Origin of the sequence: Pseudomonas sp. TH07 (assembly GCF_016651285.1) — a bacterium.
Taxonomy (GTDB): Bacteria; Pseudomonadota; Gammaproteobacteria; order Pseudomonadales; family Pseudomonadaceae; genus Aquipseudomonas.
Map to the genome: position 1 here is coordinate 1,307,073 of NZ_JAEKED010000001.1, position 458,124 is coordinate 1,765,196.

The following is a 458,124-nucleotide window of genomic DNA, read 5'->3' on the forward strand; positions in this document are numbered from 1 at the left end:
GAACTGCAGTTGCGACAATTCGCGGTGGATGTACAGGCTGCTGTCATCCAGGCTGGGAATCGCGATCGCCGGGGCCGCCTGCGGCGACTCGACCGCGGCCGCGACCACCGCAGGCGGGGTCTCCAGCTCGGGCGGGGTTTCGGCAACTTGCTCAATCACAGGCTGAGCGTCTTTTACGGCAACTTCAGTAAGTCCTTCGGTATTCATCGCGTGTTCCTGGGAGGGCTATTTTTGCTCTCGTAACAATTGAGCAGCACGAACGGCAAAGTAAGTCAGGATGCCATCGGCACCTGCACGTTTAAAAGCGGTCAGGGATTCAAGAATAACCCCTTCACCCAACCATCCATTCTGAATCGCCGCCATATGCATGGCGTACTCGCCGCTGACTTGGTAGACAAAGGTCGGCACCTTGAATTCATCCTTGACCCTATAAAGGATGTCCAGATAAGGCATGCCGGGCTTGACCATCACCATGTCCGCGCCTTCCGCCAGGTCGGCGGCCACCTCATGCAGCGCTTCATTGCTGTTGGCCGGGTCCATCTGGTACGAGGCCTTGTTGGCCTTGCCCAGGTTCAGCGCCGAGCCCACCGCATCGCGGAACGGGCCGTAATAGGCGCTGGCGTATTTGGCCGAGTAGGCCATGATCCGCACATTGACGTGACCGGCCAGCTCCAGGGCCTCGCGGATCGCCTGGATCCGCCCGTCCATCATGTCCGATGGCGCCACCACCTGGGCACCGGCCGCGGCATGGGACAACGCCTGGCGGACCAGGGCGTCAACGGTGATGTCGTTCTGCACATAACCGTCTGCGTCGAGAATCCCGTCCTGGCCATGGGTGGTGAACGGGTCCAGCGCCACATCGGTGATGACCCCAAGCTCCGGAAAGCGCTCGCGCAAGGCGCGGGTTGCGCGCTGGGCAATACCTTCCGGGTTCCAGGCTTCGGCCGCGTCCAGGGACTTGAGCGCCGCCGGAGTCACCGGAAACAGGGCCAGCGCCGGAATCCCGAGCTCGACCCAGGTCGCTGCCTCTTCGAGCAGCAGGTCAATGGTCAGGCGCTCCACCCCCGGCATCGAAGCCACCGCTTCCCGACGGTTCTCGCCCTCGAGCACGAACACCGGCAGGATCAGATCGTCGACGCTCAGGACGTTTTCACGAACCAGGCGGCGAGAGAAATCATCACGACGGTTGCGGCGCAGGCGGGTGGCGGGGAACAGGCGGTTGGCAGGGGTAAAGCTCACGGCAGACTCCTGAGCCCGCGCTGGCGGGCGAGCGTGACAGTTATAAGCGGCCATTATGACGAACGAATGACAGTTGTGCTTAACCCTGTGACCTGTAGTCGCAGTGATTGTCATTGCTGGATTTGTTCACGTCGAGACACATTTCGATACTTTCCTCTATGTCCTCGAAGGGGTAGGCTGCGCGTTCATTTCGCCAGCACCCAGACAATGCTCCAACAATTTCTGCATGACTTCGGCTACTTCGCCCTTTTTCTCGGCACGTTCTTCGAAGGCGAAACCATTCTGGTGCTCGCGGGCTTCCTCGCGTTTCGCGGATACATGGATATCAACCTGGTGGTGGTGGTGGCCTTCTTCGGCAGCTACGCCGGCGACCAGCTTTGGTATTTCCTGGGGCGCAAGCACGGGCGCAAATTGCTTGCGCGCAAACCCCGCTGGCAATTGATGGGTGACCGGGCGCTGGAGCATATCCGCAAGCATCCGGATATCTGGGTACTGACTTTCCGCTTCGTCTACGGCCTGCGCACGGTCATGCCCGTGGCCATTGGCCTGTCCGGCTATCCGCCGGGACGCTACCTGCTGCTCAACGGTATCGGCGCGGCCATCTGGGCCACCGCCCTGGCCGCTGCCGCCTACCACTTCGGTGCAGTGCTCGAGGGCATGCTCGGCAGCATCAAGAAGTACGAGCTGTGGGTGCTGGGCGCCCTGCTGATCCTGGGCCTGGGCCTGTGGTTGCGCCGGCGCCTGAAGAACGCGCGGCTGGCCAAGGAGATCTACCAGGCCGAGCAGGACAAGAAGGCCGAAATCAAGACGCCAGTCGAGTAACCCGGCCTCTGACGTAATACAGACCGATCACACTGAGCAGGCTGTAGCTCAGCAGGCCGATCCAGCCCAACGGGCTGGCCGGCCACAGCCCGACCAGCGGCGCCAGCCACACCAGCGGCAGGTTCGACAGCAGCCGCACAGCCTCCAGCTTCAACGCCCACGGCCGATTCTCCAGCGCCGCGCCCAGCACGAACAACCCGAACGCTATGGCGCCCCAGCCCAGTACCAGGGCACCGGTCGGCAAGCTGTTCTCCAGGTTCATCAGGTAGCTGCCCAGCGCCACATACACCGAGAACTGCAGCACCACGTACACCTGCTGGCGCACATCCAGCTCCACCTCGAACTTGCGGAACTGGCTCAGGTCCGGCTTGGCCAGCGGGTACTTGGCCCGCACATCCGCCGGGCGCCAGCCGGTGCGCATGAACCAGATCCGCAGCTTGTCCCAGTAGCTTTCGGTACGCCGCGCGTCCTCCCACAGCTGTGCATAAAACTGCAGGTTGGCCCAGATCGGGTTCCAGCTGGCCAAGGGCGTGGTCACCCCAAATATCACGGGCTCGTTATCGTCTTCTTCCTGGAACGAGCCAAATAGACGGTCCCAAATAATGAACACGCCGCCGTAGTTGCGATCCATGTAGAGAGCGTTCTGTGCATGGTGGGCCCGATGATTGGACGGCGACACGAAGAACCATTCGAACCAGCCGAGCTTGGGGATATGCCGGGTATGCACCCAAAACTGGTAGAGCAGGTTCAGCGCCGCAACGCTGACAAACACCAGGAGTGGCACGCCGGCCACGGCCAGCGGCAGGTAGAAGATCCAGCTCAGCAGGAAGCCGGTGCTGGTCTGGCGCAGGGCCGTGGAGAGGTTGTAGTCCTCGCTCTGGTGGTGCACCGAATGGGCGGCCCAGAGGATGTTGCGTTCATGGCCGAAGCGATGCAGCCAGTAGTAGCAGAAGTCATAGAGCACAAAGGCGAATACCCAGACCCAGACGCTGTCGGCCGGCAACTCGAACAGCGCCAGGTGCTTCAGGGCAAAGGCATAGGTCACCAGGCCCACACCCTTGGTCAGAAGCCCCGTGGTGGTCGACAGCATACCGGTGCTGATGCTGTTGACGGCATCGGCGACGCGGTAGTTGTTCACCCCGCGCCAGCGATCGGCCAACAGTTCGACAACAATCAATACGAAGAAAAACGGCACCGCATAGAGGATGAAGTTCATGACGCGACCTGACCGGAATCGATACGCGAGATTAGGGCCCGCGGTGAAATAACCCTATGGCAACCCATGACAATTTAGTGGACATTTAGCGCCATGAATCTGGAGAAAAACCCATGAGCAAAAAAGTTGCAGTGATCCTTTCCGGTTGTGGCGTATACGACGGCGCCGAGATCCATGAAAGCGTGATCACCTTGCTGCGCCTCGACCAACGCGGCGCCAAGGTCCAGTGCTTCGCCCCTGACATCGCGCAGATGCACGTGATCAACCACCTGACCGGTGAAACCATGGACGAGTCGCGCAACGTGCTGGTGGAATCGGCGCGCATTGCCCGTGGCGAGGTCAAGAACTTGCGCGAAGCCAACGCCGAAGACTTCGATGCGCTGATCGTGCCCGGAGGTTTTGGCGCGGCCAAGAACCTCTCCAACTTTGCCGTCGAAGGCGCGGGCTGCAAGGTCCAGGAAGATGTACTGGCGCTGGCCGAAGCCTTTGCCGAGGCTGGCAAGCCGGTGGGCCTGATCTGCATTTCGCCGGCACTGGCGGCGAAGATCTACGGCCCGGGGGTGATCTGCACCATCGGCAACGATGCCGACACCGCCGCCGCCATGGGCAAGATGGGCGCCACCCACACCGACTGCGAAGTCAGTGAAATCATCGAGGACAAAGCCCGCAAACTGGTGAGCACCCCAGCCTACATGCTCGCCCAGTCCATCAGCGAAGCCGCATCCGGCATCAACAAGCTGGTGGACCGAGTGCTGGAACTGACCCACGAAAACGACTGATCGCCCTCGCTGCCTCAGAACCTGTTCGCGATCTGGCGAGCGACGCTCAGGCCTGACGCGCCAGCCGCGTCAGGATACGGTCCAGTGAGTTGGCGAACGCCTGCTTCTCGCGATCACCGTAAGGCCCCTGCCCGCCGCCGACCTGCCCCTGTTCACGCAGGTCGGTGAACAGGTTGCGTACTGCCAGGCGCTCTCCCATGTTCTGCGCGTCGAACTCCTTGCCGCGAGGATCAAGGGCCGCCACGCCTTTCTTCACCAACCGGTCCGCCAGTGGCACATCACTGCAGATCACCAGCTCGCCCGGTACGGCGTGTTCCACCAGATAATCGTCGGCGGCATCCGGCCCGCTGGGCACCACGATCAGCTTGACGCAGGTAAACGCCGGCTTGATCTGGCTTTGCCCGGCCACCAGCACCACCTCGAATTGACGCTTCAAGGCGAAGCGCACCAACTGATCCTTGGCCGCCTTGGGGCAAGCGTCGGCATCGACCCAGACACGCATAATCCTTCCTCCTGAATGCACGGCGGGCAAACCCGCCCCCTGCACTTTAGCCGCAGGGGCGAGCTTGCCCGCTATAAACCCGCTATCGAGGCCTAGGAAGCCTGTACCCGACGCTTCTCGGCGTTGCGGCTGCGGCTGTAAAGCACCACGATCGCCACGATCGCCACGGCCTGGGCCGCCAGCGAGTAGGCATCGGCGTGGATCCCCAGCCAGTCGAAGTCGAAGAACGGCACCGGACGGGTGCCAAAGATCCCGGCCTCCTGCAATGCCTTGACCCCGTGCCCGGCGAACACCACCGACAACGCGCACAGCAGCGCGGCGTTGATACCGAAGAACAGCGCCAGGGGCAGTTTCGCCGAGCCCCGCAGAATCACCCAGGCCAGGCCCACCAGCAGTACCAGCGCGGTAGCGCCACCGGCCAGCACCGCGTTATGCCCGGCCGGGCCGGCCTGCAGCCAGAGGGTTTCATAAAACAGGATGACTTCGAACAGCTCGCGGTAGACCGAAAAAAACGCCAGCATCGCAAAGCCAAACCGCCCACCACCGCCCACCAGACTGCTCTTGATGTAGTCCTGCCAGGCCGCCGCGTGCCGCCGGTCGTGCATCCACACCCCCAGCCACAACACCATCACACTGGCAAACAGCGCCGTGGCGCCTTCCAGCAGTTCACGCTGCGAGCCGCTGACATCGATCACATAGGCCGCCAGGGCCCAGGTCGCCAAGCCCGCCAGCAAGGCCAGGCCCCAGCCGACGTTGACGCTGCGCACCGCTGACTGCTGGCCGGTGTTGCGCAGGAAGGCGAGGATCGCCGCCAGCACCAGGATCGCTTCCAGGCCCTCGCGCAGCAGGATCAGCAACCCGGAGATGTAGCTCAGAGACCAGCTCAAGCCATCGGAACCCAACAGGTCCGCGGACTCCTTGAGCTTGGCCTTGGCCGCCGCCAGGCGCTGCTCGGCCTGCTCCGCCGGCAAGCCGTCCTGCAGCGACTGACGGTAAGCCATCAGGGATTTCTCGGTGTCTTTGCGCACAGTGGCATCGACGTTGTCGAGGGAGCTTTCCACCAGCTCGAAGCCCTCGAGGTAAGCCGCCACCGACAGGTCATACGCCTGCTCGCGATCCCCGGCGCGGTAAGCGGCCAGGCTCTTGTCGAGGGTCGAGGCGGTGTAGTCCAGCAATTGCGCCGGACCGCGCTTGACCTGCGGCGGTTGCGCGCGCTGGGCACGGAAGGTCGCGGCGGCCGCCGGGCCCTGGGCGGAAAGGACTTCGCCGGGGGTTTGCCGGGCCAGGTCAGCAAGGTTGAACACCTCGGCCCCCTTGGCCGCTGCCGGGTCCGCACTGAAGCTGGCGATGTAGGTCGCCAGGTCCCAGCGCTGCCGGTCGTCCAACTGGTCGGCGAACGACGGCATGTCGGTGCCTTCGACTCCCAGCCCCAGGGTGTTGTAGATCGCGTACAGGCTCAGGCGATCCAGGCGCGCGGCATCGCGCAGGTTGGCCGGTGGCGGCGTCAGGCCGACACCCGCCGGGCCATCGCCCGCCCCCGTGTCGCCATGGCACACCGAGCAATGCTGGGCATACAGGGGCGCGCCGCGAGTCGGGTCCGGGGTAATGATCGGCGCCTGGCTGACCTCATAGGCCACCACCAGCTTCGCCCCCAATTGCCGGGCCTGGCGGGCGACCGCCGCCCCGTCTTCACGGGCGCCGATGGCACTGCGCAGGCTGCTGACACCGGTTTCCAGCTCGGCCTTCTCCGGTTTGGACGGCAGATCGGCGATCAACCCCTGCAGCACCCCCAGAAATTCCAGCTGTTCGCTGTACTCGGCGTCGTCGATGACCTTGCCCGCCTCGACCGTGGACGGGTAATCCGCGCCGATGTAATCGAGCAAATGCAGGGCCTTGGGCGCGCCTTCAACGGTATCGGCCAGCAGATTGGAGCTGCACAGGGCCAATAGCGGCAGCACAAGCCACGCCAGGAAACGGGAAGGGGCAATCATCAATCAATCTCAATTGGTAATACGAAGTTACATATTGTTCACTTCCAATGAGCTTCACTCAAGCGCCATGACGCCGCGCGTGCGCCATCAGCCCCGCAAAACCGGGCGCAAGCCTTGCCGGCAGGGTGTTGCGGGCCATCGGCCGGACTTGCGCAAATTTGCCCTCGACGCCAAAAAGCCACGCTCGCTGACCGCAGCCGCTGTCGAACACCAGCGTAAATGCCCGAGGCAGACATCCGCCCCCAGCTCCCCCCTGATTCCGCGTACTGGCACCCACTGAATAAATGAAATTAAAAAGCCAGTACAAGGCCATCATCCGCCGCTATAATGCCGCGCCCTCGTTATCGCGATAGGGTATTTAAGCTCCTCTTTTTATGAGGAATTGGCAGGATAGCCAGTTGTCCTGCCAGTGGGTCCGTCCAGCCCTACCCGCGCGCCAGGCTGCCCAATTCAGGGAAGAAGTACCCATGGCCTCCCGCGCCCTCACCTTGTTCGCCCTCAGTGCGGCCACCCTGCTGGCTGGCTGTTCGGCCTTCCGCAGCTACGATAACGAGCTTCAGGAAACCAACCAGCAACTGGGCGCCGGCCACGTCGATGCTGCCCTGGCCCTGCTGGAAAAGAACAACCAGAGCGAAGACAAAGACCTGCTCTATTACTTCGAAAAAGGCGAGTTGCTGCGGGCCAAGGGCGACCTCAACGGCAGCCAGACGGCCTGGCGCCATGCCGACCAGGTGGTGGGCAACTGGGAAGACTCGGTCAAGCTCGACACCGACAAGTACCTGGCCCAGTTCGGCAGTTTCCTGATCAACGACAAGGTGCGGCGCTACGAAGGCTACGACTACGAAAAAGTCATGCTGACCACTCAGATGGCCCTGAACCTGCTGGCTCAGAACGATTTCGACGGCGCCCGTACCGAAATCAAGAAAACCCACGAACGTGAAGCGGTGATCGCCGAGCTGCGCGACAAGGAATACCTCAAGCGCGAGGACGAAGCCGAAAAACAGGGCGTCAAGACTGAGTACAAGGACCTCAAGGGTTACCCGATCGAGTCCCTTGATGCGCCCGATGTGGTCAGCCTGAAAAACAGCTACCAGAGCGCGTTCAGCCATTACCTGGCCGGCTTCGTCTACGAAGCGCTGGGTGAAAAAGACATGGCGGCACCGGGCTACCGCAAGGCCGCCGAACTGCGCCCCAACACCCCGCTGCTGGAACAGGCGCTGCTGAACCTGGACGAGCCAGCCGCCGTACCGACCGTCAAGGTATCGGGCAAATCCAAGAAGTCGTCGGCCAAGGCTGCGGCCAAGCCCGTTGCCAAGCCCGAGCTCGCCGCTGACGAAAGCGACATCCTGATCGTGGTGCAAAGCGGCCTGGCGCCGGCCCGCGACTCGATCCGCATTCCACTGCCGCTGCCCATCAGCGGCAACCTGGTGATCACCCCGCTGTCGTTCCCGGTGATCAAGCCGGACACCACGACCCCAGCCTTCACCCAGATCGCCGTGGATGGCCAGCAACAGTCCCTGACCCAGCTCAACAGCACCACCGCCATGTCCCGCCGCGCCCTGCGTGACGACATGCCGGGGATCATCCTGCGCACCACCGTGCGTGCCGTGACCCGTGGCGTGGCGCAAAAACAACTGAACGACGTCAACCCGCTGGCCGGCCTGGCCGTGGGCATTGCTTCGGCCGTGACCGAAGGTGCGGACACCCGCACCTGGCGCACCCTGCCGGACAACACCCTGGTGACGCGCCTGCGGGTCAAGCAGGGCGAGCACCAGATAACCCTGCCTAGCGCCCATGGCGGCTCCCAGGTGCAGGTCAAGATCGACCGGCGCTATCAGGTCGTAACCCTGCGCGTGGTCGGCAACCAGGTATTCAGCAGCGGCCTGGCCGCTCAGGTAATGCCCAGCGCCAATAGCCAGGCTGTGATCAGCCTCAAACAACCTTAAGCGGAGACTCTCATGCGCTTCAAAATCATCGCTGTCGCCGCGCTGGCCCTTCTGGGCGGCTGCGCAACCCCTCCACCACCGGCTCCCGGCAGCGCCGCGAGCAAGGTGGTGGTGATGAACAAGTTCAACAACATTGCCATCGGCGCAATGCGGGTCGCCCGTGAAAACGGCTTCCTGACGGTCAAGGTGGCGCTGAACAACACCAGCCACACCAACATGACCATGTACTACCGCTTCGTCTGGCTGGGCAACGACGGTTTCCCGGTGGCTGATGAAGAAAGCTGGAAGGTGTTCAACCTGTACGCAGCGCAAGCCACCTTCCTGCCGGCCATTGCTCCGGTCCCCCAGGCCACTGACTTTCGCATGGAAGTCAAAACCCAATAAATCGCCACCCCATCAGATTTAGAGAGCACACCCATGTTTGCACGCTTTTCTTTCCTCGCCATTGCCGCCCTGCTGGCCAGTGGCTGCGCCAATAACTCCCCCGTCCTGGGCGGCAAGAACATCGGCTACGGCGACAGCAAGGCCGTGGAACTGGTGACCAACGAGTTCGGTTCCACCGACCTGCAGATGATCGCCGAGTCCATGACCCGCTCCCTGGCCCAGTCCGGGATCCTGCAGGGTCGCCCGGTGGTCCAGGTCTACGACGTGAAGAACAAGACCAGCGAGTACATCGATACCCGCGAGATCACCACCTCGATCAAGACCCAGCTGATGAAGTCCGGCACCGCCCGCTTCGCCAGCGACAACACCGCGATGCAGAGCCAGGTCGACCAGCTCAAGCTGCAGAACCAGAGCGGCCTGTACAAGAAAGGCACCGTGGCCAAGACCGGCAACATGATCGCCGCCAAATACCGTCTTGAAGGTTCGATCAGCTCGATCGTCAAGCGCAGCAGCGACTACAAGGACGTCTTCTACAAATTCAGCCTGCAATTGATCGACGTCGAGAGCGGTCTGGCCGAGTGGATGGACGAGAAAGAGATCCGCAAAACCACGGAGCGCTAAGCAATGCGTGCATGGATTGGCATCATGGCCCTGGCTTGCGCGTTTGGCGCGCAGGCGGCCCCTAAAGTTGCAGTCATGGACCTGGCGTACCAGGAACGTGTGCAGGAATACATCCACATCGTGTCGTCGCAGAACAGCTACCGCGAGGGCTATGCCAGCGCCAGCGGTTCGTCGAGCTACAACGAGATGGAGTCGAGCACCAGCTACATCGAGGAAGGTGAGCTGCGCAAGTTCACCGGTGACATCAAGGGCGAGATCCTCAAGTCCGGGATGTTCCAGCTGATGCAGGGCACGCCCCACACCAGCGCGTCCACCGCCAACGTGTACGACGTGATCAAGCGCATCAAGGCCGGCAACTTCAAGGGCGCCGACTACGTGCTGTTCGGCACCCTGTCGGATATCGACTTCAACCGCGATATCAACGAGCTGGCCAACACCGACAGCTACTCGGCGGTGCTGGCACTGACCCTGGTGGCCGACTTCAGCCTGATCAACACCAAGACCTTCGAAATCACCTCGGCCTTTACCGCCATGGGTGAAGGTCAGGACACCAAGCTGGTGAACAACCGTGATGTGCGGATCTCGCTGAACCGCCCACGGGTGGTGCGCGAAGTGTCCAAGTCCCTGGGCGAAGACGTTGCCCGGCAGATGGCCGAGCAACTGGGCCGCGGCGGTTATCAGCAGCCAGGACAAGCGCCGACGCGCAACAACCTGCCGCCTGATACCCAGCCGGTAATCCTGCGCTAAACCCTCGGGCAATGAAAAAGGCGACCTTCGAGGTCGCCTTTTTTTATGCCCGCCAGGTTTAGATCGCGGCTTTGCGAATGGTTGCCAATAGCCCTGCGGCCCCGATGAACAGCCCGGCAAAGGTGCGGTTCATCCGCCGCTGCTGGGTCGGCGTGCGCAACAGGCGCAGCACTTTGGAGGCCAGGCCGGTGTAGCCGGCCATGACGATCAGGTCGACCACAATCATGGTGCCGCCCAGGATCAGGTATTGCTTGATCAGCGGCGCATGGGGATCGATGAACTGCGGCAGCACCGCCAGCATGAACACCAGGGCCTTGGGGTTGCTGACATTGACCAGGAAGCCGCGAAAAACCAGGGCCAGGGGCTTGCCGATGGGGCGGATCGCCGCGTCATCGCTCATGTCGCTGGGCAGTGCGCGCCATTGCTTGACCGCGAGGTACACCAGGTACGCCACGCCAAACCACTTGATGGCGTAGAAGGCGGTGGCGGACGCCGCGAGGATCGCCCCCACGCCCGCGGCGACGATCGCAATCTGCAACGCCAGGCCCAGTTGCAGGCCCAGGGCATTCCAGTAGCCACGCCAGAAACCGTATTGCAGACCGCAGGACATTGACGCAATGGCGCCGGCACCCGGGGAAAGACTGATCACCCAGCAGGCGGCAAAAAACGCCAGCCATGTCTCAAGAACCATCGCGCACCTCGGATCGAATCAATCGTGGCTGCCTAAGCTAATCCTCCGACTCGCGGCTGACCATGTTTTTTTCTAGGGCGCGCAAGGTGTCAGGAGAAGATGAGGTGTGCGTCCGGTAGCCGCTGCCGCAGGCTGGGGCCGCGTTTGGACGCTGCCCCAGCCGCCACCGAAGAACCCTCGGCAGATGGTAGAACCCCTACTTCCCACCCGTCCCGATAGGCAGCACATCATTCCCGCGCCAACGGCGCACCGAGCGCTGGAAGAACAGGCTGTTGGGCACCTGCACCATGGCGCTGCCGGTACCGGCTTCTTCCGCCTCGACCAGGGTGGTGTACAGCAGGTTGATCGCCACTACCCGGCCCTTGACCCCGGGCTTGTCGACGGTATCGACCAACTCGACGATATCCCCCAGGCGAAACGGCCCGACGGTGAAAATCAGAATCGCGCAGAGCAGGTTGGAGAGCACGCTCCACATGGCAAAGAACGCCACCGCCGCCACCGCGACAAACCCCGACAGGGCTGTCCACAGCACCGTCGCCGAAACCCCCAGGCGCTCCAGGACAAAGATCAGCGCGCTGCCCATGATCAGCCAGCGCAGGCCTCCGCGCAGCGGCATCAGCAACTGCGGCGGAAACGGATAGCGCTCTCCCAGACGGGTCAGGCAACGCGCCACGAAGCGCTGCGCCAGGTACCCGGCCAGCAGGATCAGGACAATTTGCAGGGCAATCCACAAGGGGCCGACCCACTGCGCCGGCAGCGGCAATTGAAGGGCCTCCATCAGGACAGCGCCTCCAGCTCCGCCTGCATGCTTTCCAGCAGCTCCAGGGCTTCCATCCAAGCTTCTTCAAGCTCGGCTTCACGCACCTTGAGCTTGGCCTGTTCGGCCAGCAAGTCCCGCAGGTCGTTCTTGCGCGCAGGTTCGTAGATATCGCTGTCGCCGAGACTGGCATCGATCTTCGCCAGTTTCTCGTGCAGCTTGCCCAACTCGGCTTCGAGCTTGTCGGCCTCGCGCTTGTGCGGCGCCAGTTGCTGGCGCAACGCAGCCGCGGCCTGGCGCTGGGCCTTCTTGTCGGTCTTGTCCGGGTTGACCGGCGTCGTGCTGACCGGGGCGTTGCGCTGTCGGTAATCCACCAGCCAGCGGGTGTAGTCGTCGAGGTCGCCATCGAACTCTTCGACCTTGCCGTCGGCCACCAGGTAGAAGTTGTCGGTGGTGCTCTTGAGCAGGTGGCGATCGTGGGAGACCACCAGTACCGCACCGCTGAACTCCTGCAACGCCATGGTTAGTGCCAGGCGCATTTCCAGGTCCAGGTGGTTGGTCGGTTCGTCGAGCAGCAGCAGGTTCGGCCGCTCCCAGGCGATCAGGGCCAGGGCCAGGCGGGCTTTTTCGCCGCCGGAGAAATTCAGCACAGGCTCGTCGATCCGCGCGCCACGGAAATCGAAACCGCCAAGGAAGTCGCGCAGGGTCTGCTCGCGCTCGGTGGGCGCCAGGCGCTGCAGGTGCAGCAGCGGGCTGGCCTTGGCGTCGAGGGAGTCCAGTTGGTGCTGGGCGAAATAGCCAACCACGGTGTTTTCACCCCGGGTCAGGCGCCCGGCCAGCGGCTCGAGTTCACCGGCGAGGTTTTTGATCAGGGTCGACTTGCCGGCACCGTTGGGGCCCAGCAGGCCGATACGCGCACCCGGGGTCAGTTGCAGCTTGACCTTCTCCAGCACGGTCTTGTCGCCATAACCCAGGCGAGCATCAGACAGGTCGATCAAGGGGCTGGAGATCTTCGTCGACTCGCGGAACACGAAGTCGAACGGCGAATCGACGTGGGCGGCAGACAACTCTTCCATCCGCTCCAGGGCCTTGATCCGGCTCTGGGCCTGGCGCGCCTTGGTGGCCTGGGCCTTGAACCGGGCGATGTAGCTTTCCATGTGCGCGCGCTGCGCCTGCTGCTTCTCGTAGGCCTGCTGTTGCTGGGCCAGACGCTCGGCACGGGCGCGTTCGAACGCGGTGTAACCACCACGGTACAGGGTGATCTTGCGCTGATCGACGTGGGCCACGTGATCGACCACGGCATCCAGGAAGTCGCGGTCGTGGGAAATCAGCAGCAAGGTTCCCGGGTAGCTCTTGAGCCACTCTTCGAGCCAGATAATGGCGTCGAGGTCCAAGTGGTTGGTCGGCTCATCGAGCAACAACAGGTCCGACGGGCACATCAGCGCCTGCGCCAGGTTCAGGCGCATCCGCCAGCCCCCGGAGAAGTCGCCGACCGGGCGGTCCATCTGCTCGTTGGTGAACCCCAGGCCGGCCAGCAGCTTGCGCGCCCGGGCATCGGCGGTGTAGCCGTCGGCGCTGTCCAGTTCGGAGTGCAGGCGGGCCTGGGCGGCACCGTCATGGGCCGCCTCGGCGTCGGCCAGCTCACGCTGTACCTGGCGCAGGCGCAGGTCGCCATCGAGCACGTAGTCGACCGCCAGGCGCTCCAGCGTGTCGACCTCCTGCCGCATATGGGCGATGCGCCAGTCGGCAGGCAGGAAGCAGTCACCGGAATCCGGGTGCAGCTCCCCGCGCAGCAGGGCGAACAGGCTGGATTTGCCGGCGCCGTTGGCACCGATCAGGCCGGCTTTGTGGCCGGCGTGCAGGGTCAGCTCGGCGTCTTCTAGCAGACGTTGCGGACCACGCTGTAAAGTCAGGTTCTGAAGTCGAATCATAATGGCGGCGGAGTCTACCAGCTTCGCTCGCAACTGGCGCGAGTAGCAATATGTCCCCTGACCTGTGGAGCTACACCCTCAAGACCTACGCCCGCCCGGGCGTGGAACCGGCCTGCCTGCAATTGCAGGCGGCAGGGGCCAACGTGTGCCTGCTGCTGTGTGCTGCCTGGCTGGGTGGGCGTGGGGTTGCCTGCAACAGCTCGCGCCTGTCACAGCTGCACGCGCTGGCTGCGCCCTGGCATGAAGAGGTGGTGCAGCCGCTGCGCCAGTTGCGCACAGGGTGGCGCCAGGCGGCCAATGACGACCACGAGTTGAAAGCGTTGCGTGAGCAAGTGAAGGCCCTGGAGCTGCAAGCAGAACGGCAGTTGCTACTGCGCCTGGAAGCACTGGCGAGGGATTGGCCGCAGGCTGAGGCCGAAGATTTATGGCCCTGGGTGCAAGGTCTGGCGGCCGAAGCCGCCAACCTTGACCGCGATGCGCTGCAGGCGCTGCGCGTCGCGGTGACCGGCGCTTAAGAGGCGCTGGTTGGCGTGGTGCTGCCGGTAGGGGCGCTGGCAGGAGTTGCCGATGTTGGCGCAGCTACTGGAGCAGGTGCCGCCGGTTTGGCTGCTGGAGTTGCCGGAGTCGCAGGCTTGGCGGCCGCTGGAGCGGTGGCCGGCTTTGCAGCGGCTGGCTTGGCTGCGGGCTTGGCAGCAACCGGTTTTTTCGCGGCAGGTTTTGCAGCAGGCTTGGCCGCTGGTTTGGCCGCTGGTTTGGCTGCGGCCGGTTTGGCAGCAACAGGTTTTGCAGCGGGTTTTGCAGCAGCGGAAGCAGCAGGTTTGGCTGCCGGTTTAGCCGGTGCCTTTGCTGCAGCGGGTTTGGCCGCTGGTTTAGCCGGTGCCTTTGCCGCAGCAGGTTTAGCCGCTGGCTTGGCCGCGGTCTTGGCTGCTACTGGTTTGGCTGCAGGCTTGGTCGCTGCGGGTTTGGCTGCGGCAGTCTTGGCGGCTGGTTTAGCTGCAGGCTTGGCAGCGGGTTTAGCGGCAGGTTTTGCAGCAGCGGTTTTGGCAGCCGGCTTGGCGGCAGGTTTTGCGGCAACCGGTTTAGCGGCAGCAGGCTTGGCAGCCGGTTTGGCAGCTGCGGTTTTAACAGCCGGTTTCGCGGCGCTGGCGGCGACTGGTTTTTTTGCGGCGGGCTTGGCTGCTGGCTTGCTCGCAGCTTTGGCCGCGGGTTTTGCTGCAGGCTTGGCGGCTGCCTTGGCTGCAGCTTTGGCAGCAGGTTTCTGCGCAGGAGCAGCAGGTTTGGCTGCACGCGAGGTCAGCGCCTTGGCCACGGCCTCTTTCACACGACCAACACCCTGAGCCAGTTTCAGGCTTTCCTGGGCATCGCGTTTAAGTTGCAGAATGTAGGTGCGGGTTTCGGATTGACGCGCCTTCAGCGCATCCAGCAGGTCTTCAAGTTCTTTCACTGCATCCTTGGCTTTGGCTTGTGCCTTGGCCTTGCCGGCCGCCGCGGCGTCCTGCAATTTGGTGCGCGATTTGTGCAGTTTTTCTTGCGCCTTGCCCCGTTGCTTTTCCAGCTTGGCGAGCAGTTTTTCAGCATCAGCCAAGGCTTGCGAACAAGCGTTTTCCAAATGTTCGAGCAAGCTGCCCGAAAGCTGTTGGAGCAAATGCAACGGAGTGTTTACAGGCTTCTTATTCGCCGACATGGGTTACCTCCTGGCTGACGTGAGTTGCGGCTCATACTAGACCTCTGCTGCTACCGCCGCTAGGTCATGTTGACAGTATCGAAAGCCCGGCGTTGCAGCCGATTGAAAATGTTGTTCCGCCTCTGCAAAGTTGCCCTGCAGCCGCCTCCCTCACACTGGCATAATCCACACCCTCTCAGGCCGGAGAACGCCCATGTCGCGTTACCTTTTTTTATCGTTGAGTCTGCTCTTGCCCCTGGCCCAGGCTGGCGAAAAAGCACCGCAAAACGACACCCGCGATCTCGCCTACAGCCTCGGCGCCAGCCTGGGCGAACGGCTGCGTCAGGAGGTGCCCGACCTTGAACTGCAAGCCCTGGTGGACGGCTTGAAACAAGCCTACCAAGGCAAGCCGCTGGCCCTTACCGATGAGCGTATCGAGCAGGTGCTCGCGCAGCACGATGCCCAGGTCAGCGCGCAATCGGCCAAGCCCCAGAGCGAAATCGCCCTGGAGAAAGAACAGCGTTTTCTCAGCGAAGAAAAAGCCAAGCCAGGCGTTCGCCCATTGGCAGATGGCATCCTGCTCACCGAACTCGTCCCCGGCAGCGGCGCCAAGGCCGGGCCCAATGGGTCAGTGCAGGTCAAGTATGTCGGGCGCTTGCCCGATGGGACGGTGTTCGACCAGAGCAACCAGCCTCAATGGTTTCGTCTCGACAGCGTGATTGCCGGCTGGCGCAGCGCCTTGCAGCAGATGCCGACGGGCGCCAAATGGCGCTTGGTCATCCCCTCGGCCCAGGCCTACGGCGCCGAAGGTGCCGGGGATCTGATCGAGCCTTACACACCGCTGGTGTTCGAGATCGAATTGCTCGGCGTCAGCGGCTGAGGCACAGAAACGAAAAACGGCGCGCCATGCGCACCGTTTCTTTAAAACCCTTGCCGGGAATCAAGCCTGGGCGACAACCTCTTCCTTGTGCGCGTTGTGCAGCACTTCAATCAGGCAGTCTTCCAATTCGAAGCGCTCATGCAACAGGCCGCCGAGCTCCTTGAATTTCTCGGCAACACACTTGCCCTGGTCACACAGATCATTGAACGTCAGGAGCTTTTCAGTGATCACGTCAATCCGTGGGTAAATGGTCTCGGCCAACTCCAGCCCGCGCTTGTCACCAAAGGCCTTGGCTTCGCTGGTCAGTTGCTCGTAGATTTCGAAGTGTCCGGCCGAGACGTAATCAACCAGGATTCCGCAAAACTCCTGCAGCAGCGTGCGATTCTCAGCCAGCGCTTCGGGCTCTGCGCCGAGAGCATCATAGGCCCGAACCAGTTCGTGACGTGCCTGCAACCAGCGATCGATCAGCAGATGCACTCCACCCCAGCGTTCCTGAGCATTCTGACAACTTTCGAGCATGGTGATCTCTCTTCCCTTATGGGTCATGCCGCCCCTGCTCCTGACCCATGACTTGAAAGCTCAAGCCCCAGCAGGCGGAACGGCATCGAACAACAGATAGCTTTGACACGTGCGGGCCAGATTATGCCCGCGCGACAACTGCTTCAAGGTACGCAGGAGATAAAGTTCATACAAGTGTTTAATCCGCCGCAGTTACCCAAAACCTGACTTAGGGCAAGACCGGCCGCCGTCGAGCCAGGCGCAGCAAGCGGTAGACGCTCAAAACCAGCATTGCCGCGAACACCAGCAGGCTCCACTCCGGCGCGCTCATGTCGACCAGGGTCCAGGTCACATCAGCGCAGTCCGAGGTGCCCTGGAAGACCAATTGCAGCGTGCGCACCGCGCTCATGTTCCTGAGCATGAAAGGAATGTCCGGCAAGCACGCCAGCAACTGATCCGAGGCGACATTCTGCAGCAAGACATGCCGCCCGGCGGTCAGCACCCCGCCCAGGCTGCTCAGCAGATTCAACAACCAGTAACCACGACTGCCCTGGCGCCCGGGACCGTGCACGGCGGCAACCAGACTGACGACGGTGAACAGCAGGATGAAAAAGCGTTGCACGCTCCACAGCGAACACGGCTCGAGGCCCACCCCGTATTGCAGGTGCCACCCGGCCCAGGAGGCCAAGGCGCCTACCGCAAATACCAGGAAAAAAAGCGAGCGTGAGCCGGCCAGCGACATGACGTATCCGTTACGCAAGAAACAGGCAGTCACGGTAGAGAAAGCGCACGCACCTTTCAAGAAGCGCCATGCGTCAGCTCCAAGCGAATCGGCCCAAAGTGATTGAACCGTTGATTGAAAGCATCCGGCCGGCTCCTCGCAGAGTCGGCCGGCAGGCCATCAAACCCGAGCAGGAACGGGCAAGGGTGCGGCCAGCAAGCGCTCGTCGAGCATGCCCAGACCTTCCTGGAACAGCTGATTACTGCGCTCGGTATCACCCAGTTGGGCCAGCAACCGCGCCAACTCGGCACAGGCTTCAGGATTGCGCTGCACTCGCAGGCTGCTTTCCAGATAATCCCGCGCCTTGCCCCACAGGCTGTTCTGCAGGCACAAACGCCCCAGGGTCAGCAGCAGGCTCGGGTCATCCGGATGATCCTTGAGCCAGTGCTCGGCCGCTTGCAGCTGACGCGCAGGGTCAGCCCCGCGCAACAGACCATAGAGGCGTGCCAGATGGCTGTCGTACTTGCGTTTGAGCGCGCCGCGCAAGACTTCCTCGGCCTGAACCTCGGCGCCCAGCTGGCGCAGTTGGTCGGCATAGGCCAGCACCAGTTGCGGCTCCTGGCGCTGAGCGGAGGTGAGTTGCTGCCAGGCTCGGTCCAGGGACTGCAGGCCCACCGCGCCGTCTTCTTCACGGCGCCCGGCCAGGGTCAGGTTCTCACCCCAGGCCCGACGCTCCAGTTCGACCAGTTCGGCGGGCGGCAGGACCTTGTCCTTGCGCAACTCGGGCAGCAGGCGGATAAGCGCCGACCAGTCCCCGCGCTGCTGATGCAAACGCTGCAATTGACGCAGCACTTGCACGCTGTGGGGATGCCGCTCGTGCATGGCCTGCAGGGTGGTCAGCGCACCGTCGGTGTCGCCACGGTCGGTCTGCAACTGCGCGTGACTCAGGGCCACTGCCAGCTCGGCCTGGGGCTGACGCTCCAGGGCACGCTCCAGCAGGCTGTCGCACTCCTCATAGTGACCCAGTTCATTGGCCGCCCGCGCCGCGCCAAGGTAGTACAGCAGCGGTTGGCGCTCGGCTTCGGCCGCCCGGTGCAGGTGCCGCTGGGCACTGGCCCAGCGTCCTTCGGCCAGATCCATCTGGCCCTGCTCGATGGCGATCTGCACTCGACGGCTGCGATTGCGGCGCGACCAGGGGTTGACCACACCACTGGAGGCGGTCACCAGCTCGATCAGCACTTTGATGCCCCACACGGCCAGCCAGATCAGCGCCACCACTGCCAGGGCAGCCCAAAAGCTCGATTGATAACGGAAGCTGCTGTAGGCGATCAGTACGTAACCCGGATGCTCGGCAATCGCCAACCCCAGCAAGCCGATGGCCGCGACCACCAGCAGTACAATCACATACACGCGCTTCATGGGCTGGTCTCCTGCGCCGGGTTGGCGGCAGGTTTGGCCGCTGGCTTCAGCGACTCATCGACCCGCAGGTTACGTCGTTCCAGATACGCCTGGACGGTGTTCAGGGTCTCGGTCAGGTCGGGCGTCACCACCTTCACCGGTTGTTTGCCGACCTCGATTATCTGCTCCAGCATCAGTTTGCTTTGCGGATTGTCCAGGCTGAAATTGCTGGTGAGCACGTCGCGGGCCTCGGCCAGGGCCTGGGCATAAACCTCTGCCTCGCCATTGAGCGCCGCCCACTGCGCCTGCTCCAATGCCAGGCTGAGTGCCAGGCGCACCTGGGTCAGGCTTTGCCCGGCCAGCAGCGGCTGGATGTTCTTGTCGGCGTCGAAGTCGATGCGAATGTAGCGCGAGATCTGATCCCACCAGCGTGCCCAGCGGCTGGCGCCATCGCCATCAGCCGGCAGGTTCGACGATTCGGTACTTGGGTGAAACTCCGGCGCCAGAGCAGTGAGCTGCAGGACCTGGCCGCGCAAGGCGCCCAATTGCAGGAACAACCCGGTACGGTCCGGTTGCTTGACGCTGCGCAAGTCGACCAGGCTCTTGGCCAATGCGTCGCGGGCGGCGAAGGCGCCCGAGTCGTCCTGCTCGCCGAGGATCTGATCGGCGCCCTGGACCAGGGCCCGCGCGCTGTTGACGTCCTGCAATGCCGAAAGGCGCAAGCTGGCCAGGCGCAGCAGATGCTCGGCCTCGGCCAGGCGCCAGTCTTTACGGCTGGCACTGAGCACGGTCTCCAGGCGTTGGCTGAGGTGCTGTTGATCGCGCTGCAATTGCGCCACCAGGTTGCGGCTGGCTTCCAGCTCATTGGCCGGCGGCATTTGATCCAGGCGCGTGCCCATGCGCTGCTCGCTGAGCTTCAGGCCCTGCGCCTGGTCACCCAGGGTTTGCAGTTGTGCCAATTGCTGCTGGTTGAGGGCTTGCAGGTTGCGCACCTGCCACACGCCCCAACCACCGGCGGCGACACCCGCCGCGCCCAGCAACAGGGCCAGAATCGCCAACCCGTTACCGCGACGCTGGGCGACTGGGGTTGCGGGTTCAGTCGGGGCGTTGAGCGCCGGCTGGACTTGATCTTCAGGCAAGGTCGTTTCGCTCACGTATCCATCCTTTGCATTAGAGAACGGGCACGGGTTGCTCCCGTAACGCCGTTAGCAAGGCCGCGGCACTGGCGCCACGACAATCCACAACTGTTTGGGCCCCGGCAGCACGCGCCATCTCGGCGACCCGTGGGCTTGGAACAAACAACGGCAACTGCGCCAATTCGTCCCAGGCCGCGCCCGCCATTTGATGCAGGTGCGTAAAACCCTGTCCACTGCTGACCACCAGCCCGTTCAAGCGTTCCGCTCGAATACGTCGTACCAGGCTGCCATCGGCATAAGCGGGCAGGCAACGGCGATACAGTTCCAAGTATTCGACACTAGCACCTTGATTGCCCAAGCGCTCAGCCAGCAGCTCGCGTCCGCCTTCGCCACGCACGATCAGGACGCGCGGCTCGGGGCGGGCAATAGCCTCGCGCAACTGGGGAAGCTCAAGCAAGGCTTCGCTGTCATCGCCCTGCTCCGGGTAGAACACATCAAGGCCGTGGTCAGCGAGAATCTGTGCGGTGGCCGCACCTACGCTGAACCAGCGCTGGCGAGGCGGATGTGGCCAGAACTGCTGGAGCAATTCAATTGCCAGGCGTGCGGCCGGCTTGCTGACCACGATCACGGCGCAGTAGCGCTCCAGTTGCAGCAACGTCGCCCGCTGCGCCTCGCCCAGCACCAGGGGCTCGATCTCCAACAGCGGCAGGCTGCTGCTGAAACAGCCCGCATCTGCCAAAGTGGCGGCCAACGCCGCCGACTCCTCTGTCGGCCGGGTCAGCAGCAGACGCCAGCCGGTCACTCTTCGCCAGCCTCGCCATAGACTGCACGCAGAATATCGTCGGCGCCCTGGGCCAGCAGGTCTTCCGCCACCTGTACTCCCAACTCGGATGCCGCAGCACGCGGGCCACGGGCTTGCGCGCTGAGCAGCAGGCCGCCACTCGGCTCGCCGACCAGGCCACGCAGCCAGATCTGTTCGCCTTCAAGCACGGCGTAGCATGCGATCGGCACCTGGCAGCCGCCATTCAAGTGTTTGTTGAGGGCACGCTCGGCGGTCACGCGGGTGGCGGTGTCGGCGTGGTGCAGCGGTGCGAGCAGCTTGTGGATCTCGCTGTCGGCGGTGCGGCATTCGATGCCGACCGCGCCCTGGCCGCCGGCCGGCAGGCTGTCATCGACACTGATCGAGGAGCTGATGCGATCTTCAAAACCCAGGCGGATCAGGCCGGCGGCAGCCAGGATGATCGCGTCGTACTCGCCGGCATCCAGCTTGGCCAGCCGGGTGTTGACGTTGCCACGCAGAAAGCGGATCTGCAGGTCAGGGCGGCGGGTCAGCAACTGCGCCTGACGACGCAGGCTGGAGGTGCCGACGATACTGCCCTCGGGCAATTGCTCAAGGCTGGCGTAGGTATTGGAAACAAAGGCGTCGCGCGGGTCTTCGCGTTCGCAGATGCAGAACAGGCCCAGGCCTTCGGGGAAGTCCATGGGCACGTCTTTCATCGAGTGCACGGCGATGTCGGCCTGGTTCTCCAGCAGCGCGGTTTCCAGTTCCTTGACGAACAGGCCCTTGCCACCGATTTTCGACAGTGGCGAATCAAGCAGCTTGTCGCCGCGACTGACCATGGGCACCAGCGTCACCACGAGACCCGGATGGGCCTCTTCGAGACGGGCTTTGACGTATTCGGCCTGCCACAAGGCCAGGGCACTTTTGCGGGTAGCGATGCGGATCTCGCGAGAGGACATGGATCAATCCGTACTGAATAGATACGGCAGATAATAACAGCTCAGCCAAATCCGCTTTGACTTGTATCAGAAACAGCGCCGCCTGCCCGGCCTCAGGGCCCAGCTCGGCGACGTCGCATGGCCGTCCTAAAGCTGCTGCATCATTTTGCGCACGCCCGCGACATGCCGTCGGCTGACGATCAGGGCGTCGCCATTGAGGCCTTTGAGAAACAACTGGAAGTGCCCCAGGGGTGTTCGCTGCAAACGCTCGATGCGCTCGCGGGCCACCAGGGCATTGCGGTGGATGCGCACAAAACGATCGCCGAATTCGTCTTCAAGCGCTTTGAGCGGCTCGTCCAGCAGCACTTCTCCGCCCTCGTGGCGCAAGGTCACATATTTGTGATCGGCGATAAAATAGATCACCTGGGCCAGGGGGATCAGCTCAATCCCCTTGCGGGTACGGGCGCTGATATGACTGCGCGGCCCATTGCCGCTTTCGGCGGCAGGACGAGTCAAGGCTGCCAGCTGCACGCGATTGGGTCGTTCGGCATGCTTGAGGGCTTCGAGCAAGGATTCGGGGCGCACCGGCTTGACCAGATGGCCCACGGCGCTGGCGTCGAATGCTTCGAGCGCGAACTCATCCTGGGCCGCGCAAAACACCACGGCGGGTGGAGTTTCCCGCTCGCATAACCTGGCGGCGACCTGCAAACCGTCCAGGCCGGGCATGCGGATATCAAGCAAGACGATATCCGGCTTCAGGCTGTCGATCAGGGTCAACGCCTCATCGCCATTGGTGGCGCTGGGCTCCAGGACACTGTATCCCTCGAGTTCACTGACCATACGGCTCAGACGCTCGCGGGCTTGGGGTTCGTCATCAACGATCAGGACATTCATATAGCGCTGGATTCCTGCGTGAGTCTCGCACAAGGATAGCGTAGACAGGTGAAGTGACGTCCGTCACGGCGATCCACGCTAAGACTAGTGCGAAGGCCAAAAAGTGCCGCAAGCCGGTTACCAATATTCGCCCGGGCCTGCCCGATACCGCTCCACAACCTTGGAAGCACGACGCCGTCGCAGGGTCTGCTGATACCCGACATACCTGCCCCCTCTTCTACCGTCGCCCCAGGTTATGCCCGTGCACCCTCGCTGTACTGGGGGCTCCATGGCCGGGAGCGATCGCCACATTCGATTGCCAGGCCCGGCGCGAGACCACAAGGGTCTGCGCCAGTGCGCTGGTACTACAGTCCAACTGTAGACGGTTGCCAAGACGATATTGCTCAATCGAAAAATATCGTTTCAACATAATCGCTACCACGCCCAGCCATTGCCGCTTGCTGCACCCTGCGCGATGCAGGGCACGACCCTAGTCTCTGCGCGCCCGAGGCCGGCGACAAGCCGTCAACCTGGCCCCAGGACAAATAAAAATCCTGCCGACCGGCGCCAACGACAGTCCGGGCAACCCTGTTATTATCCGCGACAACTTTTCACGCCATTTCCATTCAGCAGATCACGAGCGATTTCATGAGCACTGACAAGACCAATCAGTCCTGGGGCGGCCGCTTCAGTGAACCCGTCGACGCCTTCGTCGCCCGCTTCACCGCCTCTGTCACTTTCGACCAGCGCCTGTATCGCCACGACATCATGGGCTCGATCGCCCACGCCACGATGCTGGCCAAGGTCGGCGTGCTGACCGATGCCGAGCGCGACACCATCATCGAAGGCTTGAACACCATCCAGGGCGAAATCGAGGCGGGCAGTTTCGACTGGCGCATCGACCTGGAAGACGTGCACATGAACATCGAGGCGCGCCTGACCGACCGCATCGGCATCACCGGCAAGAAGCTGCACACCGGGCGTAGCCGTAACGACCAGGTCGCCACCGATATCCGCCTGTGGCTGCGCGACGAAATCGACCTGATCCTGGCTGAGATCACCCGTCTGCAAAAAGGTCTGCTGGAACAGGCCGAGCGCGAAGCCGGCAGCATCATGCCCGGCTTCACTCACCTGCAAACCGCGCAGCCGGTGACCTTCGGGCACCACATGCTGGCCTGGTTCGAAATGCTCAGCCGCGACTACGAGCGCCTGGTCGACTGCCGCAAGCGCACCAACCGCATGCCCCTGGGCAGCGCCGCACTGGCCGGCACCACCTACCCCATCGACCGTGAATACACCGCACAACTGCTGGGTTTCGACGCCGTCGGCGGCAACTCCCTGGACAACGTTTCCGATCGCGACTTCGCCATCGAATTCTGCGCCGCCGCGAGCATCGCGATGATGCACTTGTCGCGGTTCTCCGAAGAGTTGGTGCTGTGGACCAGCGCGCAGTTCCAGTTCATCGACCTTCCGGACCGCTTCTGCACCGGCAGCTCGATCATGCCGCAAAAGAAAAACCCCGACGTGCCGGAGCTGGTTCGCGGCAAGAGCGGCCGGGTATTCGGCGCCCTGATGGGCCTGCTGACCCTGATGAAAGGCCAGCCCCTGGCCTACAACAAGGACAACCAGGAAGACAAGGAGCCGCTGTTCGACGCCGCCGATACCCTGCGCGATTCGCTGCGGGCCTTCGCCGACATGATCCCGGCCATCAAGCCCAAGCACGCCATCATGCGCGAAGCAGCGCTGCGCGGCTTCTCCACCGCCACCGACCTCGCCGACTACCTGGTGCGTCGCGGCCTGCCATTCCGTGATTGCCACGAAATCGTCGGCCACGCCGTGAAGTACGGTGTGGAAAGCGGCAAGGACCTGGCGGAAATGAGCCTGGAAGAGCTGCGCAAATTCAGCGATCAGATCGAGCAGGACGTGTTCGCCGTGCTGACCCTGGAAGGCTCGGTGAATGCCCGTGACCACATCGGCGGCACCGCGCCGGCCCAGGTCAAGGCTGCCGTGGTTCGCGGCCAGGCGCTCCTGGCCAGCCGCTAAATCGCTCGCCGACCAGCCCGTTCCAGCCATTGGCGCTGGAGCGGGCCGGCTGGCGCGCCCCTGAGGTTCTATTTCTTGCTGGCGACCATCGCCAGGAACTGCGGCATCGCCGCATCCTTGTCAGCCGCCACGCGCCGGGCATGGGGCCGTTGCTCCAGTTGTTCGAGCAGCGCCTTGGCTACCGGCATCTGCGCCAGATAATCCACGCCGAACAGCTTCTGGCCCACCGCGCAGGCCAGGCTCACGCTGTACATGAAATACAGATCCGCCACGCTCAGACTGTCGCCCGCCACATAGGGCGCGAACTTGGCGTGTCGGCCCAGGGCGGCGAACCCCTGTAGCAGGTCGGCATGGGATTTTTCCTTGATCACAGCTGGCAACGGCATGCCGAAGAACGCCTCGGGGTAGCAGGCGCGGGCCGGCAACTCGATGTACAGCTCGATCTCCTTGGCCAGGGCCAGCACCTGCGCTCGCAGGTAAGGATCCGTGGGCAGCAGTTTCGGGCCAGCCTGGGTCTGCTCGATGTATTCGAGGATCACGCTGGTTTCGTTGATAAAGCCCTGCTCCACGTGCAGCACCGGCACCTTGCCCCGTGGGCTGATGGCCAGCGCCTCCGGGCTTTGGCCGGCGTAGAACGGGACTTCCTCGAAGGGCAGCCCCTTCTCCAGCAACGCCAGTTTCACCATGTTGTAGTAGTTGCTGACACTGAATCCATAGAGCTTGAGCATCACATAGCCTCCGGGCCGTGCAGGGGGTTGGCAGCGCCTCTTTATAGATCCTGGGGTCCACTCTCGCCAGCAGCATCAGCGCTCTGAATGCAGGTAAACTGGCGACCTTTCCTTGAGGAGCCTGCCATGAGCGAGCCGACCGACATCGACCACGACGAAGAAGAATTCACCGAAAACACCTTGATCGAAGCGATCGAAAACCAGATCGAAAGCGACAACCCGCCAGCGGCCAAGGCCACGTTCAACAAGCTGACCCTGGTCGGCTACGAACGCGAGGAAATCCTCAGCCTGATGGCCCACGTGCTGGCCGTGGAGATCGACGCCATCCTCGAAGAAGACCGAGCGTTCGACACCCAATGGTATGAAACAGCCCTGCGCGCCCTGCCCGAGCTGCCGCCAGAGAAGAAGTAAACCCGGACTGCACCCAGAAAGCCGGACCTGCCTGCATCCAAGCAACCGGCGCTCCCCCTGCTCGCCCCCCCTGTCGCCGGTGGCGTGCCGGCATTTGCCCGGCGCGACCGACGCCACCACTGCACCGACAAGCCGCCTGCGGCCATACACCGCTGCCCCGCACTGAAAAAGCCCACCGCGAATACTGGACAGGCCGCACAACTGCGTTCACCTTAGGAACGCTGTCGTCTAATTCCTAGAAAGTCTGGAGTCCTTATGTCGTATACCCCTGAGCTGGTTGCCGAACTGGAAATCCTTGCACTCTTCAACCTGGACAGTTCCCAGGAAGGCCTGAAAATTCATCAGACCGCTGCCCCGAAAGCTATCGCTGCCGCACAACGCCTATTCGACAAAGACCTGATTACCCAGCCCGATGGCGGCTACCTGACCAGCCTGGGTCGGGATGCTGCCGAGCACGCCCAAGGCCTGCTGACCATTCTGGCGGTCAACGAAACCGCTTAAACGCTCGCGTCCGGCCCCCGGGATCCCCGTCTGTCGGATTCCGCGGGCGCACCCCTTCCGGGCGGTGGAAATCTGACGTCAAAAATCAAAATTCGACTTAAGGCCTGCCCCGTCTGGCTGTAAACTGCCGAGCGACCGATACCTCCCACGTTCGAGCTGCGCGAGCCGTTAGCAATGACCCGCACCCATGAAATCCGCCCCGATCTGGACGAGGGAATCGACCGCAAGGTTCTCAGCCAACTGCGTGCGCGTTTTCTCAAGCTCAATGAAGGCCGCATGGCCCGGGCCATGGAAGGGTTGTCGCCACGCCAGCAGGGCGTGCTCAACCTGCTGCCGCTGTTCTTCCACGTCAATCATCCGCTGCTGCCAGGTTATGTTTCCGGCAGCACCCCGGCCGGGCTGTCCAATTACGAACCCGACGCCCAGGCCCTGGCCGAAGCCCAGCGCCTGACCCGCTCGTTTTCCTACAAGGCACGCCACGGCAATCCACCGCGACCGATCCATGGTCTGTTCCTGATGGGCAGCCTGGGCACCCTGGCCCAGGCCGACCAGAGCGACATGGATGTCTGGGTCTGCCACGCACCGGATCTGAGCGACAGCGAGCTCGCCGAGCTACGCAAGAAATGCCAGCTGCTGGAAGCCTGGGCCGACAGCCAGGGCGCCGAGGCGCACTTCTTCCTGATCGATCCGAGCCGCTTCGTGCGCGGCGAGCGCGATACCCAGCTGAGTTCCGACGACTGCGGCACCACCCAGCACTACTTGCTGCTCGACGAGTTCTATCGCACCGCGATCTGGCTGGCCGGGCGCACCCCGTTGTGGTGGCTGGTGCCGGTGTATGAGGAAACCCGCTACGCCCAGTACACCCAAACCTTGCTGTCCAAGCGCTTTGTGCCGGCTGAGGAGAACCTCGACCTCGGCCACCTGGCGCGCATCCCCCCTGGGGAATTCATTGGCGCCGGGCTGTGGCAGTTGTTCAAGGGCATCGAGTCACCGTACAAGTCGGTCCTCAAGCTGCTGCTGACCGAGGTCTATGCCAGCGAGCACCCCAAGGTCGAGTGCCTGAGCCTGCGTTTCAAGCAGGCGGTGTTCGCCAACCGCCTGGACCTGGACGAGCTGGACCCCTACATCGTGGTCTACCGGCGTATCGAGGAATACCTCAAGGCCCGCGCCGAACCCGAACGCCTGGAGCTGGTGCGACGCAGCCTGTACCTCAAGGTCAATCGCAAGCTCAGCAGCGGCAGCGGCGCACGCAACCCAAGCTGGCAACGCTTGCTGCTCGAACGCCTGGCCAATGAATGGGGCTGGGACCAGCGCCAGTTGGCCATGCTCGACAGCCGCAGCCAGTGGAAGGTGCGCCAGGTCAGCGCCGAGCGCCGGGCGCTGGTCAACGAACTGAACTACAGCTACCGCTTCCTGACCCAGTTCGCCCGCACCGAGCAGACCGTCAGCCTGATCAACAAGCGCGACCTCAATGTGCTCGGGCGCAGGCTGTACGCGGCCTTCGAGCGCAAGGCCGGGAAGATCGAATTCATCAACCCGGGGATCGCCCCGGACCTGGCCGAAGACACCCTGACCCTGGTCCAGTCGCCGAACCGCAAGGAACCCGGGCAATCCCATTGGGGTTTGTACAACGGCAGCCTGAGCGCCCTGGAATGGGAAAATTTCGCGCCGATCAAGCGCAGCCGCGAGCTGCTGGAGCTGCTGACCTGGTGCCATCGCAACGGCGTGATCGACAGCACTACACGCCTGGCCCTGCACCCCGGCACCAGCGACCTCAGCGAATTCGAGCTGTTCAACCTGCTGGGCAGCCTGCAACAGACCATCGCCCTGCCCCTGACCACGGTCAGCGAAGAACAGTTGCTGCATGCCAGCGTGCCCAGCGAGGTGCTGGTGCTGGTGAATATCGGCGTCGACCCGCTCAAGCATCACCGCGACTTGAATATCCTGATGACCACCGAGCGTACCGACTCCCTGAGTTATGCCGGGGTCCGGGAAAACCTGGTGCTGACCCTCGACCAGGTCACGCTCAATAGCTGGAACGAGGTGATGGTCAGCCGCTACGACGGCGCCCACGCCCTGCTCGACTGCCTGCGCGACTACCTCAACAACCTGCCGCGCGGCACCCAGCCACGGCTGCGGGTGCGTTGCTTCTGCCACAACCGCGCCCAGTTCATTGCCCAGCGCGTCGAAGAAATCTTCGACATGGCGCAGAACCTGTTGCTCAGCCAGCTCAACCATCGCTACCTGATCCAGGTGCAGCAGCATTACCACGTGCTGGAGCTGGTGCCGGGGCAGGTCAACCATGTGGCCCTGGCAAGCCTGCCGGCGCTGTTGGCCTACCTCGGCGAAGAACAGCTGAGTTACAGCCCGCTGCACCTGGACCCTATGGCCCTGGAGGATCAGGACCTGGCGCTGGTCCTGCCCATGGGCCAGCCCGAGTGCATCCAGGTGTTCTACCGGATCATCGACAGCGAAGCCGAACTCTACGTGCTCGATGAATTCAATGCCCTCTGGCAGCAGCGCCTGCCTTACCACGACGAGCAAAGCCTGCTGGTGCCGTTGCAACGCTTTCTGCAGTCAATTCTGTATCGCCGGGACGCGCTGTTGCCGATGGATGCCAGCCAGCCGGTAGCGCCACTGGAAGCCTTGTACTACCAGATCCTGCCGTCGGGCAGCGGCCGGGCGCGCCGCGTGGAACCGCGCCCGGCGCCGCTGACCCCGGTGGACAAGCCGTTTTATGACGTGCAGGCAATCATCGGCAAGGCTGCACCGGGCCAGGTGCAGGTCACCCTGTATTGCAATCAGCGGGAGTTCTCCGAACTGGAGCATGGCGACCAGCTGTTCAGCGTGGTCGCCCGGGAAATCGTCGAGCAGCGGCACGAGACGCAGCGTTATCGCTGCTACATCACCGATCTGGATCTGTCGGGCCTGCTGGGCGATGCACAAAGCCCGAGCAATCTGTACCTGCGCTACAAGTCTGACCTGGAGCGCGCACTGAACGACGCGCTCGAGCAGGTCTAGGGGGCTTCAGAGATGGAAGTCGCCGGCCGCTTCAGGCTGGTATTCCACTTCCAGCAGTGCCAGCTTCAGAGTCTTGCCGCCCGGCGCCGGCCAGTCGATGTGCTGACCCACCTGCAAACCCAGCAGCGCACTGCCGACCGGGGCCAGGATTGAAATCTTGCCTTCGTCGGCATTGGCGTCCTGCGGGTACACCAGGGTCAGGTGGTAATCCTTGCCACTGCCTTCTTCACGGCAATGCACACGCGAGTTCATAGTCACGACACCCGCTGGGACTTCATCGTGACCAACCAGTGTTTCGGCGCGATCCAGCTCGGTTTGCAGCGCGATAACGCCAGGCAGCGAGTCGTCCAGGCTGTCGATCAGGCGCTCCAGACGTTGCACGTCAAGGCGGGTGAGGATGATGGTAGGTGCGGTGCTCATGATCCAGGCAGACTCCTTTTTTCTGCACAAAAAAGCAAAACCCCGCCAAATAAGACGGGGTTCTCACAGACCTCGATGTGGCGAGGCGTAACCGGACACTACCACAGCACAATAAATAAACAAGCCGCCGGCCACAGACCCTAGCCGAGGTCGGCTGCCGCATTTCGGCGTGTCAGCGCCTGGGCGCAGATATCGCGCCGCCGCTGGTCATCGGCCGAGCGCCATTCGCGGATGTCTTCGACATGGCGAAAGCAGCCGCGGCATACTTTCTCTTCGTCCAGGCGGCACAGGCTGATGCACGGCGAGGCCACCGCCGGGCTGATATTGCTGTACAGCGGCTTGGGGGCACGCACCGGCGCGGTCTGGGTCACGGTCTCAGAGCCCTTCGAACTCAAGCTTGATATCTGCCTGCTCTTCGACGATCCGCTCGAGCATTTCGCCCAGTTGCTCTTCGCTCTTGTCGCACATCCAGCGCTCGCTTTCTTCGTCGTAGTCGAAGTGGAAACCACCGGAGCGCGCCGCCAGCCACAGCTGACGCAAAGGCTCCTGGCGACTGAAGATCACCTGGCTGCCGTTTTCGAACTTGACGGTGAGGACACCGGCCGAGCTCTCCAGATCGATGTCCAGGTCACTCTCGTCGAAAATATCCTCCAGCATCTGCTGGGTCGTATCGACCAGATCGTGGAAACGGGCTTCAGTCAAACTCATTGTGGCAACCTCAAAAAGTGTCTACTCACGCTCAAGCGCCGCAAGATACGGAGGCATCCAGGCGAATGCAAAGGATACCGATCAAGGGCACAAAGGCCATGCAAATTATTTCCGTGCCCGCCCGCCGACACCCGGGCGCCGCGGGCAAAGGCCCGCCGGACGGGAGCCGCGCCGCATAGGCAAGCTGCAAGGTGGCCGGTATACTCGGGCGCAATTAACGCATTCTCAAGGATTTCGCCATGAAGCGCCTGATCTCTTCCCTTGCTGCGCTCGTCGCGGTTGCCTGCCTCGTTACTGCCTGTGGTCAAAAAGGTCCGCTGTATCTCCCCGATGACAGCAAGTCCCCTGAAGAACAAGCGAAGTCGCAATCGCAGTCGCACAAGCACGACTCCTACTAAGGGCAAAACATGGACGCTTTTAACTACCGCGACGGTGAGCTGTTCGCGGAAGGTGTAGCGTTGTCCGCCATTGCCCAACGCTTTGGCACGCCAACCTATGTCTATTCCCGAGCGCATATCGAAGCCCAATACCTCGCGTACGCCGATGCCCTCGCGGGCACGCCGCACCTGGTGTGCTTTGCGGTAAAAGCCAACTCCAACCTTGGTGTTCTGAACGTCCTGGCTCGCCTGGGCGCCGGTTTCGACATTGTTTCCCGTGGCGAGCTGGAGCGGGTTCTGGCCGCCGGCGGCAGCGCCGACAAAATCGTCTTCTCCGGTGTCGGCAAAAGCCGCGAAGACATGCGCCGCGCCCTGGAAGTCGGGGTGCACTGCTTCAACGTCGAATCCACCGACGAGCTGGAGCGCCTGCAGGTCGTGGCCGCCGAGCTGGGTGTGCGGGCCCCGGTATCGTTGCGGGTCAACCCGGATGTGGATGCCGGCACCCACCCGTACATCTCCACCGGTCTCAAGGAAAACAAGTTCGGCATCGCCATCGCCGACGCCGAAGACGTGTATGTCCGCGCCGCACAACTGCCGAACCTGGAAGTGGTGGGTGTCGACTGCCATATCGGTTCGCAACTGACGACCCTGGCGCCCTTCATCGACGCCCTCGACCGCCTGTTGGACCTGGTGGATCGCCTCGGCGATTGCGGGATCTACCTGCGCCACATCGATCTCGGTGGCGGCCTGGGCGTGCGTTATCGCGATGAAGAACCTCCGCTGGCGGCCGACTACGTCAAGGCCGTGCGCGAGCGCCTCGACGGCCGCGACCTGGCCCTGGTGTTCGAACCCGGACGCTTCATTGTCGCCAACGCCGGGGTCCTGCTAACCCAGGTCGAGTACCTCAAGCACACCGAACACAAAGACTTCGCCATCGTCGATGCCGCCATGAACGACCTGATCCGCCCGGCGCTGTACCAGGCCTGGATGGACGTCACGGCCGTGCGCCCTCGGGATGCCGAGCCACGGACCTACGACATCGTCGGCCCGATCTGCGAGACCGGGGACTTCCTGGCCAAGGAACGTCAGTTGGCGCTGGAGGAAGGCGACCTGCTGGCCGTGCATTCCGCCGGTGCCTACGGTTTCGTCATGAGCTCCAACTACAACACCCGCGGCCGCGCCGCCGAAGTGTTGGTCGATGGTGACCAGGCTGTTGAAGTGCGTCGCCGCGAGACGGTAGCCGAGTTGTTTGCTGGCGAAAGCCTGCTGCCGGAGTAAGCCATGCTGCTGCGTTTTACCAAGATGCACGGCCTGGGCAATGACTTCATGGTTCTCGACCTGGTCAGCCAGCACGCGCACATTCTGCCCAAACACGCCAAGCAATGGGGCGACCGCCACACCGGTGTCGGTTTTGACCAGTTGCTGATTGTCGAAGCACCGAGCAACCCGGATGTGGACTTCCGCTACCGGATCTTCAACTCCGACGGCTCCGAAGTGGAGCAGTGCGGCAACGGTGCCCGCTGCTTCGCGCGTTTTGTCCTGGACAAGCGCCTGACCACCAAGCGCCAGATCCGGGTCGAGACCAAGAGCGGCATCATCGAGCTGGATATACGCAACGACGGGCAGATCAGCGTCAACATGGGCGCCCCGCGCCTGGTTCCGGCCGAGATCCCGTTTGACGCGCCGGCCCAGGCCTTGAGCTACCCGCTTGATGTCGACGGCCAACAGATCGAGCTGGCCGCCGTGTCCATGGGCAACCCCCACGCGGTGCTGCGAGTCGACGATATCAACAACGCGCCGGTGCACGAGCTGGGCCCGAAAATCGAACATCACCCGCGCTTTCCGGCGCGGGTCAATGTCGGTTTTCTCCAGGTCATCGACCGCCAGCGCGCGCAGCTGCGGGTCTGGGAACGTGGGGCCGGGGAAACCCAGGCTTGCGGTACCGGAGCTTGCGCAGCCGCAGTGGCCGCGATCAGCCAGGGGTGGATGGATTCGCCGCTATTGATCGACCTGCCAGGCGGGCGCCTGTCCATCGAATGGGCAGGCCCAGGCCAACCGGTGATGATGACCGGCCCGGCAGTACGCGTATACGAAGGACAAGTGCGTCTATGAGTGAGCGAACCCCATGACCGACCAGCCTCAGGTTCCAGCCGAAAAGCCCGACGAATCCCCTTCCGAAAGCCTGGAGGCAGCGGCCATTGCCGCCTACCTTGAGGCTCATCCGGATTTCTTCGTCGAACACGAAGAACTGCTCCCGGCCCTGCGTATTCCCCACCAGCGTGGCGACACCATCTCGCTGGTGGAGCGGCAGATGAAGATCCTGCGCGAACGCAACATCGAGATGCGTCACCGCCTCTCGCAATTGATGGATGTGGCGCGCGACAACGACCGGCTGTTCGAAAAGACCCGCCGCCTGATTCTGGCGCTGATGGATGCCACCAGCCTCGAAGACCTGGTGATGAGTGTCGAAGACAGCCTGCGCCAGGATTTTCAGGTGCCCTTTGTCAGCCTGATCCTGTTTGGTGACAACGCCATGCCGGTGGGTCGCTGGGTCAGTGCCGGCGAGGCCCAGACCGCCATTGGCGGCCTGCTCACCGAGGGCAAGAGCGTCAGCGGCAGCCTGCGCGAGCATGAGCTGGACTTCCTGTTCGGCGAAGAACAGCGCAAGCAGATCGGCTCCACCGCCGTGGTCGCCATTGCCCATCAGGGCGTGCACGGCGTACTGGCCATCGCCAGCCGTGACCCGCAGCACTACAAGAGCTCGGTGGGCACGCTGTTTCTGAGTTATATCGCCGAAGTCCTGGGTCGACTCCTGCCGCGCTTCACCCACTCGCTGCGCTCGGTACGCTGAGCATGGAACGGCAGTTGGACGCCTACTGCGAGCACCTGCGCAGTGAGCGCCAGGTGTCGCCCCATACCCTGGAAGCCTACCGCCGCGACCTGAACAAAGTGCTGGCCCTGTGTGCCAAGCAGCAGGTCGCCAGTTGGGCGACTCTCGACATCCAGGCCCTGCGCAGCATGGTCGCCCGCCTGCATCAGCAGGGACAATCATCCCGCAGCCTGGCGCGCCTGCTGTCGGCGGTGCGCGGCCTCTACCACTATCTGAACCGTGAAGGCCTGTGCAACCACGACCCGGCCAATGGCCTGGCGCCGCCCAAGGGTGAACGCCGCCTGCCCAAGACCCTGGACACCGACCGCGCCCTGCAACTGCTGGACGGCGCCGTGGAGGACGATTTCCTGGCCCATCGCGACCAGGCGATCCTGGAGCTGTTCTACTCCTCGGGCCTGCGCCTGTCGGAGCTGACCGGGCTCAACCTGGACCAACTGGACCTGGCGGACGGCCTGGTCCAGGTGCATGGCAAGGGCAGCAAGACCCGGGTCCTGCCGGTGGGCAAGAAGGCCCGCGAGGCGCTGCAGTTGTGGTTGCCCCTGCGGGCCCTGAGCAATCCGGCGGACGATGCCGTATTCGTCAGCCAGAAGGGCCGGCGTCTTGGCCCGCGGGCGATCCAGCTACGGGTGAAGGCTGCGGGCGAGCGCGAACTGGGGCAGAACCTGCACCCGCACATGCTGCGACACTCGTTCGCCAGCCATATGCTGGAGTCTTCCCAGGACCTGCGCGCGGTGCAGGAGCTGCTGGGCCACTCGGACATCAAGACCACGCAGATCTACACCCACCTGGATTTCCAGCACCTGGCGTCGGTCTACGACAGCGCCCATCCTCGGGCCAAACGCACCAAAGGCGGTGAGCAATGACCATCAAGCTGATCACCTTCGACCTCGACGACACCCTGTGGGATACCGCGCCGGTGATCGTCAGCGCCGAAGCCACCCTGCGCCAGTGGCTGACCGAACACGCGCCCAACCTGGGCGGTGTGCCGGTGGAGCATCTGTGGGCCATTCGCGAACGGGTGCTGGGCCAGGATCCGAGCCTCAAGCACCGCATCAGCGCCCTGCGCCGCCGCGTGCTGTTTCATGCCCTGGAAGAAGCCGGGTACGACCAGGTCCAGGCCAATCAACTGGCCGATCAGAGCTTTGAGGTATTCCTGCACGCCCGGCACCAGTTGCAGATCTTTCCCGAAGTCGTGCCGACCCTGGAAGCCCTGGCCAACCATTTCGCCCTGGGCGTGGTCACCAACGGCAATGCCGACGTGCGCCGCCTGGGCCTGGCGGACTACTTCACGTTCGCCTTGTGCGCTGAAGACATCGGCATCGCCAAGCCCGATGCGCGCCTGTTCCACGAGGCCCTGCAGCGGGGCGGGGCGACAGCAGACAGCGCCGTACATATCGGCGACCACCCCGGCGACGACATCGCCGGCGCCCAACAGGCAGGCTTGCGGGCCATCTGGTTCAATCCCGGCGGCAAAACCTGGGAGGCCGAGCGCGCACCCGACGCCGAGATCCGCAGCCTGACCGAGCTCCCCGCCCTCCTCGGCCGCTGGAGATAGGGCTAAGCCGCAAGCTCCAAGCTCCAAGCTGACGGCTTACAGCTTGCGGCGGCCTCTCGCTGCGTCTCTCCACTTTTTTGCGCGCCAAAAAAAACCCGCAGCGACGGCGGGCTTTTTCGGGGCAGGCGCCTTAGATAGGGCGGCTACCGTACTTGTTGTCAGGCTTCTTGGGCGGGTCAGCGACCACATTGGCCTCGACTTCCTGCACTTTACCGCCACGGGCCAGGAACTCTTCCATGGCACGCGCCAGTGCATCACGCTCTTTGTTCTTGGCCTCGACGCTCGGCAGCTCGTCTACCGATACGGCAGCCTTGGCCTTGCCTTTGGCGGTCGGCGCGGGAGCATCGCCACCATCGTCTTCGACCACGTCATCGGCGGCCGCTTCAAGACCTTCTTCGGTTTCGTCTTCGTCGCCTACTTCGAGGTCGTCGTTTTCCAGATCATCGTCGCTCATGTTCTACCTCATGACTTGCGAAAAGCAGATTAGTTATAGCCCAGCTGAGCCGACTGTCGAAGGTCGCTGGAAAAAAATCAACATCCGCTGGTAACCAGCGGCTTATGCCTTATCACCGTGCAAGGTGGCAAGGACTTTACGGGCACCGCCATGATCTCGATGCTCGCCCAGATAAACACCTTGCCAGCTGCCTAGCGCCAAGCGCCCTGCCGATACCGGCAAGCTCAGTTGGCAGCCCAGCAGGCTGGCCTTGAAGTGCGCCGGGAGGTCGTCCGCGCCTTCGTCGTTATGTTCATACCCGGCCATACCTTGCGGCACCAGCCCGTTGAAAAAACGCTCGAAGTCACGTCGAACCGCCGGATCGGCGTTCTCGTTGATGGTCAACGAGGCCGAGGTATGCTGCAGCCACAGATGCAACAGACCGACCCGACAGGCCTTCAACTCAGGCAAGCCGGCGAGCAATTCGTCCGTTACCAGGTGAAAGCCTCGGGGCCTTGCCCGCAGGGTAATCAGAGTCTGTTGCCACATACAGTTCTCCGCACATTCGGCGCGCATTCTAGCGCGCTCTGGGAAAAAACAAAGCGCCTAATACTCGCCCTGCGCTGTAAGCAATTGGCCAGGGAAAAATAGCGACGGCAAACCCCTGGACTCGCCGGGGAAAAAACCTTTCAGCCTTGCGTTAGTGACAAACGCCGGGCAAAAAAATGCCCGGCAAGCCGGGCATTTTTTTTCGCGAACCTACAAGTTGTAGCCGCGCTCGTTGTGTTGCGCCAGGTCGAGGCCGACCGCTTCTTCTTCCTCGGTCACGCGCAGGCCCATGACGGCATCCAGCACCTTGAGAATGATGAAGGTGACGATCGCGGTGTAGATCACCGTGAAGCCCACGCCTTTGCACTGGATCCAGACCTGTGCGGCGATGTCGGTCACGGTGCCGAAGCCACCCAGCGACGGAGCAGCGAACACACCCGTAAGGATCGCGCCGAGGATACCGCCGATACCGTGCACGCCGAAGGCGTCCAGGGAGTCGTCGTAGCCCAGTTTTCGTTTCAGGCTGGTGGCGCAGAAGAAGCACACGACGCCAGCGGCCAGGCCGATCACCAGGGCGCCCATCGGGCCCACGGTGCCAGCGGCTGGAGTGATGGCCACCAGGCCGGCAACCACACCCGAAGCGATACCCAGGGCGCTTGGCTTACCGTGGGTCAGCCACTCGGCGAACATCCAGCCCAGGGCCGCGGCAGCGGTTGCGATCTGAGTCACGAGCATCGCCATGCCGGCGGTGCCGTTGGCGGCGGCAGCGGAGCCGGCGTTGAAGCCGAACCAGCCGACCCACAGCATGGCCGCGCCCATCAGGGTGTAACCCAGGTTGTGCGGAGCCATCGGCGTGGTCGGGAAGCCTTTGCGCTTGCCCAGTACCAGGCAGGCGATCAGGCCGGCCACACCGGCGTTGATGTGCACCACGGTGCCGCCAGCGAAGTCGAGTACGCCCCAGTCCCACATCAGGCCGCCGTTACCGGACCAGACCATGTGCGCGATCGGTGCATAAACCAGGGTGAACCAGACGCCCATGAAGATCAGCATCGCGGAGAACTTCATGCGCTCGGCGAAAGCACCGACGATCAGCGCCGGAGTGATGATCGCGAAGGTCATCTGGAAGGTGATGAACACCGCCTCGGGAAACAGCGCCGCAGGCCCGGTGATGCTGGACGGAGTGACACCGGCGAGGAACGCCTTGCCCATGCCGCCGAAGAACGAGTTGAAGTTGACGACGCCTTGTTCCATGCCCGTGGTATCGAAGGCAATGCTGTAGCCGTAGATGACCCACAGGATGCTGATCAGGCCGGTAATGGCAAAGCACTGCATCAGCACCGACAGAATGTTTTTCGAACGCACCATGCCGCCGTAGAACAGCGCGAGGCCGGGAATGGTCATGAACAGCACCAGGGCCGTCGAGGTGAGCATCCAGGCGGTGTCGCCGGAGTTGAGGACTGGAGCCGCCACTTCGTCTGCCGCCATGGCCAGGCTGGGCATTACGAGGGACAACAGGGCTCCTAGCCCTGCGAATTTACGCAGAGTCATATTGTTTTCTCCTGGGGCGTTGGGGTTTGGCGGCTTAGATTGCGTCGGTATCGGTTTCGCCGGTACGGATGCGAATAGCCTGTTCCAGATTGACCACGAAGATCTTGCCGTCACCGATCTTGCCGGTGTTGGCCGCCTTGGTTATCGCCTCGATAACCCGGTCAAGATCCTTGTCGTCAATGGCGACATCAATCTTCACCTTGGGCAGGAAATCGACCACGTATTCCGCGCCGCGATACAGCTCGGTGTGGCCCTTCTGCCGACCGAAGCCTTTGACCTCAGTAACGGTAATGCCCTGCACGCCGATCTCGGACAGCGACTCGCGCACGTCGTCCAACTTGAACGGCTTGATGATGGCAGTGACTAGCTTCATGAAAACTCTCTCCCGAATTGGTGGACTTGCCCCAGGAAAACAAACCCGACTCAAGTCTAAGCGCAGTGCCTGGCTTTGTAACGCATCGTCGGCCTTCCGCTGCCAGACCGACACCAGCTAACCGCTCCTGACGAAACACTTCCCGCTACGTCTGCCGCACTGCATTCGTCACAGCGACTGCATCAGTGCATGGGTCATCAGCTCCTAAGCAGAAACCTTGCCAGCTCCTGAAAATCCCCTGATTTCAACCTCTTGCCGACGATCGCCAGTATCAGCTCGCCATCACCGCCGCAGATACGCACAAAAACGGTGCGTCGCCGCGCAGCGCCATGCGCGAAAAACGTGCGTCCCTGCCCTCGTCCGTGCCTGCGAATGCTGCGTGATACACTGCGCGCCATCAGTTTTCAGGACCTTCCCATGCTCGCGCCCAAAGACCTTCTCGACGCCCTGAGCGGCCACGCCTCCCGCCTGTTCAGCGGCGACACCCCGCTGCCTCGCAATGAAATCGAAAGCCAGTTCAAGGCCCTGCTGCAAAGCGGCTTCAGCAAACTGGACCTGGTCAGCCGCGAAGAATTCGACAGCCAGATGGTGGTGCTGGCCCGCACCCGCGCCCGCCTGGAAAGCCTTGAAGCCAAGGTCAGCGAACTCGAAGCCCGGCTCAACCCGCCAACCGAATGACCGGCTGCGCGGGAATCTAGGGCCCGGCCAGGCCCAGGTCAGGGGCGACCACTCACCGGGATGACACATCCTGTGAGCATTGCCCGGCTGCCGCCGGCGCCACGCCAACTATCCTTGTAACGCCCGCCGCAGGACGCGGCATGGGCCTCACCAAGGAAGGGCTCATGTCTCTGGCGATCATCCACAGCCGCGCTCAAGTCGGCGTACAGGCACCGGCGGTCAGCGTCGAAGTGCACCTGGCCAACGGCCTGCCCGCGCTGACCCTGGTGGGGCTACCGGAAGCCGCGGTCAAGGAAAGCAAAGACCGGGTGCGCAGCGCGATCATCAACTCGGGTTTCAACTTTCCGGCACGGCGCATCACCCTCAACCTGGCACCGGCCGACCTGCCCAAGGACGGCGGACGCTTCGATCTGGCGATTGCCCTGGGCATTCTCGCTGCCAGCGTGCAGGTGCCCAGCCTGGCGCTGGATGAAGTCGAATGCCTGGGTGAGCTGGCGTTATCCGGCGCCGTGCGCGCGGTGCGCGGCGTGCTTCCGGCGGCCCTGGCCGCGCGCAGCGCCGGACGCACGCTGGTGGTACCGCGGGCGAATGCCGAAGAAGCCTGCCTGGCATCGGGCCTGAAAGTGATCGCGGTCGACCATCTGCTGGAGGCGGTGGCACATTTCAATGGCCATGCGCCGATCGAGCCGTTTGTTTCCAATGGTTTGCTGCAAGCGGACCGCCCTTACCCCGACCTGAATGAAGTCCAGGGCCAGCTGGCGGCCAAAAGGGCGCTGCTGGTGGCGGCGGCAGGTGCCCATAACCTGCTGTTCAGCGGCCCGCCAGGCACCGGCAAGACCCTGCTTGCCAGCCGCTTGCCCGGCCTGCTGCCGCCATTGCAGGAACAGGAGGCACTGGAAGTGGCGGCGATTCAGTCGGTCGCCAGCCATATCCCCTTGTGCCACTGGCCACAACGACCGTTTCGCCAGCCCCACCACTCCGCATCCGGGCCGGCACTGGTGGGTGGCGGCTCGAAACCGCAACCCGGAGAAATCACCCTGGCCCATCACGGGGTGCTGTTTCTCGATGAGCTGCCGGAATTCGACCGCAAGGTGTTGGAGGTGCTGCGAGAACCGCTGGAATCGGGCGAAATCGTGATCGCCCGCGCCCGGGATCGGGTGCATTTTCCGGCGCGCTTCCAGCTGGTGGCGGCGATGAACCCCTGCCCCTGCGGCTACCTGGGCGAACCCAGCGGCCGCTGTCGCTGTACCCCGGAGCAGATCCAGCGCTATCGCAACAAGCTCTCGGGCCCGCTGCTCGACCGAATCGACCTGCACCTGACCGTCGCCCGGGAAACCACCGCCTTGAACCCCACCCCGCAGCCCGGGGCAGACACGGCCCACGCCGCCGCCCTGGTGGCACAGGCCCGGGAATGCCAGCAGCAACGCCAGGGTTGCGCCAACGCCTTTCTCGATTTGCCAGGGCTACGCGCGCATTGCAGGTTATCCACAGCCGACGAGCATTGGCTGGAGAACGCCTGCGAACGTTTGACCCTGTCGCTGCGCGCCGCGCATCGCCTGCTCAAGGTCGCCCGGACCCTGGCCGACCTCGAGCAACGCGAACAGATCAGTCGCGAGCACCTGGCGGAAGCACTGCAATACCGCCCCAGCGCCAGCAGTGTCTGATCACTCCTTGGACAGGTCGACCAGAGGCGTTGGCCGCACTTCAGTCTGGCGTCCGTCCTGGATCTGGGTGATCCGGGCCAGGGACTTATCCACAGCCGGCTTGTCCGCCAGCAGGCTGTAGCGAATCTGGAACTGCCGCTGCTCCTTGGCGCCGATGGTCGGCACCAGGTTCAGCGGGCGCTGGTAGCGACGGTTGTAGGAGAAGCTGGTGCCCGGCTCCAGGCCGGTGACATAACCCTGGCCCTGGGTGTCGGTATTTTTCCACAACGAGAACACTGGCAACTGTTGCGTGTTGAAGCCCAGGGAGACGCCAAGGTTGCCGGCCTTGTTGTGCAGCACGGCCAGGGTCTCGCCCTTGGCATCGGCATAAGGCACCACGTTGTAGACGGTTTCGTCGTAGTCGCGGGTTGGGCCGCGATAAGTCTGCCACTGCCCCAGGTCCGCCTTGGCCTTGTCGTTGAACGGCGAGACCTGCTTCACCGGAGCGGCAAAACGTGCGCCCTCTTCAAGGAACGGTGTGCTGAAGTTGCTGTGGTACAGCGCCTGGTATTCCTTCGGGTAATCGCCGTTGTTGGTCAGGGTGTCGTTGAGGGCAAAGCTCACGCTGCCGGGTTCGGTCAGCAGTTCGGTGACCACCGTGAAGTCGACCTTCTTGAACGCCTGCTCCTTGAGCTCGCCGCGCAGACTGATGGCATAGGGCAGCTTTTCGTCGATGTGCAGGGTGACTCTGTTCGCCGGAATATTCGCCGCCCGGCCATGCAGGGTCAGCAGCTCGCCGTTATCCATCCCCGGATGGCCGACCCATTCGTAGCCGCAGCGGGTGACCAGCTCGTTGAAGCCTTCGAGCCAACCCAGGCCACCGCGGCCGTTGAGCTCGATAAAGGCCGGATTGACCACTTCCTTGACCGGTGAATCCCACCCCAGGCGCACCGAGCCTACGGAAGCCTGAAGGACGTTCATGCCACGGGTGGGGACGACCGAGAGTTTCATCGCGCCGTTATCGATGTCGACAATGCTCACCCCTTCCTGGCGCCCGCCGTGCAGGGTGCGCAGGGTGACAGAGAAGGGTTTGTCGATTTTGAGCCCCAGCTGTTGGCTGGTGATGTGCAGGTTTTGCGCGGCCTTGTCGGTGTCGAGCAGTACATAGTCCCAGGCCATGGCGTGGGAGGCGGCCGTCAACGCGCCGAGGGTGACAAACAGTTTAAGCGGAGTCATGGAAGTTGCCTTTCTTGGAGTTGTGCAATTTTTATAGCGCTGAAGAAACGTTTCAGCAAGCATAAAAAACGGCATCAGGCAGACAAGATCAGGCGAACCCCAGCATCAGTCGACTAGTCGGATCTTCAGCAGCAGCCGCGCCACCTCCATGACTTCGTCCAAAGCCGCTGCCGCCGCCGCATGCGAGGGCTGCAACAACAGGTCATCGGCATAGCCCATGGTCTGGGCGAACAATTGGCGCGCTGCGCGTTCGGCGTTCTGGCAGCAAAACACTTGATCGGCGACTCCCTGCTCGATGATGTGCGCCAGCATCGCCTGCCATTCGCCGTTGATCTTCAGGTACGCCTCAGCCATGGGCGCGTCGTGCATGGCCTCGTCCCAGGCGTCCAGCCAGAGCGCCCAGCCGGCGTCCGCCGAGTCGGGCAGGCAGTCGCGCAGGAAGCCTTGCAGCGCTTCCAGCGGCGCGGCACCAGCCAGGGATTGCCGCGCAGTTTCAAGCTGCTCGTCGGCAAAGCGCACGAAGGCCTCACGGCGCAGTTCATTCCAGTCGCTGAAGTAGTGGTAGACGTGGCTGCGGGACAAACCGGCGTGTTCCGCCAGGTCTCGGGTGGACACATCGGCGAAACCCTTGCTGCGAAACAGCTCCAGGGCGGCGGCGATGATCTGGTCTTTACGGTCGATACGCGACATGGGGCTTGCCTCCGGACGCCGCTGGATGGACGGCGCTTGCTTTTTGAGCGATCGCTCAAAGATAATTGAGCAGTCGCTCAATATTAGCGTTTATCTTCCCTTCGGTGCACCCATGTCAGCCGTTACGTCGCAAATTCTTGTGGATGAAAGCAAAAAGATCGGTCAGCAATCCGCTGGCCAAACCCTCAAGGCCATCGCCCGGGCGTACCCCGGCAAACTGTTTTTCACCCTGAGCCTGGTGGCCCTGGAAAACGCCCTGCTCCTGGCCTACCCGTTGTTCGCCGGCTTTGCGGTGGACTCGATCATTCGCGGCGACACCGGCAGCGCCCTGGTGTACGCGGTGGTGGTGCTGGCGTTCTGGATGGTCGGGGCCGCGCGACGCGCCGTGGACACCCGGACCTTCACCCGCATCTACACCGACCTCGCGGTGCCGGTGATCCTCAACCAGCGCCTGCTGAATCAGGACACGTCCACCGCCGCGGCACGGGTGGTACTGGCGCGGGAGTTCGTCGACTTCTTCGAGAAACACATTCCGACCATCGCCACCGCCCTGGTCTCGATTGTCGGCGCAGCGGCGATGCTGGCGCTGATCGAGCCGTGGATCGGCCTGGCGTGCCTGCTGGCGCTGATCCTGTGCTGCGCCTTGTTGCCGCGTTTTGCCCGGCGCAACCAGGCACTGCATGAGCGGCTCAATGACCGGCTGGAAAAAGAGATCGGCATGGTCGCCCGGGTCGGCGCGGCGTCGTTGCAGCGCCATTACCGGGTGTTGTCGCGCCTGCGTATCCGGCTCTCGGATCGCGAAGCGGTGGCCTACCTGTTTATCGGCACGGTGGCGGCGGCGCTGTTTGTGGTCGCCATCAGCCAGTTGGCCCTGTCGCCAGCGGTCAAGGCCGGCCATGTGTATGCGGTGATGACCTACCTGTGGACCTTTGTCAGCAGCCTTGACGAGGCGCCGACCATGGTCGACCAACTGGCCCGCCTGCGCGATATCGGCAAGCGGGTAGACCCCGGCCTGTAGCCGCCGAGCGCCGTTCAGCGCGCGGCCACTGCTCGGTGTTCCATCAGGCCAGCGCAGTCAGGCCCGACAGCGGCTACAGGTGTGCGACGCGCTTTAGCGGAAGCGGTCGACTTCGTGGCGCAGTTCGGCGGCGAGAGCTTCCAGTTCCTTGGCGGTGATCGCCAGGTTGGACACCACTTCACGCTGCTCGCTGTTGGCCTGGGCGATGCTTTGCAGGTTGCTGCTGAGCAGGGTCGCGGTGCTGCTCTGCTCCTGGGTCGCGGTGGTGATGGCGGCGAACTGCTGGCCGGCACTGCGGCTCTGTTCATCGATCCGCGCCAGGGCCGAAGCCACATTAGCGTTGCGCGACAGGCCCTCCTGCATCAACCGGTTGCCCTGCTCCATGGTGCTGATGGCGTTGCCGGTTTCCTGCTGGATGCTGCCGATCATCACCGAGATTTCATCGGTTGCCTCACGGGTGCGCGAGGCCAGGTTGCGCACCTCATCGGCCACCACTGCAAATCCGCGCCCCTGCTCACCAGCCCGGGCGGCTTCAATGGCCGCATTGAGCGCCAGCAGGTTGGTCTGGTCGGCAATGGCGGTGATCACCCCGACAATGCCGCCGATTTCCTGGGAGCGCTGGCCTAGGGTGTTGATCACCGTGGCGGTGCTGTTCAGGGCGCTGGCGATCTGCTCCAGGGAGGATGAAGCCTCTTCCATCGAGGTGCGGCCGATGCGCGTCTGCTGGGCGTTTTCCTGAGCCAGGCGCTCGGTGTTGCCCATGTTGTCAGCGATGTTCAGCGAGGTGGCGCTGAACTCTTCCACGGCGCCCGCCATGCTGGTGATTTCGCCGGACTGCTGCTCCATGCCCTCGTAGGCGCCACCGGACAATCCGGACAACGCCTGGGCCCTGCCGTTGACCTCCTGGGCCGCCCGGCGGATGTGCTCGACCATGGTCGACAGGGCTTCGCCCATCTGGTTGAAACTGCGCGCCAGCTGGCCGATCTCATCCTGGCTGGACACATTCAGCCGTACGCTCAAGTCGCCGGCGCCCAGGGCCTCGGCCTGACGCACCAGGTCTGCCAGGGGCGCCAGTTTGCTGCGCAACAGCCAGACCGCCGCGCCTACCGCCAGCAGCATCGCCAGCAGACTGCCGATGACCAGGCGCAGGCCGACACTCCAGGTCACCGCGCGGATTTCCGCTTTCGGCATGCTCGCCACCACCGCCCAGGGGCCACCCTCGAACGGCACCGCCAGGCTGTAGAAGTCTTCGGCCTTGTCACTCCAGAAGCGGCCCTTGCCCGGTTGGCGAATCAGCTCGGCCATGGTCGGCAGCGCCTGATCCAGCGCCTGCACGCCGGCAGGCGGAACCAGCCATTTGTTTTGCTCATCCAGCAAGGCCAGAGAACCGGTCTGGCCGATGCGGAAGCGCCTGAGATTGTCGAACTGGGCGTTCTGCGCATCGGTGTAGTCGAAACCGACGAACAACACCGCAATCACCTTCCCGCTGCTGTCGCGCACCGGCGTGTATTGGGTCATGTAGGAGCGGTCGAACAGCAGCGCGCGGCCGACGTAACCCTGCCCCGCCATGAGCTTCTGGTAGGCCGGGTGGGCATGGTCGAGCAAGGTGCCGATGGCGCGGCTGCCGTCCTGTTTGCTCAGCGAGGTGCTGACGCGGACAAAATCATCGCCGCTGCGGACAAACAAGGTCGCCACGCCAGCCGTCATCTGCTTGAACTCGTCGACCTCCTCGAAGTTGTTGTTCAACACCTGGCCGCCCAGGTGCAGGCCCGGCGTGGAGGTGCCGGCCACTGTCACCGGCTGCTCGGGGTGCAGGCTCAGGCCGCCGCTGAAGCGTTTTTCGAACAGCCCGCTCAGGCGCTGGGTGCTTTCGCGCAGGGTGCTGTGGAACGTGTTGAGCTGATCGGCCAGCAGCCGCGCTTCGCTGGCCAGGTGCTCTTCCCGCGTGTCGAGGTTGGCGGAATCCAGCGAACGCAGGGCAAAAACGGCACTGCCGCTGATCACGATCGCCAAGATCACAGCCAGGGCAAGGCCCAGCTGTGAGGCAATCCGGGCACGGGGTTGAGGCATGACGGCTCCTGACCGAGAGCCCGGATCATCCTGATCAGGTCGCGTGCTCGGCAAAATTTTCCAGTAATGGGGGACGGGGGGGAACGCTGCAGGACGCAAGTTCCACTTTCTAGGATTCGGCGGCAACGATGAATACTTGAGCAATTCGCACGGTTATCGCTCAAGGCCGCTCCCACGGGCGCTACATCGTTTCAGCCGAGGCGCTCTACCTCAGGCAATTGCATGGCCTGGACCTCGCCCTGGAGAAAATCGCTGAGGCGGCGCAAACGTTCACCTCCGGGCCGGGTTTTCGGCCAGACCAGGTAATAGTTCTCGCCACTGGCCACCGCAGTCGGCCACGGCAGGCTCAGCCGACCCTGGGCCACATCTTCGGCGACCATCAGCAAATCGCCCATGGACACGCCGTAGCCCCGGGCCGCGGCAATCATCCCCAGCTCCAGGGTGTCGAAGACCTGCCCGCCCTTGAGCGAGACCTGATCGGACAAACCCATGCGCTCCAGCCAGCTGCGCCAGTCGCGGCGGTCCGGGGTCGGGTGCAGCAATTCGGTGACGGCCAGGCGCGCCACATCCCATGGCTGGTCATTGAGCAGGTTCGGCGCACCGACCGGGATCAACAGCTCGGGAAACAGGTAGCTGGCCTCCCAGTCCGCCGGAAAGTGGCCGTTGCTCAGCAGCACCGCGCAATCGAAGGGTTCCTGGTTGAAGTCCACCGAATCGATGTCCATCCAGGCGCTGGTCAGTTGCACCTCGTTGCCCGGCTGCAGGTGGCGAAAACGGCTGAGCCGCGCCAGCAGCCAACGCATGGTCAGGGTCGACGGCGCCTTCATCCGCAGAATGTCATCCTCGGCGCGCAAGGTATTGCAGGCCCGCTCCAGGGCGCTGAAGCCTTCGCGAACGCCCGGCAACAGCAGGCGCGCGGCTTCCGTGAGTTGCAGGTTACGCCCGCTGCGCTTGAACAGCCGGCAGGCGAAGTGCTCCTCCAGGGTGCGGATATGCCGGCTGACCGCGCTCTGGGTAATCGACAACTCTTCGGCCGCGCAGGTGAACGAACTGTGCCGGGCCGCAGCCTCAAAGGCGCGCAAGGCATACAGGGCAGGAAGACGACGAGACATGTAACGCTCTCCGTGGGCGGTGCGGCCACGCTACCAGAAACGAGTTCGCATGAGTTTTAATCATGCCAGCAATCGTTTTTATCCTTTTGTGCAATGCGCCACAAGCGCCGAGAATCAGCGCTCTTGACCCATTGCCCATTGCCGAGCCTGATGACCATGCAGCATCCAGCACGTACCGAACTCCGGGCCATCCTGCGGCTGGCGGGGCCGCTGATCGCCTCGCAGTTGGCGCACATGTTGATGGTCCTCACCGACACCCTGATGATGGCCCGGCTCAGCCCAGAGGCCCTGGCCGGGGGCGGGCTGGGCGCGGCCAGCTATTCGTTCGTGTCGATTTTCTGCATCGGGGTAATTGCCGCGGTCGGCACCCTGGTGGCGATTCGTCAGGGTGCCGGCGACATCGAAGGCGCCACGCGCCTGACCCAGGCCGGGCTCTGGCTGGCCTGGCTGATGGCGCTGGTGGCAGGGCTGCTGCTGTGGAACCTGAAGCCGGTGCTGCCGCTGTTCGGCCAGACCGCAACCAACGTCGACTCCGCCGCGCAGTTCCTGCTGATTCTGCCCTTCGCCCTGCCCGGCTACCTGAGCTTCATGGCCTTGCGCGGCTTTACCAGCGCTATCGGCCGCGCCACGCCGGTGATGGTCATCAGCCTGGGCGGCACCGTGGCCAACTTCCTGCTCAACTACGCACTGATTACCGGCATGTTCGGCTTGCCGAAACTGGGCCTGATGGGCATCGGCCTGGTGACCGCCATCGTCGCCAACTGCATGGCCCTGGCTCTGGCCTGGCACATCCGGCAGCACCCGGCGTACGCCGCTTATCCGTTGCGCCAGGGCCTGTCGCGGCTCAACCGGCACTACCTGCGGGAGCTGTGGCGCCTGGGCCTGCCCATCGGCGGCACCTATGCGGTCGAGGTCGGATTGTTTGCCTTCGCCGCGCTGTGCATGGGCACCATGGGCAGCACCCAATTGGCAGCGCACCAGATCGCGTTGCAGATCGTTTCGGTGGCGTTCATGGTGCCGGCGGGGATTTCCTATGCGATCACCATGCGCATCGGCCAGCACTACGGCGCTGGGCAATTGCTCGACGCGCGCCTGGCGGGACGGGTGGGGATCGCCTTCGGTGCGGTAGCGATGCTGTGTTTTGCCATGGTGTTCTGGCTGCTGCCGAACCAGTTGATCGGGCTGTTCCTGGACCACAATGACCCGGCCTTCCGCGAAGTGATCAACCTGGCCGTGAGCCTGTTGGCGGTAGCGGCCTGGTTCGAACTGTTCGACGGTACGCAAACCATCGCCATGGGCGCGATTCGCGGGCTCAAGGACGCCAAGACCACCTTCCTCGTCGGCCTCGGCTGCTACTGGTTGATCGGGGCCCCGGCGGCCTGGTTGATGGCCTTCACCCTGGGCTGGGGGCCGACCGGCGTGTGGTGGGGCCTGGCCCTGGGCCTGGCGTGCGCCGCCATCAGCCTGACCCTGGCCTTCGAATGGCGGATGAAACGCATGCTGCGCCTGGAGCCCCAGGTGCAGCCATCGGCCTATGCCTCGGCCCAGGTGGATTCGTAAAGATCGGTTGAACCGGCGAGCGGGATTGCCCCCTCGCCAGGCGGGTTAGCTCACCACGTCCGCCATAGATCGCTGGCTGCTGCCAAAGGTCAGGTACTCCACCAACTCCGCCAGGGGCAGCGGTTTGCTGATCAGATACCCCTGCGCCTGGTCGCAGCCGAAGCCGCGCAGCAGGGCCAGTTGCTCCGGGGTTTCGACCCCCTCGGCCACCACTTCCAGGTTGAGGTTGTGCGCCAGGTTGATCATGGCGTGCACCAGCTTGCGGTTCTCCTCGCGCAGCTCCATGCCGCCGACAAAACTCTTGTCGATCTTGAGCAGGGCGATCGGCAGGCTGTTGAGGTGCACGAAGGACGAGAAGCCAGTGCCGAAGTCGTCCAGGGAAAAGCGCACGCCCAGGCGCCCCAGGGCGTCCATGGTCTGCTTGACCAGGTCACTGCGGCGCATCACTGCGGTTTCAGTCAGTTCGAACTCCAGCCACTGCGCTTCGACGCCGCGCTCGGCAATCAGCCGGCTCAGGGTCGACAGCAACTGGCTGTCCTGGAACTGCCGGAACGACAGGTTGACCGCCATGTGCAGCGGCGGCAGGCCGCGCTCACGCAGGGCCTGCATGTCCCGCAGGGCACGGGAAATCACCCAGTAACCCAAGGGCACGATCAGCCCGCTCTGCTCGGCCAGGGGCACGAACTCGCTGGGCGGCAGCAGGCCGCGTTCGCCGTGGCGCCAGCGCACCAGGGCCTCGAGGCCGACGATTTGTCCGTCATGCAGGTTCAGGCGCGGCTGGTAATGCAGCTCCAGCTCGTCGCGGCGCAAGGCTCGGCGCAGTTCGCTTTCCAGGTCGGCGAGGCTGCGGGCATTGCGATTGATGCGTTCGTTGAAGATATGAAAGGTGCAGCCCTGGGTGCTCTTGGCCTGCTGCATGGCGATGTGCGCGTGCCACATCAGCGGGTCCGCCCCGGCATTGGCCCGGGCATGGGCCACGCCCAGGCTGCAGCCGATCAGCAGGCTTTCGCCGTCGATCCAGTAGGGTTCGGCCATGGCCTCGGTAATGCGCTCGGCCATCCATTCGGCCCGCTGCGGCGCCCGGCGTGTATCGATCAGCAAGGCAAACTCGTCGCTGCCCAGGCGCGCCAGCTGATCGCCGGCCTCAAGCTGGCTCTTGAGCCGCGAGACCACCTGCAGGATCAAGCGGTCGCCGGCCTGGTGGCCGAGGGCGTCGTTGGCATGCCGGAAGTTGTCGAGGTCCAGGTGCCCCAGTGCCAGCCCGCGTCCTTCGTTTTCAACCAGGCGCGCGGCAAGCAGAGTCTGGAATCCCTGGCGGTTGGCGATACCGGTCAGCGGGTCCTGTTCGGCCAGGCGCTGCAGGGTGGTTTCCAGCACGCCGCGCTCACGCACATGGCGCAGGCAACGCCGCAGGATATCGGGGTTCAGGGCGCTGCGAATCAGCCAGTCACTGACACCCACCGGGGTCACCGAGGGTTCGTGGTCCAGCAGCAGGACGGTGGGCAAACTGCAGCGACCGGGGGCCGGTTGCAAGGAGGCAATGGTCAACAAGACCGCGCTGCGATCGTCATTGAACAGACGGCTGACAGAGTCCCAGGTCGGGGCACTGATCAGCACAACCGAGTCTCCCAACGGAGCGAGACACTCGCGCAACAACGCTGCCCATGCCGGCTCTTCGGCCAGTAGCAGCAAACGCAAGGGTTCGACAGGCTTAGACAAGCTAGCTCCCTAGACTCTGCAAAAGAAGTTGGCGGTGGGCATTATGACGCGCGAATAAACAATGACAAATGATATTGATTATCAAACGCAATTTCTTGTACCGCTCTAACTCGAACATTAGACGCATATTCAGCGCGCATCCTGCGGGAAAGTATCAAAACCGGCAAATTTAGATCGCGTGTTGCGTCACAAGTCGGAGAGAGGCAGCAGAATCTGTCCAGCCTGTTAAAATGCCCGCCCATTTCGCAACAGACTCCCTTTTCCGTCATGTCCCGACTCAATCCCCGGCAGCAAGAAGCCGTGAACTACGTCGGCGGCCCTCTTTTGGTGCTCGCCGGTGCTGGCTCCGGCAAGACCAGCGTGATCACCCGCAAAATCGCGCACCTGATCCAGAACTGCGGCATCCGCGCCCAGTACATCGTGGCCATGACCTTTACCAACAAGGCGGCGCGGGAGATGAAGGAGCGTGTCGGCACCCTGCTCAAGGGCGGCGAGGGCCGTGGGCTGACCGTGTGCACCTTCCACAACCTGGGCCTGAACATCATCCGCAAGGAACATGTGCGGCTGGGCTACAAACCGGGCTTCTCGATCTTCGACGAGACCGACGTTAAGGCCCTGATGACCGACATCATGCAGAAGGAATACTCGGGCGACGACGGCGTCGACGAGATCAAGAACATGATCGGCGCCTGGAAAAACGACCTGATCCTGCCGCCCGAAGCCCTGGAAAACGCACGCAACCCCAAGGAACAGACCGCCGCCATCGTCTACACCCACTACCAGCGCACGCTCAAGGCGTTCAACGCGGTGGACTTCGACGACCTGATCCTGCTCCCGGTGAAGCTGTTCCAGGAGCACACCGACATCCTGGAAAAGTGGCAGAACAAGGTCCGCTACCTGCTGGTGGACGAATACCAGGACACCAACGCCAGCCAGTACCTGCTGGTGAAGCTGCTGATCGGCACGCGCAACCAGTTCACCGTGGTCGGCGACGACGACCAGTCGATCTACGCCTGGCGCGGCGCCCGCCCGGAAAACCTGATGCTGCTCAAGGACGACTACCCGTCCCTGAAAGTGGTGATGCTGGAGCAGAACTACCGCTCCACCAGCCGTATCCTGCGTTGCGCCAACGTGCTGATCTCCAACAACCCCCACGAGTTTGAAAAACAACTGTGGAGCGAGATGGGCCACGGCGACGAGATCCGCGTGATCCGCTGCCGCAACGAAGACGCCGAGGCTGAGCGGGTAGCGGTGGAGATTCTCACCCTGCACCTGCGCACCGATCGCCCGTACAGCGATTTCGCGATCCTGTATCGCGGTAACTACCAGGCCAAGCTGATCGAGCTGAAGCTGCAGCACCATCAGATTCCTTACCGGCTTTCCGGCGGCAACAGCTTTTTCGGACGCCAGGAAGTGAAAGACCTGATGGCCTACTTCCGCCTGATCGTGAACCCGGATGACGACAACGCCTTCCTGCGGGTGATCAACGTGCCGCGCCGGGAAATCGGCTCGACGACCCTGGAAAAACTCGGCAACTACGCCACCGAACGCAAGATTTCGATGTACGCCGCCACCGATGAAATCGGTCTCGGCGAGCACCTCGACAGCCGCTTCACCGACCGCCTGGCGCGCTTCAAGCGCTTTATGGACCGGGTGCGCGAGCAGTGCGCCGGCGAAGACCCGATCTCTGCCCTGCGCAGCATGGTCATGGACATCGACTACGAGAACTGGCTGCGCACCAACAGCTCCAGCGACAAGGCCGCCGACTACCGCATGGGCAACGTGTGGTTCCTGATCGAAGCCCTGAAAAACACCCTGGAAAAAGACGAAGACGGCGACATGACCGTCGAAGACGCCATCGGCAAGCTGGTCCTGCGCGACATGCTGGAACGTCAGCAGGAAGAGGAAGACGGCGCCGAAGGCGTGCAGATGATGACCTTGCATGCCTCCAAGGGCCTGGAATTCCCCTACGTGTTCATCATGGGCATGGAAGAGGAAATCCTCCCGCACCGCTCCAGTATCGAAGCCGACACCATCGAGGAAGAGCGGCGCCTGGCCTACGTGGGCATTACCCGCGCACGCCAGACCCTGGCCTTTACCTTTGCCGCCAAGCGCAAGCAGTACGGCGAGATCATCGATTGCGCGCCCAGCCGCTTCCTCGATGAGCTGCCACCGGACGACCTGGCCTGGGAAGGCAATGACGACACGCCGACCGAAGTCAAAGCCGTTCGCGGAAACACCGCACTGGCGGATATACGCGCGATGTTAAAGCGCTAGAATTGCCGACTTTTTACCGCACACTATTTATCAGCGCTTAGGCGCACAAGGCGCCCAAAGAGGAAAGCTTCATGGAAGCACTGCACAAGAAAATTCGCGAAGAAGGCATCGTGCTTTCCGATCAGGTCCTGAAAGTCGACGCCTTTCTCAACCATCAGATCGACCCGCAACTGATGAAGCTGATCGGCGACGAATTCGCCACGCTGTTCAAGGACTCGGGCATTACCAAGATCGTCACCATCGAAGCCTCGGGCATTGCCCCGGCGATCATGACCGGCCTGAACCTCGGTGTGCCGGTGATCTTCGCCCGCAAGCACCAGTCCCTGACCCTGACCGAGAACCTGTTGTCGGCCACCGTCTACTCCTTCACCAAGCAGACGGAAAGCACCGTGGCCATCTCGCCACGGCACCTGACCAGCAGCGACCGGGTGCTGATCATCGATGACTTCCTGGCCAACGGTAAGGCCTCCCAGGCGCTGATTTCGATCATCAAGCAGGCCGGCGCCACCGTTGCCGGCCTGGGTATCGTCATCGAAAAGTCGTTCCAGGGCGGGCGTGCCGAACTGGATGCCCAAGGCTACCGCGTGGAGTCTCTGGCCCGCGTGCAATCCCTGGCCGGCGGCGTGGTCAGCTTCATAGAGTAAAGTGCGCGACGGCGCCGGCGGTGTGCCGGCGCCACGGGTAATCCGCCGTTACAAGCGGGTTTCCTGCAAGGCTGCCAGCAGCAGCCGCTGATACAGATCCTCACGCAAGCCTTCGGGTTTCTCCAGCTGCATGCGCGCCAGGTGCAAGGGAAAAGCCTCGGCCTCCGGCGCGTCCAGCGCGGCCTTGCCCAGCTCCAGAATCTCGGTGAGCTTGAACTTGCTCTTGAGCCAGTTGAGGGCCCGCAGCAGATCCCGCTCTTGCGCACTGAAATCAGTGCCCAACGGATACTCCGGGAACAAGTGCGGGTGCCGTGCACGAATCGCCTGCAAACGCTGTGGGCTGTTGTCGGTAAATCGCGGTTCCAGCTGAAAGTCCTTGGGCAGCTTGCCGACTTTCTGCGCTTGCTCGATCAACCCGGGCTGGAAGCGTGAGTCGCTGATATTGAGCAGGGCCTCGATCACCTTGGCGTCGGTCTTGCCCCGCAGGTCGGCAATGCCGTACTCGGTGACCACGATATCGCGCAGATGGCGCGGGATGGTGCAGTGCCCGTATTCCCAGACCACGTTCGAACTGACCTCGCCGCCCGACTCACGCCAGCTGCGCAGGATCAGCACCGAACGCGCGCCTTCCAGCGCATGGCCCTGGGCGACGAAGTTGTACTGCCCGCCGACCCCACTCAGCACCCGGCCGTCTTCCAACTGATCGGCGACACCGGCACCGAGCAAGGTGACCATGATCGAGCTGTTGATAAACCGCGCATCCCGACGTTGCAGGCGCTTGAGCTCTTCCTGGCCATACAGCTCGTTAATGTAGCTGATGCGCGTCATGTTGAATTCGAGGCGCTTGCTTTGCGGCAGCTCCCGCAGGCGCTGATAAAAACTGCGCGGCCCCAGGAAGAACCCGCCATGCACCGAGATGCCGTCGGTTTGCGCCGCTTCATCCAGGGTGCCGTCATTGGCCTGCTGCTGGGTCTTGATATCCGGGTAGACCTTGCGCCGCACGATCCCGGCGTCCGCCAGCACCAGCAGGCCGTTGACGAACATTTCGCTGCAACCGTAGAGGCCCTTGGCAAAGGGCTCGACTCCGCCTTCGCGGCCAATCAGCGGCGCCCAGTAATAGGCATCGATGTCGGTCAGCAGTGAGCGATAGGCGTCGTTGTCCGCCTGCCGGGCCAGCAGTGCGGCGGTCAGGGCGTCGCCCATGGAGCCGATGCCGATCTGCAAGGTGCCGCCGTCGCGCACCAACGTGCTGGCGTGCAAACCGATGAAATGGTCCTGGAACCCCACCGGCATGTTCGGCGTGGAAAACAGCGTGGTGCGGTCCTTTTCATCGATCAGCAGATCGAAGCCGTCCATGTCGAGTTCGGCGTCACCCGGCATGTACGGCAGCTCGTCGTGAACCTGGCCGACCATGAGGATGGTCTCGCCGGCAGCACGACGCTTGGCAATCATCGGCAGCAGGTCAAGGGTAATGTCCGGGTTGCAGCTCAGGCTCAGCCGATCCGGATGATCAGGGTGGCTGGCCACCAACTGCGCCACCAGGTTCAGGCCACTGGCGTTGATGTCGCGGGCGGCGTGGCTGTAGTTGCTGCTGACATAGTCCTGCTGCGCGGGGGCACTGTTGAGCAGGCTCCCGGGCTGCATGAAGAACTGCTCGACATGGATGTTGCGGGGCAGGCTGTCGTGTTGCAGGTCCGCGAGGAAATCCAGCTCGGGGTAGTCGCCGAATATGCGTTCGACAAAAGGTTCGAGAAAGCGCTTCTGCAAGCCATCGCCCAGGGTCGGACGGCCCAGGCTCAAGGCGGTGTAGATGGTCAGCTGCCGTTCGGGCAGTTGCTTGATGCGGCGGTACAGCGCATTGGCAAACTGGTTAGGCTTGCCCAGGCCCAGGGGCATGCCCATGTGAATATGCGCCGGCAGGCGCGCCAGCACGTCATCGACCGCCTGCTCGATTGAACACAACTGCACCATACGACTCTCCCGAACGTTCCATGAATTGGGGTTGGACCGAGCTTGCCGGGTCTTTACTGCATTGACCAGTGTGGCGGCCGAATCGCGGGCACAAAAAAGCCGCTCGTAAGCGGCTTTTTCGCTGAAGATTGACCTTATTTCAGGCCAGACATCTTCTCGATGGCGCCTTTGAGCTCGTCATCGGAGCAATCGGCACAAGTGCCTTTTGGCGGCATGGCGTTGATCCCGGTAATGGCCTTGGCCAGGATGCCGTCGAGGCCGCCCTGGTGATCGGCACGCTCTTTCCAGGCTGCGGTGTCACCGATTTTCGGTGCGCCGAGCAGACCGGTGCCATGGCAAGCGTTGCAATGCTTGGCAATCACTTCATCAGGGGTTTTCGCCCCTCCACCACCGACAGAGGCGGCGACTTCCATGCCCTTGCATTCCTGCCCCTGAACACAGACCTGACCGACCGGTGCAAGGCGTTGGGCAATATCATCATTAGTCGCAGCTTGAGCGCTGACTGCCCATAGGGCCAATACGGTTGCTGGTGCGGCCAGCATTTTCATAATTAGGTTCACGCGTACACCCTCAATGGTGGCTAGTCACGCCCACGGCCACGGTTTCGCAGGCGGGCGCAAGTATAACGGTTAGCCCGCCACACTGAAACAACCCTAAAGTCGATGGGGTCTTAAAGGTGGCGAAAAGGCACTTCGGGCGTCGCCGCAAGCCTTGCAGGACGCCTCTTCTATTAGAAATTCGCTGGCGTGGCTGCGCTGATTAGTCGCGCCGGTACATCGAAAGGATTTCGGAAACGGTGCGGCTTGGTACTTTCAAAGTAGTAGCTGTCGCCCGCTTCGAGCACAAATGTTTCAAGCCCGACCACCAGCTCAAGGCGGCCTTCCACGAGAATTCCGGTTTCTTCGCCTTCGTGGGTGAGCATTTCCTCACCGGTGTCGGCGCCCGGCGGGTAGATCTCGTTGAGAAAGGCGATGGCACGGCTGGGATGGGCGCGCCCCACGAGTTTCATGGTCACGGCGCCATCGGAAATATCGATCAGTTCATGGGCTTTGTAGACGATCTGGCTCGGGGTTTCCTGGAGGATTTCCTCGGAAAAGAACTCGACCATGGACATGGGGATGCCGCCAAGAACCTTCCTCAGCGAGCTGATCGAGGGGCTGACACTGTTCTTCTCGATCATCGAAATGGTGCTGTTGGTGACGCCCGCGCGCTTGGCAAGTTCACGCTGGGAAAGACCTTTCAGTTTACGGATGGATTGCAGTCGTTCACCGACGTCCAATGCGGCAGTCTCCTAGGGAATCAGGCGTTGTTGTAATTGAGCATTATCATGGCGATAGCGTTCAGTATTTACAACACTTGCCCTCCAATCCACCCAGGAGCGGCCTGTCAGGTTCCGACCACTGGCCGTCAGCCCTCGGAATAGAGCCTTGGCACTCGGCGCAGGTTGCAGAAAATCTGGTACGGAATAGTGTCCGCAGCCATCGCCACGTCGCTGGCGAGGATGTTTTTACCCCATAGCTCCACGGTCGAGCCCAGGCCGGCCTGCGGCACATCGGTGAGGTCGATGCACAGCATGTCCATGGACACCCGACCCAGCAATTGGCTGCGCTGGCCAGCCACCAGAACCGGCGTGCCGGTCGGCGCCTGGCGTGGGTAACCGTCGGCATACCCCATGGCAACCACACCAATGCGCATCGGCCGCGTGGTGACAAACTTGGCGCCGTAGCCCACCGGCTCGCCGGCTGGCAACTCACGCACGCAAATCACTTTCGATTCCAGGGTCATGACCGGTTGCAGGCGCGCGGCCACCGGGTTGTTTTCTTCAAACGGGGTTGCGCCATACAGCATGATGCCGGGGCGCACCCAGTCACTGGGAATACTCGGCCACCCCAGGACCGCCGGCGAGTTGCGCAGGCTGACCTCGGCCGCCAGCCCCTCGCGGGCAGCCTGAAACACGGCCACCTGCTCGTCGCTGCGCACGCAATCGAGCTCATCGGCCCGGGCGAAGTGGCTCATCAACACCACTTTCGCCACTTTGCCACTGGCCAGCAGCCGCTGATGGGCAGCCTGATAATCCTTGGGATGCAGGCCAACCCGGTGCATGCCCGAGTCGAGCTTGAGCCAGACCGTCAGCGGCTTGGCCAGGGTTGCCTTCTCGATGGCCTCGAGTTGCCACAGCGAATGCACCACACACCAGAAGTCATGCTCGATGATCAGCGCCAACTCATCGGCCTCGAAAAAGCCTTCGAGCAGCAGCACCGGCGCACGAATCCCCGCCGCACGCAGCTCCAGGGCCTCTTCGATGCAGGCCACGGCAAAACCGTCGGCCTCGCCTTCCAGTGCCTGGGCACAGCGCAGCGCGCCATGGCCATAGGCATCGGCCTTGATCACGGCAAGGGCACGGACGCCCGACAACTCGCGGGCCAGTTGGTAGTTGTGACGCAGGGCTTGAAGGTCGATCAGGGCACGGGCAGGACGCATGGCGGCAGACTTCTAGGCGGTCATGGGGGAAGAAAAAACCGGTGCTGGCCGACGGCGCGAACCGCCGACAGCACCGGCAGAGGGATCGGTGTTTAAGGCAAAGCGGCGACTACGGACAGCTCGATCAGGATCTCGGGCTCGCACAGCTTGGCTTCGACTGTGGCACGGGCAGGAGCGACGCCTTTTGGCAGCCATTTGTCCCAGACAGCGTTCATGCCCTCGAAGTGGGCGTCGATGTCTTTCAGGTAAATGGTCACTGACAGCAACTTGCTCTTGTCGGTACCAGCCAGGTCCAGCAAACGCTCGATGTTGGCGAGGGTTTCGCTGGTCTGTTGTTCAATTCCGGCGGTCATGTCGTCGCCGACCTGCCCCGCCAGATAGACGGTGCCGCTGTGAACGACAATCTGGCTCATGCGTTCATTGGTGAGCTGGCGCTGGATTGACATGCTTGGCTGTCTCCTGAGAATTACCGTAACGAGAAATATCGAGGCCTTCGGCGCTGATCTGCGGCGTTTTCTTCGCCATCAGGTCAGCCAGCAAGCGACCGGAACCGCACGCCATGGTCCAACCCAGGGTGCCGTGACCGGTGTTCAAGAACAGGTTGCGGAACGGTGTGGCACCCACAATCGGCGTGCCGTCCGGGGTGGTCGGCCGCAGGCCGGTCCAGAAGCTGGCTTGCGCCAGATCGCCGCCCTGAGGATAGAGGTCGTTGACGATCATCTCCAGGGTTTCGCGCCGGCGCGGATTCAGCGACAGGTCGAAGCCCGCGATCTCGGCCATGCCGCCGACCCGGATACGGTTGTCGAAGCGAGTGATCGCGACCTTGTAGGTCTCGTCGAGAATGGTCGAGGTCGGGGCCATCGCCGGGTTGGTGATCGGCACGGTCAGGGAGTAACCCTTGAGCGGATACACCGGGGCCTTGATCCCCAACGGCTTGAGCAGTTGCGGCGAGTAGCTGCCCAGGGCCAGCACGTAGCGATCGGCGGTTTCCAGCTTGCCGTCGATCCATACGCCATTGATCCGGTCACCGGCGAAGTCGAGGCGCTGGATGTCCTGGCCAAAACGGAACTCCACACCCAGCTGGGTGGCCATTTCCACCAGGCGCGTGGTGAACATCTGGCAATCGCCGGTCTGGTCGTTAGGCAGGCGCAGGGCGCCGGCGAGGATATCGGTGACGTTGGCCAGGGCGGGCTCGACGCGGGCGATGCCCTCGCGGTCGAGCAGTTCGAAAGGCACGCCGGACTCCTTGAGCACGGCGATGTCTTTCGCCGCGCCATCGAGCTGGGCCTGGGTCCGGAACAGCTGGGTGGTGCCCAGGCTGCGGCCTTCATAGGCAATGCCGGTCTCGGCGCGCAGTTCGTCGAGGCAGTCGCGGCTGTACTCGGACAGGCGGACCATGCGCTCCTTGTTCACGGCGTAGCGGCTGGCGGTGCAGTTGCGCAGCATCTGCGCCATCCACAGGTACTGGTCGATATCGGCGGTGGCCTTGATCGCCAACGGCGCGTGGCGCTGCAGCAGCCACTTGATGGCCTTGAGCGGCACGCCAGGTGCGGCCCATGGCGAGGCATAACCCGGCGACACCTGACCGGCGTTGGCGAAACTGGTTTCCATGGCAGCGGCCGGCTGACGGTCGACCACCACCACTTCAAAACCTGCTCGGGCCAGATAGTAGGCACTGGTGGTACCGATTACGCCGCTACCCAAGACCATAACGCGCATTTTCATATCCCTCATCGCGGCTAAACCGCTGACGTTTGTTATTCAGAGCGAAGATGTGCGCAGTATAAAAAGCAATGGGCAGTGCATTTCACTATATAACTGCCTATATTTGGCGACAATTCTCGGCAAAAACCCTTTTGACGGAGGTGCATCCCCTATGCGCACCAATCACCAGACAAAACGCGAGCTGGACAAGATAGATCGCAACATCCTGCGCATCCTCCAGGCCGACGGGCGTATCTCGTTTACCGAGCTGGGAGAGAAGGTCGGCCTGTCGACCACTCCCTGCACCGAACGGGTCCGGCGCCTGGAGCGCGAAGGGATCATCATGGGCTACAACGCGCGCCTCAATCCGCAGCACCTCAAGGGCAGCCTGCTGGTGTTCGTCGAAATCAGCCTGGACTACAAGTCCGGCGACACCTTCGAAGAGTTCCGCCGCGCCGTGCTCAAGCTGCCCCACGTACTGGAGTGCCACCTGGTCTCGGGCGACTTCGACTACCTGGTGAAAGCCCGAATTTCCGAAATGGCGTCCTACCGCAAACTGCTGGGCGACATCCTGCTCAAGCTGCCCCACGTGCGCGAATCCAAGAGCTATATCGTGATGGAAGAGGTGAAGGAGAGCCTGAGCCTGCCGATTCCGGACTGAAATCCGGCGCAGGCCGACTCGAGAGTGCCGGGGTGACCCAAGTAAAGCGCTAGACCAGCACCTGGCGGGTGCTCGCCATGTACTCGTGGATCTGCTTTTCGACCCGAGGGTGGATCATCTCCACCGGGCGCCGGCCATTGGGGCACGGCAGGCTCGGGGTGGTGCCGAACAGGCGACAGATCAGCGGCCGCTCGTCGTACACGGTGCAGCCGTTGGGCCCCAGATGCACGCAGTTCAGCTCGTCCATGGCCGCGTCCTGCTCGGCCGCGGTCTTGCGTGGCAGGCGCGACATTTCCTCGGTTGAAGTGGTCACCGGGCCGCAGCAGTCATGGCAGCCGGGGACACACTCGAACGAGGGAATCTGCTGACGCAGTAGGCGGACTTTCTGGCTGTTGCAGCTCATTGGCAAGGTTACCGGGCAAATACAGCCGGGGATTTTGCCCTAAAAGCCCACCAACAGACAGCGCACCCCGACCGCTGTTGCCGCCGACGAAAGGTCAGGCTTATGCTCCGTCAAATTTTCCAAACACCCCAATCAGGATTCACGCACATGAACCCCGGTGTTCAGCAACCTGCCCCGAGCGACCGTCACGCCGCCTCCTATTACGCCGCCAGCAGCCTGCCCCAGCCCGATCATCCGGCGCTGGCCGGTGAGCTGCAGGCCGATGTCTGCGTGGTCGGCGGCGGCTTCTCCGGGCTGAACACCGCATTGGAACTGGCCCAGCGCGGCTTCAGTGTGGTGCTGCTGGAAGCGCGCAAGATCGGCTGGGGCGCCAGCGGGCGCAATGGCGGCCAACTGATTCGCGGCGTCGGCCATGGCCTGGAGCAGTTCAGCAAGGTGCTGGGCGACGACGGCGTTCGGCAGATGAAGCTGATGGGCCTGGAAGCGGTGGACATCGTGCGCCAGCGGGTCGAACAGTTCCAGATCGCCTGCGACCTGACCTGGGGCTACTGCGACCTGGCCAACAAGCCCAGGGACCTGGAGGGTTTCGCCGAAGACGCCGAAGAACTGCGCGAGCTGGGCTATCGCCACGAAACCCGCCTGCTGCAAGCCCATGAAATGCACAGCGTGGTCGGCTCCGAGCGCTATGTCGGCGGTTTGATCGACATGGGCTCCGGGCACCTGCACCCCTTGAACCTGGCACTGGGCGAGGCCGCCGCGGCGCAGCGGCTGGGGGTGCAAGTGTTCGAACATTCAGCCGTGACCCGCATCGATTACGGCAGCCAGGTCAGGGTGCACACCGCTCGCGGCCTGGTCCGCGCCAAGACCCTGGTGCTCGGTTGCAACGCCTACCTCAATGGCCTCAACCCGGAGCTGGGTGGCAAGGTGTTGCCCGCCGGCAGCTATATCATCGCCACCGAGCCGTTGAGCGAGCAGCAGGCACAGCAGTTGCTGCCGCAGAACATGGCGGTCTGCGACCAGCGGGTGGCCCTGGATTACTACCGGCTTTCGGCGGATCGGCGCCTGCTGTTCGGCGGCGCCTGCCATTACTCGGGGCGTGACCCGCAGGACATCGCCGCGTACATGCGGCCGAAGATGCTGCAGGTGTTCCCGCAACTGGCCGGGGTCAAGATCGACTATCAATGGGGCGGGATGATCGGTATCGGCGCCAACCGCCTACCGCAGATCGGCCGGCTCAAGGACCAGCCGAATGTGTATTACGCCCAGGCCTATTCAGGTCATGGGCTGAATGCCACGCACCTGGCCGGCAAGCTGCTGGCCGAAGCCATCAGCGGCCAGCAGGGTGGCGGCTTCGAGCTGTTCGCCAAGGTGCCGCACATCACCTTCCCGGGCGGCCGCTACCTGCGTTCGCCGCTATTGGCACTGGGCATGCTCTGGCACCGCCTCAAGGAGCTCGGCTGACACCGCAACCGCCCTCCCCCTGGCATTGCTGCCGCCCAATGGCCTGACGGCGTGCAGCAGCGCCAGAGCCCTTCTTCAGAGACGCCAGAACGGCTTGAGCCCTTCGCGGCGCGCCTGCTCCCGGCTAAGCCCGATGTCCCGCAGTTCGTCAGCCGTCAGGGCGAGCAAGACCTTGCGGGTACGCAGCCGATGCCAGTACAGGCCCCAGCGGCCAAGGGCGCGCGGCGCGTTGCGGGACATCACCGCCTGCATCGCCCGCTCGTGCCCAACCGCCAGTTCCTGACTGTGTAACGACAGACGCACATCGCTCAAGCCGTTCATTGTTGTTTGCTCCTGTTTACTTGGGTGGCCATGAGCAAACATGATGCGCGGGTGCCTGAAACCATGACAGATTCAAAGCACTGGCATTATTTCCATACAGAATTTCCCCATCGATGGCTGAATCCTGTATTTTCCGTCCATCTGTACTGGTTCTTTAATCAATCCCTTGCGCGAGTGCCTGCCATGACCCTCTACGTCAACCTTGCCGAACTGCTGGGCACCCGCATTGAGCAGGGTTTTTATCGCCCCGGCGACCGCCTGCCTTCGGTGCGCGCCCTGAGTGTCGAGCACGGTGTCAGTCTGAGCACTGTGCAGCAGGCATACAGAGTGCTGGAAGATAACGGCCTGGCGATGCCCAAGCCCAAGTCCGGCTACTTTGTACCCGCCAGCCGCGAACTGCCGGCGTTGCCCGCCATCGGCCGTCCGGCGCAGCGGCCAGTGGAGATATCGCAATGGGAACAGGTGCTGGAACTGGTGCGCAGCGTGCCGCGCAAAGACGTCATACAGATGGGCAGGGGTATGCCGGATATCAATACACCGACCCTGAAACCCCTGCTCCGCGGGCTGGCCCGCATCAGCCGGCGCCAGGACATGCCCGGCCTGTATTACGACAACATCTACGGCGTGCTCGAACTGCGCGAACAGATCGCCCGCCTGCTGCTCGACTCCGGCTGCCAGCTGCAAGCCAATGACCTGGTAATAACCACCGGCTGCCATGAGGCGCTTTCAACCAGCATTCGCGCCATCTGCGAGCCTGGCGACATCGTTGCGGTGGACTCGCCGAGCTTTCACGGCGCCATGCAGACCCTCAAGGGCCTGGGCATGAAAGCCCTGGAAATCCCCACCGACCCGCTGACCGGCATCAGCCTCGAAGCCCTGGAACTGGCCCTGGAGCAATGGCCGATCAAGGCCATACAGTTGACCCCCAACTGCAACAACCCGCTGGGCTACATCATGCCCGAGTCGCGCAAGCGCGCGCTGCTGACCCTGGCCCAGCGCTTTGACGTGGCGGTCATCGAAGACGATGTGTATGGCGAACTGGCCTACACCTACCCGCGCCCGCGCACCATCAAGTCGTTCGACGAAGACGGTCGGGTACTGCTGTGCAGTTCGTTCTCGAAAACCCTGGCCCCGGGCCTGCGCATTGGCTGGGTCGCGCCGGGGCGCTATCTGGAGCGGGTGCTGCACATGAAATACATCAGCACCGGCTCCACCGCGCCGCAACCGCAGATCGCCATTGCCGAGTTCCTCAAGGCCGGCCATTTCGAACCCCACTTGCGCAAGATGCGCGCTCAATACCAGCGCAATCGCGACATGATGCTCGACTGGGTCAGCCGCTACTTCCCCCTGGGCACTCGCGCCAGTCGGCCCCAGGGCAGCTTTATGCTGTGGATCGAACTGCCGGAAGGCTTCGACACCCTCAAGCTCAACCGCGCGCTGCTCGACCAGGGCGTACAGATTGCCGTGGGCAGTATCTTTTCCGCCTCGGGCAAGTACCGCAATTGCCTGCGGATGAACTACGCTGCCAAGCCAACGCCGCAGATCGAAGATGCGGTGCGCAAGGTGGGCGCAGCCGCGATCAAGCTGCTGGCTGAAACTGATTGCACGACCGACTGACCTTTTTCCCCCAAGACTGCGTCCATATGTCGACCATCGCCGCCTTCGAGACGAGCTGACTTGAGACTCAAACAGGCTTTCGCCTTACTTCTGCTGATCACGGCGGGCCTCAGCGGCTGTGCCACCCTGAACGTGCCCCGGGAACCGAGCCAGGCCCTGCCGGCCACAGAGTCGGCGTTCGGACGCTCGATCCAGGCCCAGGCTGCGCCCTATCAGGGCCGCTCCGGGTTTCGCCTGCTGTCCAACAGCACCGAAGCCTTCATGGCTCGCGCCGAGCTGATCCGCAATGCGCAAAGCAGCCTGGATTTGCAGTACTACATCGTGCACGACGGCATCAGCACCCGGATGCTGGTGGATGAGCTGCTCAAGGCCGCCGATCGCGGGGTGCGGATACGCATCCTGCTGGACGACACCACCAGCGATGGCCTGGACCAGGTGATTGCCACCCTCGCCGCCCACCCGCAGATCCAGATCCGCCTGTTCAACCCCCTGCACCTGGGGCGCAGCACCGGCATCACCCGCGCGGCAGGGCGCCTGTTCAACCTGTCCCAGCAACACCGGCGCATGCACAACAAGCTGTGGCTGGCGGACAACAGCGTGGCCATCGTCGGCGGGCGCAACCTGGGCGACGAGTATTTCGATGCCGAGCCCAGCCTCAACTTCACGGACATCGACATGCTCAGCGTCGGGCCGGTGGCCGAGCAGTTGGGGCACAGTTTTGACCAGTACTGGAACAGCGCCCTGAGCAAGCCCATCGACGAGTTCCTCTCCAGCACCCCCACCGCCCGGGACCTGGCCAACACCCGGCAACAACTGGAGCAGTCCCTGGCAGACACCCGCCGGCAGAACCACGCCCTGTACCAGCAACTGAAGACCTACCAGAGCCACCCGCGCATGGATATCTGGCGCAAGGAGCTGATCTGGGCCTGGAACCAGGCCCTGTGGGATGCGCCGAGCAAGGTCCTGGCCAGGAACGAGCCCGACCCGCAATTGCTACTGACCACCCAGCTGGCGCCGGAGCTGCAAGGGGTAAGCAAGGAACTGATCATGATTTCGGCCTACTTCGTGCCCGGCCAGCCGGGCTTGGTGTACCTCACCGGGCGTGCCGACGCCGGGGTGCAAGTGAGCCTTCTGACCAACTCTCTGGAAGCCACCGATGTGCCGGCAGTGCACGGTGGCTACGCACCTTACCGCAAGGCCCTGCTGGAACATGGGGTAAGGCTGTTCGAATTGCGCCGCCAGCCCGGCGATCACGGCGGCAGCGGGCCACACCTGTTCCGCAGCACCTGGCGCGGCTCGGACTCCAGCCTGCACAGCAAGGCGATGATCTTCGACCGGCAGAAATCCTTTATTGGCTCGTTCAACTTCGACCCGCGCTCGGTGCTGTGGAACACCGAAGTCGGGGTGCTGGTCGACAGCCCGGAACTGGCCGAACATGTGCGCGCCCTGGCCCTGCAAGGCATGGCCCCGGCCTTGAGCTACGAGGCCAAGCTGCAGGACGGCAAGATCGTCTGGGTCACCGAAGACAACCAGCAACTGCACACCCTGACCCGGGAGCCGGGCAGTTGGTGGCGGCGCATCAACGCCTGGCTGAGCACCAGCGTCGGCCTGGAGCGCATGCTCTAGGCCCGCGCCGATCTGTCAGCGTTTGAGCAGCTGGTTTTTGATAAAGACGTCCAGCCCGGGCGAGTGATAGAAACCCATGCAGCGTTCAAAAATCGCGTTGATCGGGTAACCGGCCTCATTCTTCATCGGCGGCCCGCCGATATGGAAGCTGCCCGTCTGCTGCTCGACGTAGTTGCTCAGGGCCCGGGTACGGCGGTCGGTGCCGTCGCGGTCCAGCTGCACCCGATCGACGAAGTAGGACGCGTCGTGCAGGTCGTACGCCTTGTAGAACTTCAAGCGCCCGTAGTTATCGTCCAGGCACTGCTTCAGCGCCAGTTGCTTGACCCGCTCCACGGGCGGGTCCTTGGGTGCGGCATGGGCGGACCCGGCGAGCAAAATCGTCAGCGCACAGAGCGCCCCGCTGAATCGAATCCCTGGCTTAAGCTTCATCTGACCTCCCTGATTGAACCAACAGCGGTGAAGCCTATACCGATTGCGGCGCCGCGGCACCCAATGCTCCCTGGCGCAGCAACAACACAATCAGCCCAAAAGCCCCGGCCGCCATCAGCCACAGCAAGGCATGGCCGCTGACCCACTGGCTGCCCGCCCCGGCCACCAGCGGCCCGATCAGGCAGCCAATGCCCCAGAGTTGCGCCACGTGGGCATTGGCTCGCACCAGGGCGTCGTCGCGGTAACGCTCGCCGATCAGGATCAACGACAGGGTAAACAGGCCCCCGGCGCTGGCGCCGAACAGCACCCACAACGGCCAGATCAGCAAGCTGTGGAGCAACAGCGGAATCGCCAGGCTCGACAACAACAGCGCCACCGCACAGCCGGTGAACAGGGAGCGCCGCGACAGGCGATCGGCCAGGGCGCCAATCGGCAATTGCAGCACCGCATCGCCGACCACCACGGTGCTGACCATCGCCAGGGCGATGTCTTCGGTAAAGCCCTGGCGTAGGCAATACACCGGTAACAGCGTAAGAATCATTGCCTCAAAGGCGGCGAACAGTGCCACGGCCCAGGCAATCGCCGGCAGCCCACGACAAAAGCGCCACAGGTCGACCAGGGTCACGCTGCAGGCTTCAGTGGTCGGGGCGCCGCTGCGGCCGATCAACAGCAGGGGCGATACCACCAGCAGCCCGACACCGACCCAGAAGCCGTAGTCGGTCTCGGTGCCCAGCGCGCCCAGCAGCAATGGCCCGGCCAGCTGGCTCAGGGCGTAACAGCTGCCATACAGCGCCACCAGCCGCCCGCGCCACTGCTCGACCACCAACTGGTTGATCCAGCTCTCGCCCAGGATAAACACGATGGTCAGCACCATGCCCAGGCCCAATCGCAGCACCAGCCACAGCGGGTAACTCGGCAACAGCGCCAGCAAAGCAATGGACAGCGCCCCGCCCCACAGGCACAGGCGCATCAGGCCCGCAGTTCCAAAACGCGCCGCCAGGCGGCTGGCAAGCTTGGCCCCAAGCAACACGCCAAAGGCTGGCATCGACGCCATGACGCCAATGGCAAAGGGGCCATAACCCCAGCCTTCCAGGCGAAACGACACCAGCGGCATGCTGACACCCAGGGCCAGCCCGACACTCAGGACAGCCGCCAAAACGGCGAAATAGGTCGCCCAACGCATTTCCACGCTCCTGTGGATCATTTTTTATACCGACACAGACAACGCAGCCGGACTTCCCTTGCGGAAAGTCCGGCTGCGATTTTGGATCGAGGCCCGGTCCGGCGGGCAAGCGCCCGCCCCGAGCCCTTCAGGTCAGAGCTTGATCCAGGTCGCCTTCAACTCGGTGTACTTGTCGAATGCGTGCAGCGACTTGTCACGGCCGTTGCCCGATTGCTTGAAGCCACCGAACGGCGCGGTCATGTCGCCGCCATCGTACTGATTGACCCACACGCTACCGGCACGCAGGGCCTTGGCGGTCAGGTGAGCCTTGGAGATGTTGGCTGTCCAGACCGCTGCGGCCAGGCCGTACAGGGTGTCGTTGGCAATCTCGATGGCTTCTTCGACGGTATCGAAGGCGATCACCGACAGCACCGGGCCGAAGATTTCTTCCTGGGCGATTTTCATCGCGTTGCTCACACCGTCGAAAATCGTCGGCTCAACATAGGTGCCGCCGGTTTCCTGCAGGGTGCGCTTGCCGCCCGCGACCAGCTTGGCGCCGTCGGCATGCCCGGCTTCGATGTAGGACAGCACGGTGTTCATCTGCTGGGTGTCGACCAATGCACCGACGTTGGTTGCCGGGTCCAGTGGGTTGCCCGGCTTCCAGCCCTTGAGGGCCTCGATCACCAGGGGCAGGAATTTATCCTTGATGGAGCGCTCCACCAGCAGGCGCGAACCCGCGGTGCAGACTTCGCCCTGGTTGAAGGCAATGGCGCCCGCGGCCGATTCGGCAGCGGCCTGTAGATCCGGTGCATCGGCGAACACGATATTCGGGCTCTTGCCGCCGGCTTCGAGCCAGACGCGCTTCATGTTCGATTCGCCGGAGTAGATCAGCAATTGCTTGGCGATTTTGGTCGAGCCGGTGAACACCAGGGTGTCGACGTCCATGTGCAGGGCCAGGGCCTTGCCCACGGTGTGGCCATAACCTGGCAGCACGTTGAGCACGCCCGCCGGAATACCGGCTTCCACGGCCAGGGCGGCGATGCGGATTGCGGTCAGCGGGGATTTTTCCGAAGGCTTGAGGATGACCGAGTTACCGGTGGACAACGCCGGCCCAAGCTTCCAGCAAGCCATCATCAGCGGGAAGTTCCACGGCACGATGGCCGCGACTACGCCCACCGGCTCGCGAGTCACCAGGCCCAGTTGATCATGGGGCGTGGCGGCGACTTCGTCGTAGATCTTGTCGATGGCCTCGCCACTCCAGCTCAGCGCTTGCGCCGCGCCCGGAATGTCGATGCCCAGGGAGTCGCTGATCGGCTTGCCCATGTCCAGGGTTTCAAGCAGGGCGAGCTCTTCGGCGTGCTTTTTCAGCAGGCCGGCAAAACGAATCATGGTGGCCTTGCGCTTGGCCGGGGCCAGGCGCGACCAGGCGCCGGAATTGAATGTGGCGCGGGCATTTTCTACAGCACGCTGGGCGTCGGCGGCGTCACAACTGGCGATGGTTGCCAGCACGCGACCGTCAACCGGGCTGATGCATTCGAAGGTTTCACTGGAAACCGCAGCGGTGTATTCGCCATTGATATAGGCGCGGCCTTCGATCATCAGGTCGCGGGCACGTTGTTCCCAGTCGGCACGAGTCAGGGTGGTCATACGAGTGTCCTCCTCTTATTGAATACAAGCGCCACGCGATCAACGCAGGCACCTTCAGGAATTCTGCCCGGCCAGCCTTCTTTCGGCCCAAGGCACCGGCCACCCTAAACCAGTGGCACCCGAAGTTTCAATATATTTGACATAACCCCAGTAAACGCCATTGCTATGTTCATTTTAATAAACATAGACTTTGGCCCCACTACCACTCGCGCCGCCAATCACGGGGGAATACAAGAATGAGCATTCAGCACGTCGTCGACTTCAGCCAGGCCACCACCGAGGGTGAACGCTATCGCCCTGCACCGGAAAAAGTCCTCAAGGGCGACCCGGAACAGGCGGTGTTCAACCATTACGCCAGCCCGTGCGGGCAGATGAACGCCGGGGTCTGGGAAGGTGCGGTCGGGCAGTGGACGGTGAATTTCACCGAGCATGAATACTGCGAAATCGTGCAGGGCGTCTCGGTGCTGCGCGACAGCGACGGCAATGCCAAGACCCTGCGCGCCGGCGACCGCTTCGTCATCCCGGCCGGCTTCAAGGGCACCTGGGAAGTGCTGGAGCCCTGCCGCAAGATCTACGTGGCCTTCGAACAGAAAGCCTGAATCACAGGCACAAAAAAACCCGCTTGAAGGCGGGTTTTTTTGTCAGAAGAAAAATCAATTACTTGATTTTGCCTTCTTTGTAGATCACGTGCTTACGAACAACCGGATCATATTTCTTGATCTCGATTTTGTCCGGAGTAGTGCGCTTGTTCTTGTCGGTAGTGTAGAAGTGACCAGTACCGGCGCTCGAAATCAAACGAATCAATTCACGCATGATTAGCTCCCTTAGATCTTGCCAGCTTTGCGGATTTCGGCCAGCACGACAGTAATGCCACGCTTGTCGATGATACGCATGCCTTTGGCAGATACGCGCAGACGCACGAAACGTTTCTCTTCTTCAACCCAGAAGCGGTGATGCTGCAGGTTCGGCAGGAAACGACGACGGGTTTTGTTGTTTGCGTGGGAAATGTTATTCCCAGTCACCGGACCCTTACCGGTAACTTGACAGACTCTCGACATGCCTCAGCCCTCTAAAACCACATGCCCAACCCGGCATGGGTTGGCCGCTTAATCTCTCAGTCATTTGGCGCCAGGCGCCGCGTTTCTTTAGGGGTCTTACCGGCTACACCTACAAACGAAGGAACCGGGCCCCTAGAAAAGAGCGCTGCTTTATACCAGAAAGACCCAATAGCAACAACAGTCACTGTGGTCGGGAATTCAAAAAGTCCCGTTTTTCTTGCGCCAAGCGCCTGCGGCAAAGGCTACCGCAGTTATCGACCGCTCGTCGCAGAATAAAATTCCTGCCCCGCAAAGCCCCCGCCAACGCAGCGTCATTCACCGTCGCCAGCACCCGCGAGGCCCCTTCGAACGGGTCAATTTGTCAATTCATGGCAAATTATTGGCCGTCGGCCAGGGTAAAAACCGACCTTTTTGCCTTTGAAGGCCCACCCCACCCACGTCAATAAACGGAAAAAGGGGATAGTCATTTTCCGACGAGATCACTAGGGTAAGCCTTTTCCAGACTGCACTCGCAGATGGGCCTTCGATCTGCAAAGGAAGCCGAATATGCGTCTCGCCGCCCTACCGCTGTTGTTCGTACCGTTTCTGAGCCCGCTGGCCCAGGCTGCCGCCCTGAGCGTCTGCACCGAAGCCAGCCCGGAAGGTTTCGACGTGGTGCAATACAACTCGCTGACCACCACCAACGCCTCGGCGGACGTGCTGATGAACCGCCTGGTCGACTTCGACGAAGCCAGCGGCAAGGTGGTGCCGAGCCTGGCAGACAGTTGGGAGGTGTCCGACGACGGCCTGACCTATGTGTTCAAGCTGCACCCCAAGGTCAAATTCCACCACACCGACTACTTCAACCCCAGCCGTGAACTGACCGCCGAAGACGTGAAGTTCAGTTTCGAGCGCATGCTCGACCCGGCCAATCCCTGGCACAAGATTGCGCAAAGCGGCTTCCCCCACGCCCAATCCCTGCAGTTGCCGGCACTGATCAAGAAAATTGACGCCCTTGACCCACTGACCGTGCGCTTCACCCTGGACCACGCCGACTCGACATTTATCGCCACGCTGAGCATGGGCTTCGCCTCGATCTACTCTGCCGAGTACGCCGAGCAACTGCTCAAGGCCGGCACACCGGAGAAGCTCAACAACCAGCCGATCGGCACTGGGCCGTTTATCTTCGGCCGCTTCCAGAAAGACGCGTCGATCCGCTACAAGGCCAACCGCGACTACTTCGCCGGCAAGCCGGACGTGGACCCGCTGATCTTCGCCATCACCCCGGATGCCAACGTGCGCCTGCAAAAACTGCGGCGCAATGAATGCCAGATCGCCCTCTCGCCCAAGCCCCTGGACATCAATGCCGCGAGCCAGGACCCGGCGCTGAAAGTCGAACGCACCGCCGCCTTCATGACCGCCTTTGTCGCCATCAACAGTCAGCACCCGCCGCTGGACAAACCGGAAGTGCGCCAGGCAATCAACCTGGCCTTCGATAAGGCCAGCTACCTCAAAGCGGTCTTCGAAGACACCGCCGAAGCTGCCAACGGCCCGTTCCCGCCGAACACCTGGAGCTATGCCAAGGACTTGTCGGGCTATGCCCACGACCCTGAAAAAGCCCGCCAACTGCTGGCCAAGGCCGGCCTGAAAGACGGCTTCCAGACCACCATCTGGACTCGCCCATCCGGCAGCCTGCTCAACCCCAACCCCAGCCTCGGCGCACAACTGCTCCAGGCTGACCTGGAGAAAATCGGGATCAAGGCCGAGATCCGCGTGATCGAATGGGGCGAACTGATCCGCCGCGCCAAGGCCGGCGAGCATGACCTGCTGTTCATGGGCTGGGCCGGCGACAACGGCGACCCGGATAACTTCCTTACCCCGCAGTTCACCTGCGCTGCGGTCAAGTCCGGCACCAACTTCGCCCGCTACTGCGACCAGGGCCTGGATAAGCTGATCACCGCCGGCAAGACCACCAGCGAGCAAGGCGTGCGCAGCAAGCTCTATCAGCAGGCCCAGGCGCAGATCCAGCAACAGGCCCTGTGGCTGCCCCTGGCGCACCCCACCGCCTTCGCCCTGACCCGCAAGGAAGTCCAGGGCTATCAGGTCAGCCCCTTCGGCCGCCAGGACTTCTCCAAAGTCAGCGTCGGCAAATAACCCCGCCACAGGTTCTGGGCGCCCCGGTGCCCAGAACCTGCCGTTCAACACTTGCCGCTGCTCTCACCTAGACCCAACCGTATTCCGCCATCGACAGTGGATCGCCTTCACCGATGATGAAGTGATCGAGCACCCGCACATCCACCAGATCCAGGGCCTCTTTCAGCCGACGTGTCACCACGCGATCGGCATGACTGGGCTCGGAGATGCCCGAAGGGTGGTTGTGACACAGGATCACGGCGGCGGCGTTGTGTGCCAGGGCACGCTTGACCACCTGCCGCGGGTAGACGCTGGTGCTGTCAATCGAACCCTGGAACAGCGCCTCGAACGCCAGCACCCGGTGCTTGGTGTCCAGAAACAGGCAGCCGAACACCTCATGGGGCTCATGGCGCAGCATTGACTTGAGGTAGTCGCGGACCACCAGCGGGTTTTCCAGCACCGAGTCGCGACGCAGTTTTTCGGCCAGATGCCGACGAGCCATTTCCACCACGGCCTGCAACTGGGCGAATTTTGCCGGGCCCAGGCCGAGCTGGCGGCTGAAGGTCAACTGGTCCGCCTCCAGCAGGCGACGCAGGCTGCCGAACTGATGCAAAAGGTGACGCGCCAGGTCCACCGCGCTCTTTCCGGCAACCCCGGTACGCAAGAAAATCGCCAGCAATTCGGCGTCGGAAAGGCTCGCCGCACCCTGCTCCAGAAGCTTCTCCCGCGGGCGCTCCGCCGCGGGCCAGTCGCGAATGCTCATAGCACCTCCATGTGTGTGGGCGCCGCTGTTCCATAGCGGTCGCTGTGGTATCTTAGCCCATCTTTTTGCCTGTGATTTCCCCTGGGGAGGGGGCGTTACAAGCAGCAATCATTGAACTCAAAGGCAGGCCTATGCAGCGGCTGTATCGGAAACGCATCGTCCTCGGCGTCGGCGGCGGCATTGCCGCCTATAAGAGCGCCGAGCTGGTTCGCCGACTCCTCGACCAGGGCGCCGAAGTGCGTGTGGTCATGACCCGTGGCGGCAGTGAATTCATCACACCGCTGACCATGCAGGCACTCTCCGGGCACCCGGTTCACCTGGACCTGCTCGATCCCGCAGCCGAGGCTGCCATGGGCCATATCGAGCTGGCCAAATGGGCCGACCTGGTGCTGATCGCCCCCGCCACCGCCGACCTGATCGCGCGCCTGGCCCAAGGCATCGCCGATGACCTGCTGACCACCCTGGTCCTGGCCACGGACGCCACCGTCGCCATCGCCCCGGCCATGAACCAGGCCATGTGGCGCGATCCGGCCACCCAGGCCAACACCCAATTGCTGCAAAGCCGCGGCCTCCAGGTGTTCGGGCCGGCCTCGGGCAGCCAGGCCTGCGGCGACGTCGGCATGGGCCGCATGCTCGAAGCCAACGACCTGGTGCTGTGCGCCGCCGATTGCTTCCAGCATCAGGCTCTGACCGGCAAACACGTACTGATTACCGCCGGCCCGACCCAGGAAAACATCGACCCGGTGCGCTACATCACCAACCACAGCTCCGGCAAAATGGGCTTTGCCCTGGCCGAAGCCGCAGTTGAAGCCGGCGCCCGAGTGACCCTGATCACCGGCCCGGTGCACCTGCCGACCCCGGATCGGGTGACCCGGATCGATGTGGTCAGCGCCCGCGACATGCTCGCCGCCTGCGAGGCCGCCATCCCCTGCGACCTGTTTATCGCCTCGGCGGCGGTGGCGGACTACCGCCCGGAAGTCGTTGCCCCACAAAAATTAAAGAAAGACCCTACGAAAGGTGACGGTCTGCTGCTGCAGATGGTGCGTAACCCGGACATCCTGGCCACCATCGCCACCCGTCCCGATCGCCCTTTCAGTGTCGGCTTCGCCGCCGAGACCGAACACTTGCTCGACTACGCTGCACGCAAATTGAAAGACAAGAACCTCGACCTGATCGTCGCCAACGACGTGGCCAACCCGAGCATTGGCTTCAACAGCGAGGAAAACGCCTGCAGCGTGATTGACCGGGAGTTGCACGCAACTCTCTTCGCCCAGACCAGCAAGGGCAAGATCGCCCGCCAACTGATCTCTTTCATCGCCGAACGGCTGAACCAGGTTTAACTCGCATGCACGCTCTACAAGCCAAGATCCTCGACCCACGCATCGGCAACGAATTCCCGATGCCACAGTACGCCACCCCGGGCTCCGCCGGCCTCGACCTGCGCGCCATGCTCAAGCAAGACACCGTGCTGGAGCCGGGCCAGACCCTGCTGATCCCCACCGGCCTGTCGGTCTACATCGGCGACCCGGGCCTGGCGGCGCTGATCCTGCCGCGCTCCGGCCTGGGCCATAAACACGGCATCGTCCTGGGCAATCTGGTGGGCCTGATCGACTCGGACTACCAGGGCGAACTGATGGTGTCCTGCTGGAACCGTGGCCAGACCGCCTTCAACATCGCGGTCGGCGAGCGCATCGCCCAACTGGTACTGGTGCCGGTGGTCCAGGCGCACTTCGAAGTGGTCGAGGCCTTCGACGAAAGCCAGCGCGGCGCAGGCGGTTTCGGGCATTCCGGCAGCCACTGATCGACGCGGAACCTGGCCGGGCGCCAAACCCGGCCAGAGTTCCGGGTTTTGTATTTCAGGACGAAAATCGGGCAAAGCGCCTTCGCGGGTTTCCCTCCCCAAATCAAGGCATTAGACCCTCAAAAGCAGGCTGAATCGCCGACGATGGCATTTTTGCACCATGAACCCAATGGCAAAAACATCGTCATACCCTTCAGTTTGAGCCTGCCGGCCCACCCTGGCCCGGCCTGTCCCGCCCCCTTTTGAAATGGAGCAACCCCGATGAGCAACCCGGCCCCAGTCGCACCGAGCTTTCCCGATAGCATCTTTCGCGCCTACGACATTCGCGGCACCGTCCCGGAGTTTTTGAACGCTGAAACCGCTTACTGGCTCGGCCGCGCCATTGGCGCCCAGAGCCTGGCTCAGGGTGAACCTGACGTTTCCGTTGGCCGCGACGGCCGTCTCTCCGGTCCGGAGCTGGTGGAGCAACTGATCAAAGGCCTGGCCGACAGCGGCTGCCACGTCAGCGACGTCGGCCTGGTGCCCACTCCGGCGCTGTACTACGCGGCCAACGTACTGGCCGGCAAGTCCGGGGTCATGCTCACCGGCAGCCACAACCCGTCGAACTACAACGGCTTCAAAATCGTCATTGCCGGCGACACCTTGGCCAATGAACAAATCCAGGCCCTGCACCAACGCCTGAAGGACAACAACCTGAGCAGCGGCAAGGGCAGCATCACCCGGGTGCAGATCCTTGAGCGCTACAGCGACGAGATTACCCGCGATGTGAAACTGGCCCGCCGCCTGAAAGTGGTGGTCGATTGCGGCAACGGCGCGGCCGGGGTCATTGCCCCGCAGTTGATCGAAGCCCTGAACTGCGAAGTCATCCCGCTGTTCTGCGAGGTCGACGGCAACTTTCCCAATCACCACCCGGACCCGGGCAAGCCTGAAAACCTGGTGGACCTGATCGCCAAGGTCAAGGAAACCAAAGCCGACCTGGGTCTGGCCTTCGACGGCGACGGCGACCGCGTCGGCGTGGTGACCAACACCGGTAGCATCGTCTTCCCGGACCGCCTGCTGATGCTGTTCGCCAAGGATGTAGTGGCGCGCAACCCGGGCGCGGAAATCATCTTCGACGTCAAATGCACCCGCCGCCTGACCCCGCTGATCAAGGAATACGGCGGCAAGCCGCTAATGTGGAAGACCGGCCACTCGTTGATCAAAAAGAAGATGAAACAAACCGGCGCCCTGTTGGCCGGCGAAATGAGCGGGCATATCTTCTTCAAGGAGCGCTGGTTCGGTTTTGACGACGGGATTTACAGCGCCGCGCGCCTGCTGGAGATCCTCAGCAAGGAGCCATCCAGCGCCGAAGAGCTGTTCGCGACCTTCCCGAACGATATTTCGACGCCGGAAATCAATATCCATGTGACCGAAGAGAGCAAATTCAGCATCATTGATGCTCTGCACGACGCGCAGTGGGGCGAAGGCGCCAACCTGACCACCATTGACGGGGTGCGAGTCGATTACGCCAAAGGCTGGGGCCTGGTCCGCGCCTCCAACACCACGCCGGTGCTGGTGCTGCGTTTCGAGGCCGACAACGAAGCCGAGCTGCAGCGCATCAAGGATGTGTTCCACGTCCAATTGAAACGTGTTGCACCCGATCTCCAACTACCGTTCTGATTTTCTGAAACACCGGAGCCCTGAATGACCCTCGAACGCGATGCCGCCGCCAACACCGCCAAGGTTCTATCCGAAGCGCTGCCTTACATTCGCCGCTATGTCGGCAAGACGCTGGTGATCAAATACGGCGGCAACGCTATGGAGAGCGAAGAGCTCAAGACCGGTTTCGCTCGTGACATCGTGTTGATGAAAGCCGTCGGGATCAACCCGGTGGTGGTACACGGTGGCGGCCCGCAAATCGGTGACCTGCTCAAGCGCCTATCCATCGAGAGCCACTTTATCGACGGCATGCGCGTCACCGACGCCCAGACCATGGACGTGGTGGAGATGGTCCTCGGCGGCCAGGTGAACAAAGACATCGTCAACCTGATCAACCGTCACGGCGGCAGCGCCATTGGTCTGACCGGCAAGGACGCCGAGCTGATTCGCGCGAAAAAACTCACCGTGACCCGCAAGACGCCGGAGATGACCCAGCCGGAAATCATCGACATCGGCCAGGTGGGCGAAGTGATCGGCATCAACACCGACCTGCTGAACCTGCTGGTGAAAGGCGACTTCATTCCGGTGATTGCGCCCATCGGCGTCGGTGCCAACGGCGAGTCCTACAACATCAACGCCGACCTGGTGGCCGGCAAGGTGGCCGAGGCGCTGAAGGCCGAGAAGCTGATGCTGCTCACCAACATCGCCGGCTTGATGGACAAGGAAGGCAAGGTCTTGACCGGCCTGACAACCCAGCAAGTGGACGACCTGATCGCCGACGGCACCATCTACGGCGGCATGCTGCCGAAGATCCGTTGCGCGCTGGAAGCCGTGCAAGGCGGGGTTGGCAGCTCCTTGATCCTGGATGGCCGGGTGCCGAATGCGATCCTGCTGGAAATCTTCACCGATACCGGTGTGGGTACCCTGATCAGCAATCGCAAGCGTCCTTAAGCGCTGAAAAAAAGCCCCGCTCAACCTGGTTGAGCGGGGCTTTTTTATTGTAGCGAGAGCGTTGGATCCCGCCGTACGGCCTAGCAGTCGCGAATCAAACGCCGAACTGCTCGCGATACGCCTTGACCGCCGGTAAATGCTGTTTGAGCTGCGGATCGTCTTCCAGGAACTGCAACACCTGGTTCAGCGACACGATGCTGACCACCGGAATCCCGAAGTCACGCTCCACTTCCTGGATGGCCGACAATTCACCGTTGCCGCGCTCCTGGCGATTGAGCGCGATCAGCACGCCAGCGGCCTTGGCACCTTCCTGGGACGCAATGATCTGCATCACTTCGCGAATCGCCGTACCGGCGGTAATCACGTCGTCGATGATCAGCACATCGCCCTTGAGCGGCGCGCCCACCAGGCTGCCGCCTTCACCGTGGGCCTTGGCCTCCTTGCGGTTGAAGCACCAGGGCAGATCCTGCCCATGATGTTCAGCCAGGGCCACGGCTGTGGCGGCGGCCAGGGGAATGCCCTTGTACGCCGGACCGAATAGCACGTCGAAGGAAATACCGCTTTCAACGATGGCGGCCGCATAAAAACGACCCAGCTGCGCCAGGGCGGAACCCGAGTTGAACAGCCCTGCATTGAAGAAGTAAGGACTGGTGCGCCCGGACTTCAGGGTGAACTCACCGAAGCGCAAAACCCCGCGATCGATGGCAAAACGAATGAAATCGCGCTGATACGCTTGCATGAAAAAAGCCCCAGATACCACGGATTTAGCTAATTAGGTAGACCTCGGGTATCATACACGCACGTGATTTTTGGGGCCATTTATGCGGATCATCAGTGTGAACGTCAATGGTATTCAGGCTGCAGTCGAGCGTGGTTTGCTCAGTTGGCTGCAGGCCCAGAATGCCGACGTCATCTGCCTGCAGGACACCCGCGCCTCCGCCTTTGAACTGGACGACCCAGCCTTCCAACTGGATGGCTACTTCCTTTATGCCTGCGATGCTGAAGTCCCCGCCCAAGGTGGCGTGGCTTTGTATTCGCGGTTGCAACCTAAGGCGGTCATCAGCGGCCTCGGCTTCGAGACAGCCGATCGCTACGGGCGCTACCTGCAAGCCGATTTCGATAAGGTCAGCATCGCGACCTTGCTGCTTCCTTCGGGGCAGAACGGCGATGAAGACTTGAACCAGAAGTTCAAGCTAATGGACGACTTCGCCCGTTATCTGGATAAACAGCGGCGCAAACGTCGCGAGTACATCTATTGTGGCTCGCTCTACGTTGCGCAACAGAAGCTGGATATCAAGAACTGGCGTGACAGCCAGCAATCCCCGGGCTTCCTGGCGCCTGAGCGTGCCTGGATGGACGAGATTGTCGGCACCATGGGTTATGTCGACGCCTTGCGCGAAGTCAGCCGTGAAGGCGATCAGTACAGCTGGTGGCCGGACAACGAACAGGCCGAGATGCTCAACCTGGGTTGGCGTTTCGACTATCAGTTGCTGACCCCGGGCCTGCGTCGCTTCGTGCGCAGCGCACGCCTGCCGCGTCAGCCACGCTTCTCGCAGCACGCACCGCTGATCGTGGACTACGACTGGACGCTGACTATCTAAGCGTCGTTTCGCAGCCACAAAAAAGCCGACATCAGTGTCGGCTTTTTTGTGCGCGGCGGTTTTACTTGATCAAGCGCCAGGTGAACGGATAGCGATACGGTACCCCTTCCCCCGCCTTGACCCCGCCAATGATCGTCAGCACCAAGGCGCCGATCGCCAGCAACCCGAACAAGAAGAAGCCGATGATTACCAGCATCAACAGGAAGCAGATAGCCGAGGCAATGGCGACGGTGATCTGGAAATTCAGCGCCTCCTTGCCCTGAGCGTCGATGAACGGGTCGGATTCGCGCTTGATCTGCCACAGAATCAACGGACCGATCAGGGTACCGAACGGCACCCAGATCCCCAGCAAGGCAGACAGATGACAAAACATTGCCCACTGCCGAACCTCATGGCTCGGCGTAGGCAGCGGAAGCTGGTCGTCACTCATGGCGTTCTCCTTGGCGGGTCGTCCGTAGCGCAATCAGTCGGCCAGGGCCGCCTGCTGCAGTTCAAAAATCTCGCTCATGCCTTTCTTCGCCAGCTCCAGCATTGCATTCAGGTCTTCAGGCTGGAACGGTGCGCCTTCGGCAGTGCCCTGGACTTCAATGAAACCACCGGTGCTGGTCATCACCACGTTGAGGTCAGTCTCGGCAGCCGAGTCTTCCAGGTAGTCCAGGTCCAGCACAGGCTCGCCCTGATACATGCCCACCGACACCGCAGCGATCATTTGCTTGAGCGGGTCGCCGCCTTTGAGGCCGCCACGCTTCTTGATCACTTTCAGCGCATCGACCAAGGCCACCATGGCGCCGGTGATCGACGCGGTACGGGTGCCGCCGTCAGCCTGGATCACGTCGCAGTCGACGTACAGGGTCACGTCACCCAGCTTGGACATGTCCAGCGCGGCGCGCAGGGAGCGGCCGATCAGGCGCTGGATTTCCAGGGTGCGGCCGCCCTGCTTGCCACGGCTGGCTTCACGCTGGTTACGCTCGCCGGTAGCACGCGGCAACATGCCGTACTCGGCGGTCAACCAACCCTGGCCCTGGCCCTTGAGGAAGCGCGGCACGCCGTTCTCGACGCTGACCGTGCAGATAACCTTGGTATCACCGAACTCGACCAGTACAGATCCCTCGGCGTGTTTGGTGTAGTTGCGGGTGATGCGGATCGAGCGGAGCTGATCGGCAGCGCGACCACTTGGACGTTTCATAGGGGAACACCTGTACAGGGACGGAAAACTGCCGAACATTATAGAGCCCGCGGCCGCGCCTGGGCAGTTCTAAAAAATCCAGGGGCGGACCAAAGGCTCTGCACGAAGGCTCCAGCGCCCCGCCGCAACCCTTTGTCACCGCCACGGTTGGGGGCTTTCGCCGCACTGCGCTACAATCCTGCGCCTTCGCAGCCTGTCGGCTTTAATTCATATCTATCGGGCCCGCCCAACCCTATTGCGGTTGGTGCCAGACCTGAATCGGAGGTACCTCCATGGTGCACAGCATGACCGCCTTCGCCCGGGTCGAACGGGCCGGCACTCAGGGCACCCTGAGCTGGGAACTGCGCTCGGTCAACAGCCGCTACCTGGAACCGCACCTGCGCCTGCCGGAGTCCTTTCGCGACCTCGAAGGCGCGGTTCGTGAAGCGCTGCGCCAGGGTTTGTCCCGCGGCAAGCTTGAATGCACCCTGCGCTTTACCGAAGAAACCACCGGCAAACCCCTGCAAGTGGATCGCGAACGGGCCGCGCAACTGGTGGCCGCAGCCGAGTCGGTGGCCAGTCTGATCAAGCAACCTGCACCGCTCAACCCCCTGGAAGTCCTGGCCTGGCCCGGCGTGCTGGTGGCTGACGCAACCGATCCACAGGCACTGAATTCCGAGGCCCTGGAATTGTTCAAGCAGGGCCTCAAGGAGCTCAAGAGCGGCCGCGAACGCGAAGGCTCGGAGCTTGCCCGCCTGATCAACGAGCGCCTGACCTCGATCGAGGAAGACGTGGTGACCCTGCGCGAACTGGTGCCGCAAATGCTCGCGACCCAGCGCCAGAAGGTCCTCGACCGCTTCGCCGACATGCAGGCCGAGCTCGACCCGACGCGCCTGGAGCAGGAAATGGTGATGCTTGCGCAAAAGAGCGACGTCGCCGAAGAACTGGACCGCCTGAGCACCCACATCATTGAAGTACGCCGCGTGCTGAAGTCGGGTGGCGCCGCCGGTCGGCGCCTGGACTTCCTGATGCAGGAGCTCAACCGCGAAGCCAACACACTGGGCTCCAAGGCCTTCGACCCGCGCAGCACCCAGGCTGCGGTCAACCTCAAAGTGTTGATCGAGCAGATGCGCGAACAAGTACAGAATATTGAGTAAGGCTACCCCCACATGACCCACAGCACCGGCACCCTGTACATCATTTCCGCCCCTTCGGGCGCGGGCAAGAGCAGCCTGGTCAAGGCCCTGACCGACGCCAACCAGGAGATCCGTGTCTCGGTCTCCCACACCACCCGGGCCATGCGCCCCGGTGAAGTGAACGGCGTGAACTATCACTTCGTCTCCCGCGAAGCGTTCGTGAAAATGGGCGAGCATGGGGACTTCCTCGAGCGTGCCGAAGTATTCGGCAACCTCTACGGCACCTCGCAAAGCCACCTGCAGCAAACCCTGGATGCGGGCCATGACCTGATTCTGGAGATCGACTGGCAGGGCGCCGAGCAAGTGCGCAAATTGATGCCGCAAGCCCGCTCGATCTTCATCCTGCCGCCGTCCCTTGAGGCCTTGCACCAGCGCCTGACCAACCGCGGCCAGGACAGTGACGAGATCATTGACGGGCGGATGCGCGAAGCGGTCAGCGAAATGAGCCACTACGTCGACTATGACTATTTGATCATCAACGATGATTTTGCCCATGCGCTGGCGGACCTGAAGGCGATTTTCCGGGCCAATCAGCTGCATCAAAAGCGTCAGCAGCAGCGTTTTGGCAAATTGCTCGCTGAATTGCTGGGCTAAAACAGCACTTCCCAAAACCGCTGCAAGCGCTTTACATTGGCACTTGCAGCGCGTTGCAGGGCCTGGTCAAAAAATCAGCGCTTCCCTAATCGCTGGTGATTTTTTAAACTGTTGAGTCCGCTCGCCCAACCGGGCAGCGCGCATATTGCATTCGCTCCGAGGAATACCATGGCCCGCGTAACCGTTGAAGACTGCCTAGAACACGTGGAAAACCGCTTTGAGCTGGTCATGCTCTCTACCAAGCGTGCCCGTCAACTGGCCACCGGCGGCAAAGAGCCCCTGGTTCAGTGGGAAAACGACAAGCCTACCGTTGTAGCCCTGCGTGAAATTGCCGAAGGCCTGATGAGCTACGAGTTCATTGCCAACGCTGAGATCGTTGAAGACGAACCGCTGTTCGCAGCGTTCGAGGACGAGTCCAACGAGGCCGTCTAAGCCTATGCCTGGTCGACGTAGCACGGCGCGGGAATACAGCTTACGGCAGGAGTCAGCATGCCGAGCATAGACGCCCTCGCCGATCGCTTATCGACCTATCTCGGCACGGACCAGGTCAACCTGGTCCGCCGAGCGTATTTCTACGCCGAACAAGCCCACGACGGCCAACGCCGCCGCAGCGGCGAGGCGTACGTCACGCACCCATTGGCGGTGGCGAATATTCTTGCCGACATGCATATGGACCATCAGAGCCTGATGGCGGCCATGCTGCATGACGTGATTGAAGACACCGGTATTGCCAAGGAAGCGCTTTCAGCGCAGTTCGGCGAAACCGTGGCCGAACTGGTCGACGGGGTCAGCAAACTGACCCAGATGAACTTCGAGACCAAGGCCGAAGCCCAGGCTGAAAACTTCCAGAAAATGGCCATGGCCATGGCCCGCGATATTCGCGTGATCCTGGTCAAGCTGGCCGACCGCCTGCACAACATGCGGACCCTGGAAGTGCTGTCCGGCGAAAAGCGCCGGCGCATCGCCAAGGAAACCCTGGAAATCTATGCCCCCATCGCCAACCGGCTGGGCATGCATGCCATCCGCATCGAATTCGAAGACCTTGGCTTCAAGGCCATGCACCCGATGCGTTCCGCGCGGATCTACCAGGCCGTCAAGCGCGCCCGGGGCAACCGCAAGGAAATCGTCAACAAGATCGAAGAATCCCTCAGCCACTGCCTGGCCATCGACGGTATCCAGGGCGAGGTCAGCGGCCGGCAGAAACACCTCTACGGCATCTACAAGAAAATGCGCGGCAAGCGTCGGGCCTTCAACGAGATCATGGACGTCTACGCGTTCCGCATCATCGTCGACAAGGTAGACACCTGCTATCGCGTGCTGGGCGCTGTACATAATTTGTACAAACCGCTGCCGGGACGCTTCAAGGACTACATCGCGATTCCCAAGGCCAACGGCTACCAATCGCTGCATACCACCCTGTTCGGTATGCACGGCGTGCCGATCGAGATCCAGATCCGCACCCGGGAAATGGAAGAGATGGCCAACAACGGCATCGCCGCGCACTGGCTGTACAAATCCAGTGGCGACGAGCAGCCAAAAGGCACCCACGCCCGCGCCCGCCAATGGGTCAAGGGTGTACTGGAGATGCAGCAACGCGCCGGCAACTCCCTGGAATTCATCGAAAGCGTGAAGATCGACCTGTTTCCGGACGAGGTCTACGTGTTCACGCCCAAAGGCCGGATCATGGAGCTGCCCAAAGGCTCCACGGCCGTCGACTTCGCCTACGCGGTGCACACCGACGTCGGCAACAGCTGCATTGCCTGCCGCATCAACCGCCGTCTCGCACCGCTGTCCGAACCGCTGCAAAGCGGCTCCACGGTGGAGATCGTCAGTGCCCCTGGCGCCCGGCCGAATCCGGCCTGGCTCAACTTCGTGGTCACCGGCAAGGCCCGCACCCATATTCGCCACGCCCTGAAGCTGCAGCGCCGCTCCGAATCCATCAGCCTCGGTGAGCGCCTGCTGAACAAGGTGCTCAACGGTTTCGACAGTTCGCTGGAAAAGATCCCGGCCGAACGCATCCAGGCGATGCTCCACGAATACCGCCTGGAACTGATCGAAGATCTGCTCGAAGACATCGGCCTGGGCAATCGCATGGCCTATGTGGTGGCCCGCCGCCTGCTCGGCGAGGGCGAACAGTTGCCAAGCCCGGAAGGCCCGCTGGCGATTCGCGGCACAGAGGGCCTGGTGCTGAGCTACGCCAAGTGCTGCACGCCGATCCCGGGCGACCCGATCGTCGGCCACCTGTCCGCCGGCAAGGGGATGGTGGTGCACCTGGACAACTGCCGCAATATCAGCGAAATCCGCCACAACCCGGAAAAATGCATCCAGCTCTCGTGGGCCAAGGATGTCACCGGCGAATTCAACGTCGAACTGCGGGTCGAGCTGGAACACCAGCGTGGCCTGATTGCCTTGTTGGCCAGTAGCGTCAACGCCGCCGACGGCAATATCGAGAAAATCAGCATGGATGAACGCGATGGTCGCATCAGCGTGGTCCAACTGGTGGTCAGCGTGCACGACCGCGTGCACCTGGCCCGCGTGATCAAGAAACTCCGCGCCCTGACCGGGGTGATTCGCATCACCCGCATGCGCGCGTAGCGCCTCACATAAGCCATCGTCACTTACAAGGACTCATAAATGACCAAGACTGTTATCACCAGCGACAAAGCGCCTGCTGCCATCGGCACCTATTCCCAGGCGATCAAGGCTGGCAACACCGTGTACATGTCCGGCCAGATCCCCCTCGACCCAAAAACCATGGAACTGGTCGAAGGCTTCGAAGCCCAGACCGTCCAGGTGTTCGAGAACCTGAAGTCGGTTGCCGAAGCCGCCGGCGGTTCGTTCAAGGACATCGTCAAGCTGAACATCTTCCTCACCGACCTGAGCCACTTCGCCAAGGTCAACGAGATCATGGGCAAGTACTTCGAACAGCCTTACCCTGCCCGCGCCGCCATCGGCGTCGCCGCCCTGCCAAAGGGTGCGCAGGTTGAGATGGATGCCATTCTGGTCATCGAGTAACACCCGCGGCGCAGCGTCCCAGGCTGCGCCGACTTTGCTTTGAAAGGATTTCATCATGCGCAAAGCGCTAGCTTTCTCGCTGCTCGCCGTCATGCTCGGCGGTTGCGCCAGCGACCCCGCCAAAACTGATGTCGGCGGCACCTGGATCAACCAGGTTGCGATCGACGCGGCCTCCAAGGGCGGCCCTTTGCGTGAAGCGCTGCAAGCCTACGGCCCGAACCTGGAGTGGGAGGTCAACACCCGCGCCGGCCAGGCCCGCTACACCAACGGTTTCGAAATTGCCGAAGGCAAGGTCATTGCCGACCCCGCCGGCAGCTGGAAAGTCGACTTCTACGGCAGCTCCGCTACTGAACTGAAGCGCGACGGCAAACAACTGCTGCAAGCAGCGAACGACAACGAACCCGAACAGGTCTTCGACCGCCCCAAGGATCCTGCGCCGGAAGGGGCACCCCTGGGCGCCAACTTCGAGCGCGCGCTCTATACGGCGTATATGGGCGGCTCCTGGAAAATCCTCAGCGGCCCGGGGGAAGGCTCCACCGTGCAGTTCCAGGGCGACGGCGCGGTCCAGGGCCTGCCGGGGGCTGATCGTTACGCCCTGTGCCTGGCCGGAGACTGCGCCTCCATGAGTGGCGGCAACGATAACCTCTGGCTCCAGCAAAATGGCCAGGGCAACGCCTGGATCTTTGTACGCAAGGACAAGCAGCTGGAAATCTTCCAGGCGGTCAATACCGCCCAGGCGGATGAAGTGCCATCCCTGGCACCCGGCACTCGTCAGTGGCTGCTGGAAAAGCAATAACGGCTGTAGCCGCACGCTGAGCCTTTGCCGAAATAGCGGCGTTGCGCTGGGCCAGCGCAACCTCGCGGGCTCGGCGGCAGCTACAGAATCACCCTTTCAGTATTGCCGCGTAGCCTTCGCGGTAACTCAAGTAACGCGGCACCCAGCCCAGCGCCCGAGCCCGGGCGTTGCTGCAGCGCTTGCTGCCGGCACGCCGCACACTGGCGTCGTCGGCCCATTCGGTGACCCCCAGGTATTCGCGCAGCCAACCCACGACCTCCGCCAACGGCGCCGGCGCATCGTCGACGCCGATATAGCAGTCTTCCAGCGCCACTCCGCGCTGATCGGCCTGCATCAGGAACGCCAGCAAGCCTGCAGCGTCATCAGCATGAATCCGATTGCCATACAAAGGCGGGTCGATCGCCACCCGATAGCCTTGGCGGACCTGGGTCAGCAACCATTCGCGGCCGGGACCGTAAATGCCGGTCAGGCGCACCAGGCTGGCGGGGATGCCGCTGTGCAGCGCCACTTGCTCCGCCTCCAGCATCAGCCGCCCGGAATAACCGCTGGCTTCGGTGGCTGAGGTTTCATCAACCCATTCGCCGTCTTTCTGCCCGTAGACACTGCTGCTGGACACAAACAGCAGGCGCCTGGGCTGCTGGCCGTGCTGCTTGAGCCAGCTCAGCACGTGTTGCAGCCCCTCGACATAGGCGGCGCGATAGCCCGCTTCGTCATGCTCGGTGGCAGCGGCGCAGTACACCAGGTAATCCAGGGAAGCGCTGGGCCAGGTCGGAGGGCATTGGGCGTTGAACAGATCACCGGCGACGCCAATGACCCCGTCCGGCAAGCGTGAAACGTTGCGGCGCAAGCCATGAACCTGCCAACCCTCGACAAGCAATTGACTGGCCAGGCGGCTGCCGACATCACCACAACCGGCGATCAAAACAGAAAGGGCGGGCATCACTAAACTCCGTTCGCAAAGCTCAAGACTAGCCGCGGCGATGGACGAGCGGCTAGCAATCAAGGAAAAAAAGATACTCTATTACTTTTGTTAACAAGAATTACTTGCAATAATAAGCGCCCAAATTGTTCTCGGCCCCGCGAGGCCTAGAAGGACATTTACCTCTTTCCTCTCTCAGGTCCGGCCAGCATGACACCCAATCAACTCTCCGCTTCGCCAACCAAACGCCCAAGCCCGCTGCGCGCCATGAGCGCGGTTGCAGCGTTGTTGTTCAGCCTGGTACTGGCACCGAGCGCAGCCTTCGCCGACGCACAGGCACCGGCCACCGCGCCAGCCGCGAACGCCCCCCATGCACCGGCCGAACCTGCCGCACCGGTCGTGACTCCGGTCGCCACCGACCCGGCCCAGACCCCGGCCCAAGGCGAAGCTGCAGAGGACGTTCCTGAAGTACTCGAAGCCGACAACACCCTGGGCATGGCCCATGACCTGTCGCCGTGGGGCATGTACCAGAACGCCGACATCATTGTGAAGATCGTGATGATCGGCCTGGCCATCGCCTCGATCATCACCTGGACCATCTGGATCGCCAAAGGCTTCGAGCTGATGGGCGCCAAGCGTCGTCTGCGCGGTGAAATCCTCAGCCTGAAAAAGGCCACCACCCTCAAGGAAGCCAGCGCCACCGCGACCAAGGAAGGCACCCTGGCCAACCTGCTGGTCCACGACGCCCTTGAAGAAATGCGCCTGTCGGCCAACAGCCGGGAGAAGGAAGGCATCAAGGAACGTGTGAGCTTCCGCCTTGAGCGCCTGGTAGCTGCCTGCGGCCGCAACATGAGCAGCGGCACCGGCGTGCTGGCAACCATTGGTTCCACCGCACCCTTCGTCGGTCTGTTCGGCACCGTGTGGGGCATCATGAACAGCTTTATCGGCATCGCCAAAACCCAGACCACCAACCTCGCGGTGGTTGCACCAGGTATCGCCGAAGCCCTGCTGGCCACGGCCCTGGGCCTGGTTGCAGCGATCCCGGCCGTAGTGATCTACAACGTCTTCGCCCGCTCCATCGCCGGTTACAAGGCGCAGGTGTCGGACGCCTCTGCTGAAGTCCTGTTGCTGGTCAGCCGTGATCTCGATCACCTGCCGACCACTGAGCGCTCCACACAACCCCACGTGGTCAAAGTAGGGTAATCAGCCATGGGCTTGCATTTGAAAGAAGGCGCTGACGACGATCTCGCCGAGAACCATGAAATCAACGTCACGCCGTTTATCGACGTGATGCTGGTGCTGCTGATCATCTTCATGGTGGCGGCACCCCTGGCCACCGTGGACATCAAGGTCGACCTCCCGGCCTCCACTGCCAAGCCTGAACCGCGCCCTGAAAAGCCGGTGTTCCTCAGCGTCAAGGCCGACCAGCGCCTGTTCCTGGGCGAAGACGAAGTGAAGGCCGAGACCCTCGGCGGCGCCCTCGATGCCAAGACTCAAGGCAAAAAGGACACCACGATCTTCTTCCAGGCCGATAAAGGCGTGGACTACGGCGACCTGATGAGCGTGATGGATACCCTGCGGTCCGCCGGATACTTGAAGGTAGGCCTGGTCGGACTTGAGACGGCAGCCAAGAAATGATCACGACGCGCCAAAAGCTGACGCGTTATAGCGGTAGCCTGGCGGTGGTGCTGGGCGTCCATGCGGTGGCGATTCTGCTCGCCCTCAATTGGTCGTCGCCACAACCGGTCGAACTGCCACCCCAGGCGATGATGATCGAGCTGGCGCCGGTTCCGGCACCGCCTCCTCCCGCACCGCCCAAGGTCATAACGCCACCGCAGCCACCGGCTCCGGTAGAAGAACTGCCGCTGCCGAAGCTGGCTGAAGCGCCGAAGCCGACGATCTCGGTGCCCAAGCCGGTCAAGCCCAAGCCCAAGCCGCAACCACCCAAGCCGGTGGAAAAGCCGCCTGAGCCGACCAAGGAAAAGCCCAGCGAGGAAAAACCCAGCGACGCACCGCCGACCAACGCCAAGACTGACAAGTCCGCGCAACCGGCACCGGGTCCTTCGCCTGCGCAATTGGCCGCCAAGGAAAGCTGGCAAGGCACCCTGCTGGCGCACCTGGCCAAGTACAAGAAGTACCCGCCAGGCGCACAGTCCCGGGGCAAGGAAGGCCTGAACCGCCTGCGGTTCGTGGTCGACGCCGAAGGCAATGTGCTGTCCTACGAGCTGGTGGGACGTTCGGGCAACGCCGATCTGGACCGGGCCACCCTGGAAATGATCCGCAAGGCCCAGCCGCTGCCCAAGCCGCCGTCGGACATGCTCAACAACGGCTCGATCGAGATCGTGGCACCCTTCGTTTACTCCCTGGAGAAACGGCGCCGCTGATCCCTTCAGCCAGCTCCCCCTGCAAAGGCACCGAAAGGTGCCTTTTGCATATCCACCGGCGACGAACATGCATTAGCCGGTGTCGCACTGCGCCCTCTGTCTGATAACGTGCGTCTATCGATTGCAGCCGGTATGCTTGGCCCGCACCTCATGGACGCCCGCTATGACCCTCACTGAATTACGCTACATCGTCACCCTCGCCCAAGAGCAGCACTTCGGCCACGCGGCCGAGCGTTGCCACGTCAGCCAGCCGACCCTGTCGGTGGGCGTGAAAAAACTTGAAGACGAGCTCGGTGTACTGATTTTCGAGCGCAGCAAAAGCGCGGTGCGCCTGACTCCGGTCGGCGAAGGCATCGTGGCCCAGGCGCAAAAGGTCCTCGAACAGGCCCAGGGCATTCGCGAACTGGCCCAGGCCGGCAAGAACCAGCTGACCGCCCCGCTGAAGGTCGGCGCCATCTACACCGTCGGCCCCTACCTGTTCCCGCACCTGATTCCGCAACTGCACCGGGTCGCGCCGCAGATGCCGTTGTACATCGAGGAAAACTTCACCCACGTCCTGCGTGACAAGCTGCGCAACGGCGAATTGGACGCGATCATCATCGCCCTGCCGTTCAATGAGGCCGACGTCCTCACGCTGCCGCTGTACGACGAACCCTTCTATGTGCTGATGCCCACCGGCCATCCATGGACCCAGAAGGACACCATCGACGCCAGCCTGCTCAACGACAAGAGCCTGCTGCTGCTCGGCGAAGGCCACTGTTTCCGCGACCAGGTGCTCGAAGCCTGCCCCACCCTGACCAAGGGCAACGACGGCGCCAAGCACACCACGGTGGAATCCAGCTCCCTGGAAACCATTCGCCATATGGTTGCCTCCGGCCTGGGGATCTCGATCCTGCCGCTGTCGGCGGTGGACAGCCATCATTACGCCCCCGGCGTGATCGAAGTGCGTCCGCTGACCCCGCCCGTGCCGTTTCGCACCGTGGCCATCGCTTGGCGCGCCAGCTTTCCACGGCCCAAGGCGATCGAGATCCTCGCCGACTCGATCCGCCTGTGCTCGGTGGCCAAGCCGCCTGCCGCGAGCTAAGCCGTCGCGATGACTGAGCTGTCGAAAGTGCCGGTCACGGCACTCAAGGGCGTCGGCGAAGCCATGGCCGAAAAGCTGGCCAAGGTCGGCCTGGAAAACCTCCAGGACGTGCTGTTCCACCTGCCCCTGCGTTACCAGGATCGCACCCGCGTGGTGCCCATCGGCGCCCTGCGCCCGGGCCAGGACGCGGTGATCGAAGGCACCGTCAGCGGCGCCGACGTGGTCATGGGCAAACGCCGCAGCCTGCTGGTACGCCTGCAGGACGGCACCGGCGGGCTGAGCCTGCGCTTCTACCACTTCAGCAATGCGCAGAAAGACGGCCTGAAACGCGGCACCCGCGTGCGCTGCTATGGCGAAGCCCGGCCCGGCGCTTCCGGGCTGGAGATTTACCACCCGGAATACCGTGCCATCAGCGGCGATGAGCCACCTCCGGTGGACCAGACCCTGACCCCGATCTACCCGCTCACCGAAGGCCTGACCCAGCAACGCCTGCGCCAGCTGTGCCAGCAGAGCCTGGCCCTGCTAGGCCCGAGCAGCCTGCCCGACTGGCTGCCGCAGGAGCTGGCGCGCGATTACCAGCTGGCACCACTGGACGATGCGATTCGCTACCTGCATCACCCACCGGCCGACGCCGATGTCGACGAACTCGCCCTCGGCCATCACTGGGCCCAGCATCGCCTGGCGTTCGAAGAACTGCTGACCCACCAGCTGTCCCAGCAACGCCTGCGCGAAAGCATGCGCTCGCTGCGCGCACCGGCCATGCCCCCGGCGAAAAAACTACCTGCCAAATACCTACGCAACCTGGGCTTTGCGCCCACCGGCGCGCAACAGCGAGTGGGCCGGGAAATCGCCTACGACCTGAGCCAGCCCGAGCCGATGCTGCGCCTGATCCAGGGCGATGTCGGCGCCGGCAAGACCGTGGTCGCCGCCCTCGCCGCCCTGCAGGCCCTGGAAGCCGGTTATCAGGTGGCGTTGATGGCGCCGACCGAGATCCTCGCCGAACAGCACTTCATTACCTTCAAGCGCTGGCTCGAACCCCTGGGCCTGGAAGTCGCCTGGCTGGCCGGCAAGCTCAAGGGCAAGAACCGCAGCGCCGCCCTGGAACAGATCGCCGCCGGCGCGCCGATGGTGGTCGGCACCCACGCGCTGTTCCAGGACGAAGTGCAGTTCAAGAACCTAGCCCTGGTGATCATCGACGAACAGCATCGCTTCGGCGTGCAGCAGCGCCTGGCCCTGCGCCAGAAAGGCGTTGGCGGGCGCATGTGCCCGCACCAGTTGATCATGACGGCCACGCCGATTCCCCGGACCCTGGCCATGAGCGCCTACGCCGACCTCGACACCTCGATCCTCGACGAACTGCCCCCCGGGCGCACCCCGGTCAATACCGTGCTGGTGACCGACAGCCGCCGCGTCGAAGTCATCGAGCGGGTGCGTGCCGCCTGCGCCGAAGGGCGCCAGGCGTATTGGGTCTGCACCCTGATCGAAGAGTCCGAAGAGCTTACCTGCCAGGCCGCCGAAACCACTTACGAAGACCTGACCGCGGCCCTCGGCGAACTGCGCGTGGGCCTGATCCACGGGCGCATGAAGCCTGCAGAAAAAGCCGAAGTCATGGCTCAGTTCAAGGCCGGCGCGTTGCAGTTGCTGGTGGCGACCACGGTGATCGAGGTCGGGGTCGATGTGCCCAATGCCAGCCTGATGATCATCGAAAACCCCGAACGCCTGGGCCTGGCCCAACTGCACCAGTTGCGCGGCCGGGTCGGACGCGGCAGCGCCGCCAGCCACTGCGTGCTGCTCTATCATCCGCCGCTGTCACAGATTGGGCGCCAGCGCCTGGGCATCATGCGGGAAACCAACGACGGCTTCGTCATCGCCGAAAAGGACCTGGAGCTGCGCGGTCCCGGCGAGATGCTCGGCACGCGCCAGACCGGTTTGCTGCAATTCAAGGTCGCCGACCTGATGCGCGATGCCGACCTGTTGCCGGCCGTGCGCGACGCGGCCCAGGCCCTGCTGGAGCGCTGGCCGCACCACGTGAGCCCGTTGCTGGACCGCTGGCTGCGTCACGGCCAGCAATACGGCCAAGTGTGAAACACCTCTCAGTTAATGGAACGCTGGTGTAACCAAGCTGGTTATACTGGTCCAATTGTTGGGAAAACGGATACAGACCATGACCGAAGTTGCCCTCGCCGACCAAGCCCCGCACGCTCCGTCTGTAATCCGGTTGCTGCTGGGCAAGCTGGCCATCAGCTACAACGAAGTGCTCGACCGCCCCGGTCTTCCGACCGAGCGCAAGGTGCAGGCGGTTCTGCTGGACGACGCCGTCGGCGCGCTCATGGTGCTGTTCCCGCAGAGCCAGTTACTGGACCTCAATCGCCTGGCCGAGCTCACGGGCCGGCGCCTGACCGCCGTGTCCACCGAACGCCTGGAGCGCATGCTCGGCAAACACAGCCTGAGCCTGTTGCCCGGTCTGCCGGCCCTCACCAGTTCACCGTGCCTGTACGAAGAGAGCCTGCTGCGCGAGCCCAGTGTGTTGATCAATTCCGGCGAGCCCGGAGTGCTCCTGGAAATCACCCGCGAAGACTTCAAGACCATGCTCAGCAAGGCCAGCGCCGGCAATTTCGGCGAAGCCCTGAGCCTCATCCGGCCGAACCTCGACCGCCCCGATGATGACCGCGAGGAAATCACCCAGGCGATGCAGGCCTTCACCGCCCGCCGGATCCAGCAGCGCCTGGAAGCCACCATCGAGATTCCGCCCCTGGCGGAAACTGCACAAAAAATCATCAAGCTGCGGGTCGACCCCAACGCCACCATCGACGACATCACCGGCGTGGTCGAGACCGACCCGGCCCTGGCTGCCCAGGTGGTGAGCTGGGCTGCCTCGCCGTACTACGCTTCGCCCGGCAAGATCCGTTCGGTGGAAGACGCCATCGTCCGTGTGCTGGGCTTTGACCTGGTGATCAACTTGGCGCTGGGCCTGGCCCTGGGCAAGACGCTGAGCCTGCCCAAGGATCAGCCGCAGCATTCGACGCCGTACTGGCAGCAGTCGATCTACACCGCCGCCGTGATCGAAGGCCTGACCCGCGCCATGCCTCGCGCCCAGCGCCCGGAAGCCGGCCTGACCTACCTGGCCGGCCTGCTGCACAACTTCGGCTACCTGCTGCTGGCCCATGTATTCCCGCCGCACTTCTCGCTGATCTGCCGGCACCTGGAGGTCAACCCGCACCTGTGCCACAGCTATGTCGAGCAGCACCTGCTGGGCATCAGCCGCGAGCAGATCGGCGCCTGGCTGATGCGCTACTGGGACATGCCGGACGAGTTGTCCACAGCCCTGCGCTTCCAGCACGACCCGAGCTACGACGGCGCCTACGCCGAATATCCGAACCTGGTGTGCCTGGCGGTGCGCCTGCTGCGTAGCCGCGGCATCGGTTCCGGCCCTGATGAAGACATCCCCGACGCCCTGCTCGAACGCGTCGGCCTGAGCCGCGACAAGGCCGAGGATGTGGTCAGCAAAGTCCTGGAAGCCGAAGTGCTGCTGCGGGAACTGGCGTCGCAATTCAGCCAGGCCTGAGCCGCCGCCACAAAAACGCCCCGCACGGCAGCCCGTGCGGGGCGTTTTTTTTGCCTCTGTAGCCGCTGCCGCCAGGCTCGGCTACAGGTCAGGCTTTGGGCTTGGGCTTTTTCGGTTTCAGGTATTTGGTCAGGCCCTGGAACCAGATCACCAGCGCGGGGTTGCCCTTGATCTGGATCGATTTGTCCTGGATCCCGGTCATGAAAGCCAGTTGCTTGTTCTTGGCCTGCATCGTCGCGAAGCCGTAGGCGGCGTCTTTAAAGGCAATGGCGAAGGCAGGATCGGGATAGGTGCCGGAACGGCTGGTAATGCGCTGGTTCTTGACGAAGAAGTGACGGGAGACTTTGCCGTCGAGGGTCTGCAACTGGAACACCAGCTCCTTGTCGCCCAGCTGTTGCTGGAAGGCGGCATTGTTACGGCTGGCTTTGCCCATCAACAGGCCAAGCATCCACAGAAGAAAACGAAATTTCATGCACGGCGCCTCGGGTAGTTATTAGATGGCCCGGGCAGTTTAACCGTTCAGTAAAAGAGCGCCAGCGATCTCCGTGATTACCCGGAGATCGACTGGCGTTTAGCACTTATCGCGTCATCTTGTCAGACAATCGCGGACTCAGACGTTAGGGCAAGGCACCGGTGCCCAGTCACCCAGGTCCGGGCTTTTGCACATGCTGTTGACTTGGCTCTGGCCGGTGCTGGCGACCTTGGCGCTTTCGTCCTGCTTGATCTTGGCGTCCCGCAGGGTCTTCTCGGTCGCGACCGCTTCCTGAGGCACCTTCGGCAGGGGTGGCTTCTTGGTCACTTTCGGCGGCTGCTTGATCTTGGTCTTGCCGCTGGTAACCAGCGTCGTGGTATCGGCGGCGACCACAGTGGCCACGTCGGTACGCTGCACGCCCACTTGCTGCAGGTCTGTCTCGTAGGCCTGGGTGTAGTTGTTCAGGTCTTCGCCAGCCTTGCCGTTAACCGCCGTGATCAGGTCGTTGGACTCTTTCAGGCCGGCAACGATTTCTGCCAGGCGCTTGCGGCCTTCGGTGTCGTTGATGGTCTTGGCCTTGCGACCCGAGATCAGGTTGTCGAACTCGCGCTGATAGCAGCTCTGCGAAGCCTTGGCGTACGCGGTGCTGCGGTCGATGTCGGCCGCGCGCTTGTTGACGTCGGTGGCGTAGGAGCCGATGCGCTGGTTGTCATCGCTGATCTGCTTCTGGCGCTCGGTGTAGTAACCCGCAGCACCACCGGCCAGGGCGCCGCCAGCGGCACCGATGGCGGCATTGCGACCGCGCTTGTCCGAATCGCCGGTCAGGGCGCCCAGCAGTGCACCGCCGGCTGCGCCCAGGGCAGCGCCGGTGACGACCGACTTGGTCATGTCCGAGTCAGTGGCACGCAGGTGCTGTACCGGCTCGTAGCAGCTCGGGTAGTACTCGACCTTGGTCGTCGAAGCGACCTTGGACACCGGTGAAGTGGCACAGCCGGTCAACACGGTGCTGAATCCGGCGGCAACCAACAGCAGGTGACGCTTGGATGTTGAAGCAAATGGTTTGCGGGAAAAAAGCATGTTTGTTTTCTCGTTTAAGTTTGACCAGCTCGGTACGGCGCCATGCCGTCCGAGACCCTCCAAGCTCGCCAGACAGCGTCCGCTCACGGTTTCTGAGCGGTCGATGCGAGCAGTTCTTTCAAAATCGTCGCCGGATCGGCTCGCCGTTGCTGGCGATAATTCCCGACATGACGAACGAATAGGGTTGCGCGCGTCACCAGGCTCTTGCCGAGCACCGGCTTGCGATTCAGTTCTTCCTTGATGCGTTGAAACTGCGCCTGGATCACCGCGTCGGTGTAGCGGGTGCCGGTGGCCAGGTTGTCGATGTAGATCGCCACCGCGCCGTCGAGTGCGCTGCGGCCGTTGTCGATGGCTTCGGCGAACAGCTTGGCGCTGGGCTCGTCCTTGGCGTCGACAGCCTGCTGCTGGCTCTTCTTCAGGTTGGTCAGGCGGATGTTGTAGTTATTGATGGTCTCGGCCACCAGCGCCGAGGACTGGATCAGGTTGCCGGCGGCCTCTTCGCGCTGCTGGGCAATCAGCGAGACATTGCGCTTGAGCTCTTCGTTGACCAGCCCCAATTCGGCCTGCAGGCGCGGGTCGACGCTGGTGGCGATGATGCTGTCCAGGCGCTTGGTGGGGTCCTGGGCGTCATCGATGGCATCGGTCAGGGACGCCAGGCGGCCCTCTTTCTGCCACTGGGCGAACAGCTCCTTGTAGCGCGAGCGCGGCGCCGCCAGGGCCCCCAGGGCCACACGGAAACCGGTGGTCTCGTTGCTCTGCTCGGTGCCATCGGCGGCGAACAGCGGGTATTCGCGGCGCATGCCGGTGAACAGCGTGCCCTCGCCTTCAAGGTAGTTGCCGCCCTTGACCACGAAGCCGCCATAGGTGCCCTGGCGACGCCCGGAGTGCACCAGCTGGAAGGATTCCTGGACCATCTCGGCGGCGTTGCCGATCACGTCGAACATGCCGATAGGGTTGGGCAGCTTGGTGCCGATCGGCATCAGCCGCGCGGCTTGCCCGGTGCCGCCCGCCACCTGGTTGAACACTGCCCAGTCCGCCAGCGGACCGTCGCTGTCGCTGCCTTCCAGGCGCCGGGGGAACAGGCGTCCCTCCAGGTCCTGGCGGCTCACGGCCTGGCCACCACGGGCGGCGTATTCCCACTCGACCTCGGTCGGCAGCCGCACAAAGCCCAGGCCGCCGTCTTCGCTGGCGGTGCCCCGGCCGCTGACCGGCAGCAGGTCACGGTGGTACTTCATCAGCCAGGCGCTGTACACCGCGGCAAAGCGCTCGGCCTCAAAGCGCGAGAGCTTGACCTTGGGCAAGCGCCCCTGCATGCCTTCGGGCGCTTCGCAGGCCGGGGCCGGTTCGCCGCTGGCCAGGGACTGAGCCTGGGCCATGACCTGGGCGTACTGGCGCGCCGTCACTTCGTATTTGCCGATGAAATACAGCATCGGCTTGAGCGGGATCCCGGCCCCGGATTTGGGCAACCCCGAGGCGATGCTCTTGCTCCAGCTCGAAGGCAAGTCCTTGACGGTGAACTGGCCGTTGATGAAGTCGCGGCGGTAGCCGGAAATAAACGACTGCTGATACCCCGCCTCGCCTTCGCTGAAGGGGTAGCCGAGGCTGATCTCGCGGTCGTCGAGGGTGCCCTGGGCCAGCACGTACACGTAACGGAACACCATCTCGCCGTCGCACGGCAGCGGCAGGCTGACGTCGTCCGGCAACGGCTTGGGGTTGTCCAGCTTGTTGACCTCGTCGGCCCACACGGCGCCGGTCAGGGTCAGGGCCAGCGCGGCACTCAGCAACTTATACATCTCGAATTCCTTCACACGCTTCAATGCGCGATACGCGCCAGCCACCCAGGGCTGCCGCCACGGTGCTGACGCCCAGCGTCGCGAACAGGGCCAGCGCATAGTGCGCCGGTAACAGGTGGCTGGCGTATTCGCCCGGCACCTGCATAAACAAACGGTTCAGGCCGGTTTCGGCCAGGGCGTACAGCAGCCCGCTCAACAGCGCGGCAAACCCGGCGCTGTACAACGCCTGGGCCACCACGAACAGCAACAGCGCGGCGGTGGAGAACCCCAGCAGGCGCAGCACCGACAACTCTCGGCGCTTGCGCGCGACCGCCGCCAGGGCCCCGGCGAAGATCGCCGCAAAGGCCCCCGCCAGGGCCAGCCCGGCTATGACCCAGAAAACGATCGATAGGTTGCGGCTCAGTGACTGCACCTGAGCGATTGTCTGCGCCTGGGTCGACACCAGCAGCCCGCGCTCGGCGAAGTACAGGCGCAGTGGCTCGACGTCATCCAGGCTACGGGCATACAGGCGAAACCCCGGGTACACCCGCTGCGCCGCGGCGCCCGGGGCTTCGCCGGCCCAGCCCAATGCGGCCACGGCGCGGCCATCGCGGTAATCCTCGGCCGCTTCCAGCAGCACCAGCGGCGCAAACAGGGCATCGCGCTGGAATGCTTCCAGGGGCAATATGCCCTGCACCTGCACCCGGGTCCGCTGCGACTCGCTGCGCCCGGCCACCTGCCGGCCAAAGCTGGCCTGAAGCCAATCGCCGGCCCGTACCCCGAGCTTCTCTGCGGCGGTCTGGCTGAGCAGCACGCCGCTCAGGCCCTCGGGCGCCTTGAGGTCGCCGAGCAAGGGATCGGTGGGCGCGCTGGGGATCATTTCCACGGTCAGCCCGGGGCCGCTGGCGGACACCGCCAGATCGGCCGTGGCCGCGATCTGCCGGGTGCGCGGCAAGGCAAAGGCCACGTCCACCCGCTGCCCCAGGCGCTCGATGAATTCGGCACTGAAACGCCCGCCGCCCAGGGGGATGATCTCGCGCACCGCCGGGTCGTTCTGCAGGCGCTCGGTGAGGCTGCTGACCAGGCCGAACTTGAGCCCGAACAGCACCATCAACGGCGCGATCACCGCCACCAGGGCCAGCACCGAACAGGCCGAGAGCCAGGTGTCGGCGCGGTAATCCTGCCAGGCCAGGGACGCCGCCAGGGAGCTGCGCATCAGCAGGCCTCCCCGAGGGTCGCGGTGACCCCGCCATCGGCGTCGCGCTGGCAGGCGATGCGGCGGATTTGCAAGCCGCTGTTGCGCGCCAGGACTTCGTCATGGGTGGTGATCACGCAGCAGGTGCCCTGGTCCCGGGCCCGGCTCAGCAACAGCTGCATCACCCGCGCCGCATTCAGCGGGTCGAGGGCGGCGGTCGGTTCATCGGCCAGCAGCAACTGCGGGCCGTGGGCCAGGGCCCGGGCGCAACTGACCCGCTGGCGTTGCCCGACGGACAAGGCCGCCGGTCTCTTGTGCAACTGATCGGCAATTTCCAGCTGCTCGGCCAGGCGCCGCACCACACCGTCGTCGGCCAGCCCCAGCAGGCTGCGGGACAACCCGATATTTGCCCGCACATCGAGAAACCCCAGCAGGCCACCGGTTTGCAGCACATAACCCAGGTGCCGGCTGCGCAGCGCAGCCAGCGGATTCTGCCCCGAGGCGCGCCAGATCGCGGCGATGTCCAGGGCCTCGCGGCCCGGCGCGAACTCGAAACGTGCCGCCCGGTCCGGCGCCAGCACCAGGGCCAGCAGGTCGAGCAAGGTGCTTTTGCCGCAGCCGCTGGGCCCGACCACCGCCAGTTGCTCGCCGGCGTGCAATTGCAGGCGCGGGATCACCAGGCTGTAGCGCTGGCTACCCGTGCCACGGCTTTTACGCACATCGCCGAGGTTGAGCATCATGGCAGCGTCGACAACGGAACGCGGTACAAGGCATCGCCCGGCTCGGCATCACCGAAGCGCACCCAGTTGGCCAGGTCGTTGTGGAAGGTTTCGTAGAGGCGGATTTTCGAGTCCAGCTCATCGATGAAATCTTCCTGCTCGGCCACGCTCAGGGACAGCCAAAGGTCCTGGGTCATGCTCAGCGATTTGCTGCGATACGGCAGGCCTTCCAGGTACTCACCCAGCACGCCGCCGTCGGCCAGGTTGCCGCCTTTTTTCAGGGCCGCCGGATCGCGACTCATGTAGGCACTGGCGCTGGCGATTTCCTGGAAGAAGTTCTTGGGCGAGGTCTGGGTCTTGCGCGCCGCATCGACGATCAGTTTCAGCGACTGTTGCAGGTCATTGAGCTGCAACTTGGTCAGCATCACGCACACCTGGAACGCCGGCAGCGCCGGGTTGGTCAGATCACGGTCGGCGGTCCAGGCACTGACCAGCTGGGGTGCCTGACTCGCGGTCTTGCGGCCGAGGAAGTCCATGTGCATGGCGTAGCCGATGGCCGCCGACTTCTCACTGAGGCTCGGCGCCGCGGCCAGTACCGGCACGGCTTGCGGCTGGTTGCTGCGCACCTGGTGCACCAGGTTGGCGAACACCGAGCCGATCTCGTCGACCCGTTCGCCGAACTTGCGCACATCGCCGCCGGGCACCGGGATGTACAGATCGCCGATCTGCGGGTTGGCGTCGGCGGTCAGGGTCCGGTACTGGGTCTCGGCGCCGCTGTGGGTTTTCTTGCCGGCATCGGAGCGCAGGTGCAGGGCGTAGATCTTGATCTGCTTGCCCAGCGCCGCCTGACGCACTTCGGCCTCGTTCATCTGGGTCGCGGCAAACGGGTCGTTCTTGCGCAGGGCCCCGGCATCGGTCACCAGCAGGATCAGACGCCCGCCGTAGCCGGACCAGTCCATGCCCTCGACCGCCTGCATCACCCCGGCAAACGCATCTTCGTTGAACGAATGGCTCGACACCTGGGACGCCTTGACCTGCCCCGCCAGCTCCATGAAACGCTTGGGGTCGCGCCCCTGATCGAGGGTGATCAGGGTCTTGGAGACGTACTCCAGGCCCGGGGTCTTTTTGGTGCTGTTACGAAAGCCCACCAGGCCGAAGCTGACGCTGTCCAGCTCGCCGCGTTCGGCAATCCGGGTTTGCAGCTCGTGCACCACATCGCGCACCTGGTCGATATAGGGCTGCATCGACACCGTAGTGTCCACCACCAGCACCACCGCCGTGCGGAAGGCATCGGCCGGCGCTTTTCGGGCGGCGGCCGGCTGCTGGCTGCTGAGCGCAGGCGAGGTACTGCCGGGGTCGATCGAGGCGATGTTGAGCAACTGCACCGGCTGGCCGTTTTCGTCGAAGCTCTCGCGGGATTCGAAAATCGGCAGCAGGTAGAACTGCTCCTGGGGCACCGCGCTCGCGCCCGGCTCCAGGGCCAGTACCTGCTGCTCGTCAGCCGGGTTTTTCTGCGCCCGCAGCAGCAGGTTTTTCGCCGCAGAAGGGTCGGCCAGCAAGCGTTCCAGCTCGCTGGCCTGGCGCACGAACATCACCGGCGCGCGACCGGAGCGTTCGGTGAACTTGAGCACCAGGCTCTGCTTCCAGTCGCTGACCTGGTTCTCTGGCAACCAGCCGGCACTGCGCCCGTCGCTGGCGGCGCCGACCCGCAGCCAGGGGCTGCCGTCCACGGTTTTGCGCTGGTAGACATACAGCACGGAAAACGCCGGCAACGCCTTGCCCGGCGCCGCACCCGGGGCCTCGGAAAAACGTGCCTCAGGCTTGCTCAGCACGCGCTGGAACAGGGTCTTCTTGCCCGGCATCAACAGCGGCCGCTGGCCGCCATCGACGTCCGCAACAGGCGTGCCTGGCTGCACCTGGGCCTGCACCTGGGTCTGATTCCGGTTCGCCGGCGGCACGCTGCCTGGGCTCGGACTGCCCGAACTCGGGCTACCTGAGCCCTGGCCGACGGCTGTCGAAGCCTGGGTCTTGCTCACCGGGTCCTTGCTGTCACCGCTCAGCCACCAGTAACCGGCGCCGGCCACGGCCAGGGCGACGGCGACCGCCACCCCCGCCAGGGCCAAACGTGGACCACGGGACTGCGCCGCAGCGGCGCTCCTGGGCGGTGGCGGCGCGGCACGAGGCGCCTCGGACGGTTGCTGCGCAGGCGTCCTCAGCGGCTCAGACGCAGGCTTGGCCGGCGGTGCCTGCTGCGGGATTTCGATCGACACCGGGGTCAGCCCGGCCAGGTCGTTACTGGACAATGACTCCAGCGGCGGCAGTTGCAGGGGCTGGATCAGCGTCGCCTCGACCTCCTCGACCACCGGCGGCAGGTTGTCCAGGGCGATGAGCAAGGCGGCGGCGTCCGGGTAGCGCTCGTTCGGGTCCTTGGCCAGCAGCTTGCTCAGGATGTGTTGATAGCGGCCGTGGTGCAGGGGCAGCTCCGGCAGCGGCTCGGTCAGGTGGGCCAGGGCCGTGGACAGCGCATCGTTGCCGTTATAGGGCAACTTGCCGACCAGGATTTCATACAGCACCACCCCCAGCGCATAGAGGTCGGCGCGGCCGTCGATCTCCTGGCCCCGGGCCTGTTCCGGGCTCATGTAGCTCGGGGTACCCACGGCAAAACCGGCCTGGGTGAACTGGGTGCGATCGTCCAGGGACTTGGCGATGCCGAAGTCCGAAAGCACGGCCGTACCATCGGCGCGAAACAGGATGTTCGCCGGCTTCACATCGCGGTGCACCAGCCCCTGTGCGTGGGCATAGCCCAGGGCCGAGGCGATCTGGCGGATGTAGACCAGGCCCTGTTCCGGGGTCAGGCCGGCGGCGATGCGTTCCTTGAGCGTGCCGTTGGGCAGGTACTCCATGGCCATGTAGTACAGGGCGTCGACATTGCCGATGTCATGGATGGTCACGGTATTGGGGTGCGACAGGCGCGCCAGGGTCCTGCCTTCACGCAGGAAGCGCTCGCAGAAACTCGGGTCGGCCGCCAGCGCCGCAGCCATGACCTTGAGCGCCACCTTGCGCTCCAGGGACCGCTGGGTCGCCAGGTACACCGTGGCCATCGCGCCTTCGCCGATTTCGCCCTGGATGTCGTAGCCGGGAATCAGTAGTTCCATGGTTAGTGTCCTGCGGCCTTGACCACAATGGCGGTGATGTTGTCCGGGGCGCCCCGGGTCAGGCCCAGGTGGATCAGGCTGCGTACCACGTCATGGGGGTCGGTGTGGCACAGCACATCGCGCAATTCGTGGTCTTCGGCGGTCTTGTTCAGGCCGTCGCTGCACAGCAGGAAACTGTCGCCGGCCTGCACCTGCAGGTCGACCTGGGACAATTCCAGGTGCGCCTCGACGCCCACCGCGCGGGTCACGATATTGGCCCGTGGGTGAACCCGGGCCTCGGCCTCGCTGAGCAGGCCACTGTCCTGCAGGTCCTGGACGTAGCTGTGATCGCGGGAGATGGCGTCGAGCTGGCCGTCGCGCAGGCGATACAGGCGGCTGTCACCGGCCCACAGGCACACGCCGCGGGCACCGCGCACGGCCAGCAGGACCACGGTGCTGCCCATCATGTTCACCCCACGGTTGGCGGTTTCTTCACGCACGGCGGCATTGACCGCCGCCAGGCCGTTGCGCAGGGCCGCGACGTAAGCCTCGAGGCTGTCGCCGGCCGGAATCCGGCGCAGGCTGTCGACGATCAGGCTGCTGACGTAATCGCCGGCGGCGTGTCCACCCATGCCGTCGGCCACCAGCCAGAGGCCGGTTTCCGGGGCTTCGAGAAAAGCGTCTTCATTGATTTTGCGCACCATGCCCACGTGGCTGTAGCTCGCGGACTGGTAGGACAGTTGAGGCGCTGAGCGCATGTTAGACGGCACCTTCTTGTCCGAGCAGAAACTGCGCGAAATCATTGGCTGGCGGCAAACCCGGGCAACGCAACAGCATCGGGCTGATGCTCTGCGACCCACGGCCCCACCAGAAACTCATGCCCTCGCAAGCTTGGGCCGCGAGCACGGCGCCGCGCTCCCGAGGCTCGCTGACGGCAAATTGCTGCAAACCGGCAAAGCAGCTGCCCGGCACTTTCGGCGTCGCAGCGGGGGCTGGCAGGTCCTGCATCGCCTGCTCCAGGGCTTCGAAACTGGCGTCTTCATCCAGGGTGCCCAACAGCAACTCCTCGACGTGCTCGAACCACAGGTCCGGGCCCACCACCAGGGACGCCAGGTCGCTGTCGTGATCGAGCAGGGCCGCGATGGTCAGGGGGAAATAGCGCCCGACCCGGTCGATGCTCGGCATCACCACGCCAACCGCCGCCTGGGCGCCACACACCCCCGGCGCCAGGGCGAAGCGCCACAGCGGGCTGACCAGATAGGCATTGAGCCACTCGCTGCCCAGGGTCTGCTGGCTGGCCAGCAACCCGGCCGCCAGCCAGCTGTCCCAGGGGCCGATAAAGCCCTGGGGCAAGCCGCGACTGACAAAGTCGCCCCGGCTGGCCAATTTGCCGTAGAAGCCCTGGGTCGTCATAGCCGCTCCGGCAGGCTGAAGCCGCTGAGCACACGGCTCTTGAACGGGTTGAAGGCGCTGTTGGCGCGCAACTCGTAGGAGATGCTCGCGCCATCGATGCGCAGCCGCAGGTTGAAACGGTCCGGCGAATTGCCAGCGGTCAGGTCCGACTGCTCCAGCAGGCGGAACCAGGCCCAGGGGCCGTCCAGGGTGACGCCGGAGCGACCGTTGGCCGACGGCGGCATGATCGACAGCCGCACCACGCCGATGCTGCCCGGGTTCGGCCACTGCATGGCCACCGGCCGGCTCGGGCCGTGGTCATAGCTCAATTGCTGGCCGTCGAGGTCGAGCAGGAACTGGCTGATGCTGGCGTCCATTGCCACCGGCTTGAGTTCGAAACGCACCGCTGGCGAGGTGCCGCCGGAACGGAAGAACGCATCACGAATGCTCGCCGCGCGCTGGAAGGTCTGCAGCACGCCCGGGGCAATCCCGAGCTTCTGCGCCGCGCCCGGCTGCCAGCGCCAGGTGGCCGCGGAGGTGTCGACGTAGGGTTGCAGGTACTTGCGGAAGTAGTTGTCCATCACCCCGCCCACCCCGAAGAACTGGCCGAAGTCATCCAGAGTGGCGTCCCGCGCACTGCCGGGCGACATCGGATAGCGCCCGCTCAGGGACTGGCGATAAACGTTCACCACCTCGCTGACCCAGGCCGCGTTCAACTGGTTGCGCACGCCGCCCATCACCGTATTGGTGGTGGAGGTGACCACCGACTTGACCAGCCCCTGGACCAGCGGCGGCTGGCGCTCGGCGGTCAGGCTGACCCGGTTGGCCGCAGCGCTGGCCTGGTTTTTGGCCTCGCCCAGCAACGCGTCGCCGCTGGCACCGACCATGGCGCTGACCTGCACATACAGCGCGTTCATGTCCGCCAGCAGGCCGTCGATGGCCGCCGGTTCACCTTCACCCTTGGTCACCAGGCTGTTGAGGTCGGCAAAGTGCGTGCTCACCGGGTCCTCGCTGGCCGCCGCAGGCTGGGTGCCGGCCGCCTGCTCCTGGCCCAGCAGCGAACCCAGGCGTTGCTTGAGCTGGTCGACGCCCCCGTCGACCTTCTGGCCCTGGGCGGCGATCAGGCGTTCTTCCTGCTGCAGATCGGTTTCCTTGGCCACCGCCACCAGCAGCTTTTTCAGCGGCGAGGTCGGCCCGGAGATGATCCGCAGCACGTCGGCGGCCTGGGCCACGCTGGTGATCGGGACAAAATCGATGTCCGCCAGCAAGGCATCCCACTGGCGCAGGTAGTCCTGGAAATACAGGCGACGCACATCCGCCGCCAGGCTGGCGACGTTCTGCTGGTCGGCCTGGTCGCGGCCCAGTACCCACTGCTCTTCCGCCAGGGTGCCGGCCTGATTGAGGCTGGCCAGGAGGAAGCCTTCGCGGTAACCCTTGGCCGTGAACAGGCCGCTCAGGGGTTCGCCCAGGGGCTTGCCGCTCTTGCGGGTGAACACCAGCGCGGCATCGCGCCCGGCGGCGTCGCTGAGGCGGAAGTCCGGCACGCTGGCCGGCAGTTTCTGGCGCTTGACCCGGTCATACACGCGCTGGGCCACCGGCAACTGCTGCAACTGGCGACGCAGGTCGTCGATCAGGCGCTGGTCCAGGCGCGCATTGGGCGGGTGTTTGTCGAACAGGGCCTTGAGGTGCTCGGTCAGGGCCAGGCGCTGCTCGGCCGGCAAGTCCCGCGGCAGGCTGCGGTCCCAGTCCAGGGCGATCCAGGCCTTGATGAAGTCCGGGTCGTAATGCTCGCCGTCGGCCAGCATCAGGTAGGCCTTGAGGCCTTCGTAGAGGAAGTCCGAATTGCCGCCGCTGTGCAGTTGCTCTTCGATCCGGGTCAGCAGGCGCGGGGCGAATACGGCGATCAGCAGCTTGCGGTAGACGCTGCCGGACTCGGCTTCCAGCATGTCGCCCTGATACAGGCCCAGGCCTTCGGCCCAGCCTGGCGCATCGTCGGACAGGTGCTTGACCGCATTGAGCAGCGGCAGCACCGCCAGCACATCGCGCTGGGCCGGGCTGAGGTTCTGCACCACCGGGCCCAGCGGCGCCAGGCGCTGGTCGACCTGGGCAATGTAGGCCTGGTTGGCACGGTAGCTGATCCACCACAGGGTGCTGACCACCAGCACCAGGGCCACGGTCGCGGCCAGCACGCCACGGGCGATCCACTTGCGCCGGCGCTCGACCTTGGGGTTGACCCCGACCAGGCCACGCTCGGCAAAGGCTACGGCGGTGAACAGTTTTTCGATGAAGTAGCTGCGGCCGGTGCCGGTCTGGCGGGCCAACTGCTGGCGGTCCAGGTTCATGCTCTGGGCCATGCTGCCGATCAGGCGATCGATGGGGCTGCCTTCCTGGGTGCCGCTGGTGAAATACACCCCGCGCAGCAGGACCCGCTCTTCGAAGGCATTGGGTTTGAACACCCCTTCGAGGAAGCTTTGCAGGCAATCCTTGAGCGCCCCGAACTGCTGCGGGAAGCCGTAGATCAGGTCACGCCGCGCCGGGTCGCGTTCCTGTTGCAGGCGCTCGACCAAACGCTCGTTGAGGCGCTGTTCAAGGCCGGCGAACTCGCTTTGCAGGTGCGCCAGCGGGCTGTCGCCACTCTTACCGTCGTCCAGCTCGAAGGTCATGCCCCAGACCTGGGCCCGCTCTTCCTTGCTCAGGGAGTCAAAGAACTCCATGAACCCGGGCACCAGGTCGAGCTTGGTCAGCATCAGGTAGATCGGGAAACGCACGCCCAGCTCGGTGTACAGCTCCTGGATCCGCGAACGGATCGCCGCCGCGTGGGCCGCCCGTTCGGCGTCGCTGCCCAGCAGCAGGTCGGACAGGCTGATGGCGACGAAGGCGCCATCGATCGGGCGCCGCGAACGCTGGGTTTTCAGCAGGTTGAGAAAGCCCAGCCAGGCCGCCTTGTCCACCGTGGCGTGGCTGTCCTGGGTGGTGTAGCGCCCGGCGGTATCGAGCAGCACGGCCTGGTCGGTAAACCACCAGTCGCAGTTGCGGGTGCCGCCAACGCCGCGCACGGCACCGGCCCCCAACTGCGCAGCCAGGGGAAAGTGCAGCCCGGAGTTGACCAGCGCGGTGGTCTTGCCCGAGCCCGGCGGGCCGATGATCACGTACCACGGCAGCTCATACAGGTTGCGCCGCTCATCGCCGCCAAGCTTGGCCTTTTTCAACAGGGCCAGGGCTTCGTCCATGCGCTGGCGCAGGCTCGCCAGCTCTTCGGCGGTGGCCACGCTGTCCGGGTCCGGCGGGGTGTCGGCGGCCAGGCTTTGCAAGACCTTGGCCGCATGACGCCGGGCCTGGATGATGCGAAACACCCGGTAGGCGATCCACACCGCGAAGATGAAAATGATCAACCCCCAGCGCCGACCTTCCGGCACCAGGGCTTCGAGCAGCGGCCCGATAAACCAGATGATCAGGCTCAAGGCGATCAGGCCCAGCAGCGGGATCACCCAGCGAATCACAAAACTGAAAAACGCCTTCACTCGACCCCCTCCGCCAACACAGTGATTTCTACCCGACGATTACGCGCACGCCCTTCCGGGGTGGCGTTGGACGCCAATGGCTCGGTGTCGCTGCGGCCCTCGGCGCTGAAGCGCTCCGGTTGCCCGGTCTTGGCCGCCAGGATCTGCAGCACCGACTCGGCACGGGCCTGGGACAGCTTCCAGTTGGACGGGAAGCGCAAAGTGGCGATCGGCCGGTTGTCACTGTGGCCGGTAACCCGCACTTGGCCCTTGACCTTGCGGATGGCGTCGGCGATGCGCAGCATCAGGGGCTGGTAGTCATCGACGATGCCGGCGCTGGCCGAAGCGAACAGTTCGTCGCCACGGATGGTCACAATCGAGCGGTCGACGGCGTCTTCCACCGCCACCCGCCCGGCCTTGATCTCATCGGCAAGAAAGCCCGCCAGGCGCGGACGTTCCACCAGCTTGGGCTGAATCACCGGCCGGTCGATGGCCTGCACCGGGATCTCGCCCAGGGCATGAATATTCTTGAACACCGGCTCGGCATCCGAAGCCAGCTTCATGCGCAGGCCGAACAGCAGCGCCAGCAGCAGCGCCAGGCCGATGGCCACGCCCACCCAGGGCGGCATGAATTGCGCCAGGCGATCACGGGCCACGCTGACCCCACGCCAATGGGGCGACAGCTCGCGCTCGTGTTCGCCACGGGCGCTGCGAATGGTCGCGGCCGTGCGCTCGCGCAGGGCCTCGAGCTGGCTGCGGCCGTCGTTCATTACCCGGTAGCGCCCTTCAAAACCCAGGCACATGCACAGGTACAACAGCTCCAGCAGGTACAGGCGTTCGCGCGGGCTTTGCAGGCAGTGCTCCAGCAACTGGAAGACTTTCTCGCCGCCCCAGGCTTCGTTGTGCACGGTGATCAGCAGGCTCTGCTTGCCCCAGTCGCTGGTGCTGCCCCATGGCGTGCTCAACACCGCTTCATCGAGGGCGGTGCACAGCGCATAACGCGCCAGCAGCACATCGTTGCGCGCCACACCGGCGGCCTCGGCACGCTCCTCGAACTGGCGCAGGTAGGCCAGCAGTTGTGCGCGCAGGCTGGCTGGCGCCGGGTGGGCAATGGTGCTGCGCAACCGGGTCAACAGCGCCAGCAACGGGCCGGCGGCGCTTTCCAGCGGGTTGAGGCCCCGGGCCTGGCCGGTCAGCGGCGGCGCGGCCGGCATGGCCAGGGGCTGGGCCGCAGCAGCGGCCGGCCGGGAGCTGTCCGGGCCACGGCCACCGGGACGCGGCATGAACTGGGTACGGTCGTTGGCGGCAGACGGCTGCCCTGGCGAATCATCGTTGGGATGCATCGCGGTTTATCCTCGGATGGCCCAGAAGGCCAGGTTCAAGCCCGGAAATTCGCCGGCCACGTGGAACGCAAAACCACCGGAATGGATCAGCTGTTTCCAGTGTTCGCTGCCACGGTCGAGTTCGTAATAGGTCGAGCCCGCGTGGTACGGCAGCTGCCGCGGCGCCACCGGCAGCGGCAGCAGGCCGATCCCCGGCAGTTGCAGGTTGACCAGATCGCGGATGTGCTCCACCGAGCCGACCTTGCTCTGCTGGGCGAAGCGCCCGCGCAGGGTTTCCCCCGGCACATCGGCCCGCACCACCAGGATGAAGCTGGCGTTGTCGATCAGGGTCTTGTCCGCCAGCATCGCCACATGCACGCCGTAGGCTTTCTCGACAATCGGAATCGGCGTCGCCTTGCTGTCGATCAGCATCGACAAGGCTTCGCGCAGCGCCTGCATCACCGGGGCGAAGCTCGCCGCCAGTTCGTCGTGCTGGTACTGCGGGTACTCGGCCGGGCGCCGGCCGGCGCTGGAGAAGGTGGCAAATTCGCCGGCCAGGCCTACCAGCTCGCTGTACAAGCGCTCGGGGTGCAGCGGGCTGAGCTGGGCCAGGTGCGCCACCAGCGGCTGGGCGCGGTTGACCAGTTGCAGCAGCATGAAGTCGGCAATTTCCGAGGCACCGCCCGCCCCCGAGGCCACTACTCGCCCGGCCAGGGCTTCGCCACGTTGATGGAGCAGGCCCAGCAGTTCGCTGCGAAACGCGGTCAGCGGTTTCGACGCCGCCACATCCAGCACCGGCGGGATGTAGCTGTCATCGAGGATCAGTGCACGGTCGGCACGCTTTTCCTTGACCCGCACCAGGCCGATGGCGGCGTAGTCGCTCAGGCCGTCCTGCACCGTCAGCAGGCGCAAGGCGCGGGAACCGACGGCCACCGGCGCACGGTTTTCGAACGGCGCGTTGTCATCACGCACCTCGCGCACCTGGCTCAGGTAGCGCGCAGCGCCCAGCTCTTCACCTTCGTCGACGGTGTCGCGAGCGCCGGCGCGCTTGAGCGGCAGGGCCAGGTACACCAGGCCATCGCGCAGGCTGTCGTCAATGCTCAGCGGGCTCGGTGCCAGGTCGTCATGGGGGATATTGAACGGCGTGCCGTCGGGCAACAGGCCGCGCGCCGAGACAATCGCCAGCTTGCCCTGGGCCAGCAGGCCCTGGTCGATCAGCAGCTCGGAGAAGCCCCAGGCACCTGCGGACAACGGCCGGCTACGGGCATCGATTAGGTTTTCCAGGTAACGGTCATGCTGCTGGAAGTGCTGGGTTCCAATGAACATGCCTTCCGACCAGACCACGCGATTGTTCCAGGACATGGTTGCTCCGATTGCCTATTGGGCAGGGCTGGATGGGGACGCCGCGACCACACCGCGAATCGCGCGGGCATCGAGGCTGATCTGATATTCGGTGCGCTGCCTTGGCGGCACATTCATCACCGCGCGCCATTGCGCCCGGTCCACGTCGCGATAGCCCACCAGCAGGCCGATCTGGCGTGTGGCCGGGTCGAGGGTGCGCTCCAGGTTCAACTGGTCACCGGGCTGGATCAGCACTTCGTCCTGATCGATCAGGTCGGCGCCCAGGGTCGCCTGGGCCCGCTCGGCCAGGGCGAAGTAGTCGGAACGGGCGAAGGTCGCCGGATTCTTCAGCTCGAACAGCCGCACCCGCACCGGGGCGGGCACCCCGTCAGGCCCAGGGTTGAGCCCGGGGGAGGCGGAAAAATGCAGTTCGATGGTGGCCGTGGTGAGCGCATCCGGTGCCGCTTCGGCGGGGGCGGGTGCCTCATCCTTGGCACATGCCGCAAGCAGCAGCATGGCGACCAATGTCAGAAATCGTTGAATCATCCTGCGTCCTCAATGACGTATCAGCTGTCCGTGAATCCGTGTTTGCTGGGTTGGGTCGCGCTCAGGAGCGGCGTACCCGGCTGGTGTGTTCTTCGTAGGCGCGGCTGAACTCCCGACCGAACAGGTCCTGGAAGTCGTCCTGGGCCTCGCGGGAAATCTGGCTGTAGAGCGCGGTGAACTGCTGCCAGTACTGGGCCTGGCGCGAGCCGCTGAACAGGTTGCTCAAGCCCCCGGGCTTGCCCATGCGCGCCTCCAGCTCGGTGGGTTCGAAACGCTGCAACAGGTGCTTGATCGCCGCTTCTACCCCGGCCATCACCGCCAGTTGGTGGGCGCGCAGATCGTCGAAGCTGTCCTGCACCGCCTGGTCCGGAGCCATGAACGCCTGCTTGCTGTGGCGCAGCATCAGCAACATGGCTTCATCGACATTCGGCGCGAATTTGAGCGGGTTGTTTTCCACCGGGCGGATCATGGTCTGCTGCATGCGGAACTCGCCCTTGAGGCTGCTGCGGGCCCGCAACACATCGATCAGGCCCTCGACCATCAGCCGGTAGCTGCGGCCGATGCTTTCCATCTGCGCCTCGGCCTGCTCCTTGTCGATACGCAACTGGTCCAGGCCGGCACCGCGCAGAAAAGCCTGCAGCAGATCGGCCTGGGGGCTGGCGGCAACGGCGGCGGGCACCGGCTCGGGCACGGGTGCCGGCGCAGGGGCCGGCACGCTGACGGGCGGCTCGGGTTGCACCACCGGCGCCACGGCGACTGCCACGGCCACCGGAACCACCTGCAACTGGGGCTGAGGCGGCGCCGCCGGCGGTTGGGCGGGCGCCTGGATCTGCGGTTGCGGTTGCGGTTGCGGCGCCAGACCGGTCGGCAGTGGCGCGATCGGTTCCAGGGGCGGCCATTGCACGGGGGGTTCGCTGCGCGGCAGCGGGGTGTCGGCAAACAGGTCCCAGTCTTCCGGGATCACCGAAGCCGCCACCGGTGGTGCGGGCGGGGCTTCGACCACAGGGGCCGGAATGCTGGTGGGGCTTGGCGGGCGGAAATCATGCTGCTCGGCCGGCACATGGTCGGGCTGGGTGGCAGGCGGCGTGGCCGTGGGGCTCAGGAAATCGAACAGGTCGGGCATGGTGTCCAGCGCCGACCCACCCTGGAAGTGCGCCACCGGCGCGCTCGGAATAATCGGCGCGGCACTGGGCAGCGGCTGTTGCCGCCCCATCAGGGCTTCAAAACTGTTGGATGAATCCACCGCGAACGGCTGGGCCTGGGCGCTGTTCAGGTTGAAGTCGATACGGGCACTGATTTCGTAATCGCCGATGCGAATGACCTCGCCATCCTGCAAGGGCTCGCTATTGCCACGGCGCAGACGAATACCGGCGTTGAGCAACTCCACGCCGTTAGTGCTGTTATCGGTTAAATAATAACGACCGTCCTTGTATTGAATAGAGCAATGTCGCGCCGAAACTAAACGCTCAGGATCGGGAAGTACCCAGTCATTATCAGAGGCACGGCCAATTGATATCACGCCACGATCCATTACTTTCTCGGGGCATTGACCTGGGGTGATCTTGTGATAACTAGTGATAGTCAAACACAGCGACATCTCGCCTCCTTGCTGGGTGTTTCGCCTGCGAACCGGGTACGGGGAAAAAGTTCCGTAAAAAACCGGCAAACTTTGAAAAAATCCTTTCAATGCCGGTTTTACCAGCACGTTCACTTAATTTGCCCGCCCCAGGTGACAGAACGCCGCTCACCGTCCCTCACACTGACCCAATAGTCAGGTCAGGATATTGGAGACTTATCACTGTCATGCGGGGCGAATAGCTTACCTTGACAAGCCACAAGTACTACACCAAAAATGCACAACTTCTTGAATACGGATGATGGCTTACTAATATCAGTGAGTCTATATAAGCAAGAATGTGCTGCAGTTCACAAAGAACTTCCGCGCTAATTGCCTGACTGTCCCGCAGGCTGATATGGAGATCGAAACAGGTGGATGTGCCAATGCTGCTCGCCGCAATTTCCGAGACTTCGCCTTGTGGTGAAGACCTGGAATATGACGCGGACTTTTTGCACCTGGAGCGGGCCGCACAAGGCCAGCCCGAGCGCAGCATGGGTGATTCGATCCTGCCTGCCGAAGCGCCCGATTGGCGCAGCGTCCAGCAGCAGAGCCTGGACCTGCTCGCGCGCAGCAAAGACCTGCGCATCGCCCAACTGCTCCTGCAAAGCAGCCTGGCCCTTGAAGGCCTGCCGGGCCTGGCCACGTCCCTGACCCTGATCAGCGAACTGCTCCTGCAGTACTGGCCGCACCTGCACCCGCGCCTGGATGCAGACGACAACAACGACCCCACGGTACGCATCAACGCCCTGGCTGGCCTGACCTCGGACGCCACCGTGCGCCTGCTGCGCGAAAGCATCCTGACCCGCTCCCGCGCCTTTGGCCCGGTCAGCCTGCGGGCGGCGTTCAACGCCAGCGGCTTGCAGAGCTTCTCCGGCGAGACCCTGGGCGCCGATCACCTGGCCGGGGCCATGCGCGACAGCGACCCCGAGCAGCTGGAGCAGGTGCGCGCGGCCTTGAACCAGGCCCGCAGCGCCGCCGAAGCCATCGAACAACAGGTCAACGAGCAGGTCGGTTCGGCCAGTGGCGTCGATCTTTCGGCCCTCAAGCAGCCGCTGAAAATGGCCCTGCAAGTGCTCGGCCAGCACGCCCCGCAAGGCGTCGAGAGTGCGCCTGTGGCCAGCGCCGATGAGCCGGTGGCCGACGCCCCCGGGCAACCGCTGGCCGTGGCCGCCGTGCCCCGGGTGTCGGGCGAGATCGGCAACCGCGACGACGTGCTGCGCAGCCTCGACCGGCTCCTGGCCTACTACAGCCGCCATGAGCCTTCGAGCCCGCTGCCCGTGCTGTTGAACCGGGCCAAGAACCTGGTGCACGCCGACTTCGAGTCGATCGTGCGCAACCTGATTCCCGATGGCATGTCCCAATTTGAAAACCTGCGCGGCCCCGAAAGCGACTAACCACGCCCGGAGCAAGCAGTCCCGTTAACGGCAACCACCGATGACGCCAACACCGTCGCAGTAGCGACCAGGAGCAGCAACGTGGCGAAGCAAAGTTCTCAGAAGTTCATCGCGCGCAACCGTGCGCCCCGCGTGCAGATCGAGTACGACGTCGAACTCTACGGCGCCGAGAAAAAGGTCCAGCTGCCCTTTGTCATGGGTGTGATGGCCGATCTCGCGGGCAAGCCGGCCGAGCCCCTGGCGGCGGTTGAGGATCGCAAGTTCCTGGAGGTCGACGTCGACAACTTCGACTCGCGCCTCAAGGCCATGCAGCCGCGCGTCGCGTTCCATGTACCCAACGAACTGACCGGCGAAGGCAACCTGAGCCTGGATATCACCTTCGAAAGCATGGACGACTTCAGCCCGGCCGCCGTGGCGCGCAAGGTCGACTCGCTGAACCAACTGCTCGAAGCCCGTACCCAGCTGGCCAACCTGCTGACCTACATGGACGGCAAGACCGGTGCCGAAGAAATCATCATGAAAGCCATCAAGGATCCGGCGTTGCTCCAGGCCCTGGCCAGCGCGCCAAAGCCTGCGGACTCCGAGCCGAACGCTTAATCAGGACTTACGATCATGACCGAATCGATGCGTGACAATCAGTCCCAGCCCGCCGGGACCGAGCAGGCCAGCGAATTTGCCTCGCTGCTGCTGCAAGAATTCAAACCCAAGACCGAGCGTGCCCGCGAAGCCGTCGAAACCGCCGTCCGCACCCTGGCCGAACAGGCCCTGGCGCAGACTGACCTGGTGTCCAACGATGCGATCAAGTCGATCGAATCGATCATTGCCGCCATCGACGCCAAGCTCACCGCCCAGGTCAACCAGGTGATCCACCACCCGGACTTCCAGAAACTGGAAAGCGCCTGGCGTGGCCTGCACTACCTGGTGAACAACACCGAAAGCGACGAGCAGCTGAAAATTCGCGTGCTCAACATCTCCAAGCCGGAGCTGCACAAGACCCTGAAGAAATTCAAGGGCACGGCCTGGGACCAGAGCCCGATCTTCAAGAAGATGTACGAAGAGGAATACGGCCAGTTCGGCGGCGAGCCGTACGGCTGCCTGGTGGGCGACTACTACTTCGACCAGTCGCCACCGGATGTCGAGCTGCTGGGCGAGCTGTCGAAAGTCTGCGCCGCCATGCACTCCCCGTTCATCGCCGCGGCCTCGCCGACCGTGATGGGCATGGGCTCGTGGCAGGAACTGTCGAACCCGCGCGACCTGACCAAGATCTTCACCACCCCGGAATACGCCGGCTGGCGTTCGCTGCGTGAATCGGAAGATTCGCGCTACATCGGCCTGACCATGCCGCGCTTCCTGGCGCGCCTGCCGTACGGCGCCAAGACCGACCCGGTGGAAGCCTTCGCCTTCGAAGAAAACACCGACGGCGCCGACAGCTCCAAGTACACCTGGGCCAACGCCGCCTACGCCATGGCGGTGAACATCAACCGTTCGTTCAAACACTTCGGCTGGTGCTCGCGGATTCGCGGCGTGGAGTCGGGTGGCGAGGTTGAAAACCTGCCGGCTCACACCTTCCCGACTGACGACGGTGGCGTGGACATGAAATGTCCGACCGAGATCGCGATCTCCGACCGCCGCGAAGCGGAACTGGCGAAGAACGGTTTCATGCCGCTGCTGCACAAGAAAAACACCGACTTCGCGGCCTTTATCGGCGCCCAGTCGTTGCAGAAACCGGCCGAATACGACGACCCGGATGCCACGGCCAACGCCAACCTGGCGGCGCGCCTGCCGTACCTGTTCGCCACCTGCCGTTTCGCTCATTACCTGAAGTGCATCGTGCGCGACAAGATCGGCTCCTTCAAAGAGAAGGACGAGATGCAGCGCTGGTTGCAGGACTGGATCCTGAACTACGTCGACGGTGATCCGGCGCACTCCACCGAAACCACCAAGGCCCAGCACCCGCTGGCGGCTGCCGAGGTGATTGTCGAGGAAGTGGAAGGCAACCCGGGCTACTACAACTCCAAGTTCTACCTGCGCCCGCATTACCAGCTCGAAGGGCTGACCGTGTCGTTGCGCCTGGTCTCGAAGTTGCCGTCCGCCAAGGGCGCGTAAACCGCAATAACCTGTCGCCGCTGCCCAGGTACGAGGCAGCGGCGGCAGCTCGGATCGAACGACGCAGTCTTCTGGCTACAGAAGCAGAACCAACATCGTGGCAAGTGCCACATAGGGAGAAAACATGGCTGTTGATATTTTCATCAAGATCGGTGACATCAAGGGCGAGTCCATGGACAAGGCCCACAAGGACGAGATCGACGTCCTGAACTGGAGCTGGGGCATGTCGCAGTCCGGCAATATGCACGTCGGTGGTGGCGGTGGCGCAGGCAAGGTCAACATCCAGGACCTGTCGCTGACCAAGTACGTCGACAAGGCGTCGCCGAACCTGATGATGCTCTGCTCCAGCGGCAAGCACATCGACAAAGTGCGCCTGACCGTGCGCAAGGCCGGCGGCGAAAGCCAGGTCGAGTACATGATCATCGACCTCGAAGAAGTCCTGGTCACCTCGCTGAGCACCGGCGGTTCGGGCAGCGATGATCGCCTGACCGAAAACATCACCCTGAACTTCGCCCAGGTGATGGTCGAGTATCAGCCGCAGAAAGCCGACGGCAGCAAAGATGGCGGCGCCATCAAGTACGGCTGGAACATCCGCTCGAACACCAAGCGCTGATTCCGTCTGCAGCGCTGCCACCGGTTGCCTTCGCAGCCTGTGGCAGCGGCTGCAGGGTTCGCTTCGAACCTGATTCCATGCCCCTCTCCCGCTCCGGTGCCTGAACCCATGGCTATGCCTGTCTCCATCACGTCATGCCCTCGCAACCCGACCGTGGAGCTGCCTCTGTGGTAAGCGAAATCGCCGCGCGCGACCGCCTGCAACCGTCCTTGCTCGATCGCCTGAGCGACGATGAACCGGGCAACCTCAAGGAAAGCGCCGACAAGCGTGTGCTGTCCCTGACCCAATTGAAGAATTCCGTGCTGCGCGACCTGACCTGGTTGCTCAACACCACCTCCCTGCTCGACGCCGACGCCACGCTGCACACCCCGGCCGGCACCTCGGCGATCAACTACGGCCTGCCGGCGCTGGCCGGGCACAGTGCGTCGAGCATTGACATCGCGGCCCTGGAAAGCCTGATCCACCAGGCCATCGCCACCTTCGAGCCACGCATCCTGCGCAACACCTTGCGCGTGCGGGCGCGAACCGCCCCTGGCGAGATGAACCACAACGCCCTGAGCTTCGAAATCGAAGGCGACCTGTGGGCCCAGCCGGTGCCCCTGCGTCTGCTGCTGCAGACCGACCTGGACCTGGAGTCCGGGAATGTGCGAGTGGTCCAGGCCGACCAGCGGAGGCGCCCATGAACCCGCGCCTGCTGGAGCTGTACAACCAGGAGCTGCACCACGTGCGCGAGAGCGCCGCGGAGTTCGCCAAGGAATACCCGAAGATCGCCAGCCGCCTGACCCTGTCGGGCATGGACTGCGCCGATCCCTATGTGGAGCGCCTGCTCGAAGGCTTTGCCTACCTGACTGCGCGGGTGCAGTTGAAGCTCGACGCCGAGTACCCGACCTTCACCCACAACCTGCTGGAAATCGCCTACCCGCACTACCTGGCACCGACCCCGTCGATGACCGTGGTGCAGATGCAGGCCGACCCGGACGAAGGCTCCCTGAGCGGCGGCTTCACCCTGGAGCGCGACACCACTCTGCGCGCCGCCCTGGGCCGCGACACTCAGACCTGCTGCGAGTACCGCACCGCCCACGCGGTGACGTTGTGGCCGTTGCAGGTCGCCAGTGCCGAGTACTTCGGCAACCCCTCGGCGGTGCTCGGGCGCCTGGCCGCCAGCGAGCCCAAGGCCAAGGCCGGGTTGCGCCTGACCTTGCGCACCGGTGCCGAGCTGCCGTTCAACAGCCTGGCCCTGGACAGCCTGCCGCTGTACCTCAACGGCAATGACGAACAACCGTTCCGCCTCTACGAGCAACTGCTGGGCAATGCCTGCGCGGTGTTTGCCCGCCAGCCGGGGGGCAACTGGGTCGAGCGCCTGCCGGCCGGGGCCTTGCGCTCCCGTGGTTTCGATGACTGCGACGCGGCCCTGCCCGTGGTGCCCCGCGCCTTCCAGGGTTATCGCCTGTTGCAGGAGTACTTCGCCCTACCCAACCGCTTTCTGTTCGTCGAATTCGCCGAACTGGGTCGCGCCGTGCAGCGTTGCAGCGGCCAGGAGCTGGAGCTGATCGTGCTCTTCGAGCGCCATGACCCCAGCCTGGAAAGCAGCGTCGGCGCGGCGCAGTTCGTGCCCTTCTGCACCCCGGCGATCAACCTGTTCCCCAAGCGCGTGGACCGCATCCACCTTTCGGACCGGGTCAACGAACACCACGTGATCGCCGACCGCACCCGGCCGATGGATTTCGAGATCCATTCCCTGAGCGCCATCAGCGGCCACGGCACCGGCCCGGAACAACCCTTCCTGCCGTTCTATGCGGTGCGCGACCCGTCGCGCTACGGCCGCGACCAGGCCTACTACACCTTGCGCCGCGAACCGCGGGTGCTGTCCAGCGACCAGCGGCGCAACGGCCCGCGCTCGACCTACATCGGCAGCGAAAGCTTCGTCAGCCTGGTGGACAGCCAGCAGGCGCCCTACCGCCACGACCTGCGCCAACTGGGCGTCAGCGCCCTGTGCACCAACCGCGACCTGCCGCTGTTCATGAACGTGGGCAACAGCAAGACCGACTTCACCCTGGCCGACAGTGCCCCGGTGCAAGCCGTGCGCTGCCTGGCGGGGCCCAGCCGGCCGCGCCCCAGCCACGCCCATGACGGCAAGGCCTGGCGCCTGATCAGCCAGCTGTCGCTGAACTACCTGTCGTTGAGCGAACAGGGCCAGGGCGCCGCCGCACTGCGCGAACTGCTGCGCCTGTACGGCGACAGCAATGACGCCGCCCTGCAATTGCAGATCGAAGGCCTGCGTGAAGTCAGCAGCAAGGCCGTGACCCGGCGCCTGCCGATGCCCGGGCCGATCGTGTTTGGCCGGGGCCTGGAGATCACCCTCGAATTCGATGAAAACGCGTTCCGTGGCACCGGGGTGTTTCTCCTCGGCGCGGTATTCGAGCGCTTCCTGGCACGCTACGTGTCGATCAACAGTTTTACCGAGACGGTGCTACGTACCACCGAACGCGGCGAGATCATGCGATGGAAAGCCAAGCCCGGACGCCGTCCGACTCTTTGAATACGCTGACGGCGATGCACGCCGAGCCCTGGGAATATGATTTCTTCCAGGCGCTGCGGCGTATCGAGTGTCTGTCGCCGCAGTTGCCGCGCTTCGGCCATTCCCTGCGCCTGGCGGACGACCCGCTGCGCCTTGGCCAGCAGGCCGACTGCAGCTTCGCCCCGTCCACCCTGGCGTCGGTAGAGCCTGGCGGCGACGGCGCCCCGGCGCGCCTGGAGCAGTTCTTCTTCGGCCTCGGTGGCCCCAACGGCCCGTTGCCGCTGCACATCACCGAATACGTGCGCGAGCGCCAGCGCAACAACGCCGACAGCACCAGCAAGCGCTTTCTGGATGTGTTCCACCACCGCCTGCTGAGCCTGTTCTACCGGGCCTGGGCCGAGGCCCGGCCAACCGTCAGCCACGACCGTCCGGACGACGATTACTGGTCGGCGCGCCTGGCCGCCCTCAGCGGGCGCGGCATGCCGAGCCTGCTCAAGCAGGGGCTGATCCCGGACACCGCCAAGCTGCACTACAGCGGCCACCTCGCGGCCCAGACCCGTTACCCCGACGGCCTGCGGGCGATCATCGGCGAGTATTTCGGGCTGCCGGTGCAGATCGAGGAATACGTCGGCCAGTGGCTGGAGCTGCCCGAGCGCAGCCGGGTCGGGGTCAGCGCGAATCAGCTGGGGGTGGATTTCTGCCTGGGCAGCCACGTCTGGGATCGCCAGCACAAATTCCGCATCCGCCTCGGGCCGCTGTCCCTGGACGCCTACATGGGCATGCTCCCCGACGGCCAGCAATTCAAGGAACTGGTGGCCTGGGTCGCCGAGTACCTGGGGCACGAACTGGACTGGGACCTGAACCTGGTCCTGGAGCAGGCGCAGGTGCCCGCGCTGCAACTCAACGGTCGCTTCCGCCTGGGTTTCAACACCTGGCTCGGCCAACCCGGCAAAGACGCCGATGACTTAATTCTGGCCCGGCACTACGCCGAACTGGCCACTACCTCACGCACATCAAGGAGCACAGAGCATGGGTGAAATCAGTCGCGCAGCGCTGTTCGGCAAACTCAACAGCGTCGCCTACAAAGCCATCGAAGCCGCCACCGTCTTCTGCAAACTGCGGGGCAACCCCTATGTGGAGCTGGCCCACTGGTTTCACCAATTGCTGCAATTGCAGGACTCGGACCTGCACCGCATCGTCCGTCAGTTCAACCTGGAGCCGGCGCGCCTGGCCCGCGACCTGACCGAAGCCCTGGACCGCCTGCCGCGCGGCTCGACCTCGATCACCGACCTCTCGTCCCACGTCGAAGAAGCGGTCGAGCGCGGCTGGGTCTACGGCAGCCTGATGTTCGGCGAAAGCCAGGTGCGCACCGGCTATCTGGTGATCGGCATCCTCAAGACCCCAAGCCTGCGCAACGCGCTGCTGGGGCTTTCCAAAGAGTTCGACAAGATCAAGGTCGAAGCCCTGAGCGAGCGCTTTGACGAATACATCGGCGATTCGCCGGAAAACGCCCTCAGCGCCAGCGACGGCTTCAATGCCGGCGCCGTGCCCGGCGAAGCCAGCGGCGCCATGGCCCCGAGTGCCCTGGGCAAGCAGGAAGCGCTCAAGCGCTTTACCGTCGACCTCACCGAGCAGGCCCGCAGCGGCAAACTGGACCCGATCGTCGGCCGTGATGAAGAGATCCGCCAATTGGTGGACATCCTCATGCGCCGGCGGCAGAACAACCCGATCCTCACCGGTGAAGCCGGTGTCGGCAAAACCGCCGTGGTCGAAGGCTTTGCCCTGCGCATCGTCGCCGGCGATGTGCCGCCGGCACTCAAGGACGTCGAACTGCGCAGCCTGGACGTCGGCCTGCTGCAAGCCGGCGCCAGCATGAAGGGCGAATTCGAACAGCGCCTGCGCCAGGTCATCGAAGACGTCCAGGCCTCGCCCAAGCCGATCATTCTGTTTATCGACGAAGCCCACACCCTGGTCGGTGCCGGTGGCGCCGCCGGCACCGGTGACGCGGCCAACCTGCTCAAGCCGGCCCTGGCCCGTGGCACCCTGCGCACCGTGGCCGCCACGACCTGGGCCGAGTACAAGAAACACATCGAGAAAGACCCGGCCCTGACCCGCCGCTTCCAAGTGGTGCAAGTGGCCGAGCCGTCGGAAGACAAGGCGCTGCTGATGATGCGTGGCGTGGCCTCGACCATGGAGCAGCACCACCAGGTACAGATCCTCGACGAAGCCCTGGAGGCCTCGGTCAAACTCTCGCACCGCTACATTCCGGCGCGCCAGTTGCCCGACAAATCCGTGAGCCTGCTGGACACCGCCTGCGCCCGCGTCGCCATCAGCCTGCACGCGGTGCCGGCCGAGGTGGACGACAGCCGCCGCCGGATCGAAGCCCTGGAAACCGAGTTGCAGATCATCGCCCGCGAACACGCGATCGGGGTCAACATCGGCACCCGGCAAAGCAACAGCGAGGGCCTGCTGAGCGCCGAACGCGAGCGCCTGGCCGAGCTGGAAAGCCGCTGGGCCGAAGAGAAAACCCTGGTCGACGAATTGCTGGCGACCCGCGCCACCCTGCGTGAACGCGCCGGCGTGGTGGACAGCGATGACGGCAGCGAAGACAGCCACGCCCTGCGTGAAAAACTGGTCGACCTGCAACAGCGCCTCAGCGCCCTGCAAGGTGAAACCCCGCTGATCCTGCCGACCGTCGACTACCAGGCCGTGGCCTCGGTGGTGGCCGACTGGACCGGGATCCCGGTCGGACGCATGGCGCGCAACGAACTGGAGACGGTACTCAACCTCGACCAGCACCTGAAGAAACGCATCATCGGCCAGGACCATGCCCTGCAGATGATCGCCAAGCGCATCCAGACCTCCCGTGCCGGCCTCGACAACCCGAGCAAGCCGATCGGCGTGTTCATGCTGGCCGGCACCTCCGGCGTGGGCAAGACCGAAACCGCCCTGGCCCTGGCCGAAGCCATGTACGGCGGCGAGCAGAACGTCATCACCATCAACATGAGCGAGTTCCAGGAAGCCCATACCGTGTCCACCCTCAAGGGTGCCCCGCCGGGCTATGTGGGCTATGGCGAAGGCGGCGTGCTGACCGAAGCGGTACGGCGCAAACCCTACAGCGTGGTGCTGCTGGACGAGGTGGAAAAAGCCCACCCGGACGTGCACGAGATCTTCTTCCAGGTGTTCGACAAGGGCGTGATGGAGGACGGTGAAGGCCGGGTGATCGACTTCAAGAACACCCTGATCCTGCTCACCACCAACGCCGGTACCGAGCTGATCGCCCAGGTCTGCAAGGACCCGCAGAACATCCCCGAGCCCGAGGAAATCGCCAAGGCCCTGCGCCAGCCGCTGCTGGAAATCTTCCCCCCGGCCCTGCTCGGGCGGCTGGTGACCATTCCGTACTACCCGCTCAGCGACGACATGCTCAAGGCCATCACCCGCCTGCAACTGGGGCGGATCAAGAAGCGCGTGGAGAACACCCACAAAGTCGCCTTCGACTTCGACGACGAAGTGGTCGACCTGATCGTCTCGCGCTGCAGCGAGACCGAAAGCGGCGGACGGATGATCGACACCATCCTCACCAACAGCCTGCTGCCGGACATGAGCCGCGAGTTCCTGACGCGCATGCTCGAAGGCAAGCCAATGGCCGGGGTGCGCATCAGCCAGCGCAACAACGAATTGCACTACGCGTTCAGTGACGTGGGGGTTTGAGCGCAAGGGGATGTTGCTACGGACTGTAGCCGCCACCGAACGGGGCCCGAGCCTCGCGGTAGCGGCTACAGATCAATTGCCTCTAACGAGATAAACCATGTTATTCACGCAATCCACACGGCTGGCACAGATCAGCAGCCCCTTGGGGCCGGATGTTCTGCTGCTGAAAAACATGGGCGGCGGCGAGGAGCTGGGGCGCCTGTTCGACTACGAGCTGCAACTGACCTCGAACGACGCCGCCATCGACCTCAACCAGCTCCTGGGCAAGCCCATGAGCCTGAGCCTGCAACTGAGCGACGGTGGCGAGCGGCACTTCCACGGCATCGTTTCCCGGTGCAGCCAGAATGTCGACCTGGGCCAGTTCGCCAGCTACCAGGTGACCCTGCGCCCCTGGCTGTGGCTGTTGAGCCGCACCTCCGACTGCCGGATTTTCCAGAACCTGAGCATCCCGCAGATCATCAAGCAGGTGTTTCGCGACCTGGGTTTCTCCGACTTCGAAGACGCCCTGAGCCAGCCTTATCGCGAGTGGGAATACTGCGTCCAGTACCGGGAAAACAGCTTCGACTTCGTCAGCCGGCTGATGGAACAGGAAGGCATCTACTACTTCTTCCGCCATGAAAAAGACCGCCACGTGCTGGTCCTGGCCGATGCCTACGGCGCCCACAGCACCGTGCCCGGCTACGACTCGGTGCCCTACTACCCGCGCGACGAGCAGCAGCGCGAGCGCGACCACATCTTCGACTGGCACCTGGCGCAGGAAGTCCAGCCCGGCTCCCTGGAACTCAACGACTACGACTTTCAGCGCCCCAGCGCGCGGATCGACGTGCGCTCAGCCATGCCGCGCCCGCACACCGCCGGCGACTACCCGCTGTACGACTACCCCGGGACCTACGTCCAGAGCCAGGACGGCGAACACTACGCGCGCACCCGCATCGAGGCCCTGCAAAGCCTGCACGAACGGGTCGAACTCAGCGGCAACGCCCGCGGCCTCGGCGCCGGCCACCTGTTCAGCCTCAGCGGCTTCAGTCGCCAGGACCAGAACCGCGAATACCTGATCGTCGGCGCGCGCTACTACATCGTCCAGGAAAGCTTGGAGTCGGGCGGCGGTGGCGGCGGCGCGCAGTTCGAAAGCGGCCTGACCTGCATCGACGCCCAGCAAAGCTTCCGACCCCTGGCCGACACCCACCGGCCCGTCGTCAAAGGCCCGCAGACCGCCATCGTGGTCGGCCCCAGCGGCGAGGAAATCTGGACCGACCAGTTCGGCCGGGTCAAGGTGCACTTCTACTGGGACCGCCACGACCAGTCCAACGAAAACAGCTCCTGCTGGATCCGCGTCTCCCAGGCCTGGGCCGGCAAGAACTGGGGCTCGATGCAGATCCCGCGGATCGGCCAGGAAGTCATCGTCAGCTTCCTCGAAGGCGACCCCGACCGCCCGATCATCACCGGCCGCGTGTACAACGCCGAGCAGAGCGTGCCCTACGACCTGCCCGCCAACGCCACCCAGAGCGGCATGAAAAGCCGCTCGAGCAAAGGCGGCTCCCCGGCCAACTTCAACGAAATCCGCATGGAAGACAAAAAGGGCCTGGAGCAGCTGTACATCCACGCCGAGCGCAACCAGGACATCGTGGTCGAGGTCGATGAAAGCCATTCGGTGGGGCATGACCGGAACAAGAGCGTGGGCCGTGACGAAACGGTCACCATCGGCTCGACCCGCCTGCGTGCGGTGGGGGAACTGGACATCCTGGTGGTCGGCGGCAAAAAGACCGACAGCATCAGCCAGAGCTATGTCATCGAGGTCGGCGAGAACCTGCGCCTGGTCTGCGGCGAGAGCGTGCTGGAATTGAACGCCAGCGGCCAGATCAACCTCACCGGCAAACAGATCAGCTTCTATGCCTCGGGCGATGCCGAATTCAACACCGGCGGCGTGCTGCACCTGAACAACGGCGGCAGCGCCGGCGCGAGCCCGGAAGGCCAGGGCATCAAGGGCAGCATCGATGCCAGCGTCAACGCCATGTTTCCCAAGCCCAAGGGCAACCCCTAACCAGAGCCCAGCGCCATGTCCTATCGCCTCAACGAATTCCAATTCGCCCTGCCGCCCAGCGAGCTGCTGGACGCGTCGATCAATATCCTCAAGTTCCCGGAGCTGGGCACCTCGCTGATCGTCAGTCGCAGCCTGCTGGCCGAGGGTGAAACCCTGCAAGGCAGCTTCGACAGCCAGTTGAAGAAACTCGAACAACAGGTCCAGGAACTGCGTTACCAGCCCGGGGTGGCGGTGCGTGTCGGCACGGCGCAAGAGGTCGATGCCCTTGAGCTGCGCAGCCAGTTCAACAAGGGCAATGAGCGGGTGTTCCAGTACCAGTTGGCCCTGGTGCTGCCGGGCACGCGCAAGATGCTCGCCCTCAGCTACGTCAAGGCCCAGCCCCTGGGCGATGCCGATGCCGCGCACTGGGCCAGCATCAAGGGCTCCCTGAATTTCGACGGACCTCAGTGACGAGCGCCCTGCATGTCTGACGCACTTTTGTGGGCCGCCCGCCTGGGTGACGGGCTCGAACACAGCTCGATGATGGCGGACATCCTCAGCGGCGTGCTGGAGGTGGCGGCCAACGTCGCGATTACTGCCCTGGCTACCGCCGCCGTGGTGGCCGCGACCGGCATCACCGTGGCCACCGGCGGGCTCGGCGCCTGCCTGCTGGGCGCAGTGGTGGGGGTGATCGTCGGGCTGGCCATGAGCAAGACCGGGGCCGACAAAGGCCTGACGAAAATGTGCGACTGGATGGGCAACGCGCTGTTCCCCCCCTCAGTGCAGGCCACCATCCTCAGCGGCTCCACCGACACCCTGACCAACAACATTCCGGCCGCCCGTGCCGCGGGCACCGTGCCCTCCCATGTCGCCCCGTCGGGCACGCCGGAAAGCGCAGAACCGCCCGCGCCGGAGTCGCCAGAGTCGGCACAGGCCCCGGCCGAAGAGCCCGGCTTCCTGGACATGGCCAAAGGCTTCTTCTCGCAGATGTGGCGCCCCACCGTCGCCACCCCCGCCCCCGGTGCAGAACCCAAGCCGCTGGACCTGGTGACCTGCATGAAGCATCCACCGATGCCGCCGCAGTTTCTCGCCGAAGGCTCGGAAAAAGTCACCATCAACGGCCAGCCCGCCGTGCGCAGCGGCGACCGCAGCACCTGCGACGCCAAAGTCGTTGCCGCCGGCATGGTCTCGTCCAACGTCACCATCGGCGGCGGCTCGGTGGTGGTGCGCGAGATCCGCAGCGGCAAGACCCCAGGCGTGGGCCTGGCCATCACTGCGCTGATGATGCTCAAGGGCGCAAAGGGCAACTTCAAGGCCAACCTGCCGTGCATGTTGCTGGCGGGGGTCAATTCGTTTGTGGTCAGCCAGGCCATGGGGGCGCTGACCAATGCAGTAGTGGGTTCGCCGAACCCGGTGCATGCGCCAACTGGGGCCAAGGTGCTGGGCGGCGGCGAGGACATGGACTTTGTCTTGCCCGGACCTTTTCCGATCGACTGGCAGCGCGTCTACAACAGCCACGACGAACGTCACGACGGACTATTCGGTGCGGGTTGGAGCGTTACGTACGAAATCAGCGTCCAGATCGAAGCCCACCCCGATGGCGGCGAGCGCCTGATCTATACCGACGAGCAAGCCCGACGCATCGACATGGGGAGTATTGCGCTAGGCAGCGCGGTGTACAGCCCGGGTGAAAAACTCAGTGTGCGGCGCAACACCAACGGCCAGTTGCTGATTGAAAGCGAAAACGGCCTCTATCGGCTATTCGAACCCAACCCGGCCGACCCCACGCACCTGCGCCTTAGTCAACTGGGCGACCGCAACGACAATCGTATCTACCTTGACTACGCCGAAAGCGGGCATCTCACGCGACTACGCGATACCGATGACTTGATCCAGATTGAGCTGGGGTACAGCACGCAATGGCCTAAGCGCGTGTCGCAGATCGAATGTCTGTATCCCGATGGGGAGCGGGAGCTACTGGTCAGTTACGCCTACGATAGCGCCGGCGACTTGGCCGAGGTCAGAGACATCAGCACTCACGTCCAGCGCCGCTTTGCCTACGACAGCGGGCGGCGCATGGTCGAACACCAGTTGCCCACTGGGCTGCGTTGTTTCTATCAGTGGGGGTGGATAGAAGAGCGCGAATGGCGGGTGGTCCGGCACTGGACCGACGACGGCGAACAGTACCAGTTCGACTACGACTTGAGCGCCGGCATCACTCGTATTACCGACGGCCTGCAACGAACGAGTAGCCGTACCTGGAACAGCCAGCAGCAAGTCATCGAGTACACCGATAACCTTCAACAGACCTGGCGCTTCCAGTGGAATGAGGAGCGGCAACTGCTGGGGGCCATCGATCCCAAGGGTGGGCAGTACCAGTTCAGCTATGACGAGGCCGGCAACCTTAGCGCAAGCCTCGACCCTCTGGGACGCACCGAGTCGACCCTGTGGCTGGAACACTGGGCATTGCCGTTGGTGGAAACCGATGCAGGCGGTAACAGTTGGAGCTACCGCTACGACCCACGCGGCAACTGCATCCAGGAAACCGACCCCATGGGTGCGGTTACCCAGTACCGCTACAACGCTTACGGCCAGGTGGTGACGATCATCGACGCCAGCGGCAGGAGCAAGACTCTGGACTGGAACGGCCTGGGACAACTGGTCAAACATGTCGACTGCTCAGGCTATCCGACTCGCTTCGATTATGATCGGCGCGGCCACTTGCAGGTGATCACCGATGCCCTCGGCGAACGCCAGACTTACCAGTACGACGCTCACGGGCGGTTACTACAAAGCCAACTGGCCGATGGCAGAATCGAGCACTTTCAGCGCGATACCAATGGCTTGCTGACGCGCTACATCGACCCCGCAGGCCACGGAACCGGTTATCAGTACGACAGTCGTGGCCAGGTACGCCAGCGTATCGACGCTCAAGGCCGACAGGTACGTTTCAGTTATGACCCTTACGGTCGGCTGCAAGCCCTTACCAATGAAAATGGCGAACACTACCGCTTTACTTGGGACAAGGGCGACCGTCTGGTCGAGCAGCAGGACCTGGACGGCAGCGCCCGCCGCTATACCTACGACTTGCTGGGGCACCCGATCCGTGTCGATTACCTTCCAGCGCCTCATGGCAACGGCCTCGCACTGGTGCCAGATGTTGCGGTAGCGCCAATCGTCCATCACCTGCAACGCGATGCTGTGGGGCGGCTGACGACCAAGACAACCGACGACGGCACCACGGTCTACAGCTACTCGTTGCTGGACCAGTTACTTGGAGTTCGATTCACCGATCATCAGGGCCAGCAACAGGCACTGGCGTTCAGCTACGACGCCAACGGCCAACTGCTGACAGAGCAGAGCGCAACGGGCAGCTTGCAGCATCACTACGACGAACTCGGCAACATGGTGCAGACTCAACTCCCGGACGGCCGCTGGCTAAACCGGCTGACCTACGGCAGTGGCCATCTGCACCAAATCAACCTCGACGGGCAAGTCATCAGCGACTTCGAGCGCGACCGCCTGCATCGTGAAGTCATGCGTACCCAGGGTCAGCTCAGCACCCGCAGCGAGTACGATCGAAGCGGTCGCCTGCGCTCACGTCTACGCCGAACGAATCCGGCACTCTCCAACCTTCCCGCAACGGAACAGAAGCACTTCGAGTTCGACCTCAATAACCACCTGATCGGGCGTACCGAGCGCCATGTTTCAGGCCACGAACAACAATTGCTGCACTACGACGCGACCGGCCGCATCATCGCCAGCCAGGGCAGCCAGCAAGGCCAGAACGAAACCTTTGCCTACGATGCTGCCGCCAACTTGCTCGATGGCCCTAATGCGGGCGCCGGGCTGGTGGTGCATAACAAGTTGCTGACTTACCAGGACAAGCGTTATCGCTACGACGCCTTTGGCCGCATGGTCGAAAAACGCAGCGGCAGCCGTGGCGTCCAGCGTTTCACCTATGACTCAGAACACCGCCTGATCGAAGTCCGGAGTCAAAGTGCCCAGGGCGAGACGCGGCTACGAATGAGCTACGACCCACTGGGCCGGCGTATCGCCAAAAGCGAGCACGACAGCCACGACTATCCCTTGGGTGAAACACGTTTCGTCTGGGAAGGCACGCGCTTGTTGCAAGAACAACGCAACCAGCAGACCAGCCTGTACATATACGAAAACGATGGATACGAGCCATTGGCCCGGGTCGACGGCCTCGGCGCGCATCAGCGGATTCGCTACTATCACAACGACTTCAACGGGCTTCCGGAACTGCTGACGGAAGCCGATGGGCATCACATCTGGCAAGCCACTTACCGAGTCTGGGGCAATACCCTTAAGGAAGTACGCGAATCCTATTACATCGAAGAACAGAATCTCAGGTTTCAGGGACAGTACCTGGACCGTGAAACAGGGTTGCACTACAACACCTTCAGATTTTACGACCCGGACATCGGCCGCTTTATCTCCCCCGACCCGATAGGTTTGGCGGGTGGTATCAACCTTTACCAGTACGCGCCGAACCCGGTGACCTGGATCGACCCGCTGGGCTGGGCACCGTGGAAGTCAGGCCAATTCGACGAATGGTTCAATGCCGCGTCGGTGCAAGATATCAAAGACAACAAAACCTCTGTTTCGGCGGCATTGAGGGGCTCCGGCGGCAAGCATGAGCTGTTCCCGGTTTCTATCGCAGCCAAGGCCAAAGAACTGGGCTTCACGGCCCAGGAGCTTAAAAAGTACGTTGTCGACACTGACCGGGTTACTTTTACCAAGGTGACCGATGCCAAAGGCGTACCAGTCCCGGATGGCGGCCACCACGGAAGCCGTGCCGGTCGGCACTTCCACAACAAATTGATTGCCGAACTCAAAGCGGCCACCAGCAAGAGCGATGCGAAACGAATAATCGCCAGAAATCATAAATCCCACATGAAACTGAGCAGGTGCTTATAAATGTCCAACGATGAAAACCAGGTACACGTCTGGATCGGCAGCAACTTCGCCCCTGAAGACCAGTATATGGAGTACTTCCAGCTGGACTATTCGGTCGAAGGAGACTTTGACGATCCCAGCTACAAGCTCTGCGGCTTCTGCGAGGACATTGGCACGCAGTGGTATGACGAAGACTTTATCGGGATCATCCCGCGTAGTGACGCCGAGGTTTCTCTGGATGAAATTCTGCAGGAAGCGGCGGTTGATCAGGACCAATTGGACGCGGTAAAACAGCGCTGCGCGGCGCTGGGGATCACCCAGGCCAACGCGATTTTCTGGTATCAGGATGCGGACTTGGTGCTCAAGCAGCCGATCAAGGATCAGTACAACGGCTTGAAATACATCGGTCTGTTCAAAGGCGACTAGGGCCGGTGTATGGGCCTAGCTCTGAATGCACGCCGCGTAGCGGATGGCCCATTGCTTGTCGAACGTGAGGGCCTCGGGCTCTTCGGGGTCGATGGTGATGTTCCACAGCTTCTGCTGTTCCACCTGGTATTTGACCCAGCCGATGATGCCGCTGCCGGACGTGTCGTAAAACAACTGGAGCGACAGTTCGTCGCCCTTGTCGGTGTCGATCAGCAGCTTGAGTTTGTCCGGGGTGGTGAAGTCGCGGTAGGGGTAGTTGCTGCTCCTGACCATCTCGGTGAGGTAGCCGTAGCAGCTGGCGACGCCTGTTGCCTCATCGGCCAGGGCCGGCATCGCCCCCAGGCTGCCCAGCAGGGCGAGGATGGCCAGATTCAGGTTCCGCATGATTGCCCCTTGAGCTTGAGAGTTTCGACTTGTCCGGCGATTTCGATGCGGGCCTCGACCTGACGGTCGTGGGACTCCTGGTACTCGCTGAAGTTGTTGCGCTTGAGGATGTTCAGGGTCACACGCATGTCTGCCGAGGCGTTCTGGTACTCGACCCGGTTGTTGCTCTGGGCGCCACTGGTCAATTCCACCAGTTGGCCGCCGGTCTTGAGGTAGAGGAAGTGTTCGTCGATCTCTACCAGCAGCCGTGGGGCCTTGGGGGCAACGCTGTAGTCGGGGCGTGCCAGCGAATAACCGCACAGCCAGATGCCCGGGCTGTCGTACTTCTGGCTGTTGAACCACTTCAGGGCTTCGCGATAGCCCACTTGCGTCAGCGCCGACCCTGGCTCGGCCACGGCGAAGGCCGAGTTCATGCTCAACCCGAGGACGCACCCGCACACCATCCGCCAGGCACGGCCCATGGCCGCTGAGGGTACTTGTGGGGGGATCGGGAGCGGGAAAGGTGTCGAGCGGGTCATCCTTGGCCTTTGTTCGCAAGTAAAGCAGTGCGCATGCTAGCCATGCCCAAAGCCATGCGCAAGACGCTTTCAGTGACGCCATCGGCAAATACGCAGGCATAAAAAAATGAGCACCCGAACGGTTCGGCGTGCTCATTTTTTGTGCTGCTCTCCCCGCTTCGGGGCGTGCAGTGCTTAAGGGTTGACGCTGTCCTTGAGGGACTTGCCTGGCTTGAAGGCAACGGTGTTGCTGGCCTTGATTTTTACCGGCTCGCCGGTTTGCGGGTTCTTGCCGGTACGGGCGCCACGGTGGCGCTGCAGGAAGGTGCCAAAACCAACCAGGGTCACGCTGTCTTTGCGATGCAGGGCACCGGTGATTTCTTCGAGAACGGCGTTGAGTACGCGGTTGGCCTGCTCTTTGGTCAGATCCGCTTTTTCAGCGATGGCGGCGGCGAGTTCTGGTTTACGCATAGTGAAGCCTCTTTGACGGTTTTTTGTTGTTATGTCCGTGCTGTTCTTCCGGAACAGCGCCCAAGGCGCCGCAGGCTCTACTCTGCGGCAGACGGGTGTGAGGATGGCACGCACTTGAGAGTGGCGCCAGTCTCCCCACGACCTTTGTAGGGGCAAAATCGGGGTTATTCCGACAGAACGACCGCTATTTATGCCAGCAACGGCGGAAGCTCTTTGTTCAGGGCCAGTTTCTCCATCACCGCGGTGCCGGTCAGGGCGTAGCCCAGCAACTGGCCGCTGGCATCGCGGCACAGCACCTTGATGTCGGCGCCCTGCCCTTCAGCGCTCCACACCCCTTCGCGGCCGCGAGGTGGCGGCGAGACCACCAGCGGGCAGACCGGGGTTTTCACGGTGATCGGCATCGGCCCGTAGCCGACGGTCGTCGGGTTGCCGGCCAGGGTCTGGGCCAGGGCGCGGGCGCAGCTCATCAGCGGCATCACGTACAGCAGGTTGAGGCCATCGACCTCAGCGCAGTCGCCCAGGGCGTAGATATTGGCGTGGGAGGTTTTCAGCTGCCGATCGACGGCAATGCCGCGGCCGACCACCAGCCCGGCAGCCGCAGCCAGATCGGTGCGCGGACGCAGGCCGATGGCCGAGACCACCAGGTCGCAGGCGATCACCTGGCCGTCGGAGAGGTGCGCTTGCAGGCCGTCCTCGCTGCGCTGCAGGCGGTTGAGCACCGGCCCCAGGTGGAAGCGAGCGCCCAGGCTTTCAAGCCCGGCCTGCACCGCTGCAGCGGCGGCCGGGTGCAACAGGGTCGGCATCACTTGCTCGCACGGCGCCACCAACTCGACTTCATAGCCGCCGAGGATGAGGTCATTGGCGAATTCACAGCCGATCAGCCCGGCCCCCAGCAGCAGCACCCGGCGCTTGCCGGCGGCGGCAGCCCGGAAGCGTGCGTAGTCTTCCAGGTCGTTGATCGGGAAGATCAGCTCGGACGCGTCGCCTTCCACCGGCACGCGCACGGTTTGTGCGCCGCAGGCCAGGATCAGGTCGCGATACGCCACCGCTTCCTCACCGATCCACAGGCGCTTGTGGCCCGGGTCGATGCCGCTGATGCGCGTATGGGTGCGCACCTCGGCCTTGAGCTGCTCGGCCATGGCGCCCGGCTCGGCCATGCTCAGGCCGTCGGCGTCCTTGTTTTTGCCGAAGCCGGTGGACAGCATCGGCTTGGAGTAGGAGCGACCGTCATCCGCCGTAATCAGCAACAGCGGTGTTTCGCCGTCGAGTTTGCGAAACTCCCGGGCCAGGTTGTAACCCGCAAGCCCGGTGCCAACGATCACGACAGGTGCGCTCATCCCTTTCTCCTTGTTATGCAATTGATCAAAAAATCGCCATTAACCGATTTCGATCATCTCGAAATCCATTTTGCCCACGCCACAGTCCGGGCACAGCCAGTCCTGCGGCACATCTTCCCAGCGGGTACCGGGCAAGATACCGTCGTCCGGCCAGCCATCGGCTTCGTTATAGATCAGGCCGCAGACCACACATTGCCACTTTTTCATGTACGCATTTCCTCAGGTTCTCAGGCGTTGCCGGCGCGGCGGTCGATGGATCGACTCTGATTGCCGTCCGGCTCAGGGCGTTTTGTACTGATCGCTCAGCGCAGATGCAAGCATGTTCGCAGCGCCAAGCCACCCCGATCAATCAAAGTTCGCGGACGACATGTTAAGCTCGGCGCCTCATTTGCTGCCAATAATGACTCACTGTGCCGCACTCTAATCCCCCCGTTCCGACCCCGGCCTGGCTGCCACACAGCCAGTTGTCGCCCCTCCCCGATGCGCAGATTGTCGATTGGCTGTTCGATCAAGGGTCGCTGACCCGGCGCCTGACCCGGCTGTCGGACCACGGCTTCAGCGTGACCCCGCTGGTGGAAGGCTGGCAGCCCCTGCGCGCCGACGAGTGTGCAGCCCTGGACCTGCCCGCAGACAGCCAGGGCTGGGTGCGCGAGGTGTACCTGCGCGGCCATGGCGAGGCCTGGGTATTCGCCCGCAGCGTTGCCGCACGCACGGCCCTGGAGAATGGCGGGCTGAATATCGACGAACTGGGCAGCCGTTCCCTGGGTGAATTGCTGTTCTGCGACCAGGCATTCCAGCGCCGCGCCATTGAGGTCTGCCATTACCCGCGCCAATGGCTGCCCGCCGAGGTCCAGGCCGACGCGCTCTGGGGCCGCCGCTCGCGCTTCGACCGCGGCACGCTGAGTGTGCTGGTAGCGGAAATCTTTTTGCCGACCCTGTGGGACGCGGTACGCGCCCACCCGGAGAACTGCTGATGTACCAGAGCCTGCTCAAATCCCTGAATCGCCTCAACCCGCGGGCCTGGGACTTTATTCAACTGACCCGCATGGACAAGCCGATCGGCATCTACCTGCTGCTCTGGCCCACCCTCTGGGCCCTGTGGATTGCCGGCAAGGGCGCGCCATCCCTGGCCAATATCGTGATTTTCGTACTCGGTGTGACCCTGACCCGGGCGGGTGGCTGCGTGATCAATGACTGGGCCGACCGCAAGGTCGACGGCCACGTCAAACGCACCGAGCAACGGCCGCTGGTCAGCGGCAAGATCAGCTCAAAAGAGGCTCTGGTGTTCTTCGCGGTGCTGATGTTTATCAGCTTCCTGCTGGTGCTGTGCACCAACGCCACCACCATCTGGCTGTCCCTGGGCGGATTGGCGCTGGCAGCCAGCTACCCGTTCATGAAGCGTTACACCTACTACCCGCAGGTGGTGCTGGGCGCGGCGTTTTCCTGGGGCATTCCCATGGCCTTCACCGCCGAGACTGGCGAGCTGCCGGCCAGCGCCTGGCTGCTGTATATCGCCAACCTGCTGTGGACCGTGGGCTACGACACTTATTACGCCATGACCGACCGCGACGACGACCTGCGGATCGGGGTGAAATCCACCGCCATCCTGTTTGGCGAAGCGGACCGGGTGATCATCCTCAGCCTGCAGGGCCTGGCCCTGGGCTGCCTGCTGCTGGCGGGCGCGCGGTTCGATCTGGGGGGCTGGTTCCACCTCGGGCTGCTGGTGGCGGCCGGGTGCTTTGTCTGGGAGTTCTGGTACACCCGCGACAAGGACCGGATGAAATGCTTCCGGGCCTTCCTGCATAACCATTGGGCGGGGTTGGCGATTTTCCTGGGGATCGTTGCCGATTACGGTTTGCGCTGACACGAGCGGGAGTACACCTGGAAGAATACGGTGCCGCTGGGCCCGCGCAGCGTGCCGCAGCGGCTACACCTGTAGCCGCTGCCGAGCCTGCGAGGATGCGCGGGCCGGCATGGGCACAGAGGGGGTTAAGGTTTGGCCACCTTCCAGGCGCCGTCCATTTTGCCTTCGCCGGTCATGTCGCCGGCCTTTTTGTCCATGACGAAGGTGTACAGCGGCTTGCCATCGTAGGCCCACTGCATGGTGCCGTCATCGCGCTTGACCGTGGTCCACTTGCCCATGGCCTTGTCGCTGCCTTCGGCCATCAACGGCGGCCAGTTGCCGGCGCATTTGTCGTTGCACATGGACTTGCCACCCGCGTCCTTGGCAAAGGTGTAGAGGGTCATGCCTTTGTGGTCGACCATCATCCCGTCTTTGCTCATGGCGGGGTCGGCGGCGAAAGCCAGTGTCGGCAGCGCCAGGGCAGCAGCGACCAGCAGGGCCTTCCAGGATTGCGTCAGTTGAGTCATGGAAACCTTCTCTTGTGGTTGTCAGGATTCGGACTCAAAGCTTAGTTCATGAATGCGCGGGCCGCCGTCGGCCTGAAATACTGTCACACGACTGCAATAATTCCGTTATCTAATGCGGCGCAAGACAGTTAAATGACAAGAGGTTCAAGCATGGTTGGCAGAAGCATTCTGATCGTTGACGACGAAGCGCCTATTCGCGAAATGATCGCCGTTGCGTTGGAAATGGCCGGCTATGACTGCCTGGAGGCTGAAAACTCCCAGCAGGCCCACGCCATTATCGTCGACCGCAAGCCCGACCTGATCCTGCTCGACTGGATGCTGCCCGGCACTTCGGGCATCGAACTGGCGCGGCGCCTCAAGCGCGACGAGCTGACCGGGGATATCCCGATCATCATGCTCACCGCCAAGGGCGAAGAGGACAACAAGATCCAGGGCCTGGAAGTCGGCGCCGACGACTACATCACCAAGCCATTTTCACCTCGCGAGCTGGTGGCGCGCCTCAAGGCCGTGCTGCGCCGCGCGGGCCCGACCGATGGTGAAGCGCCGATTGAAGTCGGCGGCCTGCGGCTCGACCCGATCAGCCACCGCGTGACCATCGACGGCACCCCCGCCGAAATGGGCCCGACCGAATACCGCCTGCTGCAATTTTTCATGACCCACCAGGAACGCGCCTACACCCGTGGCCAGCTGCTGGACCAGGTCTGGGGTGGCAATGTCTATGTTGAAGAACGCACCGTCGACGTGCACATTCGACGCCTGCGCAAAGCGCTGGGTGAAGCCTACGAGAACCTGGTACAAACCGTGCGCGGCACCGGCTATCGCTTTTCAACCAAGGCATGACATCAGCGCCAAGCTATGAGCTGCAAGCGGCAAGTTGACCGCTTCTGAACTTGTAGCTTGCAACTTGGAGCTGTCCCCTACGTGAACCAAAACTGGCATGGCACCCTGATTCGCCACATGCTGCTTCTGATCACCGGCTGCCTGCTGGTCGGCCTGATCAGCGGTTATTACGGCTGGAGCATGGCCATCGGCCTGGCGATCTACCTGGCCTGGACCCTCAAGCAACTGCTGCGCCTGCACGAATGGCTGCGCCTGCACCAGCCTGACCAGGCACCGCCCGATGGCTACGGCCTGTGGGGTGAAGTGTTCGACAGCATCTATCACCTGCAACGCCGCGACCAACGGGTGCGCGGGCGCCTGCAAGCGGTGATCGACCGGGTCCAGGAGTCCACCGCCGCCCTGAAGGACGCGGTGATCATGCTCGACAGCGACGGCAACCTGGAATGGTGGAACCGCGCCGCAGAAACCCTGCTGGGCCTCAAGACCCCGCAAGACAGCGGCCAGCCGGTGACCAACCTGGTGCGCCACCCGCGCTTCAAGGAGTACTTCGAGCAGGACAACTACGCCGAGCCGCTGGAAATCCCCTCGCCGATCAACGACCGCCTGCGTATCCAGCTCTACATCACCCGCTACGGCAACAACGAGCACCTGATGCTGGTGCGCGATGTCACCCGCATTCATCAGCTGGAGCAGATGCGCAAAGACTTCATCGCCAACGTCTCCCATGAGCTGCGCACGCCGTTGACGGTGATCTGCGGCTACCTGGAAACCCTGCTCGACAACGTCGAAGAAGTGAACCCGCGCTGGAGCCGTGCCCTGCAGCAGATGCAGCAGCAAGGCGGGCGCATGCAGACCCTGCTCAACGACCTGCTGTTGCTGGCCAAGCTGGAAGCCACCGACTACCCCTCGGACAACCAGCCGGTGGCGATCGATACCTTGCTGCAATCGATCAAGAGCGACGCCCAGGCCCTGTCCGGCGAGCGCAACCAGCGCATCAGCCTGGAAGCGGATGCCAGGATCCAGCTCAAGGGCAGCGAGGCGGAACTGCGCAGCGCGTTCTCCAACCTGGTGTTCAACGCGGTGAAATACACCCCGGCCGAAGGCAATATCCGCATTCGCTGGTGGGGTGATGAGCAAGGCGCGCACCTGAGCGTGCAGGATTCGGGCATCGGCATCGACAGCAAACACCTGCCGCGCCTGACCGAGCGCTTCTACCGCGTGGACTCCAGCCGCAACTCCAATACCGGCGGCACCGGCCTGGGCCTGGCCATCGTCAAGCACGTGCTGCTGCGCCACCGCGCGCGCCTGGAGATCAGCAGCGTGCTGGGTCACGGCAGCACGTTCACCTGCCATTTCGCCCCCACCCAGGTCAAGAAAACCGCCCCCACGCCCTGACCGGCCAGCGCTGACAGCGACTCGCCACTAGGCAATCGTCCTGTCAGCCGCTACATTGGCGCACTTGTGCCTGCCTTTCAGGCACCGCATTTCCTTCTTTTTTCGCCTACACGGAACCCGCAAAACTCCATCATGGACCCATCCCCTGGTTTTACCCTCGCGACACTCTTCGCCGACTTCGGCATGATTCTTTTTGCTCTGATCCTGGTTCTGCTCAACGGCTTCTTCGTTGCCGCCGAGTTCGCCATGGTCAAATTGCGCTCCACCCGGGTCGAGGCCATCGCCCACAAGAACGGTTGGCGCGGACAGATCCTGCGCACCGTACACAGCCAGCTCGACGCCTATCTGTCGGCCTGCCAACTGGGTATCACCCTGGCCTCCCTGGGCCTGGGCTGGGTCGGTGAACCGGCCTTCGCACACATTCTGGAACCACTGCTGGGCGCCATCGGCGTCGAGTCGCCGGAGATCATCAAGGGCGTGTCGTTCTTTGCCGCCTTCTTCGTGATTTCCTACCTGCACATCGTGGTCGGCGAGCTGGCGCCCAAATCCTGGGCCATTCGCAAACCCGAGCTGCTGTCGCTGTGGACGGCGGTGCCGCTGTACCTGTTCTACTGGGCCATGTACCCGGCCATCTACCTGCTCAACGCCAGCGCCAACACCATCTTGCGCATCGCCGGCCAGGGCGAGCCCGGCCCGCACCATGAACACCACTACAGCCGCGAAGAACTGAAACTGATCCTGCACTCCAGCCGTGGCCAGGACCCCAGCGACCAAGGCATGCGCGTACTGGCCTCGGCCGTGGAGATGGGCGAGCTGGAAGTGGTGGACTGGGCCAACTCCCGGGAAGACCTGATCAGCGTCGAATTCAACGCGCCGCTCAAGGAAATCCTCGCCCTGTTCCGCCGCCACAAGTTCAGCCGCTACCCGGTGTACGATAGCGACCGCAACGAGTTCGTCGGCCTGCTGCACATCAAGGATCTGCTGTTGGAATTGGCGGCCCTGGACCACATTCCCGAGTCGTTCAACCTCGCCGAACTGACCCGCCCGCTGGAGCGCGTATCGCGGCACATGCCGCTGTCGCATCTGCTGGAACAGTTCCGCAAAGGCGGCTCGCACTTCGCCCTGGTGGAAGAGGCCGACGGCAAGATCATCGGCTACCTGACCATGGAAGACGTGCTCGAAGTGCTGGTCGGCGACATCCAGGACGAACACCGCAAGGCCGAACGCGGCATCCTCGCCTACCAGCCGGGCAAGTTGCTGGTGCGCGGCGATACGCCGTTGTTCAAAGTCGAACGCCTGCTGGGCATCGACCTTGACCACATCGAGGCTGAAACCTTGGCCGGCCTGGTCTACGAAACCCTGAAACGGGTTCCGGAAGAAGAGGAAGTCATGGAAGTCGAAGGGCTGCGCATCATCATCAAAAAGATGAAAGGCCCGAAAATCATTCTGGCCAAGGTCTTGATGCTCGACTGATAGCCCCCTTGGCCCCCGCCCCTCTCCAATGGCTGCAAAACCTTCCCTGCCGATAGATTGCGGGCATAGGGTTTGCGGCCGCTGCGCGGCCGAGCGGGAGCAAGCTCCCTCGCCACGGGGGGCTTATGCCGGGCGATGAACCTCGATGCGCTGCGTGCGCTTTTGTGGCGAGCGAGCTTGCTCGCGCTGGGGCGGCCGGGGCTCCGGGGTGCAGCTGCCCCGATGGCAGCAACCTAATTCCTCCTGATAAATCGCGGGCTCAGGGTTTGCGGCCGCTGCGCGGCCGAGCGGGAGCAAGCTCCCTCGCCACAGGGGGCTTATGCCGGGCGATGAACCTCAATGAGCTGCGTGCGCTTTTGTGGCGAGCGAGCTTGCTCGCGCTGGGGCGGCCGGGGCGGACGCTCTGATGGCCGCAACCTAATTCCTCCTGATAAATTGCGGGCTCAGGGCTTGCCGAGGGCGAAGTTGGGCAGGCTGCTGACAGGCTGGTTGAACTGGTAGGGAATCGACACCAGCCCCAAGCCGGTGTTGCGCTGCACCACGAAGTGCAGGTGCGGGCCCGTGCTATTGCCGGTATTGCCCGATAGCCCGAGGGGGCTGCCCACGGCCACCCGCTGCCCTTCACGCACCCTCAGTGAACCACGCTGCAAGTGCAGGTACACGCCCATGGTGCCGTCATCGTGCAGCACCCGGACAAAATTGCCGGCCGGGTTGTTGCCGCGCCCGGTCTGGCTGTTCTCGGTCTTCACCACTACCCCGCCACGGGCGGCAATGATCGGCGTGCCCTCGGGCATGGCGATGTCCATGGCGTAGCGGCTTTTCGGACCGAAGTGGCTGTATTGTCCATCCGCACCCTGAGTCAGGCGAAACGGCCCTCCACGCCATGGCAGCGGATAGCGATAGGTCTGAGCCGCGCCTGAAGGGTCGCCCAGGGAATAACGGAACCTTGGGGTATACACCAGCGGCTGATCGAGCCGGCTCGCCGTGAGCAGCGCCAGGCGCGTCCTGCTGCGCGCCGGCAGTACCCGCCGAATCGGTGCTTTCGGTGCCGCGCTGACATTGCTCAAGCCGCCAAAGCTCAGCTCGACCTCGACCGGCGCATACAGCTCGTTGCGCACAAACACACTGTCGACGCCCTTTTGCCGCTGAATATCCAGGTGCACCTGCCGCTCCAGGTGTTCGACCATGCGATCCCGGAACACGAATACCTGGGCACCCGGCGTCGCTCGATCGCTGTACGAAACCACTCCGTTGGCGTCGGTGGACTTGTAGATGGTCATGGCGACTGCCGAGGAGGCAGACAGCCACAGGCCACAAAAAAACAGCAGGCGCACGAGCATGGGCAACTATCTTGAAAAATCCAGCCGCGAGACTAACAGCAGCACATGGAGCTTGTGTGAATCAGACCGGAATCAGCGGCCCGGTGGGAGCGACGCCGACACTGATATCGACCTCCAGTTGCGCGGCGTCGGACAGGTTCACCAGCGCGTCGAGGGAGAATTTGTTGATCTTGCCGCTGAGCACGTCGTTGAGCCGTGGCTGAGTGATGTTGAGCCGTTGGGCCGCTGCCTTTTGCGAAAGCCCCCAGGTCTTGATGGTCTTGCTCAGTTCCATCATCACCTTGGAGCGCAGGCGCATATTGGCCGTCTCCTGGGGCGAATCCTCCAGGGCATCCCAGACACTGTCGAAGCGTTGAATGTGTTGATGTTCGTTCATGGTGTGAACCTATCTCCTGCAATCTGGCACGAGCCAGCTCGATATCCCGCGTTTCGGTACGGCGCGTGGTCTTGCGCATGGCATGCAGCACATAAATCGCCGACAGCCGGACCACCACATAAAACACCCGAAACGCGCCTGATTCCTCGTTGATCCTGATCTCGAATACCCCAGGCCCCACGCTCTTCATCGATCGGCAGTCATAGGGCTGCTCGCCCTGCTGCAACAGATCCAGCTGATAACCCGCGGCCCGCCGCGCCTCCAATGGAAACGCCTTGAGATCCCTGAGCGCGCTCCCGACAAACACCACATCCTTGTGCCTTGGCATCGAACCTCTCCCGTGACTGAATGCCGAGAGATTAAACAACCCGCCCGCTACAGAACGCGCCTGGGTTGTTTCAAGGCATGGCCAAGAGCGAGAAAGACAAAAACACACCCCACAAACTATATCTAAACAGATATAAATCAACCTGAAAAAACAGAAACCAGACGCACGGTATCGAACCACCGTCGCCGAGTTCCAAGCCTTGCACTGCAAGGCCTGCAACCCAGCGCAGCACTCTTCAGGCACTACCCACGACCTTTGAGAAAGACGCCTCAGGTCAGGGTCATTCGGATGAAACGCCGGGGACAGGAAAGTGTTTGCAGCAGGTTTCCGGCCGCATTCAGGCGCGGCGGTCGAGATCGATCAACGACCAGGCGGGGGAATTCAGGAGAGGGGAAATCAAATCTTTATGCGCAGCAGCGGCTGACTGCAACCGCTGCTTCCAGACTGCGCCGGGCCAATGGAACGACGGCGTGCATCGCAAGTAGCAAGGCGCCTGGCAGGGCCAGCGTCTGAACGCGGCCCCGAGCCCACGGCAGTGACTACCGGATGCCAGCCAGATCCTCGCTCAGGCCGACAGCCTCAAGCCCCCGGCACGAAGTGCTTCTGCGCCGTCCCGCGGGCAATCAGCCGCGAAATGTAATCCAGCTTCTGCGCATCCTGATCCACAAAGCGGAAGGTCAGTTGCAGCCATTCGCTGTCCGGCTTCGGCTCGTAGGCCACCACCGCATGCAGGTACCCGTTGAGCCGCGCCACTTCCGCGTTGTCGCCCTGCTCCAGGTCCAGCACCGCGCTGTCCAGCACCTGAGGCAGTGTCTCGGTACGCTTCACCACCAACAGCGCTTCCTTGATGCTCAAGGCCTTGATCACGCATTGCTGGGTGCCGCTGGGCAGGCGCAACTGACCCTGGCCACGGCCGCCGGAGGCCGCTGCCGCCGGGGTGGGTGCCTTGACCGGCGGGCTGTTGAGCAGGCCACGGGACGGCGCCGCTGCGGCTGCGGCAGGTGCAACCACGGCCGGTTTGGCGAAGGGATTGACTGGGGCCGATGCCGCACCGCCACCCAGGACTTCAGCCTTGCCGCCGGTCAGGGCGCTCAGGGAGTCGTTGCCGAATGCCGAGTTCATCTTGGTCGGCGCGCTGTTCATCAAGGTGTCGAGCTTGCCGACCTTGTTCAGCGCCTGCTTGACCTTGGTCAGCAGCTGTTCGTTGGTAAAGGGTTTGCTGACGTAGCCGGAAACCCCGGCCTGGATCGCCTGGACCACGTTTTCCTTGTCGCCACGGCTGGTCACCATGACGAACGGCATGCTTTTCAGGGCCTCTTGCCCACGGCACCAGGTCAGCAGTTCGAGGCCGGACATTTCCGGCATCTCCCAGTCGCACAGGACCAGGTCGAACGCTTCGCGGGCCAGGATGGCCTGGGCCTTCTTGCCGTTGACCGCGTCTTCGATCTTGATGCCCGGGAAGTAGTTGCGCAGGCACTTCTTCACCAGGTCACGAATGAACGAAGCGTCGTCCACCACCAACACACTTACCTTACTCATCGACCGCCCCTTTAAAAATCCCGGCAAGCATAACGCTTGGCTGATGGCACTTTGCCAAAAACTTTCAGTCACGCCGGGACTTTTCGTTCGCGGGTGCTGCTGTCAGATTCAAAAAACCCAAACAAAAACGCCCGGCCAAAAGACCGGGCGCTTTTCTCGGGCAATCTTACTTATCGTCAGCTTCGTCCGGAACATTAGCGGTTTCGGCACTGGTGCCTTCAACTTCCTGCTTCATGCGCTTGAGGCCCAAATGGCGCACGTCGGTCCCGCGCACCAGGTAAATCACCAGCTCGGAAATATTGCGCGCGTGGTCGCCGATACGCTCCAGGGAACGCAGGACCCAGATGATGCTCAAGACTCGCGAGATAGAGCGCGGGTCTTCCATCATGTAGGTGGCCAGCTCACGCAGCGCGGTCTTGTATTCGCGGTCGATGATCTTGTCGTACTGGGCCACCGACAACGCCAGGTCGGCGTCGAAACGGGCAAAGGCGTCCAGCGCATCGCGAACCATGTTGCGCACCTGGTCGCCAATGTGGCGGACCTCGACGTAGCCACGCGGCGCCTCGCCTTCTTCGCACAACTGGATGGCACGTCGCGCGATTTTGGTCGCTTCGTCGCCGATCCGCTCGAGATCGATCACCGACTTGGAGATGCTGATGATCAGCCGCAGGTCCGACGCGGCCGGCTGTCGACGGGCCAGGATGCGCAGGCATTCTTCGTCGATGTTGCGTTCCATCTGGTTGATCTGGTCATCGATCTCGCGCACCTGCTGAGCCAGGCCCGAATCGGCCTCGATCAGCGCAGTCACCGCGTCGTTGACTTGCTTCTCCACCAGCCCGCCCATCGCCAGGAGGTGGCTGCGCACCTCCTCAAGCTCGGCGTTGAACTGCGCGGAGATGTGGTGGGTAAGGCCTTCCTTCGAAATCATGGTTTTGCTCCGCAAAAGCTGTAAGCCACAAGCTACAAGCTGCAAGTTGATAGGTGTCGTTGCCTTGAACTGCTTTTACTTGCCGCTTGATGCTTGCGGCTTGCAGCTCATCACTAGCCGTAGCGCCCTGTAATGTAGTCTTCGGTCTGCTTTTTCGCCGGGTTGGTGAACAGGGTGTCGGTGTCGCCGAACTCCACCAGTTTGCCCATGTACATGAAGGCGGTGTAGTCGGAAACCCGCGCGGCCTGTTGCATGTTGTGGGTCACGATCACAATGGTGAACTTGGATTTCAGTTCGTAGATCAGCTCTTCGACTTTCAGGGTCGAGATTGGATCGAGGGCCGAGCACGGTTCGTCGAGCAGCAGCACTTCCGGCTCCACGGCGATGGTCCGGGCAATCACCAGACGCTGTTGCTGGCCGCCGGACAGGCCCAGGGCGGACTCGTGCAGGCGGTCCTTGACCTCATCCCACAGGGCCGCGCCCTTGAGCGCCCACTCCACGGCTTCGTCGAGGACGCGCTTTTTGTTGATGCCCTGGATGCGCAAGCCGTAGACCACGTTTTCGTAGATGGTCTTGGGAAACGGATTGGGCTTCTGGAACACCATGCCGACCCGGCGGCGCAGCTCGGCCACGTCCTCGCCCTTGCGGTAGATGTTGTTGCCATAGAGGTTGATGGCGCCTTCCACACGGCACCCGTCCACCAGGTCGTTCATGCGGTTGAAGGTGCGCAGCAGGGTCGACTTGCCGCAGCCGGACGGGCCGATAAAGGCGGTCACGCGCTGCTTGGGGATGTTCATGCTGACGTCGAACAACGCTTGTTTGTCGCCGTAGAACAGGCTCAGGCCGGGGACTTCGATGGCCACGGTTTCCTGGGCCAGGCTCAGGCTCTGCTTGTCGCGACCCAGGGCCGACATATTGATGCCGTGGGAATGGGTTTCGTGTTGCATGGTCGCACTCCGTTCGTAGCTGCAAGCTTTTAGCTGCAAGCCGCAATTTAGGGCAAAGCGGCAATCTGCATGGAGCTTGCCGCTTGTGGCTTAAAGCTTTGGTTAACTGTCCAGCGCCTTGTACTTCTCGCGCAGGTGGTTACGGATCCACACCGCCGACAGGTTGAGCGTGGCGATCACCAGCACCAGCAGCAGCGCCGTGGCGTACACCAGCGGCCGCGCGGCTTCGACGTTGGGGCTCTGGAAGCCGACGTCATAAATATGGAAGCCCAGGTGCATGATCTTCTGGTCCAGGTGCAGGTACGGGTAGTTGCCATCCAGCGGCAACGACGGTGCCAGCTTGACCACACCCACCAGCATCAGCGGCGCCACTTCACCCGCAGCGCGGGCCACGGCGAGGATCATGCCGGTCATCATCGCCGGGCTGGCCATGGGCAGCACGATCTTCCACAAGGTTTCAGCCTTGGTTGCACCCAGGGCCAACGAGCCCTCGCGTACGGTGCGGGGGATCCGCGCCAGGCCTTCTTCAGTGGCCACGATCACCACTGGCACCGCCAGCAGGGCCAGGGTCAGGGAGGCCCAGAGCAGGCCCGGGGTGCCGAAGGTCGGCGCCGGCAGGGCTTCGGGGAAGAACAGGCGGTCAACCGAACCACCAAGCACATAGACAAAGAAGCCGAGGCCGAACACGCCGTAGACGATGGCCGGGACACCGGCGAGGTTGTTCACGGCAATGCGGATGACCCGGGTCAGGGTGTTCTGCTTGGCGTATTCACGCAGGTAGACCGCGGCCAGCACACCAAACGGGGTAACGATCATGGCCATGATCAGGGTCATCATCACGGTGCCGAAAATCGCCGGGAAGATCCCGCCTTCGGTGTTGGCTTCCCGCGGGTCGTCGCTGAGGAATTCCCAGACCTTGCTGAAGTAGAAGCCGATCTTGGTCAGGGTGCCCATGGCGTTCGGCTGATAGGCGTGCACCACCTTGCCCAGGCTGATTTCCAGCTCTTTGCCGTTGGCATCGCGGGCGGTCAGGCTGTCGCGGTTGAACTGTGCGTGCAGGTCACCCAGGCGCGCCTCGATGTCCTGATAACGGGCGTTGAGTTCGGCGCGCTCGGCGTCCATGTCGGCCTGGGCGGCGGCGTCCATCTTGCCGTCCAGCTCCAGTTTGCGACCGTGCAGGCGGATGCGTTCGAGGCCGGCGTTGATCGCGCCGATGTCGGTTTTTTCCAGGCTCTTGAGTTGGGCTGCCAGCTTGTTCACCCGCTCGATCCGCGCTTGCAACTCGGGCCAGGCCGCTTCGCCCTCGGCGATCACCTTGCCGTCCTGTTTGACGTTGACCAGGTAGCCGTAGAAATTGCCCCATTCGCGGCGCTCGATGGCCATCAGCTCTGGCGGCGTGGTCTGGTTGGTCAGCCAATCGCCGACGATCCACGTGAAGTCGTTACCGTTCAAGTCACGGTTGCCGACCTTGATCAGCTCGCGGGTCATGAACTCCGGGCCCTGATCGGGCACCGGCAGGCCGGCGCTTTTCAGGCGCGCACGGGGCACTTCTTCTTTCTGCACCACTTCACCGATGACCAGGTGGTTAGCCTGGCCCGGCACATCGTAATTGGCATGGATCAGGTCCGCCGGCCAGAAATGGCCCAGCCCGCGCACCGCGATCACCGCCAGCAAACCGATGGTCATGATGACCGCGATGGACACCGCACCACCGCTGATCCAGACGCCTGGGGCGCCGCTCTTGAACCAGCCTTTTAGGGAGTTCTGTTTCACAGACTTCTACCTTTCTTAAAGCGACGAGTATTTCTTGCGCAGACGCTGACGGATCAGCTCGGCGAGGGTGTTCATGACGAAGGTGAACAACAGCAGCACCAGCGCCGAGAGGAAGAGCACGCGGTAGTGGCTGCCGCCGACTTCCGACTCGGGCATTTCCACCGCGACGTTGGCTGCGAGCGTTCGCAGGCCTTCGAACAGGTTCATTTCCATGACCGGGGTGTTGCCGGTGGCCATCAGCACGATCATGGTTTCACCGACCGCACGGCCCATGCCGATCATCAACGCCGAGAAAATGCCCGGGCTGGCGGTCAGGATCACCACGCGGGTCATGGTCTGCCACGGCGTGGCGCCCAGGGCCAGGGAGCCCAGGGTCAGGCCGCGCGGCACGCTGAACACGGCGTCTTCGGCGATGGAGTAGATGTTCGGGATCACCGCGAACCCCATGGCCAGACCGACCACCAGGGCGTTGCGCTGGTCGTAGGTGATGCCCAGGTCGTGGGAGATCCACATGCGCATGTCACCGCCGAAGAACCAGTTCTCCATGAACGGGCTCATGTACAGCGAGAGCCAGCCCACAAACAGGATCACCGGAATCAGAATCGCGCTTTCCCAGCCATCCGGCACTTTCAGGCGGATCGATTCAGGCAGGCGGTTGAAGACAAAACCGGCCACCAGGATGCCAATCGGCAGCAGCATCAGCAGGCTGAAGATGCCCGGCAGGTGGCCTTCGACGTAGGGCGCGAGGAACAGGCCAGCGAAGAATCCGAGAATCACCGTCGGCATCGCCTCCATCAGCTCGATCACCGGCTTGACCTTGCGGCGCAGGCTCGGGGCCATGAAGTAAGCGGTGTAGATGGCGGCGGCAACCGCCAGCGGCGCGGCCAGGAGCATGGCGTAGAACGCGGCCTTCAAGGTACCGAAGGTCAGGGGCGCAAGGCTCATCTTGGGTTCGAAATCGGTGTTGGCCGCAGTCGATTGCCAGACGTATTTAGGCTCGTCGTAGTTTTCGTACCAGACCTTGCTCCACAGCGCGCTCCAGGACACTTCCGGATGCGGGTTATCAAGCAGCAGCGGTTGCAGCTTGCCGCCGGCTTCGACGATGACCCGGTTGGCCCGTGGCGACAGGCCGAAAATGCCCTGGCCATCGACCACCTGGTCCACCAGCAGGGTGCGGTGCGCGGTGCTGTGGAACACGCCGAGCTTGCCCGAGGCATCCAGGGCCACGAAGCCTTTGCGGCGTTCTTCAGCGGTGATTTCAACGATCGGCGCAGTGCCCATCTCGAAGGTGCGGATCTGCTTCAGGCGCAGCTCGCCGTCGGGGTCGCGGGCCATGAACCACTGGGCCAGGCCGCCTTTGGAGGTCCCGATAATCAGCGAGATGCCGCCCACCAGCTGGGTGCTGGCAGTCACTTCGGCGGTGCCGTCTTCCAGCAGTTTGTAGCGGCCGTTGAGGCTCTTGTCGCGCAGGCTGAAGACATCGGCCTGGGCGCGACCATTGATCACATACAGCCACTGCTGACGCGGGTCGATGTACATCGCCTTGACCGCCTCGGTCATCTGCGGCAGCTCGATGCGCTTCTGCTCGCTGGTGACTTCCCCGGTCATCATGTTTTCTTCGCGGGTCAGTTGCAGCACATGCAGCTGCGAACCGCTGGAGCCGGCAACGACCAACGCCGAATCAGTGGCATTGAGGTTGACGTGATCCAGCGCCCCGCCCCGCTCGTTGAGCACGATCGGGGTTTCACCGTAGGGGAACTCGACAGCCGGCGAGATGGTTTTCTTGCCGTCCGGGTAGGTGACCTTATAGGTATGGCGGAACACCAGCGCCTGGCCATTGGACAGGCCGACCACCACCAGCGGGCTGCCGGGCTGGTCCTTGCCGATGGAGCTCACGTTGACGCCGGCCGGGATCGGCAGATCGACTCGGCGCAGTTCGGCACCGCTGTCGATGTCGAAGAACAGCGCCTGGCCCTTGTCGGAAACCCGCATGCCGACCTGGTTCTGCTCTTCCAGGGCGAACAGCAGCGGCTTGCCGGCATCCTGCATCCAGGCTGGAGCCAGGGGCTCCTTGGCGGTCAGGTCGGCGCCCTGGAACAGCGGCATCACCACGTAAGCCAGGAAGAAGAAGATCAGGGTAATCGCCCCCAGCACAGCCAGGCCGCCAATAAGGACGTACCAGCGGGTCAGGCGGTCTTTGAGCGCGCGGATGCGGCGCTTGCGTTGCAACTCAGGCGTATTGAAGTCAATGCGCTTGGGGGGAGAAGTCGTAGTCATGGGGGAATTGGCCAGATCATTCATGCGCACACCCTAGCGATCCTGTATGACAGAAAGATGACAATGCAGTGACGCAACAAATCCGCCGCCGAGCAGGGCTGGCAGCAGACAAAAAATTGGGGGGTGCAGGAGCCGCTTTCCGGGAGGGCCAGACGCCCTCCTTCGGCTCCTGCACAAGGCCTGGGCCTTGGGTGTTACTTCTTGGCGACCGAGCCGCCTTCCTGCAGACCCAGGTCAGCCAGGGCCTTGGCGGCTACTTTGGCTGGCAGTGGGATGTAACCGTCTTTCACGACCACTTCCTGACCCTGTTTGGACAGGACCAGTTTCACGAACTCGGCTTCCAGCGGGGCCAGAGGCTTGTTCGGGGCCTTGTTGACGTAGACGTAGAGGAAGCGCGACAGCGGGTACTTGCCGTTCAGGGCGTTTTCTTCGGTGTCTTCGATGAAGTCGGTGCTGCCTTTCTTGGCCAGGGCCACGGTCTTCACGCTGGCGGTCTTGTAGCCGATGCCCGAGTAGCCGATGCCGTTCAGCGAAGAGCTGATGGACTGCACGACCGAAGCCGAGCCTGGTTGTTCGTTGACGTTAGGCTTGTAGTCGCCTTTGCACAGGGCTTCTTCCTTGAAGTAGCCGTAGGTGCCGGAAACCGAGTTGCGGCCGAACAGTTGCACTGGCTTGTTGGCCAGGTCGCCTTTCACGCCCAGGTCACCCCAGGTCTTGACGTCTTCCTTGGCACCGCACAGGCGAGTCGAGGAGAAAATCGCGTCAACCTGTTCCATGGTCAGGTGCTGGATCGGGTTGTCCTTGTGCACGAACACGGCCAGGGCATCCACGGCAACCGGGATGGCGGTTGGCTTGTAGCCGTACTTCTGCTCGAAGGCAGCCAGTTCGGTGTCCTTCATCTTGCGGCTCATCGGGCCCAGGTTGGAGGTGCCTTCAGTCAGCGCAGGAGGCGCAGTGGCGGAGCCGGCGGCTTGAATCTGGATGTTGACGTTCGGGTATTCTTTTTTGTAGTTCTCGGCCCACAGGGTCATCAGGTTCGCCAAAGTATCGGAACCGACGCTGGACAGGTTGCCCGACACACCAGTGGTCTTGGTGTAGCTCGGGATAGCAGGGTCAACAGCGGCAACCGCGTGGGCAGTGGCAACGCCAGCAGCGACAAAAGTCATTGCCGCCATCAAACGCTTCAGTTTCATGCCTTACTCCTAGCAGATAGGGGGTGTTAAGTCGGGGCCAAGTATCTGTAGGCCGTGTGAACACTCTATGACTGGAATATGACAATTAGATGAAAGGCCAGCATTCCGGAGAGGAAGGCTGGCCTTTGTTTGTGCGGGGTGAAAACGTGAAATGGCTAACGGCATGCCGGCCGTGAGCGACACGGCCGGCGCCAGGTGGGGCGCAACGAACCCCGCCGGGAAGACGCCATCAGCGGCCTTTTTTCCACAGGTACAGGCCCACCACCATCCCCAGGCTGCAAAGAATTGCAACATAGTAGGCCGGGCCCATCGGGCTGTTCTTGAGCAACCAGGTCACCGCCATCGGCGTCAGGCCACCGAAGATCGCGTAGGCCAGGTTGTAGGAAAACGACAAGCCGCTGAAACGCACCACGGCCGGGAACGCCTTGACCATCACATACGGCACCGCGCCGATGGTGCCGACAAACAGGCCGGTCAACGCGTACAGCGGAAACAGCCATTGCGGGTGGTCCATCAGGCTGTGATAGAAGGTCCAGGAACTGACCAACAACAAGCCGCTGCCCACCACGAATACCCGCCCGGCACCGAAACGATCGGCCAGGGCACCCGAGGCGATGCAGCCCAGGCTCAGGAACACGATGGCCAGACTGTTGGCCTGAAGCGCAGTGGTCGGCGAGAAGTGATAGATGGTCTGCAGGAAGGTCGGGGTCATCAGGATCACCACGATGATCCCGGCCGAGAGCAGCCAGGTCAGCAGCATGGAGACCAGGATCGCCCCACGGTGATCACGCAATACCGCGCGCAGCGGCACTTCCGCCGCCAGCGCCTTGCGCTCCTGCAGCTCGGCGAACACCGGCGTCTCGTGCAACCAACGGCGCAGGTACACCGAGAACAAACCGAAAACCCCACCCAGCAGGAACGGAATCCGCCAGGCGTAATCGGCCACTTCGACCGGGGTGTAGATACTGTTGATTGCGGTGGCGACCAGCGAGCCCAGCAGGATACCGGCCGTCAGGCCCGAGGTCAGGGTGCCGCAGGCATAACCCATGTGCCGCTGGGGCACATGCTCGGAAACGAACACCCAGGCGCCCGGCACTTCACCGCCGATGGCCGCGCCCTGGATCACGCGCATCACCAGCAACAGGATCGGTGCCCACATGCCGATCTGCGCGTAGGTCGGCAGCAGGCCCATGATCAGGGTCGGCACGGCCATCATGAAAATGCTCAGGGTGAACATCTTCTTGCGCCCCAGCAGGTCGCCGAAGTGCGCCATCACGATTCCGCCCAGGGGCCGCGCCAGGTAACCGGCGGCAAAAATGCCGAAGGTCTGCATCAGGCGCAGCCATTCAGGCATGTCGGGCGGGAAGAACAACTTGCCCACCACCGTGGCGAAGAACACGAAAATGATGAAATCGTAGAACTCCAGCGCGCCGCCCAAAGCGGACAGCGACAGGGTCTTGTAGTCGTTGCGGGTCAACGGGCGGGCGGGTTGCGCTGGCTGCGCAATGCTCGAGGGCACAGTGGTCATGGCAAGGGCTTCTCTTATAGGCGGTTCTGAAGCCTCAACAGCGCTGGTTGGGGCCTGGCAGGTGGGGCACGATAGCAAATTGTTCGAAAATGCACATTCTGAACGCCACATCCGGCGCTTGAGGGTGCCCTGCGGACAACGCGTCGCGCCTGGCCAGAATTCCTCATGATGTTATTAGGGTCGTTTTACGCTGGTGACAGGCCGCGACGGTGGCCCTTCGGGTTGCGTGCCAAACGGCGCGGCTCGTCACCAAACGTCAATCGACCCCAGTATCGGGAACCACAGGAAAGCCACGAAATACTGGGGTTGCCGGGTGAACAGGCACAATGGCCAAAACCCTCAATCTGGATGACTGGTTTGACCAAGATTCAGGCTCTTGAGCCTGCCTGCCAGGGCGTGATCAAAAAACTTTCAGGAAGATGCCGCCATTGGGCGGCAAAATGAGAACCTGACGGTCGTCGCGGAGTCTATCGACCGATATACTCGCGGACCTCGGAGCCAAAACCCGCTCCTGGCAAGGGTTGCTGTGCGAAAACGTCGTTGGCCCTTCAAGCGGCAGCAGAATCAGCCGATTTCGCAGAGTATCCCTTTAGCACGCCTTACGAAGAACGTGACGAACGTAGTATGTTCGGGCTGAATCGTTTTTCCTCAAGACGGCTATTCACCTGCAGCAAACACGAAGAGTCATGGGTCAGAGGCACCCCCGAGATGATAGAACTCGAACAAGAAGATCCGATCCCGCAAGGCGACCTGGCCCTGCAAATCACCGCACTCCCCCGCGAAACCAACGGCTTTGGCGATATTTTCGGCGGCTGGCTGGTGGCGCAGATGGACCTCGCCGGCACGGCCATGGCCAGCCGCGTAGCCGGTGGACGGGTGGCGACGGTGGCCATTGATCGCATGGCGTTCCTGGTGCCGGTCGCGGTCGGCGCGCAGTTGTCCTTCTATACCCAGACCCTGGAAATCGGCCGCAGCTCGATCCAGATGATGGTCGAAGTGTGGAGCGACGACCCGCTGTCCAGCGAATGGCGCAAGGTCACCGAGGCGGTGTTCGTATTCGTCGCCATCGACGGCAGCGGCCGCACCCGCTCGGTTCCACCCAGAGCCCGCTGATAGCCCGCCTTAAACCCGAGGGGCGTCGCGCGGTCCAAAGCAGCCCCACTCCTGAACGAGAACCGTCGCATGCCAAGCCCTCACGTCGAGACCGTCAAACTGGATGAGCTGAACTGCTGGCGCATCCGCCACGGTCAGGCCGAATTGCTGGTGGCCCAGCAAGGCGCGCACATCCTCAGCTATCAACTGGCCGGGCAACCGCCGCTGATCTGGCTCAACGACGAGGCCGTGTTCAAGGCCGGCAAAAGCATTCGTGCCGGGGTTCCGGTGTGCTGGCCGTGGTTCGGCAACCTGGCGCGCAACCCGCAAAGCGTTCAAGACATGCGCCAGAGCAACGACCCCGCACCGGCCCACGGCCTGGTACGGGCCACCGACTGGGAACTGCTGGGGATCGAAACCCAGGGCCAGAGCCTGGTGCTGGAGTTGGTGCTGCCAGTCCCCCAGGGCGGGCTGTCGGGCTGGCCGCACCAGGTCGACCTGAAGCTGTCGATTCGCCTGGACGAGCAACTGCACATCAGCTTGACCAGCCATAACCGCGGCACCGAGAGCGTCAGCATCAGCCAGGCGCTGCACAGCTACTTTGCGGTCAGCGATGTGCGCCAGGTGCATGTCGAGGGGCTGGACGGGCTGGACTACATCGAGACCCTGGATGACTGGAAGACCGTGCCCCAGGCCGGCGACCTGCACTTTACCGGCGAGACCGATCGCATCTACCTCGACACCCCGCCGCAGCTGAGCATCGTCGATCCGGCCTGGCAGCGACGCATCCAACTGACCAGCAGCGGCTCACGCTCGGCAGTGATCTGGAACCCCTGGATCGACCGCGCCGCCCAGTTCAGCGACATGGCCGCCGATGGCTGGCAGCGCATGCTGTGCATCGAAACCGCCAACGTGATGAATGACGTGGTGACCCTGGCACCCGGTGCCAGCCACACCCTGGGTGTGAGCATCAGCAGCGCTGCGCTCTGATCGAGCGGCCGTCAGCTCCCTCTTCACGTGAGGGAGCTGGCAGATAAGGTGAGCGCCCCGCAGCCTACAAATCCGATTCCTTGACCACCCGCACCTTCGCCGCATCCAGGGCATAGGCGGCGTCGGCCAGGTCGTTGTTGACCTTCTCCACCTTCAGCGTGCCGGTGACCCACAGCGGGGTGTAGATATCGTCCAGCTTCAGGCCTTTGGGAAAGCGCACCAGCACCAGTTGGTTCGGCGGCGGTGGCGGTACGTGGATACATGCACCCGGGTACGGCACCAGGAAAAACAGCGTGCTGCGCCCCTTGGCATCGGCCTCCAGCGGCACCGGGTAACCACCGATGCGGATGTCCTTGCCGTTCATCGCGGCCACGGTCTTGGTCGAATACATCACCGCCGGCAAGCCCTTGCTCTGCTTCAGGCCACCCTTGTCGGTAAAGGTGCCATTGGCTTCGGGGGAGTTGTGGTCGATTTCCGGCATCTGTTCGAGGGCTTTCTGGTCCGACTTGGGCATCAGTTCGAGCCAGTCGGTTTCCGGCAGTTCAGCAGCATTAGCCAGGCCGCTGCCCAGCAAAACAAGAGTCAATAAAAGACGGCGCATGGAGGGGCTCGATCAGGGATGGACGTTGCGTCGCCGAGCATTCTAGCCCTCCCGGCCTGCGCAGCAGAGAGGGTTTCGTCGCAGAATCAGTTCTTTTTGATCAGGCCGTAGATCACCAGCAACACGATCGCACCGACCAGTGCACCGATGAAGCCCGCACCTTGACCGGCCTGGTAGATACCCAGTGCCTGACCACCGTAGGTGGCTGCCAGCGAGCCGCCGATGCCCAGCAGGATGGTCATGATCCAGCCCATGCTGTCATCGCCAGGCTTGAGGAAGCGTGCCAGCAGGCCGACGATCAAGCCGATAAAAATGGTTCCGATAATTCCCATGGCATTTCCTCTGTGTGGGTAGGTACGCCAAAGCCTAGTCAGCGCTTTGGCATCCTGCCATCAGAGAACGGCGGCGAACGAAGGTTCCCGCCGGCACTCGGGTTTTGTTACTCGGCGATCAGCGCCTGGACCTTGAGGATCTGCGCTTGAAGGGTCGCCAGGTCCTTGCAACGCAAGTTGGCATGACCCACTTTGCGCCCGATCTTGAAGGCCTTGCCGTAGTGATGCAGGTGGCAGTCGTCGATGGCGATGACCTTGTCCACTGGCGGCACTTCACCGATGAAGTTGAGCATGGCGCTCTCGCCAACCTTGGCGGTCGAACCCAGTGGCAAGCCGGCCACAGCCCGCAGGTGGTTTTCGAACTGGCTGCACTCGGCGCCTTCGGTGGTCCAGTGCCCGGAGTTGTGCACCCGTGGGGCGATTTCGTTGGCCTTGAGGCCACCGTCGACTTCAAAGAACTCGAACGCCATCACGCCGACGTAATCCAGTTGCTTGAGCACGCGGCTCGAGTAGTCCTCGGCCAGGGCCTGCAATGGATGGTCGGTACTGGCCACGGACAGCTTGAGAATGCCGCTGTCGTGGGTGTTGTGCACCAGCGGATAGAACCTGGTTTCACCATCGCGGGCACGCACGGCGATCAGCGAGACTTCGCCGGTGAACGGCACGAAGCCTTCCAGCAGGCAGGCAACGCTGCCCAGTTCGGCAAAGGTGCCGACCACGTCTTCAGGTTTGCGCAGGACTTTCTGGCCCTTGCCGTCGTAACCCAGGGTGCGGGTTTTCAATACGGCCGGCAGGCCGATGGCGGCTACCGCGGCGTCCAGGTCGGCTTGCGACTGGATGTCGGCGAACGCCGGGGTGGGAATCCCCAGGTCCTTGAACATGCTCTTTTCGAACCAGCGATCGCGGGCGATGCGCAGGGCTTCGGCGCTCGGGTAGACCGGAACGAATTGCGAAAGGAAGGCCACGGTCTCGGCCGGCACGCTTTCGAACTCAAAGGTCACCAGGTCCACTTCATCGGCCAATTGGCGCAGGTGGTCCTGATCGCCGTAATCGGCCCGCAGGTGTTCGCCCAATGCCGCGGCACAGGCGTCTGGCGCCGGGTCCAGGAAAGCGAAGTTCATCCCCAGCGGCGTACCCGCCAGGGCCAACATGCGGCCCAATTGGCCGCCACCGATTACACCGATCTTCATCGTCAAAAACCTCAGGCGACGCGTGGGTCTGGATTGTCCAGGACGCTGTCTGTCTGTTCAGCGCGGAATTTTTTCAGCACGGTATGAAACTGCGGGTGCTTGGCGCCCAGGATGCTCGCCGACAGCAGCGCGGCGTTGATCGCGCCAGCCTTGCCGATGGCCAGGGTGGCAACCGGAATGCCGGCCGGCATCTGCACGATCGACAGCAGGGAGTCGACGCCCGAGAGCATCGACGACTGCACCGGCACGCCCAGGACCGGCAGGTGGGTCTTGGCCGCACACATGCCTGGCAAGTGGGCCGCGCCGCCGGCACCGGCGATGATCACCTCGATGCCACGCGCCTCAGCCTCTTCGGCGTACTGGAACAGCAGGTCCGGGGTGCGGTGGGCAGAGACCACTTTCACCTCGTAAGGGATGCCGAGCTTTTCCAGCATATCGGCGGTGTGGCTAAGGGTGGACCAATCGGACTTGGAGCCCATGATCACGCCAACCAGTGCACTCATCGTCGTGCCTCTTCTCTCTGGGCGCCCGCAGGCGCGTCAAAAAACAACAAGCCACGCAAAATGCGTGGCTTGAATGTACGAATTATGGCCAGGCGAACCGGCCGAAGGCCGCGCAGTATACCGAAAAAGCCGCACTAAACGCACTTTCGCCGACCACCTGTCATACAAAGTATTTCCACAGCAAAACCCCGATTTTATTGACCCGGAAGTCAGTTCATCCACCCCCGAAAACACCGTGGCCGCTGCCAAGGAACGAGGCTGCGCTGGCCGGATCGGACGCCGTGGAGTGTCAGGTAAATGAGGCAGCATTTAGTAGGGGCAGCGTCCGAGCGCGGCCCGAGCCTGCGGCAGCGGCTACAGAATTACGCCGTGGGGCATCAAGGTACAGGCAAAAAAAAGGGCCTGGAGAGTGATCTCCAAGCCCTCAAAAGGTGAGAGGTGTCTAGTCCCTCGACCTGGTGAGCGGTGTTGCGTGTTCAGTGTCGCGTCGGTTACGCCTTCAACGGCACCAGACGCGGAGCAATCATGTTTTCCGGGCGCAGGATGTCGGCGAGCATGGCTTCGTCGAGCAGGCCTTCTTCGCGCACCAGTTCCAGCACGCCGCGGCCGCTTTCAAGGGCGATACGGGCGATGCGGGTGGCGTTTTCGTAGCCGATGTACGGGTTCAGCGCGGTGACCAGGCCGATCGAGTGCTCGACCAGTTCGCGGCAGCGCTCTTCGTTGGCGGTGATGCCGACGATGCAGTGCTCGCGCAGCATGTCCATGGCGCGTTGCAGCAGGCGGATCGAGTCGAAGATCTTGAAGGCGATCAGCGGCTCCATCACGTTCAGTTGCAGCTGGCCGCCTTCGGCCGCGATGGTCAGGGCCAGGTCGTTGCCGATGATCTGGAACGCCACCTGGTTGACCGCTTCCGGGATAACCGGGTTGACCTTGCCGGGCATGATCGAGCTGCCGGGCTGACGCGCTGGCAGGTTGATCTCGTTGATCCCGGTACGTGGGCCGCTGGACAGCAGGCGCAGGTCGTTGCAGATCTTCGACAGCTTGACCGCGGTGCGCTTGAGCATGCCGGAGAACAGCACGAAGGCGCCCATGTCGGAGGTGGCTTCGATCAGATCGGCTGCCGGTACCAGCGGGTGACCGCTGATGGTCGCCAGGCGCTGCACGGCCAGGTGCTGGTAACGCGGGTCGGCGTTGATGCCGGTACCGATGGCGGTGCCGCCCAGGTTGACTTCGGTCAGCAGCTCCGGAGCCAGGGTCTTCAGGCGTGCCAGGTCTTCGCCCAGAGTGGTGGCGAAAGCACGGAATTCCTGGCCGAGGGTCATCGGCACGGCGTCTTGCAGTTGAGTGCGGCCCATCTTCAGGACGTGGTTGAATTCTTGACCCTTGGCTGCGAACGCCTGGATCAGGCTGTCGAGGCTGGCGAGCATGGCGTCGTGGCCCAGCAGCAGACCCAGGCGGATCGCGGTCGGGTAGGCGTCGTTGGTCGACTGCGCCATGTTCACGTCGTTGTTCGGGTGCAGGTACTGGTACTCGCCCTTGCTGTGGCCCATGGCCTCCAGCGCGATGTTGGCGATGACTTCGTTGGCATTCATGTTGGTCGAAGTGCCAGCGCCGCCTTGAATCATGTCCACCACGAACTCTTCGTGGAAATCGCCGCGGATCAGACGGGCACAGGCTTCGCTGATGGCAGCGTGCTTGGCTTCACTCAGATGACCCAGCTCGCGGTTAGCGTCAGCGGCGGCCTGCTTGACCATCGCCAGGCCGACAACCAGCTTGGGGTAGTGCGAAATCGGAACGCCGGAGAGACGGAAGTTATTCACCGCTCGCAGGGTCTGGATGCCGTAATACGCTTGAGCCGGTACTTCGAGTACGCCAAGCAGGTCTTTTTCTGTGCGGAATGATGCAGCGGAGGACATGATAGAAATCATCTCAATATGGACCCGGTCTGTGCCGGAACGCTTCGAATGCTAGGCCTACAGGCAATTTAGGGCCAATGCTGTTAAACACTGCCCTATGCATAAACGGCATAATGCCCATGTGACGCCGCGTGTACGGCGAGCGTGTGACCTAAAATGGTGCGTGTCCGGGAGGACGTGATGAATCTGGAAAGCAAATGGCTCGAGGACTTCAGTGCCCTGGCCGCCACCCGCAGCTTCTCGCAGGCCGCCGAACGGCGCTTCGTGACCCAGCCCGCCTTCAGCCGGCGGATCCGCAGCCTGGAGTCGGCGCTGGGCCTGACCCTGGTCAACCGTTCCCGCACGCCCATCGAGCTGACGGCAGCCGGGCAGCTGTTCCTGGTGACCGCGCGCACCGTGGTCGAACAACTGGGTGAAGTTCTGCGGCATTTGCATCACCTGGAAGGTGGCCAGGGCGAGGTGATGCAGGTCGCGGCCGCGCACTCCCTGGCGCTGGGGTTCTTCCCGCGCTGGATCGCGCAACTGCGCAACGAAGGCCTGAACATCGCCACGCGGCTGGTGGCGACCAATGTCGGCGACGCGGTGCATGCCCTGCGTGAAGGCGGTTGCGACCTGATGCTGGCCTTCTATGACCCGGACGCCGCCATGCAGATGGACTCGGAAATCTTCCCGTCGCTGCACCTGGGCCACACCGAAATGCTCCCGGTGTGCGCCGCCGGGCCGGATGGCCAGCCGCTGTTCGACCTTGAGGGCGAAGCCAGCGTGCCGCTGCTGGCCTACAGCGCCGGGGCCTTTCTCGGGCGCTCGGTGAACATGCTGTTGCGCCAGCGCGCACTGCGTTTTACCACGGTGTACGAAACCGCCATGGCCGACAGCCTGAAAAGCATGGCCCTCGAAGGCCTGGGCATCGCCTGGGTGCCCCAATTGAGCGTGCGGGCCGAACTGGCGCGCGGCGAGCTGGTGGTCTGCGGCGGCCCGCAATGGCATGTGCCGCTGGAGATTCGCCTGTACCGCTGCGCCCTGGTGCGCAAGGCCAACGTGCGCCTGCTGTGGCGCAAACTCGAAGGCGGCGCGGCGCAAAACACCACCAGTGCCTGAGTACGACGCCTGGCGCCCCGTGACCCCAGGGGCGCTGAAAGACATCAGCACCAACCATCGCGCAAACCCGTAAACTGCCGCCCTGATCAGGTAACGGACACCGGTTTGAACACCATGGAATTGCAGTTCACCATCACCCCCGCCCACACCGCCGCCAGAATCGCACCGCAGCTGGCGCGCGAAATGCAGCAGCACGACCAGCACATGGACAAAGTGACCCAGCTGCAGAATCGGCTGGCTGCCCGCCTTGTCCCGCCCCTGGTCACGGCCCTGGCGTTTGCACTGCCGCTGGCCGGCGGCCTGGCCGCGATTTACTTCCCGCAGCGTGTGTTCAGCGCTGAAAAAATCATCGCCATGGTCCTGTTCGGCCTTATCTATGGGCTGGGCTGGCGGCTGTTTTCCGGGCGCTGGCTCAAGCGCCTGCAAGGCAACATCAAACTCAAACCGATCCCCTCAGGCACGCCTTTGCGCGGGCTCAATCAACGCCTGGTGGAGGCCAAGCTGCGGATTCCACTCAAGTCCACCGAAGGTGCCTATCGTCTGCTGCTCGACGACCAGGGCTTCACCCTGACCCACGCCAATGGCGCCACGGGCGGGCTGGCCTGGGAGCAGGTCGCGCACCTTGAGCAAAGCCCCGATTTCTATTGCCTGGCGAGCACCGACCTGTACCGCCAGGGCAAGGCCTACAACATCCCCAAGCACAGCGACCTGATGGACCCCGACGAGTACCAGCAGGGCATCGCGCTGCTGCTGGAAAAATGCCCGGTGGCCCTTGCGCCGGCTTGATCACCCCCTGCCTTGCCGCCATTGGCGCGCAGCCTGACCGCCCACACACGGAACCTGAATGCACACATCACAGCCTTCGCCCCTGCCCTCCAGAGCCGTGGCCATCCTCGGCACCGGGCATGCCCTGCCCGAGCGGATCGTCACCAGTGCCGAACTGGACAAGCAAATGGGCCTGGCAACCGGCAGCGTGGCGCGCATCAGCGGCGTGGTGCAGCGGCATGTCGCCAGTTGCGCAGACAACGCGGCCAGCCTGGGGGCCAGCGCGGCGCGCAAGGCACTGCTGGCGGCGGGAGTCGAACGCGAGCAACTGGACCTGGTGGTCTGCGCCAGCGGCACCCAGGATCAGGGCATGCCGTGCAATGCCGCGCTGCTGCACCGCGAGCTGGGCCTGGGCCAGTCGGGCATTCCGGCCCTGGACATCAACGCCAGTTGCCTGGGGTTCATTGCCGCCCTCGACACCCTGTCCTGGCCGCTGATTGCCGGGCAGTACCGACGCATCCTGCTGGTCTGCGCCGACATCGCCTCCTGCGGGCTGGACTGGCAGCAGGTCGAAGTCAGCGGCATCTTTGGCGACGGGGCCGCCGCCGTGGTGCTGGGCACCAGTGACGCCGGGCCGAAGATCCTCGCCTCGCGCCTCAAGACCTTTTCCGAAGGCGCCGAGCTGTGCCAGATCCGCGCCGGCGGTTCGCGTTATCACCCGCGACGCATCGATGAACCGTTCGAGCCCCTGACCAGTTTTTCGATGCAGGGCAAAGGCGTGTTCCGCCTCGCCGCCAAACACCTGCCGAACCTGTTGGCAGAACTGCTGAGCCAGGCCGGCCTGCAGCAAGGGCAGATCGACTGGGTGATTCCGCACCAGGCCAGCCAGCAGGCGATGCAGCACGCGGCCAGGCGCCTGGGGTTCGGCTCGCAGCAGGTGGTCGACATCTTTGCCCGGCACGGCAATCAGGTCGCGGCCTCCCTGCCCACGGCCCTCGACATTGCGGTACGCGACGGGCGCATCCAGCGCGGGCAACGGCTGCTGCTGATCGGCACCGGCGCGGGCCTGTCCCTCGGCGGCATGATCCTGGAGTACTGATGAAAGTCCTGGTCACTGGCGGCAGCGGGTTTATCGGCAGGCATCTGGTGTGGCGGCTGGCGGCCGAAGGTTGCGAAGTGTTGTTCAGCGGACGCAATGCCCAGGCCGCCGCCGAAGTCATCGCCCTGAGCCCGGCGCCTGTGCGCTGGCTGGCCCTGGACCATGGCAGCCCCCAGGCCGAGGCGCTGCTGGCCGACGCCAGCCAGGGTTGCGATGCCATGGTGCATTGCGCGGCGCTGTCTTCGCCCTGGGGTTCGCCCCAGGCCTTTGCCCAGGCCAACCTCGACTCCACCGCCGAGGTGATCAACGCCTGCCGCGTCAATCAGGTGCGGCGCCTGGTGCACCTGTCGACACCAAGCCTGTATTTCGATTTCCGCGACCGCCTGGGCATCCGCGAGGACCAGCCGCTGCCGCCCCCGGTGAATGACTACGCCCGCAGCAAGGCCCAGGCCGAAGTGCTGCTGGCTCAGGCCGGGCTTGGCGAATGCGTGATCCTGCGACCACGGGCGGTGTTCGGCCCCTGGGACGCGACCCTGATGCCGCGTCTGCTGCGGGTGATGCAGCGCGGGGCGATTCCGCTGATGCGCGGCGGCCGGGCGCAACTGGACCTGACCTGCATCGACAACCTGGTGCAGGCGGTGTGGCTGGCCCTGACCCGGCCGCTGCCGCGTGCGCTGTGCGTGTACAACCTGAGCAACGGCACGCCGCTGAGTTTCAAGGAACTGCTGGAGAAAATGGCCCGCCAATTCGACCTTCCCTTGCGCACCCGACGCCTGCCCTGGCGCCTGGTGGACCGGGTGGCATACCTGCTGGAGTTGCGCGCGCGCCTGGGCAACGGCGCCGAACCCTTGATCACCCGTTACGGCGCCGGGGTCCTGGCGTTCAGCCAGACCCTGGACATCAGTGCGATCGAGCGCGAGCTGGGCTACCGCCCGGTCATCAGCCAGGAACAGGGCATCGCCCAGCACGCCCAATGGTGGCTGGCACAACAGAGGCAACAACCATGAACCGCCGCGTGAGCTTGAAGATCCTGCGGGCCGGCTGGTGCCAGCACCTGGAATGCATGGCCGACCGTGGCGGGCGCCTGGCGCCGGTGCAGTTTCCGGCCTTGTGCGGGCTGATCCAGCACCCGGACCACGGCTGGATTCTGTACGACACCGGCTACGCCGAGCACTTCTTCCAGGCCACCCGGGCCCTGCCCGAGCGCCTGTACCGCAGCGCGGTGCCGGTGCAGTTGCCGGTGGCGGAACAGCTGGGGGCCCAGTTGCATGAGCTGGGCATCGGCCCGGCTGATATCCGCTACGTGATCATTTCCCACTTCCACGCCGACCATATCGCCGGCCTGCGGGACTTCAGCAATGCGCGTTTCATTGCCCTGGAAGCCGATTACCGGCATATCGACAGCCTGCGCGGCCAGCGTTGGCGCGCCACCCTCGGCGGCCATCTGCCGGGGTTGCTGCCGGACGACTTCAACGCCCGCCTGAACCTGGCCGAAGCCAGCCCCAGCTGCGCGCTGCCGGGCTGGATGGCGCCCTTCGAGCAGGGCCTGGACCTGTTCGGCGATGGCAGCCTGATCGGCGTACCGCTGCCGGGGCACAGTGCCGGCCAGCTGGGGCTGTTTATTCCCGATGCCCAGGGGCGGCCGGTGTTCCTGGTGGCCGACGCCTGCTGGTCGGTGCCGGCCTGCCGAGCCAATCGCCTGCCGGCGGCACCGGCGCTGTGGTTTTCCAGCACCGATCAACGGCAATACCGGCGCACCTACAGCGGCCTTGGCCAGTTGCTCCGGCGCGAACCGGCGGTGGCGGTGCTGCCGTCCCATTGCACCCGGGCCTGGGAGGCCTTCGTCGATGAACAGTGAGCGCCTGTTGAGTACGTTGCGCAGCGCGGGTTCCTTCATTCTCAGCCGCTATGGCCTGCAATTTCGCCGGCGCGACCGGCTGGAAGCCTGGCAGGCCAGGCGCCTGGCGCATTTCATGACCCGGGTCATGCCTCAGGCCCGACGCTTCAGCCCCCTGCCGGGGCAAACCCTCGACAGCCTGCCACTGATGGACAAGGCCACGCTGATGGGCGACTTCGCGGCCTACAACACCCGCGACCTGAGCCTGGAGCAGGTGCTGCCGCTGGCGGTCCAGGCCGAGCAGTCCCGGGATTTCAGCCCAACGCTGGGGGATATCACGGTCGGTCTGTCCAGCGGTACGTCGGGGGCCCAGGGGGTGTTTCTGGTGAGCAGCGTCGAGCGCCAGCGCTGGGCCGGCATTCTGCTGGCGCGGACCCTGCCCCGGGCGCTGTTGCCACGGCTGCTGTGCCCGTGGCTGGCACCGCTGCGAATTGCCTTCTTCCTGCGGGCCAACAGCCGCCTGTACACCACCCTGGCCAGCCGCCGTATCGACTTTGCCTTTCACGACCTGACCCTGGGCCTGGCACCGTCCTTCGAACGGTTGAACCAGCAGGATCCGGATGTGCTGGTGGCCCCGGCCACCGTGCTGCGCGGCTTGGCCCAGGCGGCCCTGGCCGGGCAGCTGCGGATTCGCCCGCGGCACATTTTGTCGGTGGCCGAGGTGCTGGAAAGCGCCGACGCCGAGGCGGTATTCGCCGCGTTCGGGCGCCAGCCGCAGCAGATCTATCAGGCCAGCGAAGGCTTCCTCGGCTACACCTGCGAGGCCGGGACCCTGCACCTCAACGAGAGCCACCTGCATATCGAGCCGCAATGGCTGGATGCCGCGCAGACGCGTTTTCAGCCGATCATCACGGACTTTTCCCGGCGCACGCAGATGATCGTGCGCTACCGCCTCAACGATATTCTGCGGGTCGCCGCGGCGCCCTGCCCCTGTGGCCGCGCCGAGCGCGCCATCGCGGCGGTGGAAGGTCGGGCCGATGAAATCATCTGGCTGCCGAGCCTCGATGGCCGGCAGCTGCGAGCCCTGTATCCCGACGTGCTGCGCCGTGGCCTGCTGATGCTCGGCCCGGCCCTGGAGGAATATGAAATTCGCCAGCAGGGGCTGACCTGGCACATCAACCTGCGCACCCGGGAGCCTTACCCTGACGTCTGCCAACGCCTGGCCGAGGCTCTGCATCTGCTTTGCGCCGAGCACGACCTGAGCCCGCCGGGCCTGAGCTTCGGCCACTGGCTGGCGCCGCCGCCCCAGGCCAAACGGCGACGGATCCAGATGCTGCAACAACCCGAGGGTTTGCCATGCATGTACTGATTCTCGGCGCCCGCGCCCCGGCGTGCCTGGAGTGGGCCCGGGCGTTCCAGCACGCCGGCTGGAAGGTCACGGTGGCCGACTCCCTGGCCCAGCCCTTGAGCCGCTTCAGCCGTGCGGCTGAACACTTCGTGCGCCTGCCGGAACCCAAAACCAACCCCCAGGCCTGGATCGACGCCCTGGCCACGGTCATCCGTCAGCAATCGGTGGACCTGCTGCTGCCGACCTGCGAAGAGGTGTTCTACCTGGCTCACGGCCTGGAGCGCCTGCGGCCGCTGTGCCGGGTGTTCACCAGCGACTTCGACCTGCTGCACCGTCTGCATCACAAGGGCGATTTCGCCGCCATGACCCAGGGCTGGGCCGTGGCAGCGCCGCCGACCCAGGTGCTGCACGACCTGGCGGCGTTGCAGGCCTTGGCCGCCGAGGGCGAAAACCTGGTGCTCAAGCCGGCGTATTCGCGCTTCGCCTCCCAAACCTTGATCCGCCCGAGCGCGGCGCAACTGGCGAAGATCCAGCCCAGCGTCGATGCGCCCTGGGTCGCCCAGGATTTTGTCGCCGGCCAGGAATATTGCAGCTTCAGCGTGCTGGTGGACGGCCAGTTGCGTGCCCACAGCTGCTATCAGCCGAAGTACCGGGTCGGGCGCGGGTCCGGGATCTATTTCCAGGCCTGCGCGCCGCTGCCGATTCGCGCCTTCCTTGAGCAATTCGGTCGCGAAACCGGCTACACCGGCCAGGTGGGCTTCGACTTTATCGAGGATGCCCAGGGCCGTTTCCATGTCCTGGAGTGCAACCCCAGGGCCACCAGCGGTGTGCACCTGTTCGACGACCAGCGCTCGCAACTGGTGGCGGCGTTGAGCGAGAACGCCGGCGCAAACCCGCCACTCGAAGCCACCCTGGAGCCGCGCATGATCGCCCTGGCCATGCTGCTGTTGGCCGCCCCGCAACGGGCCTTCAGCCGCCCCTTCTGGAAGGACTACCAGCACGCGCGGGACGTGATCGTGCAGGATGGCGATCGCGGTCCACTGCTGGCCCAACTGCTGAGCCTCGGCGAAATCATCGGCCGCGCCCTGACCCGACGCTGCGGTTTGCTGGCCGCCTCCACCGCCGATATCGAGTGGAACGGCCAAACCCTGGACGCCCCCCGGCCATGAAGCTGCTGCTGCCCGAACAACTGGCCACTCTGGCGCCCGGGGCTGACGACAGCCAGGCCCTGCGCTACGTGCGCACCTGCGCCGGCGGTGCGCTGATCGGCAATGTCAGCTGCACCCTGGCCCTGCTCGACACCGGCCAGCAGCAGTTTCCGGTGAGCATCACCCACGGCACCGAACCGCCGGACAACTGCTACGTGGTCTCGCCGCAAACCGCCTACAGCGGCTACGCCCGGGAAGAACTCAAGCGCCTGAACCGCCCCTGGCTGGCCTGGCCCTTGAAGCTGCTGACCCAGGGTGTCGACCGCCTGCTGCGCGCGGCCCAGGTCGACCGGCTGGTGCAGGTCAACAACTGGCTGCTGTCGACCAACCTCTACCCCGCCGACTGGGATGGCGCCGACCTGCCGGCGATCACCGACCTGCTGCGGCGGCAGTTTCCCGAACATGGCTTCGGTTTCCGCTCGCTCAACGACTTCAGCAACCTGGAGCTGCGCCAGCGCCTGCAAGCCCTGGGCTACCTGGCGATCCCCAGCCGCCAGGTGTACCTGTTCGACGGTCGCGAGGGCGAACGCTCAGCCTTCCTGCGTCATCACAACACCCGCCTCGATGCCACGCTGCTGCGCCGCAGCCCTTACACCGTGGTGCATGGCGCGCAGTTGCAGGCCGCAGACTTCGAGCGCATCGAGCTGTTGTACAACCTGCTGTACCTGGACAAGTACTGCACCCTGAACCCGCACTACAACGCCCAATGGCTGCAACGCGGCCACGCTGAGGGCTGGCTTGAGCTACGGGCCCTGCGCAATCCCGAGGGGCGGATCGATGGCGCCCTTGGCTGGTTCGCCAACAGCAGCCTGATCAGTGCCCCCATCGTCGGCTACGACACCGCATTGCCCCAGCGCACCGGGCTCTATCGACAACTGACCCGGCTGTGCCTGCAGGAAGCCGTGGAGCGGCGCCTGGTACTCAACTTCAGCTCCGGCGCCGCGGCGTTCAAACGCCTGCGCGGCGGCCAGCCACAGATCGAGTACAGCCTGATCCAGGTCGGGCATCTGCCCCTGGGCCGGCGCCTGGTGTGGCAACTGTTGAGCCTGCTGCTGACGCGCATCGGCGTGCCCCTGATGAGGAAACTCAAACTGTGAAGCCTGATAACGCCTGGTGGCCCGTGGCCCTGAGCCACACGCTGCGAAAACAGCCGTTGGGCTGCACCCTGCACGGCGTGCCGCTGGTGGTGTTTCGCGATGCCCAGGGACTGCCGGCGGTGCTGCCCGACCGCTGCCCCCATCGCTTCGCGCCGCTGAGCGCCGGCCGGGTGCACAACGGGCAGATCCAATGCCCGTATCACGGCTGGCGCCTCGACGCCCAAGGCCGCTGTACTCATCTGCCCGGCCAGCAACAACAGCGATGCAGCCAGCCGCTGCTGCAACCGCTGCCCAGCTGCGAAGCCCATGGGCTGGTGTGGGCCAGCCTGGTGCCAGAACGTCCGGCCAGCCCTCCGGTCGCCCCTGCCGAACAGCAACAGGCGCTGGACACCTTCTGGATCACCGACCAAGTGCGCTGTTCGTTGCAGGATGCGGCAGAGAATTTTCTCGACGGGTTCCATACCCATTTCGTGCATGCCGGCTGGATTCGCCATGACAAGCAACGCCAGCACATCACGGCCTGGGTCCAGGCGCTGAGCGACGGGGTGCAGGCGCAGTACAGCGAGGAAGGCACCCAGTCGGGGCTGATTTCACGGCTGTTCGAGGGTGAACGCGGGGTCAGCATGGGACGCTTTCGCCTGCCCGGGCTGGCGGAAATCGAATACCGCGATCGGCAAGGACGCCTCAACCTGTTGGTCAGTGCCTGGCTGGTGCCGGCCGCCGACGGCCAGCTGCGCCTGTTCGCCCGCATCGCCACCGCCCGCGGCCGGGCCCCGGCCTGGCTCAAGCGCAGCGTGCTGCACCCTTTGTTCAAGGTGATCCTGCGCCAGGACCGGCAGATCCTGGAAAAACTCAGCGCCAACCAGCAGCGCTTTGCCGCCGTCCCCCTGCGCTGGCGCCGGGAAAGCCCGCTGGACAGCTCCCAGGACCTGTTGGGGCCGTGGATCAGGCAGCTGTTGCAACAGGGGGAGATGCAGGGGTTTCAAGAGCGGCGGGAGGAATTTTGGATCTAAGCGGCAAGCTGCAAGTTAAAAGGCTCCGGGGCTCCAGTGAGCCTTGTGGCGAGCGAGCTTGCTCGCGCTGGCCTGCGCAGCTGGCCTAAACCCTGTACGCACCGTTTGTCAGGTATACCGCGCAAACTTTCTTTGCGGCCGCTGCGCGGCCGAACGGGAGCAAGCTCCCTCGCCACAGAAGCACAAAGCACAAAGCACAAAGCACAAAGCACAAAGCACAAAGCACAAAGCACAAAGCACAAAGCACAAAGCACAAAGCACAAAGCACAAAGCACAAAGCACAAAGCACAAAGCTCCAGGCTCCAGGCTTGCGGCTTGACGCTTGCATCTGCCTCTCGATGCTGGAGCGTTTCAGCTCCAGCGGGGCTGCCGTTCCTCGGTCAAATGCGCAACATGCAGACGGCAGGCGTGCGCACCGGTATAGTGCGGCCCCTCTTCGCATGAGCGGCCGTCGGTAACGAGGCCTGACCCCATGCGAAACCCGAACTAATAACAACCCGCGATATGGACCCGGGACGAAGCCCGCCCCACCCGTTGTGCTGTCTGCGCGACGAGGTGTAACGAAATGTTTCGTTCCATCCAGCATTTGCCTCTACAAAAAAACAGCGAGGAATACTCCATGCTCGAAGTCATCAACGACTTCCTCTCAGGGAAAGTACTGATCGTGCTCATTGTCGGGCTCGGTAGCTACTTCACGATCCGCTCGCGTTTCGTTCAATTGCGCCACTTTTTCCATATGTTCGCGGTATTTCGCGACAGCCTGAAGAGCAGCGCCGGCCAACTCAGCTCGTTCCAGGCGCTGATGCTCAGCCTCGCCGGCCGTGTCGGCGCAGGCAATATCGCCGGGGTCGGCATCGCCGTGACCCTGGGTGGCCCCGGTGCCGTGTTCTGGATGTGGGTGACCGCGCTGGTCGGCATGTCCAGCAGCTTCTTCGAGTGCTCCCTCGGCCAGCTCTACAAGCGTTGCGACGCCGAAGGCCAGTACCGTGGCGGCCCGGCCTATTACATCCAGCACGGCCTGCAGAAACGCTGGCTGGGCATGGTCATGGCCTTTTTGCTGCTGGTGACCTTCGGTTTCGCCTTCAACGGCTTGCAAGCCCACGCCGTGACCCACTCGCTTCAGGACGCCTTCAACTTCGACACCACCTACTCCGGCCTCGCCCTGGCCGTGCTGCTGGGCCTGGTGTTCGTCGGGGGCATCAAGCGCATCGCCAAGGTCGCCGACCTGCTGGTGCCGGTGAAAACCCTGGCCTACATCGGCGTGACCCTGTACGTGATCGTGCTGCAGATCGACCACGTGCCCGGGATGCTGATGACCATCGTCAAAAGCGCCTTCGGCCTGGACCAGGCGTTCGGCGGCCTGATCGGCAGCGCCATCATCATGGGCGTGAAACGCGGCGTATTCGCCAACGAAGCCGGCCTGGGCAGTGCGCCTAACGTGGCTGCCGTAGCCTCGGTCGAACACCCGGTGGCGCAAGGCGTGGTCCAGGCGTTCAGCGTATTCCTCGACACCTTCATCATCTGTACCTGCACCGCGCTGCTGATCCTGCTGTCGGGCTTCTACACCCCGGGCTTCGAAGGTGACGGCATTGCCCTGACCCAGAACTCCCTGGCCGCGGTCGTCGGCGAATGGGGCCGGGTCTTCATCTCGGTGGCCCTGTCGTTGTTCGTGTTCACCTCGATCCTCTACAACTACTACCTGGGCGAGAGCAACCTGCGCTTCCTGCTCGGCGAGAACCGCGACGCGCTGATCGCCTACCGGGTGCTGGTGCTGGTGCTGATTTTCTGGGGCGCGATCGAGAACCTGGGCACGGTGTTCGCCTTTGCCGACATCACCATGACCATGCTCGCGTTCGTCAACCTGATCGCGCTGTTCCTGCTGTTCAAGATCGCCCTGCGCGTGCTGCGCGACTACGACGACCAGCGCGCCGCCGGGATCAAGACCCCGGTGTTCGACTCCAGCAAGTTCCCCGACCTGGACCTGGACCTGAAAGCCTGGCCGGCCAACCCGCCAGCCGCGCCTGCCGCGCCACAGACCCAAGCTGAAGGCGTGCCCGCAGCGCAACGCTGATCGGCCAGTAACCGGGCGCCCCCCCTGCGCCCGGCGTGACACAGCGCGTGGCCGGCGTCATGCTCGGCCACCGCTGTCATCGTCCTCGGAGACCCTCCATGAATGCCCCGACCTATCCTGCCGCCCAGCACGTCATGGTGCTTTACACCGGTGGCACCATCGGTATGCAGGCCAGCGCCAACGGCCTGGCGCCGGCTGCCGGATTCGAAGCGCGGATGCGCGACTACCTCAACAGCCAGCCGACGCTGACCGTGCCAGCCTGGCGCTTTCGCGAAATGGCGCCGCTGATCGACAGCGCCAACATGACCCCCGCCTACTGGCAGAACCTGCGTGAAGCGGTGGTCGATGCCATCGACCAGGGCTGCGACAGCGTGCTGATCCTGCATGGCACCGACACCCTGGCCTACAGCGCCGCCGCCATGAGCTTCCAGTTGCTGGGCCTGCGCGCACCGGTGGTGTTTACCGGTTCGATGCTGCCGGCCGGCGTGCCCGATAGCGATGCCTGGGAAAACCTCGGCGACTCGCTGGTCGCCCTGGGTCAGGGCCTGGCCCCGGGGGTGCACCTGTACTTCCACGGCGAGCTGCTGGCGCCGACCCGCTGCGCGAAAATCCGCAGCTTCGGCCGCCACCCGTTCGCCGCACTCAAGCGCCAGGGCGGCGCGGCCAGGGCCGAAACGCTGCCGGCGCAACTGGACTATCGCCAAGCCAGGCAACTGGCCAAGGTCGGCGTGCTGCCGTTGTTCCCCGGCATCGGTGCCGAGCTGCTGGACGGCGTGCTCGCCAGTGGCATCCGGGCCCTGGTGCTGGAGTGCTTTGGCAGCGGCACCGGGCCGAGCGATAACCCGCAGTTCCTGGCCAGCCTGCAACGGGCGCATGCGCAAGGGATTGTGCTGGTGGCGATCACCCAGTGCCATGAAGGCGGGGTCGAGCTGGACGTCTACGAAGCCGGCAGCCGCCTGCGGGGCGTGGGCGTGCTGTCCGGTGGTGGCATGACCCGCGAAGCGGCGTTCGGCAAGCTCAATGCGCTGCTCGGCGCCGGCCTGGACGGAGCCGAAGTGCGGCGCCTGGTTGAGCTTGATCTGTGTGGCGAATTGAGCTGAAGCCCGTGCCAAAGAGCCGGTGGCTACTGCAGTAGCCGCCGGCTCGAGCACGAGCACAGGGCGGGTGACAGGTTACTTTTTGACCGAGTAATCCTGGCCCCAGACCCGTACCGAACTCGACTGCTCGATCGGTCCTTCAAACACGAACTTCTGCCGTACCGCCGCCTTGGGCGGGATGGTGACTTCGTCCGGGTTGTCGAGGCTGGCGGTCAGGCCGTTGGCATAACCATCCTGGTCGATGGCCAGCAATGCCCCGGTCTGCTTGAGGTTGATCAGCCGCAACTGGCTGTCGCTGCTGTTCTTGAACCCCAGGGTGACGTTGAAGCTGTCGCCGCTGGCTTCGGTCTTCAAGACCTGGACATCGACGCGGTCTTTCATTTGTTCACGGGAGGAAATGATCGAGGCACCGTCGACGCCTTGCGCCGATTGGCGACCGTCGAGCACGCCTTCGCTGACGCCACCCAGCAGGTTCTTGCCCGCCGAAATGGCCGACGAGACCGCAGACTTGGCGGAATCCTTGAGGGTGCTCTCGCTGGCCGGCTCGCCTTCGGCCAGGCACAGCGAACTGAGCAGCAGGCTGGAAACCAGGAGCAGGGAACGCGCGGGAATGGGGGTCATACATAGTCCTTTATCGGGTTGCAACACCGCCACCGGGGGGTGATTGGCAGGCAGGTTGCACCAATCAATGCGCCAAGTCACTAGCCACATGTCCCCCAAAACGCCCCACGCGGCTGGCCGGCGAACCGCAGGTTTTGCCGCGAGCGGCATGTAACTTGCTCGGTTTAGCGGTTCATCATGGCTGGAGACGAGCATGTTGCACTCCCACCTCACGACCCTGAACGCGGTGTCGCTGATCCTCAATGCCTTCAAGGACCAGGGTTTGTCCAGCGACGCCCTGCTTGCCGGCAGCGGCATCAGCCCCGCCGACCTGAGCCGGGCCGACACCCGCATCACCACCAATCAGGAGATGCTGGTCTGCGCCAACGCCGTTGCGCTGCGCCGCGATATCGGCCTGGAACTGGGGCGGCGCATGCATGTTTCGTCCTACGGCATGCTCGGCTACGCCCTGCTCACCAGTGCCACCTTCGGTGACGCTTTGCGTCTGGCGCTGCGTTATCCGGCGCTGCTGGGAACACTTTTCGAACTGAGCCTGGAGCAGGACGGCGAGCGCGTCTGGTTCGCCGCCAGCGATTACCGGGAAAACCCGGCGATGGCCGTGTTCAATATCGAGTTCTGCCTGGTGTCACTCAAGGTCATCTGCGACGACCTGCTGGGCCGCCCGCTGCCGCTGCTGGGGGCCCGCTTCGAATACCCGGCCCCCGACTATCAGGCGCGCTACAGCGAACGCTTCGAATGCCCGCTGCAATTTGCCGCCACGACCAACGCCTTTGCCTTCGACCGGCGCTGGCTCGACCAACCGCTGCCACTGGCGGACGCCATCACCCACCAGGCCATGGCCGAGCGCTGCCGCAAACAGAACCTGGAGTTCACCGGGCGCCAGGCCTGGCTCGGGCGTATCCGCCAGTTGCTCACTGCGCAGCTCGACGCCGCCCCGGGGCTTGAGGGCCTGGCGGAACAGATGAACTGCTCGGCGCGGACCTTGCGCCGTCACCTCAAGGACCTCGGTTGCAGCTATCAGGAATTGCTCGACGAGCTGCGTTTCGAACGCGCCAAGCAGATGCTCTGCGAAGACCAGGTGCCGATCTACCGGATTGCCGAGGCCCTGGGCTTCAGCGAAACCGCGAGCTTTCGCCATGCCTTTATCCGCTGGAGCGGCGTGGCGCCCAGCCAGTTCCGGCCCTGAGCACCTGCTTACGACCTGGCGAGCAACCCTCAGCCCCGTTTAACGCCCCAGGACCAGGCACAGCGGATCGGCAACAGGTTCTGCGAGAAAGCCCGGCATAAATGCGTTGCTTGCATTACATTGCCGCCTTTCGAGACCGCCAAGGACTGCACCTTTGAAACACTCCACCGGCTCGCGTCGCCTGCGCGCGGCATTGATCGCGCTGCTGTGCCTGGGCGCCGTGCCCACCGTTCAGGCCTTCGACCTCGACCTGGGCAAGATCAAGTGGTCGCAACTGCAGCGCGACATGCGGCTCGACGCTCCCGAAAGCGCCACCCTGCAAATCAAGGCGTTCCCCGTACCCGGCCAGCCGCAGGCGCCAGCGCGGGTGGTGCTCAGCCAGTACCGCGGGCTGTTCTACCTCAACGCCTATGCCGATCCCAAGTACCAGCAGCGGGTCTACAAATCCCCTGCCTTGCAGCTGTTCACCGCCCAGGAACTGCGTGACTGCGTGCCGCAACATGAGCCGATCCCGGTCGCCGACAACTGGCCGGTCAGCAATGACCTGGAGCCCGGGCTGAGCCTGACCCAACTCAGTTTCAACTGCCGCAACAGCGACTGGCAGCTCAGCAGCCGCTACCTGTTGATCGACATCCGCGATCCCCAGCAGCCGCTGCTGGCCTTCAGCCGCCGCAAAGACCTGTCGCAGATGGACTTCACCCCGCTGCAACCGATCGACGCCGAGGTGCAGGAGCAGTGGCTGCAAGCCTTGCAGCGCTTCCCGAGGTGGTTTCAGCCCTTCAGCAGCGGCGCCGGCACGCTGACGATCAACCCTTACCCGCCGGCTCCGGCGGCAGACCGCGTGTGGGACGAATTCCGCCAGTTGCACGGCCAGCTGCGCAGCGCCAAGGACAAAGGGCCAGGCATCGCTCGGGTCAAAGACTTTTTCGCCAGCCATGACTTTCGCACCCTCGCCCCCGGGGAAAGTACCTACCCCGGCCTGCTCAACGACATCGCCTACTGGACCAGCGAAGCCGGCCAGCTGCAAACCGCACGTCCGTGGCTGGCCGAGGTACTGCGCCGCGACCCGGCGCGGGTGCCGAGCTACCTCAACCTGGCGGACCTGGATTGGGCGCTGTTTGAACAGCAGCCCTTGAACAACGAGCATCAGGGGCGAGCCGTGGAACGCTATCGGGTGTACTGCGGCCTGCGCCTGCAACGCCAACAGACCGTGCCGGCCCGCGTGCTGCAACGCCTCGATGTGAAGGCCGCCACCCCGCAGGCGTGCCAGGGGTTCTGGCCTCTGGTCAGCGCCGTGGATGCCGGCGATGCCGCCGAGGTCCAGCGCCTGCTGGAGCAAGGGATCAGCGGCGAAGTCATGGCTGACGACGGGCGCAGCGCCTTGCTGCACGCCCTGGATGCGCCGAACCTGGACATCGCCCGCCAGCTGCTGGCCCATGGCGCCCACACTCGCGGCCTCTACAACGGGAGCACCCTGGCCCTGTTGGCCATGCGCAACGATCTCAGGGACAGCCCGGACCTGAACCAGGCCCGGCGCCTGAAGTTCCTCCTAGACGCCGGGGTCGCCATCGACGAGCAAAGCAGCAGAGGCGCCACCCCGTTGCTGGAGATGGCCCGCAGCCGTCGGGATATCGAGGGTTTCACCTGGCTGATGCAGTACCCGCAAAACCTCGACCTGCGCACCCCGGACGAAGGCGAAACCGCGCTCTGGCGCGCGCTCGACGGCAACAACTACGCCGCGGCCCGGCAACTGATCGCTGCCGGCGCCAACCTCGACCTGAGCTACGGACGCGGCACCTGCCATAACCAGCCGATCGGCAAGAGCCTGCTGATGCGGGTGGCCGAGCAGACCGCCGCCGACAGCAAGGAGCCTGCGGTCAGCGTGCAGGACAGCCTGGACATGTTCACCCTACTGTTGGAACACGGCGCCAACCCCAACGTCGGCCAATACTGCGAAAAGAAAGGTTATGCGCTATTGCTGGAAACCCTGGCCCGGCAAAAACGCCAGGATATGCTCCAGATCCTGCAACGCCTGAGCCCGCCCCCCGCCGGCAAAAGCTGAAGCCGCGCGCCCCGCAATGGGGCGCAACGCCTCGTTAAGGGGCGAAATTCGGACAAAGACTTTGGCCATATCGATCCCTTTTTGGCCGCTACCGACGTTCTCCGAAAGCCTCGGCGCCGCAAGACTGTGGAACACCGAATCAGCCTGCGGAGAACAAGAAAATGCTGACGATCTACTCGGATGACCACCACCTGCACCACGGCCGCTGCGAACTCATCGACGGCCGCCTGATGCCCTGTTTTGAAATGCCGTCCCGCGCCGACCATGTCCTGGCGCGCGTGCAGTACCGCAACCTGGGCCCGGTCGAGGCCCCCAAGGACTTTGGCCTGGCACCCATCGAACGCATCCACAGCCGCGCCTATCTGGACTTTTTCAAGGGGGCCTGGGATCGCTGGGCCGCCACCGGCACCGACGGCGACCTGCTGCCCTACACCTGGCCCGCGCGCACCCTGCGCAGCGTGATACCCACCAGCCTGCACGGCCAGTTGGGCTACTACAGCTTTGACGGCGGCGCGCCGATCACCGCCGGTACCTGGCAAGCCGCCTACAGCGCAGCCCAGGTGGCACTGACGGCCCAGGCGGTGATCCAGCGTGGCGCACGCAGCGCCTTCGCCCTGTGCCGGCCGCCGGGGCACCACGCCGCCAGCGACCTGATGGGCGGCTACTGCTACCTGAACAACGCCGCCATCGCCGCCCAGGCCTTCCTCGACCAGGGCCACAAAAAAGTCGCGATCCTCGACGTCGACTACCACCACGGCAACGGCACGCAATCGATCTTCTACGCGCGCAACGATGTGCTATTCACCTCGATCCACGGCCACCCGGAAGCCGAGTTCCCGTTTTTCCTGGGCTACGACGACGAACTGGGCGAAGGCCCGGGCGCTGGCTGCAACTTCAACTACCCTCTGCCGGCGGGCAGCGGCTGGGACAGCTGGAGCGCGGCGCTGGAACAGGCCTGTGGGGAAATCACCCGCTACGGCGCCGACATCGTGGTCGTGTCGTTGGGCGTGGACACCTTCAAGGATGATCCGATCTCGCAATTCAAGCTCGACAGCCCGGACTACCTGAGCATGGGCCAGCGCATCGCCGCCCTGGGCAAGCCGACGCTGTTCGTGATGGAAGGCGGTTATGCGGTGGAAGAAATCGGCATCAACGCCGTGAACGTTCTCGAAGGTTTTCAAAGCGCCCAGTGAGGGATCCGCACCATGAACAGTCTCAAACGCTTTATCGCCCCAGCCCTCTGCGCGGCCTTGCTCAGCGGCGCGGTGCAGGCTGAAGAACGCACCCTGCGGGTCTACAACTGGTTCGACTACATCACCCCCAAGGCCCTGGAGGATTTCAAGGCGCAGAACACCCAGATCAAGCTGGTGTACGACATCTTCGACACCAACGAAGCCCTGGAAGCCAAGCTGCTGACCGGCAACTCCGGGTATGACGTGGTGGTGCCGTCCAACGTGTTCCTGGCCAAGCAGATCGAGGCCGGGGTGTTCCAACCCCTGGATCGCAGCAAGCTGCCCAACTGGAACCACCTCGATCCCAAGCTGATGAAGCTGATCGAGGCCAACGACCCGGGCAACAAATTCGCCGTGCCCTACATGTACGGCACCATCCTGATCGGCTTCAACCCGGCCAAAGTCAAAGCCGCCCTGGGAGACAACGCACCGGTGGACAGCTGGGACCTGATCTTCAAGGAAGAGAACATCAGCAAGCTCAAGCAGTGCGGCGTGGCGCTGCTGGATTCACCGTCGGAGATCCTGCCCCTGGCCCTGCAACACCTGGGCCTGGACCCCAACAGCAAGAAGCCGGCGGATTACGCCAAGGCTGAAGCGCTGCTGATGAAGATCCGCCCCTACATCACCTATTTCCATTCATCCAAGTACATGGCCGACATCGCCAATGGCGATATCTGCGTCGCGGTCGGTTACTCGGGCAGCTTCTCCCAGGCCGCCAACCGCGCCAAGGAGGCCAAGAACGGGGTGACCGTGGACATGCGCCTGCCCAAGGAAGGCGCGCCGATCTGGTTCGACATGCTGGCGGTGCCCAAAGGCGCGAAAAACCCGGAAGACGCCTACACCTTTATCAACTACCTGCTGCAACCCCAGGTGATTGCGCCGGTCAGCGACTTCGTCGGCTACCCCAACCCGAACAAGGACGCCACCGAACGGGTCGACCCGGCGATCCGCAACAACCCCAACCTGTACCCGACCGAAGCGGCGATGGGCACCCTCTACACCCTGCAACCGCTACCGCGTGACGCGGAACGCGCCCGGACCCGGGCCTGGACCAAGATCAAGTCGGGGACCTAGCAGCAGCGGCAAGCTTCAAGCTTCCAGCGGCAAGCCATAGGGGATCACCCTCCCCCTGTGGCGAGCGAGCTTGCTCGCGCTGGCTTGCGAAGCAAGCCCAAATCCAGCCAGCGCAGTACATCTGAAACACCGCGATTACCGCCTTTGCGACCGCTTCGCGCTCGAGCGGGAGCAAGCTCCCTCGCCACAAAAGAACCAAGCGGCAAGCTATAAGGGGGGTTACCTGACCCCTGTGGCGAGCGAGCTTGCTCGCGCTGGCTTGCGAAGCAAGCCCAAATCCTGCCGCCGCAGCACACCTGATGCACCGCGATTACCGCCTTTGCGACCGCTTCGCGCTCGAGCGGGAGCAAGCTCCCTCGCCACAAAAGAGCCAAGCGGCAAGCTTCAAGGGGGCTTACCTGACCCCTGTGGCGAGCGAGCTTGCTCGCGCTGGCTTGCGAAGCAAGCCCAAATCCTGCCGCCGCAGCACACCTGATGCACCGCGATTAACGCCTTTGCGACCGCTTCGCGCTCGAGCGGGAGCAAGCTCCCTCGCCACAAAAGAGCCAAGCGGCAAGCTTCAAGGGGGGTTACCTGACCCCTGTGGCGAGCGAGCTTGCTCGCGCTGGCTTGCGAAGCAAGCCCAAATCCTGCCGCCGCAGTACACCTGATGCACCGCGATTACGGCCTTTGCGACCGCTTCGCGCTCGAGCGGGAGCAAGCTCCCTCGCCACAAAAGAGCCAAGCTTGCGGCTTAGGGCTTGAAGCTCGCTGCGCTCAGCAGCCCGTCAGGCCTTGAGGCGTCCGGTCTTCGGCGAAGAACCAGGGGCGCAAGCGTACGCCCACGCCGTTGCCGATAAAGGCGGCTACCAGCCACAGCCAGCCATGCAGGCTGCCGGAGGCGATGCCGCTGAAATAGGCGCCGATGTTGCAGCCATACGCCAGCCGCGAGCCGTAGCCCAGCAGTAATCCACCGAGCACCGCCGCCACCAGGGAACGCCGGGGGATTTTCAGGCTGGGGGCAAAACGCCCGGCCAGCCCGGCCGCCAGCAAGGCCCCAAAGACGATGCCGATGTCCATCACGCTGGTGATGTCCTCCCACACCGGTGCCGCCAGGGCCTTGGCGTTCCCCGGGCTCTGCCAGAACACCCAGCTGCCGACATCCACCCCCAGCCCGCTGGCCACCTTGGCGCCCCACAAGGCAAACGCCGAGGTGATGCCCCAAGGCCGACCCGCCAGGGCCAGGGTGGCGTAATTGAGCAACGCCAGGGCAACCGCGCCCCACACCAGCGGCCAGGGCCCGCGCAGCAGGCGGCGCCAGCCATAGTGATCACTGCTGACAGGGGCTTCCAGGGTGCCGTGGCGGCGTTTTTCCAGGCTCACCGTCAGCCATGCAATCGAGGCGAACACCACCAGGCTCAGCACCAGCGCCGGCAACACGCCCAGGCTCTTGACGATGGAAATCGGCGGCAGCGATGGCAAGGCGAACCACCAATCCACATGCTGGGTGGCGATCAGTGAGCCACAGATGAAAAACAGCAAGGTCACCAACATCCGCGCATTGCCACCGCCCACGGTAAACAGGGTGCCGGAGGCGCAACCGCCGCCCAACTGCATGCCGATGCCGAAGATAAACGCCCCGAAAATCACCGAGACCCCGGCCGGCGCCACCAGCCCGGTCACCGGCTGGCCGAACAGGGTGCCGGCGCCCAATGCCGGGAAGAACAGCAGCACCGCCAGCGCCAGCATCACCATCTGTGCCCGCAGGCCCGCGCCCCGGCGGTCACGGATAAATACGCGCCAGGCCGAGGTGAAACCAAAGGCGGCGTGATACAGAGTCAGCCCCAGCGCGGCGCCCAGCACCAGCAACAGCACCTGCTGCGCACCGACCCGCGCTTGCAGGAACAAGGCAGCAGCGCTCAGTACCAGCAATGCGCACAAAGGCGCGCCGAACTTGCGTTCGGGCGCCGCGGAAAGAGTCTGACTCATGGGCGTTCTCGGCGAAGGAAATGGCCGCGAGTATAAACCCTCAGGCCCGCCAGGCTTTTCGCAAACGCTGCAGGGCGGCTTCGATCTCCGCTTCCGGCACCGCGGCAAACCCCAGCACCAGCCCGGCGCGCTGGTCCGGCGGTTGTGCGGACTCGGGCAACCAGTAGTTGCTCAGCCCGCTGATCTCGACGTCGGCACCGGCCGCCTGAGCGAGCAACTCACGCTCGCGTGCCAGGCTGTCCACCACCAGCGTCAGGTGCAGCCCCGCCGCCACATTCGGCAACGGCCCGACACCCTGGATATCCACAGGCCAGTGAGCGAGCAAAGTATTGCGCCGGCTCAACGCCGCGCGCCGCATGCGCCGGATATGCCGCTGAAAGTGCCCGGCCGCCATGAACTCGGCCATCACCGCCTGGGTGCTGACCTCCGAATGCCGCACATCCACGGCCCGGCGCCGGGCAAAGGCCTGCACCAGCGTCGGCGGCAGCACCAGGTAGCCCAGGCGCAAGGCTGGAAACGCGACCTTGCCGAAGGTGCCGACGTACAGCACTCGACCCTGGCGATCCAGGGCGGCCAGAGGCGCCAGGGGCGCGCCGCTGTAGCGGTACTCGCCGTCGTAGTCGTCTTCGATGATCCAGCCCTGGGTCCGCTCGGCCCAGGCCAGCAATTCCAGGCGCCGGGCCAGGCTCATGATGACCCCGGTCGGGTACTGGTGGGACGGCGTCACATAGGCCAGCCGGCAATCCTCCAGAGCCGCCAGTTGCTGGCAGTCGATCCCCTCCTGGTCCACCGCCACGCCGTGCAGGCGCCCGCCCGCCACCGCGAAGGCGTGACCGGCGGCGCGGTAGCCGGGGTTTTCCACAGCCACGCCGGCTCCCGGCTCCACCAGCAGCTGTGCACAAAGGCTTATTCCCTGCTGCGCGCCACTGGTGATCACTATTTGCTCAGCAGTGCACTGCAAGCCACGGGAACTGCGCAAATAGGCAGCGATCAGCCCACGCAGGCGCGCGTCGCCCGCCGAGTCGCCATAACACAGATGGCGCAGGTCCGGCTTGCGCCAGAAAGCCGCATTCAGCTTGGCCCAGACCTCGAATGGAAACAGATCGAAGGCCGGCACGCCCACCCGAAATGCCCGTGGCGGACCACTGGGCGGGGTCGACAAATGATGCTTTTGCAGCAGCTCCAGCGCCTCGTTGTGGATAACTTTAGCTGGATGTAAATCCAGTGAAATGGCCGATTTTGTGGATAACCCTGTGGGTAAGCCTGTTGATATCCCTGTGGACAGTTTTGTGGATAGTTTTTTGATCGGCAACTGCGCTTCAGGCAGCAACGCCACGTAAGTGCCATCGCCGACCCGCCCTTCGATAAACCCTTCGGCATACAACTGGTCGTAGGCGCGCACCACGCTGTTCCGGGAAATCCCCAGGGCCTGCGCCAAGTCGCGACTGGCGGGCAACCGGGTGCCACCGGCCAGGCGACCGTCCAGCACGCGCAGGCGCAGGGCCTGGTACAGCTGGCGGCTGAGGCCCTGGCGGCGGTCGAGCTCGATACCCGCCGGGTTGAAGGAAAGCGGTAGCGCTGGGCTGTTCATCGGTATGCACCCGAGTAATTGGACCTATGAAATAGACCCAAGATGGCTCTTACAACAGACCATTAGCCTGCCTAGGATGCAGGCATTCGCCAAGGAATTTTTCCATGTACCTACCTCGTGCCTTCGTCGACGACAACCTGGCCAGCCTGCAGCAGCAGATTGCCCAGAGCCGCCTCGCCACCCTGGTCACCCACGGCAAGCTGGGCCTGCAAGCCAGCCATTTGCCGCTGTTGCTGGACCCCGCACAAGGCGCCAATGGCACCCTGTTCGGGCACTTGGCCAAGGCCAATCCGCAATGGCAGGAGCTGGCCGACGGAGCCGAGGCGCTGATGATTTTCAGTGGCGAAGACGCTTACGTCAGCCCGGGCTTTTATCCGAGCAAGGCCGAGCATGGAAAAGTGGTTCCCACCTGGAACTACCTGGCCGTGCATGCCTACGGCAGGGCCGAAGTGTTCAGCGACGGACCACGCCTGCTGGAGCTGGTCAGCGCCCTCACCGAGCGCCACGAGAGCACGCGCAGCGAGCCGTGGAAGGTCACGGACGCCCCCGCCGACTACATCGAGGGCATGCTCAAGGCGATTGTTGGTTTTGCCCTGCCGATCCAGCGCCTGGAGGGCAAGCGCAAGCTCAGCCAGAACCGCAGCCCGGCCGACATTGCCGGCGTGCGCGACGGCTTGGCGGCCAGTGCCGACGTCCGCGATCAACAGCTTTCCCACCTGATGCGCCAAGGAGACTTATGAGCCAGATTCAGATTCGCCCCGTGACCGCCGCCGACCACGCCGCCTGGCTGCCGCTATGGCAAGCCTACCTGCGGTTCTACAACACCGAGCTGGCTGATGAAGTGAGCCACAGCACCTGGCAACGCTTTCTCGACCCGAACGAGCCGACCAACGCGGCCCTGGCCTGGGATGGCGAGCGTGCGGTGGGCATGGTGCATTTCATTTACCACCGCTCCAACTGGAGTATCGAGAACTCCTGCTACCTGCAAGACTTGCTGGTCAGCCCGGAGCAGCGTGGCACCGGCGTCGGTCGCCTGCTGATCGAGTTTGTCTACGCGCAGGCCAAGCACGATGGTGCCTGCAAGGTTCACTGGCTGACCCACGAAACCAACGCCACAGCGATCCAGCTCTACGAGCGCATCGCCGAACGGCCGGGTTTCATTCAGTTTCGCAAAGCCCTTTGAGGTTCAAGGAGAACAGCATGCCGATTTCACCCGCTGACTGGACAGGCGCCCCGGCCCCCTCGGCGACCCTGATCGAAGGGCGCTTCATCCGCCTGGAACGCCTCGACCCGGCGCGCCATGCCGAGCAACTGTGGCAGGCCTTCCAGGGCCCCGGCGCAGACCCCAAGTTGTGGGACTACCTGCCGTACGGGCCTTTTGCGCACGACGCGTTCAATGAATGGCTGAGCAATCATGCGGCCAGCAGCGACCCCTATTTCTTCACCGTGATCGACCGTGCCAGCGGCCAGGCCCAGGGCATGCTGAGCCTGATGTCGATCGTCCCGGCCCAGGGCCGCATCGAGATCGGCCACGTGAGTTTCGGCGCGCCGATGCAACGCTCGCCCAAAAGCACCGAGGCGGTCTACCTGCTGGCCAAGGAAGCCTTCGACCTGGGCTACCGGCGTCTGGAATGGAAGTGCAACAACGACAACGCCCGCTCGCGCCAGGCTGCCGAACGCCTGGGCTTCAGCTTCGAAGGGGTGTTCCGTCAGCACATGGTCGCCAAGGGCAAGAACCGCGACACCGCGTGGTTTTCGATCCTCGACTCGGAGTGGCCAACGATCGGCGCAGGGTTCGAGCGCTGGCTGAGCGAAGACAATCAGAGCGGCGCAGGCCAGCGCAAAACCCTGGCCGAATGCCGAGCCTGATACACGGCGCCCGATAGCCAAATCGACGCTGTCCTGCAGGGCCAGCGCGGCCTCGTACCTCGGCAGCGGCTACACCCTGTAGCCGCTGCCGAAGGCTGCGCTGGCCTTGATGGACGCCGTGATTCGTCAGCCCAATTGGGCTTTGTTTTTCGCGGTCAGCGCAGCTTTTGCGCCAGGACGGCGATGTGTTCCGGGCCGATGCCGCAGCAACCACCCAGGTGGCTGGCGCCGCGTTGTTGCCAATCGGCCGCCCAGCGCAGGTAGCCCGGCGGGTCCAGGTCTTCACGCAGCGGGTCGAGGCCGTCGTTGGCCGTGGCTTCCTCGGGTTGCGGCGGGAAGGCATTGGCGTAGGCACCGATATGGATCTTCAACCCCAGACGCTCGAAGGTCGCACGCGCAGCATCAATCGCATCACCAATCACTTCCGGCTGGCTGCAGTTGAACAGCAGGGTCTCCACACCCAGCTCGGCGGCTACTGCTGCCGCTTCGGCCACCGGCTCGCCGGAACGCAGGCGCGGCACGGCGTCGGTGTCTTCATCCTTCAAGGTAAAGGACAACCAGAACGGCTTGCCGTCTTCAGGCAGGCCGGCATGAATCGCCCGCGCCTCGACGATGGAGCTCTGGGTTTCCGCCAGCCACAGGTCGACGTGGGGTGCCAGGCCGTTGACCAGCGGCGCCAGCAAGTCTGCAGCCCGCGAGGCATCGAACAAGTCCGGACGATAAGAACCAAACAGCGGCGGCAGCGAACCTGCGACCCGCACGCTCTTGCCCGAGGCATCCGCCGCACGCCGCGCCAGCTCGCCGGCCAGGGCCGCCAGGGCCTGCCCTTCAGCGGCAAAACGCTCTTCGCCAATATGGAACGGCACCACCGCATAACTGTTGCTGGTGATGACGTTGGCGCCGCTGTCGATATACGCCGCATGCACGGCTTCCACCGCTTGCGGCGCCTCGCTCAAGGCCAGGGCCGACCACTCGGGCTGCCGAAACGGCGCCCCGCGGCGTTGCAGTTCGCGGCCCATGCCGCCATCCAGAATTACCGTGCTGCCTGCGCCCATATGCCTTTTACTCATATGCTTATGAAAATAACTCACTACCGGAGTGGTTCTTATAACTATTAAATACGCACCATTCGGTTAATCACAACCTTTTTCAGTCAGGATTTCCATGAACTTCAAACCGTTATTGGCCCTGGGCCTGACCTTGCTCGCCGCCTCTTCCCAGGCGTTCGCCGGTGCCACCCTGGACCGCATCGAGCAGAAAAAGGAGTTGGTCGGCGTGTTGATGGAAAGCTATCCGCCCTTTTCCTTCCTCAATGATCAGAACCAGCTGGACGGCTTCGACGTCGACGTGGCCAAGGCCGTCGCCGCCAAACTGGGGGTCAAGCTGCGCCTGGAAACTCCTTCCTGGGACGTGATCGCCGCCGGTCGCTGGAGCGGTCGCTACGATATCTGCATCTGCTCCATGACCCCGAGCAAGGCCCGCGCCGAAGTCTTCGACTTCCCGGTGGAGTACTACGCCTCGCCGGCGGTGATCGTGGTCAACGCCAAGGACGATCGCATCCACGGGGCCAAAGACCTGAGCGACAAGAAAGTCGGCCTCACCAGCGCCTCCAGCTATGAAAGCTACCTGAACAAGAACCTGGTGATCGAAGGCGCCGAAGACACCCAATTGCAGTACCCGTTCGAGAACGTGCAGATCGCCCCGTACGACACCGACAACGTCGCCTTCCAGGACCTGGGCCTGGGTGCCGGCGTGCGCCTGGACGCGATCCTCACCAACCTGGTGACCGCACAACCGCGCCTGACCCAGGACAAACGCTTCAAGCTGGCCGGCGAGCCGCTCTACTCCGAACCCAACTCGGTGGCCATCGAGAAAGGCGACGCCCAGTGGAACAGCAAGGTGCGTGAAGTCTTCGCTCAGTTGAAACAGGACGGCACTCTGAGCAAACTGTCGGACAAATGGATCGGCGCCGATATCAGTAAATGACCTCTCTCTCGCAACCACCTCAGCCACCGCAACCGGTGGCTGAGTCGTTTCTCAAACGCCTGCTGGGTTTTCGCACACGCCTGTACCTGACCTGGGCGTTGCTGTTCTTGCTGTTTGTCGGGTTCTTCCTGAGCTTTGACCTGAAATTCGCGATCATCCTGGAAAAATTCCCCAACCTGGCGGGCTTTCGCCTGGGGCCCAATGGCTTCCTGCAAGGCGCGGCGCTGACCTTGTTCCTGTGCCTGTGCTCGATGCTGGCGTCGGTGCTGCTGGGCTTCGCCGCCGCCCTGGCGCGTCTGTCCAGCAGCGCCGTGCTGTTCGGCATCGCCAGCTTCTACACCTCATTCTTTCGCGGCACCCCGCTGCTGATCCAGATCATGCTGATCTACCTGGGCATGCCCCAGTTGGGCGTGGTGCCGGGCGCGATCGCGGCCGGGATCATCGCCCTGTCCCTGAACTACGGGGCCTATCTCAGCGAAATCTTCCGTGCGGGCATCATCGGCGTCGCTCAGGGCCAACGCCAGGCGGCACTGGCCCTGGGCATGCGCCCGACGACCATTTTCTGGCACGTGACCCTGCCTCAGGCGATGCGCACCATCATCCCGCCCACGGCCAACCAGTTCATTTCGATGCTCAAGGACTCGTCGCTGATTTCGGTGATGGGGGTTTGGGAAGTGATGTTCCTGGCCCAGTCCTACGGCCGCTCCAGCTACCGCTACCTGGAAATGCTGACCACCGCGGCGGTGATCTACTGGCTGATGTCCTTCGCCCTGGAACTGGTCCAGGCCCGCCTGGAGCGCTATTACGGCAAGGGCCATCAGCGCTAGGCACTCAACTGAACGGGCATGCGCAGGTTTTTTCCTCGCAAAAAAAAAGGGGAGCAAATGCCCCCCCCGAGGTAAAACGTTGCAGATGAAGGCTTAGATCAGCCCTCGATCTCGATCAGGATCTCGCCCGGGTTGACCCGGTCGCCCTTGGCCACGTGGATGGCGGTCACCTTGCCGGCGATGGCCGACTGGACTTCGGTTTCCATCTTCATCGCTTCGGTGATCAATACCGCCTGGCCGGCCTTGACCACGTCGCCTTCCTTGACCAGCACGTCGACGATGTTGCCCGGCATGGTGGTGCTGACGTGGCCCGGCGCCGTGGCCTGTTTGCGTTTGCTGCTGCCGCCGCCGACAAATTCGTTGAGCGGCTCGAACACCACTTCTTCCGGCATGCCGTCGATCGACAGGTAGAAGTGGCGCTTGCCTTCGGCCTTGACCCCGACCCCGGTGATATCGACGCGGTAGGTTTCGCCGTGGACGTCGATGACGAACTCGGTGGGCACGCCCTCGCCGCCCGCCTTGCTGACGCCACCGGCTTCGGGGATCGGCAGCAGCACTTCCGGAACCAGGGTGCCGGCCTCGCGCTCTTCGAGGAACTTGCGCCCGATATCCGGGAACATGGCGTAGGTCAGCACGTCTTCTTCGGACTTGGCCAGGGCGCCGATTTCACCGCGCAGCTTGGTCATCTCAGGTTTCAGCAGGTCGGCCGGGCGCACGTCGATCACGTCTTCGCTGCCGATGGCCTGGCGCCGCAGTTTTTCGTCGACTTCACCTGGAGCCTTGCCGTAGCCGCCTTGCAGGTAGAGCTTCACTTCGTTGGTGATGGTCTTGTAGCGCTCGCCGGCCAGGACGTTGAAGAACGCCTGGGTGCCGACGATCTGCGAGGTCGGGGTCACCAGCGGCGGGTAGCCGAGGTCGTGACGGACCCGCGGGATCTCGGCCAGCACTTCGCTCATGCGGTTCAGCGCGCCCTGCTCTTTGAGCTGGTTGGCCAGGTTGGAGATCATCCCGCCCGGTACCTGGTTGACCTGTACCCGGGTGTCGACCGCGGTGAATTCGCTTTCGAACTGGTGGTACTTCTTGCGCACGGCGTAGAAGTACAGACCGATTTCCTGCAGCAGCTCCAGGTTCAGGCCGGTGTCGAATTCGCTGCCTTTAAGGGCCGCGACCATGGACTCGGTGCCCGGGTGGCTGGTGCCCCAGGCGAAGCTGGAGATGGCGGTGTCGATATGGTCGGCGCCGTTCTCGATGGCCTTGAGCTGGCACATCGCGGCCAGGCCTGCGGTGTCGTGGGAATGGATGAACACCGGCAGCGACTGCTCGGCTTTCAGCGCCTTTACCAGCTCGCCAGTGGCATAGGGCGTCAGCAGGCCGGCCATGTCCTTGATGGCCACCGAGTCGCAACCCATGGCTTCCATTTGCTTGGCCTGGGCGACGAAGGCCTCGATGGTGTGCACCGGGCTGGTGGTGTAGGCGATGGTGCCCTGGGCGTGCTTGCCGGCGGCTTTTACCGCTTCGATGGCGACCCGCAGGTTACGCACGTCGTTCATGGCGTCGAAGATGCGGAACACGTCGATGCCATTGACCGCAGCCTTGGCCACGAATGCGCGGACCACATCGTCGCTGTAATGGCGGTAGCCCAGCAGGTTCTGCCCGCGCAGGAGCATTTGCAGACGGGTATTGGGCAATGCCGCGCGCAGTTGGCGCAGGCGCTCCCACGGATCTTCTTTGAGAAACCGCACGCAGGCGTCGAAAGTCGCGCCGCCCCAGACTTCCAGGGACCAGTAGCCGACCTTGTCGAGCTTGTCGCAGATCGGCAGCATGTCGTCGGTGCGCATGCGGGTGGCCAGCAGAGACTGGTGGGCGTCGCGCAGGATGGTGTCGGTAACGAAGATTTTCTTAGTCATGTTCGGATCTCCTCATAGCTACAAGTTTCAAGCTACAAGCTGCAGGTAAAAGCCAATCTGCTCTTACCGCCGCTTGCAGCTGAAAGCTTGCAACTGCTTCATTCATAGGCCTGCGTGGGCGGCGATGGCGGCGGCGATGGCCAGGGCCAGCTCTTCGGGTTTGCGCTTGATCGAGTAGTTGGTCAGTTCAGGGTGGCTCTCAACGAAGCTGGTGTTGAACTGGCCGCTACGGAATTCCGGGTTACGCAGGATTTCCTGGTAATAGGCCGCCGTGGTCTTCACGCCTTGCAGGCGCATGTCGTCCAGGGCACGCAGGCCGCGGTCCATCGCTTCTTCCCAGGTCAGGGCCCAGACCACCAGTTTCAGGCACATGGAGTCGTAGAACGGCGGAATGGTGTAGCCGGTGTAGATCGCCGTATCGGTACGTACGCCGGGGCCGCCGGGTGCGTAATAACGGGTGATCTTGCCGAAGCTGGGCAGGAAGTTGTTTTTCGGGTCTTCGGCATTGATCCGGAACTGCAGCGCGAAGCCGCGATGCTGGATGTCTTCCTGCTTTACCGAAAGCGGCAGGCCGGAAGCGATGCGGATCTGTTCGCGGACGATATCGATGCCGGTGATTTCTTCGGTGATGGTGTGTTCCACCTGCACCCGGGTGTTCATCTCCATGAAGTACACCTCGCCCTCGGCGAGCAGGAACTCCACGGTGCCGGCGTTCTCGTAGCCCACGGCCTTGGCGGCGCGCACCGACAGGTCGCCGATATAGGCGCGCTGTTCAGGGGTCAGTTGCGGGCTGGGGGCGATCTCGATCAGCTTCTGGTTGCGGCGCTGGATCGAGCAGTCACGCTCGAACAGGTGCACCACGTTGCCAAAGCTGTCGCCGAGGATCTGCGCTTCGATGTGCTTGGGATTGACGATGCACTTTTCGAGGAACACTTCCGCCGAACCGAAGGCCTTGGTGGCCTCGGAAATCACCCGGGGGAAGGCTTGTTCAAGTTCTTCACGGCTGTTGCAACGACGAATGCCGCGGCCGCCACCGCCGGAGGTGGCCTTGAGCATCACCGGGTAGCCAATGCGGTCGCCCTCGGTCAAGGCTTCGGCGATGTCCGCGACGTTGCCTTCGGTGCCCGGGGTCACCGGCACGCCGGCCTTGATCATGCTGCGGCGGGCTTCGGTCTTGTCGCCCATGCGCCGGATCACTTCCGCCGAAGGGCCGATGAATTTGATGCCACGCTCGGCGCAGATGTCCGCCAGCTCGGCGTTTTCCGAGAGGAAACCGTAGCCGGGGTGCAGTGCGTCGCAGCCGGTTTCCACCGCCAGGTTCACCAGCTTGCGCGGGTTGAGGTAACCGGCCAGCGGTTCGGCGCCGATGCTATGCGCCTCGTCCGCGCGCTTCACATGCAAGGCATGGCGATCGGCGTCGGAATAGATCGCGACCGAACGGATGCCCATCTCGGCGCAGGCACGCACGATTCGTACGGCAATCTCACCACGGTTGGCGATCAGGATCTTTTTTATCACTTGGAGGTTCCCTTGAGCCGTTGAAACACACGACCTGCTAGACCAGGTCGGCGCGTGACCAAATGTTTCAAGTCAGTCGCTGCGCCACACTATGCCTATGGAGGGATTAACAAAAATCAATAATTATTGGGTCGACCATAAGTAAAGACTTATAGTTGGCCAATCAGCCTGCGGCGCGAGACCTAAAATAATGCGTAAGTCCTTGATGCGTATGACATTACGCCAGCTTCAGATCTTCAATGAGGTCTGTGATTTACGCTCTTACAGTCGCGCCGCCGAAGAGATGTCCCTGACTCAGCCCGCCGTGAGCCTGCAGATCCGCCAGCTGGAAGAGCTGATCGGCCAGCCGCTGTTCGATTACGTCGGCAAGAAGCTGTACATGACCGAGGCCGCCGAAGCCCTGCAACGGGCCAGTCGCGACATTTTCGGACGCCTGGAAAACCTCGACATGCAGCTCTCGGACATGCAGGGATCATTACAGGGCCAGCTGAAACTGGCGGTGGAATCGAGCGCCAAATACTTCGTGCCGCACTTGTTCGCCGCCTTCAAGCGCCAGCACCCGGAGGTCAACCTGCAACTGACCGTGGTCAATCGCGGACAGGTGATCCGCCGTCTTTCGGACAACCGTGACGACCTGGTGATCATGTCCATGGTGCCGCAGGACATGGGCCTGGAGTTTCTGCCTTTCCTCAACAACCCGATCGTGGCCGTGGCGCCCCCCGAGCACCCGCTGTGCCATATGGGGCCGCTGCGCCTGCAGGACCTGGAGCCCTACAACCTGCTGGTGCGTGAACAGGGGTCGGGAACGCGGATGGCCTGCGAGGAATACTTCAAGGAGAAGCGCGTGCACTTCACCCAGACCCTGGAAGTGTCATCGGCCGAGGCCCAGCGCGAATGCGTGCGAGCGGGTCTGGGCGTGGCCTTGTTGACGCGCCACGCCCTGAACCTTGAGTTGGCGACGGGGGGGCTCATCGAGCTGCCCGTCGAAGAGCTGCCGTTGTACCGCAGCTGGTGCCTGGTGCAGGCCAAGGCCAAGCGCCTGTCACCGGTAGCGCATGCGTTCCTGGGGTTTATCCGCAGCGAACGGGTGCAGATCAGCGTGCTGGTTGAGCGTTTCGACGGGAAGTTGTCGGTGCCGCCTGCCAGTAATTGATGGCTTCAAGCTCCGGGTAATCGTTGATCTCCTGCTGCAGTTGACGCAACTCACAGCGGTGTTCGATCGCGCGGCGAAACTCCATGCGGCGCTGGTCTTCCTGCTGACGACGGGTCTTGACTACGCTGTTGCTCTCTTCGTAAGGCCGGGCCATTTCTAGTCTCCCAATGCGAGTACGGGAGTTTCACGATGGACGTCGGGCGTTACGGTTTGGCGGCGGGTCAGTGACAGAGAGATGAATGTTGCCCAGTGGTGGGCCGCTCGAATGGCGCCCACCTCAGGCGGTGCAGCCAGACTCAGTCGTCCAGTGCTTTGACCGATTTTGGCGACAGGCGCAGGCTGCGCAAGCTGCGTTTGACGCTTTTCAGGTGGTTGACCAGGCTCGGCCCGCGGGCCATGGCCACGCCCATGGCCAGCACGTCGATCACCACCAGGTGAGCGATACGCGAGGTCAGCGGGGTGTAGATTTCGGTGTCTTCATGCACGTCGATCGCCAGGTTGACGGTCGACAGCTCGGCCAGAGGCGTCTGGCTCGGGCACAGGGTGATCAGCGAGGCGCCGCTTTCGCGCACCAGGTTGGCGGTGATCAGCAGGTCCTTGGAACGCCCGGACTGGGAAATGCAGATCGCCACATCGGTGGGCTTCAGGGTCACCGCCGACATCGCCTGCATATGCGGGTCGGAATACGCCGCCGCCGTCAGCAGCAGGCGAAAGAACTTGTGCTGGGCATCTGCCGCCACTGCGCCCGACGCGCCGAAGCCGTAGAACTCCACGCGCTGGGCCTGGGACATGGCGGTCACGGCCTTCTGCAACTCCACCGGGTCGAGCTTCTCGCGCACTTCCATCAGGGTGTGCAGGGTGGTGTCGAAGATTTTCAGGCTGTAGTCGGCGACGGAATCGTCTTCATGGATCGCGAACTGGCCGAAGCTGGCACCGGCGGCCAGGCTTTGCGCCAGCTTGAGTTTCAGGTCCTGGAAGCCCGAACAACCGATGGCGCGGCAGAAACGCACGATGGTCGGTTCGCTGATGCCGACGCTATGGGCCAGGTCGGCCATGGAGCTGTGCATCACAGCCGCAGGATCGAGCAACACATGATCGGCGACCTTGAGCTCCGACTTGCGCAAGAGATGGCGTGACTGGGCGATGTGCTGCAACAGATTCAAAGGGCTGGACTCATTGTTATTGGCAGGCGCCAGGGATGTAGCAGTTTTGTAGTTATACTACATGAATCCGTTTTTTGCCCGCGCAATGCGTAACTGAATCAGCTTTACGTCCCCTATTTTGGCTGGGTCCGCTGTATGTAGCTGCCAGGGCGGCCCGCGCCTGCGGCAGTGCCTACAAGGCGGCGTCGGCTCGGAGTAATGCCGCCAGGCCTTCTGCTTCGACGGGGCGGCTGATCAGGTAACCCTGCACTTCGTCACACTGCTCGGCCTTGAGAAATGCCAGTTGCCCCGGATGCTCGACGCCCTCGGCCACCACCTTCAGCGACAGGCCGTGGGCCATGGCAATGATCGCCCGGGTAATCGCCGCATCCGCGCTGCCCTCCGTCAGGCCACGGATAAACGCCTGATCGATCTTCACGTAGTCCACCGGGATCCGCTTGAGGTAACTCAGGGACGAATACCCGGTGCCAAAATCGTCGATCGCCAGCTTCACCCCCAGGCCTCGCAGCTGCTGAAAGGTCGAGATGATGTGTTCGACGCTGTCGAGCAACTGGCTTTCGGTCAGCTCAAGCTCCAGGTATTGCGGCTCCAGGCCGGTTTCTTCCAGCACCTGGCGCACCAGACTCACCAACTTGCCCTGGCGCAGCTGATACACCGACAGATTGACCGAGACCCGAATCGGCGCCAGCCCCTGGCGCTGCCATTCACACGCCTGCCAGCAGGCCTGGCGCAACACGAACTCGCCGATCGGCCCGATCAGCCCGGTTTCTTCGGCCAGGCCGATAAAGTCCCCCGGCGGTACCCGGCCCATGGTCGGGTGATCCCAGCGTACCAACGCCTCGGCGGCATTCAGATGGCCGCTGGCCAGGCACAGCTTGGGTTGATAGAAGACTTTCAGTTGCTGTTCGTCGATGGCCTTGCGCAGCTGGTTTTCCAATTGCAGGCGCTCCAGGGTGCTGGCCTGCAGACTCTCGGTGTAAAACTGGAAATTATTCCCCCCCAGGTGCTTGGCGTACTGCATGGCCATGTTCGACTGGCTGATCAGCGCGGAAATCTCCCGCGCACTATCGGGCAGCAGGCTGATGCCCATGGACGCGCTGACCACCAGCTCGTGGCCGTCCACGGTCAGCGGCAGGCGCAGCTTGCTCAGTAAACGGGTGGCGACCCGGGTCAGGCTCGACAGGCTGCCGTAGGCATCGAACAGCACCGCAAACTCATCGCCGGACAAGCGGGCGATGGTGTCGGCTTCCGGCAGCGCATTGATCAGGCGCCGGGCCATTTTCTGCAACAGCTGGTCGGCCACGTCATGCCCGAGGCTGTCATTGAGCAACTTGAAGCGGTCCAGGTTGATGTGAACCAGGGCCAGGCTGCGCCCGCCCTGGCGCACCCGCAGATGGGCGTCGCGCAGGCGCTCGCGAAACAGCGAGCGGTTGGCCAGGCCGGTGAGTTCGTCGTAGTGGGTCAGGTAGCGCATGCGCTCTTCGGACTCGCGCCGCGCCGACAGATCGGCGAAGAAGCCGACGATATGGCTGACCTGCCCGCGCTTGTCGCGGACCATGCTCAGTTGCAGCCACTGCGGGTACAGCTCGCCATTCTTGCGCGCCTCCACCAACTCGCCCTGCCAACTGCCGTGCTGCTCCAGGGCCTGGCGGATCGCCGGGTAGTGGCGACGCGCATCGCGGCTGCACGGCAGCTCCACGACATTGCGCCCGAGCATGTCTTCGATCTGATAGCCGGTGACGCGGCTGAATGCCTGGTTGATCGCGATCAATGCGTAATCCGGGTCGAGAATCACGATGCCTTCGCTGGCGGCCTCGAACACAGTGGCGGCCAGGTTGCGCTGCTCTTCCAGCTCCTTGCTGGTGCTGATGTCGCGCCGGGTGCCGACCATGCGCGTCACCCGTCCGCTGGCGCTACGCTCCACCGCTCGGCCACGGTCCTCGATCCAGACCCAATGGCCGGCACCGTGGCGCACCCGGTATTCAACTTGATAATCCTCGCTGCGGCCCTTGAGGTGCTCCACCAGGGCGCGCCTGAGCAGCGGCAGGTCCTCGGGGTGCAGGCGGGGCTTGAGGTGGCTGAGCATCGCCGTGACGTAGTCGGGCTCCAGCCCGAACAGCTCCTTGACCTGGGTGTGGTGCACTTCGTCGGTCTGCAGGTTCCAGTCCCACAGCCCCAACTCACTGGCCTTGAGCGCCAGGGCCAGGCGCGCCTCGCTCTTGCTCAGGGCCTTGTTGGCCGCGTCCAGCTCCAGGCTGCGCTCGGCGACCCGGCCTTCAAGGCTGACCTGGGCTTCGCGCAGTTCATCTTCGGCGCGCCGGCGCTGTTCAATCTCGCGGGCCAGCTCGCTGTTGAGCTGCTCGCTGCGGCTTTGCGCCTGCTGCAGGTGCTCGATCAGCGCCTGGTTCTGGAAACGCCGCAGCATGCCACGGTGGATCAGGCGATGAACCTGCCAGGCCACCACACTCAATGACACCAGCAGAATCAGCCCCAGCCAGCCCCAGCCGCGCTGTTGCTGGTCGCCGCCCCAGAACAGATAGGCGATGGCCGGCAACAGACAGGGCAAGGTAAAGGACAGGAAGGCCGGCAGGCTGACGGCATAGGAAACGCTGGCGGAGAGAATCGCTGCGCCGATCAGGCCGAAGACCCAGGCCTGCTGCAGGAAACTGTCGGCAGGCACCAGGGCGATAGCGGCGCAGGCCAGGGTCAGGCCACTGACCGCAGACCCCATCAGAAACATCCGCCGCCACACCGCGTGTGCCTGGCGGCTGGGCATGGCGGAATCGAACGCCGCCACCTGGATCACCCGCAGCGCCACCAGGGCCAGCAGCCAGACCATCCACACACTGACCAGCAAGTACCGCTCGGGGCTCCACAGCAACCAGGCGCAGACCAGACCGTTGAGCAACATGAAGAGTGTGGGCAGCAATGAGCCCTGATAAAGCAGACGCGTGCGCTCGACCGCCATCTCCATGGCGTAGTGCTGGCGGATAACCCGCGGCTCCACAAAAGGACCGCTCAGGTCGGTGCTGAGTGTCATAGGCAGTGTTCTTATAATGGTTGAGCCTGAAACGTCGCCGGAGCATACACAAGCAATAGCCCGTACCAAACTGCTCCAGATCATAAATCGCTAAAACAAATCCCCCGCCGGTACTGCATAAAACCGTACAGGCGAGCACTGCCAACGGCTGCAGCCTGTGACCGACCGGTCGTCATCCACGGTAGTTTTATCGGCTAAACCAACGCCGGGTTTGCCCGGTGTCGCCCGGCCCCCTAGAATGCCCCGATGCGCGATGACCTCTCCCTTCTGCTGAACTCCCTCAACGATGCCCAACGCCAGGCCGTAGCTGCCTCCGTGGGTCGTCAGTTGGTCCTGGCCGGTGCTGGATCCGGTAAAACCCGTGTGCTGGTGCACCGTATCGCCTGGTTGATCCAGGTCGAGAACGCCTCGCCACACTCCATCCTGTCGGTGACCTTCACCAACAAGGCGGCTGCCGAGATGCGCCATCGCATCGAGCAGTTGATGGGGATCAACCCGGCCGGCATGTGGGTCGGCACCTTCCACGGCCTGGCGCACCGCCTGTTGCGTGCCCATTGGCAGGAAGCGGGCTTGAGCCAGACCTTCCAGATCCTCGACAGCGACGACCAGCAACGCCTGGTCAAGCGTGTGATCCGCGACCTGGGGCTGGATGAACAGCGCTGGCCGGCACGCCAGGCGCAATGGTTTATCAACGGCCAGAAAGACGAAGGCCTGCGTCCGCAACATATTCAAGCCAGCGGCGATCTGTTCCTGGCCACCATGCGCAGCATCTATGAGGCCTACGAGGCGGCCTGCCTGCGCGCCGGGGTCATCGACTTCTCCGAACTGCTGCTGCGCGCCCTGGACCTGTGGCGCGACCACCCGGGCTTGCTCGCGCACTACCAGAAGCGCTTCCGCCATGTGCTGGTGGATGAGTTCCAGGACACCAACGCCGTGCAGTACGCCTGGTTGCGCCTGCTGGCCAAGGGCGGTGACAGCCTGATGGTGGTGGGCGACGACGACCAGTCGATCTACGGCTGGCGCGGCGCGAAAATCGAGAACATTCACCAGTATTCCGAAGATTTCCCGGACGCCGAAACCATTCGCCTGGAGCAGAACTACCGCTCCACGGCCGGCATCCTCAAAGCCGCCAACGCCCTGATCGCCAACAACACCGGGCGCCTGGGCAAGGAGTTGTGGACCGACGGCGGCGAAGGCGAAGCCATCAACCTGTACGCCGCCTTCAACGAGCACGACGAAGCGCGCTACGTGGTGGAAACCATCGAAAGCGCGCTGAAAACCGGCCTGGCCCGCAGCGACATTGCCATTTTGTATCGCTCCAACGCCCAGTCCCGGGTGCTGGAAGAGGCCTTGCTGCGCGAACGCATCCCGTACCGCATCTACGGCGGCCAGCGCTTCTTCGAACGTGCTGAAATCAAGAACGCCATGGCCTACCTGCGCCTGCTCGAAGGCCGGGGCAACGATGCCGCGCTTGAGCGGGTGATCAACGTCCCGGCGCGTGGCATCGGCGAAAAGACCGTCGAAGCGATCCGCGAACACGCGCGCCACAGCGACGTGTCGATGTGGGAAGCCATGCGCCAGCTGGTGGCCAACAAGGGCCTGACCGGTCGCGCTGCCGGCGCCTTGGGCGGCTTTATCGAACTGATCGAGAACCTCGCGGCAAAAACCGCCGAGATGCCGCTGCACCTGATGACCCAGACGGTGATCGAGCAATCCGGGCTTATTGCCTACCACGAGGCGGAAAAAGGCGAAAAAGGCCAGGCCCGGGTAGAAAACCTTGAGGAACTGGTCAGCGCCGCACGCAACTTCGAAAACACCGAAGAAGACGAGGAGCTGACACCACTGGCTGCGTTCCTCGGCCATGCGTCCCTGGAAGCCGGCGACACCCAGGCCGACGAGCACGAAGACGGCATCCAGCTGATGACCTTGCACAGCGCCAAGGGCCTGGAATTCCCCTACGTGTTCCTGGTGGGCATGGAAGAAGGCCTGTTCCCGCACAAGATGAGCCTGGAAGAGCCCGGGCGCCTTGAAGAAGAACGGCGCCTGGCCTACGTCGGCATCACCCGGGCGATGCAGAACCTGGTCATGACCTATGCCGAGACCCGCCGCCTGTATGGCAGCGAGACCTACAACAAGGTCTCGCGCTTCGTCCGCGAAGTGCCCAAGGGGCTGATCCAGGAAGTGCGCCTGTCCAACAGCGTCAGCCGTCCCTTCGGTGGTGGCCAGCAGCAGAGCTCCAGCAGCCTGTTTGGTGGCAGTGAGATCCCGGACACCGGCTTCAGACTGGGCCAGGCCGTGCGCCACGCCGTGTTTGGCGACGGGGTGATCCTCAACTTCGAGGGCGCCGGGGCCCAGGCACGGGTCCAGGTCAACTTCAGCGAAGGCAGCAAGTGGCTGATGCTGGGTTACGCCAAGCTGGAAGCCATCTGAGCCCAGCGGAAGGCGGTGCGCCGGTGCGAGCCGGCACCCGCTGACCACGGCTGGCGCGCTCGCCCTCAAGCGTCCTTATATAAGGAAGAGGAACATCCCCATGGGCACAGGCTTTTTTTCCTCCTGGACATTCTGGGCCCTGCTATCGGCGACATTCGCCGCGCTGACGGCGATCTTCGCCAAAATCGGTATCGAGAACGTCAATTCCGACTTCGCCACCCTGCTGCGAACCGTAGTGGTTCTGGTGAGCCTGGCCTTGATTTTGTACGCCACGGGCCAATATCAGTCACTGGGATCGATCTCGGGCAAAAGCTACCTGTTCCTGGTGCTGTCCGGCCTGGCCACCGGTGCTTCCTGGCTGTGCTACTTCCGCGCGCTGAAGCTGGGCCCGGCCTCGCTGGTCGCGCCGGTCGACAAACTCAGCGTGGTGTTGGTCGCCCTGTTGGGCGCCGCGCTGCTGGGGGAGAAGCTCGACCTGCGGCAATGGGGTGGAATCGGACTGATCACCGCAGGCGTGGTGATGCTGGCGCTACGCCGCTAGGCACGGTTGCACTGAACCCACCCGTCGCCCGCCGGGTCCCAGATATACGTCCTCTTGCCCCGGCTGAAACTGAACCCAGCCTGTCAGGCAAAAGCCCGAAACATTATGCCGCTAGCCAGTGACACTTCACCTGTGCAACATGGCGCGCGTGCCATCCACAAATGGGAATTCCCTTTATGAAACGTTTTCTTAGCATCGCCATGGCGCTGTGCATCGGCCTGACGATGAGCCTCGACGCCAACGCCAAGCGCTTCGGTGGCGGCAAAAGCGCGGGCGCCGCGCCGTCGCACCAAACCAGCCAGATGGCGCCTTCCGCAGGTGCGGGTACTGCCGCAACCGCGGGCGCTGCCGGTGCCGCTGGCGCTGCTGCCAAAGCGGGCGGCGCTTCGCGCTGGCTCGGCCCTCTGGCCGGTATCGCCGCGGGCGGCCTGCTGGCCTCCATGTTCATGGGCGGTGGCTTCCAGGGCATGCAGATCTTCGACATCCTGATCCTCGCCGTCATCGCATTCGTGATCTTCCGCTTCATCGCCGCTCGTCGCCGCAAGCAGCAGGAGCAGTTCGCTCCGGCTGGCCACGCGCCCATGCAGCGTGAAGCCTTCCAGCCACAGCAGCCTGCTCCAGGCTCAATCTTCGGTGGTGCTTCGGCTGCCGCCGCCCGTCCGGTGATCAATGCTCCGGCCTGGTTCAACGAAGAGCGCTTCATCGAAGCTGCGCGTAACCACTTCCAGTCCCTGCAGCAACACTGGGACGCGAATGAAATGGACAAGATCGCCGAGTTCGTGACCCCGCAAATGCTGCAGTTCCTGAAAAAAGAACGCGCAGACCTGGGTGATGGCTTCCAGTCGACCTACATCGACAACCTCAATGTCCAACTGGACGGCGTGGATGATCGTGCCGACAAGACCATTGCTACCCTGACCTTCACCGGCGTGTCGAAAACCTCGCGTTTCGACCAGGGCGAAATGTTCAGCGAAAGCTGGAACATGGAACGCGCTCCAGGCGACAACCAGCCTTGGCTGGTTGCAGGTATCCGCCAGAACGGCTGATCCCTTTCGCGGTCACACCAGTAATGCAGAACCCCGACTCAGGTCGGGGTTTTGCATTTCACGATTGCACTTATAGCGAGCTACTGTATAAAACCGCGTCATATAAACCGCGCCATAGAGCTAAGAGGACCCAGGCCGTGGAAGAAGTCATCGAGCAACTGCGTGAAGCAAACGAACCGGTACCCGTTCCCCTGGAGTTACCGGACGAAGACCAACTGGTGGAAGTCGAGGAACAGCTGTTCATCAACATCCCCTTCGTCTTCAAAGAGTTCCTGTTGACCGTGAGTGACGTGGTCTACGGCAGCCTGGAACCGGTGACTGTCACCGACCCGCAGTCCCACACCTATCTGCCGGAAGTAGCCGCTACTGCCTGGGACCTGGGTGTACCGCGCGAGTTGATCCCGATCTGCCAGGACGGCGAAGACTATTACTGTGTCGAGGAAGACGGCACCGTGGTGCTGTGGTCCGGCGAAGAAGAGCTGATCACCGAAGAATCCTGGGAATCGGTGTGGCACTGGGCACGGGACGTCTGGCTGGAAAGCTGAGTCGATCACCCGCACGCCCCATGGCCGGCAAGCGCGCACTTACAGAGGCATGCCCCCTGTAATGGCGCGCGTGACCGCGCCGTTGCCGTCCCTGGCAGCGGCGGGAATGGGCGATCAATGCCCTGAACTTTCCTTGTGGTTATCCAGGGTTTCCAGCAGCGCAACCTGCATCCGCGTGTGCACCCGGATAAACCAGCGCCACAGCACCGCAGCCACCGCGGCCGCGACCACCGCGATCAGGACCAGCAGCTCGGCAGTCGGCAGAATGCTCGACGACAACGCCGCCAGCAGCAGAAAGATCACCAGCAACGACAAAATCGGAATCACCTCGGCGATCACTCGCCGCACCCTCTGCGTATGGCGCCCGGCCACTTCCGCCTTGACCCCCATCTCCGCCAGCAGCATCGACAGCGCCTTGAGCTTGCGATAGGCGGCGATCAGGAACGGCAGCGACAACAACAGCGCACCGCCCCAGATCAGCGCCTTCTGCCAGCTCGGGTCGCTGATCCAGTCCTGCAGATAGCCGGCGATACGGGCCGCGAAGTAGCCGCCAGAGAAGAAGATCGCCACCACCAGCGCCAGGTTGACCCCCACCTGCATCAGGATCCGCCGGATCATCGACGCCAGCAATGCGCCCTCGCCTTGGGGCTGGATGCTGCGTAGCCATTCGCCATACATGCCCAGCACCCGACCCAGGCGCTGCGGCATCACCTCGGCCAACTTCAGCGACAACGGGTCGGCGGCGCGAATCAGGTACGGAGTGAGCAAGGTGGTGATGGCCGATACCGCCACCGCCACCGGATAGAGGAAGTCGCTGGTGACCTGCAAGGTCATGCCCAGGGCGGCGATGATGAATGAGAACTCACCGATCTGGGACAGGCCCATGCCGACCCGCAGCGACGTGCGCCCATCGTTGCCGGCGATAAAGGCACCCAGCCCACAGGACAGCATCTTGCCCAGGACCACCGCGACCGTGATCACCACGATCGGCCAGGCGTATTGCAGGAGAATCTGCGGGTCGATCATCAAGCCAATGGCGACAAAGAAGATGGCACTGAACATGTCGCGAACGGGTTCAATCAGCCGTTCAATTTTCAGCAACTCGCGGGACTCGGCGATGATCGCGCCAATCAGGAAAGCCCCCAGGACCATGCTGTATTCCAGCTTGACCACCAGCAGGCAAAAGCCGAAACACAGGCCGAGCACGGTGATCAACAGCATTTCGTTGCTTTCAAAACGGGCCACGTAGGCCAGCAGGCGCGGCACCAGCAGAATGCCGATCACCAGCGCCACGATCATGAACAGCGAGAGCTTGCCAACGGTGGAAAACACTTCGCCGGAGTCGACTGTGCCGCTGACCGCGATGCTTGAAAGCAAGGCGATGATGCCGATGCCGAGGATGTCTTCGACAATCAACACACCGAAGATCAACTGCGCAAAGCGCTGGTTCTTCATCTTCAGGTCATTGAGGGCCTTGACGATGATGGTGGTCGAGGAAATGGCCAGGATCGCACCGAGGAACAGTGAGTCCATGGTGCTCCAGTCGAACCAGCGACCGATTTCGTAGCCGATCCAGATCATCAGCACGATTTCCAGAAAGGCCGCGATAAAGGCCGTGGCACCGACCTTGAACAGCTTGCGCAGGCTGAACTCCAGGCCCAGGCAGAACATCAGGAAAATCACCCCCAGTTCGGCCAGGGTCTTGATGGTCTGCTCGTCATGGATCAGGCCAAAAGGTGGGGTGTGCGGCCCGATAATGAAGCCGGCGACGATATAGCCCAGCACCACCGGTTGTTTGAGCCGGTGAAAAACAATGGTCACCACGCCCGCGACCAACATGATCACTGCCAGGTCCTGAATAAAGCTGATGGCATGCATGGCGTGGGGCTCCTTGTGGGGTTGGCAAATACGCTCACTCGGCCGCCGAGCATCCGAATGCTCTGATAAGGCCAAGTAAAAATCTGAAAATTTGAGAGAAAAAGCCCTGGGAAAGGGCCTTTCGCAGGTTACCACCGCGACTTCGAGCAAAAAGGCGGTGCAATATAAGGAAACAGATCGATCGGCGCGTGACGGCGAGCGGCGGCCCGGCGTCCCGTTATCGATGGTTTTGAAAGCTGACCAAGCGCCCGCAGAGGTGCTCCCGTAACCCCTGCCTACAACCGTGAGTGTGCTATGGAACCCGGAAACGCCCAGCTGTCGATGACGGTACTGATGACCCCTGACATGGCCAATTTCTCTGGCAATGTCCACGGCGGCACCCTGCTCAAGTACCTCGACGAGGTCGCCTACGCCTGCGCCAGCCGTTATGCCGGCCGCTATGTGGTGACCTTGTCGGTGGACCAGGTGATTTTCCGCGAGCCGATTCATGTCGGCGAACTGGTGACCTTCCTGGCGTCGGTGAACTACACCGGCAACACCTCGATGGAGGTGGGGATCAAGGTGGTCACCGAGAATATCCGCGAGCGCTCGGTGCGCCATACCAACAGCTGCTTCTTCACCATGGTCGCCGTGGACGACCAGCGTAAGCCGGCAGTGGTCCCGCAGTTGCAACCGCAGACCAGCGAAGACAAACGGCGCTTTATCCAGGCCAAGCAGCGCCGGCAGATTCGCCAGGAGCTGGAAATTCGCTATCAGGAGATCAAGGCCGACGCGCCCTGAGCTTCACGCACCACGGAACCATGGACGGTTCCAGCCTCCCGCTTCGCACCTCCCTCCCTGCAATGCCCCTCGGGTATTTCCGTGCCCTCCCCGCGCCAGCCCTTAAAGGCCAGGCAGATTGGCCGCTTTGATCCCTTTTTGACCACATACGCAGTTATGTAGCCGCAGCCCCGCTGCCAGAATCCTCGTGCAAGGCAAAAACGCACTCCCGCTCGCGGGAGCATTCGAACAAGAACGAACGCGTGAGAACCGAACATGCCCAGCACCCGCCCCGCCTCCAGCAGCAACGCCCTCGCCATCAGCGACAGCGGCGTCCCCAGTGAATTTACCCACAGCGCCCAGGGCACTTCCCTGCGACGCATCCTGCGCCTGCCGGCCCTGGTGTTCTTCGGCCTGGTGTACATGGTGCCGCTGACCATTTTCACCACCTACGGCGTGGTCACCCAGCTCACCGGCGGACGCACAGCCGCCGCGTACGTCATCACCCTGCTGGCGATGTTTTTCACCGCGCTGTCCTACAGCGCCATGGTGAAGAAATATCCGATTGCCGGTTCTGCCTATTCCTACACCAGCCTGAGCTTTGGCCCGAGCATCGGCTTTCTGGCCGGCTGGTCGCTGCTGCTCGATTACCTGTTCCTGCCGATGATCAATTACCTGGTGATCGGCCTGTTCCTCAATATCGCCTTTCCCCAGGTCCCTGCCTGGGTCTTCGTGGTGGCGACCATCGGTGTGGTGACGGTGCTGAACATTCGCGGCATCAGTTCGGTGTCGAGCATGAGCAACCTGATCGTCGGCGCCCAGGTGGTGTTTGTCCTGGTGTTCATCGCTCTGGCCGGCAAGCACTTGCTCGGCGTCGAAGCCCTGGACTTGAGCGCGCCGTGGCTGGGTGACGGCAGTCAGGTCGGATTTCTGCCATTGATGGCCGGCGCGGCGGTGCTGTGCCTGTCGTTTCTGGGGTTCGATGCGGTGTCGACCCTGGCCGAAGAGGCCCGCGACCCGCGCAGGGACATCCCTCGGGCGATTGTGATTACTACCCTGGGCGCCGGCGCGCTGTTTATCCTGCTGGCCCTGGTCAGCCAGCTGGTGTTCCCCGGCAGTGCCTTCAAGGACCCGGAGGCGGCCGCCGGCGAGGTCATGCTGCAGGCGGGGGGGCGTTTTCTGGAGATGTTTTTCACCGCGGCCTATGTGGCGGGCGCGGCGGGATCGGCGCTGGCCTCCCAGGCCTCGGTGTCGCGCATTCTCTTCAGCATGGGCCGCGACGGGATCTTGCCGCGCCGGGTGTTCGGCGTGCTCTCGGCGCGTTACAAGACGCCCACCACGGCGATTGTCCTGGTGTCGCTGATCTCGCTGCTGGCGGTGGTGATCGACCTGACGACACTGGCGTCGATGATCAGCTTCGGCGCGCTGGTGGCGTTCTCGGCGGTCAACCTGGCAGTGATCAAGAGCCACCTGTTCGATGGCCAGCCACGCAGCGGCGCCGACCTGTTGCGCTATGGCTTGCTGCCGCTGGTGGGGTTTGCCCTGATTGTCTGGCTCTGGACCAGCCTGTCGCTGCTGACCCTGGGCATCGGCCTGGCCTGGTTCGCTGTGGGCCTGGCCTACCTGGCGTTCCACACCCGGGGCTTCAGCCACAAGGCGCCCGAGGTGCAGTTCTCAGAACCGCTCTAGGGTCGGTTGAGGTGTGGCCCAGCACCGCGGCTTGTGACCAAACCGCTAGAGCTCGATCGGCGTGGCTTCGAAGCGTACCCGCGGATGGGCGATCCGGTCCTGGGCCCGCACCAGTTCCAGTTCATAACTGGCGCAAGCCTGGGTTTCCAGCAGCACTTCATGCACCGCGGCGGCGGTGAATTCGAACGCCGCCAGCAGGCTGTCGCCCAGCAGCACCCGGGCCAGGAACAGGCCTGAGGTCAGGTCGCCCACACCCACGGGCTGACGCGGAAACGCCAGCAGCGGGCGGCGCAAATGCCAGCTGCCATCGGCGGTGACCAGCAGCATCTCAAAGCCATCGGCGACCTTGCCCGGGTAATCCAGGTGCTTGACCAGCACCGCCTTCGGCCCACGGGCCAGCAGCGCCCGAGCCATGGCCAGGCAATCGAACAGCGACTGCGGCTTGCGCCCGGAGAAGCTGTCCAGCTCCAGCTGGTTGGGGCACAAGATATCTGCCATCGCCACGGCTTCTTCGAGCAGGAAGTCGCTGACTTCTGCGGGCACGCTGCAACCCTTTTCCGGATGCCCCATCACCGGGTCGCACAGGTACAGCGCCTTGGGGTTGGTCGCCTTGATCCGCGCGACACCACTGAGAATCGCCCGCCCCTGGGCGGCGCTGCCCAGGTAACCGGACAGCACCGCGTCGCAGTTGCCCAGCTCGCCGATGGCGGCGATGCCTTCTACCAGCTCGGGAATCCGATGGGGCGCCAGGACTTCTCCGGCCCACTGTCCATACTGAGTGTGGTTGGAGAACTGCACCGTGTTCAGCGGCCAGACGTTCACCCCGACCCGCTGCATCGGAAAAACCGCAGCGCTGTTACCGGCATGGCCAAAGACCACATGGGACTGGATCGCAAGCAGATGAGGTGTACGTTTCATGCGCGGATTTTCCGTAAAACCATTGAAATTCAAGCCGCGCAGTATGCGACTAAACACAGCCTGTACGACAGACCGGAGAGGCAGTTAAGCTGATGGCACTTTGTCGGAGCAAATCTTCATGCTGACCCTCGGAAATATCTTTGTGCTGATGCTGCTGGCGACGGGCGCCGCCTGGATCTGGCACAACCACGGTTTGCGCGAGCGGGCACTGGAGAGGGTCAAGCAGCACTGCGCCAAGCTCGATATCGAGCTACTGGACGGCAACGTCGCGCTCAAGCGCATCGGCTTCGTCAAGGATGCCAACGGCCGCCGACGCCTGGCGCGAATCTACAATTTCGAGTTCACCGTGACCGGTGAAACCCGGCACGCCGGCACCATCACCCAGTTCGGCGCCCACAGCGCACAGATCGAACTCGCGCCCTACCCCTTTGAAGTCAAAACCCCATTGCCCAGTGCGGAAGTGATCGAGCTGAGCCAATGGCGGGAAGAGCATCAGAAATGGCGGCAGTGAGACGGTGGATCAGGGTCGAGGGCCAGCGCAGCCTTCGGCAGCGGCTACAGGCGGCAGGCTTGTAGGCTGTTCTGCAACGCCGCGACCTCCTGTACCTCGCTGAAAATCAACTCCAACCGCGAATCCTGGCGCCATTCACTGGGCAGCCAGTTGAGGGGCGAGTTGTCGACGCCATTCCCGGAACGCCAGCCTTCGCCGCTATGGATCACCAGCTTGGCCCGGCGCCAGTCGAGGTTCTGCAACCAATGGTCGATCCGCGTCAGGTCGAATAGCTGGCTTGGATGCCAGCGCCAGCCAATGCTCCAGCCGCCCTCCTGGGCCTGGCTCAGGCAGATCGGCCGAGTCGGATCGGTCCAGATCGCCGGCAGCTGCGCCAGGCCCTGGGGCAGCTCCAACTCGACCTGAGCCGCGTCGGCGCGAGCCAGTAAACCGGGCAGCTGTGCCAGCGGCAGATGGGCCTGGTGGGTCCAGTACCGCGGACAATCCGGCAGTTGCTCGATAACCCGCTGCCGCTCGGCCTCGCCCAGGTGCTCATCCTTGTTCAGCAACAACAATCCGGCACTGGCCAACGCCTCCTGCTGGGCCCGGGGCAAGGGCTTGCCGGCCGCCAGGGCCTGGGCATCCAGCACCAATACACAGGGCTGCACAGCCAACACCCCTTGCCACGGCGCCTCGCGCAATTGCCGCAGCAATTGCGCCGGATGGCCGAGTCCCGAGGGCTCGATAAACAGCCGGTCCGGTCGCGCCTTGCGCAGCAAGCGCCCAAGGCCCACCTGAAACGGCGCGCCATTCACGCAACACAGACAGCCACCGGCCACCTCCCCCAGGCTAATACCGTCTTCATCCCGGGCCAGCAGCGCCACATCCAGGCCGATCTGGCCGAACTCGTTGATCAGCACCGCCCAGCGCTCGTTGGCCGGGCGCTGGCGCAAAAGGTCGCGGATCAGGCTGGTCTTTCCGGCACCCAAGGGCCCGGCGATGACGTGAGTGGGGATGTTTTGCAGCATGGGAAGGGAGTCCATAAAACCTGTGAGGCGATGCTACGCCCTTCTCGCCCCAGGCGAATAGCCGCTCGACCTGCAGTCGCTGCCGAGGCACTAGGCGGCGCTGGCCATCAGCAACGCCCCATGCCTGCCTGGCAGACCACGGCCGGTCAGCCCAGCCAGTCCAGGGTCAGGATCAACCGGCGCTCGCCCGGCGCCGGTTGCGGTGAGCGATGGATCAGGCCGAAGCCTTCATTGCCGTGCCATTTCTCACCCTTGAGCAACGCCACCTCGCCGCAGGCCATTTGCTCGATTGACTCTCCGGCATCAGGCTCGGCCTGGGCCTGGCCCAACTGCCGGCGGTCCATGACGCCTTCCTTCAGCCACTGGCTGCCGACGCCGGCGTAGGTGGTGATCAAACGCACCGGCACATGGTCGACGTGAAAGCGCGGGCACATGGCCTTGTCCAGAACCCGCAGACGCAACCCCACGCGTCGTGCCCCCAACAGGCAGGCAAAGGCGCTGACCAGCCAGGAAACGTCGGCGATAAAGCCGTCATAACCCTCCAGATCGCTGAAGCCCGACGCCAGGCCACGCAGGTTGGGCTCGGCTTCATCATCGGCCAGCTCCAGGGACAGGGAGTCGGCCAGGGGCTGGTTGAGGGACAGCAACAAGGCGCCGAAATCGGCGATATGCGCCGGCAGCCGGCGCTGCCACAAGGCCAGGTTGACCGGGTCCTGCAGCACGTCGGCCAATACCGAGGGCGCAGCGCCCAGCGCCTGGCGGCGGGTCAGCGACGGCAACGCAATGCCGGGGGCTCTCAGGGCCGGCATCAGGCCGCGACCTCCCCTTGCCAGGGCCCGAAGGGGTCGGGCAATTGCCGCCAGCCTTCGACACCCAGGGCCATCTCCGCGTCGCTCAGCAGGCAAGCGTCGAGTTCGGCGGCAAGTTGTGCGAAGTCGATGTTCTGCCCGATAAATACCAGTTCCTGACGGCAGTCGCCGCTGGCTGGAGTCCAGTTGTTCAAGATCGCCGCGGTGCTTTCCTGATCCTGGGGCCACTGCTGCCTGGGCACGAAACGCCACCAACGCCCGGCAAACCCGTGGCGCATCAAGCCCCCGGCCTGGGACCAGCTGCCGGCGTCCCGGTACTTGCTGGCGAGCCAGAAAAAGCCCTTGGAGCGCAGCAGTTTGCCGTTGACCCAAGGCCGGTCGATAAACTGGAAAAACCGCTGTGGGTGAAACGGCCGGCGCGCCCGGTACGCCGTGGAGGCGATCCCGTACTCCTGGGTCTCCGGCACGTGCTCGCCGCGCAGCTCCTGCAACCAGCCGGGGGCCTGGGCCGCGCGTTCGAAGTCAAACCGTCCGGTGTTGAGGATCGCGTTCAGCGGCACCTGGCCCATGACCATGGGCAGGATCTGCGCCTGGGAATTGAGGCGCTGGAGAATGGCCATCAGTTCCTGGCGCTGGTCGCTGCTGATCAGGTCGATCTTGCTGATCAAGAGCACGTCGGCGAACTCGATCTGCTCGATCAGCAGGTCGGTGATCGAACGTTCATCTTCCTCGCCCAGGGTCTCGCCACGGGAAGCCAGGCTTTCGGCGGCCTGGAAATCGAGCAGGAAATTCATCCCGTCGACCACCGTGACCATGGTGTCCAGGCGCGCTACGTCCGCCAGGCTCTGGCCCTGTTCATCGCGAAAGGTGAAGGTTTCGGCCACCGGCAGCGGTTCGGAGATGCCGGTGGACTCGATCAGCAGGTAATCGAAGCGCCCTTCTCGGGCCAGTTTGCCGACTTCTTCCAGCAGGTCTTCGCGCAGGGTGCAGCAGATGCAGCCGTTGCTCATTTCCACCAGCTTTTCTTCGGCGCGATTGAGGCTGACGTCACGCTGGACCTCGCCGCCATCAATGTTGATTTCGCTCATATCGTTGACGATTACCGCCACTCGCAGGTTTTCACGGTTACGCAGCACGTAGTTGAGCAAGGTGCTTTTGCCGGCGCCGAGAAAGCCGGAAAGCACGGTAACGGGGAGACGGTCGGTCATGGGGGTGGTCCTCATCAGGGCGTACGGTGGCTGGGTCAAGACGCCCGGGTATGGCGTTCGCGCAGCTCTTGGCGTTCTTTGGCTTCGATACACAGGGTGGCGGTTGGGCGCAGCAACAGGCGCTTGAGGCCGATCGGCTCACCGGTTTCCCGGCACCAGCCATATTCGCCACGGGCCAGGTGTTCGAGGGCCTGGTCGATCTTGTCCAGCAGCTTCTTTTCCCGCTCCAGCAGGCGCAGTTGCCACTGGCGCCGCTCTTCGGCGCTGCCGATGTCTGCGGGGTCGCTGCTGGGTTCCTGTTCGCGCAGTTCGCTGAACTCGCCGGCGATGCGCTGTTGCAGGTCGGTGCGCTGCGCCAACAGCAGTTCGCGGAAGAACCCCTGCTGGGCGTCGTTCATGTAGTCGGCCTGGGGTTGGGCAAGCAGTTCTTGTTCAGTCATGGGCATCACGGATCAGGCTTTATTTGATGTTATATTATAACAATACAAATAAGCCAATCCTCTCTTGCCGAGGCTGACGAAGGGCGCGATGCTGGCGCCCTCTTGCGACGAGAACCTTGATGCCCACTTCGTTGAAATACCTGTTGCCGAGCCTGGCGCTGCTGGTTGCCGGCCACGCCTGGGGGCAATTGCCGAGCACGCTGGCCAACTGCACCCGCAGTGCCAACCTGCTGGCCTGCGTGGATCCCCAGGGCAATGCCTACAGCGTCGCCACCGCGGGCAGCGACACTTACCTGCGCGGCTTCGAAGTCAGCGGCAAACGCTATTGGGCGCAGACCAACAGCCGCTATGGACAGCTGACCTTCTTCACCGGCCTCGCTTCCAACGGCGAAGCCTGGGTCGGCTACAGCCGCCGCGTGGGCTGGACCACCCTCAATCGATTCTCCAGTTCGGGCGGCAGCAAAGGCGTGTTCACCTGCAGCCGCCTCAGCGGTTGTTAAGCCTGCCAGCGCGTCAGACTCGGGCTTTTTGCTGCTCCTGCTGCCAGGCCATGTAGCTGTTGATGGGTGGGTTTTTCTGAAAGTAGCGCTGCAAGCCCTCGAACAAACCGTCGGCCACTGCCTGCTGATGCCGAGCGGTGACCAGGCGCTGGCTGTCGCGGCTGTTGGAGATGAAGCCGGTTTCCACCAGGATCGACGGAACATCCGGTGACTTGAGCACCGCGAACCCGGCCTGCTCCACGCGCTTCTGATGCAGGGTGGTGATCCCGGACAGGCTGTCGAGCACGGTGCTGCCCAATTGCAGGCTGGCGGCAATGGTGGCGTTCATCGACATGTCCAGGATCACCCCGGCCAGCATCGGGTCCTTGTCCTTGAGGTTGAGCAGGCTGGTGGCCCCCAGCAGGTCGGCGCCGTTTTCCCGCTGCGCCATGAAGCGCGCGGTCGCCGAGGTCGCGCCGCCTTCGGACAAGGCATACACCGAGGCGCCGGAAGCTGTCAGCCGTGGCGCGGCATCGGCGTGCACCGAGATAAACATGTCGGCCTGATGCTGACGGGCGATCTCCACGCGCTTGCGCAGCGGCACAAAGAAATCGTCGTTACGCACCAGCTTCACCGTAAAGCCCTTCTCGCGCTTGAGCCGTTTGGCCAGCAACTGGGCAATCGCCAGCACCACATCCTTCTCGCGCTCGCCCTTGGCCCCGACCGCACCCGGATCCTTGCCGCCGTGGCCGGGGTCGACCACCACCATGATGTCGCGCTTGGGGTGGGCCTTGTCCGCTGCCGGCGGCCGTTGCACCAGTGGCGCACTGGCGGCGGCCACCTGCAACGGTGCCTGGCCGACGCGGCTCAAATCCAGCACCAGGCGATGCCCCTGGCCATCCTGGGGCGGCAGCAAAAAGCTGTTGAGCTGCACCGGCTCGGTCAGGTCGAGGACGATGCGCGTGTCGCCGTCACCAAAGCGCCCGGAGCGAATCGCCCGAATCACCGTATTGGCCAGGGCCAACTGACTGAAATCGCCGCTGAGCCTGGCCCCACGCAAGTCGACGATCAAACGTTGCGGCGCACTCAGGGAGAAGGTCTGGTACTGCACCGGCCCGCTGAGGTCGAGCACCAGCCGCAGTTTGTCGTCGGAGCGCCAGAGCCGCGCGTTGCGGATCTGCGTCGCAGACACCCCCAGTGGCAGGATCAGGGCCGCGCTGGCCAGCAGCAGGTTAAGCAATTGACGTCTGTGCATGACATATACCGCTGATTAAGGAGCGTCCGTACTCACGAGGCCGGGTGGTAAGCCGGCTGTGGAAAAAGTTTTCATTCGCCGCATTGTTATAATATAACATGTCGAACTCTTTCCCACGATGGACCTGCTCATGAATGCGCTGACTCTGCCGGATATCGCCGCGCAGGCCGCACGCCAAGCCTTGCCCCTGGAATGGGTGGGCATGTGCGGCATTGCCTTACCTGTGTTGTTCGACGGCCAACGGATCGGCGCCACAGCAGATGCCGGAGTCAGCCTGGATGACGGCGAGGCGCGGGGCATTCATATGTCGCGGCTGTACCTGGCGTTGGAAATGCTCGAAAACGAACCCCTCACGCCGCAGCTGATTCGCAACGTGTTGCAGCGTTTTCTCGACAGCCACCAAGGTTTGTCCCAACAAGCCTATCTGCGGATTCACGCCGATCTGTTGCTGAAACGCCCGGCCCTGGTCAGCCCATTGGCCGGTTGGAAGAGCTACCCGGTGAGCATCGAAGCGCGCCTGAAAAACGCAATGTTCCACGTGGAACTAAAAATCGACGTGGCTTATTCCTCAACCTGCCCATGTTCGGCGGCGCTTTCACGGCAGTTGATTCAGCAGCAGTTTGTCGACGACTTCGCCAATCAGCCGTTGCAGCACGCCGATGTACTGGCTTGGCTTGGCTCGGCCAAAGGCATAGTCGCCACCCCTCACAGCCAACGCAGCAGCGCGCAATTGCAACTGCGCCTGGTCGACTATCTGGACCAACTGCCGCTGATAGCCCTGATCAATGACGCCGAAACCGCCCTCGGCACCGCCGTGCAAACTGCGGTCAAACGCGCCGACGAACAAGCTTTTGCCCTGGCCAATGGACAGAACCTGATGTTCTGCGAGGACGCCGCGCGCCGTTTGCACCTGGCCCTGAAACGCTCCCCCGGGATCAATGCCTTCGCCCTGCGAGTGGTGCACGCCGAGAGCCTGCACGCCCACGATGCCGTCGCCGAAAGCCGCTACAACTGGGAGGCGGCATGATCCGCTGCCAGGCATTGCGCTGGGGTGCCCCGGGGCAGGCGCTGACTCCGGCTCTGGATCTGCACCTGCCCAAAGGCAGCCTGACCGCCATCATCGGCGCCAATGGCTCGGGCAAGAGCAGCCTGCTCAAAGTCATCGCCGGCCTGCAAAAGCCTCTGGCCGGCAAGGTCCTGCTGGAGGTTCCACAGCGTGGCGGCCTGGCGTTTCTGGCACAACAGCAGCATCTGGATCGACAGTTCCCCATCAGCTTGCAGGAGTTGGTGGCTGCCGGTTTCTGGGGCAGCAAGCACGACGCCCAGACCCGCGCGCAGCAGCTGCACAAGGCGCTCGAAGACTGGTGCCTCGGCGGCCTGGAACAGCGGCCGTTGATGGCGCTGTCTGGCGGCGAATTGCAACGCGCCCTGCTCGCCCGGCTGAGCCTGGGCCAGGCCCCGGTGCTGTTGCTGGATGAACCCCACGCCGCGCTGGATGAGTTGGGCCAGGCGCTGCTGTGGAAACACATCCACGCCTGGCACGCCGAAGGCCGGACCCAGGTCCTGGTGTGCCATGACCTCGCCGCCGTACGCCAGCACATTCCCCAGACCCTGTTGATCAACAGCAGCGGCTGCCTGTTCGGCCCCAGCCAGCAACTGATCAAACCGCAAGCACAAGCGCAGGTGGCTTGATGGTCGTCGCCCAGCTCTGGCAACCCTTCAACGAGTTTGTGTTTATGCGCCGGGCCTTGCTCGGCGGGCTGGTGCTGGCGTGCAGCACCGCACCGTTGGGCGTGTTTCTGATTCTGCGCCGCATGAGCCTGATCGGTGACGCCGTGGCCCACGGCATCTTGCCCGGCGCCGCCCTGGGCTTCTGGTTCGCCGGCTTGAGCCTGCCGGCCCTGACCCTCGGTGGACTGGGCGCTGGCTTGAGCATGGCCGGCCTCGCTGCCTGGATCACTCGCCGTACCGGCCTGCGCGAAGATGCCAGCCTCGCCGCCATCTATCCGATCTCCCTGGCCAGCGGCGTGCTGATTCTTGGCCTGGCCGGCAAACGCCTGGACCTGTTGCACCTGCTGTTCGGTTCGGCACTGGCCGTGGACGGGCCGACCCTGAACGGCATGCTCTGGGTCAGCGGCTTCAGCCTGCTGGCCATGGCCCTTATCTATAAACCGCTGCTGCTGGACACCCTCGACCCGCTGTTCCTGCAAACCGTCAGCCGCCTCGGCCCCCTGGCCCACGGGCTGTTCCTGACGTTGGTGGTGCTCAATCTGGTGATCGGCTTCCAGGCCATCGGCGCCTTGATGGTGGTCGGCTTGATGATGCTGCCGGCCGCCGCCTCGCGTTTCTGGAGCCGGCGCCTGCCCCTGTTGATCACCCTTGCCGCCGTGCTCGGGTGCCTCTCGGTGTGGCTCGGCCTGCTGCTGTCGTTTTACTACTCGCTGCCCAGCGGCCCGGCCATCGTGCTGGTGGCTGGCGGCCTGTACCTGCTGTCCGTGGTGTTCGGTCCGGTGCACGGTTTGCTGCGCCGCCCGCCTTTGCTCACATCCCAATGAGGTGTTTCCCGATGCGCGTTCTATTCGTGCTGTTCAGCCTGCTGCTGTCACTGTCGACCGCCCAGGCCGCCGACAAGCTCCAGGTGGTCACCAGTTTCAGCATCCTCTCTGACATCACCCACCAGGTGGGCGGCGACCATATCCAGATCACCAACATGGTCGGCGCCGATGCCGATGCCCACACCTACGAGCCGACCCCGGACGATGCCAAGGCCCTGCTCAAGGCCCGGTTGATCATCAAGAACGGCCTGGGTTTCGAACCCTGGCTCGATCGTCTGGTGGCCAGCACCGCGACCAAAACCCCGGTCATTACCGCCAGCCGTGGGGTGATTCCACGCGCCCTGGAAGAAGACGGCGAAACCGTGCCCGACCCCCACGCCTGGCACAACCTGGCCAACACCGAGCTGTATGTGAACAACATCACCAAGGCCCTGGTGGCAGCCGATCCGGCCAACAAGGCCGACTATGAGCGCAACAGCCAGGCCTACCTGAAACAGATCTACCGCCTGCTGGCCGAAGCCAAGGCCAAGCTCGGCTCGCTGCCGCCGGGTAATCGCAAGATCGTCACTTCCCACGATGCCTTCGGCTACCTGGGCCAGGCCTATGGCATCGACTTTATGGCGCCCCAGGGTTTGTCCACCGAGCGCGAACCTTCGGCCGCCGAAGTCGCAGCGCTGATCACCCAGATCCGCAATGCCAAGGTCAAGGCGGTGTTCATGGAAAACATCAAGGACGCACGCCTGCTGCAACAGATTGCCGAAGAAAGCGGCGCCCATATCGGCGGCACCCTGTATTCCGATGCCCTGGCCGCCACAGGTCCGGCCAGTACCTTCGCCGGGTTGTTCGAATACAACCTCAACACCCTCTACGACGCCCTGAGCCAACCATGAACCCGTGCGCCCCGCTGTCGCTGCTCAACCTGGAGCACGCCGCCCTGGGCAGCCGCTGGCCACTGAACGCAGTGCTCGATGGGCTGCCGTGGAACGACGCCGGGCTGATCACCGCCATCGCCCAACAACACGACAGCTGCGAGGTGCTGATGCTGGCCTGGATGAACCGCCAGGCCCTGGCCCTGACCCTGGAGAGCCGTGACGTCTGCTACTGGTCGCGCTCGCGCCGGCAACTGTGGCGCAAAGGTGAAAGCTCCGGTCATCGCCAACGCCTGGTGGAGGCGCGCCTGGATTGCGACGGCGACGCCATTCTGCTGCTAGTGGAGCAACAGGGCCCGGCCTGCCACACCGGGCGCCGCAGCTGTTTTTACAACGCCATTCGCCAAGGTGCGGTGCAGGTCATCAGTGCACCGCTTGAGGAGCCCGTTCCATGATTCGCAAAAACCCTTCCGGCGACCTGCCGTTGATTGCCGAGTCGGCCTACGTCGATAAAACCGCGATCATCTGCGGCAAGGTGGTGATCGGTGAAAACGTGTTCGTCGGCCCCTATGCGGTGATCCGCGCCGACGAAGTCAACGCCCTGGGGGAAATGGACCCGATCACCATCGGCGCCAACTCCAACATCCAGGATGGGGTGGTGATCCACTCCAAGTCCGGGGCGGCGGTGACCATCGGCGAATTCACCTCCATCGCCCACCGCTCCATCGTTCACGGCCCCTGCCAGGTGGGTAACCGGGTATTCATCGGTTTCAACAGCGTGCTGTTCAACTGCGTGGTCGGCGACGGCAGTGTGGTGCGCCACAACTCGGTGGTCGACGGTCGCGACCTGCCCAATGACTTCTACGTGCCCTCCACCACCCGCATCGGCCCCAACACCGACCTCTCGCAATTCCCCCCGGTGAGCATCAGCGCCTCGGAGTTTTCCGAGGATGTGGCGCGCACCAACGTCGATCTGGTGCGCGGCTACAAAGCCTTGCAGAACGAGTTCTGAACATGAGCCAGATCCTTATTCGCAACGCCCGCCTGGTCAACGAAGGCCGGCAGGTGGATGCCGACCTGCTGGTGCGCCGCGGCCGGATCGAGACCATCGCCAGCAGAATCAGCAATCAAAATGCCGCGCTGGAAATCGACGCCCAGGGCCAATGGCTGGTACCGGGAATGATCGACGACCAGGTGCACTTTCGCGACCCCGGCGCGCCGGACAAAGGCAGCTTCTACACCGAGTCACGGGCGGCGGTGGCCGGTGGCATCACCAGCTTCATGGACATGCCCAACACCCAGCCGCCGACCCTGAGCCTGTCCGCGCTGGAAGACAAACAGCGGCGTGCGGCGATCAATTCGGTGGCCAACTACGGCTTTCACTTTGGGGTCAGCCAGCACAACCTCGACACCGTGGCCGCTCTCGACCCGAGCCTGGTGGCCGGGGTCAAAGTCTTCATGGGCGCCTCCACCGGCAACATGCTGGTGGACGATCCGCAGGTGCTGGAGCGCTTGTTCGCCGAAGTCCCGACCCTGCTCCTGGCCCATTGCGAACATACCCCCAGCATCCAGGCCAACGAACGCCTGTGGCGCGAGCGCTATGGCGAGCAGATTGGCCCTGGCGCTCACCCGCTGATCCGCGACGCCGAGGCCTGTTATCGCTCCTCGTCCCTGGCGGTGGAACTGGCCCGGCGTCACGGCACCCGTCTGCACGTGCTGCACCTGACCAGCGCCCGGGAACTGGCATTGTTCGAGGACAAGCCCCTGGCCGAGAAACGCATCAGCGCCGAGGTCTGCCTGCACCACCTGCTGTTCGATGATCGCGACTACGCGCAGCTGGGCAACCTGATCAAGTGCAACCCGGCGATCAAGACCCAGGCCGACCGCGACGCCCTGCGCCAAGCCCTGCTCACTCAGCGGCTGGACGTGATCGGCAGCGACCACGCGCCCCACACCTGGGCGCAAAAACAGCTGCCGTACCACGCCGCACCCAGCGGCCTGCCGTTGGTGCAGCACGCCCTGCCCGCGCTGCTGGAACTGGTAACCGATGGCGTCTTGCCGCTGACCACCCTGGTGGAAAAAACCAGCCACCGGGTCGCCGACCTGTTCGCCATCCCCGATCGAGGCTACCTGCGCGAAGGCTACTGGGCCGACCTGGTACTGATCCAGCCCGAGCCCGACGGCAAGGCCGTGGACCGCCAGCAGATCCTCGCCCAATGCGGCTGGACCCCGTTCGCCGGGCGCAGTTTTCGCCACAGCATCGCGACCACGCTGGTCTCCGGACAACTGGCCTGGCACGGCGAACGCCTGTACGACGGCTGCCAGGGATTGCCGTTGCGCTTCAATCGCTGAGCCGCGCCCCCCTGTCTTTTTGCAGTCGTTTTTTACACCTCCAAGGACCGCCACAGATGATCCGCATCACCCTGCCCGATGGCTCGCACCGTGAGTACAACCAGCCGTTGTCCGTGTTCGAGGTGGCTGCCAGCATCGGCGTCGGCCTGGCCAAGGCGGCCGTCGCCGGTCGCGTCGACGGCCGCCTGGTGGACTGCACCCACCTGCTGGAGCAGGACGCCAGCGTGAGCATCGTCACCGGCCGTGATCCCGAGGGCCTTGAGATTCTGCGGCACTCTTGCGCCCATCTGCTGGCGATGGCGGTCAAGCAGTTGTACCCCTCGGCGCAGGTCGGCATCGGCCCGGTGATCGACGACGGCTTCTTCTACGACTTCGCCCATGACCGGCCGTTTACCCCCGACGACCTGGCGCTGATCGAGGCCCGCATGCGCAGCCTTGCCGCCACCAACCACAGCCTGCGTCGCCGCGAGTTATCCCGTGCCAATGCCCTGGCATACTTCAGCGCCCTGGGTGAGTCCTACAAAGTCGAGCTGATCCGCGCCCTCCCCGAGGCCGAAGTGCTCTCGCTGTACCGCCAGGGCGATTTTGAAGACCTGTGCCGCGGGCCCCATGTGCGCTCCACCGGCATCCTCCAGGCCTTCAAGCTGACCAAGGTCGCCGGGGCCTACTGGCGCGGCGACGCAGGCAATGCACCGATGCAGCGGATCTACGGCACCTGCTGGGCGCAGCACAAAGACCTCGACGCCTACCTGTTGCGCGTCGAAGAAGCCGGCAAGCGCGACCACCGCAAGCTCGGGCAGCAGTTGGACCTGTTCCATTTCGACGACTGCGCGCCGGGCTCGGTGTTCTGGCATGCCAAGGGCTGGGCGCTGTTCCAGCAGTTGCTGGGGTACATGCGCGCACGTCAGGAGCGGGCCGGTTACCAGGAGGTCAACACCCCGGACGTGATGGACCGCAGCCTCTGGGAAGTTTCCGGGCACTGGCAGAACTACCGCGACCATATGTTCACCTCGCGCACCGAGGACGATCGGGTGCTGGCCCTCAAACCGATGAATTGCCCGGGGGCGCTGTCGATTTTCGGCCATGGCCTCAAGAGCTACCGCGACCTGCCACTGCGCATCGCCGAGTTCGGCAAGGTGCATCGCTACGAACCCTCCGGCTCGTTGCACGGCCTGCTGCGGGTGCGGCACTTCACCCAGGACGACGCGCATATCTTCTGCACCGTGGCGCAGATGCAGGCCGAATGCGAGGCCACCATCGCCCTGGTGTTCGACATCTATCGCGACTTCGGTTTCGACGATATCCAGGTCAAACTCTCGACCCGGCCGGCCGAGCGCATTGGCAGCGATGAGGTCTGGGACCAGTTGGAAGGCGCACTGTCCGGGGCGCTGGCGAACATGGCGATCGACTATCAGCTCAACCCGGGCGAAGGCGCGTTCTACGGGCCCAAGCTGGAGTTCGTGCTGCGCGACGCCATTGGCCGCGACTGGCAATGCGGCACGCTGCAGGTCGACCTCAACCTGCCGCGGCGTTTCGATATCGGCTACATCGACGAGGGCGGCGAACGTCGGCAGCCGGTGATGTTGCACCGTGCGCTGTTTGGTTCACTGGAGCGTTTTATCGGGATCCTGCTGGAGCACTACGGCGGCGCCCTGCCGTGCTGGCTGGCGCCGCAACAAGCGGTGGTGCTGAACATCAGCGAAGGCCAGGCGCAGTACGCGCAAGCCGTCAGCGACGCCCTGCGCCAGCGCGGACTGCGCGCCAGTGCCGACCTGCGCAACCAGAAGATCAGCTACAAAATCCGCGAACACAGCCAACAGAAAGTGCCCTACCTGCTGGTGGTGGGCGACAAGGAAAAGGACGGCGGCTTCGTCAGCCTGCGCAGCCGCAACGGCGAAGACCTCGGGCGTCTGACCCTGCCCGAGGCCATTGAAAAAATAGCGGCCTTGTAAGCGGGCCGCCGAGGTCGGTCAGGTAGACGTTAATGTTGCGCAGGGCCAGCGCAGCCTCGTGCCTCGGCAGCGGCTAGAGGGCTCAGGCCCGTGGTTTGACTGTGCCGCAGTCCTGCCCCAGCCAGACGGCACGGGTGTCCATGCTGCCCTTTTGCTGGACCCCGGTGGCATTGAAGGTGCCGAGGACATTGGTGGTGAATTCACGATCGCTGAGGAACTTGGCAACGCCGGTGCCCTGGGCTTTCGGGCAGTTGAAGCGGAACTTCCACTGATTGCCGGTCCGGTCGGTGACCTCCTGCTTGCAACCCGATTGCGGGTCTGTCAGCGGGATGCTGTCCGATTGCACCTGGGCCTGGGTCAGGCACACACGGATCCCCTTGCCGCCCATGGTCACGCCCTGTTTCTCCAGCATGGCCCGTTGTTCCGGGGTCATCTGCTGCTGCAACTGGCCAAGGATCAACGACAGGTCCGGCAGGTTCTGATCATCGACCTTCATGTTGCTGCTGGTCAGTTCCCATAGCCCGGGCTGCAGCATCTGCGCCTGAGCGGCCAGCGGAAGTGCAACACCCATCACCATGGCCAAACCCAGTAAACGACGTTTCATCGAGAAGCTCCTAGACAGTAGTGGCCGTTAGACGTCAAAAATCGACTTGCGTTGCATGGCCAATTAAATAGCGACATTCGCCGTGGAACATGGTCTGTTACGCATTGAGTCTTCAGGAGCAAGGCTGCCCCATGGATTATTTCGGTCCGCATATTTTCGGTTATTTGATCGCACTGTTGCATTTCCTCGGATTGATCGCCGCCATCCACGCGGTGCTGACCGTGCGTACGGCCCAAGGCGCGATTGCCTGGGCACTGTCGCTGATGTTCATCCCCTACCTGACCCTGATCCCCTACCTGGTTTTTGGCCGCAGCACCTTCGACGCGTACATCAAGGCGCGACGCCAGGCCAACCTGGAAATGCGCAAAGCCATCAACGAACTGAACTGGCGCCCCTGGATCGAAGAGGCCCTCAGCGCCCGCGCCTCCGCCGCCTATGCGTCGCTGCGGGCGATGCCCAAGCTGGGGCGCATGCCCTGTCTGGCGAGCAATCAGTTGCAGTTGTTGATTAATGGCGACGCCACCTTCGCGGCGATTTTCGATGCCATCAGCCGGGCACGGACGGCGGTGCTAATCCAGTTCTTCATCATCCATGACGACGATTTGGGGCGCCGCCTGCAAAGCCTGCTGCTAAAGAAAGCCGCCGAAGGCGTGGCCATTCACCTGCTGTACGACCGCATCGGCAGCCATTCCCTGCCCCATGCCTATGTGCAGACCCTGCGCGATGCCGGGGTCGAAGTGCACGCCTTCGCCACCCGTAGCGGCTGGCTCAATCGCTTTCAGGTCAACTTCCGTAATCACCGCAAGATTGTCGTGGTCGACGGGCTGCTGGGGTTTGTCGGTGGGCATAACGTGGGGGACGAGTACCTGGGCAAAAAATCGCCCCTGGCACCTTGGCGCGATACCCACGTGCAAGTCAGCGGTCCGGTGGTGGCCTGCCTGCAGGAGTCGTTCGCCGAAGACTGGTACTGGGCCTCGCGGCAATTGCCGCCGCTGATCCTGCCGGACACCTACCCCGATGAAGGGGTGCTGTGCCAGGTCCTGGCCAGCGGCCCGGCCGACCCTTATGAGACCTGCTCGCTGTTCTTTGTCGAGGCGATCCACGCCGCCACCGAGCGGGTGTGGATCACCAGCCCGTACTTCATCCCCGACGAAGCCGTATTCGCCGCGTTGCGCCTGGCGGCCCTGCGCGGAGTCGATGTGCGCATCCTGCTGCCCTCACGGCCCGACCACCGCATCGTCTACGCTGCCTCCAGCCTGTACGCCTTCGAAGCGGTGCGGGCCGGGGTGCGGGTGTTCCGTTATCAGCCGGGGTTCCTGCATCAGAAAGTGGTGCTGGTGGACAACGAGATCAGCGCCATCGGCAGCGCCAACCTGGACAACCGCTCGTTCCGACTCAATTTTGAGGTGATGCTGCTGACCGTCGACCAAGCGTTCGCCGCTGAGGTTGAAAGCATGCTGATCGCCGATTTCGCCCAGGCCCACGAGATCGCCCAGGAAGAAAGCCGGGAAACCCACCGCCTGCAACAACTGGGCATGCGGGTCGCCCGGCTTATCTCACCGATCCTCTAACGCTCAGGGGTAGTAGAGGTCGTCACGGGTCCAGGGCAGTTCATGGCTGCCATCGGCCCGGGCCTTGACCGCAAGGATCTGGTGCAGATTGATCCAGCCCCGGGCGAACGCATAGGCGCAGCCGGCCAGGTACAGGCGCCAGATCCGCAGGGCCTGTTCGGGCACCAGCTTGCCGGCGGCCTCCAGGTTGTCTTCCAGGCGCTCGCTCCAGTGGTCCAGGGTCCGCGCGTAATGCAGGCGCAGGCTTTCGACGTCGACCACTTCCAGGCCGGCCTCGCTGATCTCGGCCGAGATCATCGCCAGGTGCGGCAACTCGCCATTGGGGAATACATAACGTTCGATAAAGTCCCCGGCCCCACGTCCGACCGGACGGCCGTCGGTGTGCTTGGCGGTGATGCCGTGGTTCATCACCAGACCGCCTTCACGCACCGCGCCGAACAGGGTCTTGCAGTACTGGGCCAGGTTGGCGTGGCCGACGTGCTCGAACATGCCGACGCTGACCACCTTGTCGAAGCGCCCGTCCTGGGGCAGATCGCGGTAGTCGAGCAGTTGCAGCTCGACCTGGTCTTCCAGGCCTTCGGCGATCACTCGCTCGCGGGCCAGGGCCAACTGTTCCTTGCTCAGGGTGATGCCGAAAACCTTGACCCCGAATTCCCGCGCCGCATAGCGCGCCAGGCCCCCCCAGCCGCAGCCGACATCCAGCAGATACTCGCCGGGCTGCAGGCGCAGCTTGCGGCACAGATGGCGGAATTTGGCTTGCTGAGCTTGTTCGAGGGTTTCGCTGCCAGTCTCGAAATAGGCGCAGGAATAGGCCATGTCACTGTCGAGCCAGAGCTGGTAGAACGCGTTGGACAGGTCGTAGTGGTAGGAAATGGCGGCGGCATCGGTGGCCTTGTCATGCTCGGCGCGGGCCGGCTGCACAGCGTCGTCCTCGTCCAGCAGGGCCTGGCTCCACTCGTCACACACTCGGATCACGTCGCTGATCGAGCCCTCGAGCTCCAGCTTGCCTTCAACGAAGGCACCCCCCAGCAGGTCCAGGCTGGGGTGGGTGAATTGGGCAACCAATTGCGGGTCCTTGACCACAATAGTGACGCTGGGGGCTGGCCCCAGATTGAACTCGTGGCCATCCCAGAGCCGCAAACGAAGCGGTAGATGCAGATTCTGTAAGGCCGGTGGAAGTTGCGCGAGCATGGAATAACCCCCTGGTTTCAGACGTCTGAAATGAGGGTAGACCATCAGCGAAAATTAGCAGGCTATCGATCTGATAGCCGGTTTCTATAAGACTCGACGCGGCAAACCGCCATCAAGTACCCGAAATTCCCGCCAATGATCACCTGAAAAGCCACGCCCTCTGGACAGAGGACGTCGTGCAGTTCGGCAAAGTTCCAAGCGCCGCAGCCGCCTGCCCCTTAGAGTTTGAGCAGCGGCTCCTGGAAGCGCAGCAAGCGCCCGGCGTTACCCAGCACCAGCAACGTGCTGAGGTTGTGCAGCACTGCCGCAATCATCGCCCCTGCCGCACCGAGCCAGCCGAACGCGGCAAAGGCGACAATGGCCAGGGTCCAGCCCAGGCCGATGATCACATTGACCTGCAAGGTCTGCCGGCATTGCCGGCTCAAGCGCACACAGGTGCCGAGGCGCCGCAGGTCGCTGCCGATCAGCACCACATCCGCCGAAGCCAGGGCGATATCGGCACCGCCCGCGCCCATGGCCACGCCGACCACGCCGGCCTTGAGTGCCAGGGAATCGTTGATCCCGTCCCCCACCACCATCGGCCGGAAGCCGCTGTCGATCTCTTGCAGCACCCGGTTGAGTTTGTCTTCGGGCAAGGCCTGGGCTTGCACATCGCGGATCCCCACCTCCAGCGCCAGGCTGTCGGCCACGCTCTGTCGATCGCCGGTCAGCAGCAACTGGCGGCCCAGGCCCAACTCACGCAGTTCATCGAGGGCCGCGCGCGCTTCGGGTTTGACGCTGTCTGCCAGCAACAGCCAGGCCAGAAACTCCCCATTCAAGGCCAGTCCGGCAATCGGCCCGTCATGGCCCGGCACCGGGGTGGTGCTGATGCCCAACTGCTCGAACAGCTCGGGGCGACCCAGGGCTGCTTCGCCTTCAAGGGTTTGCGCCACCACGCCCAGCCCCTGGCGCTCACGAATATCGCTCAGGGCCTGGAGCTGTTCCTGGCCCACCAACCCGGCCAAGGCGCGGCTTACCGGGTGGCTGCTGGCGGAACCGAGGCTCGCCGCCAGGCTGAGCAATGCGCCGTGGTCTGCCTGCGGGCTGTCGATGGACTGCAAGCGCAGGGTGCCGTAAGTCAGGGTCCCGGTCTTGTCCACCACCAGCGACGTCAAGTCGGCCAACTCCTCGAGGAAAGCCGAGCTGCGGATCAATATGCCGTGGCGCGCCGCCACCGCGATTCCGGCAATGGCCGTGGCCGGGGCCGACAGCACCAGCGCACAAGGGCAGGCCGCGACCAGCACCGCGAGCATGGCCTGCGCGTCGTTGGTGACAAACCAGGTCACCGCCGCCAGCAGCAACACCAGCACCATATAGCTGCCGGCATAACGCTCCAGCAGACGGGTGATGGGCGGCTTGGAACGTTCGGCGCTTTGCATCAGGGCGATGACCTTGCCCAGGGTCGACTCATTGCCGGTGCGGGTGACTTCCAGGCGCAACAAGCCATCGAGATTGATCGCCCCGCCAAATACCAAGGTGCCGACGCTGGCCTCCAGCGGCACCGACTCACCGGTAATCGGCGCGGTGTCCAGGCTCGCCTGCCCGGACAACACCAGGCCATCGGCCGGCACCCGGTCGCCGGCGCGCACCTCCACGATATCGCCGGCCTTGAGGATCGAGTTATCCACTTCGCGCACACTGCCATCGGCCTGCACCAGGCGTGCATGACTGCGGGTCAGGCGCCCCAGGGCATGGATCGCTTCCTGGGAGCCGATGACACTGCGCTCTTCCAGCACATGGCCGAAGATCATGATGATCGGCAGCAGCGCCGCCGTCAGCAGGTCGCCGGTCGCCCAGGCACCGAGCATGGCCAAGGCGATCAGTTGATCGGTGATGCCGTGCAGGCTCGGGTAGCGCAGGCTGTACCAGGCCGAACGCATCACCGGCACCGCTACCAGCAACGAGGCCACACCCAGCAGCAATTGGCTGACACCCTCCTGCTCCGGCGCCAGCCAGCGCCAGGCCAGACCCAGGCCGAGCAAACCCAGGGCCAGCATGGCCAGGGTCAGTTGCCGGGCGGCACTGCGTTGTTCGACGGAAGTCAGCATGCTCGCGGGCGAAGCGGCATGAGTGTGTGCGGTCATTGTTCGGCTCCCTGAATGATCAGGCGGGAATCATCTTTAGGGTTGACCGTGGTCACCGAGGCGGCCTGGCCGAGAATCTTCGGCAGGCGCTCGCGGTAGATCCGCAGCAGCATCTCCGGGTCGGTGCCCTGCTGCTGGGCCACCGCCAGGCTCTGGATGGTCGCGGTGTCGGCCTGGGCCTTGGCCAGCCGTTCGCCGGCTTGGGCGTGGGCCACTTGCAACGCCCGGTCGGCCTGTTCGTTGGCACCCTGGGTGAGTTTTTCGGCGTCGGTGCGGGCATTGGCCACGGCTTTGTCAGCCTGCTGGCTGGCCGTCAGCACCGCGTTGAAGGCGCTGACGGCGGGCCCGGGCAGGCTCGATTGCACATCGACCCGGGTCACTTCGATACCGATGCCCTGACCGGTGGCGGTCAGCTCTGTCAGGCGCTGGTTGATGCCCTGCACCAGATCACCGCGCAATCGCTCGCGGCGTTCGGCGGCCAGGTTGTCGGCACCGATCAGTTCCGGCCGCGCGACCAGGATAGTGTCCAGGTCGCGGGCGGCGGTCAGGGCCACGGCGCTGCGGGTCACCAGCCGGTCGAGGGCCGGCAGCACGTGTTCGCCCTGCAAGACAAAGGCGTAAGGCTCGTTGACCTTGTAGAACACCCGCACATCCAGTTGCACCACCCCGGCATCGCCGGTCAGCAGGTAACCGGACCCGGCCAGGGTATCGCTCAGGGGCGTGGCAAAACTGGCGACCCGGTCGCCTTGCAACGCCGCATCGGAGCGCAGCAGGCTGGTCACCCGACGCTCGATCACCCGATCGGCCGCTGGTAGCAATACCACCTGCTCAAAGGGACGCGGCCAGGCCAGGAGCAGCCCGGCATTTTGAATCCGTTCCAGAGCACCAAAGTGCACAACCACCGCGCGGTTTTGCGGATCGATTTGCCGCACGTTGGAAAACGCCCAGGCCACTGCCGCGAGGATGGTGACGCCGTACAGCGCCAGAAACGCCAGGCGGCCGGCCTGAATCCAGGGGCTGGCCAGTTCATTTGTTCCACGTGGAACCTTATCGCTCATGGCTGCGACCCGGACGCTTTGTTGCCCAAGCTCGGCGGCCCATCCACCAACACCCGGAACGGCGCCGCATCGGTGCGCAAAATCAGCTTGGTTCCGGGGGTGACCACCGTGCCCAAGGTGTCCAGGGAGCGCAGCAGGTTGTACAGCTGGGGCGAACCGGCGTAGGCGCGGCCATAAATCTGCGCCGCTTCAACCCGCGACTGAGCTTCGATATCGGCCGCTTTCACTGTGGCGTCGGCCTGCACCATGCGCGCTTCGCGCTCGGCAGCGGAGCGAATCTGCGCCGCTTCGCGCTTGCCGATGGCGGTGCGTTCGGTGGCGATGGTTTCACGCTCGGCGCGCATGCGATCCACGGTGGCGGTCAGGGTCACCGAGGGCAAGGTCAGGCGTTCGACCCCGACCTGCAACACCCGCACGCCGTAGGTACTGAGCAATTGCTGCTCGATCTGCTTGCGCAACTGCGCCTCGAAGTCGGCGATCTGCACGTTGCTCGCGTCAGTGTTGATCAGGTTGGCCAGATCAAAACTGCTGGCGGTGGTTTCCAGTGCCGAGCCGACAAAGGTGCGAATCTGCCGCGCCGCCTCATCCGGCTGGTTTTGCACCGCGCGCATAAAGCGCTTCACGTTTTCCGGGTCACCTTGCACCTGCCACGCCACATAGGCCTGGACGATGATGCGCAAGCCATCGCGGGTGCCCACATCCTGCAAACCGCTGGAGGTGGTACGCAGCCGCAGGTCGACCGGAATCGCCGCCTCGAACGGTGCCGGCCAGCGCCACCCGAGGCCCGGGTCGAGCAACACCCGGGCCGGGTTGCCGAAGCGGGTGATCACCGTGGCCTCGCCGGAGCGCACTTGCACCAGGCTCGCGGCAGCCAATGCAAACAGCACCAGCAACAGCGCCCAGCCCATGCGCCGCCAAGGGAAGGGCCCCGCCTCTGCCGGCTCGCCATAATGATGGTGGTGGTGCCCGTGATGGTGACCGCCATGACTGTGAGCGTGACCGGGGTGATCGTCGTGATGCTCGTGGGTAGGGGAAGACTGGCTCACTGGGCGGCTCCTGGCTGAGCGGTTTTACGCGGCACCGAAAGCTCGGTCGGTAGAGTGAAAGGACGCAGGTCAATGGTCGGCGCGCTGTCGCCGCCCAGACGGTGATCGAGAATCAGCAACTTGGCGTGCGCCAGGCCCTGGGTCAGTTGGCTCAGGTACTGCTCCAGCACAAACGCCTGGCCGGCGCTGGCATAGGCCTTCTGCTCGGCAGTGAAACGCAGGTCGGCAGCCTGGGCCGCAGCCTGCACTTCATGGGCCGTGGCCTGGGCCTGATCGCGCACCACACTGGCTTGCAAATGAGCCTGGTTGGTCTGCTCACTGGCCGCACCCCGCTCCCGGGAAATCAGCGCCTGGGCGCCGATCTGCGCAGCCTGAACGCCGTGATAGGCATTGGCAGCGCCAGCCGGTGGATGAATGGCTTCGACCACGGTGGCGAGGATTTCCACCCCGCTGTCGAGCTGCGCCAGGTCGGCCTGCACCGCGCGCCCGATATCATCGGCCAGGTTGCCGCGGTCTGCGCCCAGCAGGCCATCGAGGGTCCGCGAAGCAAAGTCATGGACCAGCACCCGGCTGGCCGTGCTGCGGATCAGGCTCGGCACATCGGCGCTGTTATAGGTGGCCGCGAGCGCTGACTTGTCATCGAGGCCGATACGGTAGACAAACCGCACGTCCATGTTGACGATCTGGAAGCTCTGCTTGTCGCCACTGCCACTGGCAATCACCTGGGATTTGTCGTTGATGTGGCTCGCGTCCCACAGCCGATTGGCGACCACGGGCGCCGGGCCTTCCGCCGGCTCGGCCTGGGCCGGTGGCGCGGCCTCGCCGACGCTGGTGGCCAACTCGTGCACCACGCCGTTTTCCACACTCAGCACCCGCCCCAGCGGCCAGGGCAGCCCGGCATGCAGGCCCGGCCCGAACACCGCCACCGGTTTGCCGAAACGCTCATAAATACCGCGATTGTGGAGGGATATTTCATGAATACCGGTCAACAGCCAACCCACGGCGGCCACCACCAACGCCACCGGCAGCAACGCCCGACGCATATAGGTAAAGGCCCAAATCTGCCGCAGGTCGATGCCAAAGCGGTTGTGCAGTTCGTGTTGCAGGGCTCGCAGCGGTTGCGGTGGCCAGCGCAGCATATCGGCGACCACGCTGTGGGCCAGCAGCCGGGGCTCCAAGCGCGCGCGATGGGGGCTGAACAGGGACAACAGCGCCCGCAGCAGCAGTTCAACCGCCACCAACCCGGGCAAGGCGCCCAGCAGCACCGCCAGACGCACCGGCCAGACGGCGGATTCGCCGGCAAACAACAGGCACAGCGCGCCCAGCATCAGGCAGATGATTGCCACCCGCGCCAGCTGTGCCAAGGCCCCGGCCTCCGGCCATTCGGCGGGGTGTTCCTGGGCCAGTTGCCGCTCGAATACCAGCAGGGCGAACGCCAGCAACAAGGCCAGCACCGCACCCACACTGGCGGACACACCGAGGGCCGCGCCTGGCAACTCCAGGTTCCAGAACTGCTTGATGGCCCACAGCGCCAACAAGGCGCCGGCCGCGAGCCACAAGGCCGGCGCGCCGATCTGCGATAACAGCCCGCGACCACGCCGGCCCACGCCTTCGAGCAAACGCTCGTAGGCGGCAGGGGCTGCCGCGTCAGGAGGAGTGGTCTGTTGAACAATCAGGGGCGGTGCGTTTTCCATCCCCTCGGCACGCCAATGCGCCACCCACCAGGCCGATTGCAGGCCGCAGACCAGCACCGTCAGTGCCGCCGCCAGGTTCATCAGCAGCACCGGCCAGATCGACTGCGTTGCAAACAGCACCACAAACAACGCCAGCACCATCGCACTCGCTGCGACTGCGGCCAGGCCACCCCCCCAGCGTTTCAAGCGGCGAGCGTGAAACCCCGCGCGCTGAAACCGTGGCAAGGCCTGGACGCCCTCCCCTTCAGCATCAAGATCGACTTGCATACCACCCCAACAGGTACAGTTGTTCAAACCGGGCCTGTGGATAATTTCCAGGCCACTGAAATCGAAACAATTGGTTACGATATAACAATAGTAGTGAAATTTTTGTCACGCCCTATGCCTTTTCGTCTGTGCGGTGCGTCAAAAAATCACTAGGCAACCCGGGGCCTCAAGGGAAGTACTGATGTCGGCGCCCCGGGATTTATGGCAATAATCCAACCCGGCTTCCCCAGCGTGACAAGGAACTGTCCCACCATGCTCTCGATTTATCAGCTCAAACCGCGCTTTCAGAACCTGCTGCGGCCTCTGGTACAGCGTCTTTACGACAACGGCACCACCGCCAACCAGATCACCGTGCTGGCCGGGCTGGTCTCGGTGCTGGTGGGCGTGGTGATCGCCTGTTTCGCCAGCCACCTGTGGCTGTTCGCCCTGATCCCCCTGTGGATGATCCTGCGCATGGCGTTGAACGCCATCGACGGCATGCTGGCCCGGGAGTTCGGCCAGCAATCGCGCCTCGGCGCCTACCTCAATGAACTGTGCGACATCGTTGCCGATTGCGCGCTGATCCTGCCGTTTGCCGTGATCCCCGGCGTCAGCCTGCTGCTGGTGCTGGCGGTCACGCTGTTGGCGCTGTTCAGCGAATACGCCGGCGTGCTCGGGCCGATGGTCGGCGCCACCCGGCGTTACGACGGGCCAATGGGCAAAAGCGATCGGGCGTTCATCCTCGGCGTCATGGCCACCGGCATTGCCCTGGGCTGGCTCGCCGCCGCCTGGATCAACGGCGTCCTGGCGATCGTCGCCGCACTGCTGCTTTACACCCTTGTGAACCGGGTCCGCCAGGGCCTTAAAGAAGTGCAGAACAACGCTCCCTCAGCATAAGGAAATTGCAATGCGCGATGCTCAACACCAGACGTTCACTACCCACGATGGCGTAGAACTGTTTTACCGGCACTGGCCAGCCACTGCCGCCACACCCGGCGAGCCGCGCCAGGCCGTGCTGTTGTTCCACCGCGGTCACGAACACTCCGGACGCATCGCCCACCTGGTGGACGAACTGGACCTGCCCGGCTTCGACTTCTTCGCCTGGGACGCCCGTGGCCATGGCCAGTCCCCGGGTGCACGGGGCGACAGCCCGAGTTTCGCCACCAGCGCGCGAGACGTGCAGACCTTTTGCGACCACTTGAACGCCACCTACCAGATCGACGAAGAGAACATCGCGGTCGTCGCCCAGAGTGTCGGCGCGGTCATCGTCTCGACCTGGGTCCACGACTACGCGCCACGCATCCGCTCCCTGGTGCTCGCGTCGCCGGCGTTCAAGGTCAAGCTCTACGTACCCTTTGCCCGCAGCGGCCTGGCCCTGATGCGCAAGTTTCGCGGCAACTTCTTCGTCAACAGCTACGTCAAGGCGCGCTTTCTCAGCCATGACCCGGAACGCGTCGCGTCCTATGACAGCGACCCGCTGATCACCAAGGCGATTTCGGTCAACGTCTTGCTCGGCCTGTATGAGGCTGCCGATCGCGTGGTGGCCGACGCCCAGGCAATCCAGGTGCCGACCCAACTGCTGATTTCCGGCGCCGACTTCGTGGTGCACCGCAAACCCCAGGAGCAGTTCTTCGAGCGCCTGGGCAGTCTGCACAAGGAAAAACACATCCTGCCGGGCTTCTTCCACGACACCCTGGGCGAGAAGAACCGCGCCCCTGCGGTCGCCAGCGCACGACGCTTTATCCTGCAGACGTTCGCCCAGCCCCTGGACCGCCCTTCCCTGCTCGATGCCGATCGCCTGGGCGCTACCTGTGCCGAATCCGAATCCCTGGCCGCGCCGCTGCCGCACAACTCGCCCCGTGACATGTACTGGCGCATGACCCGCGCCAGCATGCGCCTGGGCAGCCAGCTGTCGGCCGGGGTCAAGCTGGGCTTCGACACCGGTTTCGATTCCGGCAGCACCCTGGACTACGTGTACCGCAACAAACCCACCGGCACGTCGGCCCTGGGCCGCATGATCGACCAGAACTACCTCAACTCCATCGGCTGGCGCGGCATCCGCCAACGCAAGCTGAACGTCGAGGAGCTGCTGCGCCTGGCCATGGGCAAGCTGCGCGAACAGAACAGCGAAGTGCGCATCGTCGACATCGCCGCCGGTCACGGGCGTTACATTCTCGAAGCCCTGCAAGGGGTCAGCCCGCTGCCGGAATCGATCCTGCTGCGCGACTACAGCGACATCAACGTGCGCGACGGCAGTGCGCTGATCGGCGAGAAAGGCCTGGGCCAGATCGCCCGCTTCGTCAAAGGCGATGCCTTCGACCGTGCCGACCTCGCGGCACTCGACCCGAAACCGACCCTGGCGGTGGTCTCGGGCCTGTACGAGCTGTTCGCCGACAACCAGATGGTCGGCGGTTCGCTGTCCGGCCTGGCCGAGGCCGTGGAACCCGGCGGTTACCTGGTGTACACCGGGCAGCCGTGGCACCCGCAGCTGGAACTGATCGCCCGCGCCCTGACCAGCCACCGCCAGGGCCAGGCCTGGGTCATGCGCCGCCGGACCCAGGCGGAGATGGACCAACTGGTGGAAGCCGCCGGTTTCCGCAAAGTGACCATGCGCGTCGATGAGTGGGGCATTTTCAGCGTGTCCCTGGCCCAACGGGTGCAATGATGACCCACGCCGCAACGCCGGGCCGCGAGCCCGGCTTGCTGAAACCCGCGGTGCTCTGGTTGTTGCTGCTGGCACCGCTGTTTTTCAGCACCTACGGTTTCGCCACCTGGTACACCTCCCAGCGTGACGATGTCGGCAGCCTGGTGTTCGGCTGGGAAAGCCATATGCCGTTCTGGGCCTGGACCATCGTGCCCTACTGGTCCATCGACTTGCTGTACGGCCTGTCCCTGTTGCTGCCCAACAGCCGCGAAGAACTCAAGCGCCACGCCCTGCGCCTGCTGACGGCGCAGTTGATCGCGGTCAGTTGCTTCCTGATCTGGCCGTTGAGCTTCACCTTTGCCCGGCCGGAGCTGGACGGGGTGTTTGGCTGGATGTTCGAGGTCCTGGCCGGGTTCGACAAACCGTTCAACCAGGCACCGTCGCTGCATATCGCCCTGCTGGTGATCCTCTGGGTCTGCTATCAACGGCATAGCCAAGGGATGTGGCGCTGGCTAGTACACGGCTGGTTCGCGCTGATCGGGGTCTCGGTACTCACCACTTATCAACACCACTTTGTCGACTTGCCCACAGGCGCCCTGGCCGGCTGGCTGTGCGTCTGGCTCTGGCCCCTGGACCGACCCAGCCCGCTGCTGCGCCTCAAGCCCGCCCAGGACCCCAAGCGCTGGCAACTGGCCGTGCGCTACGGGATTGGCGCGGCGCTGCTGGGCTACCCCGCCCTGACCCTGGGCGGCACCTGGCTGTGGCTGGTGTGGCCGGCTGTGGCCTTGCTGCTGGTGGCCCTGAACTACGCCCTGATTGGCGCCGAAGGCTTCCAAAAACGCGCGGACGGGCGCTTGACCCCCGCCGCGCGCTGGCTGCTGGCGCCTTACCTGGCGGCGGCCTGGATCAATTCTCGGCTGTGGACGCGCAAGCATCCACAGCCGGACCAGGTTGTGGATAACGTCTGGCTGGGTCGGATTCCGACCCCGGCCGAGCTGCGGGACAGTCCATTCAGCGCGGTGGTCGACCTGTGCGCCGAGCTGTCCCTGGACGCCCGGCACCTGGCCTACCGCTCGATCCCTGTACTCGACCTGACCGCGCCCAGCCCCGAACAGTGCCTGTCCGCCGCACAGGCCATCGAGAGCCTGCGCCAGCACGGACCGCTGCTGGTGTGCTGCGCCCTGGGTTACTCCCGCAGCGCCACCGCCATCGCCGCCTGGCTGCTGCACACCGGGCGCGCGGCCAACGTCGATGCCGCTATCGTGCAGATTCAGCGCGCGCGGCCGCAGATCGTCCTGCACCCGGCGCACCGTCAGGCCCTGGAGCAGTTATCCACAGTCGCGGGTGCGATTTATGGCCACTGACATGCAATTGCACGCGGTGGCCAGCCTGTTGCGCCGCGGGCGCAGCCTGGATCAGTTATCCACAGGGCTGAGCCTGTTCGGTGTCGCCCTGGGGCTCAGCCCCTGGTGGCTGGCAACTTTCAATCCATGGCTGCTGTGTTTCGCGGCGACCCTGTTGGTGGTGGGCCTGCTGGAAAAATACTGGGCGCTGCGCGTGGCCTTCGATGCCGACCTGTTTCAACGGGTCGCCGACGACCCACAGCCACTGGCCGAGCGTACCCAGGCGCTGGACCTGGCCCTCAGCGCGCTGGGCCTGCAACCCGCCGCACGCGCTGGCCGGCCCTGGCCCGAACGTACCCGTGGTGCCCTGGGGCTGTTGCGCCGCCAGGCTCTGCTGCTCGCTGTACAAGTTTTGCTGACATTGGGCTTCATCCTGGCCAGCCCCTGGCTGGCCTTTGCCGGATAAGGAATTCTCATGTTCGAACCCGTGGTCTCCACCCTCATCACCTCTGCCGCGCGCAGCATCACCGGGGCCCGCAGCCTGTGGCTCGGCTGCGCGCCGGAAGCGACCCAGCGCATCTACTTCGCCAACCACAGCAGCCACGGCGATTTCGTGCTGCTCTGGGCCTCGTTGCCGCCGGCCCTGCGCAAATTGACGCGCCCGGTGGCCGGCTCCGACTACTGGCACAAGAGCACCCTGCGCCGCTACATCATCAACCGCGTGTTCAACGGCGTGCTGATCGACCGCGAGCGCAAGGAGCCTGTGGATAACCCCTTGCAGCCCATGCTCGATGCCCTGGAGAACGGTGATTCGCTGATCATCTTCCCCGAAGGCACGCGTAACCTCGAAGACGGCCTGCTGCCGTTCAAGAGCGGGATCTACCACCTGGCAAAAAGTTACCCACAGGCGCAATTGATCCCGGTGTGGATCGCCAACCTGAACCGGGTCATGCCCAAGGGCCGGTTCCTGCCGCTGCCGCTGTTATGCACCACCAGTTTCGGCGCCCCGCTGAACCTTGAAGAAGGTGAAAGCAAAGAGCACTTCCTTGAACGCAGCCGCGAAGCGCTGCTGGCCCTGGCCCCGGAGCATTCCTGACATGGATAAGCAAACCCTGATGTTGTTCGGCGGCATCGGTGCCATTTTGGTGCTGGCCTCGCTGATCGGTTTCATCCTCAAACTGCGCACCCGCGGCACGCCCAACTCGGTGATCGACAACCTCAACGCGCGGATCAACGCCTGGTGGGTGATGGTGGTGGTGATCGGCCTGGCCTTCTGGCTCGGCACCAGCGCGGTGATCCTGCTGTTCTACGCGGTGTCGTTCTACGCCCTGCGTGAATTCCTGACCCTGACCCCGACCCGGCGCAGCGACTACCCGGCGCTGGTGGCGGCGTTCTACCTGGCGCTGCCCCTGCAATACCTGCTGATCTACTCGGACTGGTACGGGCTGTTTTCGATCTTTATCCCAGTCTACGTGTTCCTCCTGCTGCCGATCCTGGCGTCCTTGGGCGGCGACACCACGCACTTCCTGGAGCGCGCCTCCAAGGTCCAGTGGGGCTTGATGATCGCAGTGTTCTGCGTGTCGTTCGTACCGGCCCTGCTGACCCTCGATATTGCCGGCTATGAGGGCCGCAACCTGCTGCTGATCGCCTACCTGGTGATCGTCGTGCAGTTGTCGGACGTGCTGCAGTACGTCTGTGGAAAACTCTTCGGCAAACGCAAGATCGCGCCCAACCTGTCACCGTCCAAGACGGTGGAAGGCTTTGTCGGCGGCATCCTGCTGGCCTCGCTGATCGGCGGCGCGCTGTTCTGGATCACCCCGTTCAATATCTGGCAGTCGTTCCTGATCGCCCTGCTGATCAACCTGCTGGGCTTCGCCGGCGGCATCGTCATGTCGGCCATCAAGCGCGACCGTGGGGTCAAGGACTGGGGGCACATGATCGAAGGCCACGGCGGCATGCTCGATCGCCTGGATTCGGTGTGTTTCGCCGCGCCGATCTTCTTCCACCTGGTGCGCTACTGGTGGACCTGAGGTAACGACGCGCTATCGCTCGGGCGGGGGCATTGACCTCCCCCGAGCAACCTCCCTCCTGCTCTCCCCGCCTTCCTTCCTCGAAACCCGGCCCTTGACCGGTAGGCTTTCGAGGTTTCATATTACGACCGTAATTTTTTATCCGGCCATCCTTCAACGGTCTTCCTTTCCCATCCCTTGTGCAGGAGTAACGCCATGAGTACCTACGACGTCGTGATTCTGGGCGGCGGCCCCGGTGGCTACAACGCGGCCATCCGTGCCGGCCAGCTGGGGCTGAAAGCCGCCTGTGTCGAAGGCCGCGCCACCCTCGGCGGCACCTGCCTGAACGTAGGCTGCATGCCGTCCAAGGCGTTGCTGCATGCCTCGGAACTGTACGACGCGGCCATGGGCCAGGAATTCGTCAACCTGGGCATCGAGGTCAAGCCGACCCTCAACCTGGCGCAGATGATGAAACAGAAGGACGAAAGCGTGGCCGGCCTGACCAAGGGCATCGAGTTTCTGTTTCGCAAGAACAAGGTCGACTGGATCAAGGGCTGGGGCCATATCGACGGGCCGGGCAAGGTCACAGTGACCGACAACCAGGGCGCCAAGACCTCGTTGCAGGCCAAGGACATTGTGATCGCCACCGGCTCCGAGCCGACGCCCTTGCCCGGGGTGGAGATCGACAATAAACGCATCCTCGATTCCACCGGCGCCCTGTCCCTGGGCGAAGTGCCCAAGCACCTGGTGGTGATCGGAGCCGGGGTCATCGGCCTGGAGCTGGGCTCGGTCTGGCGCCGCCTGGGGGCCGAGGTCACCGTGATCGAGTACCTGGACCGGATCTGCCCCGGGGTCGACGGCGAAGCCGGCAAGACCCTGCAGCGCGCCCTGGGCAAACAGGGCATCACCTTCAAGCTCGGGGCCAAGGTCACCAGCGCCACCACCTCGGCCAACGGCGTGCAGTTGAGCGTCGAACCGGCGGCCGGCGGCAGCGCTGAGCTGATCGAGGCCGACTACGTGCTGGTGGCCATCGGGCGCCGGCCTTACACCCAGGGCCTGGGCCTGGAAAACCTCGGCTTGAGCACCGACTCGCGGGGCATGCTGGCCAACGAACGCCACCGTACGGCGGCTGCCGGGGTCTGGGTGATCGGTGACGTGACCTCCGGACCGATGCTCGCCCACAAGGCCGAGGACGAAGCCATGGCCTGCATCGAGCAGATCGTCGGCAAGGCCGCCGAGGTCAATTACGCGCTGATCCCCAACGTCATCTACACCCGGCCGGAACTGGCCAGCGTCGGCAAGACCGAGGAGCAGCTCAAGGCCGAAGGCCGGGCCTACAAGGTCGGCAAGTTCCCGTTCAGCGCCAACAGCCGGGCCAAGATCAACCATGAGACCGAGGGCTTCGCCAAGGTACTGGCCGACGAGCACACCGATCAGATCCTCGGGGTGCACCTGGTGGGCCCCAGCGTCAGTGAAATGATCGGCGAGTACTGCGTGGCCATGGAGTTCTCGGCCTCGGCCGAAGACATCGCCCTCACCTGCCACCCCCACCCCACCCGCTCCGAAGCCCTGCGCCAGGCGGCAATGGATGTGGAAGGTGCGGCAACGCAGTTCTAAGCTGCAAGCCTCAAACGTGTAGCTTGCCGCTGAGGGGGGCTTAGGCTCTCCTGCGCCAGAGCAGGTAGCCGGCGCCCAGCACCAGCAAACCGGCGCCCAGCAGCACACCGGTCTTGTGGGCCCGCAGTGTGGAATACAGCCCGTCCAGCCACTGGGTCAGGTAGCGTTTATTGGCGGTGTCGAAATTCGGCTCTTCGCAGTTCATGCCGAAGTTGCCGGCCCATTCCACATAGGGGCCGTGTTCCACATAGCGCTGGTAGTAGTCGATCTCGACATCGCTGCCCCGGGTCCAGCGCGCCGCCTTGCACAGCACCGCGGCGAAGGCCTGGCTGCTGTGGGGCAGGAAATCGGCGGCAGTGTTGGCCAAGGCTCCCGCCACATAGCGGTAGTGATAACGCACGTCGGGCTCGGCCTGGCTGGCCTGCTGGCGTTCGACTTCCGCCGCACTGACAAAGGGCCCGACCGTGGTCGCGGGGATCTCCAGGCTGTAGTCCCCCCACAGGGTGCGGTAGTCCGGCCCCATCTCATACCCGAGGATCTCCATCCCCGACTTGCGCGCCAATTGCCCGGCCCGGTAGTAGGCTTCGGCACGGCCGGTGGGCAGCCAGGCCGATTCCGCCTGGCGCCGGTAATCGCCATAGGCCTTGGCAGTGGCCTGTAACTCGGGGCTGTCGAAGTAGCCCGGCGCTTCGGCGTAGCGGCCTTCGCGCAACAACCTGCGGCCGAGCAGCTCACGCAGCTGCGCGGCAATCGGCAGGGTCTGGTAGTAGCCCTGTTCCTGCTTCGGCGTCGGCGGTGGCGCCGGGACCTGGGTGTCGACGAACTGCTTGAGTTCATCCACGGTCAGTACGCGCTCGGCCACGGTGGCCGCGTCCTGCCAGTAGATGTCGTCGCTGTGATACAGCTGCTCGAACGCCTGCAGGTAATCGCCACGCTCCAGCGCCAGCACCGCACTTTCACCCTCGACCCGGCAGCCGGGCCTGAGGGTTTCGTAGTTGCCGTCCTCGCCGGTGCGCTCACCCCAGCTTTCGCCCTGGGGGAAGGCCTTGGCCGCCTTGGCATAGGCGCTGGCCGCCGCGGCCTTGTCACCGTCGCGCAGCGCCAGCTTGGCCCGCAGCCACCAGGCCAGGCCGCCATCGCCGGCCCGTTCGAGCAGCAGCTTGGTGGTGGCGTAGTCGCCGATCTGATAATTCAGCGCCGCCAGGCGGTCGGCGTTGTCCAGGCTGCCGCTGGCCGAATGGCTGAGCAGCTTGATCATTTTCTGATCAGACTCCGAGCGCTGAGTGGGTTCGCCAGTCATGCGACTGATCAGGCTCGCCGCCAGCAAACGCGGGACGGCGGGGTGACTGAACAAGGCCTGCAACTGCTCTTCAGGCAGTGCCGCGAGCTCGCCCGCCAGCTCACGCAGGGAGCTGGTGCCGATCGACGAACCCAGGCGACTCTGGCTGGCATACAGCTCGATGGCCTGCTGCCAGTCGCCGGCCATTTTCGCCACGCGGGCTTCTTCGCCCAAACTGGCGATGCCCAGTTCCAACGGGTCGCCAAAGCCGTCGATGCTCAACTGCCGCGCTTGTTGGAACGCCTGCCGGGCCTGCTGCATCAGTGCCTGACGGCCCTGTTCGTCGAGATCGCCAGCCTCCTGGCCCATGGCGTACAACGCCCGCCCCAGGGAATAGGCCGCCCAGGTACTGCGCAGTGCGCGCTGCGGCGCCGGCAAGGCCAGCACCTGGCGGAAATACTCCGCCGCCTGGGCGTTGTCGCCGGCCTTGAAGGCCACGGCCCCGGCCAGGTACAGGTTGATTTCCAGCGGCAGGCTGGCGCCCTGTTGCTGCGCCTGATGCGGGTCCTGCAGTTGGCGCAACTGGGCCACCAGCGTGCGCTGGGCGTCAGTCAGGCCGTCCTGCTCGGCTTTGTCCCGCTGCTCCTGGTACGGCTGCTCGCCACCGTCGTAATAGGGCGACAACGAAGCCTCGGTCGCCGGCTTGAGCCCGGCAATCACCTGCCCCAGGCGGCTGACCTCGAACTGAAAGCTGCCCTCGGGCAACACGGCCAGGGTCTGCGCCCGGTCACCCAGCAGGCGCGCCGGAAAGAACGGCCCGCAGGCCAACGTCGAGGTCAGCGGCAGGCACAGGCTCAGGCACAACAGGTGACGGGGTTTAGGGACGAACATGGGACGCTCCTTGATCAATTCTTGAACAACGCGCCCAGCCCAGGGCTCGCGCGCTTCCTGCCTGCAAACGGCCTTCACTGCGCCGGGTGAACAGCAACTGCCCGGGGCGCTGTTGCACCGCGTAACCGGCCAGGGCGTCGCTGGCCTGGCAGCCTTCCACCGCCAGGCTGACCTGCTCGGGCAAGGGGCTGTCGAGATTGCCCATGTTGCCCAGGCGAATATCAAACAGACCGTCTTTTTCGCTGAATGTCAGCTGCCACCGGCTGATCAGTTCATCACCACGGGCCACAGCGCCCAGGGTTTCGATACTCCAGGCCCGCCGATCGCCCTGGAGCGGCAGGCGAAACCAGATCAGCCCCGTCAGATGGGGCGGCCGATCCCCGCGCAATTCACGAGCCAGCTGGGCCAGTTGCATCGGGTCGGCCATCAGCTCGCGGCGCTGGCCAACGCCTGGCACCGGCACTTCGCTTTCAATCACCGGCGCCCCGCCATCACTGGGCAGCAGGGCCACGCCGTAGGCCGGCAAGGCCAGGTAGAACGGTTTGTCGCTGACCTTGGCCCAGCGCTCGGCCCATTGCCGGGCCTGCTGTGGATCGAACAGGCCGTGCCGCGGATCGCTGACGGCATGCACCTGCAACACGCTGGCGTCGACCGTGGCCAGCAGCGCCGGCAACTCGCGACTGCCCAGCCACGACGGCAAGGCGGTGATGCTGAGCTTGAGGGAGGCCGGCAATACGCCGCGCAATTGAGTGAGGAACCCGGCATAGGCCGGCAGCCGCGCACTGCCGGCGTCGTGGTCGATCTCCACCCCGACCGGGGTCAAGCCCTGGGCCTGCCAGTCGGCGAGCAATTGCAGGATCTGCGCGCTGACCTCGGCCTGATCCAGGCTCTTGAGCTGGCCATCGAGGCGAATCACCGCAATCAGCGGGCGCCCGTCTGCCTTGAGCAGCGGTGCATCGATGCGTGCGCGGCTCCAGCCGGCACCGGGGAAGGCCTGCAGCGCCAGCACGCGCAAGGTGGAGAAGTCGGCGCGGGTCCGGGCCAGTGCATCGCCATGGGCCGGGGTCCATTGCCGTTGCCAGATATAGAGCTGCTGGTCGAGCGCGGTCGTGTCCCTGGGCTCGCAGCCGCCGAGCAACAGGGCGAACAGCAACACACAAAGGCGGACGCAGACGGAAGCGGACATGAATCGCGGGTATCCCTTGACGCAAAAAGGGCCGGTTCAAGGCCCTGTTTTCAGATCCGCCAGCCTACGCAGGCCCAGGCTTGGGAGCAATGCGCGCCGGGTATTTTTAGACGCTCCGGTCAAACCGAGGGCGCCGGGAAATGCCCGCGCAAACCCAGGGCCGCCGGGCGTCGTACCAGGTGCTCGACCTGCAGTTGCCAGACTCGCTCGGCCCCCGGCAAGGCTTCGACCTGCGGGCCCTCAAGGATGATCTGCGTACGGCCGCTGAGTTGCAGCAGATCGCCCCGGGCAAAGTCGATAAACAGCAAGCCGGCGCGGGGATTGAGCAGCAGGTTACCCAGGGTGTTGAAGAAACGGTTGCCCGAGTAATCCGGAATCGTCAGGCAATTACCCTCGACCCTGACGAACCCGGGCGGCCCGCCACGATGGGAAACATCCACCGAACGGCCCTCGGGCTGGTCCAGGTAACTGGCGACAAACAGCGTATCGGCGGCGCTGATCAGGGCCGTCGCGGCCGCGTCCAACTGTTCCAGCCGTTGCACCGCAGGCATGGCCGAGGTGATGGCTGGCGCCTGCTCGAACTCGCGGCGCTGGATGTATTGCGGGCAATTGCCGAACGCCTGCTGCACTGCAACGCTGAAACCGTCTGCGGCGTAAGCCTGGAGCCGGCCATTGAGCCGGTTCCGGCGCCGCGTGTGCAGCTCGATCCCGAGCAGGCCGATGGCGGCGCCCGCAGCCAGCTGCGCCGGGTCTTCGGGCGCTGGCAACCGCTCAATGCGCAACAGGTCCGGCGCCGGGCTATGGGCGAAGCCGGGCGGCCCTTCAAGGAGGCTGGCCCAAGGGTTGCCCGCAGCATCCACCGCGCCAAACAGCAGGAAAGGCAACTGCTGATAGAACTGGCGGTGCTGATCGGGCATTGCCTGGCGGATCACCTTGCTGCCAAGCGCTTGCATGCGCTCGACCACCCCCATGTGCGCCTGCAACTGTTGTTCACCGGCGTGCCAGGGCGATTGTGGGTTCATGACGATGGCTCCCTTGTGCCCGAGGCACAGTCAACAGGGGCGCCAGCCGGGCTGGGCCCTCAATGGTTTACGCGGTGTACAGGCCGGCCACGGTACGCGGCATCGGGACAAAACCGGGCCAGGCTTCGATGCGCGCCAGCCAGGCGCGGACCTGGGGGTAATCGGCCAGGGACACGTTGCCTTCCGGGGCGTGGGCGATATAGCTGTAGCACGCCACATCGGCGATGGTCGGCTCGGCACCTGCCAGGTAAGGCTGCGGCGCCAGTTCCTGATCGAGCACCTTGAGCAGCGCGTGAGAACGGGCAATCACTTGCGGGGCATCGCCCGGCGCGCCAAACACCGTAATCAGGCGTGCCGTGGCCGGGCCCGAGGCCAACGGCCCCGCCGCCACCGACAGCCAACGCTGAACCCGTGCCGCGCCTACCGGGTCACTTGGCAGCCAGCGGCCCTGGCCATAGCGCTGCGCCAGGTACACCAGAATCGCGTTGGAGTCGGCCAGGATCACCCCCTGGTCATCAATCACCGGCACCTGGCCGAATGCATTCAATGCCAGGAACGCCGGCTGTTTGTGTACCCCTTGGGTCAGGTCGACCAACAGGGTCTCGACCGGCAGGTGCAGCAGCGACAGCATCAACTCGACGCGGTGCGCGTGGCCAGAACGGGGGAAGTTGTAAAACTTGATCGGGGACTGGGACACAGGAACTCCGCAAAGTAACGACGGCTCACGGGAGCCGCACTGACGGGAGCCATCTTCCACCCTGGGTGAAAACTGCAGAATCACCAGAAAACACAATCCATTATTTCATTGGCTGCAATAAAGCCTGATGGCTAGCGGCTCAACGCCGGGTGCTCGCGCAGCCCCTGTACCGCCAGATCGACAAAACTGCGCACCCGCGCCGGCGCCTTGCGCCCGCCCTGATACACCACATGAATCGGCAAGGGCGCCAGCTCGAAGGCCTGCAATACGATTTCCAGCTCGCCAGCCGCCACTCTGCTCGCCACCTGGTACGACAGCACCCGGGTCAGGCCCAGCCCCAGGCACGCCGCGCTGATCGCCGCCTGGTTGGCGGAAACCAGCAGCCGTGGCTCCAGGCGAATATTCAGTGCGGTGCCGCCCTGCTCAAACTGCCAATGACGCGACTGGCCGACCGCAGACGGGGCAATGATCGTTGCCTGACGCAAATCCTCCGGGTGCTGGGGCCGACCATGGGCCGACAGAAAGTCCGGCGAGGCACACACCACCCGGCGCACTTCGCCAACCCGGATCGCATGCTGGCCGCTGTCCGGCAGCTCGCCGATGCGCACCGCGACGTCGATGCCCTCGTCGACCATGCTCGCCACCCGATCCACCAGCAACGCGTTGATGCTGACCTCGGGAAACTGGCGCAGATAATCGACCACCAGCGGCGTGACAAACAAATCGCCAAACAACACCGGCGCGGTGATCGTCAGTTGCCCACGGGGCTGGGCGTGCACCCCGGCGGCCGAGGCTTCGGCGTCCTGCAATTCGCCAAGGATTCGCCGGCAGTCTTCCAGGAAACGCTGGCCGGCATCGGTCACGTGCACGCTGCGGGTGGTGCGGGTCAGCAGCAGGCTGCCAATGCGCTGTTCGAGTGCCGCCACCGCGCGGGTCACACTGGCCGCCGACAGGTTCAAGCGCCGGGCCGCCGCCGCAAATCCCTGCTCTTGGGCAACGCAGACGAACACCTGCATTTCCTGGAATCTATCCATGGATCAACCTCGGCGGCGGTGGTTGTTCTAGCGAATGCACCAGGTGGTGACGTCATGCTTGTCGAACGCCACGCAGCCGTTGTTCTTGGCGATCAACCGATAAGGCGCATCCGGCGTGTAGGAGAAATAGAAATAGTGCTGTCGGTCTTCGCCGTACAGCCAATAGGACGACGACCCCTGGTTGGTCACCGTGGGTTCGAAGGTCCAGATCGACGACTCGGCCGGGATGAAGTTGGAGCGCTCCAGCAGCATCAGCAGACCGTTGGACAGTACCGGCGTCAGGGCCCCCAGCAACAGGAGCGTGGCCGCGCCGGCCAAGATCAATGGGTACAGCAGGCGCGACCTGGGCATTTAACGAGCTGACGCCGCGACATTGGCCCGCGCCGTGTGCAGCTTCTTGTAGCTGTCGATCAGCCGCAGGTGCCGGTCGAGCCCTTCCAGCTTCATGCTGGTCGGTGTCAGGCCGTAGAAACGCACGCTGGAATTGACCGAACCGATCGCGGCGTCCATCCGCTCGTTGCCGAACATGCGGCGGAAATTGACCTCGTAGTCTTCCAGCTCCAGGTCTTCGTCCAGTTCCATTTCCAGCACCGCGTTCACGGCCTGGTAGAACAGCCCGCGCTCGACCGTGTTGTCGTTGTACTGGAGGAAGGTTTCGACCGCCTCCTTGGCTTCTTCAAATTGCTGCAGGGCCAGGTAAATCAGCAGCTTCAGCTCAAGGATGGTCAACTGGCCCCAGGCCGTGTTGTCGTCGAACTCGATGCCGATCAAGGTGGTGATATCGGTGTAGTCGTCCAGCTCACTTTCCACCAGACGCTCGACCAGGTCTTTCAGGGCCTCCTCGTCCAGGCGATGCAGGTTGAGGATATCGGCGCGGAAGAACAGCGCTTTGTTGGTGTTATCCCAAATCAGATCGTCCACCGGATAAATTTCCGAGTAGTCCGGCACCAGGATGCGACAGGCCGGGGCGCCGAGATGCTCGTAGACCGCCATGTAGGCTTCTTTACCCATGCCTTCGAGAATGCCGAACAGCGTCGCGGCCTCTTCGGCGTTGGCGTTCTCACCCTGGCTGGTGAAGTCCCACTCCACAAACTCGTAGTCCGACTTGGAGCTGAAGAAACGCCACGACACCACGCCGCTGGAGTCGATAAAGTGCTCGACGAAGTTGTTCGGCTCAGTGACCGCATGGCCTTCGAAAGTCGGCTGGGGCAAATCGTTGAGGCCTTCAAAACTACGGCCTTGCAGCAATTCGGTGAGGCTGCGCTCCAGCGCCACTTCCAGGCTTGGGTGGGCGCCGAACGAAGCGAATACACCGCCGGTGCGCGGGTTCATCAAGGTTACGCACATCACCGGAAACTCACCGCCCAGGGACGCGTCCTTCACCAGCACCGGGAAACCCTGGGCTTCCAGCCCCTGAATCCCCGCCAGGATCCCAGGGTATTTGGCCAGCACTTCCTGGGGCACATCCGGCAGCGCGAATTCACCTTCGATGATTTCGCGTTTCACCGCACGCTCGAAGATCTCCGACAGGCACTGCACCTGGGCTTCGGCCAGCGTGTTGCCGGCACTCATGCCGTTGCTGAGGAACAGGTTTTCGATCAGGTTCGATGGGAAATACACCACCTCGCCATCGGACTGACGCACAAAGGGCAGCGAAACGATGCCGCGCTCTTCGTTGCCGGAGTTGGTGTCGTACAAATGCGAACCGCGCAACTCGCCATCGCGGTTGTAGATCTTCAGGCAATACGCATCGAGAATGCCGGCCGGCAGTTCATCTTTACGGCCAGGCTTGAACCAGCGCTCATCCGGGTAATGCACAAACGCCGCGTTGGCGATGTCCTCGCCCCAGAACTGATCGTTGTAGAAGAAGTTGCAGTTGAGGCGCTCGATAAACTCGCCCAGGGCCGACGCCAGCGCGCCTTCCTTGGTCGCACCCTTGCCGTTGGTGAAACACATCGGCGAATGCGCATCGCGGATATGCAGCGACCACACATTGGGCACGATATTGCGCCACGAGGCGATCTCGATCTTCATCCCCAGGCCCGCCAGAATGGCCGACATATTGGCGATGGTCTGCTCCAGCGGCAGGTCCTTGCCCACAATGTAGGTGCCTGCATCGCTGGCCGCATTGGGCATCAACAACGCCTGGGCATCGGCATCCAGGTTTTCCACTTCCTCAATCACAAACTCCGGCCCGGCCTGCACCACCTTCTTCACCGTGCAACGGTCGATGGAGCGCAGGATGCCCTGGCGGTCTTTGTCGGAAATATCAGCCGGCAACTCAACCTGGATCTTGAAAATCTGGTTGTAGCGATTTTCCGGGTCAACAATGTTGTTCTGCGACAGGCGGATATTCTCGGTAGGAATACTGCGAGTGTCGCAATACAACTTCACGAAATAGGCCGCACACAGCGCCGACGAAGCCAGAAAGTAATCGAATGGACCCGGTGCCGAGCCATCGCCCTTATAGCGAATAGGCTGATCGGCCACTACCGTGAAGTCATCGAACTTGGCTTCAAGTCGAAGGTTGTCGAGAAAGTTGACCTTGATTTCCATGGGGGATTACCAGAATAACGAGCCACAAATTTGGCCGGTATTATCCGGTTTTTCGGTCGGAAGTCTTGTGCTTTTCCGTGAGGGCCGCTGGCCGGCCATAGGCCGCTCCCCGTGCAGCAGGGCTACGGGCGATCAATAGACCGCGTTATTTTCAACCCGGTCTTATATCGGCTGAAAAGCCGCAGCCATGTTGCTTATACCCAGTAGTTACGGGCGAATAATGGCCAGCCGAGATTAATACACTTGCCAATTAAGCAAGATATCGCCGCCAAGTTAGCGGTGCATAACTCTTGTCGATGTTTTATGCGATCAATTAGCGGGGCGTAGAATTTTTCAGCCAATGCATATCAAGAGAAAGGGCTGTCCTGTACCCAGCCAAAAAAATCGCCACGCTGTTTCCCGTGGGAAGAGAAACCGACGTGGCGGTGTTTATGTACGGTCAGTGACCAGACGCTGAATCGTCAAACGCCCCAGGCAATTCGGCATTCCTCGCGTTATGTCTTAACATAGCCGGTTGCCGAAAGAACCGTCATGGCCATAGCCATGAAGGGCTTTCATCCTTTGCGATAAGTGTGGTGAAGATGAACAAGCCTTTCATTTCTTTGTGCCCTGAAATTACTCGGGCGCACGCGCTGACGCTGATGGATTGGTTGGAAGACGAACGCGTTACCTGCTATCTGAGCGATTCGCGTGATGTCTCGCGCTCCATCGAGCAAGCCATCGATCGGACTCAATCGCCGATCCTGACCCATCTATTCAACCAGGGCGGCCGATTCTTCATGGCCTATGACCGGCACGACGCCCCGGTGGGCTTTGTCCGTCTGATCAAGACCGACTCAAATTGCGAGATAGTCCTGGTCATCGGAAACAGCGACAAATGGGGCCGCAACCTTGGCGCCCGCACGATCCGCGAAGGCATGAAACTGGCCTTCCTCGACATGCGGGCCAAGAAGCTCATCGCCAAGATCCACCCGGACAACGCGCGCTCGCTGAAAGCCTTTTTGCGCAGCGGCTTTGTGCTTGAGAGCGAAACGCCGACATTGAAGTCATTTTCCATGACGGCGGGGCGCTATCGCCAGTTCTTGCGCGAAGGTGCTGCTGGCGACTCCACCAGGATCTACATCACTGAAATCGACAAGGCCAGGCTCGAAAGTCTAATCGTGCTCGAGCAAGGCCCGGCCGTTGTTGAACTCGAACATGAGCTTGAGCGAGCCATTGTGGTCAAGCCACAGCAGGTGGCGCGCAATGTCGTCACGATGAACTCTAGGACCTTGCTGCAGCTGGACGACGAAGAGATGGAAGTGGCCTTGGTCTACCCTGAAGACGCGGACAGCAACGCAGGGAAGCATTCCGTGTATTCCGATATCGGCGCCGCCATCCTGGGCTATCAGGAGGGGGACGCCATCGACTGGCGAATTTCAGATCGGACCCGTCGGATTGAGATCAGGAAAGTGCTTTACCAGCCGGAGGCTGCGGGCGATTTCCACCTTTAACTGCGCCCTTTGCTCAGTGTTGGACCATCAGGCGCGAGGTGGTTGCGAAAGGCAGGAGGCGGTAGGACAGACCTAGCCGGCTCCTGCGACAGTTTTAAGCCTGTCAATCCACGCGATTTACGCCTGTGGATAACTCACTCCACTGTCACCGACTTGGCCAGGTTGCGCGGTTGGTCGACGTCGGTGCCCTTGAGCACGGCGACGTAGTAGGACAGCAGTTGCAGCGGGATGGTGTAGAGGATCGGCGACAGGATGTCGTGGATATGCGGCATGTGGACCACGTGGGTGCCTTCGCCATTGGTCATGCCTGCCTGCTCATCGGCGAACACGATCAGCTCGCCGCCACGGGCGCGCACTTCCTGCAGGTTGGACTTGAGCTTCTCCAGCAACTCGTTGTTCGGCGCCACAGTCACCACCGGCATGTCGTTATCCACAAGCGCCAGCGGGCCGTGTTTCAACTCGCCGGCCGGGTAGGCTTCAGCGTGAATGTAGGAGATTTCCTTGAGCTTGAGCGCCCCTTCCATGGCCACCGGGAATTGCGCACCGCGACCCAGGAACAGGGTGTGGTTCTTCTCGGCGAACAGCTCAGCGATTTTTTCCACCGTGCTGTCCATGGCCAGGGCTTCGCCCAGGCGGGTCGGCAGGCGGCGCAGCTCTTCTACCAGGGTCGCTTCGACGCCCTTGGCCAAGGTGCCACGGACCTGGCCCAGGGACAGGGTCAGCAGCAGCAGACCGACCAGTTGCGTGGTGAAGGCCTTGGTCGAGGCTACGCCGATTTCACGGCCGGCCTGGGTCAGCAGGGTCAGGTCGGATTCACGCACCAGCGAGCTGATGCCGACGTTGCAGATGGCCAGGCTGGCGAGGAAACCCAGCTCCTTGGCATTGCGCAGGGCGGCCAGGGTGTCGGCGGTTTCCCCGGACTGGGAAATGGTGACGAACAGGGTGTCAGGCTGCACCACCACCTTGCGGTAGCGGAACTCGCTGGCAACTTCGACCTGGCACGGGATGCCGGCCAGCTCTTCGAGCCAGTAACGGGCAACCATGCCGGCGTGGTAACTGGTGCCGCAGGCGACGATCTGGACATTGCGCACTTTGGCGAACAGCTCGGCGGCCTGTGGACCGAAGGCCTGGACCAACACCTGGTTCTGACTCAGACGGCCTTCCAGGGTGCGTTGCACCACGGCTGGCTGCTCGTGGATTTCCTTGAGCATGAAGTGGCGGAACTCGCCCTTGTCGGCAGCTTCGGCACCGTCGCGGTACTGCACGGCTTCGCGCTCGACCGGGTTCCCCGTCACGTCCCAGATCTGCACGCTGTCGCGGCGGATCTCGGCGATATCGCCCTCCTCCAGGTACATGAAGCGGTCGGTCACCTGGCGCAGGGCCAGTTGGTCGGAAGCCAGGAAGTTCTCGCCAAGGCCCAGGCCGATCACCAGCGGGCTGCCGCTGCGGGCGGCAATCACGCGGTCAGGCTGGGAGGCGCTGATCACCGCCAGGCCGTAGGCGCCATGCAACTCTTTGACGGTGGCCTTGAGGGCCACGGTCAGGTCACCCAGCTCCTTGAGCTTGAGGTTCAGCAGGTGGGCGATGACTTCGGTGTCGGTGTCGGAGGTGAACACATAACCCTGGGCCTTGAGCTGTGCGCGCAGGGCTTCGTGGTTCTCGATGATGCCGTTGTGCACCACGGCCAGGTCGCCGGAGAAATGCGGGTGGGCGTTGCGCTCGCAAGGGGCACCGTGGGTGGCCCAACGGGTGTGGGCGATACCCAGGCGACCAACCAGAGGTTCCGCCTCCAGGGCCTGTTCCAACTCGCTGACCTTGCCCGGGCGACGCACGCGCTCAAGGGTGCCGGCGTTGGTGAAAACAGCTACACCGGCGCTGTCATAGCCACGGTATTCAAGGCGCTTGAGGCCTTCGAGCAGGATCGGCGTGATATTACGTTCAGCAACGGCGCCAACAATTCCACACATGGTTTTTCTCCTAAATGACAGCCGCGCATATCAGCGTAATGCCACGGGCCTGGATCTGGTCGCGGGCCTCGAGCGGCAGGCGATCGTCGGTAATAAGGGTATGGACACTGCTCCATGGCAGCTCCAGGTTGGGAATCTTGCGGCCGATCTTGTCAGCCTCCACCATCACCACCACTTCCCGGGCCACATCGGCCATCACTCGGCTCAGGCCCAGCAACTCGTTGAAGGTGGTGGTTCCTCGCACCAGATCGATACCGTCGGCGCCGATAAACAACTGGTCGAAGTCGTAGGAGCGTAGTACCTGTTCGGCGACCTGGCCTTGAAAGGACTCGGAGTGCGGGTCCCAGGTGCCACCGGTCATCAACAGCACCGGCTCGTGCTCCAGTTCGCTCAGGGCGTTGGCCACGTGCAGGGAGTTGGTCATGACCACCAGGCCTGGCTGCTGGCCAAGTTCGGGAATCATGGCGGCGGTGGTACTGCCGCTGTCGATGATGATCCGCGCGTGCTCGCGAATGCGTTTGACCGCAGCGCGGGCGATAGCCTGCTTGTACTTGGAGACCGGCTGGCCAATCTCGCTGACCAATTCCTGGGGCATGCTGATAGCACCGCCGTAGCGTCGCAGCAGCAAACCGTGGCTCTCAAGTGCAGCCAGATCCTTGCGGATCGTAACTTCCGAAGTTTCGAAGCGCTTGGCCAGCTCGTCCACGCTCACTTCGCCCTGTTCATTGAGCAAGGCAAGAATATTGTGGCGTCGTTGGGGTGTATTGCGTTTCGACATGGGGGCTTAAGTTTCGATTCGAAAGATAACGGAAGCAATCAAAACCTATCGGCTGAAATTCGTCAAGCGGGCGATGGAAAAAACCATGGGTGTTGGCGAGTGGAGAGTTATCCACAGAACGGGGCTAGCTACGATCGGCGCTACCCGGTGCATGCCTCTCGGGTGGAAGTCGGGAGCACACTTGCGCCCGACATCGACGCAACAACAGCCCGGGCATTGCACCCGGGCTGTGGATAACTCAGTTCTTTTTGATCTTCTCCGGACGTTTCCAGCCGTCGATATTCTTTTGCCGGGAGCGCGCCACGGCCAACTGGGATTTCTCCACCTTCTGGTTGATCGTCGAACCGGCCGCAGTAGTCGCGCCGTCCAAGATATCCACAGGCGCCACCAGGGAGTTGTTGGAACCGATGAATACATCCTGGCCAAGCACCGTCTTGTGCTTGTTGGCGCCGTCATAGTTGCAGGTGATGGTGCCCGCACCGATGTTGGTCCGTGCGCCGATTTCGGCATCGCCCAGGTAGGTCAGATGACCGGCCTTGGCGTCTTCGCCGAGGTGGGCATTCTTCAGTTCGACAAAGTTACCCACATGGGCCCGGGCATCCAGCACCGTGCCCGGACGCAGACGGGCGAAAGGACCGGCATCGCTGCCCTCGCCCAACACCGCGCCATCGATGTGGCTGTTCGCCTTGATCACCACCCCCTTGCACAGGGTGCTGTCCTTGATCACGCAGTTAGGGCCGATAACCACGTCGTCCTCGATCACCACCCGGCCTTCAAGAATCACGTTGATATCGATCAGCACGTCGCGGCCGACCGTGACGTCACCGCGGACGTCAAAACGTGCCGGGTCGCGCAGGGTCACGCCCTGGGCCATCAGACGACGCGCCGCGCGCAACTGGTAGTGCCGCTCCAGTTCCGACAGTTGCTTGCGATCGTTGGCGCCCTGCACTTCCATGGCGTCATGGGGTTGCTCGGTGGCCACGGTCAACCCGTCGCTGACCGCCATGGCGATCACGTCGGTCAGGTAATACTCGCCCTGGGCGTTGTTATTCGACAGGCGACTCATCCAGTCGCCCAGGCGCTTGGCCGGGACCGCGAGAATACCGGTGTTGCCTTCGGTGATAGCACGCTCGGCTTCGTTGGCGTCCTTCTGCTCGACGATGGCGGTAACCTTGCCTTCGCCGTTGCGCACGATGCGCCCGTAGCCGGTCGGGTCCGCCAATTCAACCGTCAACAGGCCCAACTGCTCGGGGGCGGCCTGCAATAGCAGGCGTTGCAGGGTCTCGACCTCGATCAACGGCACGTCGCCATAGAGGATCAGCACCGTATCGGCACTGATGAACGGCACCGCCTGGGCAACCGCATGGCCGGTACCGAGCTGCTTGTCCTGCAGCACGAAATTCAGATCATCCGCTGCCAGGCGCTCGCGCACGGCATCGGCACCGTGGCCGATGACCACGTGAATCCGCTCCGGGCTGAGCTGGCGGGCACTGTGGATAACATGGCCGAGCATGGAATTGCCCGCCACCGGGTGCAGAACCTTCGGCAAGGCCGAGCGCATGCGCGTGCCTTGACCGGCAGCGAGAATAACGATTTCGAGAGACATGACTGGCTACCAATCCTGGGAGGTCAGGCTACGACCAAGAAGTGAGAGTTGCAGAAAAAGAAAAAGGGTAGCCGAGGCTACCCTTTTTAATCAATCACACATAAAGCTCAGGGCTTAGCCGCCAAACTTTTTGCGGATCTGCTGGACGGTGCGCAGCTGAGCTGCAGCCTCGGCCAGACGTGCAGCAGCAGAACCGTAGTCGAAATCTGCGCCCTTTTCATTCAGGGCCTTCTCAGCGGCCTTGACGGCTTGCTGAGCGGAGGCTTCGTCCAGGTCGGCAGCACGTTGCACGGTGTCGGCAAGAACCTTGACCATGTTCGGCTGAACCTCGAGGAAACCACCGGAGATGTAAAACACCTCGGTTTCCCCGCCCTGCTTGATCAAGCGGATCGGACCTGGCTTCAAATTGGTGATCAGCGGTGCGTGACCCAGAGCGATACCAAGATCACCCAGCTCACCGTGCGCAATTACCATTTCAACCAGACCGGAGAAGATTTCCCCTTCCGCGCTGACGATATCGCAATGGACTGTCATAGCCATCTGCTTGCCTCAACCTAAATTAGCGCCCGTTGCCGGGCGCCGGGATTACAGTTTCTTGGCTTTCTCGATCGCTTCTTCGATGCCGCCGACCATGTAGAACGCTTGTTCTGGCAGGTGGTCGTAGTCACCGTTGAGGATGCCTTTGAAGCCAGCAATGGTGTCTTTCAGGGAAACGTATTTACCCGAAGCACCGGTGAAGACTTCAGCCACGAAGAACGGCTGCGACAAGAAGCGCTGGATCTTACGAGCGCGGGATACCAACTGCTTGTCGGTTTCCGACAGCTCGTCCATACCCAGGATCGCGATGATGTCCTTCAGCTCTTTGTAGCGCTGCAGCACGTACTGAACGCCGCGAGCGGTGTCGTAGTGCTCCTGGCCGATCACGTTCGGGTCCAGCTGGCGCGAAGTCGAGTCGAGTGGATCGACCGCTGGGTAGATACCCAGGGAAGCGATGTCACGGGACAGAACGACGGTGGCGTCCAAGTGGGCGAAGGTGGTCGCTGGCGACGGGTCGGTCAAGTCATCCGCAGGTACGTATACCGCTTGGATCGAGGTGATCGAACCTTCTTTGGTCGAAGTGATACGTTCTTGCAGAACGCCCATCTCTTCAGCCAGGGTCGGCTGGTAACCTACTGCGGAAGGCATACGGCCCAGCAGTGCGGATACTTCAGTACCGGCCAGGGTGTAACGATAGATGTTGTCGACGAACAACAGAACGTCGTTACCTTCGTCACGGAACTTCTCGGCCATGGTCAGGCCGGTCAGTGCTACGCGCAGACGGTTACCCGGCGGCTCGTTCATCTGACCGTAAACCAGTGCCACTTTGTCCAGAACGTTGGAATCCTTCATCTCGTGGTAGAAGTCGTTACCCTCACGAGTACGCTCACCCACACCGGCGAACACGGAATAACCGCTGTGCTCGATGGCGATGTTACGGATCAGTTCCATCATGTTTACGGTTTTGCCTACACCGGCACCACCGAACAGACCGACTTTACCGCCTTTGGCAAACGGGCAAACCAGGTCGATAACCTTGATGCCGGTTTCCAGCAGGTCGTTGCCGCCCGCTTGTTCTGCGAACGACGGCGCAGGACGGTGGATGCCCCAACGCTCTTCGGTGTCGATCGGGCCAGCTTCGTCAATCGGATTGCCCAGTACGTCCATGATCCGGCCCAGGGTCGCTTTACCGACCGGTACGGAGATGGCTGCGCCAGAGTCGATAACGTCCAGACCGCGCTTCAAGCCTTCGGTGGAACCCATCGCAATGGTACGAACTACGCCGTCGCCCAGCTGCTGCTGAACTTCCAGAGTAGTTTCCGCGCCTTGTACTTTCAGCGCGTTGTAGATGCTCGGTACGCTGTCGCGTGGAAATTCCACGTCGATAACGGCGCCGATGATTTGAACGATACGTCCGCTACTCATAGCTGGATCCTCTGAATATTTGAACCGTTAAACCGCGGCAGCGCCGCCGACGATTTCCGAGATCTCTTGGGTGATCGCAGCCTGACGCGCCTTGTTGTAGATCAGCTGCAAATCGCTGATCAAATCACCGGCGTTGTCGGTAGCGTTCTTCATTGCGATCATCCGCGCGGCTTGTTCAGCTGCGTTGTTCTCGACCACCGCCTGGTACACCTGCGACTCCACGTAGCGCACCATCAAGCCGTCTAGCAGCTCTTTGGCGTCTGGTTCGTAGAGGTAGTCCCAGTGGTGCTTGAGTTCTTGATCCGGGGTTGCCTCCAGCGGAATCAACTGCTCCACCTTAGGCTGCTGCGTCATGGTGTTGATGAACTTGTTGGACACCACGGACAGGCGATCAATACGGCCTTCCAGATAAGCATCCAGCATCACCTTGACGCTGCCGATCAGATCATTGATCGACGGCTCTTCACCCAAGTGGCTGATGGCTGCAACGACGTTACCGCCGAAGTTGCGGAAGAATGCCGCACCTTTGCTGCCTACCACGCACAGATCGATCTCGACGCCGTTTTCGCGGTTTACCGCCATGTCCTTGACCAGGGCCTTGAACAGGTTGGTGTTCAAGCCACCGCACAAACCACGGTCACTGCTCACGACGACATAACCAACGCGCTTGATTTCGCGGTCGATCATGAACGGGTGGCGATATTCCGGGTTGGCGTTGGCCAGATGCCCAATTACCTGGCGGATACGCTCCGCATAAGGACGGCTAGCAGCCATGCGCATTTGTGCCTTGCGCATTTTGCTGACCGCCACTTTTTCCATGGCGCTGGTAATTTTTTGCGTGCTTTTGATGCTCGCAATCTTACTGCGAATCTCTTTTGCGCCTGCCATGTAACACCTATCAGGTTAGCAAGCGGGAGCCTTGCGGCTCCCGCTGCGGCTTACCAGGTTTGGGTGGCCTTGAACTTCTCGATACCGGCTTTCAGGCCAGCGTCGATTTCGTCATTGAAGTCACCCTTCACGTTGATCTTGGCCAACAAGTCGGCATGATCGCGGTTGAAGTAAGCAATCAGCGCTTGTTCAAAGCTGCCGACCTTGGTGATTTCGACGTCAGTCAGGAACCCGCGCTCAGCGGCATACAGCGACAGCGACATGTCGGCGATCGACATTGGCGCGTATTGCTTCTGCTTCATCAGCTCGGTAACGCGCTGACCATGCTCAAGTTGCTTACGGGTCGCTTCGTCCAGGTCAGAAGCGAACTGGGCGAATGCCGCCAGTTCACGGTACTGAGCCAGAGCGGTACGGATACCACCGGAGAGCTTCTTGATGATCTTGGTCTGAGCAGCACCACCTACACGGGATACCGAAACACCGGCGTTCACAGCAGGACGGATCCCGGAGTTGAACATGGCCGATTCCAGGAAGATCTGACCGTCAGTGATGGAAATCACGTTGGTCGGAACGAACGCGGAAACGTCGCCAGCTTGAGTTTCGATGATCGGCAGAGCAGTCAGGGAACCGGTTTTGCCGGTTACCGCGCCGTTGGTGAACTTCTCTACGTACTCTTCCGAAACGCGGGATGCGCGCTCCAGCAGACGGGAGTGGAGATAGAACACGTCGCCTGGGTAGGCTTCACGGCCTGGTGGACGACGCAGCAGCAGGGAAATCTGGCGGTAAGCCACTGCTTGCTTGGACAGATCGTCATAAACGATCAGCGCGTCTTCACCGCGGTCGCGGAAGAACTCGCCCATGGTGCAACCGGAGTACGGTGCCAGGAATTGCAGCGCAGGAGATTCCGAAGCACTGGCAGCCACGATGATCGTGTTGGCCAGGGCGCCGTTTTCTTCCAGCTTGCGAACCACGTTGGCGATGGTCGATTGTTTCTGACCGATAGCAACGTAGACGCAGAAGATACCGCTGTTCTTCTGGTTGATGATCGCGTCGATCGCCAGAGCGGTTTTACCGATCTGACGGTCACCGATGATCAGCTCACGCTGGCCACGGCCGACTGGGATCATGGCATCGACAGCCTTGTAGCCAGTCTGTACAGGCTGGTCTACCGACTTACGCCAGATCACGCCTGGAGCAACTTTCTCGACCGCGTCGGTCAAGGTGTTGTTCAGCGGACCTTTGCCGTCAACTGGGTTACCCAGTGCGTCGACTACGCGACCCAGGAGTTCCTTACCCACTGGAACCTCGAGGATGCGGCCGGTGCACTTGGCGCTCATGCCTTCAGCCAGACTGGTGTATGCGCCCAATACAACGGCACCTACGGAGTCTTGCTCCAGGTTGAGGGCCATACCGTAGACGCCGCCCGGAAACTCGATCATCTCGCCGTACATAACGTCGGCCAGACCGTGAATCCGCACGATGCCGTCAGATACGCTGACGACAGTGCCTTCGTTACGGGCTTGGGAGGTCACATCGAGCTTGTCGATGCGGCCCTTGATAATTTCACTTATTTCGGAAGGATTGAGTTGCTGCATTGCTCTGCTGCCCCTTCAAACTCAAGATTTCAATGCTTCGGCTAGATTCGCGAGTTTGCCGCGAATCGAGCCATCGATAACCAGGTCGCCGGCGCGGATTACGACGCCACCAATCAGGCTGGCATCCTCCGCAGCGTGCAGGCGCACTTCCCGGCCGAGCCGTGCACTGAGAACCTTGGCGAGTTTGTCTTGCTGTTCTTGGTTCAATGCGAAAGCACTGGTGACATCCACATCTACCGATTTCTCTTGTTCGGCCTTGTACAGGTCGAACAGAGCGGAAATCTCCGGCAACAGCAGGAGACGATCGTTTTCGGCGGCAACGTGAATGAAATTCTGTGCCTTGGCATCAAACTTGTCGCCACACACGTCGATAAACGTGGTGGCCTTTTCTGCGCTCGTCAGTCGCGGGGCCTTGAGCACGCGCTGCATGGTGTCATCTTGTGACACCGCTGCAGCCAGGCCGAGCATGGCTGACCAAGAGGCCAGTTGCTGGTGGGCCTGAGCGTGCTCGAAGGCCGCCTTAGCGTAAGGTCGGGCCAACGTGGTCAGTTCTGCCATGATCGCCCTCGCTTAAATTTCAGCAGCCAGTTTGTTAACCAGCTCTGCGTGCGCGTTTTGATCGATTGTGGCACCCAGGATCTTCTCTGCGCCGTTGACTGCCAGGCTACCCAGTTGGGCACGCAGCGCGTCTTTGACACCGTTCAGTTCCTGTTCGATCTCGGCCTGAGCCTGAGCCTTCACACGGTCAGCTTCGACACGAGCCTGTTCACGGGCCTCGTCGACGATCTGAGAGCCGCGTTTCTTGGCTTGCTCAATGATTTCGGCTGCCTGAGCTTTTGCATCGCGCAGTTGCTGACCCGCTTTATCTTGGGCCAGTTCCAGGTCACGAGCTGCTCGGCTGGCAGCGTCCAGTCCATCCGCGATCTTCTTTTGGCGTTCGTGCAAAGCTGCAATGACCGGAGGCCAAATGAACTTCATGCAGAACACTACAAAAATTAAGAACGCAACGGACTGACCAATCAGGGTTGCATTAATGTTCACGCCAACACCTCGCTCGTTCGTTGTCCATCACACCAATCAACTCGAAGAATCGAGTGATTAGCCAGCGAGTTGGCCAACGAAGGGGTTTGCGAAGGTGAAGAACAGAGCGATACCAACGCCGATCATGGTTACGGCGTCGAGCAGACCGGCAACGATGAACATTTTAACTTGCAGCATTGGAACCATTTCTGGCTGACGCGCTGCGCCTTCCAGGAACTTGCCGCCCAACAGGCCGAAACCAATTGCGGTACCCAGTGCGCCCAGGCCGATCAACAGTGCAACAGCGATAGCGGTTAGACCAACTACAGTTTCCATCTTTCCTCCCGACTTTTACGTCGTATGGTTTAGGTTTTTTAGATTAAAGCGGTAAAACAAATCGTTTCATGCCCTGTAAGGGCCCCCTCTCACCGAGGCGAGAGGGACATCAGACTAGTCGAAACCGGTCTTAATGGTTCTCTTCGTGCGCCATCGACAGGTAGACGATGGTCAGCATCATGAAGATAAACGCTTGCAGGGTGATGATCAGGATGTGGAACACAGCCCACGCCCATTGCAGCACCACGCCCAGGCCGCTGAGCCAGAGCAGGCCGCTGCCGAACATCACGGCGATCAGGATAAACACCAGCTCGCCAGCGTACATGTTGCCGAACAGACGCAGAGCCAGAGAGATCGGCTTTGCAATCAGGGTCACGAATTCCAGCAGGAAGTTCACCGGGATCAGCAGGGCTTGAACGAAGATGTTCTTGCTGCCGAACGGGTGCAGGGTCAGTTCGCCGATGAAGCCGCCGAAGCCCTTGATCTTGATGCTGTAGAAAATGATCAGCGCGAACACCGACAGGGCCATGCCCAGGGTGGCGTTCGGGTCAGTGGTCGACACTGCGCGGAATGGGATGTGCTGATCGCCAGAGATCAACATGGCCAACTGTGGAATCCAGTCCACGGGTACCAGGTCGATGGCGTTCATCAGGAACACCCAGACGAAGATGGTCAGTGCCAGAGGTGCAATCACCGGGCTACGACCGTGGAAGCTATCCTTCACGCTGCCATCGACAAAGCCGACCATCACTTCAACGAAGTTCTGCAGCGCGCCAGGCACGCCGGAGGTGGCCTTCTTGGCCGCCATGCGGAACAGAAGAACGAAGATCACACCCAGTGCGACAGACCAGCCGAGGGTATCGACGTGGAATGCCCAGAAGCCCATTTCCTTGGCTTCTGCGGCGGTGTGGGCAAAGCCCCAGCCGCCATTGGGTAGCTGCCCGAAGGTCAGGTTCTGTAAGTGGTGCTGGATATAGCCCGAAGCGGTTGTTTCTGCTGACATGGTTGCCTCAAACGCCCTAAGGTCTCGAAAGTCTTGTTGTCATAAGCAGGGGAGCGAACCAGCTGACCAGTTGGGTCAGCACGAAGGCACCGAATACAGCCAGCGGCGCCAATGGCTTCACACCTGCAAACGTCAATGCAAACAGCACTGCCGTCAAAATCAGTTTGCCCGCCTCGCCGGCATAAAAAGACCGGACGATAGCCTGAGCTGCTCGGGCGCCGGAAAACCGAAATGCCCTATGAGCGAAGTACACATTGGGCAGCAAGGCTATCAGTCCTCCGCAGAGGCCTGAATATCCGGCTACGACTCCATGCCATTGCCAGAGCGCCAAGGCGGCCAGCAATACGACGACAAATTGAGCCAGTAATACCGGAAAAACTGCCAGGCGATGGAACGGCAAGCGGTTTGGCGTGCGGGTTTCCATCACGGTTGCTCCTCAATGGTCGGCTGCCAGAATTCAATAACTTGGCATAATTTGTGCCGACAAAATGCGCGCAGAGTATAGGGGCGGTTCAGCCCCTATTCAACTGCCAGGTAGTGATTTCCGACTGCGCGCTACATGAGGAAATGTTTCAGCGGATGTGTGCGAGGACGCCCTGGAGCTCATCAAGGGAGTTGTACCCAATCACCAACTGCCCTTTGCCCTTCTTCCCGTGGCGGATCTGCACCGCAGAGCCTAGGCGCTCAGCCAGACGCTGTTCGAGTCGGGCGATATCCGGGTCCGGCTTGACCGGTTCAGCGGGCTCCTGTTTGCCACTCAACCACTGGCGAACCAGGGCCTCGGTCTGGCGTACGGTCAGCCCCCGTGCGACAACGTGTCGCGCCCCTTCAACCTGTTGATTTTCCGGAAGACCGAGCAAGGCTCGGGCATGACCCATCTCCAGGTCGCCATGGGACAGCATGGTCTTGATCACTTCCGGCAGCGCGATCAGGCGCAGCAGGTTGGCCACGGTCACGCGGGACTTGCCCACGGCTTCGGCGACCTGTTGCTGAGTCAGCTGGAACTCCTGCTGCAAGCGCTGCAGGGCCACGGCTTCTTCGATCGGGTTGAGATCTTCGCGCTGGATGTTTTCGATCAGTGCCATGGCAATGGCGGTTTCATCCGGTACGTCGCGGACCATCGCCGGGATGGTTTCCTGACCGGCCTGCTGGCTGGCGCGCCAACGGCGTTCACCGGCGATGATTTCAAAACGCCCGGAGCCGATGGGGCGAACCACGATCGGCTGCATCACGCCCTGGGCCTTGATCGACTGCGCCAATTCCTCCAGCGCCTGGGGGTCCATGTCACGGCGCGGTTGATACTTGCCGCGCTGGATCAGGTCCAGCGGCAGGTGTTGCAACTCGCGCTGGTCGGCTTGGGTCGCCTGTTCTTCCAGAGAACTGACGGTCGGACCACTCAGCAGTGCATCCAGTCCACGTCCGAGACCTCGTTTCTTGACGGCCATGGGGATTCCTTAAGTTGCCTGAGCGGCGGCTGCGCGTGAATTTTTACGCTGGCGACGAACCATCTCGCCAGCCAGGGCCAGGTAAGCCAGGGCACCGCGCGATTGTTTATCGTAGGCCAACGCCGGCATGCCGTAGCTTGGCGCTTCGGCCAGACGGATGTTGCGTGGAATGACCGTGTCGTACAGCTGCTCGCCAAAGTGTTCCTTGAGCTGGGCCGAAACGTCGTTCATCAGGCTCAGCCGCGGGTCATACATGGTCCGCAGCAGGCCTTCGATCTTCAGGTTGGGGTTCAGCAACTCGGCGATGCGCTTGATGTTATCCACAAGGTCGCTCAAGCCTTCCAGGGCGAAGTACTCGCACTGCATGGGGATAATCACCCCATCGGCGGCCACCAGCGCATTGAGGGTGAGCATCGACAGCGACGGTGGGCAGTCGATCAGGATGTAGTCGTAATTTTCGCGGATGGGTGCCAAGGCGCTGCGCAGACGGCTTTCTTTCATCTGCATTTCCAGCAGGACGACTTCTGCCGCGGTCAGGTCGCGGTTGGCCGGCAGCAGTTGATAACCGCCGTGTTCGGAGAAGTGCATCGCCTGGGCCAGATCGCATTCGCCGATCAGCAGGTCATAGACCGAGTTCTCCAGGCCGTGTTTATCCACACCGCTACCCATGGTGGCGTTGCCCTGTGGATCAAGATCGATCAACAGCACCCGGCGCTTGGTCGCGACCAGGGATGCTGCGAGGTTGATGCAGGTGGTGGTCTTGCCCACGCCACCCTTTTGGTTCGCTATCGCGAATACCTTAGCCATTCTTGCTTGTGTTCCCAATCATGCCGTGCGGCGCAGTATCAGCAGATGGCGTTGGCCTTGGCAACCGGGTACGGCCAGGGCCTGTTCGCTATCGAGGTGGAAGTCCGTCGGCAATGCTACCAGCTCATCCGCGGGATGAACGCCCTTCATTGCCAGCCAACGTGTATCGCGGTCGCCAAGATGGCGAGTCCAGTTGGTGAAGTTCTCCATGCTGCTGAACGCCCGGGAAATGATCCCGTTGAACGGCTGCTCAGGCTGGAACGCTTCAACGCGACTGTGGATAACTTGAAGGTTATCCAGTTTGAGTTCGAGTTTGACCTGGGTCAGAAAGCGGGTTTTCTTGCCGTTGCTGTCCAGGCAGGTCACTTGCGACTCGGGAAACAGGATCGCCAGGGGGATGCCAGGCATCCCTCCACCGCTACCGACGTCGAGCCAGCGACCGTTTTCGATGAACGACATCACGCTCAAGCTATCGAGCAGATGACGCGAGACCATTTCGTCCGGATCGCGCACGGCGGTCAGGTTGTAGGCCTTGTTCCATTTGATCAACAGGGCCAGGTACGCCAGCAATTGCGCATGCTGGGTTTCTGTCAGAGTGACACCGAGCTCGCGAGCACCTGTGGATAACTCTTCTGCATGTTGCGAGGTGACCATTGAGCTCAAGCGCTTTGCTCCAACTGACGGCCGGCGCCGCGTTTTTTCAAGTGAATCATCAACAGGGAAATCGCCGCCGGCGTCACGCCCGGAATGCGCGAAGCCTGGCCCAGGGTCTCCGGACGGGTGACGCCAAGCTTGCTCTGGATCTCTTTCGAGAGCCCGGAAATCTTGGTGTAGTCGATATCCACAGGCAACTTGGTGTCTTCGCTGGCCCGCAGGCGAGCGATTTCGTCCTGTTGGCGATCGATGTAGCCGGCGTATTTGGTCTTGATTTCAACCTGCTCGGCGACTTGTGGATCTTCTGCGCCCTGCCCGGTCACTTCCACCAGTCCGACGTAGTCGATTTCCGGACGGCTCAACAGGTTCAGCAGGTTGTATTCGTGCGTCAGCGGGGTGCCGAATTTTTCGGCAATCGCATCGCCCTGTGGGGTGCCGGGGCGAACCCAGGTGCTCTTCAGGCGTTGTTCTTCCAGCTCGATGCTCTCGCGTTTTTTGCAGAAAGCAGCCCAACGGGTGTCATCCACCAGGCCCAATTCGCGACCTTTCTCGGTCAGGCGCAGGTCGGCGTTGTCTTCGCGCAGGATCAGGCGGTACTCGGCACGGGAAGTGAACATCCGATACGGTTCTTGAGTACCCAAGGTAATCAGGTCGTCGACCAACACCCCGATATAGGCCTCATCGCGACGCGGGCACCAGCTGTCTTTACCCTGGGCGCGCAGCGCAGCGTTGGTACCGGCCAGCAAACCTTGGGCGCCGGCCTCTTCGTAACCGGTAGTGCCATTGATCTGGCCAGCGAAAAACAGGCCGCCGATGACTTTGGTTTCCAGGCTGTACTTCAGGTCCCGCGGGTCGAAGTAGTCGTACTCGATGGCATAACCAGGACGAACGATGTGCGCGTTTTCCATGCCGCGGATCGATTGCACGATCTGCAACTGCACATCGAACGGCAGGGATGTGGAGATCCCGTTCGGGTACAGCTCATGAGTGGTCAGGCCTTCGGGTTCGATAAAGACCTGATGGCTTTCCTTGTCGGCAAAGCGATGGATCTTGTCTTCAATCGATGGGCAGTAACGCGGGCCAATACCTTCGATCACACCGGAATACATCGGCGAGCGGTCGAGGTTGGAGGCGATGATTTCGTGAGTCCGGGCGTTGGTATGGGTAATCCAGCAGCTGACTTGCCGTGGATGCTGCTCTTTTGAGCCCATGAACGACATGACCGGGATCGGGGTATCGCCCGGCTGCTCGGACATCACCGAGAAATCCACCGAACGCCCGTCAATGCGTGGCGGCGTACCGGTTTTCAGGCGTCCGACACGCAGAGGCAGTTCGCGCAGGCGCTGTGCCAGAGCAATCGACGGCGGATCGCCGGCGCGACCACCGGAGTAATTCTGCATACCGATGTGGATAAGTCCGCCAAGGAAGGTCCCGGTGGTCAGCACCACGGAATCGGCGAAGAAACGCAGGCCCATCTGAGTCACAACACCGCGAACCTGGTCCTGTTCCACGATCAGGTCGTCAGCGGCTTGTTGAAATATCCACAGGTTCGGCTGGTTTTCCAATATTTCGCGGACAGCCGCCTTGTACAGAATGCGGTCGGCCTGGGCACGTGTCGCTCGTACCGCCGGGCCTTTGCGGCTGTTCAATACGCGAAATTGAATACCACCTTTATCGGTGGCAATGGCCATCGCGCCGCCAAGGGCGTCGATTTCCTTGACCAGGTGGCTTTTGCCAATGCCACCAATGGCTGGGTTGCAGCTCATGGCACCGAGGGTTTCCACGTTATGCGTCAGCAACAGGGTTTTTGCCCCCATGCGTGCTGATGCAAGTGCTGCCTCGGTACCGGCATGACCGCCGCCGATGACGATCACTTCAAAACGGGAAGGGAAATCCACCACGCACCTCGTGCCTGCTTCAGTTAGGTAATTAGGAATAGGTCTGGGCTCAGGTTTTTGAACCAGGTCGACAAGTATAGGGACTTCCCCACCTCTAAAGAACCCTTTGCACAAAATTTAACCAGCTGTGGATGAATCACAGTCAATAGAAATTAAAAGAGAGAAAGTTATTAAATCTTTGTTTTTATGTTTATTCTTACTGAGCACCTTTTCTGTGGATAGATTGATACAGGCCTTTATTCACATGATGTACAGAGGTTTAAAAGTCTGTGGTCATGTGCTCATGAGGCCATTGGATAACCGGTTTAAGCCTGTGGATTAAAGCAGTGGTTATCCACAGATGGGTTTTTCCTCAGTTTTGAGGCCCTGTTATCAACCGAGCACAGGGGCAGTTATTCACAGGGCTTAATCCACAGAAAACGGTCTTTCAAGCAAATGCCGGGCACGAGAAAGCCGCCAGGACGAAAGATTTCATCTGGCAAGAACGTGGTTTTTTTAAAAGAAGGGAAGCAGACAGGCGCGAACGGCCTGTCTGGGTGCAACGCAGGAGCTATTTACCGATGCAGAAACTGGAGAAAATTCGCCCTAACAGGTCATCCGAGCTGAACGCCCCGGTAATTTCTCCCAACAGTTGCTGAGCCTGGCGTAAATCTTCGGCCAGGAGCTCGCCAGCACCGGCCAGGGTCAGTTGAGCTCGTCCGTGCTCAAGGGCGGCACTGGCATGGCGCAGGGCTTCCAGGTGACGCCTGCGTGCGCTGAAGCTGCTTTCCGAGGTCTGCTCAAAGCCCATGCAGGCCTTCAGGTGCTCGCGCAGCAGTTCCAGGCCCATGCCGGCAGACTTGGCGCTGAGGCTGATGGTGACGTGGCCATCGTCGCTGACCTCGAGGGCAATCGCTTCCCCGGTAAGATCCGCCTTGTTGCGGATCAGCGTGACCTTAGACGGATCCGGGCGCTGCTCGAGGAACTCCGGCCATAGGGCGAAGGGATCCGCAGCCTCGGGCGCCGTGGCGTCCACCACCAGCAGGACCCGATCCGCCTCGCCAATGGCCTTGAGCGCACGCTGCACACCGATTTTCTCCACCTGGTCATCGGTATCGCGCAAGCCTGCGGTGTCCACCACATGCAGTGGCATGCCATCGATGTGGATATGTTCGCGCAGGATGTCCCGGGTGGTGCCGGCGATCTCGGTAACGATGGCGGCTTCCCGTCCGGCCAATGCATTGAGCAGGCTGGATTTACCGGCATTCGGCCGGCCGGCGATAACCACGGTCATGCCGTCACGCAGCAACGCGCCTTGCCCGGCTTCGCGCAACACGCTGGCCAACTCGTCGCGCACCTTATCCAGCATGCTCAGCACGTGGCCATCGGCGAGGAAGTCGATTTCCTCTTCAGGAAAATCAATCGCGGCTTCGACGTAGATACGCAAGCCGATCAACTGCTCAGTCAAGTTATGCACACGTTGGGAAAATGCCCCCTGCAACGAGCGCAAGGCATTGCGCGCGGCCTGGGTTGAGCTGGCTTCGATCAGGTCGGCGATCGCTTCGGCCTGGGCCAGGTCGAGCTTGTCATTGAGGAAGGCCCGTTCGCTGAACTCCCCCGGCCGGGCCAGGCGACAGCCCAGCTGCAGGCAACGCTGCAACAGCATGTCGAGCACGATCGGGCCGCCGTGCCCCTGAAGTTCCAGGACATCTTCGCCAGTGAACGAGTTCGGGCCAGGGAAATACAGGGCGATCCCTTCATCCAGTACTTCGTCGAGGTCACCGAAAAAGGGTCCGTAATGGGCAAAGCGTGGTTTCAGTTCGCGACCGCTGATGGCGTTGGCGGCGACGCTGGCCAGCGGTCCGGAAATTCGCACGATGCCCACGCCACCGCGACCTTGAGCTGTGGCGACGGCAGCGATGGTTTCACGAGGGATATTCATAACCCGAGATCCAGACAAAAGTGGCAGATAGCAAAACGCCCCACTAGGGGGCGTTTTGAGTGGTTATCCACAGAGTAAGTTACGCCTCGGCTTTTTTGGTAGCCGCTTCGATCTTACGAGTGATGTACCACTGTTGAGAGATCGACAACACGTTGTTGACCACCCAGTACAGAACCAGACCAGCCGGGAACCACAGGAAGAAGAAGGTGAAGATGATTGGCATCATTTTCATGACCTTCGCCTGCATCGGATCCGGAGGTGTCGGGTTCAGACGCTGCTGGATGAACATGGTCGCGCCCATGATGATCGGCAGGATAAAGAACGGGTCTTTGATCGACAGGTCGGTTATCCACAGCATGAACGGAGCCTGGCGCATTTCCACGCTTTCCAGGAGTACCCAGTACAGCGAAAGGAATACCGGCATCTGCACCAGAATCGGCAAGCATCCACCCAGCGGGTTGATCTTCTCTTTCTTGTACAGCTCCATCATGGCTTGCGACATTTTCTGCCGGTCATCGCCATGTTGTTCTTTCAGCGCAGCCAGTTTCGGGGCTACAGCACGCATGCGCGCCATGGATTTGTAGCTGGCAGCCGACAGTGGGAAGAAGATCCCCTTGATCAGCATGGTCAGGAAAATGATCGACCAACCCCAGTTACCCACCAGGCTGTGGATATGTTGCAGCAACCAGAAGATCGGTTGAGCAATGAACCACAGGAAGCCGTAATCCACAGTCAGTTCCAGACCTGGGGACAACTCTTTGAGTACGGCCTGGCTTTTCGGACCGGCGTAAAGGGTGGCGCTGGTTTCAGCCTTGGCACCTGGAGCGACGGTCAACGCCGGGCCAGTGAAGCCAATGATGTAGTTGCCTTTGCTGTCTTTACGGGCCAGAACGACGTTATTTTCGTCTTTTGGCGGAATCCACGCCGTTACAAAGTAGTGCTGAAGCCATGCAACCCAACCACCTTTCACGGTTTCCGTGATCGGCGCCTTGGTTTTGTCTTCGTTCACTTTGTCCATGTCCTTCATGGACACTTTTTTGTACGGCTCGGAACTTGTCCACAGGGCAGCGCCAAGGTAAGTCGCGGTGCCGGTGGCGGTGCTCGACGATGGATCGGCGCTGGAGTCACGCTTCAACTGCGCGAACATTGCACCTGTCCACGGTTGGGCGCTCTGGTTGTCGATGATGTAGGTGACAACCACGTCATACAGGCCGCGTTTCAAGGTGAAACGCTTGATGTAGTTGACGCCGTCCTTGCTGAACTTCAGGTCAACGACCAGTTGATCCTGACCGTCAGCCAGTTGATAACTTTTCTTCTCCGAGGAGAACACCGGGCGGCCTGTCGAGCTGGCGTCAGGGCCGTTGGTGCCAATCAGACCACTTTGAGCCTGGTAAACACGTTCGCCACCGTTATCGAACAGTTGGAACGGAATTTCCGGGTGATCTTGACGGCGTGGATACAGCGGCAGCTTCAGCTGGGCAACATCACCGCCTTGTGGATCGATAGCCAGATCCAATACATCCGTCTTGATTTGGATGAGGTCTTTGCTGACCGCCACTGGAACTTCAGCGGGGGCACTGGTATCGCTCGCAGCGCGTGGAATGTCGTCACTGGCGGAAGTGTTGTTGCCATTTACCGTGTCGGGAAGACCCGCAGGGGTAGTGTTGGCAGCAACATTCTGAGTCGGCAGGGCAGCCTGGCCATAATCCTGGTTCCATTTAAGGACCATGACATAAGCCACGATTGCCAGGGCGACGATCAGGATCGTGCGTTTAATATCCATGATTACTCGGCCATCGAAGAAGAACGGGAGGTAGGGATAGGTGGAACCGGGTCATAACCACCGGGATTCCACGGATGACAGCGACCTAAACGACGAAAGGTCAGCCAGCCACCGCGTAGAAGGCCATGATTTTCGATGGCTTCATACGCGTAGCAGGAACAACTGGGGTAGAAACGACAGTGACTGGCCATCAGAGGACTAATGGCATAGCGATAAAACTGGATCGGAACGAGCGCCAGTTTACGCATCAGGACTGTCTACCCCTGCAGTTTCGGTTTTGACTGCTGGTACCGGCTTGTTACGAGCCAGACGTTTCCAGAGCTTATCGAAATGCTGAATCAATTCGGGGCTTTCTACATCGCCCAAACCTTTGCGCGCGACGATAACGATGTCCCAGCCGACCAGAGAATCCTGGTGCAGGCGAAACGATTCGCGCATCAAACGTTTCAGACGGTTGCGCTCAACGGAGAGCTTTACGCTCTTCTTTCCGATAACCAGCCCCAGACGGGGGTGATCAAGGTCGTTGTTGCGCGCAAGGAGCAGGAGATTTTTCCCCGGAACCTTGCCGGTAGGGGAGTCAAAGACTGCCTTGAAATGCCGGGGAGTAAGCAGACGCTTTTCCCGACTGAAGTCCTGACTCACCTCCAGTGCCGGATTATCAAACTGCCAGACGCGCACGACCTTTGGCGCGACGACGCGACAGGACGGCACGGCCGTTCTTGGTAGCCATGCGAGCACGGAAACCGTGAGTACGAGCGCGTTTGATAGTGCTTGGTTGGAAAGTACGTTTCATGTCGTGTTACCTGGTTCGTCCACAACGGGCCGGAATGGCCCCCGTTTTAAGAGACCGGCGATTCTAGAGAATGCAAGCCTCTAGGTCAATTTCCAACCAGCTTTTCCTTGTAAACAGATATGGGCGGCTGTTGGTTCGAGACACCGGTTACCTAGATATAGAAATAAAGAAGGGAATTATTTAAAGCTTTTCTGTAAAGCTTATAAAAGCTAGGCAGCCACTGTTCTGTGGATAAGTACCTTAAGCCCTTGAACGACGTACTGTACAGGGAATGACAACACTGTCGAGAAGCAGTGCTCTGCCTGTGCTGCGCTATCGGATAAGCTGTGTGTGGAATGGGTAGTTATCCACAGCCAGGTTATCCACCGAGTTTAGCCCCCACTTGTACAAAGACCTTAAGTGGGGTTATCCACAGAGCTTATGCACATACCATTGGTCGTGTTTTTTCCGGTTAAGACATTGATTCTTAGTGGTCTGTGAGCAACCTACGTGTGGATAAGTCTGCGTGCGGCCGCTACAATGGCGGCTGTTTTTGCCTCACCGGCTTTCAACTTAGGGGATATCCGTGTCAGTGGAACTTTGGCAGCAGTGCGTGGAGCTTCTGCGTGATGAGCTGCCTGCCCAGCAATTCAACACTTGGATCCGTCCGCTACAGGTCGAAGCCGAAGGCGACGAGTTGCGTGTCTACGCACCGAATCGTTTTGTTCTCGATTGGGTCAATGAAAAGTACCTGGGTCGTGTGCTCGAGCTGCTCGATGAGCACGGCAATGGTTCAACACCTGCGCTCTCCTTATTAATAGGCAGCAAACGCAGTTCAGCACCCCGGGCTGCGCCTAACGCGCCTTTGGCGGCTGCCGCTTCCAAAGCCCAGGCGGCTGAACCTTCCAGTGCGCCAGTAAGTGCCCCGCCACCGACCAAGGCTTCGGCGAAGAAAGTCGCCCATGTCAGTGAAGAGCCTTCCCGTGACAGCTTCGACCCGATGGCCGGCGCCAGCTCGCAGCAGGCACCGGTGCGCGCCGAACAACGGACTGTCCAGGTCGAAGGTGCGCTCAAGCACACCAGCTACCTGAACCGCACCTTCACCTTTGAAAACTTCGTCGAAGGTAAATCCAACCAGCTGGCGCGTGCCGCCGCCTGGCAGGTCGCGGACAACCCCAAGCATGGCTACAACCCGCTGTTCCTGTATGGCGGTGTAGGTCTGGGTAAGACTCACTTGATGCACGCTGTGGGTAACCACCTATTAAAGAAGAATCCGAATGCCAAGGTCGTGTACCTGCATTCCGAGCGCTTCGTGGCCGACATGGTCAAGGCCCTGCAACTGAACGCCATCAACGAGTTCAAGCGCTTCTACCGCTCGGTGGATGCCTTGCTGATCGATGACATTCAATTCTTCGCCCGCAAGGAGCGTTCCCAGGAAGAGTTTTTCCACACCTTCAACGCCCTGCTCGAAGGTGGGCAACAGGTGATCCTCACCAGTGACCGCTACCCGAAAGAGATCGAGGGCCTCGAAGAGCGTCTGAAATCGCGTTTTGGCTGGGGCCTCACGGTGGCCGTGGAGCCGCCGGAGCTGGAAACCCGGGTCGCGATCCTGATGAAGAAGGCCGACCAGGCCAAAGTCGATTTGCCGCACGATGCCGCGTTTTTCATTGCCCAGCGCATTCGGTCCAACGTGCGTGAGCTGGAGGGTGCGCTCAAGCGTGTCATCGCTCACTCGCACTTCATGGGGCGCGACATCACCATCGAGTTGATTCGCGAATCCCTGAAGGACCTGCTGGCCTTGCAGGACAAGTTGGTCTCTGTGGATAACATTCAGCGCACCGTCGCCGAGTACTACAAGATCAAGATTTCCGACCTGCTGTCCAAGCGTCGCTCGCGCTCCGTTGCGCGTCCACGCCAGGTGGCCATGGCCTTGTCCAAAGAGCTGACCAACCACAGCCTGCCGGAAATCGGCGATGTGTTCGGCGGCCGCGATCACACCACGGTCTTGCACGCATGCCGCAAGATCAATGAACTTAAGGAATCCGACGCGGACATCCGCGAGGACTACAAGAACCTGCTGCGTACACTGACCACTTGATGACACCAGCGCAGCTTATTAAGGCAAGGGACTAGACCATGCATTTCACCATTCAACGCGAAGCCCTGTTGAAACCCCTGCAACTGGTCGCAGGCGTCGTCGAACGCCGCCAGACCTTGCCGGTGCTCTCCAACGTGCTGTTGGTCGTCGAAGGCCAGCAGCTGTCGCTGACCGGTACCGACCTGGAAGTCGAGCTGGTCGGTCGCGTGCAACTTGAAGAGCCAGCCGAGCCTGGCGAAATCACCGTGCCGGCGCGCAAGCTGATGGACATCTGCAAAAGCCTGCCCAACGACGCCTTGATCGATATCAAGCTCGATGAGCAGAAGCTGGTGGTCAAGGCCGGCCGTAGCCGTTTCACCCTGTCGACTCTGCCAGCCAATGACTTCCCTACTGTCGAGGAAGGCCCGGGCTCGCTGACCTGCAGCCTGGAGCAGAGCAAGTTGCGTCGTCTGATCGAACGCACCAGCTTCGCCATGGCCCAGCAGGACGTGCGCTACTACCTCAACGGTATGCTGCTGGAAGTATCGGCCGGGATCATTCGTGCCGTGGCCACCGATGGTCACCGTCTGGCCATGTGCTCGATGCAAGCCGATATCGGCCAGCCGGATCGCCACCAGGTGATCGTGCCGCGCAAAGGTATCCTGGAGCTGGCACGCCTGCTCACCGAGCCGGATGGCAACGTCAGCATCGTCCTGGGTCAGCACCACATCCGCGCCACCACCGGCGAGTTCACCTTTACCTCGAAGCTGGTCGACGGCAAGTTCCCGGATTACGAGCGTGTGCTGCCTAAAGGTGGCGACAAGCTGGTACTGGGCGACCGTCAGGCGCTGCGTGAAGCCTTCAGCCGTACTGCGATTCTCTCCAACGAGAAGTACCGTGGTATCCGTCTGCAATTGGCCAATGGTCAATTGAAGATCCAGGCCAACAACCCGGAACAGGAAGAGGCGGAAGAAGAAGTCGGCGTGGAATACAACGGCGGCTCCCTGGAAATCGGTTTTAACGTGAGCTATCTGCTCGACGTGCTGGGGGTGATGACCACCGAACAGGTGCGCCTGATCCTCTCCGATTCCAACAGCAGCGCCCTGGTCCAGGAATCCGACAACGACGACTCGGCTTACGTTGTCATGCCGATGCGCCTGTAACCATGCTCAGCAGAAGCTAGATGTCCCTCAGTCGCGTCTCGGTCACCGCGGTGCGCAATCTGCACCCGGTGACCTTCTCCCCCTCCCCCCGCATCAACCTTCTCTACGGCGCCAATGGCAGTGGCAAAACCAGCGTGCTCGAAGCCATCCACTTGCTGGGGCTTGCTCGCTCGTTTCGCAGTGCTCGTCTGTTGCCGGTAATCCAGTACGAGCAGTTGGCGTGCACCGTGTTTGGCCAGGTCGAACTGGCGGAAGGCGGGCATAGCAGCTTGGGGATTTCCCGGGATCGTCAGGGAGAGTTTCAGATTCGCATCGACGGGCAGAACGCTCGCAGCGCAGCTCAGTTGGCGGAAATCCTGCCGCTGCAACTGATCAACCCCGACAGCTTTCGCCTGCTGGAAGGGGCTCCGAAAATTCGCCGACAGTTTCTCGACTGGGGTGTGTTCCACGTGGAACCCCGCTTCATGTCGACCTGGCAGCGCTTGCAGAAGGCCCTGAGGCAGCGGAACTCATGGCTGCGGCATGGTACACTTGACGCCGCTTCGCAAGCAGCCTGGGACCGGGAACTGTGTCAGGCCAGCGCTGAAATTGATGAATACCGCCGCGCTTATATCAAAGCCTTGAAACCAGTCTTTGAGCGGACCTTGGGCGAACTGTTGGAGCTCGAGGGCCTGACGCTTAGCTATTACCGTGGTTGGGATAAAGACCGGGAGCTCAGTGATGTGCTCGCGACGTCCCTGCACCGTGATCAGCAGATGGGTCATACCCAGGCCGGTCCCCAGCGTGCTGATTTGCGCCTCAAGTTGGGTGCGCATAACGCCGCGGATATCTTGTCCCGCGGCCAGCAGAAACTGGTGGTCTGTGCCTTGCGCATTGCCCAAGGGCACTTGGTCAGCCAGGCCCGGCGCGGGCAGTGTATTTATCTGGTGGATGACTTGCCGTCCGAGTTGGACGAGCAGCATCGCCGCGCACTTTGTCGCTTGTTGGAAGACTTACGCTGCCAGGTGTTTATCACCTGTGTAGACCACGAATTATTGAGGGAAGGCTGGCAGACGGAAACGCCAGTCGCTCTGTTCCACGTGGAACAGGGCCGTATCACCCAGACCCACGACCATCGGGAGTGAAGGCATGAGCGAAGAAAATACGTACGACTCGACCAGCATTAAAGTGCTGAAAGGTTTGGATGCCGTACGCAAACGTCCCGGTATGTACATTGGTGACACCGACGATGGCAGCGGTCTGCACCACATGGTGTTCGAGGTGGTCGACAACTCGATCGACGAAGCACTGGCTGGCCACTGCGACGACATCAGCATCATCATCCACCCGGACGAATCCATCACTGTGCGCGACAACGGTCGCGGCATTCCGGTTGATGTGCATAAAGAAGAAGGCGTTTCCGCAGCCGAAGTCATCATGACTGTGCTGCACGCCGGCGGTAAGTTCGACGACAACTCCTACAAAGTATCCGGCGGCTTGCACGGTGTGGGTGTGTCGGTAGTGAACGCCTTGTCTGCTGAGCTGATCCTGACTGTGCGCCGTAGCGGCAAGATCTGGGAACAGACTTACGTGCACGGCGTACCGCAAGAGCCGATGAAGATCGTTGGCGAAAGCGAAACCACCGGTACCCAGATTCACTTCAAGCCTTCGGCTGAAACCTTCAAGAACATCCACTTCAGCTGGGACATCCTGGCCAAGCGGATTCGTGAATTGTCCTTCCTCAACTCCGGTGTCGGCATCGTCCTCAAGGATGAGCGCAGCGGCAAGGAAGAGCTGTTCAAGTACGAAGGCGGCCTGCGTGCATTCGTTGAATACCTGAACACCAACAAGACTGCGGTCAACCAGGTGTTCCACTTCAGCATGCAGCGTGAAGACGGCATCGGCGTGGAAATCGCCCTGCAGTGGAACGACAGCTTCAACGAGAACCTGTTGTGCTTCACCAACAACATTCCACAGCGTGACGGCGGTACCCACCTGGTGGGCTTCCGTTCGGCCCTGACCCGTAACCTGAATAACTACATCGAACAGGAAGGCCTGGCGAAGAAGCACAAAGTCGCCACCACCGGTGACGATGCCCGTGAAGGCCTGACCGCGATTATCTCGGTCAAGGTGCCGGATCCGAAGTTCAGCTCCCAGACCAAAGACAAGCTGGTGTCTTCCGAAGTGAAGACCGCGGTCGAACAGGAAATGGGCAAGTACTTCTCCGACTTCCTGCTGGAAAACCCGAACGAAGCCAAGCTGGTGGTCGGCAAGATGATCGACGCTGCCCGTGCCCGTGAAGCGGCGCGCAAGGCCCGTGAAATGACCCGCCGTAAAGGCGCGCTGGATATCGCCGGCCTGCCGGGCAAACTGGCGGACTGCCAGGAAAAAGACCCTGCCCTCTCCGAGCTTTACCTCGTGGAAGGTGACTCTGCTGGCGGTTCCGCCAAGCAGGGTCGCAACCGTCGTACCCAGGCCATCCTGCCGTTGAAGGGCAAGATCCTCAACGTCGAGAAAGCTCGCTTCGACAAGATGATTTCCTCGCAAGAGGTCGGCACCCTGATCACCGCCCTGGGCTGTGGTATCGGTCGCGACGAGTACAACATCGAGAAGCTGCGTTACCACAACATCATCATCATGACCGATGCTGACGTCGACGGTTCGCACATCCGTACCCTGCTGCTGACCTTCTTCTTCCGTCAGTTGCCGGAGCTGATCGAGCGCGGCTACATCTACATCGCTCAGCCGCCGCTGTACAAGGTGAAGAAAGGCAAGCAAGAGCAATACATCAAAGACGACGACGCCATGGAAGAGTACATGACGCAGTCGGCCCTTGAAGACGCCAGCCTGCACCTGAACGAAGAAGCCCCGGGCATCTCCGGCGAGGCGCTGGAGCGCCTGGTAAACGACTTCCGCATGGTGATGAAGACCCTCAAGCGTCTGTCGCGCCTGTACCCTCAGGAACTGACCGAGCACTTCATCTACCTGCCTGCCGTCAGCCTGGAACAGCTGGGCGATCATGCCGCGATGCAGGATTGGCTGGCCCAGTACGAAGTGCGCCTGCGCACCGTCGAGAAGTCCGGTCTGGTCTACAAGGCCAGCCTGCGTGAAGACCGTGAACGTAACGTCTGGCTGCCAGAGGTCGAACTGATCTCCCACGGCCTGTCGAACTACATCACGTTCAACCGCGACTTCTTCGGCAGTAACGATTACAAGACCGTCGTCACCCTGGGCGCGCAGTTGAGCACCCTGTTGGACGAAGGCGCGTACATCCAGCGCGGCGAGCGCAAGAAAGCCATCACCGAGTTCAAGGAAGCCCTTGAGTGGCTGATGGCTGAAAGCACGAAGCGTCACACCATCCAGCGCTACAAAGGTCTGGGTGAAATGAACCCGGATCAGCTGTGGGAAACCACCATGGACCCAAGCCAGCGTCGGATGCTCAAAGTGACCATCGAAGACGCCATTGGCGCAGACCAGATCTTCAACACCCTGATGGGTGATGCGGTCGAACCTCGCCGTGACTTCATCGAAAGCAATGCCCTGGCCGTGTCCAACCTGGATTTCTGATCCCGGGACACAGCTGAAAATAAAAAGGCCGACGCTTAGCGTTGGCCTTTTTTATTGGCAGATTGTTCAATCCGTCATCTATAACGATTTATGTTTTTATCCGGCCAAGGCAGCCATGGCGAATGCTCAAGAAAATCATTGAAGATGAATATGCCGGTAATCGTTGCCACCCCCATGAGTGGTTAAACCCCGACTCGGCGCAGGTGCTGTCCGCGTTCAACCGCCTGGACGGAAAGGCTTTCAGCTCGACGGTTTTTTTCTTCAGCGACGAGACCCTGATGCATATCGGGGGCGGTGCGGCCGAGCAGTATGTGGGTTTTATCGCCCAGGACATCGACCAATCGTTGCAGACCCTGCTCAGCGCAGACAGTCCTGACGATCAGCAGATTGAACTGGTCGCGGGCGGCCAGTCCGGCAGTTACCCTCGGCATCAGTGTGTGGCTAAAGAGCGGGCGAGGCAGGCCCTGGCTTATTTCTCGGACTATGGCTCGGCCGATCCCGATCTGGCTTGGGAAGTGGAAGGCTAACTGGACAATAAGGATGTTGACCTTGGCAGGTATAAGCAGCCACCTATTCGATGAAGCACGCTACCCCATCGCCTGGCGTTTCAATGCCGCGGATTGTGCTCTGAGTGCGGACGACAAACAGCGAGTCGTGCTGTTTGATCAGTCAGCGTCACAGGCTCTATGGGACCGATTCATTCCAGTGCCCAGCCTTATCACTGAGCTGCCCAGCCTGTTTCAATGCCATGAAAAAACCACACTGGATTTTGCCCGGCGCGCAGAGTCGTCATTGTTCTTCGATCAGTGGCTAAGCCCGGAGGCAGACCTGCTCTGGCTGTTCTGGGGTAGACGCTGCGCGGCGCAGGTGCCCAGGGATATTTTTATAAAATGTTGGGACGACTTTTTCTATCCGTCCGATGAGAATACGGCCCTGGTGATGCCGGGCAGTGCAGAGGTCATATTTTCCTTCGAGGAAAACTTCTTTTACGGACAGTTCGTGAGGCCCATGGCGGCGCCTCTGTGAGATGGAATGGATAACTCGACAGCACAGTTTCACAAGATCATTTTCAAACTCACCCTCGACGCCGACGGTTACCCACCGGTGGAGTACGAGTCGCTGTGGGGCATCCAACGGGGCGCAGGTGTCTACGAGTTGGACAACACGCCCTATTACCTCTACGGCGTGAGCAAGGGGGACTGGGTACTGACTCGCGCCGATGCCCATGAGCTGATCGCTACCCGCGTGGTGCGGCAATCCGGGCACTCGACGCTGCGGGTTTTTGCCGAGCGCGAGTCAGAGCGCTCGAGCATTGTGCAGCACCTGCGCAGCCTCGGCGCCAGGTGTACGGTTACCCGGGGCCTGTCGCTGTTCACTGTGGATATCGCGCCCGAGGTCGGTTTTTCCGTAATCGACCACTACCTGTCCTCCATCACCGACGACCAACATATCGCCTATGAAGATGCCTGTTTACAGCACGGGGCCATTGAGCCTGCGCGCATGAGCGAGTGCTCTTCACTGGCTTCACTTGAGGTTCAAGCATGACTGTTGAATGGCCTGCCAGTTTTTTCAGCGCAACCCTGGAAGACGATGTATGGCTTGTGGCTTTTGCCGATGCCGCCGATGAGCCCGAGCACTACCTGTTGTTGCAACGCAGCACCGAGTGCGACGAACAGGACGCCGCTCTGGGCCAGGACACCTACCACCTCGAAATCTCCAGCCCTGCCCTCTCCGGCTATGGCGGGGTTGCACAGGTGCGTATCGAACAGAACCGCATCATTTTCAGCATGGACAGCTCCGTCACCTGGTGTATGGGCCTGGATCAGCTGGTTCTGTTGCTGGCACCTGAGCTGCAAGACGATCCGGCCATCGAACAGGCGCTTCGAGAGGTGTTTGTCGAGCAGTTGACCCCGATCCGGGGCTGAGCCCGGCTCGGCTCTTTTCACCCTTTGTAAAAACAGTAATCGCTCGGAAGTTTGTTATGGATGATGAAAACCAGGAAATATCAATCCGGGTCGTCGCGGGGCAGAATGACCATGGCCCGGTCTATGAGCCGCTGCATGTACGGCGGATCGATGCGGACAGTTACGAGATTCTCTACTCACCGGGGCTGACGCTGAACCTGGCCAAGGGCGATATTATTTCGATCAAGGACCCGCAGGTCCCCGCCGTGGTGCTCAAGCGAGGCGGCAACTTCTGCATCCATATTTATTCGAATCACATCCCGGAAGAACACATCATCGCCCTGGCGGCGGATGTGGCGACCGAGTTGGGCGGCATGCTCGACGGGCGCTATAAGGGCAATCTGACATTGTCGGTGCCGGCGCGAAACGGCATGGACAACATCGCCCTGTTCTTCAACCGTTTCCGCGAGACCACGGGCATCGAGTGGTACTACGCCAACATCTATAAAAACCTCGATGACACCAATGACGAGACCTTGCTCAATTGGTGGCTGGATAGCTGATCGCGAACGGAGTGAAGACGAGCATGAGCTATGAATATCGTCTGGTGTTTGATGAGCCGTTGGACGTGCAGCAGGTCATGGATCAGCTGCGCGGCAGTGCGAATTGTGTGCGGGCTGCCGAGCAGGTGGTCGAGTTCAAGGACCCTGGCCTGGGCAGCCGCGCCGACTATGATCTGCGCCTGACCTTCGAGAGCGAGCAGACGCTGTGGATGGAGTTGCTGTTTCGGACCGCGGCGTTGCACGAGTGCCTGGAGCTGGCACTGCTGGGGCGTCGTTTCAGGTGTTTCGAAGACGGTGACAGCGATGACGAGGTGGCACTCGAACAGGTCTTTGCCCTGGGCAGGACTCTCCCTATTTTCCCTTGATGGCTGGGCCAATGAACGAACGACAGCAGCTTATCTGTGAACGCTACGACCTCGCTCCCCAGGCGCCGGAGCCGATGATTGCACTGGCCACCGGCTCCCTTGCGCAGTCGCCCATCTATGGCACCCGGGTCGAGTTGCCCGAGAACGGCACGGTCAGTTGGTTTATCCACTGCGGCGAACATTCCACCGCCGTGGATTTCTACCAGCCCCTATGCGCCGAGCACCTGGTCGAGCTGCTGCCGGAGGTGATCGATTACCTGTACCTGCCGAGCGGGACGCGTTTCATCATCGACCGCGCCGGCTATGAAGATGTCTGGCAGGACCCGCACTGATATCAAGCCGCTATTAACGGCAAGCGGTCAGTTGCCCTGCTCGCCAGGCGACGCGACACTTTCCAGCCGGTAGCCGTAACCGTAGATGGTCAGCAACTGCCAGCCACGGTCTGTGGTCAGCCCCAACTTGTTGCGCAGGCGGTAGATGTGGGTATCCAGCGGCCGTGAGGACACGATCTCTTCGTGGGTCCAGAACCGCTGGTACAGGTATTCCCGTGACAGCGGTCGCCCCAGGTTGTCGAACAGGCAGCGCGCCAGGCGGTATTCGCGGTCGGTCAGGCTGATGGGTTGACCTGCCCGGGTCACGGTCAGCTCCGCATCATCGAAGGTCAGGTCATTGAAGCTCAGCACTTCGGTGGCGGTGCTGCGCTGCAAACCGTGGCGGCGCAGTACCGCCATGACCCGAGCCTTGAGCTCGTTGGGGCGGAAGGGTTTGCTGACGTAATCGTCGGCCCCGGCATTCAGCGCCTGGACGATATCGCTTTCGGCATCCCGGCTGGTAAGCATGATCGCGGCCGGCGGCGCTTCCATGTGTTCGCGGGTCCAGCGCAGCAATGACAGGCCGCTGAGGTCGGGCAGTTGCCAGTCGAGCACCAGCAGGTCAAAGGTCTCTCGACGCAGCTGGCGCAGCAGGTCCTCACCACGTTCGAAGCTGTGCAGGGTCCAGGGCTGGTCCCCCGGCCCGGGGATCTGTCGCAGTGTCTGTTCCACCCGGGCCAGTTCGGCGGGCTCGTCATCCAGTATTGCGACACGCATGCGGGGCAGTTCCTTGATTGCAGGGGGGAGCACTGTGGCCGTTTTTACGGCGTCTGAGTGGAGGTGAGTTTAGGCCGCCAAGGTGAATCTGAACAATTGTGGCGATTTGCTCTGACGCGATTGCGGGCTCGGTACGCTGATGTCAAATAGCCGGTAGGCGACAGGAGCACTGTCACGGCCTGCCGTGCGGCAGAACCATACCGACTGCAACCCGCAAGGAAAAGGATCATGGGGAAGATGTTTCGTACAGGCCGTGGGCTGCTGGTGAGGGCGGTGCAGGGTAAGGATCTTGGGTGTTTCGGTGCCTTGGCACTGGCTGTCTATCTCAGCCTGGGGTCGACGGTGTTGTCGCCTGCCAGCGCCCACCCTGGGCAACTGCCGGTTCAGCGCAGCCCGCAAGCGAGTGTCAGTGTCACAGCCTTTGCTGATTCGAACCAGGTGGCTCCCAGTACCCTGCATTACGTCGAGCAAAGTGCCCTGCACCAGGAGCAGCAACGCTGGGTGTTCTAGAACCCAAGGATTCTGAACAAATCTTGCAAATCAGCCAGCCGAGCCTTTGGGGCGGTAGATTCCTACTCGCTGAGTGGCACACGGGGCATCAGGAAGTGCTCCGACACAGGGAGTGTCAACCGCCAGGCTGGCGGGACACGGGTTGCTCGCAAGCCGTGTTGAAGGGGAATAAAAGGAGTGCCTCCTCAGGATGATCACCGGGCGATCTGTCGCCACGGTGCCGACACACGGAAGTGTCACCCTCCCCTTGTGTCGGCATGCCTGGATCGCCACGCACTTTTACCTGCGCTTTGTACCGCATACCCTGACCAGCACCGCACGCGTTGGCTGGCGATTGAAAGGGCAGCTATCGGCTCAGGATCGGCCTCAGGTATGGTGCACAGGTTCGATAACAGGGTTTACCCGTCGGTTTGCCACAGGTCCAAGCACACTCCATGACTCAAACGACCCCTTTGCAGCCCACGTTATCCTGGCCTTTCCCGGGCCGTCGCCTGCTGGTTCTGAGTGGTGTGCTCGGGTGTCTGCTCCTGCCGCTGATGGACGTCGGCGCCGCGCCTCGGCGTTTGCCCTATATCGATGACAATCTGCAATGCCGCGGCCAGCCCTTGCCGGCAACGGTGGAGCATCTGACGGGTGAAGCCTGGAAGGTGGATGCCCAGGGCCGGGAAACCCTCCTCGAAGAGGGCATGAATATTGATGAGCAGGAGGGGGTGAAGACCTCGCCTTCAGCCTTCGTCAGCCTCTCGTTGGGAGACGGTTCGCGGGTGGTGCTGCCCTCCAGTTCGAAGATCACCCTGCGCCTGAACCAGGAGTACGGGGTGCCCCAGGTCAGCCTGGAACAGGGCCAGATCGAATCCTATGTGATCAAGCGCAGCAGTGACCACGATCGCTTCCAGATCCTCACGCCAGTAGGTGTCCTGGGGGTACGTGGTACTCATTTCCGAGTGCGCAATGACGATCAGCACGCGTTGGTCGAAGTGCTTAACGGGCAGGTGGCGGTGAGTCGGGAGGATGATCCGCCCCAGGCTAAAAAAACGGTCAGGAACAAGCCTGTGGATAAACCGGTGGGCCCGCTCCCCGGCGAGGTACAGGTCATGGCACGCCAGGGCCTGCGCATTCAGAAACAAGGCACCCTGACCCCGATCGACCTGCTGCCGGCGCCGCGACTGCTGGGCCAGGCCGGACAGACAGGCAGCGCGCCGGTCTGGCAGTTGATCTTCAAACCCTTGCCGGGCGCCAGGCGCTACCGTGCCCAGGTGGCGACCGACAAGGAATTCCTGAACATCAAGCAGGAGCAGTTTTCCAGCACCCCCGAGGTCAACTTCAGCGGCCTGAAGGCCTTTTTCTACCATGTGCGTCTCTCTGCTTTCGATGAGCACGGGCTGGAGGGCGAGACGGGTGTGTATGACATTTTCTATTACCCGCGCACCAGCAATGTTCAATAAGCCTGCGGCCTGCTGCCGATGAAGCGCTGGCGCCGTGTGGAAGGTCGGGAGCCGACCCAGGCTCAGCGCCTGTTTCGCGGCCTGGTACGGGAATGGCTCTGGGTCAGCCTGATCCTGCTGCCCCTGACCGCCCTGTTGTCCCTGACCCCGGGGCTGGCGCTGAACAACCTGCTGTACGACAGCCTGAACCGGCTCAGCCCCCTGCCCGTCGACCCGCGAATCCTGATCGTCACCATCGACGACTACAGCCTGCAACAACTCGGCCGATGGCCCTGGCCGCGGTCGCTGCATGCGGATCTGCTGGACCGCTTGCGCGAGGCCGAGGTTCGGGGCGTGCTGTTCGATGTGATTTTCAGCGAGCCCGACAGCCAGCCGGATAACGATGTGCGCCTGGCCCAGGCCCTGTGTCGCTCGGGCAATGTGCTGTTGCCGTTGCTGCGCGAAAGCGTCGCCCGCTATGGGCAACCTCTGGGTGAGATCGAACCGGTGGCCGCGTTGCGCGACTGTGCCAAGGCCGTGGGGCATATCAATGCCCAGGCTGATGCCGACGGCATTGTGCGCAGTGTGTATTTGCGTGAAGGCTTGGCGCAGAGTCCCAAGGCGCAACTGGCCTGGCTGCTGTATGAAATGGCGCGGCCGGCCGGCTCGTCTGCGACCCCTCCTGGCTCTGCCGAGCCTCAGCTGGCCCAGGGCTGGCTACGAGCCCATGAGGTGCGGATTCCCTTTATCAGCGCGGCGGGCGGTTTTCCCAGCGTGCCCTATGTCAGCGTGTTGCGTGGCGACGTGCCGCCGGAGTTGCTGCGTGACCGCTTGATCCTGATCGGTTCCACGGCTCCGGGCCTGGGTGATCGCTACGTCACGCCGCAGTCGGCCAGCCTGGGGACCACACCCGGCATCGAGATCCAGGCCAACCTGCTTAACGGTTTATTGCAGCAGCGCAGTATCGTGGCGCTGGGCAACTGGCCGGCGACCCTGCTGTCGGTGGCCCTGGTGGCCGCCCTGCTCGGCCTGCTGCTGTGGCGCCCACGCCATGCGCTGTGGTTGACCCTGGGGTGCATGGGCCTGGCATTGCTGGGCTCGGCACTGTTGCTGCGGGCAGGCGGCTGGTGGTCGCCCGCAGCCAGCCTGCTGGGGATGCTGCTGGCGTACCTGATCTGGAATTGGCGGCGCCTGAGCGTGATCCTGGCTTATTTCGGCTGGGAGCTGGCGCGCCTGGACAGCGAACCCAAGGTTCTGCCCGAGCGCCGCCATACCCCGGTCGCGTCCGGCGATGTATTGCAGGGGCAGATTGTCGCCCTGGAACAGGCCATGAGCCGCACCCGCGACACTCGCCGGTTTATCGCCGATGGCCTGGAGTACCTGCCGGTGGCGACGCTGATCAGCAACCCCGATGGCAGGATCCTGCTGGCCAATCGCAAGGCCCGTGAACTGTTCGCCAACCCGCTGCTGGGCAGTGAACTGCTCGCCCAGTTGGCGGAGCTGGGTTATCCACAGGGTTCGTCGCCTGACCTGTCGCAACTGCAGTGCCTGGAGTTTCGCGATACCCAGGAGCGCAGCCTGCGCCTGGATCGGGCCCCGTTGCTGCCAGCTGACAGCGATACACCGATCGGCTGGCTGCTGAGCTTCACCGACCTCAGCGTCGAGCGCGATGCCGAGCAGCAGCGCGCGGTGCTGCTGCGGTTTCTGTCCCATGACTTGCGCGCGCCCCACTCGGCGATCCTCGCCTTGCTCGATGTGCAGCGCCATCAGGCGCCCGGTGAGAACCAGGTGTACCTGCAGATCGAACAGCAGGTACGCCGCGCACTGAGCCTGACCGAAGCCTTTGTGCAGTTGGCCAAGGCCGAGTCCGAGGCTTATCAGTTCCAGCCGAGCATCTTCGCCATGCTGGTGCTGGATGGGTTCGACCTGGCGGCGACCATTGCCCAGTTGAAGCGCATCACCTTGGTCCACGACCTCGACGAAGATGCCGAAGGCATGGTTCTGGCCGATCAGTCCCTGCTCACGCGGGCGTTGTTCAATCTGCTGGAGAACGCGATCAAGTACAGCCCCGAGGGCTCTGTGGTGAGCGTGCATGTCAGTTGCCGCGAGGGCTGGCTGAGCTGTGAGATCAGCGACCAGGGCAAAGGCATCGCCGCCCAGGATCTGCCGCAGCTGTTTGGTCAGTACCAGAGATTTTCCTCGGCCCAGGGCATTGATGGGCTGGGGCTGGGGTTGTCGATGGTCAAGGCCGTGGTGGAGCGCCATCAGGGGCGGATCATCTGCCGCAGCCAACTGGGGCAAGGCTCGACCTTCACCCTGCAACTGCCACTGCTGGAAGAGTAACCCGTGGCCGCTGCCAGGCTGCTGGCCGCCGTGGGGGTGTCAGGTGCATGGACGGCGTGTTACAGGTCCAGCGCAGCCTCGCGAGTTCGGCCCCCGCGAGGGGCTGCGAAAAACTTATGCACGTTTTTCGGCGTTTTATGAGCTTCGGAAATATGTATATAAATCATAAATTTACGAAGCTATTTCGCCGATTAGACAGAAAACCGTACACAGGTTATCCACAGATACTCAGGACGCCAGCGACTCCGCTTCGGCGCTCACTGGCGGCAGTGAACCCATGTCCCGTTGTGCCTGTTCGTTCCAGGCCTGTACACGGTCGTTCAGGGTGGCAATGGCCCGTGGTCCCGAGCCTTCGGCATACATCGGCTCGCCAATCACCACGGTGATGGTGCCGGAGCGCTTGGCCCAACCGGTCTTCGGCCAGAACTTGCCCGCGTTGTGGGCAATCGGCAGGACCGGCAAGTTGGCATTCACCGCCAAGGCGCTGCCACTGCGGGAAAATTTGCCGATCTGACCGTAGGGGACCCGGGTGCCCTCGGGGAAAATCAGTACCCAGACGTTGTCCTTGAGCAGTTCATCGCCCTTCTTGGCGACCACTTTCAAGGCGGCCTTGGGGTTGTCGCGGTCGATGGCGATCGGCCGCAGCATGGCCATGGCCCAGCCGAAGAACGGCACAAACAGTAACTCGCGCTTGAGCACCTGGCTCAGAGGTTCGAAGTACGCCGAGAGAAAGAACGTCTCCCAGGTGCTCTGGTGGTTCGACTGAATCACGCAGGGGCGGTCCGGGATGTTTTCGGCGCCTTTGACTTCAAAACGGATGTCGAGAAAAACCTTGGTCAGCCACAACGCGCAGCGGCACCAGTAAACGTTGATAAAGCGGTAGCGCGCCTTGAACGGCAAAAAAGGCGCGATAAAAAAGCTCAGGGAACACCACAGCAACGAGCTGGTGCCCAGCAGCAGGTAAAAGAAAAAAGTTCTGATGGCCTGCACGATCGACATAGCGGCATTTACCGTTGCGGGCACTGCCCGCCTATTAAAAGCGCACCCCCGAACAGTCCTTGATCAGGATTTCAGAAGAGCTTTAGTGGTGGATAAGTTCAGCGGCAACAGCCGCCAGGTCGTCAAAAATCAAGGTGCCAACCGGCAGGTTCAAGCCCTGGGTCTTTGTGCCTTTCCCGGTTTTTACCAAAACTGGCTGAGAGTCGACGGCCTTGGCCGCTTCCAGGTCACCGAGACTGTCGCCTACAAACCATAGACCGGTCAGGGGCACCTGATAGTGCTCGGCAATGGCGTGCAACATTCCCGGCTTGGGTTTGCGACAGGCGCAACCCTCATCGGGACCGTGTGGGCAGTAGACGATCAGCCCGACCTCGCCACCCTGCTCGGCCACCAGCGCCCGCAGGCGCTCATGCATGGCGTCGAGGGTGGCGATATCGTAGTAGCCGCGAGCGATGCCCGACTGGTTGGTAGCGACCGCTACCGTCCAGCCGGCCTTGCTCAACTGCGCGATGGCCGCGATCGATCCGGGGAGTGGGTGCCACTCCTCCACCGACTTGATGTAAGCGTCGGAGTCGTAGTTGATCACCCCGTCCCGATCGAGAATCAGCAGTTTCACCAGCAGCCCCTCAGCCCAGCAGCGAGATGTCGGCAACGCCCAGGAACAAGCCCCGCAGACGCGCCAGCAGCGCATAGCGGTTGGCCCGTACGTTGGCGTCTTCAGCGTTGACCATCACCGCTTCGAAGAACGCATCCACCGGCTCGCGCAGGGCGGCCAGGCGGGCCAGGGTCTCGCTGTACTGACGCGCTGCGGCCATTGGCTGCACCGCCTGATCCGCTTGCTGGATCGCCGAATACAGGGAGAACTCGTTGGCGTTGTCGAAGTACTTGGCTTCCACGGTGCTCGGCACGCTGCCTTCGACCTTGCTCAGCAGGTTCGATACACGCTTGTTCACGGCGGCCAGTGCGGCGGCCTCCGGCAGTTTGCGGAAGGCCTGCACGGCTTGTACGCGCTGGTCGAAGTCCAGCGCCGAGCCCGGCTTCAGTGCACGCACCGAGAGGTAGGTGGCCACGTCCACGCCTTCATCTTCATAACGCGCACGCAGGCGGTCGAAGACGAATTCCAGCACCTGGTCGGCCAGGCCGGCGGTCTTGATCTTGCTGCCGAAAGCGTTGACGGCGAAGGCCACGGCCTCGGTCAGGTCCAGGTCGAGCTTCTTGTCGATCAGGATACGCAGTACGCCCAGGGCCGCACGGCGCAAGGCATAGGGGTCCTTGCTGCCGGTCGGGAGCATGCCGATGCCGAAGATCCCCACCAGGGTGTCGAGCTTGTCGGCAATGGCCACCGCCGCACCGGTCAGGGTGCTCGGCAGTTCGGCCGCGCCGGCGCCACGGGGCATGTACTGCTCGTTCAGCGCCAGGGCAACGTCTTGCGGCTCGCCGTCATTGAGGGCGTAGTAGTAGCCGGCAACGCCTTGCATCTCCGGGAACTCGCCGACCATTTCGGTGGCCAGGTCGCACTTGGACAGCAGGCCGGCACGGGCCGCGCGCTGGGCGTCGCCACCGATGCGTGGGGCGATGAAGGCGGCCAGCTTGGAAACCCGCTCGGCCTTGTCGTAGACGCTGCCGAGTTTTTCCTGGAAGACCACGTTCTGCAGGCGCAGGTTGAAGTCTTCGAGCTTCTGCTTCTTGTCTTGCTTGAAGAAGAACTCGGCATCGGTCAGGCGCGGACGAACGACTTTCTCGTTACCGGCGATGATCTGCCGCGGGTCCTTGCTTTCAATGTTGGCCACGGTGATGAAGCGCGGCAGCAATTTGCCGTCGACGTCCAGCAGGCAGAAGTACTTCTGGTTGTCCTGCATGGTGATGATCAGGGCTTCTTGCGGCACGTCGAGGAAGCGTTCCTCGAACGAGCACACCAGCGGCACTGGCCATTCGACCAGGGCGGTCACTTCATCGAGCAGGGCTGGCGGCACGATGGCGGTGCCTTCCTGCAGGCGCGCCAGTTCTTCGGTGCGCTTGCTGATCAGCGTGCGACGCTCATTGGCGTCTGCCAGCACGTAGGCGCCGCGCAGGTCGTCGAGGTAGCTGGCCGGCGAGCTGATGCGCACGGTTTCCGGGTGATGGAAACGGTGGCCACGGGATTCACGACCGGCTTTCTGGGCCAGGATGGTGCAATCGATGACCTGGTCACCGAGCAGCATCACCAGCCATTGGGTCGGACGCACGAACTCTTCCTTGCGGGCACCCCAGCGCATGCGCTTGGGGATTGGCAGGTCGTTCAGCGAGTCTTCGACAATGGTCGGCAGCAAGCTGGCGGTCGGCTTGCCCTTGATGCTCTGGCTGTAGCGCAGTTTCGGGCCGCTCTGGTCGATTTCGCTGAGCTCGACGCCGCATTTCTTGGCGAAGCCCAGGGCCGCCTGGGTCGGGTTGCCTTCCGCGTCGAACGCCGCCTGGCGTGGCGGGCCGTCGAGGTTGATGCTGCGATCAGGCTGCTGGGTGGCCAGCGCGGTGATCAGGACCGCCAGGCGCCGTGGCGCGGCATAGACCTGTTTGGCTTCAAAGCCCAGGCCAGCGGCCTGCAGGCCTTTCTCGATGCCGGCCAGGAAGGCTTCGGCCAGGGTATTCAGGGCCTTGGGTGGCAGTTCTTCAGTGCCCAGTTCAACCAGGAAATCTTGCGCACTCATTGTGCCGCCTCCAGCTTAGCCAACACTTCGTCACGCAGGTCCGGGGTCGCCATCGGGAAGCCCAGCTTGGCACGGGCCAGCAGGTAGGCTTGCGCAACGGAACGCGCCAGGGTGCGGACTCGCAGAATGTATTGCTGGCGCGCGGTTACCGAGATGGCACGGCGGGCGTCCAGCAGGTTGAAGGTATGGGAAGCCTTCAACACCATTTCGTAGCTCGGCAACGGCAGCGGCTGATCCAGCTCGATCAGGCGCTTGGCTTCGCTTTCATAGAAGTCGAACAGTTCGAACAGCTTCTCGACGTTGGCGTGTTCGAAGTTGTAGGTCGATTGTTCCACTTCGTTCTGGTGGAACACATCGCCATAGGTGACCTTGCCGAACGGGCCGTCGGCCCACACCAGGTCGTACACCGAGTCCACGCCCTGCAGGTACATGGCCAGGCGTTCCAGGCCGTAGGTGATTTCGCCGGTGACCGGGTAGCACTCGATGCCGCCGGCTTGCTGGAAGTAGGTGAACTGGGTGACTTCCATGCCGTTGAGCCAGACTTCCCAGCCCAGACCCCAGGCGCCGAGGGTCGGCGATTCCCAGTTGTCTTCGACGAAACGGATGTCATGCACCAGCGGGTCGAGGCCCACGTGCTTCAACGAACCCAGGTACAGCTCCTGGAAGTTGTCCGGGTTGGGCTTCAATACCACCTGGAACTGGTAGTAGTGCTGCAAGCGGTTGGGGTTTTCGCCGTAGCGGCCGTCAGTCGGGCGACGACTGGGCTGCACATAAGCGGCGTTCCAGGTTTCCGGGCCGATAGCCCGCAGGAAGGTAGCGGTGTGGAAAGTGCCGGCGCCTACTTCCATATCGTAGGGCTGAAGTACCACACAACCTTGCTCGGCCCAGTATTGCTGGAGGGCGAGGATCAAGTCTTGGAAGGTACGCACGGCTGGCGTAGGCTGGCTCACGAAATTCACCTGTTACTTGGGCTGCGATTTAAGGAGCGGGAGTATACCCGATTCGGTCGTGCGCACGCCCCCTGGAGCCTTATGCCACGCTGCTTTTGGTGTTCCGATGATCCGCTGTACATGGCTTATCACGATCAGGAGTGGGGCGTGCCGCTACGCGATGCGCAGCGCTTGTTCGAGTTGTTATTGCTCGAAGGGTTCCAGGCCGGGCTGTCATGGATCACCGTTTTGAAGAAGCGCGAGCGCTATCGCCAGGTGCTGTTCGGCTTCGATGTGCAGCGGGTGGCGCAGATGAGCGATGCCGAAATCGACGAGCTGATGCTCGACCCCGGAATCATCCGCAACCGCCTCAAACTCAACGCCGCCCGGCGCAATGCCCAGGCCTGGCTGGAGCTGGAAGACCCGGTGGGGCTGCTCTGGTCGTTTGTCGGCGGGGTGCCCAAAGTCAATCATTTCAAGGACCGCAGTGAAGTGCCGGCGGTCACGCCTGAGGCCCAGGCGATGAGCAAGGGCCTGCAGAAAGCCGGCTTCACGTTCGTCGGACCGACCATCTGTTATGCCTTGATGCAGGCCTCGGGCATGGTCATGGATCACACCCGTGACTGTGATCGCTACGCCATCCTCGCCAACGCGCGGTTAGAATAGCCGGCTGCGACTAGGTCATGACCAACAGCTCAGGAGTCACTTGTGGATAAGTTCAAAGGCGCCCTGCTGGTGGGCGCTCTGCGGTTGTTTGCCCTGCTGCCGTGGCGCGCAGTGCAGGCCGTCGGTTCGGCCATCGGCTGGATCATGTGGAAAACCCCCAACCGTTCCCGCGATGTGGTGCGGATCAACCTGGCCAAGTGCTTCCCCGAAATGGACGCCGCCGAACGCGAGCGTTTGGTGGGACAGAGCCTGAAAGACATCGGCAAGTCCCTGACCGAAAGCGCCTGCGCCTGGATCTGGCCGGCCCAGCGCTCCATCGGCCTGGTGCGTGAAGTCCAGGGCCTGGAGGTGCTGAAAGAGGCTCTGGCCTCGGGCAAGGGCGTGGTCGGCATCACCAGCCACCTGGGCAACTGGGAGGTGCTCAACCACTTCTATTGCAACCAGTGCAAACCGATCATTTTCTACCGTCCGCCCAAGCTCAAGGCGGTGGATGATCTGCTGCGCAAACAGCGGGTGCAGTTGGGCAATCGCGTTGCCGCGTCCACCAAGGAAGGCATCCTCAGTGTCATCAAGGAAGTGCGCAAAGGGGGGGCAGTGGGGATTCCCGCCGACCCGGAACCGGCCGAATCCGCCGGGATCTTCGTGCCCTTCTTCGCCACCCAGGCGCTCACCAGCAAGTTCGTGCCGAACATGCTGGCCGGGGGCAAGGCGGTGGGTGTATTCCTGCACGCCCTGCGCCTGCCTGACGGTTCAGGCTACAAGGTGATCCTCGAAGCGGCACCTGAAGCGATGTACAGCACCGATACCCAGGTGTCCTGCGCGGCCATGAGCAAGGTGGTCGAGCGCTATGTGGCGGCGTATCCGAGCCAGTACATGTGGAGCATGAAACGCTTCAAGAAACGTCCGCCCGGCGAAGAGCGCTGGTACTGACAAGAGCTGGCATGATCTGTGGATAACTTCATGCCTGAAGTTATCCACACCTGACGAGCAAGGGCGCAACAGATGTCCGATCAGCGTAAATCCTTCCGCATCACCATCCAGCACGAGAGCTTCGGCGAGTGCCTGGGGCAGACGCGCAACCTGTCGTCCAGCGGCGTGTATGTACAAAACCCGATCCTGGCCGCCCTGCCCAAGGGCGCGGTGGTCTATGGACAGGTCCAGGGCTTGCCGGTCATTGCGCCGCGAGTGCGCATGGAAGTGGTGCAGGTCGACGCGCAAGGCATTGCGCTGCGCTATCTCTGAACCCTCCAACCGACCCTCAACCCTGTACCCGCCGAGGCACGGGTTGGGAGGTCGGGGGGATTTACGGTTGGGACTGGCGCTCGAGCTTTTTGAGGAAGACGGTCATTTCCTTTTCTGCCTGCTTGTCGCCATGAGCGCGGGCGGCTTCCAGGCCCTGTTCCCAGGCCTGGCGTGCGGCCGGATAGTCGGCCTGGGCCAGGAAGGACTTGCCCAGGAGCTTCCACGCGGCCGAATACTTGGGGTCGAAGGCCACGCAGCGTTGCAGGTGCTCGGCGGCTTTGGCGGGCTCACCGAGGTCCAGGTAGCCCTTGCCCAGGCCGAAGCGCAACAGGGCGTTATCCACACCCTTGGCGAGCATTTTTTCCAGGGAATCCAGCATGGTCTTGTGTCCTGTGGATAGTTTTGGTTGTGCAAGAAGCACAGCGGCTGTGGCAACGCGCTCGAGCCTGGGGCAGCCGCCACAGGCGAGCGCGAGGGGTTAGAAGAAGCTCAGGCCGACGTGGAACAGTTTTTCCACGTCGCGGATGTGCTTTTTATCCACAAGGAACAGGATCACGTGATCGCCGGCCTCGATCACGGTGTCATCGTGGGCGATCAGCACTTCTTCATCGCGAATGATCGCGCCGATGGTGGTGCCCGGCGGCAGGCCGATGTTCTCGATGGCGCGCCCGATCACCTTGCTCGACTTGGCGTCACCATGGGCGATGGCCTCGATCGCCTCCGCCGCGCCCCGGCGCAGGGAGTGCACGCTGACGATATCGCCACGGCGCACGTGGGCCAGCAGGGTGCCGATGGTGGCCAACTGCGGGCTGATGGCGATGTCGATATCGCCGCCCTGGATCAGGTCGACGTAGGCCGGGTTGTTGATGATGGTCATGACCTTCTTCGCCCCCAGGCGCTTGGCCAGCAGCGACGACATGATGTTGGCCTCGTCGTCGTTGGTCAGGGCCAGGAAGATGTCGGCGTCGGCGATGTTCTCTTCCAGCAGCAGGTCGCGGTCCGAGGCGCTGCCCTGGAGCACCACGGTGCTGTCCAGGGTGTCCGAGAGGTAGCGGCAGCGCGCCGGGTTCATCTCGATGATCTTCACTTGGTAGCGGCTTTCGATGGCCTCGGCCAGACGCTCGCCGATCTGCCCGCCACCGGCGATGACGATGCGCTTGTAGGTTTCATCAAGGCGGCGCATCTCGCTCATCACCGCTCGGATGTGGGCCTTGGCGGCAATGAAGAACACCTCGTCGTCGGCTTCGATCACCGTATCGCCCTTGGGCATGATCGGCCGGTCACGACGGAAGATCGCCGCCACCCGGGTATCGACGTTGGGCATGTGCTCACGCAACTGGCGCAGTTGCTGGCCCACCAGCGGGCCGCCGTAGTAGGCCTTGACCGCCACCAGCTGCGCCTTGCCTTCGGCGAAGTCGATCACTTGCAGGGCGCCGGGGTGTTCGATCAGGCGCTTGATGTAGTTGGTCACCACCTGCTCGGGGCTGATCAGCACGTCCACCGGGATCGCGTCGTTGTCGAACAGGCCGGCGCGGGTCAGGTACGCGGCTTCGCGCACCCGGGCGATCTTGGTCGGGGTGTGGAACAGGGTGTGGGCGACCTGGCAGGCGACCATGTTGGTCTCGTCGCTGTTGGTCACCGCCACCAGCATGTCGGCGTCGTCGGCACCGGCCTGGCGCAGCACCGTCGGGAACGAGGCGCGGCCCTGCACGGTGCGGATGTCCAGGCGGTCGCCGAGGTCCCGCAGGCGTTCGCCGTCGGTATCGACCACGGTGATGTCGTTGGCTTCGCTGGCCAAGTGTTCCGCCAGGGTGCCACCCACCTGCCCTGCGCCGAGGATGATGATCTTCATCCAGTCACTCCCTTAAACCCGGTTAACCGCGCGCGGCGGCGATCTTGATCAGCTTGGCGTAGTAGAACCCGTCATGGCCGCCTTGCTGAGCCAGCAACTGGCGACCGTGGGGTTGCTTCAAGCCGGCCGCAGGCTGCCCGTTTTGCCCGGCGATGTCCAATTCGCGAGCTCCCGGGGTGCGCCCCAGGAACGCTTCGATCACTGCGGTGTTCTCGGTGGGCAGGGTAGAGCAGGTGGCGTAGAGCAGGATCCCGCCGACGTCGAGGGTTGGCCACAGCGCGTCCAGCAGCTCGCCTTGCAGCTGTGCGAGGGCGGCGATGTCGTCGGCTTGGCGGGTGAGTTTGATGTCCGGATGGCGGCGGATGACCCCGGTGGCCGAGCATGGCGCGTCCAGCAGGATCCGCTGGAACGGCTTGCCGTCCCACCAGGCCTGGGTGTCGCGGCCATCGGCGGCGATCAGTTCGGCGGCCAGCCCCAGGCGTTCGAGGTTTTCCCGCACGCGCACCAGGCGCTTGGCTTCCAGGTCGACGGCGACCACGCCGGCCAGCTTGGGCTCGACTTCAAGGATGTGGCAGGTCTTGCCGCCCGGTGCGCAACAGGCGTCCAGCACCCGTTGGCCGGGGGCCAGGTCCAGCAGGTCGGCGGCCAGTTGCGCGGCTTCGTCCTGCACGCTGATCCAGCCTTCGGCAAAGCCCGGCAGGCCGCGCACATCGGCGGCGGCGTCGAGGACGATGCCATCCTGGCTGTACACGCAAGGCGTGGCCGCCACACCGGCGGCGCTCAGCAGCCCGAGGTAGGCATCACGGGAATGGTGACGGCGGTTGACCCGCAGGATCATCGGCGGGTGCGCGTTATTCGCCGCGCAGATGGCTTCCCACTGCTCGGGCCAGAACGCCTTGAGCGACTTTTGCAGCCAGCGCGGGTGGGCTGTGCGCACCACCGGGTCATGTTCCAGCTCGGCCAGCAGCGTTTCGCTTTCACGCTGGGCGCGGCGCAGCACGGCATTGAGCAGGGCCTTGGCCCAGGGTTTTTTCAGCTTGTCGGCGCAACCCACGGTTTCGCCGATGGCGGCGTGGGGTGGAACCCGGGTGTAGAGCAGTTGGTAGAGACCGACCAGCAGCAGGGCCTCGACATCGGCATCGGCTGCCTTGAACGGCTTCTGCAGCAGTTTGGCCGCCAGTGCCGACAGCCGTGGCTGCCAGCGCGCAGTGCCGAAGGCCAGGTCCTGGGTAAAGCCGCGATCGCGGTCTTCGACCTTGTCCAGCTGGGTCGGCAGCGAGCTGTTGAGCGATGCCTTGCCGTTGAGTACGGCTGCCAGGGCCTTGGCGGCGGCCAGACGCGGGTTCATTGGGCGTCTACCGTTTGACCGAGGACCGTGCCGATGGCGAATTTCTCGCGGCGGCTGTTGAACAGGTCACTGAAGCTGAGGGCCTTGCCGCCGGGCAATTGCAGGCGGGTCAGGCACAGCGCCTGTTCACCGCAGGCGACGATCAGGCCGTCCTTGCTGGCGCCGAGGATTTCACCCGGTGCGCCCTGGCCTTCAGCCAGTTGCGCGGCCAGGACTTTCAAGGCTTCGCCATTCAAGCTGCTGTGGCAGATCGGCCACGGGTTGAAGGCGCGTACCAGGCGCTCCAGCTCAACGGCCGGGCGGCTCCAGTCGATACGCGCCTCGTCCTTGTTCAGCTTGTGGGCGTAGGTGGCGAGCGTGTCGTCCTGCACTTCGCCGTGCAAGGTGCCGGCAGCCAGGCCGGCGATGGCCTGCACCACGGCCGGTGGGCCCATGTGCGCCAGGCGGTCGTGCAGGCTGCCACCGGTGTCTTGGGCGGTGATCGGGGTGCTGACCTTGAGCAGCATCGGCCCGGTGTCCAGGCCGGCTTCCATGCGCATCACGGTCACGCCGCTCATCGCGTCGCCGGCTTGCACCGCGCGCTGGATCGGCGCCGCACCACGCCAGCGTGGCAGCAGCGAAGCGTGGCTGTTGATGCAGCCCAGGCGCGGAATATCCAGCACCACCTGCGGCAGGATCAGGCCGTAAGCCACCACCACCATCAGGTCGGGCTTGAGCGCCGCCAATTCGGCCTGGGCTTCGGGAGCACGCAGGGTCGGCGGTTGCAGCACCACGATGTCGTGTTCCAGGGCCAGCTGCTTGACCGGGCTCGGCATCAGTTTTTGCCCGCGTCCCGCCGGGCGGTCCGGCTGGGTGTAGACCGCAACGATCTCGTACGGGCTTTCAAGCAGGGCCTTGAGGTGTTCGGCGGCAAATTCCGGGGTGCCGGCAAAGACGATGCGCAGTGGCTCAGTCATGGGAATTCTCGGTGGTAAACATGCGGAAAAGAAAAAGGCTTGCTGCTGCAAGCCTTTGGAAGAAGGGCATCAAGCGTTCTGGCGATGCTGTTTTTCCAGCTTCTTCTTGATCCGGTCACGTTTGAGCGTGGACAGGTAGTCAACGAACAACTTGCCGTTGAGGTGGTCGCATTCATGCTGGATGCACACCGCGAGCAGGCCTTCGGCGATCAGCTCATACGGCTTGCCGTCGCGGTCCAGGGCCTTGATCTTGACGCGTTGCGGGCGATCGACGTTTTCGTAGAAACCCGGCACCGACAGGCAGCCTTCCTGGTACTGCTCCATCTCGTCGGTGAGGACTTCGAACTCGGGGTTGATGAACACCCGGGGTTCGCTGCGGTCTTCGGAGAGGTCCATGACCACGATGCGCTTGTGTACGTTGACTTGAGTCGCGGCCAGGCCGATGCCGGGCGCTTCATACATTGTTTCAAACATGTCGTCGACCAACTGACGCACTTCGTCGTCCACTACGTCCACCGGTTTGGCGATAGTGCGCAGGCGCGAATCGGGGAATTCGAGGATGTTTAAAATGGCCATAGGCGTAATTGCTACACGTGTGAAGTAAGGGCGGAGTCGGTGGCCTTGCAGGTGCTGGACCCGGGCTACCGTTGCAAAACGTGCTCCAGCAGGAGGAGCGAGCCGCGCAGGCTCTGGCGTTTCACGCGAACGCACATAATAAAGGGATTCACCGCATGAGGAAATCACTACTCGCCTTGCTGCTGTTGGGCTGGGCCGCGATCGCCCAGGCGCAGGTGCCACTTCGGGAGGGTTATCCACAGCGCTATACGGTGGCTGCGGGCGATACGCTGTGGAGCATCGCCGGCCAATTCCTGCGTGATCCCTGGCAATGGCCGGCACTGTGGCAGGCCAATGCCCAGGTGGGTGATCCCGACCTGCTGTATCCGGGCGATGTCCTGACCCTGGTCCAGGCTTCCGGACAGCCGCAGCTCAACCTCGAGCGCGGCACCTCACGCGGCACCCTCAAGTTATCCCCGCAAGTACGGCGCACGCCCCTGGTGGACGCGATACCGGCTCTGCCACTGCACGCCATCGACAGCTTCCTGCTGGGCAATCGCATGATCGAGCGCGAAGAGGATTTCCGGCAGGCGCCCTATATCGTTGCCGGCGATGCCGAGCGGGTCCTGGCCGGCAGCGGCGACCGGGTGTTCGCGCGTGGGCATTTCGACGTGGCGCTGCCCGCGGCCTACGGCATCTTCCGTCAGGGCAAGGTCTACCGCGATCCGCAAAGCCAGGAGGTATTGGGGATCAATGCCGACGATATCGGCGGCGGCGAGGTGCTGGCGCTCGACGGTGACCTGGCGACCTTGGCCCTGCAACGCACCACTCAGGAGGTGCGCCCGGGGGATCGCCTGTTCCCCAGCCAGGCCCCGCCCGCGGCAGAGAACTTCGTGCCCAGCGCGCCGGATCGCCCCGTCGACGGCCTGATCATCGATGTGCCGCGTGGGGTGACCCAGGTCGGGGCCATGGATGTGGTGACCCTGGACAAGGGCCGGCTGGACGGCCTGACACCCGGCAACGTGCTGGCGGTGATGAAGACCGGCGAAACCGTGCGTGACCGGGTCGCCGGCGAACAGGTGAAGATTCCCGACGAACGTGCCGGATTGCTGATGGTGTTTCGAACCTATGACCGGCTCAGCTATGGATTGGTGCTCAGCGCCTCGCGTTCGCTGGCAGTGCAGGACAAGCTGCGCAACCCTTGAAGCAGCCCATTCCTCAACAAGTTACCAACAGAGTTATCCACAGCTTATTCCCGCCACAGCGGGGCTTATAACGATCAAGGATGATCCTATGACCCAGCCTGTCACTGCCCAGGTTTCCCCCGCGGAACTGGAAGCGCGTTTACGTTTGCATCGCCTGCCGGAGCTAGGTCCGAGGCGTTTTCAGCGCTTGCTCGACGCCTTTGGTTCGGCCTCCAAGGCCATCAGCGCGCCGGCCAGTGCGTGGCGTGCCCTGGGGTTGTCCCAGGCCTGTAGCGAGGCCCGGCGCAGCGCCGAAGTACGGGATGGCGCCAGCCGTGCATTGGCCTGGCTTGAGCGTCCGGGCCAGCATTTGCTGCTGTTGGGCGAGCCGGGCTACCCGGCGTTGCTCGCGCAATTGCCTGACGCCCCACCCCTGTTGTTTGTCGCGGGTGACCCACGGATTCTGGAAAAACCGCAGTTGGCGATGGTCGGCAGCCGCCGTGCGTCCAAGCCCGGGATGGACACGGCGAGGGCTTTTTCCCGCAGCCTCGCCGGGGCCGGTTTTGTCATCACCAGCGGCTTGGCTTTGGGCATCGATGGTGCGGCGCATCAGGCTGCACTGGATGTTGGCGGGCAAACCGTGGGCGTGCTCGGCACCGGCCTGGAAAATTTTTATCCACAGCGCCACCGGGCCCTGGCCGAGGCGATGATTGAGCGCGGCAGCGCGGTGGTTTCCGAGTTCCCGCTGGAGACCGGGCCCCAGGCCAGCCACTTCCCGCGGCGCAACCGGATCATCAGTGGTTTGTCCCTGGGGGTGCTGGTGGTCGAGGCCAGTGTCGCCAGCGGGTCGTTGATCACCGCGCGCCTGGCGGGGGAACAGGGGCGTGAGGTCTACGCCATTCCGGGGTCGATTCATCACCCCGGGGCCCGTGGCTGTCATCAATTGATTCGTGATGGCGCGGTGCTGGTGGAGACCATCGAACACATTCTCGAAGCCCTGCGCGGTTGGCAGCACCTGGGGTTATCCACAGAGTCACCGCCGGCTGTCGCCGAGCATCCGTTGCTGCAGCTGCTGCACGCGGCGCCGCAGACCAGCGAGGCTCTGGCCACGGCCAGCGGCTGGGCGTTGCCCAAGGTGTTGGGTGAACTCACGGAGCTGGAATTGGCAGGGCGCGCCGTCTGTGAGTCCGGTCGCTGGTTTGCGCGGGTGAGCTAGGTTTTACAGACAAGATCGGTAAACTGCGCACAGCCTTAATCCCGGAGAATCAGTAATGGTCAGCAGTTGGCGCGTGCAACAAGCCGCACGAGAAATTCGCGCAGGAGCGGTAATTGCCTACCCAACCGAAGCGGTCTGGGGCCTGGGGTGCGATCCATGGAACGAGGAGGCAGTGGATCGTCTGCTGGCGATCAAGTCGCGTTCGGTGGACAAGGGCCTGATCCTGATCGCCGATAACATCCGCCAGTTCGACTTTCTCTTCGAAGACTTCCCGGACACCTGGATCGAGCGCATGTCCAGCACCTGGCCCGGGCCCAACACCTGGTTGGTGCCCCATCAGGACCTGTTGCCGGAATGGATTACCGGGGTCCACGATACCGTGGCATTGCGGGTCAGCGACCATCCGCAGGTGCGTGAGCTGTGTGCCTTGGTCGGTCCGTTGATTTCCACTTCGGCCAATCCCCAGGGGCGTCCCGCGGCACGCACGCGAATCCGTGTGGAGCAGTACTTTCGCGGGCAGCTGGATCTGGTGCTGGGTGGCAGCTTGGGTGGGCGCAAGAATCCGAGTGTTATCCGTGACCTGGCCAGCGGGAAGGTCATTCGCTCAGCGTGATGAGCCGGGCCAGTTTCCTGTGAGAACAGTCACTGGCACCAGCTCATGCAGGCAGGCACATCAGGCAATGCTGGGTGCTGCTTGCCCTGTGATGCAGGCGAGCGCGGTCTAGAGAGAATCGATGATTAGGGTGAGTATGGCGTCCGTGCGCCCGGGCGTAATGACTGACGACGCAGTCGCAGGTTTAAGTTTGGCGACGAACTGATGGGTGATCGTGTCATTGCCAATACTGTAGTTTCCATTCTTCAGTCTGAACTTTTCATTTAGGTTGATAGCTACGCCCCCTTCAGGCTTCACTTCAATGACCGTGCCCTTCGCACACCCTTTCTCGCAGGGGATGGTATCGAGGTTGCCATCAGCACGTATGTTTGCTGAAAGAAAACGAAGTGATGCAACGTTGTTGAAGTATTCCGCGTTACTCTGGATGCCACAACCACTGAACTCAAGCCTGAACGGCCTTTCTACAGCCCCTCTTGCCACATCATCTACCTGCACAGTTCCAAATCTGACGTTAGTTTGCGCACTGCTGAAGTGACACGGGTTGACCAGCAACTTGGTATTCGCCACAAACACAATTTTGCCCCAGGCACTACTGTTAGTTGTCCCTGGCCAGAAGGAAGTGAGTGAGTTTTTTGGATCAATCAATACATCATGAGTACCAGGGGGTAGGGTTGTATTTTCCTTGGTCTTTATAAGCTCGGCTACGAGTGGAGTATTCATGGTGTATATTTGGCCATTGACCACGTTTGTTATTTTGAAAAATTCCCCCCAACGGCTACAGGGTGTATATCCACCGCCGTCAGCATTTCTATAACGAATACCAACACCGTCTAGTTGTGTCTTGCAGACGTATCCACTTTCTCCGCTATTGGGGAAACCTTGTATGACAAAGGTTTTGCCCCACATGCTGCTACCGTTGCTACCGCCGCATATAAGAGAACCGGTCATGTTGGCAGTACCTAATACGCCATTGACAGGTACTGCATTGAACGGTTTCAGGCTCGTCAAACGTATTTCAGCTTGATTGTTACCTGCAGAGGCGTTCGGGCTGCTGCGGCACAGAGCGTTGAGCGGATTGGAATAAGCGAGGCTGGGTAGAAAAAGTGTGGGCAGGAAAGCAGCGATCAGTATTCTTTTATACTGCATGGGAATATCTTTTTTTATGAAAAATCATCATCTGTCTTCTGCATTTCTAATTACAGTTATTAGGAGGTAAAATCCTAACAGGTTTTGATTTTTGAATGGTGTGCGACTTATGTTTCTGGATTTTTTTCAGACAAGTCCTGTTGGTAGAACTAGGGTGCAGGCATGTAAAACCGTGCCTGGCGCGCCTTGCGTCCATTCACAGAATGTTGATGCAGACAGTGAGCGTGGCGTTGGTTTTCCCGTCCGTGGTGTTTGAGGTCTTGATAATATTTGGAGATACACTTTAAATCTTGACGTCGCCCCGGACGGTAATGAAGTAACGAGGAATGAGCGGCAATCGGGAGTTCGTAATAAATTTACTTTACCCCCAAGGGCCCCGGTCGTTCGCCCTGACCACTAGGGTAAAAGTCTATTGTGCAGGGCGAGGCTAAAGTAATACGGCCGAGGAGCAAGACTTGTCTTCTAATCGGCTTTCATATGGGCTCCATCAATGGATATTCCACGGTGTGGTGAGTCTCTGTATTGAGTGCGCAGCGCTCCGCACTTAGCCAGGTCATGTATGGATTCATACGCCTGCCGTGGTTGTTTCGCGCCACGCACCTGCCGGGTTTAGGGCAGCAAAATGGTCGAGCCGGTGGTACGACGCGCCGACAATTCGGTGTGGGCCTTGGCGGCGTCGGCCAGTGGATAACGCTGGCCGATCTCAATCTTCAGCTTGCCGCTGGCAATCATCGCGAACAGGTCATCAGCCATCAGTTGCAGGTTTTGCGCGTTGTTGGCGTAGCTCGCCAGGGTCGGCCGGGTGACGTACAGCGAGCCCTTGGCCGATAGGATTCCCAGGTTGACCCCCTCCACTGCGCCCGAGGCATTGCCGAAGCTGACCATCAGCCCGCGTGGCGCCAGGCAGTCCAGGGAGGTCAGCCAGGTGTCCTTGCCCACGCCGTCGTAGACCACCGGGCACTTTTTGCCGTCGGTCAGTTCCAGCACGCGCTTGGCCACGTCTTCATGGCTGTAGTCGATGGTCTCCCAGGCGCCCAATGCCTTGGCGATGGCGGCTTTTTCCGGCGAACTGACGGTGCCGATCAGTTTTACCCCCAGGGCCTTGGCCCATTGGCAGGCCAGGGAGCCGACGCCACCGGCCGCCGCGTGGAACAACACGGTTTCGCCGCCCTTGAGCTCGTAGGTCTGGCGCAACAGGTATTGCACGGTCAGGCCCTTGAGCATGACGCCCGCCGCCTGTTCGAAGCTGATGGAGTCCGGCAGGTGCACCAGGTTCGCCGCCGGCAGCACATGCACATCGCTGTAGGCGCCCAGGGGGCCGCTGCCATAGGCCACACGGTCGCCGACCTTGAACTGGGTGACCTCGCTGCCCACTGCGTCGACCACGCCCGCGCCTTCGGCGCCCAGGCCTGATGGCAGGCTCGGCGGCGCATACAGGCCACTGCGGAAATAGGTGTCGATAAAATTCAGGCCGATGGCCTTGTTGCTGACACGGACTTGTTGCGGGCCCGGCTCGGCGGGCTGGTAGTCCGCATATTCAAGTACTTCGGGGCCGCCATGGGCACGGAACTGGATACGTTTGGCCATCTGCATTCTCTCCTCGGTCGTGTCGCGAAAGTGTTCTATCGGACTCCTCTGCTTGACCTTCGTCAACTGCGGCAGGCCGGGGTGCAGTGTTATGCTACGCGCCCATTTGCGCCGGCCCCTGCTTCATCCCTAGCGCCGCGTAGCTTTGCCCCGATTCAAGGTGATGCCATGACTACCCGCACCGAGGCCGTAAAAGCCTACCTGCTCGACCTGCAAGACCGCATTTGCGCTGCGCTGGAAACCGAAGACGGCGGCGCACGCTTCATCGAGGACGCCTGGACCCGCCCGGCCGGCGGTGGCGGACGCACCCGAGTGATTGGCGACGGAGCGGTGATCGAAAAAGGCGGCGTCAACTTTTCCCACGTGTTCGGCAGCGGTTTGCCCCCTTCGGCCAGTGCCCACCGGCCGGAGCTGGCTGGTCGCGGTTTCGAGGCACTGGGCGTGTCGCTGGTGATCCACCCGCACAACCCTCACGTGCCGACATCCCACGCTAACGTGCGCTTCTTCATCGCCGAGAAAGAAGGCGAAGAGCCGGTCTGGTGGTTCGGTGGCGGTTTTGACCTGACCCCCTATTACGGCAATGAAGCGGACTGCGTGCACTGGCACCGGGTCGCCGAAAAGGCCTGCGCACCGTTCGGCGCCGATGTTTATCCACGCTACAAGGCCTGGTGCGACAGCTACTTCCACATCAAGCATCGCAGCGAGCCACGGGGCATTGGTGGCCTGTTCTTCGACGATCTGAACGAGTGGGACTTCGACACCAGCTTCGCCTTTATGCGCGCCATCGGTGACGCCTACATCGAGGCTTACCTGCCGATCGTCCAGCGCCGCAAGGCTGCGGCCTACACCGCGCAGCAACGCGAGTTCCAGGAATTCCGCCGGGGCCGCTACGTCGAGTTCAACCTGGTCTACGACCGTGGCACCCTGTTCGGCCTGCAATCGGGCGGGCGCACCGAATCGATCCTGATGTCGCTGCCGCCGCAGGTGCGTTGGGGCTATGACTGGAAAGCCGAGCCCGGCAGCGAAGAAGCACGCCTGACCGAATACTTCCTGCAAGACCGTGACTGGCTGGCCGGTTCCGCTTGAACAAAAGGGCTTTAGCAGATGGATCAGTACGTCGTTTTTGGTAACCCGATCGGCCACAGCAAATCGCCGCTGATCCATCGCCTGTTCGCCGAGCAGACGGCTCAGCAACTGGACTACAACACCCTGCTGGCACCCCTGGACGACTTCACCGGCAGCGCCCGGGCGTTCTTCGCCGAGGGCCGTGGCGCCAACGTCACAGTGCCGTTCAAGGAAGAAGCCTATCGCCTGGCCGACAGCCTGACCGAGCGCGCGCAACGGGCCGGTGCGGTGAACACCTTGAGCAAGCTCGTCGACGGCCGCCTGCTGGGGGACAACACCGACGGTGCCGGCCTGGTCCGGGACCTGACGGTCAATGCCGGGTTCAGCCTCAAGGGCAAGCGCATCCTGCTGCTGGGGGCCGGTGGCGCGGTGCGCGGTGCCCTGGAACCGTTGCTGGCGGAACAGCCGGCCTCGGTCATCATCGCCAACCGCACTGTGGAAAAGGCCGAGCTGCTGGCGGAGTTGTTCGCCGACCTGGGGCCGGTGTCGGCCAGCGGTTTCGACTGGTTGCAAGAGTCGGTGGACCTGATCATCAACGCGACCTCGGCCAGCCTCTCCGGCGATGTGCCGCCGATTGCCGGGAGCCTGATCGAGCCCGGCCACACCCTGTGCTACGACATGATGTACGGCAAGGAACCCACGCCGTTCTGCCGTTGGGCCAGGGAGCACGGGGCGACGCAGGTGATGGATGGCCTGGGCATGCTCGCCGAGCAGGCGGCGGAAGCCTTCTACCTCTGGCGTGGCGTGCGCCCGGACAGCGCGCCGGTGCTGGCTGAGTTGCGGCGGCAATTGGCGCAGTAACGAGCTGCAACAGTGTGGCGAGGGAGCTTGCTCCCCCCCTCGGCCGCGCAGCGGTGGTAGAACCGGCTTTCGAAGTCTGTCAGACGGACGACGGTGCCCGGCTTTGGGCCTGCTGCGCAGTCCAGCGCGAGCAAGCTCGCTCGCCACAGGGAGCGCCCCCGTCAAACCTTGGGGTCAGTCTTCGAAGTGGATCGGGCAATGCTGCGGTCCTTCGAGCTTGATCAACTCCTCCTTCACCGCCTGGCGCGCCCGGCGCAGGATCAGGCTGCGATCCTGGCGCCGCAGACGCCTGGCCTCCTGGTGCAGCATTTCCACCCCCGAGTAATCGATGAAATTGATGTGCTGGGCCTCGATCACCAGGCGTGGCGCGTGGCAGCGTTGCATGCGCACTTGCAGGTAGTGGCTGGCGCCGAAGAAGATCGAGCCCCCAACCCGCAGAATGTCCTCGTCACCCTCGCGCCATTGCTGCACCCGCGGTTGCGAGGTGCGCTTGAGGTAGAAAAACAGCGACGCCAGGACCCCGGCATAAATCGCCGTTTGCAGCTCCAGGAGCAAGGTGGCGATGCAGGTCAGGCTCATCACCACGAACTCGGCGCGACTGACCCGGAACAACGCGCGGATGCCGCGATGATCCACCAGCCCCCAGCAGATCAGCAGGATGCTGCCCGCCATGGCCGGGATCGGAATATGGGCGATCAGCGACGCGCCACTCACGGCAAACAGCGCCACCCACAGTGCGGAAAACACCCCGGCCAGCGGTGAATGGGCGCCGGCTTCGTAGCTCAGGCCGGAGCGGGTAAAAGAGCCGGACGACAGATAGCCGGAAAAAAACGCGCCGACGATATTCGACAGGCCCTGGGCGCGCACTTCCTGGTTGGCATCGAGCAATTGTTCGGAGCGGGCCGACAGTGAGCGGGCAATCGACAAACTGGTCACCAGCCCCAGCATCCCCACCGCCACGGCGCTGGGCAGCAGGCGCAGGATCATTTCCAGGTCCAGCGGCAGGGGGCTGAAGGGCGGCAGTTGGCCGACAAAGGCGCTGACCAGCTGCACATGGCCGAACAGCGCGGGCCACAGCCACACCACCAGGGCGCTGAGTACCAGGGTTATCAACAGGCTCGGCCAGCGGGGCAGCAGCAGTTTCAGCGCCACCCCCAGCAACAAGGTGCCCAGGCCGAGCAGCAAGGAGGGTTTATCCACAGCATCGAGGTGGCCCAGCAGTGAGAGCAGGCTGTTGAGGGCGGTGGCCTGGTTCGGCAGGTCCAGCCCCAGCAGGTTGGGCAATTGGCCGAGGGCGATTACCACGGCGGCGCCGAGGGTGAACCCCAGCACCACCGAGTGCGAGACGAAGTTCACCAGGGCGCCAAAGCGCAGCAAACCCAGCAACCACTGGAACACCCCGGCCAGCAGGGTCAGCAACAGGATCAGGGTGATGTAGTCCTGGGACGCGGGCACGGCCAGGGGGCTGACACTGGCATAGAGCACGATGGAAATGGCCGCCGTCGGGCCGCAGATCAGGTGCCAGGAAGAGCCCCAGAGGCAGGCAATCAGCACCGGCACTATCGCGGCATACAGGCCGTACTCCGGCGGCAGGCCGGCGATCAGGGCGTAGGCAATGGATTGCGGCAGGGCCAGGATGGCGCCGCTCAGCCCCACCAACAGATCACGTCCGACGCTGGCGCGGGTTTGCCGAGGCAGCCAGCTCAGGAAGGGAAAGAGTGAATGGCGGTTGGGCCAGGCCATGGTTCCTCGCGGGTGGATTGATTCAAGGGCGTCAGGGTAAAGCATTGCCCAGGCGCTTGCCCAAGGATGGCGCGCGCGCCGGGCTTCAGCCCAGCCTTCAATAGCTGGGATGGAGACGCTGGCGCTTCAGGGTGCAGCGTCCCCATCCAGCCCACTACAGCTTGGCCTTCACCGCCGCCAGCGCATCCTTGCCATCGAGGGTCTTCACCCCTTCCAGCCAGGTGTCCAGCACCCCCGGATTGGCCTTGATCCAGGCCTTGGCCGCATCCGCATTGCTGACCTTCTTGTTGGCCACCTCGGACATGATGCTGTTCTCCATTTCCTGGGTGAAGCTCAGGTTGGTCAACAACTTGCCGACGTTCGGGCAGGCCTGTGCATAACCCTTGCGGGTCAGGGTGTAGACGCTGCCGGTGTCGCCGAAATACTTCTCGCCACCTTTGAGGTAGTGCATTTTCAGCTGCACGTTCATCGGGTGCGGGGTCCAGCCGAGGAAGGTCACGAACTTCTGTTTCTTCACGGCCCGCGACACTTCCGCCAGCATCGCCTGCTCGCTGGACTCCACCAGCTTCCACTGGCCGAGGTTGAAGTCATTCTTCTTGATGATCTCCTGCAACGAGATATTGGCCGGCGCACCGGAGCCGATGCCGTAGATCTTCTTCTCGACGTCCTTGGGGTGCGCCTCAGCGTAGGTGTTCAGGTCGGCAAAATCGTGCACTCCTGCATCCCACACGTAATCCGGCACGGCCAGGGTGAACTCGGTGCCGTCGAGGTTCTTCGCCAGCTGGGTGACATCGCCGGTGGCCACGAACTTGTCGTAGAAACCCTGCTGCGCCGGCATCCAGTTGCCGAGGAACACGTCCACCTGGCCGTCCTTGAGACCGCCAAAGGTGATCGGCACCGCCAGGGTATCGACCTTGGCCTTGTAGCCCATGCCGTTCAACAGGAAACCGGTGATGGCGTTGGTCGCGGCGATGTCGCTCCAGCCCGGATCGGCCATTTTCACCGTTTCGCACTGATCGGCCCGGGCCGACGCACTGCCCAGGGCCAGGAGGCCGATGGCGACTGCTGTGGATAACCTTTGCATGCTCTTCCCCTTACGTTATTGGTTTTGGCAGGGTTGTGGATAACGAGCCTTGCGCTCCAGATCGTCGAGGTCGATGTGGTTACGCATGTATTGCTGGCTGGCATCGACCAGTGGCTGGTGGTCCCAGCTCTTCAGCTTGCCCACGGTCAGCGCGCTGGCGACGAAACGCCGACGCCGCTGGCTGGCGAGTACCTGTTGCCGGATCAGCGGGATATCCCACTTGGCCCGGGCTTCGGCGAGGAAGGCCTCGAACAGCGGCCGATGCTGCGGCGACTGGCTGAGTTCTTCGAGCTCGCGGGGATCGTTGGCTACATCGAAGAGTAGGCACGGGTCGTCTTCGCTGTAGATGAATTTATAGGCGCCGCGGCGGATCATCATCAGCGGGCTGATGGTGCCTTCGGCCATGTATTCGCCAAAAACCTCGTCGTGCCCGCCCTGCCCTTGCAGGTGGGGCACCAGCGAGCGCCCGTCAAGAGGCAGGCCCGGTTCCAGCTCGCCGCCGGCGAGTTCCACCAGGGTCGGCAGCAGGTCGGCGGTCGAGACCGCCGCGCTGACCCGCCCGGCGGCGAACTGACCGGGGGCGCTGACCAGCAGCGGCACCCGCGCGGCCATCTCGAACCAGTGCATTTTGTACCAGAGCCCGCGCTCGCCGAGCATGTCGCCATGGTCGCCGGAGAACACAATGATGGTGTCGTCGATCAGCCCCGTGTCCTCCAGGGTCTGCAAGAGTTTGCCGACGTTGCTGTCGATATAACTGCACGCGCCGAAGTAGGCGCGGCGGGCGTCGCGGATCTTATCCACAGGCAGCGGCTTGTCCCACAGGTCGTAGACCTTGAGCAGGCGCCGGGAATGGGGATCCTGGCTGCTCTGTGGTGGCGTTTCCGGCAGCGGAATGTCGTCGTCGCGGTACAGGTCCCAGAAGGCCTTGGGAATGGTGTACGGGTCGTGGGGGTGGGTCATGGACACGGTGAGGCAGAACGGCTGGTCGCCGTCTTCGCGGATATGGTCGAACAGGTACTGCTGGGCCTTGAACACCACCTCTTCATCGAAATCCAGCTGGTTGGTGCGCACGCAGGGCCCGGCCTGAAGCACCGAGGACATGTTGTGGTACCAGCTGGGCCGCACATCCGGCTCATCCCAGTTCACCGCCCAGCCATAGTCGGCGGGGTAGATATCGCTGGTCAGGCGCTCTTCATAACCGTGCAACTGGTCCGGGCCGCAGAAGTGCATCTTGCCCGACAGCGCGGTGCGGTAGCCGAGGCGGCGCAGATAGTGGGCGTAAGTCGGGACATCCGCGGGAAAGTCCGCAGCGTTGTCGTAGGCTCCGATCTTGCTCGGCAACTGGCCGCTGACCAGGGTGAAACGCGAGGGCGCGCACAGCGGGCTGTTGCAGTACGCGGCGTCGAACACCACGCCCTGGGCGGCGAGGCGACTGAGATTGGGCAGCTTGATGGGCGAGGAACCGTAGAACGGCAACATTGGCGCGGCCATTTGATCGGCCATGATGAAAAGAATGTTCTTGCGCTTCATGTATTCGCGGCATTCCATAGTAAGCAGTTATGCGAAAGTGCTGCGATCGAGCATGTAGCCCATGCATTTTGCGGTAAAGCCCATGCCGGGCAATGACTAGGATAAGTACAGCTTATGTATGAAGCGCTCGGGGACCTGTCCCTTGATCTGTTTCGCGCCTTTGAAACCGCAGCCCGCCTGCGCAGCTTTACCGCGGCGGCGGTGGAGCTGGGCACCACCCAGCCGGCCATCAGCCAACAGATCAAGCGCCTGGAAGAGCAACTGGGCACCCGGCTGTTCGACCGCATCTACCGTGGCATCGAGCTGACCGAGGCCGGGGCGACGCTGTTCGAGCAGGTGCAGGAAGGCTTGCAAAGCATCGACGCCGGCTTGAGCGCGATCAGCACCCAGCATCAGCATGAGGTGCTGCAGGTGGCCACCGACTTTGCCTTCGCCGCCTACTGGCTGATGCCGCGCCTGCATCGGTTCCACCAGGCCAACCCCCAGGTCGATGTCAGCCTGGTGACCAGCGAGCGCAGCCACACCATGCTGCGCAGCGATATCGATGTGGCGGTGCTGTTTGGCGACGGGCGTTTCAAACAAGGCACCAGCCATTGGCTGTTCAGCGAGGAAGTATTCCCGGTGTGCAGCCCGCTGCTGCTCAAGGAGCAGGCCGCACCTTTGCCCCTGGCGGCGTTGCTGGAGATGCCCCTGCTGCATCTGCGCGGGGAAAACAGCAGCCACTGGTTCGACTGGAGCGGGGTGTTTCGCGAACTGGGGATTGCCACGCCTCCGGCTCCCGGGCAGTTGCGTTTCGATAACTACACCCTGCTGATCCAGGCGGCGATCGGCGGTCAGGGCGTGGCCATCGGTTGGCGGCACCTTGTGGATAACTTGCTGGCCCAGGGCTTGCTCTGTCGGCCCATCAGCGAAACGGTGATGTCCCGCTACGGCTATTACGTGGTGTTGCCGCAACGCAAACGGCGCGCGGCCCTGATCCAGCGCTTCGTCGACTGGCTGATGCTCGAGCAGGCCAGCAGCGCCCAGTCACTGACCGGTATGGCGCTGCCGTCAATCGCGGTGTGAGGCCCGGCGTGCGCCCTGCCCTAGCTGACAAATTGCACATGCTCACGCAGGTGCAGATTCAGCCGCAGTTCATCGGCGATCCCGATTGCCACGCTGTTGAGTCGCTGCAGGGGTTCTGCGAGCCCCGGCTCCAGGCTGCTGCTGACCTGGCTGAAATGCTCGATGCCAAGGCCCGGCACGCCGCGTGGAGCGTTGACCAGGGTCCAGCGCAAGGTACTGGTCTGCAATGCATCGAGGATTTCCTGGGCGGCGTGATGCTGCAATGGGTCGCGGGGTTGAGTGCTGTCGAGCACCTCGAAGTCGCCGACCACGAACAGGCGCTGCACTTGGGTCGCCTGCATCCCGGCGATCAAGGCATCGATGGCCCGGACCTGCTCCAGGGAATCGCAGATTCGCAGCTTTTCCACCTGCTCACTGCCCATTGGCAGGCCGGGCGCGTCCAGCAGACACACCACCAGATCGCCGCCGGCAACACTTTGCTTGACCCGTTCGGCGTCGAACAGGTCGCCGCTCTTGGTCCGCAGCCCGGGGCGCGGCGCGAGGGCGGTGAGGTCGTCGAGGATGGCAATGACTTCATGCTGGCGGCGCAGGAATTCGGCCATCAGCGCACTGCCCAGGCTACTCATGGCACCATAGAGCACCAGTTTGATCACCGGGGTTTCGGCATTTTTCATGGCGCAGCTTCCTTCTTTCCACAGGTATGAGGTGTGACCTGTGGCGGGTCGCAAGGGTTCGACTTTGTCGCGAGGGGTTTTGATGCAACGAATCAAGGGCTATCACGCCCACGTCTATTTTGACGCCAGCACCATCGATCAGGCGCGCAGCTTGTGCGAACAGGCGGCGCAGTTGTTTTCATTGAAGATGGGCCGGGTTCATGAACGTCCGGTGGGTCCGCACCCGGACTGGAGCTGCCAGTTGGCCTTCGAACCGCAGTACCTGGGCGTGGTGCTGCCGTGGCTGGCGTTGAACCGCAAGGGGCTGGTGGTGTTTTTGCACCCGGACACCGGCGATGACCTGGTCGACCACACCGACCATGCCATCTGGATGGGCGCGGTGCGGCCGCTGGATCTGTCGGGGTTTTAGGCGCAGCAGGCCTGCAAGCCGCTCATCGGCTTGCAGGTGCTCGTCAGGGGATGGACGTCAGCGATTGGACAAAGAACGATCAGTTGAGTACGCCATCGAGAATCTCGTAGACGATGCCTGAGCCAATGGCGATCAACACCACGTCACCGCCCATGCGCCGCCATTCGTAGCCCTGGTAGTACGGCAGGTGGGCCAGGGCGCGGTTGTCCAGGCGCTCGCCGTAGTAGCCCCGTGGCAACGGCTGGCCACGCACCAGGTGCACGCCCGGTGGCGGTGGCGCACCCCGCACGAAGTAACCGTGGTTATCGCGAATGGTCTGGCGTACCGGGCCGAAATCCCTGGGTGGCGTGCCGCGATGATCATTCTGCGGACCGCGATGCTCTTCGCCACGATTGTCCCGCTGGCCCTGTTGCGGGCCGCCGCGATCACCGCCGCGATCATTGTCACCCCGTTGATCGGCCATGACATTCAGCATCGGGCCGGCACTGAGCATCAGCACACCGAGACCGGTAATCAGGCGTTTGGGCATTTTCATCAGGTCTTCCTCACAGCGAGCAACAAAAAGGGGTAGGCAACCTGAGCTGCCTACCCCTGGGTCTTGCTATTTAGTCTGTGACTTCGGGTGCTAATTCCTCTGTATCAGGAACTTTACCTTCAGCTGACCCGCGCTTTACCTATGCCTTCGGCCAGGGAGGCGCACAGGCTGAGCACGCCATCGACGGCCTGCTCGGGGGTGGTGGCGTTGGCGATCTGGTCGATCAGTGCCGACCCCACCACCACGCCGTCGGCGAGGCGCGCGATGGCCGCGGCCTGCTCCGGGGTGCGGATGCCGAAACCGATGCTGATCGGCAAATCGGTGTGCCGACGCAGACGGGTCACGGCTTCTTCGACGTGCTCCAGGGTCGCAGCTCCGGCCCCGGTCACGCCGGCCACCGAGACGTAGTAGACAAAGCCGGAACTGCCGTTGAGCACCTTCGGCAGGCGCGCATCGTCGGTGGTCGGCGTGGTCAGGCGGATGAAATCGATGCCCGCAGCCTGGGCCGGGTCGCACAGCTCGCTGTTATGTTCCGGCGGCATGTCGACCACGATCAGGCCATCGACCCCGGCGGCCTTGGCGTCGCTGATGAAACGCGGCACGCCGTAGTGGTGGATCGGGTTGAAATAACCCATCAGCACCAGCGGGGTTTCACTGTTGCCTTCGCGGAACTCGCGAACCATTTGCAGGGTTTTCGCCAGGTTTTGCTTGGCGTCCAGGGCGCGGATATTGGCCAGCTGGATCGCCGGGCCGTCGGCCATCGGGTCGGTGAAGGGCATGCCCAGCTCGATCACGTCGGCACCGGCGGCGGGCAAGCCCTTGAGGATCGCCAGCGAGGTGTCGTAGCCCGGGTCGCCGGCGGTGATGAAGGTCACCAGGGCGGCGCGGTTTTGTTGCTTAAGCTCGGCAAAGCGCGTTTGCAGGCGGCTCATCAGTGTTTCTCCTGCTGGGATTTTTCTTGTTGAGAGCTTTCCATATGGTGCATCACGGTCTGCATGTCTTTGTCGCCACGGCCCGACAGGTTGACCACCATCAGGTGATCCTTGGGCAGGGTCGGTGCGCGTTTGAATACTTCAGCCAGGGCGTGGGCGCTTTCCAGGGCCGGGATGATGCCTTCCAGGCGGCAGCACTGGTGGAAGGCGGCCAGGGCTTCGTCATCGGTCACCGAGGTGTACTGGACGCGGCCGATGTCGTGCAACCAGGCGTGCTCGGGGCCGATGCCCGGGTAGTCGAGGCCGGCGGAAATCGAGTGGGCGTCGATGATCTGGCCATCGTCGTCCTGCAGCAGGAAGGTGCGGTTGCCGTGCAGCACGCCCGGCACCCCGCCGTTCAGGCTGGCGGCGTGCTTGCCGGTTTCAATGCCGTAGCCGGCGGCTTCGACGCCGATGATCTCGACGCTCTTGTCGTCGAGGAACGGGTGAAACAGGCCCATGGCGTTGGAACCGCCACCGATGCACGCCACCAGGCTGTCCGGCAGGCGGCCTTCCTGGGTTTGCAGCTGTTCACGGGTTTCCTTGCCGATCACGGCCTGGAAGTCGCGGACCATCGCCGGGTACGGGTGCGGGCCGGCCACGGTGCCGATCAGGTAGAAGGTGCTGTCGACATTGGTGACCCAGTCACGCAGGGCTTCGTTCATCGCGTCCTTCAGGGTGCCGGTACCGGCGACGACCGGGATCACCTCAGCCCCCAGCAGCTTCATGCGGAACACGTTGGCCTGCTGGCGCTCGATGTCGGTGGTGCCCATGTAGATCACGCAGTCCAGGCCGAAGCGCGCGGCCACGGTGGCAGTGGCCACGCCGTGCATGCCGGCGCCGGTCTCGGCGATGATGCGTTTCTTGCCCATGCGCCGGGCCAGGAGGATCTGGCCGATGCAGTTGTTGATCTTGTGCGCGCCGGTGTGGTTCAGCTCTTCGCGCTTGAGGTAGATCTTGGCGCCGCCGCAGTGCTCGGTCAGGCGTTCGGCGAAGTACAGCGGGCTCGGACGGCCGACGTAATCGCGCTGGAAGTAGGCCAGTTCCTTGAGGAAGGCCGGATCTTCCTTGGCGATTTCATACTCGCGGGCCAGGTCGAGGATCAGCGGCATCAGGGTTTCTGCCACGTAGCGGCCGCCGAACGAGCCAAACATGCCGTTGGTGTCAGGACCGTTGCGCAAAGGGGTCTGGGTCATCGGAAGCTCCCGGTGAAGGTCAAAAGAGTGAATTGATGCGAAGACAATGGCGTTCACTCTACCCCTGACAGGGCAGGCTGAAAACCGATAAGATCGCCGCAACCTGTCAGGAAAACTCACAGATACCATGAGCCACGACCTTCCTCCGCTGAATGCCCTCAGGGCCTTTGAAGCCACCGCCCGCCTCGGCAGCGTCAGCCAGGCGGCCGAGCAGCTGCACGTCACCCATGGCGCGGTCAGCCGGCAGTTGAAAGTGCTGGAAGAGCACCTCGGGGTGAGCCTTTTCGTCAAGGACGGGCGTGGCCTTAAACTCACAGATTCCGGGGTGCGCCTACGTGATGCCAGCAGCGATGCCTTTGAGCGGCTGCGCACGGTCTGCGCCGAACTGACCCAGGGTGGCGCCGACGCGCCGTTTGTCCTTGGGTGCTCCGGCAGCCTGTTGGCGCGCTGGCTGATCCCGCGCCTGGGGCGCCTGAACGCCGACCTGCCGGACCTGCGTCTGCACCTGTCAGCCGGCGAAGGCGATCTCGACCCGCGGCGCCCGGGGCTGGATGCGCTGCTGGTGTTCGCCGAGCCACCGTGGCCGGCGGACATGCAGGTCTACGAACTGGCCAGCGAGCGCATCGGTCCAGTCATGAGCCCACGTTTTGCCGGCTACGAGCAGCTGCGTCGACAGCCGCCCGCCGCATTGCTTGACCAGGCCTTGCTGCAAACCACGTCGCGGCCCCAGGCGTGGCCCAGTTGGGCACGGCAAAACGGCCTCGATGCCCAGGCATTGAAGTTCGGACAGGGGTTCGAGCATTTGTATTATTTGCTGGAGGCGGCGGTGGCCGGGCTGGGGGTGGCGATTGCGCCAGAGCCGCTGGTGGCCGAAGACTTGCGGGCGGGTCGCCTGGTTGCCCCGTGGGGTTTTGGTGAAACCTCGGGGCAACTGGCGTTGTGGCTACCCAAGCGCGCCGCGGATGGGCGCGCCCGGCAACTGGCGCAGTGGCTCAGGAATGAGCTGCGCCAGGCAACTTAATCGCCGCGTTTGCACAACAGATAAGCCGCCAGCAGGCCCAGGGCGCCTACCGCGACACCGGCCGTGGTCCAAGGGTGTTCCTGGGCGTAATCGCGGGTGGCGATCCCGGTTTCGCGGGTCTTCACTTTGACTTCTTCATAGGCATCGCTGAGCAGGCTGCGGGAATGTTTCAGCGCGCTCTCGGCGTTGGTTTTCAGGGCCTTGAGGGTTTTACGCGACTCGTCAGACGCGTCGTCCTTGAGGCTTTCCAGAGACTTGAGCAGGCTCGAGATCTCCGCTTCCATACTTTCCAGTGAGGCTTTACGTAACGAGTTGTTAGCCATGTCGGCTCTCCTGCATGGTTGATGAGTGGCATGTGTAGGTTCCGACTCCAGCGCTTGGCGAAAGTGCAGTTAATCTGAACTTTGCTGTATGCGACGCACCGAAAAGGGGTATGAAAAAATCACTGCTAGGCTGTATTCAAACCTTAAGGAGCACGCCATGACTGACCACCACACGTACAAAAAAGTCGAACTCGTCGGTTCGTCCCCCTCCAGCATCGAAGACGCCATCAACAACGCTTTGGCCGAGGCCAGCAAAAGCATCAAGCACCTGGAGTGGTTCGAAGTCATCGAAACCCGGGGCCATATCAAGGACGGCAAGGCGGCGCATTTCCAGGTCACGCTCAAGGTTGGCTTTCGTATTGCCAACAGTTGAGGGCTTGGACTAGGCTCTTGAACTTGTGCGCTGGCCGATTGCCATAGGAAATGGCAAAGCGCTACAGCTGTCTTGAGCCTGAGAAAGGCTGGCGCAGATGCTTACCTTTTGATCCGACCAGGGAATGTGACCGATGAAGAAACTAATATTGGCAGCAGCATTGTTCAGCCTCGCGGGAACAGCCCTTGCCGCAGGCAAGCCGTGCGAAGAGCTGAAAAGCGAAATCGCCGCGAAGATCGACGCCAACGGCGCCACGCATTACTCGCTGGAAGTGGTGGACAAGGGCGCAGCCGCTGACGGCAAAGTCGTGGGCTCGTGCGAAGCCGGGACCAAGGAAATCGTCTACAAACGTGGTTGAGACGTTGTAGATGCAGATTGAGAAAACCGACGCCATGGCGTCGGTTTTTTTATGCCTGGGAGATAGGGCGAGGCGAGGTCGCGTCAGCGCAGCCGCCTGCTGGAGCCGCTGCCGAAGGCAGCGCTGGCCTTGCGCACCACCGCCGCATTACCTGAAAAGACCCTTCAGCCCTTCATCACCTGCGCCAGCAGTTCATAGGAGTGCAGGCGATCGGCGTGTTCATACAGGTCGCAGGTGAAGATCAGCTCGTCGGCCCCAGTCTGTTCGATCAGCACTTCGAGCTTGGCGCGGATTTTCGCCGGGCTGCCGACCATGGCCAGGCCGAGGAAGCTCGCCACCGCTTCTTTCTCGTGGGGCAGCCACAGGCCGTCCATGGTTTTCACCGGGGCGCGCTGCACCAGGCTCTGCCCGCGCATCAGCGCGAGGATGCGCTGGTACACCGAGGTCGCCAGGTAATCGGCCTGCTCGTCGGTATCGGCCGCCACCAGGGGCACGCCGAGCATCACGTAGGGCTTGTCGAGTACGGCTGAAGGTTTGAAGTGGTTGCGGTACACGCGAATCGCTTCATGCATGTAGCGCGGTGCGAAATGCGAAGCGAAGGCATAAGGCAGGCCGCGTTCGCCGGCCAGTTGCGCACTGAACAGGCTGGAGCCCAGCAGCCAGACCGGGACCTGGGTGCCAGTGCCCGGCACCGCGATCACCCGTTGCTCCGGGGTGCGTGGGCCGAGGTAGGCCATCAGCTCGGCCACATCCTCGGGGAAGTCGTCGGCGCTGCCTGAGCGCTCGCGGCGCAGGGCGCGGGCAGTCATCTGGTCGGAACCGGGGGCGCGGCCCAGGCCCAGGTCAATACGGCCGGGGTACAGGCTTTCCAGGGTGCCGAACTGCTCGGCAATCACCAGCGGCGCATGGTTGGGCAGCATCACCCCGCCGGAACCGACGCGGATGGTCGAAGTACCGCCGGCCAGGTAACCGAGCAGCACCGAGGTCGCGGAACTGGCGATGCCGTCCATGTTGTGGTGTTCCGCCACCCAGAAGCGGTTGTAGCCGAACTTCTCGACATGTTGCGCCAGATCCAGGGAGTTTCGCAGGGACTGCGCGGGGCTGCCGTCGGCGCGTACCGGTACCAGGTCTAGGGTGGAAAACTTGACGTCGGACAGTGGTTTCATAAGCCTGCTTCTCCAAAGGGCGTGCAGGCTTTTGTCATGAACCAAAACCTGCCGAATTTAATAAGCCAGGTCTATGCAATGTGGGCATATACCCGAGTTTCAATAGCCAGCTTGAATTTGCCGCTCTGATCGGTGGTGAATTCAGACAGGATGAACTTTGTCCGGCCTTCTATCCTCAGAACCCTGTGTAGCGCAAACCCGTTGGGCGTGAATTCTCGCGCTCGATCTTGAGGAGACAGAGATGAGTATCAAAAAGAAAGCCTCGGCTCATTGGGAAGGTGATCTGAAAACCGGCATCGGTTCTATTTCGACCGAAACCGGCGTCTTGCGTGAAGCGCCCTACGGCTTCAAGGCGCGTTTTGAGGGGGGCAAAGGCACCAACCCGGAAGAACTGATCGGCGCGGCCCATGCTGGCTGCTTCTCCATGGCCTTTTCCATGATCCTCGGCGATGCCGGGCTCAAGGCGGATGCCATCGACACCACCGCCGAGGTGACCCTGGACCAGGTTGAAGGTGGTTTTGCCATCACTGCAGTGCACCTGATTCTCAAGGCCAAGATCCCGGGCGCGAGCCAGCAGCAGTTCGATGAACTGAGCCGCAAGGCCAAGGAAGGGTGCCCGGTGTCCAAGGTGCTCAATGCCAAGATCAGCCTGGACGCCACGCTGATCAGCTGACCTGTGCCGCGCCCGGGGTCGCGCGCCGGCATGCTCGGCGCCGCTCCCCGGGGCGGGCCTGGCCAGCCAGCGCAGTGATCCGCAGGTGCGCCGCGTCAGAACTCGGTTCTGCGAAATGTGGTCGAATGAGTGACTGCGGCTTCAGTCCATGACCATGGGCGCTGCAGCAAGGGAGCTCCACATCATGAAACGTTTTGCCTTGGCGGTTGTTTGTTGCGCGCTGGCCACATCGGCCCTGGCGGCACCCAAGCCCTGCGATGAGCTCAAGGCCGAGATCGAGGCCAAGATCCAGGCCCAGGGGGTGGCGTCCTACACCCTGGAAATCGTCACCAATGACGAAGTCCACGACAACAACATGGTGGTCGGCAGCTGTGAAAACGGCACCCGCAAGATCATCTATCAAAAGAACGATCGCTAAAGCATTCAGGCTCAGGGCACGCAGTTGACCATGCGGTCTTCGGCGACGAGCTGACGCTGGGCGTCGTATAGCCGCGCGCTGGCGTTGAAGCCCAGGGAGCGCGCCTCCAGCCGGTAGCGCTGGCCGGCCTGGAAATGGTCGTAGCGCACCGTCAGGTAGCACAGGCGCTCCGAGGTGCCGGTCATCATGCCCATGCCACCGGAATAGATCTCGAAATCGAAACGTACCGTCAGCTCGTGACTGCCCGGGGTGACCTGGAAGTAGCGCCCGTCGGGCAAACGCTTCTGGTCCAGGCGCTCGGCCATCACCAGCTTGCCGCCCGGCGCGGGGGCGGCCAGGTCGACCCAGGCCTGTTGCGGGTCGACGTTGGGCAAGGGGCTGGAACAGGCACAAAGGCTGGCCAGGGAGAGAGCGAGCAAAGGTTGGCGCATGAGGGTGGCCACATCAACGAAAGACCTGAAGCATAGCGCCGATCAGGTTCGCTGGCAGCCTGCCGGTTGGCCCATGCCGACGACTTTGCGTTGTTCGTCATACAGCTTGGCCCAGGGCCGGAAGCCGATATTCCCGGCTTGCACCTGATAACGCTGGCCGGCGTTGAAGTCCTTGAATTTCAGACTCAGTTGGCAGTCGCGCCACAGCGGTTCTGCGTCCGGCCCGATATTGGTCGGCTGCACCGCGAACTGATAACGCAGGGTCAGCTCATGGCTGCCGGGCGCCACCTCGAAGTAGCGTTTGTCACCGGCGGCCTTTTCGTCGACCTCCAGGGCCTGCAGGGTGGTGTCGCGGTGGGGGTTGAGGTCGATCCAGGCTTGTGCCGGATCGGGGTCGGGCAGGCTGGCGCAGCCACCCAGGGCGAGCAGGCCAGTGGTCAACAGCAATACGCGCATAGCGAAACTCCAGGCAGGCGAGATAGTCTTGCGAACCGATTCTCGACGGATGATTCGATTTGATTAGGCCGCGTTCAAGCCATGGGTTACTTGATCCTCTTTTGCGCCTTTTGTTTCCGGCCCTGATGCTTTTGTTGCTCAACGGTTGCGCCAGCGTCGGTTATTACAGCCAGCTCGCCAGCGGCCAATGGCAGTTGTTGCGGGCCCGCACCCCGGTGGCCGAGGTGGTCGCCGACCCGGCCCGCGACCCGCAACTGCGGGCGCACCTGGAGCAATCGCAGCAGGCCCGGGCCTTCGCCAGCGAGCACCTGCACCTGCCGGACAACCAGAGTTACCGCCTGTATGCCGATATCGGCCGGCCCTATGTGGTGTGGAACGTGTTCGCCACCCCGGAGTTTTCGCTGCAGGCGCAAACCCATTGCTTCCCGATTGCCGGGTGCGTGGCCTATCGCGGCTACTACAACCAGGGTGCTGCTCGCGGTGCGGCGGCCCTGTTGCAACAGCAAGGCATGGATGTGGCGGTGAGTGGGGTCGAGGCGTATTCGACCCTGGGCTGGTTCAACGACCCGATCATCAGTTCGATGATGCATTGGGGCGACGAGCGCCTGGCGACCCTGATCTTCCACGAGCTGGCGCACCAGCGGTTTTACGTGCAGGACGACACCGAGTTCAATGAGTCCTTCGCCACCTTCGTCGAGCAGCAGGGCACCCGGCAGTGGCGCGCCTATCGCGGCTTGCCCCCGGCCAGCGAAGCTCAGGTGCAGCAGCGCGACCAATTTATCCAGTTGCTCCTCGATACCCGGCAACGCCTGGAGCATCTGTACGCCCAGGCGTTGCCTGCCGAGCAGATGCGTGAGCGCAAGGCGGCGCAATTCGAGCAACTGCGTCAGGACTATCGGCAACTGCGCGACAGCCAATGGCACGGCGACAAGCGCTACGACGCCTGGATCAACGCCCCGATCAACAACGCCCGGTTGCTGCCTTTCGGCCTTTACGACCAGTGGGTGCCAGCGTTTGCCGCCCTGTTCAAACAGGTGGGCGGCGACTGGCCGGCCTTCTACGATGCGGTGCAAACCCTGGGTAAACGCCCGCCGGCCGAGCGCAAGGCAGAGCTGCGGCGCTTGGCCCAACTCTAAGGCGCCGGAGGCTTTGCGCTGAGGGGGCGGGATTCTGTGGTCCGCACCTGGGCTTTTTGTGGCGAGGGAGCTTGCTCCCGTTCGGCTGCGCAGCGGCCGTCATCAGGCCACTGCGGTGTGTCAGGCCAAGTGGCGGTGTGGCCTTAGCTGCGCAAAAACGCCTGGTGCAATTGGTCCAGGGTCTGGAAGTGATAGGCCGGCGCTTCGGCAGTCAGTTCTTCGTGGCTGCCAAAACCGTAGCCCACTGCCGCCGCGTCCAGGCCGTTGCGTCGGGCACCGATCAGGTCGTGCTTGCGGTCGCCAATCATCAGGGTGCTCGCCGGATCCAGGCGTTCCTGTTCCAGCAAATGGGCGATCAACTCGACTTTGTCGGTGCGGGTGCCGTCCAGCTCACTGCCGTAGATCACCTTGAAGTGCTTGGCGAAATCGAAATGGCGGGCGATTTCCCGGGCAAATACCCAAGGCTTGGAGGTCGCGATATATAGCTGCCGGCCCTGGCCGCTCAAGGTTTCGAGCAAAGGTGTAACGCCGTCGAACACGCGGTTCTCATACAGGCCGCTGACCTTGAAACGTTCGCGATAGAAGTTCACCGCCTCCCAGGCCCGGGCCTCGTCGAAGTCGTAGAACTGCATGAAGGCCTGCAACAGCGGCGGGCCGATGAAGTGTTCGAGTCGGGTCAGGTCAGGTTCGTCGATGCCCAATTTGCTCAGGGCGAACTGGATCGAACGGGTGATGCCTTCACGTGGGTCGGTCAGGGTGCCATCGAGGTCAAATAGAACGGTCTGGTAATGCATGGGGTTTCCTGGGCAAGGGGTCAGAGGGCATTCAAGGCAGGTGGTAGCCTTCGGCCAGGTGCAGGTCCTTGAGTTTTACGTAATTGGCGGCGCTGTAGGTGAAGAAGGCGCGCTCCTTGTCGGTCAGGGCCCGCACTTGTTTCACCGGGCTACCGACATACAGGAAGCCGCTTTCCAGCTGCTTGCCCGGGGGTACCAGGCTGCCGGCGCCGATGATCACATCGTCGGCCACCCGGGCGCCGTCCATGACAATGCTGCCCATGCCGATCAGTACCCGGCTGCCGACGGTGCAGCCGTGCAGCATGACTTTGTGGGCGATGGTCACGTCATCGCCGATCAGCAGCGGGAAGCCGTCGGGGTTGAACGGGCCGGCATGGGTGATGTGCAGCACGCAGCCGTCCTGCACGCTGGTGCGTTGGCCGATGCGGATGCGGTGCATGTCGCCGCGGATCACGGTCAGTGGCCAGATCGAGCTGTCGCTGCCGATCTCGACGTCGCCGATCACCACCGCCGAGTGGTCGACGAAGGCCCGTTCACCGAGGCTCGGCGTGTGCTGCTGATAGGTGCGAATGGCCACGTGGGGTTGCCTCTCTGACATTTATTAATGGGGTCGATAGCTGCGGTGGGCATCGATTGTAATTAAGATGGCGCTACGTTTCTTCCAGCCAAGGTGCCAACCGTGAGCCTGAACAACCCTCTTCTGCAGTCCTACGACCTGCCGCCGTTCTCGGCGATCCGTGCCGAGCATGTGCAACCGGCCATCGAACAGATCCTGGCGGATAACCGGGTTGCCATCGCGCAGATCCTCAAGACTCAAGGCCAGCAGCCGACCTGGGCCGGCCTGGTGCTGGCCATGGACGAACTCAATGATCGCCTGGGCGCCGCCTGGAGCCCGGTCAGCCACCTCAACGCCGTGTGCAACAGCGCCGAACTGCGTGAAGCCTATGAGGCGTGCCTGCCTGCCCTGAGCGCCTACTCTACCGAGATGGGCCAGAACCGCGAGTTGTTCCAGGCCTTCGAAGCCCTGGCCAACAGCCCCGAAGCCGCCGGTTTCGATGTGGCGCAGAAGACTATCCTCGAACATTCCCTGCGTGACTTCCGCCTGTCGGGTATCGACCTGCCGCCGGAGCAGCAGAAGCGCTACGCCGAGGTGCAGAGCAAACTGTCGGAGTTGGGCAGCCGCTTCTCCAACCAGTTGCTCGACGCCACCCAGGCCTGGACCAAGCACGTCACCGACGAAGCGGCCCTGGCCGGCCTGACCGACTCGGCCAAGGCGCAGATGGCGGCCGCAGCCCAGGCCAAAGAGCTCGACGGCTGGCTGATCACCCTGGAATTCCCCAGTTACTACGCGGTGATGACCTACGCCCAGGACCGTGCCCTGCGTGAAGAGATCTACGCCGCCTACTGCACCCGTGCCTCGGACCAGGGCCCGAATGCCGGGCAGAACGACAATGGCCCGGTGATGGAGCAGATCCTCGACCTGCGTCAGGAACTGGCCAAGCTCCTGGGCTTCGCCAGCTTCTCCGAATTGAGCCTGGCCACCAAGATGGCCGAATCCAGCGACCAGGTGCTGAGTTTCCTGCGCGACCTGGCCAAGCGCAGCAAGCCGTTTGCCACCCAGGACCTGCAGCAGCTCAAGGCTTACGCCGCCGAACAGGGCTGCCCGGACCTGCAAAGCTGGGACAGCGGCTTCTACGGTGAAAAACTCCGTGAGCAGCGTTACAGCGTGGCCCAGGAAGCCCTGCGCGCCTACTTCCCGATCGACAAGGTGCTGGGCGGCCTGTTCGCCATCGTGCAGCGTCTGTATGGCATCGAGATCGCCGAGCAGAAAGGCTTCGACACCTGGCACCCGGATGTACGCCTGTTCGAAATCAAGGAGAACGGCCAGCACGTCGGCCGTTTCTTCTTCGACCTGTATGCCCGCGCCAACAAGCGTGGCGGGGCCTGGATGGATGGCGCCCGTGACCGTCGCCGCACCCTGGACGGCGTGTTGCAGAGCCCGGTGGCCAATCTGGTGTGCAACTTCACCCCGGCCGACAGCGGCAAGCCTGCGCTGCTGACCCACGATGAAGTCACCACCCTGTTCCACGAATTCGGCCACGGCCTGCACCACCTGCTGACCCGGGTTGAACATGCCGGCGTATCCGGGATCAACGGCGTGGCCTGGGATGCGGTCGAGCTGCCGAGCCAGTTCATGGAGAACTGGTGCTGGGAGCCGGAAGGCCTGGCGCTGATCTCCGGCCACTATGAGAGCGGCGAGCCGCTGCCCGAGGACCTGTTGCAGAAGATGCTCGCGGCGAAGAACTTCCAGTCCGGACTGATGATGGTGCGCCAGCTGGAATTCTCGCTGTTCGACTTCGAGCTGCACGCCACCCACGGCGACGGGCGCAGCGTGCTGCAAGTGCTCGAAGGGATACGCGACGAGGTCTCGGTCATGCGTCCGCCGGCCTACAACCGCTTCCCCAACAGCTTCGCGCACATCTTCGCCGGCGGTTATGCCGCGGGTTACTACAGCTACAAGTGGGCGGAAGTGCTGTCGGCGGATGCGTTCTCCAGGTTCGAAGAGGAAGGCGTGCTCAACCCGGCCACCGGGCGTGCGTTCCGCGAGGCGATCCTGGCCCGTGGCGGCTCCCAGGCGCCGATGGTGCTGTTCGTCGATTTCCGCGGACGTGCCCCTTCGATTGACGCACTCTTGCGCCACAGCGGCCTGAGTGAGGACGCGGCGGCATGAGTGAGGGTTCCGTGAAGATCACCAAGAAGCGCTTTATCGCCGGGGCCGTCTGCCCGGCGTGCAGCGAGCCGGACCGGCTGATGATGTGGAGCGAGGGCGACGTGCCCCATCGCGAGTGCGTGGCCTGCGGCTATTCCGACACCCTGAATGAACAGGGGCTGTCGGTGCCCAAGGAATTGGGGACCCGGGTCAATACCACGGCGTTGAAAGTGCAGGATGCCAAGGTGCAGTCGGTGCAGTTTTTCCCCAACCCCAAGTTGAAGAAAAAAACCGACGACCCGCAATAACTCCCCGTCATACCACCGGCTCCGCAAGGAGCCGGCCTGTTTTCCCCATCGTCAATAAAACAGCTCGCTCGGCCCGCTGCTGCGGTCAGATGGCGGGTTTGTTGCTGCTCACGGTTTCGAGCCAGCTCTTCATCGAGCAGGTATCAAACACGCTGGTACTGCAATCGCCATTGGCCAGGGCGGTACGCAGTTTGTCGACATCGGCCTGCATCATGTAGCGAATGCCGTCCTTGAAGTGGGAACTGTCGCCGAACCCGCCCTGGGTCATTTCATTCAGGGCGTCCTCTTTGCTCCAGCCCTGGATCACCACCCGGTACATCGCTGAAATCAGCCCGGTACGGTCCGAGCCGTGCTTGCAATGCATCAGCACCGGGCCCTGGCTCTCTGCGCTCTGGATGGCCCGCAGCGCACTCAGCACATCGGCGTCGTCCACATGATTGGTGCGGTACGGCAGTTGCACCTGCTTGATCCCCGGGGCCGATAGCCAGCGGGAGTCGGCCTCGGGCAGGAAGTTGATCACGGTGCCCACTTGCAACTGTTGCAGCAGGGGCAAGGCTCGGCTGTCGGGCAATGCGCTGCGATAGAGGGTCGGCGACATTTGGTACAGGTTGTAGTGCGCGTCCACCGGCTGTGCCCATTGGCTCGGGCGGCTGCTGGGCAGATCGGCGGCCCAGGCCTGGGGCCATGCGAGCAGGGTCAGCAGCGACAGGCAGAGGGCGGGAAAGAGGCGAGTGTTTGACATGCGCAGGCCGACGCTCAGGAAGGAGGGATGATGCTGCACAGCCTGTTCTGGCGGGCGTCAAAGCCCCGTGAGGCCTTTGTCAAAGAATCGTGAAGCATCGGCTGTTGGCTAAAAAAACTGTTTTTTCCACCTTGAAGCGACTTATCTGGATGCTTAGCCTGCTACCATTTGCCCAGTTGTAACCAAATTTTGCTGAGGTTGGGGCTGCTGCCCCGGCCTGTACCGCGACCAGAACGACAAGCTGCGCCATGACGCCGCTGATCAATCCATCAATGCCTGATGAGGTGCCCCCCATGTCTGATCAAGATCGAGACAACCCGCGGCGTGAGTTTTTGCGCAAATCCCTGACCTTGATCCCGGTGGTCACCGTCGCCAGTACCGGCTTGGGCAGTTCCGTGCTGATGGCGGCGTCAGAGCCGGCCAAGCCGGTCGAACCCGCCAGGGCGGCACCTGCCGGCCAGGCCTATGAGCCGAGTTACTTCACTGCCGAGGAATGGGCCTTTATCAAGACCGCCGTCGAGCGCCTGATCCCGGCCGACGAGCAAGGCCCTGGCGCCCTGGAAGCCGGTGTCCCGGAATACATCGACCGGCAGATGAACACCCCCTACGCCGCTGGCGCCCTGTGGTACATGCAAGGGCCGTTCAACGCCGACGCCGCGCCGGAAATGGGCTGGCAGAGCAAGCTGGTGCCCAAGGACATCTACCGTCTGGGCATAGCCGCCACGGATGCCTGGTCCAAAGCCTTCAACGGCAAATTATTTGCCGAGCAAGACAGCGCTACCCGGGACGACCTGCTCAAGCAGCTCGAAGCCGGAAAACCGCAGTTCGACAGCGTTCCAGCGAAGATTTTCTTCAACCTGCTGCTGCAAAACACCAAGGAAGGGTTCTTCTGCGACCCGATCCACGGTGGCAATAAAGGCATGGTCGGCTGGACCCTGATTGGCTTTCCCGGCGCCCGCGCCGATTTCATGGATTGGGTGGAACGCAACGAGCAATACCCCTTCCCGGCAGTGTCGATTCGCGGCGAGAGGGCTTGAGCATGGCAACGGTAATGAAGAAGGTCGATGCAGTGATCGTCGGGTTTGGCTGGACCGGCGCGATCATGGCCAAGGAGCTGACCGAGGCGGGCCTCAACGTGCTGGCGCTGGAGCGCGGGCCGATGCAGGACACCTACCCCGACGGCAACTATCCCCAGGTGATCGACGAACTCACCTACAGCGTGCGTAAGAAACTCTTCCAGGACATCTCCAAAGAGACGGTGACCATTCGCCACAGCGTTAACGACATCGCCCTGCCCAACCGCCAGCTGGGCGCGTTCCTGCCTGGCAATGGCGTCGGCGGCGCCGGTCTGCACTGGTCGGGCGTGCATTTTCGGGTGGACCCTATCGAGTTGCGCATGCGCAGCCACTACGAAGAACGCTACGGCAAAAACTTCATTCCCAAGGACATGACCATCCAGGACTTCGGCGTCAGCTACGAAGAGCTGGAGCCGTTCTTCGACTATGCCGAAAAAGTCTTCGGTACTTCGGGTCAGGCCTGGACCGTGAAAGGTCAACTGGTCGGCGAGGGCAAGGGCGGCAACCCTTACGCCCCGGATCGCTCGAACCCTTTCCCGCTGGAGTCGCAGAAAAACACCTATTCCGCACAGCTGTTTCAGAAGGCAGCCGGGGATGTCGGGTACAAACCCTACAATCTGCCGTCGGCCAATACCTCGGGGCCTTACACCAACCCCTACGGCGCGCAGATGGGCCCGTGCAATTTCTGCGGCTTCTGCAGCGGTTACGTCTGCTACATGTATTCCAAGGCCTCGCCCAACGTGAACATCCTGCCGGCCCTCAAGCCGCTGCCGAATTTCGAGTTGCGGCCCAATTCCCACGTGCTCAAGGTCAACCTCGACAGCACCAAGACCCGTGCCACCGGCGTGACCTATGTCGACGGCCAGGGCCGCGAGATCGAGCAACCGGCCGACCTGGTGATTCTCGGCGCGTTCCAGTTCCACAACGTGCGCCTGATGCTGCTGTCCGGCATTGGCAAGCCTTACGACCCGATCAGCGGTGAAGGCGTGGTGGGCAAGAACTTCGCCTACCAGAACATGGCCACCATCAAGGCCTACTTCGACAAGGATGTGCACACCAACAACTTCATCGGCGCTGGCGGCAATGGCGTAGCGGTGGACGACTTCAACGCCGACAACTTCGACCACGGCCCCCACGGTTTCGTCGGTGGTTCGCCGATGTGGGTCAACCAGGCCGGCAGCCGGCCGATTGCGGGCACTTCCAACCCACCCGGCACCCCGGCCTGGGGCAGCGCATGGAAGAAGGCCACGGCCGATTACTACACCCACCAGGTATCGATGGACGCCCACGGCGCGCATCAGTCCTACCGGGGCAACTACCTCGATCTGGACCCGGTGTACCGCGATGCCTACGGCCTTCCCCTGCTGCGGATGACCTTCGACTGGCAGGAAAACGACATCAAGATGAACCGCTTCATGGTCGAGAAAATGAGCAAGATCGCCGAAGCCATGAACCCCAAGGCCATCGCCCTGCTGGGCAAGAAGGTCGGCGAGCACTTCAACACCGCGTCCTACCAGACCACCCACCTCAACGGTGGCGCGATCATGGGCACCGACCCCAAGACCAGTGCCCTGAACCGTTACCTGCAAAGCTGGGACGTGCACAACGTGTTTGTTCCCGGCGCGTCGGCATTCCCCCAGGGCCTGGGCTACAACCCCACTGGCCTGGTGGCGGCCCTGACCTACTGGTCGGCGCGGGCGATTCGCGAGCAGTACCTGAAAAACCCCGGCCCGCTGGTTCAGGCTTAAGGAGCGATGACCATGAAAGCACTCGTTATCGCGACCCTGGCCCTGCTCGGCAGCGCCTCCCTCCAGGCGGCCGAAGTCGATCAGCCGGCCCTGGTCAAACAAGGTGAATACCTGGCCCGCGCCGGTGACTGCGTGGCCTGCCACACCGCCAAGGGCGGCAAGCCGTTCGCCGGCGGGCTGGCGATGGAAACCCCGATCGGGGTGATCTACTCGACCAACATCACCCCGGACAAGACCGGGATTGGCGACTACAGCTTCGAAGACTTCGACCAGGCCGTGCGCCATGGCGTGGCCAAGAGCGGCAGCACCCTGTACCCGGCCATGCCCTTCCCGTCCTATGCGCGGGTCAGCGATGCCGACATGCAGGCGCTCTATGCCTACTTCATGCAAGGCGTGGCGCCGGTGGCCCAGGACAACCAGGACAGCGACATCCCCTGGCCGCTGAGCATGCGCTGGCCGCTGACCGCCTGGCGCTGGATGTTCGCGCCCAAGGTCGAAGCCCAGCAGCCGAACATCGGTGCCGACCCGGTGGTCAGCCGCGGTGCGTATCTGGTGGAAGGCCTGGGGCATTGCGGCGCCTGCCATACGCCACGGGCCCTGACCATGCAGGAGAAGGCCCTGAGCGCCAACGATGGCAGCCGCTTTCTGTCCGGCAGTGCGCCCCTGGAGGGTTGGATCGCCAAGAGCCTGCGCGGTGACCACAAGGACGGTCTCGGCAGCTGGAGCGAAGAGCAACTGGTGCAGTTCCTCAAGACCGGGCGCAGTGATCGCAGCGCCGTCTTCGGCGGCATGAGCGATGTGGTGGTGCACAGCATGCAGTACATGTCCGAGGACGACCTGACCGCGATTGCCCGCTACCTCAAATCCTTGCCGGCCAACGACCCCGCGGATCAGCCGCACCAGTACGACAAGCAGGTGGCCGAAGCCCTGTGGAAAGGCGACGACAGCAAGCCGGGGGCCGCGGTGTACATCGACAATTGCGCGGCTTGCCACCGCACCGACGGCCATGGCTACACCCGGGTGTTCCCGGCGTTGGCGGGCAATCCGGTGTTGCAGTCGGACGATGCCACCTCGCTGATTCACATCGTGCTCAAGGGCGGTACTTTGCCGGCGACCCATACCGCGCCGTCGACCTTCACCATGCCGGCCTTCGCCTGGCGCCTGTCGGACCAGGAAGTGGCGGATGTGGTGAATTTCATCCGCACCAGCTGGGGCAACCAGGGTTCCAAGGTCAAGGCCGGGGACGTGGCCGACCTGCGCAAGGACGATATGCAGAGCACGTCCGGTGACGACCTGGGGCAAGTGACCAGCCACTGAGGATCAGCTGCGGCACCCCCGCCAGCGCTGGTTGGCGGGGTGCTTGGGGCTTATTTGAAGCGGCGGATGCCCAGTTCGCTGCCCAACTGGTAGCCACACACGTGGTCCGATAGCCCGGCGTGCATCAGGTCCTCCCAACCGGCGGGGACAAGGCCGATCGCGTCGCTGTACTCGACCCAGTGCGCCTGGGCGAAGCGCGGGTCGTGTTCATCGAAGGTGGCGTTGCGTGGCACCGTCGCCAGGGCGATATCCCGGGTGCAGATGTCAAACTCCAACGACACGCCCCACAGCGCTCCGGCGCTGCTCTTGACCATGATCATGTCGGCGCCCTGGTCGTAGCTCGGCAGGTAGGCATCGGCTGCGTAGAAAATTTTCTCCATGTCGCTTACTCCGCCAGGTACCAGGTTAAAAACTGGAAAAAACCATCCCACTTCAGCGCAACGCTGCCCGCCAGGAACAACTCCCGGTCGGCCAGGCTGAAGTCCAGCACCGCGCCGTTGTTGCGGTCATACAGGTAGCAGCCTTCGCCCTGGCAACTGGTGAGGCATATCAGGTGCTGCGGCAACTCCCACACCTCATGCACGAATTCGGTGCCGAACCGGATGGCGCCGTCATCGATGTCGACCAGCTCTACATCGCTGGCGTGGCCGCGGTAGCAAGTGATGGCGTAGTTGAGGAAAAACACCCCGAACTCACTGTCCAGGGGTACCCCCAGGGCCTGGAGCTCCTCGATCACCAAGTCCTTGTGGGTTCTGTGGATGCTGCCTGGCTGGCGCTCGATCAAGCGCACCAGGGCGCTGGGGATTGCGGGCATTCCTGTGCTCCTTCGGATTCAGGGCGACCTTATACCGCGATCTGCGTCCGCCCGGGGCCGGGTTTTCGGCTCGGCGGCGCTAGGCGTCGGGCGCAGGCTCCATTACTGTATGTGCATACAGTTGAGGAGTGCCTTTCATGTTCACCCCCTTGCCGCCTCGCGGTCGTGGCACCGCGAGCAACCCCCACAACCGTTTCGCCCCCAGCCGTTCAGTGGCCGAGGACGATGGCTGGTATCAGGAAGCGCCGCTGACCCAAGGCACCGAGGTGATGTTTGAAACGGCCAAGACCATTATTTCCCGCAATACCTCGCCGGACCTGCCCTTCGACCGCTCGATCAACCCCTATCGCGGCTGCGAGCACGGCTGCATCTACTGCTACGCCCGGCCCAGCCATGCGTACTGGGACCTGTCCCCGGGGCTTGATTTTGAAACCAAGCTGATCGCCAAGACCAACGCTGCGTCGGTGCTCGAACAGCAGTTGTCCAAACCCGGCTACGTCTGTGCGCCGATCAACCTGGGCTCCAATACCGACCCCTACCAGCCGATCGAGCGCGAGCACCAGTTGACCCGGCGCACCCTCGAAGTGCTGCTGCGTTACCGGCATCCGGTGACCATCGTCACCAAGGGCTCGCTGATTTTGCGCGACCTCGACCTGCTGGTGCAGTTGGCCGAGCAGCGGCTGGTGGCGGTGATGATCAGCCTGACCACCCTGGACGACGAGCTCAAGCGCATTCTCGAACCCCGCGCAGCGGCGCCCAAGGCGCGCTTGCGGGCGATCCGGGTGATGCGCGAAGCGGGAATCCCGGTGGGGGTGCTGTGTTCGCCGATGATCCCGATGATCAACGACAGCGAGCTGGAAAGCCTGCTCACCGAAGCCTTTGAGGCCGGGGCGCAGAGCGCGGCCTACATGATGTTGCGCCTGCCGTTGGAAGTGGCGCCGCTGTTCGAGGAATGGTTGGCGGCGCACTACCCGCAGCGAGCAGCCCATGTGCTGAGCCTGATTCGCCAGAGCCGTGGCGGCGAACTGTACGACAGCCGTTTTGGCGCGCGCATGCGCGGCGAAGGTCCGTTCGCCGACCTGCTGGCGCAGCGTTTTACCAAGGCCATCAAGCGTCTGGGGCTTGATCGGCGGGAGGGCTACAACCTCGACTGCAGTGCGTTTTGTCCGCCGGGCGGTCAGATGTCGTTGCTGTAAGGGCAACGGGCCTATGGTTGAATTGGCCTATGGTTGCGTAGTGCCGCGAGAGGTCGTTCGCTAACATAGTCACGTTTTGCCGTGCCTATAGTGGCGTTCTAGAGCGCTCCATTCAGTTTGAGTTAAGTTTCCATGGCTACCGTGTTCATCGAGTGACCGATGGGTCGCAGTCAGTGTGCTGGTTGTTTATTGATCAAGTGCTGGCTTCGCGCCGGATAAAACTGGAAAATTTTGCCTAATCCGTCAGAGAGAATGAATCATGAGTGACAAGGATAAACAGCCGCTAGCTGCGTCGGCTTCAGCCCAATCCACTGAAAGCGCCGATGCAGCGCTGCAGCATATCGTTGATGGCTTTTTGCATTTTCAACATGAAGTCTTTCCGCAGCAGGAAGAGTTGTTCAAGAAGCTGGCCACCGCCCAGCGGCCTCGGGCAATGTTCATTGCCTGCGCCGATTCGCGGATCGTTCCCGAATTGATTACCCAAAGTGCCCCCGGCGATCTGTTTGTCACCCGCAACGTGGGCAACGTGGTGCCGCCCTACGGGCAAATGAACGGCGGTGTGTCGACTGCCATCGAGTACGCGGTGCTGGCGCTGGGTGTGCACCACATCATCGTTTGCGGGCATTCCGATTGCGGCGCCATGCGTGCGGTACTCAACCCGCAAAGCCTGGAAAAAATGCCCACGGTCAAAGCCTGGCTGCGCCACGCCGAAGTGGCCAAGACCATGGTCCACGAGAACTGCGATTGCGCCGACGAAAACGCCAGCATGCATGTGCTGACCGAAGAGAACGTCATCGCCCAGCTCCAGCATTTGCGCACCCACCCCTCCGTGGCTTCGCGCATGGCCAACGGCCAGTTGTTTATCCATGGCTGGGTCTACGACATCGAAAGTTGCGAGATCAAGGCCTATGACGCCGACCAGGGCATCTTCCTGCCACTGGACGGCAAACACCCGGTGCCTGTCGCGACGCCTAAAGCGCGCTTCTAAAACCTCCTAATCCCAGCCTGGCTCTGCCCTGACGGCCGTTTATACGGCCGGGCTTTGCCACGCCTGAAGAAAGTCGCGGGAGAGTCATCATGCGTGCAGCGCAACTCAAAGCTGTTTTGCCACGGGAGCTGCTGGCCTCCGTGGTGGTGTTTCTGGTCGCCCTGCCCTTGTGCATGGGGATCGCCATTGCCTCGGGCCTGCCGCCGGCCAAGGGCCTGATTACCGGGATTATCGGTGGCCTGGTGGTGGGTTGGCTGGCCGGCTCGCCGTTGCAGGTCAGTGGCCCCGCCGCGGGCCTGGCGGTGCTGGTGTTCGAACTGGTGCGCCAGCACGGTATCGCCATGCTGGGGCCGATCCTGTTGCTGGCGGGGTTTCTGCAATTGGTGGCCGGCCGCTTGCGCCTGGGCTGCTGGTTTCGGGTCACCGCGCCAGCGGTGGTGTACGGCATGCTGGCCGGGATCGGGGTGTTGATCGTGCTTTCCCAGGTGCATGTGATGCTCGATGCCAAGCCCCAAGCGTCGGGCCTGGATAACCTGGCGGGCTTCCCCCAGGCCGTGGTCGAAGCCTGGCCGACCCTGGGCGGTGGGTTGGGCTGGCAGGCAGGCCTGCTCGGGCTGCTGACCATCGGCGTGATGTACCTGTGGGACAAAGTGCGGCCCCATCGTTTACGTTTCATTCCCGGCGCGCTGCTGGGGGTGGGCCTGGCCACGGGCATCAGCCTGGCGCTGGCGTTGCAGGTGAAACGGGTCGAGGTGCCGGCCAACCTGGCCGAGGCCATCGACTGGCTGCGCCCCGCCGATCTGCTCAACCTGGCGGATCCGACCTTGCTGATCGCAGCCTTTGCCGTGGCCTTTATCGCCAGCGCCGAAACCCTGCTTTCGGCGGCCGCAGTGGATCGCATGCACAGCGGCCAGCGCTCGGATTTCGATCGTGAACTGTCGGCCCAGGGTGTGGGCAATATGCTCTGCGGCCTGCTGGGAGCGTTGCCGATGACCGGGGTGATCGTGCGCAGTTCGGCCAATGTGCAGGCCGGCGCCACCACACGCCTGTCGGCGATTTTCCATGGCCTGTGGCTGCTGGCTTTCGTGATGTTGCTGTCCAGCGTGTTGCAGAGCATCCCCGTGGCCAGCCTGGCGGGCGTGCTGGTGTACACCGGCTTCAAGCTGGTGGACCTCAAGTCGCTGCGCAAGCTGGGGCGCTATGGGCCGATGCCGATGCTGATCTATGGGGTGACGGCGCTGGCCATCGTCTTCACTGACTTGCTGACTGGGGTCTTGATCGGTTTTGGCCTGACCCTGGTGAAGCTGGCGTGGGGCGCGTCGCGCCTGAAGATCAGCCTGGTGGACCTGCCGGCCGAAGGCGAGATGGAACTGCGCCTGGTGGGCTCGGCGACTTTCCTCAAGGTGCCGGCGCTGACCCAGGCCCTGGGCAGCATCCCCCCCGGAACCACGGTCCATGTGCCCCTGAGCAACCTGGGCTATATCGACCATGCGTGTCTTGAGCTGCTGGAAGAATGGGACCGGGCCAATGCGGCCAAGGGCTCGCGACTGGTGATCGAGGCGCGCGGCCTCAGGCGGCGACTGGAGGGACGCTTGCACACCGCGAGCGGGGTGGGCAGTGCGCGCAGCCTGGTTGCGGCGGGTCACGACCGAGGGTAGGCGCGCCATGAAAAAAGCCCTCTAGCGAGGGCTTTTGCTTATCAGGTCAGGCGGCGGGTTGGTCCAGCTCCAGCTCGACCCCCAGTTGGCGCGACAGGCACGGCCAGCGTTTCCAGGCGGCTTCGGTGTCGGGGCTGGCGAGTTTTTCGCGGTAGGCCTCGACCGACTCCAGGGCAAAGCTTTCCTCATCGAGCATGGAGTCCACCGCATGGTGCACGGCCTCATCCAGTTGGTTGGCGAAGGTTTCGCCGATCAACTGGTGCGCGATCAGGTTGGCGACAGTCATGTCCAGCGGGATCAGGGGCTGGTTGAAATGTTTGATATAGAGATCGTTGACCTCCTCCACCAGACGGTGGGCCAGGTAGGCTTCGTCCAGCAGGCTGTCGAGGCCGACATGGCCTTCCATGATTGCCGGCGGCTGGATGAAGAAGTGTTCGGCGATTTTCAGCACCGGTTTGATCTGGGATTCGATGCCGGCTTCACGCGCAACGGCGTTGGCGGCGTCCAGCAGATCGGGAACCTGGTCGATGTAGGCCGTGACGAAACGGGTCATCACGCCCTTGGCGTCGACGTCAGGCAGCGAAATAGCGGGGTGAAGATGGGGCAGTTGGGTCTCCAGCTGGCTCGTCAGTTGGCCAGTGCTGGCTTCATGTTGATGGGCAAGGTGAATCTGCTCGCGCAATGCGGCGGTGTTCATGAAAACTCCAGGGAACAAGGGCAATTAAATAGGGAAGACATAAGTTAGCCTGCTTGAGAAACCAGCTAAGACGCATTTGTCATAATTATTTCATGCTTAGTCGTCCAGGTTATATCGATTTGCCATCACTGGTCCCGCAACCCCTTTCCCTCCGGGGCCTTCGCGGTTGAGCCGAAGTGTTTTCGCTGATTTGCCCCGTCGCGTTGCGAGGTCACAGGCCCTGTCTATACTCGGCCTTGTATGAAGTTAGCTGATGACGCCCGACTGCAAATGCAGCGAGGCCCGGCGGTTTAAGTTCGTAGTCTAGGCAGCCGCTCCCTTGCCGCAGGTGAAAGCCGGCGGGATAACAAGAACGATAAGGGGAACCCGCAATGATGCGACATCCACAAGTCTGGATGGGCCTCCTGTTGTGGTCGATATTCAGCCAGGCAAACGCTGCCTGGACCGTGAATATGGCGCCTGGAGCTACTGAAATCAGTCACGCGGTATTCGACCTGCACATGACCATTTTCTGGATCTGTGTGGTGATCGGCGTCATCGTCTTCGGCGCCATGTTCTGGTCGATGATGGTTCACCGCCGTTCCACCGGCCAGGTGGCTGCCAAATTCCATGAAAGCACGACCGTCGAGATTCTCTGGACGGTGATCCCCTTCCTGATCCTGGTGGCCATGGCGGTGCCGGCGACCGCGACCCTGATCAAGATGTACGACACCAGTGAGCCGGATGTGGACATCCAGATCACCGGCTATCAGTGGAAGTGGCACTACAAGTACCTGGGCCAGGACGTCGAGTTCTTCAGCAACCTGGCCACCCCGGCCGAGCAGATTCATAACCAGGCCGTCAAAGGCGAGCATTACCTGCTGGAGGTGGACCAACCGCTGGTGCTGCCGGTGGGCGCGAAGGTGCGATTCCTGGTGACGGCGGCGGACGTGATCCACTCCTGGTGGGTGCCGGCGTTTGCGGTCAAGCGCGATGCCATCCCCGGGTTCGTCAACGAAGCCTGGACCCGGGTCGACAAGCCCGGCATCTACCGTGGCCAGTGCGCCGAGCTGTGCGGCAAGGACCACGGCTTCATGCCGATCGTGGTCGAGGTCAAGACTCAGGCCGACTACGACACCTGGCTCGGCGAGCGCAAAGCCGAGGCCGCCAAGCTCAAGGAACTGACCAGCAAGGAATGGACACTCGACGAGCTCAAGGAGCGCGGCGACAAGATTTACCACACCACCTGCGTCGCCTGTCACCAGGCCGAAGGCCAGGGCCTGCCGCCGATGTTCCCGGCACTCAAGGGCTCGAAAATCGCCACCGGGCCCAAGGAAGGTCACCTGAGCCTGGTGTTCCACGGCAAACCGGGTACTGCCATGGCTGCGTTCGGCAAGCAGCTGTCGGAAGTCGATATCGCCGCGGTCGTGACCTACGAACGCAACGCCTGGGGCAACAACAAGGGCGACATGGTCACGCCAAAAGAGGTTTTGGCTCTGAAACAGGCGGAAAGCAAATGAGCCGGTCTATTGCGTATTCCCGGAACCGGTCACGGGGCATCGCCCCTGATCGTCCAGCCCACCCGTTTGCAGGAGACAGGGCATGAGTGCTGTTATCGATGACCACGGCCACGCCGGCCATGATGACCACGCCCATGGCCCGGCCAAGGGCCTGATGCGCTGGGTACTGACCACCAACCACAAGGACATCGGCACCCTCTACCTGTGGTTCAGCTTCTGCATGTTCCTCCTGGGCGGTTCGTTCGCCATGGTGATCCGCGCCGAGCTGTTCCAGCCCGGGTTGCAGATCGTCGAGCCGGCGTTCTTCAACCAGATGACCACCATGCACGGCCTGGTGATGGTCTTCGGTGCGGTGATGCCGGCCTTCGTCGGCCTCGCCAACTGGATGATCCCGCTGATGATCGGCGCGCCGGACATGGCCCTGCCGCGCATGAACAACTTCAGTTTCTGGCTGCTGCCGGCGGCGTTCCTGCTGCTGGTCTCGACCCTGTTCATGCCCGGTGGCGGGCCCAACTTCGGTTGGACCTTCTACGCCCCGCTCTCCACCACTTACGCCCCGGAAAGCGTGACCTTCTTTATCTTTGCCATCCACCTGATGGGCATCAGCTCGATCATGGGCGCGATCAACGTGATCGCCACCATCCTCAACCTGCGTGCCCCGGGCATGACCCTGATGAAGATGCCGCTGTTCGTCTGGACCTGGCTGATCACCGCGTTCCTGCTGATTGCGGTCATGCCGGTGCTGGCCGGTTGCGTGACCATGATGCTGATGGACATCCATTTCGGCACCAGCTTCTTCAGTGCGGCCGGTGGCGGCGACCCGGTGTTGTTCCAGCACGTGTTCTGGTTCTTCGGCCACCCCGAGGTGTACATCATGATCCTGCCGGCCTTCGGCGCCGTCAGCTCGATCATCCCCACCTTCTCGCGCAAGCCGCTGTTCGGCTATACCTCGATGGTCTACGCCACGGCGAGCATCGCCTTCCTGTCGTTCATCGTCTGGGCGCACCACATGTTCGTGGTCGGCATTCCGCTGGTGGGCGAACTGTTCTTCATGTACGCGACCCTGCTGATCGCGGTGCCCACCGGGGTCAAGGTGTTCAACTGGGTCAGCACCATGTGGCAGGGCTCGCTGACCTTCGAGACGCCGATGCTGTTCGCCGTGGCCTTCGTGATCCTGTTCACCATCGGCGGCTTCTCCGGGCTGATGCTGGCCATTGCCCCGGCGGACTTCCAGTACCAGGACACCTACTTCGTGGTGGCGCACTTCCACTACGTGCTGGTGCCGGGGGCGATCTTCGGCATCTTCGCCTCGGCCTATTACTGGCTGCCGAAGTGGACCGGGCACATGTACGACGAAACCCTGGGCAAGCTGCACTTCTGGCTGTCCTTCGTCGGCATGAACATGGCCTTCTTCCCGATGCACTTCGTCGGGCTGGCGGGCATGCCGCGCCGGATCCCGGACTACAACCTGCAGTTCGCCGACTTCAACATGGTGTCGTCCATCGGCGCCTTCACCTTTGGCGCAACGCAGATCTTCTTCCTGTTCATCGTCATCAAGACCATTCGTGGTGGTCCGGCGGCACCGGCCAAACCCTGGGACGGTGCCGAAGGGCTGGAGTGGAGCGTGCCGTCGCCGGCGCCTTACCACACCTTCACCACGCCCCCGGAAGTCAAATGAAAGCCATGGCCGCGGGGCCCGGCGCTCGTGCGTGGCTCAAGCACACTGCCGGCGTGAGCCCGCCGGCTGCGGGAGGTTGCCGTCATGGCTGAGGTCTCGCTGAAAAAACTGGTCACCCGGCTGCTGCTGGTGGTGCTGGCGATGTTTGCCTTCGGCTTTGCCCTGGTGCCGATCTACGACGTGATGTGCAAGGCCCTGGGCATCAACGGCAAGACCGGTGGCCAGTACCAGCAGGGCGAGCTGCAGGTGGATGCGTCGCGCCAGGTCCGGGTGCAGTTCCTGTCGACCAATGCCATCGACATGGTCTGGGATTTCTACCCCAAGTCCGATGACATCGTGGTCCACCCGGGGGCGGTCAACGAGATGATTTTCATCGCCCGCAACCCGAGCAATCACCCGATGAGTGCGCAGGCGGTGCCGAGTATTTCACCGAGCAGCGCGGCGATGTATTTCCACAAGACCGAGTGCTTCTGCTTTACCCAGCAGGTGCTGCAGCCCGGCGAACAGATCGAGATGCCGGTCCGTTTCATCGTGGACCGTGACATGCCCAAGGATGTGAAGCACCTGACGCTGGCTTACACGCTGTTCGATATCACCGCGCGTCATCCACCGGTCGCGGTAACCACCCCTTCCGGCGGTTAAGACGATCTAGCGTGCCCGATAAGGAGAACAATAAATGGCGACTCATGAGCACTATTACGTTCCCGCCCAGAGCAAATGGCCGATCATTGCCACGGTGGGCATGTTTGTCACCGTGTTCGGCCTGGCCACCTGGTTCAACGACCTCAAGGCCGCGCGCCCGGAATCCCATGGCCCGCTGATCTTTTTCGTCGGTGGCCTGCTGCTGGCCTACATGCTCTTCGGCTGGTTCGGCGCGGTGATCAAGGAAAGCCGCGCCGGGCTCTACAGCGCCCAGCTCGACCGCTCGTTCCGCTGGGGCATGAGCTGGTTCATCTTTTCCGAAGTGATGTTCTTCATCGCCTTCTTCGGCGCGCTGTTTTACGTGCGGCATATGTCCGGGCCGTGGCTCGGCGGCGAGGGGCACAAAGGCATCGCCCATATGCTGTGGCCGAACTTCAAGTTCGTCTGGCCGCTGCTGAACAACCCCGACCCCAAACTGTTCCCGGCGCCCAAAGGCACCATCAGCCCCTGGGGCCTGCCCCTGCTGAACACGGTGCTGCTGGTCAGCTCCAGCGTCACCGTGACCATCGCCCACCACGCGTTGAAAAAAGGCCATCGCGGCGCGCTGAAAATCTGGCTGGCGCTGACCGTGCTGCTCGGTTGTGCCTTCCTTGGCTTCCAGGCCGAGGAGTACATCCACGCCTATCACGAGTTGGGCCTGACCCTGGGGTCCGGCGTGTACGGCGCGACCTTCTTCATGCTCACCGGCTTTCACGGGGCCCACGTCACCATCGGCACCCTGATCCTGTTTGTGATGCTGATGCGGGTGATGAAGGGGCATTTCGATGCCGAGCACCAGTTCGGCTTCGAGGCGGCCAGTTGGTACTGGCACTTCGTCGATGTGGTGTGGATCGGTCTGTTCGTTTTCGTCTACGTGCTCTGAGGCGCGCCTACCAGGGCGCGTGGGACACCAGCTGGCCGCTGAAGAAACCCCAGGCAATCAAGCCGACGGTGATCGCGGCCAGGCACACGCGAATGGTCAGGCTGGTGAGCACGCGGTTGGAGTGACTGTCGTCCCTGACCAGAAAGAACAGGCCGCTGAACAGGCTGATTACCGTGGCTATCAGCATCAGGACGATCGCTGCTTTGAGCATGGTCGGACTCCGGGGGGAACTGCGATGCGCTTGAGTATAGCTAGCCGATTTCTCGACCCTGTGGCGCAAGCATGAGGCGCTTTCGCCCGGGCATCCTGCCGACCCTGGTGGTGCTGGCGTTGCTGCCTGTGCTGGTGGGCCTGGGCTTCTGGCAGCTGTCGCGCGGCGAACAGAAACGCGAGCTGCTGGCCAGCTACGCCGAGCGCCAGGTGGCCGAGCCGATGTCGCTCTATGAACTGCAAGGCACCGAGGATCCGGCGTTTCGCCGGGTGCGCCTGCACGGGCATTTCGATGCCGCCCACAGCCTCCTGCTGGATAACCGCATGCATGACGGCAAGGTCGGCGTGGAGCTGCTTCAACCCTTTCTCGACCAGGCCAGCGGGCTCTGGCTGCTGCTCAATCGCGGCTGGCTGCCCTGGCCGGACCGCCGCACCCCGCCGGTGTTCAGCACCCCTGACTCAAGCCTGAGCCTGGAGGCCTGGGTCTACGTCAGCCCCGGTGCGACCTTCCAGCTGCATGCCGACCCGACAGGCGCGAGCTGGCCGCGCCTGGTCACCGCGGTCGATCCGGCCAGGCTCTGGAGCGAGCTGGGGCGTGGCGGCTTTAGCTATGAACTGCGCGCAGAAGGCGGCCCCGGCACCTACGTCACCGAATGGCCGGTGGTGGCCATGGGCCCGGAAAAACACCTGGCCTACGCCGTGCAGTGGTTCGCCATGGCCCTGGCGCTGCTGGCTCTGTACCTCTACCTCGGATGGCACAACGCAAGGGAGAAAAACCATGGGAACGGCCATGAATCCACCCAACACATCTGACGCACCGCGCACGAAAAGCCGCGGGCGCTGGCAGCTGATCCTGATCGTGGCCATGGTCATCGGCCCCATGATCCTCGCCACCGGCATGTACAAGTTGCAGTTCTGGGTGCCGGAAAGCCGCAGCTACCATGGCGAGCTGATCGGCAATGGCCAGACCCGGGCCGATATCGGGGTGCAGGCCGACGAAGAGCGCTGGCAGATCCTGGTCACCGCGCCCAAAGAATGTGCCGTGGATTGCCAGCAACTGGTGTACCTGGCGCGGCAGATCCAGGTCGCCCTCGGCCGTGATGCCTCCCGGGCCAGCCATGCGTTGGCCAGTGCCCAGCCCCTGAGCGCCGAGTACAGCGCCAAGCTGCAACGTGAATACCCGCAACTGCAACGCTACCCGCTGGACCTCTCGACCTTCAGCCGCAACGCCAATGACCAGGGCGCGCCGCAGCTGTGGATCGTCGACCCGCACAGCAACCTGGTGCTGCGCTACGACGCCCGGGTCAAGGGCAAGGACCTGCTCAACGACCTGCGCCACCTGTTGAAACTGTCGAACATCGGATAAGGGCATCGTCATGGCCAAACCTGGATTTCGCCTCGCGCTGTTTGCCACCCTGCTCGCACTGATCGTGGTGTTGCTCGGCGCCTACACCCGGCTGACCCACGCCGGCCTGGGCTGCCCGGATTGGCCAGGCTGCTACGGCTTTATCAGCGTGCCCAAAAGCGAGGCCCAACTGGCCCATGCCGAACTGCACTTTCCCGATGCGCCAGTGGAGGCCCACAAGGGCTGGAACGAGATGGTCCATCGCTACTTCGCCGGGACCCTGGGCCTGCTGATCGTGGCCCTGGCCGCCCGCGCCTGGACCCATCGCCGCCATCCGGGGCAGCCGTTGAAGCTGCCGCTGTTCCTGTTGTTCGTGGTCTTCGCCCAGGCGGCCTTCGGCATGTGGACGGTGACCCTCAAGCTCTGGCCGCAGGTGGTGACGGCGCACCTGCTGGGCGGTTTCGCCACCTTGAGCCTGCTGTTTTTGCTGACTCTGCGCCTGTCCGGGGTCCTGCCGGCGCTGATCGTGCCGCGTCGCCTGCAGTATTGGGCCACGGCGGGGCTGGTGCTGGTGATCGGGCAGATCGCGCTGGGCGGCTGGGTCAGCTCCAACTATGCGGCGGTGGCCTGTATCGACCTGCCGACCTGCCACGGCCAGTGGTGGCCGAATGCGGACTTCGCCAATGGCTTCCATCTGACCCAGCACATCGGCCCCAACTACCTGGGTGGGCAGCTGGACAGCGATGCTCGGACCGCCATTCACCTGACCCACCGCATCGGCGCGCTGCTGGTGACCCTGGTGTTGCTGGGTCTGGCCTGGCAACTCAAGCAGGTGGGCATGACTCGCCTCGCCGGGCTGGTGCTGGTGGCGCTGGCGGCGCAGGTCGGCCTGGGCATCAGCAACGTGTTGTTCCACCTGCCGCTGCCGGTGGCCGTGGCCCACAACGCCGGCGGCGCGGCGCTGCTGCTGAGCCTGGTGCTGGTCAACTATCACGCCCGTACCAGCCTGGTCCGGGCTCGGCGCCAATGGCCCCTGGGCTGGCGCCTCAGCCCGCGTAAACAGCCGGTTGGGCCCATAACCATAAAAGGAGAGATGCCATGGCGACTTTGATCGGCGAGCGTCACAGCCAGGCGATCTGGCGCGACTACCTGGAGCTGACCAAGCCCAAGGTGGTGGTGCTGATGCTGATCACCTCGCTGGTGGGCATGTTCCTCGCCACCCGCGCCGGCGTGCCGTGGACGGTACTGGTGTTCGGCAACCTGGGGATTGGCCTGTGCGCGGGCGGTGCGGCGGCGGTCAACCACGTGGTGGACCGACGCATCGATGCAGTAATGGCCCGCACCCACAAGCGGCCGCTGGCTGAAGGCCGGGTGTCGCCGGCGGCGGCGCTGACCTTTGCCCTTGCTCTTGCCCTGGCCGGTCAGGCCTTGCTGCTGACCTTTACCAACCCGCTGACGGCCTGGCTGACCCTGGCATCGCTCTTGGGGTACGCGGTGATCTATACCGGCTTTCTCAAGCGCGCCACGCCGCAGAACATCGTGATCGGCGGCCTGGCCGGGGCCGCACCGCCGCTGCTGGGCTGGGTGGCGGCCACCGGGCATGTCAGCGCCGAACCCCTGCTGCTGGTGCTGATTATCTTCGCCTGGACCCCGCCGCACTTCTGGGCCCTGGCGATCCATCGCAAGGAGGAATACGCCAAGGCCGATATCCCGATGCTGCCGGTGACCCACGGCGAGCACTACACCAAGGTGCATATCCTGCTCTACACCTTTGCCCTGCTGGCCGTGAGCCTGCTGCCTTTCGTCATCCACATGAGCGGCGTGCTGTACCTGGTGTGCGCCCTCGGATTGGGCGCGCGGTTTCTGCAATGGGCCTGGGTGCTGTACCGTGGCACTCGGCCGCACGCGGCGATCAACACCTTCAAGTACTCTATTTACTACTTGTTCCTGCTGTTTATCGCCCTGCTCGTAGACCACTACCTAGTGTTGAACCTATGACTCGAACTCAAAAAACCGTCTTTATTCTCGTTGCCCTGGTGGCCCTGGTCCTGGGGCTCACCGTCAATAAAGTGCTGTCCGGCAAGGGCCAGGGTGATCCGACTGCGCTGATCGACGCCGGGATCATCCTGCTGCCACAGAGCCGCAACCTGCCGGATGTGCAGATGATCGATCAGGACGGCCAACCGGTGGTGGTCAACCAATTGAAGGGCAAGTGGAGCCTCCTGTTCTTCGGCTATACCTTCTGCCCCGATATCTGCCCGACCACCCTCGCCCAGCTGCGCCAGATCAAAAGCGAGCTGCCCAAGGAGGCGGTGGCCAACCTGCAAATCATTCTGGTCAGCGTCGACCCGAACCGCGATAACCCCAAGCAGCTCAAGCAGTATCTGGGTTACTTCGACCCGGAGTTCAAGGGCCTGACCGCCGCTTCGGTGGAAGACCTGCAGAAGCTGGCCAACGCGGTGAGCATCCCCTTTATCCCGGCGGATACCAGCAAGCCCAACTACACCGTCGACCACAGCGGCAACCTGGCCGTGATCGGCCCCGACGGCACCCAGCGCGGCTTCATCCGCGCGCCCCTGAACAACCAGAAACTCGTGGCCCAACTGCCGGTGATGTTGAAGCGCTAGCCATTCGACCGCCGAGGCCCTGTAGCAGCTGCCGAGGCCAAAACAAAACGGGGCGCCCTAAGGCGCCCCGTTTTTGTATCGGTAGCAATCAGAACGCTGGCAGTACTGCGCCTTTGTACTTCTCGAGAATGAATTGCTTCACTTCCGGGCTGTGCAGGGCGGCAACCAGTTTCTGCAGGGCAACCGAGTCCTTGTTGTCAGGACGGGCCACCAGGATGTTCACGTAAGGCGAGTCCTTGCCTTCGATCACCAGGGCGTCCTTGGACGGATCCAGCTTGGCTTCCAGGGCGTAGTTGGTGTTGATCAGCGCCAGGTCGACCTGGGTCAGCACGCGCGGGATGGTGGCGGCTTCCAGTTCGCGGAATTTCAGGTCCTTGGGGTTCTCGCTGATGTCCTTGATCGTCGACAGGATGTTGGTCGAGTCCTTGAGTTTGATCAGGCCGGCTTTATCCAGCAGCAACAGGGCGCGGCCACCGTTGGTAGCGTCGTTGGGGATCACCACGTTGGCGCCGCCTGGCAGTTCGTCGAGCTTCTTGAACTTGTTGGAGTAGGCGCCCAGGGGTTCCAGGTGCACGCCGGCCACGCTCACCAGTTGCGTGCCCTTGGCCTTGTTGAACTCATCCAGGTACGGCTGGTGCTGGAAGAAGTTGGCGTCCAGGCGCTTTTCGGCCACTTGCACGTTGGGCTGGATGTAGTCGGTGAAGACTTTGACCTTGAGGTCCACGCCTTCTTTGGCCAGTGCCGGTTTGACGAATTCCAGGATCTCGGCGTGGGGCACCGGGGAGGCGGCCACGGTCAGGGTTTCGGCAGCGTGCGCGGAGAACGCGGCAACGGCTGCGAAAGCGACGAGTAGTTTTTTCATCCAGCAAACTCCTTGTGAGGCGCCCGTCGCCGGGCGTCGGCCATGCGTTATTTTCGGGAAAAATGCACCACCAGCTTATCGCCGACGGTCTGCAGAACTTGAACCAGCACCAGCAACAGGATCACCGTGACCACCATCACATCGGTCTGGAAGCGCTGGTAACCAAAGCGGATCGCCAGGTCGCCCAAACCGCCGGCACCCACCACCCCGGCCATGGCCGTGTAGGACACCAGGGTAATCGCGGTCACGGTAATGGCGGCAAAGATGCCGGGACGCGCTTCGGGCAGCAAGGCATTGGTAATGATCTGTCGGGTGGTGGCGCCCATGGCCTGGGTGGCCTCGATGATGCCGCGGTCGACTTCACGCAGGGCCGTCTCCACCAGCCGCGCAAAGAACGGCGTGGCCCCGACTACCAGGGGCGGGATGGCGCCGCCGACACCCAGGGAAGTGCCGGTGATCAGGACGGTGAACGGGATCATCACGATCAGCAAAATGATGAAAGGCAGCGAGCGCAGGATATTCACGATCAGCGACAGCAAGGCATACACCGACTTCTGCTCCAGCAGCTGCCGTGGGCTGCACAGAAACAGCAGCACGCCCAGGGGCAGGCCGAGCAGCACGGTGAACAGCAGCGAGCCGCCGAGCATCATCAGGGTGTCGCCGGTGGCCAGCCAGATTTCAATCCAGTCGATATTGGCGAAGAAAGCATCCATCAGCGCAGCACCTCCATATGCACATCGGCCGCGGTGAAGCGGGCGAAGGCCGCTTCCATGTCACCGCCGGTCACGGCCAGGGTCAGTTGCCCATAAGGGGTGTCTTTGATGCGGTCGATGCGTCCGGCGAGAATGCTGTAGTCGACCCCGGTCTCGCGGGCCACGGTGCCCAGCAGCGGCGCGTAGGTGGCGTCGCCCTGGAACGTCAGGCGCACGATGCGCCCCGGCACGTGAGCGAAATCGTCGCGCTGTTCGTTTTCGTCGATCTGCTCGTTTTCCTGGACGAAACGCTTGGTGGTCGGGTGCTTGGGGTGCAGGAACACATCGGCCACCGCACCTTGCTCGACGATCACGCCGGCATCCATCACCGCCACCTGGTCGCAGACGCGGCGGATCACGTCCATTTCATGGGTGATCAGCACGATGGTCAGGTTCAGCTCGCGGTTGATCTCGGCCAGCAGTTGCAGGACCGACGCAGTGGTTTGCGGGTCCAGAGCACTGGTGGCTTCGTCGCAGAGCAGGATTTTCGGCTTGGTGGCCAGGGCGCGGGCGATGCCGACGCGCTGCTTCTGGCCTCCGGAAAGCTGGGCCGGGTACTTCTTGGCGTGATCGGCGAGGCCGACGCGATCCAGCAGCTCGGCGACCCGTTTGTCGATCTCGCTGCGGGGCATTTCGCCGGCCAGGGTCAGGGGCAAGGCCACGTTGTCGGCCACGGTCTTGGACGCCAGCAGGTTGAAGTGCTGGAAAATCATCCCGACCTGCTGGCGGAAGCGCCGCAGGCCATAGGCGTTGAGCAGGGTGACAGCCTCGCCGTCGACGATGATCTCGCCGCCGCTGGGGTTTTCCAGGCGGTTGATCAGGCGCAGCAGGGTACTTTTGCCCGCGCCGGAATGGCCGATGATGCCGAACACCTGGCCTTCCTCGACACGCAGATTGGTCGAATGCAGGGCGGGAATATCCTTACCGGCGACCCGGTAGGTTTTATGGACGTCTTGAAACTCGATCACGTAGCGAACCTTGTGGGGCGCGTTGGAAAAAGGGTCAGCGGTTAGCCGGGCGCGCATTTTAGCCTGTCCGTATAGAGGTTCTTAGCATTTATTTCTTATTCATCCTTCGATTTGGCAATAACGCGATCAAAGGTCATAAAAAAGGAACGGCCACAGCGGCTCGCCAGTCACTACTTAAGCAACTCGAAAGCTCCCAGGTGCCGTGCCTGGGGACCTTGCTCATGAAACCCAGGCCTGCTGGGGATTCGCAAAACGAGGAGTTTTTGTCTGATGAGTACCAAGAAGCCAAACCCAGCAAAAAGCCAGCTGGCCGGGACCGACACCCTGGATCGGGGCAACACCAACAGCAAGCTGCAAAGCCTGGAACCCTTTCGCTCGGACGCCACCGAGCAAGCCCTGCGCACCAACCAGGGGGTCAAGGTCGCCGATAACCAGAACACCCTGAAGGCCGGTGCCCGCGGGCCTTCGCTGCTGGAAGACTTCATCATGCGTGAGAAAATCACGCATTTTGACCATGAGCGCATTCCGGAGCGCATCGTCCACGCCCGCGGCGTCGGCGCCCATGGCTACTTTCAGACCTACGACAACCATTCGGCCCTGACCAAGGCCGGTTTCCTGCGGGACCCGGGGAAGAAAACCCCGGTCTTCGTCCGTTTCTCCACGGTGCAGGGCCCGCGTGGCTCGGGTGATACCGTGCGTGACGTGCGTGGCTTTGCCGTGAAGTTTTTCACCGACGAGGGCAACTTCGACCTGGTGGGCAACAATATGCCGGTGTTCTTTATCCAGGATGCGATCAAGTTTCCGGACTTCGTGCACGCGGTAAAACCCGAGCCGCACAACGAAATACCCACTGGCGGTTCGGCCCACGATACGTTCTGGGATTTCGTCTCGTTGCAGCCGGAGTCGGCGCACATGGTGATCTGGGCCATGTCCGACCGCGCCATTCCGAAAAGCCTGCGCACCATGCAAGGCTTTGGCGTGCACACCTTTCGCCTGGTGAATGCCGAGGGCAAGTCCAACTTCGTCAAGTTCCACTGGCGTCCGACTGCGGGCACGTGCTCCCTGGTGTGGGACGAGGCGCAGAAGCTGGCAGGCAAGGACACCGACTTCCACCGGCGTGACCTCTGGGAGTCGATCGAAGGCGGCGACTACCCGGAATGGGAGTTCGGCGTACAGATCATTGCCGAGGAAGACGAGCACAACTTCGACTTCGACATCCTAGACCCGACCAAGCTGATTCCCGAAGAGCTGGTGCCCATCACGCCCCTGGGCAAGATGGTGCTCAACCGCAACCCGGATAACTACTTTGCCGAGACCGAGCAGGTGGCGTTCTGTCCCGGGCATATCGTGCCGGGCATCGACTTCTCCAATGACCCGCTGCTGCAGGGTCGGCTGTTTTCCTACACCGATACCCAGATCAGCCGCCTGGGTGGCCCGAATTTTCACGAGCTGCCGATCAACCGTCCGGTCACGCCGTTTCATAACGGCCAGCGCGATGCCATGCACCGCACCACCATCGACAAGGGGCGCGCCTCCTACGAGCCGAACTCGATCGACGGCGGCTGGCCGAGGGAGACGCCACCTGCGGCCCAGGATGGCGGTTTCGAGAGCTATAACGAGCGCATCGATGCGCACAAGATCCGCGAACGCAGCGAATCCTTCAGCGATCACTTCTCTCAGGCGCGGCTGTTCTTCAAGAGCATGAGCGCCCACGAGCAGGAGCACATCATTGCGGCCTACAGCTTCGAACTGGGCAAGGTCGAGCGCCAGTGGATCCGCGAGCGCCAGGTCAACGAGATCCTGGCCAATATCGACCTGGGCCTGGCTGCACGTGTCGCCGAGAACCTCGGCCTGCCGGCACCTAAAGCCGGCACCGTCGGCGTGCCCGAGCCGGCCCTGGATCGCTCGCCGGCCCTGAGTCAGGCCAACCTGCTGTCAGGGGATATCAAAACCCGGAAAGTCGCGATTCTGGCGGCCAATGGCGTCGATGGTGTAGCGATCGCCGCCATTAAGAAAGCCCTCGAGGCTGCCGGTGCCCACGCCAAATTGCTCGGCCCGACGTCGGCGCCGGTGACCACGGCCGATGGCAAGAGCCTGGCGGTGGATGCGTCGATGGAAGGCTTGCCGTCAGTGGCCTTTGACGCCGTATTCGTGCCCGGCGGCGCCAAGTCGATCCAGGCCCTGAGTGGCGATGGCGTGGCCTTGCATTACCTGCTGGAAGCCTACAAGCACCTCAAGGCGATTGCCCTGAGTGGCGAGGCCAAGCAGTTGCTGGATGTGCTGAAGCTGGAGGCGGATGCGGGCTTGATCGTCGGCGGTGATGCCAAGGCGATCAAGGCGTTTTTCGCGGCGATTGCCCAGCACCGGGTCTGGGCGCGCGAGCCCAAGGCCAAGGCAATTCCGGCGTGAGCTGACTGCAGCGTTATCGCCGGCCCGACGACTCCAGCAGGAGCCGCCGGGCCGGCGCTTGAGGTCGGCGCCTGAGGTTATTGGGCCTTGCGTGGGCTCAAGACGATCTGCGCGGGGATGTGGCGCAGGATCTGCCGTTCGATCTTCAGATCGAAACCGGCATCGAGTTTCTTCACTCGTTTGCTCAGCAACGTCGCCAGCCAGGGGTAATCTTCGGTGCGCGGGGCCTGGATGCTCACGTCACACTGATAATTCACCACATCGCTGGCGATCGCGTCGAGTTGGCGCCGCATTTGCCGAATATCCTTCAAGTTCAGCGCAACGGTGGTGCTTTCGGCTGTCGGGTCGATCACCTTGGCCGCAGGTTTGGCTTCGGCGGCTTTCAGCGCGGCTTCGGCCTGCTCGAGTTCGGCCTTTCGGGCGTGGGCGATGGCGTTGTTGACGCCGCCGGTGAGGGCCGGTGCCTTCGGCATCAGCGCCCGGGCGCGGCTCAACGCGGTGGCGGCGGCGTTGACATCACCCTTTTGCAGCACGATCTGGCTGCGCTGCAGATAGGCTTCGGCCAATTGCCGTTGATAGGGTTCCAACTGCGGGTCGTTGGGCGACTGGGCCTGCAACGCGGCAAGTTGATCCTCGGCGGTGGCCAGCTCGCTGCTGGCGATGTTTTGTTGCAGCTGCGCGATCGCCGCGGCCCGTGCGTCGGGGACCTCGGTGGCCGCCGGCGGCGTGCTTTGGCAGGCGCCCAGTAGCAGGGAAAATGCGACAAGGAGCAGATAACGGGAGGCGAACGGCTTCATTCCTGCGACTCTCTAATTGCGCAAAAAACGAGCAAGTCTACACCCCTCGACGGGGCAGGACAAAACTCAGCAGAAACAGCGCGGCGGCAGTGACCACAATCGAGGGTCCGGCCGGGGTGTCCTTGAACCAGGACAACGCCAGCCCGCCGCACACCGCGAGCATGCCCAGCAGGCTGGCGCCGAGGGCCATCTGCTCCGGCGAGCGGGCGTGGCGCTGGGCGGCGGCGGCCGGGATGATCAACAGCGAGGTGATCAGCAAGACCCCGACAATCTTCATCGCGACCGCGATCACCACGGCGATCAGCAGCATCAGCACCAGGCGCAACGCGGCTACCGGCAAGCCTTCGACCCGTGCCAGTTCTTCGTGCACGGTCACCGCCAGCAGCGGTCGCCACAGGGCGACCAGCAACAGCAATACCAGGGCGCTGCCGCCGAGGATCCAGCCCAGGTCACCGGGGCTGATCGCCAACAGGTCGCCGAACAGATAGGCCATCAGGTCGATCCGCACCTCATGCATGAAGCTTAGTACCACTAGCCCCAGGGACAGGGTGCTGGGGGCGAGAATCCCCAGCAGGGTGTCGGACGCCAGTGGCTGGCGCTGTTGCAGCGTGACCAGCAGCACGGCCAGCAGCAGGCAACCGACGGTCACCGCGACGGTCGGGCTGACATCCAGCAGAAAGCCCAGGGCCACGCCAAGCAGGGCGGCGTGGGACAGGGTGTCGCCGAAATACGCCATGCGGCGCCAGACCACGAACGAACCCAGGGGGCCTGCGACCAGTGCCAGAGCAAGACCTGCAAGCAGGGCGTAGAGCAGAAAATCAGCCATGCTTGCAGCTTTCTCCATGGACATGAACGTGGCCTGCGGCGGCCTCGGTGGTGACCACCGACCCGTGCAGGTCATGGGCGTGGTCGTGGTGGTGGTGATAGATCGCCAGGCTTTGCGCGTTCTTGCCAAACAGTTCGACGAAGGCCGGGTCGCCGCTGACTTGCTCGGGGTGCCCGGAGCAGCAGACGTGACGGTTGAGGCACACCACTTGGTCAGTGGTGCTCATCACCAGGTGCAGGTCGTGGGAGACCATCAGCACCCCGCAACCGTGGCGGTCGCGCAGGCGGGTGATCAGGCTGTACAGCTCGGCCTGGCCAGCGACATCGACGCCCTGCACCGGCTCGTCGAGCACCAGCAGTTCAGGCTCGCGCAGCAGGGCTCGGGCCAGCAGCACGCGCTGCATCTCGCCGCCGGACACGCTCTGCACCGGGCTGTCGATCACGTGTTCGGCGCCGACTTCCTTGAGCGCGGCCAGGGCCCGAGGGCGGTCCACCCCCGGTACCAGGCGCAGAAAGCGCAGGACCGACAGTGGCAAGGTTGGATCGACATGGAGTTTTTGCGGCATGTAGCCCACACGCAGCTTGGGCTTGCGCCAGACCGTGCCGCTGTCGGGCTTGAGCAGGCCGAGCACGGCCCGCACCAGGGTGGTCTTGCCGGCGCCGTTGGGGCCGATCAGGGTCACGATCTGTCCCGGCTCGACGCTGAGCTGGATATTGTCCAGTACGTTCTGCCCGGCAAAGGTCACGGCGACCTGATCGAGGCGAATCAGCGCAGTGCTCATCAAGCCCCCTGGCAGCCCGAGCACAGACCGACGACTTCGACGGTCTGGCCTTCGACGATAAAGCCGACATCGCGGGCACTGCTGACGATCGCGTCGCTGATGCTGGCTTGTTCAAGTTCGATGGCAGCGTGGCATTCACGGCAAATCAGAAACTGGCCCTGATGCGCATGCTCCGGATGGTTGCAGCCGACAAAGGCATTGAGCGATGCGATGCGGTGTACCAGGCCGTTTTCCAGAAGGAAATCCAGGGCGCGGTACACCGTCGGTGGCGCGGCGCGGCGGCCGTCCTGCTCGCTGAGTACGGCGAGGATGTCGTAGGCGCCCAACGGCTTGTGGCTTTGCCACACCAGTTCCAGCACCCGCCGCCGCAGGGCGGTCAGGCGCAGGCCTTGCCGGGCGCACAGGGCGTCGGCCTCAGACAGTGCGCTGTGCACGCAATGAGAGTGGTCGTGGGGACGGCTGGCGAGCGGTGTTTTAGGCATGAGCGGCGACGATAGTTGTGAGAGACGTTATTATGTTACCTGTTCTCGCCTCCTCGAGTGGTCATCGTGTCCCGACTTTTTGCCCTTTTTGTCGCTTTTACCGTCAACCTGTTCGTGATCGGCGCTGCCCAGGCCGAAGTTCAGGTGCTGACCAGCATCAAACCCTTGCAGTTGATTGCCGCTGCGGTACAGGACGGCGTTGCCGTTCCCGAAGTGCTGCTGCCGCCTGGCGCCTCGCCGCACAACTATGCGTTGCGCCCGTCGGATGTGCGCAAGGTGCAGTCGGTCGACCTGCTGTACTGGATTGGCCCGGACATGGAGGGGTTCCTGCCACGGGTGCTCAAGGGCCGGACCCTGCCGTCCGTGGCGCTTCAGGACATTCCCGGGCTCAAGCTTCGCCGTTTTGCCGAAGATAGCCACTCCCACGCCGAAGATGCCAACGAACACGACCACGATCATCGCCCCGGCAGCCTGGATGCCCATCTCTGGCTTTCCCCGGTCAACGCCCGCGTGATCGCTGCACGCATGGCCGCCGACCTGAGCGCTGCCGACCCTGCCAATGCCGCGCGCTACCAGAGCAACCTCAACGCCTTCGAAGGCCGCCTGGACGCCCTGGACGCACGTCTGAAGCAGCGCCTGGCGGGTATCGCCGGCAAACCCTATTTCGTGTTCCACGAAGCGTTCGATTATTTCGAAGACGACTACGGCCTCAAGCACACAGGCGTGTTCAGCGTCGCGGCGGAAGTCCAGCCCGGTGCGCAGCACGTCGCGGCGATGCGCACGCGCTTGCAGGAAGTCGGCAAGACTTGCGTATTCAGCGAGCCGCCGCTACGCCCGCGGCTGGCGGAAACCCTGATCGCCGGGCTGCCGGTGAAGCTGGCCGAGCTGGATGCCTTGGGCGGCTACACGCCGGCTACGGCTCAGGGTTATGAGCAGGTGCTGGAAAAGCTCGGCAATGACCTGGCGGGTTGCCTGGAGTCGCTGTAAAGCCGGGCCTGTGGCGATGGAGCTTGCTCCTGCTGGTCCGAGCAGTCCCATGCCCATGCCACCCGGCACTGGAGCCCGAGCGGGCCCCGGTGCCACCAGCCTTCAGAACGCGAAAGGCAGAGGGGTATCGACGCTCTGGCGCTGCGCCAGGCGTTGCTGAAACTCCATCGGGTCGTGAATCAGCACGTCCTGCCCGGCAAACGATTCGGCGGCGATCAACCGTGACAGCCAGAACCGCACGCAGGCTACGCGCAACAGGGTCGGCCACAGTTGAGCCTCGGCCGCGCTGAACGGGCGCAGGGCAGCATAGGCCCCGAGCAGGGCCCGGGCGCGAGGGCCGTCGATCACACCTTCGTCGTCCGAACACCAATCGTTCAGGGCAATTGCCACGTCATACAGCATCGGGCCTGAGCAGGCGTTGTAGAAGTCGATCAGCCCAGTCAGGTGCGTGCCTTCGAACATCGCATTGTCGCGAAACAGGTCGGCATGGATGTTCGCCCGGGGCAGCGCCAGGATCTTTACCTTCTGCTCGGTGATTTCATCCAGCGCCCGCTGCAGCAGTTCACGTGCATCGTCCGGCAGATGGGACAGCAGCTGGTTGCCATGCTCCTGCATCCAGTCCAGCCCACGATCGGTCTTGCGCTTGATCATGTTGTCTTTGGTGGCCAGGTGCAGATGCCCCAGCAGTTCGCCGACTTGTGCGCAGTGCTGGGCGTTGGCCTGCTTGATGTGCTTGCCGGCCAGGCGCGGCTGCAGCAGTGCAGGTTTGCCGGCCAGCTCGCGCAGGGCCTGGCCGTCGGTGGTGCGCAGCGCGTACGGCACTGGCAAGTCGGCGTTGTGCAGGACGTCCAGCAGTTCGATGAAGAACGGCATTTCCTGGACAGGGCCGCGCTCGACCAGAGTCAGGACAAACTCGCCCTGCTCCAGGCTGATGAAGAAATTGGTGTTTTCGCTACCAGCGGCGATTCCCTGGAAATCAAGCAGACGGCCGAGCCCGTAAGGGGCGAGAAAGGTTTCCAGCTCGGGCCGAGCCAGGGGGGTGAACACAGACATGGTTAAAACTGCCAGTACGGGCGCGGCTGGGCAGCCAGCGCCGATTAAAGTTGAGAGCGTTTTACCACTCGAAAATTTTCCATGCCGGGATCAGCATATCCGGCTGATCCGAGCGGATGAAGTTGCCATCCGAGCCATCGGCACGTACCAGAAAGTACGGTTTGCCGCCCTTTGGCGTGATCTTGATGGCGTACAGGAAACCGTTTTGGCGGTATTCCTGAATGGTCTTGTCGCCTTCCGTGCGAATGGTGACGTCCGGATCCGCTGATGGCGCGTCCTCTGCCGCGATTACTGCCAATGGTGTCACTGCAATCAAGCTGGCCAGCAGCAAGCGATTTAGTGTGCGCATGATAACCTTGTCCCTTTGTCGTCAACGGTCCCGCTATTCTAGCGCCGGACCCGCCGAAAAGGTTGATCCTGCTCATGAGCCAAGCCCCCCTCGTCCTGGTGGACGGTTCGTCTTACCTGTACCGCGCGTTCCACGCCCTGCCCCCGCTGACTACGTCCAAAGGCCTGCCGACTGGCGCGGTCAAGGGCGTGTTGAACATGCTCAAAAGTCTGCGCAAGCAGTACCCAAACAGCCCGTTCGCGGTGGTGTTCGACGCCAAGGGTGGGACATTTCGCGATGACATGTACGCCGAGTACAAGGCCAACCGCCCAAGCATGCCCGACGACATGCGGGTGCAGATCGAGCCCTTGCATGCCAGCGTGATTGCCCTGGGGTTCCCGCTGTTGTGCGTCGAAGGGGTCGAGGCCGACGATGTGATCGGCACCCTGGCCCGCAGCAGCGCGGCAGCCGACCGCCCGGTGGTGATCTCCACTGGCGACAAAGACATGGCACAGCTGGTGGACGGGCACATTACTCTGGTCAACACCATGACCGGTAGCAGCATGGACGTGGAGGGCGTGAAGGAGAAATTCGGTGTCGCTCCCGAGCAGATCATCGATTACCTGGCGCTGATGGGCGACTCTTCCGACAACATTCCGGGCGTTCCGGGTATCGGCCCCAAGACCGCTTCGGGGCTGTTGGTGGGGGTCAATGGCGGGCTCAAAGAGCTCTACGAGCAGTTGGATATTGTGCCGACTCTGCCGATTCGGGGGGCCAAGACCCTGCCGGCCAAGCTCGAAGAGCACAAGGAAATGGCGTTCCTGTCCTACCAGCTGGCGACTATCAAGATCGACGTGCCGCTGGATATCGGCCTGGACGACCTGCACCTGGGTGAGCCGGACCGCGAAAAACTGGCCGAGCTCTACAGCCTGCTGGAATTCAAGAGCTGGCTTGATGAGCTGCAACGCGATGCCAAGCGCACCGAGCTCAGCGCCGCAGGCCAGACGGACCTGCTGACCGATGCGCCGGTTGCCGAAGTCGAAGCTGCGGTTACCGTCGAGGCGCAGTACGAAACCATCCTCGACCAGGCTCGATTCGATGTCTGGCTGGAGAAACTGCGCAATGCCGAGCTGATCGCCTTTGATACCGAAACCACCGGTATCGACGCGCAGCAAGCGCAGCTGGTGGGGTTGTCGTTCGCGGTGAAAGCCAATGAAGCGGCCTACATTCCGTTGACCCATACCTACATTGGCGTGCCTGAGCAGTTGGATCGCGACCGCGTGCTGCTGGCCTTGAAGCCGATTCTGGAAGATCCGGCCAAACTCAAGGTCGGCCAACATGCCAAGTTCGACATGAACATCCTGGCCAATTGCGCCATCGGCGGCGATCAGGCCAACGGCATCACGGTGCGCGGCGTCGCCTTCGACACCATGCTTGAGTCCTACGTGCTCAATTCCACCGCCACCCGGCACGACATGGACAGCCTGGCCCAGAAGTACCTGGACCACAGCACCGTGAGCTTCCAGGACATCGCCGGCAAAGGCGCCAAGCAACTGACCTTCGATCAGATCGCCCTCGAACAGGCCGGCCCTTACGCCGCCGAAGACGCCGATGTGACCCTGCGCCTGCACCAGGCCCTGCATCAGAAGCTGGCCGCGATCCCGAGTCTGGCCAGTGTCTTGACCGATATCGAAATGCCGCTGGTGCCGGTCCTGGCCCGCATAGAGCGCCAGGGCGCTTTGGTCGATGCCGCCCTGCTGGGTGTGCAGAGCATCGAGCTGGGCGAGAAGATGATCGCGCTGGAGCGTGAAGCCTTCGAGATTGCTGGTGAAGAGTTCAACCTGGGTTCGCCCAAACAGTTGGGCGCGATCCTCTACGAAAAACTGGGTCTGCCGGTGCTGAAGAAGACCGCCAAGGGCCAGCCTTCGACCGCCGAAGAGGTGCTGGCCAAACTGGCCGAAGATGACTACCCGCTGCCCAAGGTGCTGACCCAGTACCGTTCCATGAGCAAGCTGAAAAGCACCTACACCGACCGCCTGCCGGAGCAGATCAACCCGCGTACCGGGCGGATTCACACGTCTTATCACCAGGCGGTGGCGTCTACCGGCCGTTTGTCGTCCAGCGATCCGAACCTGCAGAACATCCCGGTGCGTACGGCCGAGGGTCGACGAATCCGCCAGGCCTTCGTCGCCCCGGCCGGCTACAAACTGCTGGCGGCGGACTATTCGCAGATCGAACTGCGGATCATGGCTCACCTGTCCAAGGACGAAGGGTTGCTCAACGCCTTCCGCAACAACCTCGATGTGCACACGGCCACGGCTGCCGAAGTGTTCCGGGTTGAGCTGACGGATGTGTCTTCGGATCAGCGGCGCAGCGCCAAGGCCATCAACTTCGGCCTGATCTACGGCATGGGCGCGCAGAAGCTCGGCAAGGACATCGGCGTCGATACCAAGCAGGCCAAGGCTTATATCGATACCTACTTCGCCCGTTATCCCGGGGTGCGCGAATACATGGACCGCACCCGCGCCCAGGCTGCGGATCAAGGCTACGTCGAAACCTTCTTCGGTCGCCGCCTGTATCTGCCGGAGATCAACTCCAACAAGCCTCAGGAGCGTGCTGCTGCCGAGCGCACCGCAATCAACGCGCCGATGCAGGGCACGGCGGCGGACATCATCAAGAAAGCCATGGTGGCGGTGGACAATTGGCTTGCCGACTCGGGGCTGGATGCCCGGGTGATCCTGCAGGTACACGATGAACTGGTGCTGGAAGTGCGCGAGGACCTGGTGGAACAGGTCAGCCAGGAAATCCGGGTGCACATGAGCGGTGCCGCGGTCCTGGATGTGCCGCTTCTGGTTGAAGTAGGGGTGGGAAACAACTGGGATGAGGCCCACTAAGGGGTGTTTTTCGAGGGCTTTGCCGCGGCATAGTGTCGCGGCGAAGGCTGGCGAAGGGCTATTAGTGCCGAAAATTTCATCGGTTATCGCCAAGAGTTTTTTGGCCTTCCCGGAACTATTTCAGTGAAACGCTACTCAGAGTTACTGAATGGCTGGTGAAGCCCTTCAATGCTCCTATGTTGTGTTAAGTGTTGGCAGATATCTGGACCCCGCCCTAACGGTCCGGACCTTAGACCCCGAACTTCCCCCTCCCCATACGAAGTCCGGGGTTTTTTTTGCCTGCAGGAAACTGCCCGTCTACCTCACAGGCAGCCCCCACCGGCCTTTCAGGCCTCGACTTCAGCGCCTTTGTCGGCCAGTTCCATCCAGTCCGCCAGTACGGTGTAGGCCTCTTCCAGGCCCATGCGCTTGGGCGCCGAGAAGAGTTGGATGCTGATGCTGTCGCCCCAGCCTTTGCGGATATCGGCCTGGACCTTGAGCAGGGTGTTCTTGGCTGCGCCGTAGGTCAGCTTGTCGGCCTTGGTCAGCAGAATGTGCATCGGCATGCCGCTGGCCATGGTCCAGTCGAGCATCAGCAGGTCGAAGTCGGTCATTGGATGACGGATGTCCATCATCAGAATCAAGCCCTTCAAGCTCTCGCGGCTGCCCAGGTAGGCTTCCAGGTGGCGCTGCCAGTGCAGCTTGAGCGGGATCGGCACCTTGGCATAACCGTAGCCCGGCAGGTCGACCAGACGGCGTTCATCGTCTAGCTTGAAGAAGTTCAACAGCTGTGTGCGCCCCGGGGTTTTCGAGGTGCGCGCCAGGCTGGCGTGGGTCAGGGTGTTCAGGGCGCTGGATTTGCCGGCGTTGGAACGCCCGGCAAAGGCCACTTCAAAGCCTTCGTCGTCGGGGCATTGATCGACTTTGGCGGCGCTGAGCATGAAGGTGGACTGTTGGCACAGGCCGAGAATGGGGTTTTTCAGTTGCATGGGATTTCCGATAGGGGCGGTGCCGAGAATGGGTGCGGCAAGCAGTTCATTTCCGTTTCAGTAGCGCCAGTATATAATGTCGCAGATTTTGTGTGTGCTTTGTCCCGGCGTAGGATGAAGTTCACGAGAGCGATAGGCCTTGATTGCGCATTAGAACGCAGAACGCTCTCAAACCCTGAAAAGGTCGTTTTATGACGAAGTGGCTGCTAGCTGCCGGTGTCTTGATGCCGCTTTACAGCGCTCAGGCTACACAGGATCCGGAAGCCATGTACAACCGTGCTTGTGGTGCCTGCCATGCCGGACAGCTGCCAAACGCTCCCCAAAAGGGTGACAAGGCAGCTTGGGCGCCGAGGTTGGCGCAAGGTATGGAGACGCTGGTGCAACACGTGACCCAGGGTTTCAAGGCGATGCCGCCGCGTGGTTTGTGCATGGAATGCAGTGCCGAGGATTACCGAGTCATCATCCTTTGGATGAGCGAGTGATCCCGGTCCATAACTCTTTAACCCTTAGCCGTAGTTGGATTAGCTGATGAACAAATTGATCGTGAGTCTGCTGTTGACCTTGGGCATCACGGGCGTGGCCCATGCTGCGGGCGACGCTGCTGCAGGCCAGGCAAAAGCCGCTGTATGTGGTGCTTGCCATGGTCCGGATGGGAACAGCATGGCGCCTAACTTTCCAAAACTGGCGGGTCAGGGTGAGCGTTACCTGAACAAGCAGTTGCACGACATCAAGTCCGGAAAGCGTCAGGTGCTGGAAATGACTGGCCTGCTGACCAACCTGAGTGATCAGGACCTGGCTGACATCGCCGCCTACTTCGCGAGCCAGAAAGGCAGCGTCGGTGCGGCAGATCCCAAGGTCGTGGCTCGCGGCGAAGAACTGTTCCGCGGCGGCAAGCTGGACCAGGGCATGCCAGCCTGCACCGGTTGCCACTCGCCAAACGGCACGGGCAACGCAGCTGCCGGCTTCCCACACCTGGGTGGCCAGCACGCTCAATACGTGACCAAGCAGCTGACCGACTTCCGTGAAGGCAATCGCACCAACGACGGCGACACCATGGTCATGCGCAGCATTGCGGCCAAGCTCAGCAACAAAGACATCGAAGCGGTGTCCAGCTACATTCAAGGCCTGCACTAAGGCCGGCGCGATCGAACGATGCCCGGGCGGTTGCCGTTGGCAGCGTTAATGATCGATTAATCTGTCGGTGCAAAGATAAAGGGTGGCTCAGGCCGCCCTTTTTTATGGCGTCTGCCGCTACACTAGCGAACTCAAGCCCGCCATGGCCTGTCTGAACTCAGGTCGCGCGAGGCGCCCTTATTTGTTCAGGAGTAAAGCATGCGTAATCTGATTCTGAGCGCCGCTCTCGTCACCGCCAGCCTGTTTGGCGTGACCGCTCAAGCCGCCGAGCCGATTGTTGCCGGTAAACAATATGTCGAGCTGAGCAACGCGGTTCCGGTTGCGGTGCCTGGAAAGATCGAAGTGGTCGAGCTGTTCTGGTACGGCTGCCCACACTGCTACGCCTTCGAGCCGACCATCAACCCATGGGTTGAGAAGCTGCCGGCCGATGTCAATTTCGTACGCATTCCCGCCATGTTCGGCGGTATCTGGAACGTCCACGGCCAGCTGTTCATCACCCTGGAAGCCATGGGTGTCGAGCACAGCGTCCATAAAGCCGTGTTCGAAGCCATCCATAGCGGCAAGAAACTGGCTACCCCTGACGAAATGGCCGAGTTCCTGGCCGGCGAAGGTGTCGACAAGGACAAGTTCCTGAGCACCTACAACTCGTTCGCCGTCAAAGGCAAGGTTGAAGACGCCAAGAAGAAGGCCCAGGCCTACCAGATCTCCGGCGTACCGACCATGGTCGTCAACGGCAAGTATCGCTTTGACCTGGGCAGCGCCGAAGGTCCAGAAGGTGCCTTGAACGTCGCTGACCAGCTGATCGCCAAAGAGCGAGCGGCCAAGTAAGCGGCGCCTGCCATGGCGCGCTGGGGCACTGAACGCATCGTTGGCCTGCACGACCCGCAGGTCAACGAAGACCATCTGGCAGCGACCGGCCTGCCGGCCGACAGTCGCCTGCGTTTACTCAGTTTCAATATCCAGGTCGGTATCAGCACCGAACGTTACCGGCATTACCTGACCCGTGGCTGGCAGCACCTGCTGCCGCACACCGGGCGTGCCGACAATCTGCAAAAGATCGGTAACCTGCTGGGCGACTTCGACCTGGTGGCGCTGCAGGAAGCCGATGGCGGCAGCCTGCGATCCGGCTATGTCAACCAGGTCGAACACCTGGCTCAGCTGGGCGCGTTCCCTTACTGGTATCAACAGCTCAACCGCAACCTGGGGCGTCTCGGTCAGCACAGCAATGGTGTGCTCAGCCGCTTGAAACCCTGGGCGATTGAAGACCACCCGTTGCCCGGGCCCAAGGGGCGCGGCGCGATTCTCGTGCGTTTTGGCGAGGGTCCCGAGGCGTTGGTGGTGGTGATGATGCACCTGGCTCTGGGGGCTCGTGCCCGTACCCGGCAATTGGCCTATATCCGCGAGTTGATCGGCGGCTATCGCCATCAGGTGCTGATGGGCGACATGAATACCCACGCCAGCGATCTGTTGGAAAGTTCTCCGCTGCGCGACCTGGGCCTGCTGGCCCCGCAACTGCAAGCGACCTTTCCCAGCTGGCGCCCGCAACGCTGCCTTGACCATATTCTGCTCAGCCCCAGCCTCACTCTGGAGCGTGTCGAGGTCCTGGCCCAACCGATTTCCGATCACCTGCCGGTCGCGGTAGAGATTCGTCTGCCGGGTTCGCTCACGGCTGATGCATTGCCCGCGTTGAGTCCTGCCCCTCGCGGATCCCATGAATGAGCGACGACGCACAGCGCTGGAAAGAGAAGTACCTCAAAAGCATTGAACAACAGGAAAAGCTCGAGCGACGCTGGGATGCCCGCCTCGACTTGCTACGTCGTGGGCTGGTGCGCAGCACCCTGGCGGCGGAGGGTACGGATCGCGCGGTCGATCAGTGCATGAAGGAAATGCGCGACGTGGTGCGCAGCGACGATATGGACGCGGCCCTGGCCGCCCTGTTGCCGCGCTTGGAAAAAGCCGTGCTCGACTCCGAGCAGCGGCGCGAGACCCGCGTCGAGCAGATGAGCAGCGCGCTGACGGCTTTGGTCGCTCAACTCCAGACTCTGCCGTTGCCCCGAGAGGTTCGCCGACCGCTGAAGGCGTTCGCCAAGCAATTGGATGGTCGGGTTGGGCAGGCACGGGAAATTCCATTGCTGCTCAGCGAGCTGAGCAATTTGCAGGGCAAGGCACTGAGCCAGTTGGATGCGCCGGCCGAGCCGGAGCGTCCGGGCCTGTTGCAACGCCTGTTTGGCCATCGCGATGCCCAGTCAGAGGGCACAGAGCCCGCGCCGCAAAGCCCGGCACTGGCGGCACCCGAAGCGGGTCCGGTGGTCAGCGAGGTCGAGCGCGCGTCGCCTGCGCCAGCGGCTGAAGCCTCGCGCCAGGCGTTGCCGGCTGCTGTCGAGGTGCCTGCAGCCCCTGAGCCGGCGCCAGCTCCGACAGTGGCACCGGCCGCCGCCGCTGAAATCGCTCTGCCCGTTGCGGCCCTGGAGCCCGACGTCACCAAGACCCCGGAAGAGCCGGAACCGTCGCAGTTGCCGTCCGCCGCGCAGGTCGTGGCGTTCGTGCCGCCGGTGCTGGCCTCCCCTGGCGAGCCTGCCGCAGCCGCAGCCGAGTTGCCCGTCGAGCCTGTGGTTGAAGCGCCAGCGCCGAGCGCTGTGGCGCCTGAAGCCGCAGAGGTGCCCAGCCCTGAGCTCGACAACCCGGACGAATTGACCCCGACCGTGATGCTCGAAGACAGCGTGCCGAGCGTACCGCTGATCGACAGCCTGCCCCTGCCGGCCGTGATGGCCGAAGCCCTGGCCGCGACCGACCCCGAGCAGCCCGAAGAGGACGTGCTCTACGCCTTGCCTGATTCCCCCGAGCCGTCCTACAGCTCGGTGGCCAAGCACATCGAACACACGCTGCTTGGCCTGCTGGACGACCTGAGCCTGCCCGAGCGCCATCGGCCCCAGGCCGAAGCCATGCGTGATCGCCTGCAACATGGGCTCAACTGGTATGAATTGCTGCCGATCCTCGACGATCTGGCGGTGTTGATGCTGGCGATCACCGACAGCGGTCAGCATGAGTTCGAGGTGTACCTCAAGCAGTTGAACGAGCGCCTGGAATCGTTCCAGAGCAACCTGCAGGCCGCCAGCGATGGGCATGCCGACAGCCACTCCGCAGCGCGGGCCATGGATACGCAGATCCGCGAGCAGGTCGACGGCTTGCAGAGCAGCGTTCAGGAAGCAGCCGATCTGGAAGACCTCAAGCAGGTGCTGGAAAGCCACCTCGAGGGGCTGCTGGGGACCATGGACCATCACCAGAAGCAACGGGACGAACGCGAGAAGGAAGTGGCCGCGCGCCTGCAAAGCCTGGCCGAGCGCGTCTCAAGCATGGAGCAGGAAGCCCAGGGCTATCGCGAGCACTTGGAAGAACAGCGGCAGAAGGCGCTGATCGATCCTTTGACCGGCCTGCCTAACCGCGCGGCCTGGAGCGAGCGGCTGGAGCATGAAATCGCCCAATGGCAGCAGCATGGCAACACCCTGTTGCTGGCAATGCTCGACCTTGATCACTTCAAGCGCATCAACGACAACTACGGCCATCTGGCCGGTGACAAAGTGCTGAAAATCATTGCTACCGTGCTGCGCAAGCGCCTGCGTGGCAGTGATTTCATCGCCCGCTTCGGCGGTGAAGAGTTTGTCCTGATGATGCCCGATACCACCGTCGCGGTCGGTGCGCGGCTGGTGGAAGCTCTGCGCGCCGCCATCGAAGCCTGCCCGTTCCACTTCAAGGGCGAGCGCGTGACCATTACCGTGTCCATCGGCATGAGTGCGTTCAAAAGCGGCGAACGCAGCGAGCAGGTGTTGAAAAGAGCCGATCAGGCGCTGTATCGGGCGAAAGATGCCGGACGCAACCGGGTGGAGATCGGTTAAACCGGATTTGTCCTATTTTTGTGTAAAACGCCGGCTTTCGCCGGCCCGGCCCGGAGCAGTACGTTACACTGTTGCATTATTGTCTGCCGCGTACTGCTCTCTGCCATGAAATCTCTTGTGTTTGCCCTCTCGTTTTTACTGCTGGCCGGTTGCGCCAGTGGTCCACGAATCGACACCAGCCACCCTTCGGTCAACTTCGACAATCGCGCGCAGTTCATTGTCGTGCATTACACCTCAGCCTCCCTGGAACGTTCGCTGGCACTGCTGACCCATGGCCAGGTCAGTAGCCATTACCTGATCGGCGACGACAAGGCGGGCACCATCTTCAAGCTGGTGGACGAGAATTACCGCGCCTGGCACGCCGGAGAAAGCGAGTGGCAAGGCCGTACCTGGCTCAACTCCAGCTCCATCGGCATTGAAATCGTCAACCCGGGCTTTCGCGATACTCCCACCGGCCGCGTCTGGTACCCCTACAGCGAAGCGCAGATCCAGAACCTGATCGTGCTGCTCAAAGACATCAGCAAGCGCAACAACATTTCGCCCCGCCATATCATTGGGCACAGTGACATCGCGCCCCTGCGCAAGCTCGACCCGGGCCCGCTGTTCCCCTGGAAGCGCCTGGCGGATGCCGGCCTCGGCCAATGGCCCAATGCCCAGTCGGTCGCGCGACAGCAGGCGGTGTTTGCCCAGGCGTTGCCCAGCGCGACCTGGTTCCAGCAGGAATTGGCTCGCCTGGGCTACACCACCCCCCAGACCGGCGAGTTCGACGTGGCGACCCGGCATGTATTGACGGCATTCCAGATGCATTTCCGCCCGGGCCGCTTTGATGGCATCGCCGATGCCGAAAGCGCGGCAATCCTGCAGGTACTCAACCAGACAAAATAATGACGCCCGCCAGACGGTCCGGGCGTTTTCTCAATCAGTTGCTATAACTCATTGGTAATCCTTCGGATATCCAATCATGCCCGCTGCTCGCGAGCTCTTGCGCACCTGGTTCCATCGCCCGTGGTTATTGGCGGTGCTGGCGGCTGGGTTGAGCGCGGGGTTGCTGCTGCTCGGAAGCGCCGGGGTGGCCATGCATCAGGTCGAGCAGCGCGAAAGCGAGCAGATGAATGCCCAGGGCGAGCGCTTCCTGGAGCGTCTGGAGCAACTGTTTGGCCAGTTGCGCGAAGGCCTGGATGTGCTGGAGGCGCAGCCCCTGCGTGAATGCAGCGGCGATATGGTCGCCGCGCTGCAGCAGGTGAGCTTCAACTACCGCTTCATTTATGAGGCGGCCTACATCGATGCCACCCAGGCCTGCTCCAATTGGCCGCGCCAGGACAGCCTGGCGGCGATCCGTGCCCCGGATATCAGGGGCCCGACCTACAGCTACTGGCTCAACACCTCGACCCAACCCAACGAAAACCTGGCGGCGCTGATGCTGGGGCGTGGCAACTTCCGAGTCGCCACCTCCCGCGGGCATCTGACCGATGTCGTGGACCTGCCGGCCAACAGCAGCTTGATGGTGGTAGTGGACCATGGCACCCGCGCCATCCCGGTGCTTGGCCAGGCCCTGCCATGGCCGGTGGCCGAACCGGTGCCGCCGGGCAATCACGATGCCCTGCAGGTGACCCCTACCCGTCTGATCTATCGCATGCCCACCCGCACGCCCGAGTATCAGTTGGTGCTGGTCACCCCGCGCGCGAGCATGCAGGCCGAGATGCTGGAGGACTGGTGGTGGCTGCTGCCCATCAGCCTGCTGTTATCGACCTTTATCGGCGGCCTGGTCTATCAACTGGCGCGCCAGAGCCAATCGTTGGGTGGGGAGTTGCACGGAGCCCTGCGCCGCGATGAATTGCAGGTGCTGTACCAGCCAATCTTCGACCTCAATACCCGCCGCTGCGTCGGTGCCGAAGCCCTGCTGCGCTGGCGCCGCCCGGATGGCACCCTGACCAGCCCCGACCTGTTCATCCCCCTGGCGGAAAACACCGGGCAGATCCGCCAGATCACCGACTTTGTCCTGCAGCGCCTGTTGGAGCAGTTGGGGCACCTGCTGCGGGCCAATCCGCAGCTGTACATCTCCGTCAACCTGGCGGCCTGCGATGTGATGGTGCCGCGCATTGGCCAGGTAATGGCCCGGCTGCTGGCCTTGCATCACGTGGCGGCGCGGCAGATTGCGTTCGAGGTGACCGAGCGTGGGCTGATCGATGTGGTGGTGGCCCGCGACAACTTGCAGGCACTGCGCGATGTCGGGCATCAGGTGTTGATCGACGATTTCGGCACCGGTTATTGCAGCCTGGCGTACTTGCAGACCCTGCCGGTGGACTGCCTGAAGATCGACAAGGCGTTTATCGACGCCCTGGGCCACGACGCCGCCAGCAGTGGCGTGGCCCCGCATATCATTCGCATGGCCCATGCCCTGCAACTCAAGGTGATTGCCGAGGGCATCGAGTATGAAGATCAGGCGTTGCTGCTGAGCAGCGAGGGGGTGAGCTACGGCCAGGGCTGGCTGTTCGCCCACGCCCTGACGGCGATGCAGTTTATCGAATTGGTCACCCGCGGCCGGCGCCTGGCGCCAAGGCGTATCGACGACGAAGCCTGAAGCCTGCTAGAGCGGCAACGCCAGATAGAACTGGGTGCCCTGCCCCGGCCTTGAGTAGACGCCCATGCGCCCGCCGTGCAGTTGGACGATCTCCTTGCACAGCGCCAGGCCCAGGCCGGCGCCGCCTTTCTTGCGGCCGACCTGGACGAAGGGCTCGAAAATCCGCCCTTGCTGCCCATAGGCAATGCCTTCGCCATTGTCTTCGACGCTGATGATCACCCGTTCGCCATGGCGCCTGGCCTGCAGGCGGATCTGCCCGCCAGGGCCAGTGTGCCGCAAGGCATTGTCGATCAGGTTGTCCAGCACCCGCTCCAGCTGTTGCTGGTCGGCGTTCAGGCGCGGCAGCGGTGCCTGGATCTCCACCAGCAGCTCGATGTCCTTGTCCCGGGCCTCGCCGGCGAAGCGCTGTTGCGCCTGTTCCAGCAGGTTCTCGATGGTGCAGGGCGCCAGGGTGAGTTTTTGCAGGCCGTTCTGATAACGGGAGAAATTCAGCAGGTCGTTGATCAGTTGCATCAGGCGCTGCATTTCTTCGTTGACGGTATTGAGCAGGTCCGCCTCGCGGGAGTCCTCGGCGAAATGCACTCGTTCCTGCAACAGGCCGAAGGCCATGTGCATGCCGGTGACCGGGGTGCGCAATTCGTGGGAGGCACGCAGCACGAACTCGCTGCGTACCCGCTCGAAGGCCCGTTGTTCGGTCACGTCGTGCAGCACCATCACCGCCCCGAGAATATGCCCCTGGGTATGGCTGACCGGAGTCAGGCTGTAGGTCAGCAGGCGCGATTCCCCGTCCACTTCAATGGCCAGGTCCTCTGGCGCGCGCTCCAGGTTGCCGCCGCGCAGCACCAGTTGCAGTTGTTCGTCGAGCTCCGGGCGTTCCAGGGCGCTGCCCAGGCCTTGGCCGAGGCGTTCCTCATCCCAGCCCAGCTGGCGCTGCGCTACCGGGTTGAGGTGCTCCAGGCGGCCTTGGCGGTCGATCATCAGCAGGCCGTCGTCGATGCTGTCGAGTACCGCCTGCAAGCGCTGCTGGCCGGCCAGCAGTTCATCGATATTGGTCGCCTGATGCTGGCGCAGGGCCTCGGCCATGATCCCGAAGCGGCGGGTCAGCAGGTTCATCTCCGCCGCGGAGGAGATCGGCAGGGTCACTTCGAAATTGCCCTGTCCGATATTGTCGGCCGCCTTGGCCAGGGCCTCGATCGGTGCACCGAAGCGCCGGGCAATGCCATGGGCGGTGATAAAGCCGATGATCAGCACCGCCACGCCCACCAGCCCCAGCAGGCCGGCGATCAGCAGCGCCCGATCACGGGCCTTGCTCTCGATGTGGTTGATGTTGTCCAGGGCTTGCTTGTGTTCATTGATCAAACCACTGCGCAATGCATTGAAGCGGTCGGTCAGTTGCTGATTGCCTTTGATCCCCAGGGTTGCGTGCTCGGCATTCTGGTAGGCCTCCATAAAGCCCAGGTAATCGCTGCGGGCCTGGTGGAAGTTGCCGTTCGCATCGCCCTGGCGCTGATACTCGATGCCCTGGTCGAGCAGTTCCAGGTAGTGCTGCTTGGACGCTTCCAGGGCGGTCAGGTCGGGGTTGTCGCCGAGCATGATGATGAGTTGATCACCCAGGGTCTGGCGCAGCTTGAGGCCCAGGTCCAGGGTGATGAAGTTGCTGCGGATCAGCGATTCCTGGTTCTTGGCCATCTGCATCACGCTGACCAGTCCCAGCAGCAGCCCCAGCAGGGCCACGGTGATCAACGCGGAAATGCTCAGGAACAGCCGCGTGCGCAGTTTCATCGCTAACTTCATGAAATACAGCTCACAGGTTGTACTGTTTACGTTTGCGATACAGGGTCGAAGCATCGATGCCGAGCGTCTTGGCCGCCTGGTCGAGGGTGTCGCTGGTAGCCAGCACTGCGCCGATGTGGGCTTTTTCCAACTCGTCCAGGCTTAGCGCTGCGCCGATGCGCGGGGCGTTGTTGGTGGGTTGTTCGGCCATGCCCAGGTGGCTGATTTCCACCCGTTCCTGAGGGCAGATGATGCTCGCGCGCTCCACCACGTTGCGCAGCTCGCGGATATTGCCGGGCCAGCGGTAGTTGAGCAGCGCTTCCCGCGCCTCGTCGCTGAAGCCCCGGGCCGGGCGCGCGTATTCCTTGACGAAGCGCGCCAGGAAACGATCGGCCAGGGTCAGGATGTCCTCACTGCGCTCGCGCAGGGGCGGCAGGTGCAGGGTGATCACGTTCAGGCGGTACAGCAGGTCTTCACGGAAGCGTCCGTCACGCACCATGTCCTCGAGGTTGAGGTTGGTGGCGGCGAGGATCCGCACGTCGGCGCGGCGGGTCACCGGGTCGCCCACGCGCTCGTATTCCTTGTCCTGGATAAAGCGCAGCAGCTTGGGTTGCAGGGTCAGGGGGAAATCGCCGATCTCGTCCAGAAACAAGGTGCCGCCATCGGCCTGGTTGACCCGGCCCAGGGTGCTTTCGCTGGCCCCGGTAAAGGCGCCGCGGCTGTGGCCGAAGAGCTCGCTCTCCATCAACTCGGCGGTCAGGGACGGGCAGTTGATGGTGACGCAGGACTTTTTCGCGCGTTTGCTCCAGCCGTGAATGGCCCGGGCCAGCTCGCCTTTACCGGTACCGGACTCGCCCAGGATCAAAATGTTGGCATCGGTGCTGGCCACCTGGCGCGCGGTTTCCAGTACCACCTTCATCGCCGGGCTGTGGGAGTCCAGGCCGTCCTTGGGTTTGCGCACTTCACCTTCAAGGGCTTCCAGGCGCGCCGAGAGCTGGCGCACTTCCAGTTGCTTGGCGGTGGCCAGGCGCAGTTGGTCGGGGCTGCAGGGCTTGACCAGGTAATCGGCGGCGCCGGCCTGGATCGCATCCACCGCAGTGTCGACTGCCGAATGCGCGGTCACGATCACCACGCGCATCCACGGCGCCTGGGTGCGCATTTGCGCCAGTACATCCAGGCCGTTGTCTTCCCCCAGGCGCAGGTCGAGGAAGCACAGGTCGAACACCTGGCGTTGCAACAGGGCGTCGGCCTGGGCCGCGCTGTTGGCGGTGGCGACGGTATAGCCCTCATCTTCCAGGCAGTAGCGGAAGGTGCGAAGGATCGCGGACTCATCATCCACCAGAAGGATACGACCTTGTTTTTCCGGCGTTGATGCCATTTCCCACTCTCCTTAAATGAACTGTCTTATTTAGTCCCGGAAAAATCGGGCAAGTTGCAATGTTAATTCTGATCCATTCCAGGACATGCAGGTTAGTTATCTCCCGAGCTAATAGCTAATGACCTGAATTGGCGGATTTTTCGCCGTTTTGCCGGGGTGTTGTTCAGTCTGGCCTAGGGCCAGCAAAGTTCCCCGGGGGTGATTGGCGGCGCCCAGAACCCGACGAATCGTGCATTTCGCACGGCGTGCCGGGGGCCATCGTGCAGGATGCGTGCGCTCAAGGTGTTTTTGTATTTCATAACCTATTGATTTTATTGGTTATTTAATCATTTTCGAAGCTGGCATGGGGGCTGCAATGTAGTCACTATCAAGGGGCGATTTGCACGGCCCCGCTAATAACATCACCACAGTGTGGGAGGAGTTTCAGGATGAGCCGCCAAAGCCTTGCCCAATTGCGCATTTCGCCTCTGCACTTGCAGCAGGGTCTGTTCGCCAGCCTCGCGTTGCTGGTGACCCTGATTGGCGGCCAGCAGTTTCAGCAGTGGCAGCACGCCCAGCAGCAGCAAGCGCTGCGTGTGCCGGCTCATCAATTCACCCAGACCCATTTCAGCCAGGCGGGCAGCGCATCTGCCGCCTCGGCGCCGATGCAGATGATGGCAGTCGACCAGGCTCAGCCTGCGCTCGAGGCGCCCGCTCAGCAGCGCTGGGTGTTCTAGGCAAAAGGCCCGGCGCGCATTCAGCGCACCGGCGCTGGCAACACAAGCGGCATCCCCAATAGAAGAGTAAGGAGAATCACCATGTTGAGCTGGGCAATCACATTCCTGATCATCGCCATTGTCGCTGCCGTACTGGGCTTCGGTGGTATCGCGGGCACCGCCACGGGTATCGCCAAAATTCTCTTTGTCGTGTTCCTGGTGATGTTTATCGCTTCCTTCTTCTTTGGCCGTCGCGGCCGAGGCTGACCATGAGCTTTTCGTTCAAGACATTGACGGCCGCGCTGTTGCTGGGTGGCAGCACCCTGGCAATGGCGGCCAACGATGGCCAGGCGCGGGTCAATGAGCTGCTCAGCTCGGACCCGCAGTACCGTGAGACCTGGCAAGGGGTTGTGCACAAGGAAGAGCGGTTGCCGGAGTGGGTGATGAACCTCTCGGGTGATGCGCAGCAAATGAACGCCGTTGCAGAAGACGGCGACAAGTACCTGGTCGGGCCGCTGTGCGAAACCGCGCAGACCTGCCTGAACAAGCGCTTGATCGTCGCCGTCAGCTTCGACAAGAAACACGCCTACGCCATGCTGGTCGAAGTGCCGGCGGGCCTGCCCGCAGACAAGTCGCCCACCCGCCATGCCGAGTACCGTTTCCTCGGCAAGCCGGACGAAGGCATGCAGGCGCTGTTGAAAGAGCAACTCAAGAAAGACCCGAACTGGTACTGAGTTCAGAGGTTTTGCTGACAGGCAGAGGCGCCGGCCCAGGCGCTTCTGACTCTTGCCCCGGCCTGAGGAAGGCTTGGGCATGACCAAGGGGCCGGGACGTTCTGATTGTTTCAGGATCGGAGTGACCTAGGGGTACAGGGAGTGCCTCCGCAAGGGCCGGGTCAGGAAAGAGCGGCGGCGCAAGTTCCCAAGCCAATCGTGGCTTGACGGACTTGCGGCGTGCTTGAACGCGCCGCGTCGCGCGCTGAGGCCATGGGCTTCAATTCGACAGCATCGCCCTTGGGATAAAACATCCGTTGACGTCGATCAAACGTTTCACGGTGTTTCTCTGCGACCGTATATCCAGAAACTTCTCAAAAAATACGGATCAGTCTTAGGCTGTTTAATCAGCGCATTCCAGAAGTTTCCAAGGCTCTTTCCTGACCTTCCCGACAGCCCTGCACACCGCCTGAAATGGCCGTTTCGCGGCATTATTGCCTGCCGAAATGGCGTATTCGAACCGGTTGGGACGTTCGTTTTGTTTGGAAAATCTCATGCCGATTCGGCATAGGGTAGGCGTTTACGGCATTAGACGCGCTTCCCTTGCATCGGAATAGTTGCGCCTTTTTTCGCCTGCCGAGAGCCCTGAATCCGCGCTCGGGGTGACCTTATACGGGGGCCGATGCACAGACTTTTCCGCCATTGAGCGTTCCAGTTCGCGCATCAGCCCGAGTCCAACGCAAGTAAGGGTAATGATATGAAGAAGGCAAAGCTTAGCCTCGCCTGGCAGATCCTCATCGGTCTGGTTCTGGGGATAGCAATTGGTGCGCTGCTCAACCACTTCAGTGCGGAAAAAGCCTGGTGGATCAGCAACGTCCTGCAACCTGCGGGCGATATCTTTATCCGTCTGATCAAAATGATCGTGATTCCTATCGTGATCTCTTCGCTGATCGTCGGTATCGCCGGTGTCGGCGACGCGAAAAAACTGGGGCGCATCGGCCTCAAGACCATCGTCTACTTCGAAATCGTCACCACCATCGCGATCCTCGTCGGCCTGGTCCTGGCGAACGTGTTCCACCCGGGCACCGGCATCGACATGAGCACCCTGGGCACGGTGGATATCTCCAAGTACCAGGCGACCGCCGCCGAAGTGCAGCATGAACACGCGTTCATCGAGACCATCCTCAACCTGATCCCGTCGAACATCTTCGCGGCCATGGCTCGCGGCGAAATGCTGCCGATCATCTTCTTCTCGGTGCTGTTCGGCCTCGGTCTGTCGAGCCTGCAATCGGACCTGCGCGAACCCCTGGTGAAGATGTTCCAGGGCGTTTCGGAAAGCATGTTCAAAGTCACCCACATGATCATGAACTACGCCCCGATCGGCGTATTCGCCCTGATCGCGGTGACCGTCGCCAACTTCGGCTTCGCCTCCCTGCTGCCGCTGGCCAAGCTGGTGATCCTGGTTTACGTGGCCATCGTCTTCTTCGCCTTCGTGGTCCTGGGCCTGATCGCACGCCTGTTCGGCTTCTCGGTGATCAAGCTGATGCGCATCTTCAAGGATGAGCTGGTGCTCGCCTATTCCACCGCCAGTTCGGAAACCGTACTGCCGCGCGTGATCGAGAAGATGGAAGCCTACGGCGCGCCGAAAGCCATTTGCAGCTTCGTGGTGCCGACCGGCTACTCGTTCAACCTCGACGGTTCGACCCTGTACCAGAGCATCGCCGCGATCTTTATCGCCCAGCTGTATGGCATCGACCTGTCCATCAGCCAGCAACTGCTGCTGGTTCTGACGCTGATGGTCACCTCCAAAGGCATCGCCGGTGTACCGGGCGTGTCCTTCGTGGTGCTGCTGGCGACCCTGGGCAGTGTTGGCATCCCGCTGGAAGGCCTGGCCTTCATCGCCGGTGTCGACCGCATCATGGACATGGCGCGTACCGCCCTGAACGTGATCGGCAACGCCCTGGCCGTGCTGGTCATCTCCCGCTGGGAAGGCATGTACGACGACGCCAAGGGCCAGCGCTACTGGAATTCCCTGCCGCACTGGCGCAGCAAGGAACCGCTGCCAAGCGGCGAAACCAGCCGCTGATCTAGCCGCTGTCGCAGGCGGCGTCGGTCCTCACGTCCGGCGCGCTGCTTCAGCCCGGCCATTGCGCTGTTCGACAAACCCCGGTCAATCCGGGGTTTGTCGTTTCTGCCCGCCCCGCTATCATTCGCCGCATCTTCCGGGGGATTAACTGATGCTCAATGGCCTGTGGCTTGGCTTTTTCATCGTCGCGGCCGTTTCGGCACTGGCGCAGTGGCTGATCGGCGGCAACGCCGGGATCTTTGCGGCGATGGTGGAAAGCATCTTCGCCATGGCCAAGTTGTCGGTGGAAGTGATGGTGCTGCTGTTCGGCACCCTGACCCTGTGGCTGGGTTTTCTGCGTATCGCCGAAAAAGCCGGGATCGTCGACTGGCTGGCCAAGGTCCTGGGCCCGTTGTTCCGCCGCTTGATGCCGGAGGTGCCCGCCGGCCACCCGGCCATCGGCCTGATCACCCTCAACTTCGCCGCCAACGGCCTGGGCCTGGACAACGCGGCCACACCCATCGGGCTCAAGGCCATGCGTGCGCTGCAGGAGCTCAACCCCAGCCAGACCGTGGCCAGTAACGCGCAGATCCTGTTTCTGGTGCTCAACGCCTCCTCCCTGACCCTGCTGCCGGTGACCATCTTCATGTACCGCGCCCAGCAAGGCGCCGCCGATCCGACCCTGGTGTTTCTGCCGATCCTCCTGGCGACCAGCGCGTCGACCCTGGTCGGGCTGCTCTCGGTGGCCGTGATGCAGCGCCTGCGCCTGTGGGACCCGGTGGTGCTGGCGTACCTGATTCCCGGCGCCTTGGTCCTGGGCGGCTTCATGGCCCTGCTGGCGACCCTTTCGGCCACGGCCCTGGCCAGCCTGTCGTCGATCCTCGGCAACCTCACCCTGTTCGGCTTGATCATGCTGTTCCTGGTGATTGGCGCGCTGCGCAAGGTCAAGGTCTACGAGGCCTTCGTCGAGGGCGCCAAAGAAGGCTTCGACGTCGCCAAGAACCTGCTGCCGTACCTGGTGGCGATGCTGTGTGCGGTGGGTGTGCTGCGGGCTTCCGGGGCCCTGGACTTCGGCCTGGACGGCATTCGCTACCTGGTGGAATGGGCGGGTTGGGACACGCGTTTCGTCGACGCCCTGCCGACTGCCATGGTCAAGCCGTTCTCCGGCAGTGCGGCACGGGCGATGCTGATCGAAACCATGCAGACCCAGGGCGTGGACAGCTTCCCGGCCCTGGTGGCGGCGACTATCCAGGGCAGCACCGAGACCACCTTCTACGTGCTGGCGGTGTATTTCGGCGCGGTGGGTATCCAGCGTGCGCGGCACGCCGTGGGCTGTGCCCTGCTGGCAGAGTTTGCCGGGGTCGTAGCGGCCATCGGGGTGTGCTACTGGTTCTTTGGCTGAGTCCGGGCAAAGCGCTGCAAGGGTGAACGCCCCTGCAGCGTCATCAGACTAGGGTTTGTACAGGGCGCTGCCCTGGGCCACGGCCCAGTCCACCACCTGGCGGCTGAGGGTATCCCCGGCCTGGCCAAAGCCTGCCACCACCGCCGGGACTTTCGGGTCGTTCAACGGCTGGCGCACTTCAAAGCGTTTGCTGGCGAGGATCTTCTGGTCGTAACCGCGCACCAGCCGCGCATCCAGCCCAATCACCACCTCCACCGCGCTGCCCTGGTACTGGCTCTGGAACGCCTGCAATTCGCCGCCCAGTTCGAAGTCCGCCTGCAGGTTGCTGTCGTCGGTGCTCAGCAACGGCACCCGACCGTCGCGCTGAAAGCCGTCGAGCAGGCGATTGCGCAGCAGGATCGGCGCCGGATCGCTCCAGCGCGAGTTCTTGTAGCTGCTGATCAGGTTGCCCTCGGGCAGCACGGCGATGCGCGCATTGTTCAGTGCATCCCCCGCCACCGGCTTGGCCACCCGCAGCGACCAGTGCTGGACCTGCCCTGTGCCCTTCGCTGCGGTCTGGGCCACTGGCAGCCGATAGACATCCACCGGCTCGCCCTTGGGCAGGATCGAGCAGGCGCTGCTCAGGGCAAAACCGCCGATCAGGGCGAGGTGGCCAAAGGCTCGGCAAATAGGCGTCATGGCGTGAATTCCTTGTTCGTGTCGTTACCCAGGAGGTAGCCGCCGGGATTGGCTTCCAGGCGGCGGGTGATGGCCCGCAGCGAACTCAGGGTATCGCGCAGTTCCCGCACCGCCGGCGCCAGGCCGTTGAGGCCCTGGATACCGTTGTTCAGCGAGTCTTTGTTGTTGCTCAGCAAGCTGTTGATGGTGGCGCTGCTTTGTTCCAGTGAGCGCATGGCCTGCTCGGCGCTGCCGAACATCTGCTTGCCCTGGTCGTTGAGCAGGCCGTTGGCGGTGCGCATCAGCGCGGTGGTCTGCTCCAGGGTGCCGCTGGCCTGCTTGCCGAGGTTGGCCACCTGCTGCATGGCCAGGCGCAGGTCGCCCCGTTGCTCGGCAATGGCGCTGGTGGTCTGTTCGAGATTGGCCAGGGTGTTGTTGATGTGTTCGACGTTCTCCCGGGAGAACATGCGGTTGGCGTTGTGCAGCAGCAGGTTGATGCTGGTCATCAGGTCATTGCTGTTGTTCAGCAGGCGGGCGATGGGAGATGGCGAGGCGACAATGATCGGCAGCTTGCCGTCCTTGCCCCGCAGCGGCTCGCTTTGCGGGGTGCCGCCACTGAGCTGGATGATCGAGGTGCCGGTGATCCCGGTCAGGGCCAGCTTGGCCTGGGTGTCCTCCTTGATTGGGGTTTCGCCGCTCAGGCGGATCCGCGCCAGGACCCGGCGCGGGTCTTTCGGGTCCAGGCGCAGGCTGACCACGTCGCCGACCTTGATTCCGCTGTATTGCACCGCGCTGCCTTTGGACAGGCCGCTGACCGCCTCGTTGAAGACGATCTCGTAGTCCTTGAACTCCTTGTCCACGCTGGACTTGGCCAGCCACAGGCCAAACAGCAGGGCGCCGACCACCACTAGCACGGTGAACAGGCCGATCAATACGTGATGGGCTCGGGTTTCCATGTCATACCTCGTTGAGCTGTGTAGCGGCCAGAAGCGCCGCGCGGCCGCGAGGGCCATGGAAGTATTCGTGTATCCACGCGTCGTCGGTCTCGGCAACCTTGTCGATGGCGTCCGCCACCAGCACCTTCTTCTGCGCCAGCACCGCCACCCGGTCGGTGATGGTGTACAGCGTGTCCAGGTCGTGGGTGACCAGGAACACACTCAGGCCCAGGGCATCGCGCAGGGTCAGGATCAGTTGGTCGAACGCCGCGGCGCCGATCGGGTCGAGGCCGGCGGTGGGTTCGTCGAGAAACAGGATGTCCGGGTCCAGGGCCAGTGCCCGGGCCAGTGCCGCGCGCTTGATCATGCCGCCCGACAGCGAGGCCGGGTATTTGTCGGCAGCCGACAGCGGCAGCCCGGCCAGGGCCAGCTTGACCGCCGCCAGGTGTTCGGCGTCGGCGCGGCTCAGGCCGGCGTGTTCGATCAGCGGCAAGGCGACGTTCTCGGTGACGGTCAGCGATGAAAACAGCGCACCTTTCTGAAACAGCACGCCGAAGCGTCGCTCGACCATCGAGCGTTCATGCTCGGAGAGGCTGGGCAGGTTCTGCCCAAAGACCCGCACCGAACCTTCGCTGGGCTGGCGCAGGCCGATGATGCTGCGCAGCAGCACCGACTTGCCGCTGCCCGACCCACCGACCACGGCGAGGATCTCGCCCTTGTACAGGTCCAGGTCGAGGTTCTCGTGCACGCTCTGCTTGCCGAAGCGGTTGCACAGCCCACGGACTTCAATCACCGCCTCGGCGGGGGCACGAGGTAGACGACTCACCATCCCATCTCCATGAAAAACAGCGCGGCCACGGCGTCCAGCACAATCACCACGAAAATCGACTGCACCACGCTGGACGTGGTGTGGGCGCCCACCGATTCGGCACTGCCGCTGACCTTGAAGCCTTCCAGGCAGCCGATCGCAGCGATCAGGAAGGCGAAGATCGGCGCCTTGACCATGCCCACCAGGAAGTGTTGTACGCCGATATCGGTTTGCAGCAGGGACAGGAACATCGCCGGCGAAATCCCCAACGACAAAGCACAAACCACCCCGCCACCGATGATCCCCGAAAGCATCGCCAGGAACGTCAGCATCGGCAGGGCCACCAGCAGCGCCAGGACCCTGGGCACCACCAGCAGCTCCATGGGGTCGAGACCGAGGGTGCGGATCGCGTCGATTTCCTCGTTGGCCTTCATCGAGCCGATCTGCGCGGTAAAGGCACTGGCCGTGCGCCCGGCCATCAGGATCGCGGTCAGCAGCACGCCGAATTCCCGCAGGAAGGAGAACGCCACCAGGTCCACGGTAAAGATGCTGGCGCCGAAACTGGCGAGCACCGTGGCCCCGAGGAACGCCACCACTGCGCCCACCAGAAAGGTCAGCAGGGCCACGATGGGCGCTGCGTCGAGGCCGGTCTGTTCGATATGGGCCACCATCGGCGTGATGCGCCAGCGCTTGGGGCGCAGCAGGCCACGGGTGATGGTTTCCAGAATCAGCCCGACAAAGCCCAGCAGTTGCAGGGTGTCCTGCCAGATCGCATCCACCGCCCGGCCGATGCGCGACAGCAGTTGGATGCCGACCGAGACTTCCGGCTCCTTGACCGGGATGCAGAAGTCGCTCAGGGAGCAGTAGACGGTGCGCAGTAGCGCGCGGTCGGCGGTCGACAGGGTGCAATCCTGGTGCTCGGCGCTATGCCCCAGGCGCTCGGCCCCCAGCAGCTCCACCAGCAGCGAAGCGCCGGCGGTGTCCAGAGCGCCCAGGGCGTTGAGGTCGACAGGGGTGTTGGCGTCGTACTGGCTGGCCAGCTGCTGGGTGAGGTGCTTGAGTGCGGTGTAGTGGGCAAGCGTCCAGTCCCCGCTGATGCGCAGCTGGGGCGGGGTCTGGGAAGTATCGAGTTGGGCACTGCCGGCCGTTGCGCTGCTGGTCATAAGCTCCGTGCTTGTCTGGCTATTACGCAGTGCTACGTAATAGCACGATCCCGGTTATTTTGCCTCGCCCTGAGCCGGGGCGGCTTGATCTGTGCCGGTGACATTGAAGCGCAGCACACCGATCACCTGCCCGTCCTCGGTCAGGACCCTGACCTGCCAGCGGCCCACCGGGTCGCCGGGGAAATTCTGCTTGTGGCTCCAGGCGCGGTATCCCTCCTTGCGCCCGCCATGGATATCCAGGGCAATGCGGTCGAGCTCTTTGCCGTTGAATTGCCAGACGTGATAAATCCGCTCGTCGAGCCCGCGCGGGGCGTTGATCGCGGTGTAGGCGTACAGGCCGTTGCTGCGCACCTGGGCGACGCTGATGTCTTCCAGACTGTCGCCGGGCGTGCGGTCCTGCAACTGGGTGCTGATGGCCTCTTCGGTGATCCACAGGGTCGCCGGCGGCACCCAGGAACGCAGCAGCCAGCCGGTGCCGCCAATCGCCAGGGTGATGCTCAACACCGCCAGGCCGCTGCGCAGGCTGCGGATCGGGAAGATCGAGGCCAGGCTCGGAAACGACAGCAGCATGGCGATGCCCAGCGCCAGCTTGAAGCTCTGCGAGGTGGTCAGGTGCAGGATGATCGGCAGCGCCGTGAGCAGCACCGCGAACAGGGTCAGGGTGTGCAGCGCCAGGAACAGCCAGCGCCGCGGTGCCAGCCACTTGTAGTACAGCGGGTCGGTGATCGAGACCAGCGCCGCGGCCCCCAGCAGCCCGGTAAAGGCCAGTTGGCCGCTGTTCCAGGCGGTGGTGATAAAGAAGAACGGCAGGACGAAGAACAGGCTTTCCTGGTGGATCATCTGCGTCGCGTAGCGCAACAGCGGCTGGGGAATTTCGCGCTTGAAGACCCGGGTAAAGAGTTGGGTCAGGGTGTTTTCCAGCATCAGCCAGACCCAGCTCACCAGCATGATCACCGCGATCCAGGTGGCCAGGCCTTGCTGGCGGTCCACCAGGATGAAACTGCCGACCCCGGAAATGAACCCGCCGAGGGCGATCACCCCTGGGTAGCGCTTCATCAGTTCGAGGATGCGCTGTATATGGTGAGTCCAGTTAGGCATTGGGCGGGTTCACAGTCATGGCGGGGAAAATCGGCGACAGGATAGCGTCGCCGCGCAGGTGTGGCGAGGCGCCCGGGCAATTAAACCGCGTGCGCCTGCGACCCCGCTTCATCGTCGCCGCAGGCGCCAGCCCAGGGCGATCAAGAGCACCAGCGCCAGCAGCCCGCCCAGCAGCCACACCACCTGCTCGTCACTGAGCAGCGGTTTTTCGATGCGCAGGTAGCCCGGCTCCGCCAGCAATTGGCGCATGGCCTGGTTGGTCTGCTCCAGGCTCACGGCCCTCAGGCGCTTGGCCGGGTCGTTGAAACGGCCATCGGCGTAATCGCCCAGGGCGCTCCAGTAGTAGTCGGCCAGGGCACTGTTGCCTTGCACGGCCCAGGCCTGGCGGGCAATGGCGGCCTGCTTGAGGCGCTCGAAAGTGGCGGCATCCAGTCCGTCCTTGAGCAACTGCGCCTTGAGCTCGCGAATCACTTGCTGCGCCTGCTCCAGGTCATCGCGCGCCAGGTCGGCGTTGAGGCTGAGGAAGCCCTGACCGCCGAACACCTCGCGGTCGCTCCAGGGCCCGTATGACAATTCGTGGTCGAGCCGCAGCCGGCTGTAGAGCGCCCAGTCCAGGTACTCCTTGAGCAGGTCGAAGGTAGCGTCGTGCTCGTCGTCCAGCACCGGCTCGGCAAACAGCCAGTGCAAGGTTGCGCCGTTGCCAACCCAACCCTTGATCAGGCTGCGCTCGGCCGCTGCCGGCTGCTGGATATCCGGCAGCGCCAGGTGTTCGCTGGGCTCCACCGGTTCGAGCTGGCCGTAGGTGCGCTCCAGGTAGGCCGGGAGCAGGCGGTCGAGGTCGCCGACGATGATCAGGGTCATGTTGTTCGGGGCATACCAGTGCTTGCGCACCTGATCCAGCTGCTCGGCCGTGAGGTGTTCGACTTCGGCGCGCTCGGCGCATTTCAGGCCCAGTTCCACCGCCAGTTGATTGCCGGCCTTGTGGCCCAGGTCCTGACGATCGAGCCAGCGCTGCAGGTGCGAGTAATGGCCGCCGTCCTCGCGCTCCACCACCTGTTTCGCGGCGGTGATGGCGTTGTCGTCGATCTGGGTGCGGGTCAGCAGGGCCAGCAGCAGGTCGAGGACCTTGCGCTGGTTTTTGGCCGGGGCCTCGATGACGAAGGTGGTGTCGGCGTTGCTGGTGAAGGCATTCCACTCCCCGCCCAGGGCCTGCATGCGTTCTTCCAGGCCACCTTCGCCGCTGCCATCGATGCCGCTGAACAGCAGGTGTTCCAGCAGGTGCGGCAGCTCCTTGTCGGCACAGTCGAAGTCATCCAGGCCGACCCCGACCACCAGGCGGATGGCCACATGGCCGCGCTCGGTCCCGGGCTTGAGCAACAGCTGCAGGCCGTTGGGCAGCATGTAGCCCTCGACCTGAAAGCGGTCCAGGGCCGACACATGAGCGCAACTCAACAACAGACAGGCGAACAACAGACAACGCATAGCGAGCTTCCTTACGGCGTGCGTAAGTTCTACAGACTTCAGTCAACCATGGACGTTCAGGGTGAATGGGTGATGTCAGCGAGATCTTCCGCCGCCAGGGCACCGGTTTCGGAGGTTTCCAGGACCACATAGGCGCTGCTGCAGAACAGCGAGTTCAAGCGCTTCATGTCGGCGATCAGCTCCAGGTGCAGCGAACTGGTCTCGATGCTCTGGACGATTTTACGTTGCAGGCGGCTGACGTGGGCGTGCGCCAGGCGTCGTTCCTGTGCGCGGAAGCGACGCTTCTCGCGCAGCAGCTGGCGCGCGCTTTCCGGATCGGCACTGAGAAAGACCGACAGCCCCAGGCGCAGGTTGGCGATCAATTGGGCGTGCAACCCGGCCAGCTCTTCCAGGCCGACTTCGGAGAACTGGCGGCGTTGCGAGGTTTTCTGCTGTTGCACCTTGCGCAGCATGCGTTCGATCAGGTCGCCGGCAAGCTTGAGGTTGATTGCCAGCTCGATGATCTCGGCCCAGCGCCGGCTGTCCTGGTCGCTGAGGTCTTCCCGGGGCATTTGCGCCAGGTAGAGTTTGATTGCGCTGTAGAGCGCTTCGACATCGTCGCTCAGGCTGCGCATTTCCTGGGTGACGGCGGTCTGTTTGCCGCGCAGCACGTCGAGCATGGCTTCGAGCATGTTGTCGATCAGGTCGCCCAGGCGCAGGGTTTCCCGCGCCGCGTTGGCCAGGGCCAGGCTCGGGGTGACCAGGGCCGTGGGGTCCAGGTGTCGCGGTTTGGCCCGGCCGCTGTCTTGCGGGCGCTCGGGCAACAGCCAGGCGCAGAGCTTGGCCATGGGCCCGACCGTGGGCAGGAGCAGCAGGCAGCGCAAGGTGTTGTAGAGCAGGTGGAAGCCGATCACCACCTCTTGCGGGCTGAAATCCAGGCTGTCCATCCAGTGCGCCAGGGGGTCGAGCACCGGGATGATCAACAGCAGGCCGAACAACTTGTACAACAGGCTGCCCAGGGCCACCTGGCGCCCGGCGGCGTTCTGCATGCTGGTACTGAGGAAGGCCAGCACGCCGCTGCCGATGTTGGCGCCGATCACCAGGCCGATGGCCACCGGCAGGCTGATCACGCCGGCACCGGCCAGGGTCGCGGTCAGCAGCACGGCCGCCAGGCTGGAATAGGACACCATGGCGAACACAGCGCCCATCAGGGCGTCGAGCAGGATGTCGCCGGTCAGGGAGGCGAACAGGACCTTCACGCCCTGGGCATGGGTGATCGGCGCGGCGGCTTCGACAATCAGCTGCAACGCCAGAATGATCAGGCCCAGACCGATACCGACCCGACCCAACTGGCCGGCACGGGTCTGTTTGCGCGAGAGGAAGAAGATGACCCCGAGGAAGATCAGCAGCGGCGACAGCCACGACAAATCAAAGGTCAGCACCCGTGCCATCAGCGCGGTGCCGACGTCGGCCCCGAGCATGGTCGCCAGGGCCGGGGTCAGCGCCATCAGGCCCTGGCCGACGAATGAGGTGACCAGCATCGCCGTGGCGTTGCTGCTCTGGACCATGGCGGTGACCAGGATCCCGGCGACAAAGGCCAGCGGGCGGCTGGCCATGTTCTGGCCGATGACGTGACGCAGGTTCGAGCCATAGACCCGCAGGATCCCGGTACGCACGATATGCGTGCCCCAGATCAACAGGGTCACGGCGGACAGCAGATTGAGCAGGGTCAGCATAAAGGGTCCCCTGGGGTGAATCGCCCCAAAGGGGCAAGTTGACGGTGCCGCGCGACGATCTACGTTCTGTACTTAAGCTGTAGTTGGCTAACGGTCTGGGCGCCAGCATCGCATAGCTAAAGTGCGCATTGAAATAAAACTGTCATGAAAACAGCTTTCTGCAGACGTGAAAAAGGGGCCCGTGAGCCCCTTTCTTTCAGTCCGCGCTCGGGTTATTGACCCGGAATATCCTTGCGCAGTTTCACTGGATCGCTCTGTTTTTTCTTTTTCGCGATGGCGGTGCGCATCTTGATGTTGACCGCTTCCACTGCCAGGGAGAACGCCATGGCGAAGTAGACGTAGCCTTTTGGCACGTGCACTTCGAAGGCTTCGGCGATCAGCACGGTACCCACCACCAGCAGGAACGACAGCGCCAGCATCTTCAGCGACGGGTGCTTGTCGATGAAATCGCTGATGGTGCCTGCGGCGAGCATCATCACCAGCACCGCGACCACGATCGCCGCGACCATCACCGGCACATGGGACACCATGCCGACGGCGGTGATCACCGAGTCCAGGGAGAACACGATGTCGATGATCGCGATCTGGATGATGGTGTAGAGGAAGTTGCCGCCCTTGCCGGTCGGCTCGTCCGCCGTCTCGTCCTCGCCTTCCAGGGCGTGGTACATCTCCTGGGAGCTTTTCCAGAGCAGGAACAGGCCGCCGAAGAACAGGATCAGGTCACGCCCGGAAATACCCTGGCCGAAGACCACGAACAGGTCGGCGGTCAGGCGCATGACCCAGGTGATCGACAACAGCAACAGGATGCGCGTGACCATGGCCAGCGCCAGGCCGAACAGCCGGGTCCGGGCCTGCATATGCTTGGGCATGCGGCTGACCAGGATCGAAATCATGATGATGTTATCGATGCCCAGGACGATTTCCAGGGCGGTCAGGGTAAAGAAGGCAACCCAGATTTCCGGGTTGGTCAGCCATTCCATGTGTATTCCTTTGAGCGAGTGTTAGATCGCCCGGGGCGGTTGATCAGCCAACCGGCCCGGGCGAAGAGTCATTGCAGTTATAGAGTGCTGAACAGTGGAAAGATCCCCATCAGCAAGGCTGCGAACATTATGCACAGGCAGACCAGCACTGCCCACTTGAGGGTGAATCGCTGATGATCGCCGAACTCGATCCCGGCCAGGGCCACCAGCAAGTAGGTCGAGGGTACCAGCGGGCTCAGCAAATGCACGGGTTGGCCGACGATCGAGGCACGGGCCATCTCCACCGCGGTGATGCCGTAGTGGCTGGCCGCCTCGGCCAGTACCGGCAACACGCCGTAATAGAAGGCATCGTTGGACATGAAGAAGGTGAACGGCATGCTCACCAGCGCGGTAATCACCGCCAGGTACGGCCCCAGTGCGTCGGGGATGACCGCCAGCAGGCTCTTGGACATGGCGTCGACCATGCCGGTGCCGGACAGGATCCCGGTGAAGATACCGGCGGCGAAGATCAGCCCGACCACCGCCAGTACGCTGCCGGCGTGGGCGGCGACGCGGTCCTTCTGCTGTTGCAGGCACGGGTAGTTGACGATCATCGCGATACTGAAGGCCACCATGAACAGCACCGGCAGCGGCAGCAAGCCGGCGATCAAGGTGCACATCAGGGCCAGGGTCAGCGCGCCGTTGAACCAGATCAGCTTCGGACGGCGGGCATCAGGGAATTGCGAGACGCTGATTTCGCTGTGGTCGATCTCGTCGCCCACCAGGTGCAGTTCACCCAGACGCGCCCGCTCACGCTTGCCGTACATATAGGCAATCGCCAGGATCGCCACCACGCCCGCCAGCATGGCCGGGATCATGGGTACGAAAATGTCCGAAGGGTCCACGTGCAGCGCACTGGCGGCGCGTGCAGTGGGGCCGCCCCAGGGGGTCATGTTCATCACCCCGCCGGCGAGGATGATCAGGCCGGCCATGATCCGCGGGCTCATGCCGATGCGGCTGTACAGCGGCAGCATGGCGGCCACGCAGATCATGTAGGTGGTGGCGCCGTCACCGTCCAGGGACACCACCAGGGCCAGCACCGCCGTGCCGACCGAGACCTTCAGCGGGTCACCCTTGACCAGCTTGAGGATCTTGCGCACCGCCGGGTCGAACAGGCCCGAGTCGATCATCAGGGCGAAATACAGGATGGCGAACATCAGCATCACGCCGGTGGGCGCCAGCTTGGTGATGCCTTCGAGCATCATCGGGCCGATCTTCGGCGCAAAGCCGCCGAACAGGGCGAAGAGGATGGGCACGATGATCAGGGCAATCAGCGCGGACAGGCGCTTGGTCATGATCAGGAACATGAAGGTGATGACCATGGCAAAGCCAAGGAAAGTCAGCATGGGAATACTCCAGGCGTAGCGCGGCTAGGGAATGGCGAACCGGGTGGGGTCAGCGCAGAACGGGAAGCGCGAGGCGTACGGGTGGAGTAGGTGCAGCGAGGCGGGTAGGAGCAAACATCAGAATCACCATTGTTGTTGTTAATTGGGCCGGGAAGCGTCGCAACGCTTACTGTGGCCAACCGGTCTATTGCCGGAAGTGGAGGCGATCCTAATCGGGGAAGCTTTCAGCTACCTTTCGCCGGTGAAAGGAATGAGTGGATGTTCAAGCAACCGATGAGCGGCATACAGTGACCGCCATCACAGCAAGGGAGAAAGGCACATGGGCGAACTGCACACCGGGGGCTGTCATTGTGGCCGGCTGCGTTATCAATTCAGTGGCCCGCTGCGGGATATCGCCCATTGCCACTGCTCGACCTGCCGCCGGGTCAGCGGCGGCCTGGTGACCACCTGGATCACCCTGCCCGCCCCGGCCTTCCAATGGACCCAAGGCACGCCCGCGCGTTACGACTCCTCCCCCAGCTGCACTCGCCTGTTCTGTGGCAACTGCGGTGCGCAGCTGGCGCTGGAGACCCAGCTGAGCCCGGGCAGCATCGACGTGACCATCGCCACCCTCGACCACCCGGAACAGGCCCCGGCCGACCGGCATATCTGGACCGACAGCCGCCTGCCCTGGCTGCACCTGGATGAGCAACTGCCGCAAGAGCCGCAAGAACAGCTCTAGCCCGGCATCGGCGGCTCGCTGGGGGGCGCCGCAGGCGGTGTGAACAGGCCCGCCAGCTCCGCCTGGGTCTCGGCGACAAACCACTGGCTCAAGCCCGGACGCCACAGCAAGCTGTGGCGCGTGATCTGCCCGGTGCTGACGTAGTGTTGCAGCTCAAGAAAGCTGTAAGGGCCGTATTCGACGCCGCCAACGTTGAGGTGATAGCACGCCTGACTGTCCCTGGCATGCTGCGCCGTGGCCTGTGCTGCCTGAATGCCTGGGTTGAACAAGGCCTCCAGCCAGCCCTCGTCGAAGCACTCCGCACGCAGCTGGTATTTCTCGCCGTGGTGCGGGACGACTTCAGAGACATAGACATCGCCTTTGGAGCCGCTGATCGAACGGGTGAACGCCGGCAAGTGATTTCGCGCCTGCTCGATCAGGGCTTCGGCGTGTTCAGGCGCCTGCTCGTGCAGGAGCCTGAAGGATTCGCTGCGGAGGATGGCGCTGAGCTCCCTGGGCAATGAGCACGCCGGCTCGGCTATCCCATTTTCATCGACCACTCTCAGGCTTTTGTAAGCGTCGTGCCTTAAGTGCTCGAACAGCGCGCACAGCGCGGCAAGCAGTGCCGGGCGCGGCTGGCTCAAACGCGCCTGCACCCGCGTCGAGAGCAGCTGCCGATGAGGGGCCCGCAGCCCGTATTGGCGAATGGCCGGCTCGGTGCCGATGCCAAAGGCCTCGCCTTCGTCGATGAGTTCGTAGGCCTGCCCCGGGTTGCGGGTCAATTCGCCCAGGGCAATGGCTTGCAGATACAGGCGCAGGTCGCGCGCCAAGGCCAGGTAGTGCGCCTGGTCGAAGATCAGCGGATGGCAGTTGACGTGCTTGTTCACGTGCAAGGGACGCTGCTGTGCCTGCTTGCGGTAGTTGGCCAGGTAGACGGGCAGGTCGCGCAAGGCATTCAGGGCAAAGCCGCTCAAGCGCATGGAGGCGACCAGCCGCCCAGGGACCTGACAATCGATGAATTGCAGGTCATTCGGGCGCAGGCCTGGCAGTGCGGGCAGGCATTGACTCAGCAACTCACCGTACAGGCGCCTGAACTCGGCAGGTTGCGGCACGCTGAGCAGACACAGGTAACCGTCGGGGTTGGTTCCGCGGCCGGGTTCAAGCTCCAGGTTGGCCCAGGGCATGGCCTGTTCCAGCCACAGGCTCAATACCCGGCGCAGGTCTTGCGCAGTCAGGCCGGCCAACAGGGCGAGCAGTGGGTCTTCGCCTTCCTGCGTCGCCATCAACCCGCTGAGCAGCGGCTGGGTGTGGCCGCTCAGGTGCAGGTCGGCCAGGCCGTCGGGCCGGTACGTCGCGTACAGCTCGGCATGGCCCTGGCTGGAATAGCTCATGGGGTTCCGCAGGGCGGGGGTATTTTCGAATTCTTCCGGCAGTTCCACTCTATGACTACGGATGGTGTACTGGCGCTGGATGCTGCTCATGATCCATTTTTTTTCGCTCAGCGGCGGATTGGCCAGATCGTTGAACAGCATGTCGCCGAGCATCAACGGCAGGTCTTCAGGCTCCTCACAGCGACGTTGCGCGAGGTTGCAGGTGTCGAACACATAGAGGTCGTCGAACGGCCCCACCGGGTTGTCGTCCTGCGCGGTCGTACAACCACGCCCGCGAGTTTCCAGCTCCATCAGTGCGGCGTAGCTGTGGGCCTGTGCCCGCTCCGGTTCGATGTGCATCGCCCCGCCGGCCAATACCAGATGCAAGGCGACACGCCCGGGGATGTTCTGTTCGGCAAGTGTTTGCCGGACCAGATCGCCGATCTGCAGAAACGACCCCGAACCGTAGCTGCCCGCCGCCGAAGCGGTTATCACGATATTGATGCAGTCCCGGCTCACCTTGAGGCCAAGGCGCTGGGCCTCGGCGTCTTGCGTGGGGTCGCAGGTGTGCAGGTGGTGCAGGGCCTGACGCACCCTGGCGCGGATCTGGTCGGCCTGGGTCAGGCAGTACAGGCGGGAAAAACCGCGAAGCCGATGGTATTTCATCGGCTCGATTCCCCAGTGCTTCATGGTCTGCGAGGTCAGGGGCGACCATTTGGCGACGTCGGGCGAGTCCAGCTCGGCCTCGGGGTCGAACGGGCCACTGATGATTTCATCGACCCGAAAACAGGCTTCGGGCTGTGCGGGCTCCAGGCCCCGCTCCCAGACCTGGAAGTCACTCGGGTGGAACCGAATAAAGCGCGCCAGGGGGAAGTCGGCGAGGCGCTCGATGCGTTGCCCCTCGCGCCAGGAGGTGGCCAGCAGGCGCTTGCGCAGGTGCAGGCCGACCCGGCGGCCGGTGTTGCCCAGCGCGATAAAAAGCGTGGGGCGAACCTCATACCCGGATTCGGTCATGGGTGTGTCTCCAGCGATCCATGCGGTTTGCCCAGGGGCGCCCGACGGGCGCCCCCCATCAGGCATTTCAGTCGAGGTAGGCGATCTGATAGGTGTCGGCGTCGATCATCACCAGTTGCACGTTGTTGCTGCGGGTGTTGACCGGCTTGCCGTTGAGCAGCACCGAGGTGTCGACGCGGTACACGCCTTGCGGCACCTGGTTGTCCAGGGTGATGGTGAAGGTGTTTTCGTAACCGCCGCTGCCGGGTTTCTCGTTGGCGACCTTGGTGCCTTCCTTGAACGCGGTGGTGGCGCCCGGCTCATACAGGCGCACTTCTTCCTTGATCTCGTTGACGGCCTGGCGGCTGCCATCGATGGCCACGATGTTGGACACCACTTTGATCGGCTGGCCGCGCTTGATGGTGCTGCCGGGCTGGATGCTGGTCTGGTAGCTGACCACTTGCGGCTCGGCAGGGGCCTTCTTGCCGCCTTTGCGGTACTGCGCCTCGACTTCCTGGGGCGACTGGGTCTGCACCGACTTGGCGTTGATCACGAAGCACACGGCGATACCTGCGGCCGTGCCGGCTACGACGCCGACCCCGCGATCCTTCTTGCCGCTGACCGCTGCCCCTGCTGCCGCCCCTGCCGCGATGGCCAGGCCGCACTTGAGCCAGTCGCCGCCGCTCCAGCCGGTCGGGTTCATGCTCTTGGAGTCGATGTTGGCGCAGCTCTGCAGGCCGAAGATCGATACGAGGCCCAGGGCAAGCAAACGCTTATTGGGGGAACGCGGGTGCTGGGTCATGGATGACTTCCAAGTGTTCGAAGGGAGGCCGGCGTCATCATTCGATGGTGGTCCGGTTCAGGGCCTGGGATTGCTGGCGGGTGGCCTGGTTGATGATGTTCTGCGCCTCGCGGTTGCCCGGGTCCATGTTGAGCACCAACCGGGCGACGGTGATCGCGCTCTGGTAGTCGCGACGGATCAAGGCCTTGCGTGCCTCGTTCAGCGAGCGGCCGACCATGCTGGCGGCACCGTTGTTCTGCTCGATGCGCGTGGTGGAACGCGGTGGCGTGCTGGGCTGCGGTGCGGGTACCGGGATCGACTGGACCTGCGCCGCGGCCTTGGCTTCCTGCTCGCGCCGGGCCTGCTCTTCGGCGCGCTTGCGCTGGTCGGCAGCGTCTTGCTGAGCCTTGCGGTCCTGCTCCCTCTGCCGTGCCTGGTCCGCCAGGTCCTTGTCGCGCTGAACCTGCTTCAAGCCGTCTTTGGCCCGATTCAACAGGCTCAGGGCCGCCGGGTCCTTGCTGTTTTTCTGCAGGACCTGTTCGGCTTTATCCAGCGCGCAGTTGTAGTCGCTCTGGCGCAGGCATTGCTGGCCAGCGAGCAGCACTTGCTCCAGGTCGCGCTGACTGTTGCGCGAGCCGAGCTGGTTCATGCCATAGAACGCCAGCAGTGCCAGGACCAGCGCACCGATCACGATTTTTTTCAGCAGGCCCTTGGGTTTATCCGCAGGCGGTGCCACGGGTGGGGTCGGCGCGGCTGCCGGAGCAGCCGGCGCGGGTGCCACGGGCTGCGGCGCGGCTGGCGCAGGGGCAGCCGGCAGCTCGAACTTCAGCGCGGCGGCCTTGGGTTCGACCACCGGCGGCGGGCTGGCGGGCTCCTTGGCGGCCACGGCCACGGGGGCCTTGGCCGAGATCGGCGGTTGCACGGCGACGCCACAGTACGGGCAGTGTTTCACCGGCCCGCAGAGTGTCCGGCCACAGGCGCTGTTGGCGCAGGTAGCGGGAAACTCGGCGGCTTTGACTGACGCTGACATAGGGTTCTCGTCTTCGCTTGGTTCAGAGCGGTGGCGGCATGGCTGGGCCGCCCAGTGGCGGTGGACTGCCTGCCGCCGGGGCGAACAGGTGGGCCAGTTCCTGGATCTGCCCGGCACTGAGCCAGGCGGCCATGCCTTCACGCCACAGCATGCTGTCGCGGGTCACTTGCCCGGTCTGCACGTACTTCTGCAACTGCGCCGAGGTGTAGGGGCCGTAATTGGTCCCGGCGACGTTCAGGTGATAGCTGTACTGCACCGCCGCCACCGGTGGTGGTAGCGCGCCGCCGGCAATCGGCGGTGGCGCGGCAAAGCCTGGGGCCGCAGGCGCTTGGCCGGCAAACGGCGCCGCCACCGGCTTGAGCAGGTTCTCCAGCCAGCCCTCGGCGAAAAACTCCTTGGCGACGCTGAGTTTTTCTTCGTGGTCGGCGTGCACTTCATCGGCGTAGACGTCGGCCCGGGAGCCGATCACGCGCTGGCTGAAGCGCCCCAGGTAGCTTTCGGCCAACTTCACCAGCTCCTGGTCGCGGTCACCGGCCTGGCGCTTGAGGCGGGCCAGGTACTCTTTTTTCAGCAGCTCGGCAATCTTGTACGGGAAGGCCTGGAACGGTTCCGAAGCGCCTTGCTCGTCGATGCGTTTCTGCGCCTTGTAGGCGCTGCGGCTCATGTCATCGAACAGCGCGATCAGCGCCGCGATCTGGACCTCGTTGAGGCTCAGGGTGCGGTCACGCACCTGGGCTTCGATGTCACTGCGGTGCACCGGCTTCAGGCCGCTTTGACGAATGGAGAATTCGTCGCCGATGGTGAAGTCTTCCTTGTCGATAAAGAACTCGTACAGGCCGTTGTCCAGGCGCTTGAGCACGCCCAGGGCAATCGCGTGCAGGTAGAGTTTGAAGTCCTCGGCGAACTGGCGGTACTGCTCCTGGGTGAACTGGATCGGCTGCACGAACTGGCTGATGCGCTTGTGCACATGCAGCGGGATCGCCGCGCTTTCCTTGCGGTAGCTGGCCAGGTAGGTCGACAGCGGGGTCAGCGCCGGCAGCGGGAAGCCGCTCAATTCGGTGAAGCAGATCAGTTTGCCGGGGATCCCCGACTCCACGAACTGGATATCGCTGGCGTTGATAGCCGTACCCTGTGGCAGGCATTGGCCGAGGGTCGCGCCGTATACGCGCTTGAACTCGGCATGGTCATGCACGCCGATCAGGCAGGTGTAGAGCTTCTGGCCGATATCGAAACCGCCAGTGAGGTTCAGCGGCACCCACGGCATGGCCCGTTGCAGCAACTGGCGGAATTTCTCGCGCTGCTCTTCCGGGTTCAGGGCCGCCAGAGCGCTCATCAGCGGATCGATGCGCTGCGCGTTCTTCGGCAGTTGCTGCACGGATTTATTGCGCAGCTTGAGCAGCAGCTCTTCCTGGCCCTCTTCGGTCTGCAACTTGCCGAACAGCACTTTCGAGCCGCCGAAATCCTTGAACGCGTCCTTGGCCCACTCGCGCACATCCGCGCCATTGGCGGCCGGCTCTTCGTTGCCTTGCACTGGCGCCAGGGGAATCAGGGTGGCGTGTTTTTCCTTGATGCTGGCGTCGATCTTGGTGATGTCGGTGTCGATGCGCTTGAGCAGGCTGTCGACCGCGTTGCGGCCATCCTGCAGGCGGCCGACAAAGCCGTTCCAGATCGCGCGACCGTTCTGGTCCACCGATTCCTTGCGGCCCAGCCACTCGGAGATCTCGCGCAGCAGTTGTGCGGCTTCACGGGCGGCGACATGGCGCACGTAGAACAGCAGGCTTTCGCGCAGAGTGTCCTTGACCTGGACCAGTACCGTGTCGGCTTGTTTGTCCTTGCCGCTCAGGCGCGCCAGCAGGCCTGAACCGGTGGTTTCCTTGAGGCGTTCGAACTCGCGGGCCAGCTCCGAGGACTCGAGTTTTTCCGACAGTTCCTTGAAGCGCGCGGCGTTCTTTTCCAGGGCCGGGATGATCCCGGTGCCTTCGTTTTCCAGGCGGTCCTTGAGCATTTCCACCAGCGCCAGGGTGTAATCCAGGCCGCCGCGCTCGTCATCGTCCAGGCGTCGGAACAGCTTCTCGGGCAAGGCGTCCTCACGCACCAGTTCGGCGATGCGCTTCTTGCGGTTTTCCTTGATCCGCACTTCGTGGTTGCGCTCGGCGCTGTCCACCGAACTGCCCTTGGTGTCGCGCTCCAGCTGTTGCTGGATTTCCCGCACGTGGGTCAGCCACTGGTCCTTGTCTGCCCCGCCGTTTTGCAGGCGTTCGAACAGGCTCTCGGTTTTCTGCTCGATCTGCGCGGTGATGCTGTTGTCGCCCTCGACCTGCAACAGGTCGTCGGCGATCTGGTAGTGGGTGAACTCGCCCGTGGCCAGGGTCAACTCGACGCGGGACAGGAAGTCCGGCAGCTCGGTGAAGGTCCGTGGGGTGACGTTCAGTTGCTCGCGCAGGAACTCGTCGCGTTCCTTGTCGGTCGGGCGATTGTCGTTGACCGCGTTATTGGCGTTGGCCACCCCGAAGAACGCCTTGAGCATCTGCTGCACCTGGCGATTGAGGCGAACGTGCTGGCGCGCGTCGACCTGGGTGTCGAGCACCGCCTGGCCCAGGGACGAGTACGAGCGCGGGAAGTGCAGCTTGGTGTCGCTGCCGTAGTCCTGGGGCAGGCTCACGCTGTAGGAGCGGATCTTGTGCTGGTTCTGGTTGACCGCGATCGAGCGCTTCTTGTTGGCGAAATCCTGGGAGGTGAAGTCGGTGAACAGCGCATCCGAGAGCATCTCGTAGATGTCTTCCTGGTCGCTGGTCTTGGCCTGGGCGACGTTGCTGTTATCGATGATGTACACGTCGTCGTAGGGACGGTTGTCGATAAACAGGTTGTCGGTGGCGTCCCAGTGCTTGAGCAGCGGGTTGCCGCGCATGCAGGTCTCCAGCTCCATCAGCGCCGCATAGCCGTTGGCCTGGACGCGCTCGGCGTTGTACGAGCCGAAGCCGCCCGGCAGCACCAGGAACAGGTCGACCTTACCGGCGATGTTGTTTTCCTTGAGGATGGCCTTGGCCAGGAACCCCATGTCCAGGAACGAACCCGAACCGGTGCCGCCGGCCGCAGAGCCGGTGATCACCACGCGGATCTTGCCCGGGTCGATTTCCAGGCCGAGCTTTTTCAGCTTGTCGGCCTGGGCGCCGATGTTGCTCAGCAGGCGCCCGACCTTGCTGCGCAGCTTGTCGCGGATGCTCGGGTACTTGTCGAAGAAGTACAGCCGAGACAGGGCGCGGATCTGCCCGGCGCCCTTGGAGGGATCGATGCCCAGGCTCTTGATCTTTTCCGGGGTCAGGGGGAACCACTCGGCCACTTCGCGATGGCGGTTGAGCTCATCGATGGAGTGCGTGTACTTGCTCAGGTTGAGCGGCTCGATGATCTTTTCTTCGGAGGTGAAGGCCACCTGCTCGGCCAGCACGTCGGTCTTGATCGACTTGCCGTCCTGGGTCACTTCACCCGAATCGAGGTCGAAGTTGACGAACTGCACCAGGGGGAAGTCGGAAATCTGCTGCACCTGGTTGTTGCCACCCCAAATGGCATTGAGGATGCGCCGGCGCAGGCGGATGTTGACCTTCATGCCGGTGCCGCCGAGGGCGATGAACAAGGTTGGGTGGATCTTTTCACTGACCTGCGGGGCTGCTGCCTGGCCGGAAGGTTGTGCACTCTCGTTCATCAGAAACTCCATGAGCCCGGGTGGGCTGGCCAAGTGAACTTGGCAATTGATCCGCTATTGGGGTGAGACGGGCCGGGTGCGCAGCGCACCCCCGGCCATCAGGCAGCGATGACTCAGCGCTTGGCCGAGAAGGTCATCAGCCAGGCAACCAGGGAGATGGCTGCAACGCCGCCCAGCGGCGCCAGGTACAGCGGAGCCAGGAACTGGCCGGAGTTGATCACCGCCAGCACCGCCATGGTCGCAACCATCAGCAGGCCGAGGAACAGGAACCAGCCGGAAGCATTGGCGCGGCTCGGTGCCACACGCTCACGTACGCGCCAGTTGGCGTAGGCGTTCTTGATCACGAAGAAGATGATCGCCAGGACCACCAGCACCGCCACCCCGATCAGGGCGTCGCGGCTGTCGACTTTTTTCGGACCCAGGTCCAGACCGATCGGCGATGGCACGCTCAAGGTGCTGCTGGTGGTGCTGGCCGGTGCTGCCGGTGCTTCGCTTTCAATCGGGGCTGGCAGTGTGCTGGTCTGGGCCATGTTCAACTTCCTTGGGGATTCTTGAGTGAGGGTTACTTGAGACGCACAGCAGTGTCGGGAGCCTTGTCCAGGAGCTTGACCCCGAACAGGCCGCGCTTGATGGTCGCGACCTTGTTCTGCTGGGCGTCGTAGACGTTGGCACTGCTAAAGGGTTTGAGCGGATAGTGCTGGGCCACGCCCTCCACCATCACGGTCACGGCTTTCTTGCCGGCGATCATGCTTTTGCCCACCAGGGCCGCGATCAACAGCAGCAGGAGCAGCCCGAACAGCAACAGCACCGGCCCCAGCGGGTAGCTGATGCGCAGCACGATCGGCAGTACGGTCGAAGAAGTGCTGGCTTCGCTGGACGGGATAAACACGTCCGGCAGCGCATCGCCAGGGAACAGTTCGTTCATCTTCGCGATGAAGTCCTGGGAGATACGCAGTTGCTGCTCGCTCAGGCGCACCTCGATGGTCCCGGCGCGCTGGTAACCGCTGGAGAGGATCACCTCGCTCGACCATTGGGACGGCAGGGGCGGCAGTTGCAGGCTGATCGCGGCTTCGCTGGAGCGCGCACCGGGTTCCAGGTCCGTCAGGCGGTCGAGGGAGATGCTCGATTGCAGGGCTTCGCCCGGCATGTCCAGGTTCATCTCGATCTTCGCGTCGTGGATCTGGTACGGGTTGAACTGGTTTTCGAACTTGCCCAGCAGCACCGCGGTTTTGGGCGAGCTGTCGACGTTGATATTGAGGATCAGGGTCTGCTGGTCCGGGGCCAGTTCGGCACTGACGTCCGGGGTGTCCTGCACGCCGGTGGGGATAAAGCGTACCGCCGACTGGGTCAGGGGCTTGAGCCGGACCCGGTTGTCCTTGAGCAGGGTCGCCAGGGCCGGCTGGGCCAGGACCTGCTCCAGGGCCTTGCCGGCGTTATCGCCGTAGGCCAGCGCATAAATCATCAGGCCGTTGGCTTGGTAGTTGGGGCCTGCCACCGGCATTTTCTGCGGGAATGCGGCGATCCGGGTGATGCTGGCCTCGTTGTGCAGCAGGTCATAGAACTCGCGGTTCTTGAGCGAGGTTTCGCTGCTGTTGTTGGGGCTGTTCTTGTTGTTGGTGAGGATCCAGACAATCCCTTCCCGGCCCTCGAGCCCGGTCTTGATGGCCGCCAGCAACGCTTCCTTGAAGTCGGTGTCGGCATAGGCGCCGCCGGCCTTGCGCACCAGGTTCAGCTGATTGACGCTGGCGGCGAGCTTGTCGTGGGTGCCGGGACCGCGATAAGTCCACTCCGGCGACGGGTGCTGGGCATCGGCCTGGTTGAAACCGCCAATCACCACTTCCGAATTGCCCGCCGCCGCGGCGGCCAGCTTGATCACCAGCGGTTTGAACGACGACGCCGGGTCCAGATAGAAGGGCTCCATCCAGCCGGAGTTCTGCACCAGGAACACCTGGCGCATCGGCTCGGCGACAGCGCCCGCGCTGCCCAGGGCCAGAATCAGCAACAAGCCACGGCGTAGCATCAGGGTCAGGCGTTCCATCGGTAAAGCGCTCCGGAAGAATCGATATACAGCCACAGCGCGTTATCGAAAAAGAACCACTGGGCATTCCACGGTCGGCTGACGTGGGCCTTGAGCCCGAAACCGCGGCCACCGACCTGCTCGAGACGGTACTGCGCATCCACCGGCTGTTCGCTTTTGAAGAAATCGTCGAGGGTGCTGTTCTGCTCCACGCGCATCGAGAGCAGGAGCTTGTCGCTGCTGAACTCGATAAACGGATACACCACCTCACGGGTGGTCGGGGTGATGCTTTCGTCGTGGGTGTCCCAGGGACGTTCCAGGCGAATGTTGTACTTGAAGCTCAGGTGCCCGGTGCCCAGGCGATAGCCCTTGATCGGCTTGGGCTGGTCGGTAGCCCCCGGGTCCAGTTGCAGATAGCTCTGGCCCTCGGCGGTAAAGATCAGTTGCCACAGGCCGTAGCCGTCCTGGAAGGGCGGCCCCTGCTCGGGCATGGCGGTGGCGCCGTTGGGCCACGGGTGCCACTGCGCTTGCAGGGCCTGGCCCTGGCGCATGCTCAGGTAACCATGCTCGCCAATCCACAGCAGGCGGCGGGATGCGTGGTCACGAATCGGCGCCGACAGGCGGGTCATCTGCGCGGCGTCGGCACCTTCTACCGGGTAGCGCTCCCAGCCGTTGGCGCTGGGGCTGACCAGGCAGACGCTGCCGTCTTCCAGCACCAGGGGCAGGAACGACTGCTCCTCAAGGTCGCCGGGGCCGGCCAGCGCTCGGCCGTCGCGGCGTTGGCAGCGGTATTTGAGGTTCAGCGGATCGACCTTGACCAGCACCGCGCCTTCATCGCCGGCCAACAGCAGGTGCTGGCCATGTTCGGCCGGGCACAGGCTGACCGAGTTGGCCCAGTTCTCCAGGCGGTTGCGGCCGATCGGATGGCCTTCGGGGCGCAGTTCCAGCCACTTCTCGGAACCGCGCTGCCAGAGAAACAGGCTGCCTTCACGGCCCAGGGCGAACAGCGCCTCACGGTGGCCGCCGAGGTTGGCAGCGAAGAAGCTCAGGCCATTCTTTCGCGGCAGCTCAATGATCTGCTTGCTGTCATTGAGATCGCGTTCGGCGGAGTTCTGCAGGCGTTCGAAGAGTTGTTTGACGGTCTGTTGCGCGCCGTCCAGGTGGCAGGCGTCATTGACTACCCGCGATCCGCTGCCATCGCCATAGGGCGGCAGCCAGCGATTTTGCGCCTGGTAGCCGATGGCTGTGAGGGCGGCGCCGCTGTTCGGGCAGAACGCGAAAGATGATGGCAGATAGGTATCGGATTCAGTGAGCCGCGCACCGACCAGGTAGTCGAGATCGACCAGGGTCGCTGCCGGTTTTACCCCGCCGACGCTGGAGAGCGAAAAACCACCTTCTGCTGTTTGTTGCCATTGCTGGTCGCCAAGCTGCCACTGGTACCCGCCGCGATTACCGACTATCTCCATATAATCCTGCTGATACCTGCGTAAAAGTCCGCGCCCGATCTCTCCGGCAAGCACTTCTGATAAGGGGGGTTATTGTCGTACGAGGCGCTCGATCACCGTGAAAAACGCGGCGCAGAGCCTGGCATGGCACCATTTTTTCGATCGCGGAATAGTGGCATATTGATGGGTGTTGTCAACTATTCCATGGCGTCAAAAGTCCTGCTTATACCAAAGGATCAAGGCAGCTCCAGCCCCCCTGCTGCCTTGTGCAATGCCCTTAAATGTTCCCCTACCTGCTTCAGGTTGGCTTCGTTGGCGGCAATTTCGGCAGCCCGTGCAGGTTCGAGCAAGGCGCGGACTTCTTTATCCAGGTCGCCGGTCAGGGCTTGCAGGTGTTTCTGGCGCAGGCTGCTCTCCGCTTCCAGGCGCTGCCATTCACTGGGCTGCGGCAGGCCGTAGCCACTGCTGCCCAGCAGCTCCGCCGGGCGGCTGAGGAAGCCACTGTTGGCGAGGATTTCCTGCAGGGTCTTGTTGGCGTTGTCCATGCCGCCGTTTTTCAGTTCGCGTGCGCCCAGGTAGCGTTGCTTGACCTCATCCTGGGCCAGCAGCAATTGCCGGCGAAAGCTGGCCTGTTCCAGCAGCAGCAAGGCGGCGCTGGTGCGCAGGTCGGCCTGGGCGAACCATTGGCGACGTTCCTCGGCGCTGAGTGACAGCCAGTCTTCGACGCTGGTCTGTTTGATCGGCAGGTGCTTCTTGATGACCTCGAACATGGCCTGGTACCGATCGCGGAACGAGTCGAAGCGATAGCCCAGACGCAGGGCTTCACGGGGGTCGTCGAGCACGCTGGTGTCGGCCAGCCCCCTGCCCTTGAGCACCTCCAGCAGGCCATTGGGCACGATGCTGTCGAGGCCGATCAGTTGCGGATTGTTGCTGCCGCTGCGCAGCAGCTTGAGGCTCTCCACCGCGCAGTTATTGGACAGGAAGTAATAGTTGCCGTCGTAGCTCCAGTGCATTTCCGCGGCGTGTTCCACCACCTGCTCGATCTCGGTGCGCGACAGGTTCAGCGGCACCGAGGCCAGGCTGCGCAGCTCGGTCTTGGTGTATTCGTCGATGACCTGGGCCAGGGGCAGGACAAACAGCCGTGACGGGTATTTGCCCACCAGGCCATCCCAGCTCGACAGCTGCACGTCTCCGACAAAGGCCCGATACGACAGCACCAGGTGCTGATCCAGGTCCAACCGGCAATCGGGTCCGCGCGGGCGGCCCGGGGCACAGATCACCAGGCGCAGCATGCTGTGGCCCCAGCGGCTGACCCAGTTCTGGTTGGCTTCGGCCAGCAGGTAATCGACCGCATACACGCGCTCGGGGTCGACCTGGCCCAGGGGCTGCTTGGCAAAGTCGTTGCCGGCATTGAGGAAGGCGAACGACTTGGCGCAGCTGTCCTTGGCCGGCGGTGCCCAGCCGAAGTGTTCCTGGTAATAGCGGTACAGCCCGGGGCGACGGCAGGCGTAGCTCGGATCAAGGAGGAAGTACTCCATGTTCACCGCGACGAACTCTTTGGGGTTGGTCGTCTCGTAGATGTCCGGGCTGCGTGCCACTTGCCGGTTGTGTTCCTCGCGCGCTCCACGGCGGCCGACGTATTGCGGCCAGCCGGCGAGGTCCAGCAGGCGCGGGTCATCGCTCAGGGTGAAGCGGCGCTCGGTCTGGCCGCGGCACTCATCCCGCAGGCCGACCAGGCCGCTGTTGGCGTTCTGTCTGGCGCAGCGCTGGATCAGCGGGCGCTCTGCGGCGGACCACAAGCGCGAGCGGTCATAAATGTGGGTCAGCTCGTGGAGCACGGTGGCGAGCATTTCCCGGCGCACGGTGCCGTGTGGGCGATAGGTCTTCTGGGTCGCGGCCGAGCCGTCGGTGAGGCTGGCGAGCAGGTTGCGATTGAGGTCCAGCTCGGACACCAGCGACGCCTGGCCGTAGGCGTTTTCGGGCATCTTGTCGGTCCAGCCGACATCGATGCGCCGATCCAGTTGCTGGATGAAGCGCGGCGGCAGGGCCTGCATCGCTTCATCCAGCAGCGCCTGGCTGGCCTGCTGTTGCGCCGGGGTCAAGCCGTCGGTCTTGAGGCGCAGTTGCAGGTCGGCCTGGGCCGTGCCGCACAGTAGCGACAGGGCCCCGGCCAGCAGCCAGGCGACTGATGGCCTCACAGTGCGAGGATAGCTTCGGCGAGTACCTGGTCACTGGCGTCGCGAGCTTGCGGCACGCGGGTGCGCAAGGTGTCGAAGGCGGCTTCCAGTTGGGCGCCACGGATTTCGCCGTTGCTGGCGACGAAGCTGGCGGCATCGTCGTGGGCTTCGCGCACGACTTTCGAGTCGCGGATGGAGGTGGTGGTGTCCGAGGTGAAATCGATCGTGCGGCCAAAGGCGCGGACGATGATGTTACTGGTGGCCACCAGGGTGTGTGCCTGGGCCACATCGGCCAACAACAACAGGCCTAGGGTGGCGGCAATCAGCGGGCTGCGCATGGAACGACTCCGGAATAACAGGGGATGATTATTGGACGAGAATTGCTTGCGCCAGTTCAAGGTCGCTTGCATGAAGTTTTGGCTGGCTGCGCCGCAGGTATTCCAGGGCCGATTCCAGCTGTGCGCCTCGCATGACGCCATCGCTGGCAACGAAGGCCGCGGCGTCATCCTGGGCCGCGAGTATCAGTTTTCTGTCGAAGGGGGCACTGGTCACCTTGCTGGTGGCGTAACCGGTGACGACCAGGCCTTCGGTGGTCAGGTCAAAAGCCTGAGCCGAGCCCACCCCACAGACCATGGATAACAGCAACACACTAAGCGGTATTCGGAACAAAACCAGACTCTCGACAGCTGAAAAAAAACAGCGCCAAGGCTAGCGCAATGCCCGGGCGAGGGCCAGCGCCGGGGATTCCGGGTGCGCGCGGCAGAGCCGGAATCGGTCTGTGATCAGATCGCCAGAATGGCCTGGGCCAACTGTGAGTCGCTGACGTCCAGCTGCGGAACCTGTTGGCGGATGTGCTCGAACGCGCTTTCCAGTTTCACGCCGCGAATGGCGCCATCGGTGGCGACGAAGCTGGCGGCGTCGTCCCGGGCCGCGCGCACGATCTTGTTGTCGCGCAGCGACGAGGTGGCATCGGACGTGGCGTCGGTGGTGGCCTTGAGTGCGCCGACAATTGCATCAGTGGTCACGATAAGGCTGGTGGCGTGCGCGTTGGCAGCCACGGCCAGCAAGGCAGCAGCGCTGAGCAGGCGAAGACGGATCATGGATGAAGCTCCTGTAAATAGCAGATAAGGGGGCGCTGAGTGGGCACCGGACAGCCTGGGTGGAGGTGTTCAGATAAATCAGACGAGCCTTCAGGATTGCTCGCCACATAATCCAGGGATATTAGGCCTGCGCCAAGGCTTCGAACAGCCTGCCCCGCACCCTTCAAGCCAATGGGTGGCGGGAGTGTAGGGGCCTTGCGTGGGCTCAATCCCGGGGGTTGCAGCGCGCTGGTGCTCGGCACAGAGTTACCGATACAGATAGCCAAACCTTAAAACTGTATTGGTTCAATATATGTAATATTAAAACTGTACCTGTCTGACGCAAATCGCTTTTGCACACTGGAACTGAGTCCCCTTAAACGACAAAACCCGTCGCGGTTGCCCGCGACGGGTTCTGTTTTCTTAATCTGGGGTGCTGGCGGTGGACCCGGTGGGTCAGGGCCAGCGACGCTAACTTAGCGCCAGAACGGCTTGCTCAGCTCTTCGTAGCGTTGTGCTTCGCTGATACCGGCGTCAGCCAGCAAACGCGAATCCAGACGAGCCAGTTGATGGCGGCTGGAGATGCGGCGCTGCCACAGCATCAGGTTGGCAATAACGCGCAGAGGCATGGAAGCCTGGGATTTTGCAGCTTTCTCTTCGAAGAACAGTTCGGAACTGATTGTACGTTCCATGGTTGACATCCTTCCGCTTGTGGCGGGATCAGGTAGTGGTTTAACTGATGCCAATGATCCTCCTCTGACGCAAGACTCTGTAGATACAGTTCACCTGTATTGTGAGGGACCAGTTAACTGTTTATAGGGGCTGTACTGCTCGGAAATGAGGCAACTGTACCTATGCGCACTTATTTAGTGCGTTTTGTAAGGTTTTCTGAGATTGGAGGGGGTTTTAGGCGGGAAAATCACCGGTACAGTAGTACAGTTTTTACCGGTTCTATTCAGGCGGCTGACCAGCTGACGAAACTGTGTTTGCGTCAGCGGCCAACTGTTGCATTTACTTCACCAGCATCTGCCCGTGCTCTTCCAGGTTGATGTGCCAGCTCAGGGCATCACGCAGGATGTGCGGGGTGTGTCCGCCCAGTGCGCAGGCGGCGGTGTAGTAGTCATTCAGGGCGGCGCGGTAGGACGGGTGCACGCAGTTGTCGATGATCACCCGGGCGCGTTCCCGCGGTGCCAGGCCGCGCAGGTCGGCCAGGCCGATCTCGGTGACCAGGATGTCGACGTCATGTTCGGTGTGGTCGACATGGCTGACCATCGGTACCACGCTGGAAATCGCCCCGCCCTTGGCAATCGACTTGGTGACGAAGACCGACAGGTGCGCGTTGCGGGCGAAGTCGCCGGAGCCGCCGATGCCGTTCATCATCCGCGTGCCGCAGACGTGGGTGGAGTTGACGTTGCCGTAGATGTCGAACTCCAGTGCGGTGTTGACCGCGATGATGCCCAGGCGCCGCACCACTTCCGGGTGGTTGGAGATCTCCTGCGGGCGCAGCACCAGTTTGTCCTTGTAGCGCTCCAGGTTGCCGAACACGTCGGCATTGCGCCGGCTCGACAGGGTGATCGAGCTGCCCGAGGCGAAGCTCAGCTTGCCGGCATCGATCAGGTCGAAGGTCGAATCCTGAAGCACTTCGGAGTACATGGTCAGGTCTTCGAACGGCGAGTCGATCAGGCCGCACATCACCGCGTTGGCGATGTTGCCGATGCCGGCCTGCAGCGGACCGAGCTTGTTGGTCATGCGCCCGGCGTCCACTTCCTGCTTGAGGAAGTTGATCAGGTGGTAGGCGATGCCCTGGGTCTCGCTGTCCGGTGCGAGCACCGTAGAAGCCGAGTCAGGCTGGTTGGTGATGACGATGGCGGCGATTTTTTCCGGTGGAATCGGAATCGCGGTGCTGCCGATGCGGTCGTCGACCTTGGTCAGCGGGATCGGCGTGCGGGTCGGCCGGTAGGTCGGGATATAGATGTCGTGCAGGCCTTCCAGGTTCGGATTGTGCGCCAGGTTGATCTCGACGATCACCTGCTTGGCGAAAATCGCGAAGCTGGCGGAGTTGCCCACCGAGGTGGTCGGCACGATATGGCCCTGTTCGGTGATCGCCACGGCCTCGATCACGGCGATGTCCGGCAGCTTGAGCTGCTGGTTGCGCAGTTGTTCCACGGTCTCCGACAGATGCTGGTCGATAAACATGACTTCGCCGGCGTTGATCGCCTTGCGCAGGGTGCTGTCGACCTGGAACGGCATGCGCCGCGCCAGCACGCCAGCTTCGGTGAGCTGCTTGTCGAGGTCGTTGCCCAGGCTGGCGCCGGTCATCAGGGTAATTTTCAGCGGGGTCACTTTGGCACGCTCGGCCAGCGCGTGGGGCACGGCCTTGGCTTCGCCGGCGCGGGTAAAGCCGCTCATGCCGACGGTCATGCCGTCCTGAATCAGAGCGGCAGCGTCGGCGGCGCTCATCACCTTATCCAACAACGAAGGCAAGCGGATACGATCACGGTACATGGATTGTTATCTCGGGCAACGGAAGCAAGATGCGCAGTCTAGTGATTTCGAACAAATTCGGCGCGCTACCATGGTCGAATGCAGCGCCGCGATTTAGAGCCTTTTGTCGGGATTGTGCAGCCAATAAAAAACCCCAGCCTACTAAAGGCTGAGGTTTGGGGTATTGCCTTGGCGCAGGTTTTACTCGACAGCCTTGACCATGTCTTCGATGACTTTCTTCGCGTCGCCGAAGACCATCATGGTTTTGTCGAGGTAAAACAGCTCGTTGTCCAGGCCGGCATAACCGCTGGCCATGGAGCGCTTGTTGACGATGATGGTCTTGGCCTTGAACGCTTCCAGAATCGGCATGCCGGCAATCGGCGATTTCGGATCGTTCTTGGCGGCCGGGTTGACCACGTCATTGGCGCCCAGTACCAGCACCACGTCAGCCTGGCCGAACTCGGAGTTGATGTCCTCCATCTCGAACACCTGGTCATACGGCACTTCGGCCTCGGCCAGCAGTACGTTCATATGACCGGGCATGCGCCCCGCCACCGGGTGGATCGCATACTTCACGGTCACGCCGCGGTGTGTCAGCTTCTCGGTCAGCTCCTTCAGCGCATGCTGCGCCCGGGCCACTGCCAGGCCATAGCCGGGAACGATGATCACGGTGTCGGCGTTGGTCAGGAGGAAGGTTGCATCATCAGCCGAACCCGATTTCACCGGACGCGCTTCTTTCGAACCGGCAGGTCCGGCGGCATCCGCGGTGTTGCCGAAGCCACCGAGCAGCACATTAAAGAAGGAACGGTTCATCGCCTTGCACATGATGTACGAGAGGATCGCGCCGCTGGAGCCCACCAGGGAGCCGGCGATGATCAGCATCGAGTTGTTCAGCGAGAAGCCGATACCCGCCGCTGCCCAGCCGGAGTAGCTGTTGAGCATCGACACCACCACCGGCATGTCGGCGCCGCCGATGGGGATGATGATCAGCACGCCCAGCACAAACGCCAGGGCCAGCATCAGCGCGAAGGCGCTGAGGTTGCCGGTGAACATGAACGCCAGGCCCAGGCCCAGGGTCGCCAGGCCCAATACCAGGTTGATCTTGTGCTGGCCGCCGAACTGTACCGGTGCGCCCTGGAACAGGCGGAACTTGTACTTGCCCGACAGCTTGCCGAAGGCGATCACCGAACCGGAGAAGGTGATGGCGCCGATGGCCGCACCAAGGAACAGCTCCAGGCGGTTACCTGCAGGGATCGCGTCCCCCAGCTGTTTGACGATGCCCAGGGACTGCGGCTCGACCACGGCGGCGATAGCGATGAACACCGCAGCCAGGCCGATCATGCTGTGCATGAAAGCCACCAGCTCCGGCATCTTGGTCATCTCGACGCGCTTGGCCATGATTGAGCCGGCGCTGCCGCCGATCAACAGGCCGACAATCACATAACCGATACCGGCGGTGGCCAGCTCAGCGCCCAGCTTATAGATGAGGCCCACGGTGGTGAGCACCGCCAGCGCCATGCCGAGCATGCCGAACAGGTTGCCGCGCCGCGAAGTGGTCGGGTGCGACAGGCCCTTGAGGGCCTGGATAAAGCAGATCGACGCGATCAGGTAGAGCGTCGTTACCAGGTTCATGCTCATTACTTGGGCGCCTCTTCTTTTACTTTCGGGGCTTTCTTCTTGAACATCTCAAGCATGCGGCGCGTCACCAGGAAGCCGCCGAACACATTGACCGCCGCCAGGGCCACGGCCAGGGTGCCCATGGTCTTGCCCAGGGGGGTCACGGTCAGTGCCGCAGCCAGCATGGCGCCGACGATCACGATCGCGGAAATAGCGTTGGTCACCGCCATCAAGGGGGTGTGCAGTGCAGGTGTGACGTTCCAGACCACGTGGTAACCGACATAAATCGCCAGCACGAAGATGATCAGGTTGTAGATACCGGGGGAGATAAGCTCTTCCATCGTCTGAATCCCTGCTTAGGCGTTTTTACGGATGACTTGCCCGTCGCGGCACATCAGGCACGCGGCGACGATGTCGTCTTCGAGGTTGACTTCGAACTGCCCTTCTTTGGTGAAGACAAGCTTCAGGAAGTCCAGCAGGTTGCGCGCATACAGCGCCGAGGCGTCGGCGGCGACAGCGCCGGCCAGGTTGGTCGGGCCGCAGATGGTCACGCCATGCTCGACCACCACCTGGTCGGCCACGGTCAGCGGGCAGTTGCCGCCCTGGGCTGCGGCGAGGTCGATGACCACCGAGCCGGGTTTCATCTGCGCGACGGTTTCGGCGCTCAGTAGGGTCGGAGCCTTGCGGCCCGGAATCAGCGCGGTGGTGATGACGATATCGGCCTGCTTGGCGCGTTCGTGCACCGCCAGGGCCTGGCGCTGCATCCAACTGCTCGGCATGGGGCGGGCGTAACCGCCGACACCGACCGCGCATTCGCGCTCTTCATCGGTCTCGTAGGGCACGTCGACGAACTTGGCGCCTAGGGATTCGATCTGTTCCTTCACCGCCGGACGCACGTCCGAAGCCTCGATCACCGCACCCAGGCGCTTGGCCGTGGCAATGGCCTGCAGGCCGGCAACGCCGGCGCCGAGAATCAGCACACGGGCGGCTTTCACCGTACCGGCGGCGGTCATCAGCATGGGCATGAAGCGTGGGTAATGATGGGCTGCCAGCAGCACTGCCTTGTAACCGGCGATGTTGGCCTGGGACGACAGCACATCCAGGCTCTGGGCTCGAGAGGTCCGGGGCGCGGCTTCCAGGGCGAAAGCGGTAATGCCGTGCTCGGCCAGTTTGGCAATGGTTTCATTGCTGAACGGGTTGAGCATGCCCACCAGCACGGTGCCGCTCTTGATCAGGGTCAGCTCGCTGTCGCTAGGGGCCACGACCTTGAGAATCAGCTCTGCACCAAAGGCGTCATTGGCGCTGCCAATGCTTGCGCCTGCCGCTTCATAGGCGCTGTCGACAACGCTGGCATTAACGCCGGCGCCGCTTTGCACAGTGACCTTATGACCCTGGCCGATCAGCTTCTTGATGGTTTCCGGGGTTGCAGCAACCCGTGTTTCACCCGTTTGGGTTTCGAGAGGAACACCAATGTGCACGTCAAATCTCCTGCTTGATCTTATTGCTTTCGATCTTTCTTAGAAGGCCAGCGCACTGCGGAAGGTGCGACTGGGGCGGCCGATCAGCACGATCCCACCGAAATCACGGCGGGGCGCGGCATTTTGCAGGCGAACTTTGCACCCTTCAAGGGATTCTGACGCGTGACGGAAAATTAACTACAAGTCACCCCGTGACCGAATGTCGCAATGGTACGGCTAGATCCCTTACAGGCCGTGCCTTTCAAGGATTTATCCGGGGAAACGATATTTTTTCTATCGGTGGTGTGAATGCTCGGTTATCGCTGTTAATTAAACCCTACAAGCCACGTGGTTAGCCGCTTGTAGGACGATTGTTCAGCTTGTCGGTACAGTCTGTCTAAATGCGACAAATAGTTATATCTGTAGTGCTTTAAATAAACTGACTACGGGGTCAGCTAATGGCGCTATCCCTTTATTCTTCGAGGCTGTAGCTGTGTGCCTGGTGGATCAGCCAGTCGCGAAAAGCCCGTAAAGACGCTGATTCGACCTTGCGCTCGGGAATCATCAGGTAATAAGCCTTGATGCTCGAGAGGCGCTGAGGGTTGGCAATCACCAGGCGTTTCTCGGCGAGTTCACGCTGAATAAGGAAAGGCGGAATCAGGGCGATGCCCATGTCATGCATGGCGGCCTGGGCGAGCATGGAGAATAGCTCGTAACGCGGGCCCGTCATGTCGCGAGGGATATTCATGTGCTGGGCGTTGAACCATTGCCGCCATGCATAAGGCCGCGTGGTTTGCTGCAGCAGGGGCAGATCGGCGATTTGGGCGGCGCTTAACTGCCCCTGGGTGCCGAGCATGGCCGGGCTGCACACCGGAAGCGGGCTCTCGCCCATCAGGCGGTGGGACTGGGTGCCGGACCAGTCGGCGTCGCCAAAGTAGATGGCGCCGTCGAAGTCGGTGTCGGCGAACAGAAAGGGGCGCGTGCGGTTGGTCAGGTTGACCGTAACTTCCGGGTGCTGCTGCTGGAAGTCCTTGAGCCGTGGCAGCAGCCATTGGGTGCCGAAGGTGGGCACCACGGCCAGTTCGATCACATTGGCGCCCTGCTGGCCCATGACCGACAGCGTATCGCGTTCAACTGCATCCAATTGAGTCGCCACCCGGCGGCTGTAGGAAAGCCCGGCCTCGGTCAGCTTGACCCCGCGCCGTGAGCGCCGGAACAACTCGACACTGAGGAACTCTTCCAGGCTGGCGATCTGCCTACAAATCGCGCCCTGGGTCAGCGACAGCTCCTGGGCGGCCTTGGTGAAGCTTTCATGGCGGGCGGCTGCCTCGAAGCTGACCAGGGCGACGGTGCTGGGGATCTTTCTGCGCATGTACAGCTACCTCACTCAGTACAACCTGCTGATGGCGTTTATGGCGATTACGGAGTGAGAAATTAGCACAACAGTATGCGGAATCCTCGTTTGCCGTTCACGGCAACCCGGCCTAGGATCAGCCCACGATAGTTGACCTACTTCACGAGGACTCACTCATGGGCGGCAAAGCAAGCTTCAACTGGATCGATCCCCTTCTGCTGGATCAACAGCTCACTGAAGAAGAGCGCATGGTGCGCGACAGTGCCGAGCAGTTCGCTCAGGGCAAGCTGGCGCCGCGTGTGCTTGAAGCTTTCCGCCATGAAAAGACCGACCCGGCGATTTTCCGCGAAATGGGCGAGATCGGCCTGCTGGGTGCGACCATCCCTGAGCAGTACGGTGGCAGCGGCCTGAACTATGTGTGCTACGGCCTGATCGCCCGTGAAGTCGAGCGCGTGGATTCGGGCTATCGCTCGATGATGAGTGTGCAGTCCTCGCTGGTGATGGTGCCGATCAACGAATTTGGCACCGAGGCGCAAAAACAGAAATACCTGCCAAAACTGGCTTCCGGCGAGTGGATCGGCTGCTTTGGCCTGACCGAGCCGAACCATGGCTCCGACCCGGGTGCGATGATCACTCGTGCGCGCAAGGTCGACGGCGGCTACAGCCTGACCGGCAGCAAGATGTGGATCACCAACAGCCCGATTGCCGATGTGTTTGTGGTCTGGGCCAAAGATGATGCCGGCGACATTCGTGGCTTCGTTCTGGAAAAAGGCTGGAAAGGCCTGAGCGCTCCGGCGATTCACGGCAAGGTCGGGTTGCGTGCATCCATCACCGGCGAAATCGTCATGGACAACGTATTTGTGCCGGAAGAGAACATCTTCCCGGATGTGCGTGGCCTGAAAGGTCCGTTCACCTGCCTCAACTCGGCGCGCTACGGCATCTCCTGGGGCGCCCTGGGGGCGGCGGAGTTCTGCTGGCACACCGCTCGCCAGTACACCCTGGATCGCCATCAGTTCGGTCGCCCATTGGCTGCCACCCAGCTGATCCAGAAAAAACTCGCTGACATGCAGACCGAAATCACCCTGGCCCTGCAAGGCTGCCTGCGTCTGGGGCGGATGAAGGATGAAGGCACGGCGGCGGTGGAGATCACCTCGATCATGAAGCGCAATTCCTGCGGCAAGTCCCTGGACATCGCCCGTATGGCGCGTGACATGCTCGGCGGCAACGGCATTTCGGATGAGTTCGGTGTCGCCCGGCATCTGGTCAACCTTGAGGTGGTGAATACCTATGAAGGGACCCATGACGTGCACGCGCTGATTCTGGGTCGTGCGCAGACCGGTCTCCAGGCGTTCTATTAATAGGAGAACGACCATGGGCGCGTTATCGCATCTGCGGGTACTGGACTTATCGCGTGTGTTGGCCGGGCCCTGGGCCGGGCAGATACTCGCCGACCTTGGCGCCGAAGTGATCAAGGTCGAGCGCCCGGGCAATGGTGACGATACCCGCGCCTGGGGGCCGCCCTTCCTCAAGGACGCCTACGGCGAGAACACCAGCGAGGCCGCCTACTACCTGTCGGCCAATCGCAACAAGCAATCGGTGACCATCGACTTCACCCAGCCTGAAGGTCAGCGTCTGGTGCGTGAGCTGGCGGCCAAGTCCGACATCCTGATCGAAAACTTCAAGGTCGGTGGCCTGGCGGCTTATGGTTTGGACTATGAATCGCTCAAGGCACTGAACCCGCAGTTGATCTATTGCTCGATCACCGGCTTCGGTCAGACCGGGCCTTATGCCAAGCGCGCGGGCTACGACTTCATGATTCAGGGGTTGGGTGGTCTGATGAGTCTGACCGGCCGCCCCGAGGGGGATGAAGGTGCCGGGCCGGTCAAGGTCGGCGTGGCCCTGACCGATATCCTTACCGGGTTGTACTCGACGGTGGCGATCCTGGCGGCGTTGGCCCATAGGGATCATGACGGTGGTGGGCAGCATATCGATATGGCGTTGCTCGATGTGCAGGTGGCCTGCCTGGCCAACCAGGCGATGAACTATCTGACTACGGGGGTTGCCCCCAAGCGTCTGGGCAATGCTCATCCGAATATCGTGCCTTATCAGGATTTCCCTACGGCGGATGGCGACTTCATCCTTACCGTGGGCAATGACGGGCAGTTCCGCAAGTTTGCCGAAGTGGCTGGGCAGCCGCAGTGGGCGGACGACCCGCGGTTTGCCACCAATAAGCTGCGGGTGGCCAATCGTGCGCTGCTGATTCCGCTGATCCGCCAGGCAACGGTTTTCAAGACCACTGCCGAGTGGGTGGTGCAGTTGGAGCAGGCTGGGGTGCCTTGCGGGCCTATCAATGATCTGGCCCAGGTGTTTGCTGATCCCCAGGTGCAGGCTCGCGGTTTGGCGATCGAGCTGCCTCACGCGCTGGCCGGCATGGTGCCGCAGGTGGCGAGCCCTATCCGGCTCTCTGAAACCCCGGTTGAGTACCGCAATGCCCCTCCTCTATTGGGTGAGCACACGCAGCAGGTGTTACAGCGTGTGCTGGGGCTTGAGGCCGAAGCTGTCAGTACGTTGCGGCAGGCTGGAGTGCTGTAAGGCTCTTCTTCTATATAGAGGGGCGCTTGCGCCCTCCTAGTTTTGGGTGTTTTTGAGCTTATTCATAGAAAGTGCAAATTAAGTGTTGACGGCAGATTCTGGAAGTCTATAATTCGCCCCACTTCCGGCGCAGTCGAAACGGAAAACTCCTTGGTAAACAAAGAGTTACGCGGTTTTCGACAGCGAGCTGCTTCAGATCATCGAAGCCCAGAAGGAGTTGATAGAGCGGTGTTGTTTGGCTCTATTAACGGTTCGATCTTCTCGGTCGAAAGCGGTGAAAAGAAGGTGTTGACAACAGCGAGTAACGCTGTAGAATTCGCCTCCCGCTAACGAGAGATCGGAAGCGCAAGTGGTTGAAGTTGTTGAAGAAATCTTCGAAAACTTCTGAAAATAATCACTTGACAGCAAATGAGGCTGCTGTAGAATGCGCGCCTCGGTTGAGACGAAAGATCTTAACCAACCGCTCTTTAACAACTGAATCAAGCAATTCGTGTGGGTGCTTGTGGAGTCAGACTGATAGTCAAAAAGATTATCAGCATCACAAGTTACTCCGCGAGAAATCAAAGATGTAACCAACGATTGCTGAGCCAAGTTTAGGGTTTCTTAAAAACCCAAAGATGTTTGAACTGAAGAGTTTGATCATGGCTCAGATTGAACGCTGGCGGCAGGCCTAACACATGCAAGTCGAGCGGCAGCACGGGTACTTGTACCTGGTGGCGAGCGGCGGACGGGTGAGTAATGCCTAGGAATCTGCCTGGTAGTGGGGGATAACGTTCGGAAACGGACGCTAATACCGCATACGTCCTACGGGAGAAAGCAGGGGACCTTCGGGCCTTGCGCTATCAGATGAGCCTAGGTCGGATTAGCTAGTTGGTGAGGTAATGGCTCACCAAGGCTACGATCCGTAACTGGTCTGAGAGGATGATCAGTCACACTGGAACTGAGACACGGTCCAGACTCCTACGGGAGGCAGCAGTGGGGAATATTGGACAATGGGCGAAAGCCTGATCCAGCCATGCCGCGTGTGTGAAGAAGGTCTTCGGATTGTAAAGCACTTTAAGTTGGGAGGAAGGGCAGTTACCTAATACGTGATTGTTTTGACGTTACCGACAGAATAAGCACCGGCTAACTCTGTGCCAGCAGCCGCGGTAATACAGAGGGTGCAAGCGTTAATCGGAATTACTGGGCGTAAAGCGCGCGTAGGTGGTTTGTTAAGTTGAATGTGAAATCCCCGGGCTCAACCTGGGAACTGCATCCAAAACTGGCAAGCTAGAGTATGGTAGAGGGTGGTGGAATTTCCTGTGTAGCGGTGAAATGCGTAGATATAGGAAGGAACACCAGTGGCGAAGGCGACCACCTGGACTGATACTGACACTGAGGTGCGAAAGCGTGGGGAGCAAACAGGATTAGATACCCTGGTAGTCCACGCCGTAAACGATGTCAACTAGCCGTTGGGAGCCTTGAGCTCTTAGTGGCGCAGCTAACGCATTAAGTTGACCGCCTGGGGAGTACGGCCGCAAGGTTAAAACTCAAATGAATTGACGGGGGCCCGCACAAGCGGTGGAGCATGTGGTTTAATTCGAAGCAACGCGAAGAACCTTACCAGGCCTTGACATCCAATGAACTTTCTAGAGATAGATTGGTGCCTTCGGGAACATTGAGACAGGTGCTGCATGGCTGTCGTCAGCTCGTGTCGTGAGATGTTGGGTTAAGTCCCGTAACGAGCGCAACCCTTGTCCTTAGTTACCAGCACGTAATGGTGGGCACTCTAAGGAGACTGCCGGTGACAAACCGGAGGAAGGTGGGGATGACGTCAAGTCATCATGGCCCTTACGGCCTGGGCTACACACGTGCTACAATGGTCGGTACAGAGGGTTGCCAAGCCGCGAGGTGGAGCTAATCCCACAAAACCGATCGTAGTCCGGATCGCAGTCTGCAACTCGACTGCGTGAAGTCGGAATCGCTAGTAATCGCGAATCAGAATGTCGCGGTGAATACGTTCCCGGGCCTTGTACACACCGCCCGTCACACCATGGGAGTGGGTTGCACCAGAAGTAGCTAGTCTAACCTTCGGGAGGACGGTTACCACGGTGTGATTCATGACTGGGGTGAAGTCGTAACAAGGTAGCCGTAGGGGAACCTGCGGCTGGATCACCTCCTTAATCGACGACATCAGCTGCTCCATAAGCACCCACACGAATTGCTTGATTCATTGAAGAAGACGATAGAAACAGCCCGAAATTGGGTCTGTAGCTCAGTTGGTTAGAGCGCACCCCTGATAAGGGTGAGGTCGGCAGTTCGAATCTGCCCAGACCCACCAATTTTGTGTGGGAAAAGCCTGTAGCGATACGGGGCCATAGCTCAGCTGGGAGAGCGCCTGCCTTGCACGCAGGAGGTCAACGGTTCGATCCCGTTTGGCTCCACCACTTACTGCTTAACGCTGTTTCTGTGATAAAGCTTAGAAATGAGCATTCCATCGAGTTGATGGTGAATGTTGATTTCTAGTCTTTGACTAGATCGTTCTTTAAAAATTTGGGTATGTGATAGAAAGATAGACTGAGCGTTACTTTCACTGGTAACGGATCAGGCTAAGGTAAAATTTGTGAGTTTAATCGCGAATTTTCGGCGAATGTCGTCTTCACAGTATAACCAGATTGCTTGGGGTTATATGGTCAAGTGAAGAAGCGCATACGGTGGATGCCTTGGCAGTCAGAGGCGATGAAAGACGTGGTAGCCTGCGAAAAGCTTCGGGGAGTCGGCAAACAGACTTTGATCCGGAGATGTCTGAATGGGGGAACCCACCTAACATAAGTTAGGTATCTTGTACTGAATACATAGGTGCAAGAAGCGAACCAGGGGAACTGAAACATCTAAGTACCCTGAGGAAAAGAAATCAACCGAGATTCCCTTAGTAGTGGCGAGCGAACGGGGACTAGCCCTTAAGTGGCTTTGAGATTAGCGGAACGCTCTGGAAAGTGCGGCCATAGTGGGTGATAGCCCTGTACGCGAAAATCTCTTAGTCATGAAATCGAGTAGGACGGAGCACGAGAAACTTTGTCTGAATATGGGGGGACCATCCTCCAAGGCTAAATACTACTGACTGACCGATAGTGAACTAGTACCGTGAGGGAAAGGCGAAAAGAACCCCGGAGAGGGGAGTGAAATAGATCCTGAAACCGTATGCGTACAAGCAGTGGGAGCAGACTTTGTTCTGTGACTGCGTACCTTTTGTATAATGGGTCAGCGACTTATTTTCAGTGGCGAGCTTAACCGAATAGGGGAGGCGTAGCGAAAGCGAGTCTTAATAGGGCGTCTAGTCGCTGGGAATAGACCCGAAACCGGGCGATCTATCCATGGGCAGGTTGAAGGTTGGGTAACACTAACTGGAGGACCGAACCGACTACCGTTGAAAAGTTAGCGGATGACCTGTGGATCGGAGTGAAAGGCTAATCAAGCTCGGAGATAGCTGGTTCTCCTCGAAAGCTATTTAGGTAGCGCCTCATGTATCACTGTAGGGGGTAGAGCACTGTTTCGGCTAGGGGGTCATCCCGACTTACCAAACCGATGCAAACTCCGAATACCTACAAGTGCCGAGCATGGGAGACACACGGCGGGTGCTAACGTCCGTCGTGAAAAGGGAAACAACCCAGACCGTCAGCTAAGGTCCCAAAGTTATGGTTAAGTGGGAAACGATGTGGGAAGGCTTAGACAGCTAGGAGGTTGGCTTAGAAGCAGCCACCCTTTAAAGAAAGCGTAATAGCTCACTAGTCGAGTCGGCCTGCGCGGAAGATGTAACGGGGCTCAAACCATACACCGAAGCTACGGGTATCACGTAAGTGATGCGGTAGAGGAGCGTTCTGTAAGCCTGTGAAGGTGAGTTGAGAAGCTTGCTGGAGGTATCAGAAGTGCGAATGCTGACATGAGTAACGACAATGGGTGTGAAAAACACCCACGCCGAAAGACCAAGGTTTCCTGCGCAACGTTAATCGACGCAGGGTTAGTCGGTCCCTAAGGCGAGGCTGAAAAGCGTAGTCGATGGAAAACAGGTTAATATTCCTGTACTTCTAGTTATTGCGATGGAGGGACGGAGAAGGCTAGGCCAGCTTGGCGTTGGTTGTCCAAGTTTAAGGTGGTAGGCTGGAATCTTAGGTAAATCCGGGATTCTAAGGCCGAGAGCTGATGACGAGTTACCTTTTAGGTGACGAAGTGGTTGATGCCATGCTTCCAAGAAAAGCTTCTAAGCTTCAGATAACTAGGAACCGTACCCCAAACCGACACAGGTGGTTGGGTAGAGAATACCAAGGCGCTTGAGAGAACTCGGGTGAAGGAACTAGGCAAAATGGCACCGTAACTTCGGGAGAAGGTGCGCCGGTGAGGGTGAAGGACTTGCTCCGTAAGCTCATGCCGGTCGAAGATACCAGGCCGCTGCGACTGTTTATTAAAAACACAGCACTCTGCAAACACGAAAGTGGACGTATAGGGTGTGACGCCTGCCCGGTGCCGGAAGGTTAATTGATGGGGTTAGCTAACGCGAAGCTCTTGATCGAAGCCCCGGTAAACGGCGGCCGTAACTATAACGGTCCTAAGGTAGCGAAATTCCTTGTCGGGTAAGTTCCGACCTGCACGAATGGCGTAACGATGGCGGCGCTGTCTCCACCCGAGACTCAGTGAAATTGAAATCGCTGTGAAGATGCAGTGTATCCGCGGCTAGACGGAAAGACCCCGTGAACCTTTACTATAGCTTTGCACTGGACTTTGAATTTGCTTGTGTAGGATAGGTGGGAGGCTTTGAAGCGTGGACGCCAGTCTGCGTGGAGCCAACCTTGAAATACCACCCTGGCAACTTTGAGGTTCTAACTCAGGTCCGTTATCCGGATCGAGGACAGTGTATGGTGGGTAGTTTGACTGGGGCGGTCTCCTCCTAAAGAGTAACGGAGGAGTACGAAGGTGCGCTCAGACCGGTCGGAAATCGGTCGTAGAGTATAAAGGCAAAAGCGCGCTTGACTGCGAGACAGACACGTCGAGCAGGTACGAAAGTAGGTCTTAGTGATCCGGTGGTTCTGTATGGAAGGGCCATCGCTCAACGGATAAAAGGTACTCCGGGGATAACAGGCTGATACCGCCCAAGAGTTCATATCGACGGCGGTGTTTGGCACCTCGATGTCGGCTCATCACATCCTGGGGCTGAAGCCGGTCCCAAGGGTATGGCTGTTCGCCATTTAAAGTGGTACGCGAGCTGGGTTTAGAACGTCGTGAGACAGTTCGGTCCCTATCTGCCGTGGACGTTTGAGATTTGAGAGGGGCTGCTCCTAGTACGAGAGGACCGGAGTGGACGAACCTCTGGTGTTCCGGTTGTCACGCCAGTGGCATTGCCGGGTAGCTATGTTCGGAAAAGATAACCGCTGAAAGCATCTAAGCGGGAAACTTGCCTCAAGATGAGATCTCACTGGAACCTTGAGTTCCCTGAAGGGCCGTCGAAGACTACGACGTTGATAGGTTGGGTGTGTAAGCGCTGTGAGGCGTTGAGCTAACCAATACTAATTGCCCGTGAGGCTTGACCATATAACACCCAAGCAATCTTGTAACTTCGAAAGAAGAACCTGATTGCGGTGTGTGAAGACGAAACGAACCGAAAGTTCGAGAGAAACACACAAATCTATTACATACCCAATTTGCTGAAGCGAGGCCAACTGGTCACGACTCAGTACCCGAATTTCTTGACGACCATAGAGCATTGGAACCACCTGATCCCATCCCGAACTCAGCAGTGAAACGATGCATCGCCGATGGTAGTGTGGGGTTTCCCCATGTGAGAGTAGGTCATCGTCAAGATTAAATTCCAGAACCCCTGATTGCTAACGCAATCAGGGGTTTTGTTTATGTAGAAGTCCATGATTTTCACCGGCACGTTGCTAGCGCAACGGACTGGTACACAGAATTTCTTGACGACCATAGAGCATTGGAACCACCTGATCCCATCCCGAACTCAGCAGTGAAACGATGCATCGCCGATGGTAGTGTGGGGTTTCCCCATGTGAGAGTAGGTCATCGTCAAGATTGAATTCCGAAACCCCTGTCTGCTCACGCAGACAGGGGTTTTGTTTTTGTGCGAGATAAAGCCTGAGGCGCGATTGAACAGGTGGCCCATGGCGAGCAAGGCCTTACCTCAGGATCACTAGTAGCGTCTATCGAAGCCGCTTGTAGCCGGCTTCGACACAAGCTAAACCCGTATTGGACAGCTCGCTAGCTCAACCCCTACGAGCCCTGGCGCTTCTGCGCGCAAGCAGCTTGCGCCACCAGATGTAGACACCCGTCAGCGACAGCCCGGCAATCAATACGCCCAATACGGCAATCAGGATCTGCCCGGTCAACCCGATGATGCGCCCGCCGTGAATCGGCAGTTGCAGCCGATAAAAGCGCTCGCCGAGGGTGCCTTGGCCGGCGATTTCCTGGCCCAGCAAGCGCCCGTCTGTACCGTGGAAGAACAGCCAGGATTTACCATGAGCCTCGGTATCGTGCTGACCGAAACCGGCCCCGTAGAAGTTGTACTCGAAGCTGTAATACAGCTCACCGATCGCGGCTTTCAAACCCAGGCGCCGGCCTTCTTCCAGGGCGCGCTCATAGGCTTGTTGATAGCTGATTTGGGTCACCCCCAGCTCCGTCGCCGGCAGCCGCCCACGGGCCTCATAAACGCTGGGTTCAACCGTGGAAAACAGTGACACCGCAGGCTTGAACACCTGACTGGGCAGGTTCATGGCCACGCTGCTGATGGCGATCGGCACCAGCAGCAGCCACAACCACAGGCCCCCGGCGCGATGCAGGTCATAGTTGAGCCGATAGGCATGCCCGCCCTTGATCTTCCAGGCCGTCGACCACTTGCGCCAGAACGGCCGTCCGCGCGGCAAGGTCAGCAGCAGGGCCACCAGGCAATCGATGACCCAGGCGCAGGCCACCAGCCCCATCAGCCATAACCCCCAATTGCCCGGCAGGGCGAGGGTGTAGTGAAACTCCAGGAGGAACGGGATTAAGTTTTCCCGTTGCAGACAACACGCGCCCCATTCCCGCTGCCCTTGCTGCTCGCCGCTCACCGGGTCGAGGTAGAACACCTGATTGCTTTCGGCAAAAGGTTTGCCGGTGGCAGGATCGGTCCGGGGCACGGCGGCGAGCAATGCGGTATGCCCGCTTTCACTCGGGTACTCCATGTACCAGACCTGCAGCCGAGGATGTTGTGCCTGCAACCGGTCGACCAAGGCACCCGGTGGCAGCGCCTGGCCTTGGCTCGGGGTGGTGTAGAAGGTCGGGTTGAGCCATTCATCAAGTTCATGATGAAACGCCAGAATGCTCCCCGTGAGCCCGGCCAGCAGCAAGAACAGGGCAGTGGCCAGGCCAATGTAGCGATGCAGTAGAACCAGAAGTGCGCGCATGGAATTTTCCCGTAGAGACGACAAAGCCAGCGCCCGGTTTCAGGCGCTGGCTTTGGGGGAACCGACAATGATTAGAACTGGTAGCTCAGGGTCGCCGCGACGTTGCGTTCTTCACCCATGTAGCAATAGCCCAGGCTGGCACAGGAGGCGATGTAGCTCTCGTTGGTCAGGTTGTTGGCATTCAGGCGCACGTCCAGGCCCTTGAGCCCGACCTTGCCCAGGTCGTAACCGACCGATGCGTCGAACAAGGTGTAGGCCGGCACCTTCATGGTGTTTTCCGCATCAGCCCAGCTGTACCCCACATAACGCACACCGCCGCCCAGGCGCAGGCCATCGAGGGCCCCCTGGCGGAAGTTGTAGTCGGCCCACAGCGACGCCATCTGGCGCGGGGCCTGAGTGGGCGAGTTGCCTTTGTTGTCGAGGTTGCTGCCTCTCAAGGCGCTCGGCATCGTCTTGGAATATTCGATATCGGTCAGGGTGTAACTGCCGAGCACTTTCAGGTTGTCGCTCAGTTGCATATGGGCTTCGAGTTCCAGGCCTTGGGAGCGGACTTGGCCAACAGGGCGGAAGAAGTCCTCCTGAGGCTGTTTCGACGCGAGATTTTCCTGCTCGATGCGAAACACCGATGCCGTGAACAGGTTCTCGGTGCCTGGCGGCTGGTACTTGATACCCGCTTCCCACTGGGTGCCCTCGGTCGGCGCCAGAGGTTTGCCAGCCTGGTCGGTCACCGAGTTCGGATTGAAGGACTCGGAGTAGCTGATGTAGGGCGCGATGCCGTTTTCAAACAGGTACAGCACACCCGCACGACTGGTGAGTTTGCTCGGCGTGTCGGTGGACTTCGGCCCTTCGTTGATGCGGTCTTCACTGGAGGTCTTGACCCAGTCCTGGCGCACCCCGAGGGAGAAGCGCCATTGATCCAGCTCGATCAGGTCCTGCATGTACAACCCGGTTTGCTGCAGGCGGCGCAGGTAGCTGGTGGGCGGGTCGTATTGCACGCTGGTGTTGCCGTACTGCGGGTTGAAGGCGTTGAGGCTCGAAGCACTGCCGGTACGCCAGTCGACCACGGTTTTGCGTCGTTGGTAGTCCACGCCCAGGAGCATTGTGTGCTTGGCCGCGCCGGTAAGGAATTCGGCCTGGAGCATGTTATCGACGATGAACGAATGCAGTTTTTCATCGGCGCCGGAATAGTAGCGGTTCAGCTCGTTTCCGTTGGGGCCGCCCCAGGTGCCCAGGGAATAGATCTGATCGGATTTGACCGTCGAATCCAGGTAACGGAAGTTCTGCCGCGCGGTCAGGACATCGTTGAACCGGTGTTCGAACTGGTAACCGAACGACTGCTGATCACGGCTGTAACGATCAAGCCCCGGCTCGCCGTCGAAGAAGTGTTCGGAGATCCGCTGCCCGTTGTGCGGGTGCAAGGCACCATCCGCCGGGACCCCGCCGTGATAACCGCCATCGGGGTCATGTTGCAGATAGGCTTGCAGGGTCAGCGAGGTGTCTTCGCTGAAGTCGATGCTCAGGGTCGGGGCCAGGGCGTAGCGTTTTTCTTTGACGTGGTCGAACTGGGTGTCGGATTTGTCCGCAAGGCCTGTCAGGCGATAGGCAATGCGCTTGTCGTCATCCACCGGGCCACTGAAGTCGAAACCCACGCCGCGCTGGCCCTGGGTGCCTACCGTGGCTTGTACCTGATGGTAGGGCTCGTACAGCGGTCGTTTGCTGGTCAGCGCCACCAGGCCACCCGGCGAGCTGCGGCCGTAGAGCACCGAGGACGGGCCCTTGAGAATGTCCACTCGCTCAAGGAAGTACGGATCGACCTGCATGGTGCTGTAGGTCCCGCTGTCACCCATGGACTTGAGGCCATCGAGGTAGATGTTATCCACCGAACCGTCGTTGAAGCCGCGCATGGCCACGTAGTCGAAGCGGTGTGTGGCGCCGTAGGGGTTGGTCAGTACGCCGGGGGTATAGCGCATGGTCTGGGCCACGGTTTGTGAGCCCTGGTCGTCCATCTGCTCGCGGGTCACTACCGAGACACTCTGCGAGGTCTCAAGCAGGGCGGTGCTGGTCTTGGTCGCGACCTGGCTGTGGGTGGCGTTGTAGCCTTCCATGCTGCCCAGGGCATTGCCCAGGGCGAAGCCCTTGATGTCGGTGGTCGGCAACGACAAGGCGCCGGTTTCAGGTGGCTCGCGCAGGATGTAGCTGCTGCCATCCTGACTGACGGCCTCCAGCCCCGAGCCATTGAGCACCTGCTGCAGGCCCTGGTCCGCCGAGTACTGGCCCTGCAACCCCGGCGACTGCCGACCCTGGGTTTGCGCCGGGGTGGTGGACAAGGTGATGCCGGCCTGACGGGCGAACTGATTGAGTACGTCGCTCAAAGCGCCTGGGGCGATGTTGTAGCTTTGGCTGCGGAGGGCAGCATCGGCCGCGTGGCCCACGACCGGCAGCGCGCCCAGGCCCAGGGCCGAGCACAAGAGTGCGGCGCGGATGGCGTGGCGCAGTGCCTTGGGGGGAGTTGCAGTTCGCAAGTGTCCGAGATGGCGGTCAGGGGTGGTGCGGGCAGTCATGATGGTTTCCGTTGAAGTCGGTGAAGGCAGATTGAAGTGCTTACTGACTAAGCCGGACTTGCGGATAAAACCCGCCAAAAAAAATGCACGGTCTGATCGATCAGACCGCTCGCTCCAGGTTCACCCACCAGCGGGTGCGATAGCGCAGGCGCACCGGCAGGGTTTGCGGCAGGATCGCCAGCAACTTGTCGGTGTCTTGCAGGCGGAAGACCCCGGACAGGCGCAAGTCGGCAATCTCGCTCGAACAGCCCAGGTAGCCATGGCGATAACGTGCGACTTCCTGCAGGAAATCCCCGAGGCGCATATTGCGCGTCACGATCAGCCCCTCGGCCCAGGCCCCCACATCCATATCCAGAGTTGGTGCCTGTTGCGCCTGGGAATGGCTGATGAGGTAGCTCTGCCCGGCCTGGACCATGGCCGGCAGGCCGCCGGCGGTGGTCGGCGTATGGATGGCGACGTGGCCGGCGGTCACGCTCAACCGGGTGCAGTTGCCCTCCAGGCGGACGACGAAGCGCGCATCGATCCCTTCGAATTGCCCATGACGGCTTTGCACCATCAGCGGGCGCGGATTGGCCACCTGCGAATCGGCGCCACAGGTGACCATGATCTCGCCGCGGGCAAGGCTGATCAGGCGCCGCTGCGGGCTGAAGTCGAGGTCGGCCGCACTGTCGGTGTTGAGCTCCAGGCGCGTGCCGTCAGGCAGCTGGAAACTGCGTCGCTCGCCGGTGGCCGTGGCGAAGTCGGCCGTCCACTGTTGCCAGCCCACCAGGTCCTTGCCGAGCCAGGCCGCCGTGCCCATCAGCATGGCGCCACTGAGCAGCTTCAACGCCTGGCGTCGACCCAGGCGCTGGCTGCTGTTTTCCAGGGTCTGCAGCGCCACCTGGGCGCCGGGTACGGCTTGCAGGTTGGCGCTGAGCTCCTGCTGCAGCGACTGCACCCGCTGCCAGGCCTGCTCGTGTTCGTGATGCGCCGCCCGCCACACCTCGCACTGCTGTTGCAGCTTGGTGTTGCCGGCATTGTTGCGCAGCCGCAGCAGCCAATTGATGGCCTGCCTGACCACCAGTTGATCGGGGTGTTTGTTCAAGCGCGGGGTGATCGAGGCAGTGTCCATGGTGCTCAAGGCTCGTAGCGCAGCAGGTAGCAGTGATAGAGCGCATCGGCGACATAGCGTTCGACCGTGCGCACAGAAATATCCATCTGTTGCGCGATCTGTTTGTGGGTCAGGCCTTCACACTGGGCCAGCAGAAATGCCTTGCGCACTTTGGGCTTCAGCCCTTCAAGCATGCGTGCGATGCTTTCCAGCAGCTCCAGCACCAGCGCCCGCGATTCAGCGCTAGGGGTCTGGGCTTCAGGCAGGTGGGCAATGGTTTCTAAGTAGGCGCGTTCGATTTCTTCGCGACGCCAGTGATCGATCACCAGGCCACGGGCGATGGTGCGCAAAAAGGCCCGGGGTGCCTTGAGCTCCAGGCGTTCGCCGCGCTGCAACAGGCGCACGAAGGTGTCCTGGGCCAGGTCCGCGGCATCTGCGGCGTTGCCCAGGCGGCTGCGCAACCAGCTGTTGAGCCAGCCGTGGTGATGGCGGTAAAGCGTCTGTACGGCGAACGGCGATGATGACATTGAGGTACGGCCTGCATGTCACAAATGATAATCGGTCGCATTGTCTTTCATGGTCTGGCGATTTGGCAATATCGGCTCGACCAACCGGCATCGAAAAATACCGAGCAAAGGCTCTAAAGCGCCGTTCGGCGGGTTTCTGCTGGAACTAACGTGCATTTTCGATAAATCGCTAAGGGTTCTCGGATTGATGCCGACAGACTGGTGAGAAATGCGTGCACCAAAGTAGAGCGATCACAGAACATTGCCTGCGCTGTTAAATGGAATGTTGCATTCCGGACGCATCCCCCCTTTCGGCATAAGAAGTCCCATGACATGAATCTAAAGTTCAGCCATAAAATCCTTTTGGCCGCCTCTGGCGTAGTGGTTCTGGCTTTTGCGTTGTTCACTTTGTACAACGACTATCTGCAGCGAAATACCATCCGGCAAAACCTCGAGTCCTCGATCGAGCAAGCGGGCGAGTTGACCTCCAGCAGCGTGCAGAACTGGATGAGCGGGCGGATCCTGGTCCTGGAGAACCTGGCGCAGAACGTCGCTCACCAAGGCAGCAACGCAGACTTTCCGGGGCTGGTCGACCAGCCTGCCTTCACCTCCAACTTCCAGTTCACCTACGTTGGCCAGGCCAATGGCGTCTTCACTCAGCGTCCCGACGCGAAGATGCCCGATGGCTACGACCCGCGTCAGCGCCCCTGGTACAAACAGGCGGTCGCGGCGGATAAAACCATGTTGACCCCGCCTTACATGGCGGCAGTGGGCGGCCTGGTGGTGACCATCGCCATGCCGGTCAAGAAGCAGGGTGAGTTGCTCGGTGTGGTTGGTGGCGACCTGAGCCTGGAAACCCTGGTCAAGATTATCAACTCGGTGGACTTCGGTGGCCTGGGCCACGCGTTCCTGGTCAGCGCCGACGGTCAGGTGATCGTCAGCCCGGACAAAGACCAGGTGATGAAGAACCTCAAGGACATCTACCCGGGCTCCAACGTACGCATCGAAAAAGGCAACCAGGAAGTGGTGCTGAACAAGCAGGATCGGATCCTCTCGTTCACCCCGGTGACCGGGCTGCCTAATGCCGATTGGTACATCGGTCTGTCCCTCGACAAAGACAAAGCCTATGCACCCCTGAGCCAGTTCCGTACTTCGGCCTTGATCGCGATGTTTGTCGCGGTGGGCGCAATTGCCATTTTCCTGAGCCTGCTGATCCAGGTCCTGATGCGTCCGCTGACCACCATGGGCCGCGCCATGCAGGATATCGCCCAGGGCGAGGGCGACCTGACCCGGCGCCTGGTGTCGGTGACCAAGGATGAGTTCGGCGAATTGGCCGGGGCGTTCAACCAGTTCGTGGAGCGGATTCACGCGTCGATTTCCGAAGTGTCCTCGGCCACCCGCCAGGTGCATGACTTGTCCCAGCGCGTGATGGCGTCGTCCAACGCCTCGATCATCGGCTCCGACGAGCAGAGCGCCCGCACCAACAGCGTGGCGGCAGCGATCAACGAGTTGGGCGCGGCGACCCAGGAAATTGCGCGCAACGCGGCCGATGCCTCGCAACACGCCAGCGGTGCCAGCGAGCAGGCTGATGACGGGCGTCAGGTGGTGGAGAAAACCATCCTGGCCATGACCGAGCTGTCGCAGAAGATCAGCCTGTCCTGCACCCAGATCGAGACCCTGAATGCCAGCACCGACAACATCGGGCACATTCTGGATGTGATCAAGGGCATCTCCCAGCAGACCAACCTGTTGGCGCTCAACGCTGCCATCGAAGCGGCCCGTGCCGGTGAAGCCGGTCGCGGTTTTGCGGTGGTTGCCGATGAAGTGCGCAACCTGGCGCACCGGACCCAGGAATCGGCCGAGGAGATCCACAAGATGATCACCTCGCTGCAAGTGGGTTCGCGCGAGGCGGTCTCGACCATGAACGCCAGCCAGGTTTCCAGCGAAGAAAGCGTTGAAGTGGCGAACCAGGCGGGTGCCCGTCTGGTCAGCGTGACTCAGCGTATCGGTGAAATCGACGGCATGAACCAGTCGGTGGCCGCTGCGACCGAAGAGCAGACCGCCGTGGTTGAAACCCTCAACGTCGACATCAACCAGATCAACCTGCTGAACCAGCAGGGCGTGGCCAACCTCAACGAAACCCTGAAGGATTGCGATGCCCTGTCGCAGCAGGCCAGCCGTTTGAAACAGTTGGTGGACAGCTTCAAGATCTGATCGCGGCACCCCGGTGCCACGCCAAGGCCCGCTTTTGCAGTGATGCAGAGCGGGCTTTTTTCTGCCTGCAGACTAGTGCATCAGCGCCGAGCGCCGCAGAGGTTGTGCCGATTGCGGGCTCAGCAGCCCAAGGTGGGTGTTGATCACTTGCAGCAGGCGCTGGCGTTGCGACTTGATGAAGAAGTGATTGCCGGCCACTTCGATCAACTCGAATTCGCGGCGCGTGAATTCGCGCCAGTTCACCATGCGACTGGCCGGGGTCAGCAGGTCTTCGCTGCCGTACAGGGCCGTGAGGGGCACTTCGAGGCTGCCGCTGGAGGTGTCGAACCAGGTTTCGAAGAGCTTCAGGTCATTGCGCAGCACGGCCTCATACAGCTGCTGGTCGGCTGCGCCGCGGGGTATTTCGATAGGGGTGGCGCCCAGGGTCAGCATCGCTTCGCGAAACGCCGGAGTCGGCAGCGAATGCAGCAATGGCCGGCCGGCGGGGCTGTCGGGGCTGCGGCAACCGGAGACGAACAGATGCTGGGTCTGGCCCGGAAAATGGGCCTGGGCGTACTTGGCCGTTTCGTAGGCCAGCAGCCCGCCGAGGCCATGACCGAACAGTGCGTGAGGCTCGCTGAGCAGCGGTTGCAGCGCCGCCAGTACCTCCTCGAGCAGCGCCGGCCAGCTGGCGCAAGGTGCTTCGTCGCGGCGCACGCCGTGCCCGGCCAGGCGCACCACCACCAGTTCGATATGGTCGTCGAGTCCGGTGGACCAATTGCGCAGTTGTTCCGGTGCGGCGCCGGCCTGGGGAAAACAGATCAGGCGGATGCCGCTGGGTTGCCCGGAGTTGATCACCATCGTCCATTTCTTATTGTTGATATTCACAGCTCTTCCTTAAGCCTGAGTGACGGTTTTCCGTGAGTGCACCTGAGAAGCGCCGGGGTTCGCCCTGTCGATCCTGAAGGGCGCGCCGGGTGCGCGGTGTCGGGGTGGGCTCATGCCTCCCGTTGTTGCAGGTAATTCCTGATCGTGGTGGCGCCGCTTTCCAGGTGCCGTTCGAGGATGCCCAGTGCGCGCTCGATGTCTTTATCGCTCGCGGCATCGACCAATGCCCGGTGGTCATCCTGGGTGAGGGTGCCAAGGCCCATGGAGGATAGGTGAAAGCGCAGGAAGCGCTCTTCTTCATTGAGTTCGAGTTCGATCAGGTTCAGCAGCTTGCGGTTGGGCGCCTTGTGATAGAGCGCCATGTGGAACAAGCGGTTGAGCCGGCCGAGTTCGGCGTGATCGGTCTGGGTTTCCAGGGCCTCGATGTAGCTGCGGGCCAGGGCAATGTCCTGGGGCTCCAGCAACGGGATCGACAGGCGCAGGGCTTCTTTTTCCAGCAGCAGGCGCAGGGCGTAGGTGTCGACGGCGTCATAGTCGATCAGCGCGGCCACCACCGCACCCTTGTGCGGCACCACCTTGAGCAGCGATTGCGCTTCAAGCTGGCGCAAGGCCTCGCGCACCGGCATGCGGCTGACCCCGAACAGGTCCGCCAGATCCTGCTGGCGCAACGCTGCACCGCTGGGCAGGCGTCCATCGAGGATCGCCGCGCGCAGGGTTTCTTCGATCACTGAGCGCGCCAGATGGGCAGGTATGGGCCCGCTGACTTCGATCTTGCTCAGGATGCCGGGTTTTTTCGTCACGTTTGGGTGTCTCTACTTCTATAAATTGGATCCAATGCACACTAGATAGTGCTGCAAGGCTTGTCAAAGCATCGGCGCCGCAAGGAGCGAGCGGCGCGCGGCGCGGGATTCTCCTTTGAAGCGGCGGTGATGCTCAAGCACCGGGGTAAAAACAGTCCGTGGATAGGCTCAAGTTTAGCGTTTGCTGCACACCATGCCGCGGGCAACGCTGTTGGCCTTGATCTTGCGCATTGCCGCTGCGGGCAAGGCTGCTAGGATTGCGCGGCAATCATTTCACATCAGCCATGAGTGCTCAGCATGCAACTTCCGGATATGAACCTGCTGGTGGCCCTCGATGCCTTGCTCGACGAAGGCAGCGTGGTCGGTGCCGCACGCCGCATGAACCTCAGCCCGGCAGCGATGAGCCGGACCCTGACCCGGATCCGCGAGGCCCTCGGCGACCCGATCCTGGTCCGCGCCGGCCGCGGCCTGGTGCCCACGCCCAAGGCCCTGGAGTTGCGCGCTCAGGTGCGGGACCTGGTGGAGCAGGCCTCGCTGGTGTTTCGCTCCGGGGACCAGGTGGACCTCAGTACCCTGCAGCGGCGCTTCAATGTGCGCGCCAATGACTTTTTTGTCGGGGTGTATGGCGGTCGGTTGATCGACACCCTGGAGCGCCAGGCGCCCCTGTGCGAGCTGCGCTTTGTGCCGGAAGGCGATGGCGACGACGAAGCCCTGCGCGAGGGGCGGATCGATCTGCGCATCAGCAACACGCGGCCGCTGACCCCGGAGGTCAAGGTGCAGAACCTGTTCTCCACCACCTTTGTCGGGCTGGTGCGCGAGGGGCATCCCTTGTTCGACGAAGAGATCACCGCCGAGCGCTTCGCCGCCTTTCCCCATATCAGCATGTCCCGCCGCGGTTTTGCCCGGGGGCCGATCGACACGGCCCTCAGCGCCCTGGGCCTGGAACGCCGGGTGCCGCTGATTGCGCCGAGCTTTCATGCGGCGATGTTTGTCCTGCCCGATTCGGACCTGATCCTGCCGGTGCCCAAGGAAACCCTGCTCAGCGTGAAACGCCTGGGGTTGCGCCTGCGTTCGTTTGCGCTGCCGATTCCGTTGCCGACCCTGGTCCTGACCCAGGCCTGGCACCCGCGCTATGACAAGGACCCGGCCCATAAATGGTTCCGCGAAACCCTGAAGGCGTCCTGCAGCGACACCTGGCTGGCGGCGCAGCCGAGCTGACAGGGCACGTCTGATGCCTGGATAGTTGCGTCTGGTGCACTTATAAGCTGTCGATAAGTCAGTTTTCGTCAGTAGTCGGGCTGCCTAAACTGCTCCGGTATTTCCTGTCCGGAGTTGTACCTTTCATGAGTTCCCTCGCTGTTGCCGCGCCTGCGGGCGTGCCAGCCACCAGCAAGCCGGCAGTTGTTGCCCCGCCCGTGTTCGGCCCGCGGATCATTATCGGCCTGGTGGGTGTGTTGCTGGCGGTGCTGGTCTCGGGCCTCAACGAGATGGTGACCAAGATCGCCCTGGCCGATATCCGTGGCGCGCTGTACATCGGCTACGACGAAGGCACCTGGCTGGTGGCCAGTTACACCGCGACTTCGGTGGCGGCCATGGCCTTCGCGCCCTGGTGTTCGGTGACGTTTTCCCTGCGGCGCTTCACCCTCGGCGCCATCGCGCTGTTCACGGTGCTGGGCGTGCTCTGCCCGTTCGCCCCCAACTACCCCAGCCTGTTGCTGCTGCGCACCGTGCAGGGTCTGGCCGGCGGCGCGCTGCCGCCGATGCTGATGACCGTTGCCCTGCGGTTCCTGCCGCCCAACGTCAAGCTGTACGGCCTGGCTGGCTATGCCCTGACCGCCACCTTCGGCCCGAGCCTGGGCACGCCGCTGGCGGCGCTGTGGACCGAGTATGTCGGCTGGCAGTGGGCGTTCTGGCAAGTGGTGCTGCCGTGCCTGGTGGCCATGGCGGCGGTGGCCTACGGACTGCCCCAGGACCCGCTGCGCCTGGAGCGCTGCAAGCAGTTCAACTGGCGTGGCCTGCTACTGGGGTTCCCGGCGATCTGCATGCTGGTGATCGGCATCCTGCAAGGCAACCGTCTGGACTGGTTCGCCTCGCCGCTGATCACTCTGTTGCTGGGGGGTGGCCTGCTGTTGCTGGTGCTGTTTCTGATCAACGAATGGTCGCAGCCGATCCCGTTCTTCAAGTTGCAGATGCTGGGCATCCGCAACCTGTCGTTTGCCCTGCTGACCCTGGCCGGGGTGCTGGTGGTGCTGACGGCGGTGATCATCATCCCCTCCAGCTACCTGGCCCAGGTCCAGGGTTACCGCCCGCTGCAAACCGCGCCGGTGATGCTGGTCATGGCCTTGCCGCAGTTGCTTGCCCTGCCGCTGGTGGCGGCCCTGTGCAACCTGCGCCGGGTCGATTGCCGCTGGGTGCTGGGGATTGGCCTGGGGATGCTGGTCCTGTCGTGCCTGGGCGGGACGCAGCTGACCTCGGTGTGGAACCGCGACAATTTCTACCTGCTGCAACTGCTGCAGATTTTCGGCCAGCCGATGGCGGTGCTGCCGTTGCTGATGCTGGCCACCGGCAGTATCCAGCCCATCGAGGGGCCTTTTGCCTCGGCCTGGTTCAACACCGTGAAGGGCTTGTCGGCGGTGATCGCCACCGGCGTGCTGGACGTCCTGACCACCCACCGCCTGCATTTTCACTCGACCATGCTGGTGGACAGCCTGGGCAATTCGCCCCTGGTCGACAGCGGCGTCGCCGGTCTGGCCCAGCGCCTGCACCAGCAGGCCGTGGTGCTGACCTCGATCGATCTTTATTACTGCATGGCAGGGCTGGCCGCGGCGCTGATCCTGCTGATTTTCTGGCTGCCGACGCGGGTCTACCCGCCGCGCGCGCCCACTTGAACGCTCAACGAGACAGAAGGTTTTTATGACGATTCATATCAAGCACAAAGTTGCCGTCAGCGTGACCGCGGTCGCGGTGCTCGGCGCATTGATCTACCTGGTCACCGGCAAGGCGACCGAGCAGACCACCAACGACGCCTACATCGCCGCCGACTACACCCTGGTGGCGCCCAGGGTCGCGGGGTTTATCAAAGAGGTGCTGGTGGAGGACAACCAGCAGGTCAAGGCCGGGCAGTTGCTGGCGCTGATCGATGACCGTGACCTGCGGGCCGCCGCCCAGGCCGCCGATGCCGACACCCTGATGGCCAAGGCGCAACTGCAAAACGCCCGGGCGACCCTGGAGCGCCAGAGTTCAGTGATCGCCCAGGCCCAGGCCACGCTGGTGGCGGCGCGGGCGGAAATGGCCTTCGCCGAGCATGAACTGGCGCGCTACAACCACCTGGCCGGTGTCGGTGCCGGCACGGTGCAGAATGCCCAGCAAGCCAGGACCCGCATCGATCAGGCCAGTGCCCGGCAGGCCAATGCCGCGGCGGTGCTGGCGGCCGAGCGCAAGCAGGTGGAGATCCTCACGGCCCAGTGCGATGCGGCCGAAGGCGGCTTGAAACGGGCCCAGGCGGCGCTGGAAATGGCCAGCTACGAGCTGTCGTACACGCGCATCGTCGCCCCGGTGGACGGCATGGTCGGTGAGCGCGCGGTGCGGGTCGGGGCCTATGTCACCCCGGGCAGCAAGATCCTCGCCGTGGTGCCCCTGGAACGGGCCTATGTGCTGGGCAACTTCCAGGAGACTCAACTGACTGACGTCAAGCCCGGGCAAGAGGTGCAGGTGCGCGTCGACAGCCTCGGCGGCGAAGCCCTGTATGGCCGGGTCGAGAGCATTGCCCCGGCGACCGGCGTGACCTTTGCCTCGGTCAAGCCGGACAACGCCACCGGCAACTTCACCAAGGTGGTGCAGCGCATCCCGGTCAAAATCGTCCTCGACCCGGGCCAGGCCCTGGCCGAGCGCCTGCGGGTGGGGATGTCGGTGGAAGCCAGCATCGACACCCTGGGCAATGGCACCCGGGTGCGCGAGGTGACGCAGCGATGATGGGCCATTCCCCAAACCGCGATTCAGGCCAGGGCCATCGCATCAAGGCCGGCGTTCGCTCGGTGTGGGCGCTGAGCCTGCTGTCGTTGGCCGCCTGCAGTGTCGGCCCGGACTTCCAGCCGCCCCAGGCGCAGCAGGTCAGTGCCTGGTCCGTGCCGGACAAAGCCGCCGCCAGCCAGGCGGTCAGCCGCGACATGGATGAGCGCTGGTGGGACGTTTTCCACGACCCGCAGCTCTCGGCCCTGAGCCATCGCGTGCTGAGCGACAACCTCGACCTGCAACTGGCTACCAGCCGCCTGGCGCAGAGCCGCGCAGCACGCCAGGTGATCGGCGCCGATCACTATCCAACCACCGCCGCAACCGGCAGCTACGGGCGCAAGCGCAACAGCGCCGAAGGCTTGAACGATCCGTCGGGGAACAGCGGCAAGTCCGCATTCAACCTGTGGGACGCCGGCTTCTCGGCGTCCTGGGAATTGGACCTGTGGGGTCGCGTACGGCGCGAAACCGAAGCCGCCGACGCCACCCTGGAGGTCGCGGAAAACGATCGGCGCGGGGTGTTGCTGTCGGTGCTGTCCGAGACCGCCCAGGACTACATACAGCTGCGCGGGGTGCAGAGCACCCGGGCCGTGACCGAGCAGAACCTGGAGGTGGCGCGGCACAGCCTGCAACTCTCGCGACTGCGCCTGGCCGATGGCGTGGCCACCGACCTGGACGTTGCCGAAGCCGCGGCCCAGGTGGCAACCATCGAAGCCCGGCTGCCGGCCCTGGAGCAACAGCAGGCGCAGTTGATCAACGCCCTGAGCCTGCTGCTCGGTGAGCCGCCCCAGGCCCTGCACGCCGAACTGGCGGCCGACGCCCCGGTGCCGCAAACCCCGCGTCAGGTGGCGATCGGCTTGCCGTCGCAACTGGCGCAACGGCGCCCGGATATCCGCCAGGCCCAGGGCCGGCTGCATGCCGCCACCGCCAGCATTGGCGTGGCCGAGGGCGATTTCTACCCGCGCATCACGCTGTCGGGCAACCTCGGCTCGCAAGCCATGCAGCTTTCGGATTTCGGCTCCTGGGGTTCACGCCAGTTCGGCATCGGTCCGCAGTTCAGCCTGCCGCTGTTCGACGGCGGGCGCCTGCGCGGCATGCTCCATCTGCGTGAGGCGCAACAGCAGGAAGCGGCCCTGGCCTACCAGCAGACCGTGCTCCGTGCCTGGCATGAAATCGATGATCAACTGACCCGCTACAACGCCAGCCAACTGCGCCGCGACAGCCTGGCCGAGGCCGTGCACCAGAACCAGATCGCACTGCGCACCGCGCAGCAGCAATACGTTGAAGGGGTGGTGGATTTCGTCAACGTGCTGACTGTGCAAGGCGCGTTGTTGACCACGCAAGAACAGTGGGTCGAAAGCTCGGCCGGCGTGTCGCTGGCCATGGTTGGCCTGTACAAGGCCCTGGGCGGCGGCTGGGAATCGGTGTATCCGCTGACGGACGCGCAAGCCTCCCGCTGAAGACGGGCTTTGCCTGGAGATATAAAAAAGTGTAATGATAATTGCTCTCAATCACGTGTGCGGTTCCTTTCATGGAAGCAACGACTGACGGCAAAGAGCAGGTTCATCGCCTTTACCGCGATCATCACGGCTGGCTGCAAGGCTGGCTGCGCAAGCGCCTGGGGGATCGTGAGCACGCGGCGGACGTGGCGCAGGACACCTTTCTGCGGTTGCTGGTCTCGGGGCGGTTTCCCGGGCCACTGGAAAGCCGCAGTTACCTGGCGCAGATTGCCCGCAACCTGGTGATCGACCAGTGGCGCCGCTTGCGCATCGAGCGCGCCTACCTGGAAAGCATCGCCCACCTGCCCGAGCCGGAGTCGCCGTCGCTGGAGACCCGCGCGCTGATTCTCGAAACCCTGATGCAGATCGACGCCATGCTCGATCGCATGCCGGAAAAAGTCCGCCAGGCCTTTGTCCTCTCGCAGTTCGAAGGCCTGAGCTACGCCTGCATCGCCGAGCGCCTGGAGGTGTCGGTCAGTTCGGTGCAGAAGTACATGATCCGCGCCATCCAGGCCTGCTATCAGGTCATCTACGAAGAATGAAACGCCACGACGCGCCGATTGCCCCGCCCATCGTCGAGCAGGCCAGCGAATGGCTGATGCTGCATTGGGGCGGGGAAATGGATCCGGCCCAGCGCCAGGCTTTCGCCCGCTGGCAAACCGCCGATCCCGAGCACCAGCGTGCCTGGCAGCGCCTGCAGCAGTTGCAGCAGACCCTGGGTGCAGTGCCCGCCGAAAGCGCCCGCGCGGTGCTGCGCGATGTGCCGGATGCGCAACGACGTTCGGCGCTCAAGCTGCTGGGTCTGTTGCTGGTGGCCGGTGGCAGTGGCTACCTGGTGCAGGGCAGCCAGCCCTGGCGCAGCGCTTTCGCCGAGCAGCGCACCGCCACCGGCGAGATTCGCCACCTGACCCTCAGCGATGGCACGCGCCTGGACCTCAACAGCAACAGCGCCGTCGACTTGCGCTACAGCGCGCAGGAGCGGCGCATCCGCCTGATCAGCGGCGAGATCCAGCTGAGCAGCGGCCACGATGCCTCGCGGCCATTGATTGTCGAAACCGATGCCGGCGACATCCAGGCCCTGGGCACGCGCTTTACCGTGCGCGATGTCGACAACGGGACCCGGGTCGGGCTGTTCGAAGGCGCGCTGCGCATCAGCCCGCGCAACGCCCAGCCCGTGCACCTGGAGGCCGGCAACAGCCTGTGGTTCAGCGCCCGGCAGGTCGCGGCCAATCAGCCGTTGGACCTGAATGCCAGCAGCTGGAGCCAGGGCCGGCTGATTGCCGAGCGCCAGCCGTTGGGGCAGTTCATCGCCGAACTGTCGCGCTATCGCCCGGGCGTATTGCGCTGTGACGAGGAGGTGGCGCACCTGTTGCTGACCGGGGTATTTCCGCTCAATGACAGCGACGCGATCCTTGCCGCCCTGGAGCGCTCGCTGCCGGTGCGGGCCCAGGCCGTGACCCGTTACTGGGTCACGCTCAAGGCCCGGGTGTGACCCCCGCAAAAAAATAACTGCAGGCCCCTTGTCGATTTTGTCGTCTGGTTCGGGATAGCTGTTGAAAGCCGATCAAGACGCATTCTCATGGGGAGTTCCGGAATGCCTTACCAACCGTCACCGTCCACCCAAACCCTGAGCGCCGCCGTGCGCCATGGCCTGTTCGCCGGCCTGCTGGCGGTCGCGCCGCTGGTGCCCTGTGTGGCCCAGGCCGCCGAGGCCAGCCAGAGCGAGTCGCGCCAGTACAACATCGCCGCCGGCAGCCTCGACCAGGCCCTCAATCAATTTGCCAGTGCGGCCGGGATCCTGTTGTCGGTGGATGCGCAAATGACCCAGGGCAAGCGCAGCGCCGGCCTGCAAGGGCGCTATGACGTGGCCCAGGGCCTGCAACGCCTGCTGTTGGGCAGCGGCTTGCAGGCCCTGCAAGCGGGTGGCGGCTGGATGTTGCAACCGGCCCCGGCGGACGGTCCGCTGCAACTGGGCGCGACCCAGGTCAGCGCCCCTCAGGTCGAGGAAAGCGCCTGGGGCCCGGTGCAGGGCATCGTCGCCAAGCGCAGTGCCACCGGCAGCAAGACCGACTCGGCGCTGGTGGAAATCCCGCAGACGATCAACGTGGTCACCGCCACCGAGATCAAGGCCCGTGGCGCGCAAACGGTGACTGAAGCCTTGCGCTACACCCCGGGCATGACCGGCGGTGGCTTCGCCGACCGGGTGAAGATTTTCGATGAGCCGACCTCGCGCGGCTTCACGCCGACCCCGCTGTACCTGGACGGCCTGCACCTGCCCTATGGCGGCGGCAGCACTGGTGGCGCATTGCAGATCGAGCCCTATTCCCTGGAGCGCATCGAAGTGCTCAAGGGCCCGGCCTCGGTGCTGTACGGGCAGAACCAGCCCGGTGGCATCGTCAACATGGTCAGCAAGCGCCCCACGGCCACGCCCCTGCATCAGGTGGTGCTCGAAGGCGGCAGCGATGACCACAAGAGCCTGGCCCTGGACCTGGGCGGCCCCCTGGACGAACAAGGGCAGTTCCTCTATCGCCTGACCGCCCTGGCCAACGACAGCGGCTCGCCGATCGATTACGTCGAGCAGAAACGCCAGTTCATCGCGCCCAGCCTGACCTGGCGTCCCAACGAAGACACCAGCCTGACCCTGTTCGCCCAATACCAGAAAGACAACGACGTGCCCGAGGCCCAGGGTTTGCCGCGGATCGGCACCCTGGTGCCCACGGTCAACGGCAAGATCAGCCGCGACCTGTTCCTCGGCGAGCCGGGAGTCAACGCCTACGACCGTGATCAGTTCGTCCTCGGCTATGAACTGTCCCATCGCCTGAACGAGGTCTGGACCCTCAAGCAGAACGTGCGCTACGCCGATGTCGACGACCATTACCGCGCGCCGCTGCACGGCTACAGCTTTGTCGCCAACCCGCTGACCGGGGCCAATGACCAGCGCTACATGACCCGCTTCGGTGTCGACTGGAAGCAGCACAACAAGGTGGTAGGGGTGGATAACATCGCCCAGGCCGAATTCGACACCGGGGCGTTCAAGCACACCCTGATCGTGGGCCTGGATTACTACCACTCCAACAGCCAGTTCGCCGGCAAGTACGACCGCACCAACCCGATCATCGACCTGTATAACCCGACCTACGGCACGCCGATCAATTTCAACGGGCTGTATCGCTGGGACAACACCGTGACCCAGACCGGCCTGTATGTGCAGGACCAGATCAAGCTCGACCAGTGGGTGCTGGTGCTCGGCGGCCGCTATGACTGGGCCGAGACCAACAACAAAGTGGTGCTGACCAAGCAGAACAGCGGCAGCAAGGACCAGGCGTTCTCCGGCCGTGCGGGGCTGGTCTACCTGTTCGATAACGGCCTGGCGCCGTTTGTCAGCTATTCCGAGTCGTTCATGCCGTTGAGCGGCACTGCCGAGGGCGGCAGCCCGTTCGAACCGTCCACCGGCAAGCAGTATGAAGTGGGCCTCAAGTACCAGCCGCCGGGGCAGGAAAGTTTCGTCCAGCTCTCGGTCTACCACCTGGACCAGGAGAACGTGCTCAACGCCATTCCCAATAGCACGTTCAGCGACCAGAGCGGTGCGGTGCGCTCCCGTGGGATCGAGCTGGAGGCCAAGGCGGCCCTCAGCGAATCCCTGGACGTGATCGCTTCGGTGTCGCGCAACGACATCAAGTACACCAAGGACGATTCCGGCCGCGAAGGTCGGCACCCGGCCGGCAGCCCGCCGCTGACCGCCTCGGCATGGGCCAACTACACCCTGCTCGGGGATACGCCGCTGGCCGGCCTGGGCGCCGGGTTGGGGGTGCGCTACGTGAAGGGCAATTACGGCGATGATTACGCCGGTGCGTTCCAGATTCCGTCCTACACCGTGCTGGATGCGGCGCTGACCTATGACCTGAACCGCTCGCCGTTCAAGCTCAAGGGCGTGAAGCTGGCGCTGAATGTGAAGAACCTTGAAGACAAGACCTACGTCGACCTGTGCCGGACCGAGCTGGACTGCTACTACGGCGAAGGGCGCACGGTGGTCTCGAGCCTGACTTACGACTGGTAAAAAACAGCCCTAGTTCTGCAAAAACACCACATAGCCCTTGAACCAGGGGCTATCGCGCAGGTAAGCGGGTTCGGTCCAGGCACCGCCCTGGATCAGCCCGACCTTGTACGGCAGCCCCAAGCGGTCCAGGCGCGGCAGGTAGGCGGCGTAATTGGGGATGCTGTGGCGGCCCTGGTAGGTCTGCACCACCACCTCGTCGATCACCCCCTTGAGCTGGCCGATCGCTTGCGGGTCGGCGTTGCTGCCCCAATCCATCAGTCCGGTAATGCTCAGGCGGTACTGCCGTGGCAGGCGCTGGCGCAGGTCACGCAGGAAATCGGCGTACTCCTCCAGGTAACGGGTGCCGGCGTCGAAGTCGATCTGGATCCCGACCACCGGGTTGCCCGCCTGTTGCCAGCGTTGCACCTGCCCCAGCAATTGGGCGTAGATCGGCTCCGGCCAGCGCAGGGTATGGGCGCGGTACACCACCCACACTTCACCTTGAGTCAGGCGCGGCACCGAGACGCCCTGGGCGATCAGGCGCACGCCGCGTTCCGGCTGGCGGCGCGAGGTGCTGATCTGGCCCTGGAGGATGTACAGGCTCTTGGCCTGGGCCAGCACCGGCTGCGGCTTGACCCCGCTCCATAACCAGAACGCGTCATAGTCGCCGGCGTCGACCGCGGCCCAGGCCTGGCTGCTGATCAATACGGCCAGCAGCCATCCAGCGCGCAACAGAGCGTTCATGGGTTACCAGTAATACGGCAGGGATTTGCTCCACTGGGTATCGGCGTAGGTGCCCTTGATCTGGCGGAACCAGGCCTTGCGCACCGCCGGCTCGACATCGGTGCCGCCGCAGCTGTTGTTGCCCGAGGGCGCGTAGCACTTGATGGCGCGGAACAGCGCGTAGGCGCGATCGTCCTTGGGCGCGTGCTGGTTGTCGATCACCTGGCGATAGCCGTCATGGCGTGAAAACACTGCCGGCTTGGCGTCGATACCGCTTGAGCCCAGCTCGCCCTTGTACGGCGCGGCATCGAGCGGCGAATGGTCGAGGCCGTTGCGCAGAATGAACTCGCCCAGGCAGTTCAGGCCCTTGGGCTGCTGGTTGTTGGCCTGCAACACGGCGGCGATCTCGGCGATGCTCGGGCAGCCGTAGCCGGACTCTCCCGGCTCGCCCTGCCAGTTGAACATCGCCAGTGGCTTGCCGCTGTCGTAGAAGTAGCCGATGCCGACCCCGAGCTTGTCGGGCGAAGGGCTGGCGGGCATGCGCTTGAAGTCTTCGGCAAAGGCTGCGTACTGGCCGCGCAACAGCTCTTTGTAGAGCAGCACGAACAGGGCGCTGTCGCGTTCGCCGGCGTCCACGCCCTGGGTCACCTGTTGGCGCAGCAGCGGCAGGTCGGCGCTCAGGCGTTGCAGGCGATAGCGCAGTTGCGGGGTCTTGATCGGCGAGTCGGCGGCAAAGACTTTGTCCAGACGCTGGCTGAACTCGTAGTTCCAGGCCAGAGCCAGCTCCACGTAGTCACGCTGCAAGGGCTGCTTGACCTTGCCCAGCAGCTCCAGCCACAGGGCTTCGGCCGCCTTCCAGTCCTGGGTCTTGTGCAGCGCCAGGCCGCGCAGCACCTGCTGGCTGAAGGCGAAGTAATCGAGTTGCGCGGGCACGCTGCCTGGCAACAACGCCAGGGCCTGCTGCGGCTTGTCCTCAAGGTTCAGGTAGGCCGCCGCCTGCAGGTAGTTGAACAGGGCCGGCTGTTCGGCGAACACGGCCTTTTGCGCCTGGAGTTGCTTGAGGTTGAAGGTGCCCTGGTAGGCGCTGATGCGGCTCAGGTCCTCGACCGCCAGCAACTGCGGGGTGCGGATATCCGGGGCCTCGGTGCCGAGCAGCTTGTTGTCGGTCTCCTGAATCAGCTCCGGCAGGCTGATATTGCGTTGCGCGGGCGTGGCGTGCAGCAGTTGCCAGCTGTAATCCTCGGCCAGCTTGCGGTCATCGCCGGACAGCCAGTGCACCCGGCGCAGCAGGCCTTTGGCCGACGCACTGAAGTGCCCCTGGGGGTAGGCCGCCAGGTAGCGTTCCAGGTTCTGCTCGGCCAATTGCAGGTTGGGCCGATCGACCTTGTTCAGGTCCGGCAGGCCCATGTCATCAAACGTGTCGGCTTGCGCGGCGTTCAGTGGGATGCGCGCGCTCATGTACAGCGCGGTTTCCTTGAGCCAGGGCTGGGGGCTGTCGGTCAGGCTGGCGAAACGCTGGGTCGCCTTGTCGAAGCGGCCGCTGTAGAACTCGGCGGCGCCCCGCAGGTAATTGGCGAAGGCCTTGCCGGTTGCAGAGAAGTGCTGATCTTCGATCAGGACCTCGGCATTCCCGGCCTCCCACTCACAGACTTGCAGCATCTGCATGCGCTCGCCCGCCAGGTCGCTGCGTTCCTGCGTCGACAGTTCCGGGGTGTCGAGCAACTGGCCGATAAAGGCGCTGGCGCTTTCCAGGTTGTTACTGCGGCAGCGGTTGCCTTCGCCCTCGATAAAGTGCGGACGCTGATCCAGGGTGGCCACCGCCGGCAACTCCAGTTGCGCCAGTTGCTGGTCGAGGCGCGCGACCAGCGCATCCTGTGCGGCGGGCGTGGCGTTTTCCGGCTCCGGGTCCAGGCGCATCAGGTCGAACGGCACCGGGCCGTAGCCGGCTTGCAGGTCATTGTTGCTCAGGGCGACAGGGCTCAGGGGCAGGGTGCCCTGGTCGGACATCAGCAGGCGCAGGTTGGTCCGGCTGTCGTTGTTCGGGCTCAGGAACGGCACGCTGTTGCAGGCGCCGCTGCCTTGCGGGGTCCAGAGCACTTCGCATATGGATTCGTCGAAACTGGCATAGGCCGGGGTCGCGCAGACGGCGCCAAGCGCCAGTGACACAGATGACAGAAAACCGATACGCATGAATTGTCCCTAATCCCGAAAGCACGAAGTGCGGTGGTCCGATAGTGGCGCAAATCATACAGAAGCTCCCGGGGCGCACCTACTGGCTGGCGTATTGATTCCAGCGAACCTTTTTCGGGTGAGCAGGTAACAGGCCCGGGCTAGAGCGGGCGGCGTGAAATGGCAGCGGAGGCTCGATAAAGATGATGGCGTTGTGCTTGACGCTCACCCTCGCTGTCGTAGACTCCGCCCATCCGACAGGGAGTAAAGGTTATGCGGCGTTTTCGTGGTTTGGGATTCGGATTGACCTGCCTGGCGTGCCTGGCGCAAGCGCAAACTCCCGTCGCCGACGATCCGCTGCTGGCCAGCCCGGCCTCGGACGCCAGCTCGACCAGCACCCAAGCCCGTGGCGTACTGCGCGCCCGCGACCAGGCGATGATGGCCAGCGAGCTGTCCGGGCGGATTGTCGAACTGCCTTTCAGTGAAGGCGAATCCTTCAAAAAGGGCGATGTGCTCGCCCGTTTCGACTGCTCGGCCTATCAGGCCCAGCTCAATGCCGCGCAGGCCGCCAGCCGGGGTGCCAGTGAAGAGCTGGCCCACAACAAGCAACTGGCGGCGCTGAACTCGGTGGGGCGTTTCGAGGTGTCGCGGGCCGAGGCCAAGCTCACCGAAACCCAGGCCCAATCCCAGGTCTATCAGGTGCAGGTCAAGCGTTGCAGCGTGGTCGCGCCTTTCGACGGCCAAGTAGTGCAGCGCAAGGTGCAGCGCTTCGAGAGCGTGGCGGCCGGCTCGCCGCTGCTGGAAATCGTCGACAACCGCACCCTGGAAATCCACCTGCTGGTGCCGTCGCGCTGGATGGGCAAACTCAAGCCAGGGCAGACCTTCAGCTTTATCCCCGATGAAACCGGGCAGTCGCTCACGGCCACCGTCAAGCGCCTGGGCGCGCGGATCGACGAGGGCAGCCAGACCCTGCTGCTGGTGGCCACGGTGCCCAGTGCCGCCGGGCTGCTGGCGGGCATGAGCGGCACGGCGCGGTTTGCGGAGTCACCATGAACGCGCCGCTGTCGGGCTCGGCGGAACAGGTATTCGCCCGCTTTCTCGACCTCGAACGCCAGACCCGCGCCGCGTCGACCGTGGAGCAGCTGGCCTACAGCCTGGTCAATGACGGGCAGGCGCTGTTCGGTTTTCGCCATGCCGCACTGCTGATCGCCGGCAAGGTGCGCGCGGTGACCGGGGTCAGCAGCCTCGACCCGAATGCGCCGTTCGTGGCCTTCGTCGAACATGCCGTGGCGCAGCTATTCAAGCGTGAACAGCTGCAGCAGGCGCGGGTGGTGACGCCGGATATGGTCAGCGACTCGGTGCGCGCCGATTGGCAGGGCCTGTCGGCGGCCCAGGTGTTCTGGTTGCCGCTGCTCGATCGCAAGGGTGAAGTTTTCGGCGGCCTGTGGCTGGCCCGGGACACCGCGTGGAATCCCGCCGAACAAGTGCTGTTGTCGCAATTGGGCGACACCTACAGCCATGCCTGGCTGGCCCTGCAACCGCGCCAGCCATGGCGCCTGCGCTGGACCCGCAAGCGCCAGCTGTTGCTGGTGGGCGTGGTGCTGCTGGGGCTGTTGATCCCGGTGCGGCAATCGGTGCTGGCGCCGGCCGAAGTCGTGCCCCTGGGCGGGCGGGTGGTGGCGGCACCGCTGGATGGGGTGATTGCCGAGTTCCTGGTCAAACCCAACCAGAGCGTGAAGACCGGGGATCTGCTGCTGCGTTTTGAAAGCACCACCCTCACGGCCCAGGCGGATGTTGCGGCGCGGGCCCTGGGTGTGGCCGAGGCCGAGCTCAAGGCCAATGCCCAGCGTGCCTTTGCCGATGCGGAGTCGAATTCGAAAATCGACCTGCTGGCGGCGCGGGTCGAACAGAAACGTGCCGAGCGCGATTACGCCAGGGAGTTGCTCAAACGCAGCGAAGTGCGCGCCGAACGCGACGGCATCGCGGTATTCGCCGATGCCGAGCGCTGGACCGGCAAGCCGGTACAGACCGGCGAGCGGTTGATGGAAATTGCCGATCCGAACCAGGCCGAGCTGCGTATCGAGCTGGCGGTGGGGGATGCCATTGCCCTGGAGCCCCAGGCGGAAGTGGCGCTGTTTCTCGACAGCGACCCGTTGCAGCGGCACCTGGCGACCCTCGAACACGCCGCCTATGAAGCCCAGCCCACGGCGGGCGGGCAATTGGCCTACCGGCTCGATGCGAGTTTTCGCGAGGCACCGCCGCGGATCGGCTTGCGTGGCACGGCGAAGATCTTCGGCGAGCGAGCCCCTCTGGCCCTGTATCTGTTACGCCGTCCCCTGGCCGGTCTGCGCCAGAGCGTAGGTCTGTAATGAACCTGCCGGCCCTGCGCACCGACTTGCAGTTGTCGGCCGCCGCTGCGGCCCGGGATGGCTCGCCGCGCTGGACCCTGGCCGACCCGGTGCGCGGGCGTTATTTCAAGCTGGGGGCGGCGGCGATCCGCCTGTTGCGCCATTGGGCACTGGGCGACGCGCAGCAGGTGCTGCAAGCGGCCAACCGCGAGCCTGGCCTGGCATTGAGCGAAGGCGAGCTGGAGGAGTTGCTGGGATTCTTGCGGGCCCATGACCTGATCAGCGCACTGGACCCGGAGCAACGCTCCAGTTACAGCCACAAGGCCGCGGCGCAGCGCCAGAGCCTGTGGCAGATCCTGTTGCATCAGTACCTGTTCTTTCGAATTCCGCTGTGGCGCCCGGACGCCTTTCTCAATCGCGCCTGGCCGTGGTTGCAGCGCTTCGGCCCTCACCTGTTGCGGTTTGGCCTGCCAATCACACTGGGGCTTGGGGTGTTTCTGGTGTCGCGGGACTGGCAGCGGTTTCTCGCGACCTTTCCCCATCTGTTCAGCCTCGGCGGGGCCCTGGCGTTCGGCGCGGCGCTGTTTTTCGCCAAGCTGTGCCACGAATTCGGCCATGCCTTTATGGCCAAGCGCGCGGGGTGTCGGGTGCAGAGCATGGGGGTGGCGTTCATGGTGCTGTTGCCGATGTTCTACACCGATGTCAGCGATGCCTGGCGGGTCAACGACCGGCGCGCCCGGCTGCTGATCGGGGCCGGCGGCGTGCTGGCGGAATTGCTGCTGGCGTGCATCGCGTTACTTGCCTGGTCATTGCTGCCGGACGGCCCGGCGCGCACCGCCGCCTTTATGCTGGCCAGCGCCACCTGGATCACCACCCTGGTGATCAACCTCAACCCGTTCATGCGCTTTGACGGGTATTTCCTGCTCAGCGATCTGTGGGAGGTGGACAACCTGCAAGGCCGGGCCTTTGCCCTGTGCCGCTGGCACCTGCGCGAAGTGCTGTTCGGCTATGGCCAACCGGCGCCCGAGCCCTGGTCACCGCCCATGCAGCGGCGCCTGCTGTGGTGGGGCTACGGCTCGTGGCTGTGGCGTGCGGCGCTGTTCTTCGGGATCGCCCTGGCGGTGTATCACCTGTTCTTCAAGTTGCTGGGCATCTTCCTGATGCTGGTGGAGCTGGTGTGGTTCATCTTCCTGCCGATCTGCAAAGAGGGTTACCAGTGGTGGGCACGCCGCGAACAGGCCCACACCCCGCGCGTGCTGCTCAGTGGCCTGGGCCTGCTGGCGCTGTTGCTGCTGCTGGCGGTGCCCTGGCGCAGCAGCGTCGAAGTGCCGGCGATGCTCGAAGCCGGGCGCGTCACCGCGCTGCATGCGCCGGTGGCGGCGCGGGTCAAACAGGTGCTGGTCGAAGACGGCCAGAGCGTGGCCCAGGGCGCGTTGCTGGTGGAGTTGGAGTCGCCGGATATCGACTCGCGGCTGGTGATCGTGCGGCGTGAAATCGACATCCTGCAATTGCAGATGCGGCGCCAGGCCGGTCGCAGCGAAACAGCGGCGGATGTCGGCGTGCTCGAGCAACGCCTGGCCGAGGCGGTGGCCGAGTATCGCGGCTTGCAGGCCCGGCGTGAGCGCCTGCTGCTACGCGCACCCCAGGCTGGCCAGGTGCGGGACCTGATGCCGCAGCTGGTGGCCGGGCGCTGGGTGTCGACCCGCGAGCCCCTGGCGCGGATTGTCGAGGGCGGCACCCGGGTGCGCGGTTACCTGGCTGAAGCCGATTTGTGGCGGGTCACCCCGGGGGCAAGCGGGCGCTTTATCGCCGACGACCCGATGCGCCCGGCCTGGCCGCTGGAGCTGGTGGATGTGGACGTCAATGGCGTGGCCGCCATCGACCTGGAGGCCTTGACCTCCGACCATCACGGGCCGATTGCCGTGCGCCGCGATGAGAACAGCCGGCCCGAGCCGGTGCAGGCGCAGTACGGTGCCCGCCTCCGGTTGCTCGAAGAGGTGCCGACGCCGAGCCATCCGCTGCGCGGCGTGGCGGTGTTGCAGGGGCGCAGCGAGTCGTTGCTGGGCACGGCCTGGCGGCGCATGGCGGCGCTAGGGGTGCGGGAAAGCGGGTTCTAGTGATCAGGTCTTGAGGGAGTACAGCCGATGTTGAACAGTTCGTCCGCCGCCGGGTTATCCATGCGCCCCTCGCGGCCCACGGATGGGCCCTTTATGCAGAGCCTGTACCAGTCGGCCCGGCCCGAGTTGCAGTTGATCGACGCCGAACCCGAGGTGGTGGCGCAGGTGGTGGCCCAGCAGTTTCTGGTGCAGGAACGGGGCATCGGCGACAACTTCCCCGACGCCCTTCACTACGTGGTGGAAAAGCTCGACACCCCGATCGGCGTGCTCAGTGCCGACTTCGGGCCCAATGAAATCCGTGTGCTGTACCTGGCGTTCATCCCCGGGGCGCGGGGCAAGGGCTATGGCCGCTCGGTCCTGCAAGGGGTGCAGAAGGCCGCCGAACAGGTGCGCTGCCCGGTGGCGACGGTGGTCTGGGCCAGCAACCCCCAGGCGCGCCAGCATTACCTGGCGCTGGGGTTTCGGGTCGAGGAAAGCACACCCGGCGCCGAGCGCCTGGTGTGGTACCCGGGGGTCAGTTGAAGATGATGTTGAAGTAGCCCTGGGCCGGGTCGCGACCCAGCGCTGGCTCGCGAGATACAAAAATCGCTTCTACGCGCCCCAACTGCGGCAGCTCCAGAGCGCATAGCCCATCGACAAAGTCGGTCGGTTGCAGGCTGCGCAACTGCACGTTGAACGGGATGCGGGTGTTTTCCGGCAGGCGCGATTGCGGGCGCGACACCACCGCTTCGACTTGCACCGGCAACGGGCTGCCGTCGGGCAGGTACAGCGGGCACGGCTGGTTCACCAGTGCCAGGAAGTGTTCGTTGCAAACCTGTTGCAGCATTGATGTTCTCCTGAAAAACCACTAACCGGAGCACTAGGCCCCGGCCAGCGGCTGGATCAATTGCGTGAAGGGAAGATCCCTTGCAAGGCAATGCTGAAGTTCACCGCCAGGAACGGATTGCTCACTTCCAGCGGCACGTTGCCACCGACGGTGCTCAGGGTGCCGCCGATGCTGCTGCTGGTGCCCTTGAGCGGGACCGGCGAGGCACCTTGCTGGTCCGAGAAAATCGCTGCCGAAGGTGGCCCGCCGGAGATGGAGGCGCCGATGTAGGAATTGGTCGGCGTGGGGGCGGTGAGCGGATTGCTGGGAACGTTTGCCAGGTTGACGGTGGTGGTGACGGTCAGCGAGTTAGTCGGAATCGCCTGGGCTGGCACGTTACTGGTCAATACATTCAAGCGCTCGACGCCGCCGATCTCGCCGATGGGCCGTGGCGACAAGCCAGGCCCTTGCCCCATCCCCATGGGCAGCCGGCTTTGCAGGTTGGGCAGGTTGAAGGTGGTCTGGCCATTGCCGCCGTAGTAGGTGCCGAGCAGGGCAAACAGCGCCGAATTCTGCGCGATGCCGATCACTTGCCCATTGCACAATGCCCAGCCATTGGGAGCAAAGTTGAAGCCGAGCATCTGGATACTGCCAAGATATACATCCATAGATCCTAGTCCTTGCGCTGTGTTGAGTGAGGTGCCCTGCCCGTTGGCAGCCGCGGTGCGGCCTGCCGGGTCTGCTTTGCACCGAGAGCAAGCGTAGACCTAACCTTGGGCGGCGTCTGGCATTAATTCGGTTGAGGTCGCGATTGGAACAACTGCGTGGATTGCGAGGCTGGTGGCCTACAATCAGCGCGTCATGCCCTGCCGGTGGCAGTGGACGATTTGTCGAGGATGGTGATGGGCGTTCCGAATAACGATGAAGTGGCCAACCTGCCTTACCGCCAGCCCGTCGCGGCTGAGCACTCTGTTCTGCACCTGCTGCGCGCGCCCTGGCTGATACCGCTGCTGGCCCTGGCCCTGGGCGCGCGCCTGTATCAATTGACGGCGGCGGCGATCTGGGGCGACGAGGGCTCCAGCCTGTTGCTGGCCCAGTTTCCCCTGGCGGGCATCTGGTTCCATGCGGCCCATGATGTGCATCCGCCGCTGTATTTCATGCTGCTGCGGGCCTGGATCGGCCTGTTCGGCGACTCCATCGAATCAATCCGCATGATGAGCGCGGTGCCCGGGGTGATTGCGGTGTTCCTCGGTACCTGGTTGGCGCACCTGATCGCCAGCCGCCGGGCCACGATGCTCACCTGTCTGTTGCTGGCCCTGTTGCCCACGGCCGTGCGCTACAGCCAGGAAATACGCATGTATTCGCTGATGGGCGTGTGGCTGCTGGGGGCGACCCTGGCGCTGGTGTACTGGGTTCGCGCACCGCAGCGCCGGCGTTACCTGGCGATCTACACGCTGCTGATGGCGGCGGCGTTCTATACCCACTATTTTTCCGCACTCTGTGTGCTGGCCCATTGGGCATATCTGCTGGTGCTGCGAGCCCCTTTCGCCGGTGCCCAGCGCTATATCGCCCGCCGCGACTGGTGGCTGGCCAATGGGGCGATCGTGCTGCTGTTCCTGCCCTGGCTGCCGGGGTTGATCGACCTGGTGCTGCACATGGATGCCCTGGAGGTGGGTGGGGATGTCGGCTGGGAGCCGGCGGTCACCCTGCGCTCAATGCCGTCGATGCTGTGGCAACTGATGGCCCAGGACGATGCTGAAGGCATGCCGCTGTGGCTGCTGCTGACCCTGCCCGGCGTGCTGCTCGCGATGATGGTCTATGTGGTCTGCACCGACCGCAGCCGCTATCGGTTCGCCACCCTGGTGGTGCTCTACAGCGCGCTGCCGTTGCTGGTGCTGTATGGGGTGTCGTTTGTCTCGCCGGTGTTTATCGAGCGCTACCTGACCGCGCCGGCCCTCGGCTTGGCGATCATCCTGGCCCTGGGTATCGACCGCCTGGCCCGGCGCTTCAAGGTCCTGGCCCTGGCCTTGCTGCTGGCGGTGCTGGCCGTTGAGGGCGTGGGGCTGAAAAACAACTACACGGTGGACGCCGACGACCAGTTCAATGACCTGGTCGCCTACATGAACCGCCATACCCAGGCGGGGGATCAGGTGGTCCTCGGCGATATGTTCTGGTACCTCACCTGGGGCTACTACGACCAAAGCGCGACCGCCCCCAGGCTGTATACGCCGCCCACCGCCGCCGGCGTGTCCACCCGCCCCAACAGCTACGGTTTCGGCACGCTGATCGATGAAAACGCTGGGGTCTACCTCGACCACCTGCAAGACCTGCCCCAGGGCAACGGCCGGGTCTGGCTGGTGATGAGCCGGGAGGCACCGGACGAGTTTACGTCCATTCCCAGTGGTTGGCGAAAAATTGACCAGCATGCGGGAGGCGACACCCAGGCGGTTTTATATGAGGCTTGTCATGTTCCCTGTGGCACCCGCTGAGGCTGGGAAGGCCGATGTAGAGCCGCCGACACGACTTTTGCCGGAAACCCCCGTGGTTATGGGGGTTTTCCGACTTAAAACCCCGGCCGTTGATATCAAAATACTACTAGTTAGAAACAATTCCTTACGCTACGCTTTGTCCTACAAAATGGACTGAATCGCAGGTGAAGGGATTGCCCAACTTCCACTTTATCTCTGGATTGCCGCGCTCAGGGTCTACCCTGCTCTCTGCCATTCTTCTGCAAAATCCGCGTTTTCATGCCGGCATGACCAGCCCGGTCGGGTCGCTGTTCGCCAGCGTCCTGGGTCAGTGCAGCGCCGGCAGCGAGTTCGGCTCGGTGATCGACACGGCCATGCGCCGGCGCCTGCTGGGCGGGCTGTTCAACTCCTACTACGCCGACAAGGCCGATAAACCGGTGATTTTCGACACCAATCGCCAATGGTGCTCGCGACTGCCGGCCCTGACCGACCTGTTTCCCCAGTGCAAAGTCATTGCCTGTGTGCGCAACGTGGCCTGGGTCATGGACAGCATCGAGCGCCTGTATCGGGCCAACCCTTTCGAAAACACCAAACTGTTCAACGACGATGTCGAGCGCAACACCGTCTACAGCCGAGTCGAAACCCTGGCCCAGCGCAACCGCCTGGTGGGGTTTGCCTGGGCGGCGCTGAAAGAGGCGTATTACGGCGAGCATGCCGACTCCCTGCTGATTGTCGATTACGACCTGTTGAGCCAGGCGCCGGAGCGGGTCATGCGCCTGGTCTACGAGTTCATCGGTGAGCCCTGGTTCGAGCATGACTTCGAACACCTGGCCTACGATGCGCCGGAGTTCGACCAGGCCCTGGGCGTGGCCGGGCTGCACAAGGTCAAGCCCCGGGTGGCCCTGCAATCGCGGCGCACCATCCTGCCGCCGGATTTGTTCGAGCAGTATTCCAAGCTGTCCTTCTGGCTCGACGGCTCGGCCAGCGCAGCCAATGTCATACGCATGAAGGCCGAAACCGCGATCAGTTGATCGCGGTTTTTTACTTCCCTTAGGTAAACGTTCGAGTTCGGGTGAGCAGCATGTGGTGGAGCAAAGGTAAGTCGCGGGTTACCCAAGGGGCCAGAGCCATGGCTTCGCCACTGATCATGTCCCTTGAGCCGCGCATGCTGTTCGACGGCGCGGTGGCGGCTACCGTGGCCGATGCGGCGCAACCCGAGAGCCACCCCACGGCGGACCCTACCGCAGACGCAGCCAAGGCCCCGGCCTCGGCCGATCACCCGGCCACCGGCAGCAACGCCAATGCCACCACCGGCACTAGTGACAGCCATGACCAGGCCGATGCGCCCCTGGCCGCCACACCGAACGCGGTGCCCGGGCAGACCGTGGTGTTCGTCGACTCCCGGGTCAAGGATGCCGCCGACCTGTTGAAGGACGTGGCGCCCGGCACTCAAGTGGTGCAGCTGGACGCGACCCGCGACGGCCTGCAGCAGATCGCCGACTACCTGGACCAGCACCAGGGCGTCAGCTCGGTGCAGATCATCGCCCACGGCAATGCCGGCGACCTGTGGCTGGGCAACAGCTACCTGTCGGCGGACAACGTCGCCGAGCGCAGCGCGGTGCTGGCCGAGATTGGCAAGGACATGAACGTCGGCGGCGATATCCTGATCTACGCCTGCAACACCGCCCAGGGCGAGCGCGGCATCAGCTTCGTCGACTCCCTGGCCGCACTCACCGGGCGCGACATTGCCGCCTCCACCAATCGCACCGGCATCGGCGGCGACTGGACCCTGGAAATCGCCACCGGCAGCATCGAGAGCGTCAACGCGCTGTCGAGCCAGGCCATGGCCGGGTACGACTGGGGACTGGCCACGATCACCGTGCAAAACCTCAATGACAGCGGCGGCGGTTCGTTGCGCGATGCACTGGCGAGCGCGCAGAACGGCGATATCGTGACCTTCAAAGACACCCTCAGCGGCAGCTCTGTAGCGCTGAATACCCGGCTGGAAGTGACCAAGAACATCACCCTCGACGGTGACCTGGACAACAACGGCACTGCCGACATCACCCTCGACGGCCAGTACAAGACCAGCGTGATCAAGGTCGACGCCGGGACCACCGTGGTCTTCGATGGGCTGGTAATTACCCGTGGCCTGAGCGCCGGCAATGGCGGCAATGGCGGTTTTGCCGCGGCCGATGCCCTGGGCGCAGGGATCAGCAACTTCGGCGACCTGACCCTGAAAAACGTCAGCGTGACGGCCAACGCGGCCTCGGGCGGCGGCGGTGGCGGCGGTGTGCTTGCGCCAACGGTTGGTGGCGCTGGCGGCGGCGGCGGTGCGGTCGGTGGGGGGACCGGCGGCAATGGCGGCATCGCCGGCGATGGCACCGGGACCTACGCCGGTACTTCGGGCACGGCCAACCATGGCGGTCACGGTGGTTCCTACGGGGCGACGATGAATATGGGCGGCCAAGGTGGGTCAACCACCGGGGGCGCCGGCACGACCAATACGTACGGCTATTCCAATGGCTCTGCGGGCGGAACCGCATCCGCTGGCGGCTTGTCGATCGGCGGCGGTGGCGGCGGCTCCGGCTGGGACTTTACCGGGGGCAAGGGCGGCTCGGCGGCCGGGGGTATCTACAACGCCAGCAGCGGCAAATTGACCATCGTCGGCACGTCGGTGATTACCGGCAATATCGGTGCCGGCGGCGGCGGTGGTGGCGGCTCGATGGTGGGCAGTGGTACCGAACTTAACGGCGGCGAGGCTGGCCGGGGCGTGGGTGCCATCTGGAACAAAGGCTCGGTGCTGATCACCGTGGCCAACTTTGCCGCCCTGAACGCGGCTAACAACGCCGGGGGCAGTGGCGTAGGCGGCTTGACCACCGTTTCCACGGCCTCGCAAGGCGTCTCGCCGGGGGGGATCCCCGGCTTGTTCAATGATGTGGGCGCCACCTCGAACACGGCCTACGATCCGTCGCCGACCGCGACCATCGTGGTCACGACCCCGGCCCAGCACATCGGCACCACCTCCCAGGTCACCATCACCTTCAGCGAAGCGGTCAGCGGTTTCACGCTGGCCGACCTGACGGCGCCCCACGGTGTCCTGAGCAACCTGGCCACCAGCGACGGCGGCAAGACCTGGACCGCGACCTTTACCCCTGATGCCGGTGTCATCGGCACTGGCCATATCACCCTGGACAACACTGGCGTCACCAGCGTGTCGCTGAACCTGGCCGGGGTCGGCAACACGCTGTCCGGCAACTACAGCGTCGACACCGTAAGACCGACGGCGACCGTCACCTTTACCGGTCCGACCCTGAGCACCACCGCCACCGGCACGGTGAACATCACCTTCAGCGAGGCGGTGAGCAACTTTAGCCTGGCGGACATGACCGCGACCAACGGTGTGCTGAGCAACCTGAGCACCAGCGACAACATCCACTGGACCGCGACCCTGACGCCCGTGGCCGGCAACGCCAGCAGTGGCAACATCGTGACCCTGAACAACACCCTCTACACCGATACCGCCGGCAACGCCGGGATCGGCGATTCGACGTCCGGCAGCTACGTGGTCGACACCGTGTTGCCGACGGCGACCATCGTGGTAGCCAACCCTTCGTTGAGCATCAATGACACGTCTGTGGTGACCATCACCTTCAGCGAGGCGGTCACCGGGCTCACCACCGACGACCTGGCGGTGGCCAATGGCACCCTGAGCGCCTTGACCACCCTTAACGGTGGCCTGACCTGGACCGGGACCCTGACCGCGACCGCCGGCATTAAAAACACCGGCAATGTGATTACGCTGAACAACAGCGGTGTCAGTGACCTGGCGGGCAACGCCGGCAGCGGCAGCACCACCTCCGGTCAGTATTCGATCGACACCCAGCGTCCCACCGCGTCCATCGTGTTCGGCAATAACAACCTGGGTATCGGCCAGACCACCACCGTGACCATCACCTTCAACGAGGCCGTGAGCGATCTCGACCTGGGCGACCTGGCGGTGAGCAACGGCAGCCTGAGCAACCTGGCCACCAGCGACGGCGGCCTCACCTGGACCGCGACCTTCACCCCGACACCCGGCATCTTCAGTGCCACCAACCACATCACCCTGGACAACAGCGGCGTGCATGACGCGGTGGGCAACGCCGGCGCCGGCACCACCGACTCCAATAATGTCCGGATCGATGGCGTACGCCCGACGGCCACCGTAGAGGTTGCCAGCAGCTCGATAAAGGTGGGTGGAACGTCGCTGGTGACCGTCACCTTCAGTGAGGCGGTGACCAACTTCAGCAACAGCGACCTGACCATTGCCAACGGCACCCTCAGCACCCTGATCAGCAGTGACGGCGGCATTACCTGGACCGCGACCCTGACCCCGAACGGCGCCGTTGAAGACGCCAGCAACCTGATTACCCTGAATAACACCACCTATCGGGACTTCAGCGGCAACGCCGGGGTCGGCACCACGGATTCCAACAACTACGCGATCGATACCCTGGCGCCCACGGCGAGCATTGTGGTGGCCGACCCGCAGTTGACCGCGGGCGAGACCACCACGGTGACCATCACCTTCAGCGAAGCGGTCACTGGTTTGACCCTGACGGACCTGAGTGTGGCTAACGGTTCCCTGTCCAACCTGGCCACCAGCGATGGCGGCACGACCTGGACCGCGACCCTGACCCCGGACTCGAACACCGCCAGCCTGAGCAACGTCGTCAGCCTGGCCAACGGCGCCGTGGCGGACCTGGCCGGCAACGCGGGGGCAGCCGCCAACTCGGTCAACTTCACCATCGATACCGTGCGTCCCAACGCCACCATCGTGATCTCGGACCCGGCCCTGAAAATCGGCGAAACCTCGCTGGTGACCATCACCTTCAACCAGGCGGTGACCGGCTTCAGCAACGCCGACCTGACGATCAGCAACGGCACCTTGAGTGCTGTGACCAGCGGCGATGGCGGCATCACCTGGACCGCGACCTTTACCCCAAGCAGCAATGTCGCGGACGCCACCAATCAGATCGTCCTCGACAACAGTGGGCTCCAGGCGACGGTTTCCGGCAATGTCGGCGTCGGTAGCAGTGTGTCCAACAACTATGCGGTCGATACCCAGCGTCCGACCGCCACCGTGGTGGTGGGCACCGATCACCTTGGGGTCGGCGGTTCGTCCGTGGTGACCATCACCTTCAGCGAGGCTGTGAGCGGTCTGGACCTCGGCGACCTGACCGTCGATAACGGCACCCTGAGCGGCCTGACCACCAGCGACAACATCACCTACACCGCCACCCTGAGCCCGGTCGGGGGCATCAACCAGGGCAACAACCACGTTGTCCTGAATACCAGCGGCGTGATCGATGCTGCCGGTAATGAAGGCGGCGGAGCGGTCAGCTCCAATGCCTATGCCATTGATAGCCAGGCGCCTACCGCCACTATTGTGTTCGACCAGACGACGCTGCTGGCCGGGCAAACGACCGTGGTGACCATCACCTTCAGCGAGGCGGTAGCGGGTTTCGACAACTCCGACCTGAGCGTGCCCAACGGCACCCTGAGCACCGTTACCAGCACCGATGGTGGCGTCACCTGGACCGCAACCTTCACCCCGACCAGCAACATCAATGACACCAGCAACGTCATCAGCCTGGGCACGTCCTACACCGACCTGGCAGGCAATACCGGGGGCGCGGCCAATTCAGGCAACTTCATAATCGACACCATTCGGCCGACCGCGACCATTGTGGTGTCGCCCGCGTCGTTGAATGCCGGTTCCAGCTCTTTGGTGACCATTACCTTCAGCGAGGCGGTCACGGGCCTGAGCAACGCTGACCTGAACGTGGTCAACGGCACATTAAGCGCCGTTAGCAGTGGCGATGGCGGTATCACCTGGACCGCGACCTTCACCCCGGGCAGCAATGTCACGGACACCACTAACCTGATCACGCTCAATAACAGCGGCGTGCAGAGCACTTCGGGCAACGCCGGCAGCGGTATCACCGATTCCAACAACTACAGCATCGACACCCAGCGCCCGACGGCGACCATTTCGGTGGCCAACGCGCACCTGGGCATCGGCCAGACCACCACCGTGACCATCACCTTCAGCGAAGCGGTCAACGGTTTTGACCTGTCGGACCTGGACGTGACCAACGGTGTGCTCTCCAACCTGGCCAGCGCCGATGGCGGCACGACCTGGACCGCGACCCTGACCCCGACGGTTGGCGTCACCGACGCTACCAACCTGGTGATACTCGATACCAGTCAGGTCACTGACCTGGCGGGTAACCAGGGCTCGGGTATCTCCATCTCCAACAACTATGGGGTCGATGCCGATCTGCCGAGCGCCACCATCGTGGTCGCCAACCCGAGCCTGACTGCCGGCCAGACCACCACCGTGACCATCACTTTCAGCGAAGCCGTCACCGGTTTCGATCTGTCGGACCTGAGCGTGGCCAACGGCACCCTGTCCAACCTGGCCACCAGCGATAGCGGCAAGACCTGGACCGCGACCCTGACGCCGACGGCCAACCTGACCGACCCCAGCAACTTCATCACCCTGGACAACAGCAGTTACACCGACCTGGCGGGCAACGCCGGCACTGGCTTTGCCAACTCCAACAATTACTCGGTGACCACGGTATCCCTGGCCGGCGATCCGGAGTTCCGGGTCAGCGAGCCGGTGGTGCTGCCTGACCTGCCCAACGTCCCGTTGCAACCGATCATCTTCGGCCCGCCGAGCGGTGACCTGGGCTCGCCGCTGGTGATGCCGCCGCTGTTCGAGCAACGCACCAGCGGCGGCGGCCTGCCGCCAATCGGCAGCATATTCATCAATAACGGTGCGCTGGCCCCAAGCTTTATCGCCCAGGTGTTCAGCACCGACAGCGGTGGCGACGGCAATGGCAGTGGCTTCCTCGGCTTTGGCGGTGGCGATGGCGGGGTGTTCGGCAGCAGCACCCTGTCGAGCCTGTTCAACCAGGACTCGGGCACCCAAAGCGACTCCCTGAACGCCTTCGGCAAGCATTCGATCAGCAGTGATGCAACCCAGGGGCTGCGCGGGGTATTTGGCGCGCCGACCCTGGGCCAGCAACTGCAGCAACTCAAAGACAATGAACAACGGCAGATCCAGGATCTGACCTATGCTTTCGAACAGGCCGGCATCAGCGAAATGCAGGCTTGAAACTCACTTAATCAATGCAGTTCCCAGGGGCAATTCAGGGATGAGAAACAGTCAGAAGTTGTTCAGCGTCAGCCTGCTGGCGCTGGTAGTGAGTGGTTGCGCGGTCACCAGTGACCCCATCGAACGCAGCGTCAGCGAGCAGCGCGCGAAAAGCGACCTGTCGAGCATGTACAAGGACCAGGAGCCGCTCAGCGGCCCGCTGACCTTGCACCAGGCCATGGCCCGCGCGGTGAAGTACAACCTCGAAGGCCGCCTGAAAATCATGGAGGAGGCCCTGGCCAAGCGGCAGCTGGACCTCGCCAGCTTCGACATGTTGCCGCGCATGGCGCTTTCCGCAGGCTACGCCGGGCGCAACAACGTCAGCGCCTCCAGCAGCGAAAGCGTGCGCACCGGCACCCAGTCCCTGGAACCCTCGACCTCCCAGGACCGCGACCGCAATGTGGCCGACCTGACCATGGTGTGGAACGTGCTCGATTTCGGGGTCAGCTACATCAGTGCCAAGCAGCAGGGTGACCAACGCCTGATCGTCCAGGAACGGCGGCGCAAAGTGATCAACACCATCGTCCAGGACGTGCGCTCGGCCTATTGGCGGGCGGTGGCCGCCGAGCGTCTGCTCGGCCAGATCGACAGCCTCATGGCACGGGTCGACAAGGCCCGGGGCAACAGCCAGAGCATGAGTGAACAGCGGATCGGCGACCCGGTGCAGGCCCTGGGTTACCAGCGCTCGCTGATCGAAGCCACACGCCAGCTCGAAGAGCAGCGTCGCGCCTTGTCCCTGGCCAAGACCGAGCTGGCGACCCTGATCAACCTGCCCCTGGGCACCCACCTGACCCTGGCGACCGTGGATGATTATTCGATCCCCGAGCTCAAGGTCGACATGGCCGTGCTGGAACAGGAAGCCCTGGCCAGCCGTCCGGAACTGCGCGAACAGGACTACCAGAGCCGCATCAGCTCGGCGGAAACCCGCAAGGCGATGCTGCGCCTGTTGCCGGGGCTGGAATTTTCCGCAGGCGGGCATTACGACAGCAACTCGTTCCTGGTCAACGACAAGTGGGCCGACTACGGGGTCAAGGTCACCTGGAACCTGTTCAACGTGATCTCCGCACCGGCGGCGATCAACGTCGCCAAGGCCGGTGAAGAAGTGGCCACCGCGCGGCGCCAGGCGATGTCGATCGCGGTGCTGGCCCAGCTCTACGTGGCCAACGCCAACTACCGTGAAGCCATGCGCCAGTTCAAGACCAACCAGCAGCTGGCGAATATCGACGGGCAGATCGTCGGTCAGTTGCGCAATCGTTATCAGGCCAACGGCCTGGGTGAGCTGGACCTGATCCAGGGCGAGCTCAATACCTTGCAGACCGACCTGCGACGTGACCTGTCCTACGCCGACCTGCGCAATGCCTACGGCCAGATCTTCGCCAGCGCCGGGCTCGACCCGCTGCCGGATGGGCTGCAATCGACCCAGGTCCAGTCCATCGCCACGGCCATGGCCGGTCGGGAAGCCGATTGGGCGGCGGGCAATATCGCGGCGCCGGTGGTCCATGCCCGGCAGCAGTGACCTGCAGGCACCCACGGCCAGCATCAGCCGCACCCGCCGCGAGGCCCGCAATGGCCATCGCGGTGCGGCGATCCTGCTCACCGGGTTGCCGGCTGCGGGCAAGTCGACCCTGGCTCAGGCCCTGCACGCCGAGCTGTTCGCCCTGGGCGCGCAAAGCCTGGTGCTGGACGGCGATGCTCTGCGGGGCGGGCTGAATCGCGACCTGGGTTTTACCGAAGCCGATCGCTGGGAAAACATTCGCCGGGCCAGTGAGCTGGCGGCGCTGTTGGTGGGCAATGGGCAGATCGTGATCATGGCGATGATTGCGCCCCTGATCGAGCTGCGCGAACTCTTCGCCCAGCGCCTGGGCGAGGACTACCACGAAGTCTGGTGCAGCGCCTCCCTGGCGGTGTGCGAACAACGTGATCCCAAGGGCCATTACGCCCGCGCGCGACGTGGCGAGATGGCGAGCTTTACCGGAGTCTCCGCGCCCTATGAAGTGCCGCTTGCCGCGGCGCTCGAACTGGACACCGGCCACGGTTCCGTCGAAACCTGCGTGGCCCGGCTGCTGGATTGGCTGGGCGAGTGCCGGGTACTGCCCCAGTCATGAGTCGAGTGGCGTATGCGCGGCTGCCGGTCAGCCTGGATCTGCCCCTTTTGCTGCAAGCCCTGGCCGAGATCAGGCCGGAGCAATGGCAGCGCCATTTCAACGCCGAGTACTACCAGGGTGACTGGAGCGGCGTAGCGCTGATTGCGCCGCAGGACGCCCTCACTGAACTGGCGCCGGGGCAGGGCGCGGCAGTCGAGCGCCAGCCCTGGCAGCGTGATCCGCGCTGGCAGCAAGCCCTGCGCGACCTCGGGCTGGAGATCCGCTCGGCGCGCCTGCTGCGGGTGGGGCCGGGCAGCCGGATCTTCGAGCACCGCGACTACGATCTGCAAGGGCCCGAAGCTGATCTGCGCCTGCATATCCCCTTGCTCAGCCCGCCGCTGGTCGACTTTATGCTTGATGGCCAGCGCATGCCGCTGGCCGCGGGCGAATGCTGGTTTCTCGATCTTTCACGGCCCCACAGCGTGGACAACCGGGACCGCAGCGAGCGGATTCACCTGGTGCTCGACTGTCGTCCCGGCCCTTGGCTGACCCAGGCCATCGAAGCCGGTTCGGCCACGACTCCGGCCCCGGGAGAGGGGGCGGCCGCTGCGGCGTTCGCTCAGTTCCGCCAGCTGCTGGAGGACCATCCGCACCTGTGCCAGAGCCTGCAGGCGCTGACCGACAGCGAAGCCTTTATCGCTCGCACCCTGGCGCTGGCGGCGCAGCACGGGCTGGGCATCAGCGCCGACCAGGTGCGCGCGGCAATGCGCCAGGGCCGTCGCCAATGGAATGAACAATGGAGCCACTGAACCTGCACGGCTGGTTGCCGATTCGTATTTTTGCGCGCCAGGGCCAGTGGCGGGTCGACTGGTGCTGGTTTGGCGATACGCCCTTGCACCAGCCGTTTTTCCGCGAGGCGGTGGATGCGGCGCTGCGCTTGCCGTTCAACCAGGCGTTTCGGCGCGAGACGCCACTGGCGACCCTCAGCCAATGGCAGGCCGAGAGCCCGGGGTGTGAGCCCCAGGCCTTTATCTGCCACGCCTCGCGCTGCGGTTCGACCCTGATCAGCCAGATGCTGGCGGCGCTCGATCACTGCACCGTGATCAGCGAACCGCCGCCGCTCGATAGCCTGCTGCGCAGCGGGCTGCCGGCCGACACTCTGGCGCCGGCGCTGCGGGGCCTGATCAGTGCCTATGGCCAGGCCCGGGGCTTTGTGGAACAGCGCCTGGTGATCAAGCTCGATGCCTGGAACATCGGTGAGCTGCCCTTGCTACGCCGCTGCTTTGCCACGACCCCCTGGTTGTTCGTGTACCGCGAGCCTTTGGAAATTGCTGTCTCTCATCTGCGTCGCAGCGGCATGCACATGGTGCCGGGGTTGATCGGGCCCAGTGCTTTGGATGATGCCGAGAGCGGTTTCGAGCGCGAGGCGTTTATCGCCCGACGCCTGGGGCGACTGTTGCAGTTGGGGCTGGAACGCTGCGTCGAGTTCCAGGGGCTGGCGGTCAATTACAGCGAGCTGCCCCAGGCAATGGCCGGGCGTCTGGCGCTGTTTTTCGGGCTCGACGCCGAGCAGTGCGCGCGGGCTTTTTCCAGGGTTGAACAACATGCCAAGCAGCCCGACCAGGTGTTTGTGGCCGACGGCGCGAGCAAGCGCGATGAGGCCTCGCCCCTGCTGCGAGAGCAGGTGGAGCGTTGGGCCCGAGGGCCTTACGCACGCCTGGAAAGCCTGCGCGCGGCGCAGGCTCGGGGCCGTGCTGCGGGTTCAGGGTTTTGAGGACAGGTCGGCCATGCCCTTGAGCAGTTCGATCGGCAGCGGGAAGACGATGGTCGAGGTCTTGTCACCGGCAATCGAACTCAGGGTCTGCATGTAGCGCAGCTGCATGGCGCCGGGTTGGCGGCCGAGCATTTCGGCGGCCTGCATGAGTTTTTCCGAGGCCTGCAACTCGCCCTCGGCGTGGATCACCTTGGCCCGGCGTTCGCGTTCGGCTTCGGCCTGTTTGGCGATGGCGCGGACCATGGATTCATTGAGGTCGACGTGTTTGATTTCGACGTTGGCCACCTTGATGCCCCAGGCGTCGGTCTGCGCGTCGAGCACCTGCTGAATATCCATGTTCAGGCGTTCGCGCTCGGCCAGCAGTTCGTCCAGCTCATGCTTGCCCAGCACCGCACGCAAGGTGGTCTGCGCCAGTTGGCTGGTGGCCATGAGGAAATCCTCGACCTGGATAATGGCTTTTTGCGGGTCCAGCACCCGGAAGTAGAGCACCGCGTTGACCTTGACCGAGACGTTGTCGCGGGTGATCACGTCCTGGGGCGGGACGTCGAGCACCACGGTGCGCAGGTCGACGCGAACCATCTGCTGCACCACTGGAATCAGCAGGATCAGCCCCGGCCCCTTGACCTGCCAGAAGCGCCCGAGCTGGAACACCACGCCGCGTTCGTATTCGCGCAGGATCCGAAAGGTCGACACCAGCAGCACAATCAGCAGCGCCACGAGCGCCCCGACACCTATTTCCAGGCCCATCTCATTCTCCTTGCGGCGCGGATGCGACCGCTGTGACGTGCAGATACAGGCCCTGGCGGGCCATCACGCGCACCGCTTGCCCGGTGTGCAAGGGGCTGGCGCCGAGGACCTGCCAATGTTCGCCCTGCAGCTGGACCCAGCCGTGACAGGGTTGGTCGATGTCTACGGCGGTCACCGGGGTCACGCTGCCCACCAGCCCAGCATCGCCATTGACCGGTTGTTTGCGTCGCGTGCGCAGTGCCAGGCTCGCCAGGGCCACCAGCAGCACGGCGCTGAGCACCGCCAGGCTGACGATCAGCGGCAGCGGGATGCCATAACCCGGGATGTCGGTGTCCATCAGGATCACCGAGCCGGCGATAAAGGCGACGATGCCGCCGAAGCCGATCACGCCGAAGGTCGGCAAGAAGGCCTCGGCCACCATAAAACCGATGCCCAGCAGGATCAGTCCTGCGCCCGCATAGTTCACCGGCAGCAACTGCAGGGCATACAGGCCCAACAACAGGCAGATGCCCCCCAGCACCCCGGGCAGCGCCGTACCGGGGCTGACGAATTCGAAAAACAAGCCATAGACGCCGAGCATCATCAGGATCATCGCTACGCTGGGGTGGGTGATCAGCGACAGCAGTTGGGTGCGCCAGTCGGGGTCATGGTGAGTCAGCGCTGCGCCCAGGGTATGCAGCTGTACCGCCTGCCCGGCGGCGTTGAGGGTTTTGCCATCCAACTGCTTGAGCAGGCCCGGAAGATCGTCGGCCAGGTAGTCCACCACCTTGATCTTCAGGGCCTCTTCGGCCGGCAGGCTGACGGCTTCGCGCACGGCCTTCTCGGCCCACTCGGCGTTACGCCCGCGCAATTGGGCCAGGCCACGGATGTAGGCCGCGGCATCGTTGATCTGCTTGTGCGTCAGGCTGTCGACAGCGGGGTCGGGGGTGCTGGCTTTGTCGCTGCGCGGTGCGGCCGGCGGGTTGGCGGACCCTGGCAGGACGCCGAGCTGCACTGGGGTGGCGGCCCCCAGGTTGGTGCCTGGGGCCATGGCGGCAATATGGCTGGCGTAGAGAATGTAGGTCCCGGCGCTGGCCGCCCGCGCACCGCTGGGGGCGACAAAACTGGCGACCGGTACCGGGCTGGCGAGAATGGCCTTGATGATTGCGCGCATCGAGGTGTCGAGCCCACCCGGGGTGTCGATGCCGATCACCACCAGTTGCGCGTGTTCGGCGGCGGCCCGGTCCAGGCCGCGCAGCACATAGTCGGCGCTGGCCGGGCTGATCACATCGTTCAGCGTCAGCACCACCACCGGGTCCACGGCCCAGGCCGGCCCGACCGGTAGACCGATCAGCAACCCGAGCAGCACTGCCCGCCATCCACCTCTGTTCATATGACCCTCCTGGAGAGTCATGCACCGGGACGTCCATCCGTTACCTGGCCTTGTGCTTGAGTCTAGTTGAGCAAGCGGGCGCCCGAATCGTGCAGCCCTGCACGGCGGGTGCCGTTGGGAAGTTAATCGGCCGGGCGGTGGTGGCGACCCCTGGCGCGACCTAGACTCAGGTGCAGTGAGCAACAGGTGGTCAACCCAAGTCCGGCAACCCTGTGGCGGACACCGAGGTGCAGCATGCGTATGGCAAAAACCGTGCAACGCAGCCTGGAGCAGGCGCATTGCGAATTTGATGTGGTGACTCACCCGCATTCGGCCAGCAGCCTGGAGACCGCGCGAGTGGCCGGGGTGCCCGCCGAGCGGGTGGCTAAGTCGGTGGTCCTCGACGACCACCATGGGCATTACCTGATGGCGGTCCTGCCTGCGAGCCGGCACCTGGACCTGAGCAAGGTCCGCGGCAGTGGCGAATGGCAGATCACCCGCGAAAGCACCCTGGCCCATCTGTTTCAGGACTGCGAACGGGGCGCCGTGCCGGCCCTGGGCGAAGCCTACGGCCTGGACATGGTCATAGACCCCTTGCTGACACGGCAGAAAGACATCTACGTCGAAGCCGGCAATCACCACAACCTGGTGCACATGAGCATGGAGCAATACCTGAAGATGGTGCCCCATGCCGAGGTGTGCGAGGTCAGCCACTAACCGGCCCGGGCGCTTTTTACCCCGGCCCTTTGCAAATCCAGGAGCCCTCCATGGAGTCACCGACCCACAGCCTGCCGGCGCTGTTCAAGCAGCTCGGCCTGCCCGACGACCCGATCAGCATCGAGCGTTTTATCGCCACCCATTCGCCGCTCAAGCCCGAGCTGCACCTGGCGGACGCGTTCTTCTGGTCCCGCAGCCAGGCGGACTTTTTGCGCGATGAAGTGCTGGAGGATGCCGATTGGGCGGAGGTGGTGGATCAGTTGGATGTGTTGTTGCGCAAGGGGCGTGGGGGGTAGAAAGGGCACATTTGTCACTATGCGAAATTTAGACCAGAATTAGGTACTAATTTGAGGTCTTAATTATGCAAAGTGTGTTGGCTGATAAAGCCGTCAGTGTGTCGGAACTGAAGAGAAACCCCTCTGCTGTGCTCAGTGGCGCCCAGGGGGGGCCGGTGGCGGTTTTAAACCACAACCGGGTCATGGGTTACATGGTTCCGGCTGATGTTTTCGAGGCTATGATGGAGCGGCTTGATGATCTGGAGCTGGCGGAAATCGTACGGGCGCGCAGCAAGGAGACCCCGATATCCGTAAGTCTGGATGACTTATAAGCTTGAGTTCCTGCCCTCTGCGCTTAAAGAGTGGAACAAGCTGGGGCGTACGCTGCGTGAGCAGTTCAAGAAGAAACTCGTGGAGCGCGTGCAGTTCCCGCGAGTGCCTGGCGATGCGCTGCATGGCATGCCTGACTGTTACAAAGTCAAATTGAAGGCCTCCGGGTACCGATTGGTTTACCAGGTGATAGACGAACGGGTGGTGGTTTCCGTGGTGGCGGTTGGCAAGCGTGAACGCGGCACGGTTTACGAGCGAGCCAAAAAACGCTGAGTCATTTCTTGTGCACGGACCCATAGCGGTCGCCAGGAATAGTTTGTATCAAAACTTGACCAAAAATATCCGCCAATGTCATATTGATAGTTAGCAAACTAACAGTGTGCGAATCCTCCCTTGTCCCAGAATCTCGATGCGCTCCAGATGAATATCAGCAGCGGCATGGTGGTCGCCTCGCGCCATTGGCGGCGGATCTGCCAGACCACGCTGCTCAACTATGGAATCTCCGAAGCCTGCGCCGTGCCGTTGTTGATGATCGGGCGCCTGGGCGAGGGCGTGCGTCAGGTGACGGTGGCCCATGCCGCCGGGATGGAGAGCCCGTCCCTGGTGCGCCTGCTCGATCAGTTGTGCAAGGCCGGTTACGTGTGTCGCACCGAAGACGCCCATGATCGCCGCGCCAAATGCCTGAGCCTGACCGCCAGTGGCCGCGAACTGGTGCAGGCGGTGGAGGTGGAGTTGGCGCGCCTGCGTCGCGAAGTGCTGGACGGCATCGCGCCTGGGGACCTTGAGGCCGCGCTGCGGGTGATTCGCGCCTTCGAGTCGGCGACCCATTTGCCGGTGGCCGCTTCTTGAACGGATTTTTTACCGGCATGCCGCCGGCGCGGGACTGGTTCTACGGCGCGCGCACTTTCGCCGCGTCGATGATCGCGCTGTATATCGCCATGCTGATGCAGATGCCGCGCCCCTACTGGGCCATGGCGACCGTGTATATCGTCTCCAGCCCCTTTGTCGGTCCCACCAGCTCCAAGGCGCTGTACCGCGCGGTCGGCACCTTGCTTGGGGCGGCGGCGGCAGTGCTGTTTGTGCCGATGTTCGTGCAGAGCCCCTACCTGCTGGTGCTGGTGATTGCGCTGTGGACCGGCATCCTGCTGTTTTTGTCCCTGCACCTGCGTACCGCCAACAGCTACGCGCTGATGCTGGCTGGCTACACCTTGCCGCTGATCGCCCTGCCGGTGGTGGATAACCCCCTGGCGGTGTGGGACGTGGCCGAGGCGCGTACCGAGGAAATCTTCCTCGGCATCGTCTGCGCCGCGGTGGTTGGCAGCATGTTCTGGCCGCGGCGCCTGGCCCCAGTGTTTGTCGACGCGGCCGGCAAGTGGTTTGCCGATGCGTCCACCTACAGTCAGCGTTTCCTCAGTCGCACCGTGGACCCGCAGGAAGTCAGCGCCCTGCGCGGCTCGATGGTCGCCACCTTCAACAGCCTGGAGCTGATGATTGGCCAACTGCCCCACGAAGGCGCGCGGCCACAGACCGTGCGCAACACCAAGGAACTGCGGGGGCGCATGATCCACCTGCTGCCGGTGGTGGACGCCCTGGATGACGCGCTCTATGCCCTGGAACGACGCACTCCGGAATTGGTGGCGCAGTTCGCACCGCTGCTGGAACAGGCCAATGCGTGGTTGCAGGACACGGCCGCGGGCGCCTCGGTGGAGCGCTGGCAAGCGCTGCGCAATCAGCTCGAGGCCTTGCAGCCGAGCGCCGAAGCGCTGGATGACCGACGCCAACTGCTGCTGTCCAACGCCCTGTATCGGTTGGGCGAATGGATCGACCTGTGGCAGGACTGCCGCAGCCTGCAACACGCCATTCAATGCGAAAGCCAGGACACCTGGCGCGCGGTCTACCGGCATTGGCGCCTGGGCCGGCTGACGCCGTTTCTCGATCGCGGGTTGATGCTGTATTCGGTGGTCTCGACCATCACCGCGATCATCGTCGCCTCGGTGCTGTGGATCCTCCTGGGCTGGACCGACGGCGGCAGCGCGGTGATCCTGGCGGCGGTGGCGTGCAGCTTCTTCGCCTCCATGGACGACCCGGCGCCGCAGATCTACCGCTTCTTTTTCTGGACCGCGATGTCGGTGCTGTTCGCCAGCCTCTACCTGTTCCTGATCCTGCCCAACCTGCATGACTTCCCGATGCTGGTGCTGGCCTTTGCCGTGCCCTTTATCTGCGTCGGAACCCTCACGGTACAGCCGCGCTTTTACCTCGGCATGCTGCTGACCATCGTCAACACCTCGTCCTTTATCAGCATCCAGGGCGCCTACGACGCCGACTTCCTGAGCTTCGCCAACTCCAACCTGGCCGGGCCCATGGGCTTGCTGTTTGCCTTCGTCTGGACCCTGATTGCCCGGCCCTTCGGTTCGGAGCTGGCGGCCAAGCGCCTGACGCGCTTCAGCTGGCGCGACATTGTCGGCCTGACGCAGCCGGCGACCCTGGCCGAGCATCGGCACCTGGGGGCGCAAATGCTCGACCGACTGATGCAGCACCTGCCGCGACTGGCCATGACCGGCCAGGACACCGGCGTCGCCCTGCGCGAACTGCGGGTGGCGCTGAATCTCCTCGACCTGCTGGCCTATTCGCCACGGGTGCAGGGTTCGGCGCAGGCACTGGTGCGGCAAGTGGTGGCCGAGGTCGGGGCGTATTTCCAGGCCTGCCTCAAGGCCGGTGAACGCCTGCCGGCGCCCAGTGCTCTGCTGATGACCCTGGACCGTACCCGGCGCGCCCTCAACGCTCAGGCCCAGGACGACCACGAAACGCGCCTGCATCTGCTGCACGCCCTCAGCGGCCTGCGCCTGGCCTTGCTGCCGGGGGTGGAATTCGTCGGCGGCGGCGAGCTTGAAGAACCGCTTCCCCATGGCATCGATGGAGCGCCTTTATGATCGGTGATCTGGATATCAGTGGGGTATTCCTGCCCACGCTGCTGGTGCTGATGGGCATTACTTATGTGTTGTACCTGGTGGTGCACGGGTTGTTGACGCGCATGCACTTCTATCGCCTGGTCTGGCACCGGGCACTGTTCAACGTGGGTCTCTACGCCTTGCTGCTCGGCGTGGTGGATTCACTCAGTCGATACCTGATGACATGAAAAAACCTTTATTGACCATCGGTCGCGTAGTCCTGACCTTGCTGGTGGTGACCTTCGCGGTCGTGGTGGTGTGGCGCATGGTGATGTACTACATGTTCGCGCCCTGGACCCGGGACGGGCATATTCGCGCCGACATCGTGCAGATCGCGCCGGATGTGTCCGGGTTGATCCAGCAGGTCCAGGTGCGCGACAACCAGTTGGTGCAGCGCGGCCAGGTGCTATTCAGCATCGACCAGGACCGTTTCAAGCTGGCCTTGCGCCAAGCCAGGGCGGCCCTCGCCGACCGCCAGGAAACCCTCGACCAGGCCCAGCGTGAAGCCCGGCGCAACAAGGGCCTGGGCAACCTGGTGCCACGCGAGCAACTGGAAGAAAGCCAGTCGCGGGTGGCCCGTGCCCAGTCGGCCCTGGCCGAAACCCTGGTGGCGGTGGACAGCGCGCAGTTGAACCTCGACCGCTCGGTGATCCGCAGCCCGGTCGACGGTTACGTCAACGACCGTGCGCCGCGGGCCCAGGAATTCGTCACCGCCGGGCGCCCGGTGTTGTCGGTGGTGGACAGCAACTCCTTCCACATCGACGGTTATTTCGAAGAGACCAAGCTCGACGGTATCCATGTCGGCCAGGCGGTCGACATCCGCGTCATCGGTGACCGTGCACGGTTGCGCGGGCATGTCGAAAGCATCGTCGCCGGTATCGAGGACCGCGACCGCAGCAGCGGTTCCAACCTGCTGCCCAACGTCAATCCGGCCTTCAGCTGGGTGCGGCTGGCGCAGCGGATTCCGGTGCGCATCGCCTTTGACGATGTCCCGGCGGATTTCCGCATGATCGCCGGGCGCACCGCCACGGTGTCGATCATCGATGGCCAGGGCAAACCGCAGCAGGAGCCCGGGCAATGAACACGGCGGCGCGTTTGGCCCTGGCCGGGTTCGGCCTGCTGCTCTCGGCCTGCCACATGGTCGGGCCGGACTACCAGTTGCCGGCGGACGCCGCGCTGCAGCGTCCCGACTTGCAAGGTGAGCTGGCGGCCAAGGATGCGGATGTGGTCTCGGCGCCTGTGCCCGGCGATTGGTGGCGCCTGTATCAGGACCCGCGCCTGGACCAGTTGGTGCAGCAGGCCCTGGCCTCCAACACCGACCTGCGGGTCGCCGCGGCCAACCTGGCGCGGGCCCGGGCCCAGGTCGACGAGGCCCAGGCTGCCGGCGGCTGGAGCGGCGGGGTGAAGATGGGGGCGCAGCGCTTGCAGGAGTCGGGCGAAGCCTTCCTCCAGGCCGGCAAGGTGCCGGTGGCCAATGTCGGTGATATCGCGATCAGCACTTCCTATCAGTTCGACCTGTTCGGCACCCTGCAGCGAGGCATCGAGGCGGCCAAGGCCAATGCCGACGCAACCCAGGCCGCGGCCGACACCGCACGCATCACCCTGGTGGCCGACGTGGTCCGGGCCTATACGCAAATCTGCGCGGCCAACGAGGAGCGGCAGATCGCCGAGCATTCCCTCGACCTGCAAGCCCAGAGCACCCAGCTGACCCAGCGCCTGCGGGATGCGGGACGCGGTGACGAGACCCAGGTCACCCGCTCGCAGACCCAATTCAAGTCATTGCGCGCCGAATTGCCGCGCTATGAAGCGGCGCGCCAGGCCGGGCTGTTCCGCCTGTCGATGTTGCTGGCCAAACCCCTGGACCAACTGCCCGCCGGTACCAGCAGTTGCGCCGAGCTGCCGCACATTGCGCAATTGTTGCCGGTGGGTGACGGCGCGACCCTGCTCAAGCGCCGGCCCGACGTGCGCCAGGCCGAACGCCGCCTGGCGGCCGCCACCGCCGACATCGGCGTGGCCACCGGCGCGCTGTACCCGGACATCAGCATCGGCGCCACCGTCGGCACGGTCGGCATCCTGGAGAACCTCGGCAAGCCCGCCACCAACCGCTGGGGCTTTGGCCCGCTGTTGAGCTGGAGCGTGCCGTCCAATGGCGCCCGCCAGCGTATTCATCAGGCCGAAGCCGTGAGTCAGGGTGCCCTGGCGCATTTTGACGGGGTGGTGCTCAACGCCATCCGCGAAACCCAGACCGGCTTGGCGCAATACAGTGCCCAACTGCAACGCCGCGACGCCCTGGCGGATGCCGAAGTGTCGGCGCAGCAGGCGGCGGACCAGACCCACCGCTTCTTCCAGGCCGGCCGTGCGTCGTTCCTGGCCGACCTGCAAGCCACCCGGACCTACACCGATATGCGCGCGCAACTGGCCTCGGCCAACACCCAGGTCGCCATGAGCCAGATCGATCTGTTCCTGGCCCTGGGCGGTGGTTGGGAAAGCGGACGAACGCAAGGCTCGCCGCCCAGCAAACCCTGAGCCCGTTGCTATGCTTTGAGCTGTTGGGCGAGCGCCTTTTAAGAGCGCCCCCGTCCACGGCTCAAGCACGTGATGGTCATGGGGATTCCAATAATGAAAAACCCTTATGCTCCCGGCTTCTGGTGCGTTCTGTGCGCGCTGTTGCTGCTCTCTGCGACTTACTTCTACGGCATCATGCTGGCCCACCAGATCGACAAGGCGATGGTCTTCCTCGACAGCGCCAGTGCGCTGATCGCAGTACTGGCAATCGTGGTGGTGGCCTGGGCTTCGCTCGGCAGCCTGCGGCTCAAGAAAAAACAACTGGAACAGAGCAAGACCCTGGTGGTGATCTGGGACACCAAGGTCGCGCTTCGTCGGGTCGAAACCGTGTTCGATCGCTATTTCTGGGGCAGCTACTGGCAGCCGGGGCGCAGTTTCCAGGAAGTCATGGGCGAACTCACCGGAACCCCCCTGGAAAAAAGCCTCGAAGCCCTGAAGAAACAGTGCGTGGTCCTCGACCGCCAATCCTCCGACGGCCGGCACTGGCTGAACAACGCCCGGGAACTCTCCGACGTCGCCGCCGCCATGGCCCGCCAGCGCTACCAACTGGACTTCTGCGACCCGCGAGGGGATTCCCCGGGCGGCGCGGTGATCGATCGCGACTTCGAAGTGCTGGTGTACACCTGGAGCGCCCGCCTCAAAAGCTTCGACCACCAGCTCGACGCCCTGGAAATCGAATACTCCTGAGCCGTTGTAGCCGCCGCCAGGCTGCGCTGGCCTTTGCAGGCCCACAAAAAACCAAGCCAAACCGCCGTGGATGGCCCCGTCCGTTCGTCCCATGAATGCGCCCTGGCTCACGGATTAACGAGTTTTCACACGCAAAGGCTGGGTCGCCGGACGCCGCCAATGCTAATCTTCGCCCGCTTTACGCGAAGTCGAGCCGCAACCCGTCATGGGTTCAGGGAAGACGACCACACCTTCAAACAACGGATATTGATCGGGTCAGACATGAATAAATCAGCAGGCGTACTGTTAGGAATCGTCGTCGCAGTAGGTGCAATCAGTGCCGGCGGCGCCTGGTACACCGGCACCAAGCTCGAAGGTGTACTGCAAACCTCGATCGCCGATGCCAACAAGGAACTGCAGGCCGCAATGGTCGGTTCCAACGGCAGCGCGACCCTGGAGCTGGTATCCCTCGATCGCAAGCTGTTCACCAGCACCGCCCATTACCGCCTCAAGGGCGAAGGCGAGCTGTTCAACGGCAACGCCGAGCTGCTGTTCGTCGACCATATCGAACACGGTCCGCTGCCGTTCTCGCGCCTGATCAGCCTGAAGTGGCTGCCGGTCATGGCCACCAGTCACTACGAGCTGGAAAAGAACCCGCAGACCGAAAAATGGTTTGCCGCCGCCAATGGCCAGTCGCCGCTCAAAGGCCTGGTCAACATGGGTTACGACCGCTCCGCCAACGGCACCCTCGAGCTGCTGCCGCTGGATATCGCCCTGGATGACAACACCAAGTTCAAGTTTTCCGGCCTGAACCTGAATGTCGACAGTTCTTCCGAGGCCCAGAAGGTCAAGGTCGACGGCTACATGGACAGCCTCACGCTGCTCCTGAGCCCGGCGGACAAGCCACCGGTACTGGTCGAGCTGAACGGCCTGACCCTGGCCAGCAACCTCAACAAAAGCAGTTTCGGTTTCTACCTGGGCCAGAACACCCTGGAGCTGACCAGCACCAAGGCCACCTTTGGCGACAAGAAATCGGTCCTGACCCTGAAGAACTTCGAACAGAAGACCTCCAGCGAAGAAACCGGCACCACCCTGGGCGGCCGCGCCGATTACAAGGTGGGTGAGATCAACTTCGACGGCAAGAACATCGGTTCGGCGCAGATGGCCTGGAGCATGAAGAACCTCGACACCCAGTCCCTGATGGACCTGGTGCAGGTTTATCAGACCAAGCTGCAACCCTACGAAGCTGCTTCCACCGCCGCCGCCGAAAATGGCGAACCGGCACCGGAGCTGCAAATGACCGAGGCCGAAGAGGCCAAGGTGCGCAGCGCGGTGAACAAGGTGCTGGAATCCAAGCCGCAGCTCGCCCTGGAAAACTTCTCGTTCAAGACCGCCAACGGTGAGAGCCGCTTCAACCTCAGCCTGCACCTGGCCAAGCCGCAGAACCTTGAGTTGCCGCCTGCTGAACTGGGCAAGCAACTGATCAGCCTGCTGGACGCCAACCTGCAACTGTCCAAGCCGATGATTGCCGATGTGGCGGCGCTGCAGGCGCAACTGGATGGCCAGACCGAC

The 458,124-nt window shown here is 62.9% G+C and carries 416 protein-coding genes, 2 tRNA genes, 4 rRNA genes and 5 pseudogenes (2 of these 427 running past the window's edge); 214 read left to right on the forward strand and 213 right to left on the reverse strand.

Translation table 11 applies throughout. From position 1 onward, the window contains the following. Positions 1–207, reverse strand: the 5' end (the start) of a protein-coding gene (gene ppk1, locus JFU57_RS06240) for a polyphosphate kinase 1 (protein WP_078470515.1). 2,022 nt of this gene lie to the left of the window's left edge; 207 of the gene's 2,229 nt are visible here — the first part of the coding sequence; the start codon lies at positions 205–207; its stop codon lies beyond the left edge, outside the window. Between the two features lie 18 nt (positions 208–225). Continuing rightward, positions 226–1,239 carry a porphobilinogen synthase gene (hemB, locus tag JFU57_RS06245; RefSeq protein WP_020295947.1) on the reverse strand — a complete coding sequence of 338 codons (1,014 nt, stop codon included), beginning with the start codon at positions 1,237–1,239 and terminating at the stop codon, positions 226–228. 207 nt (positions 1,240–1,446) lie between these two features. On the opposite strand from hemB, the gene JFU57_RS06250 reads away from it, so the two are divergent. Then, positions 1,447–2,061 (forward strand): DedA family protein, encoded by a 615-nt coding sequence (locus JFU57_RS06250; protein ID WP_020295948.1) that lies wholly within the window; start codon positions 1,447–1,449, stop codon positions 2,059–2,061. Here the strand turns inward: JFU57_RS06250 and JFU57_RS06255 are convergent. After that, a complete protein-coding gene (locus JFU57_RS06255) occupies positions 2,042–3,277 on the reverse strand; it encodes a sterol desaturase family protein (protein ID WP_201128517.1) in 1,236 nt (411 codons plus the stop codon). The genes JFU57_RS06250 and JFU57_RS06255 overlap by 20 nt on opposite strands. A 113-nt stretch (positions 3,278–3,390) precedes the next feature. Here JFU57_RS06255 and elbB point away from each other — a divergent pair, with 113 nt between their 5' ends. Then, positions 3,391–4,056 (forward strand): isoprenoid biosynthesis glyoxalase ElbB, encoded by a 666-nt coding sequence (elbB, locus tag JFU57_RS06260; protein WP_078470513.1) that lies wholly within the window; start codon positions 3,391–3,393, stop codon positions 4,054–4,056. A gap of 46 nt (positions 4,057–4,102) precedes the next feature. Here elbB and JFU57_RS06265 read toward each other — a convergent pair whose 3' ends face one another. Together JFU57_RS06265 and JFU57_RS06270 are read right to left on the reverse strand one after the other, a co-directional pair. Next, positions 4,103–4,558, reverse strand: coding sequence for a YaiI/YqxD family protein (locus tag JFU57_RS06265; RefSeq protein WP_020295951.1), 456 nt, complete (start codon positions 4,556–4,558; stop codon positions 4,103–4,105). A 92-nt stretch (positions 4,559–4,650) separates the two neighbouring features. Beyond that, positions 4,651–6,549 (reverse strand): cytochrome c/FTR1 family iron permease, encoded by a 1,899-nt coding sequence (locus tag JFU57_RS06270; protein ID WP_201128519.1) that lies wholly within the window; start codon positions 6,547–6,549, stop codon positions 4,651–4,653. A 467-nt stretch (positions 6,550–7,016) separates the two neighbouring features. On the opposite strand from JFU57_RS06270, the gene JFU57_RS06275 reads away from it, so the two are divergent. The 4 genes from JFU57_RS06275 to JFU57_RS06290 are packed head-to-tail and all read left to right on the forward strand — an operon-like array spanning position 7,017 to position 10,247. Further along, entirely contained in the window at positions 7,017–8,495 is a 1,479-nt protein-coding gene (locus JFU57_RS06275; protein WP_201128521.1) for a COG3014 family protein, read from the forward strand. A gap of 12 nt (positions 8,496–8,507) precedes the next feature. Continuing rightward, a complete protein-coding gene (locus tag JFU57_RS06280; RefSeq protein WP_078470510.1) occupies positions 8,508–8,879 on the forward strand; it encodes a YcfL family protein in 372 nt (123 codons plus the stop codon). Between the two features lie 33 nt (positions 8,880–8,912). Further along, the gene (gene lpoB / locus JFU57_RS06285; protein ID WP_078470509.1) at positions 8,913–9,500 is read left to right on the forward strand and encodes a penicillin-binding protein activator LpoB; all 588 of its coding nucleotides are present in this window, start codon (positions 8,913–8,915) and stop codon (positions 9,498–9,500) included. Positions 9,501–9,503: 3 nt separating this feature from the next. Continuing rightward, entirely contained in the window at positions 9,504–10,247 is a 744-nt protein-coding gene (locus JFU57_RS06290) for a hypothetical protein (protein WP_020295957.1), read from the forward strand. Between the two features lie 58 nt (positions 10,248–10,305). On the opposite strand, the gene JFU57_RS06295 is transcribed toward JFU57_RS06290, so the two are convergent. From JFU57_RS06295 to JFU57_RS06305, 3 genes are all read right to left on the reverse strand, one after another. Further along, on the reverse strand, positions 10,306–10,938 hold the full coding sequence (locus JFU57_RS06295) for a LysE family transporter (protein WP_078470508.1): 633 nt from the start codon (positions 10,936–10,938) through the stop codon (positions 10,306–10,308). A 196-nt stretch (positions 10,939–11,134) separates the two neighbouring features. Then, positions 11,135–11,716, reverse strand: coding sequence for a mechanosensitive ion channel family protein (locus JFU57_RS06300; protein WP_201128523.1), 582 nt, complete (start codon positions 11,714–11,716; stop codon positions 11,135–11,137). Then, complete coding sequence (locus tag JFU57_RS06305) at positions 11,716–13,626, reverse strand: ATP-binding cassette domain-containing protein (protein ID WP_201128528.1); 1,911 nt, start codon at positions 13,624–13,626, stop codon at positions 11,716–11,718. Before JFU57_RS06305 ends, JFU57_RS06300 begins: the two co-directional genes overlap by 1 nt. Before the next feature lie 50 nt (positions 13,627–13,676). Between JFU57_RS06305 and JFU57_RS06310 the strand changes: the two genes are divergently transcribed. After that, the gene (locus JFU57_RS06310) at positions 13,677–14,141 is read left to right on the forward strand and encodes a TIGR02444 family protein (protein WP_078470505.1); all 465 of its coding nucleotides are present in this window, start codon (positions 13,677–13,679) and stop codon (positions 14,139–14,141) included. Here JFU57_RS06310 and JFU57_RS06315 read toward each other — a convergent pair. After that, entirely contained in the window at positions 14,138–15,310 is a 1,173-nt protein-coding gene (locus JFU57_RS06315; RefSeq protein ID WP_201128529.1) for an AlgP family protein, read from the reverse strand. The two genes, JFU57_RS06310 and JFU57_RS06315, sit on opposite strands and share 4 nt — an antisense overlap. Positions 15,311–15,503: 193 nt before the next feature. On the opposite strand from JFU57_RS06315, the gene JFU57_RS06320 reads away from it, so the two are divergent. Further along, positions 15,504–16,169, forward strand: coding sequence for an FKBP-type peptidyl-prolyl cis-trans isomerase (locus tag JFU57_RS06320; RefSeq protein ID WP_201128530.1), 666 nt, complete (start codon positions 15,504–15,506; stop codon positions 16,167–16,169). Positions 16,170–16,229: 60 nt separating this feature from the next. Here JFU57_RS06320 and JFU57_RS06325 read toward each other — a convergent pair whose 3' ends face one another. The 8 genes and pseudogenes from JFU57_RS06325 to JFU57_RS33570 all read right to left on the reverse strand — a co-directional run. After that, a complete protein-coding gene (locus JFU57_RS06325) occupies positions 16,230–16,688 on the reverse strand; it encodes an Rsd/AlgQ family anti-sigma factor (RefSeq protein WP_078470502.1) in 459 nt (152 codons plus the stop codon). A gap of 208 nt (positions 16,689–16,896) precedes the next feature. Beyond that, positions 16,897–17,409, reverse strand: a complete 513-nt coding sequence (locus tag JFU57_RS06330; RefSeq protein WP_078470501.1) for a disulfide bond formation protein B — start codon at positions 17,407–17,409, stop codon at positions 16,897–16,899. 159 nt (positions 17,410–17,568) lie between these two features. Next, positions 17,569–18,807 (reverse strand): heme biosynthesis protein HemY, encoded by a 1,239-nt coding sequence (locus tag JFU57_RS06335; RefSeq protein WP_078470500.1) that lies wholly within the window; start codon positions 18,805–18,807, stop codon positions 17,569–17,571. Then, the gene (locus JFU57_RS06340; protein WP_078470499.1) at positions 18,804–19,940 is read right to left on the reverse strand and encodes a uroporphyrinogen-III C-methyltransferase; all 1,137 of its coding nucleotides are present in this window, start codon (positions 19,938–19,940) and stop codon (positions 18,804–18,806) included. The genes JFU57_RS06335 and JFU57_RS06340 overlap by 4 nt, the downstream gene beginning before the upstream one ends. A 16-nt stretch (positions 19,941–19,956) precedes the next feature. Further along, a complete protein-coding gene (locus tag JFU57_RS06345; RefSeq protein ID WP_201128533.1) occupies positions 19,957–20,724 on the reverse strand; it encodes a uroporphyrinogen-III synthase in 768 nt (255 codons plus the stop codon). Further along, positions 20,721–21,662, reverse strand: coding sequence for a hydroxymethylbilane synthase (hemC, locus tag JFU57_RS06350; RefSeq protein WP_201128540.1), 942 nt, complete (start codon positions 21,660–21,662; stop codon positions 20,721–20,723). Before hemC ends, JFU57_RS06345 begins: the two co-directional genes overlap by 4 nt. A 126-nt stretch (positions 21,663–21,788) precedes the next feature. Further along, positions 21,789–22,535 (reverse strand): LytR/AlgR family response regulator transcription factor, encoded by a 747-nt coding sequence (locus tag JFU57_RS06355; protein ID WP_078470496.1) that lies wholly within the window; start codon positions 22,533–22,535, stop codon positions 21,789–21,791. Beyond that, positions 22,532–22,684 (reverse strand): annotated as a pseudogene (locus tag JFU57_RS33570) (sensor histidine kinase); the annotation flags it as partial. The gene JFU57_RS06355 and the pseudogene JFU57_RS33570, both read right to left, overlap by 4 nt. A 478-nt stretch (positions 22,685–23,162) precedes the next feature. On the opposite strand from JFU57_RS33570, the gene argH reads away from it, so the two are divergent. Next, positions 23,163–24,557 carry an argininosuccinate lyase gene (argH, locus tag JFU57_RS06360; protein ID WP_020295971.1) on the forward strand — a complete coding sequence of 465 codons (1,395 nt, stop codon included), beginning with the start codon at positions 23,163–23,165 and terminating at the stop codon, positions 24,555–24,557. Positions 24,558–24,625: 68 nt separating this feature from the next. Here the strand turns inward: argH and JFU57_RS06365 are convergent, their stop codons facing one another. Further along, a complete protein-coding gene (locus JFU57_RS06365; RefSeq protein ID WP_201128543.1) occupies positions 24,626–25,285 on the reverse strand; it encodes a glutathione S-transferase family protein in 660 nt (219 codons plus the stop codon). Between the two features lie 126 nt (positions 25,286–25,411). Between JFU57_RS06365 and JFU57_RS06370 the strand changes: the two genes are divergently transcribed. The 3 genes from JFU57_RS06370 (at position 25,412) to JFU57_RS06380 (ending at position 29,218) form a co-directional block, all read left to right on the forward strand. Continuing rightward, a complete protein-coding gene (locus tag JFU57_RS06370) occupies positions 25,412–25,696 on the forward strand; it encodes a hypothetical protein (RefSeq protein WP_020295973.1) in 285 nt (94 codons plus the stop codon). A gap of 255 nt (positions 25,697–25,951) precedes the next feature. Beyond that, complete coding sequence (locus tag JFU57_RS06375) at positions 25,952–26,197, forward strand: TIGR02647 family protein (RefSeq protein WP_020295974.1); 246 nt, start codon at positions 25,952–25,954, stop codon at positions 26,195–26,197. 174 nt (positions 26,198–26,371) lie between these two features. Then, the gene (locus JFU57_RS06380) at positions 26,372–29,218 is read left to right on the forward strand and encodes a class I adenylate cyclase (RefSeq protein ID WP_201128545.1); all 2,847 of its coding nucleotides are present in this window, start codon (positions 26,372–26,374) and stop codon (positions 29,216–29,218) included. Positions 29,219–29,224: 6 nt separating this feature from the next. Here the strand turns inward: JFU57_RS06380 and rnk are convergent, their stop codons facing one another. The 3 genes from rnk to cyaY form a co-directional block, all read right to left on the reverse strand. Then, positions 29,225–29,638, reverse strand: coding sequence for a nucleoside diphosphate kinase regulator (rnk, locus tag JFU57_RS06385; RefSeq protein ID WP_020295976.1), 414 nt, complete (start codon positions 29,636–29,638; stop codon positions 29,225–29,227). 140 nt (positions 29,639–29,778) lie between these two features. After that, positions 29,779–30,009 (reverse strand): DUF1289 domain-containing protein, encoded by a 231-nt coding sequence (locus JFU57_RS06390; RefSeq protein ID WP_078470493.1) that lies wholly within the window; start codon positions 30,007–30,009, stop codon positions 29,779–29,781. 4 nt (positions 30,010–30,013) lie between these two features. Further along, positions 30,014–30,346 (reverse strand): iron donor protein CyaY, encoded by a 333-nt coding sequence (gene cyaY, locus JFU57_RS06395; protein WP_020295978.1) that lies wholly within the window; start codon positions 30,344–30,346, stop codon positions 30,014–30,016. A gap of 239 nt (positions 30,347–30,585) precedes the next feature. Here cyaY and lptM point away from each other — a divergent pair, with 239 nt between their 5' ends. Genes lptM through JFU57_RS06425 form a run of 6 tightly spaced genes read left to right on the forward strand, consistent with a single transcriptional unit; the run spans position 30,586 to position 35,168 of the window. Continuing rightward, positions 30,586–30,744 carry an LPS translocon maturation chaperone LptM gene (gene lptM, locus JFU57_RS06400; RefSeq protein ID WP_020295979.1) on the forward strand — a complete coding sequence of 53 codons (159 nt, stop codon included), beginning with the start codon at positions 30,586–30,588 and terminating at the stop codon, positions 30,742–30,744. A gap of 9 nt (positions 30,745–30,753) precedes the next feature. Beyond that, complete coding sequence (gene lysA, locus JFU57_RS06405; protein WP_078470492.1) at positions 30,754–32,001, forward strand: diaminopimelate decarboxylase; 1,248 nt, start codon at positions 30,754–30,756, stop codon at positions 31,999–32,001. Positions 32,002–32,004: 3 nt separating this feature from the next. Then, the gene (gene dapF / locus JFU57_RS06410; protein ID WP_078470491.1) at positions 32,005–32,835 is read left to right on the forward strand and encodes a diaminopimelate epimerase; all 831 of its coding nucleotides are present in this window, start codon (positions 32,005–32,007) and stop codon (positions 32,833–32,835) included. Between the two features lie 13 nt (positions 32,836–32,848). Then, positions 32,849–33,574: a DUF484 family protein gene (locus tag JFU57_RS06415; RefSeq protein WP_020295982.1), complete on the forward strand. Its 726-nt coding sequence runs from the start codon at positions 32,849–32,851 to the stop codon at positions 33,572–33,574. A gap of 2 nt (positions 33,575–33,576) precedes the next feature. Beyond that, positions 33,577–34,476: a tyrosine recombinase XerC gene (gene xerC / locus JFU57_RS06420; protein WP_201128547.1), complete on the forward strand. Its 900-nt coding sequence runs from the start codon at positions 33,577–33,579 to the stop codon at positions 34,474–34,476. Next, the gene (locus tag JFU57_RS06425; protein WP_201128549.1) at positions 34,473–35,168 is read left to right on the forward strand and encodes an HAD family hydrolase; all 696 of its coding nucleotides are present in this window, start codon (positions 34,473–34,475) and stop codon (positions 35,166–35,168) included. The genes xerC and JFU57_RS06425 overlap by 4 nt, the downstream gene beginning before the upstream one ends. Before the next feature lie 130 nt (positions 35,169–35,298). On the opposite strand, the gene sutA is transcribed toward JFU57_RS06425, so the two are convergent. From sutA to glnK, 4 genes are all read right to left on the reverse strand, one after another. Next, entirely contained in the window at positions 35,299–35,622 is a 324-nt protein-coding gene (gene sutA / locus JFU57_RS06430) for a transcriptional regulator SutA (protein ID WP_020295985.1), read from the reverse strand. Positions 35,623–35,724: 102 nt separating this feature from the next. Beyond that, on the reverse strand, positions 35,725–36,150 hold the full coding sequence (locus tag JFU57_RS06435) for a secondary thiamine-phosphate synthase enzyme YjbQ (RefSeq protein WP_020295986.1): 426 nt from the start codon (positions 36,148–36,150) through the stop codon (positions 35,725–35,727). Between the two features lie 210 nt (positions 36,151–36,360). Then, complete coding sequence (locus JFU57_RS06440) at positions 36,361–37,698, reverse strand: ammonium transporter (protein WP_078470487.1); 1,338 nt, start codon at positions 37,696–37,698, stop codon at positions 36,361–36,363. Between the two features lie 34 nt (positions 37,699–37,732). Continuing rightward, positions 37,733–38,071 carry a P-II family nitrogen regulator gene (glnK, locus tag JFU57_RS06445; protein ID WP_002555808.1) on the reverse strand — a complete coding sequence of 113 codons (339 nt, stop codon included), beginning with the start codon at positions 38,069–38,071 and terminating at the stop codon, positions 37,733–37,735. 417 nt (positions 38,072–38,488) lie between these two features. Between glnK and JFU57_RS06450 the strand changes: the two genes are divergently transcribed. Continuing rightward, positions 38,489–38,749, forward strand: a complete 261-nt coding sequence (locus JFU57_RS06450; protein ID WP_078470486.1) for an accessory factor UbiK family protein — start codon at positions 38,489–38,491, stop codon at positions 38,747–38,749. A gap of 164 nt (positions 38,750–38,913) precedes the next feature. Continuing rightward, positions 38,914–40,413, forward strand: a complete 1,500-nt coding sequence (locus JFU57_RS06455; RefSeq protein ID WP_201128556.1) for a YifB family Mg chelatase-like AAA ATPase — start codon at positions 38,914–38,916, stop codon at positions 40,411–40,413. On the opposite strand, the gene JFU57_RS06460 is transcribed toward JFU57_RS06455, so the two are convergent. Beyond that, complete coding sequence (locus JFU57_RS06460) at positions 40,414–41,628, reverse strand: aldose 1-epimerase family protein (RefSeq protein ID WP_201128557.1); 1,215 nt, start codon at positions 41,626–41,628, stop codon at positions 40,414–40,416. It lies immediately after the preceding gene. Between the two features lie 105 nt (positions 41,629–41,733). Beyond that, positions 41,734–42,318 (reverse strand): TetR/AcrR family transcriptional regulator, encoded by a 585-nt coding sequence (locus JFU57_RS06465; RefSeq protein ID WP_201128561.1) that lies wholly within the window; start codon positions 42,316–42,318, stop codon positions 41,734–41,736. 112 nt (positions 42,319–42,430) lie between these two features. Here JFU57_RS06465 and JFU57_RS06470 point away from each other — a divergent pair, with 112 nt between their 5' ends. Then, positions 42,431–43,336, forward strand: coding sequence for an ABC transporter six-transmembrane domain-containing protein (locus tag JFU57_RS06470; RefSeq protein ID WP_201128562.1), 906 nt, complete (start codon positions 42,431–42,433; stop codon positions 43,334–43,336). Positions 43,337–43,429: 93 nt separating this feature from the next. Here JFU57_RS06470 and JFU57_RS06475 read toward each other — a convergent pair whose 3' ends face one another. Continuing rightward, positions 43,430–45,406, reverse strand: a complete 1,977-nt coding sequence (locus JFU57_RS06475; protein ID WP_201128563.1) for a methyl-accepting chemotaxis protein — start codon at positions 45,404–45,406, stop codon at positions 43,430–43,432. 191 nt (positions 45,407–45,597) lie between these two features. Continuing rightward, positions 45,598–46,518 carry a LysR substrate-binding domain-containing protein gene (locus JFU57_RS06480; RefSeq protein ID WP_201128564.1) on the reverse strand — a complete coding sequence of 307 codons (921 nt, stop codon included), beginning with the start codon at positions 46,516–46,518 and terminating at the stop codon, positions 45,598–45,600. Between the two features lie 150 nt (positions 46,519–46,668). Between JFU57_RS06480 and JFU57_RS06485 the strand changes: the two genes are divergently transcribed. Further along, positions 46,669–48,078 carry a NorM family multidrug efflux MATE transporter gene (locus tag JFU57_RS06485; RefSeq protein ID WP_201132084.1) on the forward strand — a complete coding sequence of 470 codons (1,410 nt, stop codon included), beginning with the start codon at positions 46,669–46,671 and terminating at the stop codon, positions 48,076–48,078. 45 nt (positions 48,079–48,123) lie between these two features. Here the strand turns inward: JFU57_RS06485 and JFU57_RS06490 are convergent, their stop codons facing one another. Beyond that, positions 48,124–49,797 (reverse strand): putative bifunctional diguanylate cyclase/phosphodiesterase, encoded by a 1,674-nt coding sequence (locus JFU57_RS06490; RefSeq protein ID WP_201128565.1) that lies wholly within the window; start codon positions 49,795–49,797, stop codon positions 48,124–48,126. A gap of 267 nt (positions 49,798–50,064) precedes the next feature. Here JFU57_RS06490 and rep point away from each other — a divergent pair, with 267 nt between their 5' ends. Together rep and JFU57_RS06500 are read left to right on the forward strand one after the other, a co-directional pair. Beyond that, positions 50,065–52,074, forward strand: a complete 2,010-nt coding sequence (gene rep / locus JFU57_RS06495; RefSeq protein WP_020295997.1) for a DNA helicase Rep — start codon at positions 50,065–50,067, stop codon at positions 52,072–52,074. Positions 52,075–52,145: 71 nt separating this feature from the next. After that, positions 52,146–52,718 (forward strand): xanthine phosphoribosyltransferase, encoded by a 573-nt coding sequence (locus tag JFU57_RS06500; RefSeq protein ID WP_020295998.1) that lies wholly within the window; start codon positions 52,146–52,148, stop codon positions 52,716–52,718. 48 nt (positions 52,719–52,766) lie between these two features. On the opposite strand, the gene JFU57_RS06505 is transcribed toward JFU57_RS06500, so the two are convergent. The 6 genes from JFU57_RS06505 to dadA all read right to left on the reverse strand — a co-directional run bounded on the left by JFU57_RS06505 (position 52,767) and on the right by dadA (position 58,889). Further along, the gene (locus tag JFU57_RS06505) at positions 52,767–54,689 is read right to left on the reverse strand and encodes an acetyl-CoA hydrolase/transferase family protein (RefSeq protein WP_201128566.1); all 1,923 of its coding nucleotides are present in this window, start codon (positions 54,687–54,689) and stop codon (positions 52,767–52,769) included. A gap of 134 nt (positions 54,690–54,823) precedes the next feature. Next, a complete protein-coding gene (locus tag JFU57_RS06510) occupies positions 54,824–55,237 on the reverse strand; it encodes a c-type cytochrome (RefSeq protein WP_078470467.1) in 414 nt (137 codons plus the stop codon). A gap of 182 nt (positions 55,238–55,419) precedes the next feature. Then, positions 55,420–55,968, reverse strand: coding sequence for a cupin domain-containing protein (locus tag JFU57_RS06515; protein ID WP_020296001.1), 549 nt, complete (start codon positions 55,966–55,968; stop codon positions 55,420–55,422). Between the two features lie 128 nt (positions 55,969–56,096). Further along, positions 56,097–57,170, reverse strand: coding sequence for an alanine racemase (gene alr / locus JFU57_RS06520; protein WP_201128567.1), 1,074 nt, complete (start codon positions 57,168–57,170; stop codon positions 56,097–56,099). Between the two features lie 92 nt (positions 57,171–57,262). Continuing rightward, complete coding sequence (locus JFU57_RS06525) at positions 57,263–57,616, reverse strand: RidA family protein (protein WP_020296003.1); 354 nt, start codon at positions 57,614–57,616, stop codon at positions 57,263–57,265. Beyond that, entirely contained in the window at positions 57,588–58,889 is a 1,302-nt protein-coding gene (gene dadA, locus JFU57_RS06530; protein ID WP_078470583.1) for a D-amino acid dehydrogenase, read from the reverse strand. The genes JFU57_RS06525 and dadA overlap by 29 nt, the downstream gene beginning before the upstream one ends. A 157-nt stretch (positions 58,890–59,046) precedes the next feature. Between dadA and JFU57_RS06535 the strand changes: the two genes are divergently transcribed. Continuing rightward, complete coding sequence (locus JFU57_RS06535) at positions 59,047–59,535, forward strand: Lrp/AsnC ligand binding domain-containing protein (RefSeq protein ID WP_007932443.1); 489 nt, start codon at positions 59,047–59,049, stop codon at positions 59,533–59,535. Positions 59,536–59,584: 49 nt separating this feature from the next. Here JFU57_RS06535 and JFU57_RS06540 read toward each other — a convergent pair whose 3' ends face one another. Beyond that, on the reverse strand, positions 59,585–59,938 hold the full coding sequence (locus JFU57_RS06540; protein ID WP_020296005.1) for a YkgJ family cysteine cluster protein: 354 nt from the start codon (positions 59,936–59,938) through the stop codon (positions 59,585–59,587). Positions 59,939–60,085: 147 nt separating this feature from the next. Here JFU57_RS06540 and JFU57_RS06545 point away from each other — a divergent pair, with 147 nt between their 5' ends. After that, the gene (locus JFU57_RS06545) at positions 60,086–61,399 is read left to right on the forward strand and encodes an NAD(P)/FAD-dependent oxidoreductase (protein WP_201128568.1); all 1,314 of its coding nucleotides are present in this window, start codon (positions 60,086–60,088) and stop codon (positions 61,397–61,399) included. 75 nt (positions 61,400–61,474) lie between these two features. On the opposite strand, the gene JFU57_RS06550 is transcribed toward JFU57_RS06545, so the two are convergent. Further along, positions 61,475–61,720: a DUF1127 domain-containing protein gene (locus JFU57_RS06550; RefSeq protein ID WP_201128570.1), complete on the reverse strand. Its 246-nt coding sequence runs from the start codon at positions 61,718–61,720 to the stop codon at positions 61,475–61,477. Positions 61,721–61,903: 183 nt separating this feature from the next. Here JFU57_RS06550 and JFU57_RS06555 point away from each other — a divergent pair, with 183 nt between their 5' ends. Both JFU57_RS06555 and JFU57_RS06560 read left to right on the forward strand, forming a co-directional pair. Beyond that, entirely contained in the window at positions 61,904–63,337 is a 1,434-nt protein-coding gene (locus JFU57_RS06555) for an aminotransferase-like domain-containing protein (RefSeq protein WP_078470463.1), read from the forward strand. 60 nt (positions 63,338–63,397) lie between these two features. Further along, entirely contained in the window at positions 63,398–64,963 is a 1,566-nt protein-coding gene (locus tag JFU57_RS06560) for a phospholipase D family protein (RefSeq protein ID WP_201128572.1), read from the forward strand. A gap of 15 nt (positions 64,964–64,978) precedes the next feature. On the opposite strand, the gene JFU57_RS06565 is transcribed toward JFU57_RS06560, so the two are convergent. The 3 genes from JFU57_RS06565 to JFU57_RS06575 all read right to left on the reverse strand — a co-directional run bounded on the left by JFU57_RS06565 (position 64,979) and on the right by JFU57_RS06575 (position 68,201). Then, the gene (locus tag JFU57_RS06565) at positions 64,979–65,392 is read right to left on the reverse strand and encodes a hypothetical protein (protein ID WP_201128574.1); all 414 of its coding nucleotides are present in this window, start codon (positions 65,390–65,392) and stop codon (positions 64,979–64,981) included. A gap of 34 nt (positions 65,393–65,426) precedes the next feature. Continuing rightward, a complete protein-coding gene (locus JFU57_RS06570; RefSeq protein WP_201128575.1) occupies positions 65,427–66,575 on the reverse strand; it encodes an MFS transporter in 1,149 nt (382 codons plus the stop codon). Between the two features lie 132 nt (positions 66,576–66,707). After that, the gene (locus tag JFU57_RS06575; RefSeq protein ID WP_201128576.1) at positions 66,708–68,201 is read right to left on the reverse strand and encodes an aldehyde dehydrogenase; all 1,494 of its coding nucleotides are present in this window, start codon (positions 68,199–68,201) and stop codon (positions 66,708–66,710) included. Positions 68,202–68,437: 236 nt separating this feature from the next. Between JFU57_RS06575 and JFU57_RS06580 the strand changes: the two genes are divergently transcribed. After that, positions 68,438–68,800, forward strand: coding sequence for a cupin domain-containing protein (locus JFU57_RS06580; RefSeq protein ID WP_201128577.1), 363 nt, complete (start codon positions 68,438–68,440; stop codon positions 68,798–68,800). Between the two features lie 58 nt (positions 68,801–68,858). Here JFU57_RS06580 and rpmG read toward each other — a convergent pair whose 3' ends face one another. Beyond that, on the reverse strand, positions 68,859–69,014 hold the full coding sequence (gene rpmG, locus JFU57_RS06585; protein WP_003177274.1) for a 50S ribosomal protein L33: 156 nt from the start codon (positions 69,012–69,014) through the stop codon (positions 68,859–68,861). A gap of 11 nt (positions 69,015–69,025) precedes the next feature. Next, the gene (gene rpmB, locus JFU57_RS06590) at positions 69,026–69,259 is read right to left on the reverse strand and encodes a 50S ribosomal protein L28 (protein WP_007894701.1); all 234 of its coding nucleotides are present in this window, start codon (positions 69,257–69,259) and stop codon (positions 69,026–69,028) included. A 546-nt stretch (positions 69,260–69,805) separates the two neighbouring features. Here rpmB and JFU57_RS06595 point away from each other — a divergent pair. Beyond that, complete coding sequence (locus JFU57_RS06595) at positions 69,806–71,392, forward strand: ABC transporter substrate-binding protein (protein WP_201128578.1); 1,587 nt, start codon at positions 69,806–69,808, stop codon at positions 71,390–71,392. A 67-nt stretch (positions 71,393–71,459) separates the two neighbouring features. Here JFU57_RS06595 and radC read toward each other — a convergent pair whose 3' ends face one another. Then, positions 71,460–72,134, reverse strand: coding sequence for a RadC family protein (gene radC, locus JFU57_RS06600; protein ID WP_078470457.1), 675 nt, complete (start codon positions 72,132–72,134; stop codon positions 71,460–71,462). 131 nt (positions 72,135–72,265) lie between these two features. Here radC and coaBC point away from each other — a divergent pair, with 131 nt between their 5' ends. The 4 genes and pseudogenes from coaBC to argB all read left to right on the forward strand — a co-directional run bounded on the left by coaBC (position 72,266) and on the right by argB (position 76,524). After that, positions 72,266–73,474 carry a bifunctional phosphopantothenoylcysteine decarboxylase/phosphopantothenate--cysteine ligase CoaBC gene (coaBC, locus tag JFU57_RS06605; RefSeq protein WP_020296016.1) on the forward strand — a complete coding sequence of 403 codons (1,209 nt, stop codon included), beginning with the start codon at positions 72,266–72,268 and terminating at the stop codon, positions 73,472–73,474. A gap of 5 nt (positions 73,475–73,479) precedes the next feature. Next, positions 73,480–73,935: a dUTP diphosphatase gene (gene dut / locus JFU57_RS06610; RefSeq protein WP_020296017.1), complete on the forward strand. Its 456-nt coding sequence runs from the start codon at positions 73,480–73,482 to the stop codon at positions 73,933–73,935. A 255-nt stretch (positions 73,936–74,190) separates the two neighbouring features. Further along, positions 74,191–75,594, forward strand: a pseudogene (locus JFU57_RS06615) (phosphomannomutase/phosphoglucomutase); the annotation flags it as partial. Positions 75,595–75,618: 24 nt separating this feature from the next. Then, the gene (gene argB, locus JFU57_RS06620; RefSeq protein ID WP_020296019.1) at positions 75,619–76,524 is read left to right on the forward strand and encodes an acetylglutamate kinase; all 906 of its coding nucleotides are present in this window, start codon (positions 75,619–75,621) and stop codon (positions 76,522–76,524) included. Between the two features lie 94 nt (positions 76,525–76,618). Here the strand turns inward: argB and pyrE are convergent, their stop codons facing one another. Then, on the reverse strand, positions 76,619–77,263 hold the full coding sequence (pyrE, locus tag JFU57_RS06625) for an orotate phosphoribosyltransferase (protein WP_078470455.1): 645 nt from the start codon (positions 77,261–77,263) through the stop codon (positions 76,619–76,621). Positions 77,264–77,345: 82 nt separating this feature from the next. Between pyrE and JFU57_RS06630 the strand changes: the two genes are divergently transcribed. Then, positions 77,346–78,125 carry an exodeoxyribonuclease III gene (locus tag JFU57_RS06630; protein ID WP_020296021.1) on the forward strand — a complete coding sequence of 260 codons (780 nt, stop codon included), beginning with the start codon at positions 77,346–77,348 and terminating at the stop codon, positions 78,123–78,125. A 61-nt stretch (positions 78,126–78,186) separates the two neighbouring features. On the opposite strand, the gene JFU57_RS06635 is transcribed toward JFU57_RS06630, so the two are convergent. Together JFU57_RS06635 and rph are read right to left on the reverse strand one after the other, a co-directional pair. Then, positions 78,187–78,555, reverse strand: a complete 369-nt coding sequence (locus JFU57_RS06635) for a DUF4870 domain-containing protein (protein ID WP_078470454.1) — start codon at positions 78,553–78,555, stop codon at positions 78,187–78,189. A gap of 33 nt (positions 78,556–78,588) precedes the next feature. After that, entirely contained in the window at positions 78,589–79,311 is a 723-nt protein-coding gene (gene rph, locus JFU57_RS06640) for a ribonuclease PH (RefSeq protein WP_020296023.1), read from the reverse strand. A gap of 272 nt (positions 79,312–79,583) precedes the next feature. Between rph and JFU57_RS06645 the strand changes: the two genes are divergently transcribed. The 6 genes from JFU57_RS06645 (at position 79,584) to JFU57_RS06670 (ending at position 84,891) form a co-directional block, all read left to right on the forward strand. Then, the gene (locus JFU57_RS06645) at positions 79,584–80,447 is read left to right on the forward strand and encodes a YicC/YloC family endoribonuclease (RefSeq protein WP_201128579.1); all 864 of its coding nucleotides are present in this window, start codon (positions 79,584–79,586) and stop codon (positions 80,445–80,447) included. Between the two features lie 12 nt (positions 80,448–80,459). Further along, entirely contained in the window at positions 80,460–81,080 is a 621-nt protein-coding gene (gene gmk / locus JFU57_RS06650; RefSeq protein WP_078470452.1) for a guanylate kinase, read from the forward strand. A 168-nt stretch (positions 81,081–81,248) separates the two neighbouring features. Continuing rightward, on the forward strand, positions 81,249–81,512 hold the full coding sequence (gene rpoZ / locus JFU57_RS06655; protein WP_003177259.1) for a DNA-directed RNA polymerase subunit omega: 264 nt from the start codon (positions 81,249–81,251) through the stop codon (positions 81,510–81,512). 57 nt (positions 81,513–81,569) lie between these two features. After that, a complete protein-coding gene (spoT, locus tag JFU57_RS06660) occupies positions 81,570–83,675 on the forward strand; it encodes a bifunctional GTP diphosphokinase/guanosine-3',5'-bis pyrophosphate 3'-pyrophosphohydrolase (RefSeq protein WP_020296026.1) in 2,106 nt (701 codons plus the stop codon). Between the two features lie 39 nt (positions 83,676–83,714). Further along, positions 83,715–84,095, forward strand: a complete 381-nt coding sequence (locus JFU57_RS06665; RefSeq protein WP_003176922.1) for a RidA family protein — start codon at positions 83,715–83,717, stop codon at positions 84,093–84,095. Between the two features lie 55 nt (positions 84,096–84,150). After that, complete coding sequence (locus JFU57_RS06670) at positions 84,151–84,891, forward strand: hypothetical protein (protein WP_078470451.1); 741 nt, start codon at positions 84,151–84,153, stop codon at positions 84,889–84,891. Positions 84,892–84,979: 88 nt separating this feature from the next. Here JFU57_RS06670 and JFU57_RS06675 read toward each other — a convergent pair whose 3' ends face one another. Further along, positions 84,980–85,831 (reverse strand): SDR family oxidoreductase, encoded by an 852-nt coding sequence (locus JFU57_RS06675; RefSeq protein WP_201128580.1) that lies wholly within the window; start codon positions 85,829–85,831, stop codon positions 84,980–84,982. A 189-nt stretch (positions 85,832–86,020) separates the two neighbouring features. Between JFU57_RS06675 and exbB the strand changes: the two genes are divergently transcribed. From exbB to JFU57_RS06705, 6 genes are all read left to right on the forward strand, one after another. Beyond that, positions 86,021–87,013, forward strand: coding sequence for a tonB-system energizer ExbB (exbB, locus tag JFU57_RS06680; RefSeq protein WP_201128581.1), 993 nt, complete (start codon positions 86,021–86,023; stop codon positions 87,011–87,013). A gap of 6 nt (positions 87,014–87,019) precedes the next feature. After that, positions 87,020–87,448, forward strand: coding sequence for a TonB system transport protein ExbD (exbD, locus tag JFU57_RS06685; RefSeq protein WP_020296030.1), 429 nt, complete (start codon positions 87,020–87,022; stop codon positions 87,446–87,448). Beyond that, positions 87,445–88,194 carry a TonB family protein gene (locus JFU57_RS06690; RefSeq protein WP_020296031.1) on the forward strand — a complete coding sequence of 250 codons (750 nt, stop codon included), beginning with the start codon at positions 87,445–87,447 and terminating at the stop codon, positions 88,192–88,194. The genes exbD and JFU57_RS06690 overlap by 4 nt, the downstream gene beginning before the upstream one ends. 163 nt (positions 88,195–88,357) lie before the next feature. Continuing rightward, positions 88,358–89,278, forward strand: a complete 921-nt coding sequence (locus tag JFU57_RS06695; RefSeq protein ID WP_020296032.1) for a hydrogen peroxide-inducible genes activator — start codon at positions 88,358–88,360, stop codon at positions 89,276–89,278. Between the two features lie 9 nt (positions 89,279–89,287). Next, a complete protein-coding gene (recG, locus tag JFU57_RS06700; RefSeq protein ID WP_078470447.1) occupies positions 89,288–91,363 on the forward strand; it encodes an ATP-dependent DNA helicase RecG in 2,076 nt (691 codons plus the stop codon). 79 nt (positions 91,364–91,442) lie between these two features. Further along, positions 91,443–92,843: an aminoacyl-tRNA deacylase and HDOD domain-containing protein gene (locus JFU57_RS06705; protein ID WP_078470446.1), complete on the forward strand. Its 1,401-nt coding sequence runs from the start codon at positions 91,443–91,445 to the stop codon at positions 92,841–92,843. 88 nt (positions 92,844–92,931) lie between these two features. On the opposite strand, the gene JFU57_RS06710 is transcribed toward JFU57_RS06705, so the two are convergent. From JFU57_RS06710 to tagH, 13 genes are all read right to left on the reverse strand, one after another. After that, positions 92,932–93,315: a helicase gene (locus JFU57_RS06710; RefSeq protein ID WP_078470445.1), complete on the reverse strand. Its 384-nt coding sequence runs from the start codon at positions 93,313–93,315 to the stop codon at positions 92,932–92,934. A gap of 138 nt (positions 93,316–93,453) precedes the next feature. Further along, entirely contained in the window at positions 93,454–94,392 is a 939-nt protein-coding gene (gene tagQ / locus JFU57_RS06715; protein ID WP_078470444.1) for a type VI secretion system-associated lipoprotein TagQ, read from the reverse strand. Between the two features lie 83 nt (positions 94,393–94,475). Beyond that, positions 94,476–96,185 (reverse strand): formylglycine-generating enzyme family protein, encoded by a 1,710-nt coding sequence (locus JFU57_RS06720; protein ID WP_201128589.1) that lies wholly within the window; start codon positions 96,183–96,185, stop codon positions 94,476–94,478. Continuing rightward, positions 96,178–97,380: an ABC transporter permease gene (locus JFU57_RS06725; protein WP_201128591.1), complete on the reverse strand. Its 1,203-nt coding sequence runs from the start codon at positions 97,378–97,380 to the stop codon at positions 96,178–96,180. The genes JFU57_RS06720 and JFU57_RS06725 overlap by 8 nt, the downstream gene beginning before the upstream one ends. Beyond that, positions 97,380–98,096, reverse strand: a complete 717-nt coding sequence (locus JFU57_RS06730) for an ABC transporter ATP-binding protein (protein WP_274609822.1) — start codon at positions 98,094–98,096, stop codon at positions 97,380–97,382. Before JFU57_RS06730 ends, JFU57_RS06725 begins: the two co-directional genes overlap by 1 nt. Then, the gene (locus tag JFU57_RS06735; RefSeq protein WP_201128593.1) at positions 98,096–101,233 is read right to left on the reverse strand and encodes a serine/threonine-protein kinase; all 3,138 of its coding nucleotides are present in this window, start codon (positions 101,231–101,233) and stop codon (positions 98,096–98,098) included. The genes JFU57_RS06730 and JFU57_RS06735 overlap by 1 nt, the downstream gene beginning before the upstream one ends. 2 nt (positions 101,234–101,235) lie before the next feature. Continuing rightward, the gene (locus tag JFU57_RS06740) at positions 101,236–101,970 is read right to left on the reverse strand and encodes a PP2C family protein-serine/threonine phosphatase (protein WP_078470440.1); all 735 of its coding nucleotides are present in this window, start codon (positions 101,968–101,970) and stop codon (positions 101,236–101,238) included. Between the two features lies 1 nt (position 101,971). Then, complete coding sequence (gene tagF / locus JFU57_RS06745) at positions 101,972–102,625, reverse strand: type VI secretion system-associated protein TagF (protein ID WP_201128594.1); 654 nt, start codon at positions 102,623–102,625, stop codon at positions 101,972–101,974. Then, positions 102,622–106,125, reverse strand: a complete 3,504-nt coding sequence (tssM, locus tag JFU57_RS06750; RefSeq protein ID WP_078470438.1) for a type VI secretion system membrane subunit TssM — start codon at positions 106,123–106,125, stop codon at positions 102,622–102,624. The genes tagF and tssM overlap by 4 nt, the downstream gene beginning before the upstream one ends. Further along, positions 106,122–107,447, reverse strand: a complete 1,326-nt coding sequence (locus tag JFU57_RS06755; protein ID WP_078470437.1) for a DotU family type VI secretion system protein — start codon at positions 107,445–107,447, stop codon at positions 106,122–106,124. Before JFU57_RS06755 ends, tssM begins: the two co-directional genes overlap by 4 nt. Positions 107,448–107,453: 6 nt before the next feature. Then, positions 107,454–108,788 carry a type VI secretion system baseplate subunit TssK gene (tssK, locus tag JFU57_RS06760; protein WP_020294506.1) on the reverse strand — a complete coding sequence of 445 codons (1,335 nt, stop codon included), beginning with the start codon at positions 108,786–108,788 and terminating at the stop codon, positions 107,454–107,456. Between the two features lie 15 nt (positions 108,789–108,803). Next, on the reverse strand, positions 108,804–109,313 hold the full coding sequence (tssJ, locus tag JFU57_RS06765) for a type VI secretion system lipoprotein TssJ (protein WP_201128595.1): 510 nt from the start codon (positions 109,311–109,313) through the stop codon (positions 108,804–108,806). Positions 109,314–109,374: 61 nt separating this feature from the next. Further along, positions 109,375–110,910: a type VI secretion system-associated FHA domain protein TagH gene (gene tagH / locus JFU57_RS06770; RefSeq protein ID WP_201128601.1), complete on the reverse strand. Its 1,536-nt coding sequence runs from the start codon at positions 110,908–110,910 to the stop codon at positions 109,375–109,377. Between the two features lie 392 nt (positions 110,911–111,302). On the opposite strand from tagH, the gene tssA reads away from it, so the two are divergent. From tssA to JFU57_RS06830, 12 genes are all read left to right on the forward strand, one after another. Beyond that, the gene (gene tssA / locus JFU57_RS06775; RefSeq protein WP_078470434.1) at positions 111,303–112,325 is read left to right on the forward strand and encodes a type VI secretion system protein TssA; all 1,023 of its coding nucleotides are present in this window, start codon (positions 111,303–111,305) and stop codon (positions 112,323–112,325) included. A gap of 81 nt (positions 112,326–112,406) precedes the next feature. Then, complete coding sequence (tssB, locus tag JFU57_RS06780) at positions 112,407–112,922, forward strand: type VI secretion system contractile sheath small subunit (protein WP_078470433.1); 516 nt, start codon at positions 112,407–112,409, stop codon at positions 112,920–112,922. A gap of 15 nt (positions 112,923–112,937) precedes the next feature. Continuing rightward, positions 112,938–114,431: a type VI secretion system contractile sheath large subunit gene (tssC, locus tag JFU57_RS06785; protein ID WP_078470432.1), complete on the forward strand. Its 1,494-nt coding sequence runs from the start codon at positions 112,938–112,940 to the stop codon at positions 114,429–114,431. Between the two features lie 124 nt (positions 114,432–114,555). Continuing rightward, entirely contained in the window at positions 114,556–115,044 is a 489-nt protein-coding gene (locus tag JFU57_RS06790) for an Hcp family type VI secretion system effector (protein ID WP_078470431.1), read from the forward strand. 167 nt (positions 115,045–115,211) lie between these two features. Further along, positions 115,212–115,727: a type VI secretion system baseplate subunit TssE gene (gene tssE, locus JFU57_RS06795; protein WP_201128603.1), complete on the forward strand. Its 516-nt coding sequence runs from the start codon at positions 115,212–115,214 to the stop codon at positions 115,725–115,727. After that, a complete protein-coding gene (tssF, locus tag JFU57_RS06800; protein ID WP_078470429.1) occupies positions 115,724–117,583 on the forward strand; it encodes a type VI secretion system baseplate subunit TssF in 1,860 nt (619 codons plus the stop codon). The genes tssE and tssF overlap by 4 nt, the downstream gene beginning before the upstream one ends. Beyond that, a complete protein-coding gene (gene tssG / locus JFU57_RS06805) occupies positions 117,547–118,599 on the forward strand; it encodes a type VI secretion system baseplate subunit TssG (RefSeq protein WP_078470428.1) in 1,053 nt (350 codons plus the stop codon). Before tssF ends, tssG begins: the two co-directional genes overlap by 37 nt. Further along, positions 118,592–121,273 (forward strand): type VI secretion system ATPase TssH, encoded by a 2,682-nt coding sequence (gene tssH / locus JFU57_RS06810; protein ID WP_201128605.1) that lies wholly within the window; start codon positions 118,592–118,594, stop codon positions 121,271–121,273. The genes tssG and tssH overlap by 8 nt, the downstream gene beginning before the upstream one ends. Positions 121,274–121,370: 97 nt before the next feature. Continuing rightward, a complete protein-coding gene (locus tag JFU57_RS06815; RefSeq protein WP_078470426.1) occupies positions 121,371–123,314 on the forward strand; it encodes a type VI secretion system Vgr family protein in 1,944 nt (647 codons plus the stop codon). Positions 123,315–123,329: 15 nt separating this feature from the next. Further along, a complete protein-coding gene (locus JFU57_RS06820) occupies positions 123,330–123,764 on the forward strand; it encodes a DcrB-related protein (RefSeq protein WP_078470425.1) in 435 nt (144 codons plus the stop codon). 12 nt (positions 123,765–123,776) lie between these two features. Next, positions 123,777–128,237: an RHS repeat-associated core domain-containing protein gene (locus tag JFU57_RS06825; RefSeq protein WP_201128607.1), complete on the forward strand. Its 4,461-nt coding sequence runs from the start codon at positions 123,777–123,779 to the stop codon at positions 128,235–128,237. Then, positions 128,238–128,642 carry an immunity 22 family protein gene (locus JFU57_RS06830; protein ID WP_078470423.1) on the forward strand — a complete coding sequence of 135 codons (405 nt, stop codon included), beginning with the start codon at positions 128,238–128,240 and terminating at the stop codon, positions 128,640–128,642. A 15-nt stretch (positions 128,643–128,657) separates the two neighbouring features. Here the strand turns inward: JFU57_RS06830 and JFU57_RS06835 are convergent, their stop codons facing one another. The 5 genes from JFU57_RS06835 to JFU57_RS06855 all read right to left on the reverse strand — a co-directional run bounded on the left by JFU57_RS06835 (position 128,658) and on the right by JFU57_RS06855 (position 131,538). Next, positions 128,658–129,026, reverse strand: coding sequence for a hypothetical protein (locus JFU57_RS06835; RefSeq protein ID WP_201128609.1), 369 nt, complete (start codon positions 129,024–129,026; stop codon positions 128,658–128,660). Further along, complete coding sequence (locus tag JFU57_RS06840; protein WP_238596142.1) at positions 129,014–129,439, reverse strand: hypothetical protein; 426 nt, start codon at positions 129,437–129,439, stop codon at positions 129,014–129,016. The genes JFU57_RS06835 and JFU57_RS06840 overlap by 13 nt, the downstream gene beginning before the upstream one ends. A gap of 279 nt (positions 129,440–129,718) precedes the next feature. Further along, on the reverse strand, positions 129,719–129,994 hold the full coding sequence (locus JFU57_RS06845) for an HU family DNA-binding protein (RefSeq protein WP_003213368.1): 276 nt from the start codon (positions 129,992–129,994) through the stop codon (positions 129,719–129,721). A 188-nt stretch (positions 129,995–130,182) separates the two neighbouring features. Next, a complete protein-coding gene (locus JFU57_RS06850; RefSeq protein ID WP_078470420.1) occupies positions 130,183–131,331 on the reverse strand; it encodes an NAD(P)/FAD-dependent oxidoreductase in 1,149 nt (382 codons plus the stop codon). Between the two features lie 39 nt (positions 131,332–131,370). Then, complete coding sequence (locus tag JFU57_RS06855) at positions 131,371–131,538, reverse strand: rubredoxin (protein ID WP_020298281.1); 168 nt, start codon at positions 131,536–131,538, stop codon at positions 131,371–131,373. Between the two features lie 203 nt (positions 131,539–131,741). Here JFU57_RS06855 and JFU57_RS06860 point away from each other — a divergent pair, with 203 nt between their 5' ends. Next, positions 131,742–132,305 (forward strand): chorismate lyase, encoded by a 564-nt coding sequence (locus JFU57_RS06860; RefSeq protein WP_201128611.1) that lies wholly within the window; start codon positions 131,742–131,744, stop codon positions 132,303–132,305. Then, positions 132,305–133,195, forward strand: coding sequence for a 4-hydroxybenzoate octaprenyltransferase (ubiA, locus tag JFU57_RS06865; protein WP_078470419.1), 891 nt, complete (start codon positions 132,305–132,307; stop codon positions 133,193–133,195). The genes JFU57_RS06860 and ubiA overlap by 1 nt, the downstream gene beginning before the upstream one ends. A 125-nt stretch (positions 133,196–133,320) precedes the next feature. Here ubiA and JFU57_RS06870 read toward each other — a convergent pair whose 3' ends face one another. Continuing rightward, on the reverse strand, positions 133,321–133,701 hold the full coding sequence (locus tag JFU57_RS06870; RefSeq protein WP_020298278.1) for a COG4315 family predicted lipoprotein: 381 nt from the start codon (positions 133,699–133,701) through the stop codon (positions 133,321–133,323). 150 nt (positions 133,702–133,851) lie between these two features. On the opposite strand from JFU57_RS06870, the gene phoB reads away from it, so the two are divergent. The 3 genes from phoB to JFU57_RS06885 all read left to right on the forward strand — a co-directional run bounded on the left by phoB (position 133,852) and on the right by JFU57_RS06885 (position 137,409). Continuing rightward, positions 133,852–134,541 (forward strand): phosphate regulon transcriptional regulator PhoB, encoded by a 690-nt coding sequence (phoB, locus tag JFU57_RS06875; protein WP_020298277.1) that lies wholly within the window; start codon positions 133,852–133,854, stop codon positions 134,539–134,541. A 117-nt stretch (positions 134,542–134,658) separates the two neighbouring features. Beyond that, positions 134,659–135,936, forward strand: coding sequence for a phosphate regulon sensor histidine kinase PhoR (phoR, locus tag JFU57_RS06880; protein ID WP_207202322.1), 1,278 nt, complete (start codon positions 134,659–134,661; stop codon positions 135,934–135,936). A 132-nt stretch (positions 135,937–136,068) separates the two neighbouring features. Further along, complete coding sequence (locus JFU57_RS06885) at positions 136,069–137,409, forward strand: hemolysin family protein (RefSeq protein WP_020298275.1); 1,341 nt, start codon at positions 136,069–136,071, stop codon at positions 137,407–137,409. 443 nt (positions 137,410–137,852) lie between these two features. Here the strand turns inward: JFU57_RS06885 and JFU57_RS06890 are convergent, their stop codons facing one another. The 10 genes and pseudogenes from JFU57_RS06890 to JFU57_RS06935 all read right to left on the reverse strand — a co-directional run bounded on the left by JFU57_RS06890 (position 137,853) and on the right by JFU57_RS06935 (position 149,638). Then, positions 137,853–138,749, reverse strand: coding sequence for a peptidoglycan DD-metalloendopeptidase family protein (locus tag JFU57_RS06890; protein WP_078470417.1), 897 nt, complete (start codon positions 138,747–138,749; stop codon positions 137,853–137,855). Positions 138,750–138,810: 61 nt separating this feature from the next. Beyond that, positions 138,811–139,125 (reverse strand): helix-turn-helix domain-containing protein, encoded by a 315-nt coding sequence (locus JFU57_RS06895; RefSeq protein WP_201128615.1) that lies wholly within the window; start codon positions 139,123–139,125, stop codon positions 138,811–138,813. 7 nt (positions 139,126–139,132) lie between these two features. Continuing rightward, a pseudogene (locus tag JFU57_RS06900) lies at positions 139,133–139,453 on the reverse strand (type II toxin-antitoxin system RelE/ParE family toxin); the annotation flags it as partial. A gap of 579 nt (positions 139,454–140,032) precedes the next feature. Further along, positions 140,033–140,992, reverse strand: a complete 960-nt coding sequence (locus JFU57_RS06905) for a response regulator (protein WP_078470416.1) — start codon at positions 140,990–140,992, stop codon at positions 140,033–140,035. A 166-nt stretch (positions 140,993–141,158) separates the two neighbouring features. After that, entirely contained in the window at positions 141,159–141,920 is a 762-nt protein-coding gene (gene phoU, locus JFU57_RS06910) for a phosphate signaling complex protein PhoU (RefSeq protein ID WP_020298271.1), read from the reverse strand. Positions 141,921–142,033: 113 nt separating this feature from the next. Further along, positions 142,034–142,867 carry a phosphate ABC transporter ATP-binding protein PstB gene (gene pstB / locus JFU57_RS06915; RefSeq protein ID WP_020298270.1) on the reverse strand — a complete coding sequence of 278 codons (834 nt, stop codon included), beginning with the start codon at positions 142,865–142,867 and terminating at the stop codon, positions 142,034–142,036. A 102-nt stretch (positions 142,868–142,969) separates the two neighbouring features. Then, entirely contained in the window at positions 142,970–144,640 is a 1,671-nt protein-coding gene (gene pstA, locus JFU57_RS06920; protein ID WP_078470415.1) for a phosphate ABC transporter permease PstA, read from the reverse strand. 15 nt (positions 144,641–144,655) lie between these two features. Further along, complete coding sequence (locus JFU57_RS06925) at positions 144,656–146,941, reverse strand: ABC transporter permease subunit (protein WP_201128616.1); 2,286 nt, start codon at positions 146,939–146,941, stop codon at positions 144,656–144,658. Positions 146,942–147,111: 170 nt separating this feature from the next. Next, the gene (locus JFU57_RS06930) at positions 147,112–148,110 is read right to left on the reverse strand and encodes a phosphate ABC transporter substrate-binding protein PstS (protein ID WP_078470413.1); all 999 of its coding nucleotides are present in this window, start codon (positions 148,108–148,110) and stop codon (positions 147,112–147,114) included. A 229-nt stretch (positions 148,111–148,339) separates the two neighbouring features. After that, complete coding sequence (locus JFU57_RS06935; protein ID WP_207202163.1) at positions 148,340–149,638, reverse strand: MFS transporter; 1,299 nt, start codon at positions 149,636–149,638, stop codon at positions 148,340–148,342. Between the two features lie 708 nt (positions 149,639–150,346). Between JFU57_RS06935 and JFU57_RS06940 the strand changes: the two genes are divergently transcribed. Then, positions 150,347–150,751 carry an acyl-CoA thioesterase gene (locus tag JFU57_RS06940; protein ID WP_003229628.1) on the forward strand — a complete coding sequence of 135 codons (405 nt, stop codon included), beginning with the start codon at positions 150,347–150,349 and terminating at the stop codon, positions 150,749–150,751. 69 nt (positions 150,752–150,820) lie between these two features. Continuing rightward, complete coding sequence (locus JFU57_RS06945; RefSeq protein ID WP_201128617.1) at positions 150,821–151,720, forward strand: D-hexose-6-phosphate mutarotase; 900 nt, start codon at positions 150,821–150,823, stop codon at positions 151,718–151,720. Positions 151,721–151,784: 64 nt separating this feature from the next. On the opposite strand, the gene JFU57_RS06950 is transcribed toward JFU57_RS06945, so the two are convergent. The 5 genes from JFU57_RS06950 to aspA all read right to left on the reverse strand — a co-directional run bounded on the left by JFU57_RS06950 (position 151,785) and on the right by aspA (position 156,262). After that, the gene (locus JFU57_RS06950; protein WP_078470410.1) at positions 151,785–152,321 is read right to left on the reverse strand and encodes a DUF3299 domain-containing protein; all 537 of its coding nucleotides are present in this window, start codon (positions 152,319–152,321) and stop codon (positions 151,785–151,787) included. Positions 152,322–152,407: 86 nt separating this feature from the next. Further along, complete coding sequence (locus JFU57_RS06955; RefSeq protein WP_003229635.1) at positions 152,408–152,653, reverse strand: GlsB/YeaQ/YmgE family stress response membrane protein; 246 nt, start codon at positions 152,651–152,653, stop codon at positions 152,408–152,410. Between the two features lie 107 nt (positions 152,654–152,760). Next, positions 152,761–153,843: a 5-(carboxyamino)imidazole ribonucleotide synthase gene (locus JFU57_RS06960; RefSeq protein WP_201128618.1), complete on the reverse strand. Its 1,083-nt coding sequence runs from the start codon at positions 153,841–153,843 to the stop codon at positions 152,761–152,763. Between the two features lie 11 nt (positions 153,844–153,854). Continuing rightward, positions 153,855–154,346, reverse strand: a complete 492-nt coding sequence (purE, locus tag JFU57_RS06965; RefSeq protein WP_020298262.1) for a 5-(carboxyamino)imidazole ribonucleotide mutase — start codon at positions 154,344–154,346, stop codon at positions 153,855–153,857. 491 nt (positions 154,347–154,837) lie between these two features. Then, complete coding sequence (aspA, locus tag JFU57_RS06970; RefSeq protein ID WP_020298261.1) at positions 154,838–156,262, reverse strand: aspartate ammonia-lyase; 1,425 nt, start codon at positions 156,260–156,262, stop codon at positions 154,838–154,840. Between the two features lie 180 nt (positions 156,263–156,442). On the opposite strand from aspA, the gene JFU57_RS06975 reads away from it, so the two are divergent. From JFU57_RS06975 to JFU57_RS07025, 11 genes are all read left to right on the forward strand, one after another. Continuing rightward, positions 156,443–157,360: a LysR substrate-binding domain-containing protein gene (locus tag JFU57_RS06975; protein ID WP_078470408.1), complete on the forward strand. Its 918-nt coding sequence runs from the start codon at positions 156,443–156,445 to the stop codon at positions 157,358–157,360. Between the two features lie 105 nt (positions 157,361–157,465). Beyond that, positions 157,466–158,146 carry a hypothetical protein gene (locus JFU57_RS06980; protein WP_201128619.1) on the forward strand — a complete coding sequence of 227 codons (681 nt, stop codon included), beginning with the start codon at positions 157,466–157,468 and terminating at the stop codon, positions 158,144–158,146. A 58-nt stretch (positions 158,147–158,204) separates the two neighbouring features. Then, the gene (locus JFU57_RS06985; RefSeq protein WP_201128620.1) at positions 158,205–159,224 is read left to right on the forward strand and encodes a beta-ketoacyl-ACP synthase 3; all 1,020 of its coding nucleotides are present in this window, start codon (positions 158,205–158,207) and stop codon (positions 159,222–159,224) included. Beyond that, positions 159,224–160,231 carry an NAD-dependent epimerase/dehydratase family protein gene (locus JFU57_RS06990; protein ID WP_201128621.1) on the forward strand — a complete coding sequence of 336 codons (1,008 nt, stop codon included), beginning with the start codon at positions 159,224–159,226 and terminating at the stop codon, positions 160,229–160,231. The genes JFU57_RS06985 and JFU57_RS06990 overlap by 1 nt, the downstream gene beginning before the upstream one ends. Continuing rightward, a complete protein-coding gene (locus tag JFU57_RS06995) occupies positions 160,228–161,082 on the forward strand; it encodes an MBL fold metallo-hydrolase (RefSeq protein WP_201128622.1) in 855 nt (284 codons plus the stop codon). Before JFU57_RS06990 ends, JFU57_RS06995 begins: the two co-directional genes overlap by 4 nt. Continuing rightward, positions 161,072–162,430 (forward strand): F390 synthetase-related protein, encoded by a 1,359-nt coding sequence (locus JFU57_RS07000; RefSeq protein WP_201128624.1) that lies wholly within the window; start codon positions 161,072–161,074, stop codon positions 162,428–162,430. Before JFU57_RS06995 ends, JFU57_RS07000 begins: the two co-directional genes overlap by 11 nt. Further along, on the forward strand, positions 162,418–163,578 hold the full coding sequence (locus tag JFU57_RS07005; protein WP_201128625.1) for an ATP-grasp domain-containing protein: 1,161 nt from the start codon (positions 162,418–162,420) through the stop codon (positions 163,576–163,578). The genes JFU57_RS07000 and JFU57_RS07005 overlap by 13 nt, the downstream gene beginning before the upstream one ends. Then, the gene (locus tag JFU57_RS07010) at positions 163,575–164,714 is read left to right on the forward strand and encodes a hypothetical protein (RefSeq protein WP_201128627.1); all 1,140 of its coding nucleotides are present in this window, start codon (positions 163,575–163,577) and stop codon (positions 164,712–164,714) included. The genes JFU57_RS07005 and JFU57_RS07010 overlap by 4 nt, the downstream gene beginning before the upstream one ends. Continuing rightward, positions 164,711–165,727 carry a Rieske 2Fe-2S domain-containing protein gene (locus JFU57_RS33495; RefSeq protein ID WP_201128629.1) on the forward strand — a complete coding sequence of 339 codons (1,017 nt, stop codon included), beginning with the start codon at positions 164,711–164,713 and terminating at the stop codon, positions 165,725–165,727. Before JFU57_RS07010 ends, JFU57_RS33495 begins: the two co-directional genes overlap by 4 nt. Before the next feature lie 619 nt (positions 165,728–166,346). Beyond that, positions 166,347–167,798 (forward strand): alanine/glycine:cation symporter family protein, encoded by a 1,452-nt coding sequence (locus JFU57_RS07020; RefSeq protein ID WP_078470400.1) that lies wholly within the window; start codon positions 166,347–166,349, stop codon positions 167,796–167,798. 98 nt (positions 167,799–167,896) lie between these two features. Next, positions 167,897–168,898 (forward strand): asparaginase, encoded by a 1,002-nt coding sequence (locus tag JFU57_RS07025; RefSeq protein ID WP_201128630.1) that lies wholly within the window; start codon positions 167,897–167,899, stop codon positions 168,896–168,898. Between the two features lie 72 nt (positions 168,899–168,970). Here the strand turns inward: JFU57_RS07025 and JFU57_RS07030 are convergent, their stop codons facing one another. Beyond that, positions 168,971–169,516, reverse strand: a complete 546-nt coding sequence (locus tag JFU57_RS07030; RefSeq protein ID WP_238596141.1) for a hypothetical protein — start codon at positions 169,514–169,516, stop codon at positions 168,971–168,973. 193 nt (positions 169,517–169,709) lie between these two features. On the opposite strand from JFU57_RS07030, the gene JFU57_RS07035 reads away from it, so the two are divergent. The 4 genes from JFU57_RS07035 (at position 169,710) to JFU57_RS07050 (ending at position 175,070) form a co-directional block, all read left to right on the forward strand. Further along, entirely contained in the window at positions 169,710–170,702 is a 993-nt protein-coding gene (locus JFU57_RS07035; RefSeq protein WP_078470397.1) for an AraC family transcriptional regulator, read from the forward strand. Between the two features lie 154 nt (positions 170,703–170,856). Next, on the forward strand, positions 170,857–172,764 hold the full coding sequence (locus JFU57_RS07040; RefSeq protein ID WP_201128631.1) for an ankyrin repeat domain-containing protein: 1,908 nt from the start codon (positions 170,857–170,859) through the stop codon (positions 172,762–172,764). Positions 172,765–172,925: 161 nt separating this feature from the next. Further along, positions 172,926–173,957, forward strand: coding sequence for a histone deacetylase family protein (locus tag JFU57_RS07045; protein WP_201128632.1), 1,032 nt, complete (start codon positions 172,926–172,928; stop codon positions 173,955–173,957). Positions 173,958–173,969: 12 nt separating this feature from the next. After that, positions 173,970–175,070, forward strand: a complete 1,101-nt coding sequence (locus tag JFU57_RS07050; protein WP_078470394.1) for a polyamine ABC transporter substrate-binding protein — start codon at positions 173,970–173,972, stop codon at positions 175,068–175,070. Positions 175,071–175,826: 756 nt separating this feature from the next. On the opposite strand, the gene JFU57_RS07055 is transcribed toward JFU57_RS07050, so the two are convergent. After that, positions 175,827–177,038, reverse strand: a complete 1,212-nt coding sequence (locus JFU57_RS07055) for a YeeE/YedE family protein (protein ID WP_201128633.1) — start codon at positions 177,036–177,038, stop codon at positions 175,827–175,829. Between the two features lie 40 nt (positions 177,039–177,078). Further along, positions 177,079–178,629, reverse strand: coding sequence for a MocR-like pyridoxine biosynthesis transcription factor PdxR (gene pdxR / locus JFU57_RS07060; protein ID WP_201128634.1), 1,551 nt, complete (start codon positions 178,627–178,629; stop codon positions 177,079–177,081). Positions 178,630–178,733: 104 nt separating this feature from the next. Here pdxR and JFU57_RS07065 point away from each other — a divergent pair, with 104 nt between their 5' ends. Genes JFU57_RS07065 through JFU57_RS07075 form a run of 3 tightly spaced genes read left to right on the forward strand, consistent with a single transcriptional unit; the run spans position 178,734 to position 180,498 of the window. Next, complete coding sequence (locus JFU57_RS07065; RefSeq protein ID WP_201128635.1) at positions 178,734–179,369, forward strand: FMN-binding negative transcriptional regulator; 636 nt, start codon at positions 178,734–178,736, stop codon at positions 179,367–179,369. Then, entirely contained in the window at positions 179,366–179,812 is a 447-nt protein-coding gene (locus JFU57_RS07070; protein WP_201128636.1) for a GNAT family N-acetyltransferase, read from the forward strand. The genes JFU57_RS07065 and JFU57_RS07070 overlap by 4 nt, the downstream gene beginning before the upstream one ends. Before the next feature lie 17 nt (positions 179,813–179,829). Beyond that, the gene (locus JFU57_RS07075; protein WP_078470389.1) at positions 179,830–180,498 is read left to right on the forward strand and encodes a GNAT family N-acetyltransferase; all 669 of its coding nucleotides are present in this window, start codon (positions 179,830–179,832) and stop codon (positions 180,496–180,498) included. A gap of 155 nt (positions 180,499–180,653) precedes the next feature. On the opposite strand, the gene JFU57_RS07080 is transcribed toward JFU57_RS07075, so the two are convergent. Next, positions 180,654–181,553, reverse strand: a complete 900-nt coding sequence (locus tag JFU57_RS07080; RefSeq protein ID WP_201128637.1) for a homocysteine S-methyltransferase family protein — start codon at positions 181,551–181,553, stop codon at positions 180,654–180,656. Between the two features lie 109 nt (positions 181,554–181,662). On the opposite strand from JFU57_RS07080, the gene JFU57_RS07085 reads away from it, so the two are divergent. Beyond that, complete coding sequence (locus tag JFU57_RS07085; RefSeq protein ID WP_078470387.1) at positions 181,663–182,484, forward strand: ABC transporter substrate-binding protein; 822 nt, start codon at positions 181,663–181,665, stop codon at positions 182,482–182,484. Further along, entirely contained in the window at positions 182,481–183,311 is an 831-nt protein-coding gene (locus JFU57_RS07090; protein WP_078470386.1) for an amino acid ABC transporter permease, read from the forward strand. The genes JFU57_RS07085 and JFU57_RS07090 overlap by 4 nt, the downstream gene beginning before the upstream one ends. Positions 183,312–183,409: 98 nt before the next feature. Here JFU57_RS07090 and oadA read toward each other — a convergent pair whose 3' ends face one another. Then, on the reverse strand, positions 183,410–185,218 hold the full coding sequence (gene oadA, locus JFU57_RS07095) for a sodium-extruding oxaloacetate decarboxylase subunit alpha (RefSeq protein ID WP_078470385.1): 1,809 nt from the start codon (positions 185,216–185,218) through the stop codon (positions 183,410–183,412). Positions 185,219–185,320: 102 nt separating this feature from the next. Beyond that, entirely contained in the window at positions 185,321–186,736 is a 1,416-nt protein-coding gene (locus JFU57_RS07100; RefSeq protein WP_020294870.1) for an acetyl-CoA carboxylase biotin carboxylase subunit, read from the reverse strand. A gap of 190 nt (positions 186,737–186,926) precedes the next feature. On the opposite strand from JFU57_RS07100, the gene JFU57_RS07105 reads away from it, so the two are divergent. Further along, complete coding sequence (locus JFU57_RS07105) at positions 186,927–187,889, forward strand: LysR family transcriptional regulator (RefSeq protein WP_020294871.1); 963 nt, start codon at positions 186,927–186,929, stop codon at positions 187,887–187,889. On the opposite strand, the gene JFU57_RS07110 is transcribed toward JFU57_RS07105, so the two are convergent. From JFU57_RS07110 to JFU57_RS07120, 3 genes are all read right to left on the reverse strand, one after another. Continuing rightward, complete coding sequence (locus tag JFU57_RS07110; protein ID WP_201128639.1) at positions 187,831–188,043, reverse strand: PA3496 family putative envelope integrity protein; 213 nt, start codon at positions 188,041–188,043, stop codon at positions 187,831–187,833. The two genes, JFU57_RS07105 and JFU57_RS07110, sit on opposite strands and share 59 nt — an antisense overlap. A gap of 142 nt (positions 188,044–188,185) precedes the next feature. Beyond that, positions 188,186–189,052, reverse strand: a complete 867-nt coding sequence (gene hexR, locus JFU57_RS07115; RefSeq protein WP_003177007.1) for a transcriptional regulator HexR — start codon at positions 189,050–189,052, stop codon at positions 188,186–188,188. A gap of 172 nt (positions 189,053–189,224) precedes the next feature. After that, entirely contained in the window at positions 189,225–192,092 is a 2,868-nt protein-coding gene (locus JFU57_RS07120; protein ID WP_078470382.1) for a GGDEF domain-containing phosphodiesterase, read from the reverse strand. A 246-nt stretch (positions 192,093–192,338) separates the two neighbouring features. On the opposite strand from JFU57_RS07120, the gene uvrD reads away from it, so the two are divergent. From uvrD to JFU57_RS07140, 4 genes are all read left to right on the forward strand, one after another. Next, positions 192,339–194,522, forward strand: a complete 2,184-nt coding sequence (uvrD, locus tag JFU57_RS07125) for a DNA helicase II (protein WP_201128641.1) — start codon at positions 192,339–192,341, stop codon at positions 194,520–194,522. Between the two features lie 100 nt (positions 194,523–194,622). Beyond that, positions 194,623–195,063: an EamA family transporter gene (locus JFU57_RS07130; protein WP_078470380.1), complete on the forward strand. Its 441-nt coding sequence runs from the start codon at positions 194,623–194,625 to the stop codon at positions 195,061–195,063. Between the two features lie 176 nt (positions 195,064–195,239). After that, positions 195,240–196,109: a Tim44 domain-containing protein gene (locus tag JFU57_RS07135; RefSeq protein WP_078470379.1), complete on the forward strand. Its 870-nt coding sequence runs from the start codon at positions 195,240–195,242 to the stop codon at positions 196,107–196,109. Positions 196,110–196,246: 137 nt separating this feature from the next. Then, positions 196,247–196,654 carry an SMI1/KNR4 family protein gene (locus JFU57_RS07140; protein ID WP_020294877.1) on the forward strand — a complete coding sequence of 136 codons (408 nt, stop codon included), beginning with the start codon at positions 196,247–196,249 and terminating at the stop codon, positions 196,652–196,654. A gap of 114 nt (positions 196,655–196,768) precedes the next feature. On the opposite strand, the gene JFU57_RS07145 is transcribed toward JFU57_RS07140, so the two are convergent. Further along, positions 196,769–198,532: a cation:proton antiporter gene (locus tag JFU57_RS07145; protein WP_078470378.1), complete on the reverse strand. Its 1,764-nt coding sequence runs from the start codon at positions 198,530–198,532 to the stop codon at positions 196,769–196,771. A gap of 294 nt (positions 198,533–198,826) precedes the next feature. On the opposite strand from JFU57_RS07145, the gene JFU57_RS07150 reads away from it, so the two are divergent. Continuing rightward, positions 198,827–199,312 (forward strand): acyl-CoA thioesterase, encoded by a 486-nt coding sequence (locus JFU57_RS07150; protein WP_020294879.1) that lies wholly within the window; start codon positions 198,827–198,829, stop codon positions 199,310–199,312. Positions 199,313–199,567: 255 nt separating this feature from the next. Next, positions 199,568–200,980, forward strand: coding sequence for an APC family permease (locus JFU57_RS07155; protein ID WP_207202164.1), 1,413 nt, complete (start codon positions 199,568–199,570; stop codon positions 200,978–200,980). A 45-nt stretch (positions 200,981–201,025) separates the two neighbouring features. Here the strand turns inward: JFU57_RS07155 and pdxY are convergent, their stop codons facing one another. Continuing rightward, on the reverse strand, positions 201,026–201,898 hold the full coding sequence (gene pdxY / locus JFU57_RS07160) for a pyridoxal kinase PdxY (RefSeq protein ID WP_020294881.1): 873 nt from the start codon (positions 201,896–201,898) through the stop codon (positions 201,026–201,028). A gap of 118 nt (positions 201,899–202,016) precedes the next feature. Here pdxY and JFU57_RS07165 point away from each other — a divergent pair, with 118 nt between their 5' ends. Next, positions 202,017–202,409, forward strand: a complete 393-nt coding sequence (locus JFU57_RS07165; protein ID WP_020294882.1) for a DUF3301 domain-containing protein — start codon at positions 202,017–202,019, stop codon at positions 202,407–202,409. 44 nt (positions 202,410–202,453) lie between these two features. Here the strand turns inward: JFU57_RS07165 and JFU57_RS07170 are convergent, their stop codons facing one another. From JFU57_RS07170 to dksA, 4 genes are all read right to left on the reverse strand, one after another. Further along, positions 202,454–203,416, reverse strand: coding sequence for a CobW family GTP-binding protein (locus JFU57_RS07170; protein ID WP_201128643.1), 963 nt, complete (start codon positions 203,414–203,416; stop codon positions 202,454–202,456). A gap of 146 nt (positions 203,417–203,562) precedes the next feature. After that, the gene (locus tag JFU57_RS07175) at positions 203,563–204,225 is read right to left on the reverse strand and encodes a DUF1826 domain-containing protein (protein ID WP_201128645.1); all 663 of its coding nucleotides are present in this window, start codon (positions 204,223–204,225) and stop codon (positions 203,563–203,565) included. Next, the gene (gene zigA / locus JFU57_RS07180; protein WP_078470373.1) at positions 204,225–205,433 is read right to left on the reverse strand and encodes a zinc metallochaperone GTPase ZigA; all 1,209 of its coding nucleotides are present in this window, start codon (positions 205,431–205,433) and stop codon (positions 204,225–204,227) included. Before zigA ends, JFU57_RS07175 begins: the two co-directional genes overlap by 1 nt. A 35-nt stretch (positions 205,434–205,468) precedes the next feature. Then, on the reverse strand, positions 205,469–205,873 hold the full coding sequence (dksA, locus tag JFU57_RS07185) for an RNA polymerase-binding protein DksA (RefSeq protein ID WP_078470579.1): 405 nt from the start codon (positions 205,871–205,873) through the stop codon (positions 205,469–205,471). Between the two features lie 119 nt (positions 205,874–205,992). Here dksA and JFU57_RS07190 point away from each other — a divergent pair, with 119 nt between their 5' ends. Beyond that, a complete protein-coding gene (locus JFU57_RS07190; RefSeq protein ID WP_201128646.1) occupies positions 205,993–206,373 on the forward strand; it encodes a glutamine synthetase in 381 nt (126 codons plus the stop codon). A 13-nt stretch (positions 206,374–206,386) separates the two neighbouring features. On the opposite strand, the gene JFU57_RS07195 is transcribed toward JFU57_RS07190, so the two are convergent. Then, positions 206,387–207,607 (reverse strand): N-acetylmuramoyl-L-alanine amidase, encoded by a 1,221-nt coding sequence (locus JFU57_RS07195; protein WP_043228421.1) that lies wholly within the window; start codon positions 207,605–207,607, stop codon positions 206,387–206,389. A gap of 130 nt (positions 207,608–207,737) precedes the next feature. Here JFU57_RS07195 and folE2 point away from each other — a divergent pair, with 130 nt between their 5' ends. From folE2 to thrS, 8 genes are read left to right on the forward strand one after another with little or no spacing between them, the layout of a single operon-like run. Then, positions 207,738–208,634, forward strand: a complete 897-nt coding sequence (folE2, locus tag JFU57_RS07200) for a GTP cyclohydrolase FolE2 (RefSeq protein WP_201128648.1) — start codon at positions 207,738–207,740, stop codon at positions 208,632–208,634. Continuing rightward, positions 208,631–209,299 carry a metal ABC transporter ATP-binding protein gene (locus tag JFU57_RS07205; protein ID WP_201128652.1) on the forward strand — a complete coding sequence of 223 codons (669 nt, stop codon included), beginning with the start codon at positions 208,631–208,633 and terminating at the stop codon, positions 209,297–209,299. The genes folE2 and JFU57_RS07205 overlap by 4 nt, the downstream gene beginning before the upstream one ends. Beyond that, on the forward strand, positions 209,299–210,162 hold the full coding sequence (locus JFU57_RS07210; RefSeq protein WP_201128653.1) for a metal ABC transporter permease: 864 nt from the start codon (positions 209,299–209,301) through the stop codon (positions 210,160–210,162). Before JFU57_RS07205 ends, JFU57_RS07210 begins: the two co-directional genes overlap by 1 nt. An 11-nt stretch (positions 210,163–210,173) precedes the next feature. Beyond that, positions 210,174–211,052, forward strand: coding sequence for a metal ABC transporter substrate-binding protein (locus JFU57_RS07215; RefSeq protein ID WP_078470368.1), 879 nt, complete (start codon positions 210,174–210,176; stop codon positions 211,050–211,052). Further along, a complete protein-coding gene (gene hisI, locus JFU57_RS07220; RefSeq protein ID WP_201128654.1) occupies positions 211,049–211,486 on the forward strand; it encodes a phosphoribosyl-AMP cyclohydrolase in 438 nt (145 codons plus the stop codon). Before JFU57_RS07215 ends, hisI begins: the two co-directional genes overlap by 4 nt. Further along, positions 211,483–212,043: a gamma carbonic anhydrase family protein gene (locus JFU57_RS07225; RefSeq protein WP_201128656.1), complete on the forward strand. Its 561-nt coding sequence runs from the start codon at positions 211,483–211,485 to the stop codon at positions 212,041–212,043. Before hisI ends, JFU57_RS07225 begins: the two co-directional genes overlap by 4 nt. A 2-nt stretch (positions 212,044–212,045) precedes the next feature. After that, positions 212,046–213,383, forward strand: coding sequence for a dihydroorotase (locus JFU57_RS07230; protein WP_201128658.1), 1,338 nt, complete (start codon positions 212,046–212,048; stop codon positions 213,381–213,383). A 56-nt stretch (positions 213,384–213,439) separates the two neighbouring features. After that, positions 213,440–215,335 (forward strand): threonine--tRNA ligase, encoded by a 1,896-nt coding sequence (thrS, locus tag JFU57_RS07235; protein WP_201128660.1) that lies wholly within the window; start codon positions 213,440–213,442, stop codon positions 215,333–215,335. 82 nt (positions 215,336–215,417) lie between these two features. Here the strand turns inward: thrS and JFU57_RS07240 are convergent, their stop codons facing one another. Then, positions 215,418–215,939 carry a DUF3617 domain-containing protein gene (locus JFU57_RS07240; RefSeq protein WP_020294897.1) on the reverse strand — a complete coding sequence of 174 codons (522 nt, stop codon included), beginning with the start codon at positions 215,937–215,939 and terminating at the stop codon, positions 215,418–215,420. Positions 215,940–216,070: 131 nt separating this feature from the next. On the opposite strand from JFU57_RS07240, the gene cls reads away from it, so the two are divergent. Next, positions 216,071–217,510 carry a cardiolipin synthase gene (gene cls / locus JFU57_RS07245; protein ID WP_078470363.1) on the forward strand — a complete coding sequence of 480 codons (1,440 nt, stop codon included), beginning with the start codon at positions 216,071–216,073 and terminating at the stop codon, positions 217,508–217,510. Positions 217,511–217,513: 3 nt separating this feature from the next. On the opposite strand, the gene cfaB is transcribed toward cls, so the two are convergent. The 5 genes from cfaB to hflK (JFU57_RS07270) all read right to left on the reverse strand — a co-directional run bounded on the left by cfaB (position 217,514) and on the right by hflK (JFU57_RS07270) (position 224,889). Further along, on the reverse strand, positions 217,514–218,701 hold the full coding sequence (cfaB, locus tag JFU57_RS07250) for a C17 cyclopropane fatty acid synthase CfaB (protein ID WP_078470362.1): 1,188 nt from the start codon (positions 218,699–218,701) through the stop codon (positions 217,514–217,516). Positions 218,702–218,919: 218 nt separating this feature from the next. Further along, entirely contained in the window at positions 218,920–220,824 is a 1,905-nt protein-coding gene (locus JFU57_RS07255) for a cation-translocating P-type ATPase (RefSeq protein ID WP_201128662.1), read from the reverse strand. After that, positions 220,821–221,882: a protease modulator HflK gene (gene hflK / locus JFU57_RS07260; protein ID WP_201128664.1), complete on the reverse strand. Its 1,062-nt coding sequence runs from the start codon at positions 221,880–221,882 to the stop codon at positions 220,821–220,823. The genes JFU57_RS07255 and hflK (JFU57_RS07260) overlap by 4 nt, the downstream gene beginning before the upstream one ends. Further along, the gene (gene hflC / locus JFU57_RS07265) at positions 221,879–222,928 is read right to left on the reverse strand and encodes an SPFH domain-containing protein (RefSeq protein ID WP_201128666.1); all 1,050 of its coding nucleotides are present in this window, start codon (positions 222,926–222,928) and stop codon (positions 221,879–221,881) included. Before hflC ends, hflK (JFU57_RS07260) begins: the two co-directional genes overlap by 4 nt. After that, positions 222,925–224,889, reverse strand: coding sequence for a protease modulator HflK (gene hflK, locus JFU57_RS07270; RefSeq protein ID WP_201128667.1), 1,965 nt, complete (start codon positions 224,887–224,889; stop codon positions 222,925–222,927). Before hflK (JFU57_RS07270) ends, hflC begins: the two co-directional genes overlap by 4 nt. A 252-nt stretch (positions 224,890–225,141) precedes the next feature. Here hflK (JFU57_RS07270) and JFU57_RS07275 point away from each other — a divergent pair, with 252 nt between their 5' ends. The 7 genes from JFU57_RS07275 (at position 225,142) to lpdA (ending at position 232,481) form a co-directional block, all read left to right on the forward strand. Continuing rightward, on the forward strand, positions 225,142–225,765 hold the full coding sequence (locus JFU57_RS07275; RefSeq protein ID WP_078470357.1) for a CDP-alcohol phosphatidyltransferase family protein: 624 nt from the start codon (positions 225,142–225,144) through the stop codon (positions 225,763–225,765). A 10-nt stretch (positions 225,766–225,775) separates the two neighbouring features. Next, the gene (locus tag JFU57_RS07280; RefSeq protein WP_201128669.1) at positions 225,776–227,533 is read left to right on the forward strand and encodes a bifunctional alpha/beta hydrolase/class I SAM-dependent methyltransferase; all 1,758 of its coding nucleotides are present in this window, start codon (positions 225,776–225,778) and stop codon (positions 227,531–227,533) included. Beyond that, positions 227,533–228,876, forward strand: coding sequence for a phosphatase PAP2/dual specificity phosphatase family protein (locus tag JFU57_RS07285; RefSeq protein ID WP_201128671.1), 1,344 nt, complete (start codon positions 227,533–227,535; stop codon positions 228,874–228,876). The genes JFU57_RS07280 and JFU57_RS07285 overlap by 1 nt, the downstream gene beginning before the upstream one ends. Beyond that, the gene (locus JFU57_RS07290; RefSeq protein WP_078470354.1) at positions 228,866–229,321 is read left to right on the forward strand and encodes a hypothetical protein; all 456 of its coding nucleotides are present in this window, start codon (positions 228,866–228,868) and stop codon (positions 229,319–229,321) included. The genes JFU57_RS07285 and JFU57_RS07290 overlap by 11 nt, the downstream gene beginning before the upstream one ends. Before the next feature lie 9 nt (positions 229,322–229,330). Continuing rightward, positions 229,331–229,951 (forward strand): lysophospholipid acyltransferase family protein, encoded by a 621-nt coding sequence (locus JFU57_RS07295; protein ID WP_020294909.1) that lies wholly within the window; start codon positions 229,331–229,333, stop codon positions 229,949–229,951. Position 229,952: 1 nt separating this feature from the next. After that, on the forward strand, positions 229,953–230,885 hold the full coding sequence (locus JFU57_RS07300) for a phosphatidate cytidylyltransferase (protein ID WP_020294910.1): 933 nt from the start codon (positions 229,953–229,955) through the stop codon (positions 230,883–230,885). Between the two features lie 195 nt (positions 230,886–231,080). Continuing rightward, positions 231,081–232,481: a dihydrolipoyl dehydrogenase gene (lpdA, locus tag JFU57_RS07305; RefSeq protein WP_201128673.1), complete on the forward strand. Its 1,401-nt coding sequence runs from the start codon at positions 231,081–231,083 to the stop codon at positions 232,479–232,481. Positions 232,482–232,521: 40 nt separating this feature from the next. On the opposite strand, the gene JFU57_RS07310 is transcribed toward lpdA, so the two are convergent. The 7 genes and pseudogenes from JFU57_RS07310 to JFU57_RS07340 all read right to left on the reverse strand — a co-directional run bounded on the left by JFU57_RS07310 (position 232,522) and on the right by JFU57_RS07340 (position 241,146). Then, positions 232,522–234,651 carry a hypothetical protein gene (locus tag JFU57_RS07310; protein WP_201128675.1) on the reverse strand — a complete coding sequence of 710 codons (2,130 nt, stop codon included), beginning with the start codon at positions 234,649–234,651 and terminating at the stop codon, positions 232,522–232,524. Beyond that, a complete protein-coding gene (locus JFU57_RS07315; protein ID WP_201128678.1) occupies positions 234,638–235,837 on the reverse strand; it encodes a DUF3142 domain-containing protein in 1,200 nt (399 codons plus the stop codon). Before JFU57_RS07315 ends, JFU57_RS07310 begins: the two co-directional genes overlap by 14 nt. A 125-nt stretch (positions 235,838–235,962) precedes the next feature. Next, positions 235,963–236,859: pseudogene (locus tag JFU57_RS07320) on the reverse strand (pyridoxamine 5'-phosphate oxidase family protein); the annotation flags it as partial. 67 nt (positions 236,860–236,926) lie between these two features. Then, complete coding sequence (locus JFU57_RS07325; protein WP_201128683.1) at positions 236,927–237,556, reverse strand: glutathione S-transferase N-terminal domain-containing protein; 630 nt, start codon at positions 237,554–237,556, stop codon at positions 236,927–236,929. Positions 237,557–237,687: 131 nt separating this feature from the next. Continuing rightward, positions 237,688–238,590 carry a LysR family transcriptional regulator gene (locus JFU57_RS07330; protein WP_201128685.1) on the reverse strand — a complete coding sequence of 301 codons (903 nt, stop codon included), beginning with the start codon at positions 238,588–238,590 and terminating at the stop codon, positions 237,688–237,690. A gap of 27 nt (positions 238,591–238,617) precedes the next feature. Beyond that, positions 238,618–238,941: a hypothetical protein gene (locus tag JFU57_RS07335; protein ID WP_201128687.1), complete on the reverse strand. Its 324-nt coding sequence runs from the start codon at positions 238,939–238,941 to the stop codon at positions 238,618–238,620. After that, positions 238,942–241,146 carry an OsmC domain/YcaO domain-containing protein gene (locus JFU57_RS07340; RefSeq protein WP_078470346.1) on the reverse strand — a complete coding sequence of 735 codons (2,205 nt, stop codon included), beginning with the start codon at positions 241,144–241,146 and terminating at the stop codon, positions 238,942–238,944. It abuts the gene before it with no gap. Positions 241,147–241,727: 581 nt separating this feature from the next. Here JFU57_RS07340 and JFU57_RS07345 point away from each other — a divergent pair. After that, positions 241,728–242,639 (forward strand): bifunctional GNAT family N-acetyltransferase/nucleoside diphosphate kinase regulator, encoded by a 912-nt coding sequence (locus JFU57_RS07345; RefSeq protein ID WP_078470345.1) that lies wholly within the window; start codon positions 241,728–241,730, stop codon positions 242,637–242,639. 134 nt (positions 242,640–242,773) lie between these two features. On the opposite strand, the gene glmS is transcribed toward JFU57_RS07345, so the two are convergent. From glmS to rpmH, 21 genes are all read right to left on the reverse strand, one after another. Beyond that, a complete protein-coding gene (gene glmS / locus JFU57_RS07350) occupies positions 242,774–244,606 on the reverse strand; it encodes a glutamine--fructose-6-phosphate transaminase (isomerizing) (RefSeq protein ID WP_078470344.1) in 1,833 nt (610 codons plus the stop codon). 10 nt (positions 244,607–244,616) lie between these two features. After that, the gene (locus JFU57_RS07355; protein ID WP_020294921.1) at positions 244,617–245,384 is read right to left on the reverse strand and encodes a DeoR/GlpR family DNA-binding transcription regulator; all 768 of its coding nucleotides are present in this window, start codon (positions 245,382–245,384) and stop codon (positions 244,617–244,619) included. Positions 245,385–245,622: 238 nt separating this feature from the next. Then, positions 245,623–246,990, reverse strand: coding sequence for a bifunctional UDP-N-acetylglucosamine diphosphorylase/glucosamine-1-phosphate N-acetyltransferase GlmU (gene glmU / locus JFU57_RS07360; RefSeq protein ID WP_201128689.1), 1,368 nt, complete (start codon positions 246,988–246,990; stop codon positions 245,623–245,625). 114 nt (positions 246,991–247,104) lie between these two features. After that, complete coding sequence (locus JFU57_RS07365; protein WP_078470342.1) at positions 247,105–247,530, reverse strand: F0F1 ATP synthase subunit epsilon; 426 nt, start codon at positions 247,528–247,530, stop codon at positions 247,105–247,107. A gap of 45 nt (positions 247,531–247,575) precedes the next feature. Further along, positions 247,576–248,952 (reverse strand): F0F1 ATP synthase subunit beta, encoded by a 1,377-nt coding sequence (gene atpD / locus JFU57_RS07370; RefSeq protein ID WP_020294925.1) that lies wholly within the window; start codon positions 248,950–248,952, stop codon positions 247,576–247,578. Between the two features lie 27 nt (positions 248,953–248,979). Then, positions 248,980–249,840 (reverse strand): F0F1 ATP synthase subunit gamma, encoded by an 861-nt coding sequence (gene atpG / locus JFU57_RS07375; protein ID WP_020294926.1) that lies wholly within the window; start codon positions 249,838–249,840, stop codon positions 248,980–248,982. Positions 249,841–249,890: 50 nt separating this feature from the next. After that, positions 249,891–251,435: a F0F1 ATP synthase subunit alpha gene (atpA, locus tag JFU57_RS07380; protein WP_020294927.1), complete on the reverse strand. Its 1,545-nt coding sequence runs from the start codon at positions 251,433–251,435 to the stop codon at positions 249,891–249,893. Between the two features lie 21 nt (positions 251,436–251,456). Continuing rightward, positions 251,457–251,993 carry a F0F1 ATP synthase subunit delta gene (locus tag JFU57_RS07385; RefSeq protein WP_020294928.1) on the reverse strand — a complete coding sequence of 179 codons (537 nt, stop codon included), beginning with the start codon at positions 251,991–251,993 and terminating at the stop codon, positions 251,457–251,459. Positions 251,994–252,005: 12 nt separating this feature from the next. Further along, positions 252,006–252,476 carry a F0F1 ATP synthase subunit B gene (locus tag JFU57_RS07390; protein ID WP_020294929.1) on the reverse strand — a complete coding sequence of 157 codons (471 nt, stop codon included), beginning with the start codon at positions 252,474–252,476 and terminating at the stop codon, positions 252,006–252,008. A gap of 57 nt (positions 252,477–252,533) precedes the next feature. After that, positions 252,534–252,791, reverse strand: coding sequence for a F0F1 ATP synthase subunit C (gene atpE / locus JFU57_RS07395; RefSeq protein WP_002555987.1), 258 nt, complete (start codon positions 252,789–252,791; stop codon positions 252,534–252,536). A gap of 130 nt (positions 252,792–252,921) precedes the next feature. Then, entirely contained in the window at positions 252,922–253,794 is an 873-nt protein-coding gene (gene atpB / locus JFU57_RS07400) for a F0F1 ATP synthase subunit A (RefSeq protein ID WP_078470341.1), read from the reverse strand. A gap of 16 nt (positions 253,795–253,810) precedes the next feature. Next, positions 253,811–254,218 (reverse strand): F0F1 ATP synthase subunit I, encoded by a 408-nt coding sequence (locus JFU57_RS07405; protein WP_020294932.1) that lies wholly within the window; start codon positions 254,216–254,218, stop codon positions 253,811–253,813. Positions 254,219–254,366: 148 nt separating this feature from the next. Continuing rightward, a complete protein-coding gene (locus tag JFU57_RS07410) occupies positions 254,367–255,239 on the reverse strand; it encodes a ParB/RepB/Spo0J family partition protein (protein ID WP_020294933.1) in 873 nt (290 codons plus the stop codon). Between the two features lie 9 nt (positions 255,240–255,248). After that, entirely contained in the window at positions 255,249–256,046 is a 798-nt protein-coding gene (locus tag JFU57_RS07415) for a ParA family protein (protein WP_020294934.1), read from the reverse strand. A gap of 18 nt (positions 256,047–256,064) precedes the next feature. Beyond that, positions 256,065–256,700 carry a 16S rRNA (guanine(527)-N(7))-methyltransferase RsmG gene (rsmG, locus tag JFU57_RS07420; protein ID WP_177326747.1) on the reverse strand — a complete coding sequence of 212 codons (636 nt, stop codon included), beginning with the start codon at positions 256,698–256,700 and terminating at the stop codon, positions 256,065–256,067. 5 nt (positions 256,701–256,705) lie between these two features. Then, positions 256,706–258,598 (reverse strand): tRNA uridine-5-carboxymethylaminomethyl(34) synthesis enzyme MnmG, encoded by a 1,893-nt coding sequence (mnmG, locus tag JFU57_RS07425; protein ID WP_201128691.1) that lies wholly within the window; start codon positions 258,596–258,598, stop codon positions 256,706–256,708. A 550-nt stretch (positions 258,599–259,148) separates the two neighbouring features. Further along, on the reverse strand, positions 259,149–260,519 hold the full coding sequence (gene mnmE / locus JFU57_RS07430; protein WP_201128693.1) for a tRNA uridine-5-carboxymethylaminomethyl(34) synthesis GTPase MnmE: 1,371 nt from the start codon (positions 260,517–260,519) through the stop codon (positions 259,149–259,151). Between the two features lie 79 nt (positions 260,520–260,598). Next, positions 260,599–262,302: a membrane protein insertase YidC gene (gene yidC / locus JFU57_RS07435; RefSeq protein ID WP_078470338.1), complete on the reverse strand. Its 1,704-nt coding sequence runs from the start codon at positions 262,300–262,302 to the stop codon at positions 260,599–260,601. A 2-nt stretch (positions 262,303–262,304) separates the two neighbouring features. Continuing rightward, positions 262,305–262,550 (reverse strand): membrane protein insertion efficiency factor YidD, encoded by a 246-nt coding sequence (gene yidD / locus JFU57_RS07440; protein WP_010465488.1) that lies wholly within the window; start codon positions 262,548–262,550, stop codon positions 262,305–262,307. Then, positions 262,543–262,944, reverse strand: coding sequence for a ribonuclease P protein component (gene rnpA, locus JFU57_RS07445; protein ID WP_020294939.1), 402 nt, complete (start codon positions 262,942–262,944; stop codon positions 262,543–262,545). Before rnpA ends, yidD begins: the two co-directional genes overlap by 8 nt. Positions 262,945–262,960: 16 nt before the next feature. Further along, on the reverse strand, positions 262,961–263,095 hold the full coding sequence (gene rpmH, locus JFU57_RS07450) for a 50S ribosomal protein L34 (RefSeq protein ID WP_003213577.1): 135 nt from the start codon (positions 263,093–263,095) through the stop codon (positions 262,961–262,963). A 565-nt stretch (positions 263,096–263,660) separates the two neighbouring features. Between rpmH and dnaA the strand changes: the two genes are divergently transcribed. The 11 genes from dnaA to JFU57_RS07505 all read left to right on the forward strand — a co-directional run bounded on the left by dnaA (position 263,661) and on the right by JFU57_RS07505 (position 273,024). Further along, positions 263,661–265,172, forward strand: coding sequence for a chromosomal replication initiator protein DnaA (gene dnaA / locus JFU57_RS07455; RefSeq protein WP_043228446.1), 1,512 nt, complete (start codon positions 263,661–263,663; stop codon positions 265,170–265,172). Positions 265,173–265,210: 38 nt separating this feature from the next. Further along, a complete protein-coding gene (gene dnaN, locus JFU57_RS07460) occupies positions 265,211–266,314 on the forward strand; it encodes a DNA polymerase III subunit beta (RefSeq protein ID WP_020294941.1) in 1,104 nt (367 codons plus the stop codon). Between the two features lie 20 nt (positions 266,315–266,334). After that, entirely contained in the window at positions 266,335–267,438 is a 1,104-nt protein-coding gene (recF, locus tag JFU57_RS07465) for a DNA replication/repair protein RecF (protein WP_020294942.1), read from the forward strand. Between the two features lie 4 nt (positions 267,439–267,442). Beyond that, complete coding sequence (gene gyrB, locus JFU57_RS07470) at positions 267,443–269,860, forward strand: DNA topoisomerase (ATP-hydrolyzing) subunit B (protein ID WP_020294943.1); 2,418 nt, start codon at positions 267,443–267,445, stop codon at positions 269,858–269,860. Between the two features lie 122 nt (positions 269,861–269,982). After that, positions 269,983–270,387: an Imm1 family immunity protein gene (locus JFU57_RS07475; protein ID WP_201128695.1), complete on the forward strand. Its 405-nt coding sequence runs from the start codon at positions 269,983–269,985 to the stop codon at positions 270,385–270,387. 13 nt (positions 270,388–270,400) lie between these two features. Beyond that, positions 270,401–270,886 (forward strand): hypothetical protein, encoded by a 486-nt coding sequence (locus JFU57_RS33230; protein ID WP_201132253.1) that lies wholly within the window; start codon positions 270,401–270,403, stop codon positions 270,884–270,886. A gap of 6 nt (positions 270,887–270,892) precedes the next feature. Continuing rightward, complete coding sequence (locus JFU57_RS07485) at positions 270,893–271,405, forward strand: DUF4265 domain-containing protein (protein ID WP_201128697.1); 513 nt, start codon at positions 270,893–270,895, stop codon at positions 271,403–271,405. Further along, positions 271,402–271,785, forward strand: coding sequence for an Imm10 family immunity protein (locus tag JFU57_RS07490; RefSeq protein WP_201128699.1), 384 nt, complete (start codon positions 271,402–271,404; stop codon positions 271,783–271,785). Before JFU57_RS07485 ends, JFU57_RS07490 begins: the two co-directional genes overlap by 4 nt. A 56-nt stretch (positions 271,786–271,841) precedes the next feature. After that, positions 271,842–272,327: a DUF4265 domain-containing protein gene (locus tag JFU57_RS07495; protein WP_201128701.1), complete on the forward strand. Its 486-nt coding sequence runs from the start codon at positions 271,842–271,844 to the stop codon at positions 272,325–272,327. A gap of 23 nt (positions 272,328–272,350) precedes the next feature. Beyond that, positions 272,351–272,692, forward strand: a complete 342-nt coding sequence (locus JFU57_RS07500; RefSeq protein WP_201128704.1) for a hypothetical protein — start codon at positions 272,351–272,353, stop codon at positions 272,690–272,692. A gap of 11 nt (positions 272,693–272,703) precedes the next feature. Next, complete coding sequence (locus tag JFU57_RS07505) at positions 272,704–273,024, forward strand: immunity protein Imm33 domain-containing protein (RefSeq protein WP_178102932.1); 321 nt, start codon at positions 272,704–272,706, stop codon at positions 273,022–273,024. 27 nt (positions 273,025–273,051) lie between these two features. Here JFU57_RS07505 and JFU57_RS07510 read toward each other — a convergent pair whose 3' ends face one another. After that, positions 273,052–273,780, reverse strand: coding sequence for a response regulator transcription factor (locus tag JFU57_RS07510; RefSeq protein ID WP_078470329.1), 729 nt, complete (start codon positions 273,778–273,780; stop codon positions 273,052–273,054). Positions 273,781–274,008: 228 nt separating this feature from the next. On the opposite strand from JFU57_RS07510, the gene JFU57_RS07515 reads away from it, so the two are divergent. The 3 genes from JFU57_RS07515 (at position 274,009) to JFU57_RS07525 (ending at position 278,057) form a co-directional block, all read left to right on the forward strand. Next, positions 274,009–274,290, forward strand: coding sequence for a hypothetical protein (locus tag JFU57_RS07515; protein WP_201128706.1), 282 nt, complete (start codon positions 274,009–274,011; stop codon positions 274,288–274,290). A gap of 434 nt (positions 274,291–274,724) precedes the next feature. Then, positions 274,725–275,735 carry a FecR domain-containing protein gene (locus tag JFU57_RS07520; RefSeq protein ID WP_201128708.1) on the forward strand — a complete coding sequence of 337 codons (1,011 nt, stop codon included), beginning with the start codon at positions 274,725–274,727 and terminating at the stop codon, positions 275,733–275,735. 18 nt (positions 275,736–275,753) lie between these two features. Further along, the gene (locus tag JFU57_RS07525; protein WP_201128709.1) at positions 275,754–278,057 is read left to right on the forward strand and encodes a CHASE2 domain-containing protein; all 2,304 of its coding nucleotides are present in this window, start codon (positions 275,754–275,756) and stop codon (positions 278,055–278,057) included. A 228-nt stretch (positions 278,058–278,285) separates the two neighbouring features. On the opposite strand, the gene JFU57_RS07530 is transcribed toward JFU57_RS07525, so the two are convergent. The 4 genes from JFU57_RS07530 to glyQ all read right to left on the reverse strand — a co-directional run bounded on the left by JFU57_RS07530 (position 278,286) and on the right by glyQ (position 282,690). Continuing rightward, positions 278,286–279,056 (reverse strand): lysophospholipid acyltransferase family protein, encoded by a 771-nt coding sequence (locus JFU57_RS07530; protein ID WP_078470325.1) that lies wholly within the window; start codon positions 279,054–279,056, stop codon positions 278,286–278,288. A gap of 82 nt (positions 279,057–279,138) precedes the next feature. Then, positions 279,139–279,672, reverse strand: a complete 534-nt coding sequence (gmhB, locus tag JFU57_RS07535) for a D-glycero-beta-D-manno-heptose 1,7-bisphosphate 7-phosphatase (RefSeq protein WP_078470324.1) — start codon at positions 279,670–279,672, stop codon at positions 279,139–279,141. Between the two features lie 10 nt (positions 279,673–279,682). Beyond that, positions 279,683–281,740: a glycine--tRNA ligase subunit beta gene (glyS, locus tag JFU57_RS07540; RefSeq protein ID WP_201128710.1), complete on the reverse strand. Its 2,058-nt coding sequence runs from the start codon at positions 281,738–281,740 to the stop codon at positions 279,683–279,685. Continuing rightward, the gene (gene glyQ / locus JFU57_RS07545) at positions 281,737–282,690 is read right to left on the reverse strand and encodes a glycine--tRNA ligase subunit alpha (protein ID WP_003213601.1); all 954 of its coding nucleotides are present in this window, start codon (positions 282,688–282,690) and stop codon (positions 281,737–281,739) included. Before glyQ ends, glyS begins: the two co-directional genes overlap by 4 nt. A gap of 81 nt (positions 282,691–282,771) precedes the next feature. On the opposite strand from glyQ, the gene tag reads away from it, so the two are divergent. The 3 genes from tag to JFU57_RS07560 all read left to right on the forward strand — a co-directional run bounded on the left by tag (position 282,772) and on the right by JFU57_RS07560 (position 284,577). After that, positions 282,772–283,335, forward strand: coding sequence for a DNA-3-methyladenine glycosylase I (tag, locus tag JFU57_RS07550; RefSeq protein ID WP_020294967.1), 564 nt, complete (start codon positions 282,772–282,774; stop codon positions 283,333–283,335). 42 nt (positions 283,336–283,377) lie between these two features. Next, positions 283,378–284,265: a lysophospholipid acyltransferase gene (locus tag JFU57_RS07555; RefSeq protein ID WP_201128711.1), complete on the forward strand. Its 888-nt coding sequence runs from the start codon at positions 283,378–283,380 to the stop codon at positions 284,263–284,265. A 72-nt stretch (positions 284,266–284,337) separates the two neighbouring features. Then, the gene (locus JFU57_RS07560; protein ID WP_020294969.1) at positions 284,338–284,577 is read left to right on the forward strand and encodes a hypothetical protein; all 240 of its coding nucleotides are present in this window, start codon (positions 284,338–284,340) and stop codon (positions 284,575–284,577) included. Positions 284,578–284,638: 61 nt separating this feature from the next. Here the strand turns inward: JFU57_RS07560 and JFU57_RS07565 are convergent, their stop codons facing one another. From JFU57_RS07565 to def, 5 genes are all read right to left on the reverse strand, one after another. Further along, a complete protein-coding gene (locus JFU57_RS07565; protein ID WP_201128712.1) occupies positions 284,639–284,956 on the reverse strand; it encodes a tetratricopeptide repeat protein in 318 nt (105 codons plus the stop codon). 99 nt (positions 284,957–285,055) lie between these two features. Beyond that, a complete protein-coding gene (trkA, locus tag JFU57_RS07570; protein ID WP_078470318.1) occupies positions 285,056–286,429 on the reverse strand; it encodes a Trk system potassium transporter TrkA in 1,374 nt (457 codons plus the stop codon). 22 nt (positions 286,430–286,451) lie between these two features. After that, on the reverse strand, positions 286,452–287,777 hold the full coding sequence (gene rsmB, locus JFU57_RS07575; protein WP_078470317.1) for a 16S rRNA (cytosine(967)-C(5))-methyltransferase RsmB: 1,326 nt from the start codon (positions 287,775–287,777) through the stop codon (positions 286,452–286,454). After that, a complete protein-coding gene (gene fmt / locus JFU57_RS07580) occupies positions 287,774–288,733 on the reverse strand; it encodes a methionyl-tRNA formyltransferase (RefSeq protein ID WP_201128713.1) in 960 nt (319 codons plus the stop codon). Before fmt ends, rsmB begins: the two co-directional genes overlap by 4 nt. A 69-nt stretch (positions 288,734–288,802) precedes the next feature. After that, complete coding sequence (def, locus tag JFU57_RS07585) at positions 288,803–289,309, reverse strand: peptide deformylase (protein ID WP_020294974.1); 507 nt, start codon at positions 289,307–289,309, stop codon at positions 288,803–288,805. Positions 289,310–289,464: 155 nt separating this feature from the next. On the opposite strand from def, the gene JFU57_RS07590 reads away from it, so the two are divergent. The 3 genes from JFU57_RS07590 (at position 289,465) to JFU57_RS07600 (ending at position 292,301) form a co-directional block, all read left to right on the forward strand. Then, positions 289,465–290,493 (forward strand): LysM peptidoglycan-binding domain-containing protein, encoded by a 1,029-nt coding sequence (locus tag JFU57_RS07590; RefSeq protein ID WP_201128714.1) that lies wholly within the window; start codon positions 289,465–289,467, stop codon positions 290,491–290,493. 88 nt (positions 290,494–290,581) lie between these two features. Further along, positions 290,582–291,688, forward strand: a complete 1,107-nt coding sequence (gene dprA / locus JFU57_RS07595) for a DNA-processing protein DprA (RefSeq protein ID WP_201128722.1) — start codon at positions 290,582–290,584, stop codon at positions 291,686–291,688. Between the two features lie 55 nt (positions 291,689–291,743). Continuing rightward, on the forward strand, positions 291,744–292,301 hold the full coding sequence (locus JFU57_RS07600) for an L-threonylcarbamoyladenylate synthase (RefSeq protein WP_078470313.1): 558 nt from the start codon (positions 291,744–291,746) through the stop codon (positions 292,299–292,301). A gap of 108 nt (positions 292,302–292,409) precedes the next feature. Here the strand turns inward: JFU57_RS07600 and JFU57_RS07605 are convergent, their stop codons facing one another. After that, positions 292,410–293,447, reverse strand: coding sequence for a hypothetical protein (locus JFU57_RS07605; RefSeq protein WP_153050227.1), 1,038 nt, complete (start codon positions 293,445–293,447; stop codon positions 292,410–292,412). Between the two features lie 609 nt (positions 293,448–294,056). After that, a complete protein-coding gene (locus JFU57_RS07610) occupies positions 294,057–295,034 on the reverse strand; it encodes a quinone oxidoreductase family protein (protein WP_201128724.1) in 978 nt (325 codons plus the stop codon). A 168-nt stretch (positions 295,035–295,202) separates the two neighbouring features. Here JFU57_RS07610 and hemF point away from each other — a divergent pair, with 168 nt between their 5' ends. Both hemF and aroE read left to right on the forward strand, forming a co-directional pair. Further along, positions 295,203–296,120: an oxygen-dependent coproporphyrinogen oxidase gene (hemF, locus tag JFU57_RS07615; RefSeq protein ID WP_078470309.1), complete on the forward strand. Its 918-nt coding sequence runs from the start codon at positions 295,203–295,205 to the stop codon at positions 296,118–296,120. An 18-nt stretch (positions 296,121–296,138) separates the two neighbouring features. Then, positions 296,139–296,960 (forward strand): shikimate dehydrogenase, encoded by an 822-nt coding sequence (gene aroE, locus JFU57_RS07620; protein ID WP_201128726.1) that lies wholly within the window; start codon positions 296,139–296,141, stop codon positions 296,958–296,960. A 174-nt stretch (positions 296,961–297,134) separates the two neighbouring features. Here the strand turns inward: aroE and JFU57_RS07625 are convergent, their stop codons facing one another. The 3 genes from JFU57_RS07625 to betC all read right to left on the reverse strand — a co-directional run bounded on the left by JFU57_RS07625 (position 297,135) and on the right by betC (position 301,317). Then, positions 297,135–298,703, reverse strand: coding sequence for a SulP family inorganic anion transporter (locus tag JFU57_RS07625; protein WP_201128728.1), 1,569 nt, complete (start codon positions 298,701–298,703; stop codon positions 297,135–297,137). Positions 298,704–298,857: 154 nt separating this feature from the next. Then, positions 298,858–299,787, reverse strand: a complete 930-nt coding sequence (choX, locus tag JFU57_RS07630; RefSeq protein ID WP_201128731.1) for a choline ABC transporter substrate-binding protein — start codon at positions 299,785–299,787, stop codon at positions 298,858–298,860. Positions 299,788–299,802: 15 nt separating this feature from the next. After that, positions 299,803–301,317, reverse strand: a complete 1,515-nt coding sequence (gene betC, locus JFU57_RS07635; protein ID WP_201128733.1) for a choline-sulfatase — start codon at positions 301,315–301,317, stop codon at positions 299,803–299,805. A gap of 114 nt (positions 301,318–301,431) precedes the next feature. On the opposite strand from betC, the gene JFU57_RS07640 reads away from it, so the two are divergent. Next, positions 301,432–302,382: a choline sulfate utilization transcriptional regulator gene (locus tag JFU57_RS07640; protein ID WP_078470304.1), complete on the forward strand. Its 951-nt coding sequence runs from the start codon at positions 301,432–301,434 to the stop codon at positions 302,380–302,382. Positions 302,383–302,402: 20 nt separating this feature from the next. Here JFU57_RS07640 and JFU57_RS07645 read toward each other — a convergent pair whose 3' ends face one another. Then, positions 302,403–303,056 carry an NAD(P)-dependent oxidoreductase gene (locus JFU57_RS07645; RefSeq protein WP_201128735.1) on the reverse strand — a complete coding sequence of 218 codons (654 nt, stop codon included), beginning with the start codon at positions 303,054–303,056 and terminating at the stop codon, positions 302,403–302,405. Positions 303,057–303,138: 82 nt separating this feature from the next. On the opposite strand from JFU57_RS07645, the gene JFU57_RS07650 reads away from it, so the two are divergent. Then, complete coding sequence (locus tag JFU57_RS07650; protein ID WP_078470302.1) at positions 303,139–303,465, forward strand: DOPA 4,5-dioxygenase family protein; 327 nt, start codon at positions 303,139–303,141, stop codon at positions 303,463–303,465. A gap of 79 nt (positions 303,466–303,544) precedes the next feature. Here JFU57_RS07650 and JFU57_RS07655 read toward each other — a convergent pair whose 3' ends face one another. The 3 genes from JFU57_RS07655 to trpB all read right to left on the reverse strand — a co-directional run bounded on the left by JFU57_RS07655 (position 303,545) and on the right by trpB (position 306,167). Then, positions 303,545–304,000 carry an anti-virulence regulator CigR family protein gene (locus JFU57_RS07655; protein ID WP_201128737.1) on the reverse strand — a complete coding sequence of 152 codons (456 nt, stop codon included), beginning with the start codon at positions 303,998–304,000 and terminating at the stop codon, positions 303,545–303,547. A 119-nt stretch (positions 304,001–304,119) separates the two neighbouring features. After that, entirely contained in the window at positions 304,120–304,932 is an 813-nt protein-coding gene (gene trpA, locus JFU57_RS07660; protein ID WP_078470300.1) for a tryptophan synthase subunit alpha, read from the reverse strand. Beyond that, positions 304,932–306,167, reverse strand: a complete 1,236-nt coding sequence (gene trpB, locus JFU57_RS07665; RefSeq protein WP_201128738.1) for a tryptophan synthase subunit beta — start codon at positions 306,165–306,167, stop codon at positions 304,932–304,934. Before trpB ends, trpA begins: the two co-directional genes overlap by 1 nt. Before the next feature lie 127 nt (positions 306,168–306,294). Here trpB and JFU57_RS07670 point away from each other — a divergent pair, with 127 nt between their 5' ends. Next, on the forward strand, positions 306,295–307,188 hold the full coding sequence (locus JFU57_RS07670; RefSeq protein WP_201128740.1) for a LysR family transcriptional regulator: 894 nt from the start codon (positions 306,295–306,297) through the stop codon (positions 307,186–307,188). Here the strand turns inward: JFU57_RS07670 and JFU57_RS07675 are convergent. After that, complete coding sequence (locus JFU57_RS07675) at positions 307,185–307,511, reverse strand: DUF883 family protein (RefSeq protein ID WP_020294995.1); 327 nt, start codon at positions 307,509–307,511, stop codon at positions 307,185–307,187. The two genes, JFU57_RS07670 and JFU57_RS07675, sit on opposite strands and share 4 nt — an antisense overlap. Positions 307,512–307,668: 157 nt before the next feature. Here JFU57_RS07675 and JFU57_RS07680 point away from each other — a divergent pair, with 157 nt between their 5' ends. Together JFU57_RS07680 and JFU57_RS07685 are read left to right on the forward strand one after the other, a co-directional pair. Continuing rightward, a complete protein-coding gene (locus JFU57_RS07680) occupies positions 307,669–307,884 on the forward strand; it encodes a dodecin (RefSeq protein ID WP_078470297.1) in 216 nt (71 codons plus the stop codon). 133 nt (positions 307,885–308,017) lie between these two features. Then, complete coding sequence (locus JFU57_RS07685; protein WP_078470296.1) at positions 308,018–308,242, forward strand: DUF1161 domain-containing protein; 225 nt, start codon at positions 308,018–308,020, stop codon at positions 308,240–308,242. A 164-nt stretch (positions 308,243–308,406) separates the two neighbouring features. Here the strand turns inward: JFU57_RS07685 and JFU57_RS07690 are convergent, their stop codons facing one another. Continuing rightward, positions 308,407–309,408, reverse strand: coding sequence for an LLM class flavin-dependent oxidoreductase (locus tag JFU57_RS07690; RefSeq protein ID WP_020294998.1), 1,002 nt, complete (start codon positions 309,406–309,408; stop codon positions 308,407–308,409). Between the two features lie 241 nt (positions 309,409–309,649). Here JFU57_RS07690 and JFU57_RS07695 point away from each other — a divergent pair, with 241 nt between their 5' ends. Continuing rightward, complete coding sequence (locus JFU57_RS07695; protein WP_201128742.1) at positions 309,650–310,081, forward strand: OsmC family protein; 432 nt, start codon at positions 309,650–309,652, stop codon at positions 310,079–310,081. Between the two features lie 184 nt (positions 310,082–310,265). After that, on the forward strand, positions 310,266–310,499 hold the full coding sequence (locus JFU57_RS07700) for a DUF1161 domain-containing protein (protein ID WP_020295000.1): 234 nt from the start codon (positions 310,266–310,268) through the stop codon (positions 310,497–310,499). An 11-nt stretch (positions 310,500–310,510) separates the two neighbouring features. Here the strand turns inward: JFU57_RS07700 and JFU57_RS07705 are convergent, their stop codons facing one another. Beyond that, on the reverse strand, positions 310,511–310,930 hold the full coding sequence (locus JFU57_RS07705; protein WP_201128744.1) for a PA0061/PA0062 family lipoprotein: 420 nt from the start codon (positions 310,928–310,930) through the stop codon (positions 310,511–310,513). A 42-nt stretch (positions 310,931–310,972) separates the two neighbouring features. Beyond that, complete coding sequence (locus tag JFU57_RS07710) at positions 310,973–311,386, reverse strand: PA0061/PA0062 family lipoprotein (protein ID WP_201128745.1); 414 nt, start codon at positions 311,384–311,386, stop codon at positions 310,973–310,975. 59 nt (positions 311,387–311,445) lie between these two features. On the opposite strand from JFU57_RS07710, the gene JFU57_RS07715 reads away from it, so the two are divergent. After that, positions 311,446–312,522, forward strand: coding sequence for an aminopeptidase (locus JFU57_RS07715; RefSeq protein WP_201128746.1), 1,077 nt, complete (start codon positions 311,446–311,448; stop codon positions 312,520–312,522). Between the two features lie 143 nt (positions 312,523–312,665). Here JFU57_RS07715 and JFU57_RS07720 read toward each other — a convergent pair whose 3' ends face one another. After that, positions 312,666–313,316 carry an HAD family hydrolase gene (locus JFU57_RS07720; RefSeq protein WP_201128747.1) on the reverse strand — a complete coding sequence of 217 codons (651 nt, stop codon included), beginning with the start codon at positions 313,314–313,316 and terminating at the stop codon, positions 312,666–312,668. Positions 313,317–313,347: 31 nt separating this feature from the next. After that, positions 313,348–313,893, reverse strand: coding sequence for a gamma carbonic anhydrase family protein (locus JFU57_RS07725; RefSeq protein ID WP_078470289.1), 546 nt, complete (start codon positions 313,891–313,893; stop codon positions 313,348–313,350). A gap of 102 nt (positions 313,894–313,995) precedes the next feature. Here JFU57_RS07725 and prlC point away from each other — a divergent pair, with 102 nt between their 5' ends. Then, a complete protein-coding gene (gene prlC / locus JFU57_RS07730; protein WP_201128748.1) occupies positions 313,996–316,047 on the forward strand; it encodes an oligopeptidase A in 2,052 nt (683 codons plus the stop codon). Further along, the gene (locus tag JFU57_RS07735) at positions 316,044–316,334 is read left to right on the forward strand and encodes a YheV family putative zinc ribbon protein (protein WP_020295007.1); all 291 of its coding nucleotides are present in this window, start codon (positions 316,044–316,046) and stop codon (positions 316,332–316,334) included. Before prlC ends, JFU57_RS07735 begins: the two co-directional genes overlap by 4 nt. Before the next feature lie 85 nt (positions 316,335–316,419). Here the strand turns inward: JFU57_RS07735 and JFU57_RS07740 are convergent, their stop codons facing one another. Together JFU57_RS07740 and JFU57_RS07745 are read right to left on the reverse strand one after the other, a co-directional pair. Next, positions 316,420–317,076, reverse strand: coding sequence for a phosphatase domain-containing protein (locus tag JFU57_RS07740; RefSeq protein ID WP_201128749.1), 657 nt, complete (start codon positions 317,074–317,076; stop codon positions 316,420–316,422). A gap of 79 nt (positions 317,077–317,155) precedes the next feature. Continuing rightward, positions 317,156–317,371 carry a hypothetical protein gene (locus tag JFU57_RS07745; RefSeq protein WP_201128750.1) on the reverse strand — a complete coding sequence of 72 codons (216 nt, stop codon included), beginning with the start codon at positions 317,369–317,371 and terminating at the stop codon, positions 317,156–317,158. Between JFU57_RS07745 and JFU57_RS07750 the strand changes: the two genes are divergently transcribed. From JFU57_RS07750 to JFU57_RS07760, 3 genes are read left to right on the forward strand one after another with little or no spacing between them, the layout of a single operon-like run. Continuing rightward, positions 317,370–318,113, forward strand: coding sequence for a gluconate 2-dehydrogenase subunit 3 family protein (locus tag JFU57_RS07750; RefSeq protein ID WP_201128751.1), 744 nt, complete (start codon positions 317,370–317,372; stop codon positions 318,111–318,113). The genes JFU57_RS07745 and JFU57_RS07750 overlap by 2 nt on opposite strands. 2 nt (positions 318,114–318,115) lie before the next feature. Continuing rightward, complete coding sequence (locus JFU57_RS07755) at positions 318,116–319,900, forward strand: GMC family oxidoreductase (protein WP_020295010.1); 1,785 nt, start codon at positions 318,116–318,118, stop codon at positions 319,898–319,900. 12 nt (positions 319,901–319,912) lie between these two features. Beyond that, the gene (locus JFU57_RS07760) at positions 319,913–321,217 is read left to right on the forward strand and encodes a c-type cytochrome (RefSeq protein ID WP_201128753.1); all 1,305 of its coding nucleotides are present in this window, start codon (positions 319,913–319,915) and stop codon (positions 321,215–321,217) included. Positions 321,218–321,267: 50 nt separating this feature from the next. Here the strand turns inward: JFU57_RS07760 and JFU57_RS07765 are convergent, their stop codons facing one another. Together JFU57_RS07765 and JFU57_RS07770 are read right to left on the reverse strand one after the other, a co-directional pair. Then, on the reverse strand, positions 321,268–321,597 hold the full coding sequence (locus tag JFU57_RS07765; protein ID WP_201128755.1) for a hypothetical protein: 330 nt from the start codon (positions 321,595–321,597) through the stop codon (positions 321,268–321,270). 5 nt (positions 321,598–321,602) lie between these two features. Beyond that, positions 321,603–322,031, reverse strand: coding sequence for an SMI1/KNR4 family protein (locus JFU57_RS07770; protein WP_201128757.1), 429 nt, complete (start codon positions 322,029–322,031; stop codon positions 321,603–321,605). 137 nt (positions 322,032–322,168) lie between these two features. On the opposite strand from JFU57_RS07770, the gene JFU57_RS07775 reads away from it, so the two are divergent. The 3 genes from JFU57_RS07775 to JFU57_RS07785 all read left to right on the forward strand — a co-directional run bounded on the left by JFU57_RS07775 (position 322,169) and on the right by JFU57_RS07785 (position 325,873). Continuing rightward, positions 322,169–323,227 carry a PA0069 family radical SAM protein gene (locus JFU57_RS07775; RefSeq protein ID WP_078470283.1) on the forward strand — a complete coding sequence of 353 codons (1,059 nt, stop codon included), beginning with the start codon at positions 322,169–322,171 and terminating at the stop codon, positions 323,225–323,227. 259 nt (positions 323,228–323,486) lie between these two features. Next, on the forward strand, positions 323,487–324,215 hold the full coding sequence (locus JFU57_RS07780; RefSeq protein ID WP_078470282.1) for a carbonic anhydrase: 729 nt from the start codon (positions 323,487–323,489) through the stop codon (positions 324,213–324,215). 89 nt (positions 324,216–324,304) lie between these two features. Further along, positions 324,305–325,873, forward strand: coding sequence for a SulP family inorganic anion transporter (locus JFU57_RS07785; protein ID WP_078470281.1), 1,569 nt, complete (start codon positions 324,305–324,307; stop codon positions 325,871–325,873). A gap of 46 nt (positions 325,874–325,919) precedes the next feature. On the opposite strand, the gene JFU57_RS07790 is transcribed toward JFU57_RS07785, so the two are convergent. Next, entirely contained in the window at positions 325,920–326,570 is a 651-nt protein-coding gene (locus JFU57_RS07790; protein ID WP_078470280.1) for a hypothetical protein, read from the reverse strand. Between the two features lie 371 nt (positions 326,571–326,941). Here JFU57_RS07790 and coxB point away from each other — a divergent pair, with 371 nt between their 5' ends. The 4 genes from coxB to JFU57_RS07810 all read left to right on the forward strand — a co-directional run bounded on the left by coxB (position 326,942) and on the right by JFU57_RS07810 (position 331,311). After that, positions 326,942–328,069 carry a cytochrome c oxidase subunit II gene (gene coxB / locus JFU57_RS07795; RefSeq protein WP_078470279.1) on the forward strand — a complete coding sequence of 376 codons (1,128 nt, stop codon included), beginning with the start codon at positions 326,942–326,944 and terminating at the stop codon, positions 328,067–328,069. A gap of 82 nt (positions 328,070–328,151) precedes the next feature. Beyond that, positions 328,152–329,747: a cytochrome c oxidase subunit I gene (gene ctaD, locus JFU57_RS07800; protein WP_078470278.1), complete on the forward strand. Its 1,596-nt coding sequence runs from the start codon at positions 328,152–328,154 to the stop codon at positions 329,745–329,747. A gap of 84 nt (positions 329,748–329,831) precedes the next feature. Continuing rightward, entirely contained in the window at positions 329,832–330,389 is a 558-nt protein-coding gene (locus JFU57_RS07805) for a cytochrome c oxidase assembly protein (RefSeq protein WP_020295019.1), read from the forward strand. Between the two features lie 34 nt (positions 330,390–330,423). Next, a complete protein-coding gene (locus JFU57_RS07810) occupies positions 330,424–331,311 on the forward strand; it encodes a cytochrome c oxidase subunit 3 (RefSeq protein ID WP_201128759.1) in 888 nt (295 codons plus the stop codon). A 7-nt stretch (positions 331,312–331,318) separates the two neighbouring features. On the opposite strand, the gene JFU57_RS07815 is transcribed toward JFU57_RS07810, so the two are convergent. After that, entirely contained in the window at positions 331,319–331,522 is a 204-nt protein-coding gene (locus JFU57_RS07815; protein ID WP_020295021.1) for a twin transmembrane helix small protein, read from the reverse strand. A gap of 71 nt (positions 331,523–331,593) precedes the next feature. Between JFU57_RS07815 and JFU57_RS07820 the strand changes: the two genes are divergently transcribed. From JFU57_RS07820 to JFU57_RS07840, 5 genes are read left to right on the forward strand one after another with little or no spacing between them, the layout of a single operon-like run. Continuing rightward, positions 331,594–332,334, forward strand: a complete 741-nt coding sequence (locus tag JFU57_RS07820; protein ID WP_201128761.1) for an SURF1 family protein — start codon at positions 331,594–331,596, stop codon at positions 332,332–332,334. Continuing rightward, positions 332,300–332,887: a hypothetical protein gene (locus JFU57_RS07825; RefSeq protein WP_078470276.1), complete on the forward strand. Its 588-nt coding sequence runs from the start codon at positions 332,300–332,302 to the stop codon at positions 332,885–332,887. Before JFU57_RS07820 ends, JFU57_RS07825 begins: the two co-directional genes overlap by 35 nt. A 10-nt stretch (positions 332,888–332,897) precedes the next feature. After that, entirely contained in the window at positions 332,898–333,977 is a 1,080-nt protein-coding gene (locus JFU57_RS07830) for a COX15/CtaA family protein (protein ID WP_201128763.1), read from the forward strand. Next, the gene (gene cyoE / locus JFU57_RS07835) at positions 333,965–334,864 is read left to right on the forward strand and encodes a heme o synthase (RefSeq protein WP_020295025.1); all 900 of its coding nucleotides are present in this window, start codon (positions 333,965–333,967) and stop codon (positions 334,862–334,864) included. Before JFU57_RS07830 ends, cyoE begins: the two co-directional genes overlap by 13 nt. Further along, on the forward strand, positions 334,861–335,493 hold the full coding sequence (locus tag JFU57_RS07840) for an SCO family protein (protein WP_201128765.1): 633 nt from the start codon (positions 334,861–334,863) through the stop codon (positions 335,491–335,493). Before cyoE ends, JFU57_RS07840 begins: the two co-directional genes overlap by 4 nt. A gap of 88 nt (positions 335,494–335,581) precedes the next feature. Here the strand turns inward: JFU57_RS07840 and JFU57_RS07845 are convergent, their stop codons facing one another. Genes JFU57_RS07845 through JFU57_RS07855 form a run of 3 tightly spaced genes read right to left on the reverse strand, consistent with a single transcriptional unit; the run spans position 335,582 to position 338,075 of the window. After that, positions 335,582–336,355, reverse strand: coding sequence for a MetQ/NlpA family ABC transporter substrate-binding protein (locus JFU57_RS07845; RefSeq protein ID WP_078470274.1), 774 nt, complete (start codon positions 336,353–336,355; stop codon positions 335,582–335,584). 47 nt (positions 336,356–336,402) lie between these two features. Beyond that, a complete protein-coding gene (locus JFU57_RS07850; protein ID WP_078470273.1) occupies positions 336,403–337,068 on the reverse strand; it encodes a methionine ABC transporter permease in 666 nt (221 codons plus the stop codon). Continuing rightward, entirely contained in the window at positions 337,068–338,075 is a 1,008-nt protein-coding gene (locus JFU57_RS07855; protein ID WP_078470577.1) for a methionine ABC transporter ATP-binding protein, read from the reverse strand. The genes JFU57_RS07850 and JFU57_RS07855 overlap by 1 nt, the downstream gene beginning before the upstream one ends. A 270-nt stretch (positions 338,076–338,345) precedes the next feature. Here JFU57_RS07855 and katE point away from each other — a divergent pair, with 270 nt between their 5' ends. Then, a complete protein-coding gene (gene katE, locus JFU57_RS07860; RefSeq protein ID WP_201128768.1) occupies positions 338,346–340,484 on the forward strand; it encodes a catalase HPII in 2,139 nt (712 codons plus the stop codon). Positions 340,485–340,561: 77 nt separating this feature from the next. Here katE and JFU57_RS07865 read toward each other — a convergent pair whose 3' ends face one another. Genes JFU57_RS07865 through zur form a run of 4 tightly spaced genes read right to left on the reverse strand, consistent with a single transcriptional unit; the run spans position 340,562 to position 343,370 of the window. Further along, positions 340,562–341,281, reverse strand: a complete 720-nt coding sequence (locus JFU57_RS07865; protein ID WP_078470271.1) for a PA5502 family lipoprotein — start codon at positions 341,279–341,281, stop codon at positions 340,562–340,564. A gap of 37 nt (positions 341,282–341,318) precedes the next feature. Beyond that, the gene (znuB, locus tag JFU57_RS07870) at positions 341,319–342,107 is read right to left on the reverse strand and encodes a zinc ABC transporter permease subunit ZnuB (protein ID WP_020295032.1); all 789 of its coding nucleotides are present in this window, start codon (positions 342,105–342,107) and stop codon (positions 341,319–341,321) included. Further along, positions 342,100–342,888: a zinc ABC transporter ATP-binding protein ZnuC gene (gene znuC / locus JFU57_RS07875; RefSeq protein ID WP_020295033.1), complete on the reverse strand. Its 789-nt coding sequence runs from the start codon at positions 342,886–342,888 to the stop codon at positions 342,100–342,102. Before znuC ends, znuB begins: the two co-directional genes overlap by 8 nt. After that, the gene (zur, locus tag JFU57_RS07880; RefSeq protein ID WP_020295034.1) at positions 342,888–343,370 is read right to left on the reverse strand and encodes a zinc uptake transcriptional repressor Zur; all 483 of its coding nucleotides are present in this window, start codon (positions 343,368–343,370) and stop codon (positions 342,888–342,890) included. Before zur ends, znuC begins: the two co-directional genes overlap by 1 nt. A 57-nt stretch (positions 343,371–343,427) precedes the next feature. On the opposite strand from zur, the gene JFU57_RS07885 reads away from it, so the two are divergent. Further along, on the forward strand, positions 343,428–344,357 hold the full coding sequence (locus tag JFU57_RS07885; RefSeq protein WP_201128777.1) for a metal ABC transporter solute-binding protein, Zn/Mn family: 930 nt from the start codon (positions 343,428–343,430) through the stop codon (positions 344,355–344,357). Between the two features lie 102 nt (positions 344,358–344,459). Here JFU57_RS07885 and JFU57_RS07890 read toward each other — a convergent pair whose 3' ends face one another. Both JFU57_RS07890 and JFU57_RS07895 read right to left on the reverse strand, forming a co-directional pair. Further along, entirely contained in the window at positions 344,460–345,410 is a 951-nt protein-coding gene (locus JFU57_RS07890; protein WP_078470269.1) for a homoserine kinase, read from the reverse strand. A gap of 61 nt (positions 345,411–345,471) precedes the next feature. After that, positions 345,472–345,759 (reverse strand): DUF2782 domain-containing protein, encoded by a 288-nt coding sequence (locus tag JFU57_RS07895; RefSeq protein WP_020295037.1) that lies wholly within the window; start codon positions 345,757–345,759, stop codon positions 345,472–345,474. A 74-nt stretch (positions 345,760–345,833) separates the two neighbouring features. Here JFU57_RS07895 and polA point away from each other — a divergent pair, with 74 nt between their 5' ends. Then, the gene (gene polA, locus JFU57_RS07900; RefSeq protein ID WP_201128779.1) at positions 345,834–348,632 is read left to right on the forward strand and encodes a DNA polymerase I; all 2,799 of its coding nucleotides are present in this window, start codon (positions 345,834–345,836) and stop codon (positions 348,630–348,632) included. A gap of 326 nt (positions 348,633–348,958) precedes the next feature. Here the strand turns inward: polA and yihA are convergent, their stop codons facing one another. Continuing rightward, complete coding sequence (gene yihA, locus JFU57_RS07905; protein ID WP_020295039.1) at positions 348,959–349,600, reverse strand: ribosome biogenesis GTP-binding protein YihA/YsxC; 642 nt, start codon at positions 349,598–349,600, stop codon at positions 348,959–348,961. A 191-nt stretch (positions 349,601–349,791) separates the two neighbouring features. Between yihA and JFU57_RS07910 the strand changes: the two genes are divergently transcribed. The 7 genes from JFU57_RS07910 (at position 349,792) to JFU57_RS07940 (ending at position 357,208) form a co-directional block, all read left to right on the forward strand. After that, positions 349,792–350,082 (forward strand): c-type cytochrome, encoded by a 291-nt coding sequence (locus JFU57_RS07910; RefSeq protein WP_078470267.1) that lies wholly within the window; start codon positions 349,792–349,794, stop codon positions 350,080–350,082. Positions 350,083–350,128: 46 nt separating this feature from the next. After that, on the forward strand, positions 350,129–350,734 hold the full coding sequence (locus JFU57_RS07915; RefSeq protein ID WP_020295041.1) for a c-type cytochrome: 606 nt from the start codon (positions 350,129–350,131) through the stop codon (positions 350,732–350,734). Positions 350,735–350,932: 198 nt separating this feature from the next. After that, the gene (locus tag JFU57_RS07920; protein ID WP_078470266.1) at positions 350,933–351,562 is read left to right on the forward strand and encodes a thiol:disulfide interchange protein DsbA/DsbL; all 630 of its coding nucleotides are present in this window, start codon (positions 350,933–350,935) and stop codon (positions 351,560–351,562) included. A 12-nt stretch (positions 351,563–351,574) separates the two neighbouring features. Beyond that, entirely contained in the window at positions 351,575–352,453 is an 879-nt protein-coding gene (locus tag JFU57_RS07925; protein WP_078470265.1) for an endonuclease/exonuclease/phosphatase family protein, read from the forward strand. Next, on the forward strand, positions 352,450–354,627 hold the full coding sequence (locus tag JFU57_RS07930; RefSeq protein WP_201128787.1) for a GGDEF domain-containing protein: 2,178 nt from the start codon (positions 352,450–352,452) through the stop codon (positions 354,625–354,627). The genes JFU57_RS07925 and JFU57_RS07930 overlap by 4 nt, the downstream gene beginning before the upstream one ends. A gap of 105 nt (positions 354,628–354,732) precedes the next feature. After that, on the forward strand, positions 354,733–355,512 hold the full coding sequence (locus JFU57_RS07935) for an N-acetylmuramoyl-L-alanine amidase (protein ID WP_201128789.1): 780 nt from the start codon (positions 354,733–354,735) through the stop codon (positions 355,510–355,512). Between the two features lie 76 nt (positions 355,513–355,588). Next, a complete protein-coding gene (locus tag JFU57_RS07940; protein ID WP_078470262.1) occupies positions 355,589–357,208 on the forward strand; it encodes an EAL domain-containing protein in 1,620 nt (539 codons plus the stop codon). 6 nt (positions 357,209–357,214) lie between these two features. Here JFU57_RS07940 and JFU57_RS07945 read toward each other — a convergent pair whose 3' ends face one another. Beyond that, positions 357,215–359,002, reverse strand: coding sequence for an ATP-binding protein (locus JFU57_RS07945; RefSeq protein WP_201128797.1), 1,788 nt, complete (start codon positions 359,000–359,002; stop codon positions 357,215–357,217). 10 nt (positions 359,003–359,012) lie between these two features. Further along, entirely contained in the window at positions 359,013–360,359 is a 1,347-nt protein-coding gene (gene algB / locus JFU57_RS07950) for a sigma-54-dependent response regulator transcription factor AlgB (RefSeq protein WP_201128799.1), read from the reverse strand. A gap of 428 nt (positions 360,360–360,787) precedes the next feature. On the opposite strand from algB, the gene JFU57_RS07955 reads away from it, so the two are divergent. The 5 genes from JFU57_RS07955 to JFU57_RS07975 all read left to right on the forward strand — a co-directional run bounded on the left by JFU57_RS07955 (position 360,788) and on the right by JFU57_RS07975 (position 365,234). Continuing rightward, positions 360,788–361,075, forward strand: coding sequence for a hypothetical protein (locus tag JFU57_RS07955; RefSeq protein WP_078470259.1), 288 nt, complete (start codon positions 360,788–360,790; stop codon positions 361,073–361,075). A gap of 81 nt (positions 361,076–361,156) precedes the next feature. Beyond that, entirely contained in the window at positions 361,157–361,321 is a 165-nt protein-coding gene (locus tag JFU57_RS07960; RefSeq protein ID WP_003170804.1) for a DUF1328 domain-containing protein, read from the forward strand. A 2-nt stretch (positions 361,322–361,323) separates the two neighbouring features. Then, on the forward strand, positions 361,324–361,788 hold the full coding sequence (locus JFU57_RS07965) for an inhibitor of vertebrate lysozyme family protein (RefSeq protein ID WP_078470258.1): 465 nt from the start codon (positions 361,324–361,326) through the stop codon (positions 361,786–361,788). 736 nt (positions 361,789–362,524) lie between these two features. Continuing rightward, positions 362,525–363,853 (forward strand): glutamate/aspartate:proton symporter GltP, encoded by a 1,329-nt coding sequence (gltP, locus tag JFU57_RS07970; protein ID WP_078470257.1) that lies wholly within the window; start codon positions 362,525–362,527, stop codon positions 363,851–363,853. 151 nt (positions 363,854–364,004) lie between these two features. Continuing rightward, positions 364,005–365,234, forward strand: a complete 1,230-nt coding sequence (locus JFU57_RS07975) for a nucleoside recognition domain-containing protein (RefSeq protein ID WP_020297731.1) — start codon at positions 364,005–364,007, stop codon at positions 365,232–365,234. 48 nt (positions 365,235–365,282) lie between these two features. Here JFU57_RS07975 and JFU57_RS07980 read toward each other — a convergent pair whose 3' ends face one another. From JFU57_RS07980 to JFU57_RS08020, 9 genes are all read right to left on the reverse strand, one after another. Continuing rightward, positions 365,283–365,912 carry an ABC-type transport auxiliary lipoprotein family protein gene (locus JFU57_RS07980; RefSeq protein WP_078470256.1) on the reverse strand — a complete coding sequence of 210 codons (630 nt, stop codon included), beginning with the start codon at positions 365,910–365,912 and terminating at the stop codon, positions 365,283–365,285. Next, complete coding sequence (locus JFU57_RS07985) at positions 365,909–366,847, reverse strand: MlaD family protein (protein ID WP_020297733.1); 939 nt, start codon at positions 366,845–366,847, stop codon at positions 365,909–365,911. The genes JFU57_RS07980 and JFU57_RS07985 overlap by 4 nt, the downstream gene beginning before the upstream one ends. Position 366,848: 1 nt before the next feature. Then, a complete protein-coding gene (locus tag JFU57_RS07990; protein ID WP_178102930.1) occupies positions 366,849–367,655 on the reverse strand; it encodes an ABC transporter ATP-binding protein in 807 nt (268 codons plus the stop codon). After that, on the reverse strand, positions 367,649–368,797 hold the full coding sequence (locus tag JFU57_RS07995) for an ABC transporter permease (protein WP_078470255.1): 1,149 nt from the start codon (positions 368,795–368,797) through the stop codon (positions 367,649–367,651). The genes JFU57_RS07990 and JFU57_RS07995 overlap by 7 nt, the downstream gene beginning before the upstream one ends. Positions 368,798–368,851: 54 nt before the next feature. After that, positions 368,852–369,895 carry a DUF5924 family protein gene (locus tag JFU57_RS08000; protein ID WP_078470254.1) on the reverse strand — a complete coding sequence of 348 codons (1,044 nt, stop codon included), beginning with the start codon at positions 369,893–369,895 and terminating at the stop codon, positions 368,852–368,854. A gap of 108 nt (positions 369,896–370,003) precedes the next feature. After that, a complete protein-coding gene (locus JFU57_RS08005; protein ID WP_078470253.1) occupies positions 370,004–371,377 on the reverse strand; it encodes a M16 family metallopeptidase in 1,374 nt (457 codons plus the stop codon). Positions 371,378–371,433: 56 nt separating this feature from the next. Beyond that, complete coding sequence (locus JFU57_RS08010) at positions 371,434–373,092, reverse strand: Na/Pi cotransporter family protein (protein ID WP_078470252.1); 1,659 nt, start codon at positions 373,090–373,092, stop codon at positions 371,434–371,436. Between the two features lie 212 nt (positions 373,093–373,304). Continuing rightward, positions 373,305–374,072, reverse strand: coding sequence for a TerC family protein (locus JFU57_RS08015; RefSeq protein WP_078470251.1), 768 nt, complete (start codon positions 374,070–374,072; stop codon positions 373,305–373,307). Positions 374,073–374,149: 77 nt separating this feature from the next. Further along, positions 374,150–375,457 carry a CitMHS family transporter gene (locus tag JFU57_RS08020; protein WP_020297740.1) on the reverse strand — a complete coding sequence of 436 codons (1,308 nt, stop codon included), beginning with the start codon at positions 375,455–375,457 and terminating at the stop codon, positions 374,150–374,152. A gap of 319 nt (positions 375,458–375,776) precedes the next feature. Here JFU57_RS08020 and JFU57_RS08025 point away from each other — a divergent pair, with 319 nt between their 5' ends. Beyond that, positions 375,777–376,178 (forward strand): GFA family protein, encoded by a 402-nt coding sequence (locus JFU57_RS08025; RefSeq protein WP_201128801.1) that lies wholly within the window; start codon positions 375,777–375,779, stop codon positions 376,176–376,178. Here the strand turns inward: JFU57_RS08025 and JFU57_RS08030 are convergent. The 17 genes from JFU57_RS08030 to JFU57_RS08110 form a co-directional block, all read right to left on the reverse strand. Beyond that, positions 376,175–378,541, reverse strand: a complete 2,367-nt coding sequence (locus tag JFU57_RS08030; protein ID WP_201128806.1) for a tubulin-like doman-containing protein — start codon at positions 378,539–378,541, stop codon at positions 376,175–376,177. The two genes, JFU57_RS08025 and JFU57_RS08030, sit on opposite strands and share 4 nt — an antisense overlap. Positions 378,542–378,608: 67 nt before the next feature. Continuing rightward, positions 378,609–379,322, reverse strand: a complete 714-nt coding sequence (locus JFU57_RS08035) for a hypothetical protein (protein ID WP_078470248.1) — start codon at positions 379,320–379,322, stop codon at positions 378,609–378,611. A 37-nt stretch (positions 379,323–379,359) separates the two neighbouring features. Further along, complete coding sequence (locus JFU57_RS08040; RefSeq protein ID WP_201128807.1) at positions 379,360–380,331, reverse strand: hypothetical protein; 972 nt, start codon at positions 380,329–380,331, stop codon at positions 379,360–379,362. A gap of 22 nt (positions 380,332–380,353) precedes the next feature. Continuing rightward, positions 380,354–384,031 carry a tubulin-like doman-containing protein gene (locus tag JFU57_RS08045; RefSeq protein ID WP_201128811.1) on the reverse strand — a complete coding sequence of 1,226 codons (3,678 nt, stop codon included), beginning with the start codon at positions 384,029–384,031 and terminating at the stop codon, positions 380,354–380,356. 113 nt (positions 384,032–384,144) lie between these two features. Then, positions 384,145–384,561: a hypothetical protein gene (locus tag JFU57_RS08050; protein ID WP_078470245.1), complete on the reverse strand. Its 417-nt coding sequence runs from the start codon at positions 384,559–384,561 to the stop codon at positions 384,145–384,147. A 32-nt stretch (positions 384,562–384,593) separates the two neighbouring features. Next, positions 384,594–386,069 (reverse strand): hypothetical protein, encoded by a 1,476-nt coding sequence (locus JFU57_RS08055; RefSeq protein ID WP_201128813.1) that lies wholly within the window; start codon positions 386,067–386,069, stop codon positions 384,594–384,596. Beyond that, positions 386,057–387,514: a hypothetical protein gene (locus JFU57_RS08060; RefSeq protein ID WP_201128815.1), complete on the reverse strand. Its 1,458-nt coding sequence runs from the start codon at positions 387,512–387,514 to the stop codon at positions 386,057–386,059. Before JFU57_RS08060 ends, JFU57_RS08055 begins: the two co-directional genes overlap by 13 nt. A gap of 215 nt (positions 387,515–387,729) precedes the next feature. Beyond that, entirely contained in the window at positions 387,730–389,691 is a 1,962-nt protein-coding gene (locus tag JFU57_RS08065; protein WP_078470242.1) for a DUF7844 domain-containing protein, read from the reverse strand. Further along, positions 389,688–390,008 (reverse strand): DUF2388 domain-containing protein, encoded by a 321-nt coding sequence (locus tag JFU57_RS08070; RefSeq protein ID WP_020296239.1) that lies wholly within the window; start codon positions 390,006–390,008, stop codon positions 389,688–389,690. The genes JFU57_RS08065 and JFU57_RS08070 overlap by 4 nt, the downstream gene beginning before the upstream one ends. 28 nt (positions 390,009–390,036) lie before the next feature. Further along, positions 390,037–390,330 carry a DUF2388 domain-containing protein gene (locus JFU57_RS08075; protein ID WP_274522637.1) on the reverse strand — a complete coding sequence of 98 codons (294 nt, stop codon included), beginning with the start codon at positions 390,328–390,330 and terminating at the stop codon, positions 390,037–390,039. A gap of 122 nt (positions 390,331–390,452) precedes the next feature. After that, entirely contained in the window at positions 390,453–390,770 is a 318-nt protein-coding gene (locus JFU57_RS08080) for a DUF2388 domain-containing protein (protein ID WP_201128817.1), read from the reverse strand. A gap of 455 nt (positions 390,771–391,225) precedes the next feature. Beyond that, a complete protein-coding gene (locus JFU57_RS08085) occupies positions 391,226–391,441 on the reverse strand; it encodes a DUF1127 domain-containing protein (protein ID WP_020296242.1) in 216 nt (71 codons plus the stop codon). A gap of 319 nt (positions 391,442–391,760) precedes the next feature. Beyond that, a complete protein-coding gene (locus JFU57_RS08090) occupies positions 391,761–393,254 on the reverse strand; it encodes an acetyl-CoA hydrolase/transferase family protein (protein WP_078470238.1) in 1,494 nt (497 codons plus the stop codon). A 180-nt stretch (positions 393,255–393,434) separates the two neighbouring features. After that, positions 393,435–394,871, reverse strand: a complete 1,437-nt coding sequence (locus tag JFU57_RS08095; RefSeq protein ID WP_201128819.1) for an NAD(P)(+) transhydrogenase (Re/Si-specific) subunit beta — start codon at positions 394,869–394,871, stop codon at positions 393,435–393,437. Beyond that, the gene (locus JFU57_RS08100) at positions 394,871–395,191 is read right to left on the reverse strand and encodes an NAD(P) transhydrogenase subunit alpha (protein WP_003187417.1); all 321 of its coding nucleotides are present in this window, start codon (positions 395,189–395,191) and stop codon (positions 394,871–394,873) included. Before JFU57_RS08100 ends, JFU57_RS08095 begins: the two co-directional genes overlap by 1 nt. A 15-nt stretch (positions 395,192–395,206) precedes the next feature. Further along, positions 395,207–396,328, reverse strand: a complete 1,122-nt coding sequence (locus JFU57_RS08105; RefSeq protein WP_201128822.1) for a Re/Si-specific NAD(P)(+) transhydrogenase subunit alpha — start codon at positions 396,326–396,328, stop codon at positions 395,207–395,209. A 451-nt stretch (positions 396,329–396,779) separates the two neighbouring features. Next, a complete protein-coding gene (locus JFU57_RS08110; RefSeq protein ID WP_078470235.1) occupies positions 396,780–397,679 on the reverse strand; it encodes a LysR family transcriptional regulator in 900 nt (299 codons plus the stop codon). Positions 397,680–397,837: 158 nt separating this feature from the next. Between JFU57_RS08110 and JFU57_RS08115 the strand changes: the two genes are divergently transcribed. The 8 genes from JFU57_RS08115 (at position 397,838) to rrf (JFU57_RS08150) (ending at position 406,310) form a co-directional block, all read left to right on the forward strand. Beyond that, on the forward strand, positions 397,838–399,019 hold the full coding sequence (locus tag JFU57_RS08115) for an acyl-CoA dehydrogenase (protein ID WP_020296247.1): 1,182 nt from the start codon (positions 397,838–397,840) through the stop codon (positions 399,017–399,019). Between the two features lie 13 nt (positions 399,020–399,032). Continuing rightward, the gene (locus tag JFU57_RS08120; protein ID WP_078470233.1) at positions 399,033–400,253 is read left to right on the forward strand and encodes a CaiB/BaiF CoA transferase family protein; all 1,221 of its coding nucleotides are present in this window, start codon (positions 399,033–399,035) and stop codon (positions 400,251–400,253) included. 623 nt (positions 400,254–400,876) lie between these two features. Beyond that, a 16S ribosomal RNA gene (locus JFU57_RS08125) occupies positions 400,877–402,415 on the forward strand. An 81-nt stretch (positions 402,416–402,496) separates the two neighbouring features. After that, a tRNA-Ile gene (locus JFU57_RS08130) sits at positions 402,497–402,573 on the forward strand. Positions 402,574–402,603: 30 nt separating this feature from the next. After that, positions 402,604–402,679: transfer RNA gene (locus JFU57_RS08135), tRNA-Ala, on the forward strand. Between the two features lie 244 nt (positions 402,680–402,923). Next, positions 402,924–405,815: ribosomal RNA gene (locus JFU57_RS08140) — 23S ribosomal RNA — on the forward strand. A gap of 154 nt (positions 405,816–405,969) precedes the next feature. Beyond that, positions 405,970–406,085, forward strand: a 5S ribosomal RNA gene (rrf, locus tag JFU57_RS08145). Positions 406,086–406,194: 109 nt separating this feature from the next. After that, a 5S ribosomal RNA gene (rrf, locus tag JFU57_RS08150) occupies positions 406,195–406,310 on the forward strand. Together the 16S, 23S and 5S rRNA genes with 2 tRNA genes alongside form the textbook arrangement of a ribosomal RNA operon. A 191-nt stretch (positions 406,311–406,501) precedes the next feature. On the opposite strand, the gene JFU57_RS08155 is transcribed toward rrf (JFU57_RS08150), so the two are convergent. The 4 genes from JFU57_RS08155 to JFU57_RS08170 all read right to left on the reverse strand — a co-directional run bounded on the left by JFU57_RS08155 (position 406,502) and on the right by JFU57_RS08170 (position 411,855). Next, positions 406,502–407,677: a PepSY-associated TM helix domain-containing protein gene (locus tag JFU57_RS08155; protein ID WP_201128824.1), complete on the reverse strand. Its 1,176-nt coding sequence runs from the start codon at positions 407,675–407,677 to the stop codon at positions 406,502–406,504. A gap of 71 nt (positions 407,678–407,748) precedes the next feature. Then, entirely contained in the window at positions 407,749–410,238 is a 2,490-nt protein-coding gene (locus tag JFU57_RS08160; protein ID WP_201128826.1) for a TonB-dependent siderophore receptor, read from the reverse strand. A 100-nt stretch (positions 410,239–410,338) separates the two neighbouring features. Continuing rightward, a complete protein-coding gene (locus JFU57_RS08165; protein WP_201128828.1) occupies positions 410,339–411,349 on the reverse strand; it encodes a FecR domain-containing protein in 1,011 nt (336 codons plus the stop codon). A gap of 5 nt (positions 411,350–411,354) precedes the next feature. After that, positions 411,355–411,855, reverse strand: coding sequence for a sigma-70 family RNA polymerase sigma factor (locus tag JFU57_RS08170; protein ID WP_078469158.1), 501 nt, complete (start codon positions 411,853–411,855; stop codon positions 411,355–411,357). Positions 411,856–412,167: 312 nt separating this feature from the next. Here JFU57_RS08170 and JFU57_RS33575 point away from each other — a divergent pair. Both JFU57_RS33575 and JFU57_RS33580 read left to right on the forward strand, forming a co-directional pair. Beyond that, a pseudogene (locus tag JFU57_RS33575) lies at positions 412,168–413,193 on the forward strand (HAMP domain-containing protein); the annotation flags it as partial. A 69-nt stretch (positions 413,194–413,262) separates the two neighbouring features. Then, on the forward strand, positions 413,263–414,048 hold the full coding sequence (locus JFU57_RS33580; RefSeq protein WP_371106565.1) for a methyl-accepting chemotaxis protein: 786 nt from the start codon (positions 413,263–413,265) through the stop codon (positions 414,046–414,048). A 72-nt stretch (positions 414,049–414,120) separates the two neighbouring features. Here the strand turns inward: JFU57_RS33580 and JFU57_RS08180 are convergent, their stop codons facing one another. Together JFU57_RS08180 and JFU57_RS08185 are read right to left on the reverse strand one after the other, a co-directional pair. Next, positions 414,121–414,915 carry an alpha/beta fold hydrolase gene (locus tag JFU57_RS08180; protein WP_201128830.1) on the reverse strand — a complete coding sequence of 265 codons (795 nt, stop codon included), beginning with the start codon at positions 414,913–414,915 and terminating at the stop codon, positions 414,121–414,123. A gap of 110 nt (positions 414,916–415,025) precedes the next feature. Further along, positions 415,026–415,715: a GntR family transcriptional regulator gene (locus tag JFU57_RS08185; protein ID WP_078469161.1), complete on the reverse strand. Its 690-nt coding sequence runs from the start codon at positions 415,713–415,715 to the stop codon at positions 415,026–415,028. Positions 415,716–416,012: 297 nt separating this feature from the next. Between JFU57_RS08185 and JFU57_RS08190 the strand changes: the two genes are divergently transcribed. The 7 genes from JFU57_RS08190 (at position 416,013) to JFU57_RS08220 (ending at position 425,279) form a co-directional block, all read left to right on the forward strand. Beyond that, a complete protein-coding gene (locus JFU57_RS08190; protein WP_201128832.1) occupies positions 416,013–416,933 on the forward strand; it encodes a LysR family transcriptional regulator in 921 nt (306 codons plus the stop codon). A gap of 125 nt (positions 416,934–417,058) precedes the next feature. Further along, positions 417,059–418,603 carry an MFS transporter gene (locus JFU57_RS08195; RefSeq protein ID WP_201128834.1) on the forward strand — a complete coding sequence of 515 codons (1,545 nt, stop codon included), beginning with the start codon at positions 417,059–417,061 and terminating at the stop codon, positions 418,601–418,603. A 25-nt stretch (positions 418,604–418,628) separates the two neighbouring features. Continuing rightward, positions 418,629–419,687, forward strand: coding sequence for an HlyD family secretion protein (locus tag JFU57_RS08200; RefSeq protein WP_078469164.1), 1,059 nt, complete (start codon positions 418,629–418,631; stop codon positions 419,685–419,687). After that, positions 419,684–421,183 carry an efflux transporter outer membrane subunit gene (locus tag JFU57_RS08205; protein WP_207202168.1) on the forward strand — a complete coding sequence of 500 codons (1,500 nt, stop codon included), beginning with the start codon at positions 419,684–419,686 and terminating at the stop codon, positions 421,181–421,183. The genes JFU57_RS08200 and JFU57_RS08205 overlap by 4 nt, the downstream gene beginning before the upstream one ends. A gap of 71 nt (positions 421,184–421,254) precedes the next feature. Next, positions 421,255–421,764, forward strand: coding sequence for a sigma-70 family RNA polymerase sigma factor (locus tag JFU57_RS08210; RefSeq protein ID WP_020300726.1), 510 nt, complete (start codon positions 421,255–421,257; stop codon positions 421,762–421,764). After that, on the forward strand, positions 421,761–422,714 hold the full coding sequence (locus JFU57_RS08215) for a FecR domain-containing protein (RefSeq protein WP_201128836.1): 954 nt from the start codon (positions 421,761–421,763) through the stop codon (positions 422,712–422,714). The genes JFU57_RS08210 and JFU57_RS08215 overlap by 4 nt, the downstream gene beginning before the upstream one ends. A 102-nt stretch (positions 422,715–422,816) precedes the next feature. After that, entirely contained in the window at positions 422,817–425,279 is a 2,463-nt protein-coding gene (locus tag JFU57_RS08220) for a TonB-dependent siderophore receptor (RefSeq protein WP_201128838.1), read from the forward strand. 9 nt (positions 425,280–425,288) lie between these two features. Here JFU57_RS08220 and JFU57_RS08225 read toward each other — a convergent pair whose 3' ends face one another. Next, a complete protein-coding gene (locus JFU57_RS08225; RefSeq protein WP_446739658.1) occupies positions 425,289–426,002 on the reverse strand; it encodes a DUF3142 domain-containing protein in 714 nt (237 codons plus the stop codon). A gap of 3 nt (positions 426,003–426,005) precedes the next feature. Beyond that, positions 426,006–428,171 (reverse strand): outer membrane assembly lipoprotein YfiO, encoded by a 2,166-nt coding sequence (locus JFU57_RS08230; RefSeq protein WP_201128840.1) that lies wholly within the window; start codon positions 428,169–428,171, stop codon positions 426,006–426,008. A 252-nt stretch (positions 428,172–428,423) separates the two neighbouring features. Here JFU57_RS08230 and JFU57_RS08235 point away from each other — a divergent pair, with 252 nt between their 5' ends. The 4 genes from JFU57_RS08235 to JFU57_RS08250 are packed head-to-tail and all read left to right on the forward strand — an operon-like array spanning position 428,424 to position 433,137. Next, positions 428,424–429,203, forward strand: coding sequence for an efflux RND transporter periplasmic adaptor subunit (locus tag JFU57_RS08235; RefSeq protein ID WP_201128841.1), 780 nt, complete (start codon positions 428,424–428,426; stop codon positions 429,201–429,203). Next, a complete protein-coding gene (locus JFU57_RS08240; protein WP_078469171.1) occupies positions 429,200–430,519 on the forward strand; it encodes an efflux RND transporter periplasmic adaptor subunit in 1,320 nt (439 codons plus the stop codon). The genes JFU57_RS08235 and JFU57_RS08240 overlap by 4 nt, the downstream gene beginning before the upstream one ends. After that, complete coding sequence (locus JFU57_RS08245; RefSeq protein WP_201128842.1) at positions 430,519–432,615, forward strand: efflux RND transporter periplasmic adaptor subunit; 2,097 nt, start codon at positions 430,519–430,521, stop codon at positions 432,613–432,615. The genes JFU57_RS08240 and JFU57_RS08245 overlap by 1 nt, the downstream gene beginning before the upstream one ends. A gap of 27 nt (positions 432,616–432,642) precedes the next feature. Continuing rightward, the gene (locus JFU57_RS08250) at positions 432,643–433,137 is read left to right on the forward strand and encodes a GNAT family N-acetyltransferase (RefSeq protein ID WP_078469173.1); all 495 of its coding nucleotides are present in this window, start codon (positions 432,643–432,645) and stop codon (positions 433,135–433,137) included. Here the strand turns inward: JFU57_RS08250 and JFU57_RS08255 are convergent. Beyond that, positions 433,130–433,441, reverse strand: a complete 312-nt coding sequence (locus tag JFU57_RS08255; protein ID WP_078469174.1) for a DUF6916 family protein — start codon at positions 433,439–433,441, stop codon at positions 433,130–433,132. The two genes, JFU57_RS08250 and JFU57_RS08255, sit on opposite strands and share 8 nt — an antisense overlap. Before the next feature lie 56 nt (positions 433,442–433,497). Further along, positions 433,498–434,088, reverse strand: a complete 591-nt coding sequence (locus tag JFU57_RS08260) for a phage tail protein (protein WP_078469175.1) — start codon at positions 434,086–434,088, stop codon at positions 433,498–433,500. Positions 434,089–434,322: 234 nt separating this feature from the next. Here JFU57_RS08260 and JFU57_RS08265 point away from each other — a divergent pair, with 234 nt between their 5' ends. The 7 genes from JFU57_RS08265 to JFU57_RS08295 all read left to right on the forward strand — a co-directional run bounded on the left by JFU57_RS08265 (position 434,323) and on the right by JFU57_RS08295 (position 446,953). Then, entirely contained in the window at positions 434,323–435,909 is a 1,587-nt protein-coding gene (locus JFU57_RS08265; protein WP_201128843.1) for a glycosyltransferase family 39 protein, read from the forward strand. A gap of 164 nt (positions 435,910–436,073) precedes the next feature. Beyond that, positions 436,074–436,919: a sulfotransferase gene (locus JFU57_RS08270; RefSeq protein WP_201128844.1), complete on the forward strand. Its 846-nt coding sequence runs from the start codon at positions 436,074–436,076 to the stop codon at positions 436,917–436,919. 98 nt (positions 436,920–437,017) lie between these two features. Beyond that, positions 437,018–443,056: an Ig-like domain-containing protein gene (locus JFU57_RS08275; RefSeq protein WP_242487456.1), complete on the forward strand. Its 6,039-nt coding sequence runs from the start codon at positions 437,018–437,020 to the stop codon at positions 443,054–443,056. A gap of 40 nt (positions 443,057–443,096) precedes the next feature. Further along, the gene (locus tag JFU57_RS08280) at positions 443,097–444,611 is read left to right on the forward strand and encodes a TolC family protein (protein WP_201128846.1); all 1,515 of its coding nucleotides are present in this window, start codon (positions 443,097–443,099) and stop codon (positions 444,609–444,611) included. Beyond that, positions 444,595–445,200 (forward strand): adenylyl-sulfate kinase, encoded by a 606-nt coding sequence (gene cysC / locus JFU57_RS08285; RefSeq protein WP_201128848.1) that lies wholly within the window; start codon positions 444,595–444,597, stop codon positions 445,198–445,200. Before JFU57_RS08280 ends, cysC begins: the two co-directional genes overlap by 17 nt. Continuing rightward, complete coding sequence (locus JFU57_RS08290) at positions 445,197–445,988, forward strand: aspartyl/asparaginyl beta-hydroxylase domain-containing protein (RefSeq protein ID WP_201128850.1); 792 nt, start codon at positions 445,197–445,199, stop codon at positions 445,986–445,988. Before cysC ends, JFU57_RS08290 begins: the two co-directional genes overlap by 4 nt. Next, complete coding sequence (locus JFU57_RS08295) at positions 445,976–446,953, forward strand: sulfotransferase family protein (RefSeq protein ID WP_201128851.1); 978 nt, start codon at positions 445,976–445,978, stop codon at positions 446,951–446,953. The genes JFU57_RS08290 and JFU57_RS08295 overlap by 13 nt, the downstream gene beginning before the upstream one ends. Here JFU57_RS08295 and JFU57_RS08300 read toward each other — a convergent pair. Next, on the reverse strand, positions 446,942–447,700 hold the full coding sequence (locus tag JFU57_RS08300; RefSeq protein WP_078469183.1) for a slipin family protein: 759 nt from the start codon (positions 447,698–447,700) through the stop codon (positions 446,942–446,944). The genes JFU57_RS08295 and JFU57_RS08300 overlap by 12 nt on opposite strands. A 1-nt stretch (position 447,701) precedes the next feature. Then, positions 447,702–449,072: an NfeD family protein gene (locus JFU57_RS08305; protein ID WP_201128852.1), complete on the reverse strand. Its 1,371-nt coding sequence runs from the start codon at positions 449,070–449,072 to the stop codon at positions 447,702–447,704. 234 nt (positions 449,073–449,306) lie between these two features. Here JFU57_RS08305 and JFU57_RS08310 point away from each other — a divergent pair, with 234 nt between their 5' ends. The 11 genes from JFU57_RS08310 to JFU57_RS08360 form a co-directional block, all read left to right on the forward strand. Beyond that, complete coding sequence (locus JFU57_RS08310) at positions 449,307–449,768, forward strand: aminoacyl-tRNA deacylase (protein ID WP_020296389.1); 462 nt, start codon at positions 449,307–449,309, stop codon at positions 449,766–449,768. Between the two features lie 50 nt (positions 449,769–449,818). Then, positions 449,819–450,064 (forward strand): DUF2789 domain-containing protein, encoded by a 246-nt coding sequence (locus JFU57_RS08315; RefSeq protein ID WP_020296390.1) that lies wholly within the window; start codon positions 449,819–449,821, stop codon positions 450,062–450,064. Between the two features lie 65 nt (positions 450,065–450,129). After that, positions 450,130–450,375 carry a type II toxin-antitoxin system Phd/YefM family antitoxin gene (locus tag JFU57_RS08320; protein ID WP_201128853.1) on the forward strand — a complete coding sequence of 82 codons (246 nt, stop codon included), beginning with the start codon at positions 450,130–450,132 and terminating at the stop codon, positions 450,373–450,375. Beyond that, positions 450,365–450,646 (forward strand): type II toxin-antitoxin system RelE family toxin, encoded by a 282-nt coding sequence (locus tag JFU57_RS08325; RefSeq protein WP_201128854.1) that lies wholly within the window; start codon positions 450,365–450,367, stop codon positions 450,644–450,646. The genes JFU57_RS08320 and JFU57_RS08325 overlap by 11 nt, the downstream gene beginning before the upstream one ends. A gap of 147 nt (positions 450,647–450,793) precedes the next feature. Then, the gene (locus JFU57_RS08330) at positions 450,794–451,222 is read left to right on the forward strand and encodes a MarR family winged helix-turn-helix transcriptional regulator (RefSeq protein ID WP_078469187.1); all 429 of its coding nucleotides are present in this window, start codon (positions 450,794–450,796) and stop codon (positions 451,220–451,222) included. Beyond that, complete coding sequence (locus tag JFU57_RS08335) at positions 451,219–453,303, forward strand: FUSC family protein (RefSeq protein WP_201128855.1); 2,085 nt, start codon at positions 451,219–451,221, stop codon at positions 453,301–453,303. The genes JFU57_RS08330 and JFU57_RS08335 overlap by 4 nt, the downstream gene beginning before the upstream one ends. Next, a complete protein-coding gene (locus JFU57_RS08340) occupies positions 453,300–453,509 on the forward strand; it encodes a DUF1656 domain-containing protein (protein WP_020296394.1) in 210 nt (69 codons plus the stop codon). Before JFU57_RS08335 ends, JFU57_RS08340 begins: the two co-directional genes overlap by 4 nt. Continuing rightward, positions 453,506–454,402 carry an efflux RND transporter periplasmic adaptor subunit gene (locus tag JFU57_RS08345; RefSeq protein WP_078469189.1) on the forward strand — a complete coding sequence of 299 codons (897 nt, stop codon included), beginning with the start codon at positions 453,506–453,508 and terminating at the stop codon, positions 454,400–454,402. The genes JFU57_RS08340 and JFU57_RS08345 overlap by 4 nt, the downstream gene beginning before the upstream one ends. After that, entirely contained in the window at positions 454,399–455,847 is a 1,449-nt protein-coding gene (locus JFU57_RS08350; protein ID WP_201128856.1) for an efflux transporter outer membrane subunit, read from the forward strand. The genes JFU57_RS08345 and JFU57_RS08350 overlap by 4 nt, the downstream gene beginning before the upstream one ends. A gap of 93 nt (positions 455,848–455,940) precedes the next feature. Then, the gene (locus JFU57_RS08355; RefSeq protein ID WP_078469191.1) at positions 455,941–456,573 is read left to right on the forward strand and encodes an NADH:ubiquinone oxidoreductase subunit N; all 633 of its coding nucleotides are present in this window, start codon (positions 455,941–455,943) and stop codon (positions 456,571–456,573) included. Positions 456,574–456,834: 261 nt separating this feature from the next. Beyond that, positions 456,835–458,124, forward strand: the 5' portion of a protein-coding gene (locus tag JFU57_RS08360; RefSeq protein ID WP_201128857.1) for a YdgA family protein. It continues 213 nt past the right edge of the window; the window shows 1,290 of its 1,503 coding nt (coding positions 1–1,290); it begins with the start codon at positions 456,835–456,837; its stop codon lies beyond the right edge, outside the window.

Coding starts and splice junctions, on each gene's coding strand:
- JFU57_RS06295 (WP_078470508.1), bottom strand. CDS start 10,938: ATGGTTCTTGAGACATGGCTGGCGTTTTTTGCCGCCTGCTGGGTGATC.
- JFU57_RS07605 (WP_153050227.1), bottom strand. CDS start 293,447: ATGCAGTATAAAAGAATACTGATCGCTGCTTTCCTGCCCACACTTTTT.
- JFU57_RS06580 (WP_201128577.1), top strand. CDS start 68,438: ATGAGCATTCAGCACGTCGTCGACTTCAGCCAGGCCACCACCGAGGGT.
- glmS (WP_078470344.1), bottom strand. CDS start 244,606: ATGTGTGGAATTGTTGGCGCCGTTGCTGAACGTAATATCACGCCGATC.
- JFU57_RS06835 (WP_201128609.1), bottom strand. CDS start 129,026: ATGCGGAACCTGAATCTGGCCATCCTCGCCCTGCTGGGCAGCCTGGGG.
- JFU57_RS06480 (WP_201128564.1), bottom strand. CDS start 46,518: ATGTCTCGTCGTCTTCCTGCCCTGTATGCCTTGCGCGCCTTTGAGGCT.
- JFU57_RS07405 (WP_020294932.1), bottom strand. CDS start 254,218: ATGGAAACCCGCACGCCAAACCGCTTGCCGTTCCATCGCCTGGCAGTT.
- JFU57_RS06460 (WP_201128557.1), bottom strand. CDS start 41,628: ATGACTCCGCTTAAACTGTTTGTCACCCTCGGCGCGTTGACGGCCGCC.
- JFU57_RS07785 (WP_078470281.1), top strand. CDS start 324,305: ATGCGTGCAGCGCAACTCAAAGCTGTTTTGCCACGGGAGCTGCTGGCC.
- tssC (WP_078470432.1), top strand. CDS start 112,938: ATGACCGAATCGATGCGTGACAATCAGTCCCAGCCCGCCGGGACCGAG.
- JFU57_RS07055 (WP_201128633.1), bottom strand. CDS start 177,038: ATGAGTCAGACTCTTTCCGCGGCGCCCGAACGCAAGTTCGGCGCGCCT.
- JFU57_RS06870 (WP_020298278.1), bottom strand. CDS start 133,701: ATGACTCAACTGACGCAATCCTGGAAGGCCCTGCTGGTCGCTGCTGCC.
- JFU57_RS06905 (WP_078470416.1), bottom strand. CDS start 140,992: ATGAGTAAGGTAAGTGTGTTGGTGGTGGACGACGCTTCGTTCATTCGT.
- JFU57_RS07955 (WP_078470259.1), top strand. CDS start 360,788: ATGAGCCGCCAAAGCCTTGCCCAATTGCGCATTTCGCCTCTGCACTTG.
- JFU57_RS06925 (WP_201128616.1), bottom strand. CDS start 146,941: ATGAATGATCTGGCCAATTCCCCCATGACTACGACTTCTCCCCCCAAG.
- JFU57_RS07590 (WP_201128714.1), top strand. CDS start 289,465: ATGAGGAAATCACTACTCGCCTTGCTGCTGTTGGGCTGGGCCGCGATC.
- JFU57_RS08110 (WP_078470235.1), bottom strand. CDS start 397,679: ATGCGCAGAAAGATCCCCAGCACCGTCGCCCTGGTCAGCTTCGAGGCA.
- glnK (WP_002555808.1), bottom strand. CDS start 38,071: ATGAAGCTAGTCACTGCCATCATCAAGCCGTTCAAGTTGGACGACGTG.
- JFU57_RS06365 (WP_201128543.1), bottom strand. CDS start 25,285: ATGCTCAAGCTCTATGGATTCAGTGTCAGCAACTACTACAACATGGTG.
- JFU57_RS07155 (WP_207202164.1), top strand. CDS start 199,568: ATGCCCAGCACCCGCCCCGCCTCCAGCAGCAACGCCCTCGCCATCAGC.
- JFU57_RS07980 (WP_078470256.1), bottom strand. CDS start 365,912: ATGACGCCTATTTGCCGAGCCTTTGGCCACCTCGCCCTGATCGGCGGT.
- dnaN (WP_020294941.1), top strand. CDS start 265,211: ATGCATTTCACCATTCAACGCGAAGCCCTGTTGAAACCCCTGCAACTG.
- JFU57_RS06555 (WP_078470463.1), top strand. CDS start 61,904: ATGACCCTCTACGTCAACCTTGCCGAACTGCTGGGCACCCGCATTGAG.
- JFU57_RS07205 (WP_201128652.1), top strand. CDS start 208,631: ATGATCCGCTGCCAGGCATTGCGCTGGGGTGCCCCGGGGCAGGCGCTG.
- znuC (WP_020295033.1), bottom strand. CDS start 342,888: ATGAGCACTGCGCTGATTCGCCTCGATCAGGTCGCCGTGACCTTTGCC.
- hemC (WP_201128540.1), bottom strand. CDS start 21,662: ATGTCCTCTCGCGAGATCCGCATCGCTACCCGCAAAAGTGCCCTGGCC.
- JFU57_RS07975 (WP_020297731.1), top strand. CDS start 364,005: ATGCTCAATGGCCTGTGGCTTGGCTTTTTCATCGTCGCGGCCGTTTCG.
- rep (WP_020295997.1), top strand. CDS start 50,065: ATGTCCCGACTCAATCCCCGGCAGCAAGAAGCCGTGAACTACGTCGGC.
- JFU57_RS07085 (WP_078470387.1), top strand. CDS start 181,663: ATGAACTTCAAACCGTTATTGGCCCTGGGCCTGACCTTGCTCGCCGCC.
- JFU57_RS08090 (WP_078470238.1), bottom strand. CDS start 393,254: ATGTACCGTGATCGTATCCGCTTGCCTTCGTTGTTGGATAAGGTGATG.
- JFU57_RS06705 (WP_078470446.1), top strand. CDS start 91,443: ATGACCGAAGTTGCCCTCGCCGACCAAGCCCCGCACGCTCCGTCTGTA.
- JFU57_RS07295 (WP_020294909.1), top strand. CDS start 229,331: ATGTTCGAACCCGTGGTCTCCACCCTCATCACCTCTGCCGCGCGCAGC.
- JFU57_RS08315 (WP_020296390.1), top strand. CDS start 449,819: ATGGAGTCACCGACCCACAGCCTGCCGGCGCTGTTCAAGCAGCTCGGC.
- JFU57_RS07035 (WP_078470397.1), top strand. CDS start 169,710: ATGTTGCACTCCCACCTCACGACCCTGAACGCGGTGTCGCTGATCCTC.
- JFU57_RS07355 (WP_020294921.1), bottom strand. CDS start 245,384: ATGTCGAAACGCAATACACCCCAACGACGCCACAATATTCTTGCCTTG.
- atpD (WP_020294925.1), bottom strand. CDS start 248,952: ATGAGTAGCGGACGTATCGTTCAAATCATCGGCGCCGTTATCGACGTG.
- JFU57_RS08300 (WP_078469183.1), bottom strand. CDS start 447,700: ATGGGCCTGGAAATAGGTGTCGGGGCGCTCGTGGCGCTGCTGATTGTG.
- JFU57_RS07935 (WP_201128789.1), top strand. CDS start 354,733: ATGAAATCTCTTGTGTTTGCCCTCTCGTTTTTACTGCTGGCCGGTTGC.
- JFU57_RS06575 (WP_201128576.1), bottom strand. CDS start 68,201: ATGACCACCCTGACTCGTGCCGACTGGGAACAACGTGCCCGCGACCTG.
- gltP (WP_078470257.1), top strand. CDS start 362,525: ATGAAGAAGGCAAAGCTTAGCCTCGCCTGGCAGATCCTCATCGGTCTG.
- dprA (WP_201128722.1), top strand. CDS start 290,582: ATGACCCAGCCTGTCACTGCCCAGGTTTCCCCCGCGGAACTGGAAGCG.
- JFU57_RS07120 (WP_078470382.1), bottom strand. CDS start 192,092: ATGACACTCAGCACCGACCTGAGCGGTCCTTTTGTGGAGCCGCGGGTT.
- JFU57_RS06695 (WP_020296032.1), top strand. CDS start 88,358: ATGACCCTCACTGAATTACGCTACATCGTCACCCTCGCCCAAGAGCAG.
- JFU57_RS06465 (WP_201128561.1), bottom strand. CDS start 42,318: ATGTCGCGTATCGACCGTAAAGACCAGATCATCGCCGCCGCCCTGGAG.
- JFU57_RS07790 (WP_078470280.1), bottom strand. CDS start 326,570: ATGAACACCGCCGCATTGCGCGAGCAGATTCACCTTGCCCATCAACAT.
- aroE (WP_201128726.1), top strand. CDS start 296,139: ATGGATCAGTACGTCGTTTTTGGTAACCCGATCGGCCACAGCAAATCG.
- JFU57_RS07890 (WP_078470269.1), bottom strand. CDS start 345,410: ATGTCTGTGTTCACCCCCCTGGCTCGGCCCGAGCTGGAAACCTTTCTC.
- exbB (WP_201128581.1), top strand. CDS start 86,021: ATGACACCCAATCAACTCTCCGCTTCGCCAACCAAACGCCCAAGCCCG.
- JFU57_RS06320 (WP_201128530.1), top strand. CDS start 15,504: ATGTCGCGTTACCTTTTTTTATCGTTGAGTCTGCTCTTGCCCCTGGCC.
- JFU57_RS07565 (WP_201128712.1), bottom strand. CDS start 284,956: ATGCTGGATTCCCTGGAAAAAATGCTCGCCAAGGGTGTGGATAACGCC.
- JFU57_RS33580 (WP_371106565.1), top strand. CDS start 413,263: ATGGCGTCGTCCAACGCCTCGATCATCGGCTCCGACGAGCAGAGCGCC.
- JFU57_RS06255 (WP_201128517.1), bottom strand. CDS start 3,277: ATGAACTTCATCCTCTATGCGGTGCCGTTTTTCTTCGTATTGATTGTT.
- JFU57_RS07340 (WP_078470346.1), bottom strand. CDS start 241,146: ATGGAAATCAAGGTCAACTTTCTCGACAACCTTCGACTTGAAGCCAAG.
- elbB (WP_078470513.1), top strand. CDS start 3,391: ATGAGCAAAAAAGTTGCAGTGATCCTTTCCGGTTGTGGCGTATACGAC.
- JFU57_RS08255 (WP_078469174.1), bottom strand. CDS start 433,441: ATGCTGCAACAGGTTTGCAACGAACACTTCCTGGCACTGGTGAACCAG.
- JFU57_RS08115 (WP_020296247.1), top strand. CDS start 397,838: ATGGGCGGCAAAGCAAGCTTCAACTGGATCGATCCCCTTCTGCTGGAT.
- JFU57_RS07005 (WP_201128625.1), top strand. CDS start 162,418: ATGCATGTACTGATTCTCGGCGCCCGCGCCCCGGCGTGCCTGGAGTGG.
- JFU57_RS08010 (WP_078470252.1), bottom strand. CDS start 373,092: ATGCTGACCCTGCTCAATCTGCTGTCCGCCGTGACCCTGTTGATCTGG.
- argB (WP_020296019.1), top strand. CDS start 75,619: ATGACCCTCGAACGCGATGCCGCCGCCAACACCGCCAAGGTTCTATCC.
- JFU57_RS06895 (WP_201128615.1), bottom strand. CDS start 139,125: ATGAACGAACATCAACACATTCAACGCTTCGACAGTGTCTGGGATGCC.
- phoB (WP_020298277.1), top strand. CDS start 133,852: ATGGTTGGCAGAAGCATTCTGATCGTTGACGACGAAGCGCCTATTCGC.
- JFU57_RS07030 (WP_238596141.1), bottom strand. CDS start 169,516: ATGACCCCCATTCCCGCGCGTTCCCTGCTCCTGGTTTCCAGCCTGCTG.
- JFU57_RS07675 (WP_020294995.1), bottom strand. CDS start 307,511: ATGGCTAACAACTCGTTACGTAAAGCCTCACTGGAAAGTATGGAAGCG.
- JFU57_RS06275 (WP_201128521.1), top strand. CDS start 7,017: ATGGCCTCCCGCGCCCTCACCTTGTTCGCCCTCAGTGCGGCCACCCTG.
- JFU57_RS06540 (WP_020296005.1), bottom strand. CDS start 59,938: ATGAGCTGCAACAGCCAGAAAGTCCGCCTACTGCGTCAGCAGATTCCC.
- JFU57_RS07740 (WP_201128749.1), bottom strand. CDS start 317,076: ATGTCAAACACTCGCCTCTTTCCCGCCCTCTGCCTGTCGCTGCTGACC.
- JFU57_RS08230 (WP_201128840.1), bottom strand. CDS start 428,171: ATGCGTATCGGTTTTCTGTCATCTGTGTCACTGGCGCTTGGCGCCGTC.
- JFU57_RS07225 (WP_201128656.1), top strand. CDS start 211,483: ATGATTCGCAAAAACCCTTCCGGCGACCTGCCGTTGATTGCCGAGTCG.
- JFU57_RS06690 (WP_020296031.1), top strand. CDS start 87,445: ATGATCACGACGCGCCAAAAGCTGACGCGTTATAGCGGTAGCCTGGCG.
- oadA (WP_078470385.1), bottom strand. CDS start 185,218: ATGACTAAGAAAATCTTCGTTACCGACACCATCCTGCGCGACGCCCAC.
- JFU57_RS07150 (WP_020294879.1), top strand. CDS start 198,827: ATGGAACCCGGAAACGCCCAGCTGTCGATGACGGTACTGATGACCCCT.
- JFU57_RS07090 (WP_078470386.1), top strand. CDS start 182,481: ATGACCTCTCTCTCGCAACCACCTCAGCCACCGCAACCGGTGGCTGAG.
- JFU57_RS06545 (WP_201128568.1), top strand. CDS start 60,086: ATGAACCCCGGTGTTCAGCAACCTGCCCCGAGCGACCGTCACGCCGCC.
- dut (WP_020296017.1), top strand. CDS start 73,480: ATGCACGCTCTACAAGCCAAGATCCTCGACCCACGCATCGGCAACGAA.
- JFU57_RS08355 (WP_078469191.1), top strand. CDS start 455,941: ATGAAAAACCCTTATGCTCCCGGCTTCTGGTGCGTTCTGTGCGCGCTG.
- JFU57_RS08035 (WP_078470248.1), bottom strand. CDS start 379,322: ATGACCCAGCACCCGCGTTCCCCCAATAAGCGTTTGCTTGCCCTGGGC.
- tagF (WP_201128594.1), bottom strand. CDS start 102,625: ATGACGACCCAGGGCTTCTACGGCAAATTGGCCAGCCGGGGCGACTTT.
- JFU57_RS08265 (WP_201128843.1), top strand. CDS start 434,323: ATGGGCGTTCCGAATAACGATGAAGTGGCCAACCTGCCTTACCGCCAG.
- cls (WP_078470363.1), top strand. CDS start 216,071: ATGGATTATTTCGGTCCGCATATTTTCGGTTATTTGATCGCACTGTTG.
- JFU57_RS07560 (WP_020294969.1), top strand. CDS start 284,338: ATGTCCGATCAGCGTAAATCCTTCCGCATCACCATCCAGCACGAGAGC.
- lysA (WP_078470492.1), top strand. CDS start 30,754: ATGGACGCTTTTAACTACCGCGACGGTGAGCTGTTCGCGGAAGGTGTA.
- zur (WP_020295034.1), bottom strand. CDS start 343,370: ATGCCTAAAACACCGCTCGCCAGCCGTCCCCACGACCACTCTCATTGC.
- JFU57_RS08190 (WP_201128832.1), top strand. CDS start 416,013: ATGCAACTTCCGGATATGAACCTGCTGGTGGCCCTCGATGCCTTGCTC.
- JFU57_RS07720 (WP_201128747.1), bottom strand. CDS start 313,316: ATGCATTACCAGACCGTTCTATTTGACCTCGATGGCACCCTGACCGAC.
- JFU57_RS07080 (WP_201128637.1), bottom strand. CDS start 181,553: ATGGGCGCAGGCAGCACGGTAATTCTGGATGGCGGCATGGGCCGCGAA.
- JFU57_RS07105 (WP_020294871.1), top strand. CDS start 186,927: ATGCGTAAGTCCTTGATGCGTATGACATTACGCCAGCTTCAGATCTTC.
- JFU57_RS07135 (WP_078470379.1), top strand. CDS start 195,240: ATGAAACGTTTTCTTAGCATCGCCATGGCGCTGTGCATCGGCCTGACG.
- JFU57_RS06710 (WP_078470445.1), bottom strand. CDS start 93,315: ATGAAATTTCGTTTTCTTCTGTGGATGCTTGGCCTGTTGATGGGCAAA.
- JFU57_RS08015 (WP_078470251.1), bottom strand. CDS start 374,072: ATGGAATGGCTGACCAACCCGGAAATCTGGGTTGCCTTCTTTACCCTG.
- JFU57_RS06325 (WP_078470502.1), bottom strand. CDS start 16,688: ATGCTCGAAAGTTGTCAGAATGCTCAGGAACGCTGGGGTGGAGTGCAT.
- JFU57_RS07520 (WP_201128708.1), top strand. CDS start 274,725: ATGACTCAAACGACCCCTTTGCAGCCCACGTTATCCTGGCCTTTCCCG.
- atpE (WP_002555987.1), bottom strand. CDS start 252,791: ATGGAAACTGTAGTTGGTCTAACCGCTATCGCTGTTGCACTGTTGATC.
- JFU57_RS08025 (WP_201128801.1), top strand. CDS start 375,777: ATGGGCGAACTGCACACCGGGGGCTGTCATTGTGGCCGGCTGCGTTAT.
- JFU57_RS06570 (WP_201128575.1), bottom strand. CDS start 66,575: ATGCGTTGGGCGACCTATTTCGCCGTTTTGGCGGCTGTCCTGAGTGTC.
- JFU57_RS07515 (WP_201128706.1), top strand. CDS start 274,009: ATGGGGAAGATGTTTCGTACAGGCCGTGGGCTGCTGGTGAGGGCGGTG.
- JFU57_RS06595 (WP_201128578.1), top strand. CDS start 69,806: ATGCGTCTCGCCGCCCTACCGCTGTTGTTCGTACCGTTTCTGAGCCCG.
- JFU57_RS07365 (WP_078470342.1), bottom strand. CDS start 247,530: ATGGCTATGACAGTCCATTGCGATATCGTCAGCGCGGAAGGGGAAATC.
- JFU57_RS08195 (WP_201128834.1), top strand. CDS start 417,059: ATGAGTTCCCTCGCTGTTGCCGCGCCTGCGGGCGTGCCAGCCACCAGC.
- yidC (WP_078470338.1), bottom strand. CDS start 262,302: ATGGATATTAAACGCACGATCCTGATCGTCGCCCTGGCAATCGTGGCT.
- lptM (WP_020295979.1), top strand. CDS start 30,586: ATGAAGCGCCTGATCTCTTCCCTTGCTGCGCTCGTCGCGGTTGCCTGC.
- cyoE (WP_020295025.1), top strand. CDS start 333,965: ATGGCGACTTTGATCGGCGAGCGTCACAGCCAGGCGATCTGGCGCGAC.
- JFU57_RS08100 (WP_003187417.1), bottom strand. CDS start 395,191: ATGGAAGAGCTTATCTCCCCCGGTATCTACAACCTGATCATCTTCGTG.
- JFU57_RS07820 (WP_201128761.1), top strand. CDS start 331,594: ATGAGGCGCTTTCGCCCGGGCATCCTGCCGACCCTGGTGGTGCTGGCG.
- JFU57_RS07175 (WP_201128645.1), bottom strand. CDS start 204,225: ATGCCGGCCCTGAGAGCCCCCGGCATTGCGTTGCCGTCGCTGACCCGC.
- JFU57_RS08295 (WP_201128851.1), top strand. CDS start 445,976: ATGGAGCCACTGAACCTGCACGGCTGGTTGCCGATTCGTATTTTTGCG.
- JFU57_RS06635 (WP_078470454.1), bottom strand. CDS start 78,555: ATGAGTGACGACCAGCTTCCGCTGCCTACGCCGAGCCATGAGGTTCGG.
- JFU57_RS07280 (WP_201128669.1), top strand. CDS start 225,776: ATGCGCGATGCTCAACACCAGACGTTCACTACCCACGATGGCGTAGAA.
- JFU57_RS07130 (WP_078470380.1), top strand. CDS start 194,623: ATGGGCACAGGCTTTTTTTCCTCCTGGACATTCTGGGCCCTGCTATCG.
- JFU57_RS07670 (WP_201128740.1), top strand. CDS start 306,295: ATGAGCCACGACCTTCCTCCGCTGAATGCCCTCAGGGCCTTTGAAGCC.
- JFU57_RS07485 (WP_201128697.1), top strand. CDS start 270,893: ATGGATAACTCGACAGCACAGTTTCACAAGATCATTTTCAAACTCACC.
- JFU57_RS07310 (WP_201128675.1), bottom strand. CDS start 234,651: ATGTTCGTCCCTAAACCCCGTCACCTGTTGTGCCTGAGCCTGTGCCTG.
- JFU57_RS07695 (WP_201128742.1), top strand. CDS start 309,650: ATGAGTATCAAAAAGAAAGCCTCGGCTCATTGGGAAGGTGATCTGAAA.
- lpdA (WP_201128673.1), top strand. CDS start 231,081: ATGAGTACCTACGACGTCGTGATTCTGGGCGGCGGCCCCGGTGGCTAC.
- JFU57_RS06440 (WP_078470487.1), bottom strand. CDS start 37,698: ATGACTCTGCGTAAATTCGCAGGGCTAGGAGCCCTGTTGTCCCTCGTA.
- JFU57_RS07190 (WP_201128646.1), top strand. CDS start 205,993: ATGCCCACTTCGTTGAAATACCTGTTGCCGAGCCTGGCGCTGCTGGTT.
- JFU57_RS06415 (WP_020295982.1), top strand. CDS start 32,849: ATGACCGACCAGCCTCAGGTTCCAGCCGAAAAGCCCGACGAATCCCCT.
- uvrD (WP_201128641.1), top strand. CDS start 192,339: ATGCGCGATGACCTCTCCCTTCTGCTGAACTCCCTCAACGATGCCCAA.
- JFU57_RS07985 (WP_020297733.1), bottom strand. CDS start 366,847: ATGGAAACCCGAGCCCATCACGTATTGATCGGCCTGTTCACCGTGCTA.
- JFU57_RS06435 (WP_020295986.1), bottom strand. CDS start 36,150: ATGTGGCAACAGACTCTGATTACCCTGCGGGCAAGGCCCCGAGGCTTT.
- JFU57_RS06740 (WP_078470440.1), bottom strand. CDS start 101,970: ATGCGCTCAGCGCCTCAACTGTCCTACCAGTCCGCGAGCTACAGCCAC.
- cfaB (WP_078470362.1), bottom strand. CDS start 218,701: ATGCTCGCGCAACTTCCACCGGCCTTACAGAATCTGCATCTACCGCTT.
- JFU57_RS07290 (WP_078470354.1), top strand. CDS start 228,866: ATGGCCACTGACATGCAATTGCACGCGGTGGCCAGCCTGTTGCGCCGC.
- JFU57_RS06300 (WP_201128523.1), bottom strand. CDS start 11,716: ATGGAGGCCCTTCAATTGCCGCTGCCGGCGCAGTGGGTCGGCCCCTTG.
- trpA (WP_078470300.1), bottom strand. CDS start 304,932: ATGAGCCGCCTGCAAACGCGCTTTGCCGAGCTTAAGCAACAAAACCGC.
- JFU57_RS06995 (WP_201128622.1), top strand. CDS start 160,228: ATGAACCGCCGCGTGAGCTTGAAGATCCTGCGGGCCGGCTGGTGCCAG.
- JFU57_RS07945 (WP_201128797.1), bottom strand. CDS start 359,002: ATGAAGTTAGCGATGAAACTGCGCACGCGGCTGTTCCTGAGCATTTCC.
- JFU57_RS06675 (WP_201128580.1), bottom strand. CDS start 85,831: ATGCCCGCCCTTTCTGTTTTGATCGCCGGTTGTGGTGATGTCGGCAGC.
- JFU57_RS06845 (WP_003213368.1), bottom strand. CDS start 129,994: ATGCGTAAACCAGAACTCGCCGCCGCCATCGCTGAAAAAGCGGATCTG.
- JFU57_RS06815 (WP_078470426.1), top strand. CDS start 121,371: ATGTTATTCACGCAATCCACACGGCTGGCACAGATCAGCAGCCCCTTG.
- JFU57_RS07690 (WP_020294998.1), bottom strand. CDS start 309,408: ATGAAACCACTGTCCGACGTCAAGTTTTCCACCCTAGACCTGGTACCG.
- purE (WP_020298262.1), bottom strand. CDS start 154,346: ATGAGTGCACTGGTTGGCGTGATCATGGGCTCCAAGTCCGATTGGTCC.
- tagH (WP_201128601.1), bottom strand. CDS start 110,910: ATGTCGCTGTGTTTGACTATCACTAGTTATCACAAGATCACCCCAGGT.
- JFU57_RS07915 (WP_020295041.1), top strand. CDS start 350,129: ATGAACAAATTGATCGTGAGTCTGCTGTTGACCTTGGGCATCACGGGC.
- JFU57_RS07345 (WP_078470345.1), top strand. CDS start 241,728: ATGAACAAGCCTTTCATTTCTTTGTGCCCTGAAATTACTCGGGCGCAC.
- gmk (WP_078470452.1), top strand. CDS start 80,460: ATGACCCACAGCACCGGCACCCTGTACATCATTTCCGCCCCTTCGGGC.
- JFU57_RS08325 (WP_201128854.1), top strand. CDS start 450,365: ATGACTTATAAGCTTGAGTTCCTGCCCTCTGCGCTTAAAGAGTGGAAC.
- tssG (WP_078470428.1), top strand. CDS start 117,547: ATGGAAAGCCAAGCCCGGACGCCGTCCGACTCTTTGAATACGCTGACG.
- JFU57_RS06550 (WP_201128570.1), bottom strand. CDS start 61,720: ATGAACGGCTTGAGCGATGTGCGTCTGTCGTTACACAGTCAGGAACTG.
- JFU57_RS06850 (WP_078470420.1), bottom strand. CDS start 131,331: ATGAGCGCACCTGTCGTGATCGTTGGCACCGGGCTTGCGGGTTACAAC.
- ctaD (WP_078470278.1), top strand. CDS start 328,152: ATGAGTGCTGTTATCGATGACCACGGCCACGCCGGCCATGATGACCAC.
- JFU57_RS07770 (WP_201128757.1), bottom strand. CDS start 322,031: ATGCCCGCAATCCCCAGCGCCCTGGTGCGCTTGATCGAGCGCCAGCCA.
- algB (WP_201128799.1), bottom strand. CDS start 360,359: ATGGCATCAACGCCGGAAAAACAAGGTCGTATCCTTCTGGTGGATGAT.
- rpmG (WP_003177274.1), bottom strand. CDS start 69,014: ATGCGTGAATTGATTCGTTTGATTTCGAGCGCCGGTACTGGTCACTTC.
- JFU57_RS07735 (WP_020295007.1), top strand. CDS start 316,044: ATGAGTGAGGGTTCCGTGAAGATCACCAAGAAGCGCTTTATCGCCGGG.
- JFU57_RS08275 (WP_242487456.1), top strand. CDS start 437,018: ATGGCTTCGCCACTGATCATGTCCCTTGAGCCGCGCATGCTGTTCGAC.
- JFU57_RS08215 (WP_201128836.1), top strand. CDS start 421,761: ATGAAACGCCACGACGCGCCGATTGCCCCGCCCATCGTCGAGCAGGCC.
- JFU57_RS06250 (WP_020295948.1), top strand. CDS start 1,447: ATGCTCCAACAATTTCTGCATGACTTCGGCTACTTCGCCCTTTTTCTC.
- JFU57_RS06665 (WP_003176922.1), top strand. CDS start 83,715: ATGACCAAGACTGTTATCACCAGCGACAAAGCGCCTGCTGCCATCGGC.
- JFU57_RS08220 (WP_201128838.1), top strand. CDS start 422,817: ATGCCTTACCAACCGTCACCGTCCACCCAAACCCTGAGCGCCGCCGTG.
- JFU57_RS07895 (WP_020295037.1), bottom strand. CDS start 345,759: ATGCGCACACTAAATCGCTTGCTGCTGGCCAGCTTGATTGCAGTGACA.
- JFU57_RS08060 (WP_201128815.1), bottom strand. CDS start 387,514: ATGGAGATAGTCGGTAATCGCGGCGGGTACCAGTGGCAGCTTGGCGAC.
- cysC (WP_201128848.1), top strand. CDS start 444,595: ATGCCCGGCAGCAGTGACCTGCAGGCACCCACGGCCAGCATCAGCCGC.
- JFU57_RS06270 (WP_201128519.1), bottom strand. CDS start 6,549: ATGATTGCCCCTTCCCGTTTCCTGGCGTGGCTTGTGCTGCCGCTATTG.
- JFU57_RS06485 (WP_201132084.1), top strand. CDS start 46,669: ATGACCATGCAGCATCCAGCACGTACCGAACTCCGGGCCATCCTGCGG.
- JFU57_RS07315 (WP_201128678.1), bottom strand. CDS start 235,837: ATGTCCGCTTCCGTCTGCGTCCGCCTTTGTGTGTTGCTGTTCGCCCTG.
- JFU57_RS07415 (WP_020294934.1), bottom strand. CDS start 256,046: ATGGCTAAGGTATTCGCGATAGCGAACCAAAAGGGTGGCGTGGGCAAG.
- JFU57_RS08310 (WP_020296389.1), top strand. CDS start 449,307: ATGCGTATGGCAAAAACCGTGCAACGCAGCCTGGAGCAGGCGCATTGC.
- pyrE (WP_078470455.1), bottom strand. CDS start 77,263: ATGCAAGCGTATCAGCGCGATTTCATTCGTTTTGCCATCGATCGCGGG.
- dapF (WP_078470491.1), top strand. CDS start 32,005: ATGCTGCTGCGTTTTACCAAGATGCACGGCCTGGGCAATGACTTCATG.
- JFU57_RS06955 (WP_003229635.1), bottom strand. CDS start 152,653: ATGGGAATTATCGGAACCATTTTTATCGGCTTGATCGTCGGCCTGCTG.
- rph (WP_020296023.1), bottom strand. CDS start 79,311: ATGAAACGTCCAAGTGGTCGCGCTGCCGATCAGCTCCGCTCGATCCGC.
- JFU57_RS07845 (WP_078470274.1), bottom strand. CDS start 336,355: ATGAAAAAACTACTCGTCGCTTTCGCAGCCGTTGCCGCGTTCTCCGCG.
- JFU57_RS07275 (WP_078470357.1), top strand. CDS start 225,142: ATGCTCTCGATTTATCAGCTCAAACCGCGCTTTCAGAACCTGCTGCGG.
- JFU57_RS08340 (WP_020296394.1), top strand. CDS start 453,300: ATGATCGGTGATCTGGATATCAGTGGGGTATTCCTGCCCACGCTGCTG.
- JFU57_RS07495 (WP_201128701.1), top strand. CDS start 271,842: ATGGATGATGAAAACCAGGAAATATCAATCCGGGTCGTCGCGGGGCAG.
- JFU57_RS06790 (WP_078470431.1), top strand. CDS start 114,556: ATGGCTGTTGATATTTTCATCAAGATCGGTGACATCAAGGGCGAGTCC.
- JFU57_RS07490 (WP_201128699.1), top strand. CDS start 271,402: ATGACTGTTGAATGGCCTGCCAGTTTTTTCAGCGCAACCCTGGAAGAC.
- JFU57_RS07930 (WP_201128787.1), top strand. CDS start 352,450: ATGAGCGACGACGCACAGCGCTGGAAAGAGAAGTACCTCAAAAGCATT.
- JFU57_RS06990 (WP_201128621.1), top strand. CDS start 159,224: ATGAAAGTCCTGGTCACTGGCGGCAGCGGGTTTATCGGCAGGCATCTG.
- JFU57_RS06720 (WP_201128589.1), bottom strand. CDS start 96,185: ATGTATAAGTTGCTGAGTGCCGCGCTGGCCCTGACCCTGACCGGCGCC.
- JFU57_RS08160 (WP_201128826.1), bottom strand. CDS start 410,238: ATGACTGCCCGCACCACCCCTGACCGCCATCTCGGACACTTGCGAACT.
- trpB (WP_201128738.1), bottom strand. CDS start 306,167: ATGACCCAGACCCCTTTGCGCAACGGTCCTGACACCAACGGCATGTTT.
- JFU57_RS07760 (WP_201128753.1), top strand. CDS start 319,913: ATGAAAGCACTCGTTATCGCGACCCTGGCCCTGCTCGGCAGCGCCTCC.
- JFU57_RS06725 (WP_201128591.1), bottom strand. CDS start 97,380: ATGCGCAGCTCCCTGGCGGCGTCCCTGGCCTGGCAGGATTACCGCGCC.
- JFU57_RS07610 (WP_201128724.1), bottom strand. CDS start 295,034: ATGGCCAAACGTATCCAGTTCCGTGCCCATGGCGGCCCCGAAGTACTT.
- JFU57_RS06945 (WP_201128617.1), top strand. CDS start 150,821: ATGCCAAGCCCTCACGTCGAGACCGTCAAACTGGATGAGCTGAACTGC.
- JFU57_RS07500 (WP_201128704.1), top strand. CDS start 272,351: ATGAGCTATGAATATCGTCTGGTGTTTGATGAGCCGTTGGACGTGCAG.
- tssK (WP_020294506.1), bottom strand. CDS start 108,788: ATGTCCTGGAACAATCGCGTGGTCTGGTCGGAAGGCATGTTCATTGGA.
- JFU57_RS07765 (WP_201128755.1), bottom strand. CDS start 321,597: ATGGAGAAAATTTTCTACGCAGCCGATGCCTACCTGCCGAGCTACGAC.
- JFU57_RS06265 (WP_020295951.1), bottom strand. CDS start 4,558: ATGCGTGTCTGGGTCGATGCCGACGCTTGCCCCAAGGCGGCCAAGGAT.
- glyS (WP_201128710.1), bottom strand. CDS start 281,740: ATGAGTGCGCAAGATTTCCTGGTTGAACTGGGCACTGAAGAACTGCCA.
- JFU57_RS07075 (WP_078470389.1), top strand. CDS start 179,830: ATGCCGATTTCACCCGCTGACTGGACAGGCGCCCCGGCCCCCTCGGCG.
- JFU57_RS08350 (WP_201128856.1), top strand. CDS start 454,399: ATGAACACGGCGGCGCGTTTGGCCCTGGCCGGGTTCGGCCTGCTGCTC.
- JFU57_RS07780 (WP_078470282.1), top strand. CDS start 323,487: ATGAGTGACAAGGATAAACAGCCGCTAGCTGCGTCGGCTTCAGCCCAA.
- JFU57_RS06840 (WP_238596142.1), bottom strand. CDS start 129,439: ATGAACTCGGCCTTCGCCGTGGCCGAGCCAGGGTCGGCGCTGACGCAA.
- tssF (WP_078470429.1), top strand. CDS start 115,724: ATGAACCCGCGCCTGCTGGAGCTGTACAACCAGGAGCTGCACCACGTG.
- JFU57_RS07990 (WP_178102930.1), bottom strand. CDS start 367,655: ATGGTGAGTCGTCTACCTCGTGCCCCCGCCGAGGCGGTGATTGAAGTC.
- JFU57_RS08000 (WP_078470254.1), bottom strand. CDS start 369,895: ATGCCTAACTGGACTCACCATATACAGCGCATCCTCGAACTGATGAAG.
- JFU57_RS08120 (WP_078470233.1), top strand. CDS start 399,033: ATGGGCGCGTTATCGCATCTGCGGGTACTGGACTTATCGCGTGTGTTG.
- JFU57_RS07750 (WP_201128751.1), top strand. CDS start 317,370: ATGTCTGATCAAGATCGAGACAACCCGCGGCGTGAGTTTTTGCGCAAA.
- cyaY (WP_020295978.1), bottom strand. CDS start 30,346: ATGAGTTTGACTGAAGCCCGTTTCCACGATCTGGTCGATACGACCCAG.
- JFU57_RS07025 (WP_201128630.1), top strand. CDS start 167,897: ATGAATGCCCCGACCTATCCTGCCGCCCAGCACGTCATGGTGCTTTAC.
- JFU57_RS07110 (WP_201128639.1), bottom strand. CDS start 188,043: ATGGCCCGGCCTTACGAAGAGAGCAACAGCGTAGTCAAGACCCGTCGT.
- rpmH (WP_003213577.1), bottom strand. CDS start 263,095: ATGAAACGTACTTTCCAACCAAGCACTATCAAACGCGCTCGTACTCAC.
- JFU57_RS07940 (WP_078470262.1), top strand. CDS start 355,589: ATGCCCGCTGCTCGCGAGCTCTTGCGCACCTGGTTCCATCGCCCGTGG.
- JFU57_RS07840 (WP_201128765.1), top strand. CDS start 334,861: ATGACTCGAACTCAAAAAACCGTCTTTATTCTCGTTGCCCTGGTGGCC.
- JFU57_RS07680 (WP_078470297.1), top strand. CDS start 307,669: ATGACTGACCACCACACGTACAAAAAAGTCGAACTCGTCGGTTCGTCC.
- polA (WP_201128779.1), top strand. CDS start 345,834: ATGAGCCAAGCCCCCCTCGTCCTGGTGGACGGTTCGTCTTACCTGTAC.
- JFU57_RS08080 (WP_201128817.1), bottom strand. CDS start 390,770: ATGATCCGTCTTCGCCTGCTCAGCGCTGCTGCCTTGCTGGCCGTGGCT.
- JFU57_RS07865 (WP_078470271.1), bottom strand. CDS start 341,281: ATGAAGCCGTTCGCCTCCCGTTATCTGCTCCTTGTCGCATTTTCCCTG.
- JFU57_RS07000 (WP_201128624.1), top strand. CDS start 161,072: ATGAACAGTGAGCGCCTGTTGAGTACGTTGCGCAGCGCGGGTTCCTTC.
- zigA (WP_078470373.1), bottom strand. CDS start 205,433: ATGACCGACCGTCTCCCCGTTACCGTGCTTTCCGGCTTTCTCGGCGCC.
- rsmG (WP_177326747.1), bottom strand. CDS start 256,700: ATGGTCACCTCGCAACATGCAGAAGAGTTATCCACAGGTGCTCGCGAG.
- trkA (WP_078470318.1), bottom strand. CDS start 286,429: ATGAAGATCATCATCCTCGGCGCAGGGCAGGTGGGTGGCACCCTGGCG.
- JFU57_RS06305 (WP_201128528.1), bottom strand. CDS start 13,626: ATGATTCGACTTCAGAACCTGACTTTACAGCGTGGTCCGCAACGTCTG.
- JFU57_RS07965 (WP_078470258.1), top strand. CDS start 361,324: ATGAGCTTTTCGTTCAAGACATTGACGGCCGCGCTGTTGCTGGGTGGC.
- JFU57_RS07995 (WP_078470255.1), bottom strand. CDS start 368,797: ATGACCAGCAGCGCAACGGCCGGCAGTGCCCAACTCGATACTTCCCAG.
- JFU57_RS06455 (WP_201128556.1), top strand. CDS start 38,914: ATGTCTCTGGCGATCATCCACAGCCGCGCTCAAGTCGGCGTACAGGCA.
- atpG (WP_020294926.1), bottom strand. CDS start 249,840: ATGGCAGGCGCAAAAGAGATTCGCAGTAAGATTGCGAGCATCAAAAGC.
- JFU57_RS08210 (WP_020300726.1), top strand. CDS start 421,255: ATGGAAGCAACGACTGACGGCAAAGAGCAGGTTCATCGCCTTTACCGC.
- coaBC (WP_020296016.1), top strand. CDS start 72,266: ATGCAGCGGCTGTATCGGAAACGCATCGTCCTCGGCGTCGGCGGCGGC.
- JFU57_RS07625 (WP_201128728.1), bottom strand. CDS start 298,703: ATGGCCTGGCCCAACCGCCATTCACTCTTTCCCTTCCTGAGCTGGCTG.
- JFU57_RS07240 (WP_020294897.1), bottom strand. CDS start 215,939: ATGAAACGTCGTTTACTGGGTTTGGCCATGGTGATGGGTGTTGCACTT.
- JFU57_RS06985 (WP_201128620.1), top strand. CDS start 158,205: ATGCACACATCACAGCCTTCGCCCCTGCCCTCCAGAGCCGTGGCCATC.
- JFU57_RS06505 (WP_201128566.1), bottom strand. CDS start 54,689: ATGGTGCAGTTGTGTTCAATCGAGCAGGCGGTCGATGACGTGCTGGCG.
- JFU57_RS06820 (WP_078470425.1), top strand. CDS start 123,330: ATGTCCTATCGCCTCAACGAATTCCAATTCGCCCTGCCGCCCAGCGAG.
- JFU57_RS08050 (WP_078470245.1), bottom strand. CDS start 384,561: ATGGCCCAGACCAGCACACTGCCAGCCCCGATTGAAAGCGAAGCACCG.
- JFU57_RS07145 (WP_078470378.1), bottom strand. CDS start 198,532: ATGCATGCCATCAGCTTTATTCAGGACCTGGCAGTGATCATGTTGGTC.
- JFU57_RS07815 (WP_020295021.1), bottom strand. CDS start 331,522: ATGCTCAAAGCAGCGATCGTCCTGATGCTGATAGCCACGGTAATCAGC.
- JFU57_RS08085 (WP_020296242.1), bottom strand. CDS start 391,441: ATGGAACGTACAATCAGTTCCGAACTGTTCTTCGAAGAGAAAGCTGCA.
- argH (WP_020295971.1), top strand. CDS start 23,163: ATGAGCACTGACAAGACCAATCAGTCCTGGGGCGGCCGCTTCAGTGAA.
- JFU57_RS07655 (WP_201128737.1), bottom strand. CDS start 304,000: ATGAAAATGCCCAAACGCCTGATTACCGGTCTCGGTGTGCTGATGCTC.
- JFU57_RS06950 (WP_078470410.1), bottom strand. CDS start 152,321: ATGCGCCGTCTTTTATTGACTCTTGTTTTGCTGGGCAGCGGCCTGGCT.
- hemF (WP_078470309.1), top strand. CDS start 295,203: ATGACTACCCGCACCGAGGCCGTAAAAGCCTACCTGCTCGACCTGCAA.
- coxB (WP_078470279.1), top strand. CDS start 326,942: ATGATGCGACATCCACAAGTCTGGATGGGCCTCCTGTTGTGGTCGATA.
- JFU57_RS07775 (WP_078470283.1), top strand. CDS start 322,169: ATGTTCACCCCCTTGCCGCCTCGCGGTCGTGGCACCGCGAGCAACCCC.
- JFU57_RS06755 (WP_078470437.1), bottom strand. CDS start 107,447: ATGCATCCCAACGATGATTCGCCAGGGCAGCCGTCTGCCGCCAACGAC.
- recF (WP_020294942.1), top strand. CDS start 266,335: ATGTCCCTCAGTCGCGTCTCGGTCACCGCGGTGCGCAATCTGCACCCG.
- JFU57_RS06630 (WP_020296021.1), top strand. CDS start 77,346: ATGCGGATCATCAGTGTGAACGTCAATGGTATTCAGGCTGCAGTCGAG.
- JFU57_RS07170 (WP_201128643.1), bottom strand. CDS start 203,416: ATGCTGCAAAACATCCCCACTCACGTCATCGCCGGGCCCTTGGGTGCC.
- JFU57_RS08250 (WP_078469173.1), top strand. CDS start 432,643: ATGTTGAACAGTTCGTCCGCCGCCGGGTTATCCATGCGCCCCTCGCGG.
- JFU57_RS06355 (WP_078470496.1), bottom strand. CDS start 22,535: ATGAATGTCCTGATCGTTGATGACGAACCCCAAGCCCGCGAGCGTCTG.
- JFU57_RS07255 (WP_201128662.1), bottom strand. CDS start 220,824: ATGACCGCACACACTCATGCCGCTTCGCCCGCGAGCATGCTGACTTCC.
- JFU57_RS06510 (WP_078470467.1), bottom strand. CDS start 55,237: ATGAAAATGCTGGCCGCACCAGCAACCGTATTGGCCCTATGGGCAGTC.
- betC (WP_201128733.1), bottom strand. CDS start 301,317: ATGAAGCGCAAGAACATTCTTTTCATCATGGCCGATCAAATGGCCGCG.
- atpA (WP_020294927.1), bottom strand. CDS start 251,435: ATGCAGCAACTCAATCCTTCCGAAATAAGTGAAATTATCAAGGGCCGC.
- znuB (WP_020295032.1), bottom strand. CDS start 342,107: ATGGCTGATTTTCTGCTCTACGCCCTGCTTGCAGGTCTTGCTCTGGCA.
- JFU57_RS06375 (WP_020295974.1), top strand. CDS start 25,952: ATGTCGTATACCCCTGAGCTGGTTGCCGAACTGGAAATCCTTGCACTC.
- katE (WP_201128768.1), top strand. CDS start 338,346: ATGAGTACCAAGAAGCCAAACCCAGCAAAAAGCCAGCTGGCCGGGACC.
- tssH (WP_201128605.1), top strand. CDS start 118,592: ATGGGTGAAATCAGTCGCGCAGCGCTGTTCGGCAAACTCAACAGCGTC.
- JFU57_RS07700 (WP_020295000.1), top strand. CDS start 310,266: ATGAAACGTTTTGCCTTGGCGGTTGTTTGTTGCGCGCTGGCCACATCG.
- JFU57_RS06670 (WP_078470451.1), top strand. CDS start 84,151: ATGCGCAAAGCGCTAGCTTTCTCGCTGCTCGCCGTCATGCTCGGCGGT.
- spoT (WP_020296026.1), top strand. CDS start 81,570: ATGCCGAGCATAGACGCCCTCGCCGATCGCTTATCGACCTATCTCGGC.
- JFU57_RS07505 (WP_178102932.1), top strand. CDS start 272,704: ATGAACGAACGACAGCAGCTTATCTGTGAACGCTACGACCTCGCTCCC.
- hflK (WP_201128667.1), bottom strand. CDS start 224,889: ATGCAAGTCGATCTTGATGCTGAAGGGGAGGGCGTCCAGGCCTTGCCA.
- yidD (WP_010465488.1), bottom strand. CDS start 262,550: ATGCGTAAACTGGCGCTCGTTCCGATCCAGTTTTATCGCTATGCCATT.
- JFU57_RS08290 (WP_201128850.1), top strand. CDS start 445,197: ATGAGTCGAGTGGCGTATGCGCGGCTGCCGGTCAGCCTGGATCTGCCC.
- JFU57_RS08040 (WP_201128807.1), bottom strand. CDS start 380,331: ATGTCAGCGTCAGTCAAAGCCGCCGAGTTTCCCGCTACCTGCGCCAAC.
- def (WP_020294974.1), bottom strand. CDS start 289,309: ATGGCCATTTTAAACATCCTCGAATTCCCCGATTCGCGCCTGCGCACT.
- JFU57_RS07645 (WP_201128735.1), bottom strand. CDS start 303,056: ATGAAAAATGCCGAAACCCCGGTGATCAAACTGGTGCTCTATGGTGCC.
- JFU57_RS07410 (WP_020294933.1), bottom strand. CDS start 255,239: ATGGCCGTCAAGAAACGAGGTCTCGGACGTGGACTGGATGCACTGCTG.
- xerC (WP_201128547.1), top strand. CDS start 33,577: ATGGAACGGCAGTTGGACGCCTACTGCGAGCACCTGCGCAGTGAGCGC.
- JFU57_RS07650 (WP_078470302.1), top strand. CDS start 303,139: ATGCAACGAATCAAGGGCTATCACGCCCACGTCTATTTTGACGCCAGC.
- JFU57_RS07045 (WP_201128632.1), top strand. CDS start 172,926: ATGCTGACGATCTACTCGGATGACCACCACCTGCACCACGGCCGCTGC.
- JFU57_RS06975 (WP_078470408.1), top strand. CDS start 156,443: ATGAATCTGGAAAGCAAATGGCTCGAGGACTTCAGTGCCCTGGCCGCC.
- pdxY (WP_020294881.1), bottom strand. CDS start 201,898: ATGAAACGTACACCTCATCTGCTTGCGATCCAGTCCCATGTGGTCTTT.
- JFU57_RS06940 (WP_003229628.1), top strand. CDS start 150,347: ATGATAGAACTCGAACAAGAAGATCCGATCCCGCAAGGCGACCTGGCC.
- JFU57_RS07925 (WP_078470265.1), top strand. CDS start 351,575: ATGGCGCGCTGGGGCACTGAACGCATCGTTGGCCTGCACGACCCGCAG.
- JFU57_RS07525 (WP_201128709.1), top strand. CDS start 275,754: ATGAAGCGCTGGCGCCGTGTGGAAGGTCGGGAGCCGACCCAGGCTCAG.
- dksA (WP_078470579.1), bottom strand. CDS start 205,873: ATGACTGAACAAGAACTGCTTGCCCAACCCCAGGCCGACTACATGAAC.
- mnmE (WP_201128693.1), bottom strand. CDS start 260,519: ATGAATATCCCTCGTGAAACCATCGCTGCCGTCGCCACAGCTCAAGGT.
- tag (WP_020294967.1), top strand. CDS start 282,772: ATGCCACGCTGCTTTTGGTGTTCCGATGATCCGCTGTACATGGCTTAT.
- glmU (WP_201128689.1), bottom strand. CDS start 246,990: ATGTCTCTCGAAATCGTTATTCTCGCTGCCGGTCAAGGCACGCGCATG.
- exbD (WP_020296030.1), top strand. CDS start 87,020: ATGGGCTTGCATTTGAAAGAAGGCGCTGACGACGATCTCGCCGAGAAC.
- JFU57_RS07685 (WP_078470296.1), top strand. CDS start 308,018: ATGAAGAAACTAATATTGGCAGCAGCATTGTTCAGCCTCGCGGGAACA.
- JFU57_RS07805 (WP_020295019.1), top strand. CDS start 329,832: ATGGCTGAGGTCTCGCTGAAAAAACTGGTCACCCGGCTGCTGCTGGTG.
- rnk (WP_020295976.1), bottom strand. CDS start 29,638: ATGAGCACCGCACCTACCATCATCCTCACCCGCCTTGACGTGCAACGT.
- JFU57_RS08200 (WP_078469164.1), top strand. CDS start 418,629: ATGACGATTCATATCAAGCACAAAGTTGCCGTCAGCGTGACCGCGGTC.
- JFU57_RS06475 (WP_201128563.1), bottom strand. CDS start 45,406: ATGCCTCAACCCCGTGCCCGGATTGCCTCACAGCTGGGCCTTGCCCTG.
- JFU57_RS06960 (WP_201128618.1), bottom strand. CDS start 153,843: ATGAAGATCGGTGTAATCGGTGGCGGCCAATTGGGCCGCATGTTGGCC.
- JFU57_RS08095 (WP_201128819.1), bottom strand. CDS start 394,871: ATGAGCATGAACCTGGTAACGACGCTCTACCTGATCGCGTCGATCTGC.
- recG (WP_078470447.1), top strand. CDS start 89,288: ATGACTGAGCTGTCGAAAGTGCCGGTCACGGCACTCAAGGGCGTCGGC.
- JFU57_RS06735 (WP_201128593.1), bottom strand. CDS start 101,233: ATGGAACTACTGATTCCCGGCTACGACATCCAGGGCGAAATCGGCGAA.
- JFU57_RS06380 (WP_201128545.1), top strand. CDS start 26,372: ATGACCCGCACCCATGAAATCCGCCCCGATCTGGACGAGGGAATCGAC.
- JFU57_RS06730 (WP_274609822.1), bottom strand. CDS start 98,096: ATGCTCAACCTCGGCGATGTGCGTAAAAGCCGTGGCACGGGTAGCCAG.
- lpoB (WP_078470509.1), top strand. CDS start 8,913: ATGTTTGCACGCTTTTCTTTCCTCGCCATTGCCGCCCTGCTGGCCAGT.
- JFU57_RS07475 (WP_201128695.1), top strand. CDS start 269,983: ATGCTCAAGAAAATCATTGAAGATGAATATGCCGGTAATCGTTGCCAC.
- JFU57_RS06890 (WP_078470417.1), bottom strand. CDS start 138,749: ATGCTCGTGCGCCTGCTGTTTTTTTGTGGCCTGTGGCTGTCTGCCTCC.
- JFU57_RS06830 (WP_078470423.1), top strand. CDS start 128,238: ATGTCCAACGATGAAAACCAGGTACACGTCTGGATCGGCAGCAACTTC.
- JFU57_RS06470 (WP_201128562.1), top strand. CDS start 42,431: ATGTCAGCCGTTACGTCGCAAATTCTTGTGGATGAAAGCAAAAAGATC.
- JFU57_RS07330 (WP_201128685.1), bottom strand. CDS start 238,590: ATGGATAGATTCCAGGAAATGCAGGTGTTCGTCTGCGTTGCCCAAGAG.
- JFU57_RS08005 (WP_078470253.1), bottom strand. CDS start 371,377: ATGCGTTGTCTGTTGTTCGCCTGTCTGTTGTTGAGTTGCGCTCATGTG.
- JFU57_RS07810 (WP_201128759.1), top strand. CDS start 330,424: ATGGCGACTCATGAGCACTATTACGTTCCCGCCCAGAGCAAATGGCCG.
- JFU57_RS07385 (WP_020294928.1), bottom strand. CDS start 251,993: ATGGCAGAACTGACCACGTTGGCCCGACCTTACGCTAAGGCGGCCTTC.
- JFU57_RS08205 (WP_207202168.1), top strand. CDS start 419,684: ATGATGGGCCATTCCCCAAACCGCGATTCAGGCCAGGGCCATCGCATC.
- ubiA (WP_078470419.1), top strand. CDS start 132,305: ATGTACCAGAGCCTGCTCAAATCCCTGAATCGCCTCAACCCGCGGGCC.
- JFU57_RS07825 (WP_078470276.1), top strand. CDS start 332,300: ATGGGAACGGCCATGAATCCACCCAACACATCTGACGCACCGCGCACG.
- gyrB (WP_020294943.1), top strand. CDS start 267,443: ATGAGCGAAGAAAATACGTACGACTCGACCAGCATTAAAGTGCTGAAA.
- thrS (WP_201128660.1), top strand. CDS start 213,440: ATGATCCGCATCACCCTGCCCGATGGCTCGCACCGTGAGTACAACCAG.
- phoU (WP_020298271.1), bottom strand. CDS start 141,920: ATGATTTCGAAGGAAGGCCTTACCCACCACATCTCCGCGCAGTTCAAC.
- JFU57_RS07300 (WP_020294910.1), top strand. CDS start 229,953: ATGGATAAGCAAACCCTGATGTTGTTCGGCGGCATCGGTGCCATTTTG.
- JFU57_RS07020 (WP_078470400.1), top strand. CDS start 166,347: ATGCTCGAAGTCATCAACGACTTCCTCTCAGGGAAAGTACTGATCGTG.
- JFU57_RS07705 (WP_201128744.1), bottom strand. CDS start 310,930: ATGCGCCAACCTTTGCTCGCTCTCTCCCTGGCCAGCCTTTGTGCCTGT.
- JFU57_RS07065 (WP_201128635.1), top strand. CDS start 178,734: ATGTACCTACCTCGTGCCTTCGTCGACGACAACCTGGCCAGCCTGCAG.
- JFU57_RS06885 (WP_020298275.1), top strand. CDS start 136,069: ATGGACCCATCCCCTGGTTTTACCCTCGCGACACTCTTCGCCGACTTC.
- JFU57_RS08240 (WP_078469171.1), top strand. CDS start 429,200: ATGAACGCGCCGCTGTCGGGCTCGGCGGAACAGGTATTCGCCCGCTTT.
- JFU57_RS08045 (WP_201128811.1), bottom strand. CDS start 384,031: ATGAACGAGAGTGCACAACCTTCCGGCCAGGCAGCAGCCCCGCAGGTC.
- JFU57_RS07050 (WP_078470394.1), top strand. CDS start 173,970: ATGAACAGTCTCAAACGCTTTATCGCCCCAGCCCTCTGCGCGGCCTTG.
- JFU57_RS08345 (WP_078469189.1), top strand. CDS start 453,506: ATGAAAAAACCTTTATTGACCATCGGTCGCGTAGTCCTGACCTTGCTG.
- JFU57_RS08070 (WP_020296239.1), bottom strand. CDS start 390,008: ATGCGCAGCCCGCTGATTGCCGCCACCCTAGGCCTGTTGTTGTTGGCC.
- JFU57_RS06370 (WP_020295973.1), top strand. CDS start 25,412: ATGAGCGAGCCGACCGACATCGACCACGACGAAGAAGAATTCACCGAA.
- JFU57_RS06935 (WP_207202163.1), bottom strand. CDS start 149,638: ATGACCACTGTGCCCTCGAGCATTGCGCAGCCAGCGCAACCCGCCCGC.
- JFU57_RS08280 (WP_201128846.1), top strand. CDS start 443,097: ATGAGAAACAGTCAGAAGTTGTTCAGCGTCAGCCTGCTGGCGCTGGTA.
- hflK (WP_201128664.1), bottom strand. CDS start 221,882: ATGAGCGATAAGGTTCCACGTGGAACAAATGAACTGGCCAGCCCCTGG.
- pdxR (WP_201128634.1), bottom strand. CDS start 178,629: ATGAACAGCCCAGCGCTACCGCTTTCCTTCAACCCGGCGGGTATCGAG.
- JFU57_RS06450 (WP_078470486.1), top strand. CDS start 38,489: ATGCTCGCGCCCAAAGACCTTCTCGACGCCCTGAGCGGCCACGCCTCC.
- sutA (WP_020295985.1), bottom strand. CDS start 35,622: ATGAGCGACGATGATCTGGAAAACGACGACCTCGAAGTAGGCGACGAA.
- JFU57_RS06645 (WP_201128579.1), top strand. CDS start 79,584: ATGGTGCACAGCATGACCGCCTTCGCCCGGGTCGAACGGGCCGGCACT.
- JFU57_RS08055 (WP_201128813.1), bottom strand. CDS start 386,069: ATGGAACGCCTGACCCTGATGCTACGCCGTGGCTTGTTGCTGATTCTG.
- JFU57_RS07910 (WP_078470267.1), top strand. CDS start 349,792: ATGACGAAGTGGCTGCTAGCTGCCGGTGTCTTGATGCCGCTTTACAGC.
- hisI (WP_201128654.1), top strand. CDS start 211,049: ATGAACCCGTGCGCCCCGCTGTCGCTGCTCAACCTGGAGCACGCCGCC.
- JFU57_RS07215 (WP_078470368.1), top strand. CDS start 210,174: ATGCGCGTTCTATTCGTGCTGTTCAGCCTGCTGCTGTCACTGTCGACC.
- JFU57_RS07530 (WP_078470325.1), bottom strand. CDS start 279,056: ATGTCGATCGTGCAGGCCATCAGAACTTTTTTCTTTTACCTGCTGCTG.
- JFU57_RS06930 (WP_078470413.1), bottom strand. CDS start 148,110: ATGAAACTGAAGCGTTTGATGGCGGCAATGACTTTTGTCGCTGCTGGC.
- JFU57_RS06280 (WP_078470510.1), top strand. CDS start 8,508: ATGCGCTTCAAAATCATCGCTGTCGCCGCGCTGGCCCTTCTGGGCGGC.
- JFU57_RS07210 (WP_201128653.1), top strand. CDS start 209,299: ATGGTCGTCGCCCAGCTCTGGCAACCCTTCAACGAGTTTGTGTTTATG.
- JFU57_RS07195 (WP_043228421.1), bottom strand. CDS start 207,607: ATGCACAGACGTCAATTGCTTAACCTGCTGCTGGCCAGCGCGGCCCTG.
- phoR (WP_207202322.1), top strand. CDS start 134,659: ATGCTGCTTCTGATCACCGGCTGCCTGCTGGTCGGCCTGATCAGCGGT.
- JFU57_RS07745 (WP_201128750.1), bottom strand. CDS start 317,371: ATGGGGGGCACCTCATCAGGCATTGATGGATTGATCAGCGGCGTCATG.
- choX (WP_201128731.1), bottom strand. CDS start 299,787: ATGCAAAGGTTATCCACAGCAGTCGCCATCGGCCTCCTGGCCCTGGGC.
- JFU57_RS08330 (WP_078469187.1), top strand. CDS start 450,794: ATGAATATCAGCAGCGGCATGGTGGTCGCCTCGCGCCATTGGCGGCGG.
- JFU57_RS07285 (WP_201128671.1), top strand. CDS start 227,533: ATGACCCACGCCGCAACGCCGGGCCGCGAGCCCGGCTTGCTGAAACCC.
- yihA (WP_020295039.1), bottom strand. CDS start 349,600: ATGCAACTGAAAAACCCCATTCTCGGCCTGTGCCAACAGTCCACCTTC.
- rpmB (WP_007894701.1), bottom strand. CDS start 69,259: ATGTCGAGAGTCTGTCAAGTTACCGGTAAGGGTCCGGTGACTGGGAAT.
- JFU57_RS07920 (WP_078470266.1), top strand. CDS start 350,933: ATGCGTAATCTGATTCTGAGCGCCGCTCTCGTCACCGCCAGCCTGTTT.
- JFU57_RS06565 (WP_201128574.1), bottom strand. CDS start 65,392: ATGAAGCTTAAGCCAGGGATTCGATTCAGCGGGGCGCTCTGTGCGCTG.
- tagQ (WP_078470444.1), bottom strand. CDS start 94,392: ATGCTTTTTTCCCGCAAACCATTTGCTTCAACATCCAAGCGTCACCTG.
- JFU57_RS07510 (WP_078470329.1), bottom strand. CDS start 273,780: ATGCGTGTCGCAATACTGGATGACGAGCCCGCCGAACTGGCCCGGGTG.
- JFU57_RS08305 (WP_201128852.1), bottom strand. CDS start 449,072: ATGAACAGAGGTGGATGGCGGGCAGTGCTGCTCGGGTTGCTGATCGGT.
- atpB (WP_078470341.1), bottom strand. CDS start 253,794: ATGTCAGCAGAAACAACCGCTTCGGGCTATATCCAGCACCACTTACAG.
- JFU57_RS06335 (WP_078470500.1), bottom strand. CDS start 18,807: ATGAAGCGCGTGTATGTGATTGTACTGCTGGTGGTCGCGGCCATCGGC.
- JFU57_RS07010 (WP_201128627.1), top strand. CDS start 163,575: ATGAAGCTGCTGCTGCCCGAACAACTGGCCACTCTGGCGCCCGGGGCT.
- JFU57_RS06315 (WP_201128529.1), bottom strand. CDS start 15,310: ATGTCGGCGAATAAGAAGCCTGTAAACACTCCGTTGCATTTGCTCCAA.
- JFU57_RS06310 (WP_078470505.1), top strand. CDS start 13,677: ATGTCCCCTGACCTGTGGAGCTACACCCTCAAGACCTACGCCCGCCCG.
- fmt (WP_201128713.1), bottom strand. CDS start 288,733: ATGACTGAGCCACTGCGCATCGTCTTTGCCGGCACCCCGGAATTTGCC.
- rpoZ (WP_003177259.1), top strand. CDS start 81,249: ATGGCCCGCGTAACCGTTGAAGACTGCCTAGAACACGTGGAAAACCGC.
- JFU57_RS07830 (WP_201128763.1), top strand. CDS start 332,898: ATGGCCAAACCTGGATTTCGCCTCGCGCTGTTTGCCACCCTGCTCGCA.
- JFU57_RS07850 (WP_078470273.1), bottom strand. CDS start 337,068: ATGGATGCTTTCTTCGCCAATATCGACTGGATTGAAATCTGGCTGGCC.
- JFU57_RS08260 (WP_078469175.1), bottom strand. CDS start 434,088: ATGGATGTATATCTTGGCAGTATCCAGATGCTCGGCTTCAACTTTGCT.
- JFU57_RS08155 (WP_201128824.1), bottom strand. CDS start 407,677: ATGCGCGCACTTCTGGTTCTACTGCATCGCTACATTGGCCTGGCCACT.
- JFU57_RS07335 (WP_201128687.1), bottom strand. CDS start 238,941: ATGCCCAGGTCGCGCCTGCTGTACCCATTGATCTTGGCCGGCGCGGCC.
- JFU57_RS07710 (WP_201128745.1), bottom strand. CDS start 311,386: ATGCGCGTATTGCTGTTGACCACTGGCCTGCTCGCCCTGGGTGGCTGC.
- JFU57_RS06855 (WP_020298281.1), bottom strand. CDS start 131,538: ATGAAAAAGTGGCAATGTGTGGTCTGCGGCCTGATCTATAACGAAGCC.
- JFU57_RS08225 (WP_446739658.1), bottom strand. CDS start 426,002: ATGAACGCTCTGTTGCGCGCTGGATGGCTGCTGGCCGTATTGATCAGC.
- JFU57_RS07640 (WP_078470304.1), top strand. CDS start 301,432: ATGTATGAAGCGCTCGGGGACCTGTCCCTTGATCTGTTTCGCGCCTTT.
- JFU57_RS07230 (WP_201128658.1), top strand. CDS start 212,046: ATGAGCCAGATCCTTATTCGCAACGCCCGCCTGGTCAACGAAGGCCGG.
- JFU57_RS06425 (WP_201128549.1), top strand. CDS start 34,473: ATGACCATCAAGCTGATCACCTTCGACCTCGACGACACCCTGTGGGAT.
- JFU57_RS07070 (WP_201128636.1), top strand. CDS start 179,366: ATGAGCCAGATTCAGATTCGCCCCGTGACCGCCGCCGACCACGCCGCC.
- JFU57_RS08020 (WP_020297740.1), bottom strand. CDS start 375,457: ATGCTGACTTTCCTTGGCTTTGCCATGGTCATCACCTTCATGTTCCTG.
- JFU57_RS08245 (WP_201128842.1), top strand. CDS start 430,519: ATGAACCTGCCGGCCCTGCGCACCGACTTGCAGTTGTCGGCCGCCGCT.
- folE2 (WP_201128648.1), top strand. CDS start 207,738: ATGAATGCGCTGACTCTGCCGGATATCGCCGCGCAGGCCGCACGCCAA.
- JFU57_RS08235 (WP_201128841.1), top strand. CDS start 428,424: ATGCGGCGTTTTCGTGGTTTGGGATTCGGATTGACCTGCCTGGCGTGC.
- JFU57_RS33230 (WP_201132253.1), top strand. CDS start 270,401: ATGTTGACCTTGGCAGGTATAAGCAGCCACCTATTCGATGAAGCACGC.
- JFU57_RS08165 (WP_201128828.1), bottom strand. CDS start 411,349: ATGGACACTGCCTCGATCACCCCGCGCTTGAACAAACACCCCGATCAA.
- JFU57_RS08320 (WP_201128853.1), top strand. CDS start 450,130: ATGCAAAGTGTGTTGGCTGATAAAGCCGTCAGTGTGTCGGAACTGAAG.
- JFU57_RS06825 (WP_201128607.1), top strand. CDS start 123,777: ATGTCTGACGCACTTTTGTGGGCCGCCCGCCTGGGTGACGGGCTCGAA.
- aspA (WP_020298261.1), bottom strand. CDS start 156,262: ATGTCCTCCGCTGCATCATTCCGCACAGAAAAAGACCTGCTTGGCGTA.
- JFU57_RS07755 (WP_020295010.1), top strand. CDS start 318,116: ATGGCAACGGTAATGAAGAAGGTCGATGCAGTGATCGTCGGGTTTGGC.
- JFU57_RS07600 (WP_078470313.1), top strand. CDS start 291,744: ATGGTCAGCAGTTGGCGCGTGCAACAAGCCGCACGAGAAATTCGCGCA.
- JFU57_RS08170 (WP_078469158.1), bottom strand. CDS start 411,855: ATGTCATCATCGCCGTTCGCCGTACAGACGCTTTACCGCCATCACCAC.
- alr (WP_201128567.1), bottom strand. CDS start 57,170: ATGCGTCCTGCCCGTGCCCTGATCGACCTTCAAGCCCTGCGTCACAAC.
- JFU57_RS07165 (WP_020294882.1), top strand. CDS start 202,017: ATGCTGACCCTCGGAAATATCTTTGTGCTGATGCTGCTGGCGACGGGC.
- dadA (WP_078470583.1), bottom strand. CDS start 58,889: ATGCGCGTTATGGTCTTGGGTAGCGGCGTAATCGGTACCACCAGTGCC.
- radC (WP_078470457.1), bottom strand. CDS start 72,134: ATGAGCATTCGCGACTGGCCCGCGGCGGAGCGCCCGCGGGAGAAGCTT.
- JFU57_RS06290 (WP_020295957.1), top strand. CDS start 9,504: ATGCGTGCATGGATTGGCATCATGGCCCTGGCTTGCGCGTTTGGCGCG.
- pstB (WP_020298270.1), bottom strand. CDS start 142,867: ATGCAACACGAAACCCATTCCCACGGCATCAATATGTCGGCCCTGGGT.
- tssJ (WP_201128595.1), bottom strand. CDS start 109,313: ATGATTCAACGATTTCTGACATTGGTCGCCATGCTGCTGCTTGCGGCA.
- JFU57_RS06330 (WP_078470501.1), bottom strand. CDS start 17,409: ATGTCGCTGGCCGGCTCACGCTCGCTTTTTTTCCTGGTATTTGCGGTA.
- JFU57_RS08030 (WP_201128806.1), bottom strand. CDS start 378,541: ATGACCGAATCCGGGTATGAGGTTCGCCCCACGCTTTTTATCGCGCTG.
- JFU57_RS06525 (WP_020296003.1), bottom strand. CDS start 57,616: ATGTCAATCCAGCGCCAGCTCACCAATGAACGCATGAGCCAGATTGTC.
- JFU57_RS07960 (WP_003170804.1), top strand. CDS start 361,157: ATGTTGAGCTGGGCAATCACATTCCTGATCATCGCCATTGTCGCTGCC.
- JFU57_RS06500 (WP_020295998.1), top strand. CDS start 52,146: ATGGAAGCACTGCACAAGAAAATTCGCGAAGAAGGCATCGTGCTTTCC.
- JFU57_RS06535 (WP_007932443.1), top strand. CDS start 59,047: ATGCGCACCAATCACCAGACAAAACGCGAGCTGGACAAGATAGATCGC.
- rsmB (WP_078470317.1), bottom strand. CDS start 287,777: ATGAACCCGCGTCTGGCCGCCGCCAAGGCCCTGGCAGCCGTACTCAAC.